This is a genomic window from Paenibacillus sp. SEL1 (genome assembly GCF_054602535.1).
Genome location: NZ_CM137723.1, coordinates 4,333,186 through 4,794,558, shown reverse-complemented (window position 1 = coordinate 4,794,558; position 461,373 = coordinate 4,333,186). Strand labels below are relative to the sequence as shown.

335 protein-coding genes, 6 rRNA genes, 10 pseudogenes and 1 other annotated feature (1 of these 352 only partly in view) are annotated in these 461,373 nt (G+C 46.0%); of the genes and pseudogenes, 75 read left to right on the top strand and 276 right to left on the bottom strand.

Annotation, left to right across the window (positions count from 1 at the left end):
- Window positions 1-264: 264 nt before the first annotated feature.
- From ACYCSE_RS22055 to ACYCSE_RS21985, 15 genes are all read right to left on the bottom strand, one after another.
- Complete coding sequence (locus ACYCSE_RS22055) at window positions 265-531, bottom strand: metal-sensitive transcriptional regulator (protein ID WP_013310304.1); 267 nt, start codon at window positions 529-531, stop codon at window positions 265-267.
- Window positions 532-607: 76 nt separating this feature from the next.
- Window positions 608-1,123 carry a DsrE/DsrF/DrsH-like family protein gene (locus tag ACYCSE_RS22050; protein ID WP_459699918.1) on the bottom strand — a complete coding sequence of 172 codons (516 nt, stop codon included), beginning with the start codon at window positions 1,121-1,123 and terminating at the stop codon, window positions 608-610.
- The gene (locus ACYCSE_RS22045) at window positions 1,120-1,710 is read right to left on the bottom strand and encodes a sulfurtransferase TusA family protein (protein ID WP_459699916.1); all 591 of its coding nucleotides are present in this window, start codon (window positions 1,708-1,710) and stop codon (window positions 1,120-1,122) included. The genes ACYCSE_RS22050 and ACYCSE_RS22045 overlap by 4 nt, the downstream gene beginning before the upstream one ends.
- 212 nt (window positions 1,711-1,922) lie before the next feature.
- Complete coding sequence (locus tag ACYCSE_RS22040; protein ID WP_235309900.1) at window positions 1,923-2,450, bottom strand: TetR/AcrR family transcriptional regulator; 528 nt, start codon at window positions 2,448-2,450, stop codon at window positions 1,923-1,925.
- 150 nt (window positions 2,451-2,600) lie between these two features.
- Entirely contained in the window at window positions 2,601-3,296 is a 696-nt protein-coding gene (locus ACYCSE_RS22035; protein ID WP_459699913.1) for a DUF4309 domain-containing protein, read from the bottom strand.
- Between the two features lie 120 nt (window positions 3,297-3,416).
- Complete coding sequence (locus tag ACYCSE_RS22030; RefSeq protein ID WP_459699911.1) at window positions 3,417-4,043, bottom strand: HXXEE domain-containing protein; 627 nt, start codon at window positions 4,041-4,043, stop codon at window positions 3,417-3,419.
- Between the two features lie 18 nt (window positions 4,044-4,061).
- A complete protein-coding gene (locus ACYCSE_RS22025) occupies window positions 4,062-4,652 on the bottom strand; it encodes a TetR/AcrR family transcriptional regulator (protein WP_068939440.1) in 591 nt (196 codons plus the stop codon).
- A gap of 229 nt (window positions 4,653-4,881) precedes the next feature.
- On the bottom strand, window positions 4,882-6,114 hold the full coding sequence (locus ACYCSE_RS22020; protein ID WP_459699909.1) for an aminopeptidase: 1,233 nt from the start codon (window positions 6,112-6,114) through the stop codon (window positions 4,882-4,884).
- A 47-nt stretch (window positions 6,115-6,161) separates the two neighbouring features.
- Entirely contained in the window at window positions 6,162-7,751 is a 1,590-nt protein-coding gene (locus ACYCSE_RS22015) for an acyl-CoA synthetase (protein WP_459699908.1), read from the bottom strand.
- Window positions 7,752-8,117: 366 nt separating this feature from the next.
- A complete protein-coding gene (locus tag ACYCSE_RS22010; RefSeq protein ID WP_459699906.1) occupies window positions 8,118-9,221 on the bottom strand; it encodes a DNA alkylation repair protein in 1,104 nt (367 codons plus the stop codon).
- Window positions 9,222-9,333: 112 nt separating this feature from the next.
- Window positions 9,334-11,361, bottom strand: a complete 2,028-nt coding sequence (locus ACYCSE_RS22005; RefSeq protein ID WP_459699904.1) for a S9 family peptidase — start codon at window positions 11,359-11,361, stop codon at window positions 9,334-9,336.
- Between the two features lie 216 nt (window positions 11,362-11,577).
- Window positions 11,578-12,696, bottom strand: coding sequence for an LLM class flavin-dependent oxidoreductase (locus ACYCSE_RS22000; RefSeq protein ID WP_250261401.1), 1,119 nt, complete (start codon window positions 12,694-12,696; stop codon window positions 11,578-11,580).
- 56 nt (window positions 12,697-12,752) lie between these two features.
- Entirely contained in the window at window positions 12,753-13,301 is a 549-nt protein-coding gene (locus ACYCSE_RS21995; protein ID WP_023988541.1) for a GNAT family N-acetyltransferase, read from the bottom strand.
- A gap of 288 nt (window positions 13,302-13,589) precedes the next feature.
- Window positions 13,590-14,093, bottom strand: coding sequence for a ferritin (locus tag ACYCSE_RS21990; RefSeq protein WP_013310291.1), 504 nt, complete (start codon window positions 14,091-14,093; stop codon window positions 13,590-13,592).
- Window positions 14,094-14,227: 134 nt separating this feature from the next.
- On the bottom strand, window positions 14,228-17,176 hold the full coding sequence (locus ACYCSE_RS21985) for a glycoside hydrolase family 48 protein (RefSeq protein WP_459702558.1): 2,949 nt from the start codon (window positions 17,174-17,176) through the stop codon (window positions 14,228-14,230).
- Between the two features lie 316 nt (window positions 17,177-17,492).
- Between ACYCSE_RS21985 and ACYCSE_RS21980 the strand changes: the two genes are divergently transcribed.
- The gene (locus ACYCSE_RS21980) at window positions 17,493-17,861 is read left to right on the top strand and encodes a DUF423 domain-containing protein (RefSeq protein WP_061831662.1); all 369 of its coding nucleotides are present in this window, start codon (window positions 17,493-17,495) and stop codon (window positions 17,859-17,861) included.
- Window positions 17,862-17,952: 91 nt separating this feature from the next.
- On the opposite strand, the gene ACYCSE_RS21975 is transcribed toward ACYCSE_RS21980, so the two are convergent.
- Both ACYCSE_RS21975 and ACYCSE_RS21970 read right to left on the bottom strand, forming a co-directional pair.
- Window positions 17,953-18,807: a sugar phosphate isomerase/epimerase family protein gene (locus ACYCSE_RS21975; RefSeq protein WP_061831661.1), complete on the bottom strand. Its 855-nt coding sequence runs from the start codon at window positions 18,805-18,807 to the stop codon at window positions 17,953-17,955.
- Between the two features lie 19 nt (window positions 18,808-18,826).
- Window positions 18,827-19,561: a thioesterase II family protein gene (locus tag ACYCSE_RS21970; protein WP_250268270.1), complete on the bottom strand. Its 735-nt coding sequence runs from the start codon at window positions 19,559-19,561 to the stop codon at window positions 18,827-18,829.
- Window positions 19,562-19,753: 192 nt separating this feature from the next.
- Here ACYCSE_RS21970 and ACYCSE_RS21965 point away from each other — a divergent pair.
- The 3 genes and pseudogenes from ACYCSE_RS21965 to ACYCSE_RS21955 form a co-directional block, all read left to right on the top strand.
- Window positions 19,754-20,041 (top strand): annotated as a pseudogene (locus ACYCSE_RS21965) (glycosyl transferase); the annotation flags it as partial.
- A 95-nt stretch (window positions 20,042-20,136) separates the two neighbouring features.
- Window positions 20,137-21,261, top strand: a complete 1,125-nt coding sequence (locus tag ACYCSE_RS21960) for a GGDEF domain-containing protein (RefSeq protein WP_061831658.1) — start codon at window positions 20,137-20,139, stop codon at window positions 21,259-21,261.
- Window positions 21,262-21,430: 169 nt separating this feature from the next.
- Complete coding sequence (locus tag ACYCSE_RS21955) at window positions 21,431-21,949, top strand: NAD(P)H-dependent oxidoreductase (protein ID WP_459699899.1); 519 nt, start codon at window positions 21,431-21,433, stop codon at window positions 21,947-21,949.
- A gap of 88 nt (window positions 21,950-22,037) precedes the next feature.
- Here ACYCSE_RS21955 and ectB read toward each other — a convergent pair whose 3' ends face one another.
- Window positions 22,038-23,300, bottom strand: a complete 1,263-nt coding sequence (gene ectB / locus ACYCSE_RS21950) for a diaminobutyrate--2-oxoglutarate transaminase (protein ID WP_459699897.1) — start codon at window positions 23,298-23,300, stop codon at window positions 22,038-22,040.
- Between the two features lie 593 nt (window positions 23,301-23,893).
- Here ectB and ACYCSE_RS21945 point away from each other — a divergent pair.
- The gene (locus ACYCSE_RS21945; RefSeq protein ID WP_254327414.1) at window positions 23,894-24,580 is read left to right on the top strand and encodes a response regulator transcription factor; all 687 of its coding nucleotides are present in this window, start codon (window positions 23,894-23,896) and stop codon (window positions 24,578-24,580) included.
- 5 nt (window positions 24,581-24,585) lie between these two features.
- Here ACYCSE_RS21945 and ACYCSE_RS21940 read toward each other — a convergent pair whose 3' ends face one another.
- The 5 genes from ACYCSE_RS21940 to ACYCSE_RS21920 form a co-directional block, all read right to left on the bottom strand.
- Window positions 24,586-27,147: a hybrid sensor histidine kinase/response regulator gene (locus ACYCSE_RS21940; protein WP_459699895.1), complete on the bottom strand. Its 2,562-nt coding sequence runs from the start codon at window positions 27,145-27,147 to the stop codon at window positions 24,586-24,588.
- A 145-nt stretch (window positions 27,148-27,292) separates the two neighbouring features.
- Window positions 27,293-29,293: a methyl-accepting chemotaxis protein gene (locus tag ACYCSE_RS21935; RefSeq protein WP_459699893.1), complete on the bottom strand. Its 2,001-nt coding sequence runs from the start codon at window positions 29,291-29,293 to the stop codon at window positions 27,293-27,295.
- Window positions 29,294-29,693: 400 nt separating this feature from the next.
- Window positions 29,694-31,760: a thioredoxin domain-containing protein gene (locus tag ACYCSE_RS21930; RefSeq protein WP_459699891.1), complete on the bottom strand. Its 2,067-nt coding sequence runs from the start codon at window positions 31,758-31,760 to the stop codon at window positions 29,694-29,696.
- 240 nt (window positions 31,761-32,000) lie between these two features.
- Complete coding sequence (locus ACYCSE_RS21925; protein ID WP_459699889.1) at window positions 32,001-33,005, bottom strand: alpha/beta hydrolase fold domain-containing protein; 1,005 nt, start codon at window positions 33,003-33,005, stop codon at window positions 32,001-32,003.
- Between the two features lie 421 nt (window positions 33,006-33,426).
- The gene (locus ACYCSE_RS21920) at window positions 33,427-33,699 is read right to left on the bottom strand and encodes a CD3324 family protein (protein ID WP_076161227.1); all 273 of its coding nucleotides are present in this window, start codon (window positions 33,697-33,699) and stop codon (window positions 33,427-33,429) included.
- 398 nt (window positions 33,700-34,097) lie between these two features.
- Between ACYCSE_RS21920 and ACYCSE_RS21915 the strand changes: the two genes are divergently transcribed.
- From ACYCSE_RS21915 to ACYCSE_RS21905, 3 genes are all read left to right on the top strand, one after another.
- The gene (locus ACYCSE_RS21915; protein WP_459699887.1) at window positions 34,098-34,820 is read left to right on the top strand and encodes a TetR/AcrR family transcriptional regulator; all 723 of its coding nucleotides are present in this window, start codon (window positions 34,098-34,100) and stop codon (window positions 34,818-34,820) included.
- A 26-nt stretch (window positions 34,821-34,846) separates the two neighbouring features.
- Complete coding sequence (map, locus tag ACYCSE_RS21910; protein ID WP_254351644.1) at window positions 34,847-35,593, top strand: type I methionyl aminopeptidase; 747 nt, start codon at window positions 34,847-34,849, stop codon at window positions 35,591-35,593.
- A 656-nt stretch (window positions 35,594-36,249) separates the two neighbouring features.
- Complete coding sequence (locus ACYCSE_RS21905; protein ID WP_459699885.1) at window positions 36,250-36,780, top strand: DUF4303 domain-containing protein; 531 nt, start codon at window positions 36,250-36,252, stop codon at window positions 36,778-36,780.
- A 185-nt stretch (window positions 36,781-36,965) separates the two neighbouring features.
- On the opposite strand, the gene ACYCSE_RS21900 is transcribed toward ACYCSE_RS21905, so the two are convergent.
- Window positions 36,966-37,691, bottom strand: a complete 726-nt coding sequence (locus tag ACYCSE_RS21900) for an RNA polymerase sigma factor (RefSeq protein WP_061830195.1) — start codon at window positions 37,689-37,691, stop codon at window positions 36,966-36,968.
- Window positions 37,692-37,890: 199 nt separating this feature from the next.
- On the opposite strand from ACYCSE_RS21900, the gene clpP reads away from it, so the two are divergent.
- Genes clpP through ACYCSE_RS21885 form a run of 3 tightly spaced genes read left to right on the top strand, consistent with a single transcriptional unit; the run spans window position 37,891 to window position 39,456 of the window.
- Entirely contained in the window at window positions 37,891-38,475 is a 585-nt protein-coding gene (gene clpP / locus ACYCSE_RS21895; protein WP_254351648.1) for an ATP-dependent Clp endopeptidase proteolytic subunit ClpP, read from the top strand.
- Between the two features lie 59 nt (window positions 38,476-38,534).
- Window positions 38,535-38,741, top strand: coding sequence for a hypothetical protein (locus tag ACYCSE_RS21890; RefSeq protein ID WP_459699883.1), 207 nt, complete (start codon window positions 38,535-38,537; stop codon window positions 38,739-38,741).
- A 49-nt stretch (window positions 38,742-38,790) separates the two neighbouring features.
- A complete protein-coding gene (locus tag ACYCSE_RS21885) occupies window positions 38,791-39,456 on the top strand; it encodes an MBL fold metallo-hydrolase (RefSeq protein WP_459699881.1) in 666 nt (221 codons plus the stop codon).
- Between the two features lie 169 nt (window positions 39,457-39,625).
- Here ACYCSE_RS21885 and ACYCSE_RS21880 read toward each other — a convergent pair whose 3' ends face one another.
- Entirely contained in the window at window positions 39,626-40,201 is a 576-nt protein-coding gene (locus tag ACYCSE_RS21880; protein ID WP_459699880.1) for a TetR/AcrR family transcriptional regulator, read from the bottom strand.
- A 146-nt stretch (window positions 40,202-40,347) separates the two neighbouring features.
- Between ACYCSE_RS21880 and ACYCSE_RS21875 the strand changes: the two are divergent.
- Window positions 40,348-41,459 (top strand): annotated as a pseudogene (locus tag ACYCSE_RS21875) (alpha/beta fold hydrolase).
- A 278-nt stretch (window positions 41,460-41,737) separates the two neighbouring features.
- Here the strand turns inward: ACYCSE_RS21875 and ACYCSE_RS21870 are convergent.
- The 3 genes from ACYCSE_RS21870 to ACYCSE_RS21860 form a co-directional block, all read right to left on the bottom strand.
- Window positions 41,738-43,765, bottom strand: coding sequence for a beta-xylosidase family glycoside hydrolase (locus ACYCSE_RS21870; protein ID WP_452566814.1), 2,028 nt, complete (start codon window positions 43,763-43,765; stop codon window positions 41,738-41,740).
- Between the two features lie 66 nt (window positions 43,766-43,831).
- On the bottom strand, window positions 43,832-45,727 hold the full coding sequence (locus tag ACYCSE_RS21865) for a carbohydrate-binding protein (RefSeq protein ID WP_452566813.1): 1,896 nt from the start codon (window positions 45,725-45,727) through the stop codon (window positions 43,832-43,834).
- A gap of 883 nt (window positions 45,728-46,610) precedes the next feature.
- On the bottom strand, window positions 46,611-46,886 hold the full coding sequence (locus ACYCSE_RS21860; protein WP_459699877.1) for a hypothetical protein: 276 nt from the start codon (window positions 46,884-46,886) through the stop codon (window positions 46,611-46,613).
- A gap of 514 nt (window positions 46,887-47,400) precedes the next feature.
- Between ACYCSE_RS21860 and ACYCSE_RS21855 the strand changes: the two genes are divergently transcribed.
- Window positions 47,401-48,147: a class I SAM-dependent DNA methyltransferase gene (locus ACYCSE_RS21855; RefSeq protein WP_081112457.1), complete on the top strand. Its 747-nt coding sequence runs from the start codon at window positions 47,401-47,403 to the stop codon at window positions 48,145-48,147.
- A gap of 307 nt (window positions 48,148-48,454) precedes the next feature.
- On the opposite strand, the gene ACYCSE_RS21850 is transcribed toward ACYCSE_RS21855, so the two are convergent.
- From ACYCSE_RS21850 to ACYCSE_RS21805, 10 genes are all read right to left on the bottom strand, one after another.
- Complete coding sequence (locus ACYCSE_RS21850; protein WP_459699875.1) at window positions 48,455-49,729, bottom strand: acyl-CoA thioester hydrolase/BAAT C-terminal domain-containing protein; 1,275 nt, start codon at window positions 49,727-49,729, stop codon at window positions 48,455-48,457.
- Between the two features lie 60 nt (window positions 49,730-49,789).
- Entirely contained in the window at window positions 49,790-50,353 is a 564-nt protein-coding gene (locus ACYCSE_RS21845; protein WP_061830185.1) for a MarR family winged helix-turn-helix transcriptional regulator, read from the bottom strand.
- A gap of 510 nt (window positions 50,354-50,863) precedes the next feature.
- Window positions 50,864-51,196 (bottom strand): hypothetical protein, encoded by a 333-nt coding sequence (locus ACYCSE_RS21840; RefSeq protein ID WP_452566810.1) that lies wholly within the window; start codon window positions 51,194-51,196, stop codon window positions 50,864-50,866.
- 27 nt (window positions 51,197-51,223) lie between these two features.
- Window positions 51,224-51,514, bottom strand: a complete 291-nt coding sequence (locus ACYCSE_RS21835) for a hypothetical protein (protein ID WP_452566809.1) — start codon at window positions 51,512-51,514, stop codon at window positions 51,224-51,226.
- A 25-nt stretch (window positions 51,515-51,539) separates the two neighbouring features.
- Window positions 51,540-51,662: an ABC-three component system middle component 7 gene (locus ACYCSE_RS21830; RefSeq protein WP_459702557.1), complete on the bottom strand. Its 123-nt coding sequence runs from the start codon at window positions 51,660-51,662 to the stop codon at window positions 51,540-51,542.
- Between the two features lie 47 nt (window positions 51,663-51,709).
- Entirely contained in the window at window positions 51,710-52,471 is a 762-nt protein-coding gene (locus ACYCSE_RS21825; RefSeq protein ID WP_452566808.1) for an ABC-three component system protein, read from the bottom strand.
- A 787-nt stretch (window positions 52,472-53,258) separates the two neighbouring features.
- Entirely contained in the window at window positions 53,259-53,510 is a 252-nt protein-coding gene (locus ACYCSE_RS21820) for a hypothetical protein (protein ID WP_250261422.1), read from the bottom strand.
- A gap of 5 nt (window positions 53,511-53,515) precedes the next feature.
- Window positions 53,516-54,718: a WXG100 family type VII secretion target gene (locus ACYCSE_RS21815; protein ID WP_254330218.1), complete on the bottom strand. Its 1,203-nt coding sequence runs from the start codon at window positions 54,716-54,718 to the stop codon at window positions 53,516-53,518.
- A 208-nt stretch (window positions 54,719-54,926) separates the two neighbouring features.
- Window positions 54,927-55,199, bottom strand: coding sequence for a DUF6809 family protein (locus ACYCSE_RS21810; RefSeq protein ID WP_076294564.1), 273 nt, complete (start codon window positions 55,197-55,199; stop codon window positions 54,927-54,929).
- 381 nt (window positions 55,200-55,580) lie between these two features.
- Window positions 55,581-56,786: an MFS transporter gene (locus tag ACYCSE_RS21805; protein ID WP_459699872.1), complete on the bottom strand. Its 1,206-nt coding sequence runs from the start codon at window positions 56,784-56,786 to the stop codon at window positions 55,581-55,583.
- Window positions 56,787-56,974: 188 nt separating this feature from the next.
- On the opposite strand from ACYCSE_RS21805, the gene ACYCSE_RS21800 reads away from it, so the two are divergent.
- Window positions 56,975-57,577, top strand: a complete 603-nt coding sequence (locus tag ACYCSE_RS21800) for a TetR/AcrR family transcriptional regulator (protein ID WP_452566807.1) — start codon at window positions 56,975-56,977, stop codon at window positions 57,575-57,577.
- A gap of 139 nt (window positions 57,578-57,716) precedes the next feature.
- Here ACYCSE_RS21800 and mle read toward each other — a convergent pair whose 3' ends face one another.
- Complete coding sequence (gene mle, locus ACYCSE_RS21795) at window positions 57,717-58,559, bottom strand: alpha/beta fold macrolide esterase (protein WP_452566806.1); 843 nt, start codon at window positions 58,557-58,559, stop codon at window positions 57,717-57,719.
- 245 nt (window positions 58,560-58,804) lie between these two features.
- A pseudogene (locus ACYCSE_RS21790) lies at window positions 58,805-58,918 on the bottom strand (AraC family transcriptional regulator); the annotation flags it as partial.
- Window positions 58,919-59,130: 212 nt separating this feature from the next.
- Between ACYCSE_RS21790 and ACYCSE_RS21785 the strand changes: the two are divergent.
- From ACYCSE_RS21785 to ACYCSE_RS21770, 4 genes are read left to right on the top strand one after another with little or no spacing between them, the layout of a single operon-like run.
- The gene (locus ACYCSE_RS21785) at window positions 59,131-60,561 is read left to right on the top strand and encodes a spore germination protein (protein WP_336078485.1); all 1,431 of its coding nucleotides are present in this window, start codon (window positions 59,131-59,133) and stop codon (window positions 60,559-60,561) included.
- 14 nt (window positions 60,562-60,575) lie between these two features.
- A complete protein-coding gene (locus tag ACYCSE_RS21780; RefSeq protein WP_459699868.1) occupies window positions 60,576-61,784 on the top strand; it encodes a Ger(x)C family spore germination protein in 1,209 nt (402 codons plus the stop codon).
- Between the two features lie 5 nt (window positions 61,785-61,789).
- On the top strand, window positions 61,790-62,017 hold the full coding sequence (locus tag ACYCSE_RS21775; RefSeq protein ID WP_459699866.1) for a hypothetical protein: 228 nt from the start codon (window positions 61,790-61,792) through the stop codon (window positions 62,015-62,017).
- Window positions 62,018-62,031: 14 nt separating this feature from the next.
- Window positions 62,032-63,126: a GerAB/ArcD/ProY family transporter gene (locus ACYCSE_RS21770; protein WP_459699864.1), complete on the top strand. Its 1,095-nt coding sequence runs from the start codon at window positions 62,032-62,034 to the stop codon at window positions 63,124-63,126.
- 54 nt (window positions 63,127-63,180) lie between these two features.
- On the opposite strand, the gene ACYCSE_RS21765 is transcribed toward ACYCSE_RS21770, so the two are convergent.
- Both ACYCSE_RS21765 and ACYCSE_RS21760 read right to left on the bottom strand, forming a co-directional pair.
- A complete protein-coding gene (locus ACYCSE_RS21765) occupies window positions 63,181-63,873 on the bottom strand; it encodes a pseudouridine synthase (RefSeq protein ID WP_069291874.1) in 693 nt (230 codons plus the stop codon).
- A 115-nt stretch (window positions 63,874-63,988) separates the two neighbouring features.
- Window positions 63,989-64,186, bottom strand: a complete 198-nt coding sequence (locus ACYCSE_RS21760) for a DUF3934 family protein (RefSeq protein ID WP_322156327.1) — start codon at window positions 64,184-64,186, stop codon at window positions 63,989-63,991.
- Between the two features lie 179 nt (window positions 64,187-64,365).
- Here ACYCSE_RS21760 and ACYCSE_RS21755 point away from each other — a divergent pair, with 179 nt between their 5' ends.
- Window positions 64,366-64,794 (top strand): VOC family protein, encoded by a 429-nt coding sequence (locus ACYCSE_RS21755; RefSeq protein WP_061830173.1) that lies wholly within the window; start codon window positions 64,366-64,368, stop codon window positions 64,792-64,794.
- A 101-nt stretch (window positions 64,795-64,895) separates the two neighbouring features.
- On the opposite strand, the gene ACYCSE_RS21750 is transcribed toward ACYCSE_RS21755, so the two are convergent.
- The gene (locus ACYCSE_RS21750) at window positions 64,896-65,267 is read right to left on the bottom strand and encodes a winged helix-turn-helix transcriptional regulator (protein ID WP_061830172.1); all 372 of its coding nucleotides are present in this window, start codon (window positions 65,265-65,267) and stop codon (window positions 64,896-64,898) included.
- Between the two features lie 233 nt (window positions 65,268-65,500).
- On the opposite strand from ACYCSE_RS21750, the gene ACYCSE_RS21745 reads away from it, so the two are divergent.
- A complete protein-coding gene (locus tag ACYCSE_RS21745; protein ID WP_322176160.1) occupies window positions 65,501-66,076 on the top strand; it encodes an NAD(P)H oxidoreductase in 576 nt (191 codons plus the stop codon).
- Window positions 66,077-66,240: 164 nt separating this feature from the next.
- Here the strand turns inward: ACYCSE_RS21745 and ACYCSE_RS21740 are convergent, their stop codons facing one another.
- The 4 genes from ACYCSE_RS21740 to ACYCSE_RS21725 all read right to left on the bottom strand — a co-directional run bounded on the left by ACYCSE_RS21740 (window position 66,241) and on the right by ACYCSE_RS21725 (window position 69,870).
- Window positions 66,241-67,248: a FecCD family ABC transporter permease gene (locus tag ACYCSE_RS21740; RefSeq protein ID WP_459699860.1), complete on the bottom strand. Its 1,008-nt coding sequence runs from the start codon at window positions 67,246-67,248 to the stop codon at window positions 66,241-66,243.
- Window positions 67,245-68,270: a FecCD family ABC transporter permease gene (locus tag ACYCSE_RS21735; RefSeq protein ID WP_235306290.1), complete on the bottom strand. Its 1,026-nt coding sequence runs from the start codon at window positions 68,268-68,270 to the stop codon at window positions 67,245-67,247. Before ACYCSE_RS21735 ends, ACYCSE_RS21740 begins: the two co-directional genes overlap by 4 nt.
- Window positions 68,271-68,303: 33 nt before the next feature.
- Entirely contained in the window at window positions 68,304-69,287 is a 984-nt protein-coding gene (locus ACYCSE_RS21730; protein WP_061830168.1) for an ABC transporter substrate-binding protein, read from the bottom strand.
- Between the two features lie 133 nt (window positions 69,288-69,420).
- Window positions 69,421-69,870: an Imm63 family immunity protein gene (locus tag ACYCSE_RS21725; protein WP_061830167.1), complete on the bottom strand. Its 450-nt coding sequence runs from the start codon at window positions 69,868-69,870 to the stop codon at window positions 69,421-69,423.
- Window positions 69,871-70,049: 179 nt separating this feature from the next.
- Between ACYCSE_RS21725 and ACYCSE_RS21720 the strand changes: the two genes are divergently transcribed.
- Window positions 70,050-70,481, top strand: coding sequence for a hypothetical protein (locus tag ACYCSE_RS21720; RefSeq protein WP_254351666.1), 432 nt, complete (start codon window positions 70,050-70,052; stop codon window positions 70,479-70,481).
- A 44-nt stretch (window positions 70,482-70,525) separates the two neighbouring features.
- On the opposite strand, the gene ACYCSE_RS21715 is transcribed toward ACYCSE_RS21720, so the two are convergent.
- From ACYCSE_RS21715 to ACYCSE_RS21670, 10 genes are all read right to left on the bottom strand, one after another.
- A complete protein-coding gene (locus ACYCSE_RS21715; RefSeq protein ID WP_459699857.1) occupies window positions 70,526-71,446 on the bottom strand; it encodes an aminoglycoside phosphotransferase family protein in 921 nt (306 codons plus the stop codon).
- Window positions 71,447-71,636: 190 nt separating this feature from the next.
- Window positions 71,637-73,658: an oxidoreductase gene (locus ACYCSE_RS21710; RefSeq protein ID WP_459699855.1), complete on the bottom strand. Its 2,022-nt coding sequence runs from the start codon at window positions 73,656-73,658 to the stop codon at window positions 71,637-71,639.
- A gap of 480 nt (window positions 73,659-74,138) precedes the next feature.
- Window positions 74,139-75,014, bottom strand: coding sequence for an N-carbamoylputrescine amidase (gene aguB, locus ACYCSE_RS21705; RefSeq protein ID WP_025721082.1), 876 nt, complete (start codon window positions 75,012-75,014; stop codon window positions 74,139-74,141).
- 29 nt (window positions 75,015-75,043) lie between these two features.
- The gene (locus ACYCSE_RS21700) at window positions 75,044-76,075 is read right to left on the bottom strand and encodes an agmatine deiminase family protein (protein WP_459699853.1); all 1,032 of its coding nucleotides are present in this window, start codon (window positions 76,073-76,075) and stop codon (window positions 75,044-75,046) included.
- A gap of 118 nt (window positions 76,076-76,193) precedes the next feature.
- Window positions 76,194-76,745 (bottom strand): phosphodiesterase, encoded by a 552-nt coding sequence (gene yfcE / locus ACYCSE_RS21695; RefSeq protein ID WP_459699852.1) that lies wholly within the window; start codon window positions 76,743-76,745, stop codon window positions 76,194-76,196.
- Between the two features lie 153 nt (window positions 76,746-76,898).
- Complete coding sequence (locus ACYCSE_RS21690; protein WP_459699850.1) at window positions 76,899-77,426, bottom strand: sugar O-acetyltransferase; 528 nt, start codon at window positions 77,424-77,426, stop codon at window positions 76,899-76,901.
- On the bottom strand, window positions 77,423-77,830 hold the full coding sequence (locus ACYCSE_RS21685; protein ID WP_459699847.1) for a VOC family protein: 408 nt from the start codon (window positions 77,828-77,830) through the stop codon (window positions 77,423-77,425). Before ACYCSE_RS21685 ends, ACYCSE_RS21690 begins: the two co-directional genes overlap by 4 nt.
- A gap of 316 nt (window positions 77,831-78,146) precedes the next feature.
- Complete coding sequence (locus ACYCSE_RS21680) at window positions 78,147-79,562, bottom strand: glycoside hydrolase family 1 protein (RefSeq protein WP_459699846.1); 1,416 nt, start codon at window positions 79,560-79,562, stop codon at window positions 78,147-78,149.
- A 209-nt stretch (window positions 79,563-79,771) separates the two neighbouring features.
- Window positions 79,772-80,380 carry a DUF1349 domain-containing protein gene (locus ACYCSE_RS21675; RefSeq protein WP_250261443.1) on the bottom strand — a complete coding sequence of 203 codons (609 nt, stop codon included), beginning with the start codon at window positions 80,378-80,380 and terminating at the stop codon, window positions 79,772-79,774.
- 35 nt (window positions 80,381-80,415) lie between these two features.
- Complete coding sequence (locus ACYCSE_RS21670) at window positions 80,416-81,324, bottom strand: ROK family protein (RefSeq protein WP_254327455.1); 909 nt, start codon at window positions 81,322-81,324, stop codon at window positions 80,416-80,418.
- Between the two features lie 313 nt (window positions 81,325-81,637).
- Between ACYCSE_RS21670 and ACYCSE_RS21665 the strand changes: the two genes are divergently transcribed.
- The 3 genes from ACYCSE_RS21665 to ACYCSE_RS21655 all read left to right on the top strand — a co-directional run bounded on the left by ACYCSE_RS21665 (window position 81,638) and on the right by ACYCSE_RS21655 (window position 83,749).
- Entirely contained in the window at window positions 81,638-81,973 is a 336-nt protein-coding gene (locus ACYCSE_RS21665) for a ribosomal protein L7/L12 (protein ID WP_069291864.1), read from the top strand.
- 17 nt (window positions 81,974-81,990) lie between these two features.
- The gene (gene ybaK, locus ACYCSE_RS21660; protein ID WP_459699843.1) at window positions 81,991-82,470 is read left to right on the top strand and encodes a Cys-tRNA(Pro) deacylase; all 480 of its coding nucleotides are present in this window, start codon (window positions 81,991-81,993) and stop codon (window positions 82,468-82,470) included.
- An 88-nt stretch (window positions 82,471-82,558) separates the two neighbouring features.
- Window positions 82,559-83,749, top strand: coding sequence for an oxalate decarboxylase family bicupin (locus tag ACYCSE_RS21655; RefSeq protein WP_459702556.1), 1,191 nt, complete (start codon window positions 82,559-82,561; stop codon window positions 83,747-83,749).
- A gap of 20 nt (window positions 83,750-83,769) precedes the next feature.
- On the opposite strand, the gene ACYCSE_RS21650 is transcribed toward ACYCSE_RS21655, so the two are convergent.
- The 4 genes from ACYCSE_RS21650 to ACYCSE_RS21635 all read right to left on the bottom strand — a co-directional run bounded on the left by ACYCSE_RS21650 (window position 83,770) and on the right by ACYCSE_RS21635 (window position 86,767).
- Window positions 83,770-84,624 (bottom strand): NmrA family NAD(P)-binding protein, encoded by an 855-nt coding sequence (locus ACYCSE_RS21650; protein ID WP_235306298.1) that lies wholly within the window; start codon window positions 84,622-84,624, stop codon window positions 83,770-83,772.
- A 74-nt stretch (window positions 84,625-84,698) separates the two neighbouring features.
- Window positions 84,699-85,127, bottom strand: a complete 429-nt coding sequence (locus tag ACYCSE_RS21645; protein ID WP_250268234.1) for a nuclear transport factor 2 family protein — start codon at window positions 85,125-85,127, stop codon at window positions 84,699-84,701.
- A gap of 165 nt (window positions 85,128-85,292) precedes the next feature.
- Entirely contained in the window at window positions 85,293-85,877 is a 585-nt protein-coding gene (locus ACYCSE_RS21640) for a TetR/AcrR family transcriptional regulator (protein WP_250268233.1), read from the bottom strand.
- Between the two features lie 170 nt (window positions 85,878-86,047).
- Window positions 86,048-86,767, bottom strand: coding sequence for a YebC/PmpR family DNA-binding transcriptional regulator (locus tag ACYCSE_RS21635; protein WP_250245220.1), 720 nt, complete (start codon window positions 86,765-86,767; stop codon window positions 86,048-86,050).
- A gap of 236 nt (window positions 86,768-87,003) precedes the next feature.
- Here ACYCSE_RS21635 and ACYCSE_RS21630 point away from each other — a divergent pair, with 236 nt between their 5' ends.
- Window positions 87,004-87,750, top strand: coding sequence for a spermidine synthase (locus ACYCSE_RS21630; protein ID WP_459699839.1), 747 nt, complete (start codon window positions 87,004-87,006; stop codon window positions 87,748-87,750).
- Here the strand turns inward: ACYCSE_RS21630 and ACYCSE_RS21625 are convergent.
- The 3 genes from ACYCSE_RS21625 to ACYCSE_RS21615 all read right to left on the bottom strand — a co-directional run bounded on the left by ACYCSE_RS21625 (window position 87,747) and on the right by ACYCSE_RS21615 (window position 92,726).
- Window positions 87,747-89,486 (bottom strand): proline--tRNA ligase, encoded by a 1,740-nt coding sequence (locus ACYCSE_RS21625; protein ID WP_459699837.1) that lies wholly within the window; start codon window positions 89,484-89,486, stop codon window positions 87,747-87,749. The two genes, ACYCSE_RS21630 and ACYCSE_RS21625, sit on opposite strands and share 4 nt — an antisense overlap.
- A gap of 648 nt (window positions 89,487-90,134) precedes the next feature.
- Window positions 90,135-91,178, bottom strand: a complete 1,044-nt coding sequence (locus tag ACYCSE_RS21620) for a carbohydrate kinase family protein (protein WP_459699836.1) — start codon at window positions 91,176-91,178, stop codon at window positions 90,135-90,137.
- A gap of 258 nt (window positions 91,179-91,436) precedes the next feature.
- A complete protein-coding gene (locus tag ACYCSE_RS21615) occupies window positions 91,437-92,726 on the bottom strand; it encodes a glycoside hydrolase family 27 protein (RefSeq protein ID WP_459699834.1) in 1,290 nt (429 codons plus the stop codon).
- 210 nt (window positions 92,727-92,936) lie between these two features.
- Between ACYCSE_RS21615 and trhO the strand changes: the two genes are divergently transcribed.
- Window positions 92,937-93,830, top strand: a complete 894-nt coding sequence (gene trhO, locus ACYCSE_RS21610; protein ID WP_459699832.1) for an oxygen-dependent tRNA uridine(34) hydroxylase TrhO — start codon at window positions 92,937-92,939, stop codon at window positions 93,828-93,830.
- Between the two features lie 209 nt (window positions 93,831-94,039).
- Window positions 94,040-94,966: an AEC family transporter gene (locus ACYCSE_RS21605; protein ID WP_053325370.1), complete on the top strand. Its 927-nt coding sequence runs from the start codon at window positions 94,040-94,042 to the stop codon at window positions 94,964-94,966.
- A 16-nt stretch (window positions 94,967-94,982) separates the two neighbouring features.
- Here the strand turns inward: ACYCSE_RS21605 and ACYCSE_RS21600 are convergent, their stop codons facing one another.
- Both ACYCSE_RS21600 and ACYCSE_RS21595 read right to left on the bottom strand, forming a co-directional pair.
- A complete protein-coding gene (locus tag ACYCSE_RS21600) occupies window positions 94,983-95,762 on the bottom strand; it encodes an ABC transporter ATP-binding protein (protein ID WP_459699830.1) in 780 nt (259 codons plus the stop codon).
- 195 nt (window positions 95,763-95,957) lie between these two features.
- Window positions 95,958-96,506, bottom strand: a complete 549-nt coding sequence (locus ACYCSE_RS21595) for a CGNR zinc finger domain-containing protein (protein WP_452566789.1) — start codon at window positions 96,504-96,506, stop codon at window positions 95,958-95,960.
- A gap of 137 nt (window positions 96,507-96,643) precedes the next feature.
- Between ACYCSE_RS21595 and ACYCSE_RS21590 the strand changes: the two genes are divergently transcribed.
- Window positions 96,644-97,126: a DinB family protein gene (locus ACYCSE_RS21590; protein ID WP_452566788.1), complete on the top strand. Its 483-nt coding sequence runs from the start codon at window positions 96,644-96,646 to the stop codon at window positions 97,124-97,126.
- A gap of 85 nt (window positions 97,127-97,211) precedes the next feature.
- Here ACYCSE_RS21590 and ACYCSE_RS21585 read toward each other — a convergent pair whose 3' ends face one another.
- Complete coding sequence (locus ACYCSE_RS21585) at window positions 97,212-98,081, bottom strand: YheC/YheD family protein (protein WP_250268223.1); 870 nt, start codon at window positions 98,079-98,081, stop codon at window positions 97,212-97,214.
- Between the two features lie 208 nt (window positions 98,082-98,289).
- On the opposite strand from ACYCSE_RS21585, the gene ACYCSE_RS21580 reads away from it, so the two are divergent.
- A complete protein-coding gene (locus ACYCSE_RS21580; protein ID WP_459699826.1) occupies window positions 98,290-99,126 on the top strand; it encodes a DUF6492 family protein in 837 nt (278 codons plus the stop codon).
- Window positions 99,127-99,188: 62 nt separating this feature from the next.
- Window positions 99,189-100,532, top strand: coding sequence for a sugar phosphate nucleotidyltransferase (locus ACYCSE_RS21575; protein WP_459699824.1), 1,344 nt, complete (start codon window positions 99,189-99,191; stop codon window positions 100,530-100,532).
- Window positions 100,533-100,636: 104 nt separating this feature from the next.
- On the opposite strand, the gene ACYCSE_RS21570 is transcribed toward ACYCSE_RS21575, so the two are convergent.
- Window positions 100,637-101,380 (bottom strand): succinylglutamate desuccinylase/aspartoacylase family protein, encoded by a 744-nt coding sequence (locus ACYCSE_RS21570; RefSeq protein WP_459699823.1) that lies wholly within the window; start codon window positions 101,378-101,380, stop codon window positions 100,637-100,639.
- A 5-nt stretch (window positions 101,381-101,385) separates the two neighbouring features.
- Window positions 101,386-102,420, bottom strand: coding sequence for a glycosyltransferase family 4 protein (locus tag ACYCSE_RS21565; protein ID WP_459699821.1), 1,035 nt, complete (start codon window positions 102,418-102,420; stop codon window positions 101,386-101,388).
- Window positions 102,421-102,773: 353 nt separating this feature from the next.
- Between ACYCSE_RS21565 and ACYCSE_RS21560 the strand changes: the two genes are divergently transcribed.
- Complete coding sequence (locus tag ACYCSE_RS21560; protein ID WP_061830140.1) at window positions 102,774-103,247, top strand: C40 family peptidase; 474 nt, start codon at window positions 102,774-102,776, stop codon at window positions 103,245-103,247.
- 80 nt (window positions 103,248-103,327) lie between these two features.
- Here ACYCSE_RS21560 and ACYCSE_RS21555 read toward each other — a convergent pair whose 3' ends face one another.
- Window positions 103,328-104,704, bottom strand: coding sequence for a sensor histidine kinase (locus ACYCSE_RS21555; protein ID WP_459699818.1), 1,377 nt, complete (start codon window positions 104,702-104,704; stop codon window positions 103,328-103,330).
- Window positions 104,701-105,414, bottom strand: coding sequence for a response regulator transcription factor (locus ACYCSE_RS21550; protein ID WP_459699816.1), 714 nt, complete (start codon window positions 105,412-105,414; stop codon window positions 104,701-104,703). Before ACYCSE_RS21550 ends, ACYCSE_RS21555 begins: the two co-directional genes overlap by 4 nt.
- Window positions 105,415-105,561: 147 nt before the next feature.
- Here ACYCSE_RS21550 and ACYCSE_RS21545 point away from each other — a divergent pair, with 147 nt between their 5' ends.
- Window positions 105,562-105,735 carry a hypothetical protein gene (locus tag ACYCSE_RS21545; protein ID WP_459699814.1) on the top strand — a complete coding sequence of 58 codons (174 nt, stop codon included), beginning with the start codon at window positions 105,562-105,564 and terminating at the stop codon, window positions 105,733-105,735.
- Complete coding sequence (locus ACYCSE_RS21540; protein ID WP_459699812.1) at window positions 105,726-106,211, top strand: undecaprenyl-diphosphatase; 486 nt, start codon at window positions 105,726-105,728, stop codon at window positions 106,209-106,211. The genes ACYCSE_RS21545 and ACYCSE_RS21540 overlap by 10 nt, the downstream gene beginning before the upstream one ends.
- Before the next feature lie 41 nt (window positions 106,212-106,252).
- Here the strand turns inward: ACYCSE_RS21540 and ACYCSE_RS21535 are convergent, their stop codons facing one another.
- From ACYCSE_RS21535 to nadA, 4 genes are all read right to left on the bottom strand, one after another.
- Window positions 106,253-106,927, bottom strand: coding sequence for a phosphatase PAP2 family protein (locus ACYCSE_RS21535; protein ID WP_341161562.1), 675 nt, complete (start codon window positions 106,925-106,927; stop codon window positions 106,253-106,255).
- Between the two features lie 475 nt (window positions 106,928-107,402).
- Window positions 107,403-108,236 carry a membrane protein insertase YidC gene (yidC, locus tag ACYCSE_RS21530; protein WP_459699810.1) on the bottom strand — a complete coding sequence of 278 codons (834 nt, stop codon included), beginning with the start codon at window positions 108,234-108,236 and terminating at the stop codon, window positions 107,403-107,405.
- Window positions 108,202-108,531 carry a hypothetical protein gene (locus ACYCSE_RS21525; RefSeq protein WP_223830783.1) on the bottom strand — a complete coding sequence of 110 codons (330 nt, stop codon included), beginning with the start codon at window positions 108,529-108,531 and terminating at the stop codon, window positions 108,202-108,204. Before ACYCSE_RS21525 ends, yidC begins: the two co-directional genes overlap by 35 nt.
- A 249-nt stretch (window positions 108,532-108,780) precedes the next feature.
- On the bottom strand, window positions 108,781-109,887 hold the full coding sequence (gene nadA, locus ACYCSE_RS21520) for a quinolinate synthase NadA (protein WP_459699807.1): 1,107 nt from the start codon (window positions 109,885-109,887) through the stop codon (window positions 108,781-108,783).
- Window positions 109,888-110,053: 166 nt separating this feature from the next.
- Between nadA and ACYCSE_RS21515 the strand changes: the two genes are divergently transcribed.
- Together ACYCSE_RS21515 and ACYCSE_RS21510 are read left to right on the top strand one after the other, a co-directional pair.
- Window positions 110,054-111,208 carry an IscS subfamily cysteine desulfurase gene (locus ACYCSE_RS21515; RefSeq protein ID WP_459699805.1) on the top strand — a complete coding sequence of 385 codons (1,155 nt, stop codon included), beginning with the start codon at window positions 110,054-110,056 and terminating at the stop codon, window positions 111,206-111,208.
- Window positions 111,205-111,744, top strand: coding sequence for a transcription repressor NadR (locus ACYCSE_RS21510; RefSeq protein ID WP_039274627.1), 540 nt, complete (start codon window positions 111,205-111,207; stop codon window positions 111,742-111,744). The genes ACYCSE_RS21515 and ACYCSE_RS21510 overlap by 4 nt, the downstream gene beginning before the upstream one ends.
- A gap of 132 nt (window positions 111,745-111,876) precedes the next feature.
- On the opposite strand, the gene greA is transcribed toward ACYCSE_RS21510, so the two are convergent.
- Entirely contained in the window at window positions 111,877-112,356 is a 480-nt protein-coding gene (gene greA, locus ACYCSE_RS21505) for a transcription elongation factor GreA (protein WP_013310174.1), read from the bottom strand.
- Between the two features lie 366 nt (window positions 112,357-112,722).
- Between greA and ACYCSE_RS21500 the strand changes: the two genes are divergently transcribed.
- The gene (locus ACYCSE_RS21500; protein WP_459699802.1) at window positions 112,723-113,070 is read left to right on the top strand and encodes a hypothetical protein; all 348 of its coding nucleotides are present in this window, start codon (window positions 112,723-112,725) and stop codon (window positions 113,068-113,070) included.
- Window positions 113,071-113,311: 241 nt separating this feature from the next.
- Here the strand turns inward: ACYCSE_RS21500 and ACYCSE_RS21495 are convergent, their stop codons facing one another.
- From ACYCSE_RS21495 to ACYCSE_RS21370, 26 genes and pseudogenes are all read right to left on the bottom strand, one after another.
- On the bottom strand, window positions 113,312-116,347 hold the full coding sequence (locus tag ACYCSE_RS21495; RefSeq protein WP_459699801.1) for an endonuclease: 3,036 nt from the start codon (window positions 116,345-116,347) through the stop codon (window positions 113,312-113,314).
- A gap of 99 nt (window positions 116,348-116,446) precedes the next feature.
- On the bottom strand, window positions 116,447-118,348 hold the full coding sequence (locus ACYCSE_RS21490; RefSeq protein WP_459699799.1) for a serine hydrolase domain-containing protein: 1,902 nt from the start codon (window positions 118,346-118,348) through the stop codon (window positions 116,447-116,449).
- 283 nt (window positions 118,349-118,631) lie between these two features.
- Entirely contained in the window at window positions 118,632-129,845 is an 11,214-nt protein-coding gene (locus ACYCSE_RS21485) for an amino acid adenylation domain-containing protein (protein ID WP_459699798.1), read from the bottom strand.
- A gap of 165 nt (window positions 129,846-130,010) precedes the next feature.
- Window positions 130,011-172,238 (bottom strand): non-ribosomal peptide synthase/polyketide synthase, encoded by a 42,228-nt coding sequence (locus ACYCSE_RS21480; RefSeq protein WP_459699796.1) that lies wholly within the window; start codon window positions 172,236-172,238, stop codon window positions 130,011-130,013.
- A 49-nt stretch (window positions 172,239-172,287) separates the two neighbouring features.
- A complete protein-coding gene (locus tag ACYCSE_RS21475; protein ID WP_446676210.1) occupies window positions 172,288-174,153 on the bottom strand; it encodes an ABC transporter ATP-binding protein in 1,866 nt (621 codons plus the stop codon).
- A complete protein-coding gene (locus ACYCSE_RS21470; protein ID WP_459699794.1) occupies window positions 174,128-176,023 on the bottom strand; it encodes an ABC transporter ATP-binding protein in 1,896 nt (631 codons plus the stop codon). Before ACYCSE_RS21470 ends, ACYCSE_RS21475 begins: the two co-directional genes overlap by 26 nt.
- 215 nt (window positions 176,024-176,238) lie before the next feature.
- Window positions 176,239-177,063, bottom strand: coding sequence for a thioesterase II family protein (locus ACYCSE_RS21465; RefSeq protein ID WP_459699792.1), 825 nt, complete (start codon window positions 177,061-177,063; stop codon window positions 176,239-176,241).
- 959 nt (window positions 177,064-178,022) lie between these two features.
- Window positions 178,023-178,139: ribosomal RNA gene (gene rrf, locus ACYCSE_RS21460) — 5S ribosomal RNA — on the bottom strand.
- A 150-nt stretch (window positions 178,140-178,289) separates the two neighbouring features.
- Window positions 178,290-181,217 (bottom strand): 23S ribosomal RNA (locus tag ACYCSE_RS21455).
- Between the two features lie 402 nt (window positions 181,218-181,619).
- Window positions 181,620-183,175: ribosomal RNA gene (locus ACYCSE_RS21450) — 16S ribosomal RNA — on the bottom strand.
- Together the 16S, 23S and 5S rRNA genes form the textbook arrangement of a ribosomal RNA operon.
- A gap of 604 nt (window positions 183,176-183,779) precedes the next feature.
- On the bottom strand, window positions 183,780-185,033 hold the full coding sequence (locus tag ACYCSE_RS21445; protein WP_459699790.1) for an MFS transporter: 1,254 nt from the start codon (window positions 185,031-185,033) through the stop codon (window positions 183,780-183,782).
- A gap of 12 nt (window positions 185,034-185,045) precedes the next feature.
- Window positions 185,046-194,408 (bottom strand): amino acid adenylation domain-containing protein, encoded by a 9,363-nt coding sequence (locus tag ACYCSE_RS21440; RefSeq protein ID WP_459699788.1) that lies wholly within the window; start codon window positions 194,406-194,408, stop codon window positions 185,046-185,048.
- A 24-nt stretch (window positions 194,409-194,432) separates the two neighbouring features.
- Window positions 194,433-207,113, bottom strand: a complete 12,681-nt coding sequence (locus ACYCSE_RS21435; RefSeq protein WP_459699786.1) for a non-ribosomal peptide synthetase/type I polyketide synthase — start codon at window positions 207,111-207,113, stop codon at window positions 194,433-194,435.
- Window positions 207,088-208,311, bottom strand: a complete 1,224-nt coding sequence (gene fabD / locus ACYCSE_RS21430; protein WP_459699784.1) for an ACP S-malonyltransferase — start codon at window positions 208,309-208,311, stop codon at window positions 207,088-207,090. Before fabD ends, ACYCSE_RS21435 begins: the two co-directional genes overlap by 26 nt.
- Window positions 208,312-209,079: 768 nt before the next feature.
- Window positions 209,080-209,539: pseudogene (locus tag ACYCSE_RS21425) on the bottom strand (N-acetyltransferase); the annotation flags it as partial.
- Window positions 209,540-210,525: 986 nt separating this feature from the next.
- Window positions 210,526-210,780 (bottom strand): annotated as a pseudogene (locus ACYCSE_RS21420) (zinc ribbon domain-containing protein); the annotation flags it as partial.
- A gap of 486 nt (window positions 210,781-211,266) precedes the next feature.
- Window positions 211,267-211,383: ribosomal RNA gene (gene rrf / locus ACYCSE_RS21415) — 5S ribosomal RNA — on the bottom strand.
- A gap of 147 nt (window positions 211,384-211,530) precedes the next feature.
- Window positions 211,531-214,459 (bottom strand): 23S ribosomal RNA (locus ACYCSE_RS21410).
- Between the two features lie 411 nt (window positions 214,460-214,870).
- Window positions 214,871-216,426, bottom strand: a 16S ribosomal RNA gene (locus ACYCSE_RS21405).
- A gap of 839 nt (window positions 216,427-217,265) precedes the next feature.
- Entirely contained in the window at window positions 217,266-218,243 is a 978-nt protein-coding gene (gene glpX, locus ACYCSE_RS21400) for a class II fructose-bisphosphatase (RefSeq protein WP_013310165.1), read from the bottom strand.
- A 147-nt stretch (window positions 218,244-218,390) separates the two neighbouring features.
- Entirely contained in the window at window positions 218,391-219,194 is an 804-nt protein-coding gene (locus tag ACYCSE_RS21395; RefSeq protein WP_039275150.1) for a pyruvate, water dikinase regulatory protein, read from the bottom strand.
- Window positions 219,195-219,207: 13 nt separating this feature from the next.
- Window positions 219,208-219,822: a helix-turn-helix transcriptional regulator gene (locus ACYCSE_RS21390; RefSeq protein WP_223822107.1), complete on the bottom strand. Its 615-nt coding sequence runs from the start codon at window positions 219,820-219,822 to the stop codon at window positions 219,208-219,210.
- Window positions 219,823-220,058: 236 nt separating this feature from the next.
- A complete protein-coding gene (locus tag ACYCSE_RS21385; RefSeq protein WP_165175377.1) occupies window positions 220,059-221,270 on the bottom strand; it encodes an ABC transporter permease in 1,212 nt (403 codons plus the stop codon).
- On the bottom strand, window positions 221,267-221,986 hold the full coding sequence (locus ACYCSE_RS21380) for an ABC transporter ATP-binding protein (protein ID WP_061832084.1): 720 nt from the start codon (window positions 221,984-221,986) through the stop codon (window positions 221,267-221,269). The genes ACYCSE_RS21385 and ACYCSE_RS21380 overlap by 4 nt, the downstream gene beginning before the upstream one ends.
- Window positions 221,987-221,992: 6 nt before the next feature.
- Entirely contained in the window at window positions 221,993-223,453 is a 1,461-nt protein-coding gene (locus ACYCSE_RS21375) for an efflux RND transporter periplasmic adaptor subunit (protein WP_459699780.1), read from the bottom strand.
- 13 nt (window positions 223,454-223,466) lie between these two features.
- Window positions 223,467-224,630 (bottom strand): TolC family protein, encoded by a 1,164-nt coding sequence (locus tag ACYCSE_RS21370; protein ID WP_459699778.1) that lies wholly within the window; start codon window positions 224,628-224,630, stop codon window positions 223,467-223,469.
- 318 nt (window positions 224,631-224,948) lie between these two features.
- Between ACYCSE_RS21370 and ACYCSE_RS21365 the strand changes: the two genes are divergently transcribed.
- Complete coding sequence (locus tag ACYCSE_RS21365) at window positions 224,949-225,137, top strand: hypothetical protein (protein ID WP_013370989.1); 189 nt, start codon at window positions 224,949-224,951, stop codon at window positions 225,135-225,137.
- 155 nt (window positions 225,138-225,292) lie between these two features.
- Here the strand turns inward: ACYCSE_RS21365 and ACYCSE_RS21360 are convergent, their stop codons facing one another.
- The 3 genes from ACYCSE_RS21360 to ACYCSE_RS21350 form a co-directional block, all read right to left on the bottom strand.
- The gene (locus tag ACYCSE_RS21360; protein WP_459699775.1) at window positions 225,293-225,616 is read right to left on the bottom strand and encodes an MGMT family protein; all 324 of its coding nucleotides are present in this window, start codon (window positions 225,614-225,616) and stop codon (window positions 225,293-225,295) included.
- 115 nt (window positions 225,617-225,731) lie between these two features.
- Window positions 225,732-226,892: a rhamnogalacturonan acetylesterase gene (locus ACYCSE_RS21355; protein WP_459699773.1), complete on the bottom strand. Its 1,161-nt coding sequence runs from the start codon at window positions 226,890-226,892 to the stop codon at window positions 225,732-225,734.
- A 230-nt stretch (window positions 226,893-227,122) separates the two neighbouring features.
- Entirely contained in the window at window positions 227,123-227,545 is a 423-nt protein-coding gene (locus ACYCSE_RS21350; protein WP_023988436.1) for a hypothetical protein, read from the bottom strand.
- 168 nt (window positions 227,546-227,713) lie between these two features.
- Here ACYCSE_RS21350 and ACYCSE_RS21345 point away from each other — a divergent pair, with 168 nt between their 5' ends.
- The 4 genes from ACYCSE_RS21345 to ACYCSE_RS21330 all read left to right on the top strand — a co-directional run bounded on the left by ACYCSE_RS21345 (window position 227,714) and on the right by ACYCSE_RS21330 (window position 231,582).
- The gene (locus ACYCSE_RS21345) at window positions 227,714-228,139 is read left to right on the top strand and encodes a CHRD domain-containing protein (RefSeq protein ID WP_023988435.1); all 426 of its coding nucleotides are present in this window, start codon (window positions 227,714-227,716) and stop codon (window positions 228,137-228,139) included.
- Window positions 228,140-228,457: 318 nt separating this feature from the next.
- Complete coding sequence (locus ACYCSE_RS21340) at window positions 228,458-229,648, top strand: acyltransferase (protein WP_459699770.1); 1,191 nt, start codon at window positions 228,458-228,460, stop codon at window positions 229,646-229,648.
- Window positions 229,649-229,758: 110 nt separating this feature from the next.
- On the top strand, window positions 229,759-230,460 hold the full coding sequence (locus ACYCSE_RS21335; RefSeq protein ID WP_459699768.1) for a response regulator transcription factor: 702 nt from the start codon (window positions 229,759-229,761) through the stop codon (window positions 230,458-230,460).
- A gap of 15 nt (window positions 230,461-230,475) precedes the next feature.
- Entirely contained in the window at window positions 230,476-231,582 is a 1,107-nt protein-coding gene (locus ACYCSE_RS21330) for a sensor histidine kinase (RefSeq protein WP_459699765.1), read from the top strand.
- A gap of 12 nt (window positions 231,583-231,594) precedes the next feature.
- Here the strand turns inward: ACYCSE_RS21330 and ACYCSE_RS21325 are convergent, their stop codons facing one another.
- The 8 genes from ACYCSE_RS21325 to ACYCSE_RS21290 all read right to left on the bottom strand — a co-directional run bounded on the left by ACYCSE_RS21325 (window position 231,595) and on the right by ACYCSE_RS21290 (window position 242,017).
- On the bottom strand, window positions 231,595-232,350 hold the full coding sequence (locus ACYCSE_RS21325) for a LutC/YkgG family protein (RefSeq protein WP_459699763.1): 756 nt from the start codon (window positions 232,348-232,350) through the stop codon (window positions 231,595-231,597).
- Complete coding sequence (locus ACYCSE_RS21320) at window positions 232,334-233,863, bottom strand: LutB/LldF family L-lactate oxidation iron-sulfur protein (protein ID WP_459699761.1); 1,530 nt, start codon at window positions 233,861-233,863, stop codon at window positions 232,334-232,336. Before ACYCSE_RS21320 ends, ACYCSE_RS21325 begins: the two co-directional genes overlap by 17 nt.
- Complete coding sequence (locus tag ACYCSE_RS21315; RefSeq protein ID WP_459699759.1) at window positions 233,860-234,588, bottom strand: (Fe-S)-binding protein; 729 nt, start codon at window positions 234,586-234,588, stop codon at window positions 233,860-233,862. The genes ACYCSE_RS21320 and ACYCSE_RS21315 overlap by 4 nt, the downstream gene beginning before the upstream one ends.
- Before the next feature lie 268 nt (window positions 234,589-234,856).
- Entirely contained in the window at window positions 234,857-235,615 is a 759-nt protein-coding gene (locus ACYCSE_RS21310; RefSeq protein ID WP_322161953.1) for a DeoR/GlpR family DNA-binding transcription regulator, read from the bottom strand.
- A 20-nt stretch (window positions 235,616-235,635) separates the two neighbouring features.
- Entirely contained in the window at window positions 235,636-237,111 is a 1,476-nt protein-coding gene (rhaB, locus tag ACYCSE_RS21305) for a rhamnulokinase (RefSeq protein WP_459699756.1), read from the bottom strand.
- A complete protein-coding gene (rhaI, locus tag ACYCSE_RS21300) occupies window positions 237,108-238,328 on the bottom strand; it encodes an L-rhamnose isomerase (protein WP_069291829.1) in 1,221 nt (406 codons plus the stop codon). Before rhaI ends, rhaB begins: the two co-directional genes overlap by 4 nt.
- A 340-nt stretch (window positions 238,329-238,668) precedes the next feature.
- Entirely contained in the window at window positions 238,669-240,738 is a 2,070-nt protein-coding gene (locus ACYCSE_RS21295; protein WP_459699753.1) for a bifunctional aldolase/short-chain dehydrogenase, read from the bottom strand.
- A 265-nt stretch (window positions 240,739-241,003) separates the two neighbouring features.
- A complete protein-coding gene (locus ACYCSE_RS21290; protein ID WP_061831380.1) occupies window positions 241,004-242,017 on the bottom strand; it encodes an LLM class flavin-dependent oxidoreductase in 1,014 nt (337 codons plus the stop codon).
- Between the two features lie 243 nt (window positions 242,018-242,260).
- On the opposite strand from ACYCSE_RS21290, the gene ACYCSE_RS21285 reads away from it, so the two are divergent.
- From ACYCSE_RS21285 to ACYCSE_RS21275, 3 genes are all read left to right on the top strand, one after another.
- Window positions 242,261-242,737 carry an RrF2 family transcriptional regulator gene (locus ACYCSE_RS21285; protein ID WP_250268202.1) on the top strand — a complete coding sequence of 159 codons (477 nt, stop codon included), beginning with the start codon at window positions 242,261-242,263 and terminating at the stop codon, window positions 242,735-242,737.
- Between the two features lie 31 nt (window positions 242,738-242,768).
- The gene (gene hslO / locus ACYCSE_RS21280) at window positions 242,769-243,650 is read left to right on the top strand and encodes an Hsp33 family molecular chaperone HslO (protein WP_039275256.1); all 882 of its coding nucleotides are present in this window, start codon (window positions 242,769-242,771) and stop codon (window positions 243,648-243,650) included.
- A gap of 262 nt (window positions 243,651-243,912) precedes the next feature.
- Window positions 243,913-244,290: a hypothetical protein gene (locus ACYCSE_RS21275; RefSeq protein ID WP_459702573.1), complete on the top strand. Its 378-nt coding sequence runs from the start codon at window positions 243,913-243,915 to the stop codon at window positions 244,288-244,290.
- A 224-nt stretch (window positions 244,291-244,514) separates the two neighbouring features.
- On the opposite strand, the gene ACYCSE_RS21270 is transcribed toward ACYCSE_RS21275, so the two are convergent.
- From ACYCSE_RS21270 to ACYCSE_RS21250, 5 genes are all read right to left on the bottom strand, one after another.
- A complete protein-coding gene (locus ACYCSE_RS21270) occupies window positions 244,515-245,231 on the bottom strand; it encodes an ABC transporter permease (protein WP_322171779.1) in 717 nt (238 codons plus the stop codon).
- Window positions 245,232-245,244: 13 nt separating this feature from the next.
- Entirely contained in the window at window positions 245,245-246,195 is a 951-nt protein-coding gene (locus ACYCSE_RS21265; protein WP_459699749.1) for an ABC transporter ATP-binding protein, read from the bottom strand.
- 90 nt (window positions 246,196-246,285) lie between these two features.
- On the bottom strand, window positions 246,286-247,467 hold the full coding sequence (locus ACYCSE_RS21260; protein ID WP_250261491.1) for an alpha/beta hydrolase: 1,182 nt from the start codon (window positions 247,465-247,467) through the stop codon (window positions 246,286-246,288).
- A 221-nt stretch (window positions 247,468-247,688) separates the two neighbouring features.
- Window positions 247,689-248,744, bottom strand: a complete 1,056-nt coding sequence (locus ACYCSE_RS21255) for a HAMP domain-containing sensor histidine kinase (RefSeq protein WP_323873420.1) — start codon at window positions 248,742-248,744, stop codon at window positions 247,689-247,691.
- Window position 248,745: 1 nt separating this feature from the next.
- The gene (locus ACYCSE_RS21250) at window positions 248,746-249,441 is read right to left on the bottom strand and encodes a response regulator transcription factor (protein ID WP_459699745.1); all 696 of its coding nucleotides are present in this window, start codon (window positions 249,439-249,441) and stop codon (window positions 248,746-248,748) included.
- 690 nt (window positions 249,442-250,131) lie between these two features.
- Between ACYCSE_RS21250 and ACYCSE_RS21245 the strand changes: the two genes are divergently transcribed.
- Window positions 250,132-251,001: an aminoglycoside 6-adenylyltransferase gene (locus ACYCSE_RS21245; RefSeq protein ID WP_459699743.1), complete on the top strand. Its 870-nt coding sequence runs from the start codon at window positions 250,132-250,134 to the stop codon at window positions 250,999-251,001.
- A 100-nt stretch (window positions 251,002-251,101) separates the two neighbouring features.
- Here ACYCSE_RS21245 and ACYCSE_RS21240 read toward each other — a convergent pair whose 3' ends face one another.
- The 6 genes from ACYCSE_RS21240 to ACYCSE_RS21215 form a co-directional block, all read right to left on the bottom strand.
- Window positions 251,102-251,446 (bottom strand): cupin domain-containing protein, encoded by a 345-nt coding sequence (locus tag ACYCSE_RS21240; RefSeq protein ID WP_061831375.1) that lies wholly within the window; start codon window positions 251,444-251,446, stop codon window positions 251,102-251,104.
- A gap of 116 nt (window positions 251,447-251,562) precedes the next feature.
- Entirely contained in the window at window positions 251,563-251,898 is a 336-nt protein-coding gene (locus tag ACYCSE_RS21235) for a YolD-like family protein (RefSeq protein WP_452566756.1), read from the bottom strand.
- A gap of 12 nt (window positions 251,899-251,910) precedes the next feature.
- A complete protein-coding gene (locus tag ACYCSE_RS21230) occupies window positions 251,911-252,105 on the bottom strand; it encodes a hypothetical protein (RefSeq protein WP_013310131.1) in 195 nt (64 codons plus the stop codon).
- A gap of 104 nt (window positions 252,106-252,209) precedes the next feature.
- Entirely contained in the window at window positions 252,210-252,698 is a 489-nt protein-coding gene (locus ACYCSE_RS21225; RefSeq protein WP_039273324.1) for a hypothetical protein, read from the bottom strand.
- A gap of 84 nt (window positions 252,699-252,782) precedes the next feature.
- Window positions 252,783-253,145 carry a response regulator gene (locus ACYCSE_RS21220; protein WP_023988407.1) on the bottom strand — a complete coding sequence of 121 codons (363 nt, stop codon included), beginning with the start codon at window positions 253,143-253,145 and terminating at the stop codon, window positions 252,783-252,785.
- A gap of 408 nt (window positions 253,146-253,553) precedes the next feature.
- A complete protein-coding gene (locus ACYCSE_RS21215; RefSeq protein WP_039273330.1) occupies window positions 253,554-253,907 on the bottom strand; it encodes a hypothetical protein in 354 nt (117 codons plus the stop codon).
- 240 nt (window positions 253,908-254,147) lie between these two features.
- Between ACYCSE_RS21215 and ACYCSE_RS21210 the strand changes: the two genes are divergently transcribed.
- On the top strand, window positions 254,148-254,399 hold the full coding sequence (locus ACYCSE_RS21210; protein ID WP_039273332.1) for a helix-turn-helix domain-containing protein: 252 nt from the start codon (window positions 254,148-254,150) through the stop codon (window positions 254,397-254,399).
- Window positions 254,400-254,685: 286 nt separating this feature from the next.
- On the opposite strand, the gene ACYCSE_RS21205 is transcribed toward ACYCSE_RS21210, so the two are convergent.
- The 9 genes from ACYCSE_RS21205 to ACYCSE_RS21165 all read right to left on the bottom strand — a co-directional run bounded on the left by ACYCSE_RS21205 (window position 254,686) and on the right by ACYCSE_RS21165 (window position 264,350).
- The gene (locus tag ACYCSE_RS21205; RefSeq protein ID WP_061831374.1) at window positions 254,686-255,108 is read right to left on the bottom strand and encodes a MarR family winged helix-turn-helix transcriptional regulator; all 423 of its coding nucleotides are present in this window, start codon (window positions 255,106-255,108) and stop codon (window positions 254,686-254,688) included.
- An 11-nt stretch (window positions 255,109-255,119) separates the two neighbouring features.
- The gene (locus ACYCSE_RS21200) at window positions 255,120-257,381 is read right to left on the bottom strand and encodes an ATP-binding cassette domain-containing protein (protein WP_459699737.1); all 2,262 of its coding nucleotides are present in this window, start codon (window positions 257,379-257,381) and stop codon (window positions 255,120-255,122) included.
- A gap of 201 nt (window positions 257,382-257,582) precedes the next feature.
- Window positions 257,583-258,581, bottom strand: coding sequence for a metal ABC transporter substrate-binding protein (locus ACYCSE_RS21195; RefSeq protein WP_459699735.1), 999 nt, complete (start codon window positions 258,579-258,581; stop codon window positions 257,583-257,585).
- A gap of 54 nt (window positions 258,582-258,635) precedes the next feature.
- Window positions 258,636-259,484, bottom strand: coding sequence for a metal ABC transporter permease (locus ACYCSE_RS21190; RefSeq protein WP_430152535.1), 849 nt, complete (start codon window positions 259,482-259,484; stop codon window positions 258,636-258,638).
- The gene (locus ACYCSE_RS21185; protein WP_025724201.1) at window positions 259,430-260,137 is read right to left on the bottom strand and encodes a metal ABC transporter ATP-binding protein; all 708 of its coding nucleotides are present in this window, start codon (window positions 260,135-260,137) and stop codon (window positions 259,430-259,432) included. Before ACYCSE_RS21185 ends, ACYCSE_RS21190 begins: the two co-directional genes overlap by 55 nt.
- A 217-nt stretch (window positions 260,138-260,354) precedes the next feature.
- Complete coding sequence (locus ACYCSE_RS21180) at window positions 260,355-261,377, bottom strand: ABC transporter substrate-binding protein (RefSeq protein ID WP_459702555.1); 1,023 nt, start codon at window positions 261,375-261,377, stop codon at window positions 260,355-260,357.
- 62 nt (window positions 261,378-261,439) lie between these two features.
- Window positions 261,440-262,228: an ABC transporter ATP-binding protein gene (locus tag ACYCSE_RS21175; RefSeq protein ID WP_061831370.1), complete on the bottom strand. Its 789-nt coding sequence runs from the start codon at window positions 262,226-262,228 to the stop codon at window positions 261,440-261,442.
- Window positions 262,225-263,349, bottom strand: a complete 1,125-nt coding sequence (locus tag ACYCSE_RS21170; RefSeq protein ID WP_459699732.1) for a FecCD family ABC transporter permease — start codon at window positions 263,347-263,349, stop codon at window positions 262,225-262,227. The genes ACYCSE_RS21175 and ACYCSE_RS21170 overlap by 4 nt, the downstream gene beginning before the upstream one ends.
- Window positions 263,346-264,350 (bottom strand): CobW family GTP-binding protein, encoded by a 1,005-nt coding sequence (locus tag ACYCSE_RS21165; protein WP_459699730.1) that lies wholly within the window; start codon window positions 264,348-264,350, stop codon window positions 263,346-263,348. The genes ACYCSE_RS21170 and ACYCSE_RS21165 overlap by 4 nt, the downstream gene beginning before the upstream one ends.
- Window positions 264,351-264,584: 234 nt before the next feature.
- Here ACYCSE_RS21165 and ACYCSE_RS21160 point away from each other — a divergent pair, with 234 nt between their 5' ends.
- From ACYCSE_RS21160 to ACYCSE_RS21150, 3 genes are read left to right on the top strand one after another with little or no spacing between them, the layout of a single operon-like run.
- Window positions 264,585-265,586, top strand: coding sequence for a permease (locus tag ACYCSE_RS21160; RefSeq protein ID WP_235308242.1), 1,002 nt, complete (start codon window positions 264,585-264,587; stop codon window positions 265,584-265,586).
- Window positions 265,587-265,594: 8 nt separating this feature from the next.
- On the top strand, window positions 265,595-266,572 hold the full coding sequence (locus ACYCSE_RS21155) for a TIGR03943 family putative permease subunit (protein ID WP_459699728.1): 978 nt from the start codon (window positions 265,595-265,597) through the stop codon (window positions 266,570-266,572).
- Window positions 266,573-266,590: 18 nt separating this feature from the next.
- Complete coding sequence (locus ACYCSE_RS21150; RefSeq protein ID WP_459699727.1) at window positions 266,591-267,694, top strand: CobW family GTP-binding protein; 1,104 nt, start codon at window positions 266,591-266,593, stop codon at window positions 267,692-267,694.
- 228 nt (window positions 267,695-267,922) lie between these two features.
- On the opposite strand, the gene ACYCSE_RS21145 is transcribed toward ACYCSE_RS21150, so the two are convergent.
- From ACYCSE_RS21145 to ACYCSE_RS21075, 15 genes are all read right to left on the bottom strand, one after another.
- Window positions 267,923-272,494 (bottom strand): S-layer homology domain-containing protein, encoded by a 4,572-nt coding sequence (locus tag ACYCSE_RS21145; RefSeq protein ID WP_459699725.1) that lies wholly within the window; start codon window positions 272,492-272,494, stop codon window positions 267,923-267,925.
- Window positions 272,495-272,520: 26 nt separating this feature from the next.
- Window positions 272,521-276,582 (bottom strand): S-layer homology domain-containing protein, encoded by a 4,062-nt coding sequence (locus ACYCSE_RS21140; RefSeq protein ID WP_459699723.1) that lies wholly within the window; start codon window positions 276,580-276,582, stop codon window positions 272,521-272,523.
- Window positions 276,583-277,263: 681 nt separating this feature from the next.
- On the bottom strand, window positions 277,264-277,509 hold the full coding sequence (locus tag ACYCSE_RS21135) for a type B 50S ribosomal protein L31 (protein WP_013310118.1): 246 nt from the start codon (window positions 277,507-277,509) through the stop codon (window positions 277,264-277,266).
- A 17-nt stretch (window positions 277,510-277,526) separates the two neighbouring features.
- Window positions 277,527-277,685, bottom strand: coding sequence for a hypothetical protein (locus tag ACYCSE_RS21130; protein ID WP_459699720.1), 159 nt, complete (start codon window positions 277,683-277,685; stop codon window positions 277,527-277,529).
- 332 nt (window positions 277,686-278,017) lie between these two features.
- Window positions 278,018-278,167: a 50S ribosomal protein L33 gene (gene rpmG / locus ACYCSE_RS21125; protein ID WP_007430271.1), complete on the bottom strand. Its 150-nt coding sequence runs from the start codon at window positions 278,165-278,167 to the stop codon at window positions 278,018-278,020.
- A gap of 68 nt (window positions 278,168-278,235) precedes the next feature.
- Window positions 278,236-278,805, bottom strand: coding sequence for a hypothetical protein (locus tag ACYCSE_RS21120; protein ID WP_061831362.1), 570 nt, complete (start codon window positions 278,803-278,805; stop codon window positions 278,236-278,238).
- 80 nt (window positions 278,806-278,885) lie between these two features.
- Entirely contained in the window at window positions 278,886-280,268 is a 1,383-nt protein-coding gene (locus ACYCSE_RS21115; RefSeq protein WP_235308232.1) for an MFS transporter, read from the bottom strand.
- 92 nt (window positions 280,269-280,360) lie between these two features.
- Window positions 280,361-280,828, bottom strand: coding sequence for a MarR family transcriptional regulator (locus ACYCSE_RS21110; RefSeq protein WP_235308231.1), 468 nt, complete (start codon window positions 280,826-280,828; stop codon window positions 280,361-280,363).
- A gap of 218 nt (window positions 280,829-281,046) precedes the next feature.
- The gene (locus ACYCSE_RS21105) at window positions 281,047-284,076 is read right to left on the bottom strand and encodes a GAP1-N2 domain-containing protein (RefSeq protein WP_459699716.1); all 3,030 of its coding nucleotides are present in this window, start codon (window positions 284,074-284,076) and stop codon (window positions 281,047-281,049) included.
- The gene (locus ACYCSE_RS21100) at window positions 284,073-285,338 is read right to left on the bottom strand and encodes a TRAFAC clade GTPase domain-containing protein (RefSeq protein WP_061831358.1); all 1,266 of its coding nucleotides are present in this window, start codon (window positions 285,336-285,338) and stop codon (window positions 284,073-284,075) included. The genes ACYCSE_RS21105 and ACYCSE_RS21100 overlap by 4 nt, the downstream gene beginning before the upstream one ends.
- A 16-nt stretch (window positions 285,339-285,354) precedes the next feature.
- On the bottom strand, window positions 285,355-286,008 hold the full coding sequence (locus ACYCSE_RS21095) for a beta-mannanase (RefSeq protein WP_459699714.1): 654 nt from the start codon (window positions 286,006-286,008) through the stop codon (window positions 285,355-285,357).
- Window positions 286,009-286,026: 18 nt separating this feature from the next.
- Window positions 286,027-287,316: a vWA domain-containing protein gene (locus ACYCSE_RS21090; protein WP_103047751.1), complete on the bottom strand. Its 1,290-nt coding sequence runs from the start codon at window positions 287,314-287,316 to the stop codon at window positions 286,027-286,029.
- 45 nt (window positions 287,317-287,361) lie between these two features.
- Complete coding sequence (locus ACYCSE_RS21085; protein ID WP_459699712.1) at window positions 287,362-289,728, bottom strand: transcription initiation factor TFIID; 2,367 nt, start codon at window positions 289,726-289,728, stop codon at window positions 287,362-287,364.
- 3 nt (window positions 289,729-289,731) lie between these two features.
- Entirely contained in the window at window positions 289,732-293,121 is a 3,390-nt protein-coding gene (locus tag ACYCSE_RS21080; protein ID WP_235308227.1) for a tubulin-like doman-containing protein, read from the bottom strand.
- A 24-nt stretch (window positions 293,122-293,145) separates the two neighbouring features.
- Window positions 293,146-294,948, bottom strand: a complete 1,803-nt coding sequence (locus ACYCSE_RS21075; RefSeq protein ID WP_061831353.1) for a vWA domain-containing protein — start codon at window positions 294,946-294,948, stop codon at window positions 293,146-293,148.
- 445 nt (window positions 294,949-295,393) lie between these two features.
- Between ACYCSE_RS21075 and ACYCSE_RS21070 the strand changes: the two genes are divergently transcribed.
- Complete coding sequence (locus ACYCSE_RS21070; RefSeq protein WP_459699709.1) at window positions 295,394-296,311, top strand: hypothetical protein; 918 nt, start codon at window positions 295,394-295,396, stop codon at window positions 296,309-296,311.
- A 119-nt stretch (window positions 296,312-296,430) separates the two neighbouring features.
- On the opposite strand, the gene ACYCSE_RS21065 is transcribed toward ACYCSE_RS21070, so the two are convergent.
- The 5 genes from ACYCSE_RS21065 to ACYCSE_RS21045 all read right to left on the bottom strand — a co-directional run bounded on the left by ACYCSE_RS21065 (window position 296,431) and on the right by ACYCSE_RS21045 (window position 302,731).
- Window positions 296,431-297,315, bottom strand: coding sequence for an IS3 family transposase (locus tag ACYCSE_RS21065; RefSeq protein WP_250266833.1), 885 nt, complete (start codon window positions 297,313-297,315; stop codon window positions 296,431-296,433).
- Window positions 297,270-297,584, bottom strand: coding sequence for a helix-turn-helix domain-containing protein (locus ACYCSE_RS21060; RefSeq protein ID WP_238807613.1), 315 nt, complete (start codon window positions 297,582-297,584; stop codon window positions 297,270-297,272). Before ACYCSE_RS21060 ends, ACYCSE_RS21065 begins: the two co-directional genes overlap by 46 nt.
- 137 nt (window positions 297,585-297,721) lie before the next feature.
- Window positions 297,722-300,478, bottom strand: a complete 2,757-nt coding sequence (locus tag ACYCSE_RS21055; protein WP_459699707.1) for a PHB depolymerase family esterase — start codon at window positions 300,476-300,478, stop codon at window positions 297,722-297,724.
- Window positions 300,479-300,675: 197 nt separating this feature from the next.
- Window positions 300,676-301,806 carry a bifunctional cystathionine gamma-lyase/homocysteine desulfhydrase gene (locus tag ACYCSE_RS21050; protein WP_069291805.1) on the bottom strand — a complete coding sequence of 377 codons (1,131 nt, stop codon included), beginning with the start codon at window positions 301,804-301,806 and terminating at the stop codon, window positions 300,676-300,678.
- 1 nt (window position 301,807) lies between these two features.
- A complete protein-coding gene (locus tag ACYCSE_RS21045; protein ID WP_023988377.1) occupies window positions 301,808-302,731 on the bottom strand; it encodes a PLP-dependent cysteine synthase family protein in 924 nt (307 codons plus the stop codon).
- A gap of 255 nt (window positions 302,732-302,986) precedes the next feature.
- On the opposite strand from ACYCSE_RS21045, the gene ACYCSE_RS21040 reads away from it, so the two are divergent.
- Window positions 302,987-303,349 (top strand): hypothetical protein, encoded by a 363-nt coding sequence (locus ACYCSE_RS21040; protein WP_459699704.1) that lies wholly within the window; start codon window positions 302,987-302,989, stop codon window positions 303,347-303,349.
- 119 nt (window positions 303,350-303,468) lie between these two features.
- On the opposite strand, the gene ACYCSE_RS21035 is transcribed toward ACYCSE_RS21040, so the two are convergent.
- From ACYCSE_RS21035 to ACYCSE_RS20915, 25 genes and pseudogenes are all read right to left on the bottom strand, one after another.
- Window positions 303,469-303,768: a DUF6509 family protein gene (locus ACYCSE_RS21035; RefSeq protein WP_061831931.1), complete on the bottom strand. Its 300-nt coding sequence runs from the start codon at window positions 303,766-303,768 to the stop codon at window positions 303,469-303,471.
- On the bottom strand, window positions 303,762-305,729 hold the full coding sequence (locus tag ACYCSE_RS21030; protein ID WP_250268182.1) for an ATP-dependent DNA helicase: 1,968 nt from the start codon (window positions 305,727-305,729) through the stop codon (window positions 303,762-303,764). The genes ACYCSE_RS21035 and ACYCSE_RS21030 overlap by 7 nt, the downstream gene beginning before the upstream one ends.
- A 473-nt stretch (window positions 305,730-306,202) precedes the next feature.
- The gene (locus tag ACYCSE_RS21025; RefSeq protein WP_459699702.1) at window positions 306,203-306,697 is read right to left on the bottom strand and encodes an RDD family protein; all 495 of its coding nucleotides are present in this window, start codon (window positions 306,695-306,697) and stop codon (window positions 306,203-306,205) included.
- A gap of 392 nt (window positions 306,698-307,089) precedes the next feature.
- On the bottom strand, window positions 307,090-308,232 hold the full coding sequence (locus tag ACYCSE_RS21020) for a glycoside hydrolase family 88 protein (protein ID WP_459699701.1): 1,143 nt from the start codon (window positions 308,230-308,232) through the stop codon (window positions 307,090-307,092).
- Between the two features lie 56 nt (window positions 308,233-308,288).
- Entirely contained in the window at window positions 308,289-310,199 is a 1,911-nt protein-coding gene (locus tag ACYCSE_RS21015) for a glycosyl hydrolase (protein ID WP_459699699.1), read from the bottom strand.
- 28 nt (window positions 310,200-310,227) lie between these two features.
- Window positions 310,228-312,132, bottom strand: coding sequence for a heparinase II/III domain-containing protein (locus tag ACYCSE_RS21010; RefSeq protein ID WP_459699697.1), 1,905 nt, complete (start codon window positions 312,130-312,132; stop codon window positions 310,228-310,230).
- 206 nt (window positions 312,133-312,338) lie between these two features.
- On the bottom strand, window positions 312,339-313,331 hold the full coding sequence (locus ACYCSE_RS21005) for a cation diffusion facilitator family transporter (RefSeq protein ID WP_250261524.1): 993 nt from the start codon (window positions 313,329-313,331) through the stop codon (window positions 312,339-312,341).
- 248 nt (window positions 313,332-313,579) lie between these two features.
- Window positions 313,580-313,849, bottom strand: a complete 270-nt coding sequence (gene rpsN, locus ACYCSE_RS21000; RefSeq protein WP_341161625.1) for a 30S ribosomal protein S14 — start codon at window positions 313,847-313,849, stop codon at window positions 313,580-313,582.
- A 262-nt stretch (window positions 313,850-314,111) separates the two neighbouring features.
- Window positions 314,112-315,080: an ABC transporter ATP-binding protein gene (locus ACYCSE_RS20995; RefSeq protein WP_053325319.1), complete on the bottom strand. Its 969-nt coding sequence runs from the start codon at window positions 315,078-315,080 to the stop codon at window positions 314,112-314,114.
- Window positions 315,073-316,056 (bottom strand): ABC transporter ATP-binding protein, encoded by a 984-nt coding sequence (locus ACYCSE_RS20990; RefSeq protein ID WP_013310081.1) that lies wholly within the window; start codon window positions 316,054-316,056, stop codon window positions 315,073-315,075. Before ACYCSE_RS20990 ends, ACYCSE_RS20995 begins: the two co-directional genes overlap by 8 nt.
- Window positions 316,057-316,069: 13 nt before the next feature.
- The gene (gene opp4C / locus ACYCSE_RS20985; protein ID WP_254351332.1) at window positions 316,070-316,996 is read right to left on the bottom strand and encodes an oligopeptide ABC transporter permease; all 927 of its coding nucleotides are present in this window, start codon (window positions 316,994-316,996) and stop codon (window positions 316,070-316,072) included.
- A 15-nt stretch (window positions 316,997-317,011) separates the two neighbouring features.
- Window positions 317,012-317,965, bottom strand: coding sequence for an ABC transporter permease (locus ACYCSE_RS20980; RefSeq protein WP_061831922.1), 954 nt, complete (start codon window positions 317,963-317,965; stop codon window positions 317,012-317,014).
- 107 nt (window positions 317,966-318,072) lie between these two features.
- Window positions 318,073-319,794 (bottom strand): ABC transporter substrate-binding protein, encoded by a 1,722-nt coding sequence (locus ACYCSE_RS20975; protein WP_459699692.1) that lies wholly within the window; start codon window positions 319,792-319,794, stop codon window positions 318,073-318,075.
- 202 nt (window positions 319,795-319,996) lie between these two features.
- Window positions 319,997-320,932 (bottom strand): ArsR family transcriptional regulator, encoded by a 936-nt coding sequence (locus ACYCSE_RS20970; protein WP_322162028.1) that lies wholly within the window; start codon window positions 320,930-320,932, stop codon window positions 319,997-319,999.
- A 193-nt stretch (window positions 320,933-321,125) separates the two neighbouring features.
- A pseudogene (locus ACYCSE_RS20965) lies at window positions 321,126-321,476 on the bottom strand (discoidin domain-containing protein); the annotation flags it as partial.
- Window positions 321,477-321,629: 153 nt separating this feature from the next.
- A complete protein-coding gene (locus ACYCSE_RS20960; RefSeq protein ID WP_459699689.1) occupies window positions 321,630-322,787 on the bottom strand; it encodes an amidohydrolase in 1,158 nt (385 codons plus the stop codon).
- A 56-nt stretch (window positions 322,788-322,843) separates the two neighbouring features.
- Window positions 322,844-323,860 (bottom strand): LLM class flavin-dependent oxidoreductase, encoded by a 1,017-nt coding sequence (locus ACYCSE_RS20955; RefSeq protein ID WP_061830373.1) that lies wholly within the window; start codon window positions 323,858-323,860, stop codon window positions 322,844-322,846.
- A gap of 15 nt (window positions 323,861-323,875) precedes the next feature.
- Complete coding sequence (locus tag ACYCSE_RS20950) at window positions 323,876-324,628, bottom strand: amino acid ABC transporter ATP-binding protein (protein ID WP_023988357.1); 753 nt, start codon at window positions 324,626-324,628, stop codon at window positions 323,876-323,878.
- On the bottom strand, window positions 324,625-325,335 hold the full coding sequence (locus tag ACYCSE_RS20945) for an amino acid ABC transporter permease (RefSeq protein ID WP_061830372.1): 711 nt from the start codon (window positions 325,333-325,335) through the stop codon (window positions 324,625-324,627). Before ACYCSE_RS20945 ends, ACYCSE_RS20950 begins: the two co-directional genes overlap by 4 nt.
- Complete coding sequence (locus tag ACYCSE_RS20940; RefSeq protein ID WP_023988355.1) at window positions 325,332-326,111, bottom strand: amino acid ABC transporter permease; 780 nt, start codon at window positions 326,109-326,111, stop codon at window positions 325,332-325,334. Before ACYCSE_RS20940 ends, ACYCSE_RS20945 begins: the two co-directional genes overlap by 4 nt.
- Before the next feature lie 76 nt (window positions 326,112-326,187).
- On the bottom strand, window positions 326,188-327,039 hold the full coding sequence (locus tag ACYCSE_RS20935) for a transporter substrate-binding domain-containing protein (protein WP_028542376.1): 852 nt from the start codon (window positions 327,037-327,039) through the stop codon (window positions 326,188-326,190).
- Window positions 327,040-327,199: 160 nt separating this feature from the next.
- A complete protein-coding gene (locus tag ACYCSE_RS20930; protein ID WP_459699685.1) occupies window positions 327,200-328,090 on the bottom strand; it encodes a LysR substrate-binding domain-containing protein in 891 nt (296 codons plus the stop codon).
- A gap of 108 nt (window positions 328,091-328,198) precedes the next feature.
- Window positions 328,199-328,729, bottom strand: a complete 531-nt coding sequence (ssuE, locus tag ACYCSE_RS20925) for an NADPH-dependent FMN reductase (protein ID WP_459699683.1) — start codon at window positions 328,727-328,729, stop codon at window positions 328,199-328,201.
- 17 nt (window positions 328,730-328,746) lie between these two features.
- The gene (locus tag ACYCSE_RS20920) at window positions 328,747-330,087 is read right to left on the bottom strand and encodes an LLM class flavin-dependent oxidoreductase (RefSeq protein WP_235308207.1); all 1,341 of its coding nucleotides are present in this window, start codon (window positions 330,085-330,087) and stop codon (window positions 328,747-328,749) included.
- A gap of 41 nt (window positions 330,088-330,128) precedes the next feature.
- Complete coding sequence (locus ACYCSE_RS20915; protein WP_440723061.1) at window positions 330,129-330,398, bottom strand: glutaredoxin family protein; 270 nt, start codon at window positions 330,396-330,398, stop codon at window positions 330,129-330,131.
- Window positions 330,399-330,669: 271 nt separating this feature from the next.
- Between ACYCSE_RS20915 and ACYCSE_RS20910 the strand changes: the two genes are divergently transcribed.
- Entirely contained in the window at window positions 330,670-331,539 is an 870-nt protein-coding gene (locus tag ACYCSE_RS20910) for a DUF421 domain-containing protein (protein ID WP_069291788.1), read from the top strand.
- Window positions 331,540-331,626: 87 nt separating this feature from the next.
- Here the strand turns inward: ACYCSE_RS20910 and ACYCSE_RS20905 are convergent, their stop codons facing one another.
- The 5 genes from ACYCSE_RS20905 to ACYCSE_RS20885 form a co-directional block, all read right to left on the bottom strand.
- The gene (locus tag ACYCSE_RS20905) at window positions 331,627-332,748 is read right to left on the bottom strand and encodes a sensor histidine kinase (protein ID WP_459699680.1); all 1,122 of its coding nucleotides are present in this window, start codon (window positions 332,746-332,748) and stop codon (window positions 331,627-331,629) included.
- Window positions 332,745-333,419, bottom strand: a complete 675-nt coding sequence (locus tag ACYCSE_RS20900) for a response regulator transcription factor (RefSeq protein ID WP_254351340.1) — start codon at window positions 333,417-333,419, stop codon at window positions 332,745-332,747. The genes ACYCSE_RS20905 and ACYCSE_RS20900 overlap by 4 nt, the downstream gene beginning before the upstream one ends.
- 61 nt (window positions 333,420-333,480) lie before the next feature.
- Window positions 333,481-334,296, bottom strand: a complete 816-nt coding sequence (locus tag ACYCSE_RS20895; RefSeq protein ID WP_235308203.1) for an ABC transporter permease — start codon at window positions 334,294-334,296, stop codon at window positions 333,481-333,483.
- On the bottom strand, window positions 334,293-335,312 hold the full coding sequence (locus ACYCSE_RS20890; RefSeq protein WP_235308202.1) for an ATP-binding cassette domain-containing protein: 1,020 nt from the start codon (window positions 335,310-335,312) through the stop codon (window positions 334,293-334,295). The genes ACYCSE_RS20895 and ACYCSE_RS20890 overlap by 4 nt, the downstream gene beginning before the upstream one ends.
- A gap of 249 nt (window positions 335,313-335,561) precedes the next feature.
- Window positions 335,562-335,891, bottom strand: a complete 330-nt coding sequence (locus ACYCSE_RS20885) for an antibiotic biosynthesis monooxygenase family protein (protein WP_459699677.1) — start codon at window positions 335,889-335,891, stop codon at window positions 335,562-335,564.
- Between the two features lie 168 nt (window positions 335,892-336,059).
- On the opposite strand from ACYCSE_RS20885, the gene ACYCSE_RS20880 reads away from it, so the two are divergent.
- Complete coding sequence (locus ACYCSE_RS20880) at window positions 336,060-336,884, top strand: LysR family transcriptional regulator (RefSeq protein ID WP_459702553.1); 825 nt, start codon at window positions 336,060-336,062, stop codon at window positions 336,882-336,884.
- Between the two features lie 5 nt (window positions 336,885-336,889).
- On the opposite strand, the gene ACYCSE_RS20875 is transcribed toward ACYCSE_RS20880, so the two are convergent.
- The gene (locus ACYCSE_RS20875) at window positions 336,890-338,077 is read right to left on the bottom strand and encodes a GTP-binding protein (RefSeq protein WP_459699675.1); all 1,188 of its coding nucleotides are present in this window, start codon (window positions 338,075-338,077) and stop codon (window positions 336,890-336,892) included.
- A 134-nt stretch (window positions 338,078-338,211) separates the two neighbouring features.
- Between ACYCSE_RS20875 and ACYCSE_RS20870 the strand changes: the two are divergent.
- A pseudogene (locus ACYCSE_RS20870) lies at window positions 338,212-338,406 on the top strand (multidrug resistance efflux transporter family protein); the annotation flags it as partial.
- A 197-nt stretch (window positions 338,407-338,603) separates the two neighbouring features.
- Here the strand turns inward: ACYCSE_RS20870 and ACYCSE_RS20865 are convergent.
- From ACYCSE_RS20865 to ACYCSE_RS20835, 7 genes are all read right to left on the bottom strand, one after another.
- Complete coding sequence (locus ACYCSE_RS20865; protein WP_459699673.1) at window positions 338,604-339,578, bottom strand: aldo/keto reductase; 975 nt, start codon at window positions 339,576-339,578, stop codon at window positions 338,604-338,606.
- Window positions 339,579-339,977: 399 nt separating this feature from the next.
- A complete protein-coding gene (locus ACYCSE_RS20860; protein ID WP_459699671.1) occupies window positions 339,978-342,653 on the bottom strand; it encodes a YhgE/Pip family protein in 2,676 nt (891 codons plus the stop codon).
- A 156-nt stretch (window positions 342,654-342,809) separates the two neighbouring features.
- Window positions 342,810-343,826: a hypothetical protein gene (locus ACYCSE_RS20855; protein ID WP_459699669.1), complete on the bottom strand. Its 1,017-nt coding sequence runs from the start codon at window positions 343,824-343,826 to the stop codon at window positions 342,810-342,812.
- 190 nt (window positions 343,827-344,016) lie between these two features.
- Window positions 344,017-344,568, bottom strand: coding sequence for a DUF2062 domain-containing protein (locus ACYCSE_RS20850; RefSeq protein ID WP_028542387.1), 552 nt, complete (start codon window positions 344,566-344,568; stop codon window positions 344,017-344,019).
- Between the two features lie 190 nt (window positions 344,569-344,758).
- On the bottom strand, window positions 344,759-347,212 hold the full coding sequence (locus ACYCSE_RS20845) for a glycogen/starch/alpha-glucan phosphorylase (protein ID WP_459699667.1): 2,454 nt from the start codon (window positions 347,210-347,212) through the stop codon (window positions 344,759-344,761).
- 45 nt (window positions 347,213-347,257) lie between these two features.
- Window positions 347,258-348,361 carry a glucose-1-phosphate adenylyltransferase subunit GlgD gene (gene glgD, locus ACYCSE_RS20840; RefSeq protein WP_250268157.1) on the bottom strand — a complete coding sequence of 368 codons (1,104 nt, stop codon included), beginning with the start codon at window positions 348,359-348,361 and terminating at the stop codon, window positions 347,258-347,260.
- 23 nt (window positions 348,362-348,384) lie between these two features.
- A complete protein-coding gene (locus ACYCSE_RS20835) occupies window positions 348,385-349,530 on the bottom strand; it encodes a glucose-1-phosphate adenylyltransferase (protein WP_069291775.1) in 1,146 nt (381 codons plus the stop codon).
- 256 nt (window positions 349,531-349,786) lie between these two features.
- Here ACYCSE_RS20835 and ACYCSE_RS20830 point away from each other — a divergent pair, with 256 nt between their 5' ends.
- On the top strand, window positions 349,787-349,924 hold the full coding sequence (locus tag ACYCSE_RS20830; RefSeq protein ID WP_023988334.1) for a hypothetical protein: 138 nt from the start codon (window positions 349,787-349,789) through the stop codon (window positions 349,922-349,924).
- Between the two features lie 114 nt (window positions 349,925-350,038).
- Here the strand turns inward: ACYCSE_RS20830 and ACYCSE_RS20825 are convergent, their stop codons facing one another.
- From ACYCSE_RS20825 to ACYCSE_RS20800, 6 genes are all read right to left on the bottom strand, one after another.
- Entirely contained in the window at window positions 350,039-350,851 is an 813-nt protein-coding gene (locus tag ACYCSE_RS20825) for a DUF3891 family protein (protein WP_452566716.1), read from the bottom strand.
- Between the two features lie 131 nt (window positions 350,852-350,982).
- Entirely contained in the window at window positions 350,983-351,771 is a 789-nt protein-coding gene (locus ACYCSE_RS20820) for a response regulator transcription factor (protein ID WP_459699663.1), read from the bottom strand.
- On the bottom strand, window positions 351,743-353,704 hold the full coding sequence (locus ACYCSE_RS20815; protein ID WP_459699661.1) for a sensor histidine kinase: 1,962 nt from the start codon (window positions 353,702-353,704) through the stop codon (window positions 351,743-351,745). The genes ACYCSE_RS20820 and ACYCSE_RS20815 overlap by 29 nt, the downstream gene beginning before the upstream one ends.
- 46 nt (window positions 353,705-353,750) lie before the next feature.
- On the bottom strand, window positions 353,751-355,397 hold the full coding sequence (locus ACYCSE_RS20810; RefSeq protein WP_322162056.1) for a type 2 periplasmic-binding domain-containing protein: 1,647 nt from the start codon (window positions 355,395-355,397) through the stop codon (window positions 353,751-353,753).
- A gap of 26 nt (window positions 355,398-355,423) precedes the next feature.
- Window positions 355,424-356,311 carry a carbohydrate ABC transporter permease gene (locus ACYCSE_RS20805; protein ID WP_459699659.1) on the bottom strand — a complete coding sequence of 296 codons (888 nt, stop codon included), beginning with the start codon at window positions 356,309-356,311 and terminating at the stop codon, window positions 355,424-355,426.
- A gap of 14 nt (window positions 356,312-356,325) precedes the next feature.
- Window positions 356,326-357,288, bottom strand: a complete 963-nt coding sequence (locus ACYCSE_RS20800; protein ID WP_459699657.1) for an ABC transporter permease — start codon at window positions 357,286-357,288, stop codon at window positions 356,326-356,328.
- Window positions 357,289-357,541: 253 nt separating this feature from the next.
- On the opposite strand from ACYCSE_RS20800, the gene ACYCSE_RS20795 reads away from it, so the two are divergent.
- Window positions 357,542-358,432 carry a hypothetical protein gene (locus ACYCSE_RS20795; protein WP_459699656.1) on the top strand — a complete coding sequence of 297 codons (891 nt, stop codon included), beginning with the start codon at window positions 357,542-357,544 and terminating at the stop codon, window positions 358,430-358,432.
- A gap of 244 nt (window positions 358,433-358,676) precedes the next feature.
- Here the strand turns inward: ACYCSE_RS20795 and ACYCSE_RS20790 are convergent, their stop codons facing one another.
- The 4 genes from ACYCSE_RS20790 to ACYCSE_RS20775 all read right to left on the bottom strand — a co-directional run bounded on the left by ACYCSE_RS20790 (window position 358,677) and on the right by ACYCSE_RS20775 (window position 363,300).
- The gene (locus ACYCSE_RS20790; protein WP_254325771.1) at window positions 358,677-359,534 is read right to left on the bottom strand and encodes a DNA-binding protein; all 858 of its coding nucleotides are present in this window, start codon (window positions 359,532-359,534) and stop codon (window positions 358,677-358,679) included.
- Window positions 359,535-359,715: 181 nt separating this feature from the next.
- A complete protein-coding gene (locus tag ACYCSE_RS20785; protein WP_061830338.1) occupies window positions 359,716-360,162 on the bottom strand; it encodes an acetyltransferase in 447 nt (148 codons plus the stop codon).
- Window positions 360,163-360,289: 127 nt separating this feature from the next.
- On the bottom strand, window positions 360,290-361,789 hold the full coding sequence (locus ACYCSE_RS20780) for a UxaA family hydrolase (protein ID WP_459699654.1): 1,500 nt from the start codon (window positions 361,787-361,789) through the stop codon (window positions 360,290-360,292).
- Between the two features lie 17 nt (window positions 361,790-361,806).
- A complete protein-coding gene (locus ACYCSE_RS20775) occupies window positions 361,807-363,300 on the bottom strand; it encodes a tagaturonate reductase (protein WP_459699652.1) in 1,494 nt (497 codons plus the stop codon).
- 314 nt (window positions 363,301-363,614) lie between these two features.
- Here ACYCSE_RS20775 and poxB point away from each other — a divergent pair, with 314 nt between their 5' ends.
- The gene (poxB, locus tag ACYCSE_RS20770) at window positions 363,615-365,339 is read left to right on the top strand and encodes a ubiquinone-dependent pyruvate dehydrogenase (RefSeq protein ID WP_069291767.1); all 1,725 of its coding nucleotides are present in this window, start codon (window positions 363,615-363,617) and stop codon (window positions 365,337-365,339) included.
- A 99-nt stretch (window positions 365,340-365,438) separates the two neighbouring features.
- Here poxB and ACYCSE_RS20765 read toward each other — a convergent pair whose 3' ends face one another.
- From ACYCSE_RS20765 to uxaC, 3 genes are all read right to left on the bottom strand, one after another.
- Entirely contained in the window at window positions 365,439-366,443 is a 1,005-nt protein-coding gene (locus ACYCSE_RS20765; protein ID WP_069079639.1) for a LacI family DNA-binding transcriptional regulator, read from the bottom strand.
- Between the two features lie 87 nt (window positions 366,444-366,530).
- Window positions 366,531-367,931: an MFS transporter gene (locus ACYCSE_RS20760; RefSeq protein WP_459699649.1), complete on the bottom strand. Its 1,401-nt coding sequence runs from the start codon at window positions 367,929-367,931 to the stop codon at window positions 366,531-366,533.
- A 270-nt stretch (window positions 367,932-368,201) separates the two neighbouring features.
- Window positions 368,202-369,626 carry a glucuronate isomerase gene (gene uxaC, locus ACYCSE_RS20755; RefSeq protein WP_061830332.1) on the bottom strand — a complete coding sequence of 475 codons (1,425 nt, stop codon included), beginning with the start codon at window positions 369,624-369,626 and terminating at the stop codon, window positions 368,202-368,204.
- A 518-nt stretch (window positions 369,627-370,144) separates the two neighbouring features.
- Between uxaC and alsS the strand changes: the two genes are divergently transcribed.
- Together alsS and budA are read left to right on the top strand one after the other, a co-directional pair.
- Window positions 370,145-371,848 (top strand): acetolactate synthase AlsS, encoded by a 1,704-nt coding sequence (alsS, locus tag ACYCSE_RS20750; RefSeq protein ID WP_172828313.1) that lies wholly within the window; start codon window positions 370,145-370,147, stop codon window positions 371,846-371,848.
- 162 nt (window positions 371,849-372,010) lie between these two features.
- The gene (gene budA / locus ACYCSE_RS20745) at window positions 372,011-372,757 is read left to right on the top strand and encodes an acetolactate decarboxylase (protein WP_025722973.1); all 747 of its coding nucleotides are present in this window, start codon (window positions 372,011-372,013) and stop codon (window positions 372,755-372,757) included.
- A 156-nt stretch (window positions 372,758-372,913) separates the two neighbouring features.
- Here budA and ACYCSE_RS20740 read toward each other — a convergent pair whose 3' ends face one another.
- The 6 genes from ACYCSE_RS20740 to murI all read right to left on the bottom strand — a co-directional run bounded on the left by ACYCSE_RS20740 (window position 372,914) and on the right by murI (window position 378,415).
- Window positions 372,914-373,399 carry a tetratricopeptide repeat protein gene (locus tag ACYCSE_RS20740; RefSeq protein ID WP_061830331.1) on the bottom strand — a complete coding sequence of 162 codons (486 nt, stop codon included), beginning with the start codon at window positions 373,397-373,399 and terminating at the stop codon, window positions 372,914-372,916.
- A 155-nt stretch (window positions 373,400-373,554) separates the two neighbouring features.
- Window positions 373,555-374,535, bottom strand: a complete 981-nt coding sequence (locus ACYCSE_RS20735) for a S8 family peptidase (protein ID WP_025723662.1) — start codon at window positions 374,533-374,535, stop codon at window positions 373,555-373,557.
- Window positions 374,536-374,729: 194 nt separating this feature from the next.
- Window positions 374,730-376,124, bottom strand: a complete 1,395-nt coding sequence (locus tag ACYCSE_RS20730; RefSeq protein ID WP_069291764.1) for an MATE family efflux transporter — start codon at window positions 376,122-376,124, stop codon at window positions 374,730-374,732.
- Window positions 376,125-376,183: 59 nt separating this feature from the next.
- Complete coding sequence (fosB, locus tag ACYCSE_RS20725) at window positions 376,184-376,606, bottom strand: metallothiol transferase FosB (protein WP_250244849.1); 423 nt, start codon at window positions 376,604-376,606, stop codon at window positions 376,184-376,186.
- A gap of 14 nt (window positions 376,607-376,620) precedes the next feature.
- Window positions 376,621-377,469, bottom strand: coding sequence for an aminoglycoside phosphotransferase family protein (locus ACYCSE_RS20720; protein WP_459699644.1), 849 nt, complete (start codon window positions 377,467-377,469; stop codon window positions 376,621-376,623).
- Between the two features lie 91 nt (window positions 377,470-377,560).
- Window positions 377,561-378,415, bottom strand: coding sequence for a glutamate racemase (gene murI / locus ACYCSE_RS20715; RefSeq protein WP_442434107.1), 855 nt, complete (start codon window positions 378,413-378,415; stop codon window positions 377,561-377,563).
- Window positions 378,416-378,654: 239 nt separating this feature from the next.
- Between murI and ACYCSE_RS20710 the strand changes: the two genes are divergently transcribed.
- Window positions 378,655-379,281, top strand: a complete 627-nt coding sequence (locus ACYCSE_RS20710) for an FMN-dependent NADH-azoreductase (RefSeq protein WP_043882169.1) — start codon at window positions 378,655-378,657, stop codon at window positions 379,279-379,281.
- A 143-nt stretch (window positions 379,282-379,424) separates the two neighbouring features.
- On the opposite strand, the gene ACYCSE_RS20705 is transcribed toward ACYCSE_RS20710, so the two are convergent.
- From ACYCSE_RS20705 to zwf, 9 genes are all read right to left on the bottom strand, one after another.
- Complete coding sequence (locus ACYCSE_RS20705) at window positions 379,425-379,934, bottom strand: hypothetical protein (RefSeq protein ID WP_061830325.1); 510 nt, start codon at window positions 379,932-379,934, stop codon at window positions 379,425-379,427.
- Window positions 379,935-380,107: 173 nt separating this feature from the next.
- Window positions 380,108-380,263, bottom strand: coding sequence for a hypothetical protein (locus ACYCSE_RS20700; RefSeq protein ID WP_172828312.1), 156 nt, complete (start codon window positions 380,261-380,263; stop codon window positions 380,108-380,110).
- An 802-nt stretch (window positions 380,264-381,065) separates the two neighbouring features.
- Entirely contained in the window at window positions 381,066-382,151 is a 1,086-nt protein-coding gene (locus ACYCSE_RS20695; RefSeq protein WP_459699641.1) for a lactonase family protein, read from the bottom strand.
- Window positions 382,152-382,220: 69 nt separating this feature from the next.
- Window positions 382,221-382,667, bottom strand: a complete 447-nt coding sequence (locus ACYCSE_RS20690) for an OsmC family protein (RefSeq protein WP_013310026.1) — start codon at window positions 382,665-382,667, stop codon at window positions 382,221-382,223.
- A 55-nt stretch (window positions 382,668-382,722) separates the two neighbouring features.
- Window positions 382,723-383,931 carry an MFS transporter gene (locus ACYCSE_RS20685; RefSeq protein WP_165175549.1) on the bottom strand — a complete coding sequence of 403 codons (1,209 nt, stop codon included), beginning with the start codon at window positions 383,929-383,931 and terminating at the stop codon, window positions 382,723-382,725.
- Between the two features lie 234 nt (window positions 383,932-384,165).
- Entirely contained in the window at window positions 384,166-384,291 is a 126-nt protein-coding gene (locus tag ACYCSE_RS20680) for a hypothetical protein (protein ID WP_268819851.1), read from the bottom strand.
- A gap of 20 nt (window positions 384,292-384,311) precedes the next feature.
- Entirely contained in the window at window positions 384,312-384,986 is a 675-nt protein-coding gene (locus ACYCSE_RS20675) for an SOS response-associated peptidase (RefSeq protein ID WP_459699638.1), read from the bottom strand.
- Between the two features lie 156 nt (window positions 384,987-385,142).
- Window positions 385,143-386,036 carry a phosphogluconate dehydrogenase (NAD(+)-dependent, decarboxylating) gene (gnd, locus tag ACYCSE_RS20670; RefSeq protein WP_053325295.1) on the bottom strand — a complete coding sequence of 298 codons (894 nt, stop codon included), beginning with the start codon at window positions 386,034-386,036 and terminating at the stop codon, window positions 385,143-385,145.
- A 54-nt stretch (window positions 386,037-386,090) separates the two neighbouring features.
- Window positions 386,091-387,593 (bottom strand): glucose-6-phosphate dehydrogenase, encoded by a 1,503-nt coding sequence (zwf, locus tag ACYCSE_RS20665; protein ID WP_459699635.1) that lies wholly within the window; start codon window positions 387,591-387,593, stop codon window positions 386,091-386,093.
- Window positions 387,594-387,883: 290 nt separating this feature from the next.
- On the opposite strand from zwf, the gene ACYCSE_RS20660 reads away from it, so the two are divergent.
- A complete protein-coding gene (locus ACYCSE_RS20660; protein ID WP_007430161.1) occupies window positions 387,884-388,204 on the top strand; it encodes a winged helix-turn-helix transcriptional regulator in 321 nt (106 codons plus the stop codon).
- Window positions 388,205-388,346: 142 nt separating this feature from the next.
- Window positions 388,347-388,676 (top strand): hypothetical protein, encoded by a 330-nt coding sequence (locus ACYCSE_RS20655; protein WP_061830319.1) that lies wholly within the window; start codon window positions 388,347-388,349, stop codon window positions 388,674-388,676.
- Window positions 388,677-388,686: 10 nt separating this feature from the next.
- Here the strand turns inward: ACYCSE_RS20655 and ACYCSE_RS20650 are convergent, their stop codons facing one another.
- The 7 genes from ACYCSE_RS20650 to ACYCSE_RS20620 all read right to left on the bottom strand — a co-directional run bounded on the left by ACYCSE_RS20650 (window position 388,687) and on the right by ACYCSE_RS20620 (window position 392,768).
- Entirely contained in the window at window positions 388,687-389,610 is a 924-nt protein-coding gene (locus tag ACYCSE_RS20650; protein ID WP_459699632.1) for an NAD(P)/FAD-dependent oxidoreductase, read from the bottom strand.
- A 243-nt stretch (window positions 389,611-389,853) separates the two neighbouring features.
- Entirely contained in the window at window positions 389,854-390,456 is a 603-nt protein-coding gene (locus ACYCSE_RS20645) for a nitroreductase family protein (protein WP_069291755.1), read from the bottom strand.
- A gap of 106 nt (window positions 390,457-390,562) precedes the next feature.
- A complete protein-coding gene (locus ACYCSE_RS20640) occupies window positions 390,563-390,841 on the bottom strand; it encodes a hypothetical protein (protein WP_061830317.1) in 279 nt (92 codons plus the stop codon).
- A 130-nt stretch (window positions 390,842-390,971) separates the two neighbouring features.
- The gene (locus ACYCSE_RS20635) at window positions 390,972-391,298 is read right to left on the bottom strand and encodes a (2Fe-2S) ferredoxin domain-containing protein (RefSeq protein WP_061830316.1); all 327 of its coding nucleotides are present in this window, start codon (window positions 391,296-391,298) and stop codon (window positions 390,972-390,974) included.
- Between the two features lie 35 nt (window positions 391,299-391,333).
- Window positions 391,334-391,834: a metallophosphoesterase family protein gene (locus tag ACYCSE_RS20630; protein ID WP_061830315.1), complete on the bottom strand. Its 501-nt coding sequence runs from the start codon at window positions 391,832-391,834 to the stop codon at window positions 391,334-391,336.
- A gap of 24 nt (window positions 391,835-391,858) precedes the next feature.
- On the bottom strand, window positions 391,859-392,293 hold the full coding sequence (locus ACYCSE_RS20625) for an Rrf2 family transcriptional regulator (protein ID WP_013310015.1): 435 nt from the start codon (window positions 392,291-392,293) through the stop codon (window positions 391,859-391,861).
- Window positions 392,294-392,390: 97 nt separating this feature from the next.
- Window positions 392,391-392,768: a DivIVA domain-containing protein gene (locus ACYCSE_RS20620; protein WP_023988297.1), complete on the bottom strand. Its 378-nt coding sequence runs from the start codon at window positions 392,766-392,768 to the stop codon at window positions 392,391-392,393.
- Between the two features lie 144 nt (window positions 392,769-392,912).
- On the opposite strand from ACYCSE_RS20620, the gene ACYCSE_RS20615 reads away from it, so the two are divergent.
- On the top strand, window positions 392,913-393,482 hold the full coding sequence (locus tag ACYCSE_RS20615) for a TraR/DksA C4-type zinc finger protein (protein ID WP_250268141.1): 570 nt from the start codon (window positions 392,913-392,915) through the stop codon (window positions 393,480-393,482).
- Window positions 393,483-393,575: 93 nt separating this feature from the next.
- Here the strand turns inward: ACYCSE_RS20615 and ACYCSE_RS20610 are convergent, their stop codons facing one another.
- The 6 genes from ACYCSE_RS20610 to hrpB form a co-directional block, all read right to left on the bottom strand.
- Entirely contained in the window at window positions 393,576-394,580 is a 1,005-nt protein-coding gene (locus ACYCSE_RS20610) for a Gfo/Idh/MocA family protein (RefSeq protein WP_459702551.1), read from the bottom strand.
- A 19-nt stretch (window positions 394,581-394,599) separates the two neighbouring features.
- Window positions 394,600-394,962, bottom strand: coding sequence for a helix-turn-helix transcriptional regulator (locus tag ACYCSE_RS20605; protein ID WP_013310011.1), 363 nt, complete (start codon window positions 394,960-394,962; stop codon window positions 394,600-394,602).
- Between the two features lie 257 nt (window positions 394,963-395,219).
- A complete protein-coding gene (locus ACYCSE_RS20600; protein WP_069291752.1) occupies window positions 395,220-395,864 on the bottom strand; it encodes a CatB-related O-acetyltransferase in 645 nt (214 codons plus the stop codon).
- Window positions 395,865-396,006: 142 nt separating this feature from the next.
- A complete protein-coding gene (locus ACYCSE_RS20595) occupies window positions 396,007-397,179 on the bottom strand; it encodes an acyltransferase (RefSeq protein ID WP_061830311.1) in 1,173 nt (390 codons plus the stop codon).
- A 473-nt stretch (window positions 397,180-397,652) separates the two neighbouring features.
- Window positions 397,653-398,240: a general stress protein gene (locus tag ACYCSE_RS20590; protein ID WP_061830310.1), complete on the bottom strand. Its 588-nt coding sequence runs from the start codon at window positions 398,238-398,240 to the stop codon at window positions 397,653-397,655.
- Between the two features lie 118 nt (window positions 398,241-398,358).
- A complete protein-coding gene (gene hrpB, locus ACYCSE_RS20585; RefSeq protein WP_254351358.1) occupies window positions 398,359-400,887 on the bottom strand; it encodes an ATP-dependent helicase HrpB in 2,529 nt (842 codons plus the stop codon).
- Window positions 400,888-401,210: 323 nt separating this feature from the next.
- Here hrpB and gluQRS point away from each other — a divergent pair, with 323 nt between their 5' ends.
- Window positions 401,211-402,206 (top strand): tRNA glutamyl-Q(34) synthetase GluQRS, encoded by a 996-nt coding sequence (gene gluQRS, locus ACYCSE_RS20580; protein ID WP_459699624.1) that lies wholly within the window; start codon window positions 401,211-401,213, stop codon window positions 402,204-402,206.
- Window positions 402,207-402,269: 63 nt separating this feature from the next.
- On the opposite strand, the gene ACYCSE_RS20575 is transcribed toward gluQRS, so the two are convergent.
- The 7 genes from ACYCSE_RS20575 to ACYCSE_RS20545 all read right to left on the bottom strand — a co-directional run bounded on the left by ACYCSE_RS20575 (window position 402,270) and on the right by ACYCSE_RS20545 (window position 408,883).
- Window positions 402,270-402,644 carry a DnaJ family domain-containing protein gene (locus tag ACYCSE_RS20575; RefSeq protein ID WP_446674587.1) on the bottom strand — a complete coding sequence of 125 codons (375 nt, stop codon included), beginning with the start codon at window positions 402,642-402,644 and terminating at the stop codon, window positions 402,270-402,272.
- A 114-nt stretch (window positions 402,645-402,758) separates the two neighbouring features.
- Window positions 402,759-402,953 (bottom strand): hypothetical protein, encoded by a 195-nt coding sequence (locus ACYCSE_RS20570; protein ID WP_061829457.1) that lies wholly within the window; start codon window positions 402,951-402,953, stop codon window positions 402,759-402,761.
- Between the two features lie 114 nt (window positions 402,954-403,067).
- Entirely contained in the window at window positions 403,068-403,235 is a 168-nt protein-coding gene (locus ACYCSE_RS20565) for an aspartyl-phosphate phosphatase Spo0E family protein (RefSeq protein ID WP_071558834.1), read from the bottom strand.
- A 297-nt stretch (window positions 403,236-403,532) separates the two neighbouring features.
- Window positions 403,533-404,951 carry a helix-turn-helix domain-containing protein gene (locus ACYCSE_RS20560; RefSeq protein ID WP_459699621.1) on the bottom strand — a complete coding sequence of 473 codons (1,419 nt, stop codon included), beginning with the start codon at window positions 404,949-404,951 and terminating at the stop codon, window positions 403,533-403,535.
- Window positions 404,952-405,542: 591 nt separating this feature from the next.
- Window positions 405,543-406,433, bottom strand: a complete 891-nt coding sequence (locus ACYCSE_RS20555) for a TolB-like translocation protein (RefSeq protein ID WP_459699619.1) — start codon at window positions 406,431-406,433, stop codon at window positions 405,543-405,545.
- Between the two features lie 544 nt (window positions 406,434-406,977).
- Complete coding sequence (locus tag ACYCSE_RS20550; RefSeq protein WP_254351362.1) at window positions 406,978-407,859, bottom strand: copper amine oxidase N-terminal domain-containing protein; 882 nt, start codon at window positions 407,857-407,859, stop codon at window positions 406,978-406,980.
- Between the two features lie 124 nt (window positions 407,860-407,983).
- Window positions 407,984-408,883 (bottom strand): copper amine oxidase N-terminal domain-containing protein, encoded by a 900-nt coding sequence (locus tag ACYCSE_RS20545; RefSeq protein ID WP_254351363.1) that lies wholly within the window; start codon window positions 408,881-408,883, stop codon window positions 407,984-407,986.
- Window positions 408,884-409,989: 1,106 nt separating this feature from the next.
- Between ACYCSE_RS20545 and ACYCSE_RS20540 the strand changes: the two genes are divergently transcribed.
- Complete coding sequence (locus tag ACYCSE_RS20540; RefSeq protein ID WP_322171713.1) at window positions 409,990-410,319, top strand: DUF4181 domain-containing protein; 330 nt, start codon at window positions 409,990-409,992, stop codon at window positions 410,317-410,319.
- A 304-nt stretch (window positions 410,320-410,623) separates the two neighbouring features.
- Here ACYCSE_RS20540 and ACYCSE_RS20535 read toward each other — a convergent pair.
- The 4 genes and pseudogenes from ACYCSE_RS20535 to ACYCSE_RS20520 form a co-directional block, all read right to left on the bottom strand.
- A pseudogene (locus tag ACYCSE_RS20535) lies at window positions 410,624-410,926 on the bottom strand (CPCC family cysteine-rich protein).
- A 160-nt stretch (window positions 410,927-411,086) separates the two neighbouring features.
- Entirely contained in the window at window positions 411,087-411,281 is a 195-nt protein-coding gene (locus ACYCSE_RS20530) for a hypothetical protein (protein ID WP_322171712.1), read from the bottom strand.
- Between the two features lie 853 nt (window positions 411,282-412,134).
- Window positions 412,135-412,956: a DUF2785 domain-containing protein gene (locus ACYCSE_RS20525; RefSeq protein WP_322171710.1), complete on the bottom strand. Its 822-nt coding sequence runs from the start codon at window positions 412,954-412,956 to the stop codon at window positions 412,135-412,137.
- Between the two features lie 543 nt (window positions 412,957-413,499).
- Window positions 413,500-414,096: pseudogene (locus ACYCSE_RS20520) on the bottom strand (IS110 family transposase); the annotation flags it as partial.
- Window positions 414,097-414,379: 283 nt separating this feature from the next.
- Between ACYCSE_RS20520 and ACYCSE_RS20515 the strand changes: the two are divergent.
- On the top strand, window positions 414,380-415,354 hold the full coding sequence (locus ACYCSE_RS20515) for a stalk domain-containing protein (protein ID WP_322171709.1): 975 nt from the start codon (window positions 414,380-414,382) through the stop codon (window positions 415,352-415,354).
- An 801-nt stretch (window positions 415,355-416,155) separates the two neighbouring features.
- Window positions 416,156-416,983 (top strand): copper amine oxidase N-terminal domain-containing protein, encoded by an 828-nt coding sequence (locus ACYCSE_RS20510; RefSeq protein ID WP_322171796.1) that lies wholly within the window; start codon window positions 416,156-416,158, stop codon window positions 416,981-416,983.
- 915 nt (window positions 416,984-417,898) lie between these two features.
- Here the strand turns inward: ACYCSE_RS20510 and ACYCSE_RS20505 are convergent.
- From ACYCSE_RS20505 to ACYCSE_RS20450, 12 genes are all read right to left on the bottom strand, one after another.
- On the bottom strand, window positions 417,899-419,083 hold the full coding sequence (locus tag ACYCSE_RS20505; protein WP_459699614.1) for an aminotransferase class I/II-fold pyridoxal phosphate-dependent enzyme: 1,185 nt from the start codon (window positions 419,081-419,083) through the stop codon (window positions 417,899-417,901).
- A 1-nt stretch (window position 419,084) separates the two neighbouring features.
- Entirely contained in the window at window positions 419,085-420,014 is a 930-nt protein-coding gene (locus ACYCSE_RS20500; RefSeq protein WP_459702550.1) for a D-alanine--D-alanine ligase, read from the bottom strand.
- A 108-nt stretch (window positions 420,015-420,122) separates the two neighbouring features.
- A complete protein-coding gene (locus ACYCSE_RS20495) occupies window positions 420,123-421,607 on the bottom strand; it encodes an aminotransferase-like domain-containing protein (protein WP_459699612.1) in 1,485 nt (494 codons plus the stop codon).
- A gap of 263 nt (window positions 421,608-421,870) precedes the next feature.
- Window positions 421,871-422,680 (bottom strand): SDR family oxidoreductase, encoded by an 810-nt coding sequence (locus ACYCSE_RS20490; protein WP_061829403.1) that lies wholly within the window; start codon window positions 422,678-422,680, stop codon window positions 421,871-421,873.
- A 264-nt stretch (window positions 422,681-422,944) separates the two neighbouring features.
- Window positions 422,945-423,781, bottom strand: coding sequence for a hypothetical protein (locus ACYCSE_RS20485; protein WP_013309993.1), 837 nt, complete (start codon window positions 423,779-423,781; stop codon window positions 422,945-422,947).
- Between the two features lie 12 nt (window positions 423,782-423,793).
- Window positions 423,794-424,546: a vWA domain-containing protein gene (locus ACYCSE_RS20480; RefSeq protein ID WP_013309992.1), complete on the bottom strand. Its 753-nt coding sequence runs from the start codon at window positions 424,544-424,546 to the stop codon at window positions 423,794-423,796.
- Window positions 424,547-424,630: 84 nt separating this feature from the next.
- Entirely contained in the window at window positions 424,631-426,676 is a 2,046-nt protein-coding gene (locus ACYCSE_RS20475) for a serine/threonine-protein kinase (protein ID WP_459699609.1), read from the bottom strand.
- Between the two features lie 201 nt (window positions 426,677-426,877).
- Window positions 426,878-427,153: a WXG100 family type VII secretion target gene (locus tag ACYCSE_RS20470; protein WP_013309990.1), complete on the bottom strand. Its 276-nt coding sequence runs from the start codon at window positions 427,151-427,153 to the stop codon at window positions 426,878-426,880.
- Window positions 427,154-427,402: 249 nt separating this feature from the next.
- The gene (locus ACYCSE_RS20465; protein WP_061829458.1) at window positions 427,403-427,939 is read right to left on the bottom strand and encodes a WXG100 family type VII secretion target; all 537 of its coding nucleotides are present in this window, start codon (window positions 427,937-427,939) and stop codon (window positions 427,403-427,405) included.
- A gap of 5 nt (window positions 427,940-427,944) precedes the next feature.
- Window positions 427,945-428,787, bottom strand: a complete 843-nt coding sequence (locus tag ACYCSE_RS20460) for a hypothetical protein (RefSeq protein ID WP_250261573.1) — start codon at window positions 428,785-428,787, stop codon at window positions 427,945-427,947.
- Between the two features lie 16 nt (window positions 428,788-428,803).
- On the bottom strand, window positions 428,804-432,799 hold the full coding sequence (essC, locus tag ACYCSE_RS20455; protein WP_459699605.1) for a type VII secretion protein EssC: 3,996 nt from the start codon (window positions 432,797-432,799) through the stop codon (window positions 428,804-428,806).
- Window positions 432,800-432,866: 67 nt separating this feature from the next.
- Complete coding sequence (locus ACYCSE_RS20450; RefSeq protein WP_023988263.1) at window positions 432,867-433,187, bottom strand: hypothetical protein; 321 nt, start codon at window positions 433,185-433,187, stop codon at window positions 432,867-432,869.
- A gap of 389 nt (window positions 433,188-433,576) precedes the next feature.
- Between ACYCSE_RS20450 and ACYCSE_RS20445 the strand changes: the two genes are divergently transcribed.
- A complete protein-coding gene (locus ACYCSE_RS20445) occupies window positions 433,577-433,816 on the top strand; it encodes a hypothetical protein (RefSeq protein ID WP_013370782.1) in 240 nt (79 codons plus the stop codon).
- 127 nt (window positions 433,817-433,943) lie between these two features.
- Here the strand turns inward: ACYCSE_RS20445 and ACYCSE_RS20440 are convergent, their stop codons facing one another.
- Window positions 433,944-434,093: a hypothetical protein gene (locus tag ACYCSE_RS20440; protein WP_023988262.1), complete on the bottom strand. Its 150-nt coding sequence runs from the start codon at window positions 434,091-434,093 to the stop codon at window positions 433,944-433,946.
- A gap of 216 nt (window positions 434,094-434,309) precedes the next feature.
- Here ACYCSE_RS20440 and ACYCSE_RS20435 point away from each other — a divergent pair, with 216 nt between their 5' ends.
- Window positions 434,310-435,329 carry a flagellar motor protein MotB gene (locus tag ACYCSE_RS20435; RefSeq protein ID WP_459699602.1) on the top strand — a complete coding sequence of 340 codons (1,020 nt, stop codon included), beginning with the start codon at window positions 434,310-434,312 and terminating at the stop codon, window positions 435,327-435,329.
- Window positions 435,330-435,447: 118 nt separating this feature from the next.
- On the opposite strand, the gene ACYCSE_RS20430 is transcribed toward ACYCSE_RS20435, so the two are convergent.
- The 3 genes from ACYCSE_RS20430 to ACYCSE_RS20420 all read right to left on the bottom strand — a co-directional run bounded on the left by ACYCSE_RS20430 (window position 435,448) and on the right by ACYCSE_RS20420 (window position 438,044).
- Window positions 435,448-435,786: a L,D-transpeptidase gene (locus tag ACYCSE_RS20430; protein ID WP_023988260.1), complete on the bottom strand. Its 339-nt coding sequence runs from the start codon at window positions 435,784-435,786 to the stop codon at window positions 435,448-435,450.
- Between the two features lie 82 nt (window positions 435,787-435,868).
- Window positions 435,869-436,966, bottom strand: a complete 1,098-nt coding sequence (rsgA, locus tag ACYCSE_RS20425) for a ribosome small subunit-dependent GTPase A (protein WP_061829407.1) — start codon at window positions 436,964-436,966, stop codon at window positions 435,869-435,871.
- 481 nt (window positions 436,967-437,447) lie between these two features.
- Window positions 437,448-438,044: a DUF2087 domain-containing protein gene (locus ACYCSE_RS20420; RefSeq protein WP_459699599.1), complete on the bottom strand. Its 597-nt coding sequence runs from the start codon at window positions 438,042-438,044 to the stop codon at window positions 437,448-437,450.
- A gap of 295 nt (window positions 438,045-438,339) precedes the next feature.
- Between ACYCSE_RS20420 and ACYCSE_RS20415 the strand changes: the two genes are divergently transcribed.
- From ACYCSE_RS20415 to ACYCSE_RS20405, 3 genes are all read left to right on the top strand, one after another.
- On the top strand, window positions 438,340-439,311 hold the full coding sequence (locus ACYCSE_RS20415) for a YpdA family putative bacillithiol disulfide reductase (protein WP_061829409.1): 972 nt from the start codon (window positions 438,340-438,342) through the stop codon (window positions 439,309-439,311).
- 22 nt (window positions 439,312-439,333) lie between these two features.
- Complete coding sequence (locus ACYCSE_RS20410) at window positions 439,334-439,777, top strand: DUF441 domain-containing protein (protein WP_029517055.1); 444 nt, start codon at window positions 439,334-439,336, stop codon at window positions 439,775-439,777.
- A gap of 115 nt (window positions 439,778-439,892) precedes the next feature.
- Window positions 439,893-440,405, top strand: a complete 513-nt coding sequence (locus ACYCSE_RS20405; RefSeq protein ID WP_250268125.1) for an ADP-heptose synthase — start codon at window positions 439,893-439,895, stop codon at window positions 440,403-440,405.
- A 133-nt stretch (window positions 440,406-440,538) separates the two neighbouring features.
- Here ACYCSE_RS20405 and ACYCSE_RS20400 read toward each other — a convergent pair whose 3' ends face one another.
- Entirely contained in the window at window positions 440,539-440,841 is a 303-nt protein-coding gene (locus ACYCSE_RS20400; protein ID WP_061829410.1) for a HesB/YadR/YfhF family protein, read from the bottom strand.
- A gap of 335 nt (window positions 440,842-441,176) precedes the next feature.
- Complete coding sequence (locus ACYCSE_RS20395) at window positions 441,177-441,377, bottom strand: hypothetical protein (protein WP_231109418.1); 201 nt, start codon at window positions 441,375-441,377, stop codon at window positions 441,177-441,179.
- A gap of 50 nt (window positions 441,378-441,427) precedes the next feature.
- Between ACYCSE_RS20395 and ACYCSE_RS20390 the strand changes: the two genes are divergently transcribed.
- Both ACYCSE_RS20390 and ACYCSE_RS20385 read left to right on the top strand, forming a co-directional pair.
- Window positions 441,428-443,185, top strand: coding sequence for an ABC transporter ATP-binding protein (locus ACYCSE_RS20390; RefSeq protein WP_459699595.1), 1,758 nt, complete (start codon window positions 441,428-441,430; stop codon window positions 443,183-443,185).
- A complete protein-coding gene (locus tag ACYCSE_RS20385) occupies window positions 443,185-445,269 on the top strand; it encodes an ABC transporter ATP-binding protein (RefSeq protein ID WP_452566692.1) in 2,085 nt (694 codons plus the stop codon). Before ACYCSE_RS20390 ends, ACYCSE_RS20385 begins: the two co-directional genes overlap by 1 nt.
- 123 nt (window positions 445,270-445,392) lie before the next feature.
- Here ACYCSE_RS20385 and ACYCSE_RS20380 read toward each other — a convergent pair whose 3' ends face one another.
- The 3 genes and pseudogenes from ACYCSE_RS20380 to ACYCSE_RS20370 form a co-directional block, all read right to left on the bottom strand.
- Window positions 445,393-446,361, bottom strand: coding sequence for an S-layer homology domain-containing protein (locus tag ACYCSE_RS20380; RefSeq protein WP_459699592.1), 969 nt, complete (start codon window positions 446,359-446,361; stop codon window positions 445,393-445,395).
- 260 nt (window positions 446,362-446,621) lie between these two features.
- Window positions 446,622-448,352: pseudogene (gene argS, locus ACYCSE_RS20375) on the bottom strand (arginine--tRNA ligase).
- A gap of 59 nt (window positions 448,353-448,411) precedes the next feature.
- Window positions 448,412-448,670, bottom strand: a binding site (T-box leader).
- A gap of 85 nt (window positions 448,671-448,755) precedes the next feature.
- A complete protein-coding gene (locus tag ACYCSE_RS20370; protein WP_459699591.1) occupies window positions 448,756-449,085 on the bottom strand; it encodes a four-helix bundle copper-binding protein in 330 nt (109 codons plus the stop codon).
- Between the two features lie 262 nt (window positions 449,086-449,347).
- On the opposite strand from ACYCSE_RS20370, the gene ACYCSE_RS20365 reads away from it, so the two are divergent.
- Complete coding sequence (locus tag ACYCSE_RS20365) at window positions 449,348-449,863, top strand: MogA/MoaB family molybdenum cofactor biosynthesis protein (RefSeq protein WP_039273566.1); 516 nt, start codon at window positions 449,348-449,350, stop codon at window positions 449,861-449,863.
- Between the two features lie 66 nt (window positions 449,864-449,929).
- On the opposite strand, the gene ACYCSE_RS20360 is transcribed toward ACYCSE_RS20365, so the two are convergent.
- From ACYCSE_RS20360 to rny, 12 genes are all read right to left on the bottom strand, one after another.
- Entirely contained in the window at window positions 449,930-451,393 is a 1,464-nt protein-coding gene (locus tag ACYCSE_RS20360; RefSeq protein ID WP_023988249.1) for a nicotinate phosphoribosyltransferase, read from the bottom strand.
- A 122-nt stretch (window positions 451,394-451,515) separates the two neighbouring features.
- Entirely contained in the window at window positions 451,516-452,082 is a 567-nt protein-coding gene (locus ACYCSE_RS20355; protein ID WP_061829415.1) for a cysteine hydrolase family protein, read from the bottom strand.
- Between the two features lie 67 nt (window positions 452,083-452,149).
- Window positions 452,150-452,938 carry an NUDIX domain-containing protein gene (locus tag ACYCSE_RS20350; protein WP_023988247.1) on the bottom strand — a complete coding sequence of 263 codons (789 nt, stop codon included), beginning with the start codon at window positions 452,936-452,938 and terminating at the stop codon, window positions 452,150-452,152.
- Between the two features lie 65 nt (window positions 452,939-453,003).
- Window positions 453,004-453,426, bottom strand: coding sequence for a PaaI family thioesterase (locus ACYCSE_RS20345; RefSeq protein WP_025719091.1), 423 nt, complete (start codon window positions 453,424-453,426; stop codon window positions 453,004-453,006).
- Between the two features lie 121 nt (window positions 453,427-453,547).
- Window positions 453,548-454,000: a YlbF/YmcA family competence regulator gene (locus ACYCSE_RS20340; RefSeq protein ID WP_023988245.1), complete on the bottom strand. Its 453-nt coding sequence runs from the start codon at window positions 453,998-454,000 to the stop codon at window positions 453,548-453,550.
- An 81-nt stretch (window positions 454,001-454,081) separates the two neighbouring features.
- Window positions 454,082-455,635: a tRNA (N6-isopentenyl adenosine(37)-C2)-methylthiotransferase MiaB gene (miaB, locus tag ACYCSE_RS20335; protein ID WP_459699587.1), complete on the bottom strand. Its 1,554-nt coding sequence runs from the start codon at window positions 455,633-455,635 to the stop codon at window positions 454,082-454,084.
- A gap of 297 nt (window positions 455,636-455,932) precedes the next feature.
- Complete coding sequence (gene pduL / locus ACYCSE_RS20330; protein ID WP_013309962.1) at window positions 455,933-456,505, bottom strand: phosphate propanoyltransferase; 573 nt, start codon at window positions 456,503-456,505, stop codon at window positions 455,933-455,935.
- 143 nt (window positions 456,506-456,648) lie between these two features.
- Window positions 456,649-457,737, bottom strand: a complete 1,089-nt coding sequence (locus tag ACYCSE_RS20325; protein ID WP_459699584.1) for a low temperature requirement protein A — start codon at window positions 457,735-457,737, stop codon at window positions 456,649-456,651.
- A 183-nt stretch (window positions 457,738-457,920) separates the two neighbouring features.
- Entirely contained in the window at window positions 457,921-458,988 is a 1,068-nt protein-coding gene (locus ACYCSE_RS20320) for a dipeptidase (RefSeq protein WP_459699582.1), read from the bottom strand.
- A 123-nt stretch (window positions 458,989-459,111) separates the two neighbouring features.
- Window positions 459,112-459,372, bottom strand: coding sequence for a stage V sporulation protein S (locus ACYCSE_RS20315; RefSeq protein WP_007430104.1), 261 nt, complete (start codon window positions 459,370-459,372; stop codon window positions 459,112-459,114).
- Between the two features lie 129 nt (window positions 459,373-459,501).
- Window positions 459,502-460,296 carry a TIGR00282 family metallophosphoesterase gene (locus ACYCSE_RS20310; RefSeq protein ID WP_069291742.1) on the bottom strand — a complete coding sequence of 265 codons (795 nt, stop codon included), beginning with the start codon at window positions 460,294-460,296 and terminating at the stop codon, window positions 459,502-459,504.
- 76 nt (window positions 460,297-460,372) lie between these two features.
- Window positions 460,373-461,373, bottom strand: the 3' portion of a protein-coding gene (gene rny, locus ACYCSE_RS20305) for a ribonuclease Y (RefSeq protein ID WP_013309958.1). 544 nt of this gene lie beyond the right edge of the window; the window shows 1,001 of its 1,545 coding nt (coding positions 545-1,545); the start codon falls outside the window, past its right edge — the gene reads right to left on this strand; the stop codon is at window positions 460,373-460,375.

The following is a 461,373-nucleotide window of genomic DNA, read 5'->3' as shown; positions in this document are numbered from 1 at the left end:
TTTCCTTATGTGTTATTTACACCTGTCTACCTCAGCATAAACAGAGGCTTATTCCTAAAATTGTTCGATTAAAAAAGCCCGCTACCAACTAGAGGCAGCGAACTTACTAATTACGGCTATTATATAATCTTAATCTTTCAGATGTTTATCAAAAAACTCTTAACCACGTCCAATATATGTGGCTGGTTAAAGGAAATATGCCAGCTCCCGTAATTTTGTGCATAGTGACATCATTGCCCGCTAGCTTGGACTCTGGAGTCAGGATTATCTACTTTTCACAAGAAGCTGAATCGCTTCTTTAACCAGCTTATCCGTGTCTCCTCCAGCCTCTTGCTCTTCCAATATACATCGTTGCAGATTCTCTGCTACAATTTGGGCAATCGCTTTATCTGATGCGTTACGTACGGCAGATAACTGGCTAACGACGTCTTTGCACGATTTTCCTTCATCCATTAAACGAAGTACCCCACGCACCTGTCCCTCAATCCTCCTCAGGCGCGTTTTCAGTTCATCACTGTAATTGTAATCCATAAGTAATGCACTCCTTTTTTGACTTACCATATACACGTATAGGTATATTATAAACCAAAAAAATAAATAGGATACCCTAAATAAATAGATTCACCTTGCCCTGCGAAGCATCCCCCAAGTAGGCGGCTACCCCAGCATATTCCAAACCGTCGATTAGCTCTTCTTGCTGCAGCCCTAACAAATCCATGGTCATGGTACAGGCGACGAGCTTGATCCCCTGCTCTCGTGCCAACTCTATAAGCTGCGGCAAGGAAAGCGCATTGTGCTTTTTCATGACATGCTTGATCATCTGTGGACCAAGTCCGGCAAAATTCATTTTGGATAGTGCAAGCTTTTTGGGTCCACGAGGCATGATCCAGCCAAAGGCTTTTTCGAGCATTCCCTTATTGGTGCTCACGATTTCATCCTTGCGTAACGTATTTAGTCCCCAAAAAGTAAAAAAAATAGTTACTTCATGATCATATGCTGCCGCTCCATTCGCAATAATGAATGCAGCAATCGCCTTATCCAGCTCCCCGCTGAATAATACAATCGTTGTTTTGGGCTGAGCATGTTCTTGATTATTTACATAAATTCCTGCTGTCGTATTCATATGGATTCGCTTCCCTTAGTCTCTCCAGCCCATTCGGATATGCCTGAAAGCACAGATTTGACGTTTTTAGCACCTTTGTCTACTAATAACTGACAAGCCATTTCACTGCGTGCTCCAGCTTGGCAGATCACTACGATTTCTTCTTCCAAGTTCAGTTCAGAGAGCCTGTTCTCCAGTTCGCCAAGAGGGATGTGCTTAGATCCAGGGATATGTTTAAGCGCAAATTCAGCGGGTTCACGAACATCAAGCAAAATGAAGTTCTCTTTTCCAGAACATTTTGCTTGTAGCTCTTCATGGCTTATCGTAGAAGAAAATATTTGCTCCTTCTTCACTTCAGCCGGATTTGCTTTGCGTAAATAATGTCGCATTACATCTCCTTCTTGGAGAGTGCCCAAATATTGATGTCCGGTGTTTTTGGCCCAGCTCTGAAAATCGGCTAATGAACCTTTGTCAGTCGCCTGGACCTCCATAATCTTTCCGGGAACGAGCTCATTCATAGCCTTTTTTGTTCTTACTATAGGCATAGGACATGCTAGCCCTTTGCAATCAAGAATATGATCTGCTTGGATATTGTTAGTTGATGACATTGTAGTACCTCCGTCTGTTTTTTGAGGGGGCTTAGCTTAGTTAAATCCCTCTATACATATACCCCTATGGGTATTAGGATAACGAGACTCGCTTCTCTTGTCAACTTATTTGGCCATTTTTTCTCAGAAGCAAACGAAATCATGTCTTGAACAAAATAAAATTAAAAGCAAAAAAGCCGCGCAAAAACGCGACTCTAATGTATAAACCCAAATTAATCGTCTTTTTTCATCAGTTCTGGCAGATCCAGCGACATCGAAATATTGCACAGCATACCTCTGGCAAGAAAAAGCATCGTTCTTTCCATTGCTTGTTCAATACCTGCCCGTCGGAAAGCATCATAAACCGTCGTATGAATTTCACGGAATCCTTGCTGCATCACGCTTACGACCTCATCCTCGCGGATCGTCTGCGCCTGCATTTGCAAAAGTGTTTCATTGCGGTATTCCATCATCATTTGCGAATAGGCTACAATTAGCTCTTGCTCGAGCTGTTCAGATGAGGCCGAATGAATGACGCTGTGAAAAGATTCTATGATACGTGCAAATGAAACCTTCAAGGCTTCAACAAGCAACGCTTCCTTGGTAGCGAAAAAACGAAAGACATAGGGCTGAGAAATATTGGCCCGTTCCGCAACTTTGGCTGTTGTAGCTCGGTAGTAGCCCATTTCTGCAAACACTTCAATAGCAGCAGATATGATTTCCTTTTGGCGATTTATAGAGGTTGACGTAGCTTTAGCCATGTTTTTTTCATCCCTTTATTTAGCACAGTTTTCCGATTAGTGATTAATCAATTACAAATTAGTATAAACGACATAACCTAAAAATGCAATGAGTTTGAACAAAGTCGCCTCCGCAATTCTGACGGAAACGACTCTGTTATATACATCCAATTATGGTGTTTTAGAGTTAAAATATATACGGATATAATTGATCTTTTTCGTTTTGGTTTGATAGGAAAATACTAAATAATAACTAAGTCCTGATGTGTTATTGATCGTATAATTAGCTTCTGCTGTGTCAGGTATGTCTCTAGAGGTGTCAACGGTTTCCGTAGGTTTGCCCAATTCGTCAACAACTTGTTTGATAAGCAACTTCTTATAGTCTGGATCGGAAGATGTAATTTCTGTAACTTTATCACTTCCATCCAGCATGATGTCTGTATGATACTTAGCATAGCTTCTCATAGGACCTGTAGAACCTGACTCGGATTTCCCCCACAGTTCAAATAACAAATCGCTACTAGTTCCCAAGCCAAGACCTTTAGGCAAATTCGGTAAGGTCCCCTGCTTGGCTGCGCTGAGTATAGCAGCTGCGAAGCTGTGTTTACCGTGAGATGAAGCTGTACTACTGGCAGGTTCTTGATGGGTAGAGGTTGAGCCTTGCCCATTAGTATTGAGATCCGTGTTTTGATCTGTAGAACTAGCAGGTGGTGTGACTGTTTCTGCTTTAGTAGGAGCAGTTGATTTTTCCTCCCCGCTATTGCTGCATCCTGTCATCACAGCAAAACCTATAGCCAATAAAGCACTGGTGGTGATTAGCTTGTAAGCCAACTTTTTACGATCATAAGATTGATGTGTATGCTTCATTATAAGATCACTCTTTCCTTGTTCTTGGGTACAAACCAAGTGTAACCGAACCTCATTTCCGGAATACCTCTACTTGTTTCCAACTTGTAAACAAGGACATTGATGATTTTCTAACATACCCTATTTACGACCATAAGCTCCCAGCTGTTGTTTAGAAAAGGAGTAAGGAGAGTCACTCTTCTTCAACCATATATTCCCTTTAATGATGAAGATGTATACAGCAAAAACAAAGTAGATCGTACCCGCAATCCAGTCTACTGCCGTTGGGATGTCTCGCTGTACTATTTCATGAATATACCAGATTCCGACTGGAACATGCAGGAGAAGTGCCGTAAATAAGCCAGGATTATATAAGGTTTTTGCTTTAATATTGACAATGATGCCGTGCCAAACGACCTGAAAGAATCCCATAAAAACTGGGGCGAGTCCAAGCCAGATTACTTGCGGAAACCATACGGGAAGCAGATAAAACACATAGGCAATTGCCACATTGATAATCATCGCTGATTGAGTGTTTAAAGGGTAATGATCCGGTGTGTCACTTTTAAACATAACATTGTTAAATAAACCAGCAAAATATCCAGGCCAGCGGTACTCCTCAAATTGATGAAACAATATAGCCACAAAACTCAACCATAACATGCCTGTTATATCCGAAAGGATAGCTGGATTCATAAGTAAAACAATACATACAACCACACCGATTATAGCCCCTGCATCTTGCCAATATTTTCTCAAAAGGTTCATATTAGTCACCCCTATGATTTATTTTTGATCGAAATATCTTTCGAACAGCAGATTTAATTGTTCCTCTACTGAAGGTATTTCCACAACTGCCCCTGATTCAAGAATTGGACTCATCAGTGCAGGCAGAAAAATAGCTCCAAATATTTGCAGCATCATCGCTAACAAGCGCTCCGGCTGTTGCTCACCTGTCAGCTCCTTGATCGTGCTCTGAACCTTTGGAAATCCCATTATGTTTAAAAACCTTCCGTATTCCTGTTGAGATGTAAAGGGCGTGCTGCCCATGGCAATAATTCGCGAAAGAAGCTCTGGATATTGACGAATGACCTGCAGATAGTTAAGTAAAAATTGTTTCAGTCTATCTTGGGGGGGCATCGCTGTATTGTCCAAAATAGAAAAGGTGTGCTGAAAGCCATTTAATATCACTTCAATAGCTTCACTGAGCAGATTTTCCTTAGAGCCAAAATAATAATTAACTAAAGAAATATTAGTAGCAGACAGGTCGGCAATTTTCCGGATTGTAACCGCCTCAAAACCTTCCTTTTGAATAAATTCCAGCGTAGCGTCTAAGATTTTTTCTTTGGTTTGTTGTTTTTTGTCTGGGTGATTCATGTGTTTCCTCCTCCTGTTTCGTCCAATCATAACGGATGAATGAAATGGGACGATTTTATGTAAATGACTTTTCAAACAATAATTAAAACGTTGTTTAAATTACTGTTTGAACTTAGTTTAGCACTTTAGATTTCACAAAACAAGGAGCAATTTGAGATTTAGGGAATAGAAAAACCCGCATAACGAATGAGATCGTTTGCGGGTCGATTGAATGGCGATTAAAAAAGGCCTAAATAGCCCAATTTCCTTTGCGGAACACGGCTTCTTTGCTTCCGTCTTGCAATTCGCCGTCAATATCCAGCTCAGCTGAGCCGATCATGAAGTCCACATGAGTCAGGCTGACATTGGCACCCTTCTGGAGCAGCTCCTCCCGGTTCATTTGTGTGCCATTTTCCATATTAAATGGATACGCACTGCCTAGAGCCAAGTGGCAGGAGGCATTTTCGTCGATACCTGTATTGTAAAAAATGCGATTGAGATTGGAAATCGGTGAATCGTGCGGCACCAGTGCAACTTCTCCCAAATAGCTGGCCCCTTCATCCGTAGCGAGCAAATGAGTCAGATGCTGCTCGCCGGATTCTGCTGTATATTCAGTGACTTTACCGTCCTTAAAGGTAAACGTTATGCGATCCACCAGTTGTCCATTTAAATTGAGTGGCATTGTACTTGTGACATGACCATTGACACCTGTACGCTTAGGCATCGTGAACACTTCTTCTGTCGGCATATTCGCGACAAAATAATCTCCGTGCTCGTTCTCACCACCACCGCTACGCCAAATATGACCGTCAGCCAGTTCAATTCTCAAATCCGTTCCTGGTGCACGATAATGGAGGCTTTTATACTTTTTATGATTCAGCTTGTCTTGTACCTGTTCAAGGTTTTTCAAATGTTTCTGCCAATTCTGAATAGGATCAGAGCCATCTACACGATTCATTTGGAAGATTGTATCCCACATGACACGTATACGATCCTCTTCTGCTACATCTGCAAATACTTTATCGGCCCAAGCCTTCGTCGGCGCTTTAATCAAACACCAGCTAATTTTATGATTTCGGGTATATTTGGAAAAACCTTCTCTCGCCGTAGCTGCCGCCTTAGTCGCACGAGATACCTTTTGTGGATCAATGCCTTGATATAAATCCGGGTTCGGCACTTTAATCGTTAGTGTGGCTCCACCCTCTTCGGCAAATTTCTCCATCATTTCTGCCTTCCAAGCAGGATAGTAATCAAAGCTGGCTTCGTCACCATGTTCAAAACGACTACGTGTGATGGAATCATCCTCGAACTCTACCTGTACATATTTAGCGCCTGCTTCATAGGCTTTGCTGACAATCAGGCGTGTAAACTCAACAGTTTCCAGTGGTGCAGTTACCAAAAACACCTGTCCGGGCTGAATGTTAACCCCTACTCTTACGACCAGTTCTGCGTATTGCTCCAACAATGATTCAAATGTACTCATTTTTCCACGCTCCTGTTCCGTTTTGATTATATTGAATGATTTCATCACTACAGTACGGATTGCTTCTCCAGTTCACGCAGCTCCACTCTTCGTATTTTGCCCGAGCTAGTTTTAGGAAGCTCTTGAATAAACTCTATTTTTCGTGGATATTTATAAGGCGCCGTCCATGTTTTCACATGATGTTGCAGTTCCTTCACTAACGCCGGTGATCCTTCTACCCCAGCTTTGAGTACGACAAAAGCCTTTACAACATGTCCACGGATTTCGTCAGGGCTGGCTACGGCAGCACATTCCTGCACGGAGTCATGCTTCATAAGCGCTTCTTCTACTTCAAAAGGACCAATAGTATAGCCAGAACTGATAATGATATCATCCCCACGTCCTTCGAACCAGAAATATCCATCCTCATCTTTGCGAGCTCGGTCTCCCGTAACAAAATAATCTCCGTGGACACTAGCTAATTTGCGTTCTGGATCATGGTAATACGTATGGAATAATGCCGGCAGATCAGCGCGTACCGCAATATCGCCCACTTGCCCCGGAGCCAGCGGAATGCCATCCTCGTCTACGACCTCAACGAGTCCCGGTGCAATAGATTTGCCCATCGAGCCTGTGCGCAGAGGTGCATCCTTTAAATTACCAATAATTAATGTGCTCTCTGTTTGACCGTAGCCGTCACGAATCGTAATGTTGAACTGCTCCTGAAACTTATTAATGACCTCCTGATTGAGAGGCTCTCCCGCAGAAACTGCGCTGCGCAATTGGGATAGATCATATTGATCCAAACCATCCGTTTTCGCCATAATCCGGTATTCTGTCGGCGTACAGCACAACACTTGGATTCCGTACTGCTGCATGAACTGCAAATAGCGACCCGGACGAAACGGACCATTATATACGAATCCGGTCGCTCCATTCCCCAGTACAGATAAAAACGGGCTCCAAATCCACTTTTGCCATCCTGGTGCAGCTGTAGCCCATACTACGTCTGAAGCTCGAATATCCAACCATGGTGATGTTATCCGCAGATGGGCATATCCCCAGCCATGGCTATGTACAACACCTTTAGGATTTCCCGTGGTGCCCGAAGTATAGGCCAGAATGGCCATGTCGTCACGGTGTGTCTTTACAGCTTCAAAAGTATCTCCCTGTCCATCCATCAGTTCATTCAGCACGAGCCAGCCAGATACATCTGCCGTGTCGTCCCCGGAGACCACGATACGATAATCCAGAGCAGGCAAATCATCATTTATTTTGTCCACTTCGCTTGTTACTCCCGTCCAGGCAATGACTGCACGCGCTTCCGAATGGCGAAGACGATATGCAATATCCTTGGCACGTAGCATTTCTGAAGATGGAATGACAGCAAGCCCCAGCTTCAAGCAGGCCAGATAAATTACATACGCAATAATACGCCGTGGTACTACGACCAGAACCCTGTCACCTTTGTTAAATCCCAGATTTGCCAGTCCTCCAGCCAGCCGGTTAGCCTTTTTCAACAGCTCTCCGTAGGTGATTTCTTCGTATTCTCCTGTCTCACTCAGCCACTTGAGTGCAGTTTTACTAGCATCATGGTGTTCCATTTCCGAAGTCATATTGTAATATTCAGGCGCAAGCCATTGTTGTTGATCTGTCAAATTATACCTTCCCCTTTATACATAAGATGAGATCCACTTTCTTACTGTAGTATAACACGTCTTAGTACCAGGTTCTAATACCAGGATCATTTTTTTGGAAAAAAATAAATTTGGTAAAGCGAACGACAAAAATAAAGAGCCTGATTTCAGGCTCTCAGAGTGTCGAGAAAGTCCAGAGGACTTTTCGACACTTCTATTTTTATATGGGGAGACGCATCTTTTAAAACAAAAATCGATTTAAAACGATCTGAGGACCCTAGTTTTTAGACCACTAAGAAAGTTTTAATCCCCCTGCAAAAAAACAGGGGGTTTCTCGACAGCCTGAGAGCCTGATTTCAGGCTCTTTTTCTTCACCACTATCGTGATCTACAACTGGAGTTCTACCATTGTAAAAGCTGCTTCCTGCCCGTTTACGAGCAGCGCAATCCGATGCTCTCCCGCATAATGGCGACGAGTTGTCAGGTCTGCAAAACGGTGTGTCCGTGTACCTGTAAGACGCGTTCCTCCGGGGACCGTTTTGTCAGATAGCAAAAACAGTTTACGTGAGACTTGTCCTCTCGCCTTCACAAAATCGATGCCGTACTCGATACGGACTCGTACTGGGTCACCTTCTCGAAGCTGAAGCGCGTAGCTCAACTCACAGTTATCACCGAGCCTTAGCAAGGCAGGGTCTGTGCTGAAAGAGGCTTCCGTGACTAACGGCGCCCCGTCTGTTTCATCCGCATAGCCAAACATTGCCATCACTTCGGGGATGGATTTGCGAATTAGGGTCCGACAGCCATGACGCACAATCCAGTCGGTGTCAGGATGTATCCCTTTCCACCGTTGAGCCGTAGCAATGACCACATCAGGATGATCCTTGGCGATATCGTTCAGGTTGTTGGCTACACTTTTACGTACATATAGTGAAGGATCCGCCTTCAGTAATTCCAATACGGCCAATACTGGAGCAGGATCACGCTTAAACACAGGCAATGCTTGTCCCCATGGTAGCCGTGGACGGCAGCCTTCGCTGGCAAGACGGCGAACGTGTTCACTTTGGTGTCCCGCCCAGGTCGTCATCTGCTGCATCATCCGTTCCGGTTCACGCAGGAGGAAGGGTCTCACAGCAAACTCCGCAGAGGATTTAGATGTGAAGCGCTCCAGTGCCTTCATGGACAGGTCCCAATGCTCTTCTCCCTGCCCATACACCTCCACAAAATCGGGGAAAAACAAATACGGAAAACCACTGCAATGCTCGTCTATAGCAAAAAGAATATCCAGAGCTTCTTCATAATTGCTGGGCAAAAATACCCCTAATGTAAACGAAATACGCCGTATTCGTTCTTTTAGCTCCAGCTCATCCCATTTTTCATCCCTCACTTGATGGATGAATCCGTTGGTATCGAACGGCATGTACGCAGACTGTACTTTTTCACCGAATAGTTGAAGAAAATTCTCCGTGTACATATTTTTTAAGGGCTCGGCCATTATATATCTCCTTTTGAATGAGGTTGAGAGAATTGTAGCAAGGCATACTAAAAATGCCAAGTCCTATGATTAGGACCTGACATTTTTACATTAATACAAGAAATCGATTTACTTATAATTCGTGTTGGACAAACCAATTGGTAATAAGTTGCAGTCGTTCCACGCGAAGCTGCGGGTGCCCTTTTCGTGAAAGCTCGTGACTTGAAGCTGGAAAACGGACAAATTGCGTAGGTTTCCCCAAGCGACGCAATGCTGTAAACAGCTGTTCTCCCTGCTCTATAGGGCATCGCAGATCCTGCTCACCGTGCAATATGAGCAGCGGTGTGTTGATTTGCTGCACATAAGCCAGCGGAGATTGCCTCCACAAGAGCTCGCAATCGTCCCACGGATTCCCGCCGACTTCATCTTCAGTAAACGAGTATCCTATGTCGCTCACTCCATACATGGACAGCCAGTTAGATATGGATCGCTGGGTCACAGCTGCACGGAAACGATCGGTATGGCCGACAATCCAGTTTGTCATAAAGCCACCATAGCTTCCTCCTGTTACACCCAACCTTTCTGGATGAATGAATGGAAATTGACGTATAGCCTCGTCCACTGCGCTCAGCAGATCGGTGTAATCGCGTCCGCCGTAATCTCCAAGGACGACATTGGTAAAAGACTGTCCGTACCCTCGGCTTCCTCCCGGATTCGTGTAGATGACTGTATATCCCTGAGCGGCCAGCAACTGAAATTCATGAAAAAAAGAATTGGAATACATGGCATGAGGACCACCGTGAATCTCCAAAATAGCAGGATAAGATACCCCCTCCTTAAACCCAGCAGGCTTCATCACCCATCCCTGCACCCGTCGTCCATCCTCAACCTCAGTCCAGAAGCTCTCAGGCACACTGATCTCAATCTCATCAAGCAGAGAATCATTCACTCGTGTCAGCCGTTCCTCAGTTCCTGAATGAATCGCAATCCGGAACAAATCACCTGGTAAAGCTACATCGGTGGAAGCGGCAATGATATGCTGCTCATCCGAAGTAAGCTCGAATTGGTAAATTTCCCGTTCTCCCTGGGTTAAAATTTTAAAAGTTCCATCAAGCGCAAACTGATATACGTGTACATTGCCTTCAAAGGTTACCAGCGTATACAGGGATTGACCGTCCGCACTAAAGCGTGGTGGTCCTACATGAAGATGTGAACGCATGTCGCTCATACCCGCGTTACCGAGGTGAGCGTCAAGCGTCTCACTAACGCATACTGCCGTCCCCCCACTGGAAGGAACCGTGTACAGTCGGGTCTGTGTAGCGTCTTTGGCATGTCGATCATGACCGTAAAAGGCAATCGTTGAACCGTCGGGAGAATAAGCAGCACTCTCGATGTGCAGTTCAGAATGGGTCAGCTTAAGCGGTGCTGCTGCATCACCATTTGAAGTCGCAGGAGCTATCGTAAACAAATCATTCTGCTTACGTAAATCCGTATCCTCTTTCGAATGCTCTGCTATTCTGGCGACGAATAAAATACGTTGACCATCCGGTGACCACACAGGCTCCGCCACATCATAAGCGCCGGAAGTCAGTTGAACTGTGTACCCCGAAGTCACATCAGTTACATACAAGTGATCACGAGTATCATCCCACAGTCCATATCCGTCGGATTTAGCTTTCGTTCGATTAACGACTCGTCCCTTAAGTTGTGCCTCCTGAGTTCCTCCATCGGATGTAGGGCTTGACGGGTTCTCGGCCGTTTTAGCTACAAACGATATGCAGGTCCCATCAGGAGACCAGGCTAATGAACGAACGTCGTTCTCTACGTGTGTAAGCTGTCGTGCCTCCCCACCGCGTTTCGGAATAATCCATACCTGGCGCTTGCCGTCTGTTGTACGGAGAAAAGCTAGTTGTGTTCCATCTGGTGACCAGACAGGCGTTTCATCTTTGGGTCCATATGTAAAGGGTACTGCGCTAGCGCCTTCAGACGATAATAGCCAAATTCCTGAGTTATAATCTGTCCGCTCTTTATTAATATGCTGCTCTACGTAAGCGATTTCACTGCTGAGAGGATGAATAGCTGGATCGCTAACCCAGTGAAGTCGATATAAATCCTCTGCTGTTATACAGCGCTTGGTCGTACTAGATTGTGGGTCGCTCAAAAAAATTCCTCCTTTATATCATTAGATTCCACATCTTTAAATTTTAATTAATCCGATTAATTTTATGAGATTTAAATAAATATACAATTACGTTACTCTTTTTATGTATCTCTGTCAATTTGTCTAAAACTAAAAAGCCCCTCTCTCAGTCGCTATCGACCCGAAAACACCGCTACTTCGGTTGCTTTCATGAGAGAGGGTAACGTTATTCATCAATCAGAACTGAAAAATAGGAGAAATGGAGGGAGCACCTTTAGGAATAGCAGCCAGTGATCCATTTTCTTTGTGTAGGTTCGGCACCTGCTGCCAAATAGTGCTGGGAATCTCTCGCCGCAGCACAGGGATGATATCCTCGGCAAACCGATGCAACTGTTCAATTTGCTCCTGCTCTTCCAGCCCGTCCACGCTTATGCTAAGTACCTGATGGCCGAACGCAGTATAATAGTTTCGTATTTTTTCAAGAACGCTGTCCGCAGAACCAATCAGAACTGGACCGTTGCGGATATTGTCCTCCAAACTTGTAAACGGGGATTGATTATGCTGAGCCGCCGCCGTCGAGTGGTAAGCATCATAATACGGGCGATAGCGTCTGATCGCTTCCTCGTCTGTATCCGCCAGATACAAACTCCCGGCTCCGGCACCAATTACGGCCCGAGCAGGATCATGACCGTAATAAGCGAGCCGTTCACGGTAATGATCAATTAGCGTTTTATACTTGGCCTGAGGATGGAAAGAATTTGAGGAAAATAACGGCTCTCCATATTGTGCAGCCAGCTCCGTCGATAATGTACTGGAGGCACTTCCATGCCATATCGGAATTTGCTTTTGATACGGGCGTGGCTGTGTCGTGACCTGATACAGCGGGGACCGATAGCTGCCCTCCCACGTAACCTCTTCCTCGCTCCATAGCCGTTTGAGCAAACGATAGCGTTCTGCTAGCGACTCCCACTGCTCTTCCTCCGTAATTCCAAACAACGGATAATGGCGTGGATCATTGCCTTTTCCGATAATCAGTTCTAATCTTCCACCCGATAAATGATCCAGTGTCGCGTAATCCTCAGCTACGCGTACCGGGTCAAGAATACTAAGCACCGTTACCATCGTCAGCAGACGAATCCGTTCAGTTCTCGCTGCTATAGCGGTCAGAACGAGTGGAGGTGAAGACGACAAAAAAGGCGCACCATGCCGCTCCCCCACACCATACGCATCAAAACCAAGCTCCTCTGCGAGCACAGCCTGCTTTATTACATTTTGGAATTTTTGCTGCGAACTCCAGGCTTCTCCGGTAATCGCATTAGGCAGATTAGCCATTAGGCTGAATAATACAAACTTCATAAGCTCCTGCCCCCCTTCTGCGAACGAATCGGCTTCTTCGTTCCCTATGATCGCGTCTAATTTCGATTGGCTGTCTCGGCTTCATTTTTTTCACGAATGTAGGTGGAGAATAATTCAGGATTCACCACTTTACGCAGTAAATGCATCGTCCCGTCCCCTGTTCCATGGTCAAAAGCATGGATACGTTCATATCCCCAACGCTCGTACATGGATAGCAAATAGGGATGCTTTTCCGCAGTCGCCAGTGTCACAGCAGGAGCACCGACCTTGTCACGAATAATCGTTTGCTCTACCCAATTCAGCAGTTTTTTCCCATATCCTTTGCCCTGGGCAGCCGGGTCTACAGCAAACCACATCACAAACGGTAGATCGGTTATAAAATTAAGGGCTCTATTTTTGAGATGGCTAACGGTAGCCTGAATAACACCGTCTACTTCCAGCACATAGCAATCATTATTTTTAATGTTTTCTTGAATGAGAGCAACGTCTGCCTGAGCGGCAGGCCATCGAAGCTCCAACTGCCGAATTGTTTCATACGCCTCATACGTCACATACTGCAATCTTTCTGCGTCCTCCTGGAGTGCCAGACGATAGATTTCACTCATACTAACCCGCCTCCTTCTAATGTTTTTATAAAACGAGTGAACCACTATATAACTATTCCCATCTATTTAATAAGATATAAAAGTTAACATAACTGTAGCATGCTCACCATTCAGCGACAAATTAATTTTTTCTATAACTCCATTTAAAATAACAATAGCCCCTAGAAAGATGGGAATTCGTTCATTAAAGTCAACGCAAAAAAGCCCGAAAATCGGGCTCCTCTACTTTCTAGACGAATAAAATGCTGGTCTTAGCTCCGGCATTCAAAACAAACCATGTATGCTGTACTACTCCGCAGGGGCAGTAAAGCTGCGTTTGGCAAACTCGCTGTCCAGCATATAAAAGGCGTTGCTGTCTCTTTCAATGCGCTTAAGCTTCTGGATAACACTGTCGAACAGAGCTTCCTCTTCGACTTGCTCATCAATAAACCATTTCAGGAAATGGATCGTTGCATGCTCACGTCCATCGAGGGCCAAGTCAGCCAGATGATAAAATTTTTGCGTGTTTTGCTGCTCATGCTTGTAGCCATGCTCAAATACGTCCAGCATGGAATCGTAGCTATTTTTCGGCTCCGGCAATGCAGCCAAAGTGGCGCGTCCTCTACGGTCATTAATGTATTTATACAGTTTCATGGCATGAAACCGTTCCTCCTCAGCTTGTACCAGGAAGAAGTTTGCAAACCCATCCAGACTTTCACTGGAGCAATAAGCAGCCATCGCCAGATATACGTGAGCGGAGTAAAATTCAAAGTTCATTTGCTCATTCAGAGCCTGTGCCAAATTGTCATTCATGTCTCAGGTCACCTCGGTCATGTATGTAGTGATGTAACGATCATAGTGTACCACGAATCCGATCACAAAAAAATGGACGGAAGTGAATTCAGTGCTCTCACGTTCCGCCCGCATTTTCCACAATCAGTTCACAATCAAGGCTCCAGACCCCAGACACGTTTGTCGTTTATATACAAAGGTGCTTTGTCCCAATCCATATAAGATGTCTTGGTTGGATCATAGGAAAAATCATCACTTTCGTTATAGTTACTCCAGTCCGTCTTGTTCATGCGAATTTGAATATCTCCTGTATTTTCCCCTGCTGCCAGACTTCCCGCACCAGCTCCAAAGGAGATTTCCAGATAATAATCTGCGCCTGTAACGGCCTTATCCAGTTTCACAAAACGTCCCTGAACGTTACTACTGCCCAACTGTACATAGTCACAATGGAATTCCTGTGGCTTGTCGCCATCTACGGTGTAGTAGTATCGCAGCTTGACATTTTTCAGATCAACTGCCTCTTTACCCTTGTTTACTACACGGAACAGTGGCCGAATCTGGTTATCTCCCGGGTTGGTGTCGCCCACGCGATATTGTGCAATCACATCTCCCGTTGCTGGAATGGGTGCTGCCGTAGGCTTGGCACTGACCTCGGCAGAATCTGGGCTGGTTCCTAAAGAATTTGTTGCATTTGCCACATAATAATAAGTGGTTTCATTCACCACTCCTGTATCCTTGTAAGTGCTGTCTGTTACGGTTGCTACTGTGGTATAAGGGCCACCACTGGTTGTCGAGCGCTTGACCGTATAGCTATCGGCACCCGTCGCTTTGCTCCAGGTCAGTGTAACCTGAGCGTCCCCTGCATTTGCCTTCACATTTGCCGGAGCTTTGGGAGCTGTCGGCTCGGTTGGTCCACTACCGTTAATGAGACGGTCATACTCGGCATAAGCCGTTGCCATATCCACTTGGGACCAGAAACGATGATACGTAAATTCTGGAGCACCTTTATCCCATTTTTTGGTCTGATTGTTCCAAGAAGTCGTGTATTTATCTTTGAGATAAGACCATTGCGGATCTTTAGTGATATTAGGCCGGATGTCACTATAGCTGGAATACGTACCATTGCCGCCTTTGGACGGATCAGAAGCCGTAGCGTCGGTGCCAGGGATCGTGTTGCCTTGTCCAGTCTTACCACTCCAGCCGCTCGGAATATACACTTCTTTCGTGAAATAGCGATAATAATCCTCGCGCGCTTCCTTCGTTGTAATGCCTATACCATCGTTATAACCCCATGCAGCATCAAGCAAAGCTTTAGACAGATCCTTAGCTTCCTTGCCTAACTCGGAATAGTCTCCTTTTTCAGCTTTCGTTCCAGCAGCAAAAAAAGTAAGTGCTTTAACATAGCTGCCCAGCACTCCGGCATCCTGCCCTGGATTCTTTGTTATCACATGGAGATTGGTATTCCCTTTATGATTGGCAAATCCGCTCCAGGTTTCAGGCTTTCCGCTCCATTCCAGATTGCTCGGCAGCCAGAATTCCCCTTTAGCTGCTGTAGTAGCCACTTTCGGATTCTTGCCATCCAGAATACGCTTACCTTGAGCGTCCAAATAGTATCCCTGTGCATCAGTCACAGGCCGTTCGTTGGCAAATACATAGCTCTTGGACCACGCTATCCAGTTTTCCGTCACTTGTTTAGCCATTTTAAACTGCTCGGACGAAGTATCCCCTTTCTTGGCTAAAATGTAGTACAGCTCGGCAACCCGCTCGACAGGCCAAGCCTGCATCCCGAACCAGTTGTTCGACGGTGGATCGTTATATACAGGAGCCCCTGTATAAGCCATGCCATAAAAGGTACTTGTGCCAGATGGATAAGCCTTGTAGGCACCATCCCAGCTATTCGTCGCTCCGCCTGCAATGGCCCCCTCATCGGATTGCAGCCAAGTATAAAACTCCAGTTGGCGCTTCAGCGAGGTTGCCCAGTCCTGTCCCGCCGTTGGTGAATTCGGTATTAATCCACCATCTTGATCGGACAACGCATACGCCGCGACGACATTTTGGTAGCCCTGATGCGCATGGCTGGAACCAATTCGCCAAGCCCAGTTGCCGCTTTGGCCAAGTCCGCCGCCCCAAGCCGTATACCATGCCATCAGGTAAAGACTGGCATCCTTCCCCGTACCAGCAATAGGACTTCCATTGGAAGCGCTTCCGCTTTTCTGGAAGTATTTATCGTACATGCCGTACCGCAAAAAGTCTCCCATCTTTTTGGCTTTATCCAAATATACGGAGTTGTCATATCCCAATTCCTTAGCCCAGTACATCGCTTGAACTGCCCGTGCATCCGCATCAGTGGCATTCGTGTAGCGCCATTGCTGTGCCGGGGCATTATTTTCCTTGGTGAACAAGCTCATAAAGCCTTCATTAGGCTTGCCAAACTTATGATTATCTTGTGATGGATGCGGTACAGCCTCCCATACTGATTCCTGTTCCCCACGCTGGAAGGTGTTTACATAGGCAGCTGTATGCGACGGATTCAGAAGATTGCCGAAGCCGTACCAATTATCCACATCCAACAACCAGTGCATCAGATAAGTCTGGTTGTTGCCATAGGTTGCCTTCAGCTCAGAGTCCAGTGGATCCTTGCCAGCACCATACTGACCACTCAGACGGCTTGGGTACTGATCCGGCTGCGAATATTCTGCGGCATAAGTGGCGGGGCTGTTCGGATTATAGTTACTCATTGTCGGTTGCTCTTCCTTACCGTCCCCTTCATTAACAGGAATGATATATTTCTCCATGTTGTCCCATGCGGATTCCAAATGCCCCCAATCCCCGGTATAATGACCATACAGCACTTCCAGCCACATCCAGTAGCTGTACGCTTCCGAAGTCGTTAAGTGTCCGTAATCCGGAGCCTCGCTCATGAGCGTTTCAACGGAATGATAAGGGATGCCTTCTTTTGAAAAGTATCCGCTAGCCGGATCCTTTAGCTGTTTATATAGTTGTAGAAAACGTGTCGATTCCGGTGTTGCGGCTGATGCACGGTCGGGTCCTGCCTGAAATAAGCCCAAGGTTAACGGAAGTACCAAAATGGCTGACATGACCATAGAGACAGATTTTCTGAACACGGATTTTCTGCTGATCACTTTTGCATTCATCCTCTCCATTATCAATTTTGGCTTTACACAAGATTTTATTCCGAAAAACGACAGCACAAAAAGACAGCATCATCACCTCACTTTCCCGTAAAAAAGGTGGAGGACACGCTGTCTATTGCTCCAAATGCTTCGCATTGGCCCTGGAAAAAATATATCATACTAGGCGCCAAATGAGAGTCGAAAAATTCTATAAGTTTAGAGATTCACAAGGAAAATTGACGAAATCGATTGGAATCGGTACTATTTCACAGGGAGGCGTTAAAACATGAAAATTTTGCTATTGCTTGGTTGTATCGTGATGTTTTTAGCCGTAGCTCTGGGAGCGTTCGGCGCGCATGCATTGAAAAAAAGACTTTCCGCAGACATGCTCAGCATATTCCAGACAGGAATTCAATATCAAATCGCTCATGGACTGGGTTTGCTACTGCTTGGAGTTCTTGCTGACAGCCTTGTCCATTCTTCTCTCATCGTAACCGCAGGTTGGGTTATGCTGGTGGGTATTCTCCTGTTTTCCGGCAGTCTGTATGCCCTTAGTATATCCGGTGTGAGAAAGCTTGGAGCAATCACTCCCCTTGGCGGGTTGGCTTTTTTGGCAAGCTGGGTCATTGTAATCGTGGCGGTTGTGCAAGGTTAAAGAAGGATAAAGGAACGGAGACTTGGAAAAGGAGGCGCTTCCAAGTCTCTCAATTATTAACGAAGCATTCCTGATTATATGAAAGAATGCACTATCTCGTCTGCACTTGTTGCGCTTTCTGAGCGGCTATCCGATGACCTTCGATATAACGTCTGGATTCAGCCATCTCATGCTCCTGAGCAGCTTCCATAATAATATGAACCCCCGGCTTGTACTGCTCCAGTAGTTCCATGTAGAGGCCATAGTTCATGTCTCCAAAACCCGGCGGCACCGTCTCAATTTCACCTGACGATGACAACCGCCGGTCTTTGGCATGCGCTGCGATAATCCGGGGGCCCAGCAGTTGGAAAGCTTCGCGGATGATCTCATCCTGTTGCGCCAGATTTTCCGTTTTCAGCAAATTACCCGGATCAATCACAACACCGATGTGTGAAGAAGGTACTTCCTCCAGAAAGGTAGCCAACTCTACGGCGGTTCCGACCAAGTGATCGTTTGCAGCTTCCAATCCTACGAATACGCCCCACTTCTCCGCTTCATCTGCTAATTCACGCACTACTTCCCTTACAACTCTCCAGTCACGTTCCGTATAGGCAGTACCGTCCTCATTACGTCCGACTTCAGCTGCAACCATTGGTGCTCCTAACAGACCCGCATATCGGATCAGCTCTTTGAAGCGCTCTACATTTTCACGCAGCAATTCCTCATCCTGTATAAAAAAATGTAAATAGCACCCGAGCACCGATATGGATACACCATGCTTACGAAATTCTTCTGCGATAGACAGTGCCAATCCCGGATTGAACTTACCCGGTTTATTAAAATCTACATCACTGATCGCTCTCCACGGAGCCAGCTGAACATGAGTAAAGCCCGCTGCGCCTACCTTTGCAGCCAATTCACGATAAGGCAACTTGCCAAACAAATGTGCCAATACACCTACTGTCACTAAAAATCACCTCTTATTTTTATTGTTGTATGCTACTTGTTACCGTACTCTGCTCAAAGGTCTCATTGATGATGTGCGTAATCCGTTCCACTTCATCATGAATAAAAAAGTGTCCTCCCTCAAAGGTAAACATACGAAATTGCTGATCCGTATGGTGTGCCCATGCCTCCGCATCTTGTAAGGTCACCGTGTTATCGGTCATTCCCGTCAAAGCGGTGATAGAACAATGTAAAGGTGCGGCTTTAGCCATGTACTTATACAACTCGACAGCTTTGAAATCCGCTCTTAACACTGGCATAAAATAGTCGTATAATTCCCGATTGTCAAAAATCGCTTCCGAAAGCTGACCGTACCGCTGCAAATGCGTCCTGAACTGATCTGCGGGCAGATCGTGTAACCACGGGGAATTTCTTGGGACATGCGGTGCCCGTCCACCTGAAACGAACAGATGAGCAGGCTTTCCATATCCACTCGCCACCAGCTTGTAGTACAGCTCGAATGAGATCATCGTCCCCATACTGTGTCCGTATATGGCATAAGGATCGCCCGGGGCTATCTCTTCGCTGATCTTGTGCAACAGATCCTCGCTCATCTCCTCAATGCTTTCCTTTAGCGGTTCCCCAGAACGAATACCTCTGCCCGCTAATTCCAGTGGAACAAGCTTAATTTGCGGAAGCAGCAACTTTTTCCATTTGAAGCTGACCGACGCCGATCCGCCTGCATACGGGATGAAAAATAATGTGATAGGTGCCATTCTTGCAACCTCCTGCCTTGCTAAATTCTAACTTTTTCATTTTAGCATAAAAAGGTATATTTACCCATTTCGGATATTTTGCAAATTCCAGAAGAATGCTTGAGAAAATCAAGTACATTTTGTATAAGGCAGGAAATGTCTTTCTAAAGAAAGAACGGCTTTATGTTTGAATATAATCATGTGTTGGGTCTTTTGACGGGTACAGCGGCATGGAACTTTATAGCTATTACTCAATCCATTCTCGGTATTCAGCCCGAATGGGATGGTCTGCGTATTGATCCGTGCATTCCTACAGCCTGGGAAGAATTCACAGTCACCCGTGTCTTCCGCGGTGATACCTACGTGATTCATATCACGAATCCACAGCATGTCTCCAAGGGTGTAGTTACAGTTACCTTAGATGGCACCGTCCTTACGAATAATATCCTGCCGGTTGCAGGGGACGGGGCTATCCACCAAGTAAAAGTGTTGTTAGGCTAACAAGTTCATGGCCTTCAAAAAAATTAGCTTCAACTTCATCACATAGTATCTTATAATACGAGAATGGCTAAAGATACATTAAGTGTGGTGACATCATGAACAAGACAAAACGGCTTACTCAAACCATGGATTACAAAACAAAGCAAGCCCGCTGGGTACGCAAAATGTTATTACTGTATTGGATGATTATAGCTGTACATTTTATCGTCCAGCTGGGCAGCTACTTATTTCTTGATTACCACGCTTCGCCTTATGAATTTTACGTGGGAACCCTTATTGTTCCCACGCTAATCATGAGTGGTTCCAACTTACTGGCAGAGTTGGCCCATTTTAAATTTAACAGGTATTCTTTTGCGATCCTGTTTATGGCAAGCACCGTCATTTGCTGGATGATTATTCGCCTAAATTATGATATCCGGATTATTCCTGCGCTATGTTTGTTGCCTATTTTCTCTTCTATTCTGTTCTTCAATCGTCGCTTAATATGGCTTTCCTTTGTATTGCAAGTGGTCGTCTTTTTTCTGTTGCTGGCAGCAGATGAATCATTCCGCAGCTATTTGTCAGACTTTGATATCGTGGCGATTCCAACCTTTTTAATTATGTCCACCTTTCTTGCTCTCATTATTCAGGCCAGCGGCCGCGATTTGTTAGTGGATTTGTATAAAACAAAGCGCGCCCAACAGGAATTAATGATCAGTAACGCGATTATCAGCAAAATGTCAATGACTGATGGTTTGACAAAGCTGTACAATCATTTGTCCTTTCAAAACTTTTATGAAAAAGCACTCGAATATGCCGAACAAGGCGCGATCATCCATCTGGCGTTAGTGGATATTGATAATTTCAAGAAGATCAATGACACTTACGGACACCAGTTCGGAGATAAAATTTTGGAAGGCATCTCGCAAATCATTACAGAACAGATTACCGCAAATGACATTGCAGCTCGCTATGGCGGTGAGGAATTTGCTATTTTGATGTTCGAGCATACTTTCGAAGAAGCTTATCAGATCGTCGAAAACATCCGGCGTGAAGTGGAGAAAATGACCTTTCAGGAGAAATTGCAGCTCGTTTCTGTAACCGTAAGCATTGGACTGAAAAGCTATACAGAGGAAATGAACAAAGATAAAGATGTATTTTTTCAGCAAGCAGATGACTATCTGTATCAAGCTAAGCGCTCCGGGAAAAACAAAATTGTTGCTCTTAATCATATCGCTTAATGTAAAAACACTTCATTTGATGGACTCCGGCATGAGCTTGCCGGAGTCTTTTGAATATAGAGCTTAAAATATAATAGAGTTGACAATTCCATAAGTTGAAACTAAAATTGTTACATATGTATTGGTTATTTACTTACATTAAATAAGTTCGAAGGAGATGGTTTTTTAAATGTCAACCCTCGTTATTGTCGTTCACCCTGATCTTGCGGAATCTCGCATTAACAAAAGATGGGTGCAAGAACTCAAGAAACAATCCGACGTGACCGTTCACAACCTGTATGAAGTATATCCAGATGAGCAAATCAATGTCGCCCAGGAGCAGAAACTGCTAGAGCAGCATGACCGTATCGTTCTGCAATTCCCTTTTTACTGGTACAGCACTCCTTCCCTGCTGAAAAAATGGCTGGATAAGGTTCTAACCTACGGCTGGGCTTATGGAAGCGAAGGTGGCAAGCTACAGGGCAAAGAGTTGTTGATCGCCTTGTCTGCTGCCAGCGTTGAGGAAAATTATCAACATGACGGACGGAACAGGTATACGATCGAAGAGTTGTTGAGACCTCTGGAAGCTACAGCCCATATGATTGGTGTCAAATTGCTCCCTTATTTCGTACAATATGGTGCTGCAGTATTGACCGATGAGCAACTAGAGCAATCCGCACAAAAATACGCGCAAACGGTTATTTCTTAATTTTTTACTAGAAAGCCCCTTGGACGGCGCCCGCCATACCTGCTTTACAGCAGACGGCAGCTCCAGCCAAGGGGCTTTACTGATCGATTTACATCGTAACCAAGGTACTGGTTACCTGTGCCATACTTTCTTTAATAATTTCGCAGCCCTTACGCAAGTTTTCCAAGCTTATCGTTAACGCTGGCATAATTTTAATTACCGTATCGTTACGCCCAGCACGTTCAATAATGAGTCCCCTACTAAAGCAGAGAGACACTACCTCCTTGGCGAACGCTTCTCCCAGATGAGACACATCAATCCCCCAGATCAATCCCATGCCACGAATTTCAATAAGAGGATCTATCGATTGGATATGTTCACGCAAGAACTGCTGAACAAAAGCCTCTTTTTCCTTCACTTGTGCTTCCAGCTCTACCGTATCTCTGAACTCCAGCGCAGCCTTTGCCCCGACGAAAGCAAGCTGATTTCCACGGAAGGTGCCGTTATGCTCACCCGGACTCCATATATCCAATTCTGGCTTCAGTAGCAACAGAGACATTGGCAATCCGTATCCACTGATCGATTTGGACAAAACAACCATATCAGGAACAATTCCCGCCCGCTCGAATGAGAAGAACGATCCAACCCGGCCGCAACCGACTTGAATATCGTCAACAATGAGCAAAATATCATGATCATCGCACAGCTGTCGCAAATCACGCAGCCATTCGGTCTCTGCAATATGAATACCGCCTTCAGCCTGTACCGTTTCCAAAATGATCGCGGCAGGCTTTTCCACACCCGAATGGGTGTCTGTTAAAAGCTGCTCCATATACAAAATGGTATCCATTCCGTTAAATGTGCTGTTATAAGGTATGAAGGTAACATTGTTCAGGGGGACCCCTGCGCTCTCTCGCATGGAGTTGTTGCTGGTAATAGATAAACTACCCAGCGACATCCCGTGGAACGCACCCATAAAAGCAAAAATACCATTTCTGTTTTTCACCTTGCGTGCAAGTTTCAGTGCTGCTTCCACTGCATTAGTTCCGGTCGGTCCGCAAAATTGCAGCTTATAATTCAAGCCCTTGGGCTGGAGAATACGCTCTGAAAAAGACTCCATAAACTCTTGCTTGGCCGTCGTGTACATATCCAGACCATGCATAATCCGATCGGAAGTTAAATAATCCAATATCCGGTTTTTCATAAAATCATTATTGTGCCCATAGTTCAAAGCCCCTGCACCGGCAAAAAAGTCAATGTAACCCTTGCCTGCCTCCGTGTACAGTACATCGTTTTTAGCTTTGTTGAAAACAACTGGAAAACTTCTGCAATAGGATCTTACATTGGACTCCAGCACTTCGAATGTGTTCATGATCTCTCGTCCTCCCGCTGACCTGATTTTAAAAAATACAAGCATGGAAAGCAAAAAAATGTAAATATGTAATCTAAAAGAGTAGACAGTCTGAATTCACAATGGGATATCCACACCAAAGAATCATAAGTATGATCGCAAGAACAATTAAAGTACGAAAATTAAATACAGAGATAGCACATTGAGAGTAAGTTAGTAGAAGATTAAATAGTGGGTTTTTCTCTAAGAGGCCTATCAGAGGATGTCAACTCCTATGTAATAAAATACCATAATTTTCATTTAAGTCAATGCATGTTTCTGAGGTGTTTTGTTAATTTTTTGTAATTTATCATCAACGACTTGTAGTATATTGTTATAAGAAAACGAAAAATGTCGTATTATAGAAATAAATCTCAAAAATAGTACATTTCCATATCAAATAGATATACATCTGGACTATTTGTCCACAGGATTGCCACAACAAACCTGATCTTTTGACAGACTGTCCAAAGGAGTTTACTCTATCAACAGGACCTGCTAAAAACTTGTTGTAAACATTGCAGCTATCCTAACTATTTGGCTCGAATTTGATAGAAAGATAAGGAAATATGATCATGTCTAATGTTTTAATTATTGAAGATGACAATATGCTGGGAGATACCCTTTCCTTGTATTTAACAGGAGAAGACTACAACGTTACTCGAGTGGAACAAGCGTCTGAGGGTATTGCTAGGCTTGAGATCGTACAGCCCGATATTATTTTGTTGGATCTGTTGCTTCCAGATTTGGATGGAATGAATCCCTGCCCACTGATACGCAAGCATACGGACGTGCCCATCATCGTGATTTCTACAGAAAACAACATATCAGAGCGCATTCGTACACTTACGTTGGGAGCAGATGATTATATTTGCAAGCCTTTTAGTATGCAAGAGCTAAAAGCACGGATAGAGGCTCTTTTCCGTCGTATTGAAATCACACGCTTGCAAGGAAGAGGCAGAGCACCTGAACCTGAAACGGGCATTACTTTGGATCTAGCGAAAAGAATGATTACCGTTAACGGACAGGATGTGGAGACAACATATTCAGAATTTGAGCTCATGAAGCTTTTTTATTTGAACCGGGGAATTGTATTCAGTAGGTATGCTTTGATTCAGGCTCTCCGTGGCACAGACTCCTTTATTAATGAGAGGGCTGTGGACGTACATATTAACCATTTACGCAGAAAAATCGAAAAAGACCCCAAGAAACCGCAATTGATCAAGACCATCTGGGGAATCGGCTACAAATTTATGCAATAATACGGTCAGCTCCAGGGAAGTGATGACTTGATCTGATTAATCTCCTTCTGAACCGTACTGAGTTGCTCTTTCCAGTCTGAATACAGTTCACCTGTTGAGGTTTCATTACTGCGCTTCAATGCCTTTTCCAGCTCTATTACCTTTGCCAGCAACTCAGGCGCACACAGGTTCCCCGTTCCTCCCTTAAGCGAGTGGATTAATCGAAGAGCAGAAGATAACTGCCCATTGCCCATTTTTTTCAGAACTCTCTTATCAAGATACTGGTATTCCTGAATCCATTTATAAAGGGCAAATTGAAAAATATACACCTTGCCATCCATAGCGGCTATCGCCTGCTCTGCGTGAATACCATGTAAATCTTGCAGCCACGCTAAATTAATCCAGCTAGTTAACACTCTAACAGCGGTCAGTTCATGGATAGGCTTGAGAAGCACGGCATTAATACCCGCACGAAGACAAACTTCCTGTTCATGCTGCACAGCATCAGCGGTAAAAGCGATAATGGGAAGCCTGTTAAAAGCTTTGTTTCTCCGAATATGTCTCGCCGTCTCAAAACCATCCATCTCTGGCATATGCAGATCAAGCAACACCATATCCCAGTAACGCAGTTCCAGTAACGCTATTAGTTCTCTTCCGTTTGTGACCATGGTTACCTCAAAGTTACGCTCTGCTAAAAACTCAGTAATCACCACCTGGTTAATTTCGTTATCCTCTGCTATGAGAATTTGATACTTCTGTGTTGTATCCCCCATCTCATTGTGGGAACTCATGGTCACATAAGTCTCCAGAGTATTACCATCTGCAGGCACTGACTGTTCCTTCTTCCAGCAGAGAACCTCCAGCAGAGCGTTCCGGGTAACAGGCTTGGACAAAAAGGCATCGATCCTATGATCCATGTCCCCAGCAGCTATGGTTTCCATCTGAAACACGGTTGTAAGTCCAATGATCTGAGTTATCTGCCTATCCAGCATTTGAAGCCATTGCCTCCGGGAGTCCAGTTCTCTAAAACCTTCCATCCCCATATCAATGATAACAAAATCAAAATGCTCACCCTTTTGAAAAGCGTCCATACTTTCTTGGAAGGATGAAATAGTGAATGGTTTTAGCCCCAAATCTTGCAGTAATTCGTTCAAACTGTACCTCACCAGTTCATGCTGCGCAACAATTAAGGCTTTGCCTTTGATTTGTTTTTCTATTCGTGTGCTTCCCGCATTCAATTCCCCGGTATCCAACTCGACATTAAAGTAAAATTGACTGTACTCTCCTAATCGGCTTTTCACTTCTACTTTCCCGCCCATAGCTTTAGCCAAATGCTTGCTGATGGCCAAACCCAGCCCAGAGCCCCCATATCTGCGGCTGGTTGAGGTACTCGCCTGGATAAAAGGGACGAATAGCTTGTCCATACACGTCTCGGAAATTCCTATTCCCGTATCTTCTACCATAAAAGAAACGCCTACTCGTCCGCCCTGCTGACTGAGCATTTTCACCTGTAACAATACATGTCCCTGATCCGTAAACTTGATGGCGTTGGTCAGAAGATTTGAAAGCACCTGCTCCATTCGAAGCGGATCTCCCTTAACCCTTTTCGGTAACGCCAGGTCCGTTATAAATACGATCTCTATTTCCTTATCTTCCAGCAAAGTTCCAACGGTATCTGCGAGATGCCGAAGCATTTTTTCCGGCTCAAATTCTACCTTTTCCAGTTCCAGACTGCCGGCTTCCATTTTGGAAAAATCCAATACGTTACTGAGCATGGATGAAAGGGTACGCGAGGAGGCAAGAAGCTTGTGGAGGTAATCTCTTTGAACGGCAGTCAGTTCAGTCTTATTCAATAGCTTTGACAGACCGATGATTCCATTCAGCGGGGTGCGGATTTCGTGACTCATATGAGCCAAAAAAATGCTTTTCGCATGGTTAGCCTCGTCCATCTCCATTCTCTTCTGCTCGGAGGCTTTATACTCTGTAATATCCAACACGTGACCGATAACATACCTAGTAATCCCGTCCTCCTTAACCGGATGTAAGGTAATGAGAGCCGAATATTCCCAAAACTCCAATTCAAATACGGTTCGATCACCTAACCAGGCTTGCTTGTAGTATTGACTAAGCTGCTCCATCGTTTCAGAGGAAAGCTCCAATATGTCCCCGAGACGCTTCACATGCTCCCTTTTGTTGTAGTTGACTTGCAGATTCAGACCTAGGCGCTCCAGCAATTCCCCTTCAAGCAGCTTATAATAAAATTCATCACCACTTTTCTCCAGCCTGAAGGTAAAACCCGGTTGGACCCGAAGTAAATTCAGCAGATCACGGTCTTTGTTTAACAAACGTTGTCCATATGTATACTTAGCGGTCATTAAAGTGTGCACAAACAAAGTCATGAACATTAGACCAATCCCTAGCTCCAGCAAGCAGGTCAGCAGTGTTTTATCACTTATACCAATACATAAGAGCAGAATTCCTGCCACTCCATAAAATACACCTGTGATCGTCTGACGAACAAGCTGACGCTGAAAAATTAAAACTAACAATAATATCACGATAGCACATAGCATTAAATCTCGAACCAAGTGTTCGCCCCCTTATAATCTTCCATGTTTTGTACAATAAATCGAAAATATAAAAAAACTCAGGACAGATTCCTTATGCCATAAGGCTTAAAGAACTGTCCCGAGCATTCATTGTACTATAGATTCCATAGGGTTCAAGCTCGTTTTAATATTTGAAACGACTGATCATCACCTTCAAATCAGTAGCCATGGTTGAAAGCAACTGTGCAGAAGCTGATATTTCCTCCATGGAAGCCAGCTGCTCTTGTGAGGAGGCGGCAACTTCCTCCGATGTGGCGGCATTACCGGTTGCAATCGTCGCCAGTTCGTTGGCTGTCGCTGCTATCTCTTGTACACTGGCTGATATTTGCTGTGCAATCGCAGCGACCTCCTCTACCTGAGGTGTTGTCTCTCGAATGCCTTCCATCGCATGACCCAACTTGACAATGGTTGCTTTGGAAATCTGCAGTCCATCCTGCACCTCAGTCGTAACCCTGTCCATCGTCTTCACTGTTGTTTCGGTTTCATGCTGAATTTCGGCAATCAAGGTGGCAATCTGTGTGGCGGATGTCTGAGACTGCTCTGCCAGCTTGCGCACCTCATCAGCAACGACGGCAAAGCCTTTTCCATGATCACCCGCTCTGGCTGCCTCAATAGCTGCATTCAATGCCAGCAGGTTTGTCTGATTGGAGATATCGCCGATAACCTTCGTAATTTCACCGATTTCATGAGAGCGGGCTTGCAAGGTTTGAATCATCTGGTTGGAACGCTCTACTGATTGATGAATGGAATTCATTTGCTCACCTGTCTGCTCAACAGACTTTCGTCCTTCCTCGGCTTGCAAGGCAGATCGTTTAGCCAAATCGGCTACCGAAATCGAGCGTTCAGCGATTTGGGTGATTCCTTGTGCAATTTCATCGAGGGCCACCGAATTATTTTCCAGCCCTGTAGTCTGCTTCTCTGCACCACTGGCTATTTCTTGCACAGCCTGGGACACCTGCTCACTTGCAGCACTGGTTTGTTCCGCGCTTATTGTCAGTTCATTCGAAGAAATTGCGACATGATCTGCACTGTTCCCTACGTTCTGAATGACTGATCGCAAGTTATTCTGCATATTTTGAAAAGCCACTCCTAATTCTCCGATCTCGTCCTCGCTCTTTACTTGAATGTCCTGTGTCAGATCTCCGGCGCTCACATTTACCGCTTGTTCTTTTAACTTTAAAATCGGTTTGATAATGGAACGGATCAGGAAATAAACGATGAAAATACCAATCACAAGACAACCGATGATGGTTAGTAAAGTGCTGATCAAAATCGGTCCTGCTGCCTCATCGACTTCAGACAAATATAGCGTTCCGCCTATCTTCCAGCCAGTTAGCTTGTTAGTCGCATAGTTCATATATTTGGGCTGTCCTTCATACTCATACTCGTATTCACCAGCATCGCTCTGAAACATGCGTGATTCAATATCTGTAATTTTGGTGCCTGCTTCCTTCGTCGGATGTACAATGTAAGTATGGTTGCTGTCCAGCAATATAGCATAACCCTCATGACCTACTTTAATATTGTTCAACGTCTCTTTAATACCACTTATTTTCAGGTCAATGCCAATAACACCCGATCCATCTGACGTTGCCTTGGACACCGTAACCGTCATTTGCTTCGAGCTTGCCGAAAGATAGGAAGAACTAATCGCTGTCTTTGCTTGCTCCTTTATCGCTTTATCGTACCAAGGTCTGACTCGTGGATCATAATTATCCGGTAATTGCTTCTGTGGATAGGTTGTAAATTTACCGTCCTTCGTACCATAAAAAATGGATTCTGCTTCAGGATGAAGTGCAGCATATTGCTTAAAAAACTCTTCCAGTTTGGCCGCTTGTTCCTCCGTCTCTACCCGATTGCCTTTTAGTCTTTCTGCAAAATATTCTGCGTCATGTACCTTGGGTTCAATAGTACTATCAATAATAAAATTAGTGCGGATGATAGCCTGCTCGGCACTTTCTTCAATCTGGTTTCGAATCTGCTGACTAGCGCTCACAAACGACAAAGCCCCCACGATCATGGACGGTAAAATCAGAAATGCAATAAAGGCGACCATTAGCTTCGTTTTAAAATTTTTGCTGAGCATCCTTGCGACTAGCCACTTTTTCCCCGATAACTTCTTCATTAATAAACATCTCCATTTCATTACCTGGATTTCCTAACCTATGGCGAACCTCTTCGTCTTGCCGATGACGACAATCACCCGACAGACTCTCTTTCACATTTTTCACATCTGCTGCTAAAACGCTTGGACATAAAAGATATAAACACGCTAGTTAAATAGGTATATGTACTTATTTTCGAAAACAGAAAGGCTGGTCGGAACCGGTTCTTTGATATAATATACCTAAAAAATATTAAAAAAAATGCGTAGCATATGTTAAGAAAATATTAGTTTCATCTCACTATACCTACCTCTTAATATGAAAATAATCCCCTTGAAGGTAGCAAACATAGGGTCATTTTCGAAAATCACCTTATGCTTACTACCCCCGAGGGGATTAGGTTTGATCGCTTTATTCAGTTCAATCCAACAACACCTTCAGATCTTCAAGCCTGGTAACAGGTGCTTGACAGGTAAAATGCTCACACACATATACAGCTGGTTTGCCTTCCACAAGATCGTAATCACGGATATAAGAAACCGTCTCTGCAATCTCCGACTGTCCTTCATCCTTCAAAATAACGACCGTATTCGGCCTGAACCCCGCTCGAATCGCCTGAATGAACTGTACGGTCTGCGGATCGTCCCTATGACCTACAATCACAATCTCTTTTGTCGTTCCTGTTGCATACAGCAACGCGCTGAGCAAGGCTGAGCAGCCTGACGGGTAATGAGCAACCATGCCGCCAAAAGCCTTAAACTGCTTGGCTGCATAATTCTCCAATCGGGATTCACCCGTTAGCCGTGCAAGCCGCACAAAATTATGAGCCGCAATGCTGTTACCCGACGGAATCGCACCGTCATAGATTTCTTTAGGCTTGGCAATTAGCTGCTCACTATCTGACCCATAAAAGAATAATCCGTCCCGTTCCTCATCCCAGAATAAGTCGATCATATTTTGATTGAGCGTCAACGCCCGTTGCAGATACTCTATATCGAAGGTCGCCTGGTACAGCTCGATCAAGCCCCACACATAAAAAGCATAATCATCTACATAACCGGGATAAGCTGCTTCTCCGTCCCGATAACGTGCTAACAGCCGTCCGTTCTCCTGTCTCAAATGGTTCCACAAAAACGTCTCAGCCTTCTGAGCTTGCTCTGTATATCTCGTGTCTCCAAAAGCTTGTCCCGCCTTCGCCAGTGCAGCAATCATCAACCCGTTCCACGAGGTCAAAATCTTGTCATCCTTATGAGGATGAACCCGCTGTTCTCTGGCAGCAAACAGCTTGGCGCGTAGCTCACTAACCCGCTGTTCCAGTTCCTGCTCAGTCAAGTCATGTTTGATCCCATAGGCTTCCAGATTGATATCAATCAGGTTTGGAATGTTGTGGCCTTCAAAATTGCCGTAAGGTGTAATCCCATACAAATCGTTGAAAAAGGCGGCATCCTCATCGCCTAGTATAGCCCTTACCTCAGAGTCGTCCCAGACATACAATCTCCCCTCTTCTTCTTCGGAATCCGCATCCTCCGCCGAATAAAAGGCACCCCCTGCATCCGTCATGTCTCTTGCGATATATGTAAAGATTTGTTCTGTAATCCGTCGGTACAGTTCCTTGCCTGTCACCTGCCAAGCTTCTGTATACGCGATGGCCAACAGAGCATTGTCATACAGCATTTTTTCAAAATGCGGCACCAACCATTTCTCGTCCACGGAGTATCGTGAGAACCCCATGCCTACGTGGTCGTAGATTCCGCCCCGTGACATCGCATCCAGCGTTTTCTCTGCCATTTCCAGTGCCTGTTGATTCCCCGTATGCTGTGCATATCGCAACAGAAAAGACAGGTTATGCGGAGAAGGAAACTTAGGAGCTTCCCCGAAGCCGCCATATTCCTTATCGAAGGTGTGGCTGTATTCATGGAAAGCTTTATTCAAGCTCTGTTCATCCAGTTCACCGCGATAACCTGCAAGCAAGTCCTGCCGCTCATGCTCGGTAAGCACCTGCTCACTCAGCTCCACCAGCTCTTCGGGTTGTTCTTTCCACCGGGCACCCACCTTGTCCAGCAGCTCCAACAGTCCGACACGGCCAAACTTCTGCTCCTTGGGCAAATACGTCCCCGCAAAAAAAGGCTTCTGATCCGGCGTCATCAATATCGTCAGTGGCCAGCCTCCATGCCCTGTCATCGTCTGGCAGATGGACATATAGATATGATCCACATCCGGACGTTCTTCACGATCCACCTTAATGGATACGTAATCCCTGTTTAATAGCTCAGCCACTTCTTCATCCTCGAAAGATTCTCTCCCCATTACATGGCACCAATGGCAAGTGGAATAGCCAACAGATAGGAAAATAGGCTTGTTATCACGTTTGGCAATTTCAAAAGCCTCATCTGACCAAGGGAACCAATTTACCGGATTGTGAGCATGCTGTATCAAATACGGTGATTTTTCCTTGGATAGTCTATTCGGTTTGCTGCTCGTTGTCATGGGACATCACCACTTCCGTAGTTGGATTTTATGCTTGGTACTATTTTACCCTAAATGGGTGGTAAAAGTCGGAAGAGATGAAAAAAAGATGATATAGATTAGAATTAATATATTGTTAAGAAGTATCAATGACTCTCAACCGAATCTATCCATAAATTGTTTATTCAGATCATAAGTAGGTATGAAAAAGCACTGATGGATATTCTTCATCAGTGCTTTATTTACTGCAATCGTACCTTATTAGCGTTTAGCATTATACTCATTAGAATTTATATCAAAGATCCCCAGCGCTTTCAGTAAGGCGTATTCACTTGTTCTGGCCCCTTCTTTTGAAAAATGTGCATCCGGAAACGCAGGAGACATATGATGGTACCCGGGATAGACATGTAATTCCACTAAGACTCCATCAAAAGCCAGTTGTTTGGCAAAAACCAATGCTTCATCAATGAATAAATCAATGGTACCTATATTTATATAAGTCGGTGGTAACCCGGCCAATGACTTAGCACGGGCCGGCGCATAATACTCATTTACCTCCTCTTGACCCGGTTCTTCCCCCAATACAGATTTCCAGCCAAAATAATTACTTTGTTTTGTCCAAATAAACTCTCCTGCGTATGGATGCTCTGGTGCGGTACTTGTCCGATCGTCTAGCATTGGCCTCATCAATCTTAGATGATGGATTTCGAATTCCTTCTGATCACGAATGTACAAGGCTAGGCCAGCCGCCAGACCGCCGCCAGCGCTGCTGCCCCCTACGGCAACTTTCTGAGTATCTATCCCTAACTCTTCCGCATGTTCAATACACCATTTTAGGCCCGAATAACAATCCTGTAACTGACTTGGCTGCACATGCTCTGGTGCTAGGCGATAGTACACGGATACACAACAGAAACCATGTTGTGCAGCAAGAGATGCATTAGCAGGACGATCCACGACTGGACTTCCTAAGACCATCCCGCCTCCGTGTATCGAATAATATAGAGGCATCTTATGATGCTTTGAATGTTTGGGCTTAATGATTTCTATTTGAATATCTGGACCACTAAAGTAACTTGGCACAACCTTTTTTTCTAATGTAATAGGGAACATCTGCGTTACATCTATTTGTTGCATCATTTGAGATTGATTTTTACGTGCTTCCATTAGTGTAGATTCGGTAAGATCGGTTGTTGGTATTAAATCAACTGCACTGATAATTTCCAGATCAATCAGATGTCTACTTCTACTTTTTTGCTCTCCCATAGTAATCGTTTCCTCACTTTCTATTTTTAAGACAATGAATCAATACATTTTCCCCTTTAATTGTTGCTGTTGTTTATATTCATATTTTAAAGATTAAAATAAGCTTAATAAATGAAAACAACGATTTAGAATCATTTTTGGCATAAAAACAATAATGAAAAAATGGAGTACAGCCTTTGAAATAGAATGGGTCTGTTGGATCATCGGGGAGGGTGAACGGAATTTTGGGATCAAGAACGGTATGTAAAAAAGCTCAAGAGAGAAAATGAAATGCGAACACACATCAAACCTTTTGCCAAACAAAAAGACGTGACCGGATTGATTTTTCACCACGATCATCCGGTCACGCCCTAAGCTCACCATGTTATGAGGCCAAAATTAAATTCATTGACGCGAGTATAGCACCACGCCACTTTGCAAACTAGGTATTCTTATGTGAATACACAATTTTCTTAATGGTTTCGGTAGAGAGGAAAAACTCCTTAGCTAATTGCTCGATACTGCTGCTATTTTGAAAAGCATTTCTGATTGCAGCATTTCGCTGTTCAAGCAACCTTCTCCCGCCACTCAAACTTCCCCAATCCATATATTCCGTTTTTGGCTTAGGTATATACAGCGTCTCTCCTTGAACATATTTTTGGATTTCCATAATTAGTTTTTGAGGTAAAACTTTTGTAGCATTCGTATATCTCAATTTTGCTCGCCCCTTATTTTGATTCTTTAAAATAAGGTGCAAAGCCAAAAATATTAAAAAAGCTTGTAGCGTTAAAAATTGTTTCGCCCCATACAAAGTAACGCTTTCCTAATAATTGGCTTTGCATGAGTGTAAGAAGTCACAGACAATCCCAATAGATTCTCCATCAGTAGGCACCCCCTTTTACTTCGCAAGTATAGCATAACTTCTGCTCACCTGGGACCAGCTAAATGATATCAGTACAATCAAACCATTAAAATTGAGCTGATAAATAACTGATCTTCATTCGTTTATGAGGTGTTGCTGGGACTTTTGTTTGCCCGACTCTTGTTATTCGCAAGCCGATGTTTTATATTGACATAAGAGTAGGTCAAAAATAAAAGAGGTGAACGGACGAGATGTCTCCACGTACAAAGGAACAAAACGAAGAGATCCGGCTGCGGCGTCTGGCGCAAATCCGAAAAGCCGCTGCCGATGTGTTTTTAAATAAAGGGCCTTTACTGGAAATCCGCGATGTGGCCGTGCAGGCGGGACTCGGCTATGGCACGGTATACCATTATTACAGCAACAAGGGCAATTTGCTCCACGATCTGCTTTGGGACGCGTTGGAGCGGGCCGGGGGATGGCTGGAGGCCCCGCGCGCTTCGGCTTCGGGGGAGACGCCGGCGGGCGGGCATTTCGGCTTGGTTGCTGCGGCGGACACCGGGAACTCGGCTGCCGCGGATTCCCAAAGCAGCAGCCGCGAAACAGCCGCTTCCACAGAGCTTGGCTCCGTCGCCGTCGCCGGCATTCGACTGCTGCAGCTTTGGGCGGAGGACCACGCCTTGTACCTGCTGCATAAGCTGGCCGGTGAGGGCTTTGCCTCGCTGCCTGAAGCGCGCTCTGCCCCACTCTCGGCTGCCTTTCGCCGGGAGGTGCTCGCGCCGCTTGCCGCGCTGCTGGAAACCGGTCGTGCGGCGGACGGGGCGGCCGCTTCCGGCGGAAACGCGGCTGAGCCACCGTATCGGCTACAGCGCGCGGAAATGCTGCTGGCCGCCTTGGTCGGCTGCGCGTCGCTTTCGCTTCGCCGCGGAAAGCTGCACGAGGAGGCCAAAGATATCGTCCGGTTTTTAAAATTATAGAATTGATAAGGAGCGAATAGACAAAAATGATCATTTTAAAATCACCTAGGGAAATCGAAGAGATGAAGCCGGCGAGCCAAATCGTTGCGGACTGCTACCGCGAGGTGGCCAAACTGATCGAGCCTGGGATCACCACCCGGGAAATCAATGACTTTGTTGCCAGACACATCACCAAGCTGGGTGGCAAGCAGTTTACGAAAGGGTACAACGGTTTCCCCGCCGAAACCTGCATTTCGGTCAACGATGTGGTGGCCCACGGCATTCCTTCGAACCAGGCGCTTATGGACGGTGACTTGCTGAAGCTCGACATCGTCGTGGAATACGGTGGATGGTTTGGCGATTCATGCTGGTGCTATGCGGTGGGCAATATCCGGCCGGAAGCGCAAAAATTAATGAAGGTGACAAAGGAATGCTTGGATATGGGGATCGCCCGGGCACTCCCGGGGGGCCGGCTCGGCGACATAACGTCGGCGATTCAACAACATGCGGAAGCGAACGGGTATTCAGTCGTACGCGATCTGCTGGCGCATGGGATCGGGCGGAGCCTGCACGAGGAGCCGAGCTACGAGCATATCGGCGTAGCCGGCAAAGGCATTCGGTTAAAGGAAGGCATGGTGTTTACGATTGAACCGATGCTCAACGAAGGTACGTTCCGTATCACGATCGACGACGATCAGTGGACGGCGAGAACGGCCGACGGCAAGTTGTCGGCGCAATATGAGCATACGATCGCAGTTACTGCGGACGGACCACTGATTTTAACGGCCCAGTAAGAATAGAGGAGAACGGACGGAATGCGTCATTTTAGGAAATAAGTCGCCACCCGCCCTCCTTGGCCTGACGAAAGTTCGTAATCCGAAACGCGAAAAAGCGCTGGTTCCAGCTTGGGACCAGCGCTTTTTTTATATAGTTTGTAACTTTACCGATTTACGAAAAACCACGTTGTTATACGGTTTTTTTATTATGCCTTTGGTATCGTGTTACGGATTTACACTCTCTGCTTTGCTAGCCTGTCTTGCGTGTATTTTTTTCATTGCAAATCTTGCTATTGGCTGAGCGACCAATAGCTCAATCCAAAATGCTACACCAAAATTTCTAAACCAACTGTGAAAGAAGTTCTGAAAAGGTTATATTGTTTCCCTCCGAAATAATAATATTTCAGATGGTAGACGTATCATGCGACATGTATTTTTGGTCATTAAAACTAGTACCAATATCTCTACACACTGATCTAACAATTATAACAACTTTTTTTAAACAAATAAAAGGGTTTTCTAAGTTTATCAAGGTGACATTCGTTAACTGTGACGATCTTTGGATTGTCGCTACAAGACAAGAGTAGCAAGAGAATGAACGCTAGGCTACATGGTCGTGCTCATAATGTAAAATATAATCAAGTATAAAACTGATAAAGGAATATATGAACCAGATGAACAATTTTCTAAATGAATTTGAGGAAAGATTTAGGGCAGGATTTTGGGATGATCTTAAAAGCATACTGGAAGAAGTGAAGAATGAGCAGGTTTACGCTTGTGCTTTTGGCACAGACAGCGATTTTATCACCTTGTTTCTTGCTGTTAATACGGAGGAATCACTTGTTAGACATATCGCAAACATGAAAGCCCAAGACCTGTGCAACAGCAAGGAAGGTGAAAATTATTATAGATGGGGATTAAGCGAATATCAATATGGCGATACAACACATCTCAATCATATTAGCAAATTTCTGTATGCAACCGAAAATGTGTTTGACTATAAAGATGAAATGATAAAAATTATGGCCAAGGTAGTTAAGGAAACAGACGATGTACTTTTTAATCAATTCGGCCAATCCAAAGAAGATATTATTTTTTTCGTGTCCATGACGGATGATGATATGGCCGAGGAACTGGAAAATCAGTCCGTAATTCAGATGACAAACGCCAAATTAGTTGATGGCTTCTTGCATCGTTATCAATAAAAGTGCGTTTGGAATATTACACTCATTTCGTTCAGGTAGATTGCTTTACCAGACAAATTCGCAATGTGCTTGTCCTATGTATCGCTAGTACCCTCTTGATCTACACGGGGTAGTACTAGCGAAGCTGACACTACCCCCGGGTCAGAAACAACTACTATGATCAGCCCCGCATTTCTCTTCGCAAACTACGCCGCTATCATACTCATGGTATGGGAATCCGTTTGTTTTACTAATGCGAGACTCCGGTGCAGCTTATGATTGACGATTCCGATCACCACGTCCGGCTCCATTTCATCCTGATGGGAGAGCATAACCATTGCTGCAATATCTCCCATCTGATATGCCGCCGTCAACGCCCTTAGAAAAGTCTTCGAGTTTTCACTTTCCGGTAAAGATAACTCTCCTTTGAGGAGATCCTCCTTGACTGCTTCAAGCGATTTTCGTGCCCGGTGGAGTGCAACTTTTACCGCTCCCTCCGTTGTTTCGAGCATGTCGGATGTCTCGCTAATCGAATATCCAAACACATCTCGCAGCAAAAAAACAGTTCTCTGAAGCGGAGATAAATGTTTCATTAAGGACTGCAACGCTATCTCGATTTCAAAAGATCCATGATCCGGTACAGTTACTTTCGCTTGTTCCCTATTCAATATGCGAGTATAGACTGCTTTTCTCCGTATATCATCAATCCAGGTGTTCTTAGCAATTCGTAGCAAAAGCGCTTTGGGGTTTGTATGCTCGAAGCTATTTAACTTACCTAATGCTTTTATCCAAGTGTCCTGAGCCAGTTCTTCCGCATCCCAATTTGATTTCGTAAGCGACAGACAGTAACGTTTCAGGACCGCCTGTAATTCCTCCAAGTTCTCGATGTTTATTGTATTATCTGTCATTTGTATAGAATCATCTATGCGCATAGGTCCTCTCCTCCACGGTCTTATTCTGCCCTTTCCTAGAGCAAAGCCATTTGTTACCTCCAATGTAAACGAACAAGTGGTTGTGAAAGTTACACCATTTACGCAAATCGGTTTCCCAGTGAAACCTCCGTATCTTTTTACGGCCTCGGTTCGTTTACAAGGAGAAATCAACTGAAAACGGGAAATTGGGGGTATCAAAATGAGTGTTTATGTTCCTTATGTTGTCGAGCAAACCGCTCAAGGTGAAAGATCGTACGATATCTATTCCAGACTCTTAAAGGATCGTATTGTGTTTGTCGGGGCAGCCATCGATGATCATTTGGCTAACAGTATTATTGCTCAATTATTGTTCCTGGCGGCAGAAGATCCGGAAAAAGAAATTTACATGTATATCAACAGCCCAGGTGGCTCTACTTCCGCAGGATTTGCCATTTATGATACGATGCAGTACATCAAACCCGATGTACACACGATATGTACGGGATTCGCTGCTTCGTTTGGCGCGATCCTGTTGCTGGCGGGCGCCAAAGGGAAACGTTCGGCGTTGCCGAACAGTGAAATCATGATCCATCAGCCGCACGGCGGCGCACAAGGTCAGGCCAGCGATATTGCGATCAGCGCAAAACGAATTTTATGGACTCGTGAAAAGGCAACCCGTATCACAGCTGAACGGACCGGGCAACCTTTTGAAAAAGTCGAAAAAGATATGGACCGGGACTTTTACATGTCCGCTCAGGAGGCACTGGAATATGGTGTTATTGATCAAGTGATAACTTCTTTGTAGAGTATGCTCAAAACCTAATGATCTGCAAGAAACTTCAAGAAATAATACGAGGTGATATCATGTTAGCAAGCTTACAAGGCAAGGAAGTAACTATTCATTTTATAGATGGGACCCATGTATGCGACGGGGTACTGGATCAGATTGACGACAAGTTCGTTAAATACTTTACGCAATATCAGACGCTTGTTATTCCTATTACATCCATTCGCACCGTATCCATTGACATTAAGGAACGGCAACGCCACAGAGTTGGATTCGCCCCTTGAACCTATTTTAGCATGGGGTGGCAATTTCATTTTACGGAGGCCTGATATTTTGAAAATTTCACAGGGAGTAGAAATGCTTCAGCTAGATTTTCATGGGAATATGATTCACCCCATTCTTTTGTGGGATCAAGAAACCGCTGTTTTAATAGACACAGGATTCCCTGGGCAAATGGAAGATTTACGCGAGGCTATGGAAAAGGTAGGTGTGTCGTTTGACAAACTAAAAGTTGTGATTTTGACGCATCAAGATGTGGATCATATAGGTTGTCTTCCTGAGATTTTGCAGGAGTGTGGCCATCATATCAAAGTCTATGCACACGAACTAGATAAGCCGTATATTCAGGGGGATATCCCCCTTTTAAAAGATAGTCACCTTGAGAATCCCCCGAAGGGCAAAGTGGACGATACCTTAATAGATGGTCAGGAACTGCCGTTTTGCGGCAGAATTCGAGTCATCCATACGCCTGGGCATACCCCTGGTCATATCAGCCTTTATTTAATGCAAAGTAAGACTCTTATTGCCGGGGATTCGATGTACAGTGTTAACGGGATTCTCGGGGGAATTCATGTCCCGACCACACCGGATATGGATGCAGCTCATCTCTCATTGAAAAAGTATTTAGATCTCGACATTGCATCCGTAGTTTGTTATCACGGGGGATTAAGTAATGTACATGTGAATGATCAGATATTAGGACTTACCCAAGGATTATAAAGTTAAAGTTCCAGCAAGCTGCCTTTTGGTGAAACAATGTTGTTAGCGTAGAAGAATTGAACCAGTGCTTCAATTCTTCTACTGTTTCCTCCCTTCAACCCTTCTTTAAAGCTTATTCCTGCAACCCATCTGATGATATATCAGTCATAAAAACATCACTCCACGCGTGCTAACTTGTATATAGATCAGACTTTAACTGATTAAAAATATATTCTTGCATTTGATCTAAAAGAAGAATGATGTTAGTATCTTTACCATTTTTCAAAACCCACTGAATAGACGTCATTGAGTTAGCAGCATATAGTTCAGCTAAATACTCCAATGCGATCGAAGTTGAAGAATTCTGTTGCTTTAAATAATCTAAACAAGTCCGAAACAAAATTTGTTCAAATTCTTTACGTAAATCCGCGGATACTTCATGAACGGTTAACAATGTTGAAATTGCGAGCTTATTTTTAATCATATTATCGGTTACAAGTTCTATGGCGTTTGCCACCTTGCCATCTTCCGTGGAATCAAAACGCTGCTCAATTTCAACTTTAAAATCAGAAGCATACTGTTTAACTACTTTTTCTAGCAAGTCGTACTTATCTAAATAATGACTATAAAAAGTAGAACGTCCGATAAGAGATTGATCACAAATTTTTTTGATCGTAATATCTTTAAAATCATGTTGTTGGAGTAATTCTATTAAAGCTCGCTCAATAGCTATTTTTGTTTTATAAATTCTGATATCTTCATTCATTTAACCACTTGCTCCTTATGTGTAAGTTTTCGAACACTTCATATATACGGTGTAAGATATCCTACAGATTATGCGATACTAATTATTTTTTATGTAGTAACTATACTCTATAGTAAGCACATACCCAAATTGAAGGAGGACAGTATATGTTTAAATCCTATGTCAATAACGAACAGTTCAATCTTCAAATTAATCGTTTTATCAATGATTATTATCAAGAAGATGATCGAGCACAAGCTGACTTGGAAAAAATGATTCCGAAATTAAAAGACACCCATAGCTGGTATGAAGCTTGGCTCAATTTTGCTCAGAAACGCGAAGACAGCAAGGACTATGACTTAGCCTCAGTCTACTATCAAGCCGCAGAATTTTATCTTGCAACCACAGACCCTAATAAAGAAAAAATGTATCAGAAATATAGAGAAACATTCTATAAAAGCTTTCATGATTTTGATTATGAATCCTACAAGATCCTTATGAAGATTCCTATCTTCCTGCTGTAAAATTATTGACACCTGGAGCTACGAAAACATTGCTTGTCTTTGGTGGGTATGATTCTTATATGGAAGAGATGCTTAAAATGATGAAATTCATAAAGGGAATTAATTACAACATTATTGTATTTGATGGTCCAGGCCAAGGAACTGCTTTAAAAAACGGCCTAAAATTCATTCATAACTGGGAAAAGCCCATATCAACGGTGATTGATTATTTCAAACTAGATCGTGTAAGTCTCGTAGGTGCTTCTTGGGGAGGGTATTTAGCTATGCGTGCAGCAGCCTTCGAAAAGAGAATCGATAAAGTAGTTGCTTTTAACATTTTCTATTGTGGTTTAGATGCCTTAAAAATGGGAATGCCAGAAGATACTTACCAGGGCATGATGCAACTCGTTGATCGTAATGAAGTAGACCAAGTGAATTTATTATTCGAACAGATGATGACTCACAATATTGATTTGCATTGGAAGATTACCAAAGGGATGGAAAACACCGGTGAAGCAACGCCTTTTGATCTCATTAAAAATTTCGAAAAGCACACGATGCACGGCATTGGAGCATTCATAAATCAAGATGTTCTTTTACTAGCTGGAGAAGATGATCAATACGTACCCATTAGCCGACTCGCTCAAATCCAACAAGAATTAATCAATGCTGCGTCCATTACAACCAAAGTATTTACTAAAGAAACGGGCGGTGAGCAACACTGCCAAGCAGGTCACAGAGAGTTAGCATTTAATGAAATGAAGAAGTTCCTATAACAACTGTAAATATATATTTTTTTTATGCGCAACATGCCCATCAAAATCGTAGTTCCATAGCTTCAATCGTTGTTATCCAATTGGCAAGTAAAAACCGACTCCAATTATGGAGTCGGTTTAGTCCATTCATTTTCCCCTGTTATCTCAATGGAGAAGTCCGTAATTTCCTCTGAGCTTTTCAATTCATGCGGCCTAGCAAGGTTAGATTTTCGAACCGAAGAACCTTGAAGGAGCGCAAGAAACGAACTTAGATCCACAGCTTCAAACCCTCTTGTTTGTCACTGCAAGTTTAAATAATCAAAATCAACAAAACCACCCGTTGATTTAGTAGCATAATTGAACAAAGCAAAACGGTATCCCATAAAGTGAGGGATTGTATATGACATCTGAAGTGTGTTGCCTATAGCCGTCCAATTTGTGCCGTCAAGACTGTAGTAGAAATATGCTTTATCCATCTGATTTGTAAAATCACATATAAGCTTAAGATACACTCTGTTCTGGGTGAAAGGGACACTTGCCACTTCAGTCATTGCTCCAGAGCTGGCATTCACCATAACAATGGATTTGGAGGTCCCGTTCATCTTTATGCCTACAAATCCATAATTAGCCTGAAAAGCTGCAAGACCGGAATAGTCTCCGTCCTTCATCCCGCTTGTTTCCATTGCAATGATTCCTGTACTTTTCGGTCCAAATGTCCTTTGGGTAAGCGTATTTCTGGCATCCAGAATACTTTTACTCACTTTCCCTGTAGTCATTCTCATAAATCCAGGACGCTGTGTAAGGGACCAATGAGTATTGTCAGGATTGTGGTTCCATTGCCACTCCTTTTTAAGAGTCGCTTCAGAAGACGAGGTTCCTGTAAACGAAACATCGTCCACATAGAAATTCATCAAATCATTTGTTGGGTCTGGGGTTGAACTGTAGGGTGTCTCAATGAAAATAAACGTTTGTGAGAGGTCGGCACCTGCCGGAAGTGTATATGTTCCTTGAATTGTGCCCCATTGGCCCTTGGTTAGCGTGGTGGACCCAAGAATCGATATACCTGTGTAACTTGGACCATTCTGAATACCAAAATTAAATTGCTTAGTGGCAGGACCTTCAGTGTATTTAACCTTTGCAGAAAAATTATACATTCCGCCGGCTGCTACTTTTCCGGTAATTACTTGTTTTGGACCAGCAGCTGTTTGTTGTCTACCGCTGATAAACAAGCTTTTTGAGCCGATGTAATAGTCTGTAGTGGTTGCTGCAACAATTGCAGTGTTATTATTCGTCCACGGGCTTATGGTGGCATTTTCAAATCCACCGTTTGCAATAAGCTGACTGGAGGCTTGAGAAGATGAAAACTCATCAGACGCATAGACCTTCTTTTCGGGATAACCTTCAACAGGAACATCCATCGTAAGAGGAACCTTACCGTTAACACCGAATACCGGCCAATTATTTGACCATGTAACCGGAACAAGATACGGCATACGTCCAATTGCTCCGCTGTCTTTAAACAGCATAGCATACCAGGAGCCAGAAGGAGTATCAACAATTCCCCCCTGTGCAATACCTGAATCATTCAATGACACCTGACCTGTATAGGGTCCTGTCAAGCTACTTGCACGATAGGTTAATTGTGTGCGGTTGCCTCCCGATGGCCAGCATATAAGAAATATATAGTACATTCCCTTGATCTTTTGTATGTGCGCGCCTTCAGCCTTGACTATGAAGCTGGAACCGGCAATATTACTGGCAGCGGAAATAATCACCTGATTAAGTCCCCCTGGCTTGATAGCCTTTGCATCTGCAGTAAGCTCAATAATTCTGATATTATCACTGCCATAAACCAAGAATACACGTCCATTATCAAACAGCAGCGATGCGTCATGATAATAGTTGCCAAGCACTGATGATGTCCATGGACCAGTTTCTATATTGCTGGTTTGATAGATGTATGTTTTGCCGGTAGAATTGGAGCCAAAGGACACATAGTAGATGCCGTTATAATATCTAAGGCTGCTTGCCCACGAGCCTTTTCCATATTCGTTCTCCCCGTTGTTAAGATTTTGTGCGTCATTGTTGGCATACGTATCGTAAACATAATTTACGATTTCCCAATTGACGAGATCATAAGATTTCATGATCGGAACTCCATGATTCATGTGCATGGTCGTGCTAGTCATATAAAAAGTATTACCTACCCTGATAACATCGTTGTCTGGAGAATCAGCATTTATAAACGGATTTGTAAAAGTAGTAGCTGCAAATACAGAAGTATTGGACATCATACTCATGAATAATGGTAAAACTAATAAAAGCACACTTATCCTCCTATACATATTAGATCGCCCCTAATCTTTGATAGGTTCAAAAGCTTTTAGTTTTAGTTAATTAAATTGTAAATAATCCACATAGGCATCCCAAGTCCCGTTATCAGTGGTTACGATCAGTCTGACCTCTTGATTTCCGGTTACATGGGTGATATTAGACAAGGTTTGGACCGTCGGCGTAGTTCCAGTAAAATAAAAGGAACCAACTGTGGTTCCTCCTATTTGCAAGTCTACTCTGGCGGTACTGGAGTTATTCGAAGCACCCCTGACTGAAATACTATGAGTAGAGTTGGCAAAATACTGAGTGTATGCACTATAATCATCATTGGCGTATAAAGCGACCCCATTGAAAGGAGAACTGATCTTCCCAGCGTAAGTACCACCGAGAGTCATATCCTCAGCTTCAACCCTTGTTCCAGTAGTATTGGGTGTAAACTGCCAGTAATCAATATTAAATAAGTTACCAGTCCCTGTTCCGGTAAACACTAAGAAAACCTTGTGGACTCCTGTTGCATTGCTTACAGTGGTTTCGACTTCCTTCCAGGTCTGTGTTCCTCCAGTAGAACTGACATTAAGAGTTCCAACCAGAGGACCCGTTGCACTGTCAAGACGTATTTCTATTTTACCGCCTGCATTGGAGGCTATGTTTGCTTTAAACGTCTTGGCCCCACCGCTACCAAAGTCGGCATTTCCTACAGCGATCCAATCTCCATTGTGTACGTTTGTCACATTAAGATTATTTGTCGGTCCGCCTGATGCTTGACTCGCCTCGGTTGTAATCCCTGCATTCCACCCGATTGTTTCAGCCTCAATCCTATTGTATGGATTAAGATTGGCTATCTGAGGCACGCCTGCCATATTTCCCTGAACCTCTTGTATCGTTACATTCGTATTATGGATAAGCTTGTTAATATTAGGAGAACGATACCCTTTCCCTTCTCCCAACAGAGCCTTGCTGACAGTTTGGGAATGGTACACTACATACCATTGGTTATTAAAGTTAAACACCGAATGATGGTTATTTCCACCAACTCCGAAAAATGCTTGTGGATTTTTCAGGAAATGTCCTGTATAAGTAAAGGGTCCCATAGGACTGCTGCTCACCATGTAGCCTATTTCACCTGCTGGGTAATTTGACGGGTGTGTACCGGAGAAATTGATACAATATGAGTAATAATATTTGCCGTTATACTTATGAATTCCTGAGTCTTCAAACATGTAAGGAGCATCAATGGTTACTGCACTTCCAATAATACTAGTCATATCAGCGCCCAGTTTTAAAACTCTGGCTGTTTTAGGATTTGCAATTGAAGCTGGGTCCGAAGTATTGGGTATACCTCCACCAACATACAGATATCCTGTACCATCATCATCCACCAATACTGCCGGGTCAAAAAGCCATGTAACTCCAGACATTCCAGTTGTACCGTGTGTAACAAGAGCCTTTCCGAGTGGGTCTGTCCATGGTCCTATCGGAGTGTCTGCAGTTAGCACACCAATACCTGAGGCACCATTTGCAAAATAAAGGAAGAATTTATCCTTACCATTTATTTTTTTATGTGCAACGGCCGGTGCCCATGAGAGTGATGCCCATTTTGCAATACCTTTTCCATTATTTTTGTTATTGTATCCTGCGACCGGAATTGCACCGTGGTCTGTCCAGTTCACCATGTCAGCAGAAGATATGACGAATATTTTATTTAGTTCACTAAAATCATTCTCTTTCACCGTTCCATTACTGTTATATACATATGCATCACTTGACATATAGATATAAACCCTTCCATCATAGACCAACGCATAGGGATCCGCCCCCAATTTATGGTCCATAAGAGGATTTGAATTCCCTGGAAGCTTTGCAATTGCATTGTTAGCAGCATGTACAGGTACCATTGGTAAACAACTCAGCAATAATGTAAAAGCTAATAAAAACACCGAAAATTTTTTAATCATAAACATATTACCTCCATTTTTATATATCATGTCTATTAAAAGTTTACAAATTGCCTATGCATAGATTTAATTAGTAATTTTGTATCCTATTTGAAGGTTGGTGCTCCGAAACTTGGACTTGTATCATTTTCAGCAGAGCCTCCCTTCTAAATTTGTAACCGCTTTCATTTTTCTGGATGGAGACTCGAATCAAGCCGAATTAGGCAGTTCATCATTTTTATTTTCGCCCAATAAATTTCAGTTAATGGCTTTTTATAATTACCTTGGTTACGGTACATACAGCAAACTGCGTTGCACGGGTTCCAGGCATTCTTTTGGATATCAGCGCCTTAATTCACCGATGGCAAGCCATAACAGTCGTCTTCATGCAAGATGGTGCATTCGAGCTGTTTGTGCTCAAATGTCAATCTCCAAATTCCCCTCCCTTCTTTATCATTTCACGTACCGATTGAAAACTTTAACTTTAGAGTTGAACTTGAAATCTTTTACATAATTACAAAGGAATATTATGTCGTTGGTAAGCGTGGAAGCGAATTTTAGGCTACGCAGTCGGGGAAATGATATCCAGGAATATAATACCATAAACGCCACTTTGGAACAAGTGCGACAGCTTTGCAACTTGTGGAGTATGCTAATAATTCCAGGGTGTTGCGAAGCTTATATTCATGCCATTTTATGCGACTAGTTCTATCCAGAATAGCCATCAATCATGAGTTATCTTACAATTCAAACTTCAATCTATAAATAACATTTATCCCCTCTCATTAATGCCCGATCCTTTTCTTTTAGTCGCCCATTTAGATATAAAAAAACTTATTTCTCCTCAGCGTTCGAGGTGAAATAAGTTTTTAACTGAGTACATTTATCCAGATGAACAGGAGACTTACCAATCGACTTCTTCAAAAAGACGGAAATGCATCTTTTTTTCAAATTCATCTAAAATTTTAAAACCAGATATTTCATCTTCATTTTCTCCAAGTTTTATCATAGTAGCTATTGCTAAGTCTCCCAACTTATAATGGCCTAACAGCTTATCTTGATGTTCCCTTTTTAAAGATAATCCATTTAATTTTTTAAATATTACCTCTGTACGAATGCCTTCTTTTCCGATATGTGTCATTGCTTGATATAAAACTATGGGGTTCTTTTCTTCTAGCAAATTTTCTAACTCATCTATTCAACATTTTCCATCTTCAATTTTTTTTACTATTATCACCTATAATTTTTTTATTTCTGGGTAGGTTAAATGATCTAATCCTTTGTTTGTTCCTACTTTAATTGTACCTTCATCTTTTGACTCAAAAGTTAAACTAACATCCATTATTTTTCCCATTTTAACGTTGCCCCTTTATCGTTCTTCAATATAAAGTTCTCTCTTAATATCACGTATATGCAAATCAGCATTTTTTAAACGGGTTATGGTATCTCTTAGTAGTGTAATTCCTTCAAGTGATGTTAAATTAGGTTTAAAGACACGCTCTCGTCCAGTAAAAAGATATTGCCTCATCAGATCCGCTAAATTAGCGGCTTTTTTTGTTTTAAAAGTGCTGGCGCGTCAGTCCTTTTTTTTATAAAACATCAACATGGTTTCCATATATAGCAAAACTGAGAATGGATGGTATAATGAAGGATGATTTAAAGAAATCTGTAGTGTAGTGAAGGGATGATTCATATTGATAAATCACGATAATCTTGAAGAGTATCGAGACCCGATTAATTATGATCTTGAATTTGGCGGTGAGACTAATAAATACAATTTCTATCTTGATATGGCTAGATTGAACCCAGGCGAGGTTCTGGAACTTGCATGTGGTACAGGATTGACAACCATTCATTTATCAAAATCGGGGATACATATAACAGGTGTTGATATTTCTTCATCGATGCTTGAATATGCGCGGGTTAAAGCTCAAGGTTTGCCTGTGGATTTTATTGAAGCTGATGCTCGTACATTCGATTCCGAAAAGCGTTTTTCCATGATTTATTTGACAGGAAATGCATTCCAGGCATTTTTGAGCGATGAGGATCAACGAGCCTTACTCGAAACCGTTTACAGGCACCTAGAATCAAATGGGATATTTGTTTTTGAAACACGAAACCCCTTGGGGACCGATTTATCCAACCAAGAGGAAAGCATCTGGGGAAATTTTATCGATAAAGATGGAATTAAAGTCAAGATATCTGGGACACAGTCGTATGATTCAAGTAACCAGATCATGCACTGGGTCACATTCCGTGATTGGGGATCGGAGAAAACAATTTCTCGAATTGCATGTCGCTTTACTGATAATGACACGCTTCAGCGTTTATTAACGAGCCGCGGCTTTTGTATTGAAAATCAATATTCCGACTGGGATAAAACACCGTTTACTCCTTTATCTCCTTCCATCATTACTGTTTGTCGAAAACATGGAGCCTAAAACGAATAATCCCGGAATGTTCATCCCAAGTGTTTGACGACCGCGCGTAAGATATCCATGTCATTCGCATGTTTTTGAAGGAACAACAGGCTATTCAGTGATTCCCGGAAAGAAAAATCGCCGAGTCACCCTAAAATATGATCAGGACGTTTACAAAAAAAACGTTATTTGGTGGAATGCTTCTTTAATAAAGTAAAGAATTTATCGTCGTCTGGCAACTCACTATGATAAATTAGCGTGTACATTCAAGTCTTTTTTTGCCTTGGCAACCATTATGGTTTGGCTTGCCTGAGTTTGAAGACACGCCCTAATTCATAAAAAATTCTATTGTTTTCTGCCAAGAATCTGATTGACCAAAAGAATTTCCTTTTAAAGTACCACCACAAGTAAAAACGCCTCCACCCATTTTTAAGTTCAATGTTTCGCTTAAAGGTATAATAAACGGTAATGGTAATGAGTGACCTAAATCCTTATAGTCTAAAAGATTGTATTTGTATTTATAATTGTTTTTTTTCAAAATACTCATTATTTCTACACATGCCTCGTGAGTATTCCAAATATTATCTTGATGGCCTGAAATTAGCAATAAATTTGCATTTGCATTCTCTATTTTTATTCGAGCCTCCTCTTTATTTCTTGCCCTTTCCACACTTTTTTTATATGTAGTAGTAAAACCAAAAGGTATATTCTTTTCTAAGCAATGACGCTGATGGTCGTAAAAAATATCATTATCAACTGGTATAAATGGTAATGATCTCCCTTCATATGACCATGATGAAACATTTTCACCACTCATCAAACCATCCAACGCTTGAAAACAATATGCATGGGGTGCAGAAGCCACAACTTTAGAAATGAAATTATATCGCGATGCCAAAAGTAACGCCAATTCTCCGCCTTTAGATGTACCGTGTACATATATTTCATTAGCACGTGTTAATGGATTCTTTTTAAGCCAAGAGAACACTTTTTCAAAATATTCAAGGGGAATTTCCTCTAGTTTTTTAGGCAATCCCTTTTCATTGAAATATCCAACGGTTAAAACATTAAAACCTCTAGATGCCAATGGTCCTGACAAAAGCGAAAGACCACTTCGTTCACCATCAGATCCACCCAATACTACAATCGTTTTATTATTTGAGTTTTCAGAATAAAATAACTCTCCCATAAATTCATCAGTGATCTGTTGTCTTTTCACTTCCGGTAACTTGAACATACGCTCTAGTCTTATACATTCTCGATCTTGTCCATTTTCACATACTATATCAATAAATACACTATCATCTATTGAAATATTAAGAGCGATATTCCCTCCCTCACTATTAATCTTTTGTAATGAAGTAATAAGCCCCATACTATCTATATAATCATAAGTTCCAGAATCAGGTTTGTGTTTTGATAAATCAACACTGCCATTTGAATCCGCAGTAAACCAAGCAAATGATTGATACTTTTCACTTACTGCCCATGGAAAATGCATGGTTGCAGTTATTTTCGTTTTGCCCTCTGGTGGTAACCCTGTGACACAAAAATCGATTTTTTCATCAATAAGTGCAACTCTTGGTTGTACTTGTAATTTCATCTCGTAGCCTCCAAAGAAAATATAGAACTTGAATGGAAATAGTGCCTATTTTCAATTCCATCATTTAAAATGTTTTCTCCGCAAAATAAAACTATCTAAAGCTCGAATTTGTGCTCCTTGAAACCCTTCCAGGTCTTCAAATTTATAATTTACGTCTTCCTCAAAACCAACGTACTCTTCGTTGTGAGTACCATATATTCTTTTCAATAAACTCCATAACACTTCTAATTCTTCAGTTGTGAATTCATTAAAAATATCTGCCATTAGGCATATTGCTTTCTCACCACATTCCAGCATGACTCTTTTCCCTAATTCCGTGATTTCCACGTTAATGGCACGTTTGTCCCGTTTGCTTGGTGTCGTAATCAAGTATCCTTTATTCTCTAAATTGACTACAAGCTTTTGTGCACTTTGTTTGCTTGTTTCTAACTTTCTTGCAATATTAACAAGTGTCGTTTCATCCTCTGGCAAATGAGCTATTGCCAGCATGATCATGTACTGTCGTGATGTTAATTTCTCAAAATAGTTGTCGCCTTGTATTTGCAACTTATTAGTAACGGAAAAAAAAGTAGCGTAAGTTTGTTGCATTATATATAACTCTCTAAGCGCTTTAGAATATTCCATAAATATATCCTTTTCTTTTTATTGTCACCATACTGACTATAATTACAATAACAGCATTTTGTATTATCGTCAACATGGTGACAATGATCATTTGGAAATTTAATACATTAAATAAACAATTGTTATTTTGGATCTGGAATCCCTAGTCGTTATGAACGATCAGCCCGGTCACATCTTTTGCCTTGCAAAAGCTTTGGCAAGTCCTTATCGCAGAAAGATACCACAGCGTTCGCCCACTCAATATTGCGTAATATCCGTTACCCATTTTTGGTTAGGCTTTTACTCTACACACTCAGCAGCTAAGTAGTTTCTCCTAGAGCGACGTTTTCGGCGAATTTTGGACTTGACTAAACTTTCAAAATGAATTGAATACAAACGCTCTACAGCTTGAATAAGTATTCTATTCATTTGGTTCACCTCCATTAGATATGAAAAAAACTTATTTCTCCTCATGGTTCGAGGTGAAATAAGTTTTGAATTAAGTGCATTCATTCAAACGAACAGGAGGCATTACCATTCGATTTCTTCAAATAAACGGAAAACCATCTTTTTTTCAAATTCATCTAATATCTTAAACCCAGTTATCTCATCTTCTTTTTCTCCAAGTTTTATCATAGTAGCTATTGCTAAGTCTCCTACTTTATAATGACCTATCATCTTATCTTGAGGTTCCCTTTTTGAAGACAATTCACTTAACTTTTTTATAATTTCCTCTGTACGAATGCCTTCTTTTCCGATATGGGTCAATGCATGATATAAAACTATGGGGTTCTTTTCATCCAGCAAATTTTCTAACTCCTGTATTGAACATTTTCCTTCTTCTATTTTTTTTACTATATTCATTTTATTCCTCCTTTAAACAGATATTAATTAATGTTCCAAACTGTAAATACTTGCCCCCACTTGAACAAGATCAGGAGATGCTAACTTACCAATGCGTATTCCAATATTCTTCTTTTCAGCCATTGAAGTTGAAATTTGAACAGAGCTAACGCTTAATACCATTTCATTTTGATTTGCATATTTAATAAGAATTTTATTACCTATCATTTTTTTTATTTCTGGGTAGGTTAAATGATCTAATCCTTTGTTTGTTCCTACTATAATTGTACCTTCATCTTTTGACTCAAAAGTTAAACTAACATCCATTATTTTCCCCATTTTAACGTTGCCCCTTTATCGTTCTTCAATATAAAGTTTTCCAAGAATATATAAATTCATCAATCTCTTCAAAAGAATTTTGAGTACTAAAGTATAATTCTTTAATTTGGAAATTAGATTGAGAAAGTTCGGTTAGTAGCACTAACATTTTATTTATAATCGAATCATTATAGTTTATAACTTTATTTGGTATAATCACGAAAACACCTCGCAATTTTGTATGAAAAAAGAGACTATAATTTTACATGCTTCTAGAGAACTATTCTCTGTCTTTTTACTTAACCATTCAGCCATATGATTATAAATCTCTTCTTGTGTATGTTTATTTTTCTTCAATTTTAGGTAAAATGTATTTACTTGAGAAGCAATTGTATCAAAGGAATATTGACATTCTTTGTCCAGCATTATAAATTGTTCCTTCACAAAGAAATAGTAGTCCGCGACATCACTTTTAATTCGTCTCTTTGTAAGTCTATTCAGAGTTATATTCGCCTTTTCATCAACTTTCAATGCATCTAAATTTAGAATCTGAGGAGATAATTCATTTTCGTTTTCCACAAGTTTATTTAGTATTATTTTAATTTCTGCCTCAATTTGATAACTATGATAGTCTGCTCTCCTCTCATTTCTTCTAATAATCTCCTTATTTATGATGAGTAATTTTTTATATTCTTCTATAGTTCGTGGGGAATCAAATTTTTTATGACAATCACGACATAAGGCAATCAAATTATTCAAATCGTTTACATTTTGAGATAATTTCTCTACGTTTTTTAACAATAAGGATTCTTCTTTTGTTGGATTTAATGGGTAAATAGGAGCAGCTTCAAATATCTTCCTCCTAATTCCATTTTTCACATATAGTAAGCTTTTAGAACAGAAAGGGCACATACCTTCTACCTCAGAAAAAAGGATCATATTATCATTTTCATTCATACTTTTTCTATTAGCTTGCATGAGTTCACCTCAAACTAATCAAATGTAATAAGATACAATTAAAGAATTTTCTTCCTTATTTTGACTTTATGTACTTATAGTATCATACAAATGAACTATTGGTCGATGTTACCTGATCTTTTTGCCTAATACTTAAGAGCCATTTTCGAAAAAAAATATTACATTAGTCTTCGTAATTGGCTAACTAAGCTAAAAGCTCACTCCAGTAAATTAAGGAGAAAGCTCTGGTTATAATCATTGTATTATAGTTTAGTTATGATCCAATTGTCATTTTATCAGGAAATACTCCCCTTCTTTAATGAAGCATCGAGCCATTTGTTGTGCTGCTCTGTCAAAATAAAAATGTGTTTGAATGATTTGAATCTTGTATAGGCTCAAACTCAGAAAATAACTTAGTATCTTTATTCAATTGGATTTTCTCTCATGAATCCTTTTTTGGACCTTATCTATACACAACCACAGTCTCATCATACTGTTCTTTATAAAGTAAAATAAATGCTTCCATTCTCAAAATCCCCTTTACGTACTCCCCTTAATATTATTGATTGTTAACATAATCTGAATTAGATGTAATTCCCTTAAATAGAATTTATTTACAATATCTTCGATTTCACTAGCAAACTTTCTCATCTATAAAGAAAGCCTTCTGTCTACACGTATTTCCCAAGCCTCGTACTGCACCTCTTGTAATAAAAAAAGTAACTCCTAATGTGAGAGCTACTTTAAAAAACTAAAATGGCATCGCCATTTGTTTCTACGATTCTTGTAAATAGTTTATATATTTCACTTACGATTCAATAGTAGTTTTTTCTACGAAGTTTCCATTCTCTTTAATAATCATCCTTGCCAACCTTCGTCCCGCTCTCTTAAAGAAAAATTCGTCAGCATAATTCTCTGAAACTATCGGTGAAATTTGATTTATAACCTCATTTTTTTTGTCATATTCTATTTTCCCCATTACATCTTCACTCGGTCCATAACTATATACAACTCTTTCCTCATCTTCGTAATCTTTTAACATGATTATATATACGGCCATTATTCTCACTCCTCATAAATCTTTTCCCAATTCCATGGTCTTCCAGATTCTATAGTTTTATCATGTGCTGTTCTGTAATTCGTATGGAATATGCCTTCAAATCTCGATTCAAAAAGCTCATGATGTAGTAATTGTACATCAGAATCCACATACTTCCCATCCATTAATCTCTCCCACGCTTGTGATAACTCAAAGTCTGGGTCAAATCTCCCGATTCCATGATCTTTAATGTGGGTATCGTTAAAAACATGGTCTTTGATTCTTTGAATTCTATTTTCTGAGAAACCAGTATTTTTAGAAATGGCTTCCACGTCTTGATTTCCTAAATTCCTAAATTTTTCATACAACTCTTCTGCAATAGCTTCTTCTCTAAAAAATTGCTCTGGAGAAATATTACGAGCACCAGTTTCAGCATAATTAAAATCGTCTGATTTTATATTAGAAGAGCGCTGTTCGCTTTCTTTTAAAATATTGGCTTTACTCTGAGTCGATTCAAACTTTACAGACCCTTCCAAAATATTTTTGGGCTTAATCAGCGCTTTGGTTGTCGTAGAACCTATCATCAAACCAGCTGTACCAATCAAATTTGCCATATGTTCTTTTGACCATGCATTTGTGGGATTAAATGCTCCCTGAATCATGCCCGATACTCCAAATGTACCGAAATTGAGCATGTCATTCCATGAATCGTTTTGTTTAGCTGCCCGTTCCATGTACCCTTGATACATTCCCTTCGGAATGCCGTACGACATATAATCCAGGAAGCTCCAGACTGAATCAAATTTTTTCTCATATCGTTCTGAATTAGCTGCTACAAAATCCTGCCCAAGCTCCGTTAAGCTATCCGCCGATTTCTGGAGCGCATTTCGTGTATCTGCAACAGGAACTGTGCAAGTATTCGGTGGAGGTGGCAAGCAACCTGGGTCTAGATTCCCATCCTCCATCATATCTGTTAATCTAAACTTATTTGCATGCTGCCGTAGTTCTCTAGCAATCGAATCTGTTAGTGTAACAAAGTCAGCCATATTCTTCTGAGATGTTTGGAATCTATAATAGAATTGCTCCTTTGTTATCCCCTCCCAAAATCGTTCCATAAACGAAATTTGCTGCGATAACTGACTATTCATTTGCATCGCCGTTTGCTGCGCAAGCTCAAATTTCTTAGAGACAGTTATAAGTTGTTCAGGTGTCACTTTAATTGTTGTCATAATTTACCTCGGTTGAGTTCATTAAGACATAATAACATTATTCAAATTTATGGAAAACCATCTTTATTACTAATTGTTATATGAATTAGAAGACTTAATCCCTACGACCTCTGACTTATAAATTATTAACGTTGGTGCCCCTTAATCATATTGTAAAGCCTTTTAACTATACATTTTTTAACTTTAAAGTAGTAGGATCTATCAAAATTTAAATGATTTTTCTATCAAATATTTCAACCATCGTCAAAGCACCAGCTTTGTATCCAGAAATATAATCTGAGGCGGATAATATAGAAAGCAAAACATCATTTAAATCAGATAGTTCTTCAATTAATTCGTAATCTTGTTCCGACAGTCTTGCTTTTAGTGCTTTCATAGAAGCGGATATTTTCTGATGGACTAGCTCAAGCTCAGGGTTTTTAGGTTTGGTTCGTTCGCTTGGGTACCATTTTCCGTAATATAAATCCTCTAAGATACTCATATTCATCTTCTCCTTCATGATATAGATAAGGTTTTGAGTTCGAACACTGAGTGCATTTTGTTCCTCAAAAACAAGGATATCTCAGTAAAAAATCAATACTGATTTTTAGCGAAGATTTCACTAAAGTAATTGAGGACTAATGCCGAGTATCTGAAATGTGACCAGAGGATTTACACCGATTATGAACGCAGTGAAAAAGAATCACGTCCACATCGAGGATAATACTGTATAGGTGGCCGGATTCGGTCCGGTTGCCTATGAGTAAGTGCTGGACGAATTCAGCCCTTCGTGGAAAATAAGCAGGACTTCATATCTTCTACTCATTAATGTTAGAAGCCATAACAAGCGAATTTTTTTAAAAAAGCCTCACTAATTACCAGATTACTGTGGAGGGAACGAATACTTTTTGCCACCCCAAGCCACGAGAAGCGCAAGGAATAAGAGTATGAATAATGCCCATGAAAATGATCCCGCACCAAAAGTTTCAAGCAAAATACCCCCAGTCATCCCGCCGCCAGCGATAGCCAGATTCCATACGGTCGTGTTAATCGGCATCACCATATCCACTTTGCTCTCCCCTGCAGCCTGAGCAAGCGCCGTTTGCAATAGCGTTGCTGCGCCGCCGAAGGTTAAACCCCATACCGTAACAATGATATAGATTATAAGGACATTGGAGTTGCTAAAGCTCATGGCAATAGAAATTAAGACGAAGGAAATAAGACTAATAAGGACAAGCTTACGCAGCCAACGGTCGATGAATACGCCAGTTATCCATATACCTACAAGAGCAGCAATGCCAAAGAAAGCCAGCGCCAGACCCACTCTCTCCCCTATCCCATTGGCCGCAAGAAATGGAGCAATATAAGTGTAAAGAATATTATGTGCTGTCATCCAGGTCAGTACAACCAATAGTATGGGCCGAATCCCCGGTGTAAGGAAGACTGCATAGATCGAAGCTTGCTTATCGGAGGATTGTCCCGGATAGTCAGGCACCTTCCAAAGCACCCACGCGATCAGTATAACAGTCAGTAGCGACATGATTCCAAAAACAGAACGCCAACCCATAAGGTTCCCCAGAAACGTTCCCGCCGGGACACCAATAGCCAAGGCGATGGGCGTTCCAACCATGGCAACCGCCATCCCCCTCCCTTTCAATGTAGCAGAGACCATGCGGAGAGCGTAACCGCCGATCATCCCCCATAGAACTCCAGCCGAAACTCCTGCCAGCAGACGGGCAGCCAGCGTCAGTATGTAGCTAGAGGAAATTGCGGTGACACTGTTAAAAACCAGAAACCCGCAGATAGCCAGAAGTAACAGCGGACGCCTCCGCCATTGGCGGGTAACTATAGCTACAGGGATGGCAGCCACTAAAGAACCGATGGCATAGACAGTGACCAGTTGACCAGCCATTGCGTCTGAAATATAAAGTCCCTTGCTTATTTGCGGAAGCAAACCAGCCGGAATCGTTTCCGTCATAATACAGATGAATCCTGTCATAGCCAAAGCGAGCAGGCCAAGCGAGGGAAAGCGCTCAGATGAGACGGAAGAAGCAATCTTTGCAGTAGTAGAAGAATTATTGCTGGACATTAGCGCAGCTCCTTAATATCGATTTCAAAACAAGTTCAAGCGAAAAATCAAGCACATATACCAATGATTTGCCCTCCTTTTATTTCAATTATGGATCAATCATTCCATATTTTAAAGATGCCTCTCGGTCTTGTCAATTACTTTTGGATCGATTAGTATATAAGTACAAGATAAAAGGAGGCGACTCCATGGTTAGAACCGGAAGACCACGTAAATTCAGTCGCGACGAAGCGATCTCCCAAGCTATGATGTTGTTTTGGGAGCATGGATTTGAATCAACCTCTTTAGCTCAGCTCAAAAAGGCGATGGGCGGCATCTCCTCAGCCAGCTTTTATGCAGCTTTTGAATCAAAAGACGCATTATTCAAAGAAGCGCTGGACCAGTATTTGGCTACATACGGACAAGTATCGACAAGCCTTACAAACTATTCACTTTCATCGCGCACAGCTATTGAATTAGCCTTAAGAAGTTCAGCAATCATGCAGACTGAGCAGACCCATCCCTTGGGTTGTTTAGTCATATTCTCTGCAAATACTTGTTCGCCGGAAAACACTCATATTCGAGAACTATTGACCAGGCAAAGAGCAGTGACTAGGAACAAGTTCCATGCTCGTATTGAGCGAGCTACCAAGAACGGAGAACTTCAAGAATCCACAAATGTTAGCATGTTAACCACACTATTCGTTACCTTCCTGGAAGGTATATCTACAGAAGCCAGAGATGGTGTTTCCATAGACAACATTGATGCAGCCATAACTAAATTGATGGAGCTTTGGGATACTTGTGCCTGAGACTGGCTCAGTTTTCATGAAATAAGGGCATACAAATAGAAAAGGCAATCCTCCTAAAAAAGGAGATTGCCTTTTTATTCAGGAAGATTGCTTCTCTCAACAACGGCTTTATTCAGCCTATCCTACACATCAGTTTGACTTAATTGGGTATCGAAGTGTGATTTGAAATAGAATCGATTATTAAATCCCAATCGTCGTAGTGAAGTTCATGTCCAGTTCCTTCCAATGTAAGTAAAACCGCACCCGGAATTTCGTTAGCAAGATTTATTCCGTGTTCATAAGGGATAATCGGATCTTCAGTACCGTGTATAACCAGAGCAGGGACGGTTATTTCCCTTGTCCTAGCCAGATAGGATTCTCCACCTGACAGCATTGCGTGATTGTTCATGCTGGCTATATTGTTGCTTCTTTTCCATTCTTCTTTTGCTAATTTATAAACTTTTTTTTCATCGAAAGCGTGTTTTGAACCTACTAGAATTCTTGATCTACCTATCACAAAATCGACCACCGATTGTTCGTTCGTCCAATCTATTGCTCCCATATTCGAGAAATAGTCCATAACCTTTTCCTCCATCGGTGGAAGATCGGGAGCAAAATTGGACGTTGATACGAGGGTAACGGTTAGAACTCTGCCTGGATGTCGCAGAGCTATCATTTGAGTCAGCATGCCGCCCATGGACATGCCCACAATATGCGCTTGCTCAATCTTATACGCATCCAATACTCGAATAGCATCATCTGCCATGTCTTCGAAAGTATAGTCCTGTTGCCCAGGTTCATAGGTTGTAGAACGTCCAACATCTCGGTTATCGTAGCGAACGACAAAGCGACCTGTCTCTGCTAAACGCTGGCAGAATTCTTCCTCCCACCAGACCAATGAGGATTGAGCCCCCATAATCAGTAATATTGCCGGGTTAACTTGCTTTCCAAAACTGTCAGTACAAATTACTATTCCATCGCTTTTTATGAGTTGTTCGTTCATGTAGAATTCCTCCCCTCAATGATATATAAAACAAAAAAACACAGAATATTAGTCTGTGTTTACAGTAATCGAAAAATAATTTAGAAATGAATGCGAATTATCTTCATCACTTACCTCCATAAAGTACTTTCAGTTCCTCTTCTTTATCGTAAATGTATGTTTTTCTTCAGGAAAACGTTTATTTTTCACATCAACAGTTTAAGCTTGAATGGACTCTAATATAAACGGATTCAATGCCCTCCTCCTCAATTTAAATGGGACATATATTCAAATGCTGTTGTTCTATATACACTTTTAAAGTGTTTATTTAAATGGGTTAAGTCAACTAAGCCACATTCTGCAACTGCTGAATAAATATCTCACACAATTGGTTTCTTTCACGCTGTTTGCTATATCAAAATTCCCTTTATCCAAGAGTTTCTTGTTATCCGCAGCTGTCTTTTAAAAATTACTTAGCCCGAATCCTCCACCGTTAAGATGTCATTGACCTTACCGACAACAAACGCATTTATGGATTATTGTGGTATTATTTTGGATTATTGTTAATACTACGTATCTGAGGAGGGTGAAAATGAAGTTACATACCAAATTTTCAAGACAATTATGCCGGAATATCGATCTCATTTGTGACTTCATGGGAAACAGTTCGGATTTTATTGTTCGTGAAATCACAGCTGGCCATAAACACGCCGCACTTTTTTATTTGGACGGAATGACTGACATGCAAAAGGTACAGGACAATGTGATCCGTCCGTTGCATGATCGTGTCTCCTCTGACGAGATCACTTTACCGTTATTGAAAAACGCAATTTTGGACATTGGTGAAGCAAGCTTTGCTCAAAACTTTGAAGATGCTTTGGAACAGATCCTCTCAGGTGGTCTTCTCCTACTCCTGGACGATATGGATGAAGGATTGATCATTTCTTTGCCTGGATGGGAAGAACGCAGTATTACAGATTCGAAGACACAGCCTGTGGTCAGAGGTCCGCAAGAGTCGTTTACAGAAACTTTACGTACGAATACGACTATGGTTCGTCGAAGGGTGAAGGATACAAGAGTACGTCTAACTACCATAACAGTTGGCGAAAAAACCAAGACCGATATATCGGTCATGTATTTGCATGGGGTCGCTGACCCAAAAAAGGTGCAGGACATGATATCCAAGTTAAAGAACATGCATGTAGAAGGTGTGCTTGAAAGCGAATATTTGGAAGAATGTCTCCAAGAAAATAAACAACTCACGATATTTCCGATCTTTTATAATTCTGATCGCCCAGACTCTATTGCAGCAGGAATTATGGAGGGGAAAATTGCGATATTTGTGGATGGATCTCCCTTCGCCATCCTTGCACCTGCGGTGTTTGTAGACTTTCTTCAATCCGCAGAAGATTATTATCAATCCTTTATTTACAGTAGTATCATTCGAATATTAAGGTACATATGCCTGGCAATCTGTATGTTGGCTCCGGCCATTTATGTCGCATTAACGACATTTCATCAGGATATGATTCCAACAGTTTTGTTATTAAGCTTATCCGCGCAACGTGAAGGAGTTCCGTTTCCAGCATTTATTGAGGCGATGATCATGGAAGTGGTTTTTGAAATTCTGAGGGAGGCAGGTCTTCGTATGCCACGGACGGTCGGTCAAGCCGTTTCTATTGTCGGGTCAATAGTGATCGGCCAGGCTGCTGTAGAAGCAAACATCGTTTCGGCTGTTATGGTCATTGTTGTTGCAATAACTGCCATTTCGAGCTTTGTCATTCCCTCGTACACCTTTGCCATTCCAATCCGGATATTACGTTTCGCTTTCATAGGCATAGCCGCTATGTTTGGTGTGTACGGATTGACTGTTGGTATTCTCATGCTCTTTGTGCATCTCAATGGGCTTCATTCATTCGGTGTACCGTATTTAAGTCCCTTTGCCAATTACAAATCGTCTGAGCAGAGGGACGCCATATTGCGTTTTCCATATAGAACTAACAAAAAACATCGCAAAAACTAAAGGAGTAGACCATCATGAACTCGTATCGATCCACCATTTTATTACTGATTATGTCCATCTGGCTAATGGTGTTTCTTACGGGTTGCTGGAACAGTAAGGAATTGAGCGCCATTTCCGTCGTGATGGCTCTGGGCATTGATGCAGTTGATGACCAATATGAAGTCAGTTTACAAGTGGTTGACCCATCGCAAATGTCTCAAAATTCCCCCATGGAACGGACGCCAACGATCGTTTTTTCCAAACGCGCCGATACCATATTTGAAGCTATTCGAAAATTAACAACGGAATCGTCCCGAAAAATGTATATGTCTCACTTAAAGTTTGTCATTTTTGATGAAAAAACGGCAAAAAAAGGAATCAAGGAGCCGCTGGACTTTCTGTTCCGTGATCATGAAGTTCGGCCTGATTTCTATTTGGCCGTTATCAGAGGAAGCTCGGCAAAGGAGGCCGTTACTTTTGTAACTCCAACCGAGGTCTTGCCTGCAATGGATATGTATAAGGCATTAAGGCTTTCTGAAAAAGCATGGGCTCCAACTTCCGCGGTCAATGTGAAAGATATTTTACAGAGTTTCACAGATGATGGCATTGAACCGGTTCTCACCGGTATTCGACTGACAAACCTAGAAAAAGGTCTAACTATTGATAATGTGACAAAGTCGCCCCAACATGTTAAATACTTTTTTACTGGAATTGGTGTTTTCAAGGGCGACCGACTTATCAATTGGATGGATGATTCACAAAGTAAAGCCTTTACCTATATATCCAATCGTGTTTCCAGCACCGTAGCTTCCATCGATTGTCCGAATTCCAAAGGAAAATTTGTAGTTGAAGTAATCCGTTCCAAAGTAAAGATGCGTCCAAAAATAATAGATCATGAGCCGCACATTTCTCTTATTGTGGATACAGAATCCAATATCGGAACGGTCTCGTGCAATGCCAACCTTAAGAATGAAGAGACATTTAGAGATCTTCAAGAATCAGCTAAAGAGCATCTGGAACAATCTTTGAAGGAGGGCATTTCGTACGCACAACAAATCGGTTCCGATATATTCGGGTTTGGAGAAGCTTTTCACCGCAAGTTCCCACGTGAATGGCATAAATGGAAAGAGGATTGGCCACAAAAATTTCAAACGCTTAAAGTGGATATTCAGCTCAATTATCGTTTAGTCCGGTTCGGGGACATTACCAGTCCAATCGATATGGGAATACACAATCAGGAGTGAATGCAATGCTTTATGTGATTCTCGTAACTTCCATTTTAACATCTTTGTATGAGTTTAAAAAATTCAAGGAGAAACAATTTGTGCGTGAAATTGTATTCAGCTCGATATTGTTGATTATAGGCGTTATATTGATTACCCTACGGATCGCCAACATTAAACTGCCGACTCCACTGACGGGCATTCAAATCCTATTTCAACCAATAAGTCTGTTACTTGCAGAAATGTTATTTTAAGGGGGAGTATTGGAATGAATTCCAATTTGACGGTTCGACAAGCTATTTTGTGGTTTGCATTGTATCAAATAGGAAGCGCATATCTGGTGCTCCCAGCGGTAATTACCGCTGTCGCTAAACAAGATGCCTGGCTCTCCATCCCAGTCTCCTTAGGTTTCCATCTGTTATTGATACCTTTATATGCCTCCATCGCTAGGCAAATGCAGGGGAAATCTTTCGTAGAGCATCTCCGTTGCCTCTTCGGTCCCTTGGGCGGGACGATCAGCATCGTTTTCATTTTTTTCTTTCCCTTTCTTGTGTTCATTATGACACTTCGAAATCTGGGCGACTTTATCACGATAGCTATTATGCCGGAAACTCCCTCCGACGCGATATATTTTATCATGCTTATAGTCATTTATTTTGCCGTTCGATCAGGCCCTGCTGTAATTGGCCGTTGTGCGGAAATCCTATTTTTTTTCCTTCTGGTTCTGTATCTTTTGGTCAGGTTTACCCTTCTTTCTGATACCACCATAGATAATGTGCTCCCTATTTTTGAGTATGGTTTGAACCCTATCGTTCTCGCTTCGTTCAATTTGTTTGCCTTTCCCTACCTTGAGGCAATTCTGTATCTTTTTTTTGCACAGCACATCCCCGATCCAAAAAAGTGGAGAAAGACAGTGATAACTTGTGCTTTGATTAGCGGCGGCATGTATTTTTTCATGGTTCTACAAATAATCGCCGTGATGAGTGAAGGTGTTGTATCTAATTTGACATTTCCTACTTTTTTTATTAACCGAACAATCAGTAACGGAGAGTTTCTTCAACGGTTTGAAATTTTCGTTGCAGTGTTCTGGTTTGTCACCATTTTTTTCCGACTCGCACTGCTTTTATATGTTTCAGCGCAAGGGCTTGCAGATGCTTTTCGTCTTCGAAGCGCTAACTCTCTCTTAGTTCCTCTGATCCTAATCGCATTGGCAATGGTTCATTCTATTTGGCCAAATATGCAATTTTTAATCAAGTTTTTTTCAGTATGGCCTTTTTACGCCATGATTTTCGGTATCGTGTTTCCTATTGTGCTATGGCTGGTGGGTAAGGTATCGTTGAATTTACGTAAAAAGTATCACTAACGTTGCGTTGGCTGTATGAACATACTGTTCTCAAATAAACTTTTGTTGTAATCATTATTGCAATTTAGCAAGAAGCAACTCCAGTTCCTCCCTCTCAAGATGTCTCCATTGTCCACGTTCCAGATGATCCAAGGTAATATTCATAATTCGAACACGTTCCAGCTTTAGCACCCTGTACCCCAAGGCCTTGCACATTCTGCGAATTTGCAAGTTCAGACCCTGCGTCAAAATAATGCGGAACTCGTATTCGCTCGTACGATCAACCTTGCACGGTTTGGTAATGACGTTCAATATTTCAACGCCACAAGACATGGCCTGCGTAAACTCGTTTGTAACAGGTTGGTCTACAGTCACTACATACTCCTTCTCATGACCATGTTCGGAACGCATCATTTGATTGACAATGCTTCCATCGTTGGTTAATAGAATGAGTCCCTCTGACGCTTTATCCAGCCTGCCGATGGCAAAAATCCGCGAAGGATAATTGACATAACTAATAATATTGCCAGCCACTTGCTCCGCTGCGGTACAAACAATGCCTATAGGCTTATTCAGAGCCAAATATACAGGTTCACTGGAATTAAGCGGAATAGCTTCTCCATCAATCAGCACGATATCCTGTGGCTCTACTTCTGCGCCCGCTTCACAAACATTTCCATTAATCGTAATTCGTCCTGCTGCAATAAGCCTGTTGGTTTCCCGACGTGAGCAAAATCCTGTCTCACTAATGTACTTGTTAATTCTCACGATTCACCTGCTTCTGATTATAATATGCGAGTTTAAGTAAAATAATTAAAAAAACACCTGATTGTTCTTGCTTAATCAGATGTTCGACGTGTACGACAACTTATACTTTCCCGGCTTATTTGCTACTGTTGCCGCCGCTTTTATTCCTTGTTGGTTTGGCAGTGCCGCCTTTTGTGCCACCTGCCACTTTGCTTCCCGGTGCGCTTGTAGAAGCGCTTTTTGTTCTTACTGGCTTCGCAGTTTTGTTCCAGCGTGTCCAGCCCTTACTACCTGTACCTCTGCCGGTCCCGCCGCCCTTGCTTTTTCCACCCATATGATCACTCCATTACTAGTCGTTCAGATTTAACTAAGCTATCATACCATTACTTTGATCATCATGCCCATTTCTTTTAAAAATTGAACATGTTAAGCCGCAAATACTTTCGCAAAACGGATCTTGTTGTATTTTTGTTTGTTTGCAAGTAAATAATGATTCTTGAAGGAGTGAAACACATGTCTGTTGATGTTTATCTTAACTTTAATGGAAATTGTCGTGAAGCAGCGGAGTTTTACGCAGAGGCATTTGGGACTGAGAAACCACAAATCATGACGTTCGGTGAAGCACCACCCAACCCCGATTATCCTCTCCCTGAAGAAGCCAAAAATTTGGTCATGCATACGCGGCTTCAAATTGATGGTAGTAATGTCATGTTCTCAGACGTTTTTCCTGGTATGCCTTTCGTAGCCGGAAACAACATCAGCCTCGCCATCGTCAATAAGGACGAAGAGAAAATTCGATCGTACTTTCATAAGTTAAAAGAAGGAGGAACCGTAAGCATGGAACTTCAAGAAACATTTTGGAGTAAATGTTACGGTAGCCTTAAAGATAAGTTCGGAATTGAATGGCAGTTAAGCTATGATAACGGAATGACCGACAGTTAGTCTGTTATATTAACCTACGACAGTTAAGCCCTCACAAGCTATTCTGACTGAATGCTTTGTGAGGGCTTAATATTAGCTTGAAGTTACTCTATACAGCAGCCTTAGAATTCTTCCAAGACCTTGAATTTGTCTCCATGGATCTTATCCAAGTGATCCTCTCCCCAGTAGCATAAATGGTCTAGCGCGGGTTTTAATCCCCAGCCGTAGTCCGTTAACTCATACTCCACTTTAGGAGGGACTTCATTATAAACCTTTCGTGTAACGATCTCATCCTTTTCTAGGCCTCTGAGCTGAGTAGTCAGCATTTTTTGTGTAATGCCGGGTATTAACCGACGAAACTCAGATGTTCGTTTCCGTCCTGTCATCAGATGGTAGATAATCAAAGGCTTCCATTTCCCTCCCATCACCTCTAAAGCCGCTTCCACTCCAACTTGATACTTCTTTTGAACCCTATTTTTTATCTGTTCAGTCATTTCTTAATCCTCCTTTAGAAGGCTTCGTTTGCTCAGAACAACCATCACTTTAATTCATTACTCAGATCAGTTTCTAGGGAATCTACCTAGGGCACTTCCATGTTCCTATGGCACCTGTATCATCCTATAGAACTTGAAAGTGCGTACTTCCAGATTATTTTCCTACTGTATATAATAGCATCAAGCATTGAGCATTCCTAGAAGTAAACTATTGAGAAAGGTAGTGAAGAAGCATGAAAGTATTAACCGTTGTTTCACACCCGAGAAAAGATTCCTTGACCTTTAAGGTTGCTGATCGTTTCGTACAGGGTCTTGCCGATGCAGGCCACGATTATGAGATATTGGATTTGCATGAGATTGGTTTTGATCCTATTTTAAAAGGAGTAGATGAACCGGATTTGACAGTTGCGGAACAGTCCTTTTCCCCTGAAGTAGAAATGGAAATGAGGCGGATGAAGGAGCATGATGCATTGGCATTTATTTTTCCTCTTTGGTGGTGGAATTTGCCAGCTATGCTGAAGGGTTATATTGACCGTGTATGGAACAATGGGTTTGCGTACGGTTCGAATTACCTGCATCATCAGCATGTCTTGTGGATTGGCTTGGCCGGAGTTTCGAAGGAACAGATGAAAAAGCGTAAGTATGATGAAATGATTACTCATTTGCTGAATGTGGGAATTGCAGATTATTGCGGGGTTTCCAATTCCAAGGTTGAATTCTTATATGAGACCCTGAGTTCAAATTCCGGTCATTTTGAAATGCTGCTGGACCAAGCTTATCACTTGGGTTTGAATTATGCCAAGGATTAGGCTTTATTTACAATCCTCACCCTTCAACACGAAGGCCGGAAATCCTAACAGAATGTGAGAAAGAATTGTTTTTCCGCAAGGAGACCTAAGTAGTAACAAAAAAAGATACTAACCTAGCCATTTTTTCCATGGACATGGTTAGCGTCTTTTTACTTAGCGTACATTTAACTGGCTTTCGACAGTAAGTAAAGGAAATAAGGGGTGACCAGTATGGTGATAATAATTCCGGTTGGAATATCTGCCCCAAAACTAATCGTTCGAGTAAGTGTGTCAGCAATCAAAATGACGAGTGCACCAACGAATGCCGTCGTAGGTAGCAATAGCTTATGATTGGGCCCTACTAGCTTGCGCGCTAGATGGGGGCTGACCATGCCTACAAAAAAGAAATTTCCGCCAAGTGCCACGCTACCAGAAGCAAGCGCAACGGCAGCAATCGTCAAGCCGATAAACTCCCTTTTAATTGCTACGCCGAGGCCCGATGCTGTCTGATTCCCCAAATTCAACGTATTGAGTGTGTTAGACCTGTAAAAAACGTAAATACAGATGATAAGCACCCACGGGAGCAGCACCATAATATAGCTCCAGTCGTCCCCCCACAGGTCTCCAGCCTGCCATCTCAAAGCAAAGTCATACTGTTGCTTGTCTAGCCGGAGTGTCAACATCAGAGATAATGCGCTGTAGCCACTGCCCATAGCGACACCAGTTAAAATTAAGCCTGTAGGCGAGATGTCTCTTCCCCGCCTGAAAGCAAACATAAAAATCAAAAATGCTGCCGTAAGGCCGCCTGCAAAAGCCAGCCCAGGAAGAAGAATAGGCGATAGCAATCCTTCACTAGCGAACAACGTAATATACATAAGTACAAATAACCCTGAGCCTGAGCTGATGCCGAGTGTTCCCGGACTGGCCATGTCGTTTTTGAGCAAGCTTTGCATAATACAGCCTGATATCCCCATGCCAATACCTACCAATATAGAAAGCACAATACGTGGCAGTCGAAAGTCAAACACGATTAGGTTCTGTTTGCTCGTTCCTTCGCCAATGATAACCTTGAAAACTTCGAATGGAGTTAGGTTCATTTTCCCAACATTCATACTAAGTACAGCCACTAGCAGCGTCAGCACTACTAACAGTAAAATAATGCTAATCCCCCTGGTATTACGGGACAGTTTCAACTAAACTCCCTCCTCTGCTTGCGCACAAGGTAGAGAAAATAGGGTACGCCCACCAAGGCAAAAATAATGCCAAGGGGTGTTTCGTGGGGACGATTGATCAGACGTCCGAGTAAATCCGCCGCCAACAGAAAGACTGCTCCATACAAAGCTGAGGCCGGGATAATATACCGATAATCCGTTCCGACCAGATGGCGCATAATGTGTGGCACGATCAAACCAACGAAGCCAACAGGGCCGACCACAATAACCGATAACCCCGTTAGAATTAATACAATTAAGGTTGAAAACAGCTTAATCCTGTTTGCACGAATACCCAAGCCTGATGCCACATCCTCCCCGAAGCTCAAAATCGTAATCGAGGGAGAAAGCACGATGGCACAGATCAAACCCACTACAAACAGTGGCGCAATGAAAGCTAATTCACCCCACTTGGCACTGGCTGTACCACCAGCAGACCAGTAATCAAGGGCTTGGCCAATCTCATACTTAATAGCGATAAACGTACTAAACGCACCAAAAAGCATGGAGATGGACATTCCTGCCAGCACCAGTCGCTGAGGTGTCATTCCTCGCTTGCCTATAGATGCGATGTAATACGTAATGCCTGTAGTGATTGCTGCACCTAGACAAGAATACAGCATGGTTTCTCCGTAGGTGCGACCAGGCAAAAAGGCCATACATAACGCAATAGCAAATGTCGAGCCAGAACTTATGCCAATGAGTCCCGAATCCGCTAGTGGATTACGAGTGGTTCCCTGCATAATTGCCCCACACACAGCCAAGCTGCACCCTACAATGATATCTGCCACGGTTCGTGGAAAACGCAAGGTGTGAATAATCTGATGTTCTGTAATGTTGGGATCAAACTGAAATATAGCACCCCATGCCAGCTTCAGGCTCATTTCCGCAGCACCAAAGGTAATAGATGCTGCGGTAACCAGCAGGAGCAGGAACACGCCCACGATCATGTAGCTTACAAAATGAAATATTCCTTTTTTATTTGGTTCTTTGTGAGTAGACATCGATTACACCCTTAGTTGATCAATTATGCATCGTTACTTAGTCTGTTCCAGCAATTTGCTAATAATATAATCTAGCTGTCCCGTCATACTAGCAACGTCCGAATAATAGAACAGTCCTGCATATTTCGCTGGAATTTCGATGATATGTCCGTTTTTAACGGCTGGAATACTGCTCCAGATTTTTGTCTTCGCATATTCAGATTCCTTGCCTTCCTGCTTAAACCAAAGGACATAATCTCCAAAGTATTCAGCAGCTACCTCGTAGGATAAAGAACCCCGACGCTCTCCGGAATTTTTAACCAATGTGTTGAGCTTTTCCGGTTTGTGAAGTCCCAGATAATTGTAAAGCAACGTTCCTCCACGTGAGCCTGTTTCATAATATATTCCGTAAGAGCCACTGCCCCAATCCTCGAAAATGCTAAACGTTTTGTCCTTGAATATGTCGGAATTTAGTTTTTCTTTGGCCTGACTCAGCTTGCTTTCAAACAGTGAAATCACTTTGTCTGCTTCTGCTTCATGTCCTGTGGCCTGACCAAGGAATTTCAAACGTTCTATAGAGGTCATTTTATCCTCAGGTATCACAAGAACAGGCGCAATTTTAGACAACTTATCATAATCCTTTGTATCATATGTAATGATGAGATCAGGATCATACTTCATAATTTCCTCAGTTTCCCACTTTTCAATATTGGGGATGTCGTTAAATTTATCGTAAAAAGGCATCGTTTCTTGTTTCCACCCCATGACTGCGGCCGGCTTAATCCCTAGTGTAAATACATCGCCAACATACCAGTTCACGACTACCCGTTGAGGATTAGCGGGCACCTTCACGTCTCCTTTTACCGTAGAGACTGTACGCGTATCAGAATCACTGCTTGCCTCTTCCTTCGCGGACGACGCGGGTTTAGCAGATGAATCAGAGGAACTGCCAGCATTCCCGCAACCTGAAATAACGAAAATCACTACGAATAGTGCACATAAAATCATGTGAAACTTCTTATTCATCATACGATGCATGTTGTAAATCTCCTTTGAAATATAGTAAGTGCAAAACATACTTAAAACTATTGATATCGATAATCATTATCACTAATATCGAATTGTAAATTTTACCTCACTAATTGTCAACTGTTTCTTTAAGTTTTATGTTTTACTTTAATGGGTTCTCCAGCTCCCCTCTTCTATTTGCTTCATGCCATTCCTGATAGATTCCTCCAATTTCATAAAAGGCTTTGTTCATTACAGTTGTCAGCTCCTTCATGATCTCCTTGGTATATTTTAAATGAGTATTTATGTTATCCACTTTATATTTGCGAAGCAGATTTAGATGAGCAATGATGTGAATCGTATCTTCGATAATCCAATAAATCACATCCTCTACATCTTTCGTAAGCTTGTTTAGCATCTGTATGCCTCTTTCATACATCTGGAGCGTATAACCCCGCTTGCCTACTTGCACATACGGACTAAGATCATCATAAAAATCCGTACGGAAAGGTCGTCTTACATATTGCTCATACTGCTCTTCATATATTGAAGTTTGTTCAAGCAGCTTAATAGTCATATCTATGATTTCTTGTTCACTGTATATTTTTTTCATCAGATTTTCCCTTGCCTTTCTCTGCTAAATAAATTCAAGTCATAGTTAAATTAGATCACAAGTGATGCAATAAGAAGTCAAACTCTTTTTTTACCAACCATTAACAATTTTGTTTGATGCAAACGATAATTAGAATAGAGGGATTTCCCTCAATATATCCAACTGAAGGAGACAGGCGAATGAATAGAGTATGGACGAAAGCATCGGCTATTCTATTGGTAGTAATATCCCTGATGTTCAATGGAACGTACGCGCTCGCAGCTTCAGCAACATCAACGTATATCGTTACGTTTCAACAAGCAACCTTGGTATCCAACGATCACGTAGGCAACGAATGGGCCATTGCTGCCCAGGTGGCGGGCCAATCCATTAGTGAAGGCAACAGCGTAAAGGTAAAGGTCAAATCAGGGGGCAGCATTAAGCTGTATGCGTATGCCGAAGAACAAGACAAAATTCCTGATGATGGTGAAGCCACCAAGAATGTAAAGGTCTCCTCTGTTTCTGCCAAAGGTTCTACCGTAAAGCTAAGAGTGACGGTTACTGAAAACCGTGGGCGTTACTCAGGTCATCAAGCCGTTTGGGAATTTACGTATAAGATTAAGAAACAATAATAGAAAAAATAGACCGTCACTCCCAGGAGGGGCGGTCTTCGCTTTTACAAGTCGCGGTAACTGGGCACATACCATTTCGGTATATAGGTTTGAAAGTAATCATACGCTTCCAAAACCTCTTCAGCTCGTTGCACCATATCGTCCACCTCTTTTTTGCCAAATGGAATGGCCCAGTGAACCGATGAAAGCTGATTGCTTGCAATATACAGAGCCATTAATCTAAAAAATAAATCAGATACATGGTTATTAAAATAACCGTGGATACGGCCCGAAGCGAAAAAAGGACTTAACGCTGCACACCAGGTAATTCTATTGAATTCCTCCCAAGGATCACCATAATCCATTCTATTAAAATCGATGATACCCAGTTCACCGGATGGGGTAACCACCATATTGCCCACATGATAATCCCCATGCTGAAAAGTCTGGGGACGATTTTCTAATAGCTGACGATTTTGCTCAATAAAGCTTATGGCTTGATCTGCTCCCTTTAGGGGAATACCGCATGACTTATAGTTTGTAATATATCTGTTTATTTTGCCATTATAATGTTCAACCCATGGGACTCGATCTTGCTCCGCATGAATCTCATGCATTTTTTTCAATGCATCTCCTGCTTGAACCCCGAGTTGATACTGTTGTGCTGCGGTCAACGTAGGGATAATCTCTTCAGCATCTTTCCCTTCGATCCAGGTGAACAGGGAATATACAGATTGACCATCATGACAAATCCCAAATTCAAGCGGCCGGGACATGAACAGATTCTCCACGTGGTTCAGCTTTGTTACAGCTTCGAACTCGCGCTTCTTTTTATCATAATGTACCATATCCGCTATTCTTAGCAGCAAGTCCCTACCGTCAGTGGTTTGAATATAATATTTTTTGTCACTGGACCAGCCTCTATGAATTTCTTCCACGTGGCTCCACCTGCTGGCACCCGGTATTTCACTAAAGAGTTGATTCACGCTCATCCCCCCACGTTAAAATAGCCTTACTTACTATATATGCTTTCCATAGTTTACCTTTGAAATGACAGAGGAATCAATCTCCTTCCCGGAAAAACTCAAATAAAAAAGGCTGAAAAGACAAGCAGTCTCTTCAACCTCAATATTCACTGAGTTGCCATCGTGAACACCCTTCACTTGTATTGTCAAATCAGTAAGAATAAGAAAACTCATGTTTAAATTCGTCTACCCGTTGAATGGTTTTCAGAATATTTCGACCTTCACGTGTGCCATCAATAATACGTCGAGCTTGTTTACTATCCCCGATATTAATAACTTCTACTTGATGTTCTTTACCATATTCGAGCAAGCTGTCCATCAGTGGACTGTGTGAACGCATACCCAAGCATACGAATCCAAGATCAAAAGGAATCTCAAACTCCTGTTTTCCATGCTTTACTTTGAAGCGGTCGCTACACACTTCTGTCAATGCTGTTTCCGTATGGACGTTCACTTCCCGCTCCTCTACCATTTTCATCATGGAAATCCGAGTAATCATATCCAGATCTTTACCCAGTAACGGCATCATCTCAATAATAGAAACCTCTTGTGCTCCACGCTCTGCATAATATTCGACGACATCCAGTCCCACGGCTCCGCCGCCAACTACAGCAATGCGTTTACCTTCAAATTCCTGGAATTTCTCCATATTGTGCAAAAGATCAAAGATGGAGAACACTTTTGTACCTAGTTTACCCAGTTGCTCATGTAAACCTGCAATGGGCGGAAGAAGTGGTGTGGCCCCCGTCGCATTGACAATAATATCAGGATTCAGAGCACTAATCATCGCCAAATCGGCTCGGGTCCCTGTTACAATGTTCAGATAGGTTAACTGTTTGGTGCGCTGAATCAGATAATCAGGGAAATCATTGATGCGTGTTTTGTCTGGCAGGCGGGCAATATCACGAGCCAAGCCGCCCAACTCTGGTTTTTCCTCAAAGAGGGTTACTTTGCAGCCTACTTCGGCTGCCGTACATGCAGCTTCCATACCAGCGGTCCCACCACCGATCACAACAACCTGAACGTTGTTTTTTACACGTTGTTTCCGGTATTCAGCTTCCTTGAACAGATCCGGATTTACCGTACAGCAAATTGGTTTACTTTTGGAGATACGATGATCTGCACAACCAATGTTGCAAGAGATACATTTTCTAAGCAAATGTTCGTAGCCGTTTTGCACTTTAAGCACCCAGTTCGGTTCTGCAATCAAGCCTCTACCCATTGCCAGAAGATCAGCGTCACCTCTCTCCAAAATATCCTGCGCAGCCTGTGGGCTCCGAATATTACCTGAGGTCATCGTGATCTTCCCGAATTTTTCTTTTACTGCTTTGGCCATATATGAGCGCCAACCATCCGGCAAGTTCATCCCGTCAATCTGGAACTGGATGGAATCATTCAGAGCAGCAGAAACGTTCAGAATATCTACCTCATCATTAAGATACTCCAATAACTCGAGTGTATCTTCCAGTGTGTTCCCACCTTCTGTGAACTCTTCCGCGCTAAAACGTAAGCAAATAGGGAAAAATGGGCCCACCACTGAACGAATTTCATCAATGACTAATCTGGCAAAACGGGTACGGTTTTCTGCGCTTCCGCCAAATTCATCCGTGCGTTTATTATACATCGGCGAAAGAAACTGACTCAGCAAGTAGGAGTGTCCCGCATGAATTTCAACACAGTCAAATCCTGCTCGTTGCGCTCTTCCCGCTGCTTCTCCGTATTTGCGCACAATGGCGTAAATTTCTTCTTTTTGCAAAGGTCTTGGAATGGCTCCGCCCTTTTTAGAAGGAATATTCGAAGAAGATACAGGCTGAACTCCGTTCAGTCGTCCCGCATAAGCCGAAGCACCCGCATGGTTAATTTGTACAGAAACACAAGCTCCATAAGAGTGCAGGGCTTCTGTTAATCTAAATAGTCCGGGAATAAACTGATCGTTATCCATACGCAGCTGGGTTGTTCCGTTCGTACCCATTGGGAAATCCAGACAAACATTTTCTACTGTTATCAAGCCGGTACCACCTTTGGCCCGTTGCACGTAATAGTCAATATGATCCTGAACAAAGCTTCCGTCCATGGCAGCAAAGTTAGTTCCCATCGGGGGCATAACAATCCGATTTTTCAAGGTCATGCGTCGTATGGTTAGAGGTTCAAAGATAGCAGGATAGTGGTTCATTGTTCTTCCTCCTTGCGAGTTTACAAATTTTATGTTCAAGCTTCCATTAAAGTATTTTCATATGTGATTTTTTTCACTTTTGGGAATATCGAGATGTTATTGAGTACGATCATTCCTTATGGTTTGATTTTATATCATCTAATTCATAAATTCTAATGCTATTTTGTGTAGTGAATCATAGTTTCAGTCTATAGATTAACTGGATTAAGACATAAAAAAGGAACAAACCTGTGAGGAATGTCCCTTTTGTGTGAAAAAAATCATGCTAATATTCCGAACCGCCTACCGATCTGTTCTTTTGAAACACTTGGGTACACGCTCCAAAATCCCTTCCCTCACATATCTGTCCAACACTCCACACATTGTGGCATATCCATTTTTTCTGAATACAAAAATCCCCTGCCCGAAAAGCCGGGTGAGTCCAATGAAAGGAAACACCTCAGCTTGACGTCAAGGGAGACTTGTCTATCCGTATACAGATTATACTTTTAAATCACCATCATAGGTGGCAATCATATTGTACAGTTCAGGACGACGGTCACGGAAAATGCCCCATTCAATCCGTCCTACTTCCAGCTCATCCAGATCAAATTCAGCAGTAAGCACTTCCTCATCGGTACGACCCGCTTCTGCGATCTTGTTACCTTGATGTCCGGCAATAAAGGAAGAACCGTAGAATGTAATACTGGAGTCCTCGTCTGTTTCAGTTCCGATCCGATTGGAAGCAATAACTGGAATCAGATTGGAAGCCGCATGACCCAGCATACAGGTCTGCCAGTGATCTTTGGAATCAATGGCAGAATCCTGTGGTTCTGAGCCAATTGCTGTCGGATAGAACAAAAGTTCTGCGCCCATGAGCGCCATACAGCGGGCCGCCTCAGGGTACCATTGATCCCAGCACACGCCTACCCCAATTTTGGCATAACGTGTATTCCATACTTTAAAACCGGTATCGCCCGGATTAAAATAAAATTTTTCCTCATACCCAGGACCGTCAGGAATATGGCTTTTGCGGTATTTACCCAACACTTCACCGTCTGCGTCAATGACAGCAAGACTGTTGTAGCGCGCGTAGTTTTTCTTTTCATAAAAACTGATGGGCAGCACAACCTGTAATTCCTTGGCGATCTTCTTAAAATGGTTAACCGCCTTGTTGTGCTCCAGCTCAGTTGCATATGAATAATAATCAGACTTTTCCTTCTGACAGAAATATGGAGTTTCGAACAACTCCTGCAGCAAAATAATTTGTGCGCCCTGCGCTGCCGCTTCACGTACTAACTTCTCTGCTTTACTAATATTTTCTTCGATATTGGTAGAGCAGCTCATTTGAGTTGCTGCCACTTTTACTTTTCTCACGTTAGTCCTCCTTTTAGATGTTGTATCATTCAACGATTTACAGCAGGCATCTGCTGGGTCGTACAGTGTACGTTACCGCCTTCACGGATGACCGCCATACCGTCTACAGTACGAATGGTGCGATCTGGAAATACATTTGCCAGCACTTGCTCAGCTGCAAGATCGCTCTTAGCGGCAGTACCGCCAAACACCGGCAAAATAATGCCGCCATTCACAAAGTAGAAGTTAATATAGCTCAGTGTCAATCGGCTATCTTCATAATCCACGCGCGGTGGCTGGCCGATCCGAATCACTTCCAGCTTACGGCCTTGGGCATCCGTTGCTTGCTCCAAAATACGCAGATTTTCCTGCGTGATTTCGTAATTTTCATCCTCAGGATCATCACATACTTGCATAATGACCTTGCCAGGAGCTGCAAAGCAAGCAATATTGTCCACATGGCCATCTGTTTCGTCGCCACTAAGACCACGTTTTAGCCAAATTATTTTCTCTACACCTGTATACTCACATACATACCGTTCAATTTCTTCTCTGCTTAATTCCGGATTTCGGTTGGAATTGAGCAAACACTCTTCGGTTGTAATCAGTGTGCCTTCGCCGTCTACGTGCAATGAGCCGCCTTCCATCACAAGCGGTGCATCAAACCGTGGAACTCCAAGTTGGTCCAAAATTTGCGGCGCAACCTGGTCATCTAGATCCCATGGAGCGTATTTGCCGCCCCAGGCGTTAAACTTCCAGTTTACACCTGCCAATTGACTATGCTCGTCTGTGAGAAAAGTAGGGCCGTTGTCACGCAGCCACGCATCGCTGTGCTCAATCGGCAGCAGTTCTACCCGTTCCCCAAGTTCAAGCGCCTTAACGCTCTCCAGATCATCCGGATTTACGACCACAGTAACTGGTTCAAATTCCGCCATGGCGCGTACAATTCCGGCATACCCCTTGCATACATCAGCATGCATATCTGGGTAAACCATTGAAGATTTTACAGGCCAAGAAATATACGTGCGTTCATGTGGCGCCCATTCAGGCGGCATCTTATAATGTGAATCCTTAATTTGCATGTATTGAAGCTCTCTTTCTTTTTCATAATGTAGACTCCGCTCCTATCATACAATAATATGATCTTTGTCTCAATCGAAGCGGAAAAGTTTTAATAATTTACATTTACATTGGAATAAATTACTTTGAAAACGTGATTGCTTTCATCGTATTCCCATCAAAATCCTTCACAGTGAATTGTGCTCCCTCCAGCACACCGTAAGAGGATGAATAGTTTTCTTTTGGCAGCGAGATCGAACCGGGGTTCAGTATAAAGACCCCATTCTCCACATCTGCTACCGGAATATGAGTATGTCCCTGGATGAACACATCTCCCGCTTCCAGTGGTGGTAAATTTCCGATACTAAAGCCATGTCCGTGCGTGACATAGATTCGCCGTCCTTCATGGTGCAATAAAGCATAATCACCCATCATAGGAAACTCCAGTAGCATCTGATCCACCTCTGCATCGCAATTCCCGCGCACAGAAACCGCAATATGGGACTTGTACTTATTCAGCAGAGCTGCCACTTCTGCCGGATTATACCCTTCTGGTAACGGATTACGTGGTCCGTGGTACATATAATCTCCGAGCAGAATAAGACGATCGGCTTTCTCCTCCCTGTACTTTTCCAGTGCCAATTGCAACCAGTGTAATGAGCCGTGAATATCTGATATAAACATCAATTTCATGATTGTTCTTTCCTTTCTGAATAGGCTAAAAATATTCCACTTAAGCACATTATTGCATTATTCCCTGAACAAATCTGTGCAAAATTGTTCTTTTATTTGGTAACATTCTTTTAAGACAATAAACTACAGCTCCAAGTGAGCTGTAGTTTATTATTAGTTCCCTTTGTACTTGGTCTTATCATCTTCGGTGATTTTACGGATTACCTTACATGGGTTTCCAGCAGCGATCACACCAGAAGGGATATCTTTGGTAACAACACTTCCTGCACCGATAATGGAGTTATCGCCTATAGTAACACCAGGCAGAACGCTGACATTACCACCGATCCACACATTATTGCCAACTGTAATAGGAAAAGCAATCTCCAATCCCTCATTACGTTGTTCTACATCAAGAGGATGACCCGCAGTATAAAATCCGCAGTTAGGAGCAATAAACACATGATCACCGAAAACGACTTTTGCCCCATCAAGCATGATCGTATTATGGTTACTATAGAAATTTTCACCGATTTCAATGTTATAGCCATAGTCACACACAAAAGGTTGCTCAATCAAGAATCTATCAGTTGTCTTCCCCAGTAAAGTTTTGATGAGTGTTTCTCGTTCTTCGATATTTCTAGGATGAAGCTGATTATATTCGTGGCAGAGACTTTTGGCGTATAAACGTTCTTCAATCAACTCTTCAGAACTGGAAAGCTACTCACCATTGAAATTTCCACCAAATTACCTTCTGGATCTTTAATTACGCTTTCATAATAGCCGTCACCTGTCAATCTTGGCTGACCCACAACTTCATATCCTGCATGCATGAGCTGCTCTGTCTTTTCATTCACCCGAGCTTTACTTCCAACGGAAAATGCCACATGAGCCCAGCCCGTAATATTTATCTGTGGTGAATGATCTACTCCCGTTTTACGCATAACCTCTAACCTTGCTCCATCCTCAAAGGTGATAAAATAGGACTCAAATCCTTTTGTAGCGTTATAATATTTATCGTTAGATTTTCCATCAAAATATTGCTCGTAAAAGCTTTTCATCTTTTCTAAGTCTCTCACCCAGATCGCTACATGCTCAATCTTCATTATTTTCCTCCTTCTGCAGCCCTCATCATTAAAAAATCATTAATTTATACTGGACTCAATTTTTAACATAGTTATTATTAATGTTTTAATAAGTCTAAATATATCTCAGTAATTCATTTTTGTCCAATCTATTTATCATCAATTATCAATAAATAACGCTTACGAATCATTCATGAAAGCTCTTTCGTCTTCAGCTTGTAACTCGGTTGCTAATCCCCCTAAAAAATTAGCGACCGCTTCGTAAAAAAGAAGAAGCGGTCGCTATCTATAAGCCTTCATTGTATATTTAATACTTAATCACTGGTTTATTTATAAATTAACGTTTCAAGCTTTCACCGTTCGTAGCAATAACTTCTTTGTACCAATGGAACGATTTCTTCGGATATCTTTCAAGTGTACCGCTGCCATCATCATGACGGTCTACGTAAATGTAGCCATAACGTTTTTTAAGCTGAGCGGTCGAAGCGCTGACAAGGTCAATACATCCCCAAGACGTATAGCCCAAAACCTCTACTCCGTCCTCAATAGCTTCTCCAACTTGAACCAAATGATCATTCAGGTAGTTGATTCGGTAGTCATCCTCAACCGTTTTTTCGCCTTTTTCATTCGTGATTAGTTCATCAACGGCGCCCAGGCCATTTTCAACGATGAACAGTGGTTTTTGGAAGCGATCATAGAACGTATTCAGGACATAACGCAGACCTTGCGGATCAATTTGCCAGCCCCACTCACTTGCCTCGAGATGCGGATTGCTGACACCACCAAGGATGTTACCTTCACCTTTGACTTTTTTAGCTTCGTCAGCTGTCTCACAAGTACTCATATAATAGCTGAACGAGATAAAATCAACGGTATGCTTCAAATCTTCGGCATCACCTGGTTCAAAGTGAATAGAAATTCCGTTTTCTTTAAAGAATCGTTTCATGTAACCAGGGTATTGACCTCTTGCGTGAATATCGGCAAATGCCATGTTTCTGTGATCGAATTCCATCGCAGCAATCACATCGTCTGGATTAGGTGTCAGCGGATAAGTAGGCATACTCAGCACCATACAACCAATTTTGAAATCAGGGTTGATCTGATGACCGATTTTTACCGCTCTTGCACTCGCTACAAGCTCATGGTGAATAGCTTGATAAAGATCTTGCTCACTAAGTTGATCTTTTGGTGTGCTAATTCCTCCACTCATGAATGGTGCTTCAAGAATGGAGTTGATTTCATTGAAAGTCAACCAGTATTTAACTTTATTTTTGTAGCGATTAAATACAGTTGTAGCATAGCGCTCATAAAAATCAACAAGCTTACGGTTTACCCAACCATCGTATTCTCTGGACAAATGTAAAGGTGTTTCATAGTGAGATAATGTAACGAGTGGCTCAATTCCATATTTGTGAAGTTCATCAAACAAATCATCATAAAATTGCAAGCCTTTTTCGTTAGGCTCCAGTTCGTCACCTTTAGGGAAGATACGTGACCATGCAATAGAAGTACGGAATACTTTGAAGCCCATTTCCGCAAAAAGTTTGATATCTTCTTTATAATGATGATAAAAATCAATACCGATCAACTTCATGTTATCTTCTGTTGGTACATCCGTAACGGGCCCCCAACCACCACGAGGAGTTACATCCTGAATGGACCAGCCTTTTCCATCTTCTTGATAAGCGCCTTCGAGCTGATTAGCAGCAACTGCTCCGCCCCACAGGAAATCTTTTGGAAACCGTGTACTCATATTTTCTCCGCCTTTGCTGATGTTTTTCATTAACTAGATAGAAATACGTTACCTCTATGCTAATGTGTTATAAGTACTTCTAAATGAATCTTAAGGTTTGTAACGCGTTTCATGTCAAGTATTATTTTAAAAACTTCTAGAGCTTATAACTGTATTATCTCCAATAAGTACTCCCCTATTTATAACTCTTCTATTGTTGAGTAAAATGGCTATTCTTCAAATGGCGGATCTACATGAATATCTCTATCTGGTTCAGTGCTTACCCAGCGTGTAAAGATAACCTGAAAGCCGGCTCGAGTCGGCGCACAGGCAAAAGGACCCGCCTGTTGTCCCGTTTCATAAGGAAAACGTGCTACACGTACGGTGCGCCAGCTTTGATTTTCGGTTCGAGCTCTAATGATAACTGCATCCTGTAGCTGTGAAGCACGAATCGTGACATTTTTCCCTACCCATTCAGGTACAGGAGCTAATGACCAATCGGAATAGCCATCTGTAACTACGACAGCTAATTGAGGAATTCCGTCATTTAATTCAATCCCAGCTTTAATCCACTTTTGCTGTCCTTGATACAGCATTATACCGGCCTGATCATAGAGCTCCGTAAATGAGCCTAATTGAAACGTGACTTCGATGGCTGAGCCTTCTTCCCAGTCTGTAAGCAGGGAATGTCCGCTACTGCGTTCAAATCCATACAAAGTTTTTTCCCAGTAGTCGCTTCCTTCTCTGGTTTCAACTTTAAGAAACTGGTCTTCTTCTATGGATGATACAGGGTGATTAGTCCATGTTCCTGTAGTCCATGCAATTGATTTTTGAGTCATTGATCTCATCCTCTCATGCTTTATTGAACGATGTCCTATTTCCTTTTCTCCACCAATTGCAAATTGTACGTCAGACTTTCAAGGGTCACCGAAATCAACCCATACATATATTCATCATGCGTATCGTTTTTCACAAATATCTCGGGCATATGTTCTTTGGGTACATCTTTTAGACAGCCGTTATAAATATCGTCCAACAGAGTCGGCTTGGATAACTCTCCAGTCAAAGCGATAGATACAGGGTCTATAATTGCAATAATGGAAGTAATCGTTTTGATCGCCAGAGGAACAAATCCCTCTGTGCTATTTAACTGTTTAAGCTGTTCCTCTCTTGTTAAATCAAAGGGTAAGAAGGACACCTCCCCCGCAAACTTGGTATTTCCTTTTAACAAATGTCCGTCGACAATAAAACCCGCTCCGGGGAAATTGTCTTTGGGAAACGAAACAATAGCAAAGGTTTTATCCTCATCATAATTCTGCATGTTATAAAATCCGTAGACTGTCAAATGCATATCATTTTCAATGGTAACTTCTAATCCGTATTTATCTTGAAGCCGTGGACCTACAGGGACTCCTATGAGCAGGTCGAGATCGCAAACATCGATAATCCCTTGATGAACAACCCCAGGGATGCCAATCCCAATGGCTTTGACGTTTCCATAGTTATTAATCAGCTCTCCAATTTGGGTTTCTATGACCTCATAATCAATATGGGGCACTATGGAAGTATTCTCGATGATGATATCACCAAGCAAATTGGCAACAGCATAAGTAAGAGAATGTATACCGCCTTCCGTTTTCACATTTAAACAGATAATATATGAATAATCAGCGTTATATTTGTACCGTCTAGCCGGACGTCCGCCGTTCGATTCTTCCAATTCCGTCTCTAATACTTCCCCGGTTTGAAGAAGCTCATTCAGAATATTTCCGCAGGTTGCCACACTAAGACCTGTGATACTGGCTATGGATGACTTGGTTGCATATTCCTTGGATTTCAGTGTGTTTTTAACTAACTCTACATTAATTTGTTTAACCCGAATGGTATTATTGGAGACTGGTTGTATTTGAATACACTCCTTTTCCAGTATTTATTAAAAGGTTTATAATAAGTTGTAATATACCGCTCTGCCTGCAAAAAGTCAATTTGAACGCGTCTTCCTCTTCTCCTCCATCATCATGCTATACTATAAATAAGAAACAAATTTTTAGTGCGGTATCTTTGCGATGAAACTAAGTGAAATAGGAGGGATTCTGTTGTCAACTATTGAGTATATAGCAATAATCGCGTTGCTCCTCTCCGTCATACTTTTAATTAAGGTCTATAGCCTTCAATCGCGTCTTAATGACCTGAAATCCGACGTGGAGCGTCTTGAAAATCGTTCAGGAATACAAGGAACATCACTGTCAGGTACCATCGCTGCCACTCCTTCACATGTTCTAGATGCAGGAGCTTCAGAAGATATCAATGAAAAGTTGCTCCTGCTAATTAGGGAAGGAAAAAAGATTCAAGCCATAAAAGAGTTGAGAACCGCTAAGGATCTTTCCCTTAAGGATGCAAAGGATTATGTCGATCAATTGGAAAAACTCTAAAGAAAGGAAGAAATAAGATGAGTTCCAGCAAAACAAACGCCATGCGCATATTGGATGGGCAACACATACAATACAATATTTTGAGTTATGATCATCAAGACGGAAAAATAGACGGGATGAATGTGGCTGAGAAAATAGAGAGAGCCCCAGAAATGGTTTTCAAAACTTTGATTGCACACAGCAAACAAAATCTGTTTGTTTTTGTAATCCCTGTACATAAAGAGCTTGATCTCAAAAAAGCAGCCAAATCCGCGGGAGAGAAAAAAATTGAAATGCTTCCAGTTAAGGATTTGCAAAAGTATACGGGATATATTCGCGGTGGCTGCTCCCCCATAGGAATGAAAAAGCTCTATCCCACTTTTATCGACCAGCCTGCATTGGAACTAGAAGCCATCGTTGTGAGCGGTGGGAAAATTGGGACCCAACTGGAGTTGAATCCACACGACTTAGCTCAAATCATTCAGGCACAGTTCGCAGATCTGACGCATACAGCATAAAACTCACCACATGATCATAAAATCTTTATGCATATTTTCTCTAATTCCTTGCTTCGTCAAGCTTCAACCTGGAAAGGAAGATCTAATGATGCATAATGATTGCCCAAAAAATGTAAGAATCCCCCAACCCATCAGAAGTGATGGTGCTGGGGGCATCGACGAGGGCCCACGTGATGTGATGAGGGATTTACAAAATCCCGATATGCTGGTTCCCCCCGTAACGGACAATGGTCTCATTCCGAATATGAGATTTTCTTTTTCTGACGCCCATATGCAGCTTAATCATGGTGGGTGGTCAAGAGAAGTAACGGTAAGAGAATTACCTATTGCCACAACCCTTGCCGGGGTGAATATGAGTTTGACGCCGGGAGGTGTACGTGAGCTTCACTGGCATCAGCAGGCGGAATGGTCTTATATGCTGTTGGGAAGTGCTCGTATTACGGCAGTTGACCAAAATGGACGTAATTTTATTGCTGATGTGGGTCCCGGGGATCTCTGGTACTTTCCTCCTGGCATTCCCCACTCTATACAGGGGCTTGAGGATGGCTGTGAATTTTTGCTGGTTTTTGATGATGGCAGCTTTTCCGATCTGAACACCCTATCCATCTCGGATTGGTTCGCACATACTCCCAAAGACGTGCTTTCTGCAAATTTTGGTGTATCAGAAGCTGATTTTGCAGCAATTCCTCAAGACCAAGTATACATCTATCAGGATTCAATTCCTGGTTCAATTCAAAGCCAAGCGGTTCCCTCTCCTTACGGGACGTTGCCCCAATCCTTCAAGCATGAATTACTAGCCCAGCCCCCAATCAAAACACCGGGCGGAAGCGTACGCATCGTTGACTCCTCTAATTTTCCGATTTCCAAAACCATCGCAGCCGCCCTTGTTGAGATTGAGCCCGGAGCCATGCGAGAAATGCACTGGCATCCCAATAATGACGAATGGCAATACTATCTTACAGGGCAAGGACGGATGACTGTCTTTGGTGGTAATGGCGCTGCCCGCACATTTGATTTTAGAGCCGGAGATGTCGGATATGTGCCCTTTGCTTATGGTCATTACATTCAAAATACTGGCTCTAGCTCATTATGGTTTCTTGAAATGTTTAAGAGTGACCGTTTTGCGGATGTTTCACTAAATCAATGGATGGCTCTTACCCCCACAGAACTGATTCAGAGTAATTTACATGTAGGTGTTGATGTAATCTCTAATTTACGAAAGGTAAAATGGCCCGTCGTCAAATATCCTGGTTATTCTTATGACCCTAAAAAGAAATAACGGGAACAACTTTGTCATGATTATTTCCAGCTATCCCCATGGCTCAGAACAAACTGCTCGAATGATATCGGACGGCGCCCAGTGACACGCTCTACGGTATGAGTAACTTGATCTTCACTTCCATTTTCACGTATCCTTCTATCCAATCCCGCCAGCATATCTGCATATTCTTCAGGCATTCCAGCTCGAACCATGCCCGCTTTTAGCTCTTCATCAGGCAACGAGATATGCTGGATTGCTTGGCCTGTTAACTTCCCAATAATCTTACCGACTTCGCCATAGGTTAGTGACTGAGGTCCAGTGATGACATGAGCTATGTTATGTGGTTTATCGTCAATCAGAGCTCGTACTCCCACTTCTGCAATGTCATCTGCACTGACAAAACCTACTCTCCCTTCTCCTGTCGCACTATAAATCGTGCTGGTGTTTTTGATGGTACTTACATGCTGACCTTCTGTAAAATTCTCCATAAAGTAGGATGGCTGCAATACAGCCCACTCTGGAGCTAATCTACGTAGTGCTTGATGCACAGGTCCAAATACTGGTCCGTCCTCAGGCACAGATGCGCTCCCTAACAGCACAAACCTTTGCACTCCTTCTCTCAAGGCCCTCTCAATAAAAGGAATCATCACTTTGGCGGGATTGACATCCAGCACAGGTACTACCAAATAAATTTTATCTACATTCATCAGCGCCTGTGCATGTGTTGATTCATCATACCAATCAAAATATACATAATCTTTCCCTTCCCATTCGGCAGGATGAGCACGTCCTGCCAAACGTACCGGATGCTGAAGTTGCGTAAGTCTGGCGGCTACACGGCTACCTGTTTTGCCGTTTGCTCCTGTAATCAACGCTATATTTCTGTCTTTCATGAAATTCAACTCCTATTTAAATTTTTTGTTTTCGCCTAGATATCCATATCCCTATGAGGCTTGAACTCTTTTATTTATGATTCCAGGGCTTCAAGAGCTACTAAAGGGTTCCAGTAATCTTTGTAGTGAATAATTTTTCCGTTCTTCAGCTTAATAACAGAAATGTAGGTTTGATTATACGGTTTACCTGTGCTCACAGCCTGCGCCTCACAGGCGAACTCGGCCACGAATAAATCCCGGTCCGTTGTCGTATGGATAATTGGTGAAGAGAAATGCTGAATCCGAAGTATATTAGGAAACTCCTTAATGTACTCGTAAATTGCTGCTTTGCCCTGAAGCATTTGTGCAAAATGCTTAGGTGCATAAGGGAACTCGAAAACAGCGTTATCATCAAATAATGAAATCCATTGCTCCATATTTTCTTCTAACAGGTTGTTCGTAAATTTATGCATGACTGCTTGCGCTTGCTGTTTTACTTCGTCAGTATTCGGATTGATTGTCATGGTAGACACCTCGCAAATATATTTTTAGTTCCTGCTTAAAAAACGAATTCAAGACGCTAAAATAAACATAAGCATTCTAGATTGAACAGTCTATAATACTCAAAAAAATTTGACCAATCAGTCTGGAATGTTCAAAAAATAAACGCTATTAAGCGTTCATAAAGATCAATTTAAAATCGACAGCGTTGTACGCACAATATCTCTAAGCACCTCAGTGCTCGCGCCTGTCTTGGCGGTAAATGTCAACGATAGTCGGGCATGATTTAGAAATCTGGCGATTGACAATAGCTCAGATTCCGTAGCATGAATCTCCCCCTCTTTTTGGGCGCGGACTAGGGCGTCGTAAAAAGCAAGTTCAAGCTTTTCAGTGTTTTCAGAAATAAAAGCTTTGATCTCATGATGATGCGGAGCCTGTTCAATAGCACTGTTCATAATAAAGCATTCCTTGGACAGCCTCTTATCCGTCAACACTCTAACAGATTCATTAAAAATCATCGCTATTGCATCCTTAATGCTCCCAGGTTGACTGAGCAGATGAACTACAGCTTCGGTCTTGTCACGTATATAAAGCTGAATAGCCGAAAAAAACAAATCATATTTCGTTCCGTAGGTATCATAAAGACTCTGCCGCGCTATACCCAGCTGATCCAGTAAAATTGTCAGAGAAGTTCCCTCATAGCCATGCTCTCCAAATACAGCCATAGCTTTTCGTAGAACACTTTCAGTATCAAATTCTTTTGCTCTTCCCAAACCTTATGTTCACCTCCTTGCCTATGATTATAATTTTTACAGACTGATCAGTCAAGAAAATAAAATTGATTTTTTATAAGTTTATTTACAAAAAAACCATCGTACCGAAATACGATGGTTTAGGAATGTTTATTTTATACAAACGCTCAGATGTAAATGATGCAATCCGACTATTCGTCAGAGTCTACATTGTGGTAAACCTGCTGAACATCCTCCAAATCTTCTAATGCATCAATCAATTTATCGAATTGAACTTGTGCATCTTCTGGAAGTGAAATATCATTTTGGGCAAGCATGGTGAGCTCCGCAACGGTAAACTCAGTCACTCCTGCTTGTTTGAAAGCTTCCTGCACAGCATGGAATTGATCAGGCTCTGCATATACGATGACGGCTTCATCTTCTTCAATGATGTCACGCACCTCTACATCTGCCTCCATCAGCAGCTCCAGCACTTCATCTGCGGTTTTACCCACCAGACCAATAACTGCTGTTGAATCAAACATATAGGCTACAGATCCGCTCACGCCCAGGCTACCGCCATTTTTAGTAAAAGCAGAACGCACATCCGATGCTGTACGATTAACGTTATTGGTCAGTGCATCTACAATGACCATGGAACCGTTCGGTCCGAAACCTTCATAACGAAGCTCTACGTAGTTTTCATCGCCAGCACCTTTTGCTTTTTCAATAGCACGGTCAATGATTGCTTTGGGTACATTGTACGTTTTTGCACGTTCTAAAACGACTCTTAATACCCGATTGGATTCAGGATCAGGTTCGCCCTGTTTGGCTGCCACATAAATTTCCACGCCAAACTTAGCATATATACGACTCGTATTAGCATCCTTGGATGCCTTCTTTTCTTTAATGTTATTCCACTTACGTCCCATAATATCCCGCTCTCTTCCTGTATGAATATACACAACGAACTTCATTATATCCTTGTATATTATATCTCCTAAAGGACATACGAACAAGTTCAAACAACTCCGTTATGGAAAAATAAACAATTCTACCTAATTAGGGATGCTTGAAAATATGAACTTTCAATTCTCCTCATCTATGGACAATCCCCCTATCCATGTCTAAGATGAGGAGGAAGTCTGACTTGAAGGAGATCATTTAATTGGATGTCTTGTACAAAAAGTTGAGCCATAATCATGAAATCACAGTATACGAAACCACCGAGCTGTACGGTGAAAAGGGATTATTTCGGGTGATGCAGTTTTCAAATACAGCCATCCAAGGCGCGGTGGACTTGAATCATCCGCAACGCATTTTGTTCGAATATCCTAGAGCAATCATCCATCTCATGGAACTGAACGATCCGTCATTTGAAGATGTATTTGTTATTGGGCACGGTATAGGTACAATAGCGGGTCATTTTACAGATAAACGCTTTAAGATTGCCGAGCTGGATGCACAAGTCGTAGAGTTCAGCCGAACATTCTTTGGATACGATCAGGATAATGTAACTGTTGGCGATGGACGACGCATTCTGGAGAAGGAAGCGTCTGATGCTTATGACTATATTATTCTGGACGCCTTCACAGAGCAGGGTACACCCTTGCATTTAGTATCCTGGGAATTTTTCAAGATGGCCAAAGAAAAGCTGGATTCCGAAGGCTCCCTGATCATGAATTTAATGGGCAAAAGTGAACACGACCATCTGATTAATGCCATTCACACAACGTTGCGTGAAGAATTCGCCTATGTCACAACTTTCTCGCTCCCCTCGGATGGCGCTGCCGATATTCAAAATATCATTATGGTAGGTCGGGACAAGCCAATCCGGTTTCAGGCACGTCAGATGGCGGACTTTCATGAGATTACACTTGGAGAAGGTCATATTCTACGGGATACAGATGCTTAGCGTAGTTCCAATATTCGTCTCTCTACATCTTCGATATGAATCGTCTCTTTGTTGCAGCTTTTTCGTTCCACTAACTCTACTTTCCCGTGTTCGGCATCTTTACCAACGACGATGCGCACGGGAATACCTACTAAATCAGAGTCTTTGAATTTAACCCCGGGCCGTTCCTCCCGATCGTCCAGCAGCACCTCCACACCGTGATCCTGCAGTTGGTTGTATAATTTCTCGGCTAATTGCATCTGAAGCCTGTCTTTCACAGAAATCGGAATGATATGAACTTGAAACGGGGCCAGCGCATGAGGCCATATCATTCCGTTCTGATCATGATTTTGCTCTACAATGGCAGAAAGGATTCGGGAAACGCCAATGCCATAGCAGCCCATAATCATCGTTTGCTCCGTTCCAGATGTATCCAGAAAAGTCGCACCCAGCTTCTCACTATATTTGGTGCCCAGTTTAAATACGTGTCCGATCTCAATCCCACGATAAAGTTTTAATTCCCCTTCGTCACATCGAGGACATCTATCCCCTTCTATTACATTCCGCAAGTCAGCCACATGCCGAAGATCTATATCGTGCCTTGGATTCACATGTCGATAATGATAATCCAGCTCATTCGCGCCTGCGATACCGCTGGACATTTGGACAACGGCGTAATCTACCCACACAGGGATCGTCAATCCGCATGGGCCTATGAACCCCGAGGGGGTTCCAGTCGCCTTTGACACGGTGTCTGCACTTGCTATTTCGAATTTTTCACTACCTAAAATATGTTTAACTTTCACTTCGTTAACCTCATGATCACCCCTGACAACTACAGCAACAGGTTGATCGTCAGCCATATAAATCAGTGTTTTGATGATTTCTTCAGGTTCTATGTGAAGCGATTCAACCAGTTGATCTATTGTACGTAGGCCTGGAGTATGGAATTTTTCCATTTTAGCTGTATCAAAAGAAGGATGGCTGACATGTTCATTTTCATCTGAGACTGGAGCTATTTCTATTTTCTCCGTCGACCGCGCCACGGCTTTTTCAAGATTAGCTGCATATTCACAGCAGGTGCATGCTACAATGGTGTCCTCTCCAATATCAGCTAGAGCCATAAATTCATGGGTTTCACCTTCGCCACCAATGGCACCCGCATCTGCTTCTACTGCACGAAAATACAAACCGCAGCGGGTGAAAATGCGCTGATATGCCTGGAACATAGTCCAATAGGTATGATCTAGTCCTTCCCAATGTGCATCAAACGAATAGGCATCCTTCATCAAGAATTCTCTGCTGCGAAGCAGGCCAAATCGAGGACGTCGTTCATCCCGAAATTTGGTTTGAATTTGATACAGGGTTACAGGCAATTTGCGATAAGAATTCACTTCATTTCGTATTAAAGACGTAATGACCTCTTCATGTGTAGGCCCCAATGCAAACTCTCGATCATGTCGATCTTGCAGACGCATCAGCTCAGGACCGTAAACATCGTATCTCCCTGATTCTTGCCATAGCTCCATTGGCTGCAATACAGGCATCAGTAGCTCCCCAGCTCCGGCGCGATCCATTTCATCTCGTATGATTTGCTCTACTTTTCTGAGCACCCGTCTGCCCAATGGCATGTAGGTGTACATTCCAGCCGCCAGTTGGCGGATAAATCCTCCCCGCAGCATAAGCTGATGACTGTTCACTTCGGCCTCTGCGGGTGCTTCACGCAAGGTTGTCAGTAATAATTGACTTTGGCGCATGTGTAGCTACCTCCTTGTATGGACGATAAAATGTACGCAAAAAGACACATCCGTCAGGGACGAATGTGTCGTGGTACCACCCTTAATTTGACCGTAGCCATACACGGAACGGTCCTTCATCAGATAACGGCGTCTAGCCGGTAACGGTTTATCTTACAAACCGCTACAGCTCGCAAGGCAGGGAAACGTTCATTCGCGGCGAGAAACCTTTCAGCCCATGAGTTTCTTCTCTGTACAGCGGGTATTGAACCTTTGATCCTTGGTCTACACTATTCATATATATTACAATTTTCACCACTTTACACGAAATGTAATTTCTAGTCAAGGAGATAATCGTCTATCTGAGATCAGCCAGGGACATGAACGATATTTAATTTTCAAGATAATTAAATTCCGTTGGTTATCCTATTGCATAATGAGTGGCCAGACTTTAGAACGGATACACCTGCGAAAACCCAGAACAAAGCGGACTCTACCAAAGAACCTCCCTTTAAAAGCAAATAAAGGAGGCACTGTGGCAGAAAAACAATTACGTATTTCACGCTGTCCATCAGACAACATGCTCCTTTTACCAATTAATTGGTTGAGGCCATTACGTACGTGTAGCTCCCAGTACGCGCTGTTGTAGGGTAGAGTTCTCTTAATTACTTATGTATCTTCCTTTTTAAAATACACGCCCTTGAAAAACACAAAATTTTGCGAATGTGTGCCATACAGCTCCTGAAACCTAGAATGGAGTTTATTCATAGAAAGGGTCTCTGAAACCGTCCGATCCGTTTGCAGGGTCAAGTCGACACAGCTAATTCCAAATTGGCACACTTGCTCCATAGGATAACCTTGGGTGATTCCATAAATCATCCCGGCAATAAAAGCATCATCTGCGCCTGTGACATCAATGACCTCTTGAACGGGATGCATAGGAATTTGTCCATGAGTTCCATCCTGAGAGGCGTACAAAACTCGATCAGCACCGCAGATAAAAATGACATTTTGAACCCCAAGTTTGTGAAAAATTCGGGTGGCATCCAACATATGCTGATCATCTGTAAGTTCTAGCCCCAAATAAGCTTCAGCCTCCACCGGTTTACATACCAGCCATTCCACTCCATGCAAATTTCGGGGAAGCTTTCTCATCTTGGAGGCCGATACCGAAGAAACGACAATAGGAACCCGATGTTCATGGCAGACATGTATGGTGGCTGCAATTACGTTCATAGAGAAATTAGTGTCCAGCAGAACGAGTCGGGACGAGGCGATTAAAGGAGTATTTTCATAAATTACTGAAGGATGAATCTGATCATAAATCTCCATTTCTGCTGTCGCTACAATCAGTTCACCACGCTCATTCAGCAAGGCAGTATAAACCCCAGTTGACGGCTCACCTTTAACTTGCAGAGGAACCACGTGCATGTAACGGCTGGACTGTTCAATAATAAATTCACCTTCCGCATCGTCCCCAACCGCAGTTAGCAGGCTGACCCGTTGGCTCAACCTCCCTAAATTTTCGGCTACATTTCGTGCTACCCCACCGCAAGATTGCAGCCTTGTACTGCTTGGATTGGAGGTATGAAGCTGAAATGTACCTTTAATCATGATTTTACGATCCAGATTGGCCCCCCCGATACATAGTATTGGTATGCTAGAGGGCCAAGGCTCGTCCTGTTCATTTTTGTGGATTTTTTTTAATTTCATGATTTGACTCCTTTCTCGAGTCTATTCGCTAGAATGATTTAAATTTGTACAGAAATAGGCACCCTATAAAATTAACACGTTCCAAATGTCAAATTCCCAAGAATAATGTCGAGTTCGTTAAAATATCCTAAAGTGACACATGCAAAAAAATCACCCTATCGTAAAGTTTACCTTCCACTTTTACGATAGGGTGATTGGGTTGGAATTGCAGCATAGTTCTTCCTTACATTATGTTATTCAGGATTTTTGCAAAATCCTCTATTTCAAAATAAATAGAGCTGCTCCGTGAGGAGGTAAATCTGCGGACAGTTCTTGTGTTAAAACACCTAAATCCATATGGTTCCACAAATCTCTGGCATTTGCCTGTCCTTCAATACCAAGGTCTTTTAAGGATACACGCACCTTTGAAGCTTCATCTCCAGCATTAAACAAAGCTGCGTATACATGACCTTCCCCGTTATGTGAAGTCCAAACGATATGTTCATCCTTTCTGTACACCTGCCGCGCATTCAAACCGTTGCGATGAGCATTTAACACTTCTTCATTCGTTAGCAAGGAAAGGGTCCATGCATCATTATCCCGCAGTTCTCCCCCGAACATCAGTGGAGACCGGAAAATGCTCCACAAGGTCATCATCGTTAGCTGCTCATCCTTCGTAAAGCGTGTCCATCGGTCATGGCTGCCGGAATCCACCGAATCTACCGAACGAATACCCAGATGACCTAGTGGCAGCATGTCGCAATCCGGCCAGTGACCCGGACCTACATGTTCCGCCCACTTCTCGCAGCGCTCAAACATACCATACAGTAAAGGCCATACATCCCAGAAGTCATCAGTCATACGCCACATGTTCGCGTTTGAGATTAAATCAGATGCATGCTCCAGCGGTGCAGGACCAGGTGATAGACTCAGCACCATCGGACGTCCGCATTGGGCGATAGCCCGCCTAATCAATTCAATTTCCGCCAAATGAATACCATAGAGACGTGATGCAGCAATGTCATCTACTTTGACAAAATCCACACCCCATTCCGCATACAGGTCAAACAACGAATTATAGTACTCCTGTGCGCCTTCCTTGGATGCATCTACCCCATACATATCTGTGTTCCAGGGACAAATAGAGTTGGGATGCGCAATTTGTCTCGCCGTGGCTGTGGTTCCCAAAATCGGGGTATCCTGGTGCACCGCCTGACGGGAGATGCCTCTCATCATATGTATACCAAATTTCAATCCCAGACTGTGTACATATTCCGCAAGAGCTTGGAAGCCTCGTCCATCTGCTGCCGAAGGAAAACGATTCACCGCTGGAATAAGACGTGAAAATGAATCCATTTCCAATGGGACGAACGGGCGATACTGTGAAGAAACTGCTCCTGACTCATACCACTGAATATCCACCACGACATATTCCCAACCATATTCCTTCAGGTGCTCCGCCATATATTGAGCATTTCCCCGTACTTCCTCTTCCCGTACTGCTGCACCGTAGCAATCCCAGCTATTCCACCCCATAGGTGGTGTATGCGCTGTCAAAAGATGTTTCATTTCATTCATCCTTTCATCTAGTAAAACTCACCCTGCTACCAGAAATCCTCTCATTACTACGTTACTATTATAATGTAAACCCTTACTTTTGTCGCTCGTCATCTTTTCCATTTCCACTTTTTATACATTTAAGTTGACTAACTTAAAGAATGTGGTACATTTAAAATTGCTTGTTAAAAAACTTTGACTTGAATCAGAGGGTGATTTTACGTGTGTGAACATGCTTATCGAATTTTGTTGTTTTACAAATATGTCAACATAGAAGACCCTGCCACCTTTACGGCAGAGCATCTGGCTTACTGCAAGGAGCTGGGCGTCAAGGGAAGAATCTTGATTGCTGCAGAAGGAATCAACGGAACACTGTCTGGTACAGTAGAGCAAACGGAGCAATATATGCGTGATTTGCGCGCCAATCCGAAATTCCACGATATTATTATTAAAATAGATGAGTCTGACGGTCATGCGTTCAAGAAAATATTTGTACGCCATCGTCAGGAGCTAGTTACGCTGCGTCATGAGGATGAACTGGACCCTAATGTAATTAGCGGTAAGCGGCTGTCACCAAAGGAGTTTTATGAACAGCTTCAAGATGAAGATGTAGTTGTTCTGGACGGACGTAATGATTATGAATATGACATCGGTCATTTCCGCGGGGCTATTCGCCCTGAAGTCGAATCGTTCCGTGAATTTCCACAATGGATTCGCGACAATATGACTCAGTTCAAAGACAAAAAAATCCTGACGTACTGTACCGGAGGTATCCGTTGCGAAAAGTTGTCCGGTCTTCTGATCAAAGAAGGGTTTAACGATGTAGGCCAGTTGGATGGCGGCATTGTGACTTACAGCAAGGACCCGGAAGTACAAGGACGTTTGTTTGACGGTAAATGCTACGTATTTGACGAACGAATCTCCATTCCGATCAATCATACGGATGAAGACGTCATTGTCGGCAAGTGCTTCCATTGTGAAACGCCAAGCGATCATTATATCAACTGCCCGGTGTGCAATCTCCAGCATATCGTATGTCCAGATTGCGAAGAACAGCATCAGCACTATTGCTCTGATGATTGCCGAACCAAAGCGGAAACCGTCGCTACTGCATAAATCCGCAGTATCATTGGTTCATTATAATAAAAGGGATGCCCACAGCCATGATAAACGGCTAATAGGGCATCCCTTTTATTGTTTTCACAATAAGTGTCGAAGGCTTCATAGTATATACCTATGACCTTGATTGTGTTTTCATCTTGGACGGGCTCGAAAGTAGCGCCTTATAATGGAAAATGTCATTACAGAAAGGATGGGTGGAATTCATGATACAAATCGTACTTTCAACTCTATTATCCGTTATCGTTCCGCTGTCCATTCCAGTGATCGCCGGATTTTTACTTGGAAAATTCATGAAGCTGGAAACGAAACCGCTCTCGACTTTGTATTTATATTTTTTAAGCCCCGCCATGATTCTGGACACGCTACTCAAAGCACAGCTTTCTTGGCATGATGTAGCGCAGACTGCCGCTTTTTCAATACTGAACCTGCTGCTGTTGTGGGGAATTGCACAATTAGCGGGGAAAATCTTTAGACTGAGCACTCCGGAAACGGCTGGACTTACCTTAATCTCCACGCTGACCAATAGTGCAAATTATGGCCTGCCCCTTATTTTACTTGCCTTTGGGCAGCTCGGTCTGGATAAAGCCTCCGTGTATGTCGTCATCCAGATGATTATGGTCAATACCATTGGCGTTTACTTTGCAGCCCGCTCTGAATTTTCTGTTCAAAGTGCTGTTAAGTCGGTATTTTCACTTCCTGCGATCTATGCAGCTCTACTCGCCATGGGACTGCGGCTGCTGGACTGGCATCTTCCCTCTGGCATTCAGTCGGGCGTCTCGATGATTGCTGCCGCCTATTCTCCAGTCGTGCTGGCGATCCTTGGTACCCAGATGGCTTATGTAAAAATATTCAAACTGGAGTCGTCTATTAAAAAAGCCAGCTACGCCGGACTAACAATTCGCCTTTTGCTCTCTCCGCTTGCGGCTTGTCTTGCTATGCTGATACTCGGAATTTCAGGTCTTTTGTTCTCCGTTCTCTTCATTTTGGCTTCGATGCCGGTTGCTGTGAATGCTGTCATTTTAGCAGAAAAATTTAATGCATCACCAAAACTGGTTTCCACCTGCATCCTGTGGAGCACGCTTGCCTCATTCCTGATTTTGCCCATTCTGATTATGTTGGTAGCGGGTTAGCGAGAAAAAAGACTCTCTACACCATAGAGAGCCAAGCGCGATTCTGTCTCCATTCTACTTGCACAGGCGTTTCAAAAAAAGCACTAAGTGTGTCACTACTCAGAATATCAGTCGTTTTACCTTTGGCAAATACCGTGCCCCGGCGGATTAGAATCGTATGCGTGTACATCGGTAGAATTTCTTCGATATGATGTGTAACATACAGTAAATTCGGCGAAGCCGGCGACTCCGATAACTGGCGAACGCTATCCAGCAATGCTTCCCGGGAGAAAAAGTCCAAACCATTACACGCCTCGTCCAAAATCAGTAGCTTGGGCGAGGCCATTAATGCGCGGGCGATAAGCACTTTTTGCTTTTCTCCCTGTGAGCATCCCTGATACAATCGATCCACGAGATGAGCACACCCCAGTTGCGTCATAAGCTGAACGGCCTGTTCATACTCTGTATCCGTCGTCTGGTCATAAAGTCCAATGGAGGCAAATTTGCCGCTAATGACAACATCCTGCGTACGCTGACTCCCATTAATTCTTTCCTGTAAAGAGGAACTGACCCAACCAATAGATTTGCGCAACTCCCTCAGATCCACATCTCCAAAGGTATGCCCCAATACACCGACACTACCTGTGGTTGGCCATATGTAACCGTTAATCATATTGAGCATCGTTGTTTTACCTGATCCATTCAAGCCGAGTACAGCCCAGTGCTCCCCCTCAGCTACCTGCCAATTGATTTGGTCCAGTATGGTACGGTTATCTCTCTTCCAGCTTATATTATTAAGTTCAATGACAGAATTCATGGCTGTACACCCTTTCTATTCGTCGTATCATCAGATGTTTATACGCATAGTAAAGATCATCGTTAGTACGTCTAGCTCCTCTTTTATGTAAGCATAGCACAGGGTCACAGGTTGTTCAATTTTAAATAGCCCACTCCATTGTTCATATAGGAGTGGGCTCAACATGTACTGCTCATGTAAATTCTCTTGCTCCATCTACTTTTTCTTACGCTCGCGAAAACGGCGTACCTTCATCAAATTACCACACATTTTTTCGTCGCAAAATCGCTTTGACCGATTTCGGGTATCATCGTAAAATACCCATCGGCAATCGATATTATCGCAAATACGAATTCTGGAGCCGCCGCTATTGACAAGTGCCTGGGCAAAATCGGCTACAACCTCTGCCAGCACTTTTTTCCAACCATTTGCCACGGGTTCCAGCACAATGCTGAAATGCTCATCCTGTTGCTTTAATAAGCGAGTGACCGGCCCCCCTTCCATCATCTTTCGGTTAATCATATCCACCAGAACAGTTGTCATTTGTCCGCCAGAAGTCAGGTGCTCAGCGAAGCTACGTAATTCCCGCCGGAGAATTTGCATTTCTTCGATATCTTCCGCACTGGCTGGGACCGAAGCGGTAAATTGCCACCGCATAAGAAATTCATTTTGCCATTCGGGCTTCAACAAACGATCTTCTGAACGTCCGCTCCCTCTCCAATCGTGCCATTCGCTGTTTACAAAATCAGTCCAAAGTGTATTCAAAAGAGTTCCTCCACCGTCTGTAACCACTAAAATCAATTTAACTGGTTGCAAATCTTAATTTGTCATGCTACATTGTTAATTGTAACGATTTATCCTATGTTTAGCTAGTTACATCCCTACAAAAGGAGTTGGGTTAGGTGAGCCAAGATCGAGTAAATATGCTGGTATTGCAAAGAGAAAATTCATGGGATAAGGAAGAATGGATTGTTCCTCTTGCCGCAGCACTTCACGGTGTGAATACACAGGAGGCCACTTGGACACCACCAGGTGGAGGAAACACGATTTGGCAAACGGTTCGTCACATTAATTATTACAATGAGCGTATTTTGAGACGTTTAACTAACCGACCTATAAGTTCAACTGGAATAAGCAACGATGAGACATTCGGTCCGCCAGGGGATGCTGAAGACCATGAAGGATGGCAGGAGACGCTGAAAGAAGCGGAAGCTCTTGTAAACCAACTGCTTGTCGCCATTACTGCTCTGAATGATGCTGATCTGGATAAGCCTCACGGCTCCGACACTCTCGGTGCTGAATTATCGCGGTGGACGCTGCACGATGCATATCATAGCGGACAAATCGTACTTATACGCAAACAATTGGGGACTTGGCGAGTTTAAAATGTAATCCTAAATAAAAAGGATGAATTATGAAAAATTCATCCTTTTTTCTGTATTAGCTGCTGGCAATGAAGCAATCTACTGGTCAAGATATTTTTTGTTTTTTAGAATCTTTAATTACATTCTTATCTTTATTTTTACCTTTATTCTTGTCTTTATTTTTATCTTTATTTGTATCTTTGCTTGGGACGGTGACCTTCCTTTTTTCATTAGCCAGTCGCCAATAGCTTAACACTTTACGGTACATGGACTTATCTGTTAATTGGTTAAAAATATATGGGTCCGGCTTCGTATTCACCTCAATAATCCACGGGATAAAGCGATGATCCAGTCCAATGTCCACACCAATTTGCCGGAATTTCGGATATGTTTTTTGCAGTTGTTTGGCGATAGTAAGACCCAGTTCATTTAGTTTCTTAACCAGCTCCGCCTGCTTGCTTTGCGATAAATGGGATTTTAGTAACTGCTCCAAGGCCATCGGCTTACCACCACTATGATAGTTGGTCACGATTTTACGGGGATGACCAAGACGTCCAATAATTCCGGTAGACTCCCATAGCCCTTTTTCATTACGCTGCACCATGACCCGAATATCAAAATAACGCATTTGATGGCGTAGTAAATGGATTCCCTTTTGAATGAGATAACTTTTCTTCCCCGTATGTTTCGATAGGCTGATATATAGTGCATCCAAATGTTTGAATTCTTGACGCGTTTCCTCATATTGATAGGCGAAACGCTGGCCGGCCTCCTGCTCTACTCTCATTACACCTTTACCAAAGGTACCTCGCTCGGGTTTTACATAGACCATACCGTACTTCTCCAGCATTGATTTCAAATTTGCTTTATTATATTTGCGAGTTTCAGGTACATAAGGCTTGATGCTGCCATGCTGGAGCAACAATTGGGTTTTATGCCATTTGCTGCGCAACGCCTGCGCTTGTGAAGAATTCACTTGCCCCTCTCCTCTCTACTCTCAGGTAGAACGCTCCTGTAAAAAAAGATCAATCTATCGTATGCGCTAACTCCCCTTTCGAAGCTTCATTAGCCCTGTCCTGCATAGAAATGGACGTTTGACCTTGCCCGGTCGAAAGCGCCTGTCCAAGCATACGATATGGAGAGACGCTGGGAGCGTATATTTGCACATATAGGGAGTGAATAACATGTCAGCGCAATCGGATGGGCCACGGAAGGGTTCCCTTACAATCGATGTTCTGATTCCAGCAATTGATAAAGATATTGCCACACTACCGCTGGTGATTGACAGTCTGCGCCGTCACGTGCAGCACCGAATTGGAACTATTTATATCGTCTCACCGCAAAGCACCGGGATTCGCCGTCTGTGCGCAAACAAGAAATGTACATTTATTGACGAAAAAACGGTGCTGCCCATCACCAAAAAACATATTCATTACGGGACAACGCGCTGGGACCGCTCAGGCTGGCTGTATCAACAATTACTCAAAATGAATGGCGACAAAATCAGTAAAGCCTCTTTTTTTCTCGTCATTGACGCGGACACGATTTTGATTCGTCCACATACGTTCCGTAAAGACGGAAAAACGATTTTTTACTACCGCAGCTGGAGCCAGCCTGAGTATTTTCGCACCTACCACAAGCTGATGGGCGTTAAAGCACCCTCACCAAAATCCTTTGTCACTCACTATATGCTTTTTGAAAAAGCGCGGCTCACCCAGCTCAAGCAAGTTATCGAGGCCCGACATGGAAAACCTTGGTACAACGCAATTATCCACAGTATAGACCGGACAAAACAGTTTGGGTTTTCCGAATATGAAACGTATGCCAACTATTTATACAGCAATAAGCCTTCTCAGATGATTTTGCGCAAGTCATTGAATAAAGCGCTTCATAGTCGGGCTTCTTCCCTGTCGCAAAAACAATTGAATGTCTTGGCCAAGAGCTATCGTTCCTTATCTTTTCATCAACGCAAGGTGTACCAGCTTGCTCCAAAAACAAAGATTGAATCATCGCTAAAATAGTTCTTAAAATCCTGCAAAATGATGCAGTCCAAAATGGATCTGCATTGAAGGAGGAAACGTCCGTGCGCATCGTATTGTTATGCGGTGGTGCCGGAAAACGGCTATGGCCACTCTCTAACGAAATTCGGTCGAAGCTGTTTCTCCGGTTGTTGTCCGCTCCTGACGGGCGAAAGGAATCTATGCTCGGCCGAGTGTACCGTCAGCTTACCTTAGCCGGGCTGGATTCCTCTGCCCTGCTTCTGGCTCATCGAAGTCAGGTAAATCTAGCCTTTCGCCATACAGAAGGTCGTCTGCCCGTTCTGGGCGAGCCTGCCAAACGGGGAACCTTCACCGCTGCTGCACTGGCGGCTGCTTATTTTCACACCAGAGGCATGGGGCTGGATGAAGTTCTCTGCATTGCTCCAGCGGACATGTTTGCAGGGGAGGATTTCTTCCATAGCATAGCAGCGCTCTCCGGCTTATTGCTTGAGAGCGGAGCCGATTTGGCTATGCTTGGGACAAGGCCCACTCATCCCTCCGACCAATACGGCTATGTCGTTCCGGGTCTGCAAATGATACGGGAAGGGAAACCTTCTTATGCGCAAGTTGCTCGCTTCACAGAAAAGCCGGATCATTCCGGGGCACAGCAGCTTATTCATCAGGGTGCGCTGTGGAACTGTGGTATTTACGCTTTTACATTACGGTATATGCTCTCCTGTATGGAGCGAAGTTATTTGCCGCTGAACGATAAAGCATTATGCGCAATGTATGATGGCCTCCCGGCTCGCAGTTTCGACGAGGAGATTGCAGAGCGAGCCGAACATGCCATCGTGCTGCCATACGATGGCGAATGGCACGACATCGGCAACTGGCAGGCTCTAACAGAGCAGCTAAGTAGCCAAGTGATCGGGCGTGGACAGATCAGTGGCCAAACTCATGGCACGTACATCGTCAATGAGTTGCCCTATCCACTTCATGTCATTGGTGTGGAAGATATTATTGCAGCTGCGAGCCCCGACGGCATTCTCATCGCCTCCAAGAGCCATGCTCACGCGATCAAGGACCAGCTAGGCAAACTTCAACTACATCCCAAGCATGGCGAAACCTCTTGGGGCAGTTACCGGGTGTTGGACGAATTTGATCATCGGAGTCTGAACGATATACTGGCCATACGGCTGACGGTACTGCCAGATCACCGCTTGAATGGCCGTATTCACGGCAGTGGACTTAAAGTATGGACGATCGTGTCCGGCCGAGGAGAGGTCATGCTGAACGGAGAACGTTTTGCTGCGGCAAGCGGTTCTGTATTTAGCATTCCGGTCGATACGTATCACACGATCCGTGCCGATCTGGATACATCACTGGAGCTAATTGAGGTACGTCTGGGGAACAGCTTAGTGAACGCCTTCTATAAATCCGAAGCCTGACAACACATAGATATAATATCAGCACGCCACGGATTCTGAACGAAGGTCGCACATAAAAAATCGCTCCTGAGCAAGGTGCAAAAATCCTTGCTCCAGAAGCGATTTTATTTTGTGATGCCATATTTTCTTGAGGTAACCGTTCTAACCTTGGCAGATAAATAAACCTCGTTGCCTTTGACTATTCCGGCTTCTTTTAAAAAATGCTGGACGATCTCCAACTGATAGTGTATGCGTACTTTCTTGGGCAGGCTCCAACCCGTTTCCACGGTAACCGCGCGTGCACCTAAAATACGGGCTGCAGCAGTTCGGGAGGAACCTGGAAGCTCATGCAACCGAATGTTGAAATGTCGGTCGCTCATCTGGATGGAGCGATTCATTCGCTTAATAATCCGACGAACCGTAGGTACCACCGGATTGGCCTTATTGGAGATTAGCGTTTGACCAAGCACCTTGGCATCCTTTTGTGACAATCCGTTGGCCTCATGCAAGTCGAGATACCATTCAGGTTGATACTTTTGTGTTAATTTGAATAGAGCAGCGGAAAGTGGTTGTGTTGCCAGCTGCTTTTTTTTGCGCGGAAAGGTTCGATTAAGATCAGGTATTCCTCTAATCCGTTTGCGGTAAGCCTCTTGATTTACAATCGGTACAATTATAAGCTTACCATGGCTAAATCGCAGTTTTTGCTGATTCAAAAGCTTTACCAATTTCTCAGCAGCTCGTATGCTTGCTATTTCTTTACCATGTATTCCCGCCACTACCATCACACACGGACCTTTTTGTCCCCCTGTAGCTATATAATAAGGAGTTGCCCAAGAACCCTTTCCGAGCATATATCGTTTGACCTGCATCTCCTTCACCTCCGTATAGGCTGCCGTTGTCCTCTCTTCTGTTCTCGCCGACGGATGATTTCACGGTATAGTCTCAAGTAGTTACTGGTCATTTGTTTGTTGGTAAATCTTTGAGTCACATACAAACGTAGCTGCGCTGGTGACGGGTAATTTTTTTGCTGTGCTTTTCGTGCCATTTGGCTAACCGATTTGCAGATCAACTGTGGAAAGCCCGATAGTACCTCGGGAACGGAGCCATTTTTTAATGCCAGCACCGGTGTTCCACAAGCCATGGCCTCAACCATGACAAGTCCGAATGGCTCTTCCCACAGTGTCGGAAACAACAGACACTCTGCATGTTTCAGCAACTTCTGTTTCTGATCGCCTCCAACTGCGCCTACATAGCGTATATTCGGATTGCGCTGAATTCGTTTCTGAATCTCTTTACGGAAAAATTCTGGAGCTTTGATAGGACCTGCAATAAGCAGTCTTTTTCCTGTTCGTTCTGCAACCTGAATGGCCTCCAATACACCTTTATCTCGTATGATTCTGCCCATGAACAGCAAATAGCCACGCTTCTCACTGCTGAACTCGTATTCATGTGTGTTGATACCGTTATAGATATAAAAACCTTTGCCCCTGCCCATCAGCTGGCGCGCTCGTTTACTTACATATACTGGGTTTTTACCGTGTCTCTTCACTGGAAGATGAACAGTGCATACCGATGGACAAGGCAGCTTCCTACGCCCCACAGCAGAACGAAAGGTATGATCATGAATGATATGTGTGTCGGAAGGCATATGCCGGAGTACATATTGGGGGATCTGACTATGTTTCAACCCCTTGGGATAGGGAATCAACCGCGCACTACTCCTGCTCCCACGGGCGGCAAAAAGAGATACATGATGTCCTCGTCTCACCAATTCCTCCGTTAATTCATACACGACCTTTTCCGTTCCGCCCTTGTTGGAGGGTACCGGCTGTGCATCGGGATAGTTGGAAATGACCTGAACAATGGTTAGACGCCGTTTTTTGAGTGCTTTATTCTGCTTTGAAGCCATACGAATTCCCCTTCCTGACCGGAAATACGGTGTGATCCTTACGATGTAAACGGGAATCAGAGCATACTCCCGTACAGGTTATAAATTGTAGTATATAGGTATGTATATTTTGCGTGATTGCTTGTGCCAATCGACTGCAAGTCGATTTTTGTCATACGAGCCTATCTATAAGTGGAATCTATACATTTTGTCAAGCCAAAATTAAGGAGGAAATTCTCATCGTTTTCTAATAAATGAGGACAAAGCGTTGGGGTAACAGGTTTGTAACCATGAGTGGTAAATTCCGGACATTTTATTTGTGTTATTGTCATTTCAGGACATCAACACAATACGAATAACGGAGGAATTTATATATGAAACGTACTTCTAAAAAATTGTGGATGGGTATTTGCTTTACTATGACTTTGGCATTGAGCGCAGGGAGCTTCGTCGTTGGACCAGCCACCACTCATGCCGCTTCGGCAAGTAAAGCTGATCGGATTATTTCTAAAGGCTCCCAGTATATGGGCGTGCGTTATCAACATGGAGCCCCAGCTGGCAGTACAAGCTCTTTTGACTGCTCTTCATTCACTCAATATGTATTTGCACAAAATGGCATCAAGCTTCCGCGATCTTCCAGACAGCAATCAACTGTTGGCACTTTCGTACCGCGTAGCCAGCTGAAAAAAGGCGATTTGGTCTTTTTCTATGCGCCAATTCATCATGTAGCCATTTACATGGGGAACGGCAAAATTCTGCATACGTATGGTAAAGGCGGCGTAACGGTTACAGACCTAAATTCGGGATGGTGGAGTCGCAATTATACAACAGCACGTCGTGTCCTTTAGCATAAATTTTAGATGATTTCCATCCACCGAATGCTTAACTTACAAGTAACAATAAAAAGGCTGTTCCGCGAGTAGATATTCTACTGGAGGGACAGCCTTTCCTGTTGTCTTTGGGGCAGCGTGACGATGACTACCGTTCCTTCTCCTTCTACGCTCTCCATACGTATCGTACCCTGATGGGCGTCTGTAATTGCCTTGGCAATCGGCAACCCCAGCCCGGTTCCTCCGGTTTTACGATGTCTGGAGCTATCTACCCGATAAAATCGTTCAAAGACCCGCTTGATCTCGCCCTCAGGTATTCCGATCCCATAATCCTTAACCTGGATATAGACATCCTTTTCATCTGTAGATAACCCTATTTCGATCTTATCCGAGCTGTATTTTAATGCATTATCCAGCAGGATCACTAGCAACTGCTTCATTTTCGTCAGGTTGGCATCCAGCCAAATTTCGTTCTCTTCTGTTAATATAGAAATTTGACGATCATGTACAGGCTTGAGATGCGCTACTACCTGTTGACAACAACCGATCATTTCTATCCGCTCATGCGGCTCAGGGTCTTTCTGCTGTGAGGAGGCAAGAGTCAGCAACTGCTGTGTCATCGTACGCATTCGCTGAGTTTCTTCATAGATCGACTCAATGGATTCCTTACGAATCTCCTCATCACGCGTACCCCACCGCCGCAGCATGTTGGCATAGCCCTCAATAATCATAAGTGTCGTATTCAGCTCATGTGAGGCATCTGAAACAAACTGCTGCTGACTCTGGAAGCTTTCTTCTAATCTCTCCATCATTCGGTTAAAAGTAGCGGTCATTTGGGACAATTCATCTTGATTGTGATTGCCAGCAGGGATTTTTTTGAATTTCAAGCTTCTTTCAATCTCCTGCATCGTTTGAATACTACTTGAAATCGGCAGCAATATCGCATTCGCCAAAATCGTGCTCCCTACCAAACTTAGCAACATAGCCCCTACAGTGGATGTGATGAGGATCGTATTTAAAATATCGAGATTGGTTTCGAGTGCATCCCATTTTTCTACAATCTCCAGGGTCCCCTTCTGATTACCCTCTGGAGAAAGCACAGGGAGATGGATTACCAGAATTTTATGACCCTGTACATCTGTCAGTTGAGAACTTTGTGAAGTGTTAAAACGTATACCGCCCAGCTTAAATCGGGACTGGCGACTTACTTCATACAGAAGTCGGGATTGCTGATCAAACACTCTCAGAGTGGTGTCTCCAGAAAGCTCATCTTTTAGTTTGGAGCCCCATGCATTCTTTAGAATCATCGTGGGTCCTGTTTCGGCAATGATTTCAGTCCATTTATTTTGCAGCACTTCTCTTTCGTTTCGCGTAGCGATTTTGACGAACAATAGGTGAACTGTAACATCCACAAACAGGAGTATCGACATCACTAAAATAGAACTGAGCAGGGTTATTTTGGTCCGAAGCTTCACGAGTCTTCCTCCCGGATGCAGTACCCAACGCCGCGCACGGTTTTTATCAATTTCTTTTTGTATCCATAATCAATTTTTTTGCGAACATACCGGATATACACATCTACGACATTCGTATCACCGACAAAATCAAATCCCCACACGTCCTGAATCATTTGATCCCGCTGCAATACCTGATTTTTGTGCTCCATCAGATAAAGAAGCAGATCATATTCTTTTGGCGTCAGTTCGATTCGATTGCCCTCCCGCACCACTAACCGTGTCTTGCGTTCCAACACCAAGCTGTCCACTTGCAGCCTAGACGGCGGCTTATCCTCTTCCTGTAAAGCGGTAGCTGTTGGCTCCATTTGATGCCTCATACTGGCCCGCATCCGCGCTAATAACTCCTCGATCTCAAAAGGCTTCGTAATGTAATCATTGGCACCTTCATCCAGACCTGAAACCTTATCAGGAGTCGTGTTACGTGCAGTGACCATAATTACTGGTGTATGATTGTCCACTTTTCGAATCTGCTTTAGCACCTCGACCCCGTTCATCTCCGGCAGCATTACATCCAGAATGATGATATCCCATTTACCAGCTAGAGCTTTTTGCAATCCTTCTCTGCCCGTCTGTGCGATTTCAACTGCATATCCTTCATGAGATAACTCCAACTGAAGCAATCTGGATATCTTCTCTTCATCATCAATAACCAGCACCGACTTTTCCATTGCAAAACCACCTATTTTCTATAGAAAAAACAAATGAGTAATGGAAATGACATTCATTTTTTATTTGATTTTAAGCTTTTATCCGTATAGTCGCTCTATAATATAACTTTGTTATTCAATTTTTTGATGTTAAGGAGTAATTTATTCATGTTAATTAATGTAGACTATGCTTTATTTCACTGGATCAATGAACTGGCTAATTCCCTCGCCTTTTTGAATGGAACCATGCTTTTCTTGGCGCAATATGCACCGTATTTTTTCGGAGTGGCTTTGCTGATTTACTGGTTCACTTTTAAAATGCCGCATCGGAGATGGTTTTAGAAGCCGTCATAACGGTTTGTATCGGCTTTGTAATTAGTTGGGGCCTTGGACATTTGTTTTACAGAGATCGGCCTTTTGTCGGACATTCAGTCATTCAGCTTATTCATCATGATCCTAATGCTTCATTCCCGAGTAATCACGCCCTTGGATCGTTTGCTCTGGCTACAATTTTATGGCTTCATCATCAAAAATTTCGTGTCCTCTGGGTTATCTTGGCTGTACTCATCGCAGTATCCCGCGTGTGGACCGGAGTGCATTATCCCTCGGATATTTTGGCAGGTGCGCTTATTGGTGCAGTTTGTGCCGTCGGCGTTCATCAATTCATTCGAAGCCGGAAGCTTCCTGGCATCTTCATGCAGGCGGCTATTATATTTTATGAAAAATGGGAGCATAAGCTGGGGCTCAAGCCTGGTGAACAGGCCAGAACTAAGATGACTGAGCACACTTCCTCTGTCCAAATGAAAAGCAGACGCTAAAGCGTCTGCTTTTTTATAAGCTTTATTATTTCTGCTACCCGTTATGCTGTCGATTTGGAGCGAAGTGGCAGCATTCGTCGTTCTTCGTACCGCTGATAAAACCAAATACAAGCCGCCATCCAGCAGCCACTCATAAAATAGCCACCCACAACGTCGCTCGGATAATGTACGCCCAAATAAATGCGGCTCGTCCCGATTGCTACAATCAGCAGGCTGCTGAGTACAATAAGAAGGATACGCCCCAGCCTAGAAGGAACATGCTTCCACACTAAAAATGTCAGCGCCGCATACATGCTGAAAGCTGTCATGGAATGTCCGCTTGGAAAGCTGTATCCATTCTCTTCAATAATACGGTTAATCTCCGGTCTCGCACGCTGAAAAAGCAATTTTAGTATCGTATTCAGCATTACCGATCCCAATATACCAGCCGCCAAAAAAAGCAGTTCTCTGCGATGTCCCAATACTCTATAGAGCACGAACATGGCAATTAAAATGATGATCACAACTGGAATCCCACTGCCGATCATGGTAAAAAATTTCATTAGACGGGTCATGGCGGGCGACTCTAGTTGTCCAATAGCCGAAATAATTTCCTGGTCAAAATGCCGAACTTGATGGTCACTCACCCATAATGCGACTAAGCCAAAACCGAATGCACATACTATACATGTGAGCAAAGCCAAGGAAATGGGCAGCTTTGTTGATGTTTGCTTCATTTTCTATAGTTCCTCCATAATGTTCATTGCGTGATAAAACAAAGTTCAGCATTAGCTTACATATAGGTCTTACTTTGCCCACTTTTCTCTTATCATTTCATTAAAAGAATTAGGTGCCTCCCTGTTGGTAACCACTGCCACTCCCTTTTTACCAACGTAACAGCGTCTTCCATGCAACGTTGAATGAGTTGAGAGCCTAATCTTCTCATGCAATAGCATCCGTCCTCCCTTATTTGATTATCATTCCATTCTATGGATGTGGTTGGACTTCTCATACTAGCCTCTCCCAACTTTAGTATCACTTTATAATATAAGGATTTCATATTGACTACAAAATCGCAAGCGGAATGTAGCGAAAAAAGCAGCAGCAAAAAAGGACGCCATTCAAGCCTTATAAACGGCTCGAATGACATCCTAAGATTACACGTGACAACTACAAGCGCAATTCCCAAGTTAAACAAACATGATCTTCTAATTAGGTTGGTGTGACTTCTCCAATTTTAACCTTACTCTCTGCTTCCTCTATTGGATAGCGTCTGCGGAACCACAGCGACTGAAGCAGCAAAAAGGTGCCGCTTACTGTCCAATATAATGGCATGGCAGCAGGGGCATTAAAGGAAAAGATCGCCATCATAATCGGTGAAAGATAGCCCATGATCGCAAATTGCTTGCGCTGGTCAGGCGTCATCTGAAGCTGAGAAAGCTTGGCCTGTGCCAAGTATACAACTGCGACGACGATTGCCAAAATCCAGTCCGGCTGTCCGAGCCGGAACCATAGGAAAGAGTGAGATGCGAGCTCCGGGGTTAAGCGGATTGCAGTGTACATACCGCTCAAGATCGGGAGCTGAATGAGAATAGGCAGACAACCGATATTAAGCGGATTGAATTGATGCTCTTTGTAAAGCGACATCATTTCCTGCTGCATACTCTGCTGGCTGGCGGCATCTTTTTTGTTTTCATACTTCTTCTTAATTCGGTCCAAATCGGGCTGCATGGCGCTCATCTTGCGCTTCATCCCCTGCTGGGCACGCGTTTGACGCATCATAAGAGGAAGTAAGGCCAGCCGGACAATAAATGTCAAAATCATAATCGCCAGCCCAAAGCTTCCACCAAACCATTGCGCCAATTGCTGAATAAGCCAAGAAAGCGGGAACACCACGTAATGATTAAAAAATCCCGGTGTCTGTGCATTTATCTCCGCAGCATTCGCACCACAACCAGACAGCAGCATGACCACCGCCAACACTACCATTAATCCAAATATCCGTTCTTTTTTACCCCAAAAGGTGAATCCCTTGAATCGTTTCATATGTTCCTCCTCGTTGATTGGCTGTGCCATCGTTCAACGAGGGAGAACAATCGGATGCATCTTCATCCGGCGCTTCCTTACGCCGGATATGTCGGGCCAGCCGGACAGGCATGTCCTGTCCACGGGCAGACATCGGCATCTGTGGAGAAGCATGAGACCTTACGGGCCCGCCTTCGACCCAGCATTCGGGTACATTGCCGTGCAAATGAGCGAGATACGTATAAGTCACTGTGCACAGTAAGCCGATTGTAAATAAATAAGGGAGTAGGTCCTGAAGCTCAAACAAGGGATTCACCTCCTTCGGTTTGTTGCCACAATTATAGCACGAAAACCGGACAAGCGACTAATCTTTAATTAGAGATACAGGTTCGACACGAGCAACTGAATTTAAGTTTTACAGGCTCACGCTCCTTCGGTCCAACGCTCAAATCCGGTGGAATGATATTTATTCAAAGCGGAAACCGTCTGCTTGGCGTCAAGCTCCCTACTTCTTTAAAATAAGGCCAAAGATTTCAAGCAGCATTCTCGCTGGAACAGCAAAAGGTTAACGGATAGCAAGCATACGATTCAATGCTAGTACAGCATCCTCTCCGATCTGAGCATCCACACGAATCACACCCACAGGCTCACCCCGATCAAACTGCTCCATTGCCCACAGCAAATGGGGAAGATCGATCCGGTTCATGGTCAGACAGGGACACATATCGGGATTGAGCGATTCAATCTGCTGTTCAGGGTACTGCTGTTTGATTCGTTGCACGAGATTCATTTCTGTGCCAACAGCCCACTGGGTTCCCGGCTCTGCCGCGCGAATGGTATCGATGATGAATTTTGTGGAGCCCGCGCAATCTGCGAGCTGTACGACCTCATAAGAGCATTCGGGGTGAACGATGACCCGGATGTTCTTATCACGCTCGCGGACATTGCGAATGTGATCTACTGTAAACTTTTCATGAACAGAGCAATGTCCTTTCCATAAAATAATTTTTACAGTTGCCGGGTCCTGTTCAGTCTCCAGCTGATCGGTCATTGGATTCCACACGGCCATTTCATCCAGCGGAATTCCAAGATCGTAAGCTGTATTGCGGCCCAAATGCTGATCCGGCAAAAACAAAATACGTTCCTTTTGCTTCAGCGCCCACTCCAGCACTTGCTTAGCATTCGAAGAAGTCACGGTAGCCCCGCCATGCCGTCCTACAAAGGCTTTGATCTCTGCTGTGGAATTTACATACGTTAACGGAATGATCGTATCTCCTACCAACTCCTGTAAATGCTTCCATGCTCGTTCTGTCTGCTCCACATTCGCCATATCTGCCATCGAGCAGCCTGCACGCATATCCGGCAGGACAACAGTCTGTCGATCAGTAGTCAGCATATCCGCTGTCTCCGCCATAAAATGTACCCCACAAAATACAATAAACTCCGCTTCCTGATTTTGTGCAGCCAATTGAGCAAGCTGTAGAGAATCTCCTGTTATATCAGCAAACTGAATAACCTCGTCCTTCTGATAGTGATGGCCCGGTATGAGCAGCTTGGGTCCCCATTTTTGTTTCAGCTCGGCCACTCGCTGCTCCATGTCAGCAACCGTCAGTGTCTTATAATGCTCTGGCATAAGCCCTCGATTTCCTTGTAAAACGTCAAGCATAGACATTAGAATCCCTCCATATCGATGCGGCTGATCGTTCCCGCTCTCACGAACAGATAACCGCTTTGTGTACATACATATTTACAAGTGTCTTGACACTTATATTTACACATGCCTACAATAATCTCAAGAGTTTTTGAATGGAATTATTTTTAAGTAGGGAGGATTTGGTGTGATTTATCTGGACTATGCCGCTTCCACACCTATGTGTGGCGAAGCTCTAAATATGTATAACGTATTAAATAAGGAAATGTTCGGAAATGCCAGCAGTCTCCATGATGCGGGCGGTCAAGCAGCCTACACGCTAGATTACAGCAGGCAACGAATAGCAAATATGATTGGCGGGCAAAAGGAAGGCATCTATTTTACAACAGGGGGAACAGAATCCAATATGTTGGTTGTGCAATCGATCCTGAACGGGTTGCCGCACCATAAAAAGCATTGGATCATGAGCGCTTTGGAACACCACTCGATGTACAACCTTGCTACTTTGCTGGAACGTCAGGGCTATGAACTGACCATTGTGCAACCGGATCGGGAAGGACGAATGACTCGCGAAACTCTTTTACCTCACCTGAGAGAAGACACCGGACTTGTCTCCGTACAACACGCTAATTCGGAAACGGGACTGGTTCAGGACCTTGCTGCCTTATCTCCCCTGCTACGCGAACGGGGTATTTTGCTGCACAGTGATGCGGTACAGACATTTGGGAATATTCGCGTAGATGTAGAATCCATGGGAGTAGATGCACTCTCTGTATCAAGCCATAAAGTGTATGGCCCCAAAGGTGTCGGTGCTGCATATCTCAAACCCGGAACCCCATGGCGTCCCGTGTACCCTGATACACTACATGAAAACGGATTTCGTCCTGGAACGGTTAATGTTCCCGGGATTGCAGCCTTTGTCGTGGCGGCAGAAATGATGACCGAACAGATGGAGTCGCATCAGGAGCGATATACTACCCTGAGAAGACACTTTATTACGAAAATTCAGGAAAGATCCATTCCGTTACGTTGGGCCGTACAGGAAAGCGAGAATAAAGCAGTGCTTCATCATATCGTAGGATGTTTTTTTCACGGTTACGAGGGACAATATGTTATGCTGGAATGTAATCGCAAAGGTGTCTGTATATCAACTGGAAGCGCATGTGCTGCCGGACACCACGATCCTTCTCCTGCCTTACAGGCGCTTGGAGCATCCGGCCGTGAAGCGTTACAATTTATCCGTGTTTCTTTCGGAAGAACGACCACCATCGAGGAATTGAATGTATTGGTAGATATTTTGACAGACCTGACGCATCGAAAAGAAAGGAGCTTATCCCGTTGACTGAATCTTTAAAACGGTCAGGTACGGATCGCCGCGAACAGCTACTATTGTGGCTCAAGAGCGAATCACCACTGACCGGGAGCGAACTGGCGCGCAGATCCTCCGTCTCCCGACAAGTCATTGTACAGGATATTTCCCTGTTAAAAGCAAGCCAAGAGCCTATCCTTGCAACAAGTCAAGGATACATTTATATGGAGCCTGCGAGTCAGGCAACTCCCTTAGCTTCACGTATTATTGTGTGTAAACATCGACCTGAACAGACAGAAGAGGAACTAAAGCTGATTGTGGACTACGGTGTAAGTGTGCAGGATGTTATTGTTGAGCATCCGGTATACGGGGATCTGACTGCTCCGATACGGGTTGGAACTCGCAAGGAAGTGGACGATTTTATCCGTAAAATCAGCTCCACCCAGGCCACTTATTTGTCCCAGCTGACGGGAGGCATCCACCTGCACACCTTGAATGCCTCGGATGAAGATAAAATTAATGATGCCTGCGCTGCATTGGAGCAAGCAGGCTTCCTAATGACGGACTAACTTAGTGCGCTTAGCGGAGTAAAGAAAATCCTGTCCAGTATGTGGAGTGCAACTGTGCTCCACATGGACGGTATTGTAGGCAGCGAGAAATAAAAAATCCCGGCCCCCTCATATAAGGGAATCGGGAATGAACTATGTGAGCTTAATTTCAAGCAGCTCATATTTAATTACAGCCATGGGTGCATCCACATGAATGATACTGCCCACTTCTTTTCCCAAAAGTGCCTTACCTAAAGGACTTTCATAGGAAATTTTGTTATCAAGAACATCCGCCTCAGCAGGACTTACAATTTTGTATTCCATCTTCTCTGAAAATTCGATGTCATTCAGAATGACAGTCGATCCGATACTAACGGTTCTAAGGTCTAAATTACTCTCATCCACGACCCGGGCTTTGGTCAGCATCTTCTCCAATATGAGAATGCGGGTTTCCATAAACGCTTGGTCGTCCTTGGCTGAGTGATACTCACTATTTTCTTTCAAATCGCCGTAGCTGATAGCCAACTTAAGGCGTTCGGCTAGCTCCTTGCGTTTTACGGTCTTCAGTTCCTTAAGCTCATCCTCCAGCTTGGCCAATCCCTCTTTAGTTAACAATACTTCTTCATTCGACATATTTTATCTACAACTCCTATTTCAGCATTTTGCTTAAGTCCAATTCAACGCTCAAAAATACAATAAACGAACTAAACCGTTTCAGTCTAAACATTGCTGATTGAAAACGCTCCTGGGATTTATGCAAATGCTCATTTGGCTTGCTTTATTGTAGTTTACTCTAAATCGGACCAACATGCGAAATAAATTACTGGATAACAGTAGCCAACTGCCTTCAGCCAGGATGATTCTTATAGTAACCAATGCTCTCTTATTCGCATATCGTATGATCATAACGTATATTGATGAGCACATGGAGTGCCGCTGTCCTTGTCTCGAATTTTGTGAAAACCAGGCAGGAGCAGTATATGGCGGGAGGAAGATTCAATGGCTTCCTTAGGAAAGAATGGTAATGGGAACGGGAATCGTAAATTCAAATCCCCCCTCAACGGTCAAAAGAAAAATGGATTAAACAGTAATTCGGCTATCTTTTCTGCGCTTCAAGGAAAAAATGTGGAGGTCCTCGTGGCAGCCCTCCTACTAACAGGAAAACTAAACGTCGATTCCGTGACTTTATACAGACAAGCAACATTGTTTTTAGGACTCACAGGAAAATACAAAACACTAGCATCCACTCCATCCAATGTCGATAATATGGTGAAATTTTTAAATGATAACGGGAATATGACACTGGACCAGGTGATACAAGCCTTTTCACAGAAAATAAATAATTAACAAGTGGCGAAAGGAGACTTATGCGGTGAGTGAGTTTGATGGAGAATATTTTGCAGAGGTTGTCATTATTGTGATTCTAGTTGCCATGTTCTTCTATGGCTCCTCAGATATAGAGGGACTTTCCGCTTCGCCAACCCAATCCTAAAATGATAATTCCCGCTTCGAAAAAAAATAAAAAAGCATCTATAGACTCTCACGAGGTCATAGATGCTCTTACTTTTTAACGGCCCATCATTTCTACTTAATGTCCTTTTACTTCTACGCTTATCGTTTGACTAGAAACTTCTCCTGAAGCATTGACTAACTCGGCCCGATACTCATATGTACCCGGCTTTTGATTTTGGATGTTGGTGACTGCACTTTGGGCCTGCGGGCTTTGGTTTGGCAGATCCTGGGCATCGATCAGTTCTCCATTTTCATATAAGTTGTATTTTGTCGCATTCGTACCCCACCACATGTTCATTGTAAGGGTGTAGGTGCCGTCACCGTCCCAATTGTCATGAGACAGCACTGGAATGCCAGGGGAAGCATCGGTCACTTCGACAGTTAACGGATCGCTGGTCGTTTTACCAGAAGCGTTGATCAGTTCTGCAGTATACGTGTAGGTACCATTGGTCTTGCCTGTAACAGGAATGACTGCATGCTGTGCTCCAGGGGAAGCGGCTTGCAACGATTGGGTGCCAATCAGCTTGTCGTTTTCATACAACTTGAGTTCATCACCATTCGTACCCCACCACAGATTCATGGTGATGTTGTAGTTGCCATCCTTCAGCCCGGTGTCCTGCCCGTTATCATGCGACAGCACAGGTTTACCCGGCACTTCACCTACAGCAGTCTTTTCGACTCTAACGGTTACAGGATTGGATACGACCGTTTTACCGTCCAAGGTGACGCTGGCTGTAATCTCCGCGCTCCCCTCTTTTAGGGCCTTAAGTTCTCCATACGTATCCAGCGAAACGGATTCATGACTGCTGATATACTGAACAGAAGCGCGGCTTAAATCAGCTTCGCTGCCACCTGTCAGCGTACCCTTGAGATGTGTCGCTGCCGTATCCCCAATGTTGAGGGTCGTTTGATCCATTGAAAGCTCTACTTCCTGCAAAGCTGCGCCTGCCTGAGCTGAAAAATCATCCAGTCCACGCGGTTTTAACTGATAATTCCCTTTGAAAATCGCCGAAATTCCCTTCAGCTTCACTTGCTGTCCTTCTTGATACGGAAAAGATGTCCGAGTTAAGCCTGTACGTGCATCGACGCGCACACGGTGACTTACTTCACCAGATACTGCATCAAATTCAAACGAACCTACGGGAGTCGCGTCTATCACATTACGAATCATTGCCGTAGGAAGCTCAACCAACTGTCCTTGGTTCGCATCACTGAGTTCGGTGACTTGTACAGCTTCCGGAAGTTGTCCTTCTCCCGTTTTTTCAATTGCCACTGGATCGGTTAACTCTAGCTCACTATTATACAGTGCCAAGCTTGCTGTAAGCTTTACTCGATCCCCTTGGTGAAAGCCGCTTTGGTTCTGATATACATAAATACCGCCACTTTCATCCTGCATGTAAAAGGCTTGACCACCGAATGCACCTGGTTCTGTCGTCACAACACCCTCTAAGGTCACGACTTTGCCAGCCGGGAGACTCCGAGCTTCTGCCACACTGATACGAGCTGGAACCGTATTGCCTTCCTCAGGCAACGGCTGGGCCGGGACATCAGCCAGCACGACGGATTGGGTCAGCAGATTGCCGCCGTTTTGCCTCAGTCTAAGATTAGCTGAACCACTGGTTCCCGGCTTGATCCGTACCGTCAAGTCCTTATAGGCATGACCTTTGCCGTCGGACTCCAGACTAAATGTTCCGCTATAGCCGTAAGAGGTTGGCCAGCTTCCATCCGGATTTTGAATCTGGGCTACTTGATTGCCGCCCGCTACATAAATACCAGTGCTGAATCCACTAATCGTGCTATTGGGAGCCAGTTGGTCGGCAGTAACTCGAATTTGAAAAGGCTCTGCATTGGGCAGCTGCTCTTGACGAACGATGCTGTACACTGGTTGCGCACTGGCTGTAGATCCGCCATAGGACCCTGCTTTGAATGTTCGCTGATCCCACCATTTGTAGCCGGCTGCGGGAGCGGACCAAGGCTCGACTTGTGGTTCCGTGGAAGTCTGCGGCTCTTCAAAAGGCAGTAATGCCGTCGGCTGGTCCAGCTGTAAGCTTTTCACTTCCGTCAGGCTGGTATACTCCTCCTTCTTGGACAACCAGTCTACGATATTGACCAGTAACACAGCGTCATCCTGCTCCTTAAAGCCGTCATACGTTGTCTTCTTGGTTCCTGTCTCTTCGCGCAAATATTTTGGCGTTGCATCTTCGACAGGAGACGAGTCCCCAATGAAAGCAGCTTTGCCTAGCCCTACTTTCGATACAGCTGCATAAGGTCCTTCCGGAATGCCGCCTCCGTTATAAACGCCCTGATCTACCGCGTTGCCCCAAGCCTGATTGGTTTTAGGAAGATATACGATTCCCTTGGCTTTCGCTGGGTCGATAATCGCGAGTGTTGATCCTGCATGCATTGCGACATTACTCACTCCAGCTGTAATGTTGAACGCCTGCGCTGGCTCAACAATCTGATTGGCCGTGATATCGCCTAATGCATTGTAGCGAAAGCGCACACCAAACTGGCTGCCCAGCCAATCTGAGCTGACTACACCCTGCATTGCTGCCGAGCTTTTTTCTTCCGCACTCATTCCCTTCGCAGGGTCTTCCCATGCACCACGACGATAGCCATTAACGCTCTCCGATCCGTCCCAGCGATTCTTGTTGCGGTCCGCGTTATAATGATCTCCAATGAAAAAAATACTATTGCCTGCTTTTACATACTGCTCCATTGCAGCCTGTTCGCTCTGTTTAAAAGGAATATTCGGCTCTGCCGTAACAAATACATCATAATTCTTTAGATCATTGTAAGTAATAGGCGTGGATTGGCGAAGCTCGTGTACATCATAGCCATTACTCGCGAGGGCTTGCCCGAAGTCTGAAAATCCACCATCAATCACCCAATCTGCTGCGCCAGCTGTCTGTCCATGTGTATTATCAAACAGCACTTTTTTACCAGCGTTCTCATTGACCACTTTCGCTGCAATGAAGGGGGCTGGGTCCGCCGGACCTTCTGCCCGTGCCGGTTGCATGCTGCCCGCAACACCAGCGTACAATGATAAAGTGAAAACCATAGCAGTTGCGTATTTGAAGCTACGGGATGTAAAACGACGAAAGATTCCCATTATTTTCCTCCTGTTTGTTGGTTTAAAGCCCCTCTGGGGGGCATCAGATACAAATTTTAGCATTCATTTATGTTCGAATATGCATTGTTTTGTAAATCTTTAGGAATAATGAATAGGAAGGAAATTCCAATAAAAAAGATACACCGTATGCAGCAATGTGAGTACCGCAAATAGGATTTTCCCGGCAGCCCGGGTTCTTCTTTCCCCTGTAATCAGCTTTGCGCCATTCACGATTAATACCCACACGGCAATGAGTGCTGAAATGAGTGGCAGCGTGCAAATTCCCCAGATATACCACGCGGAATAGCCATACACGATCTGATTGTTACCATAGATGACCTGCACCCCGAGAAAAATCGTATTTAGTGACGCAATGAATGCAAGGTTGGACGAAATGTGATTATTCGTTTTACGGATATCTCTGATCACATATCTTACGATCCAAATCAGCAAGGTCGTGATGAAAAATAAGGAGGCGGCAGCGTAGCTGACAAGCAGAGTCCAGGTACGGTGCCAAAGTGTCGTCTGCTTCATGGTCTTACTATCTGGGGCAACCATCATCCACGTACCGTTTTCCTGATACAGCAAAATTTTAAGCTGGCCCCCCTTTTCCACAAACAATCCATCGCCTGCTGCTTGAAAAACTTTGTCTGTTGCTTCATTCTCATTTGGGTATTTTCCTTTAACAATTAACGTATGATCATCTTGAATTCGCACGGTGTATGTAATGTTTCCCAGTATCCGAATCCATTTTCCCCACCCATGAACAGGATTAGAATCCACCTGATATACGCCCTCAATCTCTGGCGAAAGCTTCACTTGGGTGGAAGAACGAGCTAGTGACTGCGAAACGGCCTGCGGCTCTGAGGGCAGCATTTGGGCTATCGCATGGATGACTTTTCCATGAAGCAGGGTGTCCGTGTCAGCTGAATTAATGATCACAAAAATACCGATCTTTTGCGACGGAATCAGTACCATTTCGGAAATAAAATCATCAATTTCCCCGGTAGCCCACAGCATAGGTACTCCCGTCTCCAAATGACCACGGAAAAATCCGTAGCCTACGCCATCCAGGCGTGCATCGACTGCAAATTGCTGCGCATGCATCACTTTTACCGTATGTGGCTGGAGCACCACTTTGCCCTCATACTTGCCCCGGTTTAAATGAGTGATCAGATAATGGGAAAACTCGTTGGGTGTGACGTTCAACGCTCCTGCTCCCGGCAGATTGATATATGACAAAGGCTGTTTCAAATACGCTCCATCCTTCCACTGATACGATTGGGCCAATGCCGGATGATTTAACGGCAATTCCAGCGTCGCGCTGGGCATATTCATCGGCTGGAACAGATGTGTACGGAGGTAATCGTTCAGTCCCTGACCGCTTACTTGCTCCACGATATTACCGATCAGACCGTAGGCGACATTGCTGTAATCATACTGAATTCCAGGTTTGCGGATGGGAGGCTGATTTTGAAAATACGTGCTGAGGTACTGCTCTGTGGGCAAAACGCCTGCCCGAGTCGAGCTGTTAATGTCGTACAACGCTTCATCCAATCCTGAGGTATGTGTCAAAAGCTGATGCAAATTGAAAGGCTGATTTTGGTATTGCGTAGTTTTATAGCTGTGGAGATAGCTGTTCACGTCTTCATTCAAATCAAGCTTGTTTTGCTCAACCAGCTGCATCGTGGCGCTTGCACTAAATGATTTGGTTAGAGAGCCGACACGAACAATGGTCTTCGCTGGATCGAATGCCACTTTCCGCTCCAGATCTGCATATCCATAGCCTTTACTAAAAAGGATTTGGTTTTCTTGGGTCACGACGACCGCAGCCCCCGGAATATGCAATTTTCCCAATTCTGTATTCATGATATCGTCTACTGTTTTTTCCAATGAATCAGGTGTTATGCTGTCTGTTGCCCATGCCGAAGCAATGAGCAGGTTCCAGAGAAACAACGCTGCTAAAAATGCGGATAGGTAGCAAATGCCTTTATTCTTCATATTGAAGTACCATCCTTACGTATGAAGTTGATTTTACGTATGAAGTTGATTTAATGATTTGAACCGTGCGGTGATTGCATAGCGAGCAGATATTTATACTCCGTATGGAAGCCATCAGCATGGCGCTATGGAATCATCGCACTTCCCATCGCGGGAATGCACATGATAAAGCGAATCCTGATCGAATCGTGTAAGCAGAAGGCTTCTTACCTGTCGATCAGGATTCATGTGTTACAGATTAAAAATTAGTGATTCCGTTCGTTACATCACCGACCATAGATTTTCAAGATTTATGTTGTGCCAAATCTTGTGTCATGTCTTTGTCCGTGTTCCGAGTTATCTTTTGTATTGCGGCACGGATACTTTTTACATTTTCCTCGATAAATCCGGGTTCCAGTAGTTCATAATGATTACCAATCAAGCTATGCTCTTCATAGCTACCTTGTGTAGCATCTTTCCATAAAAGTCGATTATCTCCTGTACCCCTCACCGTTTCCGATCCAACGGCGACAAAGCCGTGAATATTCGCCTGAACGCTCTCTGTATTCACAAGCTGGTTGCCATACACCGCGTAAGCGATCATTTTACGTTGGTACGTTTCATTCAACAGCTCACGGTAGGATTCGGGAACCTGTTCCAGCATATCATGAATTTCATGCTCTGTTTCTTCAACTGTGAAGGGCAGGGCTTCCGCCCGTTTGACCGAATCGAGCATAAAAATATCGGATACAGCATGGCCTTGACGTTCCAGTGTGTCAGCAACCTTATGCGCCAGATTACCACCTATGGAATAACCAAGCAGTACATACGGACCTTGCGCTTGCGTGCTGACGATCAAATCAACGTAACGTGCCAGCATGGCCTGCTCATCCGCAGCATCATCCACGAACTCCAATCCATACACGACTGCGTCCTGATCCAGTTGGTTCGCCAGCTCCGCGAACGACAGCCCGTATCCAAGCATAGGAGGAAAGCAGAAGATGGAGATCGGACCGTGTTCATTCAACCGAATGATTGGACTATCGGCCTTGTATTCCAGATCGGCTTTCAATAATGTGAGCGCCTGCTCTTCTATAGTCGGGAAGTCCATAACACTACGGATGGGAAGCTCAATGTCTGTGGCAAGGTGAACTTTGCGTATAAGCTCCAGTACTTTCAAGGAATGTCCACCCAACGTGAAAAAGTCATCATGGATACCCACTTGTGGAATTTCAAGCACTTCCTGCCAAATGGATGCCAGCAACTGCTCCACCTCGGTTCGCGGTGCGACATATTCTATACCCGTGTGCAGCCCTTTGTCCGGCACAGGTAAAGCTTTGCGGTCGATTTTGCCGTTTGTCGTCAGCGGAAACCGATCCAGCTGTACAAATGCGGATGGAATCATATAGCTCGGCAGACTGGCCGACATCGCAGCTCGAATCTCACGGATGGTCAGCTGTTCATCGGCAGTAAAGTAAGCACATAATTGCTGCTGACCTGCTCCATCCCGCAAAGCAATAACCACGCTATCCCGCACGGACGGTACACTTGCCAGCCGCGCCTCCACCTCACCCAGCTCAATCCGGTAACCGCGAATTTTAACCTGTTGATCAATCCGTCCAGCGTATTCCAGTATGCCGTCTTCACGCCAGCGAACAAGGTCTCCCGTGCAGTACAGGCGATCTCCGTCCCTCCACGGGTTAGCAAGAAATCTCTCAGCCGTCAGCTCAGGACGATTTAGATAACCACGTGCAACTCCGTCTCCGCCGACGACCAGCTCACCCCAAGCTCCGACCGGTTGCAGGTTAAATGACGAATCTACAACATACGCCGTCGAATTGCAGATGGGCCGTCCGATCGGCACAGAATCCAGCTGTTCTTCCGTAATGTGATACGTCGTCGAAAAGGTTGTGTTTTCCGTTGGCCCATAGCCGTTAATGATGTTCATGTCCGGATTATCGCGCAGGACCCGGTTAATATGGGGTGCAGACAAAACATCACCACCAACCAACAAATACTTCACATTGCCGAAAAGTTTACTATCCTGCTGTGAAAGCTGATTAAATAACGGTGTGGTCAGCCACATCATGGTGACGTGATGATCCCGTATCGTCTCTTTAAGCTTTGCCGCGTCCAATAGATCATCCTTATGCACAAGAACAAGCTGACCACCATTCAGTAGCGCACCCCAAATTTCAAACGTAGATACATCAAATACAAACGCGCAAGTCTGCAGCATTCGAGTCGATTCATCAAATGGCACATAATCCGTATTGCGGACAAGGCGCACGACACTTTGATGCTCAACTACGACACCCTTAGGCTTACCTGTTGAACCTGAGGTATAAATGACATAAGCAGCATGATTACCCGCTCCATCTATACCCAGATTGGAAGCATCTGCACTGTAGGACGTATCCTCATTCAGATTGACAATCTGGCCGTCGAAATAGCAACGACCCAGTAAATCCTGCTGAGCCAGCAGCAGCTTAGCTCCCGAGTCCTCCAGCATATAACGGATACGGTCCTCCGGATATTGAGGGTCTACCGGCACATACGCGCCTCCAGCCTTCAAAATAGCGAGTGTTCCCGTAATCATATCCAGTGAGCGCTCCGTCAAAATGCCAACAGGTTCATCGGATTTTACCCCTGCATCACGCAGCGTATGCGCTAAACGGTTGGCTGTCTCATTGAGTTCCCGATAGGTCAATGATTGATGACCCAAAGCTACAGCAATATGATCCGGCGTGCGCTTTGCCTGCTCCTCAAACAGTTTTTGGATCGTGTGATTGCTTGGATATGCAGAGGCAGTGTCATTAAACTCTCCTGTAATTTGTTGTTTTTCCGCCGCTGTAACCAGTTCCAGCTCTTCTACGCAAACATTCGGGTTAAGCAAAACTTGCTCCAACAGATTCACAAAATGCCCATGCAGACGCTTAATGCCTGTTTGATCATAACTTAACGCATTATACATAAAACGAATCTTGATGCATTCTCCCGGCATAACGACTAAGCTCAGATCATAGTTAGTCTGCTCTGCAGCCACCACGTTGGAAATCGGGAATGTATCCTGCCCGTCACTTCCCAGTTCTTCGACCTGCTCATCTACCGGATAATTTTCAAACACCATAATATGGTTAATTAAATCCTGTTTCTGGTCGGTCAATGCCTGAATCTCAAACAGTGGATACGTATCATACGCATGAGAAGCCAGCGCCTGCTCCTGTGTTTTCTTCATAACTTCTGCAAAAGATTCCCCTGCCCCACTAAGAATGCGAACTGGAATGGTATTAATGAACAAGCCGATAATATCCTCTACCCCGATAATATCCGATGGACGGCCTGAGACGACACTACCAAATACGACATCACTGTGGTTGTTATATTTTTGCAGCACAATCCCCCAGACGGTTTGTAATAACGTATTCATGGTCACCTGATATCGCTTAGCCGTCTCCTCCACCTGGAGGGTCAACTCACGTTCCAAAACCGTCACCCAATCACTAGCCGTGTTGCCTCCACTCTTGCGACCGGATTTTACAGCTGGTAATGCTGTTTGCTGCTCATATCCGGATAAATAGCTGCTCCAGTAGTCGGTTGCCGCCTTGGCATCCTGTGCTTCCAGCCATTCAATAAAGCGGCTGTACGGCACTGCCGGTGCCAGCTCTGGTACTCTGCCCTCCTGAAGTGCTGCATAGCTTTCAAACACTTCTTTATTTATAAGGGACAGGCACCAGCCGTCCATGACGATATGATGGAAGCTCCATACAAAATGATAGTTGTCTTCTCCGGTACGTAAAATCGCTACACGCAGCAGGACATCCCGACGCAGATCAAAGCCCCGTGCTTTATCTTGTAGCTTGAAATTTTTCACCCTGGTATCTATTTCATCCTCATCCAGATGGTGTAAATCTTCATATTGAAAGCCGCAATCCCGATTTCGATACACCACCTGCAACGGTTCCGTATCTCTGCCAAAATAAAAATGTGTACGCAGCGCCTCATGTCGCCGAACCAGAATATTCAGGCTTTCTGCAAAAGCCCGAATGTCCATCTGACCTCGCATATCATAAGAAACCTGCTCAAAATATGCGTCATTCGCAGCTGCTTGACTATCTAGCTGGCTGTGAAACAGCATCCCTTTCTGCATGGGGGTCAGTGCATATACATTGTCGATCTCACCCGCAGCACCCATTTCAGATAAGAGGCTGTCCAAGCCCTCCACACTCATTCCTTTATAAGAAATATCACTTGGGGTAAGCTCCGGGTGTTCTTTATGGGTGCAATGCGCCAAAATTTCACGCAGGCTCGATTCCAGGAATTTCGCCAATCGCTCGATGGTCTCCGGTCTATAGCTGGTACGACTATAGCTAATCGTCAGACCCAGTTGGCCTCCCGAAATAATGCCGCCAAAATCCAGCGTATACGTTCGAGCCATGGTCGGGCTCAGCGGCATCCCACCCTCATATGAGGATGATTGCAAGTCGTTCCCTTTCATATCCTGATCGAACTGTCCCAAATAGTTAAAGCTGATTTCGGGATCTGTCGTAAATATGGCTGGAGATGCCTCCGGTGCCTGTGTCTGACGGTTGGATAAATATTTCAGCACACCGTAGCCAATCCCTTTTTGCGGAATGCCGCGCAGTCCTTCCTTCACACGCTTAATCCGTTGCGAGAGTGCCAGTTCTTCCGGCATATCGAGCAAAACAGGATATTGGCTTGTAAACCACCCTATCGTTCGAGTAATGTCCACCTCTGGTAAAATGGCTTCACGTCCATGTCCCTCTAGATTTATCAGGAAACGATCATTTCTACTCCATGCTTGCAATGCCATTCCTACCGCCGTCAACAACAGGTCATTAATTTCTGTACGGTAGGCACGATTGGCCTGCTTAAGCAGCTGCTCTGTCTCTGCATGTGTCCACAAAGCAGTAACCGACTCACTATCGCCAATCAATGGCTTTTCGTGCTCGTTATGCCCATAATCCTGCGGCAAAGAAGCCAGTTCCGCTTGTGCAAGTTTCCCCCAATACGCTCGCTCATGTTCCATAGCTGGACTGTTGGCATAAGCGTGCAGTTGCTCGGCCCATGTTTGGAACGAATCTGTTTTATGAGGCAGCTGAATCACCTGTTCACCCTTGGAGGCTTGATCATAAGCAGTCGCCAAATCCTCGAATAAAATGCGCCAGGATACCCCGTCCACCGCCAAATGATGAATCACGACCAGCAGATGATCTCCATCCGGGCAACGGAACAGCCCCAGTCTCATCAGCGGACCTTCGCTTAGGGAAATACCAGATTGAATTTCATTGCATTTCGCTTCAATTATCTTCGCCAAATCTTGCTTGTTTACATCGCTGTCATTATAGTCAAAGCATTCCAGATGGTACGGTTCGCCTTCCTCTACACTGCGGTTCCATGCTGTACATCCGTTCTCCGACAAACTAAAAACCATACGCAATGCATCATGGTGCGAAGTAATCTTATGGAGCGCCCGCCGTAGTGCCTGTTCGTCATAGCCTTCCTGACGATAGAGCATGACAGATTGGTTAAAATAGTGTGGTTCTTCCGTTGGCTGTTCAAAAAACCAGCGCTGAATCGGTGTAAGCACTACATTTCCTGTAACCTCGCCCTGCTCGGCTATTCGGTTAACAGGCTGAATATATGTGCTTAGTCCCGCAATTGTCGGGTATTTGAACAAATCCTTCATTTCCAGCTTGTATCCAGCCTGAAACAAGCGGGACGATACTTGGATGGCCTTGATGGAGTCACCACCCAAATGGAAAAAGTTATCCTGTATTCCGACTTTCGGGATACCAAGAATGGCTCCCCAAGCCGTAGCCAGTGCCTGTTGGACATCCGTCTCGGGTGCCACATAATCCATACCTGTATCGAGATTGTGCTCAGGTGCGGGCAGTGCCCTACGGTCTACTTTGCCATTCAGCGTCAAAGGCAGTCTGGAGAGCTGCACAAAGTAGGACGGCACCATATAGCCAGGCAGATCCTGCGACAAAATGTTACGTAAGTCGCTGGCGCTCAATTCACTGTCTGTTGCAAAATAGGCACACAGCTGTTTTTGTCCGTGATCGTCCTGCCGCACGGTAACAACCGATTCCTTCACACCTGGAATCGTGGACAAACGGGTTTCAATTTCACCCAGTTCGATGCGGTAGCCGCGAATTTTGACCTGTTCATCCATTCTTCCCTTGTACTCCAGTACACCATCAGCACGCCAACGCACTAAGTCTCCTGTACGATAGCAATATTCTCCAGACCGGAATGGACTTTCAATAAATTTTTCCGCCGTAAGCTCGGGCCGATTCAGATATCCTCGCCCAACACCGTCGCCACCGACGATCAGCTCTCCCCAGGCCCCGATAGGTTGCAGCTTCAACGAACGATTGACCACATAAGCGGTCGAGTGATCAATTGGACGTCCAATGGGAATAGCCTGGGTTTGCGGTTCTGTAATGTCATAGATGGTGGAAAAGGTGGTGTTCTCCGTCGGACCATAAATATTGGCCAGGCGAAGCTGCGGGTACTCCTTCAAAACACGATTGACGTGTGGTACAGACAACACATCACCACCCACGAGCAACTCCTTCAAGGACGCAAACACTCCGATTTCTTGCTGCGAATACTGATTGAATAAAGCCGTAGTCATGAACATCGTGTTAACACGATACTTGTCAATTGCCTGTTTGAGCTTGGAGGCATCCAGAATAGTGTCATGGCTTACCACATACAGTTGTCCCCCGTTCAGCAGCGTTCCCCAGATTTCATATGTGGAGGCATCGAACACAACTGCGCCCAATTGCAGCATACGTGTATTTTCATCAAGCATGGCATAGCTTTTGTTTTTCACTAGGCGCACGACATTACGGTGCTCAATCATCACGCCCTTCGGCTTGCCTGTCGTACCAGAGGTGTAGATCACGTACGCAAGATCGGAGGAAGATCCCCCTGTTGTAATCGCAATTGTTCCATCCGTCTGAGCGTCACATTCAGATTTGCTATTGCATCGCTGTACATCACTCAAATCGATGACCGGAATGCCGGGTTCAAAAGGAATCTGCTCACGTCGCTGTAACAGTAACAGCCCCGCACTGGAATCCTCCAGTAAATAACGGATACGCTCTTCAGGATAATCAGGATCAATGGGAACGTAAGCCCCTCCGACCTTCAAAATCGCCAGCATACCGACGACCATTTCAATGGAGCGTTCAGCCATAATCCCTACTCGCTGTGTCTCTGGCTCGGACCCGCGCTGTATCCCATGGGAAGCGAGTATGCGTGCCAGACGGTCGGCACGTTCATTCAGCTCGCGGTAGGTAAGCTGCATGTCCGCAAAGGTGATGGCCAGCCGATCTGGTGATTGCGCTACCTGTTCCTCGAACAGCACATGCAGTGCTTGATCTCGTGGATACGGATAGTCTGCTACCGTATCATTGAATCTCTGCACAAGCAGCTCTTTTTCTTGGGCCGAAACCATTTCTATAGCCGAAAGAGCGATATTCGGCTGTTTTATAACCGCATTGATAAGCTGCTGCAAATGTTCAGTCAGTCGTTCAATGGTTTCCCGTTTGTACAGCCGAGTTCCGTATTGAAGAGCGCAGGAAATTTGTTCTTCATCCTCCACTGCGAACAGACTCAAATCAAATTTGGCCGTCGTTTGCTCACTTGGATAAGATGCCAATTGCAGCCCCGCCAGCTGCTGCTCTTTTTGCTCTATGTTTTGTAGTGCAAACATGGTATCAAATAACGGATTACGGCTTAAATCTCGATCTACGCCCAGCTTCTCCACCAGCTCTTCAAACGGATAATCCTGATGTTCAAAAGCCTTTAACGCGTTTTCCTTGACCTCCAACACATAATCGCGGAACGTTTTCCCGCCTTCTGGATAATTACGGATTGCCAGTGTATTCACGAACATCCCGATCAGACTGCCAAGATCCGCATGAGGCCGCCCTGCAATTGGCGAACCGACAATAATATCCTCCTGCCCGCTATAGTGGCTAAGCAAAGCCGAATAGGCAGCCAACAGCACCATATATAATGTCGATTCCGTCTGCACCGCAATGCTTTTTAAGCCTTCGCTTTGTCGTTGGTCAAGCGTAAATTCCAGCACATCTCCTTCAAAGCTTCTCACCGCTGGGCGTGGATAATCAGTCGGTAGATCAAGCACAGGTAGCTCTCCTGCGAAGGTATTGAGCCAGTAGTTTTCCTGTTCCCGGTAGCGTTCACTTTGCTGCTGCTTCTGTTGCCAAGCGGCGTAGTCTTTATACTGAATGCGTAGCGATGGCAGTGTGTCGCCTGCATATAAATGAATAAAGTCCTGAATTAGTACATTTATAGAGGTGCCGTCCGAAATGATATGATGCATGTCCATGAGCAAAATATGATGCTCTGGGTCTGTTTCAATCAAACCAACTCGGAATATCGGGGCCTGCCCCAGATCGAATGGTTTGACAAAGTTACGTACCAGCTCATCCGTTTCCTTTGGGGCAGCTCCGTGAGCATAGGTCAATTCCATGCAAAAAGGAACCTCGTCATGTACTCGCTGGACAGGTTCACCGTTCATGGTCTCAAAACTTGTGCGCAATGTTTCATGGCGGTCAATAAGCTGACGGAACGCGTTATCCAGTGCCTTGTGATCAAGTGAACCGGTCAGAGTCAGGGCACCAGGTATGTTATAGCTAATTCCCGCTCCATCAAGCTGATTGAGGATATACATCCGTTTTTGAGCCGATGAGACCGCATAAAATGGCTTATTCTCCGTAACAGGGATGGATTCATAGGTGGTTTGCTCCAGTGCTTCAATAACCTGCGCCAGCTGTTCAATTGTCGGATGCTGGAACAGATCCTTTAGCTGCACATTTTTATGCAATTCCTTATAGATGAGTGATATGACATGTGTCGCCCGCAGGGAATGTCCTCCTGCCTCAAAAAAGTTATCCTTAATCCCAATGCGCTCAAGCTCCAGCACATCTTTCCAGATGCTAGCCAGTTGTGCTTGTAATTGATTTTGAGGAGGTACATATTCTGCGCCTGAGCTTACACCTCCCTCTGGTTGTGGCAACGATCGGCGATCCACCTTGCCATTGGGCGTCAGTGGCAATTGCTCCAGCTGCACAAAATACGACGGTACCATGTAGCCCGGTAGCTCCTGGCTCAAAGCACTACGCAGCTCACTTGTCGCTACTTCCGCATGGGTGACCACATATGCGCAGAGCAGCTTTTGCCCCTGCTCATCTTCATGTGCAATTACAACAGCTTCTCGGACTGCCTCCAGCTTCAACAGCTGTGCTTCCACCTCGCCCAGCTCAATCCGGTAGCCTCGAATTTTCACCTGCGCGTCGATTCGTCCCTTATATTCCAGCGTCCCGTCCGCATTCCAACGCACCAGGTCCCCTGTTCGATAGCAGCGTTCGCCGCCACGGAACGGACTGTCAATGAACTTTTCGGTCGTCAGTTCTGGGCGGTTGCGGTATCCGCGAGCCACCCCGTCACCGCCGACGATCAGTTCTCCCCACGCTCCAACAGGCTGGAGCTGCATCGAACCGTCCACGACATATGCCGTCGAGTTATGGATCGGGCTACCAATGGGCACAGATGCCGATTGAACGCCGATAATGGCATGTGTGGTGGAAAAGGTCGTGTTTTCCGTCGGACCGTAGCCGTTAATGATATGTAGATTCGGATGGGCCTCCAATACCCGGTTAATATGCGGTACGGACAGCACATCACCACCAACCAATAGCTCCCGCATCCCCTCAAATAGTTCCAAGTCCTGCTGGGATAGCTGATTAAAGAGTGGTGCGGTCAGCCACATCGTGGTAATGCCGTGATTGCGAACAACTTCCTTGAGCTTGGGCGCGTCCAAAATAACATCCTGACTCACCAGCACCAGCTGTCCACCGTTCAATAACGCACCCCAAATTTCGAAGGTGGACGCGTCAAAGACAACAGACCCGGTCTGCAAAATGCGCGTGTCGGCATTCAAGCGTGCATAATTTGTGTTTGTCACCAAACGCACGACATTACGGTGCTCCACCATAACCCCTTTGGGCTGGCCTGTAGTCCCTGAGGTGTACATAATATAGGCCAAGCGACCAGCTGCGCTCGCTTTCGGTTGTTCTTCAGCTGCATAAGCGTGCTGTATTTGTTTTGCTTGTTCTGATTGCGTAGCTTTGGGTTGCATGTTTTCTGGTTGTATGGTTGTCGTAGAAGCAAGTTCGGGACTGGCGGAAATGGAGTAGAACGGATCTAGGCAGTCCACGTATCCCGGATCAGTATTCGTTCCGTGATCATTCGGCAAAATGGGATCGTAACGATCAGCATCATCCGTTCCATAAATTGCTGCATCGCTAAGGTCAAGCACCATTCCCTTAAAATCAGTGGGCCGATGTTCCATTCGCTGCACGAGCAGTATGTCCGCACCGGAATCCTTCAGCAAATAGCGTACACGCTCATCCGGGTAATCAGAATCAATGGGTACATATGCTCCACCTGCTTTGAGAATTCCGAGCATACCGACAATCATCTCAATCGAGCGTTCAGCTACAATGCCGACCGTCTGCTCGGTGCGGATTCCCTGCTTACGTAAAGAATGAGCCAGTCGGTTGGCCTTTTCATTCAATTCTGCATAGGTTAGGCTATCTTGCCTACACACTACCGCCACCTGCTGTGGTGCCTGCTTCGCCTGTTTCTCGAACAATTCATGAATAGACGCATGACGTGGATAATCCACATTTGTATCGTTGAAGGTATGGACCAGCTGCTCTACTTCTTGCTCTGACAGCACTTGTGTTGTGGAAATCGCCAACTCTGGCTGCTGCAAAACAATAGTGTACAGCCGCAGAAGCTGCTCAACAAAGTGCTCAATCGTCGTCTCGCTATAACGGTCGCTATTATACTTTACGTTCAGGGAGACCGCTTCATTTTCCCATTGAAACTGGAAATCTAGTTCAGATTGTACGTGATTCAAAAAATCAGAAATATGAATATTTTGCAAGGATACTGTGGTGTGAATAAGAGGCTTTCCATCCTCATTACGTTGAATGTCAAGTAATTCAGAATAGTTCCAAAAAGGAATGTTTTGATGTTCAATAGCTTCGCCGACAGAGGTTTTGATTTGAGACAGCAACGCTTTGAAGGTTGTGCTGGAATCCAGCGTATTTTTCAATAAAAGCAGATGGTTGATCGGCTTTGTAGCACCATTGCTAGACTTGGCTACCGGAATGCCCAGCAGCACACGTTCCTCACATGTGTATTTATGCAATAAGCTCTCTACTCCAGCAAGCAGGACCATAAACACGGCCCATGGAGCGCCACCTGTTATAGATGATATTCTTTGGGAAATTTCAGTTGGAAATGTGAGCGTGTACGTATGGGAATTTAAACTCGTTACAGTTGTATTTCTGGACACATGGTTGGTGTATGGTAGGCAGATGATATGATCCTCAGATTCCAGTTTATGGCTCCAGTAATTTTTTTCCTTCTCAAATAAGGCTTTCAATGACATCCCTCCTGCTTCTCGGGGCCTGTTCCCCCCGGTTGGATGGTGCGTTGTTACATACATGAGCGTTGTGTCAGAAAAAGAATACTTTGCAGGCAAGGGCAGTCGGACAAGCCGCCGCCCTCTGCACACGCAAAGTGAATTCATTGCATTTAGAAAACGGATTTAGAAAACAAAGTCGATGGAATCCGGCGAGAAGCCTTCCGGTTGCTCGTCCGAGTTCACCTGAATATCGCTTAACAGCAAATCTGGATTGATCCCAACCTGGGACAGGATCGCTATCAAATCTCTGGTTAATCTCTCAATAGCGTCGGCTCCAAACAGCTTCGTGCAATATTCAAAGGAACCCTTGATTTCCCCGTCTTCATCACTCATAGACAAGGTCAAATCGAATTTGGAGATGCTGTGCTCCTGAACATATGGACTGAAGGACAGCGTTTCTAGCTTCGCTTCCTGTGACTCCGTATTTTGCAGTACAAACATAGTGTCAAATAATGGGTTACGGCTTGCATCCCGTGCTACATCCAGCTTTTCCACCAACTCTTCCAGTGGATAATCCTGATGCTCAAAGGCTTGCAGCGTACGATCTCTGGCTTCTAGCAAGTAGCTGTGGAACGGTTGGTTGCCCTTCGGCTGATGCCGGATGGCTAGCGTGTTGACGAACATTCCGATCAGTGGCTCCAGTTCAGGCAACAAGCGGCCTGCTACCGGCGTACCGATGATCAAATCGTCCTGACCGCTGTATTTGGACAGCAGAATGGTGTAGGCACTCAACAGCACCATGTACAGTGTACTTCCGGTTTGTGCCGCAATTCGGTGCAGTTGCTCGGATACATTCGCGTCCACTGTAAATTCATACATCGCACCCTCGAAGCTGCGAACAGCAGGTCTAGGATAAGCAATTGGCAAATCCAGTACCGGCAATTCTCCGGCTAAATGCTCCAGCCAGAAGTGTTCCCGGCGTTGGTATGACTCACGCTGCGTCTCCTGCTGCTGCCATACGGCATAGTCCTTGTACTGAATTTGCAGCGGCTTTAATTCCTGCCCTTCGTACAGTTGTACCAGCTCCTGCACGATATTGTTAGACGATACACCGTCTGAAATAATATGGTGCATGTCGTACATCAGGAGATGGCGCTCTGGTCCAGTTTGAATGAGACGAACACGCAGCAGTGGTGCCTGGCGAAGATCAAAGCTGCGTACAAAGGACTCGATATAAGCTTCGGCTTCGGACTCCCTAGCCTGCAGGCGCTCTACTGCAAACTCCACTTGATCGTAAACGCGCTGAACGACCTCGCCTTCCACCATTTCAAAGGAAGTCCGCAGCGTTTCATGGCGGGCTATTAACTGACGGAACGCATCTTCCAGCCGATCGGCCTGAAGTGGCCCCTCCACGGTTAATACACCCGGCATATTGTAGCTGAGATCCCCACCTTCCAGATGGCTCAAAATGTACAGTCGTTTTTGAGCCGAGGAAACCGGGTAGTACGCCTGTTGCGCCGCCGCAGGGATCACCGTATAGGTGTCTGTCCCGTGCGTTGCGATGAGCTGGGCTTGCTGCTCAATCGTAAAGTGTTGGAACACCTCACGCAGCGTAATCCGGCTGTCCAGTTCCTGATGGATTTTGGCCACCAGCGTCGTTGCCCGCAGGGAGTGCCCACCCACGTCAAAGAATGAGTCGGTGACTCCTACGCTGGACAGTTTCAAGACATCCTGCCAGATTTGGGCTAGTTTGGCTTCCAGCGGCGTCCGCGGTGCAACGTACTCCAGGCCTCCTTCGAGACGTGCTTCCGGTGCCGGCAACGCCTTACGGTCGATTTTCCCGTTCGGTGTCAGCGGGAAACGATCCAGTTGTACCACATACGTCGGGATCATGTAATCCGGCAGCTTCGGCTGCAGCGCATTGCGCAGCTCCGGCAAACTCAGGGACTCTGAAGCTATGATGTAGGCACACAGGTCCTTGTGTCCGTCTTCGTTTTCCCATGCTGTGACCACGGCTTTCTGAATGCCATCCACGGTCAGCAGCTGCGCTTCCACTTCGCCCAGCTCGATCCGGTAACCCCGGATTTTCACCTGATGGTCGATCCGGCCCAAATACTCAATGCTGCCGTCTGGCAACCACCGTGCCAGGTCGCCCGTCCGGTACATCCGGTTTGCGTGAGTGCTGTCCGCTTGATCGGTTGCTGCCGTATCAGCGAACGGATTCAGGACGAACTTCTCTGCCGTCAGCTCCGGCAGGTTCAGGTATCCTCGTCCTACACCTGCACCTCCGATATAAAGCTCACCTGCGATCCCGATCGGTACCAGCTGTTGCTGGCTGTTCAAGATGTACACGGACTGGTTCGCTATCGGCGTTCCGATGGATACCGTATGCTCCCCTTTTTCCAGCAGTGCGTTCAGGGCTTCCACATCTTCAATCGTATAAGCAGTCGCATCTACCGTGGTTTCGGTCGGACCGTACACGTTGGTAATCACCGGACGATACCCGGACCACTTGTGCAGGAACACATTTACCAGCTGCACGGATAATGCTTCGCCACCGATCAGGTAATGCTTCACCTCCGGCGCTTCCGTCACATTGACGCTTTCGTTCAAAATATGCAGATGCGCAGGTGTGCCGTCCGACAGATCAATCCGGTGCGTACGGTAGTAGGCGATCAAATGCTCTCCGCTCAGACTGACGTCACGGGACACCACGTGCAGGGTGTGGCCTAACAGCAAGCTGGCAAAGATTTGCTTCACTGAAGCGTCAAATACAAATGCCGACAGCCATGCGACATGAAGCGGCTGTTCATAACGGCTGTATACTCGCTCCAATAAAGCATCTACCAGATTGCTAACACTGCCCTGCTCGATCATGACCCCTTTCGGCTGGCCGGTGGTACCTGACGTGTAAATCATATAGGCCAGGTTATGCGGGCGGGCGACAGGGATTAAATTGCTCGCATCCTGTGCTCCCAGTTGAGCTTGAACGTCCTCGTCATCCAAGACTACAGCTCGAACTGTGGATGGCAAGCTGAGCGACAGGTTGGCAACTCTGCTTGTAATCACGACCTTGGCCCCACTGTCTTGGAGCATGTAGTCGATGCGCTCCTGTGGATACATCGTATCCATTGGTACATATGCGCCTCCGGCCTTAAGTACCCCCAGAATGCTCACCAGAATATCCGCAGAACGTTCCAGCAATACGCCAACCGGTTGATCTGCTTCGACCCCTTCCGCTCGTAACACACGAGCCAATTGGTTCGCACGCTCATTCAGCTCAGTGTAGGTCAGCGCGGTGGCCCCAGACACAACTGCTATCCGCTCAGGGTTGCGCTTCGCTTGCTCTTCAAAGCGTTCGCTGAGCGAACGGCCTTGCAATGCTCCAAGCAGGCTGTGCGCATTCGAATCATTGAACACCTTCAGAATCTGCACGGTTTCTTCCGCCGTAATCAACTCCAGCTCACCCAGCTTCGCATCCGGGTTCGCCGCCACCGCTTCGGCCAAGCGAACAAAGTGACGCGTCATCCGTTCTACCGTTTCGCGCTCGTACAACGCAGTTGCATACTGCAATCCGAACTGGATGCCTGCCTCTTCCTCTCTGGCTTCCAGCGTCAAATCAAACTTCGCTGGCGTTTGTTCCAAGCCGTATGGACGGAAGCTCAGATCTGCCAGTTGCAGTTCGCCTTCCTCGGTGGTTTGCAGGGTAAACATCGTATCGAACAGCGGATGGCGGCTCATATCCCGCTTCACATTTAGCTTTTCCACCAGTTCCTCAAATGGATAGTCCTGATGTTCATAGGCTTGCAGAGCACAAACTTTCACTTCTTCCACGTAGCTGCGGAAGGTATGTTCCGCTGTCGGATAGTTTCGCAATGCCAACGTACCGACGAACATCCCGAGGATCGGTTCCAAATCTGCATGCGGTCGTCCTGCAATCGGTGTGCCGACTACAATATCTTCTTGCCCGCTGTATTGGTGTAAGAGAGCGGTGTACGCTGCCAGCAGCACCATATACAACGTCGAGCCTGTGTGCGCCGCCAGTTCTTTCAGGCGTTCGCTAGCTTCGCGCTCCAGCCCGAACACCACCGTATCGCCTGCCGTACTTCGTACCGACGGACGGGCAAAGTCTGTCGGTAGATCCAGCACAGGCAGTTCACCCCGGAAGGTGTCGAGCCAGTACGCTTCCTGACGTTGCATCCACTCTTGATGGGCTTCGCTTTGCTGCCATACCGCATAATCCTTGTACTGTATTCGCAATGGCGAAAGCTCTTCACCGTCGTACAAGCGGACAAATTCATCGGTCAGTACTCCCATGGACACACCATCCGAGACGATATGGTGCATATCGAGCATGAGCAAATGCTGCGGTTCCTGCTCGGTTCCTTGTACACCCAAATCTACCAAGCCTACCCGCAGCAGCGGAGCGGCTTGCAGATCGAACGGACGTACAAACTGCTGGACACGTTCTTGTGCTTCCTGGCTGACCATCGTATCCGCAGTCGCACCCTCTACCTGTACCTTTGTATATTCCACCTCGAACGGCACGGTGTCCTCAATCCATTGCACCGGCTCACTGTCCACCAGTGCAAAGCGGGTACGCAAGGTCGCATGACGGGCGATTAATTGACGGAACGCGTCTTCTACCCGTTTCACATCCAGCGGTCCGCTCACTTGCAGCACCGACGGCATGTTGTAGTTCACATCATTCGGGTCGAACTGATGCAGCACATACAGTCGTTTTTGCGCCGAGGAAAGCGGGTAGAAGTTGCGTTTTTCCGTCACCGGAATGGACGCATATGTTACTTGATCGAGATGTTCTAGTACGACTGCCAGTTGTTCAATCGTTGGCGCTTCAAAAATACTGCGCAGTGGAAGCGGCTTGTTCAGCTCCTTGTGAATTTTCGAGGCCAGCGTCGTCGCCCGCAGCGAGTGTCCGCCAATCTCGAAGAAGTTTTCCTTCACACCGACCTGCGCCAGACCCAGCACATCCTGCCAAATTTGCGCCAGCTTCACTTCCACCCACGTCCGCGGTGCGACATAATCGGCTCCGCTTTGCAGGTTGACTTCCGATGTTGGCAGTGCCTTGCGGTCGATTTTACCATTCGGTGTCAACGGCATCTGCTTCAGCTGTACCAAATACGAAGGCACCATGTAGTTTGGAAGCTCCTCGCCCAGTAAGCTACGCAGCTCACCAGCGCTTACTTCCCGTTCAGCAACATAGTACGCCACCAGTTGGTTTTGCCCCTGTTCGTCCGCTTGTGCCAGTACGATGACCTCTTGTACGTCCTCCACCTTCAAAATTTGTGCCTCTACCTCGCCCAACTCGATCCGATAGCCCCGGATTTTCACCTGATGGTCGATCCGGCCCAAATATTCGATGTTGCCGTCTGGCATCCATCTCGCCAAGTCACCCGTACGGTACATTCGTTCGTAGCCGGCTTCACCAGCCGCAAACGGATTTGGTATAAATTTCTCAGCCGTCAGCTCTGGGCGATCCAGATAACCCCGAGCCAGACCCGGACCGGACACGCACAGTTCACCCGCTACGCCTACCGGAGCCAAATGTCCATGCACATCCACCATGTATACCCGGTGATTCGGCACAGGGCGTCCGATAGAAATCAGCTGTCCGGCTCTATCATCCTCGGATACGGGCCAGATGGACGTCGCCACCGAGTTTTCGGTGGGACCGTAACCGTTGTAGTACGCCACTTGATCCTTCCACTTGTATACCAGCTCGGTTGAGGATGCAGAACCCGCCGTAAACAGAATACGCAAGTTTGGCATCCGTTCTGGCTCCAGATACACCGCATAGGTCGGCGGCAAAGCTGCTACCGTGATTTGATGATCCGCCATATATTGCTCAAACCGCTCGTAGTTCAAAATCGTCTCTGTCGTTGGTACATACAACGTGGCTCCGCAGAACAGCGCCTGGAAGATTTCCCAGCAAGCCGCATCAAACGAATAGCTGGCGAATAGCAACGCATGATCCGACGTACGGATTTTGAGCGTCTGATCAAAATACGTTTTCAGATTGCACAGCCCGTGATGCTCCACCATAACGCCCTTCGGCTGCCCCGTCGTACCCGACGTATAAATGACATAGGCCAGATCGTTCGGACCAGACAACAGTTCCAGATTGGAAGCATCCTCGTGATACACACCCTGTACCCCATTCAGCACCAGCACGTTACCGTCAAAAGCTGCTTTGTCCACCAGATGGTTTTGCGTTAACAACAGCTTCGCTCCTGAGTCGTCCAGCATGTAGCGGATACGCTCCTCTGGATACGTCGGATCGATGGGGACATATGCACCCCCGGCTTTTAAAATCCCGAAGATGCCCACGATCAAGTCTACCGAACGCTCGGTCATCAGACCCACCAGTCGATCCTTCGTCACGCCTTGACTACGCAAGGTGCGCGCCAGACGATTCGCACGTTCATTCAGCTCGCGATAGGTCAGCTGCTCTCCTTCGAAGAACAACGCTGGCTGCTCCGGTGTCTGCGCCGTTTGTGTCTCGAACAAGCCATGGATCGTTTGCCCGCTTGGATACTCGGCGGCTGTATTTCCCCATACGCGGAGAATTTGCTCACGCTCCTGCGCGGTTACCACATCCAGCTCCTGCACTCGAATGTCCGGCTTCGCCACCACCTGCTCCAACAGCTGTATCAGATGGCCCTGAGTCCGTTCAACGGCTTCACGATCATATAACTTCGCATTGTATTCAAATCGGATTTTCATCGCTTCCTGCGGCATAACGACCAGATTGAAATCATAGTTGGTTTGTTCAATCATGCCGGCATTGAGAATTTCAAAATCCGACTCTGCACCTTCGCCAAGTTGCTCGACCTGCTCCTCCACCGGATAGTTTTCAAACACGATAATGTGGTTGATCAGATCTTGCTTTTGCTCGCTCAAGGCTTGAATTTCATACAGCGGATACGTTTCATAATCTTGAGAAGTCAGCGCCTGCTGCTGATTCGTTCTGATCATGTCAGCAAAGGTGTCCTCAGCCCCACTGCGGATACGTATTGGAATGGTGTTAATGAACAAGCCCACCATATTTTCGATCCCCGTAATATCCGCTGGACGACCAGACACTACACCGCCAAAAACAGCGTCGTCACTACCGTTGTACTTTTGGAGCAGCAATCCCCAGGCTGTTTGCAGCAATGTATTCGGGGTCACGTGATGCTGCTTGGCCACCATTTCCATACGTCCGGTCAAATCCTTGCCCAGATCGCACAGGATATGCTCAAATTGTGCACCGTCCGCTTTCACGCCTACTTTTCCGGTCGGAATCGAAGTTTGCTGATCATAGCCGAGCAAATAATCCTTCCAGTACGCAGCTGCGGCTTCTACATCCTGTGCTTCAAGCCACTCAATATACTGACTGTATGGAGTCACGGGGGCAAGCTTCGGCTGTCTATGCTCCACGGCTGCAAAATAAGCCTCAAACACCTCATCCGTGACTAACGCCACACACCAGCCATCCATCAAGATGTGATGAGAGCTCCACACAAAATAATAATCCTCGTCGCCTGTTCGTAAAATCGCCACGCGCATCAACGCATCCCGGGACAAATCGAACCCGGCTGCCTTGTCCTTGCGAATAAATTCCTTCACATACGCGTCACGCTCCTGCTCATTCAGATGACGCAAATCTTCACATCTGAAACCAACATCCTTACGGCGGAAAATGACCTGCACAGGCTCATCCTGCCAACCGCTGATGAAATTAGCTCTAAATATTTCATGCCGCTGCGCCAAATGATTCAAGCTATCTTGGAAAATATCCGCTTGGAAGCGTCCGTGCAAATCAAAGGTCGTTTGTTCAAAATAAGCACCTGACTCTGCATCCATCAGACTATGGAACAACATGCCTTTTTGCATCGGCGTCAGCGCATAGACATTTTCCAGTTCCCCCATGTCACGAGTCCGTTCTACCAATTGATCCAGCTCGGCCATGGTTACATGTTTCAGCATGACATCGCTTGGCGTCAGCTCCTGCTGTTTGCGGCTTGTGCAATGCGCAATGATTTCCTGCAAACTGATTCTAAACTCTTCAGCTAGCTGCTCCATCGTTTCACGACGATATTCCTGCTTGCTGTAGCTGATCGTCAATTGCAGTTCGCCTTCCGAAATCAGTCCGTTCATATCCAGCGTGTGCGATCTGGCTGCATGGGCGCTAAGTTCTGCACCGCTAGCGTAAGGAGATACACCAATGGATTGATTTTGCATATCTTGGTCAAATTGTCCCAAATAGTTAAAGCTGATTTCAGGTTCGGTTACAAAACGCTCTTGCTCACGTGCTGCGGACAGGTATCTCAACATACCGTAGCCAATGCCCTTTTGCGGAATGCGGCGTAGTCCTTCTTTCACATGTTTGATGCGCTGTGAAAGGTCTTGCCCCACGCTCATATCCAGCACAACCGGGAATTGGGTCGTAAACCAGCCCACGGTGCGCGTAATATCCAGTTCTGGCAAAATGGATTCCCGTCCATGGCCTTCCAGGCTCACGAGCACTCGTTCCAGGCCCGCCCAGCGATGAATCGTCAGCCCCAATGCGGTAAGCAGCACATCATTCATCTCCGTGTTGTAGGCACGATGCGCCTGTTTTAACAGCTGCTCCGTTTCCTGAGCTGTCCACGTAACTGTAATGTTCTCGCTGTCCCTATTCAAGGAATGAGAAGGGGACTCGTCTTTTGGAAGCGGCTGATATACACCATGTTCCATTTCCCTCCAGAATGCGAGTTCTGCTGCCATGGCCGGACTGTTGGCATATTGAGACTGCCCATCCGCCCAGATGCGGAACGAATCCGTTTTGTGCGGAAGACGAGCTGCTTGTCCGTTCAATGCCTGCTCATAGGCGGTCGTAATATCCTCGAACAAAATGCGCCAAGATACGGTATCCACCACTAAGTGATGAATCGCCATCAGCAAATGATCTCCATCGGGACAATGGAACAGCCCCAGCTTCACCAGCGGTCCTTCGCTTAAATGAATGCCCGCCTGAATTTCATTCACTTTGGCCTCGATCGCCGCTGCCACCTCAGTCTCATGGCTGAAGTCCATACGTTCCAGCGTATACAGCTCGCCCTCCCCAATCGCGCGGTTCCAGGCTTCATAACCGTGCTCACTAGGACGGAAAATGATACGCAGTGCGTCGTGATGGCTAACGATTTGATCCATCGCCGTGCGCAATGCCGGTTCATCAAAACCGTCCTTGCTATGCAGCATAATGGACTGGTTATGATGATGAGCATCCGTCAGGTTCTGCTCAAAGAACCATTGTTGCACCGGTGTCAGTTTCACAGCGCCCACCACTTCGCTCTGATCCGCCAATCGGGTCACCGATTGGACTTTCAGTGCCAAGGCAGACACGGTTGGATGACTGAACAGGTCTTTCATCTCCAGTCGATAACCTGCTTGCAGCAATCGGGAGGATACTTGCAAGGCTTTGATCGAATCGCCACCCAGTTCAAAGAAGTTATCCTGCGTGCCTACCGCTTCCACGCCGAGTACTCCGGCCCATACCGCAGCCAGTACTTGCTCCACCGTGGTACGCGGTGCGACATAAGCTGCACCCGTATGGATGCTTCCTTCCGGTTCCGGCAAGGCCTTGCGGTCAATTTTGCCGTTGCTCGTCAGGGGGATCGTCTCCAGTCGCATCAAACGTGCAGGCACCATGTGCGCTGGCAGCCCGGCTTCCAGTTCGGCCTGTACCTCCTCGATCCGCAGCTCGGCTTCTCCTGTGATGTATCCGCACAAATACTTATGTCCACGCTCATCTGTCCGGTCGATGACTACCGCTTGACGCACACCCGGCACCCGCTGGATCGCCGTTTCAATCTCGCCCAGCTCGATCCGGTAGCCCCGGATTTTCACTTGATAATCCATCCGGCCGATAAAGTCCACATTGCCGTCTGGCATCCACCGCGCCAAGTCGCCTGTGCGGTACAGTCGTTCACCTGGCACGAACGGATTGGCCACGAATTTCTCGGCTGTCAGGTCCGCACGATTCAGGTAGCCTCGTGCCACCCCGGCACCGCCAATGCACAGCTCGCCCCGTACGCCGATCGGCACCGGATTCAACTGGCTGTCCAAGATGTAAAACCGTGCGTTCAGCCACGCCTGGCCAATCGGCACATTGCCGCTGCTTGGCAGCTTCGACAATTCTTCGTCGTAGAAGCTGGAGTCAATCGCCGCTTCCGTGACGCCGTAGCTGTTCATAATGCGGATATCCGCGCCAAACCGCTCTTGCAGCACCCGGTAGTCTGTCACGCTGCAGCTATCCGAGCTGGTGATCAGCAGTTCCAGACTGCTCATGTCCAGTCCCTGTTCATACACATGCTGCATAAACGGTACGATCAGGGCCGGAGTCGATTCGAACACCGTAATCTGATAGTCGCGAATCCAGCCATATAGACGGCTTGGGTCGATGCGATCATCTTTCGGACAGATAACCATCGTTCCGCCGTTATAGAACACCCGTGCGATATCCCCGACGAACACGTCGAAGGAGAAGCTCGCCAGTTGCAACAACCGTACCGGGAACTGGTTCAGACGGTAATCCCGGCGATAAGCTGCAGCCGTATTCACCAAGCTGCGATGCTCAATCATGACGCCCTTCGGACGTCCCGTTGTCCCGGAGGTGTAGATCACATACGCCAGATCCTGCGGTTCATTGATGTGATTGACGTCTGTGGTATCCCCGATGTACAGCGACTCATCGTCCAACGCCAGTACGGTATGCAGACGCAAGTGCGCTGCAGGTTCGACTGTAGCTTCGCTTTCATCCAGCCAGACCTGTGCACGCTCCTGTAAGCCCGTTTGGGTCAACAGTACCGTCGCACCGCTGTCCTCCAGCATGAAACGAATGCGTTCGGACGGATAATCTGCATCCAGCGGCACATACGCGCCTCCAGCTTTCCATACCGCCAATACGCCGACCAGCATGTCCACTGAACGTTCACTCAAAATGCCGACCATCGATTCGCGTCCAATGCCTTCATTCCGCAATCTACGGGCCAATTGGTTCGCACGCTCGTTCAGTGTGCGGTACGTAAGCTGCTGCTCCCCGTACACCACCGCCACATGATCCGGTACAAGCTGCGCTTGTTCTTCCACAAAGGTATGGAACAGTGCTCCTGCTTCTACCGCAGCAACATCCGATACCCCTACATCTCCAAAACCGTAGATGATTTGTGCCTTTTCCTCGACGGTTACCATCTCCAAAGCTACCAGTGGCTGCTGCGGATGCAGCGTAATTGCACGTACGAGTTCGGTAAAATGCTGTGCCAATCGCGCGATGGTCTCAGGCTTGTACAGCGCCGTGCTGTATTCCAGACTGCACAGAATGCCTTCCGGCTGCTCCACTGCATCCAAGGTCAGATCAAATTTGGCCGTATGATTGTCCGTCGGATACGTTTTAAAGGTCAGACCCTCCAGCTCGAACTCCTGCTGTTCAAATGTTTTCAGCTCAAACATCGTGTCAAACAGCGCATTCCGGCTCGTATCCCGCGTTAAATTCAGCTTTTCAACCAGTTCTTCAAAAGGATACTCCTGATGTTCATAAGCACTGAGCGCATGCTCTTTGACCTCTTGCAAGTAATCCAGGAACGTTTTGTCGCCAGCCGGATAATTGCGGATCGCCAGCGTGTTGAGGAATACGCCTACCAAGCCCTCCAGTTCCGCATGCGGTCTTCCGGCAATCGGCGTGCCGACGATGATGTCCTCCTGCCCCGAATATTTATGCAAGAGCGTGCTATATGCGGCCAGCAACACCATGTACAAGGTGGAGCCGGTTTGCGCGGCCAGCTGTTTCAACTGCTCGCTGTCCTCCAGGCTGATCGCAAATTCCAATCGATCTCCTTCTAGACGCTGTACGGCTGGTCTTGCAAAATCCGTTGGCATATCCAGTGCTGGAATGTCACCAGCCATCGTGTCCAGCCAGTAGCTTTCCTGCTCACGAAGACGTTCACTTTGCATATCGGCATGCTGCCAAACCGCATAGTCCTTGTACTGGATGCGCAGAGGCGGCAGTTCCTTGCCTTCATACAATTGAGAGAACTCCTGCACGATAATTCCTTCAGTCACGCCATCCGAAATAATATGGTGCATGTCATAGAGCATGACGTGACGCTCCGGTCCGGTTTCCACCAGCTGAACCCGCAGCAACGGTGCTTGTGCGAGATCAAATGCACGTACAAAGTCCTGTGCGTACTGCTGGGTCTCTTCTTCGCTTGCCTGCACATGCTCCACGTTGAATGCGACGCCCGATTCAATCCGTTGAATCACCTCGCCATCCACCATGTCGAATCGGGTTCGCAGGGCTTCATGACGGGCAATCAGCTGGCGGAAGGCTTGCTCCAGTCGCGTTTTATCCAAGGAACCTTCAATGATCAAAGCGCCTGGCATATTGTAGCTAACCTCTCCGCCTTCCAAATGACTCAGCACGTACATCCGTTTTTGCGCCGAGGAAACCGGATAATATGCACGTTCCTCCGCAACAGGGATGGATACATACGTTTGCTGTGTCTGAACTTCTCCCATCACCTGCACCAGTTGCTCAATCGTCGGATATTGGAAAATATCTCGCAGCGCCAGCTTGTAATTCAGCTCCTGATGGATTTTCGCCATCAGTGTTGTCGCGCGCAGAGAATGTCCTCCCACTTCAAAGAAGTTATCCTGGATGCCTATCCGCGGGTGATTCAAAACGCTTTGCCAAATACGTACCAGTTGCTCTTCCAGCAATGTCCGCGGCGCAACATACGCCGTGCCTCCTTCGAGGCGCGCTTCCGGCGTAGGCAACGCTTTGCGGTCAATTTTCCCGTTTGGTGTCAGCGGGAAATGATCCAGTTGTACGACATATGTCGGGATCATATACCCCGGCAGCTTGGGCTGCAGCATGTTGCGCAGCTCGGGCAAATTCAGCGTTTCAGAGGCTACGACATACGCACACAAATCCTTGTCTCCATCTTCGTTTTCCCAGGCGGTGACGATGGCTTTCTGAATGCCGTCCACGGTCAGCAGCTGTGCTTCCACCTCGCCGAGTTCAATCCGGAAGCCCCGGATTTTGACCTGATCATCCATCCGGCCGATAAAGTCCACATTGCCATCCGGCATCCAACGCGCCAAATCGCCTGTGCGATACAATCGTTCACCCGCTACATATGGATTCGCTACGAATTTCTCGGCGGTCAGGTCTGCACGATTCAGGTAGCCTCGTGCCACCCCGGCTCCGCCAATGCACAGTTCACCTAGTACGCCGATCGGCACCGGATTCAGCTGGCTGTCCACGATGTAGAAGCGGGCGTTCAGCCACGCCTGACCAATCGGCACATTGCCGCTGCTTGGCAGCTTCGACAGCTCTTCATCGTAGAAGCTGGAGTCAATCGCCGCTTCCGTGACGCCGTAACTGTTCATAATGCGGATATCCGCGCCAAATCGTTCTTGCAGCACCCGGTAATCCGTCACACTGCAGCTATCCGAGCTGGTAATCAGCAGTTCCAGACTGCTCATGTCCAGCCCCTGTTCATACACATACTGCATAAACGGTACGATCAGGGCCGGGGTCGATTCGAATACGGTAATCTGGTAATCGCGAATCCAGCCATACAAACGGCTAAAATCAATCCGGTCATCTTTCGGACAAATAACCATCGTGCCGCCGTTATAGAGCGTCCGCGCGATATCCCCGACGAACACGTCGAAGGAGAAGCTCGCCAGCTGCAGCAGTCGTACCGGGAACTCGTTCAGACGGTAATCCCGACGATACGCCGCAGCCGTATTCACCAAGCTGTGATGTTCGATCATGACCCCTTTCGGACGTCCTGTTGTCCCAGACGTGTAAATCACATACGCCAGATCCTGCGGTTCGTTAATAGGCTCGATATCGGTGGTGTCTCCGATGTACAGCGACTCATCGTCCAGCACCAGCACGGTATGCAGACGCAAGTTCGCTGCGGATTCGGATGCTGCTTCGCTGTCAGGTGGCGAATCTGCTGTTCCATTCAGGGTTCCATGGAGAGTACCTGATTCCATCGTTTCAGCTCCAGCCGCTGTTTCTAACTCAGCCTCAAACTGCCCTCCGGTCAAGACCTGCGCACGCTCCTGCAAGCCCGTTTGGGTCAACAGTACCCCCGCACCACTGTCCTCCAGCATAAAGCGAATTCGTTCGGACGGATAATCCGCATCCAGCGGCACATAGGCGCCTCCTGCCTTCCACACTGCCAATACGCCGACCAGCATATCCACCGAACGTTCACTCAAAATGCCAACCATCGACTCACGTCCAACGCCTTCATTCCGCAATCTCCGCGCCAATTGGTTCGCGCGCTCGTTCAGTTTCCGGTACGTAAGTTGCTGCTCCTCGTACACCACCGCCACGCGATCCGGCACAAGCTGCGCCTGTTCTTCCACATAGGTGTGGAATAAGGCTCCTGCTTCAGCAGCAGCATCCGATACCCCCACATTTCCAAAACCATAGATGATTTGTGCTTTTTCCTCAGCAGGTACCATATCCAAAGCTGCCAGTGGCTGCTGTGGATGCAGGGTAATTGCACGTACGAGTTCGGTAAAATGCTGCGCCAATCGCGCAATCGTCTCAGGCTTGTACAGCGCCGTGCTGTATTCCAGACGGCACAGAATGCCTTCTGGCTGCTCTATTGCATCCAAGCTCAGATCAAATTTGGCCGTATGATTCTCCAGCGGATACGAATGTAAGGTCAGACCTTCCAAATGCAACTCCTGCTGCTCCAATGTTTTCAACTCAAACATCGTGTCAAACAGCGCATTCCGGCTCGTATCCCGCGTCAAATTCAGCTTTTCAACCAACTCTTCAAAAGGATAGTCCTGATGCTCATAAGCACTGAGCGCATGCTCCTTCACCTCTTGCAGATAATCCAGGAACGATTGGTCGCTAGACGGATAATTGCGGATTGCCAGCGTGTTGATGAAGACACCTACCAGACTCTCCAGTTCCGCATGTGGTCTTCCAGCAATCGGCGTGCCGACTACGATATCTTCTTGGCCTGTGTATTTATGCAAGAGCGTGGTGTACGCCGCCAGCAGCACCATATACAAGGTTGAACCTGTTTGCGAAGCCAGTTCTTTCAGGCGTTCGCTAACTTCACGCTCCAGTCCGAATTCGATCGTATCCCCTGCCGTACTCTGTACCGCCGGACGGGCAAAGTCGGTTGCCAGATCCAGCACAGGCACGCCGCCCCGGAAGGTACCCAGCCAGTACGCTTCCTGACGCTGCATCCACTCCTGATGGGCTTCGCTTTGCTGCCATACCGCATAGTCTTTGTACTGAATACGCAATGGTAATAGCTTTTCACCGCCATACAAGCGGACAAATTCATCGGTCAGTACCTCCATCGACACACCATCCGAGACGATATGATGCATGTCGAGCATGAGTAAATGCTGGGATTCCTGCTCTGCTCCTTGTGCGCCCAGATCCACCAAGCCCACCCGCAGCAGCGGTGCAGCTTTCAGATCGAACGGACGCACAAACTGCCGTACCCGTTCTTGTGCTTCCTGGCTGACCGTCGTGTCCGTAGCTGTATCCAAATCTGTAGATGTGTCCTGATTTGTATCCGTAGTCGCACCCTCTGCTTGTACCTTCGTATATTCCACCTCGAACGGCACGGTGTCCTCAACCCATTGCATCGGCTCATTGTCCACCAGCTCAAAGCGGGTACGCAAGGTTGCATGGCGGGCGATCAGTTGACGGAACACGTCTTCTACTCGTTTTACGTCCAGCGGACCACTCACTTGCAGCACCGACGGCATGTTGTAATTCACATCACTTGGATCAAACTGATGCAGCACATACAGTCGTTTTTGCGCCGAAGATAACGGGTAGAAGCTGCGTTCTTCCGTTACTGGAATGGACGCATAGGTTACTTGATCCAGACTTTCTAACACCGTTGCCAGTTGCTCAATCGTTGGTGCTTCAAAAATACTGCGTAGTGGAAGCGGCTTGTTCAGCTCCTTGTGAATCTTCGAGGCCAGTGTCGTCGCCCGCAGCGAATGTCCGCCAATCTCGAAGAAGTTTTCCTTCACGCCGACCTGCGCGAGACCCAGCACATCCTGCCAAATGTGTGCCAGCTTCACTTCCACCCACGTCCGTGGTGCGACATAATCCGCTCCGGTTTGCAGGCTGCCTTCCGGTGCTGGCAGGGCTTTGCGGTCAATTTTGCCATTTGGACTCAGTGGCATCTGCTCCAGCTGTACAAAGTACGATGGCACCATGTAGCTTGGCAGTTCTCGGCCCAGCTCACTTCTCAGCTCACTGGCACCCATCTCTTGCCCGGCGACATAGTACGCCACCATTTGTTTTTGGCCCGTCTCATCCGCACGCGCCGTGACCACGGCTTCGCGTACCGATTCCACTTGGAGCAGCTGCGATTCAACCTCGCCCAGCTCAATTCGGTACCCCCGGATTTTCACCTGATGGTCGATCCGGCCCAGATATTCAATGTTGCCGTCCGGCATCCATCTCGCCAAATCGCCTGTGCGGTACATCCGTTCATAGCCTGCTTCCCCATCGGCAAACGGGTCGGCAACGAATTTCTCGGCCGTCAGCTCCGGTCGGTTCAGATAGCCCCGTGCTACGCCGACACCGCCGATGCACAGTTCGCCCGCAACCCCAATCGGCTGCAATTGCTCCGTGCCTTCCTTCACGATGTACAGACGAATGTTTTGAATCGGTTTCCCGATCGGAATGACCGTATAGGTTTCATTAGGCTCGCAATCGAAGTACGATACGTCCACCGTCGCTTCGGTTGGACCGTACAGGTTGATCAGCTTCGTTCCGGCCAAGCTCGACACCAGCCGCTGGAACCGGGCGACATGCTGCGGCGGCAATGCTTCGCCGCTGGCAAAGACATGGCGCAGCGTTGCCAGCTTCGTTTGCATCACTTCCCGAGGCTGCAGCTCCACGTACTCCAGGAACGCATGCAGCATGGCGGGAACAAAGTGCATCGTGCTCACGCCATCGCGGGCAATCGTGTCGACGATGTCTTCCGGGTTCTTTTCCCCGCCTACCGACAACAGACTCACCTTCGAGCCGACCATCGACCACCAGAACAACTCCCACACCGACACGTCGAAGGTGAAGGCCGTCTTTTGCAAGATCGTATCTTCCGCACTCAAGCCGTAACGATCATGCATCCATAAAATCCGGTTCAGCACGGAATGGTGCTCCACCATCACGCCCTTCGGTTTTCCTGTGGAGCCAGAGGTATAGATGACATAGGCTACATGGTGTGGCCCAGCCAGTGGCTCCAAATTCGAGCCGTCTTCGTGGTAAATGTCCTCGCGATCCAGCACCAGCACCTGGCCATCGAAACTCCGTGAGGCTTGCTCCGTCAGATGCGATTGCGTCAGCACCAGCTTCGCTTCCGAGTCCTCCAGCATAAAGCGGATGCGGTCCGCCGGATATTCTGGATCGATGGGTACATATGCTCCGCCTGCCTTGAGGATCGCATAAATGCCTACGATCATGTCCAGCGAACGCTGTACCAGAATGCCTACTGGCTGATCCGGTTTCACTCCTTCTGCACGCAGCGTCCGCGCCAGACGATTCGCCCGCTCGTTCAGCTCGCGATAGGTCAACGTCTCTGCTCCAAACAGCACCGCCACCTGATCCGGTGTTCGTGCCGCCTGTTCCTCGAACAGCGCACTTAACGTCTGCTCCTGCGGATAAGCTGCCGCCGTATCCCCCCAGACCTGAACGATCTGTGTTTGTTCTTCTGGTGTTACCAATTCCAGTTCATTCACACGGATATACGGATTATTCACGATTTGCTCGATGACATGCAGTACATGTCCCTGCATTCGCTCTATCGTAGACCGATCGTATACATTGGCGTTGTATCTGAACATGATGCGGAAGGTTTCGTCTGGCATCACAATCAAGTCCAGATCATAATTCGTTTGCTCGACAACCTCTACATTCGTAATTTCAAAAGCGGACGGACGAACTTCACTAAGCTGCTCAACTTGCTCCTCTACCGGATAATTCTCAAATACCATAATGTGGTTAATCAAGTTCTGTTTCTGCTCGGTCAATGCCTGAATTTCATACAGCGGGAAGCTGTCATAGGCTCCCGAGGCCAGTGCCTGTTCCTGCGTTTTCCGCATCACTTCCACAAAAGTGGCATTCCGTTCACTTTGAATCCGCACCGGGATCGTATTAATGAACAAACCAATCATATGCTCTACGCCAGCAATATCCGTCGGACGTCCAGATACGACACTACCGAAAATAACATCCTCGTTGTTGTTATATTTCTGCAAAATAAGGCCCCACACGCTCTGCATCAGCGTATTAATCGTGACCTGCTGCTGCTTCGCGATCCGGTGTATGGCTTCGCTCCACGCTGGGTCCAGATCTACCGTTATTTTTTCAGAAACATACTCGCTGGTTTCACTTGCTGTAGTGGATACCGTATTAGCCGCTTGGTCTTTCGATAAAGTATCCGATCCAGGTAACAACGTCTGCTGTTCAAAGCCCGCCAAATAGCTGCTCCAGTACTCTTTTGCCGCACGTTCATCCTGACGCTCTAGCCATTCGATATATTGGCCATACGGTGTAATCGCTGCAAACTCCGGTTGCTTCTGCTCCAGCAGCGCAAAGTACGTACCAAACACTTCACCCGTAACGAGCGATAAGCACCAGCCATCCATGACAATATGATGGAAGCTCCATACCAAATGATACGTTTCTTCATGGGTCTGCAATACCTGTACGCGCATAAGTGCATCCGTACCAAGATTAAAGCCCCTAGCCTGGTCCTCTTGCTTAAACGCCTGGATATACGCCTGTTGCTCCGCTTCCTGCATGCCGCGTACATCTTGGAAAGAAAGGTCGCTATCTTTGTGACGGAACACGATCTGCAATGGCTCCTGACTGTGCCCTGTCTCAAACATATGGAAATTCGTCCGCAGCGCTTCATGACGCTGTGTCAGTACATCCAGACTCTTGCGGAAATTTTCAACATCAAAGCTGCCTTTTTGATCAAACGACGCTTGCTGGAAGTAGGCGCCTGACTCCGGCTCCATCAGATTATGGAACAGCATCCCCTTCTGCATAGGCGAAAGAGCATACACATTTTCCAGCTCGCCCACAGAAGCTGTTTGCTCTGTCAATTGTTCCAGCTGACCAAGCGTCAAGCCTTTGAACAATACATCACTTGGTGTTAGCTCACTCCGCTCTTTGGAGGCACAATGAGCGATCACTTCCTGCAAGCTTTCCTGCAGCAACTGCGCAAATTTTTCTACATTTTGCTGATGATATACCTTACTGTCATAGCGAATGTCCAGTGTCAGCGCGCCCGCTGTAATCATTCCGTTCACATTCAAAGGATGCTCCAGAACGGTATGGTCACTCATCGGCTCTCCACCTGGATGTGAAGACAGCGTGATATCCCCATTTTCCAAGTCCTGATCAAATTGTCCTAAATAGTTAAAGCTAATTTCAGGCTGCAGGGTCCAGGAAGGATGGGCATCATGCTGAGACATATAGTTCAAAATGCCGTAGCCAATACCCTTATGCGGTACATGGCGCAGGTCTTCCTTCACCCGCTTGATTCGCTGCCCGACTGCTGCCTTTCCGTCCACATCCAGCAGCACCGGATACTGACTCGTAAACCAGCCCACGGTACGGGTGATGTCGATATCTGGAACAATGGCTTCCCGGCCATGTCCCTCCAGATTGACCAGCACACGCTCCTGACCGCTCCAGTTATATACCGCTGTGCCGAGTGCGGTTAACAGCAGATCATTGACCTCGGTGTGGTACGCACGGTGTACTTCTTGAAGCAACATCCGTGTTTCCTGCTCGCTCCAAGCCACAGACACAGTCTCACTGTCTCTGATCAGAAAATGCTGCCCTTCCGCTCTTTCTTGATCCTTAGGCAACGATGCAATTTCTATTTGGGCAAGACGCTGCCAATATTCGCGTTCATTTTCGATCGCCGGACTATTCGCATATTGTGATAAGCGCTCTGCCCAAGTGGAGAACGAGTCCGTTTTATAAGGCAGACGAATGGCTTCTCCACGAACCGCCTGCTCATATCCCGTGGCAAAATCCTCAAACACAATCCGCCATGAAATCCCGTCTATGACCAAATGGTGAATGGCAATCAGTAAATGATCTCCATCCATGCAGCGGAAAAGTCCCAGCTTCACCAGCGGTCCTTCGTCCAGACGAATGGAACTTTGGATGGCATTGGCTTTCATTTCAATGGCTGCTGCAACATCTGTAATGTTTTGCACATCCGTCAGATCAACAACGTCCAGACGATACAGCTCGCCTTCGTTCAAACCGCGATTCCACGCTTCATAGCCCTGTTCGGTCTGACGGAAGACCATACGCAAAGCATCATGATGCTCAGTTACCTTGGTCACCGTTTCACGCAATGCGGCTTCATCGAAGCCTTGCGCTCTATACAGCATCACCGACTGGTTGAAATAATGTGGCTCTGCTGAGGATTGTCCAAAGAACCATTGCTGTATTGGGGTCAATTTAACTGCCCCCGAAACCACCCGCTGATCGGCTGTACGGCTGACCTTGTGAACATGACCACTCAGCAACGAGACGGAAGGATATTGGAACAAATCCTTCATGTCCAGCTTGTAGCCCGCTTGCAGTAAACGGGAGGATACCTGGATCGCTTTGATCGAATCGCCGCCCAGATCAAAGAAATTATCCAGAATTCCGACTCTCTTCGCTCCTAATACAGCCTGCCAAATGGACACTAACGTCTGCTCCAGCGCTGTGCGCGGCTCTGCATAATCCGCTCCGCTTTGCAGGCTGCCTTCTGGTGCCGGCAGGGCCTTGCGGTCGATTTTACCGTTCGGTGTCAGTGGCATCTGCTCCAGCTGGATGAAATACGAAGGCACCATGTAGTTTGGTAGCTCCTCGCCCAGTAAGCTGCGCAGCTCACCAGCGCTTACTTCCCGTTCAGCAACATAGTACGCCACCAGTTGGTTTTGCCCCTGTTCGTCCGCTTGTGCCAGTACGATGACCTCTTGTACGTCCTCCACCTTCAAAATTTGTGCCTCGACCTCGCCCAGCTCGATCCGATAGCCCCGGATTTTCACCTGATGGTCGATCCGGCCCAAATATTCGATGTTGCCGTCTGGCATCCATCTCGCCAAGTCACCCGTACGGTACATTCGTTCATAGCCGGCTTCCCCAGCCGCAAACGGGTTCGGTACAAATTTCTCAGCCGTCAGCTCTGGGCGATCCAGATAACCCCGGGCCAGACCCGGACCGGACACGCACAGTTCACCCGCTACGCCTACCGGAGCCAAATGTCCATGCACATCCAGCATGTATACCCGATGGTTCGGCACAGGGCGTCCGATGGAAATCAGTTGTCCGGCTCTCTCATCCTCGGATACCGGCCAGATGGACGTCGCCACCGAGTTTTCGGTGGGACCGTATCCGTTGTAGTACGCCACTTGATCCTTCCACTTGTATACCAGCTCGGTTGAAGATGCTGAACCCGCCGTAAACAAAATACGCAGGTTTGGCATCCGTTCTGGCTCCAGATAGACCGCATAGGTCGGCGGCAAAGCTGCTACCGTGATTTGGTGATTCGCCATATATTGCTCAAACCGCTCGTAGTTCAAAATCGTCTCTGACGTTGGTACATACAGTGTGGCTCCACAGAACAGTGCCTGGAAGATTTCCCAGCAAGCCGCATCAAACGAATAGCTGGCGAACAGCAACGCATGATCCGACGTACGGATCTTGAGCGTCTGATCAACATACGTTTTCAGATTGCACAGCCCGTGATGCTCCAGCATCACGCCCTTCGGCTGCCCTGTGGTCCCTGACGTATAAATCACATAGGCTAGATCGTTCGGACCGGACCACGGCTCCAGATTGGAACCATCCTCGTGGTACACCGTTTGCTCCCCATCCAACACCAGCACGTGACCGTCGATAGCTGCTTTGTCCACCAGATGACTTTGTGTCAACAGTAGCTTTGCACCTGAGTCGTCCAGCATATAGCGGATACGCTCCTCTGGATACGTCGGATCGATGGGGACATATGCACCTCCAGCTTTTAAAATCCCGAAGATGCCCACGATCATGTCCACCGAACGCTCGGTCATCAGACCCACCAGACGATCTTTCGTCACGCCTTGACTGCGCAAGGTACGAGCCAAACGATTGGCGCGTGCATTCAGCTCACGATAAGTCAACCGCTCTCCTTCGAAGAACAGTGCTGTCTGCTCCGGCGTCTGCGCGGTTTGCGCCTCGAACAAGCCATGGATCGTTTGCTCGCTTGGATATGCTGCCGCAGTATTACCCCAAGCCTCAACGATTTGCTCACGTTCCCGCGTGGTTACCATATCCAGCTCATGTACGCGAATGTCCGGCTTCGCTGTCACCTGCTCCAGCAGCTGTACCAGATGACCTCGAATTTGCTCTACACTTTCCCGTTCAAAGGCCAAGGCATTATAGCCAAAGCTCATGTGAATGGTATTCCCCGGCAGCACCACCACGTTAAAGTCATAGTTGGTCTGCTCGACAGACTCGGCTCCGGTGATACTGAAGCTGGACTCATTACCGTTGCCTAATTGCTCCAATTGTTCCTCTACCGGATAGTTCTCAAAAATAAGAATATGATTGATCAAATCCTGCTTAAGCTCCGACAGCCCCTGAATTTCATACAACGGGTACGTATCATAGGCATGGGAAGCAATCGATTGCTCTTGGGTTTGCTTCATCACGTCTGAGAATAAGCTGTCCACTTGACTGCGGATACGCACAGGAATGGTATTGATAAACAGACCAATGATGTACTCCACATTCGGAATGTCTGCCGGACGTCCAGATACCACGCTGCCAAACACTACATCATCTGTGCCATTATACTTTTGCAGCAACAGGCCCCAAACGGTCTGCATCAACGTATTGATCGTTACCTGATAACGCTTGGCTACGCGCTGAATGCCAGCCGTTAGATCCGCGCCCAAGTCGAAATCCAAACGCTCTGCCTGATACCCCGTTTTGCCCTGCATTTTAGCCTGTGGCAGGCGGGACTGTTCCTCATATCCTTCCAGAACCTTGCTCCAGTAACCTGATGCTGCCTGACGATCCTGCTGTTCCAGCCATTCGATATATTGACTGTACGGCGTTACAGGGGCCAGTTCAGGCTGCTTATGAGCCAGTATCGCAAAATAACTCGCAAACACTTCGCCTGTCACCAGCGACAAGCACCAGCCGTCCATCACGATATGATGGAAGCTCCATACAAAACGGTACGCATCCTCACCTGTGCGCAAAACAGCCACACGCATCAAAGCATCTTGCGCCAGATCAAAGCCTCTTTGCTTGTCTTTGCGCGTATATTCGAGGATGTACTCGTTTTGCCGCTCTTGCTCCATATCCCGCAAATCCTCTACATACAGTTCGCTGCGCTTATTCCGGTACACGACCTGCAGCGGTTCATCCTTCCAGCCGCTGTAGAAATTCGTGCGCAGTACCGTATGCCGCTGCACCAATACATCCAAACTTGCCGCAAACGCATCCATATTAAAATGTCCTCGCAGATCAAAGGAGGCCTGTTCAAAATAAGCTCCTGATTGCGAATCCATCAGATTGTAAAAGAGCATGCCCTTTTGCATCGGCGTCAGCGCGTATACATTTTCCAGCTCACCGGTATGTGCCGCCTGTTCCGCAATTTGTTCCAGTTCTCTAGTCGTCAGACCTTTGAAGGACACATCACTCGGCGTCAGCTCTGGCTGTTCCTGAGCGACACAGTGCGTAATCACCTCTTGCAAAGCGGATTGCAGCAGGCTCGCCACACGTTCTAGCGTTTCTTGGCGATACTGCTTACGGCTGTAAGCGATCGTCAAGCGCAGCGTGCCTTCCGAGATCATCGCGTTCAAATCCAGCGTATATTGCAGCGGTGAATGGGCATCCTCTGTCTCCCCTGCGCTATAGGATGACCATGTGATTCCACTGTTTTGCACATCCTGATCGACCTGTCCCAAGTAGTTAAAGCTGATTTCCGGTTCTGCTCCAATCGCCTGCGCTTCACCTGATGCAGACGCAGGCGATAAGTAGCGCCATGTGCCATAGGTCAGCCCTTTATGTGGAATGCGGCGCAGACCTTCCTTCGTTTCTTTAATCCGCTGGGCCAGCGTCAGGTTGACATCTGTGTCCAGCAGCACCGGATACAAGCTCGTAAACCAGCCTACTGTACGTGTAATATCCACCTCTGGCAGGATTGCTTCCCGGCCATGTCCCTCCAGATTCACCAGCACCTGTCCGGCGCCTGTCCAGTTGTGCATCGCCAATCCTAACGCGGTCAACAGCAAATCATTGACCTCGGTGTTATAGGCACGATGGGCCTGCTTTAGCAGTTGCTCCGTTTCAGCCTCGGTCCACTCCACCGTCAGCACTTCGCTGTCTGCATTCAAGGAGCCCTCGTAGGCGAAATCCTTAGGCAGCGGTGCCGCTTTCGCTTTGGCCTGTTCCAGCTGCTGCCAGTAGGCTTCATCCGATGCAGCCTCTGGACGGTTGGCGTAAGACGACAACTCCCGTGCCCATGTTTGGAAGGAATCCGTTTTAAAGGGCAATCGTACAGGCTCGCCCTTGATCGCCTGCTCGTAACCTGTCGAGAAATCTTCAAACAGAATTCGCCACGACACCCCGTCCACCACCAAATGGTGAATGACTATGAGCAGATGATCGCCCTCGGCTGTGCGGAACAATCCCAGCTTGACCAGAGGCCCTTCGGACAGGTGAATGCTGCTTTGAATTTCATTTGCCTTCGCTTCCAGCGCTTCCGCATAGGATGCTTGTTCACGGTAGTCTGCGGTTTCCAGCGTATACAATGCGCCTTCATCTACACCGCGTGTCCAAGCCTCGTAACCAGATGAAGCCTGACGGAAAACCGTACGAAGCGCATCATGATGCTTCACGATGTGATCCATGACTTGGCAAACCGCCGTCTCATCAAAGCCCTTGGCACGATAGAGCATGACCGCCTGATTAAAGTGCTGCGGACGCTCGCGCTCCTGCGCAAAGAACCAATGCTGGATCGGAAGCAAAGCAGTTTTCCCGCTCACTTCTCCTTGATCTGCCATACGACTGACCTCATGCATATGCGGTGCCAGCGCTGCAACCGTTGGATACTGGAATAAATCCTTCATGTCCAGCTTATAGCCAGCCTGGAACGCACGGGATGCGATTTGGATCGCCTTGATCGAATCGCCGCCCAGATCGAAGAAATTGTCCAAAATACCGACAGTCTGCAGTCCCAGTACCGACTGCCAGACCGCTACTAGAGCGCGTTCTGGCGCGGTACGCGGCTCTGCATAATCCGTTCCGGTTTGTAGGCTGCCTTCCGGTGCTGGCAGGGCTTTGCGGTCAATTTTGCCATTTGGACTCAGCGGCATCTGCTCCAGCTGTACAAAGTACGACGGCACCATGTAGCTTGGCAGCTCTCGGCCCAGCTCACTTCTCAGCTCGCTAGCACCCATTTCTTGCCCGGCGACATAGTACGCCACCATTTGTTTTTGTCCCGTTTCATCCGCACGCGCCAGCACCACGGCTTCGCGTACCGATTCCACTTGGAGCAGCTGCGATTCGACCTCGCCCAGCTCAATCCGGTACCCCCGGATTTTGACTTGATGGTCGATCCGGCCCAGATATTCAATGTTGCCGTCCGGCATCCATCTCGCCAAATCCCCTGTGCGATACATCCGTTCATAGCCGGCTTCGTCTTCGGCAAACGGGTCTTTCACAAATTTCTCCGCCGTCAACTCTGGACGGTTCAGATAGCCGCGGGCTACGCCGACACCGCCGATGCACAGTTCACCCGCAACCCCGATCGGCTGCAATTGCTCCGTACCTTCCTTCACGACGTACAGACGAATATTTTGAATCGGTTTCCCGATCGGAATTACCGCATATTCCTCATCCGGTTCACAATCGAAGTACGATACGTCCACCGTCGCTTCGGTTGGTCCATACAGGTTGATCAGCTTCGCTCCGGCCAAGCTCGACACAAGCCGCTGGAACCGGGCCACATGCTGTGGCGGCAACGCTTCGCCGCTGGCAAATACGTGGCGCAGCGTGCCCAGCTTCGTTTGCATCACTTCCCGTGGCTGCTGCTCCACGTACTCCAGGAACGCATGCAGCATGGCGGGAACAAAGTGCATCGTGCTCACGCCATCGCGGGCAATCGTATCGACGATGTCTTCCGGGTTCTTTTCCCCACCTACCGACAGCAAGCTCACCTTCGAGCCGACCAGCGACCACCAGAACAGCTCCCACACCGATACGTCGAACGTGAAGGCGGTCTTTTGCAGAACCGTATCTTCCGCACTCAAGCCGTACCGATCATGCATCCACAAAATCCGGTTCAGCACGGAATGGTGCTCCACCATCACGCCCTTCGGTTTCCCGGTGGAGCCAGAGGTATAGATGACATAGGCTACATGGTGCGGTCCGGCCAATGGCTCCAGATTCGAACCGTCTTTGTGGTAAATGTCTTGGCCATCCTGCTCATGACGATCCAGCACCAGCACCTGGCCGTCGAAACTCCGTGAGGCTTGCTCCGCCAAATGCGATTGCGTCAGCACCAGCTTCGCACCCGAATCCTCCAGCATAAAGCGGATGCGGTCCGCCGGATATTCTGGATCGATGGGTACATAAGCTCCGCCTGCCTTGAGGATCGCATAAATGCCTACGATCATGTCCAGCGAACGCTGAACCAGAATGCCTACCGGCTGATCCGGTTCAACCCCTTCCGCACGCAGCGTCCGGGCCAAACGGTTCGCTCGCTCATTCAACTCAGCGTAGGTCAACGATTCCGCTCCGCACAACACTGCCACCTGATCCGGTGTTTTCGCTGCCTGCTGCTCGAACAGTGCACTTAGCGTTTGATCCTGCGGATAAGCTGCCGCCGTATCCCCCCAGACCTGAACGAGCTGTGCCTGTTCTTCCGGTGTCACCAATTCCAGTTCACTCACTCGGATATTCGGATTGTCCACAATTTGTCCGATGACATGGTCGATATGGCCCTGGATACGCTGCATGGCAGACCTGCTATACACGAGCGCATTGTATTCAAGCAGGATGGAGATATCCTCGTCAGGCACGACAATCAGGTTGAAATCGTAGTTGGTTTGCTCGGCAAGTGCCACATTGGCAATCGAGAAGTCCGTCTGTGACCTTGTCTCGTCAGAACCGCCCATCTGCTTCATCTGCTGCCCGATCGGGTAGTTTTCAAAGACCATGATGTGATGAATCAGGTCTTGTTTTTGTTCAGTCAGTGCCTGAATGTCGTACAACGGGAACGTATCATAGACACTGGAGGCCAAAGCCTGCTCCTGCGTACGCTGCAATATTTCAGCAAATGTAGCATTCCATTCACTTTGAATCCGCACCGGTATAGTATTGATAAACAGTCCGATCATGTTCTCCACGCCTGGAAGGTCTGCCGGACGACCGGATACCACACCACCAAACACAACATCCTGATTATTATTGTATTGCTGTAAAATAACACCCCAAACGCTTTGCAGCAATGTGTTAATCGTGACGTGCTGCTGCTTGGCCATTTGGTTTAATGCCGCAGTCCGTTCTTTACCCAACCTAAATGGCAACTTTTCCAAAACATAGCCGGAATGGGAACCCGCACCGCTTCCGTCTGATTCTTCATTGCATGCGACGACAGAAGCTTGTGCGTTCTCACCAGGCAACAAGGTTTGCTGCTCAAAACCTGCCAAATAGTCACTCCAATAACGGGTCGCTTCCTGTGCATCCTGTTGTTCCAGCCATTCGATATAATCACTATAGGGCTTGACAGGTGCGAGCTCTGGCTGTTTGTGCTCCATCAAGGCAACATATGCCCCAAACACTTCGTCCGTCATCAGGGACAGGCACCATCCGTCCATCACAATATGATGGAAGCTCCATACAAAACGGTATGAGCTTTCACCCGTGCGGAAGACGGATACTCGCATAAGCGCATCCTTGCTTAGATCAAAGCCTTGAGCTTTATCCTGGGCCACAAATTCAGCTACAGCGTGTTCGCGCCCTCTGACATCCTCATAACGGAAGCTCGGATTTTTATGACGATAGACGATCTGCAACGGTTGACCATACCAGCCGCTGTAGAAATTCGTCCGTAATATAGCATGCCGGCTAACCAGCAGCTTCAAGCTTTCCTCGAATAGGGACGGTTCAAAGTGCCCCTCCAGATCAAAGGTTGCCTGTTCAAAATACACGCCTGTTTCTGCATTCATCAAACTATGGAACAGCATCCCCTTTTGCATGGGGGTTAGCGGATACACATTTTCCAATTCCCCAACCGTCTTGGTCTGCTCCTTAATCGTATCTAATTGCTCCATTGTCAGACCTTTTAGTAATACATCACTTGGAGTCAATTCGGTCCGCTCCCGTGTGACACAATGCTCGATCATTTCAAGCAGGTTGGATTTCAGCAGATTGGCTAGCATGTGGACGGTGTCCTTACGGAAGGCTTTGCCGTTATATCGAATGTCGAGTTCCAGAATGCCGTTCGTTACGATTCCGCTCACATCGAGAGCATATTTCATCTTCGTCCGGTCACTAGCGACCGTTCCAATTGAGTAAGGAGACCTACGCATACCGCTGTTGTGCGAGTCCTGATCCAGCTGTCCGAGATAGTTAAAGCTTACTTGCGGCTCGGCAAAAGCTTGATATTGACCAGGATTCAGTGTATTGGTTTGCTGACTGGCGACTTGGCCGGATTCACTCAGATGTCTCCAGATTCCGTAGCCCATTCCTTTATTGGGAATATGGCGCAGGCTCTCTTTGACCTGTTTGATGCGTTCCGACCAAGCGTGATTGCGACCGATGTCCAGCAATACCGGATATGGACTCGTAAACCAGCCTACCGTACGAGAAATGTCCGTATCCGGCAAAATGTTTTCACGTCCGTGTCCCTCTAAATTAATCAGGCTGCGTTCATGACCCGTCCACGTGTACAGCATCATGCCCAGTGCCGTCAGAAGCAGATCGTTCACTTCCGTGTTATATGCGCGGTGTGCTTGCTTCAACAGCCGTTCAGTCTCTTCTTCCGTAAGCTGGACGACCACTGTATCCGTGTCAGCCAAGGTAAAGGGCTCAGCCTGTGCTTGATCCTCAGGTAAACGTACTTGGTCAGACAAAGCCGCTGCGTTCCATTGCTCCCAGTAGGCGTGTTCACTTTCCATGGCTGCGCTATTCGCATAGGTGGAAAGTTTTTGTGACCAGGAACGGAAGGAATCCGTTTTGTCCGGCAGCTGAAGCACTTCCTGATGAACGGCCTGTTCATAGGCAGTAGCCAAATCCTCAAACAAAATACGCCAGGATACCCCATCCACCACCAAATGGTGAATCACCATCAACAGATGATCCCCATCTGCACAATGGAACAAGCCAGCCTTTAACAGCGGTCCTTCATACAGCTGGATACTGCTTTGAATTTCACTGGCTTTCGCCTCAATTGCCGCGCTGAGCATAGCTTCATCCGCCAAATTGCTAAAGTCCAGCACGTCCAGATGATACAGCTCGCCTTCCTGTATTCCGCGGTTCCATGCTTTATAGCCTTGCTCGGTCTTGCTGAACACCATCCGCAGTGCATCATGGTGCTCTGCTAGTTTGCCAAGCGCCTGACGCAGCGCAGACTCGTCAAAGCCCTGCTCCCGGTGCAGCATAACCGCCTGATTAAAGTAATGCGCATCCACTTGCGCCTGCGCAAAGAACCCATGCTGGATCGGAAGCAACGCCGTTTCTCCGCTCACTTCTCCCTGATCGGCCATACGACTGACCTCGTGCATATGCGGTGCCAGGGTTGCGACGATGGGATAGCGGAACAAATCCTTCATGTCCAGCTTGTAGCCTGCCTGGAACGCACGCGACACGATTTGAATCGCCTTGATCGAATCGCCGCCCAGGTCAAAGAAATTGTCTAAAATACCGACGGTTGACACGCCCAGGACGGACTGCCAGATCGCTACGAGTGTTCGTTCTGCTACAGTGCGTGGCGCTGCATAATCCGCACCGCTGTGCAGACTGCCTTCTGGTGCTGGCAGGGACTTGCGGTCGATTTTACCATTCGGTGTCAGCGGCATCTGCTCCAACCAGATGAAATACGACGGCACCATATAGCTTGGCAGCTCCCGCCCCAGCTCCTGTCTCAGCTCACCGGCTTTAAGCTCTTGACTCGCCACGTAGTACGCCACGAGCTGTGTTTGGCCCGTTTCGTCCGTGCGTGCCATGATGACCGCTTCTTGTACCGACTCCACCTGCAGCAGCTGCGATTCGATCTCGCCCAGTTCGATCCGGTAACCTCTGATTTTCACCTGATGGTCCATCCGACCCAAATATTCAATGTTGCCGTCCGGCATCCATCTCGCCAAATCGCCTGTGCGATACATCCGCTCATGGTCTGACTTGTCATCAGCAAACGGATTATTCACAAATTTCTCGGCCGTCAGTTCTTCACGTTTCCAATACCCACGGGCCAATCCTTCCCCTGCAATACATAACTCGCCCGGTACGCCGACGGGCTGCAATTCCCCATTCGCATTCATGATATAGATTTGGGTATTTGCGATAGGACGTCCGATATTAATGTCTTGAGCATGAGTCAGTTCCTGTACGGTCGACCACACCGTCGTTTCTGTAGGTCCGTACATGTTATAGATGCGAGGACCGTTTATTTCTTGCAGTGCTGCGAGCAGCTTGGACGGAAGAGCTTCACCCCCGACCATAATGGCCTTCACGTTTCGCAGCGCGCGGGAACCTGATTCATGACCTAGCAGCATTTGTAACCGGGATGGGGTCATTTGCAACATCTCAATATGATGATGTGCAATCAACTCACCCAGTGCCTGCGGATTCACCTGATGCTGGCTGTCGCCAAGCACAACCGTCATTCCACCCAACAGAGGCAAGATGGTCTCCAAGACGAAAATATCGAATGAAATGGTCGTCAGTGACAAAATGGTTTGGCTCGCTTCAAAGTCAATGACTTCGCGCATCCCGGTAATAAAGTTGAGGACCGAGCGATGCTGGAGCATAACTCCTTTCGGATTTCCAGTCGAACCAGACGTATAGATGACATAAGCCAAATGCTCTGGGCGGGCAATCGCCTCCAGGTTGCCGCTCATTCCCTGATACAAGGCTGCATCCTCAAGAAATATGGCATTGGCGTTGCAATGATGCTCTTCCAACAAATCACGACTGGTCAGAAGCACTGTGGCCTCGCTATCTTCCAGCATGTATGCAATACGAGAGGACGGAAATTCGGGATCAATCGGCACATAAGCACCACCTGCTTTGAGAACAGCCAGGAGACCTACGATCATTTCCACGGAACGCTGTACCATCAGTCCGACCAGTTTGTCAGGTCCTACTCCTTGTGCTTGAAGCATTCGGGCCAATGAATTTGCCCGTTCATTCAGTTCCCGATAAGTCAGACGCTGATGTCCAAACACCAATGCCACCTGATCTGGCGTATATTCTACCTGCTCCTCGAACAGCTGATGGATCGTCTGTTTGCATGGGAATGCACAGGCGGTATCATTAAATGCCGCTGTAATCTGTTGTTTTTCCGCTGCTGTGAGTAGTTCCAGCTCTTCAACACGAACATGCGAATTGAGCGAAATTTGCTCCAGCAGGCGTGCAAAATGCCCATACAGACGCTCAATACCTGCTTGATCAAAGCTGAGCGTGTTATACATAAAGCGAATCTTGATGCCTTCACCCGGCATAACGACGACGTTCAGATCATAGTTGGTTTCCTCTGTAGACACCACGTTCGAAATCGTAAATTTTTCCTGTCCACCACTGCCCAACTGCTCTACCTGCTGCTCCACCGGATAATTTTCAAATATCATAATATGGTTAATTAAATCCTGCTTCTGCTCGGTCAGTGCTTGAATTTCATACAGCGGGAACGCATCGTAGGCATTGGAAGCCAGCGCCTGCCGCTGTGTTCGTTTCATCAGCTCGACAAAGGTTTCACCTTGTTCAGACTGCACGCGCACTGGAATCGTGTTAATGAATAGCCCAATCATGTGCTCCACACCTGGAATATCCCCTGGGCGACCGGACACAACGCTGCCGAACACAACATCCGAACTGTTATTATATTTTTGCAACAAGACGCCCCATACCGTCTGAATCAGCGTATTGATCGTCACCTGATTTTGCTTCGCCACTTGTTCGATCTGGGCAACCAGCTCTGGCTGAAATTCGCAATCCAGATCTTCAGCAACATATTCCCCGGTGTGCATCGATTTAGGCTGTATTTTTTGCTGCGGGAGCGTAATTTGCTGCTCATAATCTTCCAGATATCTGCTCCAGTACTGCAGGGCCGCCTCACGGTCCTGACGTTCCAGCCATTCAATAAATCGACTGAACGGCGTAACAGGCTCCAGTACGGGTTTATGACCCGCGCGCAGTGCCAGATAGCTGCCGAATACCTCCTGTGTCATAAAGGACAAGCACCAGCCATCCATCAAAATATGATGGAAGCTCCAGATAAAGTGATATGTTTCATCCCCGGTTTGCAGGATCGAAATACGAATGAGTGCATCCTCTGCGAGATTGAATCCTTTCGCTTTATCGGCAAGGGTAAAAGTCTCAACACGCGCTGCTCGTTCTTCTTTTTCCAGTCCGCGCAGGTCTTCATAGTACAACTCTCCGCTGCGATTGCGGAAAACGACCTGTACAGGCTCATCCTTCCATGAACTGATAAAGTTCGTCCGTAACGCCTCATGACGTTGTACGAGCAGATCAAAGCTTTTGCTGAAAGCAACCACATCAAACCGTCCATTCCATTCAAAGGTGGCCTGCTCAAAATAAGCTGCCGAACTCTCATCCATTAGACTGAAGAAGAGCATACCCTTTTGCATCGGCGTCAAAGCATACACATTTTCTAGTTCACCCATATCTTGTGTATCTTTCACCAATTGCTCCAGCTCGTCCAGCGTTACATGTTTTAACAAGACATCACTTGGGGTCAACACCGTTCTTTCCTGCGCAACGCAATGGCTAATCACCTCACGCAAACCGGATACCAGTAGTTCTCCCAGCCGTTCAATCGTTTCATGACGGAACTGCGTTGTGCCGTAGCGAATAGTGAACATCAGCTCCCCATCCTCGATTAATCCATTGATATCTAGTGCAAAATCCATAGCCGCGTTCGTGCTGACAGGTGCACCAATGGAATAGGAGGAAGGCTCCAGATCGTTGCCTTTATAATCCTGATCGAATTGGCCCAAATAGTTAAAACTGATCTCAGGCTGCGCCTGTAACTGCACGCCTGCTTTCTCCAAAACATTCATATCTGACAGGTATCGCAAAATACCGTAGCCAATACCTTTTTGCGGGATATGACGCAGGTCTTCCTTGACCCGTTTGATCAGACGAGCGGTATTTCCCCCTTGTGCCAGACTTCCATCCAGTACAACCGGGAATTGGCTCGTAAACCAACCGACCGTCCGCGTAATATCCACATCCGGTACAATAGCTTCCCGTCCATGGCCCTCCAGGTTGACCAGCACCCGTTCGGAACCAGACCAGTCATAGACAGCTTTTCCGAGCGCAGCCAGCAACAGGTCATTCATTTCCGTGCTGTATGCGCGATGAGCTTGTTTGAGCAACTGCTCGGTTTCCTGCTTCGTCCAGCGGACAGTCACAACCTCACTGTCTCCGAGCCGTGCATTGTCATTCGTGAAATCCTTCGGCAAAGGCTTCACAAGGCTTACTTCTGCTTGTTCGATATGCTGCCAGTAGGCTAGCTCCCGTCCCATCGTCGCACGATTCGCATAGGCTGACAGCTGTTTAGCCCATACCTGGAATGAATCTGTTTTATGCGGCAGTCGAATAGCTGTGCCTGTTTGACCTGCAACAGCCTGCTCATAACCGGATGCCAAATCCTCCAGCAAAATACGCCACGAAACACCGTCCACAACCAAATGATGAATGACCATTAATAAATGGTCGCCCTCAGCGCAATGGAACAGACCGAGCTTCACAAGCGGCCCCTCGCTCAAATGAATGCTGGCTTGAATTTCACTCGCCTTGGCTTCTACAGCGGTGGATTCGTCTTCAACTCCACTAAAATCTACAATGTCCAGCGTGTATAGCTCGCCTTCCTCCACACTGCGGTTCCAAGCGGCATAGCCCTGCTCCGTCTCACGGAATACCGTGCGCAATGCGTCATGATGCTGGACAATACGGTCCATCGTACGGCGCAACGCTTCTATGTCAAAGCGCCCAGCTCGATACAGCATCATCGCCTGGTTGCTGTGGTGCAGATCAACCGGCTGCTGCTCGAAGAACCACCGTTGAATAGGTGTCAGTTCTACCTTGCCTACGGCCTCTTCCTGGCTGGCAATCTTGCCATCTGTACGAAGCAAAGGACTGAGTGACGCTACCGTCGGATTGCTGAACAAATCCTTCATGTCCAGTCGATACCCTGCTTGCAGCAATCGGGAGGATACTTGCAGCGCTTTGATCGAATCGCCGCCCAGTTCAAAGAAGTTATCCTGCGTACCTACGGCTTCTGCGCCCAGCACCCCAGCCCACACCGAAGCTAATACTTGTTCCACCGTAGTTCGCGGTGCCACATAAGCTGCACCCGTATGGATGCTTCCTTCCGGTTCCGGTAAGGCCTTGCGGTCGATTTTGCCGTTGCTCGTCAGTGGGATCGTCTCCAGTCGCATCAAGCGTGCAGGTACCATATGTGCTGGCAGTGCTGCTTCCAGCTCGGCCTGTACCTCCTCGATCCGCAGCTCGGTTTCTCCTGTGATGTATCCGCACAAATACTTGTGTCCACGCTCATCCGTCCGGTCGATGACTACCGCTTGACGCACACCCGGCACCCGCTGGATCGCCGTTTCAATCTCGCCTAGCTCGATCCGGTATCCGCGGATTTTGACCTGATAGTCCATCCGGCCGATAAAGTCCACATTGCCGTCCGGCATCCACCGCGCCAAGTCACCTGTGCGGTACAATCGTTCACCTGGCACGAACGGATTGGCCACGAACTTCTCGGCCGTCAGGCCCGCACGATTCAGGTAGCCTCGTGCCACCCCGGCACCGCCAATGCACAGCTCGCCCCGTACGCCGATCGGCACCGGATTCAACTGGCTGTCCAAGATGTAAAACCGGGCGTTCAGCCACGCCTGACCAATCGGTACATTGCCGCTACTTGGCAGCTTCGACAGTTCTTCGTCGTAGAAGCTGGAATCAATCGCCGCTTCCGTGACGCCGTAGCTGTTCATAATACGAACATCCGCGCCAAACCGTTCTTGCAGCACCCGATAATCCGTCACGCTGCAGCTATCCGAGCTGGTGATCAGCAATTCCAGACTGCTCATGTCCAGTCCCTGTTCATGCACATGCTGCATGAATGGTACGATTAAAGCCGGTGTGGATTCGAACACCGTAATCTGATAGTCGTGAATCCAGCCGTACAGACGGCTTGGGTCAATCCGGTCGTCTTTCGGGCAGATGACCATCGTGCCACCGTTATAGAGCGCCCGCGCGATATCGCCAACGAATACGTCGAAGGAGAAACTTGCCAGTTGCAGCAAACATACCGGAAACTGGTTCAGACGGTAATCCCGACGGTAGGCCGCGGCTGTGTTTACCAAACTGTGATGCTCGATCATGACCCCTTTCGGACGTCCCGTTGTACCGGACGTGTAGATCACATACGCCAGATCCTGCGGCTCATTGATAGGTTCCACATCCGTGGCATCCGCGGTGTACAGCGACTCATCGTCCAGCGCCAGTACGGTGTGCAGACGCAAGTTCGTTGCGGATTTGGATGCTGCTTCGCTGTCAGGTGGCGAATCTGATTTCAAGCTTAATCCCTCATTAAGGCTGTCTCTTTCCATCGTTTCAATGCTAACCGCCGTTTCCAGCTCGCCCTCAGACTGCCCTCCGGCCAAAGCCTGTCGGCTTTCCTCCAGCCATGCCTGCGCGCGCTCCTGCAAGCCGATTTGCGTCAGCAGCACTGTCGCGCCGCTGTCCTCCAGCATAAAGCGGATACGTTCGGACGGATAATCCGCATCTAACGGTACATATGCCCCGCCGGCTTTCCATACTGCCAATACGCCAACCAGCATGTCCACCGAGCGCTCGCTCAAAATACCAACAATGGATTCGCGCCCAATACCTTCATTCCGCAATCTACGAGCAAGTTGGTTCCCACGCTCGTTCAGCTCACGGTATGTAAGCTGCCGCTCCTCGTATACAACTGCCACGTGATCCGGCGCAAGCTGCGCTTGTTCTTCCACATAGGCGTGGAACAACCCTTCTGATTGCTTTTCATCACTCCATGCAGATACGCCCACTGATCCAAAACCGTCGATGATTTTTGCTTTTTCCGAAGCAGTCACCAGCTCCAGCTCATCTACCAGCGCATCTGGTCTGTTAATCGCTTCTTCAATCATATGCAGCAAATGCTCGCGGATTTGCTCTACAGCTGTGCGTTCCAATACTCGCGCGTTGTACTCCAAATGGACATGAATTTCATCACCCGGCACAACCGTAATGTTGAAATCATAGTTCGTTTGCTCCGATACGGAAGCATTGGCAATCGTAAAACCATTCTCACCACGGCTACCCATTTGCTCCATACGCTGTTCCACTGGGTAGTTTTCAAACACCATAATATGGTTCACCAGGTCCTGTTTTTGCTCTGTCAGGGCCTGAATTTCATACAACGGATAGGTTTCATAAGCACGGGAGGCCAGTGCCTGCTCCTGTATCTGCTTCATTAACGCAGCAAACGTCATATCTTTCTCACTGTGAATCCGTACAGGAACGGTATTAATGAACAAACCAATCATTTTATCGATGCCCGGAATATCCGCTGATCTGCCGGATACGACACTGCCAAATACAACATCCCGACTGTTGTTATACCGTTGCAGCACAACGCCCCACGCTGCTTGCAGCAGTGTATTGACCGTCACTTGCTTTTGCTTAACCAGCTTGTTCATCCGTTCCGTCACTTCGCGGTCCAGTGTAAACAAAAGTTTGTCCGCTTCATATTCTTTAGCGTGACCGTCCAGCTGTTTTGCCTGCGGCAATACCGTCTGCTGCTCGAAACCAGCAAAATAATCACTCCAGAACCGTTCAGCCTCTGCTTTGTCCTGCCGCTCTAGCCATTCAATATATTCACTGTATGGCGTTACCGGGACAAGCTCCGGCTTGCGGTCTTCGAGGATGGCAAAGTACGTATTAAATGCCTCTCCTACAATTAGGAACAGACACCAGCCGTCCATCAAAATATGGTGGAAGCTCCACACAAAACGGTAGGATTCCTCGCCTGTACGCAAAATAGACACCCGCATCAGCTCGCCTGAGCTGAAATTAAAGCCTTCGGCTTTGTCATGCTCAGCAAAACCAGCAATGTATGCGTCCTGCTCTCCTTGTCCCATTGAACGAACATCTTCAAAACGGAACCCGGCATGTTTATGACGGTACACCACCTGTAAAGGCTGCTCATTCCATCCGCTATAAAAATTCGTTCTGAATATTTGATGGCGATCCACCAGTTGATTTAAGCTTTCGGCAAAAGCCTCCACTTGAAAGCTGCCTTGCAGATCAAATGTCGCCTGCTCAAAGTACGCCCCGGATTTCGGCTCCATTAAGCCATGGAACAGAATGCCTTTTTGCATCGGTGTTAACGAATAAATATTTTCTAATTCTCCCGCAGTAGCCGTCTGCTCTACAATATGATCCAGCTCTCCAGCCGTCAGTCCTTGGAAGGACAAGTCGCTTGGCGTCAGCTCTGGCAACTCTTTTTCCACACAGTGAGCCAATACCTCACGCAAGCTCTCCTGCAGCAGATCAGCCAGCTTTTTGATTGATTTTTTCATGAACGTTTTGTTGCTGTAGCTGATCGTCAGTTCCAGTGCACCGTCCGTGATCATGCCGTTGATATCCAGAGCATACCGCTTGGTTAACGTGTCACTAATGGAAGCTCCGATGGAATAAGGAGACATGCGAAAGGCATTTTTCTTTAAATCCTGATCGAATTGTCCGAGATAGTTAAAGCTGATTTCCGGCTCGGCGACAAAAGCGGCTTCCCCTTCCCCGTCAGCAAGATATCTCAAAATCCCGTATCCAATTCCTTTATGCGGCAAACGGCGCAGTCCTTCTTTGACGTTCTTGACACGCCGTCCCACATTCTGTTCCTCGCCCATATCGAGTACAACCGGGAATTGGCTGGTAAACCAACCGACCGTACGCGTAATATCCACATCCGGCAAAATAGCTTCCCGTCCGTGACCCTCCAGATTTACAAGCACCTGACGGATGCCTGCCCACTCCTGAATTGCGGTGCCCAGAGCTGTCAGCAATAGGTCGTTCGCTTCCGTATTGTAGGCCCGGTGTGCCTGCTTCAAAAATTGTTCTGTTTCTTCGACTGTCCACGCTACTGTCAGTGTCCGATCATCGCGAAGCTGTGGCTTGGCCTGAGATTTACGAGTGTAATCTTTAGGCAAGGATGTCTGACTCTTCCCTGCTTGCTCAATCTGCTCCCAATACGCACGCTCGTTCTCCAACGCTCTACTGCTCGCATAAGCGGACAGCTGGTCTGCCCAAAGGCGGAAGGAATCTGTCTTATTAGGCAAACGGACAGACTCGCCCCGTAAAGCCTGCTCATAGCCGGATGCCAAATCCTCCAGCAAAATACGCCAAGACACGCCGTCGACCACAAAATGGTGAATCGCTATCAACAAATGGTCTCCATCCGGGCAACGGAACAGACCCAGCTTCACCAAAGGGCCTTCATCTAAACGGATACTGCTTTGAATTTCGCTGGCTTTGTTCTCCAGCAAATGAGCAAAGTCAGACTCATTTGTAAAATCAACCACTTCGAGGCTGTACAGTTCCCCTTCTTGCACGCCACGGTTCCATACTTCATATCCACCGTCCACATTTTGGCGGAATACGATGCGCAAAGCGTCATGATGCTCGACAATGCATTGCAGTGCCTGATGAAGCGCCGTTTCGTCCAAACGATCCTCACGGTGCAGCATCAGAGCCTGATTATAGTGCTCAGGATTGGATGGCTGCTGCTCAATGAACCAGTGTTGAATCGGTGTCAATGCCACGTTTCCACTGACTTCTCCTTGATCGGAAACGCGGGTCACCCGCTGCACCCGTCCATTCAGCTCAGCAATCGTCGGATACTGGAACAGCTCTCTCATTTCCAGCTTGTAACCATTTTGCAGCAGTCTTGAAGACACCTGGATGGCCTTAATCGAGTCGCCCCCCAGATGGAAAAAGTTATCCAGCACACCAATATGCTCGATACCAAGTACAGATTGCCACACGGACACTAGCGTCCGTTCTACCTCATTACGGGCTGCTACGTAATCCTCACCGGAATCCACGCTGCCCTCCGGTTGCGGCAACGCCCGACGATCCACTTTGCCATTTGGTGTCAACGGCAATTGCTCCAGCTGCACAAAATATGACGGTACCATGTAACCCGGCAATTCTTGGCTCAAGGCGCTTCGCAGCTCACTAGCCGCGATATCCGCAAGGGTGACTACATATGCACAGAGCTGCTTTTGCCCCTGCTCATCCTCACGTGCAATGACGACGGCTTCTTGCACCGCTTCCAGCTTCAACAGCTGCGCTTCCACCTCACCCAGCTCGATCCGGTAGCCCCGAATTTTCACCTGTGCGTCGATCCGTCCTTTGTATTCCAGCGTCCCGTCCTCATTCCAGCGCACCAAATCGCCTGTGCGGTAGCAGCGCTCTCCGCTGCGGAACGGACTATCTACGAACTTTTCAGCCGTCAAATCCGGACGGTTCCGGTAGCCACGTGCCACCCCGTCGCCGCCGACGATCAACTCCCCCCATGCCCCAACAGGCTGAAGCTGCATGGAACGATCTACGACATACGCTGTGGAGTTGTGGATCGGACGCCCAATCGGCACCGCTTCCAATTGCACGCTGGCAATCGCATGAGTTGTAGAAAAAGTTGTATTTTCTGTCGGCCCATAGCCGTTAATGATCCGCAGGGACGGATGAGCCTCCAGCACCCGGTTAATGTGCGGTACGGACAGCACATCACCACCGACCAGCAGTTCTTGTACCCCCTCGAACAGCTCCAAGTCCTGCTGAGATAGCTGGTTAAAGAGCGGTGCAGTCAGCCACATTGTCGTGATACCATGGTTGCGCACGGCTTCCTTGAGCTTTGGAGCGTCCAAAATGACATCCTGACTTACCAGCACGAGCTGTCCACCATTTAGTAGCGCACCCCAAATTTCGAAGGTGGACGCGTCAAAGACAACAGCGCCAGTTTGCAAAATGCGTGTATCAGCATCTAATTGCGCATAGTTTGTACTTTTCACCAAACGCACAACATTGCGATGTTCTACCATAACCCCTTTGGGCTGTCCGGTTGTGCCCGAAGTGTACATCAAATAAGCTAGTCGGTTTCCAAAATTACGTTCTTGTTCTGCAGCAGTGCTGTCTACGATAGACGAGGATGATTCATTTAAAATCTCATTTTTCAGATTTGTATAATCGGTATAATCCGCATGATAAGCCTCGTTTTGCTCCCAATGTACGGTATTCAAGCTTTGGTCATTCTCTGCCCCGTACACCTTAGTATCGCTCAGATCCAGTACGATTCCGGTGTATTCCTCCGGTTGCTGTTCTGCGCGCTGCACCAGCAGCAACTTCGCCCCCGAATCTTCCAACAGGTAACGTACACGTTCAGCGGGATAATCAGGATCAATCGGTACATATGCGCCGCCCGCTTTGAGAATCGCCAACATGCCGACGATCATATCCGTGGAACGCTCAGCAACGATACCTACAGTTTGCTCGGCGGTAACACCGTGTCCGCGCAACGTGTGAGCCAGTCGATTTGCTTTTACATTCAGTTCGCCATAAGTTAAACGGGCATTTCCGAACACAACTGCTGTCTGATTCGGTGTACGTTCAGCCTGTTCCTCAAACAATTCATGAATGCCTGCTTCGTGTGGATATTCCACCGCTGTAGCATTGAATACGTCGACGATTTGCGCCCGTTCTTCCTCACTGATCAGCGACAATTCCTGTATCCGCTTGTGTGGGCCCTGCACCATATGCTCCGCCACACTCAAAAATTGTCGAATAATTCGAGCAATTTCCTGTTCACTAAACAGTTCGGTACGATAATCTAGGTACAGCACGAGTCTATCATCATCCAGCATTTCAACCATGTGAATATCGAAGTCGTTCACCGTATCTCCGCAGAAATCGTTATCTACCTGCTGAATGGCTTCATCAAACCGGGAGAAACTCAAAGTACGGTACTGAATGGAAGCACCAAACAGACGCTGAATGTCCAGACTGCTTTGCTGTTCACGCAAATCCTGAATAATTTTGTTGTACGGGTAACGCTGATGCCGCAAAATAGACGCCTGCTCCTTCCCTACACCCTGCAGGAAGGTCAGCAGTTCGGATTCTGGTTCGACCAACAGGCGCGTAGCCACAGTGCTGACGAACATACCGATGGTATCCTTTTCCTTCTTAGACGTACGGTTGGCATAGAGTGTCCCCACGCTTAAGTCCTGCTCTCCCGTCACTTTATGCAAATAAATATACAGAGCCGCCAGGAAGAACGTAAAAATACTAATTTTATGTTCCTCGCAAAAAGCCGTAACACCACGATACAACTCATGTTCCAGTATAAAGCTCTCCCGGCGTGCAGCTGTGCTCAGTGTCAGCGGGTTATATGATTTCAAACCTGTAGTCTCTGGCAAATCAGCAAACTTTTCCGTCCAGTACGTTTTGTCCTTTTGATAACGGTCTGATTGCTCATAGCTTTGCTCTAAATCCAGATAGGGAATGCCCTTGGTCGGCGTATCTTGACCTGTACCATGCACAATATCCATATAATGTCCGGTGATTTCATTAATGGCCTGATTCATGGACACGCCGTCTGAGATAATATGATGCATTTTAAAATTAAACCAGGTTTCTTCTGCTCCGAGCTGCAAGATAACAAATCGGTACAGCTGCGAATCCAACAATGAGAACGGCTGTGGATTATGGCGCTTTAACCATTCCTTTGCTTCTTCCGGGATAACTTGGAGCGTTTCTATACTTTCCGCCGTAAACGGCTCTACATATTGATACGGAATCCCATCCTGAGCAGTAATTTTGATACGAAAAGAATCATTTTGGGCAATTACCCGGTTCATTGCTTGCTGCAAGGCATCTATACGAACAGTTCCCCTGATTTTTACTGTTGCAATAATTGTTGATGTGTTCCGATTAGGATACAGAAGCTCCGTATACCAAATCCGTTGCTGTGGCTGGCTTAGCGAAAACAATTGAACATCTTGCTGTGTCATCCGTCTCTCTCCTCGCAAAATAGATATTGGTAAAAGGAAATTCGCATATTTATGCGGTTTGTTCCTCGGGATGCTTTCGAAATTGAAGCTCATACAGCTCTGCATAATGACCGCCCTCGGCAAGGAGCTGATCATGGGTACCCTGCTCTTTCAGCTCGCCATCGGCAAGGACACAGATCGTATCCGCCCGTTCAATCGTAGACAATCGATGGGCAATAACTAATGTCGTACGATCCTTCATCAGCTCATTTAAGCCCTGTTGGACTTCATATTCCGATTCTGCATCCAAAGCCGAGGTTGCTTCATCCAACAGCAAAATCGGTGCATTTTTGAGCAAAGCACGAGCAATTGCGATCCGCTGTCTTTGACCGCCAGACAAATTGGCTCCGCGTTCACCGACAATCGTGTCGTACCCCTCTGGCAGCTCGGCTATGAAGCCGCTGGCATAGGCTGTTTTGGCCGCAGCCTCTACTTCCTCATCCGTGGCAGTCGGTGAGCCAAAACGGATATTATCCGCTACTGTACCGTGGAAAAGCGTAGCCTCCTGTGGTACATAGGCCATCAAATCCCTGACCTCATCCAACGGAAATTCTTCTGCCAAGCGACCACGAACCCGCAGCACACCTTCGTCCGGTGGGTAAAATCCCAACAACAGCTTCATGACTGTGCTTTTGCCGCCGCCACTCGGGCCGACAAGCGCGGTTACCTGTCCTTCTGGCACAACCAAGTTTAACCTTTGCAGCGTTGGATGGTCAGGCTGATAGCCAAAGGTGATGTCGTGCAGCTCCAGCGCAGCCGGAGTCTGTTCAATGGCATGGTCTGAACGCAAGGTCTCAACATCGCCATAGAATTCCCCAGATTCACGGGCTGATAAAGCTGCCGTCTCGGGATCGATAAGCCTAGTCAGCGGTCCCTTCTTTTTAGCCGCGGGGAACTGCTCTTCTTCCTTCGACTCATCCAGAATTTCGCGGATACGCGCCAAGCCTGCCAAGGAGTTTTGTAACAGTGTTACAGCCGCCCCTAGCTCCAAAAACACCGTTGAAATACCGGTTTGCAGCTGCACAATCTGTCCTAGTACTCCCAGTTCCATTTGCTTCTGCGAAACCAGAATTAATCCGGCGACAAGCACACCGCCCAGCGTAATGAACTCAATGACAAAATTGCACATATCCTGCAAGCCCATATGACGTCCCTGCCGGATGCTGATGCGGTTTATGTCCTCGCTTGCAACATTACAAAGTCCGCCTACCTTTGTCCTCAACCCAAACAACTTCACCGTCTGCAAACCGGAAAGCAAATCACTCAATCGTTCCGTGAACCTGCTCATCCGTCCCTGTAACTCTTCACTCGTCTTTCGCATTTTCTTGGCGAAATGAGCATTGATCCAGGCTGAAGCCAGCCCAAGTAAAACCGCCATAATCCCAAATCGCCAATCCAGCGTCATCAAAATGACCAACGAGCCCAAGAAAAGCGAAATTTCCAGTATAATCGAGCGGATATGAACGGTGTAAGCCTGCTCCAGCGTCTGTACATCGTTCGTCATGCGGGATACAAGATCACCCGAATGGTGTTTTTCGGCTTTTTCGTACGATAGCTTGACAATGTGACCAAATAGTTTCGTTCGTACATTGGCAATCGCCAGCTTTACACACCGTTTATACATATAGCTGCACAGGGGGGAAATAAGACTTAATGCCAAAAATGTACCACTGACCAAATAGACCGCTCGGTATAGCTCCTGTAAATCGCCATTAACCGCGAAATTCAGCAAATAATGCACCACAAAAGAAAGTAAAATCGTGATGCTAGCATTGGTCAGACTATTGCCAACCAGCCCGGTAAAATACCATTTTCGGTGCGGCTTCATCAGGGACATCAACTGCTTAAATTCATAAAACCCCTGCTTGAAGGTCACGACGCTCACCCCTTTCCTCAGGCAACGAATTACCGTTTTCCGCCGTATGCTGTTCTTCTTCAAAATTCTTCAAATACAGCTTTCGGTACACACCATCACGACCTAGTAATTCCTCATGAGAACCCGATTCCACAATGCTCCCCTGATCGAGTACAATAATGCGGTTCGCCTGACGTACGGTTGACAGTCGATGAGCAATGACCAGTACCGTCCGGTTTTGCATTACCGCATTCATCGCATTCTGCACCTGAGCCTCCGACTGACTATCGAGTGCTGAAGTCGGCTCGTCCAATAGAAGCAGCGGAGCATTTTTCAGTAATGCTCTTGCTATGGAAATACGCTGTTTTTGACCGCCAGACAATCCGCCTCCCCGCTCGCTCAACAGGGTTTCATAGCCCTCGGGAAGTTGAACAATAAAATCATGCGCATGTGCCGCTTTCGCCGCCTCGACAATTTCTTCCCGAGTCGCCGCCAAACGTCCATATCCGATATTTTCTGCAATGGTGGCCGGAAAAAGCGACGGCTCCTGAGATACCATCGAAATATGACTGCGCAGGCTTGTTAAATTCCAATCTGTCAAACTCTTTCCAAATAGTTGAATGGTTCCAGCATGCTCTCCAGGTTCATTAAATCCGCAAAGCAGCTTGAAAATCGTGCTTTTACCTCCACCGCTGGCACCGACAATCGCCACCATATCCCCTTGCCCTGCCTGGAAGCTGATATCCTTCAGCACTGTGTTCCCTTCATCGTAGCCAAAGGTCAAATGCTCAAAGCTGACTACAGCAACACTATCAACGTCATCATCACTTTCTGCTCCGCCTTCACTCATTCGGTTGGCTTTCCCATTTGCATCGTCTTTCAAATGAGGCGCCTCATTCTCTCGCTTCTGATCTACCAAGGTCATTTCGCCATCCTGACGTTCATTCTGCCAATCCAGTACCTCAAACAAATGCTTTGCGGCTCCACCCGCTTCCTTCATTTGCGAAATGATCGTCGGCAGCATGGCAATCGGCTGCAATATGAACGAAATCAGGTATAAAAAAAGTACAATGCCTCCAGCATTCAGCTCTCCATGTTGTATCAGGTATCCTCCGTATACAATGACCAAAATAATCGGTGTTGCTAGCATCATCACACCTACCGGAGTAATGGCTGCATAGCGCTTTTCTAGCCGTAAGCCGCGCTTGACGACCTCCTCCATAATCACCATATACTTCTTCAACAGCACAGCTTGCATATTGAATGCCTTGACGATAGGGATTCCTCCGATTGCATCTTGCCCCACAGCGTTCAAATGAGCAATTTTCTCCTGAAGATCCGCAGAATATTTTTCAATCGGCTTGCTCATTAGTGATGTTATGATCATTCCTATTGGCATGAGCGCAAGACTTGCCAATATCAGTTTCCAGCTTGTCAGTAAAAGCAATATGAGTGATGCCGTAAACACAAGCGGTAAATAAAACAGATTGGCAAACTGCTGGATAAAAAAGTTCTGTAATACTGCCGTATTATTGGTTAGACGGGATACCAAATCTCCGGTAAATTTCCTTTCCACGCTGGAAACTGGTAAATCGCAAAACTTATGTACGAGATCGCCTCTCAAGTCGCACAGAGCACTAACACTAAATCGCGCTGAAGCGTACCTCATCACAAACTTACAGGGCATTCCAATTAGCGTCATACCAACAACCAGATAGATCATGTTCTGGGTAGAGGAGAATGTCCCCTGTGCCATTTGCTCAATGGCCTTACCCAAAACAATGTCAATAGCTGCCAAACACAAGGAGGCGATCACCGTTATGAAAACCCATAGATTATACGGCCTTACATAACGTGCGAGTCTCCGAAAAGCAGAATTTAATCGAAACAAGGGCATCCCTCTTTTCGTTGCCCACACTTTATCAGTGCGAACTTTTTATATTGGCTGTGGACGTCGTTGAGATAAACTCTGGGTTTGGATGCATGAGTATCCGTGCAGAATAAAATGCGATTTGGAACTATGCTGGAATTTGCATCTTGGTGTGGGTTGGTTGTTGATTGTTGCTGAGATGGTAATAACGAAGTGTATCGTGATGTGTGGGACATTCAACTCTGTCTGAATCGTGGTTGTAGGGTGCTTGTGTTGTAAGCTGTATGAGCTGCCGCCACGTGGCCCATCGGCGAGGATGTAGAAAGAATGTTCTCGACTGTGCTCATAACCTCTTGTTCTTGTTCATGGATGAAAAAGTGATTACCTTCGAACATCCGAACATCCATAGGTGATGTCGTATGTTGTTGCCAGGCATGGAGTGAATCTGTGCTAACCTCAAAATCCTTTATTCCGCCTAAAACGGTCATCGGGCATATCAGTGGATTTCCCGGCTGATAAACATAAGTTTCACATACCTTAAAATCTGCACGCAGACGAGGCATAATAATTTGCATCAATTCTGCATTTTGCAGCACCTCTTCAGGGGTTCCCTGCATTAAACGAAGCTCTTCCGTGAAAGAATCGTCTGCTAAATCATGGAGCCGTTTTTTGGAATATGGAAGATGTGGTGCGGATTTACCAGATATGATGATATGCACAGGTAGCTTTCCAGTTTTGCTGTATAACTGCCGTGCTGTTTCGAATGCAATGAGCGCCCCCATACTGTGCCCAAAAAAAGCGAACGGCTTATGCATGTATGGAGCCATAGCGGGAACCAACGATTGAACGATGTCTTGAAGAGTATCCATTGGAGCTTCTGTTGAACGGCTTTCACGTCCTGGAAGTTGTATAGGCAGCACGGTAATGTCAGGCGCAAATCTGGACTTCCAAGAGTTAAATATGTAAGCACCACCACCGGCGTAGGGGAAGCAAAATAGTTGGAGCTTCGCAGTCGGTTGGACCTCTGTTTTCGCGAACCAAGATTGCGATCGAGTCGTCATATGAATTCCTCCATCCTCTATGCATTTCATAATTTTACAGTAAATCCTTATATCTCTTTTTTTCTTCCAACACTTTCTAACTGTTTTTAAATATACAAACTTTAAAACCACTTGGCATGGGACAAAAGGGCTAAATTGATAGAGCTCATAAAAATAAAATAAAATCCATATTATGTTATTTGTTTCCAAAATTCAAAAGCAACAATTTCACTTTTTGTATTAGTTATCTGTCAATCATGATCTGTTAATTTAGTTTAAAACGAAATTTTAGGTTTTCACGAATTTTGTAAAACTAAACTCATTATGATTTACATTGAAGCTCCACCCCCTTATCCTACAACAATTTTATCTTTACATGCCATTAACATAAATGTAACAAATTCAACCTGATATCATCCGACAAATTCCGCCTTTTTCCGCAACTCTCTTTAACCTCCTAAATAATGGATTCAATTTGTATCAAGCTCACATAAGCCAAAACTAATAACTCTTTAATTTTGTAATAAATATTGTTATTTCATAGTCCTAAAGGACCCTATTTTGCATATTTTTTTCTGACTCTTCGTCTAAAAAATTCAGTTCGGATTGAGTTTTTCTCTCCCATTGCTATGAATTTTCTTTTCAAACTCTAATAGAAACGTTTCTATCTCAATTCAAAATTACCTGTTCTCTAGAAATTTATAGCCTTACTTTTAATCTTTCACCCCCTCAAAAAACAGTAACGGCAAAACAGCAAGGCTCCCTGTTGTTGGAGCTTGCTGCATTATAAATTTCATTATGTTTGACTTCACTATCGGTCGTTATGCAGAGCGTTGTAAGCTTTATTGTAGTTATCCCCCAATCTTATTAATTTAGTGGGATGGAGTATATGTATGGGTTTCTTGTATAATTTCCAAAACGCGAAAGCCTTATGGTATACAAAAAGAGCACAGCCCATTAAGGCTGTGCTCTTTTATCTTGCTTGGCGACGTCCTACTCTCCCAGGACCCTGCGGTCCAAGTACCATCGGCGCTGGAGGGCTTAACGGTCGTGTTCGGGATGGGTACGTGTGGAACCCCTCCGCTATCGCCACCAAACATGAATTTGCTGCGCAAATTCTTCCGTATGGTTATTCGGTTCATCACTTATTGTGTGAATGAATAGCCATGCGCTTGTTGTATGTATTTCTATATACCTTCAAGGTCACACCCTGAAAACTGGATCCGAAACTCATTTGCGTTTTATCTTAGGATAAGCCCTCGACCGATTAGTATTGGTCAGCTCCATGCATTACTGCACTTCCACCTCCAACCTATCTACCTCGTCGTCTTCAAGGGGTCTTACATACTGGGAAATCTCATCTTGAGGGGGGCTTCACGCTTAGATGCTTTCAGCGCTTATCCCTTCCGTACATAGCTACCCAGCGGTGCTCCTGGCGGAACAACTGGTACACCAGCGGTACGTCCATCCCGGTCCTCTCGTACTAAGGACAGCTCCTCTCAAATTTCCTACGCCCACGACAGATAGGGACCGAACTGTCTCACGACGTTCTGAACCCAGCTCGCGTACCGCTTTAATGGGCGAACAGCCCAACCCTTGGGACCTACTTCAGCCCCAGGATGCGATGAGCCGACATCGAGGTGCCAAACCTCCCCGTCGATGTGGACTCTTGGGGGAGATAAGCCTGTTATCCCCAGGGTAGCTTTTATCCGTTGAGCGATGGCCCTTCCATGCGGTACCACCGGATCACTAAGCCCGACTTTCGTCCCTGCTCGACTTGTAGGTCTCGCAGTCAAGCTCCCTTCTGCCTTTGCACTCTTCGAATGATTTCCAACCATTCTGAGGGAACCTTGGGGCGCCTCCGTTACTCTTTAGGAGGCGACCGCCCCAGTCAAACTGCCCACCTGACACTGTCCTCGCACCGGTTTACGGTACCAAGTTAGAACCTAGATACGATCAGGGTGGTATCCCAAGGATGCCTCCTCTCAAGCTGGCGCTCAAGATTCAACGGCTCCCACCTATCCTGTACAGATCGTACCCAAATTCAATATCAAGCTGCAGTAAAGCTCCATGGGGTCTTTCCGTCTTGTCGCGGGTAACCTGCATCTTCACAGGTATTAAAATTTCACCGGATCTCTCGTTGAGACAGCGCCCAAGTCGTTACGCCATTCGTGCGGGTCAGAATTTACCTGACAAGGAATTTCGCTACCTTAGGACCGTTATAGTTACGGCCGCCGTTTACTGGGGCTTCGGTTCATAGCTTCGCTCTTGCGAGCTTACCACTCCCCTTAACCTTCCAGCACCGGGCAGGCGTCAGCCCGTATACTTCGCCTTGCGGCTTCGCACAGACCTGTGTTTTTGCTAAACAGTCGCTTGGGCCTTTTCACTGCGGCCCCCTCGGGCTATTCACCCTACCGAGGCACCCCTTCTCCCGAAGTTACGGGGTCATTTTGCCGAGTTCCTTAACGAGAGTTCTTCCGCGCGCCTTAGAATTCTCTTCTCGCCTACCTGTGTCGGTTTGCGGTACGGGCACCTTCTCCTGGCTAGAGGCTTTTCTTGGCAGTCTGAGATCATGACCTTCGCTACTATAATTTTCGCTCCCCATCACAGCCCAGCCTTACGATGTGCGGATTTGCCTACACATCAGCCTCACTGCTTAGACGGACATCCATCAGTCCGCGTCACTACCCTACTGCGTCACCCCATCGCTCATAACGGATTACGGTGGTACAGGAATTTCGACCTGTTGTCCTTCGACTACGCCTATCGGCCTCGCCTTAGGTCCCGACTTACCCTGAGCGGACGAACCTTCCTCAGGAACCCTTAGGCTTTCGGCGGATCTGATTCTCACAGATCTTTTCGTTACTCATACCGGCATTCTCACTTGAATGCAGTCCAGCGCTCCTTACGGTACACCTTCAACCCGCATTCAACGCTCCCCTACCCCTGATGCAAGCATCAAGCCATAGCTTCGGTGGTGTGTTTAGCCCCGTTACATTTTCGGCGCAGAGTCACTCGACCAGTGAGCTATTACGCACTCTTTCAATGGTGGCTGCTTCTAAGCCAACATCCTGGTTGTCTGTGCAACTCCACATCCTTTCCCACTTAACACACACTTGGGGACCTTAGCTGATGGTCTGGGCTGTTTCCCTTTCGACAATGGATCTTAGCACTCACTGTCTGACTCCCGGAACTAAATCGATGGCATTCGGAGTTTGACTGAGCTTGGTAACCCTTGCGGGCCCCGCACCCAATCAGTGCTCTACCTCCACGATTCTTCTTTCCGAGGCTAGCCCTAAAGCTATTTCGGGGAGAACCAGCTATCTCCGGGTTCGATTGGAATTTCTCCGCTACCCCCACCTCATCCCCGCATTTTTCAACATGCGTGGGTTCGGGCCTCCAGTGCGTGTTACCGCACCTTCACCCTGGACAGGGGTAGATCACCCGGTTTCGGGTCTACGTCCACGTACTCAAGTCGCCCTATTCAGACTCGCTTTCGCTGCGGCTTCAGCTCTTCACCTTAACCTTGCACGGGAACGTAACTCGCCGGTTCATTCTACAAAAGGCACGCCATCACCCCTAAATAGGGCTCTGACTTCTTGTAAGCACACGGTTTCAGGATCTATTTCACTCCCCTTCCGGGGTGCTTTTCACCTTTCCCTCACGGTACTGCTTCACTATCGGTCGCCAGGGAGTATTTAGCCTTGGCAGATGGTCCTGCCGGATTCATACGGGGTTTCACGTGCCCCGCACTACTCGGGATCCGTCTCAGAGAGAACAAGTTTTGAACTACAGGGCTTTTACCTTCTCTGGCGGGCCTTTCCAGACCTCTTCATCTAACCGGTTCCTTTGTAACTCCATGTGAGACGTCCCACAACCCCAAGGAGCAAGCTCCTTGGTTTGGGCTAATCCGCGTTCGCTCGCCGCTACTGACGGAATCACTATTGTTTTCTCTTCCTCAGGGTACTTAGATGTTTCAGTTCCCCTGGTCTGCCTCTATTCTGCCTATGTATTCAGCAGAAAGTGACTGTCGATGAAGACAGCCGGGTTTCCCCATTCGGACATCCCCGGATCAAAGCTTGCTTACAGCTCCCCGAGGCCTTATCGTTGTTCGCCACGTCCTTCGTCGGCTCCTGGCGCCTAGGCATCCTCCGTGTGCTCTTTGTAGCTTAACCTAGTATTTACATCGTAAATACGATTCGCTCTGAATTTCGGTTCAACACGAATGTTTGAATAAAATTCAAGGCAGCTACCTTTATTTCACTTGTTTACACAAGATCAGCTTAAAGGAATATTCTAAAACGCAATTTCGTTTCGGTATCCAGTTTTCAAGGTGCAATATTCTCTCCGGCTTTAACCCCGGTAAAACATCATATCAAATTCCTCAACACTTGAATACAAGTATATTTTGGAAATCCGATGTGAGAGTTTGAACTCTCAAAACTGAGCAACGAGTGAGTAAGTTAAGGATATTCATTTCATTTACACGAACGTGATGAACCGAATTGAATATCCGGTCGCAGGTACATGTACCTGCTGATTTGAATGTTTCCATTGCAGGAAACGATTCTCCATAGAAAGGAGGTGATCCAGCCGCACCTTCCGATACGGCTACCTTGTTACGACTTCACCCCAATCATCTACCCCACCTTCGGCGGCTGGCTCCCTTGCGGGTTACCCCACCGACTTCGGGTGTTGTAAACTCTCGTGGTGTGACGGGCGGTGTGTACAAGACCCGGGAACGTATTCACCGCAGCATGCTGATCCGCGATTACTAGCAATTCCGACTTCATGTAGGCGAGTTGCAGCCTACAATCCGAACTGAGACCGGCTTTTCTAGGATTGGCTCCACCTCGCGATTTCGCTTCCCGTTGTACCGGCCATTGTAGTACGTGTGTAGCCCAGGTCATAAGGGGCATGATGATTTGACGTCATCCCCACCTTCCTCCGGTTTGTCACCGGCAGTCTGCTTAGAGTGCCCAGCTTGACCTGCTGGCAACTAAGCATAAGGGTTGCGCTCGTTGCGGGACTTAACCCAACATCTCACGACACGAGCTGACGACAACCATGCACCACCTGTCTCCTCTGTCCCGAAGGAAAGGCCTATCTCTAGACCGCTCAGAGGGATGTCAAGACCTGGTAAGGTTCTTCGCGTTGCTTCGAATTAAACCACATACTCCACTGCTTGTGCGGGTCCCCGTCAATTCCTTTGAGTTTCAGTCTTGCGACCGTACTCCCCAGGCGGAATGCTTAATGTGTTAACTTCGGCACCAAGGGTATCGAAACCCCTAACACCTAGCATTCATCGTTTACGGCGTGGACTACCAGGGTATCTAATCCTGTTTGCTCCCCACGCTTTCGCGCCTCAGCGTCAGTTACAGCCCAGAGAGTCGCCTTCGCCACTGGTGTTCCTCCACATCTCTACGCATTTCACCGCTACACGTGGAATTCCACTCTCCTCTTCTGCACTCAAGCTCCCCAGTTTCCAGTGCGACCCGAAGTTGAGCCTCGGGATTAAACACCAGACTTAAAAAGCCGCCTGCGCGCGCTTTACGCCCAATAATTCCGGACAACGCTTGCCCCCTACGTATTACCGCGGCTGCTGGCACGTAGTTAGCCGGGGCTTTCTTCTCAGGTACCGTCACTCTTGTAGCAGTTACTCTACAAGACGTTCTTCCCTGGCAACAGAGCTTTACGATCCGAAAACCTTCATCACTCACGCGGCGTTGCTCCGTCAGGCTTTCGCCCATTGCGGAAGATTCCCTACTGCTGCCTCCCGTAGGAGTCTGGGCCGTGTCTCAGTCCCAGTGTGGCCGATCACCCTCTCAGGTCGGCTACGCATCGTCGCCTTGGTAGGCCTTTACCCCACCAACTAGCTAATGCGCCGCAGGCCCATCCACAAGTGACAGATTGCTCCGTCTTTCCTCCTTCTCCCATGCAGGAAAAGGATGTATCGGGTATTAGCTACCGTTTCCGGTAGTTATCCCTGTCTTGTGGGCAGGTTGCCTACGTGTTACTCACCCGTCCGCCGCTAGGTTATGTAGAAGCAAGCTTCTAAACAACCCCGCTCGACTTGCATGTATTAGGCACGCCGCCAGCGTTCGTCCTGAGCCAGGATCAAACTCTCCATTAAAGACCAACCGAAGTTGGTTTATAGAAAGAGCGATAAGCTCATGTTGAAACTGACGAGATAAAAATATCTCTTGTTTGATTTTGCGAACAAAATCGTTTTACTCACTCGTTGTTCAGTTTTCAAAGATCAATTTTCTCATTCGGCTTTTCTTGGGCCGGATAAATAATATATCATACTTTGGCGATTCATACTACTGGTAAATAATAACTCATAGACGATCTTTTGAATTTTTGAACCATTACATCGCAGCCTATCTTACGGCCGGATGAATAATATATCATTTAGGTTTGCTGAATACTACATGTAAATTATACCGATTTATTCGTTCTTTAGCTCCAGCCCATCTCACGTCTCGTTCATGATTTGAAGAATAAATCCCTGGGTATCAAACCAGCTATAAGCTGTTTATACTTCTTTCACCGAAAGAGCGAAGAAAATTCGCTGTGTATATATTTTTTAAAGGCTCAGCCATCTTATATCTCCTTTGGTGTCCAAATGTAACGATAGTTTTACCTTTGTCTATGATAAAGCCTTATCATGGCGAGGCCAGACATACTAAAAATGCCAGGTTCTATGATGAGAACCTGGCACTGACATGCATGGCTTATGAATTGTGGGAAGGGGCAACTCTTCCAATCTCTCCAGAAGGAATCTGATACTGGCGGATATCCTTAAACAGAAACATAATCAATCCGCATAGTACAGTAATCAGTCCACTGAAAAAAAGAACCTCACTCAGAGAAAACCGTAAAGCTAGCGCCCCTCCAATCAAGGCCCCTAATGGCAGAGCCGCATTCGACAAGGTGTTTAAAAAGGCTGTAACACGTCCCAGTAACGGCAACGGTGTAATAATTTGAATCAAAGACGTTTGCAGCACATTGATGATGCCAGTAAAAATGCCTAATAACAGAGCTGCCAGCAGCTTCATCCACATCTCGGGCACCAGGGAAAAGACATAGATTGCCAATCCCATGGCTACCCAGGAAACCGCGATGGTAATGCCGTTCTTTTTCAATACACTGACCAGAAAGGAACCGATGAAAATACCGATAAAGTAGGCTACATACAGCAAGCTGTAATAGATCGGCGAGCCATAGGATACTGCGATAGAAGGCATGGCAATGACCAAGATCGCCATCGAAAAGTTTGTCAGCGCAAAGAATGGAAGCATAATTCTCAGGAAGGTGTGCCGTTTTACAAAAAGATACCCTTCTTTCAATTCGTTCAGATAGTACACGATCTTTAGCGAACTCCTTCCGTTCGTGTCTTCCACCGGAGGAGCATCAATTTGCTTGTTGAGCCTGACATATACAAAGCCTGCCAGAAGCAGCATCGCGCCGGCTAGAAAAAAAGTATTTTTCATCCCCATTGCGATGATGAGCGAGGCTCCAGCGAGATATCCGACAATATTAATAACCTGATCCGTCGACGAAATCATGGAATTCGCCCGGACAATCAAATCCGGCGAGCCTATCAATTGCGGCAGCATTTTACTATTGGTCGGATAAAACAGTGTTGAGAAGCAGGATGCAATGAATACAATAACAAGGATAGCGACCAGATTGACCATCCCGTCCTGAATGAGAAACGGGACGGCCAAAATTAGCACAGCCTGCGTAAACAAGGCGATGCTGGCTAACAAAGGCGGTGAATAACGGTCCACCACAGGACCCACGAGAAAGCTGAAAATCGACGCCGCAGATACGGCCGTATACGTGAAGCTGGTCATCGCCACCGACTGTGTCGATTGCTGAACAAAATACAGCAGGACGATAGAATAAATGCTGTCTGCGATATTGGCAAGAGTACGAGATGCAAAAAATCGGATAAAACGGCTATCCTTAAACAATGGATTCACATCTTCATCTCCTTACTGCAAAATGGTCAAAGCATTCAAGAGCCTGTCACTAGCAGTCTGGAAGATTTGATGGATATACTGGTCGTTCTCATGATATGGAATGGTAAGTGAGATTTTCAGAATATCCCCTACATGCTCTGACTCAAAGAAAATAACCTTGTTAACATTGGCCTGTGTGCCTTCGGTATGCAGATTGTCGAGCAATTCTGCATCCTCTCGTCCCTCACCCAAATAGTTGAATACGATAGGCAGCTGTTCAAGTCCTTTTATCAAAATGCTGCTGGATATCGGGTAAGCTTTCTCCATTTCAGCATTGAAGATCAGATTGAAAAAGTTCAAATGATAGCGTGAAGCAAAGTCCAGGTGGGTATGGATACTCTTTTCATAGGATTCAGTGTCATCTTCCTGCAGCACAACGGGTATATGATCAATACACTCGCCTACGGTTCCAAAATAGTTTCGGTCGCCATATTGTCTTCCATAATTAGTAATCCAAAGCGGAACATCAGAGAGTTGGAAATAGCTGCTGAAAAAACGTACAGCCATTTGAAGCGAAATATCCAACATATTCGCAGCGCCGTGCTGCTCTGAAATGTCGCTTAAATTCAGCTCCCAACGATATCTGGTAGTGTCCGCATAGTTGCGTTCATCGGTCAGCACGTGGATACGATCATTATTCTCACCAAACGTCTGGAGTTTGAATTGCTCGCTGATTTCCTGATCCCCGATTCCTTGAGGGCCTTGGCGGATATGGTTTACATATTCCCGGTATTGCACCTCTTCTGTCGCATGTGCCGTCTCCTGCGGACGATGATATTCATCAAGGAGTTGTCTGCGCAGGATGTCACTGCTCGTAGCATCAAAAATGATGTGCGAGCAAGGAAACAATAGCAGATGTTCCCGCAAATTTAAGCGAATCAGGACGATCCGGTACTGCAGCGACTGTGTAAGTTCATAAGGTTCTAAAAATAGCTTAGAGGCAATGGAAGAAAGAAGCCTGCGTTGTGCTTGTACCGGCTGACCGGAGAGATCAACAGTCGGTAAAAAAAGATGCTCTGGAGCTGGACGCAACTCCCATTCCCATGCTCCGGACGATTGAACAAGTACGCTTCTTAGCAATTCATGGCGTTGAAGAAGCCGCTGAATCGTTACAGTCAAACGCTCGGTGTTCAAGTAGCTATCTAACTGCATAGCCATACCCGAGCCTGTAAAATGTTGCAAATGGTAATGCTGAGCTGGTGCAAGCGGATAGCGTCCAATAGCATTCAGACTTAGTATATTGGTATTCCAGTCTGTATTTAACTTAGCAATGCTGGCAAGCCATACATCGGCCTGTTGTTTAAGCAAGGTTTCTTGTTCTTCGTTTGTCGGTATAGCTCCGAGAATTCTATCTGGTTCGTCGGTTCCCCAGCGAACGATATAATGCGGGTGCAGGTCTGGATGGATATAAGATTGGATAAATTCAGAGATTGCCTGAACTTGTTCTACACAAAAAGGCTCTACTTGCAGGAACACATAGTTTTGCTTATCAGTGGATACGGACTGAAGCAAGACCTGTACACCAAATGCTTCTGTAATAGCCCGCTCAACCTCCTGAGCTTTGGCAATGAGCGTATCCGTGTTTACTCCGCCCTCTTCACCACGTTGTAAAAGATCGGACAAGCTTCTTATCGTCTGATATTGAAGCAATTGATGTATATCCAGCGGAATGTTCGATTCCTGTACTTTCGATACCAGTTGAATGGCCTTCAGTGAATGACCTCCAAGCTCGAAAAAGCCGTCGTCAATGCCGACCTTTTCAACGCCAAGCACCGCTTGCCACAGGTTCGCCAACTGTTGTTCCACTTCATTTCTTGGAGCAACGTATTCCATATCGGAACCGCTGGTCATTTCTGGCTCAGGCAATGCTTGGCGGTCGATTTTACCGTTCGTTGTCAAGGGAAACGCCGGCAGGAACACATACTGGGCAGGAATCATATAATCCGGCAACTGGCCAGTCAAATGGGTCTTCATATCACTCTTGGATAGCGGTACGTCGGTTGAGATATAAGCACAGAGCGTTTTTTGACCATCCTTCGTGCTTTTTACCGCTACGTGCGCCTCCCGAACTGCATCATGTTTCATGAGCTGGGTTTCAATTTCGCCGGGTTCAATACGATATCCGCGGATTTTAACCTGCTGGTCTATCCGTCCGAGATACTCCAGATTGCCGTCCGGTAGCCATCTGCCCAAATCACCTGTCCGATATATTTTTTCGCCCGGAATGAATGGATTAGGGACAAAATTTAGCTGGGTCAGATCATCCCTGTTTAGATAGCCGCGCGCCAGACCATCCCCACCAACACAAATTTCCCCTTGAGCACCAATAGGCAGCAGCCTGCTTGAAGAGTCCAAAATATAAACAGTTGAATTGCCAATTGGGCGACCAATAGGAATGCGGTTATATTCCTTATCAATCGGGAAATAAGTAGAGAATGTTGTGTTTTCTGTGGGGCCATAGACGTTGATAACGTTCACTCCCGGAGAATGTGCTCTAACCGTATTAATGATCCCAGGTAAAAGCACATCCCCGCCCACCAGCAAGTGCTTGAGCGAAGCAAAGAGATCTGGTTTATGCTGTGTGAGTTGGTTAAACAAGGGCGATGTCAGCCACATCGTTGTAATATGATATCGATCCAGCGCTTCACCAAGCTGAACAGCATCCAAGATTACGGATTCCGGTACAATGTACAAACGCAATCCGTTCAGCAATGCTCCCCAAATTTCAAAGGTACAGGCATCGAACACGAGCGCCCCGGTCAGCAAAATGCGTTCGTTCTCAGCAAATGGTACATAATTGGTGTTCTTCACCAGCCGTATGACATTCCGATGTTCAATCATGACACCTTTGGGACGTCCAGTTGAGCCAGATGTATACATGACATAGGCCAGATCGTCTGCCGTTGTCGATTCGGAAAAAATGAAGTCGTCGGAGTCGTAGGAGCTGATGTCGGCCAGATCCAGAACAGTACCGGAAAAATCGAAAGTGTTCATCTGTTTACCCTTGTCAGATAGGGTTAGCAGAATTTCGCTACCGCTATCCTGAAGCATAAACATAATCCGTTCCTGCGGATAAGAAGGCTCCAGTGGCAAGTAGGCTCCACCCGCCTTCAAAATACCAAGAATACCGATAATCATTTCTGGTGAACGTTCAGTCAAAATGCCTACGATGGTATCCGGCGCAACCCCCAGTTTCCGCAGCTTCGAGGCCAGTTGATTAGCTTTTTTATTTAATTCGCGGTAGGTTAGCTCACGATCTTCAAATACAATAGCTACTGCATCCGGTGTTTTCTCTACCTGTTCTTCAAATCCGTAATGTATGGTGTGGTCCGATGGATACGGTCTCCGTGTATCGTTAAAAGCAAATATGAGCTGCTGTTTTTCCTCCGCTGTCAAAAGATCAATCTCCGAAATCTGGATATTTGGGTTTTGAATAACTTGCTCCATCATTTGGATGAGGTGAGCAGCCAATTGTTTGATCGCATTTTTGTTATACGTCAACGCGTTATAGCTAAATTTGATTTCCAGCTCTCGGCCAGGCATGACGATTACATTCAAATCATAATTGGTCTGTTCAATATCCTCTATTTCACCAACACGGAGGGCTTTAGGATTTTTTTCCAGGCCCGTAAGTTCTTCCGAAACGGGAAAGTTTTCAAAGGCGACAATATGCTGGATCAGGTTTTGTTTTAGTACACTATGGGCTTGAATATCAGCCAAGGAAAAATAGGAATACCGATTGGACTCCATCAAGGAATCCTGTATAGACGTAAGCAAGTCGGAAAACCGCAGGTCAGCGGAGCTTTTAACACGTACAGGTAGGGTATTAATGAATAATCCGACCATATTTTCAATCCCGGGGATTTCATCAGGTCTGCCCGATACGACAGACCCGAAAATGACGTCCTTACTGTTGTTGTACGTTTGTAGTAATAAGCCCCAAACGGTTTGAAATAAGGTGCTGACGGTGACACGGTTTTGCTTGGCGATTTGTTCCATGCCTTGGGTCAGCTGCTCTCCCCATGTGCATATGAGTTGCTCTACCTGAAATGAAGGATCGACGGATCGAGTATAGCCGGGCACGACAGTTTCATTTTCAAAATCAGTCACATATTGTTTCCAGTATGCTGCTGCTTCCTCTTTATTTTGTCTTTCCAACCACTGAATAAAGCTGCTAAATGGATGGACAGGCTCTAATTTTAAAGGAGTATCGTCCCGAAGTGATGTGTAAATATCAAAAAAATCTTTGGCTACCGCCCTCAGGCACCAGCCGTCCATAATAATATGATGAGAGATCCAGATGAGCTTTGAGGTGTCCTCATCCCACTGTACAAGCGCTAACCGGATGAGAACCTCCTTTTCCAGATCAAAACCTCTCTGCCGCTCTTCCTGTAAAATGGCTTGAAGTCGTCTGTGCTTTTCCGCATCCGGTAAACTACGCACATCTTCGGTATGGACAGGAGCAGCTAATCGTTCCTTCAGTACAACCTGAAGCGGACGATCCGCCTCCTTATACATGAATACCGTACGGAAAATATCATATCGGTCAATCAGCTTTTGTAAGCTTCGGCTGATTAGGTTGGTATCCATAGCTTCATGAATGGTAATAATCGTTTGTTCGAAATAAGCCTCTGACTTTTCATCAAGTATGGAATGAAATAGCATTCCCTCCTGCATCGGGGATAGCGGATAGAGGTCTTTAATTTTCACTTGCTGGTTTAACAGCTTATTTGACAAGCGATTTGCAATATTTTCGAACTGGTCCAGAGACAATTGCCCATATGTAAAATCCGTCGGGCTTTGTTCTGCTGTATCCTTGGCACAGCAATGGCGAATAAGTTCGATCAGATGAGTCTTAAAGCTGGCTGTAAGTCGCTCCACCGTCGATGCTTCATATTCACGTCCGTTGTATTCGAATACAATGCGGAGTCTTTCGTCAGTCACCGCACCATGAATATCAAAGCTGGACGCTTTTTCAGTCAGAGGGTTGATTTCAGTACCAGCAAACGTGGATAGTGGCGAGGTACGCCATGTCGTACCTTCTCTGGCTTCTCCGTCAAAGCTAAAGCTGATCTCAGGTGGCTTGGCAGAAAAAAGAGCTGCCCTATCCTGCTGCTCCCTGTCGGTCAAGTAGCGTAAAATGCCATAGCCGACACCCTTGTTGGGTACACGTCGCAAATTGTCCTTAACCAGCTTGATTTGATGGGCCAAATTTTCGGGCTTGCTCACATTTACCACAAACGGATACACGGACGTAAACCTGCCAACTGTACGGGATACGTCAATGTCTTTAATCAATTCCATCCTGCTATGACTTTCCACCTGAACTGCAATTTCAGCATGTCCGCTCCATTCCCGGTAAGCCAGTCCTAGCGCCGTCAGTAAAATATCATTTGTTTCTGTATTGTAAGCATGGTGCGCGTGTTTCAGCAGGTTTTCGGTTTCTTCCCGGCTGAGTGTCACTGCGGATCTGCGCCCGTCACGGATCAGGCTATCTGGAACCTCATGATCTTTTGGCAGCGAAAGTATTTCACGAGCTTCTACCGTATTCCAATAGCTGATTTCCTGACGCGCCAGTTCGCTTTGTGCATACTTGGACAGACGTGCTGCCCATTCTTTGTAGGAATCGGTCTTGGCGGGTAACTGCAGCTTTTCACCGTTAGCTAACTGTTGGTAGGTTGTTTCCAAGTCTTCCAGCAGGATTCTCCACGACACACTGTCTATGACAAGATGATGAATGACGATTAACAAATGATCGGATTCCTGTAGCCGGATTAAAGCCAAACACACAAGCGGGCCGTTACGCAAATCAAAACGGCTTTGTAACGCGTCAGTGAGCTGCGCGATTTCTTCCTCAGGCTGGTCAGCATGTATTAAATCATAGCTTTCCAATGTAAAGTGTTCACCTTCGGCTGTGCCTCTGTTATAGGCGACAGGTTTTTTTTCACGTTCATCAAAGGTAATGCGCAAGGCATCATGGTGCGTGGTCAGCTTGTCCACGGCGCTTCGCAGCCAGGTTTCGTTCCATCTTTCGGGGTTCTGGAGCATGACAGCCTGACTGTAATGATGACGTTCTGTTCGATGATGCTCAAAAAATTCCCATTGGATCGGTGTCAACTCCACTGTACCTTGTACCGACCCCTGCGGGATGGTCCGAATTACTTTTTTTATATAAGGAGCAATCAAATCAATCTGCGGATGGCGGAACAAATCCTTCATGTCCATTTTGAGGCCCTTCGCGTTCAATCGGGCTGCGATTTGCAACGCTTTGATCGAATCGCCACCAAGCTCGAAAAAGTTGTTGCGCAGACCAATCGGCTTAACACCAATGACTTCCTCCCAGATGGAAGCGAGTGTTTGCTCCAGTTCGCTCTGCGGCGCTTCATACTCGACGTCGGTCAACACAAAATCTTCGGGTTCTGGAAGCGCACGTCGATCAATTTTACCGTTATGGGTCAAAGGCAATTGATCCAGTACGATAATATGTGCGGGCACCATATAGCTTGGCAACTGCTTGGCAAGCTCTGTCCGCAAGAAGGATTTGTCGGTTGTACCTGCTACGTAGGCGCACAAATACTTTTGTCCGGTTTTATCCGTTCTATCCGTGACCACCGCTTGGCGTACCTCATCCAATTGGAGTAAGGCCGACTCAATTTCACCAGGTTCGATCCGGTAGCCACGAATTTTCACCTGAAAGTCAATCCGACCGATGAAATCAATGTTGCCATCCGGCAGCCAGCGTGCCAGATCTCCGGTGCGGTACAGACGCTCTCCCTTTACAAAAGGATTCGGTACAAATTTCTCCGCCGTCAGGTCAGGACGGTTCAAATAACCGCGGGCCACAGAAGCGCCGCCCAAGCACAACTCTCCGGCTACGCCGACAGGGAGCGGACGCAAAGCCTCATCCACAATATATACTTTATGATTCGGCAGTGCCTTTCCAATCGGGACGATACCTGATGGAGGCAGACGTTCAACTGCTTCTTCATAAAAGCTTGAATCAATTGCCACTTCGGTTACACCGTAGGTATTCATGATGCGCATCGTATCACCGAAGCGATTCAAAAGTGTCCGATAGTTATCAACGCCAAAGCTGTCCGCGCCTGTAGTAAGCAGCTTCATGGCACTGACATCTGTACCGTGTTCATATACATAGTCCATAAGCAGCGTCAACAAGGCTGGCGGAACTTCAAACGTCGTAATTTCGTGCTGTTCGAGAAACTGCGCCAAAGCTGGAGGATCGTTGCGCACATCCTGTGGGCAAATGACCATGGTGCCTCCGTTCACGAATGTCTTGGCCAGATCACCGGCAAAGACATCGAACGACATACTGGCAATCTGAAGGAGCTTGACGGGAAACTCTTTTAACTGGTGAGCTTCTCTATAGCCCAACGCCGTATTTACGTAATGGCGATGCTCGATCATCACGCCTTTGGCGTTGCCCGTCGTTCCCGATGTGTAAATGACGTAGGCCAAAGCCTCGGGATCATGAATAGGTGCGTAGATAGGCGCTTGTTGATGGGAATGCTCCGCTTGTGAAGCCTGTTGAAGTAACGTTGGCAAGTCCAGCACTTCCCCCGCAAAATCCACATCGGCCAATAGTTCAGTCAAGGAAGACTGCGTGAGCATAATCGTAGCTCCGCTGTCCTGAAGCATGTAAGCAATTCTTTCTTTCGGGTAGGTCGGATCGACAGGTACGTAGGCAGCTCCCGCCTTCATAATCCCTAACACAGCGATAATCATATCTGCTGAACGCTCAAGCATCACGGCGACGAGATGCTCACGCTTGCCCCCACGGTTTTGCAGTGCTTGAGCAAGCAGATTGGCCTTCTCATTCAGCTCATGATAGGTCAGTGCGGTGTCTTCGTAGATGACGGCGGTCTGTTCCGGGATACGTTCTGTCTGGGCTTCAAATATTCCATGGAACGTTTCAGCAGGATAGTCGGCAATCGGCCCGCTCCATATATTGGTGAGTTCCGCCTCTTCTGTAGCGGTCAGCAGACGAATGTTCCGCAGCAGGAGTTCTGGTGTACGTGCAATTTGGACGAGTACATGCTCCAAATGCCCAGCTAACCGTGTCATCGCTTCATCGCTGTAGACATAGTTGTTGTAGGACAGCATAAAGCTCAACGCTTTTCCGTCCTCCACTTCGATGTTGAAGTGGTAAGGTGTTTCTTCGGACAGCTGAGCGTCCTCCACGACGAATCCAAGTCGTTCCTTCAGATCAGGCCGGCCAACCATATCCTGCAGCGGGTAGTTTTCAAATACAACAAAATGATCCATGAGTTGCTGCTTAAGCGCTGACTGGGACTGTATTTCAGCGAGTGAAAAATAGTCATATGCCCGTGATTGAACCGCGCAGCGCTGCACTTCACGAAGCAGACCTGAGAATGGCAGATCTGCATCCAATTTGATTCGTACCGGTATGGTGTTAATGAAAAGTCCCAACATCTGTTCAACACCTTCAAGCTCCGGCGGTCGACCGGAAACAACGGTGCCGAAGACGACGTCTTCACTTTGGTTGTATCCTCCAAGCACCACTCCCCATGCAGCCAGAAACAGACTGCTAAGGGTTGTTCCGTTGCGTTCAGCCACCGTCCGCAATTGACGGGTTGTTTCATCCGTGAGTGTTATTTTATGCTCATGCAGCAAGTACCCGGTATCTGGCTGGAGCGGATGGGCTACAGGCAGGGTTGGCAGCACAGCTGGCTGATCATAGTCGTTCAGGATGGACCGCCAGTATTCCTTCGCCGCCTCCTTATCCTGCTTATCCAGCCAGCGGGCATAGCCAGTATAGGGCTGCGGTGTTGGCAGTTGTACGGGCTTCCCCGCTTTCAGTGCTTCATAAGCCGCGAACAGCTCGTCCATAACGATGCCGAGGCACCAGCCGTCCATAATAATATGATGAAAGCTTAAAAGCAGCGTATATGCGTTCGTTTGGGTTTGAAGCACAGCCAGACGAATGAGCAAATCCTTGCTCAGATCGTAACGATGGTTTCGGTCTTCGTCTGCGTAGCTGCGAATGGCCTCTGCTTGCTCTGCCTCGGGAATATTCGTCAGATTCTCGTAACGAAGCGTTGGATTTCGCTCCTTAAACACGATGAGCCGCGAACGGGAAGCACTTTTATGATAAATATTCGAACGAAGCGTTTCGTGACGCTGCACCAGAGTCTCGAAGCTCTTTTGCAGAGCCTCCAGGTTCAGTTCACCCCGGATGGTCATTCGTACTTGCTCATAGTACGCCTGTGATTCCGGCTCCATGACTGTATGAAAGAGCATCCCCTCCTGCAAAGGCGTTAAATTGGCCACTTTTTCGATTTCAAGCCTTTTACTCATCGGATTTCCCCCTCAATCGAATATTTATAGGCTTTCATAAAAATGCTTCATCTCTTCGAACTCTTCCAAATCCAGATCATCTGCCCCTACGTCTGTTGGTGTCAGTTCCTGACCGGACTGATCAAGGCAATGACGAATGGTATTCAACAGGTGTGTTTCGAAGCGGGAGAAAAGTTGTTTGACCGTGCGCTCTTCATATGCATTCCTGTCATAGGATATACGGATACTTAATTTTCCGTCCTCCAACCGGCTATCCATATAAAGAGCATAAGATGAACCATTAATCACATCCTTGGTATCTGGTCCAATTTCAGCTTGCAGCGGCGATATAGAAAAATAAACCGATTCCGGGTGTGGGGAGTCTATATAACGGAAACCAATTTCCGGATGACGAAAACGTTTAGAATCCGTTGGATTGCTGGCTTCGGTCAGATATCTCAATGCACCGTAGCCCAAACCGTGATTTGGAACCTGCCGAACCGTTTCCTTCACACGCTTGAGCAACAGCGCTATATCATCCGCAGATTTGATGTCCAGTACAACTGGATACACGGACGTAAACTGCCCTACCGTTCTGGAGATATCCAGCGAATTTGTTTCAGCCTGCTCTCGGCCAGGGTTCTCCACATAGAGTGCAATCCGTTCTTGTCCTGACCATTCGGACACTGTTTGCCCCAGTACGGACAGCAGTACTTCCTCCGGCACGGTATTATAGGCATGATTGACCTGTGTCATCAGATGCTGGGTTTCGTCTGTTGATAATTGCAGGTGGAGCTGATGTGTTTGTCTCTCCGATCCAGAATCCGTAATGACTTCATGGTCTTTGGGAAGCGTTCTCCACTCTGACAACTCTATCTTGTTCCAATAGTCCTGCTCCTTGAGCAGCTCTTTACTATTCGCATAATGCTCAAGATGCTCTGCCCACGTTTGGTAAGCGTTCGTTTTGTCCGGTAAGACAATCGTTTCCCCATCCAGAGCTTGTCCGTAGCCTGTTGCCAGATCTTCGAGCAAAATATTCCATGAAATGGCGTCAGCCACTAGCGGGTCTACAGCAAGGAAAAGATGATCTCCGCTATCCAGACGGAAAAGCCCTGCCCGAATTCGTGGTCCTTCAAACAGCCGCAGGCTGCTTTGAATCCGTTGACATTCAGCTTCCATCTGACTGCGTGCTTCGCTTTCCGTTCCCGTAAGGGACAGTACCTCCAGCGTGATTAGCTCCTCATGCAGTCCTTTGTGAGCTTGCGTAACCGACTCGTCAGCCTGTTGTAATAAGCCAAGGCGCAGAGCATCGTGGTGCTCTACGATTTTCTTCAATGCGGCTCGCAATGGCTGCTCGTCAAAGCCCGACTTTGCCAACAGCAGTACCGACATTGCGGCAGGAAGTGCCTCGGATGCTGGATGCCGTTCAAACCCATCGAGTAGATGTCGTTGTATCGGTGTCAGTGGTACTTCTCCATCTATCGGACCTTGCTCTATCGGACGGGACAGTGTTTCTGCATAGCCGCTCAGGATTTCAATGGACGGATGCTCCAGTACGTGTCGGATATCCAGTAAATACCCGTGGAGACGCATGCGTGCGATGACTTGAACTGCTTTAATCGAGTCGCCTCCGAGCAGAAAAAAGTTATCCTGAATGCCCACCTGATCGCGTCCCAAAACATCTTGCCATACGGCGGCCAAAGCTTCTTCCACATCATTTCGCGGCGCTACATAGGCCACATCCGGTCGGAATAGCTTTTCAGGCTCCGGCAATGCTTTTCGGTCGGTTTTTCCGTTCGGTGTCAACGGTATCCGATCCAGAAACACGAAGTAAGACGGAACCGAATAATACGGGAGCAACTTGGCGGCATGTTCATGAATGACCGTTAAGCTTGGTGTTTCTTCTGTATGCAATACAATGTAGGCACACAAGACGGATTCTTGCTCTTTGTTTTGATATACAGTGACGACAGCCTCTTGAATTGCAGAATGGCTCATCAAAGCATTTTCAACCTCACCCAGTTCGATCCGGAATCCACGTACTTTCACCTGATGGTCGATTCGGCCGATAAACTCCAGATTTCCATCTGCTTTCCAGCGAGCGAGGTCACCCGTTCTGTACATTCGTGTCCCTATTGAAAATGGATTATCCACAAATTTTTCTGCCGTCAAATCCTCGCGGTTCCAATAGCCACGGGCCAGCCCTTCCCCTGCAATGCATAGCTCGCCAGGTATGCCGATGGGTTGTAATCTATCCTGCGCATCTATGACATACATTTGCGTATTAGCGATAGGGCGCCCAATGTCGATCTGTTTGGCATGGGTAAGTTCCTGCACTGCCGACCAAACCGTTGTTTCCGTAGGTCCATACATGTTATAAATGCGGGGACCGTTAAATTTCTGCATTGCCTCCAGCAGCCTGGGCGGAAGCGCTTCTCCCCCAACCATAATTTCCTGTACACCTTGCAGCGCACGGGAGCCTTCTTCATGACTCAGCAGCATGTGCAGCCGAGATGGCGTCATTTGCAGCATGTCAATATGATGTGCAGTAATCAGCTCGCCAAGTGCCTGAGGATCGACCTGATGATGGCGGTCGCCTAACACGACGGTCATTCCGCCCAGCAGCGGCAGAATCGTTTCCAAAACGAAAATATCGAACGAAATGGTGGTTAGCGATAAAATCGTTTTGTTTGCTGCAAAGTCGATCACTTCACGCATTCCTGTAATAAAATTCAGCACCGAGCGATGCTGGAGCATAACTCCTTTCGGATTTCCGGTTGAGCCAGAAGTATAGATGACGTAAGCCAGATGCTCCGGCTGAGCAGTGGCTTCCAGATTGGTCCTTTCCCCTTGATATACTTCCTCATCTTCGATAAACAGGGTGTTGGCGCTGTAATGGTGTTCTCCTACCAGATCGCGACTGGTCAGGAGCACGGCAGCCTCACTGTCACTCAGCATATACTCAATACGGGCTGACGGATATTCAGGATCGATAGGCACATAAGCGCCACCCGCTTTTAGCACGGCGAGCAGACCGATAATCATTTCCGCCGAACGCTGCACCATCAGGCCGACTAGCTTATCGGGTCCTACACCATGCGCTTGAAGTATCCGTGCCAGTGAGTTAGCACGTTCGTTCAACTCCCGGTAGGTCAGACGCTGATTTCCGAACACCAATGCTATATGACCCGGCGTCTGTACGACCTGCTTTTCAAACTGCCCGTGGACTGTCTCATGGTACGGGAAAGGAACGACGGTATGATTAAATTCGGTTAGCAGTAATTGCTTCTCTTCATCAGATACGATCGTAATATCGGCCAACCGCACCCCGACATCCTGCGTCACCGTTTCCAAAATTCGCACAAAATGCTCTCCCAGCCGTCGGATGGTCTCCGGTTTAAACAGCTTTGTGCCATACTCCAAAGTGAAGGACAAACATTCTTTTTCCTCGGTCACATGCAATGAAAAATCCACCTTGGAGATACCCGCGTTGAATTCTTCCGGTTTAAAACGAATGCCTCCTGTTTCCAAAACATCTGTGCCGACATTTTGCAAACTGAACATCGTATCGAACACCGGGTTTCGACTTACGTCGCGCACCAGTTCCAGTTTGTCTACAAGCTCATCAAACGGGTATTCCTGATGCTCCAGTACCAGCAGCGAGTTTTGCTTAACCTTCTGCAAAAAGGATTGGAACGTTAAAAAAGATCGCGGCTGATTGCGAAGAACCAGCGTATTGACGAACATGCCAATCATCGTTTGCGTATCCACATGCCGTCTTCCGGCAACAGGTGTACCCACGATAATGTCCTCTTGACCAGAATACTTGCCCAGCAGGACATTATAAGCCGCCAAAAGTACCATAAAGATCGTAGATTCGGTATCTTGGGCCAATTTGTAGAGTGTGTTAGTAAGTTTGGATTCCAAGGTGACGCTCAAGCTGTCACCTTCAAAGCTTTGTGTTTGTGGACGTGAAAAGTCCGTAGGTATATTCAGTATAGGAAGCTCGCCATTCAAGGTCTGGAGCCAATATGATTCATGCGCTTGCAATGCGTCGTCAGTGATCTGCTGCTTCTGCCAAGCAACAAAGTCTTTGTAATGAAGCTGAATGTTCGCAAGCTGTCTGCCCTGATACCGTTGAATGATTTCATCCAGCAGCACGGCCATGGAGAAACCATCGGACACGATGTGATGCATATCCACTAGCAGATTGAAGCCACCTTCGATAAATTCGTACAGTTCGGCGCGGAATAAAGGAGCTGTTCCCAGATGAAAAGGCTGAACAAACAAGGTCCGAGCCTGTTTTGCTTCTTCCTTGGAAATACGGGTATATGGTATGTCGAATGGAATCGTGTCCCGAACTTTTTGCACCACTTCCCCGTCTTCCAGATCGAAATACGTCCGAAAGGATTCATGACGCAAAATAACTTCCCTAACGGCTTTAATGAAGCGGGGAACCTCCAGATCTCCCTCTATGAAAAGCTGGCCGGGTACATGATAGGCCGTTCCGCCTCCTAGCTGATCCAGCACGTACATTCTCTTTTGGGAAGAAGATACCGGATAGAAGGCTTGCGATTTCACAGATACAATCGGTTCGTAGGTCTTCTTTGTTCCACCCGCAATATATGTAGCCAGCTCTGCAATCGTTTGCAGCTCAAAAATGTGGCTAAGTGGAATGTGTACACCCAGTTCCTTATTGACTCTCGACAGAATGACCGTCGCTTTTAGTGAATCACCGCCCAGTTGAAAAAAGTTATCGTCATAGCTGATATCCGTTACATGCAGAACGTCCTTCCAAATGTTCACGAGTTGATCTTCTACGCCCTGGTTCTCAGAAGCGGCGTCTGTTTTAGTGAATATGCTTGCTTGTCTCGGCTCTGGCAAAGCCTGTAGATCAGGCTGACCATCCGGCAGAAGAGGAATATGATCCATAGGAACCCAAAAACGGGGCTGCGTATAATCTGGAAGAATTTCGATTACAGCCTTTTTCAGTGCTTCTTCTTCCCATGGCTTCGATGCGTTTGCGACCACATAGGCGGTTATATATGAGACTTTTCCAGCTTCGTCCGTTTGCGGTGTAATGACGCAGGACTCCAATCGGAAAGTTTGCAGCAGGTGTTTCTCCAACTGCCCCAAATTAACCCGATGTCCGCGAATGTGGATAGTCCGATTCAAATTGCCAATATGCCCCAACTTGCCATCATTTTCCACGTAAGCCCATTCTCGGGTCGTTCCCAACAGGCCTGCTACTGAGGCTTGATACACCTCCCCTGCTGTCCCAACAGGTGCCAAATGCTTGTAGGCATCGAGGACGCAAAGATAGTTTCCGTTGGCATCGGTATTTGCTGCCCATGCAGTTCGAAGTTGTTCGTTCTCCGGCGCACGGAGTAAAGTCAGAGCGGAAACGCGAGCCCCTTCTTCCTTTACAAAGGAATGCAGCAGATTCAGGAAATATCCTGACCAGGCTTCGATAATGTTTGGCTGAAAAAGATCCGAATTGTAGTCGAAATCAAGACGTAATTGTTTCTGCTTTTCTGTCACGTTCAAAAACAACTCGTATTTGCTGAATGACACCTCATTCTCAACGAGTTCTGCTTCCAGTCCATGGAATTGAAAACGCGGAATCGGTCGATCCATATTGAATACAGCGTTAATGACAGGCAAATGCCTCAGCCCCAGCTCAGCGAGTCCGGCAAAGCTGTACTTTTGAAAGCTGTCCAGTTCATTCATGCGCTTTTTGACCGTTTGGACATGCTCCGTAAAAGTAGCATCAGGACGCACTTCGCTGATCATCGGAAGCAAGTTGACACAGTTGCCGATCAGAGAGAAGGCGTCCATATGGGATTGTCCTGCGGTGGGAACCCCCACCGTTACTTCCTGCTGCCCTGTCAGCCGATGTAGAAAAATCTGAAAGGCGGATAGCAGCGTTATAAAAAGACTGCTGCCTAGCTTTATGCTGGCGGATCTCAATTGTTTAACGAGCTTCGCTTCGAGCATTATGGTATGTCTGCTTCCTCTGGAAGACGGAATTTGTATTCCCCTTACCGGAGATGGCAGATGGAGGACAGGCTGCTGCTTTTCTAGCACTGCTGACCAAAAAGCAAGGGCCTCTTTTTTCCCTGCTTTCAATTGATCCTGCTGCCAAACAACGTAATTCCGAAAAGGTACTGGATCGGGAAGGTTGTAGTCAGCATGTCGAACAAGCGCAGAATAGATGTGTTCCAGTTCCTGAATGAATACACTGATTGACCAGCCATCCGCGATAAAATGATGAAACGTAAAAACACCCAGATGCTCTTCATCCGATATTTTCAGCAGATGAATTCGGAATAATGGCTCACCTGGCGTCATGGCAAATGGGGTTTCACTGTTCTTGATCATCCATGCCCGGATATGTTGTTCCTGTTCATCTGGGCGATAACTGGTAAAATCATGAAGCGGGATTTCCGCTTTCATCACAGGAGCGAACACCTGAGTTTCCCCATCGCCGCTCATAAAGATATGTAAGGCTTCATGACGGTTTACAATGGTCTGGACAGCTTGGTTGAACGCCTGCTGCTGAAGTGGACCACGAAACCGCAACAAGGCGGTTTCGTGTAAAGATTGAGAGTCACTTCGATCTGAAACAGAAGCGAACCAAAGCTGCTTTTGCTCTGGAGTTAACGCAATAATAGTTTCTGCTGCTTCATCCTCTGGAGGTACGGTTACAGGTACAGGTTGCTTTCCCGGTCCCGGGCCGTTTCCATTCGGGGGCGGGTCCGGTAAAAATCCTCCTTTACGCAGCTCGTTCACGCTATCCTTGACCGCTTGTACGATTCGCGCAATATCTTCCTCGGTATGGGCCGTGGACAAGAAGCAGTTTCGTCCCTCCCAGATATAGATGCCTTTGTCCAGCATGTGATAGAAGAACAACTCCAGATCGCCTTTGAGCACGAAGCGGAATAGGGAGCCAAAGTGAACGACCTTCATAGGTACGCGTTCGTCAGTGAAATAGCTGTTCAGCTCCGCTGCTAACGCCGAGGTGCGGCTGTTCAAGCGATTTTGCAGTTGCTCGCCATGCTTCTCCAAATGATCCAGCACCGCTAAGGATGCAGCCATTGCCAGCGGATGATGGCAGAAGGTTCCTGCCACAAAGGTTCGCTGCTGCTCATGCTGCGGATAGGAATCGTCCCCGAAGCTCCACGTGCCTCCGTCGATCCCGTTCATAAAGGCGGCTTTTCCGGCTACGATGCCGATGGGCAGCCCGCCGCCAATGATTTTACCGTAGGTCACGAGGTCGGCTTGTACCCCAAACCACGCTTGGGCTCCTCCGGGCTGAATCCGGAAGCCTGTGATGACTTCATCAAAAATGAAGGCAGTACCCGACTGCTCTGTTATCTGGCGAATTTCCTGCAAAAAGGCTTTAGGCTGAAAATCTGGTCGGCGGCTTTGCACCGGCTCCACTATAACCGCGGCCAGTTCATGCGCATGGGTGCGGATATAATCTAGAGAATCGTCCGCCCCATAATGAAGCACGACGACATTGTCCACCATATGCTGCAAGATACCTGGAGCTAGAGGTGTCGAATGCTCCTTGTCATCACCCGCGCTCCCCAGTGCCAGCACCCCGTCGAATGTACCGTGATACGAGCCAGCAAAAAGGACGATTTTAGCTCGTCCTGTGGCAGCACGTGCCAAACGGAGCGCGACCATGACGGCCTCCGTGCCGGAATTATACAGGGCAATTCGTTCCACACCGGTCATCTTGCATATTCGCTCGGCGACTTGCCCAGCCATGTTGGACATGGGGCCAATACACATGCCGTTCTTCAGTTCTTTCTCAATTTTTTCACGAATAAAGGCTGGATTATGTCCAAACAGATTTACACCAAAGCCCATCGTCAAGTCGACATATTCATTGCCATCCAGATCCCAAATTTTTGAACCGTCTGCACGCTGGGATACAATTTGATACACCATTTCCTTCAAAACAGGCCGGAAACCAGCCACATTGCGGTTATTGGCGTATACGGAGCGATACTGCTGGGTGTACTGTTTGGTGCTACGCGTACGGGCCGTGTAGCGTTCAATCAGTTCTTGCAGGTGTTGTTCCTGACGGAGCGAAAGCAATTCACGTGCTTTAACATCCAGCTTTTTATAAGGCGTATACGGCTTGGCTTCATTGCCTATCTGCTTGGAAACAGCCTTTACGGATGGTGCTGGTGCTAGTGCAGCCGCGACTTTCTGCTTGGATTCGGTACGGATGATCTGCGCACTTTCACTACTTGCCGATAGCAAAACGCCCGTTTCCGGGTTAAATGGCTCGGAAGCTATTACGGATGCAGATGGCTGATGCCGGAGAACATCGAGCTGCTGTGACATCAGATGTAGCTGTTGCTCCAAAATTCGCTCTACAGCCGCAGGAGCTGTAGCGATTGGAAAGCTTTGAGCCCGTGTTTGCCCAGCCGTGTCTATGGCATAAACGGATGCCGCAGCCGGAACAGCGGATTCATGAGACGGTTGAGTTAACGGGAAAGCTGCATGATCAACCTGATTCAGAGTTGTTTCTGGACGATTTTCCACAGATTGAACCGGGGTTTCAGCAGAAGTGAAAGTGCTCACCCGCTCGGCTACGTAGCTGGCCAACAGCTCCAGCGTGGTCAACGATTCGAAAAATTCGCTCATTGGAATATCCAGTCCGAAGGTATCCTTGATACTGTGGCGAACCTGAGACAAATTAATGGAATCTAGCCCAAGCTCCAGAAAATGTGTTTGTGGTTCCAGTTCCTCCAGACTGAGTTGGGACACGTTACCGATCATTTTCGCTAACTTTTGAAGAATAGATGATTTGTGCTGATCGATAGCAGATGCTGGCGCTGAATACTCGTTCCCCATCATTCCAGACTCCTTTACTGTTGAGTTTTCATGAACTGGTACCTTCTGTTCCGTTCGAACCTGTTCGGGTACGTTAATCCAGCATCTTTTCCGTTCAAATGGATACGTAGGCAGAGAAACCTTTTTATAGTGCTTACCTGCATAGAGGGCATTCCAATCGATCTGCGCTCCTTGCACATACTTGGCAGCCAGTTGCTCCAGTGATTGCAACGTGTCCAAGCTTCCAGTGACCATCTCTGCGCCACCTGTGCTATCCGCTTTCCCGGTGTATACGCCTTCGACGACTCTGCCTTGTTCGTGCAACTGAAGCACCTTCGCTTTCAACGCATCCGCCCCTACGGCAGCTACAGCAATCCGGTGATTCAGGTGGCTTCTGCCTGTGTTAGCCGTATAGCATACATCCTGCATCACGAGCTCTTCCGCACGTCCGAACCGTTCTGCGTACCGTCCGACCAACTGGCGCAAAGCGGATTCACTTCGCGCCGACAGGGTCAACAGCATTGGTGATGATCTATTGTTGCTGTCCGTTGAGGCTTGGTCTGATTCCGTCTTCGCTATATATTCCTCCAGCACCACATGGCAGTTTGTCCCGCTGAATCCAAAGGAACTCAGTCCGCTTCTTCTCGGGAAACCGTTCGACTTCCATTCCCGTAGCTTCGTATTGGCATATACCGGGGATTCCTCAAAATGGATCTTCTGGTTTGGTGTGCGAAAATGAACGAGCGGCGCAATCTGTTGGTGCTTCATGGACAATACGGATTTGATCAAGCCCGCAATCCCAGCGGCTTCGTATAAATGACCGATATTCGTTTTGACCGTGCTGATGGCCACAAACTGCTTACGCTGTGTATGCTTGCGGAAAGCCTTGGTAATGCCGTCAATCTCAACCGGATCGCCCAGTTTGGTTCCGGTGCCATGTGCTTCGATACAACTTATCGTTTCAGGATCAATCCGTGCATCGCGCCACGCCTGCGCAATCACTTCTGCCTGAGCCAGCGCATTCGGCGCGGAAATACCAATCGTGTTACCGTCCTGATTAATGGCACTTCCCTTGATCACGGCTAAAATGTTGTCACCGTCTTGTTCAGCTTTGCGCAGCGGCTTCAGTAAAACGGCTCCAACTCCTTCACCCCAGCCCGTTCCGTCCGACTGGTCGTCGAAGGCGCGTGCTCGATCATCGGAGGATTCCATGCCAATGCCCGCTTTCAGCGGCAGTAAAATCGTCTTCACTCCACCTGCCAAGGCCATGTCGCAGTCTCCGCTAAGGATGGACTTGCAGGCCAAATGCACTGCCACGAGTGATGAAGAGCATGCTGTATCAATGGTTAGCGCCGGACCTTTTAGATCGAGCAAATATGCAATCCTGCTGGAAATAATGGATGATAAATTACCAATGGCAAAGTTCGGCAGCGCGCCCGGTTCCACCTCAGACAACAAACGCTCGTATTCGAAGCTGGTTTTGGAGAAGCCGACATACACGCCGACCTTTTGGCCTGCCAGTTGCTTACCCCCATACCCCGCATCCTCAATCGTGCTCCAGGCTGTTTGTAGAAATAACCGTTGATTCGGGTCCATGAGTGAGGCTTCCCGTGGAGTCAGCTTAAAGAAGGAGTAATCGAATTTGTCTACTTCATCCAGATAGCCGCCTTCTGCAATTTGTATATTCCGTCCTTCCGTATTCAGACGGGAAATGAAATCTTCGGCATCTTTTCTTCTTTCGTCGCTGTACGGGCCGATATTGTCAGCCCCTGATGCCACATTCGCCCAAAACTGCTCTAATGTTTCCGCTTGAGGAAACTTGCCTGACATGCCGATGATGGCGATATCCCGGACATTTGCTTCCTCCTTGGCCTCGGACTGTGCTGTTGCAGCCGGGTCGCTGCTCATGCCCTGACTAGAGATATATGCAGCAAGCTTGGCGATGGTCGGATAGGAAAAGAAGTCCGTCACCTCAATATGAATCCCTAATTGATCCTCCAAAAGGTCCACAATTTGAACGAGCTGCAAGGAAGTCACTCCGATATCAAAGTAGCTATCGTCCGTCCCGATCGACTTTACATTTAAAATATCCTGGCAGATTCCAATCAGCTTCTGTTCTATCTGTCCTTGAGGTAAGACTACACGCTCAGCTGCTTGCATGACTCGAGTAGCCTCGGCCAGTGCTGTCAATATTTCATCAAATTCGCCCTGCTCATAACTCTGGGCTAATTTGAAGCGCTGAACCTTTCCACTGGTTGTTTTAGGAATACGCCGGATTGGAACCACATCCTGAATATGCCAACCTCCCCGGTAATTTAGATGACTTTTCAGCTTTTGGACAAGCGGTACAAAATGCTCTATCTTTTTCGTGTGCATCACAAAGGCAATAATACGATCCTGCCTCATTTGCGTATCATGTACACCGCAGACGGCTACTTTTCCGAGATCCACACCATCCAGTTCCTCGGCAATCCTCTCGATGTCATGCGGGTAGACATTCTGTCCGTTCACGAAAATGATATCCTTGGCTCTACCAGTAATAGTCAGGCGACCGTTCCGCATAAACCCTAAATCGCCGGTGATAAGCCAGCCATCCTCTGTTTTGACCTTCGCGGTAGCCCCTGGATTGTTATAGTATCCGGATGCCACATTTTTGCCGCGGATCTGTGTGTGTCCAATCACCCCATCTTCGAGCACCTGATTTTGTTCATCGCAAATGCGGACAGAGGTACTAGCCAGCGGATACCCCAAATCTACAAAAGTAAGACACCGCTTGTCGGACTTGTCCACTTCTTCTATAGGTTCACCTACGTGTAACTGCTGCCGATTCAAATGAATGGGGATAAAGGTATTTTTGTCCAGAGGTGGAGAGGAAACGCCCACGCTCGCCTCTGCCAATCCGTAGACAGGCAACATCGTATTTTTATTCAAACCGTGAACACTCATTGCATCCATAAACACATGACAAAGCTCCACAGATACGGGCTCCGCTCCATTTAAGATCATACGGACTCTCGACAAATCCCAGTTAGCTGCTGTTTCGGGTTTATACTGATCGAGAAAAAATTTATATCCAAAATTGGGAGAGCATATTTGAGTCACCTTATGCTCCGATACTTTTTTTAGCCATAAAGACGGGCGTCTGATAAAAAGTGCCGTTGGCATAATCAACTGCTTGGCATTAGCGATCACACAGGTTAAATGAAATGCGATCAATCCCAGGTCATGCGTAAGCGGCATCCAGCCCAAATAAGCATCCTTGGAGCTCATACCCGTTTGATTTGCGATATCCCGAATATTGTAAACCAAATTTTCATGCGTCAGCATGACTCCTTTGGGATCACCTGTAGAACCTGAGGAAAATTGGATAAAAGCTAAATCCTCCGGTTTGGGTATATGGACAACACCTTTACTCTGATTGGAATAATCGAATATATGGCTTGAAAAAGTCGCTTTTTTAACGGACTCAAAGGAATCCGGCAGTTCGTGCTGGTGCGAGTATTTTTCTAACTGTTCCAATACCTTGTCATCTGCAATCATATAAGGGCGGGAAAGTGTATTCCAGATTTTAAGCAATTTCATTTTATGCTCATCATTATTCCCTATGCTTACAGGAACAGGAACGATTCCACCAAGTAGGCAACCCCAAAATACATTCACAAAGGTATGATTGTCGTCGATCTGCATGATCAGCTCATCGCCAGGTTGTATCCCTTTTTCCTGTAATTCATAAAGTACCTGTAATGCTTGCTCCAGAAGTTTACAGTAGGATACGTATTCCTCTTGTTTATCACCAGAAATAAAGGTGATTCCGTTCTCATCCCGGCTTGCACGGTCTTGAATGATTTCAATTAAAGTTTGAAACTGTTCCATCCTGATCCCTCCTCAATTGCTCTAGCATTACTTTCTGCTCTCCTTCGGAGACCTGTTTGGTTTGCAACACCAGGCGAATACACTCCAAAATCTCCTGTCTTTGCTCAAAAGCAGGAGGTGAACCGCTCCCTGATTCAGAGCTTCGAAGTAATTCATCCAGTCTTCGAACAGGTAAAATAACACCCTTTCGATAATCATCTTCATTCCAATTGGCATTGGGGGTAGATACCGCCAGTGAAAGGGAACGAGCAACCCAATCACGGATTGAGAAGCGGCGTTCCAGTTCAACGCGATCCAAGTCTCTATCCACGGACAGAAATTCAATGGTAGTGTTTATTTCCTTCGCCAAATTTTTCAGCACCGTTCGTGGACCTAACTCGATGCCTTGTTTCACGCCACGATTCACCATATACTGCATGGTTTGAATCCAGCGAACCGGGTGAGTCATTTGCAAAATCAATCCTTGACGGATGCTGTCAACATCGGGGTATGGCAGAGCGGTCACATTGGAGATCACGGGCCACTTCGCCTCATTTAAAGTGTATTTTTGCAGCTCTGCGGTCAGTCTATCCGCAGCATGCTGCATCAGCGGACTATGAAAAGGGCCGCTGACCTGCAAGCGGGTAATTTGGGCTCCTCGCTGTTCTAACTCGCCAGCTACCACAGCAACAGAAGTGAGATGACCTGAAACGACGTACTGGTTAGGTGAATTGTAACAGGCAATGACAGCAGGCTGATCGACTGTAGAATGCAGACGACAGAATTCTTCCACAGCGCCTGGCTCAGCTCCGCGAACGGCAATCAAGCTGCCCAGTCCGGCCACTGCGGCTTCTTCCATGATGCGTCCTCGCTTTTGAACCAGTCGTAAAGCGTCGCTAAAGGATAGAACACCGCTACTTACCAGAGCTGAATATTCACCCAGGCTATGACCTGCTGAAAATTCAGGGATAATTCCGATTTCATGCATATAACGCCGGAATGCAATGACACTGATCGTGAGAAGTGCGGGCTGAGTATAGAATGTTCTGGATAGCTGGGTCATCGGACCTGCCATGCATAAAGCTTTCAGATCATATCCCAAAATATCAGCAGCCTCTTTGAACAAGCGATCCGCTTCTGCAAAGCCGCTATGCCACGTAGCCCCCATTCCTACATACTGAGAGCCTTGCCCAGGAAAAACCAAAGCCATGCGATTCATATCAAACCCCTTTCCACAAAAAAAATATGGATAAACAAAAAAATCACATTTTATGTATGAATACATATATATGGTGACATTAAGAAGTAGAGAAAAATACAGTAAAAAACAACGAACTCGATTGCCAAAAAACAGTAATCGACATATGGCAGTGAATTGGTAATAGGGTTTCGTTCGTGGTGTGATTGTGATCAAAAGTCAGGTGTGTGAGTAGACTTGGAAGTGTAAAAACCTTGAGGTATACTAGAATTTCAGGCTTGGAACCTAAAATTCAGCATCATAGATGAATGTGATGAGAAATTGTTGGGGTTATACAGGATGTTTTTAGATGTAAGTATTAAATGAGAAATATTTTATTTATATAATAGATATGGACTCGAAAAATGTCAATATATTTTTAAATTCCTTTAATAAGAAAAAAATGCGATATATGAATGGTTTTATTTCAATATAAACATAAAAGTAAATTAAAGTATGTCGATATAATGTATAAATATATTATACACACAAACCATGCCCTTTTTTGTCTAAAATCAGGCATTGTTTGTAATTTTTAATGAATTTTTGTAAAAATCTCTGTGTAGTAAGTGTAAGAAACGGAATTTGTGCTATATCTGGTGCTTGACAAACCAAATTGTAATGCGTTGCAGTCGTTCCACACGAAGCTGCGGATGTCCTTTTCGTGAAAGTTCGTGGCTTTATCCAAACCCCTTTCGGCGAACGAATCTGCTTCGTCCGTTCTTGGTGATCGGGTCTATTTATGGTTAGCCGTTCACGAATGTAGGTATCAAATAATTCAGGATTCACCACTTTACGCAGTAAATGCATCGTCCCATCCCCTGTTCCGTGATCAAAAGCATAGATACGTTCATATTCCCAACGCTCGTACATGGATAGCAGATATGGATGCTTCTCCGCTGTCGCTAGTGTCACCGTAGGGGCACCCAACTGATCACGAATAATCGTGTGTTCTATCCAATTCGTTTTCTCCCGTACCCTTGCCCTGTGCAGCCGGGTCTACAGCGAACCACATCACAAACGGCAAGTCGATTATAAAATCAAGGGCCTTATTTTTCAAATGGCTGACAGTAGCCTGAATAACCCCGTTAATTCCCAGTACTTAGCAATCATTGTGTTTAATGTTCTCCCGAATGAGAGCAACGTCTGCCTGAGTGGCAGGCCACTGGAGTCCCAACTGCCGGATCATTTCGTACGCTTCGTAGGTCACATACTGTTCGTCTGCACTAAGTTATCTGAATGTTCAGGTAAAATCAATATCTATGTCATCAATTTTAACAACAGTCACCTTGATAAGGGGTTTTACGCTCTCAAAAAAGTAACAGGAACGTAAAAGCCGAATTATCTTCTTTCTTTATACCCAAATGAATGTATCTGCCACTATAAATGTTATACAACATAAACTTAGCATCAATCATGCTTTGGGCTAACTGAGGATTAAAAATAATAAAGCTGGGTTGATGTAGTAATTTATGAAGAAATGGGAAATGTAATATACGATAAATGGTTCTCTCATATTCGCCTAAGTTGGCTTTTTTCAGCATTTCTAAAGTCAGTGTTCCTTGTCTTAATTTTGGAAACCCTTTTTTTCCACGATATGAAGACCCAGTTTTTATTTTATGTATGCAAAGTAAATGAGGAAGATCAAAAGTTCTAAAATGCAACCTGATGGCACACTTTTTATGACGAATTTTATAATGAAAAATTAAGTTACAAAGGTGTTCCTTAATATTGTGCAATGGTCTGCAGCGTCAATTGCTCTTCTGAAGGAAGCTCTTCTAAATCTATGAGTTCATGAACAGATAAGTACATAACATTTCCCCTAAACTAAAGAATCGGCCTTGAATAATCAAGGCCGATTCACGTTATTAACATAATAGTGGCAACGGCAGAGATCATCTCCCTGCGAGATAGGAATGGAATTATTCACCACCCGTAAGAGCCCCCAAGCGGGTACGCGCGAGTGTCTCATCCGCGTAGTCGGAGCAAATAAATTTGCTCATAAATAGCAACATGCAAAGTAATTTTTATCCTTAGAAACCGAACTGAATCCTTAATACAGCGGGTTACTTTACACTATATGCGGCATTTCATTTGTTCAAGTTTATCTTTAAAATTATATTTGTTCATCTAATGACTTAGTGAACTACACGCCACTCCAAGTTTACAGGTTAGTCTCTAACCCAATAGATGCAATTACAATGCGAGTTTCAGTAGATTATTGGCAGCGTTCACGTCCCGATCATGATGTACATTACAGCTGGGACAAGTCCATTCACGCAAGCCAAGATTCTTCACGTCTGCATTTTTGTAACCGCAACATGAGCATAATTGTCTACTAGCTTTGGGTGCAATAATCAGATCACGTCCTTACCAGTTCGCCCTGTACTCAAGCATCGAACGGAACAAGCTCCAAGATACTTCACTTATCGTCGCTTTAGCAAGCTGATTTCTCACTTTGTCCTTGTTAGCACCCATAAAATAAATATCTTAAAACCTTTCAGAGACATATCTTCAGGAACAAGCATAATAATCCAGCATTCTGTTATGATTACTTTTATTTCATATGGACGTAGTACATATCCATGCTCATACATATAATAGCACTCTTTAGGCTAACAGTTCACTTTGAGTTAAGAGGAATTTCTTCAATTAAACTTGCGTCTGTATGGCGAACATTCCCTACAGCTTTAGAAAACGGGATACGAGTTCATTAATCCAGCAGGGTATGGCCGAAGCATTTTTAATACATGTTCCGTTTTTGTTATTTCAATGTAAGAACTACGTCATCCATCAAGCCTACTCTTCGTCAGGACTAGGTTACTTCTATGTTATTCCTTCTTAGTTTCCATATCCTATTTTTAAACTGTTTAAATATCTAATTCCGAGAAGATAAAAGAGAGCACAGCCCATTAAGGCTGTGCTCTCTTTTATCGTGCTTGGCGACGTCCTACTCTCCCAGGACCCTGCGGTCCAAGTACCATCGGCGCTGGAGGGCTTAACGGTCGTGTTCGGGATGGGTACGTGTGGAACCCCTCCGCTATCGCCACCAAACATGAATTTACATCGTAAATTCTTTTTCAGGAATCAGCATCACCAAATGCTGTGTGTTCGTTTGTTTCATATAAGCCACTTGAGCCTATACCATACAAAACTTACACCCTGAAAACTGGATCCGAAACTCATTTGCGTTTTATTTTTTAGGATAAGCCCTCGACCGATTAGTATTGGTCAGCTCCATGCATTACTGCACTTCCACCCCCAACCTATCTACCTCGTCGTCTTCAAGGGGTCTTACATACTGGGAAATCTCATCTTGAGGGGGGCTTCACGCTTAGATGCTTTCAGCGCTTATCCCTTCCGTACATAGCTACCCAGCGGTGCTCCTGGCGGAACAACTGGTACACCAGCGGTACGTCCATCCCGGTCCTCTCGTACTAAGGACAGCTCCTCTCAAATTTCCTACGCCCACGACAGATAGGGACCGAACTGTCTCACGACGTTCTGAACCCAGCTCGCGTACCGCTTTAATGGGCGAACAGCCCAACCCTTGGGACCTACTTCAGCCCCAGGATGCGATGAGCCGACATCGAGGTGCCAAACCTCCCCGTCGATGTGGACTCTTGGGGGAGATAAGCCTGTTATCCCCAGGGTAGCTTTTATCCGTTGAGCGATGGCCCTTCCATGCGGTACCACCGGATCACTAAGCCCGACTTTCGTCCCTGCTCGACTTGTAGGTCTCGCAGTCAAGCTCCCTTCTGCCTTTGCACTCTTCGAATGATTTCCAACCATTCTGAGGGAACCTTGGGGCGCCTCCGTTACTCTTTAGGAGGCGACCGCCCCAGTCAAACTGCCCACCTGACACTGTCCTCGCACCGGGTCACGGTACCAAGTTAGAACCTAGATACGATCAGGGTGGTATCCCAAGGATGCCTCCCTTCAAGCTGGCGCTCAAAGTTCTACGGCTCCCACCTATCCTGTACAGATCGTACCCAAATTCAATATCAAGCTGCAGTAAAGCTCCATGGGGTCTTTCCGTCTTGTCGCGGGTAACCTGCATCTTCACAGGTATTAAAATTTCACCGGATCTCTCGTTGAGACAGCGCCCAAGTCGTTACGCCATTCGTGCGGGTCAGAATTTACCTGACAAGGAATTTCGCTACCTTAGGACCGTTATAGTTACGGCCGCCGTTTACTGGGGCTTCGGTTCATAGCTTCGCTCTTGCGAGCTTACCACTCCCCTTAACCTTCCAGCACCGGGCAGGCGTCAGCCCGTATACTTCGCCTTGCGGCTTCGCACAGACCTGTGTTTTTGCTAAACAGTCGCTTGGGCCTTTTCACTGCGGCCCCCTCGGGCTATTCACCCTACCGAGGCACCCCTTCTCCCGAAGTTACGGGGTCATTTTGCCGAGTTCCTTAACGAGAGTTCTTCCGCGCGCCTTAGAATTCTCTTCTCGCCTACCTGTGTCGGTTTGCGGTACGGGCACCTTCTCCTGGCTAGAGGCTTTTCTTGGCAGTCTGAGATCATGACCTTCGCTACTACAATTTTCGCTCCCCATCACAGCCCAGCCTTAACGATGTGCGGATTTGCCTACACACCAGCCTCACTGCTTAGACGGACATCCATCAGTCCGCGTCACTACCCTACTGCGTCACCCCATCGCTCATAACGGATTACGGTGGTACAGGAATTTCGACCTGTTGTCCTTCGACTACGCCTATCGGCCTCGCCTTAGGTCCCGACTTACCCTGAGCGGACGAACCTTCCTCAGGAACCCTTAGGCTTTCGGCGGATCTGATTCTCACAGATCTTTTCGTTACTCATACCGGCATTCTCACTTGAATGCAGTCCAGCGCTCCTTACGGTACACCTTCAACCCGCATTCAACGCTCCCCTACCCCTGATGCAAAGCATCAAGCCATAGCTTCGGTGGTGTGTTTAGCCCCGTTACATTTTCGGCGCAGAGTCACTCGACCAGTGAGCTATTACGCACTCTTTCAATGGTGGCTGCTTCTAAGCCAACATCCTGGTTGTCTGTGCAACTCCACATCCTTTCCCACTTAACACACACTTGGGGACCTTAGCTGATGGTCTGGGCTGTTTCCCTTTCGACAATGGATCTTAGCACTCACTGTCTGACTCCCGGAACTAAATCGATGGCATTCGGAGTTTGACTGAGCTTGGTAACCCTTGCGGGCCCCGCACCCAATCAGTGCTCTACCTCCACGATTCTTCTTTCCGAGGCTAGCCCTAAAGCTATTTCGGGGAGAACCAGCTATCTCCGGGTTCGATTGGAATTTCTCCGCTACCCCCACCTCATCCCCGCATTTTTCAACATGCGTGGGTTCGGGCCTCCAGTGCGTGTTACCGCACCTTCACCCTGGACAGGGGTAGATCACCCGGTTTCGGGTCTACGTCCACGTACTCATTCGCCCTATTCAGACTCGCTTTCGCTGCGGCTTCAGCTCTTCACCTTAACCTTGCACGGGAACGTAACTCGCCGGTTCATTCTACAAAAGGCACGCCATCACCCATAGATCGGGCTCTGACTTCTTGTAAGCACACGGTTTCAGGATCTATTTCACTCCCCTTCCGGGGTGCTTTTCACCTTTCCCTCACGGTACTGCTTCACTATCGGTCGCCAGGGAGTATTTAGCCTTGGCAGATGGTCCTGCCGGATTCATACGGGGTTTCACGTGCCCCGCACTACTCGGGATCCGTCTCGGAGAGAACAAGTTTTGAACTACAGGGCTTTTACCTTCTCTGGCGGGCCTTTCCAGACCTCTTCATCTAACCGGTTCCTTTGTAACTCCATGTGAGACGTCCCACAACCCCAAGGAGCAAGCTCCTTGGTTTGGGCTAATCCGCGTTCGCTCGCCGCTACTGACGGAATCACTATTGTTTTCTCTTCCTCAGGGTACTTAGATGTTTCAGTTCCCCTGGTCTGCCTCTATTCTGCCTATGTATTCAGCAGAAAGTGACTGTCGATGAAGACAGCCGGGTTTCCCCATTCGGACATCCCCGGATCAAAGCTTGCTTACAGCTCCCCGAGGCTTTATCGTTGTTCGCCACGTCCTTCGTCGGCTCCTGGCGCCTAGGCATCCTCCGTGTGCTCTTTGTAGCTTAACCTAGACTTTTCTTTCAAAGAAAGAAAATGTCGATGTTCGATAAAGAATGATTTTTGCTAAAAGCAAAATATCTTCCCTTACCTGCTACCTTTATTTCACTTGTTTACACAAGATCAGCTTAAAGGAATATTCTAAAACGCAATTTCGTTTCGGTATCCAGTTTTCAAGGTGCAATATTCTCTCCAGCTTTAACCCCGGAAAAACATCATATCAAATTCCTCAACACTTGAATACAAGTATATTTTGGGAATTTTATGTGAGAGTTTGAACTCTCAAAACTGAGCAACGAGTGAGTAAGTTAAGGATATTCATTTCATTCACACGAACGTGATGAACCGAATTGAATATCCGGTCGCAGGTACATGTACCTGCTGATTTGAATGTTTCCATTGCAGGAAACGATTCTCCATAGAAAGGAGGTGATCCAGCCGCACCTTCCGATACGGCTACCTTGTTACGACTTCACCCCAATCATCTACCCCACCTTCGGCGGCTGGCTCCCTTGCGGGTTACCCCACCGACTTCGGGTGTTGTAAACTCTCGTGGTGTGACGGGCGGTGTGTACAAGACCCGGGAACGTATTCACCGCGGCATGCTGATCCGCGATTACTAGCAATTCCGACTTCATGTAGGCGAGTTGCAGCCTACAATCCGAACTGAGACCGGCTTTTCTAGGATTGGCTCCACCTCGCGATTTCGCTTCCCGTTGTACCGGCCATTGTAGTACGTGTGTAGCCCAGGTCATAAGGGGCATGATGATTTGACGTCATCCCCACCTTCCTCCGGTTTGTCACCGGCAGTCTGCTTAGAGTGCCCAGCTTGACCTGCTGGCAACTAAGCATAAGGGTTGCGCTCGTTGCGGGACTTAACCCAACATCTCACGACACGAGCTGACGACAACCATGCACCACCTGTCTCCTCTGTCCCGAAGGAAAGGCCTATCTCTAGACCGGTCAGAGGGATGTCAAGACCTGGTAAGGTTCTTCGCGTTGCTTCGAATTAAACCACATACTCCACTGCTTGTGCGGGTCCCCGTCAATTCCTTTGAGTTTCAGTCTTGCGACCGTACTCCCCAGGCGGAATGCTTAATGTGTTAACTTCGGCACCAAGGGTATCGAAACCCCTAACACCTAGCATTCATCGTTTACGGCGTGGACTACCAGGGTATCTAATCCTGTTTGCTCCCCACGCTTTCGCGCCTCAGCGTCAGTTACAGCCCAGAGAGTCGCCTTCGCCACTGGTGTTCCTCCACATCTCTACGCATTTCACCGCTACACGTGGAATTCCACTCTCCTCTTCTGCACTCAAGCTCCCCAGTTTCCAGTGCGACCCGAAGTTGAGCCTCGGGATTAAACACCAGACTTAAAGAGCCGCCTGCGCGCGCTTTACGCCCAATAATTCCGGACAACGCTTGCCCCCTACGTATTACCGCGGCTGCTGGCACGTAGTTAGCCGGGGCTTTCTTCTCAGGTACCGTCACTCTTGTAGCAGTTACTCTACAAGACGTTCTTCCCTGGCAACAGAGCTTTACGATCCGAAAACCTTCATCACTCACGCGGCGTTGCTCCGTCAGGCTTTCGCCCATTGCGGAAGATTCCCTACTGCTGCCTCCCGTAGGAGTCTGGGCCGTGTCTCAGTCCCAGTGTGGCCGATCACCCTCTCAGGTCGGCTACGCATCGTCGCCTTGGTAGGCCTTTACCCCACCAACTAGCTAATGCGCCGCAGGCCCATCCACAAGTGACAGATTGCTCCGTCTTTCCTCCTTCTCCCATGCAGGAAAAGGATGTATCGGGTATTAGCTACCGTTTCCGGTAGTTATCCCTGTCTTGTGGGCAGGTTGCCTACGTGTTACTCACCCGTCCGCCGCTAGGTTATGTAGAAGCAAGCTTCTACATAACCCCGCTCGACTTGCATGTATTAGGCACGCCGCCAGCGTTCGTCCTGAGCCAGGATCAAACTCTCCATTAAAGACCAACCGAAGTTGGTTTATAGAAAGAGCGATAAGCTCATTTTGAAACTGACGAGATAAAAATATCTCTTGTTTGATTTTGCAAGCAAAATCATTTTACTCACTCGTTGTTCAGTTTTCAAAGATCAAATTTTCATGCGACTTTGTTTGAGCCAGAATAATAGTATAACATTTTCATCTGATTCATTCAACCTGTAAATAATTCCAGGCGATTCATCCAACCCATATTTTTAATAATCATTTTCGGGCTGAACTAACAATATATCAATTTAAAACAATTAAGTCTACCTGTAAAAATTTCCAGCTTGTTCAAACTTATTAAAAATCTTTGATCTTGTTTTATCGGCTAGACTAGTGATTTAACACGTATACCAAATTAATTCTACTTGAAATTAATTCCTTTTAATAGACAACTATAGATAAACACCAAAATAATTCATAATGCCAATAGGCGGAAGTATTACTTAAATCTGTGTTATTCTAATTTTACATAAGGATTTGCTTTGTCAATTAGTTATGGCAAAAATAATGCTTACGTCACTCAATGAAAGTGAGGTTACTCGATGCGTATTCCAAGAGTTGATAACTTCATCTGCTCTATGACAGTTAGATTGATCCCGAAATATGAAAAACAGCGGTATCTTTAGACGAGTCCTAGATACCGCTGTTTTATTGAACTATCGTTCCTCGTTTGTTAAACGATAAACTTAATCTCCGCTCCGTATTGTGTTTACAGCATACGCAACTCCTACTTTGAGTTCACCTCTGGACGATGCAAGGTTAAGAAGAACCTTTTGCCTACTGTGGGGACAGATTTAGGAAGCCATGACTTTAATGTTCAAGAGGATGCCGCTACCGCAAGCGTACCGGAAGAATCAGCTGTATGATGAATACTCCGCACGAAGCGAATCGTTTTTGTTTCCGAGTGCATTACGACTGAATGAGTTTCCGCTCTGTGACCGGGAAGAGAACGAACCCCCTGCAACCACTCTCCAGGTGTCACACCTGTAGCCACAAACATCACGCCTTGGCGACCGACCATATCATCCATGGAAAGCAACGCACCGGGATCAGTAATGCCCATACGTTTGCAACGCTCAATCTCTTCTTCACCATGAGGCAGCAGACGACCCTGAATTTCTCCGCCCATGCATTTCAGCGCTGCAGCGGCCAATACACCCTCAGGAGCGCCACCAGAACCGATATGCAAATCTACACCGCTATCCAGGCATGTTTCAATCGCGCCCATCACATCCCCATGGCCAAGCAGTTTGATTCGAACGCCGCTTTCCCGCAGAAGCTTGATGATCCCGGCGTGCCGTGTACGATCCAGAATGGACACGGTAAGATCAGACAAGGATTTACCGAGTACTCGTGCAGCTTTTGACAATGTAGTTGGGATTGGGTCCTCAAGTGACAGCTTTCCAGCCAATGCCGGGCCAACGGCCATTTTTTGCATGTACATATCTGGAGCGTGGAGTAGACTACCACGAGGTGCAGCAGCAATGACCGACAGAGCGTTATTCAAACCATTTGCTACTGTTTCGGTTCCCTCTAGTGGATCGACAGCGATGTCCATAGCCGGTCCTCTACGATTGCCTACTCTTTCTCCGATATACAGCATGGGAGCCTCATCCATTTCGCCTTCGCCAATGACGACCGTGCCGTCCATGGATACCGCATTAAAATGAGTGCGGATGGCTACCGTAGCCGCCTCGTCCGCGCTATTCTTATCTCCACGCCCTGTCCATTGTGCTGATTGCAGTGCCGCTGCCTCTGTTACCCGAACGAATTCCAAAGCCATTTGACTCTCCATACCTATCCCTCCACCTCTCCTAAAAATAATTGTTACCCTTAAGCAAATGAATTATTTAGGGCAGTTTTGCTGCAATCTTTCTATTTATCTATTAAACTCCTGTATCCTACGATTTTAATTTTTAGTTATATGAGCAGCTACTAGGCTCTATAACATTCTGATAATCAAACCTGCCGTCTCTTCAATCGCCTTATCTGTAACATCAATAACCGGACAATTCAGCTCTTTAAACAAAGACTGCGCATACGCTATTTCCTCTTCCACCCTCGTCGCTGTAGCATACTGCACATTATTAGGAAGCCCCATAACCTTTAGTCGCTCACTGCGTATTTTTAACAGTAACTCTGGCTCGATCGTTAATCCGAACACTCGACCACGCTGAACATCCTTCAACTGAACAGGGGGTGTCAACTCCGGTACAACCGGTATGTTGACCGTTTTATAACCTTTATGCGCGAGAAACATGGATAAAGGGGTTTTGGAAATACGGGATACCCCAAGCAATACAATATCCGCTTTAAGAATGGCGCTCACATCTTTGCCATCATCGTATTGAACCGCAAAATCCAAGGCCTCTACACGGCGAAAATAGTTGTCATCCAGTCGATGCAGCAGACCAGGCTTCTCTTTGGGATCGTTATGGAACGTATCAGCAAACGCCTGCATCATCGGTCCCATAATGTCGACAGCCCGCACATTCAGCCGGACAGCCTCCTCTTTCATCGCCTCTCTCAATTCCGGCTGTACCAGCGTATAAGCTACAAAGCCTTTACGCTCGGCAACTTCCTCCATCACCCGGCTCAGCTCGTCTTCATCCCTCACGTTCATAAATCTTTTGATCTCTGTGTCTGGTAACTCAAATTGGCGCATGGTCGCCTGTACGACAGCTTCTGCCGTTTCGCCAATCGAGTCTGAACAGATCGCTATAAAATGACTGCTCGCCTGAACCATTCGATTCCTCCCATTAATCCTCTGCTACCATATCGAGCAACATTTTAATAATATTCGTTTTTGTAATGCGTCCCACGACTTTCCAGTGCTCCCCTGGCTTGTCGGAGTCGGAAGGGACGACGACAGGCAGACTGTCGATTTGACGGGCAATAATTTTGCGCGCTGCCTCTAATACCGTATCCTCTGGGGAAACGGTGACAACATTCGCCTGTCGGGTCATCACAAGGCTGACAGGAATGGTTGCTGCATTGGGATTCCCTAACGTTACCTTAAGCAAATCCTTGCGGGAAGCTACCCCTGCCAAATCTCCGTCTTCATCGGTGACGATCAAATTGCTCACATTTTCCAAAAAGAGAGCCACGACAGCTTCCTGAATCGTTGTTGTTTCACGGACGATGACTGGAACCCCATGAAGATCGCCGACCTTCATTTGCAACAGCCGGAATTTTTCCTCCCGGTTTGGCGTGCCCCGCTTACCAACAAAATATCCGACCTTGGGCTTTGCATCTATGTAATTCAGAATGCCCAATTTGGATAGGTCGGTCCGAATGGTCGCCTTGCTGAGATTAAGCATTTCCGCAATCTGATCCCCGGTAATCGGGGCATGCTTTTGTACAATGTTTAAAATTTCTACTTGTCTTGCCGTAAGGTCGATGATGAACGTCCCTCCTTTTTTCTTTCGATCTGATATTGAATATAATACGTCATATATAACAATAAATCAACCTTAAAAATCATATAAAACATCATATATGTAAAACTAAAGTGTTTATTCATGTCTTTTCATCGTTTAAAACACTTATTACACACAAAAAACGGGTACTTACACCCTGCTCTTTCGAGTAAGGCGAAGTACCCGCTCCCTTATTCGTATCTTAAAGCATCAATCGGACGTAGCTTCGACGCCTTCCGCGCCGGATATACTCCGAACAACACCCCGACTGCCATACAGCACAGAAAAGAGTACAGTACGGGTTCTATTGAATACACAATCGGCATTTGGACGAATTTCTCGAGCAGCTTTGCACCTCCGAGACCCACCATTACGCCGACCAGTCCACCCATCAGACTGAGAAAAACAGCCTCAGCCACAAACTGCAACATAATATCACTGCGCTGCGCACCAATCGCTTTGCGAATCCCGATCTCCCTTGTGCGTTCCGTAACGGACACCAGCATAATATTCATAATGCCGACACCACCAACGCCAAGCGCAATTGCAGCTACACCGGCCAGCAACATATTCATAATCCGATCAACCCCGGACACTGTTTTTAAGATTTCCGTCTGGGTCATAATCTGAAAATCATCACCCTCTGATGGCTTTAGCTCATGTCTGACACGTAGCACCTGCCGAATTTCAGCACTTGCCTGACTAATCTTCTCCTCTGTTGTTGCGGAGGCGTTCACCTGCTGAATACTCATATTGCCTAGCCGTTCCATCCCCGTTGTAATCGGTACATATACCTGCTGACCACTGTTACTCATATTGGAATTGGAATTTGCCAGCACACCAACCACCTTAAAAGGAAGCTGTTTGATCATGATCGTCTCACCGACCGCTCTGGAGGCATCCGGACCAAAAATATTACGGGCCGCATCACTCCCAAGCACAGCCACATTCATTCGTTTATCCACTTCATAGTGGGTAAAGGACCTACCTTGAGCTAGCGACAGCTTTCTCACATGAACAAATGCCAGCGAAGTCCCCTCAATTTGCCCGCTGACCTTATTGCGGCTCCACGTAATATCTGCATTGGTCATGGCACTTGGTGCTACCTCTGCTACTGCTTTTTGCTGCTCTAGCGCATCGATATCTTCCAGAGATATTCCTTTCGTCTGACTGAACGACATGGAGCTGGACCCATCATATGGAGCATAAGGATAGATCATCAGCAGATTATTTCCCATACTGTTGATCTGAGATGTAATCGTAGCCGTTGATCCTTTACCGATGGCTACAATCATAATCACAGCGGCCACTCCGATAATAATGCCCACCATGGTCAGCAAAGATCGCAGCATATTGGTTCGCAAACTGTTGAGCGACACACGGATAATTTCCTTAAACTTCATGCCTTCACTTCCTCTGCCGCCATTCTTCGTTTCCCAACAGGCTGATCCTCTTCAATCCGCCCATCTCGAAAATGAATCAGACGCTTGGCGTATTCCGCAACCTCCTGATCATGAGTAACCAATACAACCGTTTTCCCCTGATCATTCAGACGCTGAAAAATCCCCATGATTTCAACGCTAGTTTTGGAGTCCAATGCGCCTGTCGGTTCATCCGCCAAGAGAATAACCGGATTGTTCACAAGTGCGCGCGCAATGGATACCCGCTGCTGCTGACCGCCTGACAATTCGTTCGGCCTATTGTTCATCCGATCGCCTAGACCTACGCTAGTGAGGGCTTCCATTGCCCGCAAACGACGCTCCTTGGCAGAAATACCCGCATAGATCATAGGCAGTTCCACATTCTCCAAAGCCGTTGCTCGCGGGAGCAAATGGAATTTTTGAAATACAAATCCGATTTTCTGATTACGTATAATAGCCAGTTCATCCTCGCGGGCATCTAATATCGAATAGCCATCCAAATAAAATTGTCCCGATGTAGGTAAATCCAGACAGCCGATGACATTCATCATCGTGGACTTGCCTGATCCAGACGGTCCCATGATCGCAACAAAATCACCGTCAGCAATATCAAGTTGTACCTCTCGCAGGGCATGAATTTCCTGATCTCCGACCTGGTACACTTTTTTCAAATCCTCAATCTGAATGACGTATCTCATACCCTTTTAAAAGCCTCCCTGCATGCCGCCCATAGCGGAAGGGTCCGGCGGAGGTTCAGGAGCAGGCACAATAAGCGTGTCACCCTCCTTTACACCTGACTTGAGTTCGACTCGATCTGGCGTATAAAATCCGAGTTCTACGGGCTTGAAAGTGCGCCCCCCTGGATTCGCAGCGTTATTGGCGGCAACATACACGCCATCCTGTCCCCCTTCGGATCTCAGCGCAGTCGCAGGTACAAACAGTACATTTTTGTGTACTCCCAAAATAACGGCCACATTCATAATCATGCCCGTTTTGAGCTTGCCTTTCGGGTCATGGACAGACAGTTCCATCAGATACGTCGTCATCCCTTCATCCGTAGAGGCTTCCGGTGAGACGAATTGCACCTTCCCTGGAAAAGATTCACCCGGATAGGCATTGGTAGTCAACACGGCTGAAAGACCCTTCTTTACTTTGACAATGTCGGTCTGACTTACCTTTACAACTACCTTAAGATCATTGGAATCCGAGTTATTCATGACAATGAATGGAGCGGTCGGACTAGTCCCCACATCCCCGTTCACCTTCAAGATCACTCCGTCCCAAGGTGCTGTGACCTGAAGCTTGTTCAATTCATTTTTCTTCTGCTCCAGTTCCGTCGCCTGTCTTCGAACCTCTATCCGTGAGGCTTGAATATTGGATGCATCAGCAGGAACCTGAATTTTGCGAAGCTCTGCCATTGCCGTACGATATCCGATTTCAGCTTCTGAAATGGTGCGACGTTTTTGCGACATGATTTTGCGGAACTGCAGATCCAGACCATCATAGTCCGTCTGTGCTTTATCCAGTGCTTGCTCTGCCTGCTCCAATTCACTGTTGGACACCGCACCGGCATCATGTAAAAACTTTTGGTCTTCATATGCCTTTCGCGCCTGTTCCAACAGCTTTTGGGAAGTTTTCTTCTGACTTTCGGCTTCTTCCAATTCAAATGATTCTTGCGCTGTATCGATAGCCATTTTGGCCCGAAGTACATTTGTCTTCTGAATTTCAATATCCTCTGCCTTCGGACCTTTTTCTAATTCAGCCAGCTTGGCTTTGGATATTTCCAAAGTATCAGACGCAGTCTGAATTTGCATTTTAATTTCTGAACTGTCCAGAAGAGCCAGCACCTGTCCTTTTTTCACCTTGTCCCCGGCTTTCACATTTACCGCTGCCAGCTTGTTATCACCTGCACTCGTGAAGTTTAACTTCACTTCCTTGGATGCTTGCACAGTGCCGGACGTGTCCAGCTTCTCACTCACATCGCCGCGCTCTACTTTAAGCGTCTCATCCTGAACTAAAGGTGCCTCCTGCTCCTTGGGCAGATTCAGATATACTGCCGCTCCGCCTCCACCTACAACCAGTAGAACAATTGCAGTCCATATCCACTTTTTTCTCCGTTTTTTCCGTAACTTGATTAAAGCATCATTTAAAACCGTTTCTGCCAACGCCGTTTCCTCCCTATGTGCTCCATGGCTTGTTCAACGTATACTCATTTTGATCCAACTCGATCGCCAGCTCTTCCATTTGCCGTTCAATCTGGTTCACTTTTAGCTGATTATTTTTCAACTCCGTCTCGATAATTAGACCTCTGGCCCACTTTTTGCGTGATAACTCCAAGGCCTCTTTTGCCGTACGCAAGCTTTCTTCCAGTTGTACGTATTTCTTTTGGTTTTCCTTAACCGTGGCATACAAATTGCGGAGTGATTCAGCAAAATCCTTTTGACCTTTGGCGAGCTCCTCTTTGGCTGTATCGACATCCATTTTAGCTAGATCGTAAGCACCTGCGCCGCTGTTAAAATCGAAGTATCTCACATTGAGCTCCGAAGTTTTGATACTATCCTCCAGCTTCCATAAATTCGGATTCATGTCTGTCAGCTGTTGTATATGTAATTCGATATCCAGTTTTTTGGGTTCCTTGTACACGGGTCGATCAACCAATTCATAAGCTGTTCCATTAGGCTGTCCCATAAGGAAGTTCAGAGCATCTCTGGATTTTTGCAACGCAATTTTCCCCTGCTCTACTGTTTGCTGAGCCTGGCTTCTGGCCTGTGTACTCTCGTTTTTCGTATACTCAGACAGCTTGCCGCGCGCAAATTTAGCAAGTGCAATCTTTTCCTCCGCTTGAGCAATTTCAAGCGCTTCCAGATCATTTTTCACCTGGTTTTCTGCTACAAACACACTTTGGTAGCTTTTCATCACATTAAAATAAATCTGGTCTTTGGCGAACTGCGCCTGCTTTTTGCTGGCTAGATAGGATAAGGTAGAGGAACTGTAATTCTTCCATGACGTTTCATCATCAACATACTCATTGTCTATAAAATCGACAGGTGAATTCCCCAGATCCTTTTCTGCATTTTTCAGTTCCATTCTGCGACGCTCTACGTCCCGTTCGGCGGTACGCGTATTGTAACTGTTCGTCTGTGCCCATTCCGCGGCCTGCTTGAGTGTCAATGTAGGTAAAGCCTGACCCGTTACGGATGATGTCTTCGATGTAGCCCCAGCGGATGGACTAACTGACGTACTTGATGCTACATTTCCTGATAAACTCTCAGCCTGTATAGTGGAGGCCAAGCCTGATGATAAGGACAATACAAGCAGCACGGCAGCCGCTTTTTGCTTCATAGATGAATCTCTCCCCTTTCGTGCGTTCTTCGAATCATTTCCATTCTTTTCGACATAAATTTCCACGAACTCTTTGCATTCTAATTGTACTTTCAGGTTTATGTTGGTACAAGGTGTCAAAACAATACATTTTTGTAACCTTTACTTCCTGATTACTCGCTTTATACTACTTTTCGTCCAATAAGACCTTGATTCAAGCTATTTTTACCTGAACTTTACCTAATTTTCAGCTAATTTTAAGGAAACCAACAGCATCTATTAAGGTTTGGAACATATACTAGAGAAAGAATAACAGCCGCTCACTGGGAGGGTTAATAGATGATAAAAGAATCTCGCATGACAACCACTAACGAACCGTCTGATTTGTGGATGACCCGCTTTTTACGTGAATCAGAACAAAAAAAGAAACAACTAATCCGGGAAGCCCGGAAAAATAACGATATACCACTGATGAACAGCATTTCTTTTCACCTTGCCCAACGGGATCAGCAGCATCTTATCGGATAAAATGACAAGTGAATCTTATGCTATAAATAACAGATTACCTCTAGTTATCTGCTTCGTATGCTAGATAAAAAAATCCGGGACAAATCGATAATTGATTTGTCCCGGATTTTTGTGATAATCAAATCTAATATAAAACCGCATAGCTTGTTCCGTTCCTATTCTTCCATCTCCGCTTGCGGATCATAGAGATATTGATCTAGTGGAATACGCCCGCTTTCATTAAAACGTATGCCTTCCTCCTCCAAATACAGACGCTGCAGGGATGCGGACTCATCCTCCTGCAAAGCAATCTCCCCCAAGCGGTTGACTACTCTATGCCAAGGAAGTCGGTGTTTTTGGCTCAATGTATGCAAAATTCGCACCACCTGCCTGGCACCTCTTGGGCTTCCGGCCTCTGCCGCAATTTGACCGTAAGTCATTACTTTTCCCTCAGGGATCAACAGTATAATTTGAAGCACACGGACAGTGAAAGGCTGCATGTTCTAATTCCTCCGTATTACTATTGCTTTTTCAATAATTATAGCACCTTGAACAGAGGCTAAAAACCCCTGCTCCTACGAATGCAAGAAGCAGGGGAAAACCCATCATTTAAATTTAGAATCCGCTCAGACCCTGCCTTTTTAAATCCTGTGCTACCAATCTGGCCAGTTCCCTTGCACCTTCATAGTTTGGATGGAGTGTATCGCCATTCATATACAAGGCCAGTGTAGCGTCTTTACCAATAGAAGTGAAATAAGCTGAGCTAAGAACATTCAGGTCGACTAAAGGCGTTTGTTCCTCTTGAGCCAGCGCCAAAATAGCGCTTCTATACCATCTATTTTCTGCGTTGTGTACATGGTTAGCATTAAAGTCAGTGGCTCGTCCTTGCGGAGTTGACAGGATTACCGTCGCCCCCTTGGCCTTAACCTGCCGGATCATATCCCGCATCCAGTCCTTAAACTCCGCTTCGCTTTCGTTATGCTTTGGATTGGTGTCATTAATGCCCAATTGGAGAATGAAATAATCCCCCGGCTTGATATATTGGACGATGGCCTCCAACTGACCGTCCTGGTGGAAGCCTCTAGCAATTTGGCCTCCTGACGCCATATTGCGAATTTGAAAAGTATTCGTGTTCACAAACTCTGGCAGCAGTTGACCCCATCCCGCCTGCACGCTGCTATCTAGCGGATAATAGTTACAAACCGTAGAATCTCCACCGATATAAATCGTTCGATTCGTAACCAGATTGCTAGATAATTGCTTGATTTCCAATGCACTGAGTGTGAAGACCGCGCCCTCTTTGCCTTCAGTAACCAGCAGATTTAGCTGTCCGTCTGTCACTGGAATTTGAAAGCGATCCTTGGCCCCATTCCCTGTCATATTAATGACCTGATACACCCCTTCAGCCGCAATACTCGAACGAGAGGTATCTCCTAAAGTAACCGACACCTCATACAAACCAGGAGGAAGAGCAACGTCAAAAGTATTCTCGCTTTTCGTACCTGTAGCCAGGAACCGTACCGCATCACTTGCTACTCCAGTCCCCGAAGCACTGACATTACGCATATTCTCAGGGGTACGAAAGCCATAGCCACGTGCTGAGTCATAGGACAGCGAAGCGCTCACTCCAGTATAACCCGTTTCCACCGTACCTCCACCAAAATCAAACTTGTACTCGCCAGCGGATGCATGTGCCTGGGTAGCTATGCCCACAACTGGTGCACCACATAAAAAAGCTGCTAAAAGCATACCAGTCAATCCTTTTTTCCACTTCATTCTTCATTCCTCCTCCAAATTTTTAATTGTATGAAGCAAAGACATTTCGTTTTTTGTAAGCGTATACATAAAATTCTACCCATTGTTGCAGGGGTATACCTATGTAATTCTTATGCAAAAGAAAAGTAGTTTATTCGTTAAGCTGAAACTTGTACTTGTACACAAAAAAGCTTCGCAGTTATAACTGCGAAGCTTTTTGAAGCATATTTCGTTATATCAAAATTACTACATTAATCCGCAACCAGAATTCCGTCAAAGCTCTCTGGACCTACTCGTACTGTACCCAGCAGGTTAGAAGAAACAAAAGCTGTATAAACCAATTGTGGTGTAATCGGCGGGTTAAAGTCATCGGCTGAGAACGCAATAACCTGTGGAGCTAATAAACTCAAACTAAAAGTAGACGTAGCCGAATAAACAACAGGGTCAGTGACCAGGGTACCTCTTACAATAGTGATCGTTATTCCGACTAAAGCAAGCGGAAGTTGAAGCGATATGGTTCCTTTAAGCAGAACCCGTGGCGTACCTGTAGCCCCCAGTGTGTTTAATCCGATCTGCCCGAACAATTGAGGCGTATTTAAAAGAGTGATCGGAATGGCAATAGAGTTAGCTGTCGAAGCGTTTTGGGATGTTCTTCCATCAATAAATGTTCCCATGGTTTCCCCTCCTCTCTCTACCAGATACTCATAGACTATGAAAAAGTTTGTTTTGTGCTTGGACTGAATAACTTGTAAAACACACAACTTCTGATGAATAGGCTAATGTGCAGCCCTTTCCCTGGCCCTGTGAATACACTAAACCAACACTGGGAAAGGAGGGATGTCATGTCTAATAAGTTTAGAGCCACCTTAAGGGGGGCTAATGAAGTGCCTCCTGTCAGAACAAATGCGACAGGAACAGCCGAATTCCGTTACCGTCCAACGAGCCAACAATTAAGCTTTGAACTGACTGTACGCAATATCTCACGGGTAACCGAAGCGCATATTCATCTGGGCCGAAGAGGTGAAAATGGCCCTGTTGTTGCTACACTGTTTGGTCCTTCGAAGTTTGGGATAACCGTTAGAAGAGGCGTCGTTAGCGGCGTGCTTCGTGCATGTGATCTTACCGGTCCGCTCAGAGGCAGAACCATTTATGATTTGGTGTGCCAAATTAGAGAGGGCAATGCCTACGTCAATGTCCACACTATCCGTCATCCGAACGGTGCCATCCGTGGACAGATTAGACGCGCACCTATCAAACGTTGCAAATAACGAATGAACATGAGTATAAAAAAGAACTTCCATGCCACTCATTTTGAGGCTATGGAAGTTCTTTTTAATTCAGGATTTTGCAAAATTCGATTCCAGTCGCTCCGAAGTGCAAGATATAGACGAACTAAACCATTTCGATCTATATCTTGTTCATTGGAAGTCGCTTATGGGATTTTTGCAAAATCCTCAATTCTTAACAAAAGTTAAGAAGTTCATAAGCGTTTCTTAAGCCGTTCCCTTTCAGGTTGTTAAGAACTTTATTTTTTAATAGAAGGAATTCAACAAGATATAGTTCAATCCTGAAAGGAAATGAAGCTTATGAAGACTAAGACCAAAGAAAAAATTCCCGAATTACAGTTGGTCAGAGCCATGGCGATTTTAGCCGTCTTGATGGTACATGCCACTTCTTATGCAACGGTTCAGCTTACAAATTCCAGCCTATATGTTGTATACAATGCCCTCAATGTGTTGATGAAGTATGGAACCCCCGTATTTATCGCGCTTAGCAGCATGGTGCTGTTCTACAACTACAAGGATCGTCCGATGGGACGACAGCTCTTAAGCCGCTTTTATAAGCAGAGATTGCTGTACATCCTCTTACCTTATGTCATGTTCTCTCTGTTTTATTTCATTCTGTCCCTTATGGCTGGCAGCTCCGAACCATGGAATATAGCCACACTTGCGAAGAGCTTTGCTCTGAAACTGGCCACAGGCAAAGCTTATACTCATTTATATTATATTTTTATCATGATGCAATTCTATCTCGCATTTCCATTCGTACTATGGCTGTTCCAGCGTTGTCGGCAACTTCCACAATGGTCTATTGTCCTTGGGCTGTTGGTACAGTGGTCATTTGTTATTGGAAATAAATTTCTATTTCAGGTTCAAAATAAGGGCAGTTGGGCACTGTCTTATATAGCCTGCTACATGCTGGGTGCTGCTCTCGGTTACTACTACCCACAGCTGAGAACGTGGTTTCTGATGCGTAAGGGGGAACGAAGTGTTGCCGGCGTGCTGACATGGATCGCAATTTGGGGTTTATGGCTGATTTCAGCCACCATGCATGTCTATATGTGGTACGAAAATAGAATGTACGGAATCTCGTACAATTCGCTAGTTTTTGAACTTATGTATAATATGTACAGCCTGTCTAGCACGCTGGTAATACTACAGATTTCCTTTTTAATGTTTAGACGACAACATTCCTTTGTCACTCGCAAACTGGAACGTCTGGGCACACTGTCGTTTGGTGTGTATCTGATTCATCCGTTCTTCCTGCTCCTGTATCGGCAGTTTTCACCACATATCGGTTCTCCGCAGCTTATTCATGCGTGGTATGCCGGAGGTTTTTTCTTTGCACTTCTTTGCTCTTGGCTCGTCGTGTCGATCATCTCCCGTTTCCTGCCATTTGCTTGGATCTTGTTCGGTCAACTACCAGAAATAGGAAAAAGAGAATTCAAGCAAGAAAACCGTATTTCTTCAACTGAAACAGCCCTATCCAAAGGCTGAAGACCTCAAGCAAGCGAACTGAGATGAGTGTCCATAGCCTCCATCTTTAAAAAGGTATATAATACGCCCATATTGTTTACTGCTGGAAAGAACAGAAAGGGTGCACAACCATGCATAACGGAACCATTTTATTAGTAGACGATGAACCTGAAATTATTAAGCTGATGCAAATTTATTTGGAAAATGAAGGATATCGACTGCTCATGGCACGGGACGGACTGGAAGCGCTGAAGCAAGTCAGTCGGGAATCGATAGATGTGATGGTGCTTGATGTGATGATGCCTAATATGGACGGGGTTGAAGCTTGCATGAAGATCAGGGAAACCGAGCATTTTCCGATTATTATGTTGTCTGCGAAGGGACAAGATATGGACAAAATCACAGGACTTAGCGTTGGAGCCGATGATTATGTCACTAAGCCGTTCAGCCCGTTGGAGCTGGTGGCACGCATCAAATCCCAGCTGCGCAGAGTACGGAAATATACCCACTCTTCCCCTGCATTGGAGCATGAAATGATACTGGACGAACTCACCATTAATTCTGCTACGCATGAGATCACTCTCGCCGGAGAATCCATTAAGCTGACCCCGCGCGAATTTGCGATTGTCGAGCTGTTGGCCCGTAATCGTGGTCAAGTACTGAGCATGGAGCAGATCTATGAAAAAGTGTGGAAAGAGCAATATCTGGAATCCAACAACACGCTGATGGTTCATGTGCGTAAAATTCGCGAGAAAATTGAGACTGATCCGAGAAAACCCAAATACCTGAAAACGGTGTGGGGCATCGGCTACAAAATGGAAAAATTCGATTAATGGAGGATTTACGTCTTGAAGGCAAAACGATATGACACGTTGGGATGGAAGCTGGCAGCCCTTAGCCTTGCTGCTTTCGCTCTAACCGGACTGATTTTGATGGTGTTTTATTATGGAGCATCCTTGCTGCTATGGCTGAACCCTTCCCGTTCATTTTTTGGCACCCGTCTGGTTCGCTGGACCGTAAATCACATTGGATCCCCACTGATCATGCTGGTGGGCGGGCTACCTACATATATCTATTTCTTCTTCCTTTTTACCAAAAATACGATTGGCTACCTTCGCGAAATTACGACGGGGATGCAGGAGTTTGCTGATGGAGATCTGTCCTATACGATTCCTGTTTCTTCAGCGGACGAGCTGGGTACCTTGGCAAAAAATATGAACACCATGGCGGACAAGCTCCGTCTCTCACTGGAAGAAGAACGGGCTTCCGCCAAAGCCAAAAACGACCTGATCACCGGCGTATCTCATGATCTTCGCACCCCGCTAACATCCGTGATCGGTTTTTTGGAATATATTGAAACCGACCGCTATCGGGATGAAATTGAGCTGCGCTATTATGTGAACATTGCTTATGAAAAGTCATTGACGCTTAAAAAGCTGATCGACGAGCTGTTTGAATACACGCGTGTGAGCGGTGGCAGTCTGCCACTGGAGCTGGAGCCTGTAGATCTCGGCAAATTGCTCACTCAGCTTGCTGAGGAATTTGTACCCTCGCTGGAACAGGTGGACATGTCCTACCGTGTCCGAATCGTCGAGCCTGTTCGGATTCTAGCCGATACCGACGAGCTGGTACGCCTGTATGAAAATTTGTTTTCCAACGCTATTCGATACGGAAAAGACGGCAAACGCCTCGATATCACCATAGGACGCGAAGACGACGAGGCGGTGGTAATCTGCACCAACTACGGCACCCCAATTCCTGCGGAAGATGTCCCGCACTTGTTTGAGCGGTTTTACCGGGTGGATAAATCACGTTCCAAGGAAACCGGAGGCACCGGACTGGGCCTTGCGATTACAAAAAGTATTACTGAGCTGCACGATGGCCGCATTTCGGTTAGGAGTAATCGCAGACAAACAGATTTTGAAACCCGTTTTCCCCTCTATCATGCTCGTTAGGCGGTCTACACGCTAGCCCACTAACAACGTATAGACGATGCCGGGTCCATGCACGCCAATCGTCAAATCATTTTCAATATCCGACGAGCGGCTCGGCCCAGTAATAAAATGAATGCCTGCGGGCAGTTGCTCACGCCCGATTTCGTCAAAGCGGCTTAGAATCTCGCCCAGTCGTGTTCGCAAGCGCTCTACGGGCAGAAGAATAATCAGTGCGGTTGGCAAAAGGCTTACTGCACGGCCTTTCTCCGGCGAGGATAGCACCGCTACCGAACCGGTGTAAGCAGCCGCTTCGTCGGCGATGACGATGCCAATATCCGCCTCGGCGGCGCGGGCCTTCCAATCCTCGACTGGATCGGTGTTCCACACCGATAAACGGACTTCCGGCAGCACCGATTCCAGCTGGAGCGCATCCAGGTCCGGCTCATTCTGCCGGACGATATAGGCCGCTCCCAGCTCTCGCGCTTTGAGCGCGATCCAGTCTGCGGTCTGCTCCAAACCTTGCAGACGCACGACATGCCCGCCAACACTTGTAAAGTTGGCGGTGAACTCCTCGATGCGCTGCTCCGCGCTCCATTCGAATTCGTGCCAAAATGCAGGTGCTCCGCGAAACGGCTGAACTGGCGGCTCCGTCTGTCGTGGGCGCTTGAGCCGCGTCGCGATGCCGTCCATAAAGCATACCTGCTTAGCACGCGATACTGCTTCCATTTGCTGAAGCCACGCTTCATGGGCCGTTTTTGCTTGCGCAGAAGGATTACTCTGTTCCCTCATGCTGCGTCCCTCCTTTACTTCTATCTGCCAAAATCTTCTCCATTCGGCTGAGAACATCCGGCTGCATCACGTTGCGTTCCTGCTCCAGTTTATGCTCCAACGTGTTCCATTGCTGACGAAAGGATTTTTTCGCCAGAGAGGGAGCTACGCGGTACGTATTCCATCCCTTTAGCGGGCCCAGCTTAAGGGTAATTTCGCCCTTACGGACGACCGCTTTCTGTGCAATCTGCCCTAGCCGAATCGCCGCTGCGAATCGCTTCGAGCTGGAAACCACTGTCGCAAAACCTTTCATTCCTGCCGTTTCCAGCTTATCTCCTTGTCCCGCCTCCACCTTACGTCTACGCAAATATACCAGCATATCATGCAGCGGTATTTTGACCGGACAGGCTTCATAACACGCACCACACAGACTGGACGCACTCGCAATATCGTTCCACTCTTTGATGTTGCCATGAAGGGCAGGCGTAAGCACTGCACCGATAGGGCCACTATATGTCCCGCCATACGCGTGCCCGCCGATGTGGCGGTACACCGGACAGGCATTCAGGCAAGCACCACAGCGAATGCAATTCAATAACTCTTGAAATTCGGGATTGCCTAGCTGTAGTGAGCGTCCGTTATCTACGATGATGATGTGCATTTCCTCCGGTCCATCAGCATCTTGGCTACGCCGGGGGCCTGAAATTCCAGACATGTACATGGTCAGCTTCTGTCCGGTAGCGGATCGTGGCAGTAATGTAGCCATGACCTCCAAATCCGTCCAGGATGGAATAATCCGTTCCATGCCCATCAGCGTAATTTGCGTTTTGGGCAAAGTGGATACCATTCGTGCGTTGCCTTCATTTTCAAACAGGACCATGGAGCCTGTCTCGGCGATGGCAAAATTACACCCGGTCATGCCAATATCCGCTTCTAGAAACTTTTCACGCAGTTTTTTGCGGACAAAGCCTGCCAAAATCGTCGTATCCGCGGACAGTTTCTCCCCTGCTTCTTTGGACAGCAGCTCGGCAATCTGATAGCGGTTTTTGTGAATCGCCGGAATGACGATATGAGACGGGGGCTCTCCTGCCAGTTGAATAATATATTCACCGAGGTCACTTTCAATCGTCTCGATATCCGCACCCTCCAGCGCCTGATTCAAATGTAACTCCTCCGACACCATCGACTTGGATTTGACGACGGAACGAGCTTGGCTATGCGCAGCAATATCCAGTGTAATACGTACGGCATCGGCTGCTGTGTCGGCAAAATGGATATGCACCCCGTTGGCGCGGGCATTTTCTACAAATAGATTTAAGTAATAGTCCAGATGGGCAATGGTATGAAGACGAATTTGACGGCCCCGTTCACGCCATTCCTCCCAATTTCCATGCTGCTCTGAGGCCACCCGCTTGCCGTTGCGCAGACGCTCGGTAGTGAAACGAACTGCATTCCGCAGAAAATCATCATTGAGGGCCAGCTCTGCGCGTTTCTTGACCTTTTGGTTCATGGAATGTGAATGTACGGCGGTCATGCGTGCTTCACCCCTTCGTACAGCAGCTCAGCCAGATGCATAACCCGAACTGGCTCTTGCCGATACCGGAGATTTCCGGCAATGTTCATCAAGCAAGCCATGTCTAGTCCGACCAGTACCTCGGCTTCGGTCTCCCTGATGTGGTCCACTTTTTCAGTCACCATCGCTCCCGAAATATCCGGCATTTTCACCGCGAAAGTCCCGCCAAAGCCACAGCAGTCCTCAGCAAAGGGCAGTGGTACTAATTGCAGCCCCTTTACACTGTCAAGCAGCTTCATCGGTTCCTCCTTCACGCCGAGCAAACGTGTGCCATGGCAAGACGGATGGTAGGTTACCGTATGCGGAAAAGACGCGCCCACATCGGTCACGCCAAGCACCTGCACCATAAATTGCGTAAACTCATACGTCTTTTGCTCCAGCCTCCGTGCCGAATCGAGCCATTCGGGTTCATCCTTAAACAACTCCGGGTAATGATGAATCATATATGTGCAAGAGCCGGAAGGAGATACGACAAAATCGCTATCGTTAAACGCTTTCAAAATCGTTTTGGCCGCAGCCCTCGTTTCATCCCAATAGCCGCTGTTATAGGACGGCTGTCCGCAGCATGTCTGCACCTTCGGAAAATCCAGCTGAACACCATATCTGGCAAGCAAGCGTGCCATCGCTTCCCCCACCTTGGGATAAATCGCATCACTCAGGCAGGTAATAAATAAAGATACCTTCATACGGAACACCCCTTCCGTCCATGGAATTGCTATTACTTTATAACTGAAAAGTTACCTTTAGTGTCACTGTGCAGTCGGATGTTGCTTCCCATCGCTGTTGCCCCCAGATTTTTTACTCAATGCTAAAAATCCGGGGAAGTGATAATTTAGAAGCTTGCAGCGGGATTCTCACTTATAACTTTTTTACATCATCAAAGAATCCCCCTGCAACAGCGATCGTAAGATTAAATGAAACGCAAAGCGGCCTTCACCTTGGAAACTCCCCGCTTTATACAACCGTAATTGGAATCGCCAGCTCCGCCAGTTGACTGCGAATCGGGTCCGACAACCGTGAATCTGTAATGATCTCGGACACTTGCGACAGGTTCACGACATGCGTAAACGCCTGTTGCCCAAATTTGCTCGCATCCGCCAGTAAAATCACACGGTCTGCAATGCTGACCATTTTCTGCTTCAAACGAGCTTGCAGTTCATTCGATTCGCTAATACCGCGATCCAGATGAACCCCTTGGCTGGAGAAAAACAATTTATCCACATAATAGGTTTCTAGTGAACGCTCTGCGAGCGGGCCTACATATGACAACGAGCGTTGAAGCAACTGCCCCCCCGTCGAAATGACCTCGATTTTTTCCTTACCCGCCAGCTCTGTAGCTACCCGAATCGAATTTGTTAATATTGTCAAAGGAATATCCGGTAGGCTTGACGCCATATACCAGGCGGTTGTGCTAGCATCCAGCAAAATACGATCATTCGGCTGAATCTGCTTGACTGCTTCTTCGGCAATCCTACGCTTTTCCTCTGCGTTCATAATTTCCCGTACCGCATAGGGCGTTTCAGGTTGCTCGTTTTTGACACTGACCGCTCCCCCATGCGAACGGCGCAGTCGTCCCGCCTGCTCCAGGCGGTCCAGATCACGGCGGATCGTTTCCTCCGTTACTTTGCACAACTCACTCAATTCGGACACCCGTATGCTCCCTTTTTCATTAACGAGCTGCACAATCATCTCATATCTTTCTGCGACCAGCATGGCAATCTCACTCCACATCTTTAATGTACAAAAAGTCCCGCCACTCGCCGGAATTGCCCGTAGGCATCCTCCCACGCTTCTGACTCGGCAGGTTCATATTCCTCCACGGAAATAGAATCTGCGATGACCCGGCGTGCTTCCCATATATCGGCGAACTTTCCCTGTGTCATCCATTGTACCGCAAGATTGCCGATTGCGCTCGCTTCTGCGGGTCCAGCCCACACGGGTTTTTGAATTGAATTGGCCGTCCATTGGCACAGCAAGCGATTTTGAATCCCTCCTCCGACCATATGCAAACCATTAAACCGCTGTCCTGACACCTGCTCTGTAAGCTCCAAAATGTAACGATACTTTAACGCCAGACTCTCCAAAATACAGCGCGTAATCTCTCCCGGCGTCTCCGGCAACGGCTGCCCAGTGTTGCGGCAATATTGACGGATACGTGTTTTCATATCCCCGGCGTGCAGAAACAGTTCATCGTCCGGATCAATCAAAGAAGTGAATGCTGGAGCCTGTTCTGCCATATGAACCAGTTCAGGGAAGGAATAGGAGCTTCCCTGCCGCTCCCACTCTCTACGCGCCTCCTGTAAAATCCACAATCCCATGATATTTTTAAGCAGTCTGTAAGTTCGACCGACCCCACCTTCGTTCGTAAAATTAAAACGAAGCGTATCGTCATTGATTACAGGCTGTGCCGTTTCCGTTCCCATCAGGGACCATGTTCCGCAGCTCAAGTACGCAAACGAGCGCTCCAGCGCAGGTACGGCAGCCACAGCAGATCCTGTATCGTGCTCTGCTACTGCAATCACAGGAATCGCCCCAATGCCCAGATCGGTCATGACCGACGAGCGGATCGTTCCTACAACATTTCCTGGCTCTAGGACCTCACCAAACCAGGAACGGGGGATATCGATTCCAGACAAAAGCTCTTCATCCCATTTTTGCTGCAACGGATTATATAATTGCGTGCTGGTCGCATTCGAAAACTCATTGTACATTTCACCTGTCAGAAAATACCGCAGCAGATCTGGAATCATCAAGAAATGCTTTGCCTGCTCCAGCAACGGTGAACTCGCCTTTCGCATAGCAGCCAGCTGATAAATCGTGTTAAACGTCAAAAATTGAATGCCTGTACGCTGAAAAATGGACTCTTTCCCTAGCCGTCCCTGTATTTCTTCCATCACCCCCTGGGTGTGCCAATCCCGATAATGATAAGGGTTGCCTAGCAGTTCTCCGGTTTCCCCAATCAATCCAAAATCGACCGCCCAAGAGTCAATCGCAAGACTGGACGGATTCACTCCCATATGTCTGGCTTTGAGCAAACCTTGCTGAACCTCGTGATACAGACGCAACAGATCCCAGTGCAGACGTTCCCCAACTTTGACCGGATCATTCGAAAAGCGATGGATTTCCTCCACCACGATACGTGAATCTGTCAATTCTCCGAGTAGAACCCTGCCACTGCTTGCCCCCAAATCATAAGCGAGGATACTCACCAGCTTGCACCACCCTTGCCTCTTTGTAAAATCTGCGTGCCATAATTAGATGCCAAGTAGGCTTTCATCGGGTCTGTAGGTAATCCCTGCTCTTCACGGATCGCTCTGAGCAATGGTGCCACATCAAACTCAAACGCCTGGCGTACAGCATCCTCTGCACCCAGCACATCCTGGCGGTTTGCTGCATCTTCCACCTCTGCATGATTAATCAAGAGTGCCTTTGCATATTGAGTCTGTACATTCAACACGGAGCGAATCATGGCCGGGATTTTGGATTCAATATTGTGCGACTGATCAATCAAGTATGCGATTTTGTCCACGGTTTGGCGGATATCAGCTTCTACATCCTGAGCGGCATTTAAAATTTGATAAAAGATTAGAAATAACTCATACGGATTGGTAGAACCTACAATCAGATCATCATCTGCATATTTATAGCTATTAAAATGGAACCCACCTAGTCGCTGCTCATCAATTAGAAACGCGACAATATGCTCCACGTTGGCTCCCGGCAGATGATGCCCTGTATCCACCAGCACCTGTGCCTGCGGCCCCAGCTTGGTTGCGTAATTGTACGCCATGCCCCAATCGGCAATATCCGTATGATAAAAGGCTGGCTCGAACGCCTTGTATTCAATCAGCATGCGCATGTCAGGTGTGAGCGCCTTATACATTTCACTGAGCGCTTCCAGCATCCAATTTTTCCGTTTGCGAATATCCCCCTGACCGGGATAATTCGTTCCGTCTGCGAACCATAAGCTAAAATCGTTAGAGCCCGTTTCCTTCGCAATATCCACGCATTCCAGCAAATGGTTGATGGCCTTACGGCGGATGGCCGGGTCTACATTGGTGACACTGCCGAGCATGTAGTCCTCATCTTGAAACAAATTGGGATTCACGGCCCCAATCTGCAAACCGAGGCTTTCGGCATGACCGCGAAGCTTGCCGTAATTGTCCACTGTATCCCACGGAATGTGGATCGCAACGGATGGACATAAGCCTGTCACAGCATGAACCTGCGCGGCATCCTCCAACTTTTCGAACGGATCACGCGGGACGCCTGTTTTCTGAAAGACTTTAAACCGTGTACCTGAGTCGCCATATCCCCAGGATGGTGTTTCTATGCTAAGCGCTTTCAGCTTTGCCTTTACTTGCTCCAGGTCAATGCCCCGTTGTTGCTGTTGCTCCTCGAATAAGGCGTACGCTTTGTCACTCATCGTGGTTCCTCCTTGGAAAATAAAGTGAGTTACGGGGGGGGAGGCCGCTTCGCGTGCGGATTGTTCTTCCGATCGCTGTTGCAACGGGATTTTTCATTTTATAACACATGATAAGGTTAAAATCCCGTTGCAAAGGCGAACACTTCGTTTCTTCGGAACAATTCCGCCCGCTACGCTGCTGACCACCCATAAAGTCACTTCTATTTTTAAAGTGTTAGTGTGTATATAAAGGATGAGAACACGTAAATACGTTACATTGCTTATTTACGTGTTTTCCAAAGTGTTTTACAACCCTTCGAAACTATCGTCATGTGGCTTACATAGGTTCATTTTAATTCGGCTAGCGTGTAAATGCTGCGGGGACGCCACCGTCGATGGTCAGCATACAGCCTGTCGTTTTCTCTGCCTTGGATGAGGCGAAAAAGGCAATGCCCTCGGCGATATCCTGCGGATAAATGTTAACCAGCAGCGTCGTCCGTTTGCGGTAATGCTCCTCCAGTTGGTCGGGCTCGATGCCGTAGGCGGCAGCGCGCTCGTTGCGCCAATTGGAGTTCCAAATTGTCGAGCCTTGCAGAATGGCATCCGGCAAAATGGTGTTCACACGGATGCCATATTCACCGCCTTCTGCGGCAATACAACGGGCTAAATGTGCTTCCAGCGCCTTGACCGAGCTATAGGCCGTTACATTTTTACCTGCGTAGACCGAGTTTTTGGAACCGACGAACACCATGCTACCGCCAAGTGTCTGCTCCTTCATGAGCTTGAACGCTTCTCGTGCAACCAGAAAATAACCCGTTCCCAGCACATTCACATTTAAATTCCATTCCTTTAACGATGTTTCATCGAACGGACTGGATGTAGCAAGGCCTGCATTGTTGACGATGATATCTACACCGCCATAGGTCAATGCCGTTTCTGCATAGGCAGCCTGAATCTGCTCCTCCTGCGTCACATCCATTTTTACGGCGATGGCACGGTTTTCTCCGTAGCTGCTATTTATCTCTGCGGCTACCTTTTGCGCGCCTTCCAGATTCAGATCTGCCAGTACGACATGTGCACCTTCATCCACCAAGCGACGTGCGGTTGCACTGCCAATCCCGCCTGCACCGCCTGTAATGAACGCAATTTTACGGGAAAATTCAGCTTCTGCTGGTGCGAGTGACAGCTTATAAAGCTCCAGCGGCCAGTATTCCACGTTGTATGACTCGTTCTCGCTGAGTGAAACAAACTCTCCTAACGCCGTTGCTCCTCGCATGACAGCAATAGCACGATGATACAAGGCGCCGCTTATCTGTGCGTTGCTCCAGCTTTTTCCTGTGTTGATCATACCAATACCCGGAATCAAAATTACACGTGGCGCAGCCTCAAACATAACATCTCCCTCATGCCGATTGCGCTCGAAATAAGCTTGATACTGTTCCTTAGAGGACGCTATACCCTCAGCGAGCTTAACTTTCAAGCCCTCTACATCCTCCACATTCGGTGTCCAATCTACATAGAGTGGCTTCATCTTGGTATGAACCAGATGATCCGGGCATGCTGCCCCAACCTGGGATAAAACAGCAGAATCTCGGCCGTTCACAAACTCCAACACATCCTCCGCGTCATCAAAGGTGAGGATCATCTTTTTCTCATCACTGACTGCACCCCGGACGGATGGCATAACTTGGGCCGCAATGCTTCGGCGCTCTTCAGAAGTAAGCGCTTTATATTTTACGCCTCCAAACGCCTGCTTTTCCTCTTGACGAGCTTTAATATAGCTTTCTGCTTCTTGAATGATTTCGATTGTTTTCGCATAAGCCGCTTCGGATGTGTCTCCCCACGTAACCAGACCATGCTTTTCCATCAATACCAATTCAGCTTGTGGATGATCGATTACACCTTGGGCAATCATTTTCGACAGCTTAAAGCCAGGACGGATATAAGGCACCCATACAAAACGGTCACCGAAGATTTCCTTAGCCATTTCCTTACCGTTGTGCGCACAACACAAGCTAATAATCGCGTCTGGGTGTGTATGATCGACATGTGTAAAAGGCAGAAAAGCATGCAATAGCGTCTCAATTGAAGCCCGTGGATGCTTGGCATCTATCATACAGTTCGCCAAATATGCGACCATATCCTCGTCAGACATATCTCCCCTTTCAAATAAAGGACGAATATCCTCCATACGAAGCCCTGTGAAGTTATGCGCTTTCATTGTTGCGAGATCGGAACCGCTGCCCTTAACGTACATCACTTCTACTTCACGCCCACGAAAATCTGGTATCATCGTTTTGGCTGAAGTGTTACCGCCTCCCCAGTTGCACACACTCCTATCTGTGCCAATCAGGTTAGAACGGTATACGAGCTCTTCCAGCGTGCTTTTCTGCTCAGATGCTTGTGAAGAAATCCACAGACTTTGTACCATAGGAAAAAGACCTCCAAGTTCAGTTTTAGTTTTGAAAGGCTTTATTACAGTGGTTTTTCTTTGTTTATGGAGACTATAACACTTTTGTTTTAATTTGAAAATGAGTAATACAAAAATAATCAAAAATAAATTTTAATTTTTATCCATCTAAAAAAATGGATATATTCATTTGGTAAACGATCATGGCCACGCACAAAATAAAGGCCATGTCAGAATCGGTTATAAGAACCTTTCTGGCACGGCCTCATTCGTTTAACTCATCTAATTACCCAACTATACGCATCACTTTGGCTAGCAGCTCGTACGAGCGCAGGCGCGCCTGATGGTCATATACCTGAGAGGTTGTAATCAACTCATTGGCTCTCGTCTGGTCGATTATCAAATCCATCTTTTGCTTGACGGTGTCAGGACTGCCGATGGCTGAATACCCCAGCATATTACCACGAACCATCTCCTTCTCGTGCTCACTCCATAGCTTTTCCATGTCATCCACTGGTGGCTTCAGTCCTCCGCTGTGCCCGCGCAGCACATTTAGAAACTGCTGTTCTTGTGAAGTAAAGAGCCATTTTGCTTCCTCATCAGAATCTGCAACAAGCACATTAACACCGACCATCACATATGGCTTATCCAGTGCTTTGGATGGCCGAAAATTGCGATGGTACAACTCCAGAGCCTGAAGCAAATGAGCCGGGGCAAAGTGGCTGGCGAACGCGAACGGCAGCCCAAGCTGACCTGCCAGCTGTGCGCTGAATCCGCTTGATCCCAGTAACCAGATGGGAATGTCCAGCCCTTCTCCAGGAATCGCCCTTACTCCCGGAACGGCTCCGTTCAGTGCTGGATTCAGGTAAGAACGCAGCTCATTCAATTGCTCGGGGAAATCTTCCCCAGTACTGTGAAGTCCTCTCCGCAGTGCCCTCATCGCAGGTTGATCCGTGCCTGGAGCCCGGCCAAGTCCCAGATCAATTCGTCCCGGATAGAGCGACTCTAGGGTTCCAAACTGCTCTGCAATCATGAGTGGAGCATGGTTAGCCAGCATAATACCGCCTGAACCGACCCGAATTTTGTTTGTATGTGCAGCTACATGCCCGATGATCACGGACGTAGCCGCACTGGCGACCGCCTGCATGTTATGATGCTCCGTTAGCCAGTACCGATGGTACCCCCATTGTTCAGCATGCTGGGCAAGATCCACCGTGTCACGGAAGGAATCGGCAGGAGTGCCGCCTTCAAGGACAGGTGCAAGATCTAATATAGATAGTGCAACGTTACGCGTAGTCATTATATATAAACCCCCTGTCAAAATATTATTTTATGAATTTTCCTCAACGCCTTAATTCTTTGACCCATCAATTGATGCATCAATTATGATAATGTGTCCCGTTATAAATTGCAAATGATTTAAATTTTTAGTTTTGTTCAAAAACAGTTTACTTTTACGAGAAGCTCGTCTATCATGCATTTATGTGGATAATCATTATCCATATTAGCCTGGTTATAAATATTGAGGTGATTGCTAGTGCATATGAAAACAGGTGTCGAACAATCTGTCTACGCGCTTCTTCTACTCACGATGCTGCCGGACAAAGCTGTTTTACCTGGTGAGGCCATTAGCCAGCAGTTAGGTGCTTCGCCTACTTATTTTCATAAACTGTTACGTAAATTGGTTAGCTCCGATTTGATTACTTCTGTACCTGGTGTCAAGGGCGGGTTCAAATTAAAGAAAAAACCTGAGGATATACGGGTATTTGATATTTATCTGGCGATTGAAGGACAACAGACTCTCTATTCTTCCAGCGGTATCTACAACGATATGCTTGAATTAAAGAAAGACGATCAGTGTTGTTTACTGGCAAATTTGATGGAAGAAGCGGAAGCCTCCTGGAAAGCCGTTCTGAAAAGAGAAACCATCGCGTCACTATCCGCTGACTTTTTTAAAGAAGGATATGATGACAAAATGACTTCTTTGGAGAACTGGATTCAGGAAAAAATGGTCTTGTAAAGAACTCTAATGAACAGAAAGGAATATGAACATGAACGATTATTTAGTAAAAGCTCTTGCCTACAATAACCAGGTACGGGCTTATGCCGTGAGAACAACGGAAACGGTAAGTGAAGCTCAACGGCGTCATTATACCTGGCCCACAGCATCGGCTGCATTGGGACGTTCTATGACGGTCGGCGTCATGCTGGGAGCCATGCTTAAAGATGAGGATAAACTGACGATCAGGATTAATGGCGGCGGACCTATCGGCACTATTCTTGTCGATACCAACTCCAAAGGTGAAGTTAGAGGTTATGTAAAAAATCCACAAACCCATTTTGAGCTTAATCAGATAGGGAAATTAGATGTAGCCAGAGCTGTAGGGACAGATGGAGCGCTAATTGTATCCAAAGATATCGGCTTAAAACACCCGTTTGTTGGTCAAGTCCCTCTCATATCGGGTGAACTGGGTGAGGATTTCACATCTTATCTCGTCCAATCCGAACAAATTCCTTCTTCTGTAGGAGCCGGAGTTATTGTTAACCCGGATAACTCTATTCAGGCGGCTGGAGGTTTTATTATTCAGTTGATGCCAGATACGCAGGAGGAGGTTATCAGTTTTATCGAGAGACGCATTGAGAGCATTCCAAGCATCTCCGCAATGGTCATGGAAGGTCTTACGCCAGAGCAGATTCTGGGTCAGATTTTGGGAGAAAGCAACCTGAACATACTGGAAACCATGCCTGTACAATTTCATTGTCCCTGCTCAGAAGAGCGCGTTACCAATGCCATTATCAGCTTAGGCAATAAGGAAATAGAAGATATGATCCATACCGATGGACAGGCTGAAGCTCATTGCCACTTTTGTAACGCACACTACCATCTTACCAAAGAAGATCTCGAAGGCATGCTGGAAACAAACATCATTTAAATATGGGCTGTTCCCAAAAAGTAGGTTTAGCTACTGGGGAACAGCTTTTTTCTTTCCCAATGCTTCCGATGATTTCTTAATCCTAAACACGGTAGACTTGTTCATGATGTAAGTGATAATGTTATATTATTCCAATCACTTGAAATGAGGTGCGCTATGCTCGAAAAAGATACGCAGGAAATTTTAAGACGAAGATTGTGCTGGAGGTCTTGCAGGAAGAGCAGACCGTGAACGAGATTGCCGCCAAATATGAAATGAGCCCGTGATGATTAGCTGGTGGAAAGCCGAGTTTCTGAGCTGGGCGTCTATGGTGTTCGAGAAAGGGACGAGTGAAGCGGACAAGATGAGAAAGGAATACGAAAGCAAACAGGAGCGCCTAGAAAAGCTGGTCGGTCAACTTACCGTTGAAGTCGACTGGCTCAATGGGAGCATTACACATCTTCCGACAATCCCCAGTTCATTAATGAATTTCGGCATTATCGGAATGATCAGCCCGATGCCGGTGAACACCGGAAACAGGTTCAGCATAAGAACACATCATATCCCCCCTCATAATTTAAGGGTTTCTGCTCCCTCTGTAATTCTAAGCAAAAAAACACCTGCTCTTCGGCAGATGTTCCTCGCCTTTCGTATTTCTTGAGACTATCCGATCCATTTGTCCGTTCTAATCGTTCAACCCTTTGCCTCCAGAATGGGCTGTGTGTATTTTTCAACCCTTGAAACGCGCGTTTTGAACTGCTTCGGTTGTGGTACACTTTCCAATCCAGCGCTTAGCTTATCGTCAAGCATGAACGTGCGAGCAACGGAGAGATTGTTGTTCCTTTTCATAATTGATATATCTACAACTCAGTGCATGTAGCGCGTTTATTGCTGCTCGGCAAATCTCCACCAGGCAAATGTTCCGACTATTCCGGCTATTCCCGTAGACGCAAGAATGATTATACTACTCAACTTTAAAAAACCGGTGCTTTGAAATACCGACGGGATGGTCCACGGAAAATAGGGGGCGAATCCAAAAGAGGCCAAAACATTTGAGAGAATGACGATGATCAGGATGAGTCCTAATGGTGCCAAGTATCCCTTGCTCACATTGGCCAGAAGAGTGCCTGGTGTGGTAACAATAATAAACAATAGCGATGTTATAATGAATTTAAAGAAGATATTCCAAATAAAAGAAGCTAACCCGCCCGGAACTCCTAGAATACCCCCCACGGCAAAACCTATGGCAAACATATACATGGAAAGTAATAGGCTCCATGCTAAAATTACAAGAAATTTGGACAGTACAATTTTCGATCTGGAAACGGGCTTTGCAAGCAAATCTTTAATTGTTTTATCCGAAAACTCTCGTCCAAATACCCATGCCGCGATAAAGGTGTACCCGATAAGTCCCAGCGGGGCAAGACTATCAAGCAATTCGGTTAAATACATTTTCCAATTGATGCCGCCGGCGTCACTGGATAAAATAATTCCGACTCCCATCATGATTGGCCCAAATGCAAAAATAAGAAATACCAACCAAAACACATTGGCGCGGATAATCTTGCGAATCTCACAATGTAAGACAGAAAAAATATTCATTATATATTCCCCCTTATATATTCCCCCTTGTCATACCAATTGTGCGGAGAAAATATCCTTCCAAATCCTCCGTAATTACTCGAAGCAATGTTGGCGGTTGATTGGATTTAACCAGCAGTTCGGCCAGTCGTTCAGGACTATCCGCAGCGTGGTCATCGGTTAGTTTAATATAGCCGTCTATTATCTCCTCAAATTCATATCCATGCTCTTCAAGCACCTCCTTTAAGGCATGTTTGTCGCGGCCATTCACCACTAAGTTTTTCTGTAACGATTGCTCCAGCTTATCCATTGCGACTTCTTTAACAAGATGGCCATTGTGAATAATCCCAATGCGTGTGGAAACTTTCGAGAGTTCCTCTAACAGATGGCTGGATATAAAAACAGTTACGCCGAAATTTTTCGCTAGGTTATATAACATATTCCGTATCTCCGCCACGCCTGCGGGATCGAGGCCATTTATCGGCTCATCCAATATTAGAATTTCCGGATTGTGAATCATTGCTTTCGCAAGTCCCAGGCGCTGTTTGTTTCCTAAAGAAAGATTCTTTGCCTTCTTCTGTTTGTGCAGCTCAAGCCCCAACTTATAGATAACCCGATTTACGGAATCTTTGTCAGGCACCCCTTGCATGCATCGTGCTATGTCAAGATTTTCAACTACAGTTAAATCGGGATAAAAAGTAGCCTCCTCCAAATATCCAACCTTGTCCCATAATTTATAGTTTCCGGCATCGACCTTTTCACCTAACATATAGAGCTTGCCGGAGGTTGGCTTGAGCATCGCCAAGAGCATCTTTATGGTCGTTGTCTTTCCAGCGCCATTCAGTCCCAAAAATCCAAATATCTCTCCTCGGCTCACCTCCAGCGAAAGATTGTTCAATACGATATAGTCGCCAAATTTTTTGTGCACTCCCTCAATTTGTATGGCGGGCGTTCCGCCATTTTTTTCCTTTGATAAAATACTCATAGCCTTCAACTCCTCCATAAACAGAGAGCTTATTCAGGATTCTAAGTACAACACTCCTGAACAAGCTCAATCAGAAATTTTTCAATAAATCTACTTTATGATGTCCTGGCAATCGCTTAAGCGAGGCGAGGCTGGCCCAAGCCCAATTGAGCAGAGCCAATTCAGCACTACCTCATGCAGCACGTTGATGTTGTCTACCTGACAGTGTTCTAATCCGCCAAGTCGTCTATCCTCTATCGGGAAGAACGTCTTGTTTTTCGAACCCGCTTGCTCGTAATTCTTCAAGGCTTGTGTCAGCGGATTTGGCTGAACCAATATCTCTTCCGCTCCGTGCATTACAAGAAGCGGACATTCTATCTGGTGGAGCACGCCCTCAAGATCATAGGCAAAACGCGGATTCCCCGCAAAATCCTCCAAGCTTTTTGCCCCCAGAATTCTCATGCCGTGTGCGGCCAGACTCGGCGGCATCCATTTAAGCATGGCATCCCAGTCGAAGGCGTGCGTACCGCCGTCGGAGATGACGGCAGCAATCCTGTGATCGAACGAAGCGAATCGCAGCGAGTCGTAAGCCGCAAAACTCTCCCCGTGCACGATAATCTTATCGGGATCGACTTCCGGCCGCGTTAGAAGAAAGTCGATTGCCCGGGAATGGAAAGCCTCACTGTCCGCTCGTCTTCCTTTTCCCTTTTCGTACAGCGAGAGGCCGGTCCCAGGCTGGTCATAGACCAGAAAGTTATATCCACACGAAATAAAAGCGGGACCTAGCCAGAAATAGTTTTCAATTGACCACTCGTCGCCACCGTTGAGAGCAAAAAGGGTCGGCTTCGGACCTTTTATCCAGGAAGGGGAGAAGAAGTAACCATCCAACTTGACATCTTCGTAATCGACTTGGATCTTCTCCGGTTGGACATCGAAGTACTTTCCGGCAGCTTCGAAGAGTTCATTTACTTTCTTAAATATACGGATTTTCTCGGTGTCATCATCCATCACCGCATATTCCGCAATTCTGTAGTAATTGCAGGCACGAATGTAGCAGTTTCGTGCTGTATACCAGTTTCCAGCCGTTTCGGCCTCCTTGCCGTGTCTTTCCAATACCTGAGCCGTTATGAGCCACTCCCTGTGCCACGTGTCCTTGTCATCGGGGTCGATTTTTTTGCAGGCCTCGTAGATCTCGGTGACGTCCGTAGCACCGAGGCTTGCCATACCCAAAGCTTTGGTGACTTGGTATGACATCATGTAGTGATTGGGCCAACGGCTGAACTCAATTGACATTGCAACATCCTCCTTTTCCAGTTCTAGTGATTGTAGTTTTTTTACTACAAGTAATTTTTACAACACAAAGATAAAGCTTCTTTAAAAGAAAAATAAATGTTTATAAAGAGAATATAAAAAACTATAAACCGCTGAAAAAACAAAAAAGGCTGCTGCCTGGGTGTTCACACCCGGCAGCAGCCTTTAACTCCTGTAGTAAAAGAAAATGTGCAAAAATAAAATCAGTGTTGTGCGGCCAAGGGAAGGCTGAATCTTATCCCCAAACCGCCATATTCGGAAGGGTAGGCGCAAATTTCGCCCCTATGATGTTCAATAATGGATTTACAGCTTGCAAGACCCAGACCCAGCCCGCCCTTTTGGATTTGCCGCGATTTATCCACAGTGAAAAATTTGAGGAACAGAGAAGATATATCCTTATCCGGCACTCCAATTCCATTATCTTCGATTTGAAAAAAGGCATGCTGTCCTAGCGGGTATCCGGTCATATACACTTTCAGTTTATTTTTCCCTCCATATCTTACAGCATTGCTAAAGAGGTTGCCGAAAACCCGACGTATCATCGGTTCATTGACCATCAGCAATATATTTTCCGTGAATGAATGGCGGCAAGTAAGCTCGTTGTCAAGTCCCGCCAACTCATACTCATATTCAAGGGCAATGTTTTCAAATAATTTTGATGCTTTTACAGGTTTAGCTACCATAGATTCCAACTCCAGTTTTTCTTTGGTGAAGCTGGAGAAATCATTGATGAGTTCGACCATATATCCTGACTTCCTTTGAATCAAATCATAATATTCCTGCTTTTCAGTTTCTGGTAAATCCTTGTGTGTAGCCAGCAGTTCAGTAAAACCATTAATAGATGTCAAGGGTGTTTTCAAGTCGTGGGCAATTGCCGCGATCATATCGATCTGCTCTTTGTGCGCGAGTTGAAGCCGATGCTCCATCTTATTGAAGTGCTTATAAAGTTCTCCGATCTCATCATTACTTCTCAGAGCTAGCGGAGGCAGTGGATGTACAATATTTACTTCTTCAAGCCTGGTATTCAGAAGCTGAATGGGTTTCTCTATGCAAAAATGAATATAGATAATCAGAATAATAAATATGAAACAGGCAATTGCAAATATGGGCAGGAGCAATGCTATATATCGCGAGTCCAGCAATGAACTGCGTATAGGGGAATATACTGCAAAGACAAGCTTCAGATACATTCCAATCGAAAACATGAATATTATAAACATCAGCAGGAACAAAAGAGGAAGCTTTATTTTCAGTTTCATACTATTGCTCTCTTTCCGTGTATTTATATCCTATGCCCCATATTGTTTTAATAAAGTCATATTCAGGACCAAGTTTCTTACGGATATTTTTTATATGAACCGTTACGGTATTTATTTCTCCGTATTCGTCTCCCCAGACGTTTTCATATATCTGCTCACGAGTCAATACATGATTGGGGTGGCGCATGAGGATAGACAGAATCTGAAATTCCTTCGTTGATAAGTTGAGCTTCCTGCTATTCAGAAATGCTTCAAACGTCTTATCGTTCAAAATGAGCGGAGCATCCGCCTTTTCGTTACTGGGACTAAGTTCATACCACTCTTTAAAAAGCCTGTCCACTTTTCTGAAGTGAGCCTTTATCCTGGAGACAAGCTCCTGAATACTGAAAGGTTTGGTCATGTAATCGTCTGCTCCTATTTCGAGCCCGACGATTTTATCAATGTCCTTATCACGCGCACTTAAAAACAGAATTGGGACATTATAGGAATTTCGGATACTTCTGCAGACATCAAGTCCATCCATATCAGGCATCACTATATCAAGAACGATGAAATCAATGTGATTTTCTTTCAATGCAGATAAGGCTTCTTTCCCGGAACATGCCGAAATTATTGCAAATTGCTCGTACCTTAAACTCTTTGTGATGAGTTTTACGATTTCTTCATCGTCGTCTACAACTAATATCGTTTTTGGCATCTTTATACCTCCCAACCTCTTTAAATGGACTGCATTTATATAACACAAGAGCCGCATGGACTCGAATTGACAAAAAAAGTCGCGCTCAAAGCGCCTCTCCAGTTCCGGATATTTCTCCTTTGGATGCCAGTTGAGGTAATAGGATTTCTTGAAGCAACATGTTGATTTCTTTTAAAAATTTATTGTCCGGACTTCCTCCCAGAAAAATGCCTTGGGGGTTGCTCAATACAGCGTTATCCCCATTATTAGATAAAAAATTCTACCCGGTATGGTGCCGCTAATGACACCTTGAATCGATATGTGATGCTTCATTGTATTAAAAAGACCGAATGCCTTATAAAAATAAGATTCTGCGAGTTCCATTCCTTGAATCATGTGATGAGCACACATCTGTCTGATTTGCCTCCCATAAGCCTATGAGAGTTTCGATGGTCTGTACTTGATGCCTCGCTTCATTATGGATAAAACATACAATTCGGTCAAGTGTACTTTTGGTAATGAAGAAGGCCTCGGCAGCACAATTGAATGGCTTCTGTGTATAGGCTATTGTAAGGGTAGGAGACTTTTCCCAGATAAAAGAACTTACAGGAGGTTGTTTTCCTTGATGATCCTTGAGCTAGTGGCCATTATTTCTATTACTCCCTTGTCCACGTTTTTCTCCTTTAGATACCGTTTGTGGAGACAACTATTATGAGAAGTGAACATGAAATGCTTCATACCATTCTCCATTTTGCTCAAGAGGACGAACGGGTACGTGCCGTGATTCTGAATGGTTCACGCGCCAATCCACATGCTCCACGGGACATTTTTCAGGATTATGATATCGTCTTTCTCGTATCCTCCATGGACAGCTTTATTCAGGAACGTCGCTGGATCAACCATTTTGGTGAATTGATCATTATGCAGACGCCCGATGAGCATATGGAACCTACCCCGATGCCCCATGATCGCTTTGCTTTTCTCATGTTATTTACGGACGGAAATCGCATAGATCTTACACTCTACCCTGCGAATAACATCGCCAATTGGACCCGAGACAGCTTAAGTGTACTGCTCTTGGATAAAGACGGACTGGTAAAGCCTTTTCCACCGCCAAATCTTCAAGATTATAAGACGGTCCCTCCAACCGCCCAAACCTATGCAGATTCCTGTAATGAGTTCTGGTGGGTCAGTACTTATGTGGCTAAAGGGTTATGGCGACAGGAGCTGCCCTATGCTAAATTTATGCTAGATCGGCCTGTTAGAGATGCGCTCCACTTGATGCTGGAATGGCATATTGGTATACGAACAGACTTCGCGGCAGATCCGGGTAAACAGGGAAAATATTTCGAGAACCACCTTGAGCCTGGACTTTGGACGCTCTACATCCAAACATTTGCGGATGCAGATTATGAACATATGTGGCAGTCTCTTTTGATCATGGGAAATTTATTTAGAGAAGTTGCCTTGGAAATAGCGAACTATTATGGTTACGAATATCCGACTCTGGACGATCAACGTGTTACAAACTATCTCCATCACGTAAAAGCTCTCCCAGCAGATGCTAAGGACATTTATTGATAAAAAAACCAGTCGGCACTTGATTTTCATGTGCTAGGCTGGTTTTTTTATACTCTAAGTTATTCTGTCCTATATGCTCCTTTAGGTCTGCTCCAAAATATTATTTTTCGGTCAGAACCCGGTCACCTCTGCTCGCAGGCTGAGAAATAACCAAAAATTCAACATCCTGATTCGTTTCATTAAACATTTGATGAGGCACCATAGGAGGAACCTCACATCCTTCCTGAGATCCTAATTGGATTCGTTCACCATCCACTTCAAGTACCGCTGTGCCTGATAAAATAAAGAAAAATTGGCGCGCATGATGATGATAATGTCTGACCTCATGTGTATTTCCGGGCATCCGCTCATGAATAATGCTCAAATCATTATTTTTCACCAAGCGCCAACCATCACATTGATCTCCCCATATATAATGTTCGGCATTATTTTTACTAATTTTCATTATTGAACTCCTCCTTTTGCAATTACAGTTTATTTTATATATGAATTCATAGAGCTACAATCTTAATTATAAAACGGCAGGACAAATGTAAAAAAGTCCGACTTAGTCAGACTTTTTTATATATCCGCCTCGATAATTTCCTCCAACTTAATCCAGCTAAAATCCTCCTCCCCACGGGACAGCTTCACTTCTCGCCGACTTGTATTAATCACCGTGACCAATCCACGAAGCTCCTCATCATCAAACGGGTTGAACACTTTTAGCGTAATAGGCTTCCGTTCGTTATAGGATACGATGATGGCCTGTTCAATCTGCTGCATTTCCTGATCGTCCAGTGCTGGCTTGCCGCGCCTTCCTTGCTCCTTCATCAGTCTTAAATATGCCTCCCGATGCTCAGGCAAAATCATGCGCGAGCTTTCCCATATGCCATTTCCTTCAAGCTTTCTCCCCATCGTAAGCCCCTCCTATGCTGTTCTGGTTACCGGATGCCATGCCAATACATGATCTAATCGAAAAACACGTGGCTGGCCTGTCTGTAGACAGGTGGCTCGTATCAAGCCATTCTGCACACGATGCACCTCGATACGTCGATGAGACAGCTTGCCCTTCCGATCCAAATACACGATTTCCACGATCTGCCCCACGTATTTTTCCAACATGATCCTTCACTCCTTATCAGAACGTTTGTTTGTATTATATGCGAACATGCGTTTGATTATCAATGTAAAAAAATCCCCTGAGGGATTTGACTCTCTCAAGGGAATTAAAATTCATAGGTGGATAGCTTAATATCTTCTTTATTCAAATCTTTCAGCGGATAGACAGGGCCATTCCAATAAGTCAGAATATCAATCGGCTCATTAGTACCATGTTCTTTTAAAGAAAGAGATAATTCAAGTAATAAATGTGGAAGTTGATAAGAGCTTGTTAAAAACTGATATTCCTCTGGACTTTCACAATCTTCTGCTCGATAGAACACAAAGTATCCCTCGGTATGGTCCCCAATGAGTACAATATAACGAGCAAGAAACATAATTTCGCCATTGGCAAAAGGAATGGAATGTGTCGAAGCAGAGATCAAATCAGTCTCTAATCCCTCAATACGAAGGGTAAGTTCATTGTTAAGAGCATCCATTCTTTCTCTTTGTTCGCTGATGAGGTGTTCATAATTTACAGGGACAAGCCCTCCATTCTTGATCGTAGCGATCAATTCGTCTATAAATACTTTTTGAGACAACACTCGATTGCTCATCCTATTCATCTCCATATTCGTGAAAATAAGCATGGAATTCTCGCTTTAACATGTTCAATATTTATGTATTAAAATCTTGATTCATTAACTCCCCAGCATTTTTGTGACTGCATTCACGACCCTTTCCATCTCAAATGGTTTAACAATAAAGTCTTTTGCACCTGCCTGAAATGCTTTTATAATCGCTTCCTGCTGCCCCAAAGCAGAACACATCAAAATGTTGGCTTGAGGATCAAGCTCTACAATCTTTTTAACAGCCTCAAGTCCGTCCATCTTAGGCATATTAATATCCATGGTGATTAAATCGGGACGAAAGTGTGCGTATTTCAAAACAGCATCATACCCATTTTCTGCTTCCGCGATAACAGCGTGACCTAAATCCAAAAGAATATCCTTAAGCACAGAACGCATAAATAAAGAGTCATCCACTACTATAACTGTTGCCAAATTAACCTCTCCAATCCGTTGTCAAATGATATTGCACGCCCAAACTTCAATATCGGTGAATAAACTAGTAATATTAATAGAAAGAATCTGTAAAAATAAAAACGCTACCAATGAATTATAAAAGAAATTTGAAACTAGCTACTACAGCATTAGTTTTCAAAAAAACGTTTCACAATGACGTAAATAATTTATGTAGTGTGAAGATTACAAAGTACTAGGTATCTATTGAAACCTTAGTACTATATAAGCTGAATTTAAAAACTACCTATCGTGCCACTCCGCAGACGGATGGTACTTTCTTGTACAGCACCATTCCGCCTACTCCGTTTTCATGTAAGTTTGTGAACCCGTTCTGATTAACAATTTCTACTTTTTTAGGATTCTTAACTTTAGAATATGTAGCCTATATTATAATGTTTCAAATTCAAAGCCCCCTGTCATACCATGCATTACATCACAAGTGAGCCAATCTAATGCATTTTTACTCAATAACTTCATAACAATTTCTTGTATCTTTACAGATATGTCTCCTGTTAGACAAGATGCTAATTGAATAGATGCAGTGCTCCGATCTTCAACGTAAAAACGATGCAAACCCGTTTGATAAATTCTCTCCACTCTTGCCAAATGAACAGTGCCAGTTAGAACATACATAGCATAGCCTGGCTTAATAAGATAAGCCTCGCTCGTTTCATAATCAAGTTCTTCCTCTTCCCATACATGAACAATCACAATCTTCTCAAGCACAGCAATGTCTGACATGTCCTTTTCCTCTTTTCTAAAAAAATTTATTTGACCGGATCAAAACTTAATCTAACAACCAAGCAAGTATAATAATCAATTCGTTTGTGAAAAATAGATTTCTAGTAGATATTATCGTTTAATATTTATCGTTATACGATAACTCCTATAATGAATATACACCCCTAAACGTTTATCGTCAAATGATTATTTCATAATGCTTACTAACAGGGTAAAATACTTGATAAGAGGTGATTATCTTTGGCGATAAATATAAAGTTAGAGGAAACATTGGGCAAAGCAGGAATCACAAAAAATGCCTTGGCTCGTGAAGCAAAAGTTCGACCGAACTTAATCTACGATATGTGCGATGGTAAGACAAAACGCATAGATCTGGAAACATTAAGTCACATTCTCGACACATTAGAAGATCTTACAGGTCAGAGACATAACCTGAGCGATGTTCTGGAATATATCCCACGCAACGCAAAAAACGATCTCTCTTCTGTCTAATGGAGAGAGATCGTTTTTATGGTCTACGTAATAGAGATAACTGCTTATAGCAATAAGTAAATATAATATACCGCAGCTTTTTAAGTATATTTCTGACCTTTTCGGACAGTGTCCTAAAGGAAGCAACAAACTCATAGCAGGCGGCGGTTTTACCGTGCCTGTTCCGGCTGGTGGATAATGATTTTCTCGATACACTCGATAGCTTAGGGTAAATAAAAGCCTCTCTTCCAAAGCGGCCGCTGTTGTTATCAGATGAAAAGCGTGGTTGATCACGCTCATGACTATCCTACAGCTTTTCAGCGTATAGGCTCGTAATTTTCTTGCACATCAATGAGAAGGACTGTACTTCATCTTCTGTTAATGCTTCTTCCATTAAATTCATGATTTCATTTCCGAAATCCTCAACACGGTTAAGAAACGCTTTTCCCTCACTAGTAAGTACAATATTATAAGAGCGGCGGTCATTGAGTTGCCTTTCCTGATTTATATACTTTTTCTCCAACAGACGTTTCGTCAATTTAGAAATACCCGATTGTGAAATACCTTTCATTTCAGCGAGTTCTTTTGTTGTTTTAGGACCTTGCTTATTCAAAGTATCCAGTATATAGTATTGTGCCGTTGATACACCTTCTACGCTGAACCGGTTAGAGTAAGCTAAAATCATACATTGAAAAGGAACATAACTATCTTCTAAATCTTTTGTTGGCATTGCTTTTCCTCCTATGTGCGCTCAATATATTCTTTCAGGTAACTTCCTGTAAGTGAATCTCTGCATTTAACTAAATCTTCCGTTAACCCCGTAAATATGATTTCACCACCATTTTGCCCGGCAAAAGGACCTAAGTCGATAATCCAATCAGATTGACAAATAATATCAAAATTATGTTCGATTACAATAAGGGTTGAATTTTGTTCCACTAGGCGATTCATTACACCAATTAACTGTTTTATATCCGCCATATGCAGGCCAGTTGAAGGTTCATCCAGAACATAAATTTGCCCGTCATTTTCAAGCTCGGAAGCAAGCTTTATCCTCTGTAATTCCCCGCCTGATAAAGTGTTTAGTGGTTGTCCCAAAGGAATATAAGTGATTCCAACATCTGAAAGCATTTTTAATCCCCTGCTAATTTCTTCTTCCTGAAAAAAGTCCAAAGCTTCGGCTACAGTCATTTTAAGGACTTCACTAATATTTTTGCCTCTTAGCTTGTATTGGAGCACTTCATCGGTAAAACGATCCCCTTGGCATTCCTCGCACACGGTAACAATTGTATCCATAAAAGCTAAGTCTGTGTATGTAACACCCAAGCCTTTACAAACAGGACAAGCCCCTTGCGAATTAAAGCTGAACAGGGAGGCACTAACACCGTTCTTTTTTGCAAATAACTTTCTGATCCTATCAAAGATCCCCATAAAGGTGGCTATATTTGAACGTTTTGACGCTTGTATCCCTTTTTGATCGATGAATATAGTTTCAGGAAAAAATTGAGGTAATACTTGATTGATAAGCGTACTTTTTCCTGAACCAGCGACACCAGTTACAACGGTCATTACTCCTTTGGGTATTTGAACCGAAATATTTTTCAAATTATGTAATGTTGCATTTTCGATGGAAAGCCAGCCTTTTGGGGTGCGTGTATTGAGTTTAAACTCAGGCTGGTGTGACAAATATTTCCCAGTCAGTGTACCCGATTCCTTTAATCCTTGTAAGTCGCCCTGATATACAATTTCACCACCATAAATTCCCGCACCCGGTCCCATGTCGATTACATGGTCTGCAATCTTTATCAGATCGGGGTCATGTTCCACGATAAGCACGGTGTTGCCTTTGTCTCGCAAAAGTTTCATAAGGTCATTTATTTTGCTTATATCATGGGGATGTAGCCCTATGCTTGGCTCATCGAAAATATAAGTAAGGTCAGTCAGACTACTTCCCAGTTGACAAACCATTTTGATTCTTTGCGACTCCCCACCTGAAAGAGTAGGTGTTTCTCTATTTAAACTTAAATAGCCTAATCCAATCGATACCATCTGCCGCAGCCGATTGACTAACTCTGAAACGATTGTGGTGGTCATCGGAGTATGAATGGCCTCAATAAACTCTAAAAGTTCACTCACCTGCATTTCAGTGCATTCAGCGATATTTTTCCCATTCACTTTACAAGATAGGACCTTGTCACTCAGGCGTGTCCCGTTGCAGTGTGAACAAGTCTGTTTGGTAACAAAACGTTCAATTTGTTTACTGTATCTTATCTTTTCTCCTTCTTCTTTTTTTAGAAAACTCCGCTCAATGCGCGGAATCAGCCCCTCATACAACGAGGTTTTGTGCCATTCAGGTGAGGGTTTTTTCACTTTTATACCATCAGCGTAAAGAAGCATTTCCAACTCGGTTTCGGAATAATCCTTAATTTTTTTGTCATTGTCAAAAAAACCCGAATGAATATAGCGTGTTAATCGCCAACCCCCAGGTTCAAAGGTGGGAAAACAGACTGCGCCCTCGTTTAAGGATTTGTTTTTATCTAACAGTCGTTCGATATCAACTGTTTCAACCTTTCCCAAACCTTGACATTGGCTGCACATACCCGCCAGATTATTGAATGAGAACACATCAGAGTACCCTACAAACGGAGTTCCGATTCGTGAAAATAACAGTCGCAATAGAGAATAAATATCTGTAACTGTCCCTACTGTTGACCTTGCGTTACCACCTAACCGTTTTTGATTGATAATAAAAGCGACTGATAAATTTTCAATTGTATCCACATCTGGTTTTCCATAATGCGGCATACGGTGACGAATAAAACTTGTGTAGGTTTCATTTAATTGCCGTTGTGATTCTGCCGCTATTGTATCGAATACCAAAGATGATTTCCCTGAGCCGGATACACCTGTAAAAACGGTAATTTCTTTTTTGGAGATCACCACATCTATATTTTTTAGATTTCGTTCCCTCGCTCCTAATACCCGTATACAATTGTCGCTCATTTCATTTACCTTCTTTACAATATAGTTGATTAGGTTGATAGTTGATATGCTCAACTATATTTTATCATTATTTTTATGAATGGCAATGTTGAACTTAGTCAGCAGACACGAAAATCACCAGTAACCAAAGGGCCGATAGTCATAAAAAAAGACGCCGCTATTATGCCGACGTCTTTTTCGAACTATTTATTTAAAGTTTACTTATTCATTCAAGGCTTTTTTCAAAGCCTCCAGATTGTTTTTCATCACACCAAGGTAATCCAGGTTCTTCTGTTTGTCTTCATCTGTCAATCCTTCGAGCGGATTCAGTACATCGGTTTTTGAACCGATTTCAGTAGCTACGGTCTCAGCGACCTTCGGATCAACAAGAGTTTCGAAGAAAATCGTTTTAACATTATTTTCTTTGGCAAATTTGATAATACCCGCCAGCTTGTCCGGTGTAGGCTCTTGCTCTGGAGATAAACCGGCAATGGGTACTTGGGTTAGACCGTATTGCTTAGCCAAATAGCTAAAAGCAGCATGCTGCGTAATAAAGTCTTTACGTTTTACATCTTTCAGACCCGTTTTGAACTCGGTATCCAGTTCTTTCAGCTTAGCGATATAAGCATCGGCGTTTTTCTCATAATCAGCTTTGTTTGCCGAATCGGCTTTTACAAGCCCTGCTTCTATAGCTTCTACTTCTTTTTGAGCTAAGACTGGATCAAGCCATACATGAGGGTCCAGCACATGATCGTGATCATGGCCTTCCTCTGCGTGTGCTTCTTCTCCTTCTTCCTCCTCAGCAGTCCCTTCCATCAGGTTCAACCCTTTGCTCGCTTCAACTACAACACGCTTATCGTTGGACGCGCTGCTCAAAGCCTGTTCTGCCCAACCTTCGACAATACCGTTATACACAAATACGTCAGCATCCTTAACCTGTGCCATATCTTTGGCGCTCGGTTCCCAGTCATGCGGTTCAGCACCAGCAGGAATCAACGCGGTTACGTTAGCATGGTCTCCAGCAACTTGCTTCGTGAATTCATACATTGGATAAAAAGTGGTGACTACATTCAGCTTCTTACCACTGTTTGCTGTTTGTGCCGCATTCGGCTCGGTTTGGGAAGCATTTGTAGCTGCATTATCCGATTTGGCTCCGCAGCCAGACAAAATAAGTGCTAGTCCCGCAGACAATACAAATGATTTTTTGAACCATGTATTCATATTCATAACTCCTTATGTGTTAGATTTTTTGGTAAATTCTCACTGTAATTACACTCACTGGCCTGTCGCATTCTTCCGTCGGGAAGCCTGTTGCTTGCCCAGCTTACGGACCAGCTTTTGAATACCAGCTCCTACAATCAGGAATAATAACAGCACCATGGCAATCGTCCCCCCTGGGGGAGTACTGAGTTCATATGATGCCGTTAAACCCATAAATACGCCGATCAATGCAGTGACCATAGATATCCAGATGGCTGCCGCGAAGCTCGGTGCAATTCGAATCGCCAGCGCTGCAGGGAGCACGATGAGTGAGGAGACAAGCAGCACACCGACAATCGGCATGGCTGCGGCTACAATCATCCCTGTTAAAATACTAAACGCAAATGAGATAGACTTGACAGGAAGACCATTAGTCTTTGCCGTTTCTTCATCAAAGGTAATCTGATACAAAGGGCGCCGGAACACGAAAAAGAAAATACCTCCGATGATAGCCACCACGATCATCAACATCAGCTCTGTCTGATTGACCGCTACGACCGAGCCGAACAAATAAGCGGAAAACCCTTTGTTGATGCTCTGATTCAGATTCATTAAAATAACAGCCGTCGATAGGCCACCTACCATTATAATAGCCACAGAAATCTCACTATACGTTTTATAAGACCTGCGAACGTATTCAACGATAATCGCGCCGATTACGGCAACAACAAATCCGGTTATCGTCGGGTTAATGCCTAAATAGGCACCCGCTGCCACCCCTGCCAGCGATACATGCGATAGCATGTCCGCCATGAGAGCCTGACGCCGCAGCATCAGGTATACTCCAAGCACCGAGGCCAGCAGTGCAATTACCCCACCGGCACAAAATGCCCGCTGCATGAAGTCGTAGTGCAGCATTTCCATCCGCCATCTTCCTTCCTTTCAAGCTCAATAATTCGATCCAGATAATGTTGTACTTCCGATAGTCCATGGGTCACCATGACCACAGTTCTTCCATATTCCTTAACCTGCTGATTCATCAGATCGTAGAAATGATGGCGGCTTTCTTGATCCATGCCGGTCGTGGGCTCATCCAAAATGAGCAAATCCGATTCCTGAGCGAGCGCTCTCGCCACACAAATGCGTTGCTTCTGTCCACCGGACAATTCGCCGATTTTACGGTGACGCAAATCCCACATGCCTACCTGACGCAACGCCTGCTCAGTCAGATCATGATCCTCAGACCGCATACGGCGTAACCAAGAGCCATGAGTATATCTTCCTGAACGGACAAATTCCAAAATCGTACTTGGAAATCCGCCATTGAAAGCAGCAATTTGTTGGGATACAAAGCCGACAACAAGCTTTTTGCCTTCACCTGTACGGTTAGACATAAACACCTTGCCCTTCCAAGGCTGAAGCAAGCCGAGTAATAGTTTGAGCATGGTTGATTTGGAAGCACCATTCGGTCCGGTAATAGCCACAAATTCTCCCGAAAAAATTTCAACATTGGCATCCACCAAGTTAGGAACATCTCCGTAGCCAAATGTGACCTGTTCCAATGAGGCCAATAACATGACGCAAATCTCCTTTTCCTTTAAAAAGCCTGGAGCCATCTGAGCGATCATCATTTGCACAGATTCTCCAGGTCGTTTATGATCATTAAACCATCTACCGTAATTATTACGATTTGGTAATAAAAAAATAAGCGTTTGATAAACGTAACCTTTACGCATTAGCAAGTTTAACAGTTTAGGCAAGGTTCGTCAATGTTTTGGCAACTCTTTTGTTTGTTTACTTCATTTTGTCCGGGTACAAGCCTACAGCCAAGGTTTTCAGTGCAATCGGTGCACGTACACCTTCAGCCGCCGCGGATAATGGCAGGACAATAAACCGTTTGTTTTTGATCGCTTCCACACCAGCCAGCGCAGGCTTGCTCAGGAGCAGCTTCTCTTTATCAGCCAGTGAAGTATCACCATAGTCGAGGATGACGATCACATCAGGGTTACGGTTCACAACCTCTTCCCAGCTTACCTCGGTAAAAATTTTGTCGATATCATCAAAAATATTTTTCGCCTTCACACTTTCAATCAAGGACGTTAGATAATTGTTGGCAGCCGTAAAGGGCTTGTCTTCTCCGCTGTCATAAACAAACACCTTGGGTGCCTGCTCAACAGTACCAATTTGAGTCTGAATGGACTTCACTTGTTCACGAATGTCATTTACCAGCTTTTCTGCACGCTCCTCAACCCTGAAAATACGCCCAATATTTAGTATATCCTGATATACATCTTCTAATATGGGACCCGGCTTGTTTGAGGACTCCTGTACATAGGTCAGCACCCCTTGTTTGGCTAGCTCCTCACGGGAACCCAGATTTTTATCATTAAAGGCACTCTTCCAGCCTGCATAGGCAAAATCCGGTGCAGCGGCCATAAACACCTCTTTGGACGGATATTGTTCGGCCAGTACCGGGATTTTGTCATATTGAGCCTTATATTTCGGTAAAATCTGATCATCCAAATACGCGGTTCCTACCATAGAGGATTCCAGTCCAAGAGCCAGCATAACCTCAGTCGCGTGCTGGTTCAGTGTAACCGCGCGTTTGGGCGCCTCGGGAAATGCCATTTTAACGCCCATGTTCTCAAGCTCTACCGACGTCATAGTAGTTGCCGTTTGCGATGCGGCAGGTTGCTGCCTGTTTGCCGATGGATCGCTTGTTTGATCCGTGTTTCCTGCTGCGCAGGCTGATAACAAAAGCATCATCGCCAAAGCGAGCATAACCAGCGGTAACGCGGGCTTGCCATATTCTTTCATATGTCCCGTCTCCTCTTTTAATTGTAGTTTATTAACCTCTCGTATCGCCTTTTCTGTTAACGTCATGGATGGCCTCCTCTCCTGAGAGAATCCGGTAAAAAGGTAATATTCGGCTTCCCGGTTTTTGGATGAATACAGATTTCTGTCTCCACCCCGAATACACTCCACAGCAGGTCTGGCTGAAGCACATCCTCCGTTATACCGGAAGCTACCACTTTGCCTTCTTTTAATACATACATTCGATCACAATAAAATGCAGCCAAATTCAAATCATGTAGTGCAGCTAGCGTAGTTATCCGAAGTGTTTTGACCAAATCCAGAATTTGCAGCTGATACCGGATGTCCAGATGATTTGTTGGCTCATCCAAAACAAGAAATTTCGCCTGCCCGGCCAAAGCTCTGGCGATTAATACCCGTTGCTTTTCTCCGCCAGACAAGGTGGCAAAGCCCTGATCCGCCTGAGCATTCATGCCTACCCTCTCCAGCGCCTGCTCGACCAATTCATGATCGGCAACAGTATCTGCTTCCAGCAGTTTCTTATGCGGATGGCGACCCATCAGGACGATGTCCCGTACTGAAAAATCAAACGTTTGCGGCGCATCCTGACTCACCACTGCCATTTGTCGGGCCGTTTCTTTATACTTCATCTGCAGCATATCTTGGCCATCCAACGTAACCAAACCACTGTCAGGCTTTAGCACACGATACATATTTTTGAGCAACGTCGATTTCCCGCTGCCATTCGGACCAATCAATCCGACCAGCTCCCCTGCTTTTACCTGGAGACAGATGCCGTCGATCAGCCGTTTATCGTGAATACTGAAGGTCACGCTTTCGACTTCTATATTCATTTTTCGCCTCCAAACGAGTAGGAACTACGACGCAACAGCCACACAAAAAAGGGTCCTCCGCACACAGCCGTCACAATACCAATCGGCAGCTCCTGTGGAGCCAGCACGAGCCGGGCACATACATCAGCCCACACGACAAAAATAGCTCCCGCCAACAGACTGACGGGCAGTACACGCCGATGATCTGATCCCACTATCAGCCTAACGATGTGCGGAATCATAAGCCCCACAAAGCCAATCGAGCCACTCACTGATACGACTGCCCCGGTTAAAAGAGACGCCACAACAACCAGTAATACGCGGAACGTCTGTACGTTCACACCTAGCGTTACTGCGGTTTCTTCACCCGTTAGCAAAGCATTCAGCGAACGGTATCGGGTCAGGAGGACTACCGTTCCAACGGCTACAATGAGGCTTGGAATGAAAAGCGTGTCCCATTGAGCACCTGCCAGACTTCCCATCATCCAATACATCGCGTCACGAATGCCTTTTTCATTCGGGGCCATCGTAACGATAAAGCTAGTCACAGCCGACAGCATCATGGACACCGCCACTCCTGCCAGCAATAAGCGGGTTGTCGATATGCTCCCAGCCACACGAGCCAACGCGAACACCATAAGCATTGCAGCTAACGAGCCTATAAAAGCAGATAAAGGCAGCGCAAGTCGTCCTAAAAATCCAAAAGCTCCGAACACAATTACCAACGTAGCTGTCACCGAAGCCCCAGACGAGACTCCTAAAATATAGGGGTCCGCTAACGAATTACGAATTAATGCCTGTATAGTCGCCCCTGTAACAGCAAGTCCTGCTCCTACGACAACACCTAGCAGCACGCGTGGAAAGCGGATTTCCCAAACGATATATTGCTCAGGCTTGGTCCATGTCACGGGTATCCACTGGTCCAGCCAGGGAAGATGAGACAGTGCAATTCGCCATATCGTCCCCGGTGCGAGAGCTACAGGACCGAGCATGACTGCGAGTGTCACCGAAAGCAACAGCCCAGCAGTCAGCAGCAGAATTGTTGTAAATCCCCAAGTAGGCTTGCCAGCTAGGTGTGCGCGAGAATTATGTTGTGATGGATTAGGTCTTGATGGATTAAAGTTGCTCGTTCTCGAAGTCATGAACTACTACTCAATGGCTTTTCAGCCGCTTCCAACTTTCTCAATTGTTCCTCGATCTCGGAAGCAGAGAAATTCTCACCCATGACAACCGCTACATCGTTCACTGGCTTTTGCGGGCGGATCGGAATGATTTCCAGCTCCCGATAGGCAAACTGAAACATCATCTGACCCTCTGATTCCAGAAACCGCACAATTCCTTTGGCCCGGTAAATTTCAGCTGGCAAACTGCGGAACAACTGTTCAAACTCGGAGCGTGGCACAGGTTGTCCAAAGAAATGCGTGTGAACCACTACATGGTCGTAGGAATGATAATGCTCCCCATGTTCGTGGTCATGGGCGTGGTCATGGGCGTGGTCATGGTGATCATGAGACTGATGGTCAACGTCCATACGCTCCTCTCCTTGAGTGGAGAAAAAAATACCCGCGTCCACGTCACTTCGTTGCGTGCTCACAGTCAGAGCATATGGATTTAACTCTTTTACGAGGGCCTGTACTTTCTGTAACTCGCCAACAGCCAATAAATCGGTCTTGTTAATAATCAGTTTGGAAGCGCACCGAAGCTGATCCTGCATCAAACGAAGCGACTTGCTTCTCTCGTTCCCCGAGGCAAAGTCCAGAAATTGACGCGCGTCTATGACCGTGATAACGGATTGTAATATCATAGAAGAATAGATGGAGGCGTCTGTCACTGCATCTACAATTTCCATCGGGTTAGCTACTCCAGTACATTCTACAATAATCACGTCCGGCTTATATTCTTCAGCAAGATTCATGAGCTCGACGCCCAAATCCCCGCGAATAGTACAGCATATACAACCACTGAGCATTTCCTTCATGGGTGCTTGGCCATTCACCAAACTGCCGTCCAGATTAACATCACCCAACTCATTCATCAAAATGGCTGGCTTGAGGCCCTTCTCCTTGTAGTAAGCCAGCGCATGCTGAAGAAGAGTGGTTTTACCGCTACCCAAAAAACCGGATAAAACAACTATCGGTATCATATAACCCCTCCTTGTCTTTACAACATTTAATATGGATCGTACCGTAAAAGTTTCCTTCTTGCAATCATTTATCGGATTTTAATCGTAATAATTACTAATAACAAACATAAATATATATGACCACTCTTTGAATTGTCAATATAGGAGGTGAGACAAGCACAATCCAGCGGGCATGATTGTCCCTCTACAGACATAGGATGTAGATAAGAACCCTTATTCCCAAGGAGACGTGGAATGAAAAACAGTACGCTGTTGAAGATGCTGCCTTTTATGATTCCGTTTGCCTTTCTCATCCCTGTGCTTGTCACGCTATCTCCCCAGTGGCTTCGTTTGTTGGATATGGGCCAGCTGCAACCGTTAAAAACGGTATTTATGGGTATTTTTCTGGAAGCTGTTCCGTTTCTCCTTATCGGTGTACTCGTCTCATCCCTTTTGCAGTGGCTTGTACCGGAGACATGGATTCGCAAAATAGCGCCTGCGCATCCTGTACCGGGTGTCCTGCTGGCCTCCTTACTAGGTATGCTGTTTCCCATCTGTGAATGCGGCATGATCCCTGTCGTTCGCCAATTAATGCTCAAGGGAATGCCTGCCTATATGGGTATCACTTTTATTTTAAGCGGGCCCATTATCAATCCCGTGGTACTGGCTGCGACGATGATGGCTTTCCCTTCCCATCCCGAGGTCACTGCCGTTCGAATGGGTTTGGCTTTTGCCGTCTCCGCGATCATCGGGCTGATCGTGTATGCCTTTGTGCGAGTGCATCCGCTCAAACGGTCGTTGCTCTCTTTTAACCAGCAAAAGCAGAACAATCAGACTCATCGGCATAGTCGCACATGGCGGGGCTTTTTTGTACATGCTGGTGACGAGTTTTTGGACATGAGTAAATATCTCACTATCGGCGCATTATTAACAGCCTGCATCCAAACCTTCATCCCACGTGATGAGATGCTTTCGTTAAGCAACGGAACGGTCGGATCATACGCCTTTATGATGGGTTTTGCCTACATACTGTCGCTATGTTCCACCTCCGATGCCTTTGTAGCCACTGCTTTTTCACACACCTTTACACTAGGTCCGCTGGCAGCCTTTCTTGTACTCGGTCCGATGTTAGACTTCAAAGGCACGCTCATGCTGCTCAGCACCTTCCGCACTAAATTTGTCGCCATCCTGGGCTTGCTCATTGTTTCACTCGTCCTCGTGGGTTCTATAGCTGCAGAATGGTTATTGGGGAGGTGAATACAACCGTGAATTCAACCTTTAGCATCCGCTGGCAATATGGTATGCGCTCCTTGCTCCTAACCGGATTGGCTGTGTACATTATCTCATTAAACCGTACGAATGCACTTCATTACTACCTAGCTCCCCATATGCAAAAGCTGCTCCTACTCTGTCCTGTACCACTCTTGTTCATCGCATTGGCGATGGCATGGCACGGAATCATCGGAGAGCGGGACGGTGAGGATGTATGTGATTGTGAGCATCCGTTGCCGCAAAGCTGGTTCAAAAAAACACTCGTATATGGAATGCTGCTCATCCCGCTCCTGTTCGGTTCTCTGCTGCCCAATCAGGCACTTGGTAGTGATATGGCCGCCAAAAAAGGCATGTCCTTCACGTATCCCAACCCGGATATCCGACGAAAAACAGATATACAGACCACGAAAGCATCCACCTCCTCCCTTTTATCAACTGCATCTTCTGTCCCAACTTCGCCCCCTCCAGAGGGAAAATGGAGTCAGGAAACGCTGGATAAGCTGTTCGTTCCGCCTGACAAGTACAATGTAGAATTCGCCGAGCTGGCGAAACGCCTGTATCAGCAACCTATCATACAGATCAAGCCGGAGATTTTCTCCGAAACTATTGGCGCCATTGAGTTATATAAACAAGCTTTTGAAGGAAAAAAAGTACAGGTGACTGGCTTTGTCTATAAAGACGACAACCTGCCGGGTAAAGGCCTATTTGCAGTAGGAAGATTCCTCGTCATGTGCTGTACTGCCGATGCCATGCCATTCGGGATCATCGTCCAATCCCAGAAGGCCCCGTCCTTTGACAAGGATACCTGGGTGACCATTGAAGGAACACTGCATGCCACACAAAAGGGCAACGTTCCGGTACTTGAAATTCGATCCGAAAAAATAACCGCTGTCGAGCAGCCAGAATCCCCTTATGTCTATACCCAAGCAGACTCGGTAGCTACCTTTGATCGCTTGAACACAGTACACTAAACCCACCAAGGAGGGAAAATGATGAACAAAGTTCCTGTTATTTTAATCAGTGGTTTTCTTGGAAGCGGCAAAACAACGCTGCTTTTACGCCTGTTAGCCCATACTCGCCAAATTCCCCTTCGTGCTGCTGTTTTAATGAACGAAATGGGTGAATATGATGTAGACAGCGCTATAATTTCAGAGGAAATGCCTGACGTAACAGTAGAAGGATTGCTAGAAGGCTGCATTTGTTGCAGCAAAAGAAATGAGCTGGCAGGGGCTCTGCATACCCTGCTCAGCCAGAAGCCAGACCTGATCTTCATGGAAACCACCGGGGTAGCCAACCCCGAACAAGTACTGGAGGAGCTTCGCTCCCCTCTACTGGCAGATCGGCTTTATCTGGTTCACAGCATCAGTGTTGTGGATGCTGAGCTGTTCCATGAATACAATAGCCGATTTACGGCTGATAAAGAACTGGTTCGCACCCTGCACGGACAACTGCGCACCGCAGACTTTATTGTGGTGAACAAGACGGATGCAGCAAGTAGCCGTGAAGTGACGAAGGTCGTCAAGAGCATCCGCAAGCTCAACGGTACGGCCAAGCTGCAAACTACTGAATATAGCCGAATTGACCTTGAACCACTACTAGAGCCTGTTCTGGCCTCCGCATCCGTTGCCGCGAAACCCATACAGACACTTCAACCTGCACCTGCACAAGTCCAGTCCACCGATGCAGGTGTACCGTCCGTTTCCATTCCCGTCAAAAGTATCGGAAGCACCAGTAGTGTCTCCAGAAGTACGGCTTTCAAAGTTATTGCGGCACACAGTCATAACCACGATCCTAAGCAGCCTCATTCGTTCTCCCGTCTGGAGAGCTTAACGCTGCATCAATATTCTCCTCAGCCACTCGAAAAACAACGATTGGAAAACTTTTTGACCGGGTTAGGTTCCTCGTTGCTTCGTGCGAAAGGTTACTGCGTGCTTCCTCAGGAAGGTACAATGCTTTTGCAATTTTCAGGAAATCACTTGGAGTGGCAGCCTACTGCACTTCCTGTGAGCCAGGGATATGTTACACTCATTGGAGAACAGCTTGACAAAGCCTCTATTACCGATCAATGGGAACAGTGCTTCGTGTCGCTGTAATCGACATATTCGGCTCGTAATGATGAAAATTCCCTTTGGTATGGTATGTACCTTATAGGATGCCATGTTGAAAGATTGAAAATAAAAAAGCTGTCGAGAATGTCTCGACAGCTTGAGTACCACTATGCAGAGTTATACATTAATTGCTTGGCGACATCCTACTCTCCCGGGACCTTTCGGCCCAAGTACCATCGGCGCTGGAGGGCTTCCCGTTAATCCAACAAAATGTTATGGAGTATGATGACTAAAATATTGAAGCGTTCCGGTTGGATAAGAGTTCCACTCTCCTGGAAGATTATAAGAGGAGGAACCGGACTTAATCCCCGATTTTCGGATAATAGTCCCATTATTCGGCATAAATTGCGTTTTTCCGTTAGGATCACCTAAGACGTCGATCGTTACACCGTTCTTTTTCAGGACATAGCCTGTCGTTACATTGGTATTCGTTTCTAGTAACATCAATTCATCATTATAGTATGTCGCAGGAACAATGTCGAAAAAGTCATAAAAGATGGAATCGATATATATATAAGGCATGCCTTTCCAAAACGAATTAATAGGCTGGCTCCACACTTTAGGAGTATTTGTAGCTAAATTGTATTGATGAATCTCAAGTGAGTATCCTGCATTTTCTATAGGCTTAGAAGTATCTCCTACCGGATTGTAGAACAGCTCAATAGCAGTCCGGGTTTTATCTAAGGATAGATACTGGGAAAAATATAGATCCTCCGGTCCTTGAGGATTTGAGGTCACTTGGAATACAGCGGCAGATCCGTTCGCCCCGATTACCCAGAAGTATTGAAAAATATCCCCGTTCCATGTCCAAACCGTCCCATTAAGAGGAATTGGTCCAGTAAAGGTGGAATCTGCCGTACCCGAATAGATTTTAAATGAAGTTTCACCCGGGAACACTGTTGACATGTCATAAGTAATCGGATCTTTGACCCCTTGCTTAGTTCGGATTTGAACAATTCCATTCGTCGCCAGAGGAGCATTCGTTACCTGAAAATTATAGGTGGCTGTTCCGCCATGCCCGTCATTCGCAGTAATCGTTACCTTGGTACTTCCTGCCTGATTACCCGTAGTAAGAGTCAACGTTGATCCGTTAACCTCTGCATTTACCATACCGGTTGATTCAACAGTAGAAGTAAACGTCAAGGCATCCCCGTCAGCATCACTGAACAATTGAGATAGGTCGTAGCTTCTTGCATTCGTAACTCCTGCAGTCAACACTTGTTCATAAATGGTCGCATCTACTTGAGGCGGCTGATTAGAAGATGGGTTAGACGAACCGGATGATTGGACACTGACCTGGAAGGTGGTTGAAGTTTCCCCTCCGCGGCCATCCATAGCCTTGATTTCTATGATTGTCGTCCCTGCACTTAGTGCCTGAATTTCCAATTGAGCTCCAGTGATTTCCGCCGAAGCAACGGACGGATCAGAAGAGGTTGCCTTAAAGGTCAACGTATCCCCATCAGGATCAGTAAAAACGGAATCTAAATTGAGTGAGTAGACTGCACCACCTACAGTAAGCGACTGGTCGGCAGGTTTAGTTTCTACTGGATACTGATTCTGTGGAGGTCCAGCCGTGACGGTGGTTTTGAAAGTTTCGATCACTTTCCCTCCCCAGCTATCTGTTGCTTTAATCGATACCGATGTACTACCGATCGTTAACGGTGTAAGAGTAAGCATATCTCCATAAACGGCAGCCGTCACAACAGTCGGGTCAGAAATGCTATGAACATCGTAAGTTAAAACATCGCTATCAGGATTGGAAAAGAAATCATTTAAGGACAATTTAATATCGCCTGTATTTATTTCTTTCATCTGATCCGGAATCCCTGTGGAAGTCGGGGATTCATTGACGGTAACATCAAAATCAGTAGTGACCTCGCCCCCGCGGTCATCTTTTGCTTTAAGCTGAATCGTTGCTGTTCCGGAGGAAACTGCATGGACCGTGGCTATGTATCCGTTAACGGATACAACAGCAACTGACGAATCCGAAGATTCTGCCAAAACGTCCACAGGGTCGCCATCGGGATCGTGGAATACCGAAGATAAATCCAGGATATAATCCGCATCGCCTAGATTCAGTGTCTGATTACCCGGCTTCTGGTCTATAACCGGATTTTGGTTAGATACAGCAGTTACTTCCATTTGAAACGACTGGCTTGTGCTACCTCCATGGCCATCAGATGCCTTAACAGAAACTGATGTGCTGCCAATTTTTAACGGTGTAATGGTAAGCGTGTCCCCATTTAGCACTGCAGTCGCAACCGAAGAATCGGAAATATCAATGCTGTATGACAACGAATTCTTCTCATAGTCGGTAAAGAAGTCGTTTAAAGATAATTGAATGTCGTCTGAATTGATTTGTTTCGTCTGATCCGGAATTCGCAAGGATACCGGAGGTTCATTAACGGTAATATCAAAATCGGTCTTAACCTCGCCTCCAAGGCCATTTCCCGCTTTTAGCTGGATGTTTGCTGTTCCTGAGGAAACCGCATGAACTGTGGCCTGGTTTCCGTTAACGGAGACTGTCGCAATGGATAGATCCGAGGATTCTGCCGAGATGATTAGCGGATTGCTGTCCGAATCAAGGAACACCGGAGATAAATCCAGGATGTAGTCCGCATCGCCCACAGTGAGCGTTTGGTTGCCCGGCTTCTGATTTACAATCGGATTTTGATTAGGTACTGCAGTTACAACCAATTGAAACGACTGGCTTGCGCTGCCTCCCCGACCATCGGATGCCTTGACGGTAACTTGGGCCTGGCCTACAGCTGCCGGAGTTAATACCAATTGATCACCCGTCAGGGTAAAGGTAGCAATGGAAGGATCATCGATTGCAACCTCATAAGTCATAGGATCATTTTCAGAATCCGTAAAAAACGATCCTAAAGATAAGGTTACGTCGCCGCTCCCCAACTGTTCGTTTTGATCGGGGATACTCAATGAAACAGGAGATTCATTGACACGGATCTTGAAATTCGTTCCCGCTTTTTTCCCAGCCTGGTCATCTGCGGCGATCGTAATGGTCGCAGTCCCTTTGCCAACAGCCTTGATAAACAGGTTTGTTCCCTCTACTCGGACTGTACTGATTTTTGTACTAGACGATACTGCCGTATATTTGAGCTCAGACTGCTCCTCGTCCGTAAAATGACCAAGTAAGTCAATCTGAAGTTCAGAATCGCCCACCGTTACGGCTTGATCGTCATATTTGGTCACTAACTTCGGTGCTGTATTGGTCACAACCGTAGAACGCGAGCTACCAGAAGAAGTTGTAGTGTCTCCAGTGACTCCTGATACCGTCGAAGAAGACACACCTACTGCAAATGAAGTATTCGTGACTTGGCTGGAGGAGCTTACACTAATATTTGCTGCAGAGTTATTTACTTGTAAATTTGAAATAGTTCCAGCTACCTCCAGACTGACCGGAGAGGAACTGTTCACAGCCAATGTATTAATGGAGGCCTGGCCTGTCAGAGCTACGGGCTGGTCACTGTTGACCGACAATTGCTTAATAATCCCCTGCAACTCTACTTGCTTGGCACCGGTAAGAACATTCAACTGCTGTATCGTTGAGGATGAATCATTTTCAATCGTTGCATTGGAAATCAACGACATTTGATCCACCGTCGAATTTCCTTGAATGACTACGTGGACATCCTGTTTGGATACCTCGACATCCTGCAGCTCAGATGTGTTAAACAATACGGTGTTCTGGTCACCGCCCTGAATATATGTTTTTCCTTGTACCGTAAATTTAGAGGCATAGAAATCATGTTCAAGGCTTGACGTAACTGTAAAACTATTTTTGACATTCAAATTCATAACCGAAATGTAATCACCGTCAATAGTTAAATCACCGTCAATCGAGGAGTTATGACCATCTAATACAAGATTGCCGCTGAATTCGGAAGCTTGCCCTATCGGAGCTTGCCCGCTCGCATGGATGACCAGTTTGGTGATCGATTCAATGGTCCGCTGTGATGCTACAAATTGAATATCTGCTCCTTTGAGAATCTCTTGGTTAGAGGTTTGCAGGATTCCTTTAACTGAATCCGAGAGTTTATATTCAATCCCGTTAATCCAGGCCTTTCCATCCTCTACTTTTTGGAGTTGGACTACATGGTCCTTAGGGAAAAAGGTAGACATCATATACTGGGCTATATCTTGGCGCTGAACGGACGATTTAGGTTTGAAACCGGACTGATCCGTCTTCATGAAGCCCGACTGTAAAGCCGTATTAACGTAAGGCCGTGCCCACGGACTGACCCGATTCCAATCAGTAAGTTTAGCAGACTCCGTGGCGTCAGCTGTAATAGGAAGCCCGGCGGCCCGCATAAGCAGAACCGCAGCCTCCTCTCTGGTAACTGCCGCTTTGGGCCTGAATTTGGAGCCGTCGTCTCCATTCATGAGTCCTGCACGATGTACAGCCTCAATATAGGGACTCGACCAACTTTTCGGTTCTACATCCGAGAAACTGCTACTTGCTGCTTTAGAAATAGAGAGTTGCAGAGCTTGAGTTAATAGAACCGCCATTTCTTGACGGGTCAACAACTCCGTTGGCCGATAGGATCCAGAGGGGTCGCCATGCAGAAGCCCGGCTTCAATGGCTCGCAGGATGTTTGTCTTTTGCTCTGAAGCAATATTATTGATGTCTTTAAAAGGCAGACTGGCCAGAGCTGCTCCGTTTGATGCACCGCTGGCAGCAGATGCAATCGTCTGCAAAGCCGTTGGAGCAACAAGTGCAGCCAAAGCTAATGTAATCAGCCATTTATTAGGTTTAGAACTCATGATGTTCCCTCTATTCTTTTTATTCATTATGGTGCCTCACTACTAAAGATGCCGATATTATCCGTATAATCGGTTCCTTCATCAAACCATTCACTTGCCTCGTAGTCTGCATTTCCATGAGTAACATCGGATTGTCTAGCTAAAGTGGTATGAGGCTGAAACACTGCCGTATCAATCAACTGATTATCGTAATAAAGCGATAAAGTAACAGGTGCTGAATCATCGTTATAAAATCCCATGTCCGTGAAGTAATCTACATGCGCATCACCAAAATACATGGTATCTCCTATCACGAAAGTAGCTCCACCTGGAATAAAAGCACCAGCGTCTTGACTTATTTCGATCGAATTTCCACTATCACTGCGTTCAATTCTAATTTTTGAAGCATCCAATTCCTCAGAACCCGCATTATAAAGCTCAATAATTTGCATCATAGAGTCGCTCTCCCCCCATGCCAACTCGGAGAAGAAAAGTCCCTTCTTTTCTCCAGCAGTGACTTGGAAGATCGTTTGAACGGTTCCCCCCTTCCCATCATCTGCGGTAACTGTGACTGTAGCACTTCCCACTGCAAGCGGAGTAATACTCAGTTGGTCGCCTGTAACGGAAACCGTTGCTACTCTAGGGTCCGATGAATCAGCGGAATACGTCAGTAAGTCCAAATCTTCATCTGCAAAAGTTGAAGCAAGTCCAATAGTTGTGTCCACAGCACCTGCTTCTGTAGAAACATCATTAATCGTGCTTTGAACAACAGGAGCGTGATTAGCAGCAGGTGGAGGGGTCACCGTTAGAGTGAAATTCGTATCCACTGTACCCCCGTTTCCGTCATCTGCCGTTACCGTAATCGTGACCGTACCCGCGTTCACTGGCGTAATTTTCAGATCGCTTCCGTTTACCACTACTGTTGCCACGCCCGTATCCGTCGAGGTTGCCGTGTACATCAGCGCGTCGCTGTCTTCATCTGCAAACACACCTGCAAAGCTCACCGTCTTAACTCCATCCGCGGCTCCTGTTGTCACATTGCTGATCGACGTGTCCACCGTCGGCGCATGGTTCACGGCTTCCGGGATCACCGGCGTGATCGTCACGTTGAACTGCGTATCCACCGTGCCGCCTTTGCCGTCGTTCGCCGTAACCGTGATCGTGGCTGTTCCGGCGTTCACTGGCGTAATTTTCAGGTCGCTTCCGTTTACCGCTACTGTCGCCACGCCCGTATCCGTCGAGGTTGCTGTGTACGTCAGCGCGTCGCTGTCTTCATCTGCAAACACACTCGCAAGGCTCACCGTCTTAACTCCATCCGCGGCTCCTGTCGTCACATTGCTGATCGACGTGTCCACCGTCGGCGCATGGTTCACGGCTTCCGGGATCACCGGCGTGATCGTCACGTTGAACTGCGTATCCACCGTGCCGCCCTTGCCGTCATCTGCTGTAACCGTAATCGTGATCGTACCCGCGTTCACTGGCGTAATTTTCAGGTCGCTTCCGTTTACCGCTGCTGTTGCCACGCCCGTATCTGTCGAGGTTGTCGTGTATGTCAGCGCGTCGCTGTCTTCATCTGCAAACACACTCGCAAGGCTCACCGTCTTAACTCCATCCGCGGCTCCTGTCGTCACATTGCTGATCGACGTGTCCACCGTCGGCGCATGGTTCACGGCTTCCGGGATCACCGGCGTGATCGTCACGTTGAACTGCGTATCCACCGTGCCGCCTTTGCCGTCGTTCGCCGTAACCGTGATCGTGGCTGTTCCGGCGTTCACTGGCGTAATTTTCAGGTCGCTTCCGTTTACCGCTACTGTCGCCACGCCCGTATCCGTCGAGGTTGCTGTGTACGTCAGCGCGTCGCTGTCTTCATCTGCAAACACACTCGCAAGGCTCACCGTCTTAACTCCATCCGCGGCTCCTGTCGTCACATTGCTGATCGACGTTTCCACCGTCGGCGCATGGTTCACGGCTTCCGGGATCACCGGCGTGATCGTCACGTTGAACTGCGTATCCACCGTGCCGCCCTTGCCGTCATCTGCTGTAACCGTAATCGTGATCGTACCCGCGTTCACTGGCGTAATTTTCAGGTCGCTTCCGTTTACCGTTACTGTCGCCACGCCCGTATCTGTCGAGGTTGCCGTGTATGTCAGCGCGTCGCTGTCTTCATCTGCAAACACACTCGCAAGGCTCACCATCTTAACTCCATCCGCGGCTCCTGTCGTCACATTGCTGATCGACGTTTCCACCGTCGGCGCATGGTTCACGACTTCCGGGATCACCGGCGTGATCGTCACGTTGAACTGCGTATCCACCGTGCCGCCCTTGCCATCATCTGCTGTAACCGTAATCGTGACCGTACCCGCGTTCACTGGCGTAATTTTCAGATCGCTTCCGTTTACCGCTGCTGTTGCCACGCCCGTATCTGTCGAGGTTGCCGTGTATGTCAGCGCGTCGCTGTCTTCATCTGCAAACACACTCGCAAGGCTCACCGTCTTAACTCCATCCGCGGCTCCTGTCGTCACATTGCTGATCGACGTTTCCACCGTCGGCGCATGGTTCACGGCTTCTGGGATCATCGGCGTAACCGTTACGTTGAACTGGCTGTTTATGGTCCCGCCTTTGCCGTCGTTCGCCGTAACCGTGATCGTGGCTGTTCCGGCGTTCACCGGCGTGAGAGTCAGCTGACTTCCATTCACCGATACTGTCGCTACGTTCGTTGCTGAAGATTTTGCTGTGTAGGTCAGTGTGTCTCCTTCAGCATCAGCAAAACTATTTGCCAAATTAATCTCTTTAGGCTCATCTGCTGCATTTAACGTAATATCAGTAAACCCGGTAGTAACGCCTGGCGCATGGTTAGTCACTGATTTTGTTGAAGTTCCACCTCTGGAGGAAAATGTCACGCTACTCGACGTAACTGTAGTCGGTTCTTGAACCGTTCCGTCAGCGGACTGAATTTGTCCAATCTGCTTTTGTACTTCGCTGTAATTTTGGATAACTTGTGAAACGGATGCATCTTTAGGCAGCTGAATCATTTCAACTTTAAAATTCGGGTTCAATGTCACTTTAGCGTTTGCGTTGGCAACTTGAAGCTCCCCGATTGTTCCGGTTCCTTTAATAGAAATACCATTGCCGGAATTCACATTAAGATGGTTTACGTTTCCATTCAGCTGGATATTAGAAACACCGTCATTAAGCTCGATTACTCCTTTGATATCCCCTTTAATCTGAACACCATCACCTAAAATTCGAAGCAGGCTGCTTTCCGGTAGACCATTGGTGTTTAACACAACATCTTTTTGCACGATTTCTAATTGTTGCAGTCCGTCCACATTACGATTGCGCGAATTAAACTTTAATTTAGCTCCTTTTAACGCATCTTTATTGGAGTTTCCGATTAACTCTTTCAAATTTCCCTCTATTAAATAAGGAACATTATCGATTGTTACAATGTCTCCATCAATGCTATTGATCGTAGCTGTTTGCTCTTGAGTTTTGAAAATATCCAGCAGGAAAGGAGCAATATCCTCCCTTTTTACTTCACCGGTGGGATTGAGCTTGCTGTCATGAATGTCAATTAAACCTAGACGAAGTGCTGTATCTACCGATCCAGCCGCCCATTGGCTTACCAAGGACTGATCTTTGGGTAAAATGCTTGATCCGCCCTCTGCATTAACCCCTCCGACTGCACGAACAAACACAGCTGCCAGCTCTTCACGTGTAACAGGATCGTTCGGACGGAAGTTTCCTAATCCATCCCCGGATAGAAACCCGGCTTTTTGTGCGGCTTCTATATATGGGGCAGCAAATTGTTTACTTTGCACATCTTTAAAAGTAGAAGAACTCGAAATAGGGTCCAATTTTAAAGCTCTGACCAATAATACTGCGAGTTCCTGACGAGTTAATGTTGCTGCAGGGCGAAAAGTTCCATGAGGATCTCCCGATAAAAGCCCTTGGCGTACAGCTTCTTGGATGGCCGCCATTTTATCACTCGTCACATAGGATGTATCTGAAAACAAATTATTGGTAGGCGTTGCAGCGTAAGCAGAAGTACCAAACGCCGCCTGAAGAGCAACAAGAGCGGCTGCCCACTTAAGTGAATAAACTTTCAATGGTTCTACCTCCTAATTTACTTTTGAGTAAAACGACCCTATTCGATCTTCGAAATGTTTCTACATAATTCAAAGATAATAAAGCTTATTCACTGTATTTACCGATAAAAATGTGTTTATATTAATCTTTTATTCATATATTTGTCGAAAATAAGTGATTTATGTCGTTTTCAATCAATATACATGAAACCACTGAACCAATTCTGAACAAAAGCTTATCTATAATGATGCCTAGTTGTATCAAGTCTCTAACTATATCCTCCAAATAACTTATTTCCGCAAATGATTTATCGGAACCCTCCCTTAATCGCGACTCTTGTGCTAAAAAAAAAATAATCGCAGGCTAGATACCTGCGATTATTTTTAAATTAAGATAGCCTATGCGAAGTATAGAATTACGTTTTAAAATGATTAGTTTGCCAAGATTAGCAATGCCGCTGCTGAATATCTTAAAACGTTATATTGTATCTTTTTTTCATCATAGCCCTCGTCGACTATTGTCCAGCTTCATTTAGCATTAAAAAGCAGCAGCTTCACGGACTGTTCCAGAAGAGTGTTAAATTCGAGACTTGAAAATACATTTGTTATTCGCGTTGTTTCGGATGTAACTATCCGTAAAAAATAAAAAAGCTAGGTTTACGAATTATTGGCATAATCCGTAAACCTAGCTCTCGACGAGTCTTACTTAAGGTTATATTTTTTGTTAAAGCGATCCACACGGCCACCGATATCCACGTTTCTTTGTTTACCAGTGAAGAACGGGTGGGAAGCGGAGCTAGTATCTACACGGATAACTGGGTATGTGTTGCCATCTTCCCATTCCATCGTTTCTTGCGAATATTTAGTGGAAGCACTCAGGAAAGTAAATCCACAGCTAGGGTCCAAAAAGATAACTTTGTTCAATGTTGGATGAATATCTTTTTTCATTAGTTTCACCTAATCTTTCATGTAGTTTTAGTTTCAAAATCAAACGTACTGGCGCAATACTCCATCAGTTGGCAAAAGGAACGGCTATGTCCCAGAAAAAAAGACGACAGATCATAACGGTTGCGCTCAAGCTCGTAAACGACAAGCAAACGATGCCGCATATACGCATCGCCCATTGCACGAACGCTCCGGATCTTTCGTCAGCCTTCATCGTTATATAAGCATATAGTGAATGGTCCTCCGGCTCGTCCCAAATGCTGACACCAGCACAGGAGAACTCGGTAGCCACGTGCTTTCGATTCAAAAGGCAAAGCGTACCATGTAGCTCGGCATCTATCATACAGCCTTGAAAAAAAGCCGTTTTCTTAGGTGCAAGCTTTAACTTTGGACGCTCTGTCCACTGGACTAATTCAAGTTTTCGCCGGTTCCATAACGCAGGCTTTTGCAAACTTAACAGGCTTCGCTCAGGAAGCAGAATCATTCAGGTTGCTATGCAGCAAACCTCAAATTATCTAGTTTCACGATGGATCGTGTACTTTTTCAGACGCGGAGAGTATTTTTTCATTTCAAGACGCTCCGGATGATTTCTTTTGTTCTTGGTTGTTGTATAGTTGCGATCACCTGATTCGGTGCATGCCAAGGTAACAATTACGCGCATTTCTCTTCCTCCTTAATTGGAATACATGGTATACAATTACAATAGTAATTTTTACGATTAGTTCTATTCTATAATTCATGCTCCGCTTTGTCAACCTTAGAGTCACGGTTTGTCGCTTCTTCGACCGTATTCCATCGATTACGGTACTGTGCAAGCTTAGGATGAAGTTCCTGGGGTGCGCTCGAAAGCACCAATCTGACATTTCTAATCCATTCTCCAAATGATGCATAAGAAGCGCAGAAATTTGCAGTTTCAGGACTCATGTACAAAAAAAGTGGGGTCGTATACTTTTCCGCCAAAAAACGGATGGCTGCTTCAATAGGCGTATACTTTTTACGCTTACCTTCCCAGTTCTCAATCACAACAGCACTCAAAGCTTGCTCCCGCTGCCACTCTCCCAGCTCGTCCACCCGCTTGTAATACGAACGTACCGGCTGCTTCCACATTCTTCTGACGGTTTCTTCATGTAGCGGATACAACACCAGCTTTGTAAAAGATAATGCAGCCCCCGTTTCGGCAAAAAGCTCCAGTTCTCTGGCTGTAATCTGCTCGAACGTATCATAGTAGACCATGGTCCCTTTATGCGTCTCGATCGGAGGCTCATAACCATAGGGTACATATTGAAGGTTTCTTGTCATGCCGGACACTCCGTCCTTCCATAGATGAACTTTTCCTTCTATATTATACCCTTGTTTTGGCATGAGTTTACATCAAATGTTTATCCTTGCTCAACAGCAGGCGTATTACGGCGTGAACCCCTTCGGAATTGCAACGCATAAAGTCCCATCGTCACAAGCGCAATCAGTGCAAGCACCGTAAAAATATTGCTAAAATTGAACACCTGCACATTAGATACGACAGGATTCAAATGAAAGGACGACGAACTATCCAGCGTTTTGCCCAAAATACTTGTCGTGATCGCCCCGGCAATGAAATTCAGCAGAGATAGCAGCCCCATTCCAACACCAATCTGATCTTTCGACAAGGTACGAGAAATCGTGTTGGACATGGCAATTTGCATGAAGGTCTGACCTACGTTTCCGAAAATAAGCAAAAATAAAATCAGATACGGAGAGGCACCCACAAATGTTGACAAGCTGATAAAACAGATAAACAAAAGCGATACAGCTGTATAGACGAGAAACGAATTTCCTTTGCTATCCGCCAAACGCCCTCCTCTTTTACCCAATAGAGCCGAAGCAATAGCAGCCGGAAACATAACCAGTCCAATTATTGCCGGCGTGAGCTGATTGAGACTGTTCAGAAACTGCGGTGCCAAGTACGGCAATCCAAAGCTAATCCCCGTCCCTAAAAAAGCGATAAGGAGCCCGTATGAATATTGCTTGTTACGGAACAGCTTCGGCTGGATGAATGGATCATGCGCAGTGTTAATGCGCCATATAAACAGTGCGAATAACACCACACCGACCAGAAAGAACATCATATTGGTTTGCGAAATCGAAAGTAATAAGAAGGCTACTGTTCCACCCAGCAATAATCCACCCAGAAAATCGAACTTCTGATCCTTTCCACGCTGATCGTCCAAATATTTGCGGAAGAACGGCAATGCGATCAGTGGCAGCATGGAAATGACGAACAAAAAACGCCAGCTTGCAAAGCCTGTGATCAAACCGGAAATAATCGGAGCCAGTGCAGTACCTAACGCCAAGCCGATTGCTGTGACGCCCAAAGCACGTCCCCTTTTTTCAGCCGAGAAATAACGGACTGGGACGATCATAGCAGTTGCCGGAATAACAGCAGCCCCTGCAGCCTGAAGCAAACGAGCTACAATGAGCATCCAAAATTGATTGGCCAACAGTCCAATAAGCGAACCCAGTGCAAAAAAGATAATCCCAAACGTCAGCAAATCCTTAAGACGATATTTATCTGCCAATTTGCCGTAGGTCACCGAGCCAACTGCATACACGATCATATAGCCAGTCAGCAACCAACTTACATCGGAAGCACTAATATGAAACTCCTCTCGAATCACAGGCATAACGACATTAAACATAAAAGCGTTCATCACTGAAAAAACAAGTGTGAAAGCTAGCACTCGCATAAGCTTATCCGCATTGGGATAAGTTTGTTCATTTATCATTTGGTTGTCTCCCTCTCCTGTAAACCTCTTATCTAAAATCATATTTCACTGTTTTTGTTACCCCTATCCGGGCAAATTCTCTATATATTCGCTCAAGCGTGGGCGTCCGTAGGGTGGTAGTCGCGGAGAATTTTTTTAAGCAGACAGCGTAGCGTCTCCGATTCTCCGGCAGATAACGTTTCACCTACCGAGCTTTTAATTGCCTCAATAGTACGTTCAGCTACTTTGTGAATCTCTAAGCCTTCCTCAGTCAAATAGATTTGCTTCATTCGTGCATCTTCCGGGTGACTTTTGCGTATTGCCCAGTTTTTCTTAACGATCCCGTTAACCAGGCTGGTAACGCTTGATTTATCAATAAGCAATAGCCTTTCCAAATCCGTATTGGTGACTCCAGGCGACACCGCCAGTATATAGAGCGTCTGCGATTGTGGGGAGGTGAGTCCCAAAGGGCGCAGTGCCGTTTCAATTTCGCGCCGGACAGTAGTAAAAATCCATTTAATTAAATACATCGTGCTCTCTTCCTCCCAGGGAAGACAAACGGGATACACCTCACTTCCCATCTCACTACGAACCTCCATATCCATCTAAATTTAATAGTTTGAATTCCAACTAATTTTAATCAGCTGCCTACTTGGTGTCAATACTTTCGTAAAATAATGCTTTACTAGATAAGATGAATTTCAAATTACGAATTCATTCTTTATGGAAATTTATGTATAGTAAAAGACGAGCCCTTGAAGGAAGCCCGTCTTTTACTTTATTTCTGTTTTATAGTTGCTTAGTCTGCACTCTTCACTTGAACCAGCGGGTATTCTTCTCCATCAACGGTAACCGTGCTAGCATCGTTCAGCTCCAGCCTTTGCCAAATGGTCAACAGCGTACGATAAGGATACTTCTTAAGATCGTACTCCTTTGTCTCTGTACCATCACCGGACGTGCTGCCTATGGTTTTATCGGCTGCTATACCACTACCCTCAGTAGAAATCTCCGAAGTCGAGCCTCCGTCCGTGTTGCCTGTCACTGCTCCAGACTGATCGCCGCTTGTTCCACTGGATGTACTACCACGAGCTGTGGAACCACTGTCCGTGGATTGTCCATCTGCTGTCGAACTTTTTGTAGTGGCGCTCCCAGTGATTACGTCACCGGATGGATCATTGTTCGCATTACTGGCAGCTTCCTTGTCGTTCTGTTCAGCAAGCGTAAAATTTTCGTATAAGTGCTCCTGTTGGTCCGCCCCGACAATGACGAGCTTCTTCGGCTTAAATTCTGCCTGCTCTGTCGATGTCTGAAACGCAAACAACAGCTTGACCATTTTCGTAGTGGACTTGGTATTAGGCACATGTGTCACTATCGCCGTAGGCTCCTCTTTTACGGGCACTGTAGGCTCTACAGGCTGTTGTACAGGCTTCGGAGCAGCAACAGGCGCAGGTGTGTCACCAGATCCGATCACCCCGGTTGCTTTCAGGCCGCCGAGCGTACCTGCAATGACAATCAGCACGATCCCGGAAATCACCCCACCTTTACGAAAACGACGAAGTGTTTTAACCAACGGTGTGTCCGTCTCCCGCTTTGCTGCCAAATAAAAATTTTTAAAAGCAGGCTTTGCAGGTTCAAAATATTGACGCCACAGCGTTTTTTTATGCAGTCCCTCTCGTCCTTCCTTTTGGAAGAATAGAAGTAGCGCACGTCGATACGACGGTTCGAAACCGCCACGTGGAGTGGCAAACTCGGGGTGTTCTTCCGACCATCGGATAAAGCGGTACATCGTATCGTTATCCTTCGCCCATTTGCGGATCGAACTGACCAGACGAGCGAAGTCCAATATTCCTTCTCCCGGCCCGTCAGAACGATAGAATGCAGGCAACAGACGGGCAAAATGGCTTTCCGCAAGCTGCTGGGGCAGCCAGCCATAAGCCCAATCCTGTACCTTTTCTACTTCGCCAGGCTCCAGGCCGTCCAGCACCGACGGTTCCGGTTCCTCCGTATTAAACCAATCGTAAGCCGCAATCAATCGCACTGCTTGTCCCTTGAGGGGAGCAGGCAGCTTTCCAACCCACTGCACCAAATCGGGCCGTGTAAAAAATGGAATCTGTACGACCTGATCGGGTGATATTTCTTTTAGCTCTACTTCGGTAAGTAAATACCGATCCGACGCTTCCTGCAGGCGCTCTGTCAATCCAGATTGCTCCAGCGGGGACAGTTTGCCTACGGCAGAGCTGCTGTCCCATTGACGCAAGCGTTGGTGAATGGCAGCCACAGCCTCTACTGGTTTTCTTTCGGCACGCAGTCTGCCCATCAGTGCAGATTCTGCCAAAAGCTGAAAATCGGCATTCGCCGACACTTCGATATACCGACTGCCCCATTCATGCACAACGGCCAGCAGCCCCTTGGCATCCGGTGTTCTTTTCATCTGACTGTCCATGTAGGGAATGAACAGCATTTTTGTAAGCGCCGGATTACCCAGCACTTTCGTAAAATATGCCTTGCCTAATGACGGATTCTCCTCAATCGTATGGTAAATATACGTGACTGCTTCCGTATTTCTGGCAGTATAAGCATTGTTTAGCGAACGGATTAAATATTCCACCAACCGATTTTCGCTGCTGCGTGCATGAACTTTATAATAGTCCTTGAAACTATCGACTAGACCTACATCTGGAATATATCCATCCTTCACCCGATCAAATTCATGATCAAAAAACGATAGAAACAGATCATTCAGCCTCATTTTACGTGGCAGCGAATCGGGTGGCGATAAATAATCAGTCAAGCTTCGTAATACAGCGATTCGTTGTTCGTTGTAAAATGCCCGCTCTCCCTGCTCAATTCTGTACAACGTAATGAGCTCATGATAGCTGGATGGCGTCAAATCACGCCCTGCCTCCATACCTGTCAGCATTTGCTCGGCAAATTTGAAGAAATCATCCGGCGTCTCACCATTCAGCAACGTGCGGACAATCCAGTCAAAATACGGCTGTCTCACCTGCTCTGCATCCACATTAAGTATTCGACTATGGTTAGACAGGTCAAATACAAAGTCCTTTTCCACATTCCGATCACCGGGACGCAAACTAAAAGGCTCAACGAACATCAAGTGAATGCCTTTTCTGCTGTTCGGTTCCTGTGCATATGTAAGAAATCCGAGTCTGTTCCGAAATGCATAAGGCAGTGCCGCATACAGCACACCCAGCAGCTGCTTGGCTGAAGATCCGACCGCTTCTACAGGAACATTCAATGCTACATATACCTTTTTGCGACCCGCTGCGGACATCATGACTGCGTATAAAAGCTGTTTGAACACTTCTTCGCTCAGCTGCAATTGAGCCAGCACTGTAGACGGGTCAACAGCCGGAAATACACTTCCACCCGGTAGACGCTCCAATTCCGGTAAATCCGTTCCCTGCTCAATATCATAGGTATCAACAAATGATGTGTTCAGCCACTGCTTATAGTCAGACGGAGATTCACCATGTCCGGCTGGAATCACATAGTTGTGCGTGAAAAAGGCGCTCCGCAGCCCAGTAAAATCCGCAGCCTTATAAATACTGCGGCCAAGCACTACATCCCCGGACTCCGTCCGTACCAGATGCATGGCTTCTGGATAGACGCTTTCCTGCTTCTCGCCACGCGTCGTCAAAGCAGCAGGCGCATCATATACACATAAGGGATGGAGCACCTTTTTAATAAAAGAAGCATCCAATCCTTTGGAATTAGCCACTGTATCGAAGCCTTCCGTAGAACGGAAAATTCCACGCCGTTCCCGTGTGTACATCTGCTGTTGTATCAAATGAGAGGTAGAATAACTCACTGTGATTCTCTCCCCTCAATGTACTTCAACTTATAAAGCAGCCAAATGAATGGCTCATCCACACGGATCGGACTAACCAATCCTTGCAGCTTTTGCTCCACTGGATTGCTACCCAGCGCGGAAACCGCGAAATAGGCCGTATCCGTAAAATATACATCCATCGTGCCCTTGAAGGGCTTATCCACCTTTTCGATGAAGCGTCGAACTTCGCCATCAATGTTCGCGAACTCATCCAAATCCATATATTTGCGATGCTCCATCGGATTAAAAATATTGCTATTCGTCTTGATGTATGTGCCTTCTTCATCTGCCAATGCAGTAAGCATATCACTTTTGGTCAGGACGACAGCGGTCGGAATGTCCGTTTTCCCTTTTTCCTGATAAGCAATAAAATCACCGAACATCGTAAGTACGACATCACGCGGTTCATCATATTGCGAGACCCATTCACCCGGCTTATCGCCAAGGTTAATCTTAATGCGCTCCCGAATAGAGCGGATTTGCAGTGGATCGACCATAAAGAGAATACCTGCTGAATTCTTAATATGCTGTCCATGCAGTCCCAGATAGTCCTGATCTACCATTCCCTCACCGGCGACATCAAAAAATACCAGCGTCAGTGGCGGCTTTTCCTCATCCTTAAATACAAACTGGAAGATAAAAGGCTCCTGCATCTTTTCTTTTTGTGTCGATGTAAGCAGATCGCCTCGTTCAAATAGGGGTTCCTCATACATGGTGCGGAACTTTCGGCTGATCTCTGCATTGAGCGGCATGCAAGCCGCGTCAAAATGATCGGCCGTAACATGCTGCAGCGTGTGAATCAGGGAGGTCATATAGACAGATTTCCCCGCCTGCGAAGCTCCAATAATCGAAATGATATTGCTAGGCACCTTACCCGCGGTCACGGGCAGCTCGTTATGACAGTGTGGGCACAGTCGATGACGCGTCAGCTCGCCATAACGGTCTGTCAGTCCTGTTAGTACATGATCAGAATACAATCGATGTTCCTCAGGAACATCATGGGGATGCAAAATCGCCTCCATATCATGCACACTGTCCAAGCCAAAACGCTCCCGATATTTGTTCAACAGCTCATCTTCACCTAAAGCGTAGTCCTCGTCATCTTCACGATGATGAGAAGCACGGAATACCACGTCCTCCGGGGAGAATTTACTAAAGCAATAAGGGCACACAATATCATAAAATAACGGCCTTGGCGCTGCCTGTGGCTTTCTTCTGAATAAATTGCTAAGAAAACTCATCGGTTGTGGCCTCCTTTCATTCAGGAACTAATTCATATACCGTGCCATATTTCTGGCCGTCTGTAAAAAACAGCCGCACATATTCATCTCCCCCCACTTCAACAGCGGGTAAAACATTCCGTCCCGCGGCAAAGGGTGCCGTGAATGGATACAAGGTTCCATCGTCCCTGTCTGCGGGATAGCCCCCGCGCTTCTTCACGTAGCAAAGCGCCTCCTGCGGGACAGGAACTTCGGCTGTCACCTGAATCTGGACGGTTTTGCGGCTGCGAAACCAGCTTTTTTTATGGTGAACCGCATATCTGATTTTAGCCCTCCCCGTACTCAACTCCAGTTGGTTGGCTCCGTCTTGCTGACGGATCACGTAAGTGTCTCCATCCTCCCGAACAGCCGGATACACGGTATACCGTACGCGTCCAATGCCTTCAATACGGTCACGATAGCTGCCAGCAGCCTTATACTCCTCGCGTGTAAAAAGTTTTAGGCTTGAAAAAGGTGGTAAAACTTCGGCTTCATTCTGCCCATTCATACCTGCATCGGCTGATTGTTTCGCAATATATACCACGGCTGCGCCCTCAGGCCACTGCCAGCGTAACACAACCCGGTTGTCGTCAATTTTGTGGCTCAGCTCCGAAATAACAGGATCACCGGGCTGTGCTTCCCTATACTGCATAAGTTCCAGCCTCCCGTTCTAAAATCCACTGCTGCGTCGATTGCGCGTCGGGGCTTCCGGTGCCCCTCTCCGGCGTCCTGACGGCGCTCCCTGACTTCCTCCACCGGAAGATCGGCGAGTATTTTCCGCAATTGGCAGAACAAGCGAAAAGACAGCAATAAGGGCCGCCAGTACGAGCGCTGCCACCAAACGAATCATCAAGTCGCCTATAGGCGAGCCAGATAATCCCTTTTCCAAAATAAAGCCAGCGAGCAAGCCTGCCGGGACTCCTCCAATCGCAAAATTCCGCGCGAGAAAACGGTTATCAAACATCAGCCCAAGAGCTAATCCCAATAGGGCGCCGATAATGACCAGAGCCGTTACGCGATAAATGGCAAAATACAGACTGTCGGCATACTCACCTGTCCGCTCCGTTACCAGTGTGCGATCACCGATTTTGTTATATATTTTACCGAACGCCTGAGTAAGTCCTTGGGCATTAGCTACATTAGAATAAGTTCCGCCTGTCAGGTCAGCAATATTTTGCAATAAGGCTATACCATCCGACTCTGCCAGCTTCAGCCCGATCGTATTAATCGGAATCTGGCGGGCGATATAAGGAGCCAATGCCGTCTGGGTATCCAGCTCGCTAAAGCCGTCAGAGAGCATAATAACGAGAGAACCTTTTTCTGCATTGCCTTGGGTTTCAATCTCCTTGATCGTCTCATCCAAAGCAAGTCCGATCTCTGTACCGCCTGACATTATAGTCTGCATGCTATCGATTTTGGAATAAACCGCTTGCTTCTCTGCATCTGTGCGAATTGGAGTAAACGGCTGAACCAACTGGGCAGTAGAATCAAATGAAACAATGGCTACCCTCTTGTCTCCATCCATTTGGCCAATTAGACTCTTAGCAGCCGTTAGGCGTTCATTATCGGGATCTGTTTGCTGCATACTCCCGGAATTATCAATCACAAGCACAAGGTCCTGTACGCTCTTGCGCCCTTCAGGATTAACCTGGTAGCCCAACTCCAATAGCAGACCTGCCACGAACAACATCACCAGCGTAGCAGGCACCAGTAACTTCCAGGATAACCCGGAGTAGCGCTGCCGCCATGAATGTCCATTTAACTGTGGCGAAATTAGTTCGCCGATCAGACAACCTAGGCCAATACACAGTGCCATGATGCCAAAATACAGCCCGATCACGACGATATGCGGCCAGTGCCCTATCAATTTGTGAAGAATAAGCTCTCCCAAGATGAAGCCTACTACAGCGCCCAGCAAGCCGAACAGCAATAGGAGAACGTTAAATTTACGCTGCTTCATAAGAATCGTTGCTTCCTTCCATCATAAAGTAGGATGAATATGTGGTTACCGCAATTCCGGCAACCGGTCCACGTCGATTCCGTGAAACACGAAACCATTCGCAGTATATGTCTCATAATACGTTTTGCCGTTGCGGTAAACCATCAGATCCTCCAGATGGAAGCCGCCCATCAAATGCAGCTTTTCCACCCCGCTGCTGCGACGCTCATGTACAAAACCCAGCTTGTAAATACGCGAAGTAATGTCCACATCCATCGCATAAGGAAGAAATTCGCCTTCGTAGTCACCAAAGAAGTACTTTTCTTCATACCGATGCTCATGGGTATAGTCGAGCAAACGTACGTTAATTCCGCCATGTTCCTCTAACGTTTGATACAGTTTTTTAAACAGCTCATCCTTCGGAACAACCAGCCGATTTTCATATGCAGCAGCCACATTGGCACGCCGCAATAATTCTTCTTCGAAGGTCTGATTAAACGGCTGTGAACTGAGAATCAAGGTGCGACAGGTCTGCGTGAGTCGATCCACCAATGCAGACAGGCCCCCGTCCAGCAATCCGGATACAGGCCCCATATGCCGGGTATCAAAAAATATAGATTTTCCCCGCTTGCTTTCCAGCTCACGCATGACATCCTCCGTCACACGCTCGTAATATTCGAACAGGTTTTGACCTGTGTAACTATCGGCCTGCCGGATACTGTCCGTTGCAGCTTGATGTAGTTCACGCTCCAGGCTGGAAAGCTGTACTGTAATATGCTTCGCCTGCGCATGCCATTTTTCTAGTGCCAGTTCATAGCGGCGGAGCAGCTCCAAATCGGCTTGAATTCGCAGCATGTGCAGTTTGTGCCCGTAAACCGTCTCGGTCAGGTAACGAATCAAGCTTCGAACATTATGCTTATCCATGAGTGGCAATCGTTGAAAAGGTTGGTCCTCCACTCGCCCGCTATACAAGGTGTCCAGTTCAGCGGCACTAATCTGCAAGTCATTGGACGTATCCCGAATCAGTCCACGAATGGCTGTAAGCACATTCCCTGTTTTATTTTCATCCGTCCAGTCTGTCAACTCAAATAAGCCGATTTCGGGATATTCCTTAGCAGCTGCATTCACAGCCGACTGTAGACCTGATTCCGCCTGAAAATCTCCCAACCGTTTGTGCACAATCCGTTCACAGTTATCACGGAAAAAGGCTTCGCAGCCCTGACCAAACAAGGCTTCCTCCGCCTCACGTAATGTCATTCGCTTTAACGAGCCGTAGCTGGCTCCGCTGGTCATCAGTGCGCTCATGTCCGTGATCGCTTCATTACCAGGAACGAGATCATTTCGCGTGCGACCGCGCTCAGCAGCATCTAACCCAAAATAATTCAGCTTATCGCGTATGTCCCACTCTTGCTCTGTTCTCATACGCTCTAACAGCTTCACATAAAAGTGATACAGCACCGTCAGTGCGATTGACTGGTTAGGGCGGTTGACTCGGGAAAATCCAGCCGACACATAACCCTGCCGCCCGGATTCCGTCATGATGTTGTTTTTAAACGATGTATTGTTGTATCCCCCATCCTGTGACCGATAGGAATCTCCTGCCTGATAGCGATTTTTAAGAAGCTGAATATGGCAAATGATGTCACAACTTTCTCGCAGGCTATTCGGCACCGTTACGCCGCGTTCGTTCTTGTCGGACAGCACATAGACGAGGTCGAACAACGGTGATGGAGCATGGGTTACTGGAATGGTCAATTTGTCCTCGGTCATATGAAGCGGTGCCGTAAACGTATAGTCTGGACTCTGGATATAGTCCAGCTCTCGCATGAAAGCAACGGACGTTGCACTACTGTAGCCGAATTGGACAGCCTGATCGCTTTCATTCACCAACACATACAGATCCATTTGTACCGATTTAAAAGACTGTGCAAAAATATACTCCGCCAACAGCGTAATTTCAGGGATTAATACGTTCATGGGGTCATCCGCTGTCGTCAAGATCGACAAATGGACACGCTCGAACGAAGAATACAACCGACCGTAATCTGCCAGATGTCCACTAGCCCGGCGCAACGCAGTGTTAAGCTCAATTAGCTGCGATTCATGTGTATAAAAAGCCTGGTGCAAGTCACGGCGTATCGTTTGGTGGCCACTTTCCTCCGGTACCGCTATCGTATGCACAATAGCATCCACCGAACGATCTACAGCTGTATGTTCTTCCTGCGAGCGGATCTGAATATACGTTACTCCCGTGCTGTTATCCCACTTGGTCCGGTTGATATCTGCAATGGTGTTCATCACCGGGTTCATGCGATCACCGATAAAAAGAAACACGGACGGGAAATGGATGCTGCTGCGTCCATCTCCGCTTCCGATTAATTGGTCCTCTGCGGCTGCATAGTCAGCCGCATAACGTAACAGCTGCTCTCTCATACTTTATTTCAACTTTCTGCGGATGTCGTTTAATTTTCCAGCCATTTGAGCATAAAATGCATATAGTTCTGCTCCGTTAGCCAGCTCCACCTTTTCATATTCCAATTGATTGCGGGCCTCTGTGTAAGTTGCAGCCAGTTCATCCAGCTTCGACAGCAGTGGTGTAATATCCTCAGATGAAGTCAATACAGCATCACGGCGATCGGCCTTACGCATTAGAGCTGCAAATTTCTTTTCTTCCAAACCACGGAAGTTTGTAAACACTTCAAACTCCACATAATTACGGCTCTTCATGACATTGGCAAACGGCTCCCAAGCCTCTTCCTCTTCGTCACGATCATAGACGTACAAAGCACCTTTTTTCGTAATCGTGTCCGTATAGAGTGCCTGAATGAACTGATCCAGCCATTTTTCTTCATCCTGATATTTGCCCAGCAAAGCTTCCAGTTCAGCTGCTTTCGCTTCAATTTGTGTATATTTCGCCAGTTCTTCACGAACCACCTGTGTTAACTCTGGTGAACGGATCAGGTTTTCCTTCGCCATCTCTTCATTGATGCTGCCAAAGATGTCCTTGCTTCCGGCCTGCTCCAGCCCTTCAGCCAGCAGACGTTTCAACTCAGACCATGCTCTTTTCACCTCACCCAAATTCGGCTTGGATTCCTGCAAGCGCATATCGTAGCCTGCCAGCATCGCATTCAGATCTAGCGCATGTGAACGGATTACAGTGAAGCGGCTGCTCGTATTTTGATCGACATCCTTTTCCCGAATCACGCCAAGTGACTTGGCACGGTCAAAATCATTACGAATGCGGGCATTGTAAGCTTGCACACGCGAATTGACGTAAGTTTCGCCCCATGACTTTTCAGGAATCGGCGACGGAAGATTAGTCCAGTTGTTCTGACCTGTTTGTACCAGATGGCGGCCAATACCTTCGCGGTCAAGAATCGTTTTTTCATAGCTTTCTTCATACACTTTGAGCGGCGTATATACAAACAGAGGAACACCATTACGCGTATTGAGCCAGAAAATCCGGTTACGAACTTCACTCTCTTTAATAGTAAAGTGTGATTTGCCAATTGCATTATTTTGATAATTGCGAACGCCTTTCAGGATATTAGGTGACTGTACAGGTACTGAAACGAATCCCCATGACGGGAAGTACAAGTTGCCAGAGCTATTGCTCAGATGAAACACAGGTACAGCTTCCTCATCTAGTTTGCTCGCAATGTAGCGCTCCACAAATTTTTCAATGGCTTCATCTTGCCCGTATTTCATGACGAGGAAATCTTCCATGGAACGGGTAATGAGATCACCGAACTTATCAGTCAAGAAATTGGAGATTGAGCTGATGATGTCCATATCCTGATCCTTCACCCATTGATCTGAATTTTCGAGCAATTCTTGGGCAAAATCACGAATCAAATCATCACCGTTGCGGTTATCCAGTAGCTTGGTCACAACTTCAGAAATATCCGGTACACTTACCAGATTCCAATAGTACGTTTTGTTACCTTTGTGATCGGACTGTTCCTCGCCGTTAATCAGCAGATCGCCATTCTTCTCGAAAATTGCGCTCAGCGCGTTCAAAATTTCAGTAAATACATTATAAATGCGGCTATTTTCCTTGTTCAACAAGTCATACAGGTCTTCATAAAATTCAATGAGCTGCTCTGTACGTTCCACATCAGCCCGCAGCCAATATTCGTTAATTTTCGCTTCAATGTACGCATTTTTCTTTTTATCCTTGGACACAAACGCGCTCTTGGCATCGCCCAGCTTTTCGTTCGCCTGCTCACGCGCCCATTCAATGTCCGTTGGAATACGGTGCAATGATTCACGCAACGTTTCAACATATGAAAGCAGCATTTTCAGCAAGCTAAATCCTTTTTCAGTATAAATCATACGGGATACATAAAACGGCCCTTGCTCAGGATGCAAAAACATCCGGCGAATTTGGTCCGTAAACTGTCCTGTAATTTCGCCAGGAAGCTGTTTCTTCGCTTTGATATACTCTTCACGAGCACGCGTCAGGAACGTTTGCTCCAGCTCGGTGTCCATATTGACCACTTGCATTTTAACGACATTGCTATAACTTAACCGTTCACTGTTTTCAAAGCCCGGAAGCGGCTCAGGTACACGGGATTCAAAGTTTTTGATCATGCTATCCAGATCCACGCCCAGCTTGCGGGCAAACTTCTCTACATCCTCTTGATTTGGCGATTGCTCGAACATTTTGGACATTTTGCCAAACATTCGATAGGCCAGATATGTCGTCATTTCCTCCATTGGCAGTACCGCAGAGGAAGCCCCGATAATATTGTAATCGTAGTTTGCCGGATACGCCTTATTCATTTGTGCGATGTTGGTACGGATATTGCTGATATAGTCATGAATGGCAAACTCTTCGCCCGACTGTTTTTCCTCACTCGCCATAAAGTTAGTGATGTTCTCAGCGGTGACATTCATGCAGTAATCATAAGCATTTTCCAACAGCTTGCCTTCCGTATTCGTGGCCGAAATGAGGTGGCACAGATTAAACGGCGGAAGCGGCGAGTTCACGGTCAAAATGTTGCCGTACTGCTGCTTAAAGCGCTCACCACGGCTGTCTACGTTCATCCAGTAGTCCAGTTCTTTCAGTGCAGCATAGCCGTTCTTTTTAATATATTCACGGGTATGCTCGCTCAGGCTTTTGTTCGCCAAATTAATATCCGGTGTAAACAGATAACCTAATGTATTTACACGGTCTACGCCTGCAGAGCCATAGTCGCGCTCAATAATTCCTCGGACGATATATGAAATATCGAGGAAAGTACCGCTTCCTGTACCGCCGGACAAACCGGACAGCAGGAACACCATAAGCTTCTTGTTGGTGCCTTCAGACAGGGTTTTGATTTTTTTGTCAATGCTTTGTACGACCTGATTGATTTTGGTGAACAGCAGCAATCGTCCTGCCTGCCGCACCCCTGCCGCACCATTCATACCATCGGTAATGCTTAGTTCGGGAGACAGCCAATCGGTAATGTACGGCTCAAGAATGCTGCGGTTTTGCAGCAATCCGCCGATTTCCGCATTGGACAGCAATACAAACTCATTGATGGGGTCCAAACCAATCCCCTTGTATTTTTTGTTGCGGTCTTGTTCATTCGTTTCAAAAGCGAGAAATTCCACATTGTCCGGTTTATCGCTCTTTTTCTTGGAAATCGGATCTGCTGGAAGCTTGAATCTACGATTAATTTGATATTTCAAGCGGAGAAGGGCATCGATCCCCGTGCCTCCGAGTCCGATAATTAAAATAGGATTATCAATAGTATCAACTCTGATCTTATCGCTTACGATCCCTCCGCCGAGTGATACGTCTAATTGTTGGATATGCTCTCTAACTACTGGTTTCATAGATATGACCTCCTAAGGGTTCGTTTAGCTGTTTACTGAAATAAACTCCAGTAAAATGGTTTTGTCCACACTGGCTAACGGAATCGTCAGACGATCACCGTTTTTGAGTTCAAGACCGTTGCCTGTGTCAACAGCCCGTCCGGATTTTTCAATCGTAATCTCGGGGGTACTGCGCACAATGATACGATCCTGATTGGCTGGTGTGAACACGACCTTGTCGGTTCCAGCAAATTCCGGTGCCAGTTGCAGCAACTGGTGCAGATTAAATTTGCCTCGGAAGGTGTTCAGCTTCTTGTATTGCGGATACGTTTTTTCGCCGGTATTCTCATCCCGGATTTCCAGTACGATTTGACCGACAAAGCCACGGTTGGCCTTTTTGACAGCCTTCCAGATGAAATACGCGGCAACCAGCAGAACGAGCAGTCCCAGCCCTAAAAGAATGAGTGGCATTAGCTTGGACTTTTCAGCAGGTGTTGTTGGCTGCGTCGTGCCCGTATTCGTACCGCTCGTCGCCCCTGCTTTAGCACTGATGGTTACAGGCTGTGTTTCACGGTAAAAGCTCTTCTCCTCTGCTCTAACGGTTAGTTCGTAGTCATGCTCATCTGGAATCGTATAGGAACCGGTAAAAGAATCCCCTGCATTGGTTAACGGCACCTCATTCGTTGTACCGGAATCCAGATCCTTGACCTTCAGAACAGCATTCATATTCGCATATAATTCCTGATCCTGGAGCTGCTGGCTATTGCTTGTCAGGTAGGAACGAATTTGAACTGCATCGCCTTTTTTGTATGATTTGGCTGACGGTGCGTCCATTTTCAGCTCCAGATCATAGTTAAACACCAGATTAATATCAATCTGATCCTGCTGGACTCCCTTGACTTGGAGCTTCCAGTCACCAGCCACAGGCTTAAGCAGTTTAATCAGCGAGTAGCTTTTGGACTTGGACAGCAGCACATCGCTCGAAGGAATTGGCTTGGTGTTGCCCGACGGGTCTATCAGTCTCGCATCCACCGGTTTTGAGGACATGATCGAAATGTTAGCCTCCAGCACACTATCGTTCGGTACGGTTACCGTTACATCCTGATAGTCGCCGTTTGCCGTAATGGACTGCAAAGGCACCACTTTCAACTTCAAATTGCTGGCGAAAATTTCACTCAAAATCTTCGGCAGGTCATCCGCTGAGCTTGTAATAAAAGATTTGCCGCCCGTTTGCTGCGCTATGTCGGCGAGCTTGTTTTTATTCAGCTTTCCATCTGCATTCAAGCCGATGGTGTAGATTGGAACGCCGCTATTCTTAGCCTCAGCTACAGCCTGTGCCATATCCTGATCGGATTGGCTTTCGGTTCTGCCTGTCGTCTTATTAAAATCGTTGTTACCGTCGGCCAGCATGACGATCATAGGCGCATGTCCAGCTGTTTTACCATCTTGCAAAATGCGGATCGCTTCCTTGACACCCACGGAGGTGTCAGTATACGCCCCCCGGTTCAGTCCGTCAATAAACGTCTTCAGTTCCTGCTTATCCGCTTCGGATGTAATATTAAGCAAGGCTTTCTCTCGCTGTACGACATCCGTATACGCTACAATCCCGACTTTGTCATTTTGCGTCGACAGCATATCAATGAACATTTTCATGGCTTCATTGCCAATTTTCCCAGGATCACTGGTGTTCATCGAATTACTTACATCGACGACCAGTACCGCATCCACCTTAGAAGCAGAGGGTGAAGCGGCATTCGCCATCTGTGGCTGCCATGCCAAAATCGAGGTCATGATCATTGTACATATGATTCCGATGACCAAAAACCATTTTCTGTCTCTACTAAACATCGCTTGTACCCCTTTGCCAGTTAATTCTCATTCTAAATTACAGTTGTACTCCCCTACTATTAAATTATAATGAGTTTTACATGAGCGCCAGCTGAAAATACTGTCCGAATGGTCTGAATCCAACCAAAAAGCCTGTTATACCGCGTGATTTTACCAATATCCTGCAGTAATGATATAATTATACCCCAACAAGGGCAATCGGGCACCAGCCTTCTCCTTTATACGACAAAAATGACAGTAGCGAAACCCGCCCATGTAAAATATTGAAGTAAAAATCCAAGTAGAAAGAGGAAGTACACTATGATCTCATACGGATGTCTGGCGATTATGTTTCTTTTTGTCGCCATCAAATCACTAATTTACTATATACATAAAAAACGGGCCCCGTCGATTACACAAATCGATACCGAGCTTCTAGCACTGCTGAACCGGAGAAGTGAACGCAATGAATAGTTCCAAACAAGCTGTACAATTTCGCCCATTTACCCGCACTGAGCACGCCTTCCAAAAGCTAAGAGTCTGCAAGCGTTGTGGACAATTCACTGCCCTTTGGGAAGAGAAATGCACATCATGTGGTCGGGATACACTAGTTCCTGTAGAGCAATATGCCAGACTCAGAGCCAAACGTTATTTTCGTAAAGACCTTGCTGTCAGTGTCATATTGCTGGCCGCTACTGTCTTTTTCGGCCACTCACCGCAACAAATGCTTTTGTGCGGTATCGTCGGTGCGCTTCTTCTGCTGCCCTTAGTACTTCTACAGCAGGGTATTTATCCTTATGAACAGCGTAGGCAGCTTATACGTCTGTTCAGAGGTCGTATAGAGCAGATCCAGGAAGGACTAAACGTTAATCATAAAAACGCGGTTGCCCTGCGGCAACTCAGTGAGCGTGTCTCCTATGAAATGCTGCGTGAGATGGCTGTACTCATTCACAATGATCGGATAAGGCTCCAGCAGGTCGCCCTGCTGCAATCTTTCGTTCTCCGCAAAGACATGGAATTAACGCTCGATCCCCTCCTGATCAAGAGCTTCGAGCCGCTTATGGTCAGATATATCGGAGAGATTGCCAGACTCAATCGTGAGCTGATCAAGGACCGGACATTCCGATACGTAGTCTTTTATGAACGCCGAATTCTGGAATTGGCAGGGGGCGAAGATATTCTCGTCCGCGTAGCCAGTGCAGCTGTCCGTAAAAAGCGCTACGTAGTCACCCATGCCGCTTTCATTTCCAGATATGTACGCAAACTGCCAAAGGAACGAGTCCAGCGTTTATATCATATCATTCAAGAGAATCCGTTAGAACCCTTTGGAGATTTGGCCGATGAAGTAAAGATCATGTACCTGATGGAGCAGTATAAAAACTGATCTGTCCTAACGCCCTTCTATATATGACGTCATTACCATGACAAACCACTGCAATAAAGCAGCAAAAAACCGTCAGGATCGTGGTCAAGACCCCATTTTATAGACACTAAAAAAAGACCCTAGGCTATAAGCTGCTTCCGATACTCTTTCGGAGGCAGCTTATTTAACTTTCGTTGTGGTCGACACTGGTTGTAAAATTGGATATATTCTTTTATTCTCCTTTGTGCCTCGTCCATATTTCGGATATCATATGGGTAGAGCCCTTCCGTTTTGAGATGCGAGAAGAAGCTCTCCATCGAGGCATTATCATAACAATTGCCTCGGCGAGACATGCTGATTCGGGCGCCAACCTTTGGCAGCATGTCGTGGTACGCATGGGACGTGTACTGGAATCCCTGGTCGCTGTGAACGATGAGGCCAGTCACGTCTTTTTGCTGTTTCCAGGCTTGTCGAAACGTCTGTAAAACCAGTTCGTTATCATTTCTATGGCTCATCTGGTACGCGATAATTTCGTTATTGAACAAGTCTTTAATCGCAGACAGATATAGCCAGCAATCCCCCACACGATATTGCGTGATATCTGTGACCCATTTTTGGTTAGGTTTGGCCGCCTTGAAATCCTGTTTTAGCAGATTTTTCGCCACACGACCTTCTGTAGAAGAAGCATAGTTACAGCGATGCTTCCGGCGAATTTGTGAGCGGATCCCCAAGACCTGCATGAGCCGGAGTACCTTTTTATGGTTCATCCAGACTCCATGATCGTGCTGCAAAAATAGTTGAATTTGGCGATAGCCGTAGACTCCGTTATACTGCTCATACACTTTCTTCACAAGAGCTTTCGCGTCCTGATCCCGATCAGTTCCTCTCCGTTTTAAGAAGGAGTAATATCCACTTCTAGAGACCTTAAACAGCTTACAGAGTTCGCTAACTGGATACTCTTTAGCGGCCTTCTCAATCGTTACATACTTGTGCTCCTCATCTCCTGCATCCAGATTTCCAAACACTTTTTTAGCATATCATTTTCCCGTTTTAACTTTTGGACGTACCTGTCCTGGTCCATATATTCCTTCCGTCGTCCTCGTTGGTCCATAAGTCCGAATTCACCGAGTTCCTTGTACTTCCGCATCCATTCTTTCAACCGATGTCGATCTGCAATCCCGAACTTCTCCATGAGTTTACGATATGTCCAACCTTCTTCGATATGAAGCCGTATGGCCTCTACTTTGGTTTCAAACGTATATTCTTTAAACTTCTGTCCTTTTTTCGCTGGCATAAAAAATGCACCCCCTAGAAATTCATCGGATAAACCAGGGGTTTATTCCAATGTCTATTCTAAGGGGTGCACTTCATCGCCAACGTGCCTCCAGACGGTTTTTTTAATTATGGATTATTATAACATTGTTATCTTTTTTATTGGCCTTGCAGTTTTTGCTGCGCATGTCGAATGGAAGTAAAGTTAAGAGCACGCACACCCTTGCTATCATACACAATAATCTCTTTATTCAAATATGGGTGTAGACCATTAAAATATCCAGGCATAATTAGTCTGCGCATAAATAGGTTTTTACCCAGTATACGGGGTGAATTGGTCGCTACAACAAGCATTTGCTGGGTTGCAGACCATGGGCTAGGTTGAATATATGACAGACAATACTCGCCTGCCGTAAAGTCGTCGCCCAATGTATACCCTTCCTCCGTACATGTAATTTGCAGATCGGCCTGGTGCTTTTGAAGCAGCTCATGTCTGGACAAGCCCGAAGTGATACAAATCACGTTGCTATCAGCCAGTGCTTCCTCCGTAATATCATTAGAAGACACCACGGGATAATGAACACCGATATACGGATTCCAAGTTGCTGTTCGTGGGCTAGCCAAGGCGTTCGCCGTCCGTCTCACCGCCTGCTCTTCCTCCGGTGTAGCATAGCTGGATGGAAGGACAATGTGAAGACGATCCATATAAACGTCAAGCACACCCATACCATGGCTCAAAACGTTTCTTCCCACGCTTTTCGAATCCACCGTTTTCATTTTTGCATCCGATTCTTTTGTAAAGCATCCACTGCTTTCTTCCTCCCGTTCGGCAATCAAACGGTATTCAGGTGAGGGGCGTTTATGTGACTGTGTTTTAACAAAGCGAAAGCGGCTGTATTCCCGCAAGTCCAACACGAAAATACGGGCTCCGATACGAACCTGGGCCAGCTCCAAGGGCATGACCTCTTGAGAAAGATGAATGATAAATTCTTCGGCGTGAACTGCCTCGATATCCAACTCACCTGTGGCACTCATTTCACCGTACAACTCGGCATATTCCTCATTTTCATCCATTCGCGTCAGTTCCAGCCAGTAAGCCCGGTTATGTCTCCCCCGTTCCGTCCGATAGGCAATACGCTGAGGTACGACATCTCTTTTCCATTGCATAAGCCAACCCAGTACGCCGTCCAGAAGTCTCAGCTCATGCGTATCCCAGTGATTAGACTGCCGCTCTACAACACCTCTAAAATGATCAGATAGAAGCTCTGTTACAGGGGCTGTGTATGCTTGTGCAAATAAGTAATCCTGATCTCCGCATACATTCAATATTGGCATATTCAACAGATTTATCAGATGCTTAGGATGTGGCGCTCCAGAGATAACCGCAATAGCCGCAAACCGAGAAGGATAAGCCTGTGCCATCGCCCAGGCCGCATATGCTCCGTTCGAATAACCCGTCAGATAGATCCGCTCTTCGTCCACTCGGTATGCTTGCAGTATGACATCCAGCGCCTCCAAAAAAGCAGCTTCTCCAATATAACTACCCAACGTTACACCACGGCATGAAAAAGTAACAAATATAGCTTCCTCTTCCCAGCCTTGCCCAAAACCTCGATTCTGAAAATCCGGCAAACCCAGCTCATATCGCTTGCCTGGCATCAGGACGATCAGAGGATACTGTCGGTCAGTCGAGTAGCTTCTAGGAAGCTGAATGGTATAACGTTGCAAACTATTGTCCAAACGGGAGACAAAAAATCCTTCCCCAATTCCGTCATTAGACAAAAAAATGTGTTCTTCTTGAAGTAAGGATGGGGGCTGTGACTGTCCGGTATGTCCATTTGTGAAGATCTGTTTTAATAGCTTGATATATTCACGCACAATCCGGTAATCCCAGATTTCAAAAGGATCTTCCGGCAAATCCGTTAACCTTTTTAATTCTTCAAGCAGGCCCTCTATTTGTATTTTCTGCGCAGAATGAAGAATATCTATAGCGCGGGCTTGAATGTACCGGTCATACTCTTCCTGCAAGCCCTCCACGACGACTGACAAAGGCCGCACAAGTGCCGAATACACAAAATGATGCTCCACAGCCTCATGATCCCGATATGTAACGGTGAAGTGCAGCATTCCCGTATTCCTGGCCTTTTCCTCATCCCAGTCATAGCTTTGCTCCTGCTCCCAATGTGCTGGAAAGCGATCCAGCTTTATGCCTTCATCATTCGTTACCTCGACCCATAACGTTTGATCTAAGGGAAGATCTATCCGATCCTTACGCAGTAAATAAAATAAGATCGGGCTGTCTTCACCCTCCCTGCCAGCACTTTTCTCAACCTCTAGCCATGCCATATGAAAACGTATATTACGGTCTACAAATTCACGATGCAGTTCTGCCACATCTGGTTCGTTGCATACCTGATTTCCACTGATACGAATAGAGCGGGCCTCCTCAGGAATAAACGCAGCAATGATAACTACCGTGTGATCGCCTTCCTCCAGATACAAGCGAAAAGGACCGGATTCCGCATATACCAGTGTGCCATCTATCCAAATTTGTCCCGTTCCTTCAAAGGGTCTGAAAATCACTTCCTGTGCAACCATACAACGAAGATTTGAAACGAGCAAAAGCCTTTCTTGTTCGGCCAAAGGCGGAAAAACACCTAGATTCAGTTCCGCAGTCCGAGGGTCTAGCTCGGTCAGTAATCGGCACGCTGCCTTTCCTCCGGCTGAAAGCTCTATTCCTTCTTCACCACAAGCCTTTTCCAAATTCCAATCCTCATGGGCAAAATAATTGGACCATTCCCTGCCCACACCGCAATTTTCCGGGAGCATGACCGGACCGACTGCATAAGCAGACCTCAGACGTACCGGATGATCCGACAGCACAGTTGTTGCTTTTTCCAGATGTGTGAACCTCATAACATTCCCCCTCCAGGTTATTGTTTCCTCAGAGACGTAGTCGCGGTTATATCCCGTTTAACATTCAATTGAACTATATAAAACTATTCGTTATTACATCTACGTACTCCTCTGTTCTTCTCAAAAAAGTAGCTATGATAAAAATACACAAAAAGAGGCAGCCTCAGCTACCTCTCTTGATCATTACACTTATTTTCTTACAATGCTGCCTGTAAGTCTTCGATCAAATCTTCCAGATCTTCGATCCCAACCGAAATCCGCACCAAACCTTCGGTAATGCCTAACTCTGCACGACGTTCTACCGGAATAGAGGCGTGCGTCATACGTGCCGGAACGCTAATCAGACTTTCAACCGCTCCCAAGCTTTCAGCTAGTGTAAAATATTTTACCTTTTTCAGAAGTGCAACCGCGTTAGCGTCACTACCTACATCAAAGGAAATGATACCGCCAAAGCCTTCAGCCTGGGTTTTGGACAGTTCATGTTGTGCATGGCTTTCCAGTCCAGGGTAGTACACTTTGCTAACCTTCGGATGTTTTTCCAAAAAGGCTGCAATTTCCTTCGCATTTTGCTCAATCGCTTCCATACGCAGACCCAATGTTTTAATACCGCGGATCAATAACCAAGAATCCTGCGGGCCGAGAATAGCACCAATGGCGTTTTGCAGAAAATGAAGTTGTTCTCCCAGCTCGTCGCTGTTCACAACAGCCAGACCGGCTACAACATCGCTGTGGCCGCCCAAATACTTGGTAGCAGAGTGAATGACGATATCAGCCCCAAGTGTAATTGGCGTCTGCCAATAAGGGGTAGCAAATGTGTTGTCGACGATCAGTAAAAGATCATGTTTTTTTACAAGCTCCGAAACAGCACGGATATCAGTAACCTTCAAAAGCGGGTTCGTTGGCGTTTCGACATACAATGCCTTCGTATTCGGACGAATTGCTTTGGAGATGGCTTCCAGATCAGTCGTATCCACAAATGTGGATTCAATTCCGATACGGCTGAGCACTTTGCTTACAATACGGTAGGTGCCTCCGTATACATCATCGGTCAGCAAAATATGATCCCCTGCGTTAAACAGTGAAAATACCGCATGAATGGCTGCCATACCCGAACCGAAAGCAAAACCACGCTTTCCTTCCTCCAGATCCTTGATCAGCTCCTCCAGAGCAAACCGGGTCGGATTGCCTGTACGCGAATATTCGTATCCCTTATGGACGCCAATTTCCTCTTGCTCATAAGTGCTTACCTGATAAATAGGAACGTTAACCGCGCCTGTATGGGGATCGGTAGGAAGCCCGCCGTGAATCAGTTTTGTTTTGCGTTTCATTTTATATCCCGCCTTCATATATTTTTTTGCTCAGATAACGTTCGCTGCTATCCGGGAAAATGGTGACAATATGTGCGCCATCCGGTGCATTTTCTGCTTCCAGTAAAGCGGCATGTAAAGCAGACCCTGAAGAACTGCCAACGAGAAGACCTTCACGTGCAGCCAGTTCCTTGACACGGTCAAAAGCATCGACATCGCTAATGGTGTGAATGGCATTAAAATATCCTTTATCCACAAATTCAGGGATTAATTCCATGCCAATTCCTTCCGTTTTATGTGGGCCTGACTCGCCGCCATTCAAAATGGACCCTTCTGGCTCCACGATGACCGTTTTAAGGGCTGCATTTTGTTCCTTAAGATAACGCGAGGTTCCCATAAACGTTCCCCCCGAGCCTGCACCTGCCACAAATACGTCCACTTTTCCGTCCAGATCGTTCCATATTTCAGGTCCCATTGTCGTATAGTATGCCTCGGGATTATCCGGATTACTGAATTGCCGTGGCAAGTATGCATCTTTTATTTCAGCAGCTAATTCTTTTGTTTTTTCGATAGCTCCTTTCATCCCCTCACTTGTCGGGGTATGAACGATGCGTGCTCCCAATGCCTTCATCAGGTCCTGCTTCTCTTGGCTGAACTTCTCAGGCACAGCAAAAATAACCGAGATATTATAATGAAGCGCTGCCATCGCAAGACCAATACCTGCGTTGCCTGCTGTTGCTTCAATTAATGTCCCCCCTGGCTTCAGCTGACCTGTTTTTAATGCTTTTTCAATTAGAGCCTTCCCCACCCGATCCTTAACGCTGCCGCCGGGATTCATAAACTCCAGCTTCGCAAACAGGCGAATTCCTCTCGGTAGAGAATAGCTGTTCAGCTCCACTAATGGCGTGCGTCCGATGAGTTCAAGGGTATTTTGATATACATTCATAATTTCAAGCTCCTTTTAATGGCGAATCCAAAATAAACCAATGGTCAAAAATTAACGCCTATTGTCGGAGAAGTTCGCTATCATCTCCGAGAAAACACAGTAATACGGTAAGTATTGATGCAATAAGATTTTATGTGTATTTGAAGCTTTTGTCAAATGGACCAGTCACAATACCCACACCCCCTGCCTACTTGCTCGATATGATAGAGAAGATGTCACAAAATGTCCTTGTGCAACATAAGGAGGAGTTCATATATGGGAAAGCAATTTCTGAAGATAGCTGCCGTATATTTTGCCCTTAGTGTGCTGCTTAGTGTAATTATTGGCGTGTCGGGTGATCACAGCCTATCCAATGTTCAGTCTCATACCCATTTGTTGGGTTGGATTGCACTTGGAATTATAGGTCTGATCTATGTGACCTTTCCTGCACTTTCAGTTACTATTCTGGCACATATCCATTTTTGGATGCATAATATCGGTCTGCCCGTGTTGATATTGGCGATTATAGGTGAAAATTACAAGGTTCCAGAGGCTGGAGTTTGGATCGTCATAGGATGGGTGTTACTCGCCGGGGGGACTATGCTGTTTATGGTGAATGTGTGGGATAGACTGCGCTAAAGCAAATAAGTTCTCTTCAATGGCCATAAAAATAAGGAGCCTGATCATGTCAGGACTCCTTGATATCTTCATTATATGTTAGCTATATACCAGCTTTGCTAGCTAAGTGTTCTATACTATTACTTCACTGTTTCATCCTGTACATGTTCTTTACAGAAGGTCTCAACAGCTTGCAACTCATCATCTTCAAGTTCAAGATCAATGTAACGATTCGTTACTTTTTCAATTAATTCATACTTTAGCAGTCCCGTCTTTTCTTCGTCTACTAGATAAAGACAACGGATATACAGTCCGTTTTCAGTGTATAGCTCGTCGTCCTCCTCTACCTCTACATCAATGATAAATTCATAACGCTGTCCAGTCAAAATACCAAAAGCATCTTTAATCTGATCTACTGTGTACGTTGTAAAGTTCAACATGTTTTTATTCCCCCCGGGTTTCCTTCAATTACGGTGCATTCTACGCCCGCAGGCAGTAGTTGTTCAACTTGTGTACGTACTTCTTGACGACTCAAATCCTGGCCCATGATGGATATCCAGCCCCGATCATTACGCGAGCGAATTAAACGCCCTATGCCTTGTCTGAGTCTAAGTGCCATGTGAGGCATATCTATCTGAATAAACGGATCTGCTGCATCCTTGCGCAGAGCCGTAAAAACCGGATCATTCGGAGGAAATGGCAGTGACCAGATAATGACGTGCGACAGAGAAGGTCCAGGAATATCCAATCCTTCCCATAATGTAACAGCGCACAACACACTTTCCTCGTCATTCTGAAAAGCTGAGATCAGATGGCTGATTTCAGCCGAACCTTCGTACAGAAAACGATAGGCAGACGCCTCCGGGTAAGCAACGAGACCCGTCTGGAATGCAGCCAGTTCTTCCTGTGAAGGAAACAGGATAAGCGCTCTTCCCTGTGATTTCTCCAGCAGTGCCAGCGCTCTCGGGATTGGATCATCCCCCGCTTGCAACGGGTACAGTGCAGCTTGCATCTGATCGCTGTAGTCATAAGGTGAAGCAACAGAAAACGTTAGCGGATTTTCAATACCGAGACTCTGCGCCATATAGTCAAAAGAGCTCTCTACGGAAAGTGTAGCTGAAGAGAATACGATCGGTATATGCTGCGCAAATACTCGTTCTTTGAGAATCTCTTTTACCATCTTCGGCATAACCACAAGCGTTAATCCATCCTGATCCTCCATCACCCACGAAATGAGAAGTTCAGGACGCTTAAACAAAGCCAACGCGGTTTGAATCATTTCCAAATGTTCTTCCACAATTTTGACTTGATACTCATCCAAAGAGAATAGCCCGCTTTCAAATACAAGCTCTTCTTCGATCGTGCCGATCAGTTCACCAAAGCGGTTTACCTCTCGAATCAGTGACTCATTCAGAATGAACTCCTTGCGATTAGAACCCTGTACAGGCTGACTGTTCTTATCAAGCGCAGCGAACAAAGCCTCACTTTGGGAGATCGCATCTTCGATCGTCATTGCCAAAGATTCCCGTACTTCTCCCTCCAGCAATCGGGTAATTATAGATTCAAACTGAGCGTGCTTAAGCTTGTAGGTAAGCGCATTTTGTGCCGCTGTCTCCAGCAAATGTCCTTCGTCAAAGACAACAGAGCTGTGCTCCGGCAGTAACGGCAGCTGACCCTCGCGCTTTCTCGCTTCGTAGGTCCATACATGCTCCATATAAAAGTCATGAGAGCAGATGACCAGATCTGCCGCTTTACGGTAATGATCACGAGATAACGTCTGACCGCAACGATGCCGCTGATGGCAAACGAGACAGTCTTGAAATACATCCCATCCGAGTCTGCTCCACTGTCCATCTGTTAGCTCGGGATATTCCTTTCGGTTCCCGTAAGGAGTAAAGGATTGTAACGTATCTGGAAAATGAACAAAATCCGGCAGTTCCTGATAAATATCACGGAAAACATCTGCGTCCTCATCCAGTCCGCCTCGCACCTCATCCAGCTTATTCAGACAAATATACTGATCCGGCGACTTCCCCAATCTGGCATCAATCGTCAGATTCAAATGCTGTGCCAGCTTGGCAATATCCCCTTCCGGCTTTACCAATTGTTCAATTAACGATTCGTCCGCACAGGCGATAATCGCCGGTTTTCTCATGTATCGGGCATATGCAATAGCGTACAGCAGGTATACGAGCGTTTTACCAGTACCCACACCTGCTTCTGCAAAAATGGTCTTTTTTTCCTTATAGGCACGTTCTAGCTGGAATGCCATATAAATTTGTTCATCCCGAACCTCAAAGCCGACTTCAGGCAAAACTTCATAAAATACATCCGCAATCCAGTCACTTGCCTGCTCAATAAACGGCTTGGACGGATCAAAGGCAAAAGGGTAAGTAGTCAATCGGGCTGTGCCTCCAATTCGTTCATAATGTGCATCCTTTCATTATAACGCAAAACAAGCTAAAAAGAACATGAAAACTGTAAGAACAGCTTACATTTTTTATGTTGGTATAAGAAACCCTTTAAAATAAAGGGTTATACTTTCGTCTGAGTGAGACGCTACGTGTAGCATTTGATCCTACGATCGCTGTTGCCCCGGGATTCTCAGATTTTCATAAACCTTTAAAAGGTAAGAATCCCATGGCAAAGGCGAACGCTACGCTTCTCCATATTCAAATCCTCCACTACGCTGCACACCACCGTAGTATCGTTATTTTATAAATGAAAAATGTCTTGCTTTCCTGACAAAAAAAGTAAAACTCCATAACAAAATGAAAAAACAAATAACCACCTAATGTATTGCAAGCATTAGCTGGTTTCTTGTTAATTGAAGAATATGCATTAAACAGAAGCTTTGGTGATCTCCTCTAATACTTATAGAAAAGACGATTGCTGGTCATATCGCTGCAATTCTTTTTTATGTACAACAAAGGTGTTGGCACAAAGATCGTGGAGTCCCTGTTTTTTGGCAGTAAAAGCAACCACAATATAAATAATATGAGCAATTACAAAAGAAATAGCTTTAATCCAATAACGCCCTGAGGCGTGTAAAAATCCAAGACGTCTTCCTTCCTTGTCCACGACAATTAAAGAGAACGCAAGCTTACCCGGTGTAGCCTGTACTTTCGATGACTCCCATAAACCACAATACAGCCATGGTAGCACGAGCCAAAGAATCAGCGGCCACAACATAAGCAGTACTTGTATGAAACCCGTCTCCTTTATGCCCAGAAGATCTGGGATAATGTAAATTGCGCCCCCTACTAAAAGGACTATGGCAGTAAGGATGATTAGATCAATCAAAAACGCTGCTGTTCTTATCCAGAATCCTCCGTACATCCGTCTTTCAGTATCACTTGTTGCTGTCATGATATGTATGACTCCTTTTGCAAATGAGATTTAAAATCCAGTTTATCCCTTTATCCAAGAAGATATCATACGGTTACCCACCTATATTGTCAATTTACGAGCAAATGCTCTTAAACAAGTAAAAGGACCTATTTCCATGCATCAAAATGAAAATTTTCATAGGAATTAAGAGCTTATATACAATGATTTTTCTCTGATTGGGTACAAAACAAGCGCAGCTATGATCTCTTAACTACCCATAAGTAGTACTTTGGCATCGAAATAAATCCAGCCTTTTCATGCATAAAAAAACAGCGTATATGTAAATGAAATTACACACACGCTGTCTCACAATTCATTCCGTAAATCTGACAAATTATAGGACGATTAAAAATGAGTTCGTTCTTGCACGCTTATACACTATATTTTTTGCCCTCCACACTAAACAAACCTTCTTCACCGCGCAGCTTTGCCAATGCCTCGACAAAGAAATAATCGCCATAGATAATGGGAACGTTGATGTATTTTTGCTCAGGATAATGTACGGTTCCGTTCAACAGCAATCCCTCATGCTCCTCGCCCCACGCTGTACACGTATGATGCAAGCCCTCGAGGATAGATTCTGCTGCTTCTGTAAAATGCTCCGCACGCGCCGAATATTTTGCCAGCTCCAGCAAACCACTGGCCGCAATTGCCGCAGCCGATGAATCCCATGCCCCGCGGTGCTCTTCCTCTGCTCTAAAATCCCACCCAGGCAGGCAAGCATCACCCAGCTGGGATAGAAAAAAATCAGCCGTGTTCTCGGCCACCTTCAAATAACGCGAATCGCGCGTGTACCCGTACGAAAGCGTAAAACCATACAAAGCCCAAGCCGTGCCGCGTGCCCAGGCAGAACCGGGAGCAAATCCCTGTCCGCCATGCTCGGCGACCTTTTTTCCAATCTCCGGATCGAATTCGACTACATGTGCGATAGAGCCGTCCGAACGGACAAATTCACGTGCTACGGTATCTGCATGCTGCACAGCGAGAGCGGCAAAACGCGGATCTCCGCTTTCCTCCGAAGCCCAATAAAGCAAGGGTAGATTCATCATACTGTCTATAATCGCAACGCCCCGTGTATCCATGTCCTTCGAGGGGAAGTTCCATGCGCGAATAAAACGGCCATTCACGTTAAAACGGGCAGCCAGCAGATTGGCAGCCAACAACCCACGTCTTCTGGACTCAGAATCTCCGGTCAGCCGATGGGCGGCCACACCGCTGAGCAGCCAAATAAAGCCAAGATCATGGTCTACAGCTTCGCTATTATAGAGTATTTTTTCCAAACGACCCTCGCACCGCTGTGCAATCCCGGCAGCCACACTGTCAGGACGCGCCCGATTGACTAGCCATAGCAGCCCCGGATAAAAACCTGCTGTCCACCACGCTTCTTCACGATTATCATAACGTCCACCCTCAGCAACATGTGGAAAAGCGTCTCCCAGTCTTGCCGCCAAGGCAAGCGTCTTATCCAAAGCCAGCTCCCACGATTGCTCCAGCCACGCTTCTGCTTTTGTCATTTCTTTTCCCTCTCCTTTTTCCACGTGTTAAATCATATTTATGGCCCTAGCTCTATCTATTCAGGTAACCGAATGATAAAGGAAATGCGATTACTTTCACATTCCAGACGCGCTCCCTTAAGTAACCCATTCCGACAGGCCACGGAAGCTATTTCTTCCGGCCATACCACGCTCGTTCCTTCCGTCGTCGGGATGACTTCGAGGCTTGCACCTGCGTATTCTACTCGAATGCTTTCCGTTTCTTTCCCGGCTGACATGACATGATGAATAACGCTGCGCTCCCGACCGTCATACGCCATTAAGGGAATAAGCGCCCCTACATTCTGAATATTGCCTTGAAGCTCATACGCCACTTCAATTTTGCCGGGTACCTGACGATAATGCGTTCGGATTTCCCTCACTCCCGGGAATGGGCCTTTCCACAGGAGTGTAAAATCCGTTGCTCCGTCAGACGCTGAGCTTTGTTCCATCTGTACGGTTCCTCCACCATCCTGCGGGTCAATCCCTCCATCCCGGTCGAACTCCAGCGTACCGGGAATACCTTCCGACAAGCTGTGCCATTTTCCGTCCTCCGTTTGCCAGGCCGGGGTATAGCTTAGCGGGAAAATATCTCCCTCCGCGAAGCCTGTAAAGCCGCGGTCTGCATGACCTGCTGAGGACGGACCGATCAGCGACGGCAGCGCAGACTGCTGAATACGCACGATGCCCGGAACATTGTACGGATCGTTGACCGATGTTTGCACAAGCATTTGCTGCCCCTCTACGGCTGCAATGACAGTCTGGAACCAACCGTCCGTTGCCAACACCCGGCTGCCGATCTCCGCCGGGATGAAGGTTGGGGAAATGCGATCCATCTCCTCACTATATAGAAGGGTGTGGGCCAGCACAGCCGCCGTCCACAGACTGTAGCAGGTATGATTCGAGTACACCTCAAAGCCATGCCGTGCCTCGGACGAATAATGGTTGCGGACGATATGCAGCTTGCCGTCATCGGTCTGCCAACGGCTAATGGTTTGCCAGCATAGATCTGCTGCCCGTCGGAACGCACCTGCGAGCCCATGCTCTCCTGCTGTAAAAGCCTGCTGAGCATGTGTTGTAAAGACAAAGGCCGCGGCCGCTTCGTTCCACTGATGCTGCGCGCTTCTTCCACGCGGCGGAATTTCCCCGTGCGGGGATAGCGCCAGCAATGTGCTGAGCGCCCCCCTGCGAAGGTGATCACGCAGTTCGAGTGCGCAGCTGCCATCATATCCGTTCTCCAGCATTACGCCCAAATGAAAACGTGTAACGATATCGTAGGCAAATGGACTATTGGGCCGATCCAGCGGTCCATCCTGGTACAGGCCCAAGCCGGTAAAACGAGGCAGGTGGTAGCTGCGGATATACGTCTCCATCCATTCCGAATCGGCTGCAAGTCCTTCCGCTGCACGCAAAAACTCGCCGGAAATCATAATCGCATTCCAGTTGATCATCCGGTTCGGATTTTTCATTTTGCTCATCGTAAAAATGTAGGTCTGCTCCGGCTGAATCCTGCTCAGTTGCTGTTTCCAAGCCGTGGCTTGCTCTGGCAGCAGATTTTTAAGGAGCCGATACGCGCCCATCATCATAATTGGAAAAAAGTCTGGGTGGTGATCTGGAGCTTTTTCCTCCACTACACAAGCTATGCTATGCGTCAAGGCTGCAGCAGCAGATTCCAGTAAATCATGCCGGCCTTCTTTGACCAACACCGCCGCTGCCAACGCATAGGACGGGGTGGAGTAGTACCGTTCACTTTCAGAATGGGGGTCAATGATAGCTCCGGTATCATCCTGACGCAGGGCATATGCGCGAACCAGCTTTTCCAGCACGGCCAGCTTACGTTGGTGAGTCCATCCGTCATTCACTCGATTTGGCGCGCTTTCCACCTGTTCTATAAATCTCTCCAGCTCCGTCTGCCAAGGGTACACGCTGCCTGTCTGCAGCTTATTCATCCTGTCTGCCTCCCATTCAAAATGAAAATTAATGTATGGTAAAAAACAGATTGCAATCTACGCTTGCAGAATCGCTCCAGTGATTGGAGTCTAGTTGCAGCGATGTTTTATAAAACACAAAGGGAGCTCCGGCATGATCTATGTGCTTCACAGCCTCCAACCCCGCCCGCAGCACGCCGGCATCATAATCTAGCCTGACGACTGCGTTCGCTCCCTTCCATTCTACGAAGCCTGTTCCCAGATTAGGCTGAATACGGCTGATCAAAAGCTCCCTCACATCCCATGACTTCATGCTCACGCCAGACGTTTCAAACTCAAAGTGATCGGTGACGGTAAGCCTTGCCCCCTCGTTTCCCTCCAGCACATTCCATATAAAGGAGCGGGTAAAGACCACCAATTCCTTTACGGGATAAGCAGATGTCAAATCAAGCTTTAGCCTTGTGCCCGTCTGTACCTCCTCCTGCTCATCCAAAGCAATATCCAGCACAACCGCCTTTGCCTTTGCGCCCGATTGCTGTATAGTCCCATTGATGACAGGCACGGAATGACCACTAGAGGAGATATTAATAATTGACTCTCGTCCCGGTGAAAAATAGGCTTTCGTGTACAAGCCTGCTCCCAGATCACACAATAGATTTTCGCCACCGCCATGAAGGATGAAATGTCCAAGATCGTTATGATTGTGCGGTTCATTGTTATGCCCAGCCTTCGCTGAAAAAGCAAGCATGACACCTGATTCACCCTTTTGGCTTCTGGGTCCACTATGGCTGGAACTGCGGCTGCGGCACATCAGCCAACCGAGTTGCGGCAAATAATTGGAAACGGTCTCACCGCTCCCAAATGCCAAAGAATTCGTCCAAACCAGGTTACGCAATACATGAGCCCAGCGGCGACAGGGGTCTTCCAACAGACCAGGTACGCGGAAAGGGAGTGTAGATGGTCGTTCTTGCAATGAATTCAACTGAGAGATGAGTCCGGAAGGCAATCGTTCCGTTTCACTACTGTCCGAATAATTAGCGAAAATTCCATTCGACAGATGAACCCGCTCCCCAAAGGCTGCAATTTGCCTAACCTTTTTCGAGTTCAGAATATCCACAGCTCCCTCGGTAAACTCACGCAGCATATCGGCAAAATAAATGAAATAACCAAAGCCGTACACCCAGTATCCTACGCCTTCGGGGCATCCCCCGTCCTCACTATAGCCTGCCAAAAAACAATCCAGCGCGCCCAGCATACTCTCGATGGCTACCGCTCTGGAAGAGTCATCTTCTACCAGCAGCAGTGCTGCAATTCCGCAACCGGAAGCACATACTGCCGACCAGTTATGATCTGCGGTTTTCCATCCAAAATGACGAGGCTTCCAAAAAACGGGTTCCAGTACACGACGTTCGATCTCTTCGTGCACCTGAGCGACTACATGGCTAGCCAGTTGTTCTCCTAGCAGCAATAAAATTTCAACCAGCGTTTGTGCTGTTTCGGACGCGAATAAATCCACCTGCTGCCAAGGCGGTGTTACGGTGTCCTCTTCATTGACATGTGCAGGAAGCGCCCATGTGTACTCACTGCATATGTCCAGCAGACCGCTTTCCACCTCTTTCATCTTTCGAGGATCCGGCTTGACAACAGCTTCCAGCACTATAGCAACCAGTCGTCCACGCCGTTCAAAGTACACATCCTCATACGGCTTGCGCTCTCCTGTATTAGCAAATTGCCGAAACAGAGACAACGGCAGTTCAGGCCATGATGCTTCCCAATTATCTTTACAGACACGCTCAATATCCATCCAAAGCTCGGCGTATATCGGCTCAGAGACAGTCGTCCGTAGCCTTTTTGTCCAATTACTCCTTAACCGTTGCCTTGCTGAATCCTGCATGCCGCCAGCCAGCGCCTTAACGAGCCGCGAAGCAGGCCAAGCCTCCCTCAGAAGACTCATCTGCATTTCCTCCTCATGAGAAGCATTTGTTTCACCTTCTTTTTTGTTAACGCTTTCATTGTATCTAACAATCATTGTAAATTCAAAGGGGTAGCAAAACAATTGAGAAAAAATAAAAGAACCTCTATGCCCCGTTGCCGTGGTCATGGAAGTTCTTGTTTTACACTAGTGCCAATCTCCGTCCAGATTCGCTTTGATCATGTTTTCTAAACTGTGGGTTTCTCTTGTTTCCACTTTCTAATCCCGTCATCCTCCAGAATACCCAGTGCTGCATCTGAGATATTAGGATCACGCAGCAAAGCGTCCTCGACTCTAAATTTAATATCGTCAGCATCTGCCAGCGTCATGCCCGGCGTAAGCTCAATCAACCCTTCCACGTGATAATAGCGTCCCTCCTGCAAAATACGCATTTGATAAATATCAGTAACATGCGTATCTGCGAGAATAATGGAAGCCACACGTTCTTCGATATCAGGAGGAGCAGATACACCGATCAAACCTACCATGTTGTCGTAACCGACCCGGAAAGCAACACCGACCATCAGACAACCGATGAGAATACTTGAAATGCCGTCCAGCAGTTTAAAATCTGTCAGCGATGTGACCACCACTGCTAGCAAAGCGAGTACTCCACCCGTTGTTGCTACCAAATCTTCATAAAACACCAGCCGGGTTGGCGGTGCAGCACGCCCCACATGGCGGAACGCAGAGGTGAAAATGCCTAACCCCTTCGCTTCTACTCTGGATTCATGCAGCACTTCTTTCATCGCTTTGCTCCATACAAATCCGTCCACCACTAGTGACAAAATCAGCACTACTACATTAATCCAAAATCCATGTGTAGATTCAGCCGGATGCTGCAGCAAATGAATGCCTTCCAATGCGGTTTCATAGGCCATAATCGTTACGACAATAACGGCAACCATACAGAACAGGTTAATCACTCGTCCAAAGCCGGTAGGAAAGCGTTTTGTCGGTTTTTTCTCTGCCAGTACACTGCCCGCGAATACAAACATTTGATTTACTGCATCCGCAATGGAATGCATCATCGTAGCAAACATAGAACCGCTGCCTGTCAAGGCAAAAGCAATCCCCTTAATTAAGGCAATGCCGGTATTCCCTAACGCCGCCGAGCCCGAGGATTTGTTTCCTTTTTTGACCATACTCCAAAAGGAGTCCTCTTTCTGTTTCACTTCCATCTTGTAGCTCCTCCTGAGGTATACATAATCTGATATATCATCGTTTGTTATGTAGTATTTTTAACCCGTCCATATTCTACCTAACCAGCTGAGGAGAATCAATACAAACGATAATATTTTCCATGGAAAAGGAATGCCCCATGTCCCCTACGACATGAAGCATTCCCGTTACAACCTTCTATCAGACATACCCTCAGGTTAACAACACAGATAATCTCCATGCGCTGACGATCGACATAAGTGCCTGTTTACCAGCTTGATTTCGTAATTCCTGGAATTTGGCCTTTATGTGCCAACTCGCGAAATGCGATACGAGACAGCTTGAATTTGCGCAAGTATCCTCTGGGTCTGCCTGTCAGCTCGCAACGGCTTTTCAGGCGGGTTGGAGATGAGTCACGCGGAAGCTTTTGCAAAGCTTCGTAGTCCCCTTTTGTTTTCAATTCACGTCTTAGATCCGCATATTTAGCTACAATTTCCTGGCGTTTCTTCTCTTTTACGACTTTTGACTTCTTGGCCATGTAAAGCTCCTCCTTGTGATATATGCCAATCATGAAGGTTCACCCTCACTACTGCGAGATGGATGAACACGGATATGGACATAATTTCGCACAATAAATAGTAATTATTACGATTAATATTTAATATAACGCTGCTCCAGGTGTGTTGTCAACCCAAGCGGTTTGAATCACAGCATTAAAAAGCCGTTGAAACAGTAGCCCCGTTCACTCTTGTGATCGGTCTGCCGTTTCAACGGCTTTAAAATTTATTGACTAGCTATGTTCATTCAGCCAAATGGCAAGCTACCCAGTGATCTGGACGAGCCTCACGATAGAGTGGAATCTCTTTGGAGCAACGGTCGATTGCAAAGGGGCAGCGAGTATGGAACTTGCAGCCCGAAGGCGGATTAACCGGACTTGGAATATCCCCCTTGAGCAAAATTCGTTCTCTTTTCAGCTTCGGTACCGGAATAGGTACAGCCGACAGCAACGCCTTCGTATACGGATGCAACGGATTCCCAAATAGCTCGTCACGCGAAGCCGTTTCGACCATGGAGCCTAGATACATTACGCCAATACGGGAACACAAATGTTCCACCACGCTCAAATCATGCGAGATGAACAAATATGTCAGACCCCGTTCGGCCTGCAATTTGGCGAATAGGTTAATAATCTGCGCCTGTATGGACACATCCAGCGCTGATACCGGCTCATCAGCGATAATTAGATCCGGCTGAAGTGCCAGCGCCCGGGCAATGCCGATCCGTTGACGTTGCCCTCCCGAGAATTCATGGGGAAAACGATCGATATGATACTCTGATAATCCGCACAGCTTGAGCACGTCCAGCACAATCTGCCGGACCTCCTCCTTCGTTGCTATACCGTGATCCAGTAACGCCTCACCAATGGCATCACCAATCCGTACACGCGGATTCAGCGAGCTGTACGGGTCTTGAAAGATCAGCTGAATTTTGGGACGAAGCTCCTGCATCCCTTTGGCAGACAGGCTGTGCAGATCTACCCCTTTGTATTTTACGGTACCGTCCGTTTTATCCGTCAATCTAACAATCGTGCGGCCCACCGTGCTTTTACCGCTCCCCGATTCCCCTACTAATCCAAAGGTTTCACCCTGACGGATCGTAAAGCTAATATCGTCTACCGCCCGCACATGTCCTGAAGTACGGTTCATAAACCCGGACTTCACCGGAAAGTACGTTTTTAAGCGGTCTATTTCCAACAACGGCTCAGCCATGAACAACCGCCTCCTCATATAACCAGCAGGATGCTTTCTGCTGAGCTGAAACTTCTTTTAACGTAGGCTCTTTTATCCGACAAATGTCCATGCAATGCCCACAGCGGTCGTGAAAATAACAGGAAGTCGTCAGTTCCAGCGGATTAGGGACCTGCCCGGGGATGGAATACAGTTCCTCTTGGCGCTGATTAAGCACCGGTTTGGATTTTAGTAACCCCTGTGTATAAGGATGCTTGGGATGATTAAACAGCTGGACCACTTCGCCTTCCTCGACGATCTTGCCCGCATACATCACTATGACGTAATCAGCCATTTCGGCGACAACACCCAGATCGTGGGTGATTAGCATGAGCGACATATTGGATTGAGCTTTAAACTCACGCAGCATATCCAGAATTTGCGCCTGAATCGTTACATCCAGCGCCGTGGTTGGCTCATCCGCAATAAGCAGCTTGGGACCGCAAGAAACAGCAATGGCAATCATAATTCGCTGTAGCATCCCCCCGCTCAGTTCATGCGGATAGCTTTTTAAAATCTGCTCCGGCCGGGATATACCGACCTGTTCGATCAGCTCCAGTGCCCGCTTACGAGCTTCCTTTCGTCCCATCTTTAAATGCTCAATCAGCGGCTCTGACAGTTGTTCGCCAATGGTCATGACTGGATTCAATGAAGACATCGGCTCCTGAAAGATCATGGAGATTTCATGTCCGCGAATCGTGCGCATCTCATTTCTGCTAAGCTCTAGCAGATCGGTTTCCTCAAAGCGGATGCTTCCGCCTGCCACTTTACCACCAGGACTCTGGATCAGACCCATGATCGACATCGCGGTAATACTTTTGCCGCAGCCCGATTCACCGACAATGCATACCGTTTCCCCCGGCTTCACACGGAAGCTGATATCATCCACCGCTTTAACCGTTCCTTCTTCTGTATAAAAATGAGTGCTTAAATGTTCAATGGAAAGTAAATTGTCCATGGTGTATCATCACCTACCTCTTATGTTTCGGGTCAAGTACATCCCGTAGCCCGTCACCAAAAATATTAATAGCGATGACTGTAGCAAAAATAGACAGGCCTGGCGGTATCCACAACCAAGGTCGTTGCTGAAAATCCAGCACATTGTTGGCGGCATCAATCATATTGCCCCAAGTCGGTGTCGTGGGCAGCACACCAAGACCAAAGAAGCTGAGTACAGATTCACTCAGGATGGCTCCGCCAATATTCAATGTAGCAATAACGATCAACAACGGCAAAATATTCGGCAGCAGATGCTTGAACAGCTTTCGGCGATTCGATAGTCCCAGTACTGTCGCGGCCTGCATAAATTCACGTTCCCGTAAACTAAGCATCTGGCCCCTCACCATCCGTGCAATCCCCGGCCAGTTGACCAGACTAAGCATCAGCATGACAATATACATCCGTTGATCGGGTGGAACCTTCCAGTCCGATAGCAGCGCGCCCATAATAAATAGCAGCGGCAAACTGGGAATCGTCAGCAGCAAATCAGCAACGCGCATAATGATCTGATCCGCAATCCCGCGAAAATATGCGGATATGACCCCCAGCGTAGCCCCCAAAAAGACTGACAATACCATGGAAGCCAAACCCACGGTAAGAGAAATTTGACCTGCCTGCATCACACGTGTCAGCACATCCCGCCCCAGTTTGTCTGTTCCTAACCAGTGATGGATATTGGGCGCCTTGTTCATCATTAATATATTTGTTTTATTATCGGAATAAGGAGAACATAACGGACCGATAAAACAGAGCAAAAACATAAATACCACGACGAGCAGACCAGCCATAGCAAGCTTGTTTCTGAACAGCTGTCGGAGCGCTTGCTGCCACATTGAAGATTTAACAGTTGCTCGCAGTCTGCCGTTGCTCTTGCTCAAATTACTGCTCACGGATGACATTCCTTAGCCCCCTTCTTACACTTTCACACGCGGGTCCGCGATGCGATACAAAATATCGGACAACAGTGTTCCGATCACGCTCAATATGGCAATTAGCATCGTAAAGCCCATAAGTAGCGGATAATCCCGGAGCGAAAAGGATTGCATGTACAACTGACCGATTCCCGGCCAATTAAAAATCTTTTCAATAATCAGGGACCCGCCAAACAGCGCAGGTAATTCGAAGCCAACGAGCGTAATGGCAGGCAGTAATGCATTTCTCAATGCGTGCGTAAAAAGTACCTTTCTTTCCTTTAAGCCCTTTGCACGGGCTGTGCGTATATAATCCTGCTGGATCACGTCGATCATATTGCTACGGAAGTAGCGGGTCAACGACCCCAGTCCCAGCAGCGTCATAACGATCACTGGCAAGGTCATATGCTGGAGAACCTCCTTCACATATTCCATACCTGTAGCGTTACTGCCCGTATTGAGCATGCCACCGGGTGGCAACCACTTCAGGTCAACCGCTGCAATTTTAATCAGATACAACCCGATAAAAAATGAGGGCACAGACATGGCAGCGAAAATCACCACCATTACCAAAGTATCAAACCATGAATACTGCTTATAAGCAGCAACCACACCGATAATGACCGCGATAAACCAGGTCAGGAAGGTCGATACAACGGCCAACAAAAACGAGTTCCAGATATACTCATTAAATAAGGTCAGCACCGGCTTCTGCTGGGCAAGCGAATAACCAAAATTTCCATGCAACGCATTGCCCAGCCAATTTCCATAGCGTTCAAGAATAGGCTTATTCAGGCCGTAAATTCCCCTCAGCTCCGCCTTTCTCTCTGGCGACAGCTTCAGATTGCCGCTAATGAAATCTCCCGGTGTCATGGCATACAGGAAAAAAATCATCATCGAAGCGGCCAACAAAATAATAACCATATATGTCAGTCTTTTCGTTAAAAACGAGCTCATGACAGACTCCTTTCAATTCAAGGTCAGGCTACTCATTACGTTTTCCCCATTTGGGAGGCCCCTTGATCCGAACCTGATGTTCTTCACAAGGGGCCCGCAAATGTGGCTTATTTAAGGGACCATTCGAACAGATTACCAGACAAGCCAATGAACGGACTGACCTTTACATGTTCCATCCGACCATTGTAGGCATACACCGTCTTCTTATAGTTGGTAAAAATAACGGGCAGTTCATCGTTTAGCAGCACATATAATTCTTGATATATTTTCTTCCGTTCTTCCATATTCGTTGTAGACAAGCCTTTTTCATATAGCTCTTTTACCTTTGGATTGTTATATCCCTTGACTTCTCCATTGACGAATTGCTCGATTCCATCTGATGGATCTGTCAGCATGCCTGTCGAGAAGGCGGCAAGATCATAATCTTTACCTTCCACTTTGGCGACCATTGCATTAAAGTCTGCAAAGATTTCCGGTTGAAGGTCAACACCAATCGCTTTGTAATTTTCAGCCGCAAGCGCAATAAAGGTGTCTGTTTCTGGACGTTTAGAGGTCAGCAGGTGAATAGTCAGCTTCTGTCCGTTTTTCTCACGGATACCGTCACTACCTTCTACCCAACCCGCTTCATCCAGCAGCTTTTTTGCTTGCTCCGGGTCGTAGTTGTATGGATTGATTCCATCGGTCGTGTAAGACCAGAATATTGGGGAAGCTGGAATGTTTGCGACCGCCCCTGCTCCCTGAGCTGCGTCGACATAAATGCTTTTCCGATCCAGTCCATAGGTCAATGCTTGACGAACCTTTTTATCCTTAAGCTTTTCATTTTCAAGATTTACTTGCAAATATCCGTAAGTGCTAGGGGTATACGGCAAAATGTTTAAAAAGCCAAGCCCTTTTAGTTTGTCGATATTTTCCTGAGTTGCGGTGAATTGAGAAAAATCGGTATCGCCTGTTTCTATGAATTGCCAAGCGTCGCCTTCTGCTGTTTTGTAAATGAAATGCTGTGTTTTCGGTTTGCCTTTGAAAAAGTAATCATTCGCCTCTAGACGAACTTCTTGCCCCGGAATGAATTTTTCTAACTTATAAGCCCCATTTCCCAGTGGGCTACTATGTAGATTTTTAAAATAATCCAGCTCTCCGAACTTGTAATCCTTGCCGTAGTAGGCTTTGGACAGTACATACTCACCCAGAATCGGCAGAGCCAGCGCGTTTGGTTTTTCCAACGTCGCAGAAATGGTCTGCTCATCAATCACCTTGATTCCTGCAATTTGTTTTGCCTTGCCTTCCGTATAATCTTTGCCGCCTTTAATGTTCAGCTTTCGGATTCGGCTGTCACCAGGATAGGCTTTGTCATAGATCAACGTCCAGGTAAAAGCGACATCCTCAGCTGTCAAAGGAGAGCCATCACTGAATTTTGTACCGGGAACCAGATGAAACCTATACGTTAGATTATCCTTGGAAATATCCCAGCTCTTAGCCAGATTGGGCAGCGGAAGCCCCTTCTCGTCTACCGTGACCAGCGGAGTCCACAACTGCGAAATCACGTTGCCGTCATAGCCGCTTTGGTTAAAATACGGAGTAAACACCCCAGCTGGGTCAGTCAGACCAACAATAATCGTGTCGCTTCTCTTTTGGGACACTTCCGGCAATTTGGATAAATCAGAAGCTTGTACCAGACTTGTTAATGGCTGCGCTGTAGCGGCTGTCTGTGCGGCATCACTATTTTGCGAAGCAGCATCGCTAGCGCTATCTGATCCACCACTAGAGCAAGCTGCTAATAAGGTAGAACTTGCCAGAAGTAGACTGCTGAGTAGAATGATTCTCTTTTTCAAAATAATCCCCCCAAGTTAATTTAGTAAATTCCGATCGAACAAGTTGTAATTAATAAGATAAATCTCATTATAGGAATCTATTCCGGTTCTGTAAAGAGAGAACTCCATTTTTTATGTAAAAAAATAGACGTCCACTCATCTGGATTCCAAATGGTCGACGTCTATTTGTTTAAAGTGTTAAAGTCTAACTGGTGCGTACAGCCTAATTTCGCTCCATATAGCCCAGGATGCTCCGTTGCATTTCATCTACTGCCGAAAGCCGTGCGCTATAGCCGAGCAATGTTTCACCGTCAAAATGTGCATGGATGAAGCCAGAGGCACGAAGCTTAAAAATATGGTCGTGCGTGATTCCCTTGGACAGCTTGAGATGACGGACAATCTCAATAAAGGTGCGTGGAGACTGGCTTTGGTACAAATATTTTAAAATCTTGAGCCTGCTCTTCTCCCCCAAGCTTCGGATCATTCGATATTCCTGTGGGGATAAAAAATCGTCCTCCTGAACATAAATTCTTGCCGAGTAATGGCACAACAGGAGCGACCCAAATCGATAAATAATATTTATCGGCTGAAAATGATATTGCGGTACCAGCAACACCTGCGTCAGCCCTTCGGAAGGCTCGAATCGGAAGCCATTTGTTGTACGATCCACCCACTCCATAGAGCTATATGCGCCCTTCTCCCGGTTTCTACGTTCCGCTTCCTGTTTCAGCCCGCTTAGAATCCTTGTATCCACATGACGAAAATACTCTTTATCCCAACCGGATAGCAGCTGCAATGCAAGTTTGCGAAGCTTCTCCATGTCGTCAGGCAGCGGTATCCCATAGGCTGATGCCTGTTCGTTTAATTCCTGTACAGTCCGGTTCTCCAGACGGTCTACGACCTCTTCAACGTTCCCCTGATCAGAAAGCATACAGACGAGTCCATAAATAACCTTCCAATCTGCATTGATTTCCAAGGACTCCAGCAATTCGGACAAACCTGGAGACAGCGTTCCACGCACTTGCTCCGCCCACTCGGCTGATAAATCGGTCTTCTTGTAAGCCTTGCGGCAAATAAAGGTGTGTAAGCTGCTGAGCAGCTCAAACACCGGTCCATATGCTACATGTACATCGTAAGGAGCATTCACGTCGTGACTCATCGCTCTTTCTGTCCTCTTTTCTTTCATATCTGATGTCCATTATACATACTATCGTACACCCGTTCATTCTTAGTGATCCATTCATACGAGAATTTAGCAAAAGACAGATACAAATATGAACGTAACAAGCATCATAATCAAGGCGCAAAAAAAGCCTGATCTCATCAGACTCTAACTGTTCAGCTATGAATTCCTGCTTGACATTGGACCAGCTGGAACCATTCCAATACTTAATCTTGTAAGATTTAGGAACATCAACGCCCGCGCCATCTTGGAACCAATAGACATCCGTTTGGGATAACGTATATTCTTGATCAAAATCATATTGGACCCATTGTGTACCCGTCTCAGGCCAGTTACCATACACGGCATGACTTCGATCATTAGAGCTGGTTGGGTCAAATCCATCATTAAGCGCGCTCACATTTTCCCAAGGCGAAGTATAAGAAGTGCTGACCGTTGCAGCTGGCGCAATGTTTACGTTTTCATCAGGTGATGGATCGATGGGACCCTCATCGCCGTTAGTCACGCTTGGGAAACGAGACATCTAAAAGGACAAATCCTACTCTCTTATTACACCCACTCTTGATTTTAAATAAAATTACAAAATTATACTATAATTAGAATGATATAGCGTCAAACAAAAATATCCCCTCCTTGTAGAGGGGATAAGTATCCATAGACTAGGCTCGCACTCCTACTCTATGGATATCAATGCCGAATCTGCCAGTGAAGCCAGTAGCTTCGCTGTTCCGGGCAACGCGCGTTCGTCCAGATCAAAGGCAGGATGATGCCATTCCTTGCTTCCCGCAGTGCCAACAAAGACAAATACACCGGGGATGTTCTTCTGATAAAACCCAAAATCCTCGCTCGCCGAGGATGGTATGGGACGAACTACGTCAAGACCGACCGCTTCTGCCGCCTCCTCCGCGATGGCGGCCAACTTACCGTCGTTCAGCACAGGCGGAGGACCCTCGATCCAGCGGATGGTCGCTTTCGTGCCGAAAGCATCGGCAACGCCTTTTACGACCTGTTCGAAGCGCTCAGTCACCTGGGCGCGAACATTCTCGTCAAATGTGCGAATGGTTCCGTCCAAATGGGCGCGGTCTGGAATGATGTTCCAGGCGTTGCCACTGTGCAGCTTCGTGACGCTAATGACCGCGCTATCCAGCGGATTAACGCTCCGACTCACAATGGATTGCAGCGCCGTAATGATATGTGACGATACCACGATGGGGTCAATCCCTGCATGCGGCACTGCCGCATGTGTGCTCAGACCCTCCACCTCGATGTAAAAACCGTCTGCCGCTGCCATTAGCGGACCTTCTTTGATGCCGACCGTGCCTACGGGCAGGTCCGGCTTGTTATGCAGGCCAAATATGGCCTGCACCCCTGCCAACGCACCGCTGTCCAGCACTTGGGCAGCGCCTTTGGCCTTTTCCTCGGCTGGCTGGAACACCAGCCGAACCGTGCCGCTCAGCTCCTGCTCCCGCTGCTTCAGGAGTATGGCTGCTCCTAACAGGGATGCGGTATGAAAGTCATGCCCACAGGCATGCATTTTGCCGGGGTGCACCGAAGCATAAGGCAATCCCGTCTCCTCCTGAATGGGCAACGCATCAATGTCTGCACGAAGCGCAACAGTTGGCCCTTCCTGCTGTCCGCCGATTTCCGCAACTAATCCGGTACGCAGCGGCACATCCAAAATGGTTATGTTCTGTTCTTCCAGCAGACGGCGGATAAAGGCGGTAGTTTCAACCTCCTCGTTAGATAGCTCGGGATTTCGATGCAGATGGCGGCGAATGTCCACCAACTTCTGCTCCAAAACCTGCTCCTTCGTCCCGGTTGATCCACTCATCCCTATTCCTCCTTCGTGAACCCAAAATAGTTACAATTCTCTCAGACCAACAACATCTAGGACTGCACAGGCAATCCGGCAAAAGCTTCATGCAACAACTCGAACGAGCGCACACGCTTGTGTATATCTCTTATTCCTGTCGTAACGATCAGCTCATCGGCCTGATACTTCGCTTGAATTTCCGTCAGCACTGCATAGATTTCGTCTTTATTCCCTTTGTTAATTTGCGCTTGTGTAGCTTCAATTGTATATTCTTCACCCGATTGCTTGCCAAACTCTTCTGCACTTTCCAGCGTGCCCACCGTAGCCGTCTTGCCACTGGCCAGATGAATTTTGTACAGCTTGTGTTCACCTGCTAACTCCGCAGCTTCCTCGGAAGTGTCCGCTACAATGACTGAAAGCGCAAAAAGAGCTTTCGGCTCACGTCCATAACTATAATCGAAAGACGCCCGATACGTACGGAATGATTCCAATGCAACCTGCTCATTACTATTGATAAATTGCGAGAAAACGTAGGGCAACCCCAAACGCGCAGCAATTCCAGCACTGTCTGTACTTGTACCCAAAACGTAAATATCCGCTGGTATTTCTGGAATCGGATTCGCCTGTAACCCGGCTAACGGTCCTTCTTCAGACGGAATATTATGAATATAGCGACTTACTTCATCAATTTTTTCTTCGAGAGAAGGCGCATCATGAACGTTTCGTTGTAACGCCTGTGTGGATTTCGGCAACCCGCCCGGTGCGCGTCCGATTCCCAAATCTACGCGACCCGGTGCAAGAGAGGACAGCACATTAAAGTTTTCAGCTACTTTATAAGGGCTGTAATGCTGAAGCATCACTCCACCAGAACCGACTTTAATACGCTCAGTGCGTGCCAGCAAATGGGAAATGAGTACCTCTGGCGAAGAGCCCGCAACCTGCTCGGAATCGTGATGCTCTGATACCCAGAAGCGCGTAAATCCCAATTCCTCTACACGCTGTGCTAGCTTAATCGTATTACGAAGGGCCTGCGCTGCCGTTTCCCCCTCGTGTATAGGGCTTTGATCCAATACTCCGATTTTAATACTCATATCTCCCTCTCCCGTCTAAATTGAATAGTTATATTCCGGTGTAATCCGTTTCAGAAATTGTTTGGTACGTTCCTCTTTGGGGTGGTTAAAAATGTCGTCCGGTGTGCCTTCCTCGATAATATGACCGCCATCCATAAATACCACATGATTTGAAACATCGCGCGCAAAGCCCATTTCATGTGTAACGACAATCATCGTAATGCCTTCCTTCGCAATCTTGCGGATCACCGACAGCACCTCACCCACCAATTCAGGGTCCAGCGCCGAAGTCGGCTCATCGAACAAAATCACTTCCGGGTTCAGCGCCAAAGCACGTGCTATGCCAACACGCTGCTGCTGCCCGCCAGACAGCTGGCTTGGATAATGATTCAGCTTTTCACCCAGACCGACCTTTTCCAGCACCTCAATGCTGATTTTTTTCGCTTCCTCCTGCTTGACCTTGCGGACAACGACAAGTCCTTCCATGACATTTTCCAGTGCTGTTTTATGCTTGAACAAATTGTATTGCTGGAAAACCATAGCTGTCTTTTGACGTAGAGCCAAAACATCCCTCTTTGCAGGTCGCTTGCAGTTCACTGTAAAATCGCCAATGCTAACTTCCCCATCATTGGGCTTTTCCAGATAATTAATGCAGCGTAGCAGAGTTGTTTTTCCTGAACCGCTCGGGCCTAAAATAACGACGACCTCGCCTTTGTTCACGGTCAAATCAATGCCTTTGAGCACTTCATGTTTGCCGAACGACTTCGTAATATTTTGCAGACGGATCATGATGCTCGACCTCCATTAAAGACATTGATTTTTTTCTCTACCAAGCCAGATATTCGTTCAATCAATACCGTCAAGCCCCAAAATAGCAGTGCAGCTGCAATATATACCTCTAAATATTTCCAGTTGGTAGATGCCAGAATTTCAGCCTGTGCCTGGATTTCTGTGACCGAAACCGTGAAGGCCAAGGTAGAACCATGAAGCATCCCAATAACGGAATTCGTCAGGTTTGGCAAACTCACCACGAACGCCTGCGGAAATACAATCCGTCTCAGCACTTGCCACGTCGTCATACCGACGGCATAAGCCGCCTCGATTTGTCCCTTGTTGACCGATTGAATTCCAGAACGGACGACCTCAGACATATACGCGCCACTGGTAATGGAAAACGAAATGAGTGCAAATACCATATAAGGAACATCTTTGGATTGCAGCGGCCAGCCGAAATGCTTCGCTCCCGCATCAATCAGCAAAGGCAAACTGAAATAAATAAGCAGCAAATGCATCAGCATCGGTGTGCCACGGATAAAGGTGACGTAACCGTGAGAAATCTGGGACAACACAGGAACCTTATAAATTCGCGCCAGCGCCGTTATAATACCGATGACCAACCCTGCCAGTACGGAAACCACCGTAATAATTAAAGTGTTGGGCAACGCGGAGAACAACCCTAAAAAGGCAGTATATATAAAGCCAAAATCCAGACTCATATGCCTTTACCTCCTTTACTAAGACGGGGACTTCTTAGGTAACGCACCACAAAGCTTTTTCGTTTTTCGGGTTCTTTCTGTACTGCATCCCGATGCTCATGCCGGAGAAGCGTATTTTCCAGCACCTTGAACAATTTTTGTAAAATCAGACTGATCACCAGATAGATAAGGGATAACGCGATATAGGTTTCAACAAAATGTTGGGTAGCTGACCCTAATGTCTGTGATTTCCCTGTCATCTCCATCGCTCCGATCGTAAATGCCAGCGAAGTGTCCTTCAGATTGCCAATCACCAGATTGGAAAATACCGGAACCACGACAGCCAGCGCTTGCGGCATAATGATACGTGTAAAGGTCTGATAGCCTGACATGCCGACGGACTGTGCAGCCTCGATTTGTCCCCGATCTACAGCCTCTACTCCTGACCTGATAATTTCGGAAATAAAGGCTCCACTATTGAGCGCGTAGGTTGCTACGGCAAACCACAGCACATCCCATCTGGAGGAATTGATATCCACCAGCTTTAGTAGCTCCGGCAGGCCGTAATACACCAGAAACAATTGGATTAGAATAGGGGTTCCGCGAAAAAAGGAAACATACACTTGAGAAACACGTTTGAGAAATGGAATGTTATACATGCGAGGCAGCGCAACCAACAGACCAATGATAAGCCCCAATACAAGCGAGCTTGCCACAATAAACAAGGTGATGTGTAAGTAAGACAGCATTTTCGGGATAAAGCTAAAAACATAGTCAATATTGAACTCTCTGCTCATATGCCTGCCTCCTTTCTATACATCAGCGGCCAGAATACATAGAGTACCCTGACCGCTGAAATGTCTACGTCTATCCTTACTTCTTACTGCTGCTACCTTCTTTTTTCACATCTTCCAGAGACTTAGTGAAATCCTCTCCAAGCCATTTAATGCTCAGCTTCGACAGCGTACCGTCGTCCTTCACTTCCTGAATGGCTTTGTCGAGGTCATCCGCCAACCCTTGCTCATTTTTGTTCAGTACATACAATACATCCGATTGAGTCAAAGGATCACCAACGGTTTTCAGAGCTACTTCTCCTTTTTCATCGGTGTTAAAACGGTTCGCAAAGTCTGTCGTAACGGTAGCATCTATACGGCCGCTCGTAATTTGTTGCACCGTATCATTGGCTGCACCACTCGTATAAACGATATTTAGGGCATCTCCGTGAGTTTTGTTATACTCTTTCAGCACATACGCCGCATTACTGGTTGGGCTGGTGAGTACCTTTTTCCCTTTCAAATCATCAATTGAATGAATGGTATTGTTATCCTTCGCTACAGCGACTCTGTTCAGAAAAATGCTATACGGATTTTTGTTGAACAGATACTTGGCCTCGCGCTCCGGGTTTTTTTCCATTTGATGCGATACCAGATCAATCTTGCCGGCATCGAGACTTAGCAGCAAATTTCCAAAGTCCATCGTTTTGAATTCAAATTCGTATTGAGGCAGGCGCTTGTCCAGCTCCTTAATCAGCTCCACATCAAAACCTGTTAAATTTCCGTTTTCGTCAATAAAGCATACATTTTTGAATTGAGTACCTGTGCCTACGATAATTTTCTTCACGTCTCCGCTTGAACCTGACGCGCTAGACGCGTTATCTGAGGAACCGCAGCCTGCCAACACCAGGATGATTGCCATAACAGACAATATTGCAAACCACTTTTTCATATGAATCCCCCTCATCTCTTTGTATATCAGCAGTTTGCGACATACATGGTAGCTACAACATCCAATAATTAATAATTCCTATAAGTTTAATTGGTTTTAGGATGTGATTAATTTAACACCTGGAAACCTATACGTCAATCCATCAAGCCATAGAACTTTTCTATAACAAAACAGCCCCCCGGAAACCTTCTGTCAGTGCATCTGCAAAATCCGAGGTCACTGCACAGTCTTCTTTGGTCGCTATTATACTAATCTGCATCGACACCCCAGCTACCTCTGGAACATGGACACGGAACAGTTTCTGATCTTTTACTTCACGGTTCACACAGACATCCGGCAAAAAGGCAATACCCGCTGCTTCCAATACCAGCTTTTTGGCCGTGACCACATTGTCTACCTGAAAAGCAATGTCCGGTGGCTGCTCCAGTGATTCAAAAGCGCGATGAATTCTCATCCAATCTAATGATCCGCATTCAAAAAACACCAGTGTTTCACGTTGAATATCCTGTATACTGGCCTTTCCTGTCTTCATAAACGGATGGCCGTCGTATACATACAGGGAAATCGGATCTTCATAAAAAGCAAGCGTACGGATAGCCGGATGCATCACTTTACGCACAAAACTAATGTCTACCTCACGGTTCAACAGTTTATGTACCAGTTGATCCGTCGTAGCCGTCACAATTTTGTAGTTAACCTCTGGATAACGGGCACGAAGTTGCTTTAATATTTCAGGAATGATGTAGTTCGACACCGATATCGTGCAACCAATTCGAATTTGCTGAGGGGCTTTCTTACGCTGTTGGAGCTTTTGTTTCCCTTTTTGCAGCACCTGAAGCATTTGCTCCGCATAAGGAAGAAACTTTCGTCCATCCTCCGTCAGAACCGTTTGCTTGCTTTGGCGGTCGAACAACTTGCATTCTAGCTCGCGCTCTAGCGTCTGAATCCGGGCTGTAACAGAGGGCTGGGACAAGAACAAGGCTTCTGCAGCCTTATTAAAGCTCCCATAATGATTCACGTATACAAAGGCTTCCATATTCTCGATATTCATACGCAAGTCCCCCAGTAAGTTTTATATACATTTATCCAATAAGTTAACTTGGTTTTTTTGTATCATAAAACTCACTGAACGACCTGTCAATGGAAATATTGAAAATATCTATAATTTTAATAGCTCATTTAGTTCTTTAACAGAACGTTCCAACCGTGCAACCAATTCTTCCGACAACCCGTATGCTCCATCTGGCAGACGTTCGACCCACTGATCCACTGCATACACCCCGCCAAGAATATGTCTTCCGCCCAGTGCATTAATAACCGGCTTCAAGGCATAGTCAATGACCAGCAGGTGAGCCAGTGTACCTCCGATAAATATAGGCAAGACAGGTTTCCCTCTTAGCCCCTCCTGCGGAACCAAATCCAGGAATATTTTCAATAGTCCTGAATAGGACGCCTTATAGACTGGAGAAGCCACAATAACGGCATCCGCTGCTGCAATCAATGCAAGTGATGCTGTGACGTCGGGGCTGTTAAAGTTAGCTGTGACCAGATCCTCCGCTGGCAAGTCGACCACATTCAGTAATGTGACCTCCGCTCCAGCCTGCTGCAACTGCTCCGTTGTATAGTTAATCAAGCCGTATAAACGGGATTGTGTAGACGGACTGCCTGATAGGATGACAACCTTGGACATATTTTTCCCTCCTTCTGTTATGCGTCAACCTTCACTTTGGATCTGGCTGCTGTATAGCGGTTCTCAGGAATAGGCACGCCCAGGTTTTCACGCAGTGTGCTAAATTCATAATCCTGACGGTAAATACCGCGTTCCTGCAAAATAGGCACAACCAGATTGACGAAGTCATGCAGACCCGATGGCACATCAGAACCAATAATGAATCCGTCTGCCCCTTTTCTTTCGAACCACTCCTGCACTTGATCCGCTACTTGCTCAGCGGTTCCGATAAAAGAGGTTCTCGGTGTAGCTGAACGCAATGCAACCTCGCGTAAGGTCAAATTTTGTTCCTTGGCTACTCGTTTAATTTTATCTGTACCGCTGCGGAACGCATTGCTGCCAATACCATCAAGCTCAGGGAATGGCTCATCCAGCGGATATTGTGAGAAATCATGATGATCGAAGAAACGTCCCAAATATTTTAACGCAGCCTCAATCGTCACCAGATTCGTGATCTCTTCATACTTACGTTCCGCTTCCTCCGTCGTGCTGCCAATAATCGGCGAAATGCCCGGCAAAATGACAATATCCTCTTCGGATCTACCATAACGTACCGCACGTTCTTTCACATCACGATAAAACTGCTGCGCTTCCTCTAACGTTTCATGTCCTGTAAATACAGCATCCGCTTCCTTGGCGGCCAGGTTTTTGCCATCCTCCGAGGAACCTGCCTGGAAAATAACCGGCTGTCCCTGCTTGGATCGTCCAATGTTCAGCGGACCCTGCACAGAGAAAAACTCGCCTTTATGGTTCAATGTATGCAGCTTTTCAGGATCAAAGAATACGCCGGCTTCCTTATCACGAACGAACGCATCCTCTTCCCACGAGTCCCACAGTCCTTTGGTAACCTGCAAATATTCCTCTGCAATTTTATAGCGCTGCGGATGCGACGGGTGCTCGCCTTTACTAAAGTTAAGGGCAGAGCCTTCCAGCGGGGAAGTCACCACATTCCAGCCTGCACGACCTCCGCTAATATGATCAATGGAAGAAAACTGGCGTGCTACCGTGAACGGTTCGCTATAGGAAGTCGACAGTGTGCCGACCAGTCCGATATGCTTCGTCACCCCAGCCAAAGCGGACAAAATCGTAATTGGTTCAAAACGGTTCAGAAAGTGGGGAATGGATTTTTCGTTAATGAACAGGCCATCTGCGATAAATACGAGGTCAAACTTTCCTTCCTCTGCCTTTTGCGCCTGCGTTTTATAAAATTCAAAGTTAACACTCGCATCCGCAGGTACTTCAGGGTGACGCCAAGTCGTCATGCTTCCCCCAACACCGTGAATAATCGCACCAAATTTAATTTGTCTATTCTTAGCCATAACCCTTCCACCTCTCTTGAAAATAATGATTTCCCGTCGGCTTATACCACTTGATTGTAACTTTCCAGCACTTTACCCAACTCTTCCAGATCCGGGTTGAGCAGTGCTTCATATTTGTTATCGCCGCCTACCTCGACGACAGGGACATAACGAATACCATATTTGATCTCCAGCACGTCACGCAGCGCATCATTTCCGTCCACTTGGATATTTTCATACGGCTGATTTTGGGATTCCAGGTACGATTTGATCTCTCCACAAAAATGACAGCCGGTTTTGCTCCACAATACAACTTTAGGTTTGGACGACATATACATACCTCCGTGAGCTTAATGTTTATAATCCCGATGAATTAAATAAGAATTATATTTATAATGTATCCTCCCCCCTCCTTTCCGTCAATCGTTTGTTCAATAGAGAATGATAATTCATCGATAGAAAATTTTAATTTTATATCGTATTTCATCGCTTATTGGCAGCTTGGTTATTAAAATTTAGGGGAATTGGAGTTTAAATGGGCCTTGACGCGGATATCCTTGGAATAGTAGCGCCCTTGTGGCGAAATGAAATGAGGTTGAGCAAATGCAGGATTGGGCCGAGGTTGCTATACGCACATTAATGGCTGTCGCTATATTATTTTTAATCACCAAAATTCTTGGAAAACGTCAGGTATCCCAGCTTTCCTTGTTCGAATATATAACAGGAATCACGATAGGTAACCTGGCTGCTACCATTCCTATGGAGCGTGAATCCACCTGGTACCTAGGCCTCATAGCCTTGTCAGTATGGGTACTGACAACACTTGGCATTGAATTTTTGCAAATTAAAAGCAAGAAAATCAGAGATATAACAGATGGAAAGACGACAATCCTGATCAAAGACGGCAAAATTTTAGAGGATAATATGAAAAAGGAACGGCTTACCCTGGATGAACTCATGGAACAGTTGCGGAGCAAAAATGCATTCAAGGTAGCAGACGTAGAATTTGCCATTATGGAGACCAGTGGTGCGATCAACGTGCTGCTGACCAAAGACAAGCAGGCCGTGACGCTTAAAGATCTCAATATGCTGCAGCTGCCGGAGAAGGAACCCACAGCCATTATTATGGATGGACAAGTTATGGAGCAGCAAATGGCATACATGGGAATTACGCAACAATGGCTGGATGCCAAGCTAAAGGAAAAGAGCCTAACGGTCAAAGATGTGTTTTTCGCACAGGTGGACCCGCAAGGGGAACTGTACATTGACCAATATAGTGATAATGTACAGCTAAGCAAGGTGCAGGATTCGAATCAAGCCGTGCTGACTTTGCTGGAACAATGCACAACGGAGTTGCAAAAACTCGCATCTGGTTCCAGTGAGCAACAAAGAAAACAGCTATATGAGCAATGCTCACAAAGCTTGAAAGAAGCTATACAGGAGATGCAGCCGGTAAATACATCTAAGTCCTGAGCACATACGCATATGCCATAAGAGTAGAAGCATGGGAACTAAAAAGGAGCGTCCTTCAGCCACTTATGGCTTTGAAGACGCTCCTTTTTAACTTACTGTGCCGGTGTACATTTCACAGTTGCTGCCTTTCATTACTTTCTGGCGCAGCGGCAGCATAACTGTAAATACCGTTCCTTCTCCCACCTTGCTGGATACAGAGATAGAGCCAGTATGCATCTCTGTTATTTTATAAGCAATGGACAGTCCCAAGCCACTGCCTCCTGCAGTTCGGGCCCGTGACTGGTCTGCTTTATAAAATCGTTCAAAAATGCGCTGCTGATCCTGTTCGTTGATACCCTGTCCCGTATCCGCAATGCAGATAACCGCCTGATCACCGTTACTTGAAAGAGAAACAGATATGCTTCCACCCTGCGGTGTAAATTTAATGGCATTGTGAAGAAGATTCACCCAAACCTGGCCCATCAGATCCTCGTCTGCGTTGACCTCAACTATATCCACCTCAACAGTCATCTCGATTTTTTTAGCCTCCCATTGCGGTTCGCAGGCGAGAATAAGCGAAATCAGCTGCTTGTCCAGCCGATAAAGGGACGGACGAAACGGATGCCGCTCCGAATCCAGAATCGCCAACTTCATGAGATTATCGCTTAGTTTGGATAGACGAATACACTCCGTCTCGATGATCGTCAAATACCGATCTCGTTGCTCACGATCCAGATTTTCGTCCTTGAGCGCTTTGGCGAATCCGATTATCGAGGTCAGCGGTGAGCCGATTTCATGGGATACGTTCGAAATAAACTCCTCCCGCAGCTTTTCCATAGCCTTTAAATTTGCAGCCATATCATTGATGCTGTCCACCAACTGTACATAAGGATGCGGCCTCCGATGTTTTCCGTTCCGCCCGCCGAGGTCCCAATCCAGGTTAATGTGAAAGTCTCCTTGCGAAATACGTTTTAAAGCATCGATCATTTCGGTAAAAGCGTGCTGTTCTCTAGGCTGGAAGAAACGCCTTACCGTCATACTGATAATACCGAAGAAGAAAAAGCCTAGCGTCGTATTCATAAGAAAGACGAACAAACCATGGGGAGCCCATGACATGTGCGAATAGATCGCCTCCATAATAAAGTACGCGGCAGCCCAGCTAAGATATAGCACCAATACTACCAGCAGGACTCTCGCAAGAATATGGAGTAACCCCGGTTCCCTCTTCATTGCCGTACCTCCAGCCGATAACCCAATCCCCGGATCGTACTGATCCGGAAGGAGTGGCTTGCCTCCGGAAATCGTTCCCGAAGGCGTTTGATATGGACATCAACCGTTCTTTCGTCTCCCTCATAATCATAACCCCAGATCTGTTCGATCAGCTGGTCGCGGGTAAAGGTTTTGCCAGGATAACTGGCCAGCTTGAAGAGCAGCTCAAATTCCTTGAGCGGCAGGGTAATCTCCTTCTCTCCAGCCCGACACTCAAATGTATCGCTGCGCAGGACAAGATCTCCGACAGTTACTGATTTTGAAGCCATGATACGATAACGTTTTAATAAAGCCTTCACACGTGCGACAAGCACCATGGGGTCGAATGGCTTGACAAGATAGTCGTCCGTTCCGAGCGCGAAACCTTTCACGATCTGTGACGTCTCGCCTTTAGCTGTAAGCATAAGCAGCGGCAGATCGGTTTGCTCTCGCAGCTTACGACACAGCTCCCAACCATCCATTCCCGGCATCATGATATCAAGAACAAGCAAATCGACCTTGATTTGATCAAAAATGCGCATCGCGTCCAAACCATCCACCGCCTCGACTACCTCCAGACCTTCCATTCTCAAAAAGTGTCCGACCAGTTCACGAATATGCGGATCATCATCAACGACCAATACACGCGTCATTTCAATCCCCCCTAACTAACTCTGCCTTAAATCTCTCGTCCTCGTCAAGAAGACTGCCATCTTATGCTTTACGCATATAAGCACGCACCGTAAGCGGCGCGAAGATCGCCACAATGACTGTAGCGCCAAGTAGGGAGATCGCCAGTTCCCCGCCAATCGTTCCCGTATTCGCAAGCTCTCTGACTGCGTTCACAAGATGTGAAATCGGGTTGGCGTTCACAAACCACTGCAGCCAACCAGGCATTGTGCCGACAGGCACAAATGCGTTGGAAACAAAAGTGAGCGGAAATAGAACAATCATGGAGATGCCCTGTACACTAGAAGCAGTGCGGGCAATCACGCCAAAGAAGGCAAAAATCCAGCTGACTGCCCAGGAACACACAATGACCAGAAGCGCGGCGATAGCGACACTCAGCAGTCCTCCCCCTGGCTGATACCCCAAAATATACCCCATGGCGAAGGTAAGTACAGTTGCAATAGTATACCGGATACTGTCAGCCAGAAGAGCTCCAGCCAAAGGCGCAATACGTGCGATTGGGAGTGACTTGAACCTGTCGAACACTCCTTTGTCCATATCCTCACGTAGTTGGACGCCGGTAACGACGGAGGTCGAGATCACAGTCTGCACGAGGATGCCTGGAATAATAACCGGCAAATAATGCTGTACGTCTCCTGAGATGGCGCCGCCAAAGATATAGGTAAACATAAGGGTAAAAATGATCGGCTGGAGCGTGACATCAAACAATTGTTCGGGAGTATGCCGGATCTTTAGAATGCCCCGGTAGGCCATCGTCATGGAATTGGAGAACGCCTGCCTGAAACTCACAGACTTCTTCAATGTGCGATCAGAACCTGTCATAGCAGTAGTACTCTTCATGCTCTCGCCCCCTCCACAGCATGCGCTCCTTGGGACGTCTGCTGCTTGTTTACTTGTGCTCCATGACCAGTGATGGATAAAAACACCTCGTCAAGCGTCGGCTTTTGCACACTCATCTCTGCTAGGCGAATCTCTCCAGTACGGAGGGCAATCAGCAGATCCGTTACCCGATCTGCATTGGCCATCGGAGAAATAATCTTTCCAGCTTCCACTGACACGCTGGACTTGACTGAAAGCACCTGTTCAACGATCTGAACAGCCCTCTCAATGTCCTGTTGATTTTGTACTTTGAGTTGCAGCGTCGACGCCCCTACTGCCGCTTTCAGTTCATCCACCGTACCCTCAGCGACTACCCGACCACGATCGATCACCGCGATTCGGTCAGCAAGTTGATCCGCCTCATCGAGATACTGGGTTGTGAGCAGTACGGTGGAACCGGTCTTGACCAGACGCCGGATCGTGTCCCACATCTGGACACGCGTGCGCGGGTCTAATCCGGTGGTCGGCTCATCCAGGAAGATTAGCGGCGGCTTGGCAATGAGACTTGCGGCCAAATCCAGCCGGCGGCGCATACCTCCAGAGAAATGCTTTAGCGGTCGTTTGGCCGCTTCGGCCAAGCCAAATTCCTCCAGCAGCTCCGCTGCCTTATGACGCGCCTCGGCACGTCCCAGTCCAAGTAGCCTGGAGAAGATGATCAGGTTCTCGGTAGCGCTAAGCGACTCATCGACCGATGCGTACTGGCCTGTCACCCCGATCAATTGACGCACAACCTGCGGTTCCTTTACTGCATCGTGCCCGAAGATACGGGCCGATCCCCTATCAGGTCGTAATAACGTTGACAGCATTCGGATGGTAGTCGTTTTGCCTGCTCCATTAGGACCGAGCACCCCGTAGATCGTGCCAGCACGTACATTCAAATCGACACCGTCAACTGCATGCTTATCACCAAAAGCTTTAACGAGTCCCCTTGCTTCAATGGCCAAGGTCTCTTTTCTGTCTGTATAATCCACATTCATATCCTCCCTATACGGTTTCTATAGAGAGGATAACCCACGTTTATGAACTGAATATGAATAGAACCGTTTACGTTTTCCAAAATTGATGATAATTTCTTTCTGATAGAGAAGCCAAAGAAGTCCCTATATGGGACTTCTTTGGCTTACTTCTTTGGCTTCATCTCATGGATGTCCTTTTAATGAATAATGGAAAACCTTTATTTCCAGATTCGGCTTCATGCTAAGCACTAACTTGGATATTGAACCTATTTACACTGTAAAAAAATAATCTCGTTCTACCTTGCTCACTCTTAAACCAAATGTTTTATACCATTCAGATTTCCCTTTTTCCTGCGCTACCTTGTGCAGCTTGTTATGTTTCCAATTTTTTATAGCGTCCAGAGACTCCCAATAGGAAACTGTAATGCCTACTCCATTGTGGTCACGAACACTTTCCACACCTAGAAAACCTGGCTGTTGGGCAGCCAGTTCCACCATTTTGTCTCCCATCACTCCGTACCCGCCATCTCCTTCCGTACGTTCAGAAGTAAAGATAGCCGCATAATAGGGCGGACGAGGAGTTTTAGCAATTGAGTTCATATGCCCCTCCTAAAACAAAATTAAATAACCTTTCTTTAATTTGATTATAATCATAAATATTAAATAAAAAAAATGAATATATCTGATATGATACATGAATATATTTCATAAAAAATAGGAGTGAACACGAATTTGTTTAAATATAAGATTTTTCTTTGCGTAGTTGAAATGGGAAGTTTCACAAAGGCCGGGGAAGTTTTAAATCTTACACAATCAGCAATCAGCCATGCGATCTCTGGACTGGAACATGAATTAGGGTTGACTCTTCTGATCCGAGGTCGTTCAGGCATCAGATTGACCAATAACGGGGAAAGATTAATGAAGCGATTTAGAGAGATCGTACAAATGGACGAAAAGCTCTACCAAGAGGTAGCTTTAATTAAAGGATTGGAAACCGGAACCGTAAAGATCGGCACATTTTCAAGCGTCTCTATTCATTGGCTGCCCCGTATTCTAAAAAAATTCAATGAGCAGTTTCCTCGTATTGAAATAAAACTGCTCGATGGGAACTACCATGAAATTGAGAGCTGGATAGTCAGTGGGGAAGCTGATTTCGGCTTTGTGAACCTACCCACGTTAGACGCATTAGAGGCATTGCCATTAAAAGAAGAAAGCATGCTTTGTCTACTTCCTTCCGATCATATTCTTGTAAAGCAAGCCTCAATTCGAATAGAACAGCTCAGAGATGAGCCTTTCATTATGCCTGTTGCAGGCTGTGACACGGATGTAAGAAATATTTTTTCACAGCATAATATGTCACCTAAAATCAAATATGAATTAGAAGATGACCATGCGATTATGGCTATGGTGCAGAATGGCCTAGGCGTGAGTATTCTTCCTGAAATGATCCTGTCTCACATTCCTTACGACATCTCTATTCGACCTTTGGACGAAAGGTATTCCCGTACTATCGGTATCGCTACCGCTTCCTTAAAAAATGTTTCTCCAGCCGCTAAAAAATGTATGGACTTTATTACTGAATGGATCAACTAGCTTCATCATGTCGGCCAAGGAAGCGGATTCTCAAAACTGGACCAGTCCATATCCATTTCGTTATCGTTCAGTAGGCATTCATCTAGCTCTTCTTCCAAGTCCGGTCGATTCATTTCGATACCTATCATGACGATTTCGTTCATGCGGTCGCCCCATTGTTCATCCCAATGGTCCAGAGCCTCAGGATCGGCTGCCACGATCTCCTGCCGTTCTTCTTCAGATAACGAAGCAAGCCAGCTTCCCGCAGGGCCAAATTGAATAGATGGTCCTGCCTGGCTAATACTCGCTGCCCAATCCTGCGGGGTTGCAATCCAGGCCAAACCTTTGGCGCGAACGACCTCCTCCGGCCAGTAGCTCATAAATTCAGCCAATCTCGCAGGATGAAATGGTCTTCTACGGCGATATACAAAGGAATTGATCCCATATTCGTCTGTTTCCGGTGTATGGCTTTCAAGCTCCAGCTCCCGAATCCATCCAGCGGATTGACTAGCTTTGTCAAAATTGAACAGCCCTGTATTCAAAATGTCCGAAGGAGCGACCTTTCCCTTAGAAGTTCGAATGATTCGGGCTTCAGGCTGTAATCTCCGCAGCACACCCTCCAGCTTGTCTAGCTCCACAGGCTGAACCAGATCGCACTTATTCAAAATCAATACATCACAGGCTTCAATCTGGTCAATCAGCAAGTCCGAGATATCACGCGTGTCCTCTTCACCAGTAGCCTGCCTACGATCCAGTAGCGTTTCTCCTGATTCAAAATCATGCCAGAAACGGTTCGCATCAACAACGGTCACCATGCAATCCAGTTTTGCCAGCGAAGCCAAATCAATGCCAGTTCCTTCATCGGCGTACGTAAAGGTTTGAGCAATTGGCACAGGTTCACTGATGCCTGTAGATTCGATTAAAATATAATCAAACTCGCCTTGTTCCGTCAGCTTCTTGACCTCCAGTAATAAATCTTCACGCAATGTGCAGCAAATACAACCATTAGACAACTGGACCAGTTTTTCTTCTGTTCTGGACAAGCCGCCCTCTTTTTTAACCAGCTCGGCATCTATATTCACTTCACTCATGTCATTGACGATGACTGCCACTTTCATTCCGTCTCGATTGTTTAATACATGATTCAAAATCGTTGTTTTTCCTGCACCCAAATATCCGCTCAACACTGTTACCGGTATTGGTTTCTTATTCATCGCTGGTACGCTCCCTTGAATATTAGCTTTTCATTCTCATAAATCGTAATAATTACTATTAACATCAACTTTCAGTAATATACAGCATCCCTTTTGCCTTGTCAACTGTGGAGAAACTCTTGAAATGAATAATCTATCCATTAAATAATCGTAAAATGATGGAAGTCTGTGCGGGACGATTGGATGCTTATCAACGTGTGCTCGGGATGACATTAGCCAGCTTACCCTTCTGGTTACTGCTTTCGTTATATGGAGTTTTCAGCGCGGGAATGCCAAGTAAGGAGCAGACGGTACAGTCCACCTTGGTGGCTGTGTTTTCAGGGGTGATCCACTCAGAGAATAATATCTAAAAATAATATCTAAAAAGATAGATCCCGTTTAGAACATATTTATTCTTGCCATGGTCGTTCAAGTGTGGATCAGGCACCAGAAAAAAGCAGCAGATCAAGAGGAAGCTCCTGATCTGCTGCTTTTTGCCGATTATTTCTCACAAAGAATGATGCTTTATGACGAGTACGAAGTATGATTACCAAGCGTAGGCTTCTGGCGCAGGTTTTCCCGGACCGGGGAAAATCTCATTCAGCTTGGCAAGCACATCTTCGCTCAATTTGACCTCAGGTACCCGTAGAGCATCCTCTAACTGTTCTAAGGTCCGTGGTCCGATAATTGGAGCCGTTACGGCCGGATGGGACAGTACCCAAGCCAGTGCAATCACGTCTTCCTTTTCACCCAGCTCGCGGGACAATGCTGCAAATTGCTCCAGCTTCGCACGATTCTGCTCCACCTTTTCACTGGCGCGTGCGCTGCGAGAACCAGTACCTGCTAACGCATTCCGTCCCAGCAGTCCGCCCGCCAGCGGGCTCCATGGAATCACACCCAGACCCAGCTCCTGAGCTGCCGGTAATACTTCAAGCTCAGCGGAACGTTCGTTCAGATTGTACAAATGCTGTTCGGATACAAGCCCCAGAAAACGTCGTGCCTTCGCTTCGGCCTGCGCCACCGCAATATGCCAGCCTGCAAAATTACTAGAACCGATATAATCAACCTGTCCGCGATCCACCACGGACTCGAATACGCCCCATAGTTCATCCCATGACACATTACGGTCAATGTGATGCATTTGATATAGCTCTACATGATCGGTTTGAAGACGTTTCAGCGACGCGTCCAAATGACGGCGAATTTTGTAAGCAGACAAGCCTGATCCTGCATTGGGTCCGTCATGTTCATTTTTCATATCTCCGTATACCTTCGTTGCCAACACGACTTTCTCGCGTCTTCCGCCGCCCTGCTGGAACCAACGTCCGATAATTTCCTCTGTCCAACCTTTACGATCATGGCCATATACATTAGCTGTATCAAAAAAGTTAATGCCTGCATCTAGTGCGGCATCCATAATTTTAAACGCATCCTTTTCTTCGGTTTCCGGTCCGAAATTCATCGTGCCCAGACATAACCGACTAACCTTCAAGCCTGACTTTCCTAAGTATGAATACTCCATACTATCTCCCGCCTTTGCCTAAGGATTTTAAAATTCCGCAAAATGACATGCCAAAAAAGACCATACTTCGTTTATTCACCAAATCAAACTCCTTTGAAACACCTCAAAATCAATTTAAAGGGATAGCGCATGCAAAAAAGCCCCACGCACCGCCGAAGCAGCAAGCGCGAGGCCATCTCCCCTTATACTACCCGCCAAATATTAAAAGAAGTGACTTTACGATGGTTACCAGCGGAGCGGAGAATTTGAATCTGGAGAAGCGAAGCGTTCGCCTTTGCCACGGGATTCTTACCTTTTCATATCTATCTAATCCAAAGAATCCCGTGGCAACAGCGATCGTAAGATCAAATCCTTCGCGGAGCGGCTCACTTCAACCACCGTAACTCACTTTTTTTACAATCAAGGAATCAATTTCGTTTCTTTTGCTCGCTCGGCCATTTTTTTCGTATGCTTGCTGAGCGGCTTCTTAAACACCAATCCAAACAGGAAGCAAACACCGATAAATACAAACAGCATCACCACATCCCGTGTCACCGTTGAAGGCAACATCCCTCCTACTGTCTCTCGTAACAGACTAACCGCATAGGTGAATGGTACAAACGGATTCAGCGCCTGAAAGAACGGTGTACTCGTCGCAATCGGGAATGTCCCTCCTGAACTGGAGAATTGAAGCACCAGTAGGATGACTGCCAGTCCCTTGCCGATATTGCCGAACACAGAAACTAGTGTATAGGTCATCGCCGTAAACACCAGACTGATCAGCATAGAGGACAGTACAAAAGCTACTTTGGCATCCACATACGCCCCGAGCAGGAACAAGTCACCGAGAGATACGCTCAGCGCCTGAAAAATACCAATCGTGGAGAATGTCATAAGCCGTCCGAAATACACTTGGTAGCTTTTAAATTGTCCTTCCGGGTCATCCACATCTACCCTAAACATCGAGACCAGTAGCATCGCACCCACCCAAATCGACAATGTAGTGTAAAAAGGTGACATCGCCGAACCATAGTTGGGGATTGGGTATATCCGTTCCTGCTTCAACGATACTGGACTGCCGAGAAAATCACTTTCCTTTTTCACATCTCCCTTGAGCAATGCAATAGCGCGTCCGAGTGCATTTTCGCCCTTAAGCTTGCGAATTGTGTCTGCAGCCTGGCGTATGGAATCCTCGGCAGCTGGAAGATCGGTCCTTACAAAATTGGCTACTTGGTGTACCGCTTTTTCAGCTTCAGGAAATTTATTTTCAATTAAATCAGCCATTTTGACAAACTGTTGTTCCGCTTTGGGCAAATCATTACGCACAAAATCTGCTGCCTGATGAATTTTATTTTTAACCGCCGGCAAATCGTTATTTACGAAGTCTGCCGCTTTGTTCACAGCATTCGTAAACTCGCCCATACGTCCCTGAATCGTCGTCGCCGCTTCATGCAGTTTTTGACGGTATTGTGGCAGATCCTGCTGGAGACGTGTTAGCTCTTGCTGACCGAATTCTGCTGCAGCCTGTGCGTCATTCAATAGCTTTTCAATATTCGGTAGCTGTTCTTGAGCTGTAGTCAGCACATTGGCAGAATTGCGGGCAACGGATTTGATCTGATCCAGCGCCTTTTGAATGGCGGGTGCATACTCCGTATCATAATTGCCCAAAATGCTGTCAATTTCGCTACTGATTTCTCCTGCCAGGCGATCAGTGTCATCCAGCAGATTTTGCGCAGGCTTTTCACCGCGCTGAATGGCATCCCCGATGCTAGTTACTGTGCTATTCAGACGACGGAAACGATCCTCCACCCCGCTCACACGGGAAATAAGTGAATCCAGAGGTTGACTTGGCAAGTATCCGTTCACACGGTTCAGCAATTGAGAAATATGATCCAGCACTCCCACGGCAATTGTCAGCCTACCGCTGACACGTTTCACCGCAGCTTGTGCTGCTTTAGGATCAAAATCCACACCACGAATGATATCTGTAATCTGAGAAACTTCATTCGCGATTTGTTGTACCAGCTGTAAATCTTCTTTAACTACTGTACCAATCGAATCAAGCGCGCCCTCGTTTTTGTCCAGAAATTCAAGTAAACCGGTTGTAAAGTCCTTGCCTGTGTCCGCTATTTTCTGTACTTCTGGCAGTGCTTTCTGAGCAGCATTAATGACCTTAAGGGCCGTTTGCGTGTCCTCTAAAGCGGTAGCCAGTGCGCTTTCTACCTTGCTGAAATTTTGATCCAGTTCAACAATTCGATCACCGGCCTTTTGAATATCAGGTAGTCTTTTTTGGATATCCAAAATAACAGTGGCTACCTTGTCCAGCTCAGGCATGTTTTTGTCAATTTTGAGCACCAGGTCACCGGCACGGTTAATTTCAGGAATTTTCTCCTTCAATGCAATGATCTTTTGTCCCTGTGCCTTTATTTTCGGCAAATTTTGCTCCAGTTCCAATGCCTGTTTGCCCAACCTTTCGATATCCGGCAATCGATTATTCAGCTCCAACACCCGGTTCTCAATGTTACGAATCGTCGGGAGCTCCTCCTCCAACTTGACTCCGGCTTCCTTCAACTTCGTCAATACTGCCTGGCTGGCAGTTTCAATAAAGTTTTGGCTAATCTGGTTCGTCAGAGAGGTTGCCCCCGAAGATGTAATTTTCGGAGCTACTGCATTAATTTTTTCATTTACGGCGTAATCAATTTCCGGCTTTTGCGGATTTTCCGTCAGCACACTCGTAATTTTCTCTGAAAAATCTTTCGGGATCAGCAGGCTGGCATAATAATCACCATTTAACACACCTTTTCGTGCTTCCGCTTCATTGACAAAAGTCCAACCCAGCTTCTTGTTATTTTGAAGGTTATGCAAAACCTCATCGCCGATGTTAATCTTTTTACCATTCACTTCTGCACCCTGATCTTGGCTGGTTACTGCAATTTTAATCCCAGATGTATTCGCATACGGATCCCACATCGCTTTCAAATTCACCCATGCATAGACGGAAGGCAAAAGAATGATGCCAATGACTAATAAAGTCCCGGTCGATACTTTGAATACATTTCTCCAGTCTGTTAAGTAGATTTGCCATATCTTCCGCAACTTCATCACTCCTCGTATGTACATTAACCTGTCGTCCATTGTTGTATGCACACGTATTGTAAACGATTCGAGCGAATGAAGCCAATTCTGTTACAAAATATGTAAAAACGTATGACACTTATAGAGATCATACGCTTTTCAATAAAATCAATCTGCTTAATTTCGAACTCCATTCGCGGGCATAGCCTCTAGGGAATAAAATGCTCCTTTTTTATTGATTTTTCCCACAACAGTAACCCCGCCTTTTTGGGAGAATGTATACTCGTTATCCTTCATTTTTACGGTGTATCCTTTCAGGTTAATTCCAAAAAGGGATTGTACTTTCGACTTGACGGCTGCAAGTGCCTGGGTTTTGCTGAGCCTTGGCTTGGCAAATGCTTTGGCAAAGCCCTTATCTCCATCCCAGTCCATACCATACTCACTTTTTACGGCCCATACTTTACCGGTTTTTACACCAATTAGTACGTTGTTTGATCCACCATCGTCCCTGAAATTCCAGACAGTATCCTTACCTTCCTGCTGACGAAGCACGTATTCAAACGGCTTGATTGTAGCCATACCAAGTGTTTTAAGCGAACGGTTCGCTTTGTTGGTTAAGGCAGCTTTAAAGTCTTTGAGCGAATACATAAAGCTGGCTGTTATTTGATTTCCATGATCAAGATCAATATAAATGCTTTGATCATTCCCCCACAGCACCCAATAATTTTGGAGTCCTACTTCGTCTACCGGGGAATATACGCGCCAGATGGCCTCCGTTTTAAAAACTTTATCGGTATCGAATGATTTCAGGAAAGATGCAACCTTGCTGCGCAGGTTATGATCCATAACTTTGTTCATATCAGCGGAATCATAGATGATGCTGGTGGACTGCACGATTCCTTTTTTGGAATCATAATTTTGGATAAAATCAGCATTAGCTGTGCCGCGCAAAGTTCCGTTTATAATCCGTGAATCAAAAGCAGTCTCGACACTTATAAACTCTATCGTTTGCTTCCCGGCCAATTTGTTCAACACATCCGTTAATCGTTTGGTGACAGTCTGATCCAGTTTAACAGTGGTTTGTGCGGTTTGAACTTTGTCAGCAGCGGGCTGCTGTGCCAATGCCATTGGCGCCGATCCTAAAAGTATTGATATTGCCGCCGCAGTTACTGTGACAGAACTCCATTTTTTCATTCAGTCCATTCCTCCTGTTGTCTACAAAAAATTCTTTAATGATTAAAGCACACATTTCCCTTAGACGTGTCACAAAAGTAAAAAGTTGCTACCTACTCTAATCGCTCTTCAAGCCTCATCCAGAAATCCCAAACCAAAAGAAGCCCCTCAAACCTAATTTTTAGGCTCAAGGAGCTTCTCATTCACTACATTATCCATTCTTCAGCAGTCTGGCCGCCGAAAATGCTGCACCATGACGCAACTTCCGCTTTTCCAACCGTTTGTGCAGCGAACGATTATACAGAACCTGAATGACAAAATACGAGATAATGCCCAGCACCACACCGAAAATCGACATGCCGATCAGGATGTGCAAGCCTCCGTGCAGCAAGTCTCTGAATACAGACCAGTTGCCGTGAAACAGTTCCATAAAAGAATGCTCGTGAAGTCGTCCGCCCCTGACATGTACCGGATAATGAGATGGATAAATCCAAGCTCCCACTTGCTTGGCGAATGGCATCAGTACAATTGGCAAAAAGGTCAGCTTACCTACAACGTTACCCACAATGGCCGCAGGCAGCGAGCCGCCAGAGAGACGAACAATCGGATAAAAAACAAGGTATACCAGAGAAGCCGTGGAAATCACGATCATCTCCAACGCAAAGCCAATGGCGAAGCCCAAAGAAATCTTTTTAACTCCACCAGGGGCGCGCAACAGCTTGATGAAATTCAGCCGAATCGCACGCCATATATTTTGAAACATATTATATTTCTTCTTCGATTTATGAGGTTTGAGCCTTTTCGGATTGAGCTTTATCAATAGGAGGACTCCTTCAACAGTACTATTCAAGTTCAGGAATGAGTCAATACAGCTCCCATCCTTACTTATGTCTATACTGTCATTATAACCCTCAGCGTTCGAAAAGCAATGTTATTCCGCCTGTTTCGCCGTTTTAGGACAGAATTCGCTTGTTGACATCGTTTTGGAGAGGTACAATGTCCCAAATCTCAGCCGCGTACTGCTGAATCGTACAATCACTAGAAAATTTCCCAGAATGGGCCATATTCACAATAGCACGCCGAGTCCACTCCGAGGGATTCCGATACACTTGTTCAATGTAAACCTGTGTATCCACATAGGATGCGAAGTCCTTGAGCACAAAGTATTCATCATTATGATCAATCAGGGATTGATAAATGGCCTCAAATTCCCGTTCATGCCGCGTAAAAGGAGCATCGTTCACGAGTTGATCCAACACTTCACGCAGTCTTTCGTCACTGTTGGCTGTTTTGCGCGCCGAATACTGGCCGTCTCGGTAATATGCCTCGATCTGATCCACCTTCAATCCAAAAATGAACATGTTGGCATCGCCTACCATTTCATGCATTTCAACATTGGCTCCGTCCAATGTACCTATTGTGAGCGCACCGTTCATCATAAATTTCATGTTCCCTGTGCCTGAGGCTTCCTTACCTGCCGTGGAAATCTGCTCACTGACATCCGCCGCAGGAATAATCAGCTCCGCTAGCGAGACCGAATAATTTTCAAGGAAAACGACTTTCAGCTTGTCCTTGACATCTACATCCCGATTGATTGTGTCCGCCACGTTGTTAATGAGCTTGATCGTCTGTTTGGCGAGAAAATAACCGGGGGCGGCTTTGGCTCCAAAAACAAACGTGCGTGGCGTCACATCCAGGCCAGGATTACTTTTAAGCTGACTGTATAAATGCATCACATGCAAAATGTTGAGCAGCTGTCGCTTATAACCATGCAACCGTTTGACTTGTACATCAAAAATGGAGGACGTATCCAGCCGCACGCCCTGTTTTGCAAAAACATGCTCAGCGAGCCTGACTTTATTATTTCGCTTAATCGCCTGTATCCGTTCTTTGAACGACTCGTCTCCACTGTAACGAAGCAGGTCGATGAGCTCCCTTGGACGGGTCCTCCAACGTGTGCCGATGGTCTCATCGTACAAGCTTGCCAGCTCCGGGTTGGCATGTATTAGCCAGCGGCGATGGGCAATCCCGTTTGTTTTATTATTAAAACGGTCAGGGTACAGCTCGTGAAACGACTTCATCTCTCGTTCCTTTAATATTTGCGTATGCAGCGCAGCTACCCCATTAACGCTGTAGCTGCCGACGATTGCCAAGTGAGCCATACGGATTTGTTCACCGTGAATAATCGCCATTTCACCAATTTTGATGTCCTGACCCGGGTAACGCTCCAGTAGCATAGCGCAATAACGTTTGTTCATTTCTTCAATGATCAAGGAAATACGAGGAAGTAGCTCCCGTACCATATTGACAGGCCATTGTTCCAGCGCCTCACTTAATATCGTATGATTCGTATAAGAAACGGTTCGCGTCGTAATATCCCATGCATCGTCCCAGCCCAAGCCCTTCACGTCTATCAGAATACGCATCAGTTCCGGTATAACCAGCGTCGGATGTGTATCGTTAATGTGCAGTGCTATTTTATCGGGCAACTGGCTATAAGGTAAACGAAGCTTCTCGAACGTACGTAAAATACTTTGCAATCCGGCCGAGCACAGGAAATACTGCTGCTTCAAGCGAAGCAGCTTTCCCTCATAATTGGAGTCATCCGGATATAGAAATGCCGAGATGGATTCCACCGATCGATTGTAGTCGAGAAAGCGGTAATAACCGCCCTCGCCTCGAATCGGTCCTCGAACGGGATCAAGCGCTGATTCCGCACTCCAAATCCGCAGCGTATTCACCTGCGCATGACCATAGCCCACCAGCGGAATATCGTAAGGGACAGCCCAGACTGTTTCGGCATCCTGTGTCTCGAATACAAGACGTCCCTCCTGTTCACGGGTTTCCACTCTTCCCCAAAAATGAACCTCGACCTTTTTGTCAGGACGGCGTTCCTCCCAGACATTCCCTTTCTGTAGCCAGTAATCCGGCAGTTCAACCTGATTTCCATCCACAATACGCTGTTCAAACAGACCATATTTATATCGGATGCCGCAGCCATGTCCTGCATAGCCAAGGGATGCCAGCGAGTCCATGAAGCAAGCCGCCAGACGTCCGAGACCACCATTGCCTAGCCCCGCGTCCGCCTCCTGTTCTTCAATTTCCTCCAGATCCCAGCCCAGTTCACCCAATGCCTGCCGAACCATATCCAGTACGCCCAAATTCAGCAGATTACTGCCCAGTAGACGACCTATCAAAAATTCCAGTGAGAAATAATAAATCTGCTTCTCTTGTCCTTCTTTGTAGGCTTGGTTCGTTTCTGCCCAATTCTTGCCGACTTGTTCACGAATCATGCCACCCAAAACCTTATATACGTCTTCCGACTGAGCCTCCTGCATCGGTTTGCCCAGCCTTCCGACCAGTTGCTCTCGAAAAGCCTGCTTAAAAGCTTCTTTATTGCTGAACAAAGTTGTACCTCCTGTTATTTCCGTTTTAATGGCTAAGTATATCCTTTAAATTACGCTATTCTTGGCAATGACATAGGGAACTCTAATGTCTCCAATCAGAGTTCGATCTGGTGAAAGCTGTACATCTTTATCTAAAACCACATTCTCCACAACTGCCCCTTTACGGATGACACATTTTTGCATAATAATCGAGTTGCTTACCCGCGCGCCCTCCTCCACCTGCACTCCACGGAAAAGAATACTGTTCTCGACCTTGCCCCCAATGGTGCAGCCATTGGCAACAAGCGAATGATCCACCTCGGCGCTGTGCGTATAACGAGTCGGGGCTTCATACTTGATTTTGGTATGCACCGGCTGATTCTGAAACAGTGCTTGATACTGCTGCTGATCCAGTAGCTTCATGCTATTTTTATAGTAGCTCTCGATAGAATTAATGACTGCATGATAACCTTCATAACGATACGCATAAATGCGCAGCCCACTTGGGTTTTTCTGGATGGCATCGCGAAAGAAATGATTATCCTGATGGGCTATGCAATGCTTCACCTGATCCAGATACAAGCCTTTGTCCATCACGAACATTTCCAGATAAATATTATGATGATCCTGCTCCTGATGAATACCAGTCACCCGTCCGTTCTCATCAATCTCCAGTCGTGCACAAGGAGCATGCTCAGATTCGAGCTGGTCTATGGGTTTATATACGAGGGTAACATCTGCATTTTTCTCCCGATGATAACGGTATACATCGTCGATATCAACCTTATTGACATGCTGAGTTCCTGCGTGAACAAGGGTTTGCCCCGATGAGCGATGAAAAAAATCCAGATTGTTGTGCACATGCTGCAAATCTCCACGTGATGCATCCGTCGGATCATTCCAGTCCGGTGGCAAAATAAACAACCCGCCCCGTCTGCGGTCTAAATCCCAAGGCCGACCTTCACCCAGATGATCCAGCAGCGAACGGTATTTGCGGCGGATAAACAGTGCAATATCGTGCACCCCTGCATGCATCATGTTGGATAAGGTAAAATCAATGAGCCGATATCGACTGGCAAAGGGAACTGCGGCCCCGCACCGGAAATAGGTCAACTCCTTCAACTGATCCAGTTCGTGATCCAGGTTGATAACTCCAATGAGTCGGCTCATAGCAGACACCGTCCTTATCCGGGTTAAATTCGTGCATGAAGCTGGCTTTCCTGATCGAACAAAATAATCTCATCAGAACTATCTTCAGGTCCGATAAACGCGTTGTCTTCAATAACGATGTTCTCATTCACGATAGCCCGGTGGATACGTACATTGCGCCCAATTTTTACGTTCGGCATGATGACAGAATCGGTAATAACGCTCCCTTCACCTACTTCGACCCCATAAAATAGTACAGAATGCCTTACTTCTCCATCCACCATACAGCCTTCATTTACAATACTGTTTTTGAGAATCGCCCGTTGGGTTATATACTGGGCCGGTTGATTGGGACTGCGGGTATAGATGCGCCAGAAAGGATCGTTCAGATCCAAAGGCGGATCCTGAACCAGAAGATCCATGTTGGACTCCCACAAGCTCTGAATGGTACCTACATCCTTCCAGTACCCGGCAAACGGGTACGCATACAGCGACCGGCCATGCTGAAGCAGCAATGGAATGATATCCTTGCCAAAATCATGTGAGGATTCAGAATCGCTTGCGCTTTCCAGTAAATAGCGACGCAACACCTCCCATTTGAACAAATAAATGCCCATGGAGGCCAATGTACTTTTCGGCTGTTCAGGCTTCTCCTCGAAGTCGTATATTTTCAGATCATCATCGGCGTTCAGTATCCCAAATCGTTGGGCTTCCTGAATCGTGACATTGATGACAGAAATGGTGCAGTCTGCTTCCTTCTCCTTGTGATAGTGGAGCATTCGACTGTAGTCCATTTTATAAATGTGATCCCCTGACAGAATGAGTACATGCTCCGGGTCATACTGATCCAAGAAATGCAGGTTTCGATAAATTGCATCCGCCGTGCCCCTGTACCAGTTGTTTCCATTTTCTTTCTCGTGCGGAGGTAAAACGAACACTCCTCCATCCAGGCGATCCAAATCCCAGTCGCTGCCTACGCCGATATAGGAATGAAGCACCAACGGCTCGTATTGGGTCAATACGCCTACGGTGTCTATACCAGAATGAGTGCAATTGCTGAGAGGGAAATCAATAATGCGGTAAGTCCCTCCAAAAAACACTGCCGGTTTGGCTAGTGTACGGGTAAGTCCTTTGAGTCTTTTGCCTTGTCCGCCGGCGAGCAGCATGGCAACCACTTCCTTCTTTCTCATAACAAAGACCTCCCTGTCATGTGCGTCTGAAGCAATTGTGCGGGATATTTGATAATATCCATTAAACATGAAAAGACAGTCGTAATCGTTTCATTGGCGAAGGAACGGGTAAGATGTGATGGAGAAGGGTAAAATCATAGTTATGCGGAACGAGTGCAAGGAATCACTAAATCGTAAAATCCCGTTCATCTTTTCACATTTTGGATACTTTTAAAGTATTCGTGTATGACAACATGATCATAAGGAGGCGTTATTCATGAAGAATAAAAAATGGGTGGTAGCAGCATTGGGAATGGGTGTTACGTATCTGATGAAAAATAAAGGGGCACGCGATAAGGTGTTGAATAAGGTACAGACCATTGTCAATCGTGCGAAAACATCTGCAAAATCGTAGAATGTTAAAGGTAGAAAAAGCGAGCCTCTCTGAATCATGGTTCAGGGAGGCTTTGCTCTGACTTTTTTCTGCGTCTACGAACAAAATATGGTTCGAGGCTGTATCCGTAGACGGTCAGGCATTCTCCTTATGTTCTTCTACTTCCATGATATGTTCAACGGTAAAGGTTCGATGCTTCCATTCGGAAGAACGGTAAGCCTCTAGGAGACCAAAGGTACGAATTTTCTCCTTGTCCACCTGCTTAAAGGTATGAGTAATCCCTACCTTTCCCCTGAAAGGAAAAAAGGAAAGACCTACAGTCTGATCCGATAGCCACTCGGCCCAAACTCGCCCGCTTTCATGTCGAACAGCCGGGAAGCTTAAACCTTCAGCAAACCATTCATAATCTGCTGTAGGCGTACCCGGCTCTCGGCTGCACAAAAACAGACTCAATTCGTCGCAAAACAACATTCTCCGTACATCGGTCCGCACTTGATGGTCGAAGGTTACGCTACATGCCAGCTCCTGTTTGAGCCTCTGCCGACGCTGTTCCTCCGCCTCCTGATAAGCATGCGTAATCTGCTTGTCCTGAGCGTTTTGATGCTCGGTCCGTCCGACTAGCTCCTTGTACATCAAGCTACACAGTAACGCCGCATACATACTTCCTTGTTCGACTTCATCAATCCCAAGACGATAGAAAACAAAACGTGGACTGAGCGGAAAATCAATAAATGTATATGGTGCAGACACATGATCATTCCAGAAAGGAGCAGCGTCTAACTGTATCCAACCCCGATCATGCTCCCTTGCTGCATATACAAAATCCTGCTTATGACGTCTATTCTTGAAGGCACTCTCTTCCCATTGCGAAGCCAACTCACCCGAAATATGGGCATGGTCATGCTGCGTCGTCATGATATAAGCTTGGTCCGTTTCATAAATAACCATATGCTCTCCCCTTCCGTTCGGCGATTCGTGTGATTGTGTACAAACTCTCTGATCGAAGGCCATGGTTATGCTTACGTTTATTATATCAGGATAAGGGTAAAAAGGCAGGCAAGTTTTCCGCCTCTTTATATCTAATTACCCTTTTGATTCTGCACTCGAAACTGCTGTGGGGTCATCCCCTCCAGCTCACGAAACACTTTGTTAAAATGCTTTGCATTGTCAAAACCCACGTTAGCCGCAATTTCATAAATCTTGCCCCCTTGACACTCCAGCAGCTTTTTGGCTTCTGCAATGCGCAGCCTTTTTACATATTGAACAAAGCTAAGGCCTGTATAGGCTTTGAAAGCCTGACTAAAATACGTATAATTCAATGATACTGAATTGGATACTACTGCCATATTTAAATCATCGCTGTAATGAGCATGGATGTATTGGATAGCACGTGTCATGCTACCGTTTCTATCGGGTATGACACTCGCGCCAACCAGTCTATCTTTCTCTACGCTGACAACACTATCGTCTATGAGGTGGTTCCTCTCCTTCAATTCCTCATTCAAAACTGCCAGCGCACCAAACAACTCCTCCCTTACAATCGGCTTGAGCAAATACTCCCGTGCCCCGCAGCGAATCGCTTCGCGCGCATACTGGAACTCGTCATATCCACTGAGAATGATCACCAAAGGTCTGCGTTCCGGCTCCAGCTCGCGAATATGCTGCATCAGCATAATGCCATCCATAACAGGCATACGGATATCCGTTAACACCAACTCGGGCAAAAACTGCTTCACATGCTGCCAGGCTTCCCTTCCGTCCTTGACCAGTACACATTCATAGAGACCGGAAAATTCCCGTTCGATCATAGCTTGAAGTCCCATTCGAATATTTTTCTCGTCATCCGCAATCAACAGCTTGGTCGTCATGGTCCGCCCCCCTCATCATGTAACGTCTAGGCAAAATTAGGGTCACTGTCGTCGATTGTCCGGGGATGCTGTCCAGTCTTATGCCATACTCTTCGCCATACTGCATACTTAAACGGCGATGCACATTATACAAACCGATTCCCCCATTCATCCCGGGCTCGTGGGAATCCATATCCGTTCGCGCTAGACCAGCCATGATGGCGTTTCTTCTTTCTTCAGATATCCCCACTCCGTTATCCTGTATACGCAATTCTATGATATCCTGCTTAGAGCAGGCTTCAATCGTGATGCTGAATGGGCTTTGCAATGTACTCCAACCGTGCTTGATAGCATTTTCGACTACAGGCTGCAGCGATATTTTCAGCATCTCCAGTTCCATAAACGCCGACGATAGATGAATTTCCAATCCTATTTGGTTATCGTGGCGAATGTTCATGATGGCCACGTAATGCTGAATATGGCGGATTTCATCTCGTAACGCAACACATGACCCGGACCATTGGAGATTATAACGCATCATCGAGCCAAGGGAGGTAAGAGCATCCGACAGCGGATACTGCCGTTCTATCTCCGCCATCATTTTTAAATTTTCCAATGTATTATAGAGAAAATGGGAATCAATCTGATGCTTGAGCGCTAGCAGTTCAGCCTCCTGAGCAGCGGCCTGCTTGTGTACTGCCTCGGCAATGAGTCCGTTAATCCGACTTAGCAGACTGCGAAAATATAGAGCCAGCTCAGCCACTTCTCCCCGCCCATATACTGGAATTCTAAGCTGAAAGTCACCCTCCTGCTCTACTTTTTTCATGGATTCACGCAGTGTATGTAGCTGCTTGAGAATGAAGGCATGCAGGGTATAAGAAATGACGGACATAAACACAATCAGCATACTAATAATGAGCAGCATGGCATTGCGTTTCTGACGGAGATCACCCAGCGGACCGTCCAGCGCCACCACATTTAGCAAATAGGCGTCCAACCCTTCTATATAACGATACATACCGAGATAAGGCTTATTCTCATAGGAAAAATCAAAAGCACCACCCGGTCCCTGAACCTGGGACTGAAACAGATGGTGCACATGGGACAGAGGGATGGAAATTGAATCTGATAGAGAGGAAGCTGTAGCTATATCGCTAGAAGACATTGGTTTGTCAGCGTTCCTTGCGCTGGAATCGCCGTCCAGAATGAACATTTGCCATGCACGATCACGTTGTGGGATTCCAAATACTCTAGGTGAAAATAGCTCCAGCCTCATGTTTGTTTCTACCAGACCTGCGTGTCTTCCTCCGGTAGACTGAATTTCACGCAGCAGTGCCATATACTGCACTGTCTCACTTTCCTGCCGGGATTGCCCCAGAAGTAAGCTTTTCGGCCCCTTGTACATTTCCCACCATATTTTCCCTTGTTGGAGTTGGGCCGTTTTCAGCCAGGAAGCCTTAGGCAATCGTGATTCTTTGAAAATCATCGGCCATATTTCATGCGTCTGGGGATTATTGGTATACAGTCGAATGTTCTCTACATTGGGATTACTGTACAGCAAGTGCTGTAAATTTGGAAACACATTCAAGTTGAATTGGACTAGCTCATCGCTGCTTATTTCACGTTCCTCGGTCAGATAACGAAGTACGTTGCGATCTGAGATCGCAAGCTGTGCGGTTCGCTCCATAATTTCCATATTGCTATGAATATGGGCCAGCTCTGTATCCAACACATACTGATTTTGTACGGTGATGTCGTGCATGGTATTCTCGTACAGTTGGTGAAAGGTATATAGCGAGAATAATACCACCGGGATTAAAATGACTCCGATATACGCGACAATGAGCTTAACTTGAAGGGAGCAACCGCCAAGCCGATCGGCCGTACCCTTCATCCACTGCCATATAGTACGGCGCAGCAGGCTCTTCATCTGTGAACGTGCACGGCCTGGCATGAAATCACATCCTTAGGGGTTCAATAGATTAAAGCATTGAATTAAATCATTTGGTGAACTGTTCAATTTTCTTAAGGTTTTCCTCATAGGCTTTTTGCTGATAGGCCATAACTTTGTCATATCCTGCTTTTCTGCGGTCTTCCAAAAAGCGAGCAAACAGCTGGTCGAATTCCTCATCTGAGGAAGCCAGCAGCAGCTTCGGCAATGTCTTGCCCCAAATTTTATCTATCTGGCCTGACGCAATGCCCTCTGCCGAAGTTCCGGTCGGTTTAATATTGTCATATTGGGAGAATCCTTTCGTCTTGCCTTTCGTCCAATCCTCTGGCTGCTTATACGGCTCGACGCTGGGCGGCGCCCACTGCAAATTCATATTCGTATCCATCAGCATCCAGAAGGTGAAGGAGGCGCCATATTTTTTATCAAAAGCAGAACGATCCTTGTTCAGCAGCTCCTGTACCTCTGGCTTGAAGGCTGGCTTACCGTTAACCATGTCCCATAGCTTGCCCTGCTCCCCCAGATACAGGTCACGATTTCCTTCCTCGCTAATCAGATAAGTCAGAAATTCAATAGCTCGCTCCTTGTCTTTGACATCCTTCGAAATAAGCGTCACCGTCCAGCCGGAAATACCAGGCCCGGCGAGCGTCGGCGGGTCCAGCTTACTGTTCGAAGGTCCATCCACCGCGATATAGACGGAGTTCGGGTCCTTCGCATATAACAGTACCTGTTGAGTGGCAAAGTCAGAACGCTGATATAGCATGGCAAAATATCGGCCCTGTGCCACCTTTTCCTCCATTTGCGGACGTTTGTCGATAAATACGTCCTTGGCGATCAGGCCCTGCTCATTTGCTTGACGGAATGTTTTGAGCCAGCGAATATACTCTTCGTCCGAACGACGATCGTATAGCTTGCCGTCCTTTTCATGAGGAATGGCTAGGAAATTGAGTAAATAGTCTTCAAAAGAATAATTTCCGTTATCTGTAAATTCGTGAAATCCTATCGGGATAAGAGGCTGACCGTTCACCTCCGGAAATTTCTCTTTCACTTTTTGAAGCGCTTTCAAAAATCCTTCTGGTGTCCTCATATCCGGTTTGCCGATCGCCTCGTACATATCCTTCCGAACCATAAACGTCTGGTTGGACACAAAATTTTGGCCGTATCTTTGATAATCCTGTGGCGAAGAAGAAGCGTTAGGATACCCGTATACATTCCCGTCCGTTTGGCGATACCAGGACATTTTCGCCGGATCAGCTATTTTAATCAGATACGGATCGTATTTCTCGGCCAGCTTGTTGAGCGGAAGCACCATCTTGCCCTCAATCATTTTTTTGACCGCGTCCTCTCCCCAACCCAGCGTGACAAAATCAGGCAGCTTGCCGGAGGCCAGCATGGTATTGAGCTTTTCATTTTCATTCCCTGCGGGTACGATAAAATTGACGCTGACCCCAGTCTTTTGCGTAACATACTTTGAGGTCATATCCGTCCCCCACTTGTTCGGGAACCAGGAAAAGTTCAAATACCAGTCAAACGTAATCGGCTCCATATCCGTCTTCCATCCTGGTACATCTGCCGTAGCCTTGGTCTTCTCGTCCTTCAATTCCGTGACAGTACCGCCTCCACCGGACGTACATGCCGCGAGCAAACCCACCAGCAGAACAGAAGCCAACAGCCCCTTCTGCCATTTGCGAATGTTCATCATAAATCTCCCCCTTGGATAATGTGCTATCCCTTAATCGAGCCGATCATCAGACCCTTGACGAAATATTTTTGCAGAAAAGGATATACCAGTACAATGGGCAGTGTCGTCACAACCATCGTCGCCAGCTTGATCGATTGCGAAGTGACGGACTGGGCAACGACCCCCGGTGCAGCAGCCATCATCTGATTAGAGCTGGATTGGGCAACAACCCGATACAAATACGTTTGAATCGGCTGAAGATCCGTATTATTAATATAGATCATTCCAGTAAAATAATCGTTCCACTGGTATACCCCATGAAACAACGCAATCGTCGCTACTACCGGCATAGATACAGGAAGCACGATCCGGCAAAAGATACCGAAATCGTTCGCACCGTCTATTTTCGCCGCCTCTTCCAATGCATCCGGCAGTTCTCGGAAAAAAGCCATAAAAATAATAAGGTCAAAAAAGCTGAACATCGCAGGAATGATGTACACCCAAAAGCTGTCCAGCAGTCTGAGATCACGAATCAGCAAATACGTTGGAATCAATCCCCCACCGAAAAACAGGGTAATGGTGCCGATCAGCATATATAGCTTGCGCCCGATCAGCTCCTCACGGGAATATGCATATGCAATCATAGCGGTAAAAAACACATGAACAATCGTGCCGATTAATGTCTTGGCAATAGTCACTCCCATCGCAGTCATAATACCGTTGTTGGCAAACACAGCCTGATAGCTGCCCAGACTGAAGACCCTCGGCCACCAGTAAATGCCGCCCCTCATCGCGTCTGCTCCTTCGTTAAAGGAGTTCACCAGCACATACCACACGGGATACAACGTCACAAAACAAATGACCAACATGAAGACGTTGTTCACGAAATCGAATATCGCTTCGCCTGCTGTTCTGCGTTGCAATAGCTGCATGCAGCTGTCCTCCTTCAAAATAGGGATGTATTATTCACCCGCTTGGTCACCGAATTGGCAATTAGCAGCAAAATGAGAGCAAGAACCGATTTTAGCAAACCCACTGCGGTAGAATACGAGAAACGGCCCTGCTGAATGCCTACCTGATATACATAAATATCAACTACATTACTTGCACTTTCATTCAGCGAGTTACGCAGGACGAGAATTTGATCGAAGTTGGAGTTCAATATGCCGCTAACCGCTAAAATAAACAAAATGGATATTGTCCCCTTGATAGCGGGAAGTGTGACGTACCACATTTTCTGAAAGCGTCCGGCCCCGTCAATGGTGGCCGCTTCGTACATGTCCGTAGATACCCCCGCCATTGCTGCCAAATAGATAATAGCTGACCATCCAAGCTCCTTCCAGATATCCGAGCTAACGACGATAGCCCAAAAATAGCTCGGCTCTGCCAAATAACTGATCGGCTGGTCAATCCACCCCCAGGCTAGCAACAGTTGATTAATCATCCCGGTATCTGCCAGCCACGTCGTTAAGATCCCACCAAGAATGACCCAAGATAAAAAGTGAGGAAGGTACGAAATGGTCTGAATAGATTTTTTGAACCGAGTAGATCGTATTTCATTCAGGAAGAGAGCAAATACAATGGGCAACGGGAATCCGATCGCCAGCTTGAGCAGGCTAATGCCCAGTGTGTTTTTGACAATGTACCAAAAGTTATCATCCTCCAAAAAGGCCCGAAAATGCTCTAATCCCGCCCAAGGCGCGCTTGATAGGGTACCGATGATGTCAAAATGTTTGAACGCAATTAAAATACCGTACATCGGAATGTAATGAAAAATAATCATCCAAACCACCCCAAGCAGCGCCATGGTCTGCAAATGTCTTTGTTGAACCCATTTGCGCGCTAGTGATGCCCCCCTCCCCGATCGAACCGGCGGCTGTGTCTGCAGATTCTTCCATCCTGTACTCATATGAGGACCTCCCTTCTTTGTGATGTAAGCACTTACATTTATTATTTTAGAGGCTTCTGCTTCGAATGAGTAGTACTGGATTTTTTGATTTTGGTATCTAAATTTCAGGTGGGGATCTAACTATACGCACAAGTTTTCTTCCAGCCTTTGGATTTTTACATCTATTAATTTACGAAGAAGACTATCAGATGGTACGATAAGACTATATGTAATTCCAATCATTACCTATATACCTAGATCAGGAGGATTAAGAATGGAAGAATTGGTTCGTTCGATTCAGAAACAGGTTCGAATTAAAAAGGTTGCCTGCTGGGCGGGGCTCATCATGTTTGGCCTGTGTACTTTAGTTGGCGTTGCAGCTCAGGAATGGCTTATGACGTTCTTGGCGCTCGCGATGACAATTTTATCCGTCTATGGATTAACCATGATGCGTGGTATGACAAAGTTTACTAAAGAGTATCAACCGGGAAAGGGCTACGGTTATTATCGCCGTACGGTACAACAAAAGCTGCGCTATCTAACTTGGGGACAGTGGCTAGTAGGCGGCCTTATTGTCCTGATGTTCTTTATATTTAACGTCCGACTTAGCGCTTTTCTCATAGCTATTCTGGGTATCCTAACCATTCAGTTCAGTATCAAAAAACGAATTAAAAATCATCAAGAGCCCGATATCACTGAGCTGGAAGAGTTTGTACGGATGGGGATTGTTTCTCCGCATGAGCAGACTATTGGGGTATATAAAGATTTTCTACACCTGAGTCATACATTTCGGGGTAACCAAATTGTTATCGTTACAGACAAACGCCTGATTTCTGTATTTGTGGAGGAACAGGGGCGTGCGGTAAAAACGGAAATGCTGCTCTCGGGTATAAACAAAATACGTGCAATCGGTACGGGTTTTCAGGGTCAAGGTATATTGCTGTCTGTAAGCAACCGTGACCATAACGAGCTTCACATTCATATGGTCGGGAAAAGCATTTTCTTTTCTCCAGAGCAATTCATAGGCTCCTTGCTACGGGCACTGGATGTAGCGTTAAAAAGCAGATCATACAATACGGAAGAACCATTCCCGGGCTACCAACAGACAAGAATTTCATTGCACCCATCAGAACAAGGTTTGCTGCATAAACCTACAACAGCCTAAATATTTTGGGACATGTGCCACGTTATATATACGTTATGATCGGTCTTCATAATACGTCAAATAGCAAGTAAGCCCTGATCTTAATGAGCTTACTTGCTATTGGGTGTACTTCCACATCATATTTTCAAATGAACTGCCTACCTGCTAAAACAACTAATTTTCTACTTTACTTCTGCCTTCTTAATGATTGGCTCCATGATAGAATACCGTGATGAGGTCATGACTTGTAACAAACACTAGCAAGCTAAACAGACTGAGCGACAGAGGGCGTAAAATCAATTTTTTCATCCTTTAACACTCCTTTTAAAATAGTTATATATTGGTCTTGCTGTGTTGCTGTAGCTTGGGATCTGAAAATTTCAAATATAGCAGTACATTTCCTAAACTCATGCTCATGTTCCATACCCAGGGTATCGGACAGCATGAGAGATTGCAGGATATAGCCCAACGCAACCGTAAACTGTTGTTGCTTGATATAATAAAGAGCCAACTGATAGCAGAAGCGAAAATAATAAGATACATTCACGGGCTCTTCAAAATATTTAAAACCTTCAATTTGTTCGGCAAATGATTCAAGCACAGCCTCTAAAGGATAGTCATATCTCGACGCTCCCTCAACGATGGAAAGAAGCCCCGGTAACAGCTCTTCCGGATTATTACGAAGAAATTGCATGTATTCCTGCAACACTTCGGCATGGCCTGACAAAATATCAAGGGCATACAAATTAGCTCTGGCAGCATAGCGGTAATATTCGACCTCTGCTTCCCCATATTGATCGAGACCATTAAACCAGCCCAATTCTGCATATTTTTCGATGCAATCGCGAGCGGCCTCATACTTGCCCTGTTTTTGGAAGGCCATGCCTTTCATAAGATGACTGTAGCCGTAGTAGTAGACTAGCGGCCGTTTGGTATGTATGGGTTGTATAGGTTTCTTGCGCGCTTTGTAGAGCTGTAATTCCTGATATTTTTGGTTGACATGGCTATACAGCCGGTCGCATAAAGCAATCATATTAGCACCATCCGCAAATGAAAAAGACAGCTTAATCATGTTAACAAGTGTGTCTAGATCTGTGATGTCGGAGTGAACAAGATCATCCACCGTTCCCGCCTCCTTATCCGACTTTTATATTCACCAAACAAAAGTAAGATCTAAATCCTAACTGAAAATAACTTAATTACGTATTTATTACGTAATTAAGTTATATCATAAATTCAAACATATGACAAGTGCATTATGATAATATATTCCAGTTTTTAAAATACCGATGTAAGTGGATCGTTCACTTGTTCATTTCCATGTGAAGCAAAGGAAATGCCCTACCTGATCCATCCAGTGCAGATCGCCCCGTTTGTACAAAGCCGTAATGTCTGTAGAAAGCATACGCTTTCTCGTTCTGCTCATTCACGTCCACTTTGAGATGCTTCCCTTTTATTTTTTCAGCATACTGGATGAGTCGGCTGCCTATGCCCTGCCCATGCCGTTCAGGGTCAACAAACAGCATCTCTATTTTCAATCCGTCCAGCCCGATAAAACCTGTTGGTTCTTGACTTGTATTCCATTCCATCCAAACTTCAAGTTCTCTTAAAACACCATTGCGTACGATATGATGATAAAATTGAATGTCCTCTTCCGACAAAAATGTGTGCGTCCGGCGTACAGCCCGCTGCCAAATATCAACGAGTTGATCATGATTTTCTTCACGATAAGCAACAATTTCATTTTGCACTTGTACTTCCCCCCTCATTTAAAAATCGATATTGCATGTTTTGCAGTAAGTCTAACATGCCTATTTTGAAGCATACAAACACAAAAAAGGAAGCGGAATAATTCCGCCTCCCTTACATTACGGCCTTTTACAACGTAACACCGTTTTTAAAAATAGCGAGCTCCCTGAAATTGTTTTTCTCATTGTTCACCCAGGTTCCGCTGGCTACATCGACAATGTAATCGACAAAGTTGCGGAGCGCTTCTTCCATACTGACATCCTCCACCAGTGAACCAGCGTTATAGTCGATCCAATGAGGTTTAGCTTTATACAACGGCGAGTTGGTTGAGACCTTCATCGTCGGAACAAAGGAGCCAAACGGCGTACCGCGTCCGGTTGTGAAAATAACGAGCTGGCAGCCCGCCGCGGCGAGAGCTGAAGATGCCACTAGATCGTTGCCCGGTGCGCTGAGTAGGTTGAGTCCCTTGGTCTTAAGACGTTCCCCGTACTGAATGACATCAGTGACCGTGGAAGACCCGGATTTTTGCGTACAGCCCAGTGATTTATCCTCCAGTGTCGTGATGCCCCCTGCTTTATTGCCCGGCGACGGATTTTCGTATACTGGCTGCTTGTAATCCAGAAAATATTGTTTGAAATCGTTAATCAGATGTACGATCTTATTAAATACTTGCTCATCGGCAGCGCGCTCCATTAAAATCGTCTCCGCCCCGAACATTTCAGGTACTTCTGTCAATACCGTTGTTCCACCTTGCGCGGCCATATAATCCGACAATCGTCCGAGTAATGGGTTGGCAGTAATACCCGATAAGCCATCAGATCCACCGCATTTCAAGCCGATGTTCAGCTCAGACAAAGGTACAGGTTCCCGTCGATCTTCTTGCACGGCCGCAAAAATTTCATGAAGCAACCTTACCCCTTCCTCTACTTCATCCGACACATCCTGGGAAAGCAAAAACTTTACCCGCTCCGAATCATATTCCCCGATGGCTTCCTTAAATTCTTTCATTTCATTGTTCTCACAGCCCAAACCCAGTACAAGTACGCCACCTGCGTTCGCATGTTTCACAGCATCGATCAAAATCGTGCGCGTATGTGCGTGATCGTCACCCAACTGAGAACAACCATAGTTATGCTTAAGCACAAGTGCATTTTCAAAAGGTGAAATATCTCCCGCTTCCTGCTTGAAACGGTTTAAAATAAGTTCAGCGATCCCGTTCACACAGCCGACCATCGGCACAATCCACAACTCATTGCGAATCCCCACACGACCGTCCTTTCGCCGAAAACCTTGAAACGTACGACTCTCCTGTTCATATAAATGAGGAGCTGGCTTAGGCTTATAAGTGTACTCCTCCACGCCTGTCAGGTTCGTCTTCGTATTATGCGTATGCACATGCTGTCCTGCCTGAATGGGCTGAATGGCATGACCAATGGGATATCCGTATTTCAGAACATGCTCACCTTCCGGTATATCCTGCAAGGCGATTTTATGCCCACGTGCTACATCCTCGGCTAGCTCCACTCGTTGTTCTTCTTGTGCTCCCCACGCCAGTGTCTCTCCCTGCTTGTAATCACGCAAGGCGACAGCCACGTTATCTTGATCATGAATTTGAATGAATTCCAGCATTCCGGTCTCCTCCTTGCTTATGCTCTGGGCACGCTGTTCCCGGTTAGAGAATCGAGCGTCTCCTTCATTCCTCTGCTTGTAATTTCATACACGTGCTGTACCGTTTGTTCAGCCAGCCCTTCGATCTGGTTCAGGTCTTGACCCCACCATGTCTGCTGGCCGAGTACAAGCGCAGTCAATTGCTTCGCCCCGGCGAGAGTACCGTCATATTGACTCCACAGTTCACCAAACGTGCTCAACACTTCCGCTTCATCTGCCAACGCAATCGACTCACCATTTCTGTCTCCCCGATAAAATACGATCAGGGACGCAAGCGAAAATACAATTTTGGCAGGCAACGCCTTACGCTGTGTCACATACTGGAGCAAGGATGGCAAGTTCCGTGTCTTGAACTTGGACACCGAATTTAGTGCGATACTCATAACATAATGACTTACATATGGATTACGGAATCGTTCAATAACATCGTCGGCATATACATTCAATTCCGCTTCTGACGAGTCCAGCGTCGGAATAATTTCTTCTCGAATAAGCGACTGGATAAAGTTTCCCATGATATCATGCTCGACCGCCTGCCCCACCGTGTCCAGGCCATATAAATAAGCTACAGGTGTAAGCGCCGTATGTGCTCCATTCAAAATGCGTACTTTCCGTGTACGGTAGGGTGCCATATCGTCGACAATCAGTACATTCAATCCGGCCAAATGAGCAGGTAATTCTTCTTTAAGCCATTGTGGTCCTTCAATAACCCATAAATGATACTGTTCGCCCACAACAACCAAATCGTCCTTGTAACCCATTTCTGCTTGAATTTCATGGATTCGGTCTTTGGGATAGCCAGGTACAATCCGATCGACCAAACTGTTGCAGAACGTATTCGATTCCTCCAACCATGCAATAAACTCAGCCCCAAGCTTCCATTGGTCCGCATATTTCAGTACGATTTCCTTGAGAGCGTCTCCATTACGGTCGATGAGCTCGCACGGAATGATCACCAGTCCCTTGCTCTGATCGCCCCCAAAAAATTGAAAGCGCTTGTACAGAAAGGCGGCCAATTTGCCTGGAAAGCTCTTTTGCGGACGATCTTCTAGCTGATCCTCTTGGGCATAAGCGATTCCCGCTTCCGTCGTGTTCGACACGACAAAACGCAGCTCCGGCTTCTGGGATAATGCTTCATACTCCACAAAGTCCGAACCATACGGATTAATCCCACGAGTGACACACTCCACAACGGTATGCTCCTTCATGGCCTTCCCATCCTTAATACCTTCAAGAATAACCGTATACAGGCCATCCTGCTCGTTAAGCTTCTCCACGAGGCCTCCTGGCTGCGGTTGTACAATCACAACTCCCGTGTTCCATTCTGCCAGCTTATTCATTTTGTCAAATTGCCAGTCTACAAAAGCACGCAGGAAGTTCCCTTCCCCGAATTGCAGCACCCTCTCGGGATGTGGTTCAGTAACGATAAAGCTTTTTCTGTTTAATTGGTCTAATTCATCTACTTGTTTCATCCGGAGTAACCTCCCACAATTACCATAATGATTTCATCGTTATTTTATCACAATGCACACGTTAACAAAATAGTTTTATCAACATTTTTAGTTTAAAAAAATAATAATGACAATAATATGAACACGTTAACATATACGTTTATATAAAAATCTGCAAGTATATCGTCCTTTTTCTGTTGTTTCGCACCTGATCTAAGACGGTTAAGGCTAACTATCACCCTATCCCGAGACCTTGTTCTTATATACATTTCAGGAGAATAGACGCAAGAAAGCACGGGCGGGATAACACTACTTACTAGGCAGGAGGAACATCTATGAAAACAATTGCAGATACTATTGTACAAGTTTTGGTCAATGCAGGGGTCAAGCGGATTTATGGCATTGTTGGAGATTCACTAAATAATATGGTTGATTCCATTCGCAGCAACGGTCAAATTGAATGGATTCATGTAAGGCACGAAGAAGTGGCTGCCTTTGCAGCTGGAGCGGATGCTGACCTTAGTGGCAGCATTGCTGTATGTGCTGGAAGCAGTGGTCCCGGAAATTTACATCTGATTAATGGTTTATATGATTGCCACCGCAATCGGGTGCCTGTACTGGCTATTGCCGCTCATATTCCAAGCGACGAAATTGGAAGTGAATATTTTCAAGCTACGCATCCTGAGCATCTTTTCGGAGAATGCAGTCACTTCTGTGAGGTGATTACGACACCGCGTCAAATTCCCAGAACGGTGACCATGGCCATTCAACAGGCAATTTCACGTTCAGGTGTTTCCGTCATTGTTCTTCCCGGTGATGTAGCAGCTTTGGAGGCGGAAAAGGTACCCGTGCCTGAACATGTCTACCATCCCACTGCACCTGTAGTGCATCCGTCAGCTTCCGAAATTTCCCGACTGGCCGAATATTTGAATAAAGGCAAACGAATTACGTTACTATGCGGCGCCGGCTGTGCACAATCTCACGACTTGCTCATGCAGTTATGTGACAAGCTAAAGTCCCCCATGGTATCCGCTCTGCGAGGCAAGGAATACCTGGAGTATGACAACCCTTATTATGCTGGATTGACCGGACTGATCGGGTATTCTTCCGGGTACCATGCGATGATGGATTGTGACGTCCTGCTTATGCTCGGAACAGACTTCCCCTACAGACAATTTTACCCTGAAGATGCGATTGTCCTACAGGTAGATATAGAGCCAGCCCATCTCGGCAGACGTACTCCGTTGACGTATGGTTTATGCGGGGATGTAAAAGCCACATTGGAAATGCTGCTACCGCATTTAACGTCAGAGCATGATTCCAAGCATCTAGAGAAAACCGTCTCCCACTATACCAAGGTACGCCAGGAGTTGGATGACCTTGCCGTCGGTAAACCAGGTCATACGCCGATCCATCCGCAATATCTCGCCAAGGTCATCAGTGACGCCGCGCAGGAAAATGCTATTTTCACTTGTGATGTCGGTACTCCCACTGTATGGGCCGCGCGTTATTTGCAGATGAACGGTCAGCGTCGGCTTCTCGGCTCGTTCAACCATGGCACGATGGCAAATGCCTTGCCGCAGGCGATTGGAGCGCAGGCCACTGAGCCTGACCGACAAGTGATTGCCCTTTCAGGCGATGGCGGACTCACGATGCTGATGGGCGACCTGCTCACCCTGAAGCAGCATCAGCTGCCTATTAAAGTCATTGTTTTCAATAATGGCGCTCTCGGTTTTGTCGAGCTGGAAATGAAAGCGGCCGGATTCCTGGAAAACGGCACGGAACTGGTGAATCCTGATTTTGGTGCTGTAGCGCAAGCCATGGGACTCAAGGGCATCCGGGTTGAAGATCCGACAATGCTGGAGGATGCCATTCAGCAAGCATTGGCTCATGATGGCCCTGTTGTGGTAGACGTGGTGGTGAACCGTCAAGAGCTATCCATGCCACCCAAAATTAATCTTAAACAAGCAGAAGGATTTACACTGTGGATGATGAAAGCGATGCTGAACGGACGCGGTGACGAGATTGTAGAACTAGCTAAAACCAATCTCTTTCGTTAAATACAGACGAAGCGGAGCACATTTTAACCTAAAAGGGGCAGAAACCATACATCTAGCATGGTTTCTGCCCCTTTGGCCTGCCTGTTAGTTAAACGAGACTCAGCGTGGTCTGCCTGCCGTTGATTTCCGCTTCATGAGCGCGGTCTCCATAAATATAAGCTCACCCTCATTGGACGGTGACTGAATTCGTTCCAAAATGCAGGCGGCTCCGCGCTCACTTATCTGCTCAATCGGTCTTTTGACCGTTGTTAACGGTGGAGTCGTATACATTGAGAACCCGATATCGTCAAAACCAATGACAGAGATATCCTCTGGTACCTTCAAGCCATTTTCGAATACCGCATTCATTGCCCCAATAGCCATATCATCGTTAGAGCAAAATACCGCTGTCGGCGGCTCCTGCAAGGAAAGCAGTTGCTTCATTGCCTGGCTTCCGCTTTCAGTATCATAATGGCCTTGCACGATATATTCATGTCGAATCGGCTTACCACTATCAATTAACGCATTCATAAAACCCTCGCGGCGTTGCTGGGTAGACTTGAAGCCTTCTACCCCTTCAATGATCGCAATACGTTCATGCCCACTTTCAACGAGAAAGGAGACCGCTTCATAGGACCCTTCCTTATCATTTGAAATCACATTTACAATCCCCGCCCCGGATACCTGCCGATTCAGTACAACAAGCGGAATGCCTTGACCGAGCACATGATAAATAAAAGGGTTGTCCGCCTCGCTCTGGCTCATCAGAATGATACCATCAAAACGCTTGCGGTGAATGGCCGAAAAATCGGCGTAATCGTCAATCCCTCGCACAAACAGATTGTAATCCACCCCGATGACATGATTAACTCCACGGATGGTATCCGCAAAAAAACTGGAGCTGGTGCCTTCTGAAATACTGGTGAAAAACAGGCCAATCGTATGCGAGCGCTGGAGAACCAGGCTTTTGGCATTAAAATTTGGAATGTAATTGAGTTGCTCTGCCAACTCCATAATTTTGCGTTTCGTATCTTCTTTAATCAGCGGGCTGTTATTGAGCGCCCGGGAGACGGTTGTATGGGAAACATTAGCCAATTTGGCAATGTCTTTAATGGTAGCTGCCATATACGTATCCTTTCCTTAGTGAGGCTCTAAAAAAATTATATACCCACCATACCACAGGAGCCGCCCGGAAAAGAAGACTTTCACAAATTATACGCGGTTATCCGCATGTCGACGTTGTAACTCTTGAACCATTTCTGCATGTCTGCTGTCAGTCAGCTTGTACATTTTACCGATGACCAGCATGGCCAAAGCCAGGGCAACAGCCGGATAGAGACAAAGCAATGCCTTGATCCCAAGCAGCGTTCCAGAGGACTGAACCACATTCGGAACATACCCGATGAGCGCTAGTCCAATACCCGATAGAAAGCCAGACAAGGATTGAGCCAACTTACGTGAAAAGTTAAATAACGAGTAAGTAATCCCTTCCTTACGCTCCCCGGATGACCATTCGCCATAGTCAATGATATCGGACACGAATGCCCAGGTAACCCCGTTAGGAATACTAATACCAATGAACGAAATACTGGCCAGGATTGTAAAAATATATACATTGGAAGGCATAAAAAAGTTAATGGAGTCGGCAATGACACTAACCATCATCCCTAGTATGGCTGTTTTTCGTTTACCGAAGCGCCGTACCAGCTTGGGCAGGAACAACACACCCAGTAGCGACGAACCGATAATAATAAAATTCATATAAGCCATTAATTCTACATGCCCCAAGTTATATTCGGCAAAATAGATCAGCAGTGCGGACTTGATATTGTACGCGGATATGGTGAAAATCGTCATCAAAACGAGTACCAGCAAAGGCTTGTTATTCGTAAAGGTATGCACGATAACGCCTATAGATAGCTTCTCTTTTGGCCCGGACTGGCTAATAATACGTTCTTTCGTTCCTCGGTAACATATGATGAAAGCGATCACACCAATGAGTGACATAATTCCCATCACAACCGGATAGCCAACATGGTGGTTAGGAAACAGTAAAATTAGCGGCATGACAACGACACTGGTGACGAATAATGCGCCCAGAGATCCCGCCTGACGGAAAGATGACAATGAGGCACGCTGATGAGTATCCTGCGTAATAGCGGCACCCAACGAGCCGTATGGAATGTTTACAATAGAGTAGCCAATTCCCCAGATCATATAGGACGCGTAAGCGTAAATGAGTTTTCCAGTAGGCGAAATATTCGGCGAAATAAAGGTAAGAATCGTAAGAATTGCAAGGATAACACTTCCAACGATAAGAAAAGGTCTAAATTTTCCACGTGTACCGATATGTTTGCGATAATCAACAAAGGACCCGACAATGGGATCACAGACGGCGGCAAATAGCTTGCTGACCAGGAAAATGCCTGCGGCGGCTCCTGCAGAAACCCCTGCTACATCGGTAAAAAATTTCAGCAAATACAACTGCCCCAAATCAAACATGAATCCGTTTCCAAAGTCACCCATACCATACGAAATCTTTTCTTTCAGGCTAATATGCTCGCCTGTCTTGTTGTCAGTTTGGACGCTCTCCTGCACGATAGGCACTCCCATACCTACACACTCCTCTATGTTTGTAATTATTTTCACATAATTAGTTCAGGATTTTGCAAAATTCGATTCCAGTCGCTCCGAAGTGCAAGATACAGACGAACTAAACCATTTCGATCTATATCTTGTTCATTGGAAGTCGCTTATGGGATTTTTGCAAAATCCTCAGTTGATAACTATTTTGTTTTCAATTGCTCTTACCGGGAGTTTGAAACAAGCTCCTGGCAAGAGCTCTTTTTATGAAGTTAGTGAGTTCTCACCTAGGCAATAACTTCACTTACTATGAACAACCGTTGGGAAATTAAAATATTGCTCGGCGTTATTGTAGCAAATATTTTGTACCATTGCTCCGAGCAGTTCCAAATCCGCAGGCGCCTTACCCTCCTGAACCCACGTTCCAATTAAGTCACACAGTATACGGCGGAAATATTCATGGCGTGTGTAGGACAGGAAGCTGCGGGAATCCGTCAGCATACCAATAAACCGGGACAGCACCCCGTAGTTAGCCAGCAACTTCATCTGCTCCTGCATACCTTCGATGTGGTCGTTATACCACCATGCCGTGCCGAACTGGATTTTCCCTACAGTTCCACCGGATTGGAAGCAGCCCGCGAGACTTGCCAGTACTGGATAATCAACCGAATTAAGCGAATACAAAATCGTTCTCGGTAATCCTCCTGCCGTCTCCTGTGCGTCCAGCAATGCCGCCAATGGACGAGCGATCGAGCCATCATTTACGGCATCGTAACCTGTATCCGGTCCCAAATGACGGAACATAGCCGTGTTGTTGTTACGCAGCGCGTGAATGTGGTATTGCATAGCCCAGCCATGTTCTGCATACTGTTTGCCAAGGAAAACTAGAACGTACGATTTATATTTGGCCTCTTCTAAAGGAGTCACATGGCCTTCCTCCAGCCCCTTGCTGAATATGGCTGCTGCTTCCTCCAGTGTCGTTTCTTCATAGACAACAGTATCGAGCGCATGATCAGATACCCGACCTCCGGCAGCATGGAAATGGCGCACCCGGCTTGCCAGCGCATTCAAAAACCCTTCCAGGCCAGAAACATCCAGTCCGCTGACTTCACCCAACCGAGCCACCCAAGGCTGGAAAGTTTCGCGATTAATTTCCAAAGCTTTGTCGGGGCGGAAGCTTGGCAGCACTGCCACTGGGAAATCGTTCAGCTTGCTGATTTGTTTGTGGTATTCGAGATGGTCCGTCGGATCATCCGTGGTGCACACCACAGTTACCTTCGAGTTCACAATCAGATCACGTGCGCCAAAGCCCTTTCCCTGCAGCTTTTGGTTTACCTTTTCCCAGATTACAGGTGCGCTCTGTTCATTCAGCAGCTCATAGACACCAAAAAAGCGTTGAAGCTCCAAATGCGTCCAATGGTACAGCGGATTGCCGATTAGTGTAGGTACGGTTTTGGCCCAAGCCAAAAACTTGTCATAATCTTCACCATCACCCGTGATCAAACGCTCCTCGACCCCATTGGCCCGCATAAGTCTCCACTTGTAATGATCTCCGTACAACCAGGCTTCCGTAATATTCTTGAACTTTTTATTTTCATAAATTTCTTGTGGACTTAAATGGCAATGATAGTCAATAATCGGCATATCCTTGGCATACTGATGATATAAGGTTTCAGCCGTTGGATTGCTCAACAAAAAGTTTTCGTCTAAAAACGTTTTGGTCATTACTTTCTCATCCCTTCTGTAATCGTGTTTCCTAACAATTTGTTAACGTTAACAAAAATGTTCGAGATACTACTTGCCTTTTAACAATTACATTCCCCATAGCAGTAGGAAATCCATATGATTTGTACAGGACAATACAACTATAATATGATACCTGTACATCATGTCATACTGGTTTGCTTCACCTTAAATTTAATGTTTACGTTAACAACAATTACATTGTAACCGCTATCCTTTGTAGAGGAAAGTGATTTTTATCATGTGAGCGGATAAAAATGATCTGCCTACATTTGGGACAGATCTGTTCTATACCTTCTCGATGACCGACACCACAAGAAAATTCCACAATTTTAATTTTCCTTGATAGATCAAACTTTGAAAACGTTTTATATATTTTTCTCTTTTTTTCTGAAAATTTCTTTCTTGAAAATACCAGTTATTGTATTATAATTGCAATATACATCCATTGATTTACATTAAAAGTATTTCATTAGTTATTTCACAGAGAAGAAGAAGAGGTGGTAGCATTGAGTACAAAAGTGCAAGCTGTTCAAACTAAAACTATATCCGATACAAAAGGAGCCGACCTTGTTGTCGATTGCTTGATCAAGCAAGGGGTTACCCATATTTTTGGCATTCCAGGTGCCAAGATCGATTCTGTGTTTGATGTTCTTCAAGATCGGGGGCCCGAATTGATCGTATGTCGTCATGAACAAAATGCCGCCTTTATGGCAGCGGCAGTCGGTCGATTAACCGGTAAACCGGGCGTATGCATTGTTACCTCAGGTCCAGGCGCATCTAACTTGGCGACAGGACTTGTCACCGCTAATGCAGAAAGTGATCCTGTCGTCGCCATTGCGGGTGCAGTCCCAAGATCCGAACGCTTGAAACGCACGCACCAATCTATGGATAACGCCGGACTATTCGAACCCATCACCAAATACAGTGTAGAAGTAGAACATCCTGATAATGTACCGGAAGCAATTGCTAATGCATTTCGAATTGCGACCTCAGCCCAGCCTGGAGCCACATTCGTCAGCCTGCCGCAGGACGTGTTGACTTCGTCATCTGAAGTAACAGTCATTGAGAAGGTTTCTCTTCCCCAACTCGGAACCGCACCCGCCGGACTCATCAAACAAGTCGCAGAGCAAATCAAAAAAGCCAAGCTGCCCGTACTTCTTCTCGGCATGAAAGCCAGCACGCCTGAAGCCACCGCAGCTATCCGTGCTCTCATCCGAGATACAGATCTGCCTGTTGTCGAAACCTTCCAGGCCGCTGGAGCCATCTCCCGTGAACTAGAAGACCACTATTTTGGAAGAGTGGGTCTGTTCCACAATCAACCGGGTGATATGCTTCTTGGAGCCGCAGATTTGGTACTGACGATTGGCTATGATCCTATCGAATACGATCCAAAAAACTGGAACATTCCGGCAAACCGAACACTCATTCATCTGGATGACCATCAAGCCGATATTGATCATGATTATCAACCTGATTACGAGCTAATCGGAAATATAGCCCTGATTGTGGGTAGCCTTGCAGAAGAATTACCTACCTTAAAGCTACCTAAATCCTCTTGCGACCAATTGAATCGTCTGCGCCATGATCTAAACGAGCAAGCGGCTGTTCCCGCACACAAGCATGATTTTCTGATTCATCCATTGCAATTTATTCGTACACTGCGGAGCCTGATTGATGATAACGTCACAGTCACCTGTGATGTCGGTTCACACTATATTTGGATGGCACGATATTTCCGTTCGTATGAACCGCGGCGCCTTCTATTCAGCAACGGAATGCAGACGCTAGGCGTAGCGCTGCCTTGGGGGATTGCTGCCACACTCGTCAATCCCGGTCACAAAGTCGTTTCTATTTCTGGAGACGGAGGATTTCTTTTTTCGTCCATGGAGCTCGAAACCGCCGTACGTCTTAACTCACCGTTGGTGCATATCGTATGGAGAGATGGTTCCTATGACATGGTCGCTTTTCAACAACAGATTAAATACGGAAGAACGTCTGGTGTAAAATTTGGAGATGTTGATGTAGTGAAATATGCTGAAAGCTTCGGCGCCACTGGATTACGCGTGCACTCTCCTGAAGAACTAGAAAGTGTATTGCAGCAGGCACTTCATACCGATGGTCCTGTGGTCGTCGATATTCCGATTGATTATCAGGATAACATCCAGTTGGGACGTAAACTGCTGCCTAACCAATTAAACTAACCTTAACCATGCCTCACTCGTGACGGCTTTATGACAATTATGGAGTATAACGTTTTTTTTATGATTTTTTTGAGTTATTCATGTTATTTACTGAAATTTTACGTTTATTATTGAAAAAGAAAGAAAATAAATGCATACAATTATAAAAGGAAGTGTATTGCCATGACCGTTGCGCAATTGGAAACCAAGCAAGAAGCTGATCATGATATTTACCAAACATCCACTATGCTTGCTCTATTAGATGGTCTTTATGACGGAGTTGTTGCCTTTGAGGAGTTGCAAAAGCACGGGGATTTCGGAATTGGTACCTTTGATCAACTGAATGGCGAGATGATCGCGTTCGATGGTGAATTTTATCACTTGCTTCCAGACGGTACGGCCCATCGCGTAAAACCGGAAGAAACTACACCTTTTTCCACCGTCACCTTTTTCCAGGAAGATTTCACATATACTATTGACCGCCCTATGCATCGTGAAGAGCTGGAAGCTCTGCTGTTAACGTTGTTTCCAAGCCGTAATCTGTTCTATGCCTTCCGTATGGATGGCACTTTTCATGAAGTAAAGACACGGACCGTGCCTCACCAAGTTAAACCATACAAACCTTTTATCGAAGCGACCAAGTCACAGCCTACCTTCACTTTTAATGAGGCTTCCGGCGTGATTACAGGTTTTTGGACACCTGCCTATGCTCAAGGTATTGGGGTAGCCGGATTTCATCTGCATTTTATTAACGATGAACGCACCGGAGGCGGGCATGTCTTTGATTTTATCGTCGAAAAGTGTACCATCCGCATTTGTCAAAAATCCAATCTGCACCTGGTCCTGCCCGATACGCCGGATTACTTGAAGGCCAACCTGTCCAGAGAAAACCTGGAGAAAGAAATTGCCGTTACTGAAGGTGCGCAATAATCACAGTTATATAACTCATCAAGTTACGGACCCTATAGCTAAACAATAAACAGCAAAAGATCACAGTCAGGGAAGAGAATTACTGCTCTCTGACTGTGATCTTTTTATGTACGAGCATATATATACGTTACTGCTTATGCTCTCACTCCGGTTCACCTATGCCTCGATCTGATCCAGTTTATCTGCATAATATTGAATAGCACGTGAGTACTCCTGTGTAGATAAATCCGAGGTCGTCTCAGCCACCTCCATTAGCAGCTCCTGCATGGCTTTCCCGTATTCCCCCAGATTGTATAACACCATCGCGTAAAATACCCGAAACGGTCTGTAATCCGGAAATTCGTTCATTCCTGTGTCCAACCACGCTTTCGCCTTAGCGTAATCTCCCAATACACGATATGTACTGCTTAATCCCAGGATGGCTCCTTTCCTTGATTCTGCGGATAACGCCATACCTAGGCTTTTTTCATAATAGGCAACCGCTTCCCTCTCTAAGCCCAATGAATCATGTGTCCAAGCTGTCTGATACCACAATTCTGCATCATTTTGCTGCTGTTCTAATGCCTTTAAAAGAAGCTTACGTGCTTTCTCTGCTTGCCCTGTTCGTCTAAGCTCGTCAGCTTGCGCCATGATATCGTTCATATTCATCCTCCACTTCTGACTCATGCCTATCTTTGAGTTATATGTTACCCGACATTTGAATGCAATGTAAATGGAGTTTTTCCTAAGATTTGAAATCCAAAAAAACGACCCTCCCTTTAGGAGAGCCGCTATATATCCGAAGTTGAAGTTACGGTTTATTTAACCTTCAATGATCCTGTAGTTAGTATTCCAGCTACACGTTGTGCGTCGAAAATGCGGGAGAGCTCCTCCACTGCCGTCAAGTACAGTAGACCGTTGCCCTCCAGCTTAGGAGAATTACCGAGTGGAATCGTGCGTTTGATGAGTTGTGCGTATAATTCCGGTTCTGTAAGATCACGCTCAAAGCTCGCATTCGCCAGCTGCTTAATCAACGCCAATGCACCTGCTACGTGCGGAGTAGCCATCGAAGTTCCGCTAAAGGTCGCATATTTGCCGCCCGGTACGGTGGACAAAATATCTTCTCCCGGTGCAACCAAATCCACCTCATTATTTGAATTACTGAATTCTGAGGCATGCCTATCAAAGTTGATAGCACCTACGCTAATCACTTCATTATAGCAGCCGGGGTAGCCGAGCTCGTCCGTTCTGTCGTCACCGTCTCCCTCATTTCCAGCTGCACAGATGACTAAGATTTGGCTAGCTACAGCCTTTTTTACTGCTTCATGAAGCTCTGGCACATCCTCAGGACCGCCAAGTGACATCGATATGATATCTGCCTTTTGCTCAATCGCATAATAGATGCCTTGAATAATCCAGTCATATTGACCGGAGCCCTGCTTGTTTAGCACTTTGATGATGAGCAGGTCTGCCTCTGGAGCAACACCCACGACACCATCCGCATTTTCTGCTGCCGCAATAGTACCCGCCACATGCGTACCATGACCGTTGTAATCCTTGAAAATTTCCGGATCACCTTGATCATCATCCGTAAAATTCCGGCCGCCAATAATACGCGCCTTCAAATCTGGATGGTCCGAATCACAGCCCGTGTCCAGCACCGCCACCTTCACGCCTCGGCCTCGAGTCTGGTTCCATACCGCAGGAGCCTGAATCAGCTCTACACCTCGCGGTATTTCATTCACTTGTTGCTCCTGCTTGATCACTTGGTAAGGAATGATATGCACTTTACGTTCCATCCTATTCCCTCCTTCATGGATTCAATCGGAAACCATCCGTCTTTGAAAACTTTGAAAACCTCTACTACGTTCGAGGTTACTATATTCTAGCAATTTTTGAAAAGTTTGAACATCCCCATTTTGCTTATTTTTGTAAAAAAACAGACATCCCCCAATTTGCTTGGAGAATGTCTGTTGTAGAATCTCTTTCAGCCTTAGACTGATTCCGCCTGAAGTTCAGCCTTAGATAACAGCGATTTGTGCTGCCATTTCCGACCCTTCCAGCGTAAATAGTGGAAAATGCCTCGTACCCACTCATCGCAGGCATGTGCAATCCACACACCCAGCACACCATATCCCATATGAATACCCAGCACATATGCTAGCGGGATTTTAATCCCCCACATTGAAATAATGGCCATCATTAACGGGAACTGAACATCTCCCGCTGCTCTCAAGGAGTTAATGACAACATGATTAAACACACGGCCCGGCTCCAGCAGTATACAGAACAGCAAAATCGCTGCCCCTAATTGAATGATCGCCGGCTCATCTGTAAAGATCGCCATCACTTCATATCGGAAAAAGGATACTACCACGATCACAGCAATCGTAATGACCAAAGACCATTTTAGGCTCCGTAAAAGTTGATGATAGGCTTTTTCCTTGTCTCCTGCTCCAATCAGGCGGGCAACAATAATTTCCGTCCCCTCACCTACAGCCATTCCAAATACCATAAAAAAGTACACAATTGTATTCGTATAAAAATGGGTTGCGATCGCTGTTGTACCCATAAAGCTGACAAACCGGGTCACCATCATTTGGCTAAGTTGATAAGACAACCATTCCAGCCCGGCAGGAATACCAATCTTCAGGATTGCTACCAGCTTACTCCATTGAAGCTGTACATAATACCGGATGCGAATCGGCGCACTCACACGCTTGTACAGAAGTAGAAAAATCCAGACACATGCTACAGCACGGCTAATAACCGTTGAAATCGCTGCACCCGCCACTCCCATCTGCGGCAGACCAAACCAGCCATAAATGAGTAGCGCATTCCCCACAATATGCAATATATTCATACCAATGCCCACGATCATCGTATCTTTAGTAAAACCATGCGATCGAATAACCGGACCTGCGGTTAGCATAAGCGCTTCCAGAAACAGCGAACCCCCTGCCAGCATCATATAAATCTCTGCATTTTCCTTAATCGTCGGGGTAATATGGTAAAAGGATAGTAAAAAATCCCGGCTCACAATAAACATCAAGCTCAGCGCCAGACCAAACACCAGATTAAAGGTTAGTGCCGAAGCCGTAACACGGCTTGCATCCACATGCTTTTGCGCCCCCAATAGCTGAGCAATGATCACACCTACACCAAGACCAAGCAGATTGAAAAGTATAATCGTAAATTCAATCAACTGTCTTGACACACCCACAGCCGATACAACCTCATCAGAAACATGGCTTAGCATGAACGTATCCACGCTACCCATCAAAATGTGAAACAACATCTCTATAAAGATCGGCCAAGTGATTGCAAAAACCGTCATCGTTTTAACGACTTGTGCTTGCTTGGAACCGTTTTCCTGAGAAAGTGACATCCTTCCGTATTCCTCCTAAATGCGACCCAATTATTACTTAATACCTACACGTCAATTAATCAATCATAAAAAGTCATATGCTTTTTATCTTTTTTATAATATTCCAAGCGGTCCTGCAATTGTCCTGTGTGGAATTCAAACTTATGTCCGTCTGGATCTGTAAAATAGACCGATCTTTTATCCTGTTCATTCCGCTCTCGTCCGGGCAAAATGGTGACATTAAAAGTTCTCAGCTTGTTGAGCATATTTTCAAAATCAGCTTCCGCTATCGAAAATGCAATATGCGTATAGGAATGATGAATTTCATTTCTCGGGATATCCTCTTCCACATTGAGAGCCAACCACATTCCCAGACAGTCCAGATAAGCCAGCTTACGTCCTTTAACGAGCAGTTTTCCATCTAGTACATTCTGATAGAAATGTATAGACTTCTCCAAATCAGACACCGAAAAGCAAATATGATTCCACCCTTGTATGCTCATGTTCCCTATTCCTTTCAGCGTACCCTGTCTAGCCAGTAGGTCCATGCTTCTGTATATTTATCGAGGTCTTTAGGATGATGGCGAATGCAGGTAGCTATACGAAAGTATAATCCCAGTAACACTTCCCTGTTCAGCTCGTATTCCCCTGTCATCTCCGGCTCAAGCTTCTCTAAGGCAGGCAAAATATTATCGACGGTCAGCCTATCCGGTGAAGAACAAAAGGCGTATATCAGATCATACAGAGGTTCTCCTACCACTGGATCAGGGTCAATAATACCCGTCAATGTGCCGTTTTCGGTAAACACAAAATTATGTACCCCACAGTCACCATGAAGCAAATATTTAATATTACGTTGCGGCAATCCAGCCACAAGGGTATCAACGAACCAATGATTCTCTCGGGGTAAAACGCCTTGTATGATCTTTCCAGATTCCTTCGTTCTGTGCAGCAGAAAATCTCTCCATTCCACAAACGGGTGATCCGGATAACCATAATGACGTTCCTCACCACAAGGCTTGTAGTGCGAGATCACCTCCGTTGCCAGACGAAGCAACAAATCGCTTTTGTTTCTTCCTTGATACTGTGTGAACCCTGACCTGAACGTGTATACCAAATAACGGTGCAACGGATCTACATAAACCAAACGCGATAGTTTCTCAATCTGTACATAGGTATGTAAGAATTCTGCCTCGGCTTCTACGACAGCGGGATCATTTTGCTTAATCACGTATCGTGGCTTAGTTCCGTCCATGACAACTACCACTTTGCTCGAAGTTCCGCCAGTCAGCGGTTTGAGATTTCGCATATGGCTTTCAAGCACGCCCGTTTCGTGAAGCTCATTCAGGATCAGTTGAACATCCATCTCACGCCTCCCTCCATGCGTCTGATCCACAATGCGGCTGGCGATTTGGATATTTCATTTAGCTCCCACACGTTCGCCAGCCACTCTTCTTTTAAAAATAAATCTTTTCATGCTCCGCATAGATTTCAAGCGCCCGCTCCATCTTATGCACATAGGCCTCATCCTGACTAGAACATAGAAATGTAATGTGTCCCTCCTGCGATGGACCGGATTTTGGCGAAGGTTCCAGCAAATTACGCTCAGACAACACCTGTTTCAACCGCCTAACTGTTCCCTGGCTCCCGTCAATTAACTGAATATGAGAAGGTAGTAGTTCCCTTAGAATTTCCTTATAAAAAGGATAATGAGTACATCCCAATACCACCGTACCATATATGTCGAGATTGAACGAAGACAGCTCACGGTTAAAATATTCGAACATTTCTGCCCGGTCAAAATTCAACTGTTCGCAATAATGTACTAGCTCCGGCAGAGGTAGTGAGTCCACGCTCCCATGATCGTCAACCCTGGATACCAGCGCTGCATAACAGGATTGTTTCAACGTCAATGGTGTGGCTAACACCAGAACTCTTTTACCATTGGCTCGGTTCATCTCGACCGCTGGCTTCACAGCTGGCTCCATACCAATAATCGGAATAGGATATTCCTTCCTTAGCTCCGCAACTGCGATACTTGTAGCCGTATTGCAGGCAATGACCAATGCCTTAACATCTTCTTTAAGGATCGTTTCTACTGAAGCCTTGACATAACCAAGCACCTCTTGAGGAGTTTTCGTCCCGTAAGGCACATGAAGCGTATCCGCCATGTATACAAAATTTTCGTTTGGCAAACGTCTTAGTGCCTCGGACAATACTGTAATTCCACCCAATCCTGAATCAAAAAAACCTATCTTCAAGCTACTCACCTTTTTTCGTTCAACTATTGTGCCATATCTTACAGGCAACATGTTCATTTTCTTCTTCGCCTACTCAAACCATACTCTTCATTAGACTTTACATTTAAATTTTACCGCAAAACTGATATTTTGCAAAAGAAACACGTAAATTTACAGTGTAAAAAATAAAGTAGCTTTTCAAAGTAAATTTAATATAAAAGTGTTGACAGATATTATCTTTATATTGTAATATTACGTGGTAACTTACTAACTTAACTTACTTATTCAACTTACTTAGGGGGAAATAAATCATGTCTAAAGTATTATTTGTCAAAGCTAATGATCGTACAGCTGAAGAATCTGCAACAGTTAAATTGTATAACGCCTTCGTAGAAAGCTACAAGTCTTCCCACCCAACTGATGAAATCACTGAGCTGGACCTGTTCTCCGTCGAGCTTCCTTATTTGAACGCTAACATGATCAACGGCACGTTCAAATCCGCTAGAGGCATGGAGCTGAACGCAGAAGAAGCTCGCCTGGCAAACATCGCTAATGGCTACCTGGATCAATTCCTGGCAGCAGACAAAGTCGTATTTGCTTTCCCGCTCTGGAACATGACGATTCCAGCTGTACTGCATACGTACATTGATTACCTGAACCAAGCTGGTAAAACATTCAAATACACTGCTGAAGGTCCAGTTGGTCTCGTAACTGAAACTAAAGTAGCCCTGTTGAATGCAAGAGGCGGCGTTTATTCCGAAGGACCAGCTGCTGCAGCTGAAATGTCTTTGAACTACATGAACAACATCTTATCCTTCTTCGGAGTGAAAGACATCGTGAAAGTTGTTCTGGAAGGACATAACCAAGCTCCAGATCAAGCACAAGAAATCGTTGCTTCTGCCGTACAACGTGCAGTGGACACAGCAAAATCGTTCTAATCATATATTATGAAGAGAAGAGGATATCCGCGCCCTATATGGGCTGGATATCCTCTTTTTTGTTATAAAGTATAAAAAACACGTGCTCCCCTGATCTATAATCAAGTGAAAGCACGTGTTTGTGAAATGAGATTACTTCTATTTTAAGGAATGAATTGCTGCACGATTTTTACAACTTTACCCTCACGAAGCGTAACATGGTATGGAAATTGACTGAGGTCCAGAACGTCCTTTTTAGCAAAATCTTTCTCAAACTGTGCCAGAGGAATCGATTCGTTCCATTGCACGTCTGTATCTTCTATGTTACCCGTGTGATCATAAATCTGCACCTCTACCGAAGCATCTGGTGCAACCTGATACACGTCATTTTGCACGGAATTGTTTACGATGTAGTAGCCATCTGGAGCTCCATCCAATCCTGTATTTCCTTCATGCTCCAATAATGCTTTGTCAGCTGCCGCGCCTTCATACCATTCAATCGGGTCTGCCGACAAATAAATTTGTCCGTCACGAATCTCCATTTGGTTTATATATACGGTCTCCTGATTTTCAGCAGCTGCTACAGGCGTGTAGCCTTGCGCTGTTGCCCCTGCCGTCGTAATCAGCATCATCATTAAAGCCAATACGGTCCATTTCGAAGCTAGTTTCATCATGTCTGATCTCTCCTTGCCGTTTGGGTATGTACACGGTGTCTGTAAGCTTCATTACCCTTGTGTACTTATCATAAACGTTGCACGGTTAAAAAGTGTATCAGATACATAAAAAAGAAGTTACGATTTTTTAAGACTTGGTCTTAAAACTTGATAACATGTCTTATTTATCTTTGCTATCTTAATAACCCGACCTGACGTGCCTGTTCTTCGGTGAGAATAAACTCTTCATTTTGCCATACTTCGTCCTCTTTGGTTACAGCAAACATCCCCATGATCTCTGTCCATATTCCTTTGTCGACGGCTTCCTGTTGTGTAATGATAATTTTCATTTCGTTTCCTCCTCCTGTAAAATATATGAAATCCAAGGCTGTCGATTTGTGTATCCCACTTCGCAAACAGATGGTTTCTCCGATCGCTGTTGGAGCCTGATTTTTTGAATATATTTTAATGGTTAAAATCAGGTTCCAAAGGCGAACGCTATCGCTTCTCCGAAATCCCTCTGCCCGCTTCGTTACCCAGCTTATCCTTGCCATTCTCATTTTTCATGAGTTCACTTCTAAAAAGCCAACGACCTAAACTGATACTTAGGCCAAATATAATACTTTTATTTAAAGCCTCTAACCCTTATATGGAACTCACAATGCTTGTCCTAGATTTGCATTATCGGAGTGCTTGAGGGGTTCTTGTCCCGCTTATAACATATGTACCCTTTTCCTACCGAGATTATTCGTATCTTATTTGTAACCATAAAATTTTATATTATTTTTGTAGGTAGTGACTTCTTTAGAAATGACTAAGTCCTAAAATAAAAACGGCTGTAGGTTATTCTACGAGCCGTTTTCACTAAAAAATTTTATATGCTTGGTTAATCTATTAGTACCATCAACATATAACGTATTCGTTTATTGTTTCTGCATAAAAAATGGTCGCCAAAAGCACTAAAGCAGCGGAGAGGACGGAATCGTTCTGAAGATGCGGAGCGTTCGCCTTTGCCCCCGGATTTCTACCCTTGAACATACTAACAAGAAATCTGGGGGCAACAGCGATCGGAAGAATGATCCGTCCTCGTAGCGGTCACAAGCCGCATACCGTTACTTTGTCACTCTGCATGATATAAATGTAACGCTCCTTTTACACAGAAAAGTAAAAAGGCTGTACGCATACTGGCTTGGATACGGTTACTTGTTGCCCGGTGTAGGTCAAGCGTCCACTTGCCTTGTCCACTTTGAACGTAACGATGTTGTTGGTGTCCCGGTTGGCCACGAGCATATGGTCACCATTTGGAGTCAAAGCAAAATGGCGTGGATGCTCTCCTTCAGCAGATACATGCTCGACTAAGCTCAGCTTGCCAGTTGCTCCGTCTACAGCGTATACGACAATGCTGTCATGCCCACGGTTGGAACCGTACAGATAAGCTCCATCCCCCGAAATCGCAATTTCAGCAGTTGTGTTTTCACCTGTAAAGTCAGATGGCAATGTCGGTACGCTCTCAAGCTCAGTGAGCTTGCCAGCCTCTGCATCATATGCAAAAGAAGTAATGGAAGAATCCACTTCGTTAATGACAAAAGCAAATTTACCATTCGGGTGGAACGTCAAATGACGTGGACCTGCACCTGCATGGGTTTTCGTTTCACCATGAAACACCAGTTGTCCTTTGCTGTCATCAATGGTGTAAACGCGGATCAGATCCAGACCGAGATCTTGTACGAACAGGAAGCGACCATCCGGACTAAAGAAACTGGAATGTGGATGTGGACGATCCTGACGTTCAGGATGCGCTCCTTTGCCCTCATGCTGTTTAACATCCAGCAACTCACCGATACGTCCGTCCTCAGTCAGAAACACCAGTCCCACCATACCACCGTGGTAGCTGACTACAATAAGGTAACGGTCAGATGGATCACGCTGAATGTGGCAAGTTGTTGCACCCACGTTTTCCGCACGATTCAGCAATGTAAATGTTCCTTTAACTGGGTCAATTTCGAAAGCAGAGGCTTCGCCTACTTTCGCTCCTGCAGCAGAAGTCGTCTCTCCAATGGAATACAGCTTCCGATTTTTGACGTCCACATTCAGGAATGTAGGATTTTTCAAGCCGGAGAACTCATCCTGTAGTGTAAGTGCTCCTGTCTGTTCATTAAAAGTGTACGAATAAACTCCGTTACCTTCCAATTCGGCGTAAGAGCCTGCAAATACGAGCAATTTTTGTTGTGCTGTCATGGTTGTGTCCTCCTTGGATTAAAAAAATGATGGGCAATTGGAATGATTGCTCCTGTTACAAATATCGCTTTAAGAGGCGCGCTCCACCACGGGCTCTGTGGACAACGCCACATTTCCCGCTACGGCACGCGAGATCATGCATGAGGTTTCTGCCTGCTCTGCCAGTCGCAATGCTTGTTCGATCTGCGATTCTGTCGCATCGGCAGCCAATTGAACCTGCGGACGATGCACAATTCGGCGATATGTAAAAATATTGTTCGTTACATCGACAATCCCTTCGGATTCCAGCGCCAGTGATGCCACCGGGAGACTCGCGCGCTCCATCATCGCCGCCAACGTAATCAAATAGCAGGTAGCGGCGGCACCGAGCAGCATTTCATCTGGATTGGTGCCCACACCAGGGCCTCCCATCTCAGCCGGGATCGAAATTGCAGTCCGCAACTGTCCAGCCTCAATACGGCCGTCGCTGTTGCGCCCCCCGTTCCAGTCTGCCTTGAGCAGAAAGGTATGCTCCATTTCAGGTCACTCCTCTCTCTTACATTATGAATCTTTACACAGGTGAATGTAAAGGTTAGTCAATCTCCTGATTTTTGGTTTCCGTACCCAGCAACCATACAGCCGCAGCTCCGATCAAGATAGCTACGAAGAAAATCACAAAGATAGATGGTAGCGCTACGCCCTGTCCTACGAGTATACCGACCGCAAAAGGCCCGATAACGCCTCCAATACGGCCAAACGCAGCCGCCATACCCACACCAGTTGAACGTACAGCTGTCGGGTACAATTCTGGAGTATAGGCGTACATGGCTCCCCATGCACCAAGATTAAAAAAGGACAAGCAGATACCAGCAGCCAACAGCATTCCCGCCGTTTCCGAGGTGCCAAACCAAATGGCGGACACTGCTGTGAGCAGCAAGTAGATGATCAGTACGAATTTGCGCCCCAGCTTTTCAATCAGATAGGCGGCGGTAAAGTAACCTGGTAGTTGCGCAAGCGTCATGATCAGCACATACTCAAAGCTTTTAACCAGTTCGAAACCTTTCATAAACATCATGCTCGGTAGCCACAGGAACATGCCGTAGTATGAAAATACAACTGTGAACCATAAAATCCACAGCATCAGCGTAGACTTGCGATGGGGTCCCGACCAAATCGAAGCCAATCGTGCACGCAGCGGAAGTTTGACGCTTTGCTGCTTATAACGCGGTGAATCATCAATAGCTCTGCGCAGATAAAGAGCGTACAGCGCAGGTACTGCGCCGAGAATAAATGCCATTTGCCAACCATACTTTGGAATAACAAAATAAGCAATAAGAGCCGAAAGGATCCAACCTGCCGCCCAGAAGCTTTCCAGCAGCACAACTGCTCTCCCTCGTTCTTTCACAGGCACTGATTCTGACACCAGCGTCGAAGCAACAGGCAATTCCCCACCCAAGCCTGCACCAGCAATAAAACGCAGCACCAGCAGCATTCCGAGACCTGTCGCCAAAGCGGATAAGCCACTGGCAATAGAAAAGATCAACAATGTCCACACTAATATGGCACGTCTGCCGTAACGATCAGCCAAAATCCCCGCCAAAGCGGCCCCGAACACCATTCCTATCGAATTCATTGCAGTCAGCAGTCCAATTTGCTCAGATCCCAGATGCCACTCCTTTGCCAACGCTGCGACTATAAATGAAAGCAGCCCCACATCCATAGCATCAAACAACCAGCTGAGCCCTGCGCTAAACAGCAATTTTCTTTTTTTGGCTGGTGGTAATGAAGTTAATTCACTCATGATTTGCTCTCCCTTAAAAATATATCGTATGTAGACGTATATTCAGGTGTCTTGTCACCTGTAGCCTAGCATCTATTGTACCGTAAGCTTCCTTAATCTGCGAGCTTTTTAACACAGAAAAAAACGGAAGATTGCCTATGGCAATTCTCCCGCCTTCTGGAACCTGCCACTTACCGGTTTTGGACCAGACCGATGATCGTCACCATGAGCACCAGCAGCTGGATGAGTGTATCGTTACTCATTCCAATCGCCTCCATCCCATATGAGATACTCCTTCGGCCGTTTCCCCTCTCCCCGGATCATGACGCTTGTTCCCCAATACATACCTATGCAGGCGGCGGGAAGCTTATGATCAATCATGGATGAAAATCTCCATACGTTTAAGGTTTAATCCAGGACCACTGCAAATCCATTTCCTGAATGCATTCACGGTTATCATGTTCATCATTGGCCACCAGCGGGGTCACTGGATAGATACTCATGTCCCCTTCCTCATATGTGCGCAGTAGAGGCAACAGCTCATCTATGTTCTGGACAGACGGATCTAGCCATGAATCTATATGATCAGCTTCCAAAATAGCTGGCATACGGGTATCGAATTCACGTATATCCGTATTGGCCTGAACTGTCATCATCGTACAGGTGCGTAAAGGCTCCTTACGACTATCCTGCCATACTTCATATAGCCCCGCGACCGCAAACATCTTCTGTTCCGGCAATACTACCCGTACAGCACACATGCGTTTACCCAATTTTCTCCAGTAATAAAATCCATTGCATGGAATGATACAGCGCCGGGTTTCCGCCATCTTGCGATAACTTGGATTTACCCGAACCGTATTCAAGTCTGCATTGACACAATCCTTGCCCCAGTAGGGAATAAATCCCCAGCGAAATTCATCAAGTACTCGTTCTCCATCCTGATACAGCACAATTGGAACATGCTGGGTGGGACTCATGTTATAGCGTGTTTTGTAATAATACATCACCCGTTGTATACCAAAATGATCCCTAACCTCATCCAAATCAGCCGATAACGAAAACCTTTTGCACATTTGCTATTCATCCTTCCGCCTTTTTCACCTATTGTGCGGATATACAAGGAAAAATATGCATATGCAGCTTTTGCAAAAATCCAATAAACGACAAAACATATAGCAATATCCCCGCAGTTGTGAAGCTACGGGGATAGATACTAACTTATATTGTTATTACTTCTTTTCTACCGCGTGACCGCCAAATTCATTGCGCAACGCAGCAACCACTTTCCCGTTGAACGTGTCCGCATCAAGAGAACGATAGCGCATCAGCAGGGACAAAGCAATGACTGGAGTTGCAGCCTGAATGTCCAATGCTTCTTCAACCGTCCATTTTCCTTCACCAGAAGAGTGCATAACCCCACGAATTTCGTCCAGGTTTGCATCTTTGGAAAATGCACGTTCAGTCAAACCCATCAGCCAAGAGCGAATAACAGAACCGTTGTTCCACACACGCGCTACTTGTTCATAATCAAAGTCAAAGCTGCTTTTTTCTAGCACTTCAAATCCTTCACCGATGGAAGCCATCATGCCGTATTCCACACCGTTATGAACCATTTTCAGAAAATGTCCGCTTCCGGATTTACCTGCATACAGATATCCATTTTCCACTGCTGTGTCGCGGAAAATAGGCTCAACAACCGCCCAAGCTTCCGGATCGCCACCGATCATGTAACAAGCGCCATTACGTGCGCCTTCCATCCCGCCTGAAGTTCCAGCATCCATGAAGCTGATACCATATTCTTGAAGACGGGCATGACGAGCAATAGACTCTTTGTAATGAGAATTACCACCTTCAATAATGATGTCCCCTTTGGACAACATCGGTTGAAGCTGATCCAGCACAGAATCAACAATTTGGTGAGGAACCATAATCCACAATACTCTAGGGGATTGAGTTGCCTGTACAAGCTCTTCCAATGTAGAAGCACCTGTAGCTCCATAATCCTTCATTTCTTGGATTGCGGCTGCATTGACGTCGTAAGCGACAAGTTCATGCTTATGATCGATCAAATTTTTTCCGAGATTCAAGCCCATTTTTCCCAAACCAATTAATCCTACTTGCATTGTAAAGGCCTCCTGCCGTAGCAAACATATTTTGTATATACTTTCTTATTGGTGTTAAGAACGAACGACTGCTTTTTCAGTGCTTTCGGACTTTTCGTCCAGCCACCATGTAAAGCCTTGTTCTTCCAACAATTGATCTGAAGCTTCTGGACCGTAAGAGCCTGCTGCATACGTGTGAAGTGGAACCTCACCACGAGCAAAAGCTTCCAGTACAGGTTGAACCCACACCCATGAAAGCTCAACTTCGTTCCAATGAGCAAAAAAGGTGGAATCGCCGCGCAGCGCATCAAAGATGAGGCGCTCATAGGCTTCTGGTACATCCTTGGCCTCGGAATGATAATTCATCAGAACCGTTTCCAGTTGACCAGCGTTTAGCGGGTCTCTGCTATTCAGACGCAGCGTTACCTTTTCATCCGGGTTAACATGGATGATCAGCAAGTTCGGGTCAGTCGGTTGCCCTTGAGCGGCATAAGGATCTGTGCTGTCCTTTTTGAATTCCACGACGATACGAGTAGATTTTTCTTTCATACGTTTGCCGGTACGAATATAGAACGGCACACCCGACCATTGTTCGTTGTCAATCCATAGGCGAGCTGAAATGAAAGTATCATTTTGCGAATCAGGTCCGATATCCGGCTCTTCTTTATAGGAAGGAACTGCTTTTCCGTTGATCTCACCGTTGGTATACTGTCCTCTTACCACGTTGGAAGCAATATCGGAAGGATCAAGCGCACGAAGCGCGTCCATGACCTTGCTTTTTTCGTCACGCACCTGATCAGCCGTGACATGTCCCGGCTTGTTCATCGCCGTCATCATCAACACCTGCAGCATGTGATTTTGTACCATATCACGAATAGCGCCGGAATGATCATAGTATCCTGCTCGCTCCTCCACCCCTACAGTCTCGGATGCGGTAATTTGCACATTGGCGATGTATTGATTGTTCCATATTCCTTGGAGTAATGGATTAGCAAATTTTAAGGCTTCCAGGTTTTGCACCATGGGCTTACCTAAGTAATGGTCAATACGATAAATCTCATCCTCAGCAAAGGTTCTGCTTAGGCGATCATTCAGCTCACGTGCGGATTCCAAATCATGTCCAAATGGTTTTTCGATAATGAGCCGTTTCCAACCCTTTGTTTCAGCTAAACCACTCTCGCGAATATTGAGGGCAATCACATCAAAAAATTCCGGTGCCACCGATAAGTAAAACATGCGGTTCCCCGGAATTCCCAAGTCATTTTCACGTTGCTCAGCAAGCTGCAGCAGCTTTTTATAATCTTCCGGGTGGTTGACGTTCAATGCGCTGTAACGGAAAGCACTTAAGAACTGATCCATCTGTGCACGGTCTTCATTCACGTGTCTGGAAAAATCCTTAATGGATTGCTCTACATTACTTTGAAATTGCTCGTTCGCCACTTCACGACGCCCCATCCCAATTACAGAAAAGGAAGCCGGAATTTTACCTTCTACAAACAAATTATACAAGGCAGGGTAAATTTTGCGTTTCGCCAAATCCCCTGTCGCTCCAAATAAGACAAATGTCATTGAATCCATGAATTATTCCTTCTTCCCATTATAAAGATGAGGTTATTAAAAGTTACCTGAGGAATTAACGTAACCCATAATACACCCAAAATAAGGGGCAAGTCAATCAAATTTTAGCGAAATCGTGAACATTCGATATATCCTGTAATGATAACGTTTTCTGTGGTATGATTGACGAAAGGAAAGAGAAAAAACTGTTAAATATGTCACAGTTGATACAAAGTGTTATAGTTACTATTGGTATACAGAGTTACTTTTAGTATACTGTTTAAAACAACAATGAAATTGAGGGGATTCAGATGAGCGACGACAGGCAGCCTAAGCTTTTGTGCGGTAAGGTGGAACAGTCCTTTCAGATCATCAGCAAAAAATGGACCGCTCTCATCATTCATACTTTGATGGAACATCCCAAACGATTTAGTGAAATTCACGTCTCTATACCTGATCTTAGCAAACGCATGCTGAACGAACGCATCAAGGAACTAGAGCTTTCCGGCCTGATCCTTCGCAATGTCATCACAGAGCGGCCTGTGCGTACTGAGTATTCGCTGACACGCAAGGGTAAAGAGCTAGGTGATGCATTGAATGGTGTGGAGAGCTGGGCCGAGAGATGGCTTTAACTGCTAACAGGAGGTCGCCACACATGGTCTCCTGTTATTGTGTTACCCCATGTGGATCATAATACAAACTATAGTACGAAAATAATGGGACAACCGCTCAGCAGCTCATAATTTCAGAATGGGCCAAGGAAGGATGAGAACGATGGCATTTGGCATTACCCGCCAGGAACTTATGGCCTGGAAAAGAGAGGTCAGTCGTGGTGAAATTGCTTTTCTGACACATTACTGGCTGGATGATCGCTTTCCAGGCATTACAACTGTCACCAAGGTAGGATGTTCTGATTTGGACAAGCTGCGCTTATGGTGCAACCAAAACGGATTAGACCCCCAATATATTCATCAGCGTCAGCCCTATCCGCATTTTGATCTCATCGGTAACAAACAAGCGGAAATTTTACGTAAGTATGGCATTAGCGATCAATTTAAACGCTTTGAACTTCAACTCCCAACGAGTACTCGCCCATCGTTCTAAACCGCAGCTCTCAGAGCTGCGGTACTTTTGTTTTCATACCAGTTAATACCTTGTGTATCCAAATCGCTGACATAGCTCCTTCTCCCATCGCCACAGTCGCTTGCTCGGCATGAGCTCCTAAGTCCCCGGCTACCCATACATTTTCCACATTTGTCATTTTGCTGCGAGGATGAGTTTCAATATGCTTATTGTGCAGCAGATGTACACCCAGTTGCTCTGCCAGCTCTGAATGAACATGATTGCTGCCAAAAGCTAAAAAGCCTCGCTCTGCTCGAACCACTTGTCCATCAGCCAGCCGCACTGCTTCAAAACAGCCCGGTTCTCCGGTTATAATCTCAGAAATGGCTACTTCCTTATAGCCAATCCCTTTTTCCCGCAGCTTCACAATCAGCTCGTCCGGCACCTCTGAACGCTCATGATTGACATAAACAAGTTGATCGGTGCGCGCTGATAAAATCAGTGCCATGGAAGCTCCTGCTTTGCCTGCTCCCATGACGACCGTGCTGCGATCCTGAACCTCATAACCGTCACAATCCGGGCACACATATACACTGTTGCCCAAGCAGGCTTGTAACCCATCCAGCTTTGGAAAACGGTCCGTTAGCCCTGTAGCTAACAACAGCGTCTTAGATGAATACACGGAGCCTTCCTCCACTTGAATGTCAAAAAGCTCATCCCTTTTGATGGCTTTTACCGCCTTCCCTTCAATAAACTCAGTACCTAGTTTTGTGGCTTCACTACGTCCAAGCCGTCGCAGCTCTTCACCAGAAATTCCGTCAGGAAAGCCCAAAATATTATGATACTGGTGGCACAGCGTAGATCGACCATAGCCCGAATCTATCACTAGAACTCGATGACTGCTGTATCTCCCCAATTGAATCGCTGCTTGCAATCCGGCAATTCCCCCACCAACAATAATGCAATCATAGTTCATCACTTTTCCTCCTTTGAATGCGCGTTATCCTAGACATCTGCATAAAACCGCAATAACACCAATGTAAACATCTCATCCAATTTTAAACATAATATCACCCACTAACGGATGAATTAACCCCTGTGTCCGTACATATCAAAGCTTATATGCCTTAAAAATGGAATGACAAAAAGCACTGTGGATACCCACAGTGCTTTACCAGGTCGAGCCTGAATCATCATCATTTTATCGTGAAAATTATAATTATTTAAATGTTTTTACGCGTTCTTCAACAGGCTGGAATTCTTTTTCACCTGGTTGGAATGTCGGTTTACCAAATGGCATTTCAGCAATCAGTTTCCAATGCTCAGGAATGTTCCATTCGTTTTTCACTTTTTCATCAATCAATGGGTTGTAATGCTGAAGGGATGCGCCCAGTCCTTCTTGTTCCAGAGCCGTCCATACAACCAATTGCAGCATACCATTAGATTGGTTAGCCCAGATTGGGAAATTGTCCGCATAGGCTTCGAATTGTTGTTGCAGACCAGCTATCACGTTGTTGTCTTCAAAGAACAAGACTGTTCCGTAACCGCTGCGGAAACCGTTCATTTTCTCAGCAGTAGATTTGAATTGTTCTTCATTGCCTACCACTTCCCGCAAAATACCTTCTGTAATATTCCACAGTTTGTCATGATGCTCTCCGAGCAACACTACAGCACGTGATGTTTGGGAGTTGAAAGAGGTAGGTGTGTACTTAACAGCTTCCTCTACAATCTCTTGAATCCGTTGGTCAGAAATGACCTGTTCTTTGCTAATACCATAATAGGAACGTCTGTCTTTCAGAGCTGTGAAGAAGTCTTTAGCCATTTTGTTACCTCCTGAGAAAAATTAATTACTTTTCGTAACTTAATATACATTACATATATCTTAAAGTCAAGAGATTTCTTTTTAAATATTACCAGTTAGTTGATGATTATACGCCACCATTGTATTTTTTCTCACTGGAAGAGGTGTGCTTGGTTGCATCCTTGTCTCTCTCCTCCTGTCTTTCCATCTTCAAATCCTCTACAGGAATGGCGTCTACCGTCTGCTCGATCTCAAAACGGTCGAACAAGCTTTCCTGCTCTGTCGGATACTGCTCTGCATGATCTCGATTGATCGACTGTTTCTGATGTTTAGACTCCGTTGTTCCTTTCCCCGTCTGTCCTTTCTGCTGATTCTGATCGTGCAGGTTATCTTCAAATGGGGCCATTTTACTTCCCTCCCTATCGGATTGGTGTCCACAGTATACTTTTACCTTTCACATCGGGGATTAAACGCAAAAAAGAGAAAATCTCTGCAAAGATTTTCTCTACTCATGTACTTATAGATGGTTGAATGGATTATTCCGAGCTGGATTGACCTGTACACTCATGAAAAAGATGAGGTTCCAGCTTCTCTCCCGTTACGAGCTTCTGCACCAGTTGAGTCCCCGAGTCGGGGGTCATTTGACCATACCAGTCCCCTTGAGGATATACGATCACAACCGCAGCATCATGACAACGCCCATTACAGCGAGTTCTGGTCGTGTGAATATATGCTTCTGCATTTTGTTTACGAATTTCATCCCGAATTGCCTGTGTAACTTCTTCACCCTCATGTCGCATACATGTGCCTCCATTGCAGATCAACACATGATGCTTCATTGGTTCTAATTCAAAAATAGCCATAGCTTCCCCTTTAATCAACAGTTGTTGGTTTTAAATCAATGTTTATCTGGATAAAGAACAAGCTGTGCTTCCATCTGATCAGCTTCAATCGTCAGCACGATGAATGAATATTCGTCTTCGCCGCGTTTGTCCGTCGGAGACCCCGGATTAAGGACAAGCTGACCGTCAATCGTTTTGACCACCGGAATATGCGAATGTCCATAAATCAGGCAATCCAGCGTTTCTCCCTTAAACGTATTCAATGCGATATTTTCTGTCGAGCCTCGCCAGCCGTGACCGTGAACCATACCAATCCGCTTGCCTTGGGCTTCAACGATTCGTTGATAGCCTAAACGCTCCACAATGTCCATTCCATCATTGTTTCCGGCAATGCCTTGCACAGGCGCAAATTCAGCTAGACGTTCATATACGAACCAATCCGTCCAGTCTCCGGCATGGAGAATGAGGTCACTGCCTTTTAACTCCTGTACAAGCCGACTAGGTAACGTTTTGCTTCTATGCGGCATATGAGTGTCTGAAAGTACGATGATTTTCATATCAATTTCTCCTTACCAGCGTCTTTACACCGATGAACTTTGTTGCCCTACGCGCTGCTGAAGTGCCTGCTCCAGATCTCGCAGCGTAACGGTCTCGAAAAACGCCTGTATTTTCTGCTCTGCCACGGTATATAAACCATCCAACAATGCGTCTATGTTCCTGCCTACCTCACAATTATGATTGCTATCGGTATGGATGGCGAACAACGGACCTTCATCCTTGGTCGCCTCATAGATCATTTTCAGATTGATGTTTGAACTGGACATGCTTAGACGAAAGCCGCGTGCTCCAGGCGACGAATCCACCAAACCCGCTTGCTTGAGTCGGCTCATAATCCTTCTCACAACTACCGGGTTTGTATTGATGCTGGAAGCAATAAGTGACGATGTCATTCGCTCCGGTGCCCCTTCAGCCAGAAGAAGCAGACAATGGATACTAACGGAAAAATGGGTACTCATGTTAACCACCTTTATGTGTGTGCCTCATTAAATGTTTGGTAAAATGCATGTTTCCATCATACCACAATAGAGGCACTAACACAGTGCTTACTGCACCTTACTCCGGAAAATAGTCATTTTCAGGACGTACTCGCACTTTTAATTGGCGTACACTATATTCCAACTGCTTAACGATATCCTCCAGTTGACGACGGTCAAGTCCATTAAGGTCGGCGGCAGGCTTAGGTGCATTTTTCAAATCACGTATGGTTGCCTGCTGCTCCTGCCACTTGTCCATCAGGTCGGCTATATTCGCATAAAAGCGTTCGTAATCCTTGATCACTTCATCCAGAAAGGCATCCACCTCGTCCGGATCATAGCCGCGCATTTTATTCTTAAACTGTTTCTCATGAATGGAGAGCGCGTCCAGCTGAATGCCCAGTTGCTTAAACAACTGCTTTTGCTTATCCAGACGACGCTTCATATGTTCATCCATCGGTTATTCCCTCCTTAACACACTATTCTTTTTATATCACATTCTAGGCTGGGAATAAAAGTCTCTGCTGATTGCCCAGCCCTATGAACGGGTATAAAAGAGCATACGTGTCACTTATACAGACCACGAAGGGGAGAGATGATCATGAACCACTTGAACGATTCGCAGCTTGCAGAGCTGAAACATATGTTGTTGGAGCAGAAAAAGGATTTAGAAAAGCATTTTGAACAAAACGGTCAGGAAAACGCTCCATTGGGAGAAACACTGACAGATTCTACAGGTGAGCTCTCGTCCTATGACAACCACCCCGCTGATATAGGGACAGAAACCTTTGAACGGTCCCGTGATCTGGCGATTAATGATTCGCTGCAAGACGAGCTGGAGCAGGTCAATACAGCCCTTCAACGGATGAAGGATGGGACGTACGGGATATGTGTGGAGAGCGGGGAAGAAATTCCTTTTGAACGGTTGCAAGCCATTCCATATACAGCCTATACCGTCGAGCACACGCCAACTCGAGAATTATCGAATGACCGCCCGGTAGAGGAACAGGTCATGACTCCGCCACCCAAGGGTGCAGGTGAGGTTCGCCAACGAAATGCAGGACGATTTGACGATGTGGGCGCATGGGATGCCGTAGAAAAATACGGTACATCGAACTCGCCTGCAACTGCCGCCAAGCGTGATGTCACCGACTATGATGAAAATATGTAATGCTATACGCTTATGTATTCGTTCATCTAAAAAAGCAGCTTGTCCTTTGGACAGGCTGCTTTTTTATGCCTTACGGGAATACGGTGATCCCGTTTATCCAATTTCTATCCGTTTCCGACTGCGAGCTGACTCAATACAAGCGTCGATCACCTTCATATTGCTCACCGCATCTTCTGGCTCATACGGCAACGGGACACCGTCAAGCACCGCTTTAGCAAAAGCATCCGCTTGCAGTTCAAAGGAATTAAAACCTTTCAGACGTTCCTCACGCGTAACCGAACCGACGTGGACGAAAATTTGCGGTACCACAGACGTTCTTTCCCAACCGAACATTTTGGGCATCGCAATCGTACCCTTGCTACCGAGAATTTCCATGTTGGAACGGTTGGCTGCCCACATGCCACAATCGAAAGTAAGGTTGACTCCACCCGGAAATTCCAGCAAGCCGGAAGCCATCATATCGACGTTGTCATGCTCCGAGGAAAATAAGGCATGTACCGTCACTGCCTCTGGCTCCCGGTCCAAATACATACGAGCGGCTGATATCGGATAGACGCCCACATCATATAGCGAGCCGCCGCCCATGTTTTTATTAAAGCGCACATTATCTGCCTGATCGGTATTGTTAAACGTAAACGTGCAATGGATGCCGCGAATGTCACCAATTTCCCCACTATTGATAATTTCCTTAATTCTTCGATGTTTAGGATGATAGCGATACATAAAAGCCTCTGCAAAGATCACTCCTGCACGTTGACATGCTTCAATCATGCGGCTTGTCCCAGCCGAGCTAAGAGAAGATGGTTTTTCACACAAAACGTGCTTCCCAGCCTCCGCTGCCCGAATGGTCCACTCTTCATGCAGATGGTTTGGCAACGGAATGTACACCGCTCCGATTTCGGGATCAGCCAACAGTTCATCATAGCTTCCATAACTTTTTGGAATATCGAACTCCCGGGCGGCCTCAGCGGCTTTATCCGCATTACGACTAGCAATCCCAAGCACTTCTCCGCGTTCAGATTGCTGAATCGCAGGAATTACTGCGATTTGGGCGATCTCCGCAGTGCCTAAAATTCCCCATTTCAGCTTTCTACCCATCATTCTCATCCTTTCGTGGTTAGGAATAGTTGTCTTGTTCCGCTTTATGCAGCATACCTAAGCAACGGTCCAAATCAGCTTTGACCTGCTTCTTGTACAATCGTGCTTTCTCCTCCCCATCATCTGTAAAGTGATAGAGTACAATCTCCTGAAAATCCACGCGCGGGTCTGTTCCTTTCAATCGCTTGGTACGGTAAAAAACGCCTTCCTGTACCAGCTCATGCAGCGCCCGGTAAACCTCGCTCTGAGGCGGAACATATCCAAAGCCACTAAACTCATCCTTCATCGATTCGAGCATCTGATATCCATAACCGCGATGCCTCTCCACCATTGTGATCAGATAAATTTTGATAAAAGCCCGCTGGGATATCATAAACGCCATTTCACAGCCTCCTCCACACCTTATTCGTGCACCTTATCTTCCATTATAAACCACTCTGCGTCCATACACTATTTCCTCTGATGAGATAAGAGTTTATGAGAACTCTCCATCCCTTGTGACCTGTTTTAAGATGGTGAGAGATATAGAATGAGGCGATATAGAGTAGTGTGCGAAGCGCTGAGAAATGATTTTATTGTTCTTTCTATTATGAATTTTTCATATGTTGAAATAATGTAACTAAAGCTAAAAAAATAGAGTTACGATTGCGAAGACTGGATTAATTGTTTTAAGGCCTCCGTATCGTTACTTGTCAAAACAGGAATATATTCTGTTATTTTTTGGATGTCCCAGTCCCACCATTTCAGTGTTTGGAGCATAGCTATAGTTTCCTCATCAAACCGATAACGAATTAACTTCGCGGGATTTCCTCCTACAATGGAATATGGCAGAACATCTTTAGTCACCACGGCATTTGACGCAATGATCGCGCCATCACCAATTTGAACTCCGGGCATAATGCTAGCATTGTAGCCAATCCAAACATCATTTCCAACCACAGTGTCCCCTTTGTAGCCCCCACTTAAATTGGGTACACCAACTTCCCAATCTCCACCAAACGCTCCAAAAGGAAAAGTGGTAAACGCATTTGTATTATGATTAGCGCCATTCATAATAAATTTGGCTTTGGCTGCAATCGCGCAAAACTTACCAATCTTTAATTTGTCCCCTATAAAATCAAAATGGTAAAGGACATTTTTCTCAAAATCCAAAGGGTTATCATCATCGTCATAATAGGTATAATCCCCGATTTCGATATATGGATTAACCACTACATTGTTCAAAAAACACAGACTTCTAATATTTTTCATTGGAAAAACGCTTCTTATATCTGGACCACTCATTTTGCGACCCTCCCCATATGGATGTGAACATCCAGTCTATCAGTATGTATACTATTAAACAAATGTAGATAGAAAAGTATCCCTTGGCCTTATTTCTTGGCTTTGGGATACTCCTGTGAACATATGTGATTGGGTTATCAAATCAGGCTTGCTTTTGTAAGGCTGGCGGACCTCCAGTCGGGCGAGGACGAACCCGAAGCCCCACGATCCATTTGCCCAGAGGCAAACGTGCCAGCAGCCATGTTCCGGCAACGGAAAAGATCATACAGAGAACGAATGAAGCCAGCGTACGAAGAACGTGACTCCAGTCTGCAAACAACCTCTCGTCAAAATAATAGGTCACACGTAGCATAAAGGCATGCATGAGATACGCTCCATAGGACAACGTTCCGATGGCCGTCAGCATACTCGCCGCACGTCCCCCCTTATGAGCAATCCACGTCGCTACCCGATAAGCTACAAAAATAGACGCAACGCAATATACAGCCATGACCGGACGCAGCAGAGACAAATAGTTAAAGGAAAGAACTGTACCTCGCGGCGTCTGGAACTGACCGATCATCTCATACAGTAAGTAGCCTGTAATCACGATAAACAACGGCCAGTATATCATCTGTGCTTTGGTTACCCAAGCATTCCAACGCTTGACGTTCATCCCGGCTGCCGCTCCTAGCACAAAATAAAAGAAAAAATAGATCACATTCCGGTCAGCGTACAGGGTAAACCAAGAGGTAATGACCGGAAGCTGGAGCTTATCCATCGCTTGGTATACGGGTCCAACGGCGAACATGAGCAAAATATATAGTACGCCAAATCCAGCCAATGCAGCGGGTCGCCATTTTGACGGCAGTAGCGCAGACAAATGACGGACCGCATAACGAAACACGGGAAATAACACATAACATTGGATAATCATAACGATGTACCATAGATGATAGCTGCTTTTCCCGTTCAACAACTTCTGGAAAAAATCCAGCGGGTGAATATATCCACCACTTTGGGCAAGCTGATTTCCCAATTCGTATAAAAGAGACCATATGATATAAGGAACGATGATGTCCATGAATCTTTTACGTAAAAACGTTCCGTACTTTAAGGCTCCATCATAATTGTAAAATAACACCATTCCAGTGATAAATACAAACACAGGAACTGCAAATTTGGAACATAGCAGTAAAAGTGTCATCAATACCCCGTCCTGGATGCGCGCCCCCTGCGCAACCGCATAGTGTGCGACGGAATGCTGAAGAACAACGGCCGCAAAAGCCAGCCCTCTCAGCAAAGCGACTTCGGAAATTCTCTCTTTTTGACTCATGTCACTCTCCTGTTACATCTAGCAATTTATAAATCCAGGATTTTTGCAAAATCCTCAATCTATTATAACGACAATTCTGTAAAAATATATAGAAGGTTAAACGTGCCAACGGCATGCAAAGCATCGTTTATCTCAGGTTTATCAATGAGTAAAAATATGTAAAAGCAGCAGTCCTCCCTCTCAGGGAGACTGCTGCTCAGATTGTCGAGAAACCCCCTGTTTTTTTGCAGGGGGTTTAAAACTGTCTTAGTGGTCTAAAAACTAGGGTCCTCAGATCGTTTTAAATCGATTTTTGTTTTAAAAGATGCGTCTCCCCATATAAAAATAGAAGTGTCGAAAAGTCCTCTGGACTTTCTCGACACTCTGAGCAGCAGTCCTCCCTCTCAGGGAGACTGCTGCTGTAAAAACAACCTATATGCAAAGGAAATAGGAAAGCCTACTGTACATCACTTTCTTAACTAGCCATAAGGTGTTTACAGGTTCCTTCTAGTATCTGTGTACACATCTGTACGCGGCGTGTCCGCCACCGTATCATCATACGTTCTGTAACGATCCGCATTCAGCGAACGGTTGGTGCGGAAAATATCATAAACATCCCTGTGATGGTCAGCGGAATCCACCAGCACTAAAATCTTGCCCTGATCGACGTATGTCTCGTATTGACGTGCATCATCCTCTGGAATGCCCAGCCCGACCAGTCCACCGACCAAGCCACCTGCTCCCGCTCCGACAGCTGCTCCGGTAAGAGTAGCCGCGATAGGTCCAGCGGCAAGGATAGGTCCGATACCCGGAATAGCCAAGGCCCCGATGCCTGCCAGCAAGCCAGCGACACCGCCTACAACTCCACCTGTAGCCGCACCTGTCGCTACACCCTCCGGTGCCTTCGTGCCTGTCTCTTCGCTAATCGCCCTTAGATCGTCACGGTCACGTGTGATCACAGAAATCTCACTGCTTGGAATTCCTTTGCTCTGCAATTGTCCAATCGCACGAGACGCTTCCTGTTCTGTATCAAAAACACCGACAATTTTCTTTTCGTTATAATCGTTTAAGTTATTAGCCATGATAGTTACCTCCCAAATATTTTAGTGTTGAGTGGTTCGTTTTTCATTACCCCACTATAATGACGTTTAAACGTTTTACAAAAATTCAAAAAGTCGATTAGCATAAAATAGCTTCTATTTAACGCTTTGGCTTTGCTCTGTTGGTCGCCACAGCTTCCAGTGGATCATCCGGCCAATAATGCTTGGGATATCTGCCCTTTAGATCCTTTTTGACCTCAAAATAAGCCTCGCTCCAGAAGCTGGACAAGTCGGAAGTCACTTGGACAGGTCGCTGGGCAGGTGACAGTAAATGCAATACAATTGGCACACGTCCGCGTCCAATACGAGGCGTATCCCCCATACCGAACAACTCTTGTAGTCGTACGGCCAGCGCTGGTGCCTCAGGATTTGAATAATCGACAGGAATGCGGGAACCGCTGGGTACGCGGATATGCGTCGGCGCTTCCTGATCAAGCTGCTGCCGCTGTTCCCAATCCAGCCTGCCAAGCAGCAATGCAGCACTGTCAAGCCGTTGCAGATCGGATACATTTTTGGCTCCTATAGCAAAAGGTAGCAGCCACGCTTCCAGAGAATCCAACAATGCCGATTCCGTGCAATCCGGCCAGTCCTCAGGGGCCGAGAAGTGCATAAAAATCAAACGCGCCTGCAACTGGAGGGTTTGCCGATTCCATGACAGCAGCTTTAGACCTCGTTCACGGACACCCTGCATCAAGGCAGCAGCTACTTCCTCTGCCGGAGGTCGCTCATAGGACGTTTCCTTTAAGACAAGTGAGCCCAGCCGCAGTACTTTGCGGGCTCTCACTGCTGAGGCGGAGCTATCCCAGTATACGTTAGCTTGTTCCAACAGCATTTCACTGCAATGTTCGACCAGCTCTTGCAGTTCAATTGGTGCCGCCAACTGAATAGCACCGTCTGCTCCCTCGTCGTCCACTTCAGCGGCGACGAGATAGGACGAACGCGACATCCACTCCACTTGTCGGAGTCGCGCCCCCCGACCGCCGCTAAGCAAAAAGCGACCATCCCCCCGGCCCTGCGCGATCCGATCCGGATACGCAAAGGCCAACAGCAACCCGCAAGCCGCGGAGCCGTCAGGCTCGTCCTGCGCTGCGGCTGCTGTCGGCAGCTTGGCTAGCAGCTGCCGGCTCTCCTGCACGATACGGCGAATCACCGTATCGTCTGCTGCCCGCAGCAGGCTGTGCGTACTGCGGGCATGGGCCGCCTCGCGCAGGGCATCCAGTCGCGGGCGTAAATCCGTTCCGCCATGAGCGCGGAACGGGTCACGCTCTTGCAGCAGCGCAGCCAGACGGCTGGCAGTTGGTGCCAGGCCGAGGGCCGCAGCACGCAACAGCATGTGCCCAAGGCGCGGGTGCGTGCCCAGGGCGGACACCTCGCGCCCATGCGCGGTAATGCCGCCTGTAGTGCCATCGGCTGCTTCACCCAGGCAGCCGAGCTGGTGCAGCAGACCTGTGGCCTGGCGGTACGCCGCCTCAGGCGGGGCATCCAGCCAGGCCAGCTCGGCGGGCTCGCGCACGCCCCAGACCGCCAACTCCAGCGCGAGCGGGGCCAGATCCGCCGCGGCGATTTCCGGCCGGCTGGCATCGGGGAGCGCGGCTTGCTCCTGCGCGCTCCACAGCCGGTAGCATACGCCCGGCTGGAGGCGGCCCGCCCGTCCGCGCCGCTGATCGGCGGAGGCCTTGGACACCTTGACCGTGGTCAAACGGCTCATGCCGGTTCGCGCGGAAAATACAGACTCCCGCGATAGTCCGCTGTCGATCACCACCGTGATTCCGGCGATGGTCAAGCTAGACTCGGCAATTGAGGTGGCCAATACCACTTTTCGACTGCCCGAAGCCGACGGGCGTATTGCTTCATCCTGCTGCTCCAGCTTCATGCTCCCATACAGCGGAATGACCTTGACATGTGCTGGTAAATGCTTTGAAGCCAATTCTCGTTCCGTTCTGTGAATTTCTCTAGCCCCTGGTAAAAACACCAGCAGATCACCTTCATGAGCATGGAGTACCTTTTCTACCGTCTCAGCCGTAAAGGACTCTAATGAAATTGACGAAGGTTTGGACATATGAAAGGTTTCTACCGGAAATACAGTGCCTGGACATTCCAGCAATGGCGCATCCCCTAATAATCTACATACAGGCTCTGCCTCCAGGGTGGCAGACATGATCAATATCTTCAAATCCGGTCGCAACAGTGCCTGGCTTTGCAGGGCAAGTGCCAATCCCAAATCTGCATGCAGGCTGCGTTCATGAAACTCATCAAAAATAATCAGGCCGACTCCCTCCAACGCCTGATCATGTTGCAGCATCCGGGTCAGTACGCCTTCCGTAACCACTTCAATCCGTGTGTTTGGCCCTACCTTTGTATCCATACGAACCCGGTAACCCACGGTCTTCCCGGTGGGCTCTCCGAGCGCTTTTGCCATTTGCGCTGCTGCTGCACGCGCTGCCAAACGCCTCGGCTCCAGCATAATCATCTTTTGCCCTGCCAGCCACGGCTCATGCAGTAGCTCCAGAGGTGTTACCGTCGTTTTCCCCGCTCCCGGCTGTGCAATCAGTACCGCCGCCGAATGGGATTGCAGTGTATGTTTAAGCTCGGGGATCACTTGCATAATAGGCAGTTGTTTATCTGTCAATGAAATCTCTCCAATGATACGCTTGATGCGTAGAATCTAAGTTTTAATTCCTTTATTATTGTGAATTTTTCATTACCTGTAATTATCGAGCACTGAATAGAAAAGGTTAAGCTACCCCTCTGGAACTTCTCTTCGGTCAGTCGTGCATAATTCTTCTAAATCTATTATACAGATATTTAAATTTCCCGTCTGGCCATCGCAGCTATGTAAGTTTTCTGTGTTAGCTCCTATACCTGTCGGGATGCACTCGCGGCAAGATCGTTTTATAATATAGTTGATATGGATTGCTGAAGGACGGAACATAGAATCGAGGTCACTTTCGTATGGAATTACAGGCCCAACCCATCAGAGGGCGATTTGCCCCAACACCATCGGGATGGATACACTTAGGAAACGCTCGTACTGCCTTATTATCCTGGCTGCACGTTCGTTCCCTGGGCGGAACCTATATTTTGCGCATGGAAGATATTGATATGACGCGAGCTCGCAGCCAGTTGGCGCAAGGGATTATGGAAGACTTGCGCTGGATCGGGCTGAATTGGGACGAAGGACCCGACCTAGGCGGTCCCTACGGTTCCTACACTCAAAGCCAACGGCTGGAACGCTACCAGTCTGCATTGGAGAAACTACAGAGGCAAGATTTACTGTATCCTTGTTTTTGCAGTCGGGCCGACATTCTGGCCGCCGCCCATGCTCCACATGGACTGTCTGGTGAAGGACCCGCATATTCAGGGGCATGTCGTAACCTTAGCTCTCAAGATGTCGTAGCCAAAGCACAATATAAACTTCCTTCACTTCGCTTTAAAGTACCGCAATATCCAGATGCCGTTATTTCGTTTCATGATCAGGTAGCAGGTCATGTGGCCTTCGGTGCGGCAGAGGGGGGCGATTTTATCGTCAAACGAGCCGACGGCATGTTTTCCTATCAGCTGGCTGTCGTTATCGATGATGCGGATATGCATATGACCGACGTACTACGCGGGTATGATCTTCTCGATTCGACTCCCCGTCAGCTATTGCTGTACCAAGCTTTGGGGTTGCAGCCGCCACGTTTCGCACACGTTCCCCTTGTCCTGGGCCCTGATGGGCGAAGGCTGGCCAAACGACATGGTGGCGTAGCACTCCGAGCTATGCGCCGACAAGGGGTCACACCGGAAGCAGTCATTGGCTGGCTCGCCTATTTTTCCGGGCTGCTGGATTCACCTGAGCCTGTGAAGGCTGTGGATTTAATCGATGACTTTCATTTGGACAAACTGCCCAAAGAACCTGTCATCCTGACGAAACAATGCCTCACGAGATTATCTGCACTGCAACGGTAATGAGGTAAAGCATGGAAATCAAAGTGTACGGCAAGGGCATTCCGCCCTTTGCTCTTCTCGCTTCTATTCCTCCAGTCGCTTACGCATAGCGGACTCATATTCATAAAATACAGATGACATATTCAGCCCTCTTTCCTCCAGCAGCATACGGAGACGTAGTGATTTTTCAGTCAGTCTGCGACTGATCCGTTGTTGCTCTCCTGCCTCATGACAAGCGTGAAGCAAATCACGTAGCTGGACACATTCCTTTTGTAATTGAAGCTCTTCCGGTAAAATGCCTGCATTCTTCAACAGCTTGTACGACATCCGCAGCTCCTCTGGAACATGTGACAAATCCTCGATGACCAGTGGCTTGCCCGCTCCCGGCAAATGATCAAATTCACCTTTGGCCATCGCCTCGGCAATCTTCTGCTCTGCCATTCTGGAGAACATCCCCATCACTCCTTGTTTTAAGCTTCCTATGTACAATCTATATTAAAGAAACCTGGAGTCCTTTGCCACTGTAGCTTATATATCATTAGGATGCCCTGTTTACATAAAGGAGAAAGGGGGTTATTCTTCGATCCCAAGCAATTGAGATACTTGTACTCTATATTTTTTGGCCTTACGTGTTCCGTGAATGAGATTGGACAAACGGCTAGCAGGAATATGATAGGTGTCACAAAAAGTTCTCTGATCCATTTGAATTTCAACTAGCTTTTGTTTGATTTTCCAGCCAAAAGGAGTTACAGGATTTCGTTTGTTCAACAACGTTACCACCTCTTCATAGTATAATTTAGGATTTAGGATTTAGGATTATGATTGGGGTTTGGAGATTGGATTTCACGCTCTTCCTTTAGCAACATGTCATGAACTCATTTGTTAAGATTTCATTTTGTATATTTGGTATTGATTCAATAGTTCATCCAGTTTCATGGATTGTTCAATCACTTTGGGATGCGTTAAAAATCCGTATTTCTTCTGGACTTGGTACAGTCTTTTTCTGGCCCGTTCGACACGAAGTAAAGTCACACCTGGATTCATCAGCATGATTCCCCCTTCTGTGTCATATCCTAATGCAAAACGTAAATTTTTGGATTTTTTTAAAATACGCTTAACAAAAAAAGTGCTTCTGGAATATTCCAGAGGCACTTTTTGTCGGTATATGTTTATTTTCAGTTGGTTTCAAGTTGTTCAGAGTTAAACTTGGAATCACAATGCCCAAGAAACGTGAGGTAACCAATCTGGTTACTCCTTAGCTCCCCTGATTAAGCGCCTCCTATTGTTTCCTGAAGATGGATAATCTGGTTGTGTGATTGAACGGGTACATACACGATAAACAAGAAGCTAGTTACGACAATCAATAGAACCATTTTTTTTAACATTTCCTAACCACACTTTCTCAATAAAATTGTAAAATCCTGCTTTGATTTCAGGGACAGCGTAAGTCTTAAAATGTACGAATAGTCCCAAACAATTTTTAAAGCAAGTCACATTATTTAGTGTATTCGAGTTTTCCAATGAACAGAGCAAATGTTTAAACCCATCACTATACATACCTCGGTGCAAATAATAATAAGCTAGCTCATATCCAAAACGTGCATACTGATCCGGCACGACTCGCTGTGTGTACATATCAGTAGAAGGTTGCTGTTGAGCAAAAGAATTAATCTGCCTTTCAAAGCGCAAGAATATATCATTCACATCTAGCTGGAATTGATTAGCCGCAATTACAACGTTCATCAACTTAGCTATCATTTCCTTTTCTGATGTTTCCGATGAAGTGCAAATATAATCTAGGTAATAAGGAAGTACTCTTACTTCCCCTGATAAAAGCTTATACACGTAAGTATTACCTTCTGCCCAATCTTGAAACTGTTTAATCCAATGCAGAGTATCCTCGTCCGTCTCTTTGACCCAATCTAAATTAGCATAGGCGTATGTATATTCTAATGCCTGCTCATAATCGCCTTTGGCCTCATATACACTGGCACACAGTAAATCAGAATATGTGATGTACACAAACAATGGGCGGCTCAGCCTCTTTTCAATTTCCGCAGACTTTCGTTTTTTCTGTTGATGCTCTAATGTATATTGGATTTCCGCTTTATCTCTCATTTTTCGAGCGGTCACATCAAGCCTGTCCCACAAGCGCAAAGATCGATACACATTCGCCAAATCTTTTAGCGCATCAAGCTGGTCTATTTCATCCAGACGTTCCACGAAGGGTTCAAATAGCGTTGCTGCCTTGAGATTACGGCTTTGGTCGTCTCCAACTTGAATCGAGAATATGCGATATTGGCAGGTGGCCAAGCGTTCAGAATGCTGATATTTCTCTACTTCTGCGACATTCTCATAGAGAGGCAGCGCAGCAGCATGTCGTCCCTGTTCAAATAATGCTTCTGCAACATCAAATAGCCTAGTCGCATACAGCGGATTATCCATGATATGTCCAACCATTCGACGGATTGCATCCAGCTTGTCCAGCTCCGCACAACGATACAATAATGGCTCGATTCGCCTAAAATTCGGGGAAAGGTCAATAATGTAATTTTCTATGTATAGATCGTAAAAATAGCCCTCTGGCAAATCCATAGCCACAGTAATTCGGTCTAGCTGCTGTACGGAAACAGGACGATGCTGAGTAATCCAATTACTAAGCGTTCTTTGATGAACCCCTGAATATTCGGCAAATTGACTCAACGTCATATCATTTTGTTTTAGATAATCCTCAAACTCCGCTGAAATCGTAGGTGTATGCTTCAAGTCATAACCACCCTTCACATAAAAATTCCATTATTTAAAAAATCATCCTCTATTCTTCTCCATAATTAACCATCTGTCAATATATTATGCAACTAATGTTTATAATGAAAATTTAGCATAACTTACACACAAGGGAAGATTGTGAAAACGAATAGAAAAAGTGAAATTGGATTGCCGAAATAAAAGGTTTCACAGAGTTGACATGACTATTTCATTTCTCCATATTCTTTACTATTAGTAAATGATATAGAGTTCCCAGGTAGAAACTCTGTTGAACCTTTTAATCAAATGAAAAATCCCTTGATTTTGATGTAATCAAGGGATACATAGGTTCATTTCTCTCGCTTTGATAATGCGAAGTTAATTATTTCTCCAGTCACAATTCCTGTCAGAATTGCATAGATTCCCATAGCGCTCATCTGATATCCCAAAGCGTAAAATACCCCTATAACTATTGCGTAGTTCAATAGAATCGTTGCATAACGCTTTAGAAACTTACTCATGGAAATCCTCATAAGCAACTCCCACCTTATTTTATACTTCAATTATTGTAAATGTTTGGTGTCAATTATCAACATTGTATATGTCCAATTAAAATTCCGATGTTAATTCAGCTAGCTTCTGTTCATCGTTCTTAGATAAAGCCCCACTTTCTAAAATGGATTTTTTTGTTTCTGAGTATGTATAGAGTACTGCTTGTGGCGAATCATCACCTTTACTCACAAAGTCAAAGCTTATCCCATCTTTATGCCAAACTATAGAGGAGATCAGTGTAAAATCCTTATCGGACAGATGCGTATAGCTCTTACGCTCTACATCGTATACTCCGATATAACTTGAACCTAGATCACCGATTCCAAACGCAATCTTTTTTCCATCTGGTGACCAGTTATATGCATCAATCTTTTCACTTCCTGCTCCGTCACTATTCAGCTCAAACATGTTTACAATAGTTTGAGCCCCATCAGATAAATTAATTAGAACAAGTCTACTCCCCTCATGATCGCTTACATGGAGAGATACCTGGTTGTTTTTGGATAAGGAAAGTGAATTAATTCTCAAAGGTCGTGGGTTGAGCTTGATAAGTTGCTCTCCGCGCTTACTTTTTATTTTCATAGAATCCACAACTTCATTGGCTTCGGCGGCTTCTTCCCCCTTAGCCTTAGTTAATTTTGCGGTAAAAGTAACATCTTTATTTTTCCATACAATCTGTTTTCCCGAAACTACAACCTTAGATTTATCTTGATTATTATAATATTGTGAATAATCTATAGAATTCATCTTTTTGTCAGTTGCTTTAGATGTTTCTATAGTTGCTTTTCCTTCAACTTTTTTTACACCTTCCTTTGTGTTGTTGACCTCAATATTATTCACTTTGTTCTGAGACCGTTGTTGATCTGAATTTGAACTTGCCTTATCACTGCACCCTGAAATCGCTAACGCCACTATCGCACTTACGGTGATAATCTGCACGAATTTCATAATTTCCTCCTTAATATACAGTATTCTGTTATTCCTACATTCCCTCGTAATCATATAAAGGTAAGTGCTAATAATCGAACACATAATCTAGTAATCTACTTTAAAATCAGTCACCTCTTTCCTTTCTGTCTAAATAGAATTGTATTGGACCCATTTATATATTTTACCATATATAATCCTTTTTATGTAATTAGAGTACATAATATAGCATATTCGAAAGCAACGAAAGAAAGCATTCTGGTGTTTGCTCTTCACTATTCCCATTTTTCAAGGCTTTTCGCCCGTGGGTTGCATTAAGTGAGCACCAGGAACATAGAGCGCCTTGAGCGGGCGCTTTCTCCCGAAGTAAGCGCTCTAGGGCGAGTGGATCCAGCGCATTCTATTCAGGTCTTGGATGGCGTTCTCTACCGCCTCAGAGCTGGTTAAGTGTAAGCCCGTGTCCATGTTGTGATCTGAAGCATTTCAGTCTGACGCGGAGATTCAAAAACCATATACGAAAGAAGACGCCCCTTATTCAAGGGGACGTCCAAATGAAGTGAATAATCTATTTCATTTGATCTTTCCTTACTTCTCCGGAAATAGGTACAATAATAGCTGATAATCCCGTACTATTTTTAGGTAAAGCTTGCGTTACTGGCTTCCCGCCCCCAACCTTACCATATGTGACGCTATGATCCACACGTTCTTGTAAAAAATAATATTGCGTTTTGTCTACCGGTGGTCGTTTCCCTTTTTCTTTTGTATACTTCTCTGAATCCCCTTCTACACCTTCCCAAACTAGATGTTTAACATCATCCTTAATTTCATAATAAGTGAGTAAGTTGCCTACAACAGAGTAATACCTTAAAACCTCCCCTTCAGGGAAAATATACTGATAATAAACACCCTCCTCGGTATTATTAAGTGTATTTTCATCCTTAGAAGGAAGATTTACAGCGATTTTACGTGCCGCCACCAAATCCGTACTTTGATAAAACTTCTTATATTTTTCTACTTGGTCAGCACTCCGAATAATGACAGTATTTTTGTCCGCTTTCCATTTCACCTCTGCTTTAAAGGCTTCGCTGATGAAGCGCAAAGGCACAACAACGCGATTATTGCTCAATTGAGCAGGCACATCCAAAGTAAGCATTTTTTCTCCATAAGAAGCTTCTTTTTGACCGATCGTAAGTACAAGCTTTTCTTTCACCCCAGGAGCATTAACAGTCACCGTCTTCTGGCTAGCATTCCAGACTAAATTAAGCTTAAGCGGCTTCAACGAAGCTAAAGAAACCATAGTTCTCCCTGCGACAGAAACGGGTGGAGCATCTGAATGTACCACCTCGCTGTTGATAACTAATTGAATCGACGGTGCAGCAGAAAGCGGAATAGCAAATGTTAAGAGCATGCCTAAAGTAAGCATAGATGAAAGAAAGATTTTTTTCATACCTAACTAACCTCCAATCATATGAAATTCACTAAAAATCTATTACTGCTTATGTTTTGAATCCAAGTCAAAATAAAGAACGTCCCTCGCTAAGGACGTCCTTAATAAACTGATTCGATAGTAGCTATTGTTTTCTCGTCTCATTAGGAATAGGTTGGATAATATCTGTATAGGATTTAGCTTTTGCAGTGAGATCTTTTTGTTGACCTTTATCATCTTTGTATACAGCTTTGATATTCCCATTCTCATCATTAAACATCATAATATCAGTTACCCATTCAACGTAATTATAACTTGGTCTTTGGCCAGCACTGGATACAATATCATCCAGACCATTTCCTGATGTAAATTGCCAAACTGCCTTAGCAACTCCATCCTTAATTTCAACTACCGTATTACCAGCTGACCAATCATTGTTAAAATACATGTATCTGGATGAATCCCCTCTCGGGAAAACGTAAGTATATTCTTTGTTAGCCCCCGGCTTTTCTAAAGAAGAAAGCGATTTGAAAGAAAATTGAACCGGCAGCGATATAGCAGCCTGACGAGCGGTTTGTAAATCTTCTGCCTGTAAGCTCTCTTGGTCTACCTTATAATTACCGTCTTGAATAAATAAAATAGACCGAAGCTTCTCATAGCTTGCCTTGTAGCCAAAATTCTCCGAAATAAAACGAATAGGTACCAATATCCTTCCCTGGGACACTTGGACAGGGACATCAACCTGGACTGCTTTGTTATTTTTAAATGCTTCTTTTTTGTTAGCCATTAGCTTAATTTGATCTTTGCCTTTTGTGATGAGAGCAGATTGACTTTTACTATCCCATTGATAGGTTACCCCAAGTGAAGCAAGCGTACGTATAGGAACCAAAACACGCCCGTCCTTAATAATAGGTGAAACAGCAGTTGCTATAAACTTCCCATTCACATTCACCGCGTTAACGGATATAGGATTGGCAGCATCAGCAATCGCCCAGGATTGAAACGCAAGTACGAAGAAAAACACAAACACAATAACCTTTTTCAAGATAAATTACCTCCTTTTTCAATAAGTACCCTTACATAAGACGTATGAAGTATCCGAAAAGTTTCTAATCCAGGTGTTTACCATGGTCGTCGCTTTAGTGATATACGATAGATTTTTCAAAAGAATATAATCAATCAGTAACATAGTAGAAAACATAATCACGTAAAAAAGAGCGATTTTTATCGCTCGCTCTTTAACATTCATTTATATATATATTCAGTTGATTTTCCTGTCCGTCGCTCCCTGATCTCATCAGAAAAGTTATGTACCAGCTTCTCTTGGTATATCAACGTTTTTAACTGATTATGTGATAATGAGGGGATATTTCGCACCCATGTTTCGTTTATCGCGTTTTACTTAACAGTATCAAGCCCCCATACACTTTAGCTGTGACGAAGTTTACTGCCTGGCTAGCAGGGTCCACAGCCCAAAATACATCAAAGTAACCCCCTCTGCTATTATCCGCATAAACAATGGTAGCACCTTTTACAATGCTTACTACCCAACCTGGTACTCCCAAAAACGAAAAAATACCGGTAAAAGTTCCTCCGGATATTGCGAATTCTCCCTGTACTTCATTTGGCGTTGCTACTGTACTGCTGATAACAAGCATTAGCATAACGGATGCCATTCAGGCTGATACAAATTCCTCACTTTACCACCCCCCCTAATAATAAGATATAATTGTAATAACGATACATAGAATATATATATACCACTTTTGGCACACTTTTTTTAGAAGGAGTTTTCAATTTTGAAGAATATCGCAACAATCTTAGTCGTTGGATTTTTTACTCTGGAATATTGATATATGCTTAATGGAAGGTAGAACTAAATGGTTTATTAGTCTGCTTTTTAAGCGCAGGTATAGTAGCACTAGGCTTCATTGGCTGTATATTTAATAAAAAAGTGCGTAAAAAATGAACACACTCTAAAATGAGTCCGAATCTCATGGACTCATTTTCATTCACACACTACAGCGTTATCGCATATTGCTTAGCTGGCATATGTATAAAACCCAGCATTTGATACATATGTTTATTGATGCATGAAAAATTTGTATTGGTGTAGTATAGTTGAACGAATGGAAAAAGAAGGTGATACCAATGAGTTTTGCTCTTGTATTATTTATTGCAGCTGTGATTCAATTTGTTCTGGATAAAATTATCAGCAAAACAGATGAGAAGATATCAGACACGGATGGTTTTATCCCATACAGGTGGTTCATTGTGATTGGGGGTATTGTGGTAATTTTGTCAGTTCTTTTTGTTAAAGAACCTTATAAATATGTTTGGATTAGCGTATTACTTATTCTAGTGTTCAGTGTTCGATCTATCTTCCAATGGAAATATATTCGAAGTTCACAAAAACATATTATTTCACTATTGATGATGGCCATATCTGTAGTTGGTACAATTGTTTATGTTTTAATTTAACAAAAGAACCGTACAATTTGGTATTATCCCCTTCTAGTAGACAAGAGAAAAAAGACATCTGATAAGATGGACTTAATCTTGTTGAACGTAGGGGATTTTTCATGGCTAAAAAGGGACAAACCATTCCGACAGTACTCCTTAGATGTGAAGATGGAGGCAGTCCGGTTGGTAAACGAAGAACATATGAGTAGACGGGGTTGACTCCAATAAATTCCACGTCCTCACGGCTACCGCCATCATATGACGCCTAAGAAAAAAGACCAACCAGAAATCTCTGGTTGACCTAATAATACGAAATTAAGTCCTAGACTGTCGCTGTTCCCATTAAACTAACGTTCCCCGTTAGCGTAATGATGTCACTTTTTTTCGAAAGTGGTTTCCAATTCTGATTACGCTCATCGTTAATCGTTGGCCTACGATTAACACGTCCGTTTAAATAAGCTTCTTGATATTGCCTTAGCGATTCAATATTTGCTCCCCCTTCATAATCGGGATCGTGTTATTGAACAACATCATCCTCCCAAAAACAAATATCACAAATGTCATAAGTACCTGGTGGTTCATAATCCAGTGTTTTATAACCACAGCATGGACATGCATATTTCATATATAGTCACCTCCACATAAATAATCAGCACTTTGATGTGTTCGCTATATGATTAACCTAGCATGCACGTTAGTTGAACAAAAGCAGCCGATCACATTGGTCAGCTGCTTTATTAGTTGTAATGAGCTATCGTATCCCGTTAGTATAAAGACCAACTGATTTAATAAATCCCAGAACTTACCCATGCAACAGTTGTTATTGCAATTGATGCGGCCATCAAAACAAATAAAATATAACCGGCTTTAGTTTTCACACTGCTTCGTTTATCATAAACTTCTGGCTTGACTCCTAACCCAAGCCACAAATCACTAATAAGACTCACAACGACTAACGCGAAATTTTTGATCAGCTTCATGTTACAACGCTCCTTGTCCCAGCAATTGTTCTCGAATCGATTTCTTCTAAATAATACCACATATTAGCTCTATCCTGCGTTACTTCATTGAAGAAAAGCAGCCCCTCATGAGCTGCCCTACTGCCAGTCACTGCAACAATAGGGTTTATCCAAGGGCTACCTCATTTACCAAGTAATCCAACCACTTGTTCGTTTGTAACTGTGTAGGAGCTCGTATTTCTCACTACGCATCAGTCGTTTCATTTTTGTTCTATACAGACGATAATCATCTTTTCTTGCTACTTTACATTCTTTGTTGTAATGAACACTCTTGATTCCTTTACGGAAATCCTTAAGCTTCTCTCTTCTTGGATCTTTGGGCTTATTATTGATCTCCAGACTACACTGTTTCTCATCTTCCCGGGATTGAATCTCTTCCCGTGTAAACATCTTCATCCCCGTTGTGCCGGGTTAGATTTTGGCATTTGAAGCCATGGCCTTAGACACAACTAATAGAAGAAGATCTTCGGATTGAACATTAAATCACCTCTGATTTTATTCATCCTTATTTTAAATTATTTATAACTATTCTGCCCGTTAGCTTAATGTAAAACGGAGCTGCTGCTGACAGCAAACTTCTCCGTTTAAATTTAAAATAATGCGTCCCAATCGTCTAATAATTGCCGCATATAAAAAATGAGTTCTTCGATGACAGAATAACTTCACGTCTTGAACAATAGAGAATTTATCTGAACCACCAATCAAATCAACTGTGAAAAATATGGAAATGGAGAGTCCTCTGTGGACTAATGTTTTTACTGCACTTGAAGTGAGACGAACAAGTGAGGGGGCGTTCCCCTCATATTATTCTTAACTAAGAATAATATACTTGTTCTACTTTATATAATGTATGCTCGATAGTTGGACAAAGTTCGGCATCTACTTTGTGAAATTTAACTCGAAAGTATAAACTTTTCAAGAAGTTCTTTATATTATTTTTTTGCTTAAAGGCATGAAGAAATTCTGGAGTTTTCTCCACGTCACCAAAACTTTGGATCCATTTTTCTATATAGATCTGACTAAGTATTTTTCTATTTAAAACACTAATTACGGATTTCACCATTCTTTCATCTTCCCCATCGGAGTAAGCTCGATCTGATATGGTCATCTTTTCATAAACCAAATCGAGAATGGTTAAGAGGTCTTTTTTGTCCAGTTCGGAACATTGGGCCAGATCGTCCAAAGCATCTGCTGCATGAGCTATGGCATGAGCCCATCCTTTTTCTTCATCATACCCACGGTAATCTCGCTCCTTATGTATATTATAAAATACTTTTTCTTTGATCTGATGAATATGCTCACTTGAGAGAAATGGTGATTCCCTATGCCTCATAAGGAGAAGCGGTATAACTAGCATAGAGAAAGATCTAGTGAAGACAGAGTCTGTATTTATTTCATCAAGTCTGAACAGCAAATGGTTCTTATCCAAAACAACGGGTAGGAGTTGTTCTAGTTCGTTTACAGTTAGAGCATTACCAGGAATCCAATTGGATAAGGTTGTATAAATTAGCTCATCACGTAATTGGGCATCTAAAGAACCGATGTTATTCATCATCTCTTGTATCAATTGGAATGTATCGAAAGGTGCTTGGTAGTCATTTGCTTTTATCAATATCAACTTTTCTTTTAGATTCATTTTACACACTCCTACTATATTGCTATTCATTTTATTCATCTCTATTTTAGTAACAATCCAAGCTAGTTCATGTATTAACTGAATATCATACTTTTGAGCACCTTTGTACCCTTCATTATTAAAGTCACATTCGCATTCAAAGATATATGTACGCGCTTAAACTTATCTTCCTTTAAAGTGACATAATAATCTTATATTCATGGTTCTCTTAGTTTGAATATTTTTAAATTGAAGCTTGGTTCCAGAATCGACCTTCATCAATGAACAATCATTGATTAAAAAATAAACGATCAAAATAGGCAATACAACTGCAACTGAGGACCCAACTCTAAATCATACGAACCAATTAAGGTTAATTTTACCACTCAGTGACTAAATGAACAATAATGTATTGATACAGAGTTTGGTAGTATACTGCCCCTTAGTTGAACAAAGTCAGCCGATCACGTGAAGTGACCCCTTAAAGTTAGTCAAATATTTTTATGCAACCAGTTGGGCATGAGTGATACTTCAGAGCCAATTTGAGGACACTTAACGCCCTGTCTTCTTAAAAGCTCGTTTAAGTTCAGGATTGGTTACAGAAAATAATTGCTGGACTTGATTCTTACGTCTTGTTAATTGAGTAGTAAGTAACCAGCGATCCCTAGTTAATGTGCAGTACAAAACCTGCTCTACACTTGCAGGACAAACTATTCGCACCGAACGCATGATGGTCCGCAACCGTTGAAACACTTGCGATTGACGCGTGTACTCATAGTAGAAGCCCCGACTTACGGAATCTGCGATGACAAGCGCATCTTTGGGGTCATTCTTTGATAGAATGTTATCTCGATTTTCTTTATTACGCTCCGTCGTAGCGGGTTCACCATGACCACGTGTAATCCCTTATCTGATAACCAGTTGGCCAGGTTAAACCAGTAATGACCGGTTGGCTCCATACGATGATCAGCTTTTTAATCGATGTTTCTCCTGTAACTCGGTCATTCACCGGTTTAGTTTTTCAAAACCTTTGATTGCATTCGAAAAGGAGAGATGCCGTTTTGAAATGACAATGCCTCGAAAATTCGTGGCCTGTGCCACATGTGTCTCTTTGGCTATGTTGATTCCTACGACGAGAAGCGAGGTGGTAATTCGTTCGATCCGTTGATTTTGTGCGTCTGATTGCTAAACTTCATAGTAAGAGCGCCTCCTTGATGTTTTATGGACAAACCCATCATACCGAGGCGCTCACTTTTTTTTAAAAGCTCATTTCTTAAGCTCTACAGGAATGTTTAGCGCAACAAGGCAGCTGATCCATGAGTCTGTGGTCAGCCAATCTCTGGATGGAAACTTTTTCAAGTTCACCCGCGTCTAACATATGAATAAAGATTGCTGGTATGCATTCGGAAAGAACGCTGCCGTCATGAGAACAGGAGTGGATACTATGAAAAAGCTTCTATGCACATTCGCCGTCATGGGTGCATTATCCGTCGGTACAACCGCGTTCGCCACCGTGGATATTGGCATTACTGTGAGAAGCAAGCCGATCGTGACCGACAGTCCGCCCATCTACGATCAGGGACGGGTGCTCGTGCCGATCCGAGCTGTCTCCGAAGCACTGAGCGCCGCCGTTGATTGGGATGCGAAAACGGGCACCGTGGTCGTCCGAAAATGGTCGCAGACGATTAAGCTGACCGTCGGGAAGAAGACGGCCGCGACCGCGACGTTTGGGAATAACTCGTCCTCGTCGGGTCCGATTTCGCTCGACGTGCCAGCGAAGGCCGTCCATAATCGCGTCTATGTGCCTCTGCGCTTCGTCTCCGAGCAGTACGGCTACAAGGTGGAATGGAAAAACAACACTGTCGCCATCGAGTCGCCACTCTCCGATAAACAGCGGGACGCGCTCTATACCGGCGATCTGGCCGCAAGCAGGAATCTGGTCATGGAAGCGATGTTCTTTGGAACCCATTACGAGCATACGCCACTGCGGACGCTCCACGAATTCGAGGACTACAGCACCGCCTTCCTCTTTCCCGAAGGAGAGGCACTCCGCTTCTTCACCATCGAGGGCAACGAGACGGCGACCTATTACGAATACAAGGACGATTTCCTTGTCGCGACATGGCAGGCCCATTTTGACGGAAGCATTGGAGATAGCTTTCAACTGCTGCTGGAGGAAAAGCTGAAGGACCGTACGGGTCCGACGCCGAAAATCGACAAGCCGCTAGTATTCTATAGCAGAGGCATTGCCGGAGACTCCAACACGGAGGAAAGCGGCCTGATCGGACTGGACGGGAAGGTCACCCGGATCGGCTTCGAGCATACAGTCGGCGGTTCCGTGACCGACTCGTCTGGAAAGCTAACCGTGACGCAGCCGGACGAGGTGCGCAAGGAAGTCGTTCCCATCCCGCAAAATTAACAGCCTCAACGGATGTTCAAGTCTATTGCTTCTATCAGGAGACGCCGGTAGGCAAAAAGGGATGGGATAAGATTATAAGTTGTCCTTTTCGGATACCGATACATGTCTTGGGAAAGAACATGTATCACGAAAAAACAAAAATCCGCGAAATCCGCGGACCCGATACGTTATATGTTCTTATCCTCCGATACATCCGTCAGGAGTATTGGAGAATTAACTGAATAGACCAGTAAGTCTTGGCGTTTAACATGATTTTTTCGGATAAAAATAAGTTGGGGCTACCGCGTGGCGCAGCCCCTTCGAAGTTGAACTAACGTTCTCCGTTAGCTTAGTCTTTTCTCAGTATACTTTTAAGCCACGCTTTGAGCCTGATCAAGAAGTACAAATGAAATTTCATGTCCCTTCTGACGGTAACATTGCCTTGACTGTAACTGGTTATGCAGACGGTGAAAAGATAAGTAGGAGCTATGTCGAGCCGGCCCCAGGTTGGACTGCTAATGGCAACGGTAACCTTATCAAAAGAACGACAAGTATAGGGCAGATACAAGATCGACAAGACTATAATGATGGATCTTACATTAGAAGAGTTCGTTGGGCCACATCCTATATCGGTTCAAATTCAGAAGATAATATCCCTTGGCGTAACAGTCAAACCTATGATTATTGTTCTATGCCACGGAGTAAAGTTGAAGTGGATTACGTGCATGGAGGAGAGGAAACAGACAGTATATTTTTAGACTGAATTTTTATGAGAGGGGCTGCTTCGTCCCTCTCTTTTAAGGAGGAAATTTTGTGGGAAAGATGTTGTTCAGAATTATACTTATAGGCGCATTGTTTTGTTGCTTTTCTCAACCCAATACAGGAAAAATGTCAGCTCAAAGTATAGCTCCAAACACTCCATTTTTGAAGATTAACAATTACTATGTCTTGTTCACAGCCCCCAAAGCCCCTTATATTGATCAGAACAATCGCTATATGGTGCCTTTGAGATCTATTAATGATTTGTTGGGAGGACAGACTACGTTTGACCCAACTTCTAATACGGCTACAATTAAGTTTGGAACACACAAGGTTAAGTTTAAAATGAACTCCTCTGAGATTGTTACCGACTCGAACACGTCCGTGATGGATACCGTCCCTGTACTTTATAAAAATGCGATGTTTGTGCCTTTAGGGATACTTACTAAGTACTTAGATATACACCAGGAATGGGATCAGCAAAATAAACTGTATTTCCTCTCTGGGAAAGAATTAATGAAGACACCTACGATGGAGAATGTAGAAGATTTGGATCATTTTAGAGAACAAGTGGATAAAGAAAATGCATTCCAGTTGTTATCGTACAAATTGACCATGGGAGAAAAAATTCATCTGGCCATTACAGCTAAGAATATGACAGGGAAAAAGATTAGTGAGGGCATTGAAGATTTAAATACCACTTTTATTTTTTCTGACAATAGCACGGCCGGGGAAAATAGAAATCGTAAAAGACCCAGTATAGATAAGGATGAAATTGTAACTCGCGAAGATGACATAGATTATGTGAACACAATAGAGAATAATAAAATTATCAAACATGAGCTGTCCTATATTCTCTTTAAGGGCAGAACGCTAAAGACTCACAAGTAAAAAAGTACTTTTACTTGTATAGTGGAATGGGTAAACAGTAAAGCTGATTCTAGAAAGGATCAGCTTTACTATTAAATATTAGATTTGTGAATTTCAAATTCCTTACGTTCATAAAAATACCCCAACCTACTCCACTGTCAATCAGGGACAAACTTGATAAATAGTGATTGCTTTCTCCGTTCCCAACGGCGTTTTACTTGACTGATTATTTATGTATTAGAAAGTTTATCAAGAGTACGTCTATATTTTCGACTGCCTTCTTTATTCTGGGGTGTTATCATGACGATCATCATTTTTATTCATATAATCCTCCTCGTGCAAATCTTCGTTTGTAAAATGAAAATGCTGACTGTACTGAACCACGACTTGTTCTAAACCAAACCTTTTAGCAGCCAACAAATCCGCAATCCACGCACTCATATAGAGTGCGACAGCGAAAATGGGTCAAATGCCCCCTATTTAAGTAACATTCTAGCGTTATTTTGGCAAAAACGCATCTAATATTACCTCATCCTCTTGCGATCGTTTAAAATTTGTTCACATTCGATATAATTCGACAAAATCTGAGGTGCGAATCTCTCGGAGAATTCATGTGATCTTCACATTCGCACCTGGACAGACTCGCTTTTTGGCTTAGCAACAAATACCTGCCTGGACTTATTTCACCTCTGCCAGTTCTGCCACCTGTGAAGGAGGAAGCGCACATTCGAATATATTTAATTCATCGATAGCGCATTTAAAAGCAAGGTTCCACCAGTTAACTCCCAAGCTGAACGTTCGGGCTTCGGGTAAATAAATCCAGAAATATCCACTACATTGATCTGAAAAATACCTTTATGTTTTCGAAAATCATAAAGGTATTGTAAAATATTTCATAAAGACGTTCGGCAAAATTTGAGTTATTAACCCTGTTCATCATACCGGCTGCATTACCTGCATAAACCTTCCCATCCGTCCCAGCGCCTTCTCCAAATCGACGAGCGAGGCTGCATATGAGCAGCGAATAAAGCCCTCTCCGCCTGATCCGAATACATGTCCCGGTACGACCGCCACCTTCGCTTCCTTCAGCATACGAAGTGCAAACTGCTCAGATGACATGCCAGTAGAAATAATTGAAGGGAAGGCATAGAAAGCCCCCTCAGGCTCATGACAAGCAAGCCCGATTGCATTCAAGCCGGCCACAAACAGCTTGCGACGTTCGTTGTAGCTCGCCATCATCTCATCCTTGGCAGCCAAGCCATGGCGCAATGATTCCAGCGCGGCAATCTGTGCAATGGTGGGCGCACACATGGCTGTGTACTGGTGGATTTTCAGCATGCCGGCAATCAGCTCATGCGGACCGCACGCATAGCCTACCCGCCAGCCTGTCATCGCAAATGCTTTGGAAAAACCACTGATGACAATCGTACGCTCCTTCATGCCCGGCAAAGAGGCGATACTGACATGCTTTCTCCCGTAAGTCAGTTCGGCATACACTTCATCCGAAATGACGACCAGATTATGTTTGATAATGAGCTCTGTAATCGGCAGCCAATCCTGCTCCGTCATAACTGTTCCAGTTGGATTACAGGGATAATTGATCATTAAAACCTTTGAATGAGGTGTAATTGCCGCTTGCAGCGCTTGCGGGGTCAGCTTGAATTGCTCCTCTGCCGTAGCCGACACCTCTACAATTTTACCGCCATGCAGATGGGTAATGGGTTCATAGGCAATATAGCTTGGTGCTGGAATCAGCACCTCGTCACCCGGATCGATCACTGCTCGCAGCGCCAGGTCGACGGCTTCACTGCTCCCCACCGTCACGATCATTTCCTGCTCAGGATCATAGGAAAGCGCGAAGCTGCCGGAAAAATAAGCAGAGATCTCCTCCCGCAGCTCCATCAAGCCGGCATTCGAAGTATATTTCGTCTGTCCTTCACGCAATGCTTGAATGCAAGCTTCACGTACCTTTTCCGGTGTAACGAAATCAGGCTCTCCGACCCCAAGGGCGATTGTACCTCCGCCTGCTGCATTCAGATCAAAAAAAGCGCGAATTCCCGATGGGCGAATATCCCGTACACGCGTGGATACAAACCGCCCTGTCCCCTTTTCACTAAACATATTACGCCATCCTCCATTCCTGTTTCCGCTCATGGAGCGAGCTGGCAATAATAAGGTCCAGTAGCTGTGTAAAGGTTATACCCGCAGCTGCCGCACTTTTCGGAAACAGGCTGTTGGCGGTCATTCCTGGTAATGTGTTCACTTCCAGCACGTGAGGTCTATCCTGACACAAAATCATATCGACCCTTGCATAGACCTTGCATTGCAGCAGTCGGTAGCTGGCCAGTGCCGCCTCGCGCACACGCTGCTCAATAACGGGAGGAAGCTCGATCACCTTCTCCTCAGCGCCGCCGACCTCATATTTTGCTTTGTAGTCGAACCACTTCGAACGAGCGGAGCTAATACCAATAATCGGCAATACCTCGCCGTCTACGATGGAGCAGGTAATCTCCGTCCCTTTATAATAGGGCTCAATCAAGATCGCTTGATCCAAGCTGCAAGCCTCCTGAACAGCCGGCAGCAGTTCCTTCTCATTTTGTACAAGCTGGATGCCGATGCTGGATCCCCCTGTATTCGGCTTCACAATAACCGGGTAGCCCAAACGCTCCACCACCTGCGGATCATAATCGTCCATCCCCTGCCAGTAAAGGCCTGAAGGCGTATGCACACCCGCTGCCTTCAACAGCATCTTGGACAACTGCTTATTCATGCATAAGCTGCTTGCCAGGACACCGCTGCCTGTGTAGGGAATGCCCAGCGTCTCCAGCGCTCCCTGCACCGTGCCGTCCTCGCCATACTGACCATGCAGTGCCAACAGCGCGATATCAATGCCTGCCTGCTGGACCTGCGCGATTAAATCCGCTCGCTGCTCAATCACCATTGGAACCACTTCATAACGGCTGCGATCCAAATGATTGATCATCTCTTGACCTGTCTGCAGAGAAATCTCACGCTCAGAGGAAATACCGCCCATAATAACGCCAATTTTCATCATGACACCTCATTTTTCTTCAAAATCTTTATGTGGCTACGGATGTTCATCCGATCGCTATTGCTTCTTCGAAACAATATTCCTTCTCTATAGCTCTTTTCTTAATCCTTATGCCTTAAGAAAGTTACGCGTCTGTTTACCGATTATTTGAATACCCCGTTCGATATTTTCATCTGTTACTCGTGAAAACCCAAGCCGCAATGTATTCGTCCCTTCGCCTTCTTGAATAAAAAACTTGTCTCCCGGTGTGAAAATGACGCCCTGTTCTGTGCAAGCTTCTAGCAGCTGGCGTGTATTTACGCCTGTCGGGAAGGTAAGGAACAAATGCAAGCCCCCGTCACCAGACACCTGCGCTTCAGGAAGATGTGCTTCACAGCATGTCTTTGTCAGCTCATATTTGCGCTTATACTCTGTACGTGCTTTTTTTACATGTTTATCGAAATTTCCGTTAAGCATATATTGGTATAAAATCGATTGATCGATTGTTGAGGTATGAATGGTGCGCGCACGCTTAATGCTTTCCAGAGTGTCAATCAGTGCTCGGTCTCCAAGCACCCAGCCTACTCGCAAGCCAGGGAACAGCACCTTGGAGAAGCTGCCAATATAGATTACTCCGTTCCCTTGCCCTACTGTCGCTATTAAGGGCGCAACATGCGCTCCTGAGTAGCGCAGCTCCTCATTGAATCCGTCCTCAATCACCGGAATCTGATAGCGCATCATTAATTTCATAACAGCGCTGCGCTTTGCTGGCGACATGACGATGCCTGTCGGATTGTGATAGGAAGGAGTCAAATAGGCCAAATCGAAGCTATTGGTGTGCAGTACCTCCTCTAGCCGCTCCACATCAATACCGTCACGCTCCATCGGAATGCCGGTAATCTCAAATCCTTGCAGCTTCAAATTTTTGATCGCTGTGTGATGGGTCGGATTTTCACAAATTGCCGCTCCGCGGCGTGCAGAAGGGCGTAAAGCCGACAGCACAATGTCAAAGCCTTCTGTAAACCCGCCTGTAATCAGCATATCCTTGCCAATTATATCGACGCCCTTGTTCTCCATATAATGCATCAGGTAATCAATCAGCGGCTTGTAGCCCTTGGCATAGCCGTAGTTGAGCAGCACCTGCCCTTCGATTGCCATCCGATCCATAAAAGCTCGCCTTACATCCCCCAGATCAAACAGTTGCTCATCCGGAGCGATGCTTGTGAACGAGATAGTTCCCTTTTGGGCACGAATGCCCTGCTTCATCATATCCAGGTCAACAGCTGATATAGCATACTCGTTCATTCTTGCCTTCCAGTCGATCTCCCAAGTGGCAGAGCCGTCAGATCCTCCGTTATCTACGGCCGACTGGCCCACCATGGCGGCCACATAACTACCCTTTCCGGGAATCGCATACGTAAATCCGTCATCCTTCAAGCCTTCATAGGCTGCAATGACTGTATTGCGGCTCACCTTAAGCAGAACGCTCATTTCTCGTGTGGAAGGCAGCTTCTGATCCGCCTGAAGCGCCCCTTTTATAATTAAACGATTGACGTATTCTTTTACTTGTATCGAGACCGGGCGGTCACTTACGAGCTTGAAATCCTGGAACATCCTTCATCGCCTCCCCCTATAATGATGGCATACAAGACGAGTGAAAAAAAAGAACCACCGCACTGGATTTTTCATCCTTCGGTGGTTCTTCCGTATTTTATCCCCTGTACGCCCTCATATTCTTGCCTCATTCCCCTGCATCATTGCCTCTCATCGCTCCCATTGCGAGCATTGTACATATCACCAAGCATCGTGAAGCTGATGAAAGTAATAATCAACATATTTGTCATCCAGGCTGCCGATCAGTGTATGGACAGTATTTTCTAAAACAATAACGACTCAGCCCCATCAATGACAATTTGTGCGCCAGTAATGTGTCGCGAATGATCAGAGGCCAAAAATGTCACCAAATCAGCTACCTGCTCGGGTTGACCCGGCCCATCAGCCAACGGTTGTCCTCCTTCGGGAAACTTGACGGGGATGGTAATTTGCTTTAACCCTTCCGATTTCTCCGTGGTTTCATCAATATTCGTCGAGATGGCACCCGGATAGATGACATTCACACGAATACGGAACTTAGCCAGCTCCAGCGCAGCCATTTTAGCAAAACCGGTTTGACCCGCCTTCGATGTGCTGTAGGCTGACATCCCAAAGCTGGTAAAGCGCTGATTACCATTAATGGAGCTGGTAATAATAATGCTGCCGCCACCGTTCTTTTTCAAATGTGGTATTGTATACTTCACCGTCAGGAAGGTACCATCCAGATTCGTGGACAATGTTTGCCGCCAATCCTCAATGCTCAGATCCTCAATCGGTCCGACGACCCCGTTTATCCCGGCATTGGCAAAAATGATATGCAGCCCGCCAAATAATTCAACCGCTTCCAGAACTGCTTTTTCCACACGCACCGGATCGGCAATGTCCACGTCAAAAGCCCGCGCTGACCCTTCACGTATAGCATTAATTTCTCTTTCCGTCTCCGAAATGCGCTCATTACTTACGTCAAAAAGAGCGACATTCGCTCCTTCTCTAGCCATCTGAATGGCCGTTGCCTTGCCAATTCCAGAACCAGCTCCCGTGATTAGAGCAGTTTTGCCTTCAAAGCGCGCGCCTCCTGCATATGTGTAGCTCATATGTATCGCTCCCTTTCTGTAATCTGTATAATCACAAGATTACCCAAAAGGATATACTTTATAATCACTATTTTTGCGCATTTTTTGCTATTCCTTTGTGATATTTAAGAAAAGAGCGAATATTACGCGTATTAGCGCCTCTTTCCTTCTCTTCCTCGTTACATTCTACAAATATCTTAAAGAATCGTTATGTTCTATGTATTCATCAAAAAAAGGACGTATACATCCATATCCATGGTTGTATAACGTCCTTTTCTTATTTATTTACCACTGCAACTCAATAAATGCAGCATCATCATCAAGTCCCCCGGTATGGGATGCATCCAGCAATACCTGTATCTGCTCATCAGGGACAGGCTCGCGAATGGGGTCTAAATCGGATAAACCGTCCGTATATACCTGTAATCTCATCGGCATATCTGCGGGTATGCTTCTTTCATACCAATGAGGCTTCCCTCCAATCGGCCCACGACTTGTAGACCAGCGCTCCGCTGTAGAGAAAGTATGATCGAACAGCTCGCTGATTTCCTCGGCACCGTTCCATAGTCGCAAACGTGAATCCCCTTGCCAGGCAAGTCGGAGACGGCCACGGCTACCACGCTTCGGCAGTTCGATTTTACCGCAAATATACATGGACTGGCTTCCCTGACGACGTTTATCTTCCAATACCGAACGCATTAAGCCTGATTCGTGATCCAAAGGCTGCCGATCCAGTTCCTCTGCCGCTGTACCCGCCAAACGTTCAAGGTACACTCTCAATTGATCAGCAGACAGATCTTGTCCCCGTTCCATCCAATCCAGTAAAGAAGAACCCAGATAGCGGGCTGCAAAATCTCCTCGGTAACTGAGCCCGACACCATCACACAAGACAAAACAACAGACGGATTTATGAATACGTACTGCGGCGAAATCCTGTCCGCTTTCCCCCATACTGGCAGATTCGGCAGATCTTCCATAGCCATAACGACACATAAAACGACTGTGATGAGATGATAAAGGCTGATCGCCTGTCTGAGAGCTTATGTAAGCAAATTGCTGAGTCAGCCTTGCATTCATTCCCTTTTTTTTGCTCGCCGGGAGCAGGGACAGCAGTGGATTCATGCTTTTACCTCCTTACCGTACAGGCGTTGCGGCCGACATTTGGAACCCAATGGACACCAGTTCCGCACAGGTTCCGGGCAGCATCATAATGGCTCCTTCACCTAACTGATAGTCTGCCTCAAACAGCATTTCTCGATAGCTTTCAGGCAGTACAGAAGACATATCACGCAATTTCACAGCATGTTCATCCTGCAACGGCGTATTATGCGTCAGACCTTTCCAGCGACGGGGGTCCTGAATAGGCGTTTCCAGCAACCTGTCAGATAAAAATATATTTTCCACCAGTACATTACCGTCCGGTACACTCATGCTCATAATACGCTTCGCAATCGGTTCCGGATCATCGCCTGTAGAAACCCCATCTGTCATATGACAGACCAATGGTGCAGGGCAATCCTGCATCCCTGGTAATTCCGCCTGCAAAATACGTTCAGCCTGCAAAAAGGCTTTTGCAGAATCTGAGAATCGTTTGGGTGTCAAATCGGGCAACGAGCCAATGGCCGCAATTTCATCTATCCCCTTAACACCATTCAGCAGGTCATACACGTCGTCACTATAAGCCAAAATCGCAATCCGATAGCGCGCTGTCAGCCGATTTCCTTTGGTTGACCGAAAAACCATCTGCCGGATCGCCAACGATATAGCTTCATATACAACGTCAATACGCCGCCGCCCCTCCATCAGCATGTTCATCGACGCGCTGATGTCAATCAGGTAAATGATTAGGGCGGGAGTACGTTGTGAAGCCTGTATTGTATAATTCATAGTTTGTACATGCTCCCCTCAGTTACCTTCTATCTCCATCTGTTTTGTATCTATCATTCCGCCCATATATAAACATATGAAATATTAAATTTTAGGCAGTCTAAAATTCGTATCACCTAAAAAGTTATAAATCGAGGAAGCCCGATATCCCACTTCACCTACCGAACGATAATAAGAAGGATTACTATCATATAGTGTTCTAAAACGCTTGGCAAAGCTCTTAGCCTTCGCAGCGCTTCCACCTTCCTGAGAGGCATACGCCTTGTTGTACAGGGAAATAAGCTGAAGAACGTTCTCCTTGTTTCGTGCATGCATGGACTCTTTTTGCTTTTGTTCCGCCTCGGCTGCTGCCTTACGAGCTGCCTCTTCTTGGGCGGCACGAGCTTCCTGCTCTTTTTTCAAAGCCAAGTATTTTTCATACTTTGCCTGTTGATCATACGCTTTTTGCTTCGCCAACTTGGCAGCCGCCTGCTTGTTTTGTTCCTTTTGGGCGAGATAAGCTTCATATTTAACCTGTTGAGCGATAAGGGCTTGCTGTTTCTTCTGCTCCTCCTGTTGCTTTTGAGCAGCAAGTGCCTGTTGTTTGGTCTGCTGTTCCGCTTCCTGTCGTTGTTTCTCCGTCAGCAATTTTTGAGACGCTTCCTGCTCGGCTGCCAGCTTTTCCTCGGCCGCCTTTGCAGCCTTCGCTGCCTCTTCCTGCTTGGCTGCCTCGATTTGCCGCTGATTGGACTGATCTGCAAGAATATTCACGGCTGGGATTCCAGCTGCCAATAGAACGACTGCGGCCGCAGTTGTCACGATAAATGCTTTGGAGCGATACCAGGCTTTTGATTTTTCAGGTTGCTCTGGCGTCTTGGGATTCAACTGCTCCTCTAGCCCTGTGATCGCAGCCGACACCTCCACATGCAGAGGACTACCGTCTTCTACAAAATGATACAACGACCGGTATACTTCTAGCGCTGCAGCAGGTTTGTATTGCTGCTCCAAGTCACGTGCCTGTCGGAACAGCTTGTCCGTTACCCCACGCTCTCCCTGCTCCAGAGCAGCCTGATTTAGCAATGCAGCCTGTTCAGCTTTGAGCGGTGCAGGCGCTGACAAAGAGGGTGCAGCTTCACTGGCAAGGCCGCCCACCGCTGCCGATTCTATTGTTTCTGTCGCAGTAGGCTCCGGTTCTATAGCCTCAACTGGAATTTCCTGCTCAGTAACCGCATTAAGTACAACCAGCCATTCGCCAAAAGTAGGGCAACTGCTTAAATCCTGACTATCCCAGGCACGGCTGAACAATTCTACCACCTTGCTGCCCCACCGGGATTCAAGTGATTTTCGTAAAATAAAATAACGTTCACAAGGCGTCTGCATTTCATGCTGATCAAAATAACTTTCGCCCCACGCTTTGTCCACTACTACACGGTCAGACCAGCCTAGCATTTCTCCTATAATAATTGCCCCTGCAAAACGGTCTGCATACGCACTCCATAACCCGCTGTGGACGGTACGATGGGCGGCATACCCTGGCGAACCTGCCAATAGAGCATCTGGACGATCCATTTTAGTACTATACATTTGTTCCACGTCCACCAATTCCACAGCTGACGTGCCTTGAGGCAGTTCCACTTCAGAAAAAAACGGAAGCATTACATTCGGCGCCGATAAATCACAATGCGCCAATCCTTTTTGCTCCATAGCTGAACCGATCCCTGCCAATGCTCTGGCCAAAGCCAGACTATCGGAAGCCTCAAGCTGACGCTGATCTGTGAGACAATCGAACCATGTCATACCGTGAACCCATGGCATCAGCACCGCATACAGCAAATCAGGCTGCTCGGCGATCAGACTTCCGTTTCTTTCTGGAGTGAGCACATCACGCTTGCATACCTGCAAACCGGGAATATCCCCGTATGCTTCCATATGCTCCGATTGATAAACCATAGCCGGGATGCGGAACTTCGGAAAAAACACCTTAAGGGCTTTGGCCTCATGCGGCGCTCCGTTTTTGGCATTTAGCTGGTATACAATTCCCTGTCGCCCTGCTTGAGCATAGGCTAAACCGGGTGCAGCGGGATGTCGCCCAACCACATAAGCTGTGCCGTTTATGATCAATTCGTCTCCCGGATTCGGTTGAAAAGACATGAAACATCCCTCTCCTTACATCATTCAGTATGCTAGTATTCCTCACCTTATTATATACATCTATGGATGGCAAGAAAACCGGGTATCCGAAGATCGCCCGGTTTTTCCTGAACATCCTGTGCCAAACCATGAGGAATGGCTCACATATTGCTTCTTTATAGAGTGGTGTATGATAAGTTGATCCCTATCAGGCAAGGCAACTTATTTCGTTTGGTCAACCGTACGGAATTTGTTAGCGATTGCTGTCAATTCTTGGCTGATGCTATTCAAAGTCGTTACGAAAGCTTGCATTTGTTTGCTAGCTTCCTGAAACTCTTGGAAGAAGCGTTGCTTAGTCATACCTTCCCATTGACCTTCCATACCTGAGATGGACTGTGTCAAACTGGAAACGATTTGCTGGCTTTGCTCACCACTTTGTTTAAATTGGTTAGCCACCTGATCAACCTGTTCTGGGGTAATTAAAATGCGTCCTGCCATTTTTTGCGTCCTCCTTGATGATAAATAATGTTTTTGTTTATCTGGTTCAAATTGTACTATGGCTATTTAATTCCCTACAAAAGGCAAAGGACCTAATTGTTATAATCCCACTTTTTAACTATAAAACAGCACCTAACAGTATAATATTAACAAAATAACCACCTAATAAGTCCCATAAAGCCGGGAATTGCGAAACGAATTCAAGTAAATTTTGCAGTCGATCCAGATTGTCCCGGAACGCGTTCCCAACTAAGCGACAGGCTGATCTCTTGCTGTAGACGGATCAGTAAAATACCAATCCTGCGGACTGCTAGAAGACGCCTGCATCAGAATATCCTGATGCAACGTTTCTATATCCGAAGACTGTACACCAGCAATGGCATGTACGACAGACTGCGGGTTTGAAATCAGACTGCCTCCTTCCGAAGCTTGCCCAGGCAGAATAGACGGTGATTGCTGATTCGACCAATCGAGCATCGTGACGGGTCGTCCCAATGGTTGGCTGGCAAATGACAGAATCGTTTGATAGTTGTGGTCAACAGACTGAAACTGCTCTGCCTTTCGGTTCAGTTGTGTACCTGATGTATGGAGGTAAGCATGGATCTGTTCTGACATCCGCTTGGCCTGCATCCAATGATTCAAGATCGCCTCGCGTGCAGATACATCCCAATCCAGCGATTGTAATGCCTGCTCCAAACCTGCTGTTAACTGTTGAATTTGCTCCGCCGCATGCTGTAGCTGCCCGCTAAGCCCCCGAAGCACATCCGGTTCAACTCGAATGCGCATATCCATCACCCTTCTTCTGTCACTTCTTCATTCACTGCCGACTGTTTCAACCAATTTAATAATAAATCCACAAACTGATCTCTTGAAGCCATAGCTGCAATCAGCCAGTCTCCGTTACCACTGGAGCTCATCCGAAATATCCAGTTCATTGCGGGACACAGGACAAAGGCTGCCCGTTGTGACTCCCACTCCCTACCGTTCCAGACCAGCAATTGCAATTCTCCCTCGGCTACACGGGAACTCAAAGACTGAGCCAGGCTTGCAGACCCCTCTGCATCTCCGCTAGCCTCGGTCAGTTTACTGCTGATCAGAGATACACTTTCCCCTGCCGACTGCTCGTAAATTTTATTAAATGCCTGCTTGGAGAACATAAGTGCGGGGGATTCAGGCACAAGTCGATCTACCCAACCCATTTTATCAATCAATGTTTCGCAAGCCTTTTCCACATTACCCAGATCGTACAGTCGATACTCATCGGGTTCATCAGCGGATTTCACGAGTTCCACTACACGTTCGTTCGTGCAATGGAGATAGCCTTCAAACTGCTTGCCTCCCCGCACATAGCGTATACGGCAAGCCCTGTTGGATAATCCCGCGATAGCGACTCTTGAAAAAACGGTAGGAGGCATTGCTAGCTCTTTGCCCTTATCTGCCCGCTTTAGATAACCCTTTTCCAAAAGAGTAGCTTTTACCTGCTCCCACTCTTCCGCCAACTCCTCTGCTAGATAGCCCTTAAACGGATCTTCCACCCCAAGCAGTCTGTCAGAACCCAATACGCCTGCTAGAAAAAACAGTTCCTTCGCCTTGAGTGTTATTAACTTCTGCTTGGAAGCTTGAAACGTTAACATTATGAGCCACCTCCCTTCAAACTACAACATGCCATCGGTCACGAATTTTCGTTATCCAATCCTCACAGCTCACTTGCTCTGAGAAGGGAATTGCCGCTTTTATCCTGGTAAATTTGCGCCGTACGTAGTATCCCTGCCCAGGTGGCAGGACTTTTAGGCCACCAGCAGCGGCGTTCGCCTCCGAATAAGGGATACGAAAGAACGATAGATCATTCGAATCTAGTGTTCCAAATAGCATACCGCTTTGGCTTGCCTTGACATCATTAAACCAGTCCACACCAAAGGTAGGAAAATCAGATGGCACACCCGATAGCACGACATGCACATTGCGATCACGTCCCAACCGTACAATGGCGGAAAGCTGATCCTTTATCATAAAATCGTTCAGTTGCTTACTTAACATATCCGCATCATCAATGACCAGGAGCAATTCGGGATCATTCCCTTCCTTGTTCCGCTGTTGAACGATATCATACACTTTCTGTACCAGAGGCCCCATTTCTTCTTCGCTTTCGGCAGCAGCCTTAACATGAGGAAGATGCCGTAATCTAGATAGTCCTCCGCCTCCATAGCGTGTATCAATCGTATAGACTTCCAATTGATTAGGTGATGTGTAATAAGCGAGCGATATAATCCAACTCATTAGAAAAGAGGTTTTTCCACCTTCCATTGGACTACCCACGATAAAATTGGGCCCTTCTTTTAGATTCAGGAGAAAAGGCTCAAGATCGTCACTCTGTAGACCTACAGGTACCTCATAAGGAAGTGCGCCCGAGGGTCCACTTGTCCGATCCCACTGCTGAAGCAGTTCCGACAGTGGAATCCGCTCAGGTAATGGAAGAATGGCTGGTGCGTGCTTGCCTTTCCATTCCTGCGCAATGCCAGCGATATTGCGACGTAACCGTGCTGATCGTTCCGCCTCATCTTCACCTGGTGAAGGCAAAGCCGTTTGGAACTCCAGCGGAGGAACATGTCCTTTAACCAGGGCGCGGCCTGGAATTAACGGTCCTGGCGTTTTGGCTGGTCGTCCTACCGCATAATAATAGTCACTCGGGTCGGACATTTCAAAAGAAACAGCATTCGGTATGTTACTGCGGAATTTCTCAAACACATCGGTAATCCGGTTCGCCGTAATGATAAACGTGATACCTAGACTACCTCCTTCTCGCAAAAGAGATTCCAGCAGTTCATTTTCATCTGGATAAGCATTACGGAAATTAAGATATCCATCAATGACTACGACAATTTGCGGAATATCCTCGACAGCAGAACGTCGATAAGAGCTTATTGTTTTGACACCAGCCTCGGAAAGCATTTCCTTGCGTACGGCCACCATCTTGAACAGATAACGGAACAATCGCTTGATCCGGTCATCCTCCTCAGCCATCATAACAGCTCCAATTTGGGGAAGTTCCCCAAAGTCGCGCATCGTTCGACCCATATCAATGATATAACCATTCCAATGATTCGCAGTAAAACGCTGAGCCGTGGACATCAGCAACGTATGCAAAAAGGTCGTTTTCCCCATGCCCGGCATGCCATACACAGCCCAATGACCATGATCCAGCGATGCATAAATCGGCTCCTGCCGCTGATTCGGCAAATCATCGACCAGACCCATAAGAGCCTTCAGCTCCAAAGATGATGATGTACTATCTATTTCGGTGCATGCAGGCAGATTTGTTAAATCCAGCAATTCAGGCAGCGGTGGAAGCCACGGTCCCTGAAGTCGTTCGATCCCTGCTTTAGCAGCCTCATTCGCAATATAATCAATAAATACTTGAAGCTGTTTAGGAGCTTCTTCACCTTTTAAGCCTGAGCTTGCCCGTTCTCCGCCCGTCAGTAGCGCTTCACGTTTCCCGTTCAGTCTCACTTCATGGACAGGTAGTGCAGAAGAAATATCGCTGTTGCCTATATACGGCGCACCGCTCCAAGCAAACTGCATCTCTTCAAACACCTCGTCGCTACCCACTTGAAAATATCCTCGTCCCGGCTTCGTAATCCACGCAGCATTCGGTATTTTCAACATGTCACGGCTATCACCTTCGCTTTGCACCCGTAAGCAGATGCGGAACCTGGAGTTACTCCAGATCTTATCATCCACGACACCTGCGGGCTTTTGCGTCGCCAAAATCAGATGGACACCTAATGTCCGCCCAATCGCGGCAATACTGATTAGCTCGTCCATGAACTCTGGCTGATCCCGCTTTAATTGTGCAAATTCATCAATAATAATAACCAGATGAGGCAGCGGTTGTTCCTGCCGCTGCCGGAGTAGTCTGTAATATTCATCAATATGCTGTAAATTGCCTGCATCGTTCAATATCTTCTGTCGACGAACCAGTTCTGCTTTAAGAGATATTTTGGCACGTTCAATCAAATTATTGTCCAAGTTCGTAATCGTACCCACCACATGCGGCAAGTTAACGAATGTGTTGGACATGCCTCCACCCTTGTAATCGATCAGCATAAAAGCCAGATCATGCGGATGAAACTCGGCAGCAAGCGAGGCTACGATGGATTGGATAACCTCACTCTTCCCTGAACCCGTTGTACCGGCGATCAAGCCATGGGGACCATGTCCTTGACGCTCTATCTTATCATGCAGGTTTATCATAATCTTCTTGCCGCCTGCTCGCACGCCCATCGGTACGGGTAAGGTATCAGGATGGCGGTTACGTCGCCACCGATCTGCCACGTCCAGTTCTTCTACACTCGCTACGCTCATCATATCAAACAGAGGCAGCACAGCGGGAATATCAGAAGCAGAGGAACGCTTCAAGCGAATAGGAGCCATGTACCGCGCTAATGCATCGGCTTCCTCTCTTGACAAACGATCCGGTTTAAAACTTTGTTGTTCAACCTCCGCCGATTCTGATTTGCGGGCATATACGCCCTGCTCTTTGGAAGCCTCCACAATCAGCTGACACTGCATCGGTAAAGCCTCTTTACGAGAAGCCAGCACAATCGTACACGCATCAATGGCTCGGCCGTCCTCCAGTAACAACGGCAGCAAGGGTTCTTCCTCAATCAGCTGGGTGTCAGATAAAACAACGATATAACACGGGACTTCCATCCCTTTACCATGGCGATCATTGCGATTATTTTTACGACGGTTCAGTCTGGCAAACAGAAAATCAGCTAGTTGATGGGCACTGCTACTGCGGTCTGACATCATTCTCTGGATTCGGTCATCATCCCACACATGTGGGAGCCAGCGCATCCAAGTCCATTCACTTTCCTCTCGCTCGTCATAGAAGGAAGCAATTTTCACTTCATCTGGCGAGTGACGAACCGCCACTTGTGCCAAGATGACTCTTAACGCAGCAAGGGTATGCTCCCGTTCGCCGACCAATCCAACCACTTTGGATTGAAACAGCGGTAATGCAATGGAAGCGGCGTCTACCAGACGAAATTCTTCTTCCAGTTCATCCGCAGCTCCCAACAAAGGATCTCGATCATAACCGTCTGGGCGTGGAATTTGCAATTTAATATGAAAGGGAACTTGTCCAGTTCCAATACGCACCTGCAAAAAGTCCTCATCCTCAGGTGATCGTTCCCAGAGTGAACTGTTGCGGTTTTTGACAATTTGAGTGCATATTTGCGGGTCACCGTGAATTTCATATAGTGTGCGAATTTGCTCCTCGCGTTTCATTTCAAGTTCTTCACGATGCTTTTGGAGCTGTTCCCGGTACATGCGGTCCCGTTCCTCCAGCTTGCGCTTGTATTCCTTCTTATTATTTAGATAGACGAAAAAAGGAATCGTATAAGATGTAAGCATCATGACCACAGTGACCATCTGGAACATCAAATAGTTACTGTTGCCCATCTTACCTGTTTTGCTCATATATACGTAAAAGCCTATAGTCACCAACGTCATCATTAACGGAATAAGTATAGATATAATAGAAAAAGACGGCTTGCTCGGCTCAGCCGGAGGCCGTAAAATCTCCAGCTTCTCCTCTCGGAGCGCCGGCCGTAATCTCGGGGATCGCTGGTATAATGCATTCAAGACAAAAGTCCCCCTTTTCGCTTACTATTTCATTTTACCAAGGTTTCATATAATTTCATGTGTGTATTTACCCATTTTTTTCACTTTGAAACAGAGAACGCCTTCCATACACAGGCGCTTCGTCCTGAGTTGTCGAAAAAGCGCGCTGAATACGCACAGTACAGCCTTCCCGCAAGCCTGATCCTGTGAGTAGCTGGTTATCCCCCACCCTGAACCAAAGCCCTTCCGGGAACTTTGCTTCCATAATATATTGCATGCCTTCCGCTGGAGGCTCGCCGAAAATGCGCACACCCAGCATCAACTTTAAATGTTCCACCGAGTATTCATCAGCTACCTCGATGTCAAACCACTCTGTTTCCTGTCGTCCTGAAAGCACGGTCAGGATCATCTGTCATCCCTCCCGATCCTTAATATATAGCAAAGTTCACGCAAAAAGCCTATTTCTACGGAAATATGGCTATCGTAACTGTAGCATCCGACTATTAGACTGTCAATTTGTTACAAAATACCCACTCCAAAAATAGAACAGAGACTTTAGTCATATTTTCACACATTGGTAGAGCCATTAGCATCAATAATATGTATTTAATTGTTTTTAATATGGGGATAGACGTCATTTTGTCGATTAGTTAGAACTAAATTCGATTGTTACCTAGATTGTTGTGAACACTTTGTAAATTTTTCAGACCTTTATGTTTTTATAAGGTGTTTTTAAGGTAATTTTAAGAAACGGGCACTACAATTAAGCCATGAAATAACTCAGGCGAGGTGATTTTTGTGAGAACATTAATTACATTTCAAAACAAACGTATTCCCGTATACTTCAATCAAGAAAATAAGCAACCGGTACAAAAAACATTAAAACTTCTAAGTAACACTTTGGAGAATAAAATCTCCAGCGGCAAGCGTGCCCTTCAAAAATGTCTTAACTCTTTGATCAGTATAGAGATTGTCGGTTGTGAAGCCATCCTGCATAGCGTTAGTGAAAATGATTCATTGGCATTGTCCCTCTATTAAGAGGGACTTTTTTTGTCCACATTAGACACAAAAAAGAGAGGGGCATTTCAGCACCCTCTCCATATCAGCAGCTTTGAAACATGATACATGTGACTTACCGCAGCTTATGCATTTGATTAGACTCTATTTAAAGTATTCTGCGATAACCTTTTTTACCGCCTCGTTCCTTATTCTGCGCCTTCTCAATTCGTATTCTAAACAGTTCTAGTAAATTAGCGCGTGTATGCTCTTCCCGGCAGTTGTCCAGCTTTTTTAAGATAAAACGGTCAATGGACATATGACTCAGGCTCCTTTACAGCAAGCTGCCCCTGCTTTTCAAGGGGATGATCAGGCTATCCATTTTTAACCATTCTGTCTGTTGTTTAAACAGGTACGTTACTTATAGGATAAAGCAGACGGGATTACATACCCTTTAATTAGGGTAAATACATAAAGTTTCGAAAATTTTATCACGTTAAGCCTGGAAGCTATGGACAAGGAGCGAGCAAAAACCATGAGTAAACACATGATTACCAAAATAAGCTGGAACCTTTTATGTGCATTCTTAATCCTAACGATGCTGGCTGCATGCAGCAGGGAAAAAGCTTCAACCCGGAGTATGGCCCAACATGAAGCTGAAGCACGTGCCTACACCGTAACGGGTAATCCCAACCAAGGCGCATCATCCCTTGATGAACGAGCTGCCAATCATACACCTGTCCATAAGCAAGGCAGCAGCTATGTCGAAATATCAGGTGGCGTTAGCATTGATAAAAATACCGTGAAGGTTACAGGACATTCCAACCTCCCGGCCGGAGCACGGATCAAAGGGAATCTTGCGGTCAAAAACTCCCTGTTAACTGGGTACACGGATGAGACAACCGTTCAAAAGGATGGAAGTTTTGTACTCCAGGTACAACGCCCCGGAATACAGGGCAGTATGGATCTGACTGTTCTGTTCCGTCCAGATGACCAAGACAATGAAATACGAAATCTGTATGGCAGCGGTGGCAACAAATTAGAAGGTCCTTATGTATATCAATACGAAGAAAACAAACAGCTTCTGCATGAAGTTCGGATTGGGGCTGAATTTGATCCTGAACAAGAACGCAATACCCCTTTAGTTAAGCCCGTCTGGAACAAACCTAAGGACTACGGTAGCCCTCAAGTGTGGATTAAGCCTGATGTGAAGCAAGAAGGTAACTATTATCATGTATATGCGCGCAGCAATTTGCTGGAGGGGTCGGACGTCAAACTCACGATTGATTTTCCGGGACGATGGCAGTTTGGCTACGATGATCAAACCAAAGTTATGCCTGACGGCTCCTTCAGCATGAGGGTCAAAAAGCCGAGCCTTGCCAACCACTACACCATAGTCATAATTTTCGAACCGAACGAAGATATGTGGACTAACGCCAAACAGGCGTACGGTACACAAGGGGAACGCCTTTCGGGACCGTTAGTCAAGTCCGCAGACGACAAAGAGGGCTCCAAACAGATTGAAGCCCGTATCCCTATCCAACCCAAATCGTAACTAAACGCAGTATCTAACCTAAAGTTACGGCCGTTCGCCATGAAATACGCTTCACAGATACAGCCTAGGACGCGGCTTCCATGTCTGAGTAGATACAGAACCCGATGTCGTCTAGCCGCTACGGCTGTATCGTGACTGGCGTGCCTATACTTACCTTCTCCTGAAGCTCAAGCACATCCTTATTCTGCATTCGAATGCAGCCATGTGACACCATCTTGCCAATGGACCATGGCTCATTGGTGCCATGAATGCCATAATGCGGCTTGGACAGCCCCATCCAGAACGCTCCGAAAGGGCCGCCGGGATTGGGCTGTTTGTTAATAATCGTAAATTGCCCATGCGGTGTCTGTGTAGCCAGCTTGCCAATACCGACTGGATAACTAAGAACAATCTGATCTCCATCTTTCAAATATAAACGACGATCCGATAAATCCACCACAATGCTGTAGTTCGGCATATATTCACCCCTTTATACCATATGCCGACTACAACTTAGATTTTCTTATATTTTTACATTTGATGCTTCACTGCAGCTCGGCTTACCACTCCACATCACGTCGCCAGCCGCTTCGCTGATCCCTACGACCCGGGGCTGTGCTTGACCGGCTATCTTTCCTGCGTCGATCCGCTTCCTTACGCGCCTGATATTCCAGTTCACGCTGCATTTTGCGATAATTGTTCACTCTGGATTCCGACAATTCCCCTCTCTCTATAGCTTCCTCCACTGCACATCCAGCTTCGCCCTTATGCTTGCAATCTGCAAAACGGCATTGCTGCGCCGTTTCCATAATATCTGTAAAGGTATGGGCGACTCCCATGGAATCATCCCACAGATTAAGCTCACGCATGCCGGGTGTATCCAGCAGAACAGCTTGCTTTGCGATGGGAAAAAGCTGTCGGTGAGTGGTTGTGTGCCTGCCCCGGCTATCTTCCTCCCTCACATCCTGTGTCAGTTGAACTTCAGACCCGGAGAGCCAGTTTACTATCGTGGATTTGCCACTACCGGAAGAGCCTGTCAAAGCAACTGTAAAGCCAGGTTGAAGAAACGCCTCCAGTTGCTCTCTGCCTTCGTTCTGCAAAGCAGAAATAACGATAACAGGTACACCAGGAGCAACTCCCTCCGCTTCAGCAACCCGCTGTTCGACATCTTCACAAAGATCACTCTTACTCAAAACGACAACCGGGTTTACCCCGCTGTTCCAAGCCATAATTAAATACCGTTCCAGTCTGCGCATATTAAAATCATGATTCAGCGCATTAACAAGGAAAAGCGTATCCACATTTGTCGCGATCAGTTGCTCCTTCGTCTCAAAGCCCGCGGCCTGCCTAGATATTCGACTTTTACGTGGCAAGACGGCATGAATTACTGCATCCGACACTTCATCCGACGTGGTGATTGCCAGCCAGTCCCCTACAGCCGGCATTTCCGCCGGATCTACCATAGCATGTCGTAGCTTACCTGAAGCCGCTCCCCAGCGTTCTCCATCCATTGTGATAAGCTTCACCTTTTGTCCATAATCGGCAATCAAGCGGGCAGGACGTACCTGTGTATTTCCTGCTCTTTCCTCATAGCTTTGCTTCCATTGGTCCCAAAAACCGTTCCAGTAATCAGACCAACCGTATTCATGTATACTCATTGTTTTCCTCCTGAAATCATCGTTTATTTTTGATCGTAGTGCTATTCGATAGGTGTACATTTTTTCTCCCCGCATGCAAACAACGCAAAAAATCCGCAGGGGTTTCCCTGCGGAGGGTATACGATTCAGGCCGATGTGATCCGTTCGTTCACTTAAGCAAGCGGTCTCACACGGACCACTCCCCAGAATCAACAACTGGATAACAAGACGCCTAACCATAAAAAATCCGCAGGGAATCACTCCCTGCGGATTTCGTTGGTTCTACTGTCCAACCAACTGCTAAGCCAAGACTATAGATCTATACAGTCTTTAACCGTGCATCGTCCGTGCGGGAGACAAGTCATTCTGCTGCTGAACCCATCCATTCATGTTCGTACGCATATAACATCGCCTCCTCCTAAAATTTCCTTTATCATACAAGTCCATCAATTGTCTGTCAAGGCTGCTACGAAACTTTTTTGAAATCTTTGTCAAGTTTCGTTTAGCGTACCTGATCCCAGCGTATCCACATCTCACGCGGGTTCAATTCGTACATTTCCCGTTCCCTGTACATAAACTGATGCATAATCAGCTCACGCCGAATCGTTGCAAAATCCTCATGGTATTGCTTGATCCACTCGTTTAATTCACGTTCAGGATACATACGGCCTGGCTCCAACTTTTCTGCCAGCATCTGAAGTACAATCAATTTTTTCTTATACTGTGCAGGGATTTGGCGCAACTTGCCGTCCTTGGAAAAAAAATTGCGTAAGACCGACGCCTCCAGCGTTTCATTCAACTCTGACATCTCTTCCTCCCCCTCTCCTTTTTCGAAAATAAATTGTACCGTCGCCTCGGCATGCTGCCGGATCAGCTCTGGATTCAGTGTAAAATATACCGTGTTTTTATCACGTCGTTCCTTAATCAACCCAGCCTCACGGAGTTTGGAAGCATGATGTGTAACAGTCGGCTGGGATAAATTCAGCTTTTTCGCCAAAGCTTGGCCATGCATCTCCCCACGTGACAAAAGAAGTAATATGCGCATTCGCGTTGGATCAGCAAGTGCTTTATGATAATTGACCATTTTATCCAGTTGCATCGTTATTGCACCTCTTTTCACTAGTACGTACTTGCTATGCAAGCGAATTCAATTACACGAAATAGATATATATCTAATTATATGTTTGCTAAAAGTGGCTGTCAATCTTCACTGTCCGTCATCTCTTTCTGAAAACGGCTGGATATTGTGTTTGCATTGCGGTAGGATTATTATTTGAAACCTTCTCACATACTGAGCTATTTGCTTCAATCCTGAGATCCGTTTTTAATCGTCAAAATAATGTTAACCCTACAAAACTGGCGTAATAAACCAATACAACTGGAGGTTCATCCAAATGCACGACGTAATCATTATCGGTGGCGGACCCTGCGGACTATCCGCTGCAATCGAATGCAGCCGCAGAGGTTTGCAAACTGTCATTATTGAAAAAAGCAACATCGTTCACTCCATTTTTCTGTATCCGACGAACATGCAGTTTTTTAGCACCGCCGAACTACTGGAAATCGGTGATGTTCCATTCAGCACCCCTAATGACAAACCTTATCGTCATGAAGCACTGGCGTACTATCGTAAGGTAGCCACTCATTATAACTTGAACATTCAGCATTATGAGGAGGCCCAGTCCATTCATCGCCAGGATGACGGTACATTTACCGTACATACCCTGAGCAAAGGAGAAATAACCAAAACGTATTCGTCACGTTATGTCGTAGTGGCTACAGGATATTTTGATCATCCGAACTATTTGGGCATTCCCGGGGAACAATTGGATAAAGTCACGCACTATTTCAGTGAAGCCCATCCCTATACAGGAACCCGGGTCGCAGTCATCGGTGGCAGTAACTCTGCGGTAGATGCTGCGATGGAATTGGTGCGGGTCGGAGCTACGATTGATATGGTATATCGTCGAAGCGAGTTGTCTCAATACATCAAGCCGTGGGTTCGTCCACTGTTTGACAGTATGGTACAAAAAGGGAAGATCACGCTGCACTTAGGCGCACGCATTACCGAAATCCATCCAGACCATGTCATAGTCAATCCGCTGGACACTGAAGCATTCCGACTCGAGAATGATTTTGTACTGGCACTGACCGGATTTCACCCGGAACGAAAACTGCTGGAGTCTGTCGGCGTTCACATGGCTGAGGATCTGGACAAACCAGAATTTAATCCTGCCACGATGGAAACGAACATCCCAGGTGTATATGTCGCTGGGGTCATCGCTTCAGGCAGCAATGCCAATGAAGTGTTTATTGAAACAGGCCGCTGGCACGGGCGACAAATCGCCGAACATATCCAAAGCTAATTAAACGAAGGAGAACATCTGTATGGATTACAGCTCACTTATCTTACTCGTATTGGCTGGTCTAGGGATTGTTAGTGGCAACTCTACCGTGACTATTGCCATGGTTGTATTACTGCTACTGCGGGTAACCAGCTTTCACACTGCTTTCCCCTGGCTTGAAAAGTATGGCCTGACGATCGGAATTATTATTTTGACGATCGGGGTCATGACCCCGCTAGCCAGCGGTAAAATCAGTATCAATCAGGTGATGGAGTCTTTCCTGCACTGGAAATCACTGCTCGCGATTGGTATCGGAATTCTGGTAGCCTATCTTGGCGGCCGCGGAGTAACTTTGATGTCTGGACAGCCCATTATTGTGACAGGTCTACTGATCGGGACCGTCATTGGCGTTGCCTTCTTTAAAGGAGTTCCTGTTGGACCTCTAATTGCTGCCGGATTGCTTTCCTTATTAATTGGCCGCAGCTAAATTCGTACAACAAATATAGGAATACATGATAGCAATCTGCATGTCGGGCTGAATTCAGTCCCGCTTTGTGGTATACTCATATCGCATAATTTGGTAAATGCAGGAGGCTTGACCGATGTCTCGACAATTTGTAACGGAAGCTGTAATGGTGGCTATATACGGCCAACTACTTACATCTCCCGCCCCTGTGGAATATATAGTGCCTTACACATCACTGCTAGAGCTATACGAATTTCAGGATAGCACAGAGCCGCTCATGGATAATCCTATGGACGATCAACATGTGAAGCGGAAGGTAAGCGAGCTGATCAGTTATTTTGAGGAACCGTTGAATCAGAAAAAAATTCGGCGTGCCCTTCAGATGCCTTGGGCCAAGAGCTTGCCTATTCTATTCGATGTCAATACATCACTCATCATCATTAATGCTGTTGATACAGCGCATTACGGAGAATATTTTGATCCAATTGAGACTGAACTGGTGTTGACAGCTCAGCGTGAATCATTACCCATTCTGACGGATCAATTGGACTGGATCCACCGTATTATCGAAGCTTCCGTACCTGTACATGTGTACGACATTGATGATTTTGATTTTGCACTCGATGGCCCGATACTTAACAACCCTTGACATACGACATACCCGCCTTGACCACAAAAAAGCGGCGGAGCATCATGTACAGGCTTATCTCCTGTAACACGATACTCCGCCGCTTTTCATGTCCAAGAACAACTATTTGCACGCTATGATTGACAGTGGAACACTAAGCTTGTTCATCCTCAACATAGGTGTAAATAATGTCATCATGTTCCTCCAAATACTTAACTTCCAGATGATGGCCCTTCAGATACCAGTAATCCTGGTCCTCCATATAAAACGTAATGCCAGCCGCTTCATGCTGTAATACGGGGTGCTGCGGCGGCTCTACGGCAATTCCCAGAGAAAAGCCTGGATGCAACCCACCGCCAGAGCTATAGCGAACAAAAAAACGGATCGAATCTCCACGATTCAAACTAAGCTCCTTAATGTACCACTGTGCCGCAGGTTCAGTTACCTGTATGCTCATACGTTATGCTCATCTCCTTGTACAATGACGTCTGCCAACTATATCATAGCATCTTTTAGAATGACCACCAACCGTCCCAACCCAGCGAGCTTCTTGGACAAGTCATATACATTTTTTTGAAAAAGGTTTGACAATTCGCAAATAAGGGTGTTAAGATTCAACCATACGAGATCCATTTTGAAATTTATTACCAATTTGAACGATTACTCATGTTAGAATGAACCCATTTTGAGGAAGAAAGGAGTGTTACCGGTGCTAAAATTTCCTATTGCATTTTATCCACATCTACAAACACAACAACTTCATACCGGAGCATCTCCCCCCTGTCGCATCCTTCAAAATTGGGCCATTCGCGTTGTATGGTTTAATACGAGTGGCTGCCTGCGTTTGAGCAGTTTTTCAGTGGTGAGTGTGCTGAAAATACCTGCGCGCCATATGATATTGAGATTTAAGGCATATCGTCTGCGGACGGTATGCCTTTTTTGCGCCTGTTGCCGGATCATATTTGTGGTAGCAAGCCGCTGTTGTTTCTTCAAAATGGTACACAACTCTCGAATGAACTTGTCATGAAAGGATGGGATTCCCCTTGTTTTCGGTACTTAAAAATTTAAGCTGGTTTTTTAAAAGAGAACGAAGCCGATACTCCATTGGATTGTTTTTGCTGATAGCCGTTGGTGTGCTGGAGCTTGCTCCACCTCGGCTGCTTGGTAGTGCCATTGATGAGATTGTACGCGGTTCAATTTCCTGGTCCTCACTTTGGCGTTATATTTTGTACATCATAGGCATTCTAGCCGTCATCTACTACATTACGTACATATGGATGCACAAGCTATTTGGTGGTGCCAATCTGATGGAACGCTTACTGCGCACACGTTTTATGAATCATCTGCTGCGAATGACCCCTCCATTTTTTGAACGCAACCGCACTGGGGATCTGATGGCTCGTGCCACGAACGACCTTCGCTCCGTAGCAAGTACAGCGGGCTTCGGTATGCTGACACTGACAGACTCTACGGTCTATCTGAGCGTGGTATTAGTTGCCATGGGCACTCTAATCAGTTGGAAGTTGACACTGGCAGCTATCCTGCCCCTACCTTTTATCGCACTGGCTATGAGCATTTACGGTAAAGCCGTTCACGAGCGTTACACACTGGCACAAGATGCATTTGGTGATATGAACGATCAGGTGTTGGAATCCGTGGCAGGTATCCGAGTCATTCGCGCCTATGTGCAAGAACGAATGGACGAAAAGCGTTTCGCTGATATTACCGACGATGTATTTCGTAAAAATCTGGCTGTCGCTCGGATGGATGCCCTCTTTGAACCAACAATTCGTTTATGTGTAGGACTTAGCTACGTCATCGGACTCGGGTATGGTATTTATCTGGTATTTCATAACGATATCACGCTAGGCGAACTGGTCTCCTTTAACATGTATCTAGGAATGATGATTTGGCCGATGTTTGCCATTGGAGAGCTGATTAACATTATGCAGCGCGGTAGCGCTTCCTTGGACCGGGTTAATGAAACTCTCGATGTCCAGCCAGATGTTCAAGATGCGGCTCAACCTGTTCCAGTGGATCGCCTCGAATCCATCAGGATGAAAGACGTTACCTTCCGTTACCCTACCTCTACTATTGACAATCTGTCACATGTGAGTCTGGAGCTCAAACGCGGAGAAACGCTAGGCGTCGTCGGTAGAACAGGCAGTGGGAAATCCACGCTGCTCAAACAGCTACTACATGAATATCCGACGGGTAGTGGTGATATTTTAATCTCCGGCATACGTCTAGAGGACATTGCAGTAGAACAACTACACAGCTGGATCGGCTACGTGCCGCAAGAGCAAATTTTGTTTTCCAAATCGGTGCGCGAGAACATTCAATTCGGAAAACCTCATGCAGATGACGACGACATTATGGAAGCTATCCGTACTGCTGCCTTCGACCAGGATTTAGGTACCCTGTCTGATGGGCTGGATACACTGGTCGGAGAAAAGGGTATCGCCCTGTCCGGCGGCCAGAAGCAGCGTGTTTCGCTGGCGCGCGCCTTTATCGGTGATCCGGATATTCTATTGCTCGACGATGCACTATCTGCAGTAGATGCCCGGACGGAAGCAAGGATTATTGACAATATCCGACGTAAGCGCTCGGGTAAAACAACCTTGATCTCCACCCACCGCCTTTCCGCTGTAGAACATGCAGACCGGATCGTCGTGCTGGAGCAAGGACGCATTATTGAGGAAGGGACCCACAGCGAGCTACTTCAGGCTGACGGATGGTACCGACAACAGTATGTACGGCAACAAGTGGAATCTGATCTGACCTCAGGGGAGGTATCCTAATGAAACCCAATATCGGCAAAAGGCTATTCCAGTACGCGCTAACGAGCAAAGCAGGTTTTATCGCCGCTCTCATCGCTTTGGCTATCGGAGTAGCCGCCGAGCTGGCTGGTCCCTTCATCGCCAAAACGATGATTGACGACCATATGCTCGCTATTGAAAAACCATTTTATGAAACAACTCGTGTGGACGGCACTGTAAGTTATGCTGGAACCCACTTTAAGCGTGAAGACCGTTTTGAGGCCGGGGAGACCAAAGGTCGCGAAGCGAGGATTTTACAAGTTGGTAAATCTTTCGTATTTGTCGATGGCTCGGTTCAAGTGGCTGACGGTAACCGCTCCTTCACAAACGGAACGCTGACTGTGACACGCGGCTCCGACACCTTTCGCTATGAAGCTAAGGCTCTGACAGCTGATGAACTGTATAGCTTTTACAAACCGGAAATGCCCGGTATCTTTCAGCTGATTGGCTGGTATTGCTTCTTCCTGGTTATTTCCATTTTTGCTGAATTCGGCAAAACATACTGGCTGCAATCCTCGGCGAACAAGGTCATACAAAAGCTTCGGCTTGATCTCTACGCTCACATCCAGCGGCTGCCAGTTTACTTTTTTGATAACTTGCCTGCAGGCAAAGTCGTATCCCGTGTTACGAATGACACTGAGGCAGTCAAAGATTTGTTTGTGGCTGTGCTCTCCAATTTCACTTCAGGGATTGTAACGATGGCAGGAGTATATGTTGCACTCTTTTTGCTGGACTTCAGACTGGGTCTTATCTCTCTGTTTATTGTACCGTTACTGATCTTGTGGATTGTATTGTATCGCAAGGTCGCCACCCGCTATAATACGATCATTCGGTCCAGACTCAGTGAAATTAATGCGATTATCAATGAATCGATTCAAGGGATGTCCATTATTCGCGTGTTCCGCCACCAGAAACAAACGCAGCAAGAGTTTGAGGAACTGAATGATGACTATATGAAGCATCAGAATAAAATGCTGAATTTGAACGCTTTCACTTCGCACAATTTAGTCAACGTGTTGAGAAATCTCGCCTTTGCCGTCGTGCTGTGGTATTTTGGATCTGAGGCGCTCGGAACTACAGGTAGTGCTGTTTCACTAGGCGTTTTGTATGCCTTCGTCGATGTATTGGGACGACTATTCCAACCTATGACGGGTATGGTCAACCAACTCGCTGTACTGGATACTTCCATCGTATCCTCAGGACGCGTATTTGAGTTGATGGACGAAACTGGAGAGCCGGTGACGGACGGCACGATGCCGCGCTACAAAGGCCAGGTAGAGTTTAACGACGTTTCCTTTGCCTACAAAAAGGATGATGTACTTAAACATATTTCCTTTACAGCACAGCCCGGGCAAACAGTTGCCCTTGTCGGACATACCGGATCAGGCAAAAGTTCGATTATCAACCTGCTATTCCGGTTCTATGATCCGCAAAAAGGAACGATCACCATTGACGGAACGTCTGTCAAAGACATCCCTAAGCAATGGCTTCGCCATCATATGGGTATTGTTCTTCAAGATCCATATTTATTCACAGGTACGGTAGCCTCCAATGTCAGTCTCGGAGACAGCCGAATCACGAGAGAACAGGTGAATAAAGCGCTGCATGATGTTGGAGCCGACAAATTGCTGGCCCATTTGCCGCAAGGATTCGATGAGCCTGTTATTGAAAAAGGCAGCACCTTATCAGCCGGGCAACGCCAGCTTATTTCCTTCGCTCGTGCACTAGCCTTTGATCCCGCAATTTTAATTCTGGATGAAGCTACTGCCAATATTGACACCGAAACGGAAGCGCTCATCCAATCCGCTCTTGAGGTGCTCAAGAAGGGACGTACGACCTTTATCATTGCTCACCGTTTGTCCACCATTCGCAGTGCGGACCAAATTTTGGTGCTGCATCGGGGTGAAATTGTTGAACGGGGTAGCCATGATGAACTTATGGCCCAAGGCGGGCGTTACTTCCAAATGTATCAGCTCCAGTCGGGAACAGTTGCAACAGAATCAGATTCAATCTCTGTTACGCCTCCTGCGCAAGATGACTTACTTACTGGCAAAGTCAGCATTTAAAGCTTGAATAGCCCAATTGCTTAGGGCTAACGATGAACATTTGGCATGGAAAAACCAGCGAGCCTCCCCTACAAATTGGAGGCTCGCTGGTTTATTTTTATATAGGACATATGGCTTGCAATTTTATTTAGCTACAGACGTGCCTGTTTCGGTGGGCGGAATCACTGTTCCATCTACTGCTTTAAGCGTAACCTTATACTTGCTGTCTACCAATGTACTTGTGTGGGTATCCGTAATGACCTGAATATTCATTTCCCCTGGCTTTGGACTTGTCAGCTTGTAGTAAATTACTGCATTCGTATCATCTACGTAGTCGATGTGATCCACTTCAATGCCGTAACCTGGATTAGGTGCCTGCAGACGGGTGATTGTCACTTTGTTCTGCTGGTCATTTGTCTTCTCTATGCTCATACTAATATTGTTTTGTTGAACCGGATCTGCAGGTTCAGCCGGATTTTCAGGAGTGGCTTCAATCGGTTTATGACTTTGTACAAATTCGGATGCGTTATAGACCATTTCTGCTGCCTCCATCCGCGTTACTTTACGATCCGGGTTAAAATTGCTCTGTTCGTCCAATTTTGCAATTTTGGTCAACAGCAGGAATTGAACTGCTGCGTTTGATTCCTGATCTAATTTTTTGCCATCCGCTACATTGATGTACATACGGACAGTTGGATATTCACCCGTTGCACTCACTGCTTTATACAGAATATTCGCAAATTGTTCTCTTGTCATACGGGTGCTTGGATCAATATCTGGTGACAAAGGAATTTGGTGTTGGGCCGCAATCCGATAGGACTGGGCATACCATGCGGAAGCCGGAATGTTTGCAAAGGAACCCGTTGTGAAATCAGGCATTACCTGAAGATCCATCGCACGAACAACCAAATGTACTCCTTGTGCATAGGTGAGCGTTTGATCCGGTGCAAATTTATCCTTGGTTATTCCTTGGATAATTCCTTTATCCTGAAGTGAGTTTACGATCTTCTCCTGTTCAGCTCCCTTTATATCACGAAAAGCAGAAGCCGACGTAGCCACAGCCAATGAGCAGACGACAAGCAGGGCAACTGCCACGCTTTTATTTTTTTTCATGAGATACACCTCCATATTTACTTTGCTTCTATACTTACCGACGCAATAAAAGCATCAAATGTTTCAAATATGCACAAATTGGTTGCAAAACAGTGCAATAGCTGCGATTAGTGTAACCCGTCTAACTCTTTTCTGCTCACTATCTTTATACATCCTCAAAAGTGCCTGTGAAGATTACCTTTTACAGTGTCCCCTTGGAAGAACCGGATCTGGGTAGCGGTATCCCGCCGGGAAACCTCGCTCCCCTTTGTTCTCTTTGCTTACATCCGATTCGGTGCTTTCAGACCAAGAAGTTGCAGCGCGCATGCCAGAATATCCGCAGTTTGTTCCGCCAATTGAATACGCCAGCGTCCACCATCGACAATCCTTTCCTTGGCGTAAAAACGGTTGAATGCCTGGGCCGTATCCAGTGCAAATCTCGCAATAACCGAAGGCTCCAGTTGGCGAGCCGCACGTATCAGTTGTCCGTGATAACGATCCAACTGCTTAAGCAGCGCCCAACCTGCGTCACCAAACATTTCATCCGATATGTCATTCAAATCACGAGAATGGCTATCTTGGACAAGGGCGTTGTCGCTAGAATTAGTAGTAACATCAACATCGGCGCGAGCATGAGCTTTCTCCAGAAGGCTGCGTATGCGCGCATGAGTATACTGCACATAAGGCCCGGTCTCACCTTCAAAGGTCAGCGCCTCCTCCAACGAAAAATCCACTTCATTCAGCCGGTTGTTTTTTAAGTCACCAAAAATAATCGCTCCAATACCAACGTCCTCTGCTACTGCCCGTTGTTCCTGCAAATCGGGATTCTTCTGAGTAATGATGGCTTGAGCACGGGCTATAGCTTCATCCAGCACCTCTTCCAGTTTGACAACTTTTCCACGTCTTGTAGACATTTTCTTACCCGCAAACCGCATTAATCCAAACGGCACATGCTCACACTGCTCCGCCCATGCCTCTCCTGCATGTTTCAGCACCGCAAACACCTGCTGGAAATGCAGCTTCTGTTCCCCACCAACGACGTACAGAAGCCGATCAGCCTTCATCACTTCATGACGATAAATCGCTGTTGCCAGATCACGTGTCGGATAAATGGTAGTCCCATCCTTTTTTAGAATAAGACATGGCGGCAGTTCCTCGTCTTACAGACGAACTACGAGCGCGCCATCACTTTCCTCCAGCAATCCCTTTGCTCTTAATTGAGCAACAACTGCCTGCATCTTATCATTGTAAAAACTTTCTCCCAGCACATGGTCAAATGTAATGTTCAGGCGCTGGTACATACGATCAAATTCACCCAGACTGACTTCAACAAAAAACTCCCATAGTTGTTGAGCCTCAGCATCCCCATGCTCCAAACGTCGGAACCACTCGCGGCCTTCATCTTCCAAAGTTGGATCATGCTCGGCCTCCTGATGAAAACGAACATATAGCTTCAGCGATTCACCAATCGGATCATGTTGTAGCTGCTCCTCATTTCCCCATCTTTTATAGGCCGCAATTTGCTTGCCAAACTGTGTTCCCCAATCTCCAAGATGATTCACACTAATTGGAACATATCCGGTTTCACCAAGAATACGATACAAGGCAGCACCAATAACAGTAGAGCGAAGATGACCAATACCAAACGGTTTGGCAATATTGGGCGAAGACATATCAATGACCACCCGCTGTCCGTGTCCGATATTGGGCCTGAGGAAATCAGCTTTACTCAATTCAGCAAGCATAAGCGGAATATGAACCGATCGATCCAATGTTATATTTACGTAGGCACCCGATGCTGAAGCAGTCAAACCTTCTTCATGGCTCACTAGCTCCGCTAATTCCATTGCAATGTGCTGCGGAGACTTTCGAAACTTTTTAGCCAGCACAAAACAGGGAAACGCTACATCTCCCCATTCAGGCTGCGGAGGCACCTCGAATAAAGATAAAATTTCTTTTTCCTCCAAGCCCGTATGGGCCAATATCGCTTGAGTAGCAATCCTCACTAACATGATCTCTCTCCTTCTTTTTATAGAATCTAACAAAAAAAGCTCCCGCCTCTTGAAATAATTCAAGAGACGAGAACTTCAATATCCCCGCGGTACCACTCTTCGTAAATCGGTTGTGCAGCTAAAGCTAACTTACACAAATCGCGATTTCACTCCAATGACTAATAACGGTGTCTGCCGGGCTGATCTACTAGAAATTCTGCTCGTTGGATCAACCGTCTCCCGGGTGCGCTTCACATCGGACCTCATACCGGCTTCCACCTCTTCCGGCTCGCTGTAATGATACGGCTCCGCTGCTACTCTCCCGTTCCATGACGTTAATTCCAATCATTATACAAACCTATTCAGTAGAAAGCAACCTTGCAACCTTTTATTTCCTCTTCAGGCACTAGTTCCATATATGTAATTACACTGCCACCAATTGGCGGCATGCCCGAACGCAACGACGGCAGGCTTCTGCACAATGTTTGCAATGATCATGGGAATGCTTGCTGCATTCAGCAGCACATACCTCACAGGCCTTGGCGCACAGCTCACAGATTTGCTCGGCAAAATCCGTTCCGCGCTGCAGCATTTGAGCAGCAAATCCGCATATTTCTGCACATTCCCTACTCACTCGAATACATTCACGCAGCATAGCTAAATCATATTCCTTCAAACTCGCTACGTAACATACATTGCAAGCGTTCATACATTCCAGGCAAGCATCCACGCATTGTTGGTATGAATGATTCATATTACATTACCTCCCAGTTGTTGACCCTGCTGCACTATTACCCGCTGATCCTTGAGTTTAATCATTTGATGTGCGCGCTTACAATAAAATAAAAACAAAACAATCCCGACTTATGTAAGGAAGTGTACTATATTCCAGTATGTAAGTGCAAGGATATTAATCACATGGATTTTTAGCCCCTGTTTCTGACTTGCATACACTCAGTCATTGCTCTATTGTAAAAAGTGTATGTCTAACCATCGATCAAGGAGTGAACATTTTAATGAATATGTCTTCCGTAGAGGAGCATCGACAGGAATCCCCGCAACAGGTTAATTGCATGGTCGTGACTGTCTCGGACACACGTACCGTGGAAACAGATACCGGGGGACAACTGCTCATGGATCTACTAGAAACCAATGGATATAAGGTTGTTCGATATGTCATCGTCAAGGATGACTACGAAGGTATTCAGCAGTTAGTATCCGAAGCAGCGGCACAGAATGACATCGAGGCTGTACTTTTGACAGGCGGTACCGGTATTTCTCCACGTGATACTACATATGAAGCCGTCTCCTCTCTACTGGATAAGGAACTACCTGGCTTTGGGGAAATCTTCCGTTATTTAAGCTTTGCTGAGGACATTGGTTCAGCAGCTATATTAAGCCGGGCTGTAGCTGGTACTGTGGGTCGGACAGCTGTATTTTCTATGCCTGGCTCACGCGGAGCCGTTCGTTTGGCAATGGAACGCATTATTGTCCCTGAGCTACGACATGTGATGAGAGAAATTTATAAATAAGCTCCTATTTCCTACATGCCGCGACACAAAAAGGCACCCCATACATTCATGAGGTGCCTCTTCCAACTATTCTTTTTCTTCAACTTCGGGCTGCATATAGCTGTCGATCAGCTTTTGCTTCAGCTCCCATACCTTCTCGCTCAGATTTACACGATAAATTTCAGGGTTCAGCTTCCGCAAATATTCTGGCCAAAACAATTTCAACTGTGAAGTATGGTAGGCACGAATTTCATCCAGCTCAGGAAGCTCATATACCTTCTGTCCATTTATAAAAATAGGCTCAAGCATTGGCACGGCTTCATAATTTTCTACATACTTCTTCATATACGGATGTAAAGGGTTAAACAGCTTCAGGCGCTTACCATTACGCGGACGCTCTTCATCCGGGAAAGAAATATAATCGGCTACAGCTCTCCCTTTCTTCTTATCCACAATGCGATATACATCCTTCTTGCCTGGTGTGGATACTTTTTCTGGGTTACCCGAGATCTTAATCGTCGGCAACATTTCGCCATCCACTTCACGCTCAACCAGCTTGTACACCCCGCCAAGCGAAGGTTGATCTGAAGCCGTAATAAGCTGTGTTCCTACACCCCATACATCAATACGTGCCCCTTGGGCTTTCAGGTTAAAAATCGTATTTTCATCCAAATCATTGGAAGCTACAATTTGTACGTAATCTAAGCCTTCAGCATCGAGCATTTCCCGCGCCTGAATGGATAGATAAGCCAAGTCACCGCTATCCAGACGGATTGCATTCATACGCTTGCCCTGACTCTCCAGCATTTTTGCTGTCCGAATCGCATGAGGAACACCGCTTTCCAGCGTGTCAAAGGTGTCTACCAACAGTGTAACCTGGTCCGGTAAAACCTTCGCATACACGTCAAACGCCTCCTGCTCCGTCATAAAGGTCTGCACCCATGAATGGGCATGTGTCCCCTTCGTCGGGATTCCAAAATGCTCGCCTGCCAGCATATTAGAAGTCGCGTCAAAACCTGCCACATAAGCTGCCCGTGCTCCCCAAATCGCCGCATCTGCTTCCTGCGCACGCCGTGTCCCAAATTCGAGCAGTGTATCGTCACTTGCCACCTGCTTGATGCGCGACGCCTTTGTCGCAATGAGCGTCTGATAGTTCATAAAATTCAACAATGCCGTCTCGACAAGCTGCGTTTCCATAATCGTTCCTTCAACACGTACCAAAGGCTCGTTTGGAAAAACAAGTGCTCCTTCTTTCATCGAATGGACCGTTCCACCAAACTTAAACTGGCGAAGCGCCTCCATGAACATGGGATCGTATTTCTCCTCCTGTTCAGACAGGTAGCGAATGTCCTCTTCTGTAAACCGCAAATTTGCAATATAATTCACAATACGTTCCAGACCAGCGAACACGGCGTATCCATTACCAAAAGGGAGTTTACGGAAATACGCCTCGAACACAGCTTTACGCTGATGACTTCCGTTCACCCAATGGGCGTACATCATATTAATCTGATATTTATCTGTATGTAATGCGAGGCTCGTTGACTGCATCGTAATCATCCTCTCTGACTGTCCCCAGGTTTGTGGTGCAGCGTACCGCCTCATCTGCCCAGATTCAGCAATATCCGGCTCCATTTTGTTATCGGACATTGGTGCACAATCGTTAAGTTATTTTACTTCTTCTGGCGTAAAACCGTATCCTCAGCCGACCGTACCGCGGCTCCAAGACTTCCTTCAAAATGACCCAAAGCCCAATCATGTCCAGCTTGATTAAAGCTCGCCACAGCGTCCTTGTATACAGTAATAGCAAAACCTTTGTTATAAGCATCTACAGCCGTATGCAGTACACATATATCTGTACACACACCAATCAGATGAACTTCCAGAATGCCACGTTCACGCAGCCTGAGCTCCAGATCTGTGCCCGCAAAAGCACTGTACCGTGTTTTATCCAACCAGTAGATAAGATCACTTTGTTGCTCATAGAGGCTACGAAGCTTGCCATACAAATGTCGTCCGTTGGTTCCACGTATATTATGTGGAGGAAACAGCTTGCTCTCCGGGTGATAAAGGTCGTTCTCCTCATGCAAATCCACAGCCATGACAACAAAGTGCCCTTGATCCACGTATGCCTGCGTAATTGCTGCGATCCGTTCATCCAACTCAATCGCAGGTTGTCCTACAGGCAAACTACCGTCCACAAAATCTTTCGTGTAATCAATAACAATTAGTGCCTGCATCGTACGGTCAGCTCCTTATCCTCAAAGTGAAATTGTACATTCTATGCGTAACCTATTACATTAGACGTTACGTGTAGATAGATAAACGCGGTACTCTGTCACTAAAACGGTACAACTGTGCCGGTCTTTGTGAATACTGGTTGGAACTGAGCGGTTTGCCGTTCTCATCACGCACCTCTTCCAGTATTCCCTGTCTGCTACGAGTCGATGTTATTTTGCGAATAAAGTTTGGCTCTTCGAAATCCGGTACGACACTCTGAATCACCTGATATAATTCACCCAGTGTAAAATGTAGCGGTAAAAACTGCTTGGCGATCGTCGTCTGAAGCATCTGCAACTGAATTTTGCGATAAGCATCTACTATGATATCCCGGTGATCGAATGCCAGCTCCAATTCCTCCAACGCTTCGCGGATCGTGAATAACCCGACCTCGGAAGCATCATCGGCCGCCTGACGCTGTTCCAACATCCATTCTTCTACCAGCGCAAAAAATGCATGTGATATGATCCACCCGCGCGGATCACGTCCCGGTCCACTATATACACCCAAATACTCCAGATGCCCGCCGTCCACACCCGTTTCCTCTAACAGCTCCCGCTTGGCAGCTCCATACATAGATTCATCTTCCTGACAAAACCCTCCAGGCAAAGCCCAACGTCCTGCAAACGGCCAACTGCGGCGCTTGATGAGCATCACTTTCAGCTCTCGAATAGGCAATGTCTTTGTTACCGTCTTGCGCTCCCGCTTCGTTAAGGTAAACATAACGATATCCGCTGGAGCTCCATCCGGGGTACGGTATTTCTTAATGTTGTACGACGCCTTTTGCGCCTCTTCGTTTATACGATTGCTATCCATTGGCATCACCATATTATATCGTTTTGATAAATTCATTATGACATAATAAAAAAATTTGTCAAGTGTCAGGCCTTGCCTGAATCACTTGCTTGTGTACGTAATACTCGGAAGGTTGCTGTAGATGTAGAACCGAGTGTGCCTTCACTATCTCTTACTTCCGCCTCAGTGGTTATAGTGCGACCTCCTTGATGAAGAATTCGCGCCCTAACCTCCAGTCGTCCTTGCCTCATGGCTGACAAGAAATGAACATTCAGGTTCGTCGTTACACATGGATCCATATTTCGTGAAGCCATACTGACCATCCCCATCGCCTGATCCATCAATGAAGTAAGCACACCCCCATGGACAATACCCATCACATTGGTATGCTCTTGTTTGGCCTCCAATGCGATCTGTACCTCGTTTGCATCAGCTGCAATCAGCTCACACCCTAAATACTCCCAAAAAGTATTGTTTTCTCCCTCTAGCATCTTACCCAACTTATCCATTCCCTTGCTTCCATCCCTTCGCTGTTGTCCCATTTCTCTGATGTCTTATAAACACATACGATAGTAAATTGCTTTCGAAAAAAAGGCGTGGAAGCTACGCCTCCACACCATAGATTTCACTCTAATCACTGCAATTCGACGAGGAAGTGCTTTTCCCCTCTTCTACGTTCACCTTCTCAGCAACGGTATCACGGATCGCCATGATTACCATTTGCAGTAGCTCATTAATTTCCACCTGACTCTGCTGAAACTCCGTGACAATTGGAATACCGTCAAGCTCTTCCTGTAGCTCCTGTAGCTCGGCCTCTATTTTGGCAATCATTTTTTGATTCTTCAAGGATTCAAATGCTACAATTTCCTTTTGCTTCTTTTTCATCGTTGCAATCAGTTGCTGGATGCGCCCATGATCCTGAATCTTTTCTTCTGCTTTCCGGAATACCTGCACTTCCTCACTGCTACCCAAAATACCTGCCAATTCTTTGGCTTTTGCCAATATCATTTCGCGATTGACCAAATGATCATGCTGGCGCGCCGCCGATTGAAGTTCTGTTTGTTGCAACCGCTCCTCTGTCATTGCCCATCGCTCCTTTTCTCACTTAGACGGCCTTGCACACAGCCCTTTACTCAGACCGCATGCAACCCGTTAGAAATTCTTTTATCCGTTAACCGCTACGGCCGTTTCAACCAGATCACCTTTGATGTAAAAGGTCATAGGTTCCGTAATTTTCACTTGAACAAAGGAACCAATCAGGTCCTTAGAACCCTCAAAATGTACAAGCTTATTGGAACGGGTCCGACCGGCAAGCACTTTGCTGTCATTTTTGCTCTCGCCTTCCACCAGCACTTCAACCACTTCGCCACGCAATCGACTATTAAAGCGAAGGCTGTTTTGGTTCACAGCAATGTTCAGACGCCGGAGACGCTCTTTTTTGACCGACATAGGCACATTATCTTCCATCGAAGCAGCTGGCGTACCTTCACGTGGTGAATAAATAAATGTGTAGGCAAAGTCATAGCCGACCTCGCGTACCAGAGATAGAGTATCTTCAAATTGCTCGTCTGTTTCACCAGGGAAACCTACGATGATATCTGTTGTCAGAGAAACATGCGGAACAGCTGCTTTAATCTTCGCGGCCAGTTCCAGAACACGCTCACGGGTATATTTTCGGTTCATTTTCTTCAATATATCCGTATTACCGGATTGAACAGGCAGATGGATATGCTCCACCAAATTGCCACCCTTACCGAGCACTTCAACCAAATGATCATCAAAATCACGTGGATGTGATGTCGTAAAACGTACACGCGGGATATTGATTTTGCGCATATCATCCATCAGATCCCCGAATCTGTAATTCAAATCTTTCAAATCCTTGCCATAAGCGTTAACATTCTGCCCCAGTAAGGTAATTTCTTTAAAGCCTTGACGTGCCAAATCCCGCACCTCAGCGATTACATCCTCTGGACGACGGCTTCTTTCCTTACCACGTGTAAAGGGAACAATGCAATAGGTGCAAAATTTATCACAACCGTACATAATGTTCACCCAAGCCCGCATACCCTCACGCTTCTTCGGCAAGTTTTCGATAATGTCGCCTTCCTTAGACCACACTTCGACCACCATTTCTTTGCTAAAGAGTGCTTCCTTGACGAGCTGAGGCAGACGATGAATATTATGGGTACCAAAAATCATATCGACAAAACCGTGTTTTTGCATAATCCGGTTAACGACATTCTCTTCTTGTGACATGCAACCACACACGCCAAGCAGCAGTCCTGGCTTTTCTGTTTTGAGATGCTTGAGGTGACCCAGCTCGCCAAACACTTTATCCTCCGCATTTTCACGGATAGCACAAGTGTTCAGTAAAATGATGTCCGCTTCCTTCCGATCCTCGGTTGCCTGGTAGCCCATTTGCTCCAGCAAGCCCTTTATGGTTTCGGAATCATGCTCGTTCATTTGGCAACCAAATGTGTATACGATATAATGCTTTCCCTCACCGATATGCTTGAGCTCATCCGGGACTGCGTTATCATACAATACTTGTACGTCCTCTTTACCGCGTTGCTTTTCTTTTCTATTGTTCGGCTCCGCCATAATGTTGATTTCACGTCCGCGAATGCGGATCTTTTTGCTATGCTCATCTTCAGAAATAATCTTCGCATCCGAGAAATCAAAATATTTGGAGTAATCTTTTGTTTTCTTTTCCATTCCTTAGTCACTCCTTACACCATCTATTTCACGAGCTAATTTGTGATTTACTGTATCTTTAGGCATGGGTAAATTTATTTAAGTTCTAAAAAACCTTTAAAAAAGGCATTACACTAAATTATAGCATGATTTATAGGCCATCGCCATAGATCAGCCGCAGATACCATGAAGTCAATGTGAACTCATGTTCTTTTTTTACATAAGTGAAGTATTTATAAATTATATAGTATGTAAAAAGCCCGATTCTTTTGCAAGAATCGGACTCTTTAAGCCTTCCGGCATTTAAATACGTGTATATTAGTCTACGATTTCAGCGTTGTCACCGTTTTTCACACCGGCTCCGTTCGCTTCATCTGTATCAATGTGCATATCCAAAGCAAATGAATCGGACACACGTGCAAGAACATTTTCAAATACAAGGCCACGTTCGCCGCCGACACGTACTTTCAGCAACTGCTTGTCCTTAATGTCCCATTTAGCTGCATCAGATGTATGGAAATGAATATGGCGGGCTGCTACAATCACGCCTTCTTGCAGTTCCACTTCACCAGCTGGTCCTTTTACCGTGATTCCTGGTGTACCATCAATGCTACCAGATTCGCGTACAGGTGCTTTTACACCAATAGCAAAGGAATCAGTGCGAGAGATTTCCAATTGGGAAGCGGGACGAGCAGGTCCCAAAATGCGAACCTTATCAAATTGGCCCTTAGAACCAATTACAGCTACCGTTTCATTTGCGGCAAATTGTCCTGGTTGGGACAAAGGTTTAAATTCAGTTAATTGATAGCCTGCTCCGAACAAAATTTCAATATGCTCTTGAGTCAGGTGAATATGACGGGCGGAAACGCCGACAGGTACGATTTTACTCATCGTGTGGTCACTCCTTTTTCTCTATACAATACTTTACACATCCATGCTATTATACTCCTATTTTACCAAGAAAGAAAAGGAGAGCGCATAAAGTTCCCTTTTTCGCCCCAATCAGCGTTAAATATCCCCCATATAAAGTCGGATCAAACCGTCGTTTTAGCGAACAGGAGAAAGAAAAGCATGATTTCAGCTACGATGAGATGAGGGGGAACGACAATAAATATATTAAGGATAAACAGGACACAGAGTATTCCAGTCAAGAAAAAAATGACTCTGAGACGAGGTTTAAGATGACTTAATCTGTACTGATGAAATACCAGCAAAGCCGACAAAAAGTAAATAAAAACAGAAGCAAAGGTAAAGCAAAGCACAAAGATATAGTCTACTTGTCCCAAAAACAAGAGCTGAATCGAAGCAGCTAGCATGCTAAGGGAAAGATAAATAAACAAATGACCATAAATAATAGTCTGGCCTGCTGATTGTTTTGATTTATCTACGCGCTTCTCCATATTCTCAAAATATTGCCACCAGATTGCGATGACTAATACAAAAGCCAAAGCAGCAAATACAACAGAAGAAACCGTAAAATGATTGGATTGTAAAACAGAAAGCATACTTATCACAGATTCGCCAAGCAGAATTAAGGCGAACTGTGCAAAGCGTTCTAAAAGATGCTCCGTATGGATTGGTGTGATCACCAACTTTTTACGGCCAATCAAAGGAACGAGGATATCAATAGCTATACCGGTATATAAAATCAAATATCGAACCCAAGAATCAAAGAAGAGGGAGAAACTAGAGATGACTATTCCAATCCAAAAATAGGTACCAAAAAAACGAGCTGTTTCCTGTTTATGAGCCGTTTCTTTGGATGCCGAAAGTAAATATTGAACGACAGTTAAACCTCTTAACCCAATATAGCCAACAAAAAAAGATACATAATACGCATCAAAATCTATATTAAGGCTGGCGGTCATGATCAACACGAAAAACAATTGCAGGATCATAAAAATTCGATGCGTTATACTGTCTTGCCCAAAACGATTGTTGTAGACCGTTTGCCCCACCCAAGCCCACCATATTGGGATAAAAATCATAATAAACTTTTCCATATGTTCCCACGAAATACTACCATGCTCAACATGTAGTAAAACATGAGTGGCCTTAGAGACAGCAGCTACGAACAATAAGTCATAAAAGAGCTCAAGCCAAGTAACCTTCTTTATTAACATTGTGTAATGGAGCCCCCTCTGATATGGCGGTGCAGCATGGTGTCCCGTCAGTCTTGCTTCAACGTCTGCCGTATTTATGCTTATTTTAGCACCATGAAATTCTAAGATGCTCCAATTATTTCGTAATCGTTCTCACTTTGTCAAGGTATTCGCAGCCAATAATAACTCCTAGTAAATAGCTATTTAAGAAGACATTTTGGAAGGCAAATTCGTTTGCAGGTATTCCAGCGCATGTCCTCCCAGCCATCCCTTGACTAGCTCCTCAGGGTAATGCTTCAGCAGCAGTTCTGCAAAAACCGGATATTTACCCGAGTGCTCCAGCCCTTGCACATGGTGCTCGATACCGTCAAAATCAGACCCAAACATCAAATGCCTTTCCCCGCCTAATGAACAAATATGCTCAATGTGCGGTAGCAGATCCTCAGCGGTTACCGTACCCTGCTCTTTGAGAAACATCGTGACGAAGGTCAAACCAATCCGTCCGTTACGAGCGATCAGTGCACGAATCTGTTCATCCCGTAGATTACGGGGATGAGCACATCTCGCAAAGGCATTCGAATGCGAGGCGATGGGTGGTAGAGCAGCCTCCTCCAACACCTCCCAGAAGCCCTGTACGGACAAATGCGACACATCTAGCAGCAGTCCCAGGTCATTACAGCGATTGACCAAATCACGCCCCTTGCTAGTCAGCCCGCCTCCTCTATGTTCCATAATGCCGTCAGCCGCCCAGTTCGCATAATTCCATGTCAGCCCAATCAATCGTATTCCCATTGCATAGCACAATTCTGCATAAAACGGGCTCCCTTCCAGCGCATCTACCCCCTCCAGTGAGAGCAAAGCCCAAGGTGCCCATGTATGATCCGTCCCCTTACCATCCACATACGTTAACTTTTCCGTGCGCTTCTCTTCTCCTACCTGTTTTACTTGCTCCATCTGATGCACTGCGGACGTATTTTTACACTTTGCCAAGTCTTCCTTCCACAGCAATGGTCTCAACCCACCTGAGATAGAGGTAACATGCTGCCTGAACAGCTCAATTTGACGAACCACATGCTCAAACCTTGGCATGCCCAATACCTGTGAAATATATATAGCAAACGTTTGCAACCGCACGTTACCTTCTAGCAAACGTTCTTTTGTGACATCAAGCGATGGATGACTGAAATCGATCTGCGCATCGAGCTGCATTTTACATAACACATCACAATGAAAGTCAACAACAGGCCAATTCACTTTTAGCTTATCATTCATGCATCTTACCTCCATTTATAGATTGAAGCACTACAAATTTATTTTAAAAAATCATAGTAACAGACTCACAATGCAAAAAAGCCCGTTTACAAATCGTAAACAGGCTCAGGCAACTTACATTTATTATCTTGGTTCTACAATCAATTTGATCGCAGTCCGATCTTCTCCATCAATAACAATGTCTGTAAAAGCAGGAATACAAATCAAATCCACTCCGCTTGGTGCGACAAATCCCCGGGCAATGGCTACCGCTTTAATGGCTTGGTTTAGTGCACCCGCTCCAATCGCCTGTAATTCTGCATTTCCGCGTTCACGCAGTACTCCTGCGAGTGCGCCTGCAACTGAATTGGGATTGGATTTTGCTGATACTTTTAATACATCCATAGTAAGTACCTCCCCTGGGAATGATGATGGTTTGATTCCACTATTAGATGTTATTCGAGGGTCAGCAAATAATTCCTGCTTTTTGGTGACAGTTTTCCTTATTCTTTCCTTAAGTAGCTCACAAAAAAGTTAATCCATCCGCCATTCATCTTCTTTAAGTCTGATTTTCTGAATTTTGCGGGCTTTTCCATCACTGTCATTCAGTTCTACGCTGATGGCATGAAAGTGCCATTTGCCCATGTCCACTTGAAAACGTACCGGAAGCTGGGTCTGGAATTTCTGTAACACAGCCTCTTTCTGCATCCCAAGCACTCCCTCATAAGGACCTACCATTCCCGCATCTGTCTGATACGCAGTTCCTTGTGGCAAAATCGTATCGTCATTACTCTGTACATGTGTGTGCGTACCTACCACGATTGAAGCACGTCCATCCAAATGCCAACCCATAGCGATTTTTTCCGAGGTTGCTTCGGCGTGAAAATCAACTAGGATATGCTTATGTTTTTTCCGTAGTTCATCGACAATTTCATCTGCTGCACGGAATGGACAGTCAATAGCTGGCAAAAAGGTTCTACCTTGCAGATTAACAATAGCCAGCTCTTTACCTCCACCTTTTACAACGGTATACCCCCGGCCTGGTGTTCCTGGTGGAAAGTTAGCCGGGCGGATGATCCGTGGCTCATCATCTATAAAATCAAATATTTCCTTATTGTCCCAAGTATGATTTCCCATCGTAATCCCATGAACGCCCCAATCAAAAAATTCTCTGGCGATGGCTGGGGTAATTCCTCTTCCCGAAGCCGCATTTTCTCCGTTCACGATAATAACATGCGGGTTGTATTTTGATTTTAGCGAAGGGAGATTCTCCCTCAATGCCTTTCTGCCTACACTGCCGACGATGTCTCCAATAAATAATACGTTGATAGAAAGCCCTCCCTAGTCTGCCTTACATAATGAAAAGTGGCCCTACAAGCAGCGGCCACTTTTCATTGAAATGCTTTTATTTTGCGTATTCTACCGCACGGGTCTCGCGTATAACGGTAACCTTGATATGTCCCGGGTAGTCCAGTTCATTCTCAATCGTTTTCGTAATATCGCGGGCCAGTCGGAATGCTTCCGCATCATCAATTTTCTCTGGCTGTACCATGACACGAACTTCGCGTCCGGCTTGAATCGCGTATGATTTTTCAACGCCTTCAAAAGATTCGGAGATGCGTTCCAGCTTCTCAAGACGACGGATGTACGTCTCTAGCGTTTCACGCCGCGCTCCCGGTCTTGCTGCTGACAGGGCATCTGCCGCCCCAACCAGCATGGCGATCACTGAAGTCGCTTCGCAGTCGCCGTGATGTGAAGCAATGCTGTTGATGACGACCGGGTGTTCCTTGTACTTCTTCGCCAGTTCCACGCCAATTTCAACGTGCGATCCTTCCACTTCGTGATCCAGCGCCTTCCCGATGTCATGCAGCAATCCTGCCCGTCTTGCCAGTACAACGTCTTCGCCCAGTTCCCCGGCCATCAGACCTGTCAAGTATGCAACTTCCATCGAGTGCTTCAATACGTTCTGTCCGTAACTCGTACGGAACTTGAGACGTCCCAGGATCTTGATCAAATCCGGATGCAAGCTATGCACGCCCACCTCAAAGGTGGCCTGCTCACCATACTCACGGATTCGTTCGTCCACCTCTTTACGGGATTTTTCCACCATCTCTTCAATACGAGCCGGATGTATCCGTCCGTCCGCTACGAGCTTTTCAAGCGCAGTACGCGCAATCTCTCTACGAATCGGATCAAATCCGGACAAAATAACAGCTTCCGGCGTATCATCAATAATGAGGTCGATTCCTGTAAGGGTTTCAAGTGCACGGATATTACGGCCTTCGCGCCCGATAATCCGGCCTTTCATTTCTTCGTTCGGCAATGTGACAACAGAAACCGTCGTTTCTGCTACATGATCTGCCGCACAGCGTTGGATGGCCAGTGTGATGATTTCACGAGACTTTT

What these genes read in the sequence shown, in the direction of transcription:
- ACYCSE_RS21825 (WP_452566808.1), bottom strand. Translation starts at nt 52,471, where the DNA reads ATGCAAGCTAATAGAAAAAGTATGAATGAAAATGATAATATGATCCTT.
- yidC (WP_459699810.1), bottom strand. Translation starts at nt 108,236, where the DNA reads ATGAAACGATTCAAGGGATTCACCTTTTGGGGTAAAAAAGAACGGATA.
- ACYCSE_RS21600 (WP_459699830.1), bottom strand. Translation starts at nt 95,762, where the DNA reads ATGAATTCTGTCATTGAACTTAATAATATAAGCTGGAAGAGAGATAAC.
- ACYCSE_RS21045 (WP_023988377.1), bottom strand. Translation starts at nt 302,731, where the DNA reads ATGAATGTATATCAAAATACCCTTGAACTCATCGGACGCACGCCATTA.
- ACYCSE_RS20385 (WP_452566692.1), top strand. Translation starts at nt 443,185, where the DNA reads ATGAAACCCAATATCGGCAAAAGGCTATTCCAGTACGCGCTAACGAGC.
- ACYCSE_RS21545 (WP_459699814.1), top strand. Translation starts at nt 105,562, where the DNA reads ATGTTAATTAATGTAGACTATGCTTTATTTCACTGGATCAATGAACTG.
- ACYCSE_RS20775 (WP_459699652.1), bottom strand. Translation starts at nt 363,300, where the DNA reads ATGAAACAAGTAGATGAATTAGACCAATTAAACAGAAAAAGCTTTATC.
- ACYCSE_RS20895 (WP_235308203.1), bottom strand. Translation starts at nt 334,296, where the DNA reads ATGAAGAGTACTACTGCTATGACAGGTTCTGATCGCACATTGAAGAAG.
- ACYCSE_RS20735 (WP_025723662.1), bottom strand. Translation starts at nt 374,535, where the DNA reads ATGGAACGTAAAGTGCATATCATTCCTTACCAAGTGATCAAGCAGGAG.
- greA (WP_013310174.1), bottom strand. Translation starts at nt 112,356, where the DNA reads ATGTCGAATGAAGAAGTATTGTTAACTAAAGAGGGATTGGCCAAGCTG.
- ACYCSE_RS20920 (WP_235308207.1), bottom strand. Translation starts at nt 330,087, where the DNA reads ATGGCTAAGAATAGACAAATTAAATTTGGTGCGATTATTCACGGTGTT.
- ACYCSE_RS21750 (WP_061830172.1), bottom strand. Translation starts at nt 65,267, where the DNA reads ATGACTGAACAGATAAAAAATAGGGTTCAAAAGAAGTATCAAGTTGGA.
- ACYCSE_RS20825 (WP_452566716.1), bottom strand. Translation starts at nt 350,851, where the DNA reads ATGGTTATTTATGAAACGGACCAAGCTTATATCATGACGACGCAGCAT.
- ACYCSE_RS20415 (WP_061829409.1), top strand. Translation starts at nt 438,340, where the DNA reads ATGCACGACGTAATCATTATCGGTGGCGGACCCTGCGGACTATCCGCT.
- ACYCSE_RS21180 (WP_459702555.1), bottom strand. Translation starts at nt 261,377, where the DNA reads ATGAAAGAATATGGCAAGCCCGCGTTACCGCTGGTTATGCTCGCTTTG.
- ACYCSE_RS21175 (WP_061831370.1), bottom strand. Translation starts at nt 262,228, where the DNA reads ATGAATATAGAAGTCGAAAGCGTGACCTTCAGTATTCACGATAAACGG.
- ACYCSE_RS21345 (WP_023988435.1), top strand. Translation starts at nt 227,714, where the DNA reads ATGTCTAATAAGTTTAGAGCCACCTTAAGGGGGGCTAATGAAGTGCCT.
- ACYCSE_RS21890 (WP_459699883.1), top strand. Translation starts at nt 38,535, where the DNA reads ATGTTAGCAAGCTTACAAGGCAAGGAAGTAACTATTCATTTTATAGAT.
- ACYCSE_RS20950 (WP_023988357.1), bottom strand. Translation starts at nt 324,628, where the DNA reads ATGATCCGTCTGCAAAATATTACGAAGTCGTTCGGCAAACATGAAGTG.
- ACYCSE_RS21095 (WP_459699714.1), bottom strand. Translation starts at nt 286,008, where the DNA reads ATGCAGTATAGGGAAGCACAGCCCGGTGATCCTGTTATTTCGGAGCTG.
- ACYCSE_RS21190 (WP_430152535.1), bottom strand. Translation starts at nt 259,484, where the DNA reads ATGGAAATGCTGCACTACGACTTCATGCAGCGGGCATTTTGTGCCGGT.
- ACYCSE_RS20555 (WP_459699619.1), bottom strand. Translation starts at nt 406,433, where the DNA reads ATGAAATTCGTGCAGATTATCACCGTAAGTGCGATAGTGGCGTTAGCG.
- ACYCSE_RS21735 (WP_235306290.1), bottom strand. Translation starts at nt 68,270, where the DNA reads ATGTCTACTCACAAAGAACCAAATAAAAAAGGAATATTTCATTTTGTA.
- ACYCSE_RS21385 (WP_165175377.1), bottom strand. Translation starts at nt 221,270, where the DNA reads ATGAAGTTTAAGGAAATTATCCGTGTGTCGCTCAACAGTTTGCGAACC.
- ACYCSE_RS20380 (WP_459699592.1), bottom strand. Translation starts at nt 446,361, where the DNA reads ATGAAAAAAAATAAAAGCGTGGCAGTTGCCCTGCTTGTCGTCTGCTCA.
- ACYCSE_RS21650 (WP_235306298.1), bottom strand. Translation starts at nt 84,624, where the DNA reads ATGAAAGACAGAAATATAGCGTTGATTACAGGAGCAAACGGCAAAACA.
- ACYCSE_RS20465 (WP_061829458.1), bottom strand. Translation starts at nt 427,939, where the DNA reads ATGCGCATTCGAGTTGAACCGGATGTGCTTCGGGGGCTTAGCGGGCAG.
- ACYCSE_RS20705 (WP_061830325.1), bottom strand. Translation starts at nt 379,934, where the DNA reads ATGATGAAACTAGCTTCGAAATGGACCGTATTGGCTTTAATGATGATG.
- ACYCSE_RS20815 (WP_459699661.1), bottom strand. Translation starts at nt 353,704, where the DNA reads ATGCCAGGCCGTGCACGTTCACAGATGAAGAGCCTGCTGCGCCGTACT.
- ACYCSE_RS22000 (WP_250261401.1), bottom strand. Translation starts at nt 12,696, where the DNA reads ATGAAGTTTGTATTATTCAGCCTAATGGCTAATCTGCCTAATGCGATT.
- yfcE (WP_459699852.1), bottom strand. Translation starts at nt 76,745, where the DNA reads ATGAAATTGATGTTTATATCAGATATTCACGGCTCATTACACTGGTTG.
- ACYCSE_RS21200 (WP_459699737.1), bottom strand. Translation starts at nt 257,381, where the DNA reads ATGAGCGACAATTGTATACGGGTATTAGGAGCGAGGGAACGAAATCTA.
- ACYCSE_RS20885 (WP_459699677.1), bottom strand. Translation starts at nt 335,891, where the DNA reads ATGAACTCAATTGCTAAAACTCCTCGTCCGCCCTATTATGCGGCTATC.
- ACYCSE_RS20970 (WP_322162028.1), bottom strand. Translation starts at nt 320,932, where the DNA reads ATGAGTCACGACGTGAATGCTCCTTACGATGTACATGTAGCATATGGA.
- ACYCSE_RS20370 (WP_459699591.1), bottom strand. Translation starts at nt 449,085, where the DNA reads ATGAATCATTCATACCAACAATGCGTGGATGCTTGCCTGGAATGTATG.
- ACYCSE_RS22020 (WP_459699909.1), bottom strand. Translation starts at nt 6,114, where the DNA reads ATGAGTACATTTGAATCATTGTTGGAGCAATACGCAGAACTGGTCGTA.
- ssuE (WP_459699683.1), bottom strand. Translation starts at nt 328,729, where the DNA reads ATGTCCAAGGTTGTCATCCTATCAGGCAGTCCGTCTACACAATCCCGT.
- rsgA (WP_061829407.1), bottom strand. Translation starts at nt 436,966, where the DNA reads ATGAGTATACATGAATACGGTTGGTCTGATTACTGGAACGGTTTTTGG.
- ACYCSE_RS20720 (WP_459699644.1), bottom strand. Translation starts at nt 377,469, where the DNA reads ATGGATGTTCAACTGATCCTGAATGAGCTTCACGAAACGGGCGTGCTT.
- ACYCSE_RS21955 (WP_459699899.1), top strand. Translation starts at nt 21,431, where the DNA reads ATGTCAACCCTCGTTATTGTCGTTCACCCTGATCTTGCGGAATCTCGC.
- ACYCSE_RS21360 (WP_459699775.1), bottom strand. Translation starts at nt 225,616, where the DNA reads ATGCAGCCTTTCACTGTCCGTGTGCTTCAAATTATACTGTTGATCCCT.
- ACYCSE_RS21680 (WP_459699846.1), bottom strand. Translation starts at nt 79,562, where the DNA reads ATGAGTACACGGTTTCCAAAAGATTTCCTGTGGGGCGGAGCAGTTGCT.
- ACYCSE_RS20505 (WP_459699614.1), bottom strand. Translation starts at nt 419,083, where the DNA reads ATGTTTAGTGAAAAGGGGACAGGGCGGTTTGTATCCACGCGTGTACGG.
- ACYCSE_RS20340 (WP_023988245.1), bottom strand. Translation starts at nt 454,000, where the DNA reads ATGACAGAGGAGCGGTTGCAACAAACAGAACTTCAATCGGCGGCGCGC.
- ACYCSE_RS21930 (WP_459699891.1), bottom strand. Translation starts at nt 31,760, where the DNA reads ATGACAACGAGCAGCAAACCGAATAGACTATCCAAGGAAAAATCACCG.
- ACYCSE_RS21145 (WP_459699725.1), bottom strand. Translation starts at nt 272,494, where the DNA reads ATGAGTTCTAAACCTAATAAATGGCTGATTACATTAGCTTTGGCTGCA.
- ACYCSE_RS22010 (WP_459699906.1), bottom strand. Translation starts at nt 9,221, where the DNA reads ATGGCCGAGCCCTTAAAAAATATGTACACGGAGAATTTTCTTCAACTA.
- ACYCSE_RS20855 (WP_459699669.1), bottom strand. Translation starts at nt 343,826, where the DNA reads ATGAAAAAATGGAGTTCTGTCACAGTAACTGCGGCGGCAATATCAATA.
- ACYCSE_RS22035 (WP_459699913.1), bottom strand. Translation starts at nt 3,296, where the DNA reads ATGAAGCATACACATCAATCTTATGATCGTAAAAAGTTGGCTTACAAG.
- ACYCSE_RS21130 (WP_459699720.1), bottom strand. Translation starts at nt 277,685, where the DNA reads ATGGGCGATGCGTATATGCGGCATCGTTTGCTTGTCGTTTACGAGCTT.
- ACYCSE_RS20350 (WP_023988247.1), bottom strand. Translation starts at nt 452,938, where the DNA reads ATGGATAGCAATCGTATAAACGAAGAGGCGCAAAAGGCGTCGTACAAC.
- ACYCSE_RS21850 (WP_459699875.1), bottom strand. Translation starts at nt 49,729, where the DNA reads ATGAAATTACAAGTACAACCAAGAGTTGCACTTATTGATGAAAAAATC.
- ACYCSE_RS21240 (WP_061831375.1), bottom strand. Translation starts at nt 251,446, where the DNA reads ATGAAAATTAGTAAAAATAATGCCGAACATTATATATGGGGAGATCAA.
- ACYCSE_RS20800 (WP_459699657.1), bottom strand. Translation starts at nt 357,288, where the DNA reads ATGAGTACAGGATGGAAGAATCTGCAGACACAGCCGCCGGTTCGATCG.
- glgD (WP_250268157.1), bottom strand. Translation starts at nt 348,361, where the DNA reads ATGAGCCGACTCATTGGAGTTATCAACCTGGATCACGAACTGGATCAG.
- ACYCSE_RS21725 (WP_061830167.1), bottom strand. Translation starts at nt 69,870, where the DNA reads ATGAAAAAAATATACAGTGAACAAGAAATCATAGATATGACTATTAAG.
- ACYCSE_RS20930 (WP_459699685.1), bottom strand. Translation starts at nt 328,090, where the DNA reads ATGAATATCGAGAATATGGAAGCCTTTGTATACGTGAATCATTATGGG.
- ACYCSE_RS21235 (WP_452566756.1), bottom strand. Translation starts at nt 251,898, where the DNA reads ATGGGGAGAAAGCTTGAAGGAAATGGCATATGGGAAAGCTCGCGCATG.
- ACYCSE_RS20655 (WP_061830319.1), top strand. Translation starts at nt 388,347, where the DNA reads ATGGCATTTGGCATTACCCGCCAGGAACTTATGGCCTGGAAAAGAGAG.
- ACYCSE_RS21080 (WP_235308227.1), bottom strand. Translation starts at nt 293,121, where the DNA reads ATGAAACCAGTAGTTAGAGAGCATATCCAACAATTAGACGTATCACTC.
- gluQRS (WP_459699624.1), top strand. Translation starts at nt 401,211, where the DNA reads ATGGAATTACAGGCCCAACCCATCAGAGGGCGATTTGCCCCAACACCA.
- ACYCSE_RS20875 (WP_459699675.1), bottom strand. Translation starts at nt 338,077, where the DNA reads ATGAATAAGAAACCAATACCGGTAACAGTGTTGAGCGGATATTTGGGT.
- ACYCSE_RS21355 (WP_459699773.1), bottom strand. Translation starts at nt 226,892, where the DNA reads ATGAAGTGGAAAAAAGGATTGACTGGTATGCTTTTAGCAGCTTTTTTA.
- ACYCSE_RS21245 (WP_459699743.1), top strand. Translation starts at nt 250,132, where the DNA reads ATGAGAAGTGAACATGAAATGCTTCATACCATTCTCCATTTTGCTCAA.
- ACYCSE_RS20430 (WP_023988260.1), bottom strand. Translation starts at nt 435,786, where the DNA reads ATGCCGAACTACAGCATTGTGGTGGATTTATCGGATCGTCGTTTATAT.
- ACYCSE_RS21465 (WP_459699792.1), bottom strand. Translation starts at nt 177,063, where the DNA reads ATGACGACTCGATCGCAATCTTGGTTCGCGAAAACAGAGGTCCAACCG.
- ACYCSE_RS20635 (WP_061830316.1), bottom strand. Translation starts at nt 391,298, where the DNA reads ATGGCTATTTTTGAATTAGAACCAATGAAGCATCATGTGTTGATCTGC.
- ACYCSE_RS21565 (WP_459699821.1), bottom strand. Translation starts at nt 102,420, where the DNA reads ATGGCTTCAAAGCAGAATAAAGCACTCAAAAAACGGCGTCTAACCATT.
- ACYCSE_RS21295 (WP_459699753.1), bottom strand. Translation starts at nt 240,738, where the DNA reads ATGGTACAAAGTCTGTGGATTTCTTCACAAGCATCTGAGCAGAAAAGC.
- ACYCSE_RS21170 (WP_459699732.1), bottom strand. Translation starts at nt 263,349, where the DNA reads ATGACTTCGAGAACGAGCAACTTTAATCCATCAAGACCTAATCCATCA.
- map (WP_254351644.1), top strand. Translation starts at nt 34,847, where the DNA reads ATGATCATTTTAAAATCACCTAGGGAAATCGAAGAGATGAAGCCGGCG.
- ACYCSE_RS21830 (WP_459702557.1), bottom strand. Translation starts at nt 51,662, where the DNA reads ATGTTAGTGCTACTAACCGAACTTTCTCAATCTAATTTCCAAATTAAA.
- ACYCSE_RS20620 (WP_023988297.1), bottom strand. Translation starts at nt 392,768, where the DNA reads ATGGATGAACATATGAAGCGTCGTCTGGATAAGCAAAAGCAGTTGTTT.
- ACYCSE_RS21040 (WP_459699704.1), top strand. Translation starts at nt 302,987, where the DNA reads ATGGGAAAGCAATTTCTGAAGATAGCTGCCGTATATTTTGCCCTTAGT.
- ACYCSE_RS21805 (WP_459699872.1), bottom strand. Translation starts at nt 56,786, where the DNA reads ATGTCCAGCAATAATTCTTCTACTACTGCAAAGATTGCTTCTTCCGTC.
- ACYCSE_RS22050 (WP_459699918.1), bottom strand. Translation starts at nt 1,123, where the DNA reads ATGAATACGACAGCAGGAATTTATGTAAATAATCAAGAACATGCTCAG.
- ACYCSE_RS20530 (WP_322171712.1), bottom strand. Translation starts at nt 411,281, where the DNA reads ATGAAGCTGATCAAAAATTTCGCGTTAGTCGTTGTGAGTCTTATTAGT.
- ACYCSE_RS21310 (WP_322161953.1), bottom strand. Translation starts at nt 235,615, where the DNA reads ATGCTGGTCGCAGAAAGATATGAGATGATTGTGCAGCTCGTTAATGAA.
- ACYCSE_RS21135 (WP_013310118.1), bottom strand. Translation starts at nt 277,509, where the DNA reads ATGAAAAAAGATATTCATCCAACATTGAACAAAGTTATCTTTTTGGAC.
- fosB (WP_250244849.1), bottom strand. Translation starts at nt 376,606, where the DNA reads ATGAGCATACAAGGGTGGAATCATATTTGCTTTTCGGTGTCTGATTTG.
- ACYCSE_RS21915 (WP_459699887.1), top strand. Translation starts at nt 34,098, where the DNA reads ATGTCTCCACGTACAAAGGAACAAAACGAAGAGATCCGGCTGCGGCGT.
- ACYCSE_RS20475 (WP_459699609.1), bottom strand. Translation starts at nt 426,676, where the DNA reads ATGTCTTTTCAACCGAATCCGGGAGACGAATTGATCATAAACGGCACA.
- ACYCSE_RS20690 (WP_013310026.1), bottom strand. Translation starts at nt 382,667, where the DNA reads ATGGAGCATACCTTTCTGCTCAAGGCAGACTGGAACGGGGGGCGCAAC.
- ACYCSE_RS21540 (WP_459699812.1), top strand. Translation starts at nt 105,726, where the DNA reads ATGGTTTTAGAAGCCGTCATAACGGTTTGTATCGGCTTTGTAATTAGT.
- ACYCSE_RS21755 (WP_061830173.1), top strand. Translation starts at nt 64,366, where the DNA reads ATGTCTGTTGATGTTTATCTTAACTTTAATGGAAATTGTCGTGAAGCA.
- ACYCSE_RS20680 (WP_268819851.1), bottom strand. Translation starts at nt 384,291, where the DNA reads ATGATTGATCATAAGCTTCCCGCCGCCTGCATAGGTATGTATTGGGGA.
- ACYCSE_RS21335 (WP_459699768.1), top strand. Translation starts at nt 229,759, where the DNA reads ATGCATAACGGAACCATTTTATTAGTAGACGATGAACCTGAAATTATT.
- ACYCSE_RS20320 (WP_459699582.1), bottom strand. Translation starts at nt 458,988, where the DNA reads ATGAATGATAAGCTAAAAGTGAATTGGCCTGTTGTTGACTTTCATTGT.
- ACYCSE_RS21730 (WP_061830168.1), bottom strand. Translation starts at nt 69,287, where the DNA reads ATGCATCGTATGATGAATAAGAAGTTTCACATGATTTTATGTGCACTA.
- ACYCSE_RS20510 (WP_322171796.1), top strand. Translation starts at nt 416,156, where the DNA reads ATGTTGTTCAGAATTATACTTATAGGCGCATTGTTTTGTTGCTTTTCT.
- ACYCSE_RS21560 (WP_061830140.1), top strand. Translation starts at nt 102,774, where the DNA reads ATGAAACGTACTTCTAAAAAATTGTGGATGGGTATTTGCTTTACTATG.
- ACYCSE_RS20410 (WP_029517055.1), top strand. Translation starts at nt 439,334, where the DNA reads ATGGATTACAGCTCACTTATCTTACTCGTATTGGCTGGTCTAGGGATT.
- ACYCSE_RS20900 (WP_254351340.1), bottom strand. Translation starts at nt 333,419, where the DNA reads ATGACGCGTGTATTGGTCGTTGATGATGATCCGCATATTCGTGAACTG.
- ACYCSE_RS20625 (WP_013310015.1), bottom strand. Translation starts at nt 392,293, where the DNA reads ATGAGTACCCATTTTTCCGTTAGTATCCATTGTCTGCTTCTTCTGGCT.
- ACYCSE_RS21720 (WP_254351666.1), top strand. Translation starts at nt 70,050, where the DNA reads ATGAATAGAGTATGGACGAAAGCATCGGCTATTCTATTGGTAGTAATA.
- ACYCSE_RS21495 (WP_459699801.1), bottom strand. Translation starts at nt 116,347, where the DNA reads ATGGGAATCTTTCGTCGTTTTACATCCCGTAGCTTCAAATACGCAACT.
- ACYCSE_RS20915 (WP_440723061.1), bottom strand. Translation starts at nt 330,398, where the DNA reads ATGTCGTCCAAACCTAAAGTTGTATTGTGGAGCAAAACCGGCTGTCAT.
- ACYCSE_RS20595 (WP_061830311.1), bottom strand. Translation starts at nt 397,179, where the DNA reads ATGAGTCAAAAAGAGAGAATTTCCGAAGTCGCTTTGCTGAGAGGGCTG.
- ACYCSE_RS21055 (WP_459699707.1), bottom strand. Translation starts at nt 300,478, where the DNA reads ATGAGGTTCACACATCTGGAAAAAGCAACAACTGTGCTGTCGGATCAT.
- ACYCSE_RS21900 (WP_061830195.1), bottom strand. Translation starts at nt 37,691, where the DNA reads ATGCGCATAGATGATTCTATACAAATGACAGATAATACAATAAACATC.
- ACYCSE_RS20995 (WP_053325319.1), bottom strand. Translation starts at nt 315,080, where the DNA reads ATGGCTGAGCCGTTGTTGGAAATAGACCGCTTAAAAACGTACTTTCCG.
- ACYCSE_RS20450 (WP_023988263.1), bottom strand. Translation starts at nt 433,187, where the DNA reads ATGATCCTGACCGTGCTTTCAGGACGACAGGAAACAGAGTGGTTTGAC.
- ACYCSE_RS21075 (WP_061831353.1), bottom strand. Translation starts at nt 294,948, where the DNA reads ATGTTTAGTAGAGACAGAAAATGGTTTTTGGTCATCGGAATCATATGT.
- mle (WP_452566806.1), bottom strand. Translation starts at nt 58,559, where the DNA reads ATGAACGAACAACTCATAAAAAGCGATGGAATAGTAATTTGTACTGAC.
- ACYCSE_RS20355 (WP_061829415.1), bottom strand. Translation starts at nt 452,082, where the DNA reads ATGCAGGCACTAATTGTTATTGATTACACGAAAGATTTTGTGGACGGT.
- ACYCSE_RS20575 (WP_446674587.1), bottom strand. Translation starts at nt 402,644, where the DNA reads ATGGGGATGTTCTCCAGAATGGCAGAGCAGAAGATTGCCGAGGCGATG.
- ACYCSE_RS21035 (WP_061831931.1), bottom strand. Translation starts at nt 303,768, where the DNA reads ATGTTGAACTTTACAACGTACACAGTAGATCAGATTAAAGATGCTTTT.
- ACYCSE_RS21050 (WP_069291805.1), bottom strand. Translation starts at nt 301,806, where the DNA reads ATGAAACGCAAAACAAAACTGATTCACGGCGGGCTTCCTACCGATCCC.
- ACYCSE_RS20780 (WP_459699654.1), bottom strand. Translation starts at nt 361,789, where the DNA reads ATGCTGGAATTCATTCAAATTCATGATCAAGATAACGTGGCTGTCGCC.
- ACYCSE_RS20550 (WP_254351362.1), bottom strand. Translation starts at nt 407,859, where the DNA reads ATGAAAAAAATCTTTCTTTCATCTATGCTTACTTTAGGCATGCTCTTA.
- ACYCSE_RS20675 (WP_459699638.1), bottom strand. Translation starts at nt 384,986, where the DNA reads ATGTGCAAAAGGTTTTCGTTATCGGCTGATTTGGATGAGGTTAGGGAT.
- ACYCSE_RS21935 (WP_459699893.1), bottom strand. Translation starts at nt 29,293, where the DNA reads ATGAAGAAGTTATCGGGGAAAAAGTGGCTAGTCGCAAGGATGCTCAGC.
- ACYCSE_RS21770 (WP_459699864.1), top strand. Translation starts at nt 62,032, where the DNA reads ATGAATTCCAATTTGACGGTTCGACAAGCTATTTTGTGGTTTGCATTG.
- ACYCSE_RS20495 (WP_459699612.1), bottom strand. Translation starts at nt 421,607, where the DNA reads ATGTTCCAGGATTTCAAGCTCGTAAGTGACCGCCCGGTCTCGATACAA.
- ACYCSE_RS21090 (WP_103047751.1), bottom strand. Translation starts at nt 287,316, where the DNA reads ATGAAGCAGCGTAAATTTAACGTTCTCCTATTGCTGTTCGGCTTGCTG.
- ACYCSE_RS20810 (WP_322162056.1), bottom strand. Translation starts at nt 355,397, where the DNA reads ATGAACATTCGCAAATGGCAGAAGGGGCTGTTGGCTTCTGTTCTGCTG.
- ACYCSE_RS20685 (WP_165175549.1), bottom strand. Translation starts at nt 383,931, where the DNA reads ATGAGTGAATTAACTTCATTACCACCAGCCAAAAAAAGAAAATTGCTG.
- ACYCSE_RS20905 (WP_459699680.1), bottom strand. Translation starts at nt 332,748, where the DNA reads ATGAAGAGGGAACCGGGGTTACTCCATATTCTTGCGAGAGTCCTGCTG.
- nadA (WP_459699807.1), bottom strand. Translation starts at nt 109,887, where the DNA reads ATGTCTATGCTTGACGTTTTACAAGGAAATCGAGGGCTTATGCCAGAG.
- ACYCSE_RS21255 (WP_323873420.1), bottom strand. Translation starts at nt 248,744, where the DNA reads ATGAAACTGAAAATAAAGCTTCCTCTTTTGTTCCTGCTGATGTTTATA.
- ACYCSE_RS20650 (WP_459699632.1), bottom strand. Translation starts at nt 389,610, where the DNA reads ATGAACTATGATTGCATTATTGTTGGTGGGGGAATTGCCGGATTGCAA.
- ACYCSE_RS21970 (WP_250268270.1), bottom strand. Translation starts at nt 19,561, where the DNA reads ATGGCACCTATCACATTATTTTTCATCCCGTATGCAGGCGGATCGGCG.
- ACYCSE_RS20615 (WP_250268141.1), top strand. Translation starts at nt 392,913, where the DNA reads ATGAACCACTTGAACGATTCGCAGCTTGCAGAGCTGAAACATATGTTG.
- ACYCSE_RS20435 (WP_459699602.1), top strand. Translation starts at nt 434,310, where the DNA reads ATGAGTAAACACATGATTACCAAAATAAGCTGGAACCTTTTATGTGCA.
- ACYCSE_RS21290 (WP_061831380.1), bottom strand. Translation starts at nt 242,017, where the DNA reads ATGACTACGCGTAACGTTGCACTATCTATATTAGATCTTGCACCTGTC.
- ACYCSE_RS21845 (WP_061830185.1), bottom strand. Translation starts at nt 50,353, where the DNA reads ATGGAATATTCTAAAGCGCTTAGAGAGTTATATATAATGCAACAAACT.
- ACYCSE_RS20460 (WP_250261573.1), bottom strand. Translation starts at nt 428,787, where the DNA reads ATGTTAACGTTTCAAGCTTCCAAGCAGAAGTTAATAACACTCAAGGCG.
- ACYCSE_RS20400 (WP_061829410.1), bottom strand. Translation starts at nt 440,841, where the DNA reads ATGAGCATACAGGTAACTGAACCTGCGGCACAGTGGTACATTAAGGAG.
- ACYCSE_RS21985 (WP_459702558.1), bottom strand. Translation starts at nt 17,176, where the DNA reads ATGGTCATGTCAGCCATTTTGGTACTTCCGTTAACCTTGGGCTTATTT.
- ACYCSE_RS21395 (WP_039275150.1), bottom strand. Translation starts at nt 219,194, where the DNA reads ATGGTTCAGGCGAGCAGTCATTTTATAGCGATCTGTTCAGACTCGATT.
- ACYCSE_RS20325 (WP_459699584.1), bottom strand. Translation starts at nt 457,737, where the DNA reads ATGTTAATAAAGAAGGTTACTTGGCTTGAGCTCTTTTATGACTTATTG.
- ACYCSE_RS21185 (WP_025724201.1), bottom strand. Translation starts at nt 260,137, where the DNA reads ATGTTATTGGCCTCATTGGAACAGGTCACATTTGGCTACGGAGATGTT.
- ACYCSE_RS20955 (WP_061830373.1), bottom strand. Translation starts at nt 323,860, where the DNA reads ATGAGTATTAAAATCGGAGTATTGGATCAAAGCCCTATACACGAGGGG.
- ACYCSE_RS21580 (WP_459699826.1), top strand. Translation starts at nt 98,290, where the DNA reads ATGTCAGCGCAATCGGATGGGCCACGGAAGGGTTCCCTTACAATCGAT.
- ACYCSE_RS20865 (WP_459699673.1), bottom strand. Translation starts at nt 339,578, where the DNA reads ATGGAGTATTCATACTTAGGAAAGTCAGGCTTGAAGGTTAGTCGGTTA.
- ACYCSE_RS21905 (WP_459699885.1), top strand. Translation starts at nt 36,250, where the DNA reads ATGAACAATTTTCTAAATGAATTTGAGGAAAGATTTAGGGCAGGATTT.
- ACYCSE_RS20515 (WP_322171709.1), top strand. Translation starts at nt 414,380, where the DNA reads ATGAAAAAGCTTCTATGCACATTCGCCGTCATGGGTGCATTATCCGTC.
- ACYCSE_RS21960 (WP_061831658.1), top strand. Translation starts at nt 20,137, where the DNA reads ATGAACAAGACAAAACGGCTTACTCAAACCATGGATTACAAAACAAAG.
- ACYCSE_RS21195 (WP_459699735.1), bottom strand. Translation starts at nt 258,581, where the DNA reads ATGAATACATGGTTCAAAAAATCATTTGTATTGTCTGCGGGACTAGCA.
- ACYCSE_RS20345 (WP_025719091.1), bottom strand. Translation starts at nt 453,426, where the DNA reads ATGGATAAGTTGGGTAAGATGCTAGAGGGAGAAAACAATACTTTTTGG.
- ACYCSE_RS20805 (WP_459699659.1), bottom strand. Translation starts at nt 356,311, where the DNA reads ATGCAGCTATTGCAACGCAGAACAGCAGGCGAAGCGATATTCGATTTC.
- ACYCSE_RS20490 (WP_061829403.1), bottom strand. Translation starts at nt 422,680, where the DNA reads ATGAGCTACACATATGCAGGAGGCGCGCGCTTTGAAGGCAAAACTGCT.
- ACYCSE_RS21710 (WP_459699855.1), bottom strand. Translation starts at nt 73,658, where the DNA reads ATGAACCACTATCCTGCTATCTTTGAACCTCTAACCATACGACGCATG.
- ACYCSE_RS20740 (WP_061830331.1), bottom strand. Translation starts at nt 373,399, where the DNA reads ATGAACGATATCATGGCGCAAGCTGACGAGCTTAGACGAACAGGGCAA.
- ACYCSE_RS20540 (WP_322171713.1), top strand. Translation starts at nt 409,990, where the DNA reads ATGAGTTTTGCTCTTGTATTATTTATTGCAGCTGTGATTCAATTTGTT.
- ACYCSE_RS21440 (WP_459699788.1), bottom strand. Translation starts at nt 194,408, where the DNA reads ATGAGTAAAAGGCTTGAAATCGAAAAAGTGGCCAATTTAACGCCTTTG.
- ACYCSE_RS21085 (WP_459699712.1), bottom strand. Translation starts at nt 289,728, where the DNA reads ATGAGAGAGCAGCTGTTACGTTATGCGGCTGACTATGCAGCCGCAGAG.
- ACYCSE_RS20935 (WP_028542376.1), bottom strand. Translation starts at nt 327,039, where the DNA reads ATGAAAAAGTGGTTTGCAATATTGTCTGTTATGGCAATCATCCTGGTG.
- ACYCSE_RS20405 (WP_250268125.1), top strand. Translation starts at nt 439,893, where the DNA reads ATGTCTCGACAATTTGTAACGGAAGCTGTAATGGTGGCTATATACGGC.
- zwf (WP_459699635.1), bottom strand. Translation starts at nt 387,593, where the DNA reads ATGGATTCAATGACATTTGTCTTATTTGGAGCGACAGGGGATTTGGCG.
- budA (WP_025722973.1), top strand. Translation starts at nt 372,011, where the DNA reads ATGACCGTTGCGCAATTGGAAACCAAGCAAGAAGCTGATCATGATATT.
- ACYCSE_RS21480 (WP_459699796.1), bottom strand. Translation starts at nt 172,238, where the DNA reads ATGACACAGCAAGATGTTCAATTGTTTTCGCTAAGCCAGCCACAGCAA.
- ACYCSE_RS20850 (WP_028542387.1), bottom strand. Translation starts at nt 344,568, where the DNA reads ATGTTTCAAAATATATGGCGTGCGATTCGGCTGAATTTCATCAAGCTG.
- ACYCSE_RS21165 (WP_459699730.1), bottom strand. Translation starts at nt 264,350, where the DNA reads ATGATACCGATAGTTGTTTTATCCGGTTTTTTGGGTAGCGGTAAAACC.
- ACYCSE_RS21350 (WP_023988436.1), bottom strand. Translation starts at nt 227,545, where the DNA reads ATGGGAACATTTATTGATGGAAGAACATCCCAAAACGCTTCGACAGCT.
- ACYCSE_RS22045 (WP_459699916.1), bottom strand. Translation starts at nt 1,710, where the DNA reads ATGTCATCAACTAACAATATCCAAGCAGATCATATTCTTGATTGCAAA.
- ACYCSE_RS21325 (WP_459699763.1), bottom strand. Translation starts at nt 232,350, where the DNA reads ATGAGGGAACAGAGTAATCCTTCTGCGCAAGCAAAAACGGCCCATGAA.
- ACYCSE_RS21635 (WP_250245220.1), bottom strand. Translation starts at nt 86,767, where the DNA reads ATGGGACGTAAGTGGAATAACATTAAAGAAAAGAAGGCATCCAAGGAT.
- ACYCSE_RS21490 (WP_459699799.1), bottom strand. Translation starts at nt 118,348, where the DNA reads ATGAAGAATAAAGGCATTTGCTACCTATCCGCATTTTTAGCAGCGTTG.
- ACYCSE_RS21760 (WP_322156327.1), bottom strand. Translation starts at nt 64,186, where the DNA reads ATGGGTGGAAAAAGCAAGGGCGGCGGGACCGGCAGAGGTACAGGTAGT.
- ACYCSE_RS21230 (WP_013310131.1), bottom strand. Translation starts at nt 252,105, where the DNA reads ATGTTGGAAAAATACGTGGGGCAGATCGTGGAAATCGTGTATTTGGAT.
- ACYCSE_RS21150 (WP_459699727.1), top strand. Translation starts at nt 266,591, where the DNA reads ATGATGAACAAAGTTCCTGTTATTTTAATCAGTGGTTTTCTTGGAAGC.
- ACYCSE_RS21775 (WP_459699866.1), top strand. Translation starts at nt 61,790, where the DNA reads ATGCTTTATGTGATTCTCGTAACTTCCATTTTAACATCTTTGTATGAG.
- ACYCSE_RS21675 (WP_250261443.1), bottom strand. Translation starts at nt 80,380, where the DNA reads ATGACTCAAAAATCAATTGCATGGACTACAGGAACATGGACTAATCAC.
- ACYCSE_RS21370 (WP_459699778.1), bottom strand. Translation starts at nt 224,630, where the DNA reads ATGAAGCAAAAAGCGGCTGCCGTGCTGCTTGTATTGTCCTTATCATCA.
- ACYCSE_RS22030 (WP_459699911.1), bottom strand. Translation starts at nt 4,043, where the DNA reads ATGAACCTTTTGAGAAAATATTGGCAAGATGCAGGGGCTATAATCGGT.
- ACYCSE_RS20605 (WP_013310011.1), bottom strand. Translation starts at nt 394,962, where the DNA reads ATGGCGTTTATGATATCCCAGCGGGCTTTTATCAAAATTTATCTGATC.
- ACYCSE_RS20830 (WP_023988334.1), top strand. Translation starts at nt 349,787, where the DNA reads ATGAAGAATAAAAAATGGGTGGTAGCAGCATTGGGAATGGGTGTTACG.
- ACYCSE_RS20960 (WP_459699689.1), bottom strand. Translation starts at nt 322,787, where the DNA reads ATGAGTGGATCAACCGGGACGAAGGAGCAGGTTTTGGAGCAGAAGTTG.
- ACYCSE_RS21645 (WP_250268234.1), bottom strand. Translation starts at nt 85,127, where the DNA reads ATGACAATCAATCCGAATACTGACGAAGTAAAACAGCAAGCGCAAGCA.
- ACYCSE_RS21270 (WP_322171779.1), bottom strand. Translation starts at nt 245,231, where the DNA reads ATGAATATTTTTTCTGTCTTACATTGTGAGATTCGCAAGATTATCCGC.
- ACYCSE_RS21500 (WP_459699802.1), top strand. Translation starts at nt 112,723, where the DNA reads ATGGCTTCCTTAGGAAAGAATGGTAATGGGAACGGGAATCGTAAATTC.
- ACYCSE_RS20820 (WP_459699663.1), bottom strand. Translation starts at nt 351,771, where the DNA reads ATGACGACCAAGCTGTTGATTGCGGATGACGAGAAAAATATTCGAATG.
- murI (WP_442434107.1), bottom strand. Translation starts at nt 378,415, where the DNA reads ATGTTGCCTGTAAGATATGGCACAATAGTTGAACGAAAAAAGGTGAGT.
- ACYCSE_RS20485 (WP_013309993.1), bottom strand. Translation starts at nt 423,781, where the DNA reads ATGAATCCACTGCTGTCCCTGCTCCCGGCGAGCAAAAAAAAGGGAATG.
- ACYCSE_RS20835 (WP_069291775.1), bottom strand. Translation starts at nt 349,530, where the DNA reads ATGAGAAAGAAGGAAGTGGTTGCCATGCTGCTCGCCGGCGGACAAGGC.
- ACYCSE_RS20795 (WP_459699656.1), top strand. Translation starts at nt 357,542, where the DNA reads ATGGAAGAATTGGTTCGTTCGATTCAGAAACAGGTTCGAATTAAAAAG.
- ACYCSE_RS20700 (WP_172828312.1), bottom strand. Translation starts at nt 380,263, where the DNA reads ATGAAAATTATCATTACACAACAGGAAGCCGTCGACAAAGGAATATGG.
- ACYCSE_RS21225 (WP_039273324.1), bottom strand. Translation starts at nt 252,698, where the DNA reads ATGAGCAATCGAGTGTTGTCTCAAAAAGTATTTATAGACGAATTGATC.
- ybaK (WP_459699843.1), top strand. Translation starts at nt 81,991, where the DNA reads ATGAGTTCCAGCAAAACAAACGCCATGCGCATATTGGATGGGCAACAC.
- ACYCSE_RS20470 (WP_013309990.1), bottom strand. Translation starts at nt 427,153, where the DNA reads ATGGCAGGACGCATTTTAATTACCCCAGAACAGGTTGATCAGGTGGCT.
- ACYCSE_RS20890 (WP_235308202.1), bottom strand. Translation starts at nt 335,312, where the DNA reads ATGAATGTGGATTATACAGACAGAAAAGAGACCTTGGCCATTGAAGCA.
- ACYCSE_RS21655 (WP_459702556.1), top strand. Translation starts at nt 82,559, where the DNA reads ATGCATAATGATTGCCCAAAAAATGTAAGAATCCCCCAACCCATCAGA.
- ACYCSE_RS20765 (WP_069079639.1), bottom strand. Translation starts at nt 366,443, where the DNA reads ATGGCAGCTACCATTAAAGACATTGCCAAATTGGCTAATGTTTCCCAT.
- ACYCSE_RS20760 (WP_459699649.1), bottom strand. Translation starts at nt 367,931, where the DNA reads ATGGGAGTGCCTATCGTGCAGGAGAGCGTCCAAACTGACAACAAGACA.
- ACYCSE_RS21320 (WP_459699761.1), bottom strand. Translation starts at nt 233,863, where the DNA reads ATGACCGCCGTACATTCACATTCCATGAACCAAAAGGTCAAGAAACGC.
- ACYCSE_RS20440 (WP_023988262.1), bottom strand. Translation starts at nt 434,093, where the DNA reads ATGTCCATTGACCGTTTTATCTTAAAAAAGCTGGACAACTGCCGGGAA.
- gnd (WP_053325295.1), bottom strand. Translation starts at nt 386,036, where the DNA reads ATGCAAGTAGGATTAATTGGTTTGGGAAAAATGGGCTTGAATCTCGGA.
- ACYCSE_RS20695 (WP_459699641.1), bottom strand. Translation starts at nt 382,151, where the DNA reads ATGACAGCACAACAAAAATTGCTCGTATTTGCAGGCTCTTACGCCGAA.
- ACYCSE_RS20630 (WP_061830315.1), bottom strand. Translation starts at nt 391,834, where the DNA reads ATGAAAATCATCGTACTTTCAGACACTCATATGCCGCATAGAAGCAAA.
- rhaI (WP_069291829.1), bottom strand. Translation starts at nt 238,328, where the DNA reads ATGAGTGACAAAGCGTACGCCTTATTCGAGGAGCAACAGCAACAACGG.
- ACYCSE_RS20940 (WP_023988355.1), bottom strand. Translation starts at nt 326,111, where the DNA reads ATGAGCAGAGAGTTCAATATTGACTATGTTTTTAGCTTTATCCCGAAA.
- ACYCSE_RS21810 (WP_076294564.1), bottom strand. Translation starts at nt 55,199, where the DNA reads ATGAGTATCTTAGAGGATTTATATTACGGAAAATGGTACCCAAGCGAA.
- fabD (WP_459699784.1), bottom strand. Translation starts at nt 208,311, where the DNA reads ATGAATCGCATGGCTTTGGTTTTTCCTGGGCAAGGCTCTCAGTATGTA.
- ACYCSE_RS20365 (WP_039273566.1), top strand. Translation starts at nt 449,348, where the DNA reads ATGAATATGTCTTCCGTAGAGGAGCATCGACAGGAATCCCCGCAACAG.
- ACYCSE_RS21605 (WP_053325370.1), top strand. Translation starts at nt 94,040, where the DNA reads ATGATACAAATCGTACTTTCAACTCTATTATCCGTTATCGTTCCGCTG.
- ACYCSE_RS20910 (WP_069291788.1), top strand. Translation starts at nt 330,670, where the DNA reads ATGCAGGATTGGGCCGAGGTTGCTATACGCACATTAATGGCTGTCGCT.
- ACYCSE_RS21780 (WP_459699868.1), top strand. Translation starts at nt 60,576, where the DNA reads ATGAACTCGTATCGATCCACCATTTTATTACTGATTATGTCCATCTGG.
- ACYCSE_RS21625 (WP_459699837.1), bottom strand. Translation starts at nt 89,486, where the DNA reads ATGCGCCAAAGTCAATTATTACTGACAACCTTGCGTGAAGCACCCGCA.
- ACYCSE_RS21785 (WP_336078485.1), top strand. Translation starts at nt 59,131, where the DNA reads ATGAAGTTACATACCAAATTTTCAAGACAATTATGCCGGAATATCGAT.
- miaB (WP_459699587.1), bottom strand. Translation starts at nt 455,635, where the DNA reads ATGGAAAAGAAAACAAAAGATTACTCCAAATATTTTGATTTCTCGGAT.
- pduL (WP_013309962.1), bottom strand. Translation starts at nt 456,505, where the DNA reads ATGAGTAAAATCGTACCTGTCGGCGTTTCCGCCCGTCATATTCACCTG.
- rpsN (WP_341161625.1), bottom strand. Translation starts at nt 313,849, where the DNA reads ATGGCCAAGAAGTCAAAAGTCGTAAAAGAGAAGAAACGCCAGGAAATT.
- ACYCSE_RS21115 (WP_235308232.1), bottom strand. Translation starts at nt 280,268, where the DNA reads ATGATAAATGAACAAACTTATCCCAATGCGGATAAGCTTATGCGAGTG.
- ACYCSE_RS21010 (WP_459699697.1), bottom strand. Translation starts at nt 312,132, where the DNA reads ATGAGTCTTCTGAGGGAGGCTTGGCCTGCTTCGCGGCTCGTTAAGGCG.
- ACYCSE_RS21685 (WP_459699847.1), bottom strand. Translation starts at nt 77,830, where the DNA reads ATGAAGATTGAGCATGTAGCGATCTGGGTGAGAGACTTAGAAAAGATG.
- uxaC (WP_061830332.1), bottom strand. Translation starts at nt 369,626, where the DNA reads ATGACCAAAACGTTTTTAGACGAAAACTTTTTGTTGAGCAATCCAACG.
- ACYCSE_RS21020 (WP_459699701.1), bottom strand. Translation starts at nt 308,232, where the DNA reads ATGACAAAAGCAGAAGCGTGGCTGGAGCAATCGTGGGAGCTGGCTTTG.
- ACYCSE_RS22040 (WP_235309900.1), bottom strand. Translation starts at nt 2,450, where the DNA reads ATGGCTAAAGCTACGTCAACCTCTATAAATCGCCAAAAGGAAATCATA.
- ACYCSE_RS21980 (WP_061831662.1), top strand. Translation starts at nt 17,493, where the DNA reads ATGAAAATTTTGCTATTGCTTGGTTGTATCGTGATGTTTTTAGCCGTA.
- ACYCSE_RS21880 (WP_459699880.1), bottom strand. Translation starts at nt 40,201, where the DNA reads ATGAATGAAGATATCAGAATTTATAAAACAAAAATAGCTATTGAGCGA.
- ACYCSE_RS20590 (WP_061830310.1), bottom strand. Translation starts at nt 398,240, where the DNA reads ATGGCTAATAACTTAAACGATTATAACGAAAAGAAAATTGTCGGTGTT.
- ACYCSE_RS21570 (WP_459699823.1), bottom strand. Translation starts at nt 101,380, where the DNA reads ATGCAGGTCAAACGATATATGCTCGGAAAGGGTTCTTGGGCAACTCCT.
- ACYCSE_RS20360 (WP_023988249.1), bottom strand. Translation starts at nt 451,393, where the DNA reads ATGCAGTCAACGAGCCTCGCATTACATACAGATAAATATCAGATTAAT.
- ACYCSE_RS20880 (WP_459702553.1), top strand. Translation starts at nt 336,060, where the DNA reads ATGGGAAGTTTCACAAAGGCCGGGGAAGTTTTAAATCTTACACAATCA.
- ACYCSE_RS20710 (WP_043882169.1), top strand. Translation starts at nt 378,655, where the DNA reads ATGTCTAAAGTATTATTTGTCAAAGCTAATGATCGTACAGCTGAAGAA.
- ACYCSE_RS21815 (WP_254330218.1), bottom strand. Translation starts at nt 54,718, where the DNA reads ATGACAACAATTAAAGTGACACCTGAACAACTTATAACTGTCTCTAAG.
- ACYCSE_RS21835 (WP_452566809.1), bottom strand. Translation starts at nt 51,514, where the DNA reads ATGGGGAAAATAATGGATGTTAGTTTAACTTTTGAGTCAAAAGATGAA.
- ACYCSE_RS21615 (WP_459699834.1), bottom strand. Translation starts at nt 92,726, where the DNA reads ATGAAACATCTTTTGACAGCGCATACACCACCTATGGGGTGGAATAGC.
- ACYCSE_RS21060 (WP_238807613.1), bottom strand. Translation starts at nt 297,584, where the DNA reads ATGCCAGCGAAAAAAGGACAGAAGTTTAAAGAATATACGTTTGAAACC.
- ectB (WP_459699897.1), bottom strand. Translation starts at nt 23,300, where the DNA reads ATGAACACATTCGAAGTGCTGGAGTCCAATGTAAGATCCTATTGCAGA.
- ACYCSE_RS21070 (WP_459699709.1), top strand. Translation starts at nt 295,394, where the DNA reads ATGAATAGTTCCAAACAAGCTGTACAATTTCGCCCATTTACCCGCACT.
- ACYCSE_RS22025 (WP_068939440.1), bottom strand. Translation starts at nt 4,652, where the DNA reads ATGAATCACCCAGACAAAAAACAACAAACCAAAGAAAAAATCTTAGAC.
- ACYCSE_RS21995 (WP_023988541.1), bottom strand. Translation starts at nt 13,301, where the DNA reads ATGAGTGAAATCTATCGTCTGGCACTCCAGGAGGACGCAGAAAGATTG.
- ACYCSE_RS21120 (WP_061831362.1), bottom strand. Translation starts at nt 278,805, where the DNA reads ATGACAAGAAACCTTCAATATGTACCCTATGGTTATGAGCCTCCGATC.
- ACYCSE_RS21990 (WP_013310291.1), bottom strand. Translation starts at nt 14,093, where the DNA reads ATGAATGACAATTTGGCACAGGCTCTGAATGAGCAAATGAACTTTGAA.
- ACYCSE_RS21215 (WP_039273330.1), bottom strand. Translation starts at nt 253,907, where the DNA reads ATGTCAGACATTGCTGTGCTTGAGAAGATTGTGATTGTTCATGTATGG.
- hslO (WP_039275256.1), top strand. Translation starts at nt 242,769, where the DNA reads ATGAACGATTATTTAGTAAAAGCTCTTGCCTACAATAACCAGGTACGG.
- ACYCSE_RS20600 (WP_069291752.1), bottom strand. Translation starts at nt 395,864, where the DNA reads ATGAGTGGTCCAGATATAAGAAGCGTTTTTCCAATGAAAAATATTAGA.
- ACYCSE_RS20565 (WP_071558834.1), bottom strand. Translation starts at nt 403,235, where the DNA reads ATGCTGATGAATCCAGGTGTGACTTTACTTCGTGTCGAACGGGCCAGA.
- ACYCSE_RS21365 (WP_013370989.1), top strand. Translation starts at nt 224,949, where the DNA reads ATGATAAAAGAATCTCGCATGACAACCACTAACGAACCGTCTGATTTG.
- ACYCSE_RS21865 (WP_452566813.1), bottom strand. Translation starts at nt 45,727, where the DNA reads ATGATTAAAAAATTTTCGGTGTTTTTATTAGCTTTTACATTATTGCTG.
- ACYCSE_RS21745 (WP_322176160.1), top strand. Translation starts at nt 65,501, where the DNA reads ATGAAAGTATTAACCGTTGTTTCACACCCGAGAAAAGATTCCTTGACC.
- poxB (WP_069291767.1), top strand. Translation starts at nt 363,615, where the DNA reads ATGAAAACAATTGCAGATACTATTGTACAAGTTTTGGTCAATGCAGGG.
- ACYCSE_RS20945 (WP_061830372.1), bottom strand. Translation starts at nt 325,335, where the DNA reads ATGAGTCTGGATTTTGGCTTTATATATACTGCCTTTTTAGGGTTGTTC.
- ACYCSE_RS20315 (WP_007430104.1), bottom strand. Translation starts at nt 459,372, where the DNA reads ATGGATGTATTAAAAGTATCAGCAAAATCCAATCCCAATTCAGTTGCA.
- ACYCSE_RS20640 (WP_061830317.1), bottom strand. Translation starts at nt 390,841, where the DNA reads ATGGCCCCATTTGAAGATAACCTGCACGATCAGAATCAGCAGAAAGGA.
- ACYCSE_RS21700 (WP_459699853.1), bottom strand. Translation starts at nt 76,075, where the DNA reads ATGCAAATTAAGGATTCACATTATAAGATGCCGCCTGAATGGGCGCCA.
- ACYCSE_RS20980 (WP_061831922.1), bottom strand. Translation starts at nt 317,965, where the DNA reads ATGAGCTCGTTTTTAACGAAAAGACTGACATATATGGTTATTATTTTG.
- opp4C (WP_254351332.1), bottom strand. Translation starts at nt 316,996, where the DNA reads ATGTCATCCGTGAGCAGTAATTTGAGCAAGAGCAACGGCAGACTGCGA.
- ACYCSE_RS22055 (WP_013310304.1), bottom strand. Translation starts at nt 531, where the DNA reads ATGGATTACAATTACAGTGATGAACTGAAAACGCGCCTGAGGAGGATT.
- ACYCSE_RS21285 (WP_250268202.1), top strand. Translation starts at nt 242,261, where the DNA reads ATGAAAACAGGTGTCGAACAATCTGTCTACGCGCTTCTTCTACTCACG.
- ACYCSE_RS21100 (WP_061831358.1), bottom strand. Translation starts at nt 285,338, where the DNA reads ATGAGTTTTCTTAGCAATTTATTCAGAAGAAAGCCACAGGCAGCGCCA.
- ACYCSE_RS20660 (WP_007430161.1), top strand. Translation starts at nt 387,884, where the DNA reads ATGAGCGACGACAGGCAGCCTAAGCTTTTGTGCGGTAAGGTGGAACAG.
- ACYCSE_RS21435 (WP_459699786.1), bottom strand. Translation starts at nt 207,113, where the DNA reads ATGGAACAGTTTCAAACTTTAATTGAAATCATTCAAGACCGTGCAAGC.
- ACYCSE_RS20420 (WP_459699599.1), bottom strand. Translation starts at nt 438,044, where the DNA reads ATGCAACTGGATAAAATGGTCAATTATCATAAAGCACTTGCTGATCCA.
- ACYCSE_RS21005 (WP_250261524.1), bottom strand. Translation starts at nt 313,331, where the DNA reads ATGGAAGTGAAACAGAAAGAGGACTCCTTTTGGAGTATGGTCAAAAAA.
- ACYCSE_RS21110 (WP_235308231.1), bottom strand. Translation starts at nt 280,828, where the DNA reads ATGGGAAGTGAGGTGTATCCCGTTTGTCTTCCCTGGGAGGAAGAGAGC.
- ACYCSE_RS21015 (WP_459699699.1), bottom strand. Translation starts at nt 310,199, where the DNA reads ATGAATAAGCTGCAGACAGGCAGCGTGTACCCTTGGCAGACGGAGCTG.
- ACYCSE_RS21550 (WP_459699816.1), bottom strand. Translation starts at nt 105,414, where the DNA reads ATGGAAAAGTCGGTGCTGGTTATTGATGATGAAGAGAAGATATCCAGA.
- ACYCSE_RS20525 (WP_322171710.1), bottom strand. Translation starts at nt 412,956, where the DNA reads ATGAATCTAAAAGAAAAGTTGATATTGATAAAAGCAAATGACTACCAA.
- ACYCSE_RS21820 (WP_250261422.1), bottom strand. Translation starts at nt 53,510, where the DNA reads ATGGCCGTATATATAATCATGTTAAAAGATTACGAAGATGAGGAAAGA.
- ACYCSE_RS21620 (WP_459699836.1), bottom strand. Translation starts at nt 91,178, where the DNA reads ATGAAATTAAAAAAAATCCACAAAAATGAACAGGACGAGCCTTGGCCC.
- ACYCSE_RS21925 (WP_459699889.1), bottom strand. Translation starts at nt 33,005, where the DNA reads ATGGGAGAGCAAAAAAGTAGAAGTAGACATCTGATTGATCTGGAAATT.
- ACYCSE_RS21205 (WP_061831374.1), bottom strand. Translation starts at nt 255,108, where the DNA reads ATGCCAACAAAAGATTTAGAAGATAGTTATGTTCCTTTTCAATGTATG.
- clpP (WP_254351648.1), top strand. Translation starts at nt 37,891, where the DNA reads ATGAGTGTTTATGTTCCTTATGTTGTCGAGCAAACCGCTCAAGGTGAA.
- ACYCSE_RS21800 (WP_452566807.1), top strand. Translation starts at nt 56,975, where the DNA reads ATGGTTAGAACCGGAAGACCACGTAAATTCAGTCGCGACGAAGCGATC.
- ACYCSE_RS20480 (WP_013309992.1), bottom strand. Translation starts at nt 424,546, where the DNA reads ATGAATTATACAATACAGGCTTCACAACGTACTCCCGCCCTAATCATT.
- ACYCSE_RS21025 (WP_459699702.1), bottom strand. Translation starts at nt 306,697, where the DNA reads ATGACAGCAACAAGTGATACTGAAAGACGGATGTACGGAGGATTCTGG.
- ACYCSE_RS21840 (WP_452566810.1), bottom strand. Translation starts at nt 51,196, where the DNA reads ATGAATATAGTAAAAAAAATAGAAGAAGGAAAATGTTCAATACAGGAG.
- ACYCSE_RS21315 (WP_459699759.1), bottom strand. Translation starts at nt 234,588, where the DNA reads ATGAAGGTATCTTTATTTATTACCTGCCTGAGTGATGCGATTTATCCC.
- ACYCSE_RS20990 (WP_013310081.1), bottom strand. Translation starts at nt 316,056, where the DNA reads ATGGACAATTTACTTTCCATTGAACATTTAAGCACTCATTTTTATACA.
- ACYCSE_RS21160 (WP_235308242.1), top strand. Translation starts at nt 264,585, where the DNA reads ATGAAAAACAGTACGCTGTTGAAGATGCTGCCTTTTATGATTCCGTTT.
- ACYCSE_RS21265 (WP_459699749.1), bottom strand. Translation starts at nt 246,195, where the DNA reads ATGAGTATTTTATCAAAGGAAAAAAATGGCGGAACGCCCGCCATACAA.
- ACYCSE_RS21945 (WP_254327414.1), top strand. Translation starts at nt 23,894, where the DNA reads ATGTCTAATGTTTTAATTATTGAAGATGACAATATGCTGGGAGATACC.
- rpmG (WP_007430271.1), bottom strand. Translation starts at nt 278,167, where the DNA reads ATGCGCGTAATTGTTACCTTGGCATGCACCGAATCAGGTGATCGCAAC.
- ACYCSE_RS21340 (WP_459699770.1), top strand. Translation starts at nt 228,458, where the DNA reads ATGAAGACTAAGACCAAAGAAAAAATTCCCGAATTACAGTTGGTCAGA.
- ACYCSE_RS21260 (WP_250261491.1), bottom strand. Translation starts at nt 247,467, where the DNA reads ATGTCAATTGAGTTCAGCCGTTGGCCCAATCACTACATGATGTCATAC.
- ACYCSE_RS21250 (WP_459699745.1), bottom strand. Translation starts at nt 249,441, where the DNA reads ATGCCAAAAACGATATTAGTTGTAGACGACGATGAAGAAATCGTAAAA.
- glpX (WP_013310165.1), bottom strand. Translation starts at nt 218,243, where the DNA reads ATGGAGAGTCAAATGGCTTTGGAATTCGTTCGGGTAACAGAGGCAGCG.
- ACYCSE_RS20645 (WP_069291755.1), bottom strand. Translation starts at nt 390,456, where the DNA reads ATGGCTAAAGACTTCTTCACAGCTCTGAAAGACAGACGTTCCTATTAT.
- ACYCSE_RS20500 (WP_459702550.1), bottom strand. Translation starts at nt 420,014, where the DNA reads ATGAAAATTGGCGTTATTATGGGCGGTATTTCCTCTGAGCGTGAGATT.
- ACYCSE_RS21380 (WP_061832084.1), bottom strand. Translation starts at nt 221,986, where the DNA reads ATGAGATACGTCATTCAGATTGAGGATTTGAAAAAAGTGTACCAGGTC.
- ACYCSE_RS21535 (WP_341161562.1), bottom strand. Translation starts at nt 106,927, where the DNA reads ATGAAGCAAACATCAACAAAGCTGCCCATTTCCTTGGCTTTGCTCACA.
- ACYCSE_RS20610 (WP_459702551.1), bottom strand. Translation starts at nt 394,580, where the DNA reads ATGGGTAGAAAGCTGAAATGGGGAATTTTAGGCACTGCGGAGATCGCC.
- ACYCSE_RS20730 (WP_069291764.1), bottom strand. Translation starts at nt 376,124, where the DNA reads ATGTCACTTTCTCAGGAAAACGGTTCCAAGCAAGCACAAGTCGTTAAA.